We start from the raw sequence: 461,373 nt of genomic DNA, 5'->3' as shown, positions 1-461,373 counted from the left end.
CGGCAGCGTCCTTTTTGGCTAGGATTTTCGGTTGGCGCCTCGGTTCTAACCTTTAAGGGGACTGCCGTGCCTAATGAAAAAAACGGGAACCTTTTATGTTATCCTGAAAAGTCTGTGAATCTTGTGATTTTCTTCGCGGTTCTACAGCTTAAGTAAACCCGGCGAACAGGTAGAGAAAAGAGATACCCGATTTTCAACCTGCACCTTAGGGTAAGGTTTACCCCCTCACCAACACGGGCTTTTACAACCCGGAGTCAAAAGCAAATATCTTTTCGAAGTCGTCACGCATACTGATGGAAAGAATATCGGCACCGGCTTGCTCCCGGCAAAGAGCGGCATCAGAGCCTGTCGGCCCCGGATAGGCAAATTCCCGACCGGCATCATCGTGGTTCAGAAGCAAGCGGAGGGTTTCTGGGTATTTCGCGGCATGAGTAACGGCAAGCATTCCGCAGTCGCCTTTGCTGTTACCGATGGCAAGAATCGGATACTGACCGATCCTGTAAAGGATATTCAGAGCTTTGCCCTTTCGCAGATTGACCGGCTCCAGCTCCCGTGCCAGACGATAGTAAACCGGCTTACCATCCGCAAAATCCACATCCAGAGCGACCAGAGTACCGATAAACCGGGCCGGCGGCAGCCCGGCCAGTTCCGGCCGTTCGGCACAAAGAACACGAACCAGAGTCTGATCCGATCCCGAAACGACATAAACGACAAAATCGTTTTGAATCAAATAATGGACCAATTGCAGCATCGGATCATAAAAAAGTTCGCGATAGGGGCGCTTGTATCGTGGATGACGCTCCCCGCGAACCATGGTTTGCATTTTGCTCTGCAGGACTCCTTCTTCAAAACCGGCACCTGAAAGACCGAAAAAGAGTTCAAAATGTTTTTTTCGCATTTGCCGCAGGCCATCACGGCGCGCCGCCTCAAAAGGCTCCCGCCCCTGCAACTGCGGAGCGGAAGCCCATTCCCTCAGCAGGTTTTCGGCAAACAGCATCCCCACGGAAGTGGGCCGTTCGCATACCAGGGTTCCGTCCATGTCAATAGTAACGATGCGGTCCTGCGGAGGGACATAAGCGGCATCGTTTGGATCGGTCACCCGCTGGACAAAATCCAGAACAGCTTTTTTAGCCGGCCGATCCTGCCACAGAGACAGGGAATCATCACATACAACCTGTCTGGCCTGCCCGGATAAGGGTAAGAATAAGAGCAGACCTGCTATCAACAACCCGCAAAAACATCTATATTTCACGTCCCCTCCAATGTGGACACCATCGAAACAGCCGAAAAACGGACAGGTTCCGGGCAAGATTTCCTAACCGCTCATCCCGTCAAAAAGTAATGATGCGATAACCGTCCAGCAAGCAATCGGCCAGTGCCACGTGACCGGACATCTCCCCCTTTATCGGTAATCCCTGTTGTTCGGCTGCCGCAAGACTCTCCATCTTCACCGCACAGGCACGGCAAACCGCCCAGATCAACCCTGCATCGCGGACCTTCGCATAAAGCCCGGCAAAGGGATGGGCGGGCTCGGCCAGTTCGGCGATCTGTCGAACGGAACTTCCTTCTATAATAACCCGCACCTCAAGCCCTTTTTCCCGCATATCGAGGGCATTGAGCAGAACATGTACAAAACACATCGTTTCACCATTGAAACCGACCAACGCAACTTTGGACATCGTTTATCTCCTTGGTTAAATAGGCTTCAAGAGCACCTGAAAGATCTTGAATCGGCGTTATATCTGCACAAAACAGGGCTCATTCCAATTCGTGCACCCGATGAACTGGATCTCATCATAAGACATCAGACCTGAACGTTCCAGACATTTTAAACAGTTAGCCATGGAGCAACGCTAATCCCGTATACATATTTTTACGGTGAAACGATTTGTCATTGACAAAGACTGCCACAAAAGGTTATTCGTAACCTTTAAAGTCATGTTTTCAGGGATATTGAAGTGATCATAACCAGAGCAACCGAATACGCCATACGCGCCGTATTATTCATGGCCACCCAGCCACGCGGCGAAACCGTTTTAAAGAAAGACATCTGCCGGGAGCAGGAAATCACGCCCGCCTTTCTTACCAAGATCCTCCAACCCCTCATCAAGCAGGGTATCGTTGGATCCCATCGTGGTATCGGCGGGGGATTTTATCTGGCCAAGGATCCTGCCGACATAACCCTGCTCGATGTCATTAAAGCCGAGGAAGGCCCCATATATCTCAACCTCTGCCTGGCAGAAGAAACCAATTGCAACCGGGAACCTACGTGTCCGGTCAACCGGGTCTGGCGCGAAGCACGCACGCAGTTGCTGGCGGTTCTGGATCGCTACAGCTTTGCAGACCTCTGCCGCATGGGTGCGGAAGCACAAAATGCCATTATCTGCGGTGCCACTGAACAGAAAGATTCTTCGTCCCGGTAGCCGTGTCCACATATTGTACCCCGTTCTGCCCCCGCAGGGCGCCGGCTTTGCACCCCATGACCCACCGGCTCGTGCCATTCACAGAGAATGTTTGACTTTTCTCCGTGGCTCCTTTAAAGTTTCGTACACATACTGACATAAATATAATAATTTAATACTGTCTTTATCGAGAGTGGTGGAGGGATAGGCCCTGTGAAACCACAGCAACCGATTCGCCGGCGCGAATGTCAGGTGCTAATTCCTACCCCTTCAACAGGGGAGAGATGAGGATGGAGCCGCAAGCAGCAGGATAAACAAGTGATCCTCATGGCCCCTCCCCATCCCCGGGTTGGGGCCATTTTACATCTAAGGGAAGGCTTGTTGATCTTGGAACCATCAGTAGGGATCGTCAAAACCCGGCATATCGATTTCAATGGCGACCTGCGTCTGGAAAGCGGCCGTTTGCTCGCCGCCCCCATCACCCTGGCCTATGAAACCTACGGTCAACTCAACGCCGATCGATCCAACGGCATCCTGGTAACTCACGCCTGGACCGGCGACGCCCACGCCGCCGGACGACATACGCCCGAAGATCGCAAACCCGGCTGGTGGGACGACATGATCGGCCCCGGCAAGGTCCTCGACACCAACCGATATTTTGTTATCTGCAGCAACGTGATCGGCTCCTGCGGCGGCTCCACCGGACCGACCAGTATCAATCCGCGCACCGGACGCCCCTACAACCTGAGTTTTCCGGTCATCATGGTTCGGGACATGGTCCGCGCCCAAAAACGCCTCATCGACCACCTTGACCTGCCAAGCCTGGTCACCGTTATCGGCGGCAGCATGGGAGCCATGCAGGCCCTGGAATGGGGGGTTCTGTTTCCGGATACGGTACGATCCATTATCCCCATCGCCGGCACGGGGCGCACCTCACCCATGGCCATCGCCCTCAACGCCCTGGCGCGTCAGGCGATCTTCAACGATCCCATGTGGAAAAAAGGCAACTATCGTCCCGAGCACCCTCCCGCGGACGGATTGGCCCTCGGTCGCGCCATCGGCCATATATCGTTTCTGTCCAACGCTTCCATGCACCTTAAATTCGGACGGCGCTTTTCCGCCCGGGACGGCATGTTCGACTTTTTCGGCCAATTCGAGGTCGAACGTTATCTCGAGTACAATGGTCGCGCCTTCATCGATCGTTTCGACACCAACGCCTTTTTATACCTGGCCAAGGCCCTCGATCTTTACGATGTTGCCTGGAACTACGACAGCCGGGAACAGGCGCTGGATCGCATCCAATGCCCGTCGCTGTGGTTCACCTTTTCCTCCGACTGGCTCTATCCGCCCCAAGAAGCGGAAGACATCGTCAATATTCTGCAGAAGTTGGGAAAGCCGGCCGAATACCACCCGATCCAGTCCGATTACGGACACGACTCGTTCCTGGTGGAACCGGAAAAGTTCACCCATCACATCACGGAATTCCTGAACCGCCTCACCGTATAAGCGATATCGGCTGCACAGTCACTGCTGACCCGTTTTGTCTTCGAATGATGATGGAGAAAGGACAGGGAATCGCACGAGCCGAAAAACCGGCGCGGGGATTATTTGCGGGGACGGCCAAACAGATCGAGCTGAGCGAAGCGATAGTCCTTGACCTTGAAGGGGCGCGGCATGAATCGGGGACAGCTGATCAGAAGGGTGCCTTCCGGCTGCCGGCAGGCACGCAGGCAACGGGCGCAAAGGCGATTATAGGCTTGTTTGGAAGCTGGTTTACGCAACGGATACATCCTCTTAAGTGGAATTGAAACCATTCTATCAGCACTGCGAGCAAGCGGCAACCGAACAAAAAGCGCTGATTGTAAAATTTTCTGCCACACAGGGTTGACAATCGTCAAATCATTGTGTATCTTCACACAGCTTGACGCGGGGTGGAGCAGCTTGGTAGCTCGTCGGGCTCATAACCCGAAGGTCGGAGGTTCAAATCCTCCCCCCGCTACCAAATAAACAAAAGGACTTGCCAGAAGGCAGGTCCTTTTTTATTTGCGCCTGTACCCTAGATTGTACCCTGGCAGATCAAAGGGGGCTTGCCCAACCAGTTATGGAGGGTAAGCATGGCAAGTCTCAAGAAACGCGGAAAAACTTATTACGCTCAGTACTACATCGGCACCAAACAAAAGCGGGTCAGCCTGGGAACCGACTCACTACAGGTCGCCAAGGAGAAAATCCGTCAGATCGAATCGGCCCTGGTGCGCGGCACCGATATCCCCCTTCCTACCAAAACACCCACCTCCAAAGTAGTCAACGCCTATTGCGATTACCTGTTGACCGTCAAAACGGCCCGTAATGCCCAGAGGATTTCTATTACCTGCGAGAAACCTTTGGTCCTGTCTGTCCGGCCCTGGTTCTTAAAAATGAACGCATCAGCGCCAAGTGTAAAAAACGTAAGAGCAAGGATAACCCAACCTATAGAAAACAGGTTGGGTTGCTTAGTGTACTAAAGATCAGGATATCTAAAATTGAAGTCAACAAAATAAGGATTAACAACCAAAACAAAGTAACTCTCACAAGAATAATAAAGAAACAGCCACGGAGCTATGGTTTTTTCAAAAGATAAAATAAAAGCGCCCCCAGCAGTACTGCCAGAGGCGCTTTGATCATAATAAGCTAGTTATTAGCGCTGCCCAGAGAAGAATTTATGCTGTTGCTACGATGGCTTGTGGTCCTCGACCTGTTCCAGGATGTGCCTTGTGGTCACCTTGAAGAGGCAAGTATTTCGGTGGCACTGGATGGATAACCTCTCTTTTAAATTTGTTATTATTTGTTTTTTGAAGCAATCTCAAGGGATTTGAGATCTTGCCGTTAAAAAACTGTCGTCTTATTTCTCTTCCCAAGACCTCTCCAATCAAGCTTGGCACAGCATTTCCTAGTTGGCGTTGGATTTCGGTGAGGCTACCTAATACCTCATAGGTATCAGGAAATGTTTGTAGTCGGCACATTTCCCGAGGCGATAGTCTTCTGCTTTTCCAATGAAAAGGCCCAATAGCACTTCCGGGTTGCGCCTGTATGGTCCACGACGGTCTACTTTTAGAGAGTTTTAGCAAAAAACTCCAGTACCTTGTTCTCCATCCAAATAAAGGTAGTCCCTCTCCCCTGTCTGTGTGGTGGAGATAATTGCTCCCCTCGGGGATGCTTGGAAGTAGGTCTCCCCACTTTCCCTTTACTTTAAGGTTTTCGTGCTCTAGTTCGTCTAAATCACCAATCGCATCCCAGGAAGTTAGCCATGGACTGAGAGGAAATAAGCTTTCCGAAATACTTTCTGGGTTTTGATGCGTTGGCTCGGGGAACTGAAACTCTTTGCCGTCCCTTGACCCAACAATAAAAACACGTTCACGCACCTGCGGGACGCCATAATTTGCGGCGTTAAGGACTCCTAGGCTGAAAGTGTATTTGGTCCCTTTCTCGCGGTTTATTTCATTTACTATTCTTCGAAGCAATTGTATTGCTTCGTCTTTCCCCTTGTATGTTATGCCAAAAACATTTTCCATCAGGAATGCTTTTGGAGTTAGATCTTTGAGGACTCGAAGGTAGGCGGTAAGAGTGTCCGCTCTCGGATCATCCAAGCGTTTTGTATCACCTTTTACCCAGTATGCGGCTTTTGAAAAGGGTTGGCAGGGAGGGCCTCCTATGAGTAGCGATGCTTCTCCAGAATTAAAGCCTCCAATTTCACTGAGTGTTGCACAAGAAACATTGTGGATGTCTTCCTCTATAGGATTCCAGTTGGGCCTATTGTGGCAAAGAGTTTGGCAGGCCCACTTGTCGATTTCCACGGCCACCGTTGTTTCAAAACCTGCAGCCTCAAGTCCAAGGTCGAGGCCGCCAGCCCCCGTATATAAGCTAATTGTCTTGAGCATTAATGAAATTTCCTGTAATTTAGCAGGTTGAATGTGGCATTAAGCAGAGTGCCCCATTAGTAACTGAATGGTACATTAACAAAATTGTATTGAGAATACAAGTGATAAAAGTAAAGCTACGTCAGGCCATGCAGGCTTTTTCTGGAAAAACAGGCGAAAAGGTGACCTATAACGAGATAGCCGAGAAAACAGGACTATCGAAGTCGACCCTAGAGGCCATTGGATCACGCCAAGATTACAATACTACTCTTGCTACCATCAATTCGTTGTGCAAGTTTTTTGAGTGCGATGTCTCCGACTTGCTGGAATACACTAAAGAGTAGATGCCTTCTTTCCATGTTTGTAAGGGAATTTAGATCTAATGTCTATTACTATTAATCACAGTGATGCTTGCAAAATTCTTCATGAGGAATTCGAGCGGACATCATCTGAACCTGAAGATGATTTAGAGGCCCAATGGAGAATTCGAGTCAAAAGGCTTTCTGAACTTTGTCCGTACCGTAAAAGCGCTACATTTATTGCGGCACTTGGAACAGCAATACTTGCAAAGTCTGTCAATTCCAAAGTCGATGTTTTTTGTATACTTGAAAGGGATGGTGGCGATACAAGTTATTCGGCAAGATCTTTGGCTGATAAGGTTTGGGCCAAGGAAAGAGCATATTTGGAAATTAACTTAGGTGCTAACAGAGCCAACCCTTTAAACAATGTTCCATTTATTGGGAGAGCAAGAATCGACGGGATTGAAAACGTTCGTAACAAAGAGGGATATGAATACCTTTGTGAATGCCTTAACGCCCTATCTGAAATAAAGCAAGAAGTGCTAGCAAGGACAGTCTTGCGAGCTTTTATAGCTTCACAAAAGGAAACAGATGTACGGACTTTTGAAGTTGGAAAGGAAGCTGGAGATTACCTAGTCATTCAGTCTTTGAGTGAGATCATTGATAGATTTGTTTGCATTGATAGTGAAGATGGACGTCGTGCTCAAGCTTCGGCAGCTGGTCTCCTTGTAACAGCTTTTGGAAAAGAGAACATTGAAGTCGGTCATGTTAATGACCCAGATAGAAACTTTCCTTTAGATATCGGCGTCTATAATTCCGCAGAAGAAGGTTCATTTCATTCTGCTATTGAAGTTAAAGATAAAAAAATTGAAGGGTCTGACCTCTTGGCAAGCATAGACAAGGCATGCGAGATGAAGATCTTTAATGTACTGTATTTAGCCATTGCTAAAACACAGACTCCATTCAACCTAGAAAGAGAGTATGTCTATGCCAGAAATAAGGGGTGTAGGCTTATCGTTTTCTTTTGTTGGCAGGAGTTTTGTAAAGCCTGTTTTGCAGTTTCCGATGTGGTTGGAGCCAGTGCTTTCGGATTTGCCTACAGAGCTATTGGCGAACAGCTTATCGAACTTGGCGTCTCTCAAGAAGGGATAGATTTGTGGGCGGAATGGCAATCTGAAGCTAAGTAATTGTACAATTATTTGAAAGAACTGTACCCCAAACTGTACCCTATTTTCTTGACGACATGGCCAATTTTGGCAAAATGGTAACGTCCCTTCGGGACAAACAACTCAACAGGGCTGATATTCCAATTCCGACTGAGACAAAACAGCAGGTCCTTTTTCTGTTTGGGGCTGTTTCCCGTTTTTACGGCCTGCAATTTTCCTGTCAACAATCCTTAACCGGCCATATCGCTTCAAAGCACCCCCAAGGGCCGGCCCGCTCCTGCGATTCACCATCTGTACCTAAACAAACTATATTTCCATACTAGCCGACTCCGGCCTGCGACAACGGCAACCAACGGGTATCCACAGGGGAAGCTTCGGTGCGTCAATGCAAACGAGCGTAAACGAAGCGGCACCCCCGAAAAGACCATTTTATTTTCGAACTTTGGCGTAAACGCCTGCCTGGAGGACAAATTTACTGGAAAAAATTATCTGCGTTTTATATGATAACGAGGCTTTTCGAATCCTGAAAATGGCCAGCATTTACGCCATGATGGCGATACCCGGTCAGCCGGGCCTCACCCATTTACCCGACCTCGGGACAACATCCTCCGGACATCCGACACATGTCCCCCTCCACCCCCGGTCAGATAGTTACTTGAACGCAAAGGAGCGACAATGAAAATTCTGGTTGCGGAAAAAATTGCCAAAGAGGGGCTACTGATTCTTGAAAAAGAACCCCTCGCCGAGCTGGACGTCAAAACCGACATGAGTCGCGAAGAGTTGCTGGGCATTATCGGCAACTACGACGCGCTGGTGATTCGCAGCGCCACCAAGGCGGACCGCGAACTGCTCGATGCCGGCGAGAACCTTAAGGTCGTTGCCCGAGCAGGCGTGGGGCTTGACAACGTCGACCTCAAAGCGGCCAGCGAAAAGGGCATCATCGTCTGCAACGCTCCCTTCGGCAATATCAACAGCGTCATTGAACATGCCATGGCGCTCATCCTGGCAGCCTGCCGCAAACTGGTCAAAGCCGACAACAGCATCAAAAGCGGCGAGTGGAACCGTTCCATCAAAGCCATGGAACTCAAAGACAAGGTTGTCGGCGTCGTCGGCCTCAATAAAATCGGTGGCGGCGTCGTCACCCGGCTCAAAGCTTTCGGCTGCGAGGTCATCGGCTGCGACCCCTATATTTCCGAAAAACGTGTTCAGGACCTGGGTATTCGTCTTGTCTCTCTCGATGAGTTGCTCGCCAGTTCGGACGTCATCAGCCTGCATGTCCCGCTGAACGATGAAACCCGCAACCTCATCGACGCTCCCCAGCTCGCACAGATGAAAGACAACGTTATTCTGGTCAATACCGCCCGCGGCGGGATCATCAACGAGCAGGCCTTATTAAACGCACTGGAGAGCGGTAAAATCGGCGCGGCCTGTGTTGACGTCTGGAGCGAGGAACCGCCCAAAAGCGACCACATCAAGCAACTCATCGCCCATGAACGTACCATCGCCATTCCTCACCTGGGCGCATCGAGTGTCGAGGCGCAGATCAACGTTTCCATTGACGTCGCCAAAGATATCGTCCGTTTCGCCAACGAACAGCCCTTGGAATACGCAGCCAATATCCCGCGTTTCGACAGTTCGATGATGGACCAGATGCGGCCGTTTTTACGCCTGGTGAATATTATGGCGGACTTCGTCTCGCAACTGGCCGATTCCAACCTGAACAAGATCACCTTCACCTATCAGGGCGATGTGGCCGACTACTGCTGCACACCGATTAGCGTCTGCGGACTGGCCGCCCTTCTCGATAACAAGGTGGAGCAGGATGTCAACATGGTCAACGCTTCCCTTATTGCCGAGAACATGGGAATCACCATCGAAGAGATTAAAAACGCCGAACCGGCGGCTTTTGCCAATACCGTAACCATCGGCATCGAAGGTCCCGGCCTGCGACGCACCATTGTCGGGACCCACTTCGAGGGACAGCCCCGCATTGTACGCCTGCGCGACTACCAGGTCGACTTCGCCCCCGAAGAACACATGCTGGTCATCACATACCGGGATCAACCGGGCATGATCGGCAAAATCGGCCAGATCCTGGGCGAGCACGACATCAATATCGCAGCCATGAACCTCGGGCGCCAGGAAAAGCTGGGCGAAGCCATGGTCATCCTGTCCCTCGACTCAGCGGTAGCATCGCATGTGGTGGCGGAGATCGGCTCCGTGGTCGATGCCACGTTCATCAAATACCTGCACCTGATCAAAGCACGCCCCGAGCAATAATGCCATGCCTATGGGGCCGGTGCTTGCCACCGGCCCTTTTGAAAACAACCTTCTGGCTGTTGGATGGATTATGATTATCGGAGTTCCCAAAGAGATCAAAACCCGCGAATACCGGGTCGCCATGACACCGGCAGGGGTACGTGCCCTTACCGAAGACGGCCACACCGTACTGGTGGAGCGCGAAGCCGGGATCGGCAGTGGTCTGAGCGATGAACAATATCGCCAGGCAGGGGCCCGTCTGGTGGATGCACCGGACAGTGTCTACGCAGAAGCGGAGCTCGTTGTTAAAGTCAAGGAACCGCTGCCCGCCGAATACGATTTACTGCATGCCAACCAACAGCTATTCACCTTTTTACACCTGGCGGCCGCTCCTGACTTGACGGTCTCCCTGCTCAATAACCGGGTCACTGCAATCGCCTATGAAACCATCCAACTGGCGGATGGCAGTCTGCCCCTGCTGCAACCGATGAGCGAAGTTGCCGGACGCATGGCCGTGCAGATCGGCGCACATTTTCTACAAAAGGAATGTGGCGGCAAAGGAGTGCTGTTGGCGGGAGCACCGGGCGTACGTCCCGGCCGGGTGGTGGTACTGGGCGCCGGCACCGGCGGCAGTAACGCCGTGCGCATTGCTGTGGGCATGGGCGCCGACGTCACCGTATTCGACATCGAACCGACCCGCCTGGCAGCGCTTGACGATCATTACGGCAACCATATCCACACCCTGATGTCCAATACCCAGAATATCGAGGAGGAAGTCAGTCGGGCGGATCTGGTCGTCGGGGCCGTCTTGATTCCGGGGGCCCGGGCACCGCACCTGGTATCGGAGGAAATGGTAAAAAGGATGGAGCCCGGCAGCGTGATCGTCGACCTGGCCGTCGATCAGGGCGGCTGCATCGAAACGGTACGTCCCACAACGCATGATGACCCGATACACGAAAGGTTCGGGATTTTACACTACGGCGTGGCCAACATGCCCGGAGCGGTCAGCCGCACCAGCACCTTCGCCCTGACCAACAGCACCCTGGTATATATCCGAAAAATCGCCAATCAGGGACTGCAAAGCGCCATGAGCGAAGATCCCTCCCTGGCCAAGGGACTCAACACCCACCAGGGGCGGTTGCATAACAGGGCTGTCGCCGAAGCGCTGGAACTGCCTTTTACGCCTTTGCCTTTCTGAAGCCCGCCTTTGCGTGTCACGCAGAGCTGCCGAAACAAAAACAAAAAACACAACTTCATCTCACGCAAAGCCGCAAAGCCACCAAGAAAGGCAACAACCTTATCTAAGACGTCCTTTCCCCTTGCGACCTTTTTCGGCGGCTAGATGTGCAGGTAATGGTCAAGAATATACCGTGAGATACTGCGCAGCGGAGGCATCTTCGGCAGGGCATCGACAGAGAACCAGCGGGCATCGGCCAGCTCACCGTAATCGACCACCAGCTCCCCGCCGTCATAATCGGCGACAAACCCTCCCATCAGCTGACTCGGAAAAGGCCAGCACTGGCTGCCGACATACCGCAGGTTTTTGACCCGCACCCCGGTCTCCTCGGTGATTTCGCGAACCGCCGCCTCTTCAAGACATTCACCGAAATTGACAAACCCGGCCACCAGGCTGTAATGCCCGTCAGGCCACTCGGCCTTACGGGTCAAAAGCACTTCACCGGGGCGCCGCACCAGAGTAATGGCACAGGGGTGAATATGCGGGAAGTGCACCGCCGCACAACCGGAACAGAGCTTGCCCCATTCATTGGGCAGACGCCCCATCGGGCTGCCGCAGCGACTGCAAACCTGGCTGTTGATTTCCCAATGCCGAATCTGATGGGCCAGACCTCCGAGCGACAGCAGCTGGATGGGGATGGATGTACCCCAGTCACGCAGCTGGCAAGGCTCCAGGCCATTGGCTACAGGCTGTTGCTCCGGCCATGGCAACAATCGGCAAGGCGAGCCCTCCCAGGTGCCGATATACAAGGCCTCGCCCCCGACCGGCCAGTCAGCCCGGCGACGGCCATGGGGAAGCTGCACGCCGGCTGAGCCGTTTTGCAGCAGCAACTCGGTGCCACGCAGCAATATCCAGTAGCCGACACCACCGGGATCATGGTCCGGCGGCCCCTGGCGAAAGTATTTTTGCAGGCAATCGTTGTTAAAAGGCAGATGTAACGGCGAAGAGAAATAGCTATCCAAAAGGTTCACAATCAGACTCCGAATCCAAACCAAAACATTTCATGCCGCCTTTTCAACGGCGTCTATCAGCCAAAAGCAGTGCCAGCTGGGTTTTTGCGTCCACGATTTCCCCCCTGTCCAGCAACTCCAGTGCCTCGGCCAGGGGCATGGTGACCGGCTCGATAAACTCATCGGATTCCAGCGCACGGGGGACGACTGTCAACTCCGTGGCAAGAAACAGAAAGACCCGCTCGTCGCAAAAGCCAACCGCCGAAAACATGTCGGCAAGCGGTTTCAGCGTACCCGGGCAATAGCCGATCTCTTCCTGAAGCTCGCGCCGTATGCACTCGGCAGGATCTTCATCCGGCTCCAGACGACCGGCGGGGATTTCCCAGATCATGCCGCCCGCCGCCGGCCGGAATTGACGGATGAGGATCACACGCCCGTCATCCAATACCGGCAGCGCCGCCGCGCCGCCGGGATGGCGAACCATCTCGTAGGTCGCCTCGCGTCCATCAGGCAGGGCATGTTCCTCCAGCGCAACGGAAATGATACGGCCCTGAAATATATCCTTGCACCTAGCACTCATGAGCGGCATCCTCGTTTACCGGCAGCACCATCTGCAAGTCGCCGAAACGGGCGCGAAAAACACGGGGCAACTCTCCCAGATAATCGCCGTCAACCTGCACCGGAGCCCTATCTCCGCGAACGGTGATCTCGCGGGCCTTGAGCTGCACCACCTCCTCCGCAAGCAAGGGATGTCCGGCGGCGATCTTACTCACGGTGCGCAACATACCCAAACGGGAATCGGATCGCAACAGACAGACATGCAGGGCATCTGCATACAAGGAAGCTCCGGGCGACACGACAAACCGGCCGCCGTAAAGGCGGCAATTGCTGACAATCACCCCGTAGGCCTGCCGGCGCATGCCGGTCTCCGTTGTCACCTCCAACGGCCTGGGGCGATAGCGCAGCAAACTTGCCAGGCCGCTGATAAGGTAGGCCAGCTTCCCCACATAGCGCTTGAGACGCAGATTAACCCTGCGCACCACCTCGGCATCGAAACCGATGCCGGCCATAAGCAAAAAATGCTCTCCGTCGGATTGCCCCAGACATACCCTGCGGGGTTCTCCGTCCATCACCAGGGCACAGGCTTTCTCCAGGTCCAGGGGGATCCCCGTTTCCAGGGCAAAAACATTGGTGGTCCCCAGCGGAATAAAAGCCAGGGGCGTATCGCTCGGCGTCAGGCCGTTGATGACCTCATTAAGCGTACCGTCACCGCCAGCCGCCACAATCCGGTCAAAACCGGCATCACGGGCATCGGCCGCCGCCTTTCTGGCATCGCCGCGCGCACCGGTTAAAACCAGCTTTACCGCGGCACCCCGAGCTTGCAACGAGGTCACCACCCGATCGATTTTGCATCGGGCACGGCCACCGGCCACCGGGTTGGCTATCAGCATGATCTTCATATCATTCCTCGGTCAAATCGGGCAAACAGTGTCAGGGCGCCGTCGGCAAACCAAGACGGCGAGCCCGCAACGGCAATATGCCGGTTTGGACAAACCGGCTTGCGCGCGTTTCACAGGGAGGAAGCCTAACATACCCAACAGCGTTTCAGATATACATAATTTTTTGCCACAGGCGCATCCCGGGCCAGCAAAGCGGAAAGGCAGCGTAAAGTGCAAGCACGGGATCCTTGCGCGGAGTTGCCGCAAGATCCGGCTGGCGTTACGATAGGGGTAAGCTCGTTTTTATCCGGTGCTCGGGGAAACACCGGCAAGGAGTCAAGTCATGTCACGGCGCGGAAGACTGTTGGCCATCGGCGACATTCACGGCTGCCACCGGGCCCTGCGAAGCCTGCTCGCACGCCTGTCGCCGAACCGCGGCGACCGTATGGTCTTTCTCGGCGACTACATCGACCGGGGACCGGATCCGCGCGGCGTGATCGACACCTTGCTGGCCGTGCGCAGACGCGTAATGCGATGTACCTTTTTGATGGGCAACCATGAGCGCATGCTGCTCGACGTACTGGAAGGCCGCAACCTGCCCCTTTATCTGGCCAACGGCGGGCTGGTCACCTTGCTCGCCTACATGACCGAAGGTCAGCTGCGATTACCCGCCTCGCACCGGCGATTCTTCAACGGTTTGCAACGCTTCCATGCCACAGGCAGCCATATTTTCGTGCATGCGGGCCTGCGCCCCGACTGCCCCCTGAGCCAACAGACAGAAGAGGACCTGCTGTGGATCCGGGACGCATTCCTTGCTTCGGATGCCGACTGGGGAAAAACGGTGGTGTTCGGCCACACCCCCATGCGCAAACCGCTGCTACAACCGCGGCGCATCGGGCTGGATACGGGAGCGGTTTATGGCGGTGTGCTGACCGCCTGCGACCTGCATACGCGTCGACTCTGGCAGGCGCGCGAACCCAATCGGGACTAGTCCTGCGACCGTTTGCGGCGCAACAGATCGCCGACCTTTGCCCCGGCAGGCAAAGGCAGCTGCACCCGCGCATTGGGCTGCACCACCGACAACGGCGAACCGTCTTCAGCCGTGGGTTCCTGCACCTCGAAACGGGCCAGGCGCATACCCGGTCCGATCAGCTCCAGAGTTTCTCCGGGAAAAAAGCGATTACGCCCGAGGATCTCCCCCCGACCATCACCGACGATGCCGACAACCTCACCGACAAAATCGTAACAACGGATATAACCGCCGTGATCCGGCTCTAATTGGGGATCGTCCTTACCGAGGAGAAACCCGGTGCTGTACGGCCGATGGCTGACGCTCTCCAACTCCTCCCGCCAACTCGGCAGGCAACGCCAGTCTCCGGGGTTTTCCAGATACCGATCCAGGGCCTCCCGGTAAACACGCGTTACCACCGCGGTGTAATAGCGGCTTTTCATGCGCCCCTCGATCTTGAGACTGTCGACTCCGGCCTCGACCAATAGCGGCAATTGTTCCAGCAGACACAAATCGCGGCTGTTCAGCAGGTAACTGCCCCGTGCATCTTCGGCAATGGGAAAATATTGACCCGGACGGGTCTTTTCCGTCAGCGCGTAATCCCACCTGCAGGGCTGAGTGCACAACCCCCGGTTGGCATTGCGTCCGGTAAGAGCCGCCGACAGAAGACAGCGACCGGAATAAGCCACGCACATGGCACCGTGAACAAAAACCTCCAACTCCGTATCGGTGGCGGCCCGGATAGAACGGATATCCTCCAGACTCAACTCGCGGGCCAGATTGACGCGCCGCACACCGAGCCCCGCCCAGAAACGGACAGCTTCGGCATTGGTGGTATTGGCCTGAGTGGAGAGGTGGATCTCCCGCCCTGGATCAACCCTTCGTACCAGGGCAAACACTCCCGGATCGGCAACGATGTAGGCATCCAGCTCCAGGGACCGCAATTGTTCCACATAAGCGGCGAAGGCGTCCGTTTCGCCCGGCAGCAGATAGGCATTCAACGTCAGATACAGACGCCGATTCAGGCGCAGGGTCAAGTCCCTGGCCCGAGCCAGTTGCTCAAGGGTGAAATTATCCGCCTGTGCCCGCAAGCCGAAATATTCCCCTCCCGCATAAACAGCATCGGCGCCGTACATCAAGGCCGTTTCGAGTTTTTCCAGATTTCCGGCAGGCGCCAGCAATTCAGGCTGCGATATCATGATGATTCTCTTTTCTTCCTTATTCTAAATAGTGACTGTCGGCATAAACAGCCCGGACAGCGTAACCGGCCAGTTGCCATTTTCCGGAGGACCGGCAAACGCTGAATCGACCCTTTTTCATCCCGGCATCAGCCGTGCCCGACAAACGTCCGGGCGGACAACGGCCATGCATACCCTGCGGGTATGGCATCCCATGTCGGACGGCCGACGGAATCAACACATTAGCACGAAATGAGGGCCGGGCAAAACCGCTTCACAGCCCGGCGCAATAAAACCTTTCCCCTTGACAAGGCCCTAAAAAGCCTATACTTTTTTAACAATTCTTCACTTTACCCGACCCCTTTTATGCGGCTTCCGGTTTTTCCGCGAGCCGGGGATGTTATCATGACACGTTTTTACCTTTTTTTCGTCCTTTCCAGCCTCCTGCTTTCAGGATGTGCCATGACCTCACCCGGCACCCGCCCCGGCACCGCCCCGGGAGGGACGGCCCTTAGATCGACGATCGAGGCCCAGCGCCAGGAGATTGAGCAATTGAGCATGCGGCTGGACACCCTTGAACAAAATCTGGCCGGGCAGCAAAAGCAGCTGGCAGCGCTACAGGCAGCTGCGGCGGCACAAAAAGTCACCTACACCGGGGAAAACACCATCTCTGCGGGACATACCACGGGCACCGGAGCCGATCAGACTCCCGCCTCTGCAACCAAAATCTACCTGAAGGCATTCGGCGATTACGCTTCCGGCCGTTATCACCAAGGCATAAAAGGCTTTGAAAGCTTTTTGGATCATTTCCCAGCCAACAATTATGCCGGCAATGCTCAATTTTGGCTCGGAGAATGCTACTACAACCTGGGACAATACGATCGCGCCGTCCAGGAGTTTCAAAAAGTTGTCGATAATTACCCGCTCAGCGGCAAAGCACCGGAGGCCCTGCTGCGCATGGCACCGGCCTTGCGCCAGCTTAATCAGTATGAAAAGGCACGCCAGGCCCTGCAGGCGCTGCAACAGCGTTACCCAAACAGCGCTGCAGCGCGCAAAGCCATGATCGAGCCCTGACAAGATCATCATATTAATCGTTCGGGTGGAGAACCTTGACCGGTTTCACCTGACTGCCATCTCACGGGGGACATTCCATGAAAACCATCTGCAAAGCACTGGCGGTCTTGTGCCTGCTGTTCCCGCTTGCAGCTACAGCACAAACACCGGAGCCAATCTACACCATTAAAAAAGGCGACACCCTGTGGGGCATCTCCGAAAAATTCATCAAAGACCCCTACTACTGGCCCAATCTGTGGGCCAATAATCCCTTTATCACCAACCCCCACTTCATCTATCCGGGGCAGCAGGTCGCCATTCGCGACGGACGGCTGGTGTTGCTGCCGGGGCACGCCGAGGAGACAACCGCGCCGCCCGCAGACACCGCGTCTGAGAGCCTGCCGATCGAGCCGACGGAGGAAATCACCGTCAAAGGCGTGGCCGGAAACGAAGGTTTCGTCACCCTCGATGCTCTGGAACAGGCCGGAACCCTGGTCGATGCCACCGACGACCGCATTATGCTCGGCAAACACGATCAGGTATTTGTAAAAATCAATACTCCCGATGTACAGCTCGGCGCTGTCTACTCCCTGGTCGACCTGGGAGAAAAGATCAAACATCCCGTCAGCAACAAGGTTCTCGGCCACCGGGTCAGTTTCCTCGGAACTGCCGAAATCATCGACATCTCCCCTTCGGTCGCCACCGCTGTCATTCGAAGCTCCGTCAAAGAGATCACCCGCGGTGCCCTCCTGCTGCCTCTGCAGCCGGCCAATCGTGAAATCGTGCTGAAAAAAGCCACCGCCCCCCTGCTGGGGAGCGTCATCGCCAACAGCCGGGAAAAACTCGCATTGAGCCAGCACGATGTGATTTATCTCGACCTTGGCGACGAAGACGGTTTGCAGGTCGGCAACATGGTATACCTGTCCCGTCCCCGCGAAACCACTCACCGGGTATTGCCCGACCATGACGTGGAATTGCCGGACGAACTGCTGGGCGCCGCCGTGGTACTGAGTACGCAACCGCGAACCTCAACGGCCCTGATCCTCAAATCGGTCAACCCCATTTATGCCGGCGACCGGGTTTCCACTCCCGACGAGTAGCACGGCACCTGCGAATCTTGGATAAAGAAAAAGGGATTGAAGCGATTCAATCCCTTTTTTTCTGGGGAAAGGGAGTTTAGCCATCATGACACCCAAAGAACAGGCGTGGTTGCGGCTGCATCTGACCCCGGGACTGGGGCGCGCCGGTATCATCCGCCTGATGGAAGCATTCGGTTCGCCCGAAGCCGCCCTTATCGCCAGTCCCCGGGAATGGCAAAAACGCGCCAGGATCCGCGCCGCCGTAGCCGAGGCGCTGCCGGCAGAAAACTCTCCCCTGTATCTGCAGACCCTTGAGGAATTAACGCAGCTGGAAGTCGGCATCCTGTCGCTGTGGGATGAAAAGCGCTACCCTGCCTTGCTTCGCACCATCTACGACCCGCCCGCCCTGCTCTATATCCGGGGAACCCTGACCGAACAACCCGGTCTTGCCGTCGTGGGTGCGCGAAAAGCCACCGTCGCCGCCCGCCAGAACACGCACCATCTATGTCGCCAGCTTGCCGCCCAAGGCATCGCGATTGTCAGCGGACTGGCCCGCGGCATCGATCGGTCCGCTCACGAAGGGGCCCTGGCCGCTGGCGGTCACACCGTAGCCGTCCTCGGTTGCGGCATAGATCGCATCTATCCGGCGGAAAACAAGCAGCTTTTCAACGACATATTGGATCAGGGCGGCGCCATCCTGTCGGAATACCCACCTGGAGCACCACCCCTGGCCAGGCATTTCCCGGGACGCAACCGCATTATCAGCGGCATATGTCGCGCAGTGCTGGTGGTTGAAGCGGCGCAGCGCAGCGGTTCTTTGATTACCGCAGAATTCGCCTTGGAACAGGGCCGCGAAGTGTTCGCCCTCCCCGGCCCCATCTGCAATCCCGCCAGTCACGGCACCAATCAACTCCTTAAAGATGGCGCTCACCTGGTTACCGAAGCCGCGGATATCCTGCAAATTTTCATGCCGGGACGATCCGCCCCGGAGTGCGTACCGGCCGACGATGGCATGGTCAAAAAACTCTCCGGCACCGCCCTGAAGGTTTACCAGGCGTTGCAGGACACCCCCTTGCACGTCGACGAGCTGGCCAGGAAATGCGGCTTGACTCCTATGGAGGTTTCCGCTATTTTACTCCACTTAGAACTTGAGGACGGAGCAATTCAGCTACCCGGAATGCGCTTTGTGCGCAAACGGAGCACCTGAATACATGGAGTTTTATGACCGGAAACCCCCTTAAAGAACGGGTGTTGGCCATCGTCAGCATCATCGCCCACTACATCATGGAAGATGGGCAACTGCCGGCCAACGGAGACCTTATCGAGGAACTGCTGTCAGTCGGGTTCGAAGCTGAAGAGATCGATGCGGCTTTCAACTGGATGGAAAACCTGTCCCTGCACCAGAGCACCGATCCCTCTGCCCGCCCCCTGGCCGTCCCCAGCCAACGTATCTTTACAGCCGAAGAAACCCAGGCCATCGCACGCGATGCGCGCGGATTCCTGATGCGCATACGCGAGATGGGTATCATCGACGAAAATATTCTGGAGGAAATCATCCAGAAAGCTTTGCACACCGAAGAAGACGAAATCAGCCTGAAGGATATCAAAACCCTTACAGCCCTGACCCTCTTCTCCCATTCCCATCACGAATGGATGCGCGAAGTCGACTGTTTTATGGATGATGACTGGACTCGGCTTTATCACTGAAACAGAAACAGGCTGCGGTTTCCCTGCAGCCTTTTCATTTCAGGCTGGCTCGGGAACAAAAACATGACCTCCTCAATCGACAGTCCTTTAAATCGAGGCATTCATGGCACAATCCCTGGTAATAGTCGAATCGCCCGCCAAGGCGAAAACCATCGAAAAATTTCTCGGCCCGGGCTATAAGGTCCTGGCTTCCTATGGCCACGTCCGCGCCTTGCCCAGCAAACAGGGCTCGGTCGACGTGGAGCATAATTTTTCCCCCCTTTACCACGTTCTCCCCGAAAGCCAGAAACACATCGAGCTGCTGAAAAAAGAAGCCAAAAAGAGCCGGGAACTGATTCTGGCCACTGACCCCGACCGCGAAGGGGAGGCTATCGCCTGGCACTTGCTGGAGGCTCTCGGGATCGACGAAAACGCAAAAAGCCCTGAGGTCAAACGGGTTACTTTTCACGAAATCACCAAAGGCGCCATCCAGGAAGCCATCTCCAAACCCGGACATATCGCACGGGAGTTGGTCGATGCCCAGCAGGCGCGCTCCATACTCGACTATCTGGTCGGCTTCAATCTGTCGCCCTTTTTGTGGAAAAAGATCCGTTACGGACTGTCCGCCGGACGGGTGCAATCCGTTGCACTGCGCCTGATCTGCGAGCGGGAAAAAGAGATTCAGGCTTTTGAAGCGCGTGAATACTGGACCATCGAAACCCGACTGGCCACGGAGCAGGGCAGCGTGTTTCCAGCCCGGCTGTATGCCGTCGACGGGAACAGTCTCGGCAAGTTCGACATTAACCAGGAAGCGCAGGCCCTGGAACTGGTCAAAGCGATCGGCAGCGAAGCGTTTCAGGTGGAGAAGCTCAAAAAAACCTCCAAAAAACGCAATCCCGCAGCGCCCTTCACCACCAGCACCCTGCAACAGGAAGCCAGTCGCAAACTCGGTTTTTCCGCACGCAAAACCATGACGGTGGCCCAGAAACTGTATGAGGGGATCGATGTCGGCAACGGACTCGAAGGTCTGATCACCTACATGCGTACCGACTCGGTGGCCCTGTCGCAGGTCGCCACCGGTGAAGCTCGCGAACTCATCACCCGCATGTACGGCGAGGACTACGCCCTCGACAAGCCGCGCGTATTTAAAAACAAAGCTAAAAACGCCCAGGAAGCCCATGAGGCGGTGCGACCCACCTCGCTGTCCAACCTGCCGGACCAGATCAAAGCCCATTTGAGCTCCGACCAGTTCAAACTCTACCGGCTGATCTGGCAGCGTACCGTGGCATCGCAGATGGCTACCGCCCAGCTGGAAGCCACCACCGTCGACATCCGCGCCGGCGAACGCTTCGTATTCCGGGCCTCCGGCCAGGTCGTCCGCTTCCCCGGCTTCATGAAGCTGTATATCGAGGACACCGACAAGGACGAGGACCAGGACCGTCAGGAAGAAGGTACCTTGCCGCCACTGGAACAGGAACAGCCCCTGGATTGCCAGGAAGTGCAGCCTTCCCAGCACTTCACCCAGCCCCCGCCTCGCTTTACCGAGGCCAGTCTGGTCAAAACCCTTGAGGAACACGGCATCGGCCGCCCCTCAACCTATGCCTCCATCATCAACACCCTCACCACCCGCAAATACGTGCGTCTGGAAAAACGCGCTTTTTATACCGAAGACGTGGGAATGGTGGTCAACGATTTGCTGGTCAACCACTTCAACAAATACGTCGATTACGATTTTACCGCCCAGTTGGAAGAAGATCTCGACGCCATCTCCCGCGGCGAGCGGGAATGGCAACCGGTACTGAAGGATTTCTGGGAACCGTTCATCTCCCGGCTGAAGGAAAAGGAGACCCAGATCTCCAAGCAGGATGTCACCACGGAAAAGACCGATCGTATCTGCCCCGAGTGCGGCAAGCCCCTGGTCATCAAACTGGGGCGTTCCGGTCGTTTCCTGGCCTGCTCCGGATTCCCGGATTGCCGCTATACCGAGCCGTTGGCCGGACAGGAACGCGAAGAGCCGGTCATGTCCGATCAGACCTGCGAAAAATGCGGCGCCCCCATGCTCATCAAACAGGGGCGCTACGGCAAGTTCCTGGCTTGCTCGGCGTATCCGGAGTGCAAAAACATTCAACCCCTGGTCAAACCCAAGGCCCTCGGTATCACCTGCCCGCAATGCGGCGAAGGCGAACTGATGGAGAAGAAAAGCCGCTATGGCAAAATCTTCTACTCCTGCAACCGTTACCCGAAATGCAAATACGCGCTGTGGGATCTGCCCATTGAAGAGCCTTGCCCCAAATGCAAGTTTCCGCTGGTGGTGGAAAAAACCACCAAACGCCAGGGGACCTTCCGCAAGTGCCCGCAAGAAGATTGCGACTGGACGGTTGTTTTGATTCCGCCTGAGCCCAAGGCCGCAACCAAAAAGACCACAACCCAAAAAACCGCGGCCAAGAAGACCCCGGCGAAAAAAACGGCGGCTAAAAAAACTACGGCAGCGAAACCGGCTGAAAAGAAAACTGCGAGCAAAAAATCCGCAGCGGCAAAACCGGCCGCAAAGAAAACCGCGGCAAAAAAGACCACAACCACCAAGGCGGCCACCCAAAAAGCCGCCCCGAAAAAAACTGCGGCCAAGAAGGCGACCAAGAAAGAAGAGTAAGCATAGCGCCGCAGGTTTTTCAGCGCTCATTCAACAACCTATGTACGACCGGGCCTTGCGGCCCGGTCGTTTGTGTATTCCGGCGTAGAGGCGCCGTAAAGACATCATGAATCCTACACACAGCCAACAGCCCCATCTGACCATCATCGGCGCCGGCCTGGCCGGATGCGAAGCGGCATGGCAAGCTGCCGCCCTTGGGGTGCAGGTGACCCTGCATGAAATGAAACCCACCAGTTTCTCCCCGGCGCACCAAAGTGCGGACCTGGCCGAACTGGTCTGTTCCAACAGTTTGCGCGGAGCCGGCATGAACAATGCCGTCGGTTGCCTAAAAGAAGAATTGCGCCGCTGTGCGACGCTGTTCATGCAGGCCGCCGATGCTACCGCCGTCCCTGCCGGGGGCGCGCTGGCGGTCGATCGCGACGCTTTCTCCCGCTATATTACCGAGCACATCGAACAGCATCCCCTTATCACCCTGCAACGCAACGAACAATGCTCGGTTCCCCCCGAAGGCACGGTCATTATTGCCTCGGGCCCGCTCACCTCCGACGCGCTGGCACCCCATCTGGCGCAGCTGACCGGCAGCCGGCACCTGTACTTTTACGATGCCATCGCCCCTATCATCGAAGCGGACAGCATCGACTTCAGCATCGCCTGGAAAGCCTCGCGTTATGGGCGCGGCGGAGACGACTATATCAACTGCCCGATGTCCCGCGACGAATACATGACCTTTGTCGAAGCCCTCAAAACCGCCGACAAGGTGGCGGGCAAGGACTTTGAAAAAGTTATTCATTTCGAGGGCTGCATGCCCATCGAGGAAATGGCCCGACGCGGCGACATGACGCTGGCCTTCGGCCCCATGAAGCCGGTCGGCCTGCCCGATCCGCGCACCGGTAAAGATCCTTTCGCCGTCGTCCAGCTACGCCAGGACAACCTGCATGCAACCCTGTTTAACATGGTCGGCTTCCAGACCAAGCTCACCTATCCGGAACAGCGGCGTATCTTCCGCACCATTCCGGGACTGCAAGACGCCCGGTTCGCACGTCTGGGCAGCATGCACCGCAACACCTTCATCAACGCTCCGCGTTGCCTGGATCAGCACCTGCGCCTCACATCCGATCCGCGCATGTTTTTCGCCGGCCAGATCACCGGCGTGGAAGGGTACGTCGAATCGGCGGCCTGCGGCTTTCTGGCCGGCCTGTTCGCAGCCGGCCAGTTGACCGACCATGCCGTGCCGCTGCCACCGGCGACCACCGGTCTCGGCGCATTGCTCGGTCATTTGTCGCACTCCAGTCCCGACGACTTTCAGCCGATGAATGTCAATTACGGCCTGTTCCCTCCCCTGGAGGGGCGCAAACGCAAACGATCCGAACGCCGCCTGGCCATGGCAGAGCGGGCCCTGCGGGATCTGGAACCCTGGCGCCAGCGGGTACTCTCCCATATACCTGATCTCAAGCCTTTTCCCGCGGAGGACTCCGATGATGTCTGATCCAAACAATGCTCCTCAGGACCATGATTCCGGCATCGTACTGGCGTCGGCATCGCCGCGGCGCAGTCAGCTGCTTGCCGGGGTAGGAATCGCCTTTGACGTCGTCCCCAGCGACGCACCGGAAGAGAGCGTGCCGGAGGAAACCCCGCAGCAGCACGCCATACGCTTGAGCTTGCTCAAAGCCCGCGAAGTGGCCAATCGCCCGGAGGTAAAAGGCCGCTGGTTCATCGGCAGCGACACCATCGTGGTGCGCGACGCCACCATCCTCGGCAAACCCCGCGACGCCCGTGATGCTGCGGATATGCTCGGCAGCTTGTCCGGGCGCAGCCATTGCGTCATCTCCGGCTATGCCGTCCTCGACCGCATCACGGGAAAGGAAGTGGCCGATGCGGTTACCACGGTGGTCAGGTTCCGAAAGTTGACAGATGAAGAGATTCAGGGGTACATTGCCACCGGTGAGCCCTTCGGCAAAGCTGGAGCATATGCCATTCAGGGCATCGGTGCCTGCATGATCCCCGCGATCGAAGGCAGCTATACCAACGTTGTCGGCTTGCCGCTTTGCGAAGTGGTGGAAACGCTGGAACGACTCGGCGCGGTGCGCCTGTTTGCATCGGACCGTCCCCTTTGCGCCCATCTCGATCCCCCAGCTTAAGACGCATACCGGTTGGAAACCGCAGCAACCGGACACCGGAAGGACTTGTCATGAGCATTCAAACCAACCTGCAGACTATCCGCGAGCGTATGAACGCCGCCTGCCGACGCGTCAACCGCAACCCGGAGGACGTGCAACTCGTAGCCGTATCCAAGACCAAGCCAGCCGACATGATCGAAGCGGCAGCCGCGGCCGGCCAGTCTCTGTTCGGCGAAAATTACGTGCAGGAGTTTCTGACCAAAACCGAGGACGTCACCGTACCGGTTGTATGGCATTTTATCGGCAGCCTGCAATCCAACAAGGTCAAGTACCTGTGCGGCAAAGTCGCCATGATCCATTCCGTCGATCGTCTCTCCCTGGCCAAAGAGATCGACCGCCAGTGGGGCAAATCGGGGGAAACCGCGCAGATCCTTATCCAGGTCAACCTTGGCCAGGAAGAAAGCAAGTCGGGCACCGAGGAGGCCGCCCTCGAGGATCTGGTACGCAAGGTGGCCGCCCTGCCTCACATACGCATTTGTGGTTTGATGGCCCTGCCCCCTTATCTGGACGACCCCGAACAGGTAAGACCTTTTTTCCGCCGCTTGCGGCAACTCGCCGACATGCTGGCCGCCCTGAATATCCCCGGCGTAGAGATGCGGGAGCTGTCCATGGGCATGAGCCACGACTTTGACGTCGCCATTGAGGAGGGAGCCACGCTGGTACGGGTCGGCTCCGCGATTTTCGGTTCCCGTTATTGAGGTTAGACCATGCTTGATTCGTCACGCTCCCGTGCCCAATGGGGCTCACGCATCGGCTTCATCCTGGCGGCCGCCGGCAGTGCCGTCGGTCTCGGCAACATCTGGAAATTCCCTTACATCACCGGCAACAACGGCGGCGGCGCCTTCGTTCTGGTGTACCTGGTCTGCATCGCACTGGTCGGATTGCCGATCATGATTGCGGAGCTGATGATCGGCCGCCACACCCGGCGCGATGCCGTCGGCGCCTTTATCTCCCTGGAGGGCCGGCGCTCCCCCTGGCAGATAGCCGGTTGGGTCAGTATCCTCGCCGCTTTCGTTATCCTGTCCTATTATTCGGTGGTGGCCGGATGGACCCTGGACTTTATCCTGCGGGCGCTGCAAGGAGCCTTTACGACACCGCTTGGGACCAATACCAGCCAGGCCGCCGATCATGTCTCAACGCTGTTCCAGGGACTGATAGACAGCGGTCCGCGGCAACTGATGTGGCACTTTATCTTCATCTCGCTGTGCCTGGGCATCGTCATCGGCGGGGTACAGAAAGGCATCGAGCGGTGGAGTAAAATCCTCATGCCGATCCTGCTGGGGCTGCTGGTTCTGTTGTTTGTCAACGGCATGCTCAGCGACGGCGCGCGGCAGGCGCTGAACTTCATGTTTCGCCCCGACTTTCAAAAACTGAACCCCGGCGCCGTGCTGGAAGCCCTGGGACATGCCTTTTTCACCCTGTCCCTCGGCATGGCGGCCATGATCACCTACGGCTCCTACCTGAGTCGTCAGGACAGCCTTTTCGGCTCCGGCCTGCGCATTGCCCTGCTCGATACCGGCATCGCCCTGATGGCCGGCCTGGCCATTTTTCCCATCGTGTTTTCCGCCGGCATGCAACCCGGTGCCGGACCCGGGCTGGTTTTCCAGACCATTCCTGTGGTTTTTTCCAACCTTCCCGGGGGCAACATCCTGGCCCTGCTATTTTTTCTGTTGCTGGCCTTCGCAGCCTTGACCAGCGCCATCTCGCTGCTTGAATCCCAGGTCGCCTACCTCATCGACGAGCGCGGCTGGGGCCGCAAACAAGCCACCGCTTTCCTGGCCATACTGGCTTTCGTGGTCGGAATTCCATCGGCTCTTTCCAGCAATCTACTGGGACATCTGACGCCCATCGCCGATCTTGGCGTGTTCGATTCCATCGATCTGATCGCGTCCAACTACCTGTTGCCTGTCAGCGGGCTGCTCACCGCTTTGTACGTCGGCTGGTTCTGGAGCGGCCAGGAAGAGAAAGAGGAACTGTTGGCCGGCGGCTCAGGCTGGATCTATCCGACCTGGCATTTTTTGATCCGCTTCGTGGCACCTGTGGCGGTTGGTGTTATCCTTTATAGCAAGATCGAGGAAACGGGCCTGTTTTCATTTTTGGGGAGCATCTTCTGACCGGAGGCATGCGCCATGAGTTTCGACACCCTGTTGTTCGACCTGGACGGAACCCTTATCGACTCGGCTGCCGACCTGGGTACCGCCGTGAATCTGTTGCGCGCCGAGATCGATCTTGCCCCCTTGTCTATCGACCAGGTGCGCACCTATGTCGGCGACGGGGCCACCATGCTGGTGCGTCGGGCACTACCGGAGAAAGCCTTTTCCGAGCAAAAACTTAGGCGTTTCCTCCAGCTGTACGAGGAACACCTGGTGGAAAAAACCGCCACATATCCGGGCATCGACGATTTTCTCATGGCGCAACAGGGTAAAAAAATGGCCGTCATCACCAACAAGCCCTTTGATATTACTATGCGTTTGTTGTATGAATTGGGCCTCACGGCTTTCTTCGGATGCATTATCGGCGCCAACGGCGGGCTACCCAAAAAGCCGGATCCGGCGCCCGTTTTCATGGCCCTGCGCGATCTCCAGTCCGACGCCCATAAAGCCGTCATGATCGGCGACCATCATACGGATCTGCGCGCCGGCCATGCCGCCGGTATCAAAACCTGTTTTTGCGCCTGGGGCATCGGCAGGACCGACGGCTTCCCCTACGACTATCTGGCCGAAACCCCGCAGGATCTGTCGCGCCTGTTTCCCGCCTGATCGGGAAGAACAGCACTCTAATCTTCACTCAACTCCCCAGCCGGCCCGACCCTCCGGCCACGGGCATTGGCGCAAAAAATCCGCCGCCGCACTGCATTCCGGCTGGACTGGCTATATTGTCACCCTTTTCCCGAATTGATCCTTTTTCATGACCGAAACAGCCCCCCTGTCCCTGCGACAGATCTCCCGCTTTTTCTTTCCCCTCATGCTCAATGTGCAGCTGATGAGCTTTTCCCACAATATCATCAACATGGCCCTGGCTCGCCAGAACGATGCCGTGACCAATCTGGCCGCCTTCGCGGTGGCCCTGGCCCTGCATCTGTTCCTCGCCTCGCCGGGTTATCAGAATCACACCATCGCCCTGGCCCTGATTCGCGGAAAACGTTCTTTGCGCAGCGTATCGGTGTTCGTCATCGCCGCATCGAGCGCCATCTCCGTCATGCTGTCCCTCATTGCCTGGACCTCCCTTGGACAAATTGTTTTTGTGCAACTTATCGGCGTATCGCCGCAACTGGCCACCCAGGCCCGTTCAGTTATCGCTATCCTCGCCTTTTTACCGTTTTTCACCGGCCTGCGGGGACTGTGCCAGGGGATCGTGATACGGGCGCGCCATACCGAACTGGTTTCCCTTGCCACCCTGGTGAGGCTTTTTACGTTGGTGATCATTCTGCTGTTGGCCGCCCGACATATACCCGGCCCGCAACTCGGCGCCCTGGGACTGGTCGGCTGCATCGCCGTGGAAAGCCTGTTCATGCTCTGGTTTGCCTGCGCCTGCGGCCTCGGCCCAGCGGGCCCTGCCAAAGAAGAATTCGGCGTACGGGATACGTTCCGATACAGCCTGCCGCTGGCTTTTTCATCGGCCATGCAACAGGTCGTTCCCCTGTTGATCAGCGCCATCATCAGCCGTCTGCCCGACGCCACCCTGGCCCTGGCGGCCCTTGGCGTCATTCGCGGCTTTATCTTTCTGCTGGCAGGGCCGATGCGCAACCTGCAGCAGGCCTATCTGGCCCTGGTGCACACCAGACATGACTACCGCATGCTGATGCGTTTTTTTCGCCTGGTCGCCGCAGGCATGGCAGTGATCATGCTGGCCGTAGCCTATCCCCTCAACCTGCCGGTACTCGGCTGGGGCATGGGGCTGGAAACCGAATTGCGCAACTATATAGCCCTGCCGCTGGCCAGTTGTGCCCTTTTTCCCGTGCTGTACGGCGCGGTCAATCTATGGCGCGGCCTGTTTGCCCAATGTCACAGCACCGGCGTGCTGGGCTGGGCCACTGTCGCCAAGGTCGGTTACCTGGCGCTGGTCTGGCCCCTGGCCACGCTCAGCCCGATTCCCATATCGGGAATCGCTCTGGCGGTTTTCCTGCTGCTGTCGTGCGAATACTGCGAAGCCTGGTATCTGAATCGCCGTCGCCGTCAGCTCAATACCTGATAGCGCCGAAAAAACACCTTGCTAGCGTGGAGCCTCGATCCTACAATAAAACATGGCACAACGGCCAAGGAGAGCCATTAGGCGTTTTCCGAAACGGTTCGAGTAAAAGTTCAACCTTGGCCGTGAGACAGATACTGTGCCATATGGCCCCTTCCGCTTTAGGTTGCAGATGCACCGCGGGCATGTTCAAGGGCGCTTATGTTTTCCATATGGCAGAACCGAATTGCTGCACTTATCATTTATGAGGAAACGGTATGGCGGAAAAGAAACATCCCTGTCCCGATTGTCAGTTTTGCCAATGGTGTTCCGACATACGCTGCTCCGCGTGCCTGGGACGGGGCAGATCCTGCCGAAAGAAGCTCTCCATGGCTGAGCAGATCGAACTCTACGAAAAAACCAATCGCGAGTTCGCCGAAAAGAAAAAACAGCGGGCGACCGGGCAACCATCGCACTGCTGCAAAAAATAGGGCCGTTTCCCGAAGAAACGGCCTTGGCATGTTTTATCCGGGGGCAAAAGCTGGCCCCGGAGTTTCCGATCCCCTTAACTGAACCGAGCCCATCGCTATGACACCACCCAAAGAAGTACCGCCCTACGTTATTTACGGCTTTTTCTTTACCGGCCTGATGTCCTCCATCTGTTTTCGGGTTCTGCCCATCGCCAATCACCTGTGGCCCGAAAGCTTCCGCCCCATCTGGTACGTGGGCGTCATCGGCTACTGCCTGTTTTTCCTTTACCGATACCGGATCACCCTCAAGCGCCGCCGAACCATCATCGGCATGAATCTGCTGTCCAAGCTCAAGGCCGACACCCTCGGCACCGACGATCGCGAGGCCATCCGTTACATCCTCTCCTCACTGACGGTCAGCAAAGAAGGCCTGAACTACCTGATCATCTTCGTCCTGTCGGTGGTGGCCATCGCCGCCGATCTGGCCCTCGGATAATCCGACGGTGTCTGCATATCCGCATAACGACAAAGGCCGATCCTAGGATCGGCCTTTGTCGTAGTTTTGATTCTAAATCCCGCTCAGCGGCATACAACTACCCTTTGCCCAACTCGCGGGATCGCTTCGTGGCCTTCGAAACCGCCTTGATCAGCGCGGCCCGCATGCCTTTTTCCTCCAGCTCCTTGACGGCCGCAATGGTGGTGCCGCCCGGCGAGCAGACCTTATCGCGCAACACCGCCGGGTGCTCGCCGCTTTCTTTCACCAATTGCGCCGTACCGAGAACCGTCTGGGTAGCCAGCGCCAGGGCCGTATCCATAGGCAGGCCTTCGAGTACCCCACCTGCAGCCATGGCCTCGATAACCATGTAGACATAGGCCGGCCCGCTGCCGGATAACCCGGTGACGGCATCGAGCTGCGCCTCGTTGACGACATGCACCGTGCCGACGCCTTCAAACAGATGCACGGCGGTGGCCAGGTCATCCTTGGTCGCATGCTGCCCGGGGCACAACGCCGCTGCCCCTGCGCCGGCCAGAGCGGGGGTGTTGGGCATCACGCGCACCACGCGGGGCGCACCCTCGAAATAACCTTCAAGCGCGCCGGTGGTCACACCCGCGGCAATAGACACCAGAACCTTGCTGTCGTCAAAAGCTTCGGCGATACCCGGCATGGCCATGGGCACGATCTGCGGCTTGATGGCCAGTACGATCAAATCGCTTTGCCGCACCACTTCAGCGCTTTCGCTGCAGCAAATCACCCCGTAGCGTTCCGTCAGCTGGCGGGCACGCGCTTCGTTGGGCTCGGCAACGCGAATTTGCTGCGCCGGTACTGCCGATTTCAGCAATCCCTTGATAAGGGCTTCGCCCATGTTGCCGCCGCCGATAAAACCGATATGGCCTAATTCTGTCATGATAAGGGGATCCTTTCCCGTTGATTATGTTCAAAGCTCAGCGTTGCAGTCGCTAACAAGTAAATACGAACCGGGACCGATGGTCAAGGCCCCGCCTGGCGAAAACTCTCGCGGATATAGATCATCCCCGGACGCCCCCGGTAAATCCCGAAACTTGCCCGAGCGGTGGGATCGTCATCGTGGCTGCCATCACCGTCCCAGTCATAACGCAACCAGGGCAACAGGGACAGATCTGCCTTCACATCGATATAGCCGGGTGAGCCCGGAGCACTGAATGTCAGACCGGCATCGCCGGCCAGCAACGGGCTGAGCAGCGCTGCGCTACTGCTGCCGCTGCCAACGGCGATGGCTTGGTCGCCACTGACGCTGGTTGTGCCGTTATTCAGCGTCAACTGGGAAAGAGCCAGGGCGGTACAGCCGTCCTCGAGATTCTGCACAAAGGCATCCCCGGTAAAATATTCGCTGCGCATGGGCATGGAAAGAGCCACCAATTCCGAACCGTAGGCATTTTTCATAGCAAGACGCCCCCAGCGCATATCCTTGCCGGCATCGAAGGCGATGCCGTTGCCGGCGGTGGCCTCGCCGAAGGACACCGGATTGGCATCGGCAGCGATGCCATCGGCATCGAAAACATTGATGGCCAGGCTGATATCCGCATCGAAAGGCGCCACCGGATCACTGCGCACAAAGCTCAGGCCGCTGCCGGCATCGAAACTCAGCAAGCCCATACCGCCGCCGATATCGGAGACCACCGGATCCGCGGCCGGGATCCCGGAAACATCGAGGGAACCGTCGGCGGCGCTGTAGGTTTTCCCGGAAAGGGTAGTGCCGGCAATCTTCCACCATTCGCCGGTATAGTTGGCTGTCGTGTCTCCCTGCTTGTTTTTGGCGGTAACCGTAATCACCGGGGCATCGGCATAAGCGAAAGCCTGCCCGACATAGGTAAACCCACCGCTGCTGCACCCTGTAGCAAACGAGGGGCTGTTAACGGAGGCGGTAAAGTGATGCGGCGTAAAACGACCGATGGTCGCACTGCCGGTCACGGCGATGCCGCTGCCGAGATAGTTGGCCGCTTGCGCCTGCAGGGTAACGGTACCGACCTCGCTGTAGCTGGCGCTGTCACTGACGACCCCATCGATGTAATCGACTGCCGCAAACGGACCGCCGGTAAAAGTCCCGGCGGCGGGATTGCCTGCCGTAGCGGCAAGAGTGGTCGCGGCGGCAAAGTTGGGCGTCACCGTGCCATCGGCGCATACCCCGGCGACTTCGACCTCAAAATCCTCTCCCGCCGGCCAAAGCGGATCACCTGTGGACGTGGTATTGTCCAGCAAGGTTGTCCCGTCGGTGCTGGCCCGCACCCGCAGATGATCCGGCGTCACGACAAAACTGTCGCTGCCCTCCATCACCAGGCCGGACTCCTCGCCGCTGCCGGTAAAACGGGCGGACAACAGTAACCGACCGGCATCGGAGTATCGCACCTTGAGAGTACTGTTGGCTTCCGAATCGAAGGTCAAAGACACCCCTGTGCCCGGATCGGCTCCGGCGACCGTCGTATCGTTTACCACCAAAGCCAGGGTACCCGTTCCCGGCTCCTGGTAAGTGGACCAGAAAGCCACATCGCGGGTCGTGCCCGCGAAGCTGTCATCACCGATGCAGTGTTCGGCCGTGGCATCGGCGCGAACGGCGGAAAAGGTGATTCCCTCCTCATCGGTACAGGCCTGCATATCGGACACATCGAACAGAAAGCCGGATTCGTGAAACACCATGCTGCATGAATCCCCGCCGCCGGCATCGACACACTGCACAGACTGATCCGCGGCCGGATTGCCGGTAACGGAGAGGGTCACGGTCTCCGCGGTGGTATGCCGCAGCCGGAAAGTGCCGCTTCCAGCCGAGAGGGTCTGGGTGTCTCCATCGATCCAGCCGGAAGGCGAAAGCGTGATCTCCACATCATCGGTATACGGGGTACAGGGATCGGCGTCGTCGGCACAGGCCCGCACCGTCACCGTTTCCGGCGCGCAGGTCAAAGCCGAGCCGTCATGAACGATCTCGAAATGATCGATGGCCGGCCCGCATATGATATCGGACCGCAGGGTGCCGTCCAGATTGCGGCCTTCGGCCTGCAACTGGTAGAGGGTCTGGATCTGGGGGAGGGTAAGCACCCCGTCGAACACCAGAAATTCATCCAGCGGCGCGCGAAACCCTTCTTCCCGCCCATTGACCTTTTCGTAAGAGGTGCCCAGATAATGCAGATTACCGTTGCCCTGCAGGGCAATGGTGTCGCGGTAGCTGCCGTCGATATACAACCGGGTCTTGCCGTAACTGCCGACCGCCACCAGATGGTGCCAGCCGTCCGCCAGGGAGGCAAAAGAAAACAACCCGTAATCATAATCGTAACCGGCCCAGCAACCCCATCGATAATTGCTTGTATCATCCACCCAGAGGAGATCGTTACCGCCGCCGGCCATGGCACCCAACACATGATACTGCGCTCCGTTATCGTTGACGAACGGCATTTTGAACCAGACACTGACCGTCCAGTCATCGGGCATGGGCACATCGGTGTTGAGGGTAAAGGCATCGGTGTATTCATCCAGCGTTGCGGAACGGCCCACCACAGCCTCCGCCTCGCTGGTTACCGTGCCCTGTACGGTGGCGTCATAGCTGCCCTGAGCATCCTCGGCCAGCGCAGCGGAACCGTCATAGGAGCATTCGTCGAACCGCCACTCCGCCAGCGGAACCGGCAAGCCGCAGGGGTTCGTTTGGTTCATCAACTCGGCAATGCTCGCCTGACTCAGGGCGTTGTTATAGATATGCACTTCGTCGATAGCGCCGTAAAAGCGGCGCTCAGGCCAATCCCCGGTACTGTTGCCCTTGTCGGTACCGATATAGAGCGGATCGGTGTTTGCCGTAAACTGGGACGAGTAAACATAACTGGCCACCTGCTGGCCGTTCAAGTAGATGTACATGATCTTGTCGGACCAGGAATAAACGGCAGCGAAATGATACCACTCGCCCGGCTCGACAAGACCGGCCCCGGTGGCGAAACTGCCCCCGCTCCACCACCAGTACAAAGAACCGTCCCCACGAACATGGAATTCGTAATTGGTGTCCTTGGAAAGAATGGTATACAGGTTGTCATGGCCGCTGACACTGAGGCTGTCGGCCCGAATCCAGGCCGAGACGGTCAGCGACTTGCGCAAATCGAAGGCATCGTTGTCGGGCACCATCAGATAACCGCTGCCATCCAGCACAACGCCATCGCAGATCACGGCGCGCTCGTAGCTTACCGTCCCCTGACTGCTGCCGTCATGGCCATTGATACTGCTGTCGTTCGCGTTTTCCTCAAGGGCATAATGGGCCACCAGGCCCTCCATGGTGTTGTTGTCATACCCCTCGGAAGGTTCGCCATTGGCGCCGGACTCCCCCAACTGCAGCCAGGGACCGGTGCCGTCGGGATCGCGATAAACACCCTTGAGATCGGAATCCAGGGCCCCGGTGGTGGTAGGGTAAAGAAAACTATTGCAATATGGCCAGTGATCGTAAGGTGCGTGGTCGTCGTAATTGTTGACGGACAGGTAATCGATGGCTTTGCCGTTTTCGTCCTCCAGCACCACATCCATACCGCCGTTGCGCTGCAGATTGACGTCCTTATCACTGACATTCAACCGGATCCAGTAGGGGTAAGTGTCCGGATAAAGCACTTCGCCATCGGCAATATCATAGGTTCCGCAGTGTCCGCCGCCACCGCCCTTGGCGCATACCTGGATGGACCACTGCTGGTACTCGCTCGCCGGTACCGAGTCATCCAGCAAACGCACCTCCACCCAGGCTTCCCCGCCGAGTTCGTAGACTTCGTTGATGACCATGGCCCCCACGTAAGGGGAACAATCGGCGTAGGCATAGCGGGGCCATGCCATCCCGACAACCATAAGCAGCAGCACCAGAAACGCCGCTGGGAAACCCGGTAACCTGTTTCCGAATGCACCTGTCCGGCATATCATGGCGTCGCCCCCGTAATCCTGGCCCGTAACTGCCTCGAGATGTATTCAGCACTGCCGTAACTTCCCATTTCTGCAAGGGAGGTCAGACTGTAAACCTTGTAATTCTGGCCCCCCTCGACATAGGACTCCTCGCCGCAGAACACGGTTACGGTAAAGCCCTCGACAGGGAAGCTGTCCGACACGCAGGCGCCGCTGGTCAGGGCACCATACCCTCCCCACTCCAAGCCGCTACGGGCGGCATGGTAAGCGCGCGCACCCTGCAGCGCCCACACAGAGGTACGGCTCTGCACGCCGCTCATGGTGACCATGAAGCCGCCCAGCACCGCCAGCACCAGCAGGATAAACAGGGCCGTGACGATGGAAAAGCCCTTCTGCGAACCGAGCAAGCCTTCAGACATCATGGCGCGTTCTCCACATGGATTTGATGCAGCAGGGTAATGGTTTCCCCCTCTTCGGCCAGTTGCAGGCGCAAGGATACCAGCCCTCCCCGTTCCGGAGTGCCGGAGTAATAGTCGAAGGAACATGCGGCCAGATGCCGGGTCATGAGGGCGGAAGTGCCACCGGGGCTGGCCGATTGGGAACTGGCGATGGCATACCCGGCGTATCGCGTCAGGGTGCCGGCCGCCGTGTCGCACACGTAGCTGACCGGTTCGTCGACCAGGAAAAAGCGCTGATAGGGAGAAGAAAACGGAAAAGGTAGCGGGCTAGCGAGCACGATGGATGATGCACTGCTGCCCGCAGCCACGGTTCGCCGGTTATCGCCGGAATAGGCATTGGCGGTGGTACCCGTGGCTGTCAGATTGTAAATCACCAGAGCATCTCCGGTATCCGGCGCTGCGGTCAAGGTCCCCAGCACATCGAAACCGTCAGCGTCCGGCTGGATAAAATCAAGCACATTGCCCGGACCGCCGGCCCGATAACGACCACCGTCCACCGTATGCAGCAGTTCAAGACACTGGCCGCCGCACCCGATACGAACGCTGTTGGGCAGAGCCTGGCGCACATCGCGCTGCATGCGACGCAGGGCACTTTCCGCGGCATCGACCAGAGTTGCGCGCCGCGACAGATCGAGAAAACCCTCGATAGGACGCGTGATAAAGATGCCGCCCAAAGCCGCGAGGATACCGATAATCACGATCACCACAATCATTTCGATCAAGGTGAAGCCATGTTGGGCATCATGACGGGCAGTAAGCTGCTGCATCGGGACCTCGAATTAACTGTTGATTATTTTACCGCAGAGATCGCAGAGGACGCTGAGAAAATCCTAACACCTCAATAACTACAAACAAAGAGAACCTTAGATAAAATCGTAAGAAAAAATCTTTGGCTTTAATCCTATGAAGCAAAAAACTTTACGTTAGTACACAATGCTAAAAACGACAGAGTAAACCCATAGAGAAAACCAAAGACCTTTCTCTGCGTTCTCCGCGTACTCCGCGGTTAAACCGCCTTTGAACGAAAATATCAATAATTCGTGCGATAACCGCTCAATTTCAGGTTGATACCGGTCGGATGACTCACCGTCACCGTCACTTTCTTGCAGGCCACCGTATTCAACACCGCATCATCAACAGCCACCGACACCGTATAAGATTCCAGCCCGGTAATGGCGGTTCCTTCCTGATCACAGGCCCCGGTATCCGCCCAGCCGTCGTAATCGTCCACGTCATCCAGCAGACTACGCACCGTTTCACCATCGCTCCCATCCGGGTCCGCATATGACCGCAACAGGACCTCTTCAAGATAGGATTCGGCGATAGCCACCGCCTGGTGCTGCAACATGGGATCGGCGCTGTGCTGAACAGTGTAGTTCATCACCATCAGCACCCCGCCCAGGGCGATGGAAACCACCACCATGGAGACCACCAATTCGATGAGGGTAAATCCCCCGCTATGTTTACCGGAGCCGGTCATACTCATAACCCATCCACATAACCGCTCTCGCCGATGATGGTAAAACTCCGCCCATCCACAGATACCGTGACTCCACCGGGGGTGGCCCGCCCGAGGGAATCGAAAACAACCGACGAAGAAGATGCTGATAGAGACACACCCGATGGTGCGGAGGAGGAAAAGGAACCACTTCCGGCCGGACGAGGAACGTCCCGGGTAAAGGCCCCGCTGATACAGCTTATCGCCCTCTGATGCAGAGCGAAACTGCCGCCGGAAATGCTGAACTCCACATCACAGCCACTGGCGACCGCCAGCTTCTGGCCGTACCGCGCCGCTTGCACCATTTCATCATAAAAACCACGACTTGTGATAGCCGTCACGTCAAAAAAACGCGGCAAAGCCACAGCTGCCAGGATGCCGATCAGCACCACGGTAACGACCAATTCGATCAGGGTAAAGCCTTTTTGTGGCAGCATATTGATATCTCGAGGTCAATAGCAGAAAAGATAGGCGCAAACTCTCAAGGTTTCACAATAGATATAAAAGCCCCGCTCCATGAAAAGAAGCGGGGCAAACAACTATTAAAACCCTACAAAAAAACATACTGCTAAAACAAATCGCGTGTTGATCAGACAGCCCCGCTATTACCAGCTCTTCGACAAAACAGCTTTTTTAGAAGCCGTCCCTACCTCTTCAATATTGATGTAATAGGTCTCGCCATCGCAATCGTTATCAGTGGCCGGTTCATAGCAAATACCGACGACGTCAGTACCGACCGCGCCGGTATTATCCGCCTGCCACCCTTCCGGAGTTTCTTCCATAGCGTCCAAAAGGGTTTGACCGGTCGTAATCAACGATAACTCAGGGGACTCTTTAACCAGTTGCTCTGCAAAGGCGAGAGCCGCAGCAGACTGCGCCGCACCATAAACGCCATCAGCTGCAGCCACCTCCGCTTCCGTTTTCATATCGACGTACTTCGGCACAGCAACGGCTGCCAGAATCCCCAAAATCACAATCACCACCACCAACTCAATCAAGGTAAAACCACTTTGACTTCTCATTCTCTCTCTCCTTTGATCTCTACAAAAAAGTTAACAATACGAAGGTTGTTTCCTCCTTTTAAACATGGAATGGCTCCAACCTTCCAACTTGCCTGCCTACTCCCAGGCCACACAATTGACACACCTTGTTTTGTCTTACCACAACAACTTTGATGAAAAATGATAAAAATATGTCATTTTTCCAGGAAATACAATCGCAATCAATTACCTTCTAATTCAAAGGCCCCCATGTAAATGCCTCGCAAGGCTCAAGTATCAAGGAAGTACCCATTGTTCCGTTGGCCCCTGCATTATTAAGACATAAACGGATGCGCGCTGGACCGGATAGCGGGCTCTCAAAGCCTTCGACACTGCGCAATCGATAAACCAGTACCGCCTGTTTCCTGTCGAAATACCATTTACCGGCGGCAACTTCTGCGGAATCGGCACTATCGAGTTCACCAAGATACCCATCCAGTTCCAATCCCGTCTCGGCCTGCAGCAGCCTGACAGGATTACCGCCGGGCCGGGCTTCACTGCGAATATTTTCGCTGTCCGCATGCAACACCGACGCCAGCAGTACGGCAGCTCGCATATTATCGATACTCCCCTGCACGGTTAGACGCTCGGCCTCGGCCTGAAGGTAGCGAACCTTCCGCAGAAACGCCCCCATAAGAACCAGGATCACGCAGGTCAGCACGCCCCACTCGAACAGCCTTAAAGTCCAGCGTTTGTGGTACAACGGGGCCTTAGGTTTATGCATCCCCCTCAGCCCCCGCGCATGACGCTGGCCATATTCCACATGGGCAGGAACACGCCCAGAGCCAGAACCAGCACCATGGCGCCGATGACAACGATGAGGATCGGTTCGATGGCGCTGGACAATCGGCTGATGTCGTATTCGATCTCCCGTTCGTAAAAATCACCAACCTCCAGCAGCATGGTATCGACCGCACCGGTCTCCTCACCGACGGCCAGCATCTGCAACACCAGGGGGGTGAACATTTCACTGGCGGCAGCGCTGCGCGTCAGGGTATCGCCGTGCTCGACGCCGCGCCGCAGCTCACCGAGGCGCTGCTGCACATAGCTGTTACCCACCGCCTGGGAGGTCAGGGCCAGGGACTGGATCAGCGGAACGCCGGCGCCGTACCCCATGGAGAAACCGCGAGCGAAACGCACCAGAATCGCGCGGTGAATGATGCTGCCGACCACCGGCAGGCGCAATTTGAAGCGATCCCAGATCAGTGCGCCCTGCTCGGTACGGATCCAGGCGCGCCAGGCGAAAAATCCCGCCACCAGGGCGATAAGGATGGCCCACCACCAGGACACGGCGAAATTGGATATGCCGAGAATGATACGGGTCGGCAGGGGCAATTGGGCTCCCTGACTTTTAAACAGCTTCTCGAAGGCCGGTATGACAAAGAGCGTAATGATTGCGATGGCGATGGATATGGCCACCAGCACAAAGCTCGGGTAACGCAGGGCCGCCTTGATCTGGTCGGCGGTCTGCTTTTCGCGGATCAGGTAGGTCGCCACTTCGTTGAACGAATCGTCGAGACGTCCGCTGCTCTCCCCGACCTGAATCATATTGACCAACAGGGGCGGAAAAACCTTGGAATGACGCCGCAGGGCGCTGGACAGATCGTGCCCGCTTTCAAGATCGTCGAGAACCGCCAGCAGCGTCTCGGCCATGATCGGCTTGCAGGCCGACTCGGTCATGCCGCGCAAAGCGCGCAGCAACGGCACCCCGGCCTTGGTCAGGCTGTACATCTGGCGGCAGAACAGGATCAGATCCTCGGGCTCGATACGCCGTCCGCCGAATTGCCAATTCAGAGACACTTTGCCTGCCGATTTGCCGGCCTCTTCGTCGATCCGCACCGGGGCCGAGCCGGAACCCAGCAGCTGATCGGCCACCATGGCGGCACTGGCGGCCTCCATGGTGCCTTCGAGCAGCGCCCCTGCGGCGTTACGTGCCTGGTACCGGAACTGTGGCATCCGCATCATCCTCTGTTAGATCCTGACCGGCATACCGACCGGAGTCAGAATTAAAATCTTCGAGCTGGCCGGAAACGCGCAGCACCTCTTCCATGCTGGTGACGCCCTGGCAGGCATAATCGTAAGCCGCCATGGAAAGGGTTTGGAAGCCGGGCTGACGACGGGCCAGCTCGGCGAATCCGGCGCTGTCGCTGCGACGCAGGGCGTCGGCCAACGACGTGTCGATCTGCAGCAACTCGAAAATACCGATACGCCCGTGGTAACCGGTGTTATGGCAGCGCGGACACCCGGCGCCACGCTTGAAAACCTGTCGGTGGGCTTCCGGCCCGACCATGGCCGCCAGCCAGCTGCGCTGGCCCGCGTCGAGGGGATCGTCCTCCATACAGCTTTCACAGACACGGCGTACCAGGCGCTGTGCCAGGATGGCCAGCAGCGAGCTGCCGACCACAAAACCTTCGGCGCCCATATCGAGCAGCCGCAGTGCGGTGCTCACGGCATCGTTGGTATGCAGGGTGGACAGTACCAGGTGGCCGGTCATGGCGGCGCGCAGACCGATCTGGGCGGTTTCCTGGTCGCGCATCTCGCCGACCATGACCACGTCGGGGTCCTGGCGCAGGGCGGCCCGCAGGACCCGCGCGAAGGACAGATCGATACGGCTTTGCACCTGCACCTGGTTGATGCGCGGCAGGCGATATTCCACCGGATCCTCGACGGTAATGATCTTTTTGCTGGTATCGTTGAGGGCGTTGAGGGCCCCGTAAAGGGTGGTGGTCTTGCCGCTACCCGTCGGTCCGGTTACCAGCACCAGCCCGTGGGGCCGCTTGATAAGATTATGGAAACGCCGCAACAGGCCTTCAGGCATTCCGATCTGTTCCAAGGCAAGCAAACCACCGGACTGGTCGAGCAGACGCATGACCACCGATTCGCCGAATTGCAGCGGCATGGTGGACAGACGAATGTCGATGCTGCGGCCCCGCACGCGGATGTTGAATCGCCCATCCTGGGGCAGACGACGCTCGGAAATATCCAGGCCGCTCATCAGCTTCAGGCGCGACACCAGAGCCCCGCCGATGCGCTTTTCCTTCATCACCTGTTCGTGCAGGATACCGTCGACGCGCTGCCGGATGCGCAACACCGACTCGTCCGGTTCGATATGAATGTCCGAGGCGCCGATCTGCACCGCATCCTCAAACAGGGTGTGCAGCAGACGCACAACCGGGGCATCTTCGATATTGCTGCTCGAAAGCAGACTCTCCAGGTCGATACCGCCTTCGCCCAGCTCTTCGCTGAGCTCACCGGCGATATGAATGATTTCATCGGTGCGCCGATAAATGCGATCGACGATATCGAGGAGTTCGTCTTCACCGACCACGGCCAGCTTGACGGGGCGCTTGAGAATCCGGCGCAACTCGTCAAACGCGAAGATATCTGTGGGATCGGCCATGCCGACCAGCAGACCGTCGCCTTCTTCAGCCAATACCAGGGCGCGAAAGCGTCGCACGTAAATTTCCGGCAACAGGCGCACCGTCTCGGCCTTGTATTGATAATGCCGCAGATCGATAAAGGGGATCTGCAACTGCTGGCCGAGAAACTTGAGAAAGCCGGTCGGGCTGAGATAGCCCAATTCGACCAGGGTGTGCCCCAGTTTACTGCCGGTGCGTTTCTGCTCAGCCAGGGCGGTATTCAACTGCTCCTCGCTGATGATATGATGCTGCACCAGCAATTCACCGATGCGAATTTTTTTGCGTGCCGTCATGATGGTTCCTTCCCTGCGTCCGTAACAGTCGCGGGATTTTGAGCATGGCGATTTTTCAATACCGTCAGCCGCTGTCGGATGTAGGTCTGCAACCCGGCGGACAATCCGCCACGGGCAAGGGCCTGGTCATAGGCTTGACGCGCCTGATTCTCCTCCAGGTTTCCTTCAAGAGCAATGCCAAGCCCCATCCACCAGATCGCCTTTTCCGGCTGAACTTCCAGCATTTGACGATAAATGTGCGCCGCGGCCTCGTATTGCGCCAGACGCTGATAAACCGTGGCCAACATGGCGTACAAATCCAGGGCCTCGGCCACAGACGGTCGAGGTTCGCGGGCCAACTGTTCGCGGGCTTCGGTTAATGCGCCCTCCTCGATCAACAGGCGCGCATAATTTTCCCGATACGACAGCTGCGCCGGATGTTCCCGCACCGCCGTAGCCAGCAACAATCTGATTTCGGCGCGACGGCCTTGCTTTTTCAACAGCCGCAACAACAAATCGCAGGCCTGCTCATGGCCCGGTTCAATGGCCAGGGCTGAACGTAACGCGGCCTCCGCATCGCGCTCTTTTCCCTGCTGCAAAGCGGCAAGAGCATCCCGGCTGAATTCGGAGGCACGCTCATGGGGTGTCAGCTGCAATGTCTGTCGCGTCATACCTGGCTGAGCAGCGAAAGTCTTCGGTTCTGCGGTCGACCGCTCCGGTTGGGCGGTTGGCTGTTCCGGTTGCACAGTCGCTACCGCGGCCGGCACCGGCTCGGACGCAGCTTTATCCTCGGAAGGCAGTACAGGCGCCGGCCTGGCAACAGTCGCCGCTACCGCACTCGGCTCGGGCTGTACCGTAAAACGCAGCATCTGATCCTGGCCGTCAGCTGCCGCAAGTAACGCCAGTTCCTCATATCGACAAGCCGCCTTGAAAGTGAAAACCAGCCGGGGACCATGCTCGCCCCGTTCGTACCCCACACTGCGCAGCAACGGCCAGGAGGCGGCAGGCGGCAGCGCGGCAGGCAGGCTCGCCTCCGGCAGTTCCAGGACCAGCTGCCTACCATGGTCGATGCGCAAAAGCCGATAAGCCGGTGCCTCCGAAAAGACCGCTTCAACCTGCAGCCGATGGTCGTGCGGAAAAAGCCGCAAAGTCTTAAGGGACACGGCTTCGGGCGCTGCGGGCAGCACGGATTGTTGTGTTGCAACCGAAGGAAGATTGTCTTGCGTTTCATCGGTTACGACCGGATCAAGGTCGGAAGGCGGCGGTGCCTCGCCAACATGCCCGAAACCTGCCCACAATCCGACACCGAGGATCAGCAGCAAGAGCGGCAGCCCCAGCCACAGCACCTTACGACGGCGATCTGCGCGGACAGCAGGCGCAAAAGCAGCCCTGCCGTGCCCGGATGACGCGTCCGGAGTCGAGCGTTTCTCGAGATCCTTGAGCATTTGGTTGATAAGGCTCAATCTATTCTCCTCAACACCCCAGGCGCAAACGACACAGCCAGCTGCGGCGGGCGTCTTCGGTATCGGCGATGGCCAGACGCACATGCCGGGTACGCACCATGCTGTCGCCTTGACCGAAGGAGGCCATCATGGCCTTGTTAGCCAAAATATTGACAAGCCTGGGTATCCCGCGACTCGCCGTCCATAATCTTTTCAACGCCCGAGAGCTGAATATGCGGTTGCCCTTACAGCCCGCGGCCTGCAATCGATGCCGAACGTAGGCGCCGACCTCCTGCCGACCGAGTGCCGGCAATCTGTAGCTGAACACAATGCGCTGGCGTAATTGGCGAAGACCGTAACCGGCCAGGCGCTGATCCAGCTCCGGCTGGCCGAACAGCACGATATGCAGCAACTTACGCTTTTGCGTTTCGAGGTTGCTCAACAAACGCAATGCCTCAAGAGTTCGATCGGACATCACTTGCGCTTCATCGATGCACAGAACCACCGGGCGACCGTCGCCCCCCAATTCGATAAGCCGCTGTGCGATGCGTTTGAGCGCTTCGTGGGAATCCGTCGCAGCGGCAAATCCTGCGCCGAGTTCCTCCGCCACGGCTGCATAGAACTCCATGGGTTCCAGCAGTGGGTTGGGAACATACGCTGTAATAGCGGTTTCGGCCAGTTCATCGAGCAACCGCCGACACAGCAGCGTCTTGCCGGTACCCACCTCGCCGGTGATCTTGATAAACCCTTCGCCGCTGTCCAGAGCGATAAGCAGAACATTCAAAGCCTCCCGGTAGCCGGCATGAGCAAACAGAAAATCCGCATCCGGAGTCAAACCGAAAGGTTTTGCCGTCAAGCCGAAATGCTCTCGATACATCGGTCTCTACCTCCGGCCCCGAAAAAGCCCGCTTAACGAGCGGGCCGCGCGAATTTGCCGCCGCGCCACTCGGTATCGAATTCGCTACCCAGGTTTTTGAACCGCTGCCGCGAAGCATCCAGCGCCTGGTTCCAGGTACCGGCTTCGACCACCATCGGCCTCAGAAGAATCACCAGCTCACTTTTGCGCGATACCGACTGGGTATGCCGGAACAGGGCACCCACCCCGGGCAGACGCCCAAGCAGAGGCACGCTGGCATCCCTGTTCTGCAGCTGATCTTTCATCAAGCCGCCAATGACTACAACCTGACCACTCTCAGCTGCGACAATGCTGTCGGACTCGCGCACCGTACTGAAAGCCAGGGGCAGAGTCTGGGTTTCCCCGGCCACCGTGATGTCTTTGGTCTGATCGGAAACTTCGCTGACGGTTGGATGAATGTGCAGTGTCACCTTGCCCTTGGGATCGATCTGCGGCGTCACATCGAGGGCGATGCCGGAGAAAAACGGCGTCAGGGTGATATCCGGAGAGGTGGTCGTGGTGGTGCCGGTTACCGTATCACTTGAAACATCCGTGACGAAGAACTCATCGGAACCGACCTTGATGACCGCTTTCTGGTTGTTGACCGTGGCGATACGCGGACTCGACAATACCTGAACATCGCCCTGGGTCTCCAGTAATTCGATAAAAGCCTGGAAATTCTTGAAATTCAACGCGGCGCTGAAGACCCCGCCAAAAGCACCGGAGGCCAATCCCGAGGTCACGGCCGCACCGTCACTGCCAACGATATCGGCCAATCCGTTGTCGGCGAAAATATCGCCGCGCGTCTGCGCCATGGAAACATCCCCGTTCACCGCCGACCAGTTGATACCGGCCTGATAACCATCGCCCAGCTCAACCTCGAGAATTTTGGCTTCGAGAATGACCTGGCGCTGCAGATTGCCCTGAATAGTGCCCAGATACTGCTCGATGGTGCGCAATTCCTCGGGCAGAGCGCGTACCACCACCACGCCGGCCTGCGGCTGGATCACGACCCGTCGGCCGTCCTCCTGGCCGACCATGGTGCGCAGCGCCACGCTCAACTCGGTCCAGAAATCGGCACTCGATTCGGTGTCGATGCGACTGCCCGAAACCATGGCATTGCCGTCGTCGCGTCTCGACCGGTTCGATCCGCTGTCGTCGTCATCATCGCCGCTGCCCGCCTCGCTGACCTGTCCGGAACTGACCCGGGTCTGCGACAACCCCTTACGCACCAGGTTGAGATAATTGACATAGAACACCTGGGTCTGAAGGGTATCGGGAATGACCTGAAATCCGGAGCGGGTGGTCCGGTATTGGAAACCGTAAACATCCCGCAGCACATCCATGATTTCAGGAATGGTCACGGCCTTGAGATTGAGGGATACCGTTCCGGAAACCGAGGGATGTACCACCATGTTGTAGGGAGTTCCCTCGACCAGACCCGTAAAAAACTCCTGAGCTGGGGTATCCTTGGCAAACACATCGAAACGCGGTTCCTCCACCATGTGCCCCTGCCAGTCTGCATCGTCCTTGGCGGGGGGCAATAGAGCTGCCGACACTTCATCCGGCAGGGTACTCGGCACCTTTTGCTCAACCGCCAGCTGCTGATCGAATTGTGCCAGGGGCATCTCTCCTCTGGGCCTTGGCGCACACCCCCCCATCATCAATACACCGGCCAGCCCGATCAGCATCAAGCCACTGCAATACCACGCTCTGGTCGTCATCAGTTTCTGCACGTATCCTCGCTTCAAGGGGCCGATGTCACCGTTTGTTTCACGGCATCGGCAATCAGCTTAAGTTTTATCTTTTTTCCGGCACGGGACAGCAGCGCGCGGCCAGGCTTTATCGCTTCCAACCTGGCGCCATCGACCTCCTGCCCAACCCGTACGACCTGATCGTTGATAATCGCAACGCTTCGCTGCGGCGAGATCAGGGTCGATGTCAATACCCACTTGGTCACTTGCGCTTCTGCCGGACGCCCACCGCCGCTGGCGATACCCGGCCGGGTCGGGTCCGGCAACACTTCGGACCCGACAGCCAGGGTACGCAACCCCAGGCAAAGTATCCATAGAACCGCACTCGCAGTCAGATATCGCGGCCGTACATTAAACACCAATCCACCCCTTTCTGTGACTCAGGGTATACACCAGCAGGGATATTTCGGCTCGAGGATAGTCCCCAACCACGATCTCCAGTTCGTCCCAGAATAACTTACGGGGCAGCTTTTCCAGATTTCGCAGATAAGCCAAGGCTTGCAGATACGTCCCCGAGACGACGATACGCACGGGGTGACGGTACAGATTGGTGCGGGGCTCGCTGTCGGACTCAACAGATTCGGTCTTGGCCGGCAACAATGCAACGGGGGGCAGGTTTTCCAGATGCACAAGCCTCAGCCCTTGCTGCCGGGCAAGAAGCTCTCGCAGAACTTCGGCCATATCAGATGGCGAAATAAGATCGACGGTCAGATCCTTGAGGCGTTCATCCAAAGAAGCCAGCTCCGCTTGCAACTGCCGCTGTTGAGCCCGGTGTTCACGGTCGGGATCTTCCTTGGCACGCAGCAAAACCGTTTCGGCCTGGCGATCCAGTTCGGCAAGAGTGGTCTCAAGGGTGGCCATCTGCGTCTTCAGGTGACGGCGGTTCTGCGCCTGAGGATGAAACACCAGCGCATCAAAAACCAGAAAGCCGACAACCAGCACCACCGCCGCCAATAAAACCCTTTCCCGCAGGGAGCGTTGATCGAGCCAGTCCGCCCATTGTTTCACTTTTACCACCAGCGCCTTCATGGTTTTTCCTCATGGGTGGTTTTGATCAAAAAATCGACGACTTGGGAGTTATCCTCGGCGCGACTTATCTGCAGATGCTCGAACTCCCGTCCGGCATAATCCTGCTGTCTGGTCAGGCGCTGCAGATAAAGGGGCACATCGGCGGCCCGCGTTGTGCTTCCCTCCAGCAACAATTGCTGACCGCCGGCAGATAAGCGAATGCGGCGCAACCAGACCGCAGAGAGATCCTCCCGTGCGAGCCCTTCCAGATAGCGGGAAAACCCACGGCTATTGCCCGGCTGGCTGCCGGTCAGCATCTCCAGTAAAGCAAGGCGTGCCTGGCGTTCCCCCAACAGGCTGTCGACCTGGCGGGCCAAACCAGGATCGGGGACGCGCGGTGGGTACTGCCGCTGCACCTCTTCAAGACGCTGCAAGGCTGCCATCTGCCGCCCCTGCAAACGCTCCAGCTCGGCTGCCAGGCGCGCACTGCGCCACATGCCGAGCGCTCCGGCCAACATAGCGCAAAGCAACGCTGCGGCCAGCACCATCGCCACCATCCGGGAGGAAAAAGGTATCTTCTTATCGAATAATTCCGGCTGATAAAGGTTGATCTGCTGCCTCATGCCTCCCCCTTATCGTTTCGCAAAGCGGCACCAACAGCCAGCAGACAGCGGTCAGCGGTGCGCAGAGCATCCTTGCTTCCGTCGAATACATCAGCAAGGATAAAGGGCTTGACGGCGGTGCCGAGACGACTTTGCAAATCCGGCAAAAGATCGGGCAGGGGTTTTGCGGCAGGCAGGAGATACAACGCCGCTACAGGCGTCTGACGGAAACTGCTTTCATAGAAATCGAGGGAGCGCTGAATGTCCAGCGCGAGCAGGCTGAGGCGCTCTTGAAGGCCTTCGATGTTGCCAGGCTGCGACTCCCCGGTCTCGGGGGACAGGGCCGTGAAACCGAAAGGAATATCCCGGGCCAATTGCAATCGCCCCCCGCGACAGACAATAACAACGCCGCTGTCGGCCCCCAGATAGAGTAGCGACACGCCGCGGGGATCTTCGGGCAGCAGAGCTGCCAGATTCCTTAAACAGAGTTCCGGAATGTCAACAGCGTCGACCTTGAGCCGGGCGTGGCGCAACAGGTCGAGCTGTTGGCGCACGACAGCCTGTTTGACGGCTACAACGTAAGCGTTCCTGGTGCCTTCGCGCCGGGCATCGGCCCCCACACGAAAAACATCCACAACCGCTTCCTCGAGGGGATAATCGATCAGGTCTTTCACCTGCCAGCGAACAGCGTCCCGCAATTCGGCATCCGGAACAGGTGGAGGGGCTACCTGAAAAAGCCCATAGGACCCAAAACCGACCACGCCGACACCGCGACTGCGCACCAAACCGCGACTCCTGACTTCGTCCAGCAGGCGTTCCTGGCAAACGGCGGCATCCCCCTCAAAAAAGGCACAGCAAGCCAGATGAGGTCTGCCGTCATGCAATTCCACATGTGCGACAGCCAGACCTTCACCCTCCAAGGAAACGCCTGTCATACCGGATGTCGCCGTTGATTTGGCACCGAAAACTTTCACTGCCCCCCCTGATTACCAAGCTGTCATCATCATATATCCGTCAAGCCGACAGCATGCAAAAGCACAGACCAAACGAAGCTAAGTCACCGCAATATATGCGATACTATTCATTTTTTAATCTTCCATCAAGGAAAAACTCGAAAAGCTTCGCCTTTTCACTGCAATTTATTGTCACTTTTTGTCATAGACCGCGGAAAGTTGGGTTGCCATATTTTGTCATAGCCCCACCGGCTATGGTTCCCATGATCGCACAGAAAACCATCCAGAAGGCCTACCTTATTGTTTTTTAAGCAAAAATCCTCTGGAAAACATTCCCGGGCTTTGCTATGCTGGCGAAGTTTTACGGACAGAGTTCCGCATGAATAATTTTTCCATCTTCCAACGAGGTTCAGTTCGCTGCGAGTAAAATCAGGGATTTGCATAGAGTTCCCCAGTGACAGGCATCACCGACCTACCTCCGTATCCACTCCGCCAGGTCAAACTCAAATGCTTTACCCCATCGGAACGGCGCACACCTTTTAAACCCGGTTACTTCCCAACATGAATCGACGGCAATTTCTGAAAACAGGCCTTGCAGCAACCGCCGGCATACTTATGCCGTGGCCGGCCATGGCAAGCCTTGTCAATAAAGATCATCGATCCCTATCCCTTTACAATACCCATACCGGCGAACACCTTCGCAACATTGTCTACTGGGAAAAAGGATCCTACCAGCACGACTCGCTACAACAGATCAACCATCTGCTTAGAGATCATCGAACGGGGGAAACCAAAGCCATTGACCCCAACCTGCTGGATCTTCTCCATGAACTGCACGACAGGATCCCGGCGGACACCCCTTTTGAAATCATCTCCGGCTATCGCTCCCCCGCCACCAATCGGCAACTGCAGGCGCATTCCAGGGGCGTAGCGACAAAGAGTCTGCATATGGCCGGACAGGCCATCGACATTCGACTTCGAGGATACCCCCTGGCCAACCTCCGCAAAACCGCTACCGCCATGAAAAGGGGCGGGGTCGGCTATTATCCCCGATCCAATTTCGTCCATATCGACACCGGCAGGGTACGTTACTGGTAAGCCTTCGCGCAAACAACGTCCGCAACCGGCATATACCTGCACAAAAACAATCCCCGAAAACACGAACAGCCTGTCGAATATTTCGACAGGCTGTCTTTTAACAAAACCAATCCGCTGGGATACGCAACAATCAACGCTTGCCCTTCTTGAGTTCCACCAGAATCTGCTTGGCAACCGCCTTAAGAGTCTCAAAGACCCCCTCCCCCGTCAATGCGCAGGCCTCGAAATCGGGAACCTCATCGGGATTCAGCAGTTCCTTCAACTCCTCAAGCGACGTTTGATTAGGGAGGTCCCGTTTGTTGTATTGAATGACAAAGGGGATTTTTTCCAGCTCATACCCTTGCTCGTCCAGATTATCCTTGAGGTTCTCCAGACTTTCAATATTCGCATCCAGGCGCTCATCCTGGGAATCGGCTACAAAAACAACCCCGTCGACCCCTTTGAGGATAAGTTTACGTGAGGCATCATAGAACACCTGCCCCGGCACGGTATAAAGATGAAACCGGGTCTTGAACCCGCGGATTTCACCGAGAGCCAGCGGTAGAAAATCGAAAAACAGGGTGCGTTCCGTCTCGGTGGCCAGAGAAATCATCTTACCCCGGGCATCCGGCGATGTCCGCTGGTAGATGGTCTGCAGATTGGTCGTTTTTCCGCACAACCCCGGCCCGTAATAGACGATCTTACAATTTATCTCACGTGATGCGTAATTAATAAAAGCCATTTATTGCCATCCTGCTACCGAAAGAGATTGTCGATATCATCATCGGTAATTTCCGCAAAGGGGTTTTGCGGGTCGCCTCCCCCGGACTCCTCCGCAGACTTGCGATCCAGCGCTTCCAGAGTACGGTCGAACTCTTCACTTGCCTTCTTGACACGCAAGCGCACCAAGCCAAGGGAACTGCGCTGATCAAATATGACCACCAGAATAACGCGGCCACCAACAATGGAAATGTGAATATTGTCCTTTTCCCCTTCGTGGAACAGAATGGAAAATTCTTTTTCACCGATCAGCTTCGCCAGCCCCCCTGTGGCCGCAATATTGCCGGCGGTCAGGGAAGCGAGACTGGTCGTATCCAAATGCTCAGTTTCGCCGGTAGCGGCAATCAATTGCCCGTTGCGATCGACCAGGAAAACCGACTTGGCATTGGATTCGCGCAACAGTTTATCCGCACCCTCAACGATCCGCTGATATTCCTCATCGTACATGACTAACGAGGACTGGTAACCTAACATGCCTCTGCTCCCAGGATAAATGTCAAAGCCAAGGGTCTATATAACATCTCTGAAGATAGCGATCAAGATTTTTGCATTTTCGACTGGTTTTGATGGGCCGCCAGCCCCATCCTTCCTTAACGCGAAAATCGCGGAGCGGCATAAAGCCACAGCAAAGGCGTTTACTGCAAATCCTGCGCCTTAACAGAAAAAAACTCCCGACAGATACTGCCGGGAGTTTTTTTCTTCTTGAACTGCGTTTTACTTATCGCTACCGCAATCTGCCGGCATTTCGGACAGTTTGCGATACAGGTCGAAGCGTCTGACCGTATCACGATTGGCCTGCTCCATGAGTTTGGCCGCTGCTTCGGGTTGGATTTTCTTCAATACCCGATAACGGTTTTCACTGTAGGCGTAGTCCTCAAAGGTGATACTCGGATCCTTGCTGTCGAGCTGCAAAGGATTTTTGCCTTTTTCGACCAGGGTCGGGTCAAACCGGTACAGGGGCCAATGCCCTGAATTAACGGCTTTTTTACATGCATCAACGGCTTCGGTCATTTTGATACCATGTGCGATGCAATGGCTGTAGGCAAGAATCAGAGAGGGCCCATCGAAAGCCTCCGCTTCGATAAACGCCTTGACGACCTGCGCAGGATTGGCCAGCGACACCTGGGCAACGTAAATATTGCCGTAGGTCATGGAAATCATGCCCAGATCCTTTTTGGGCATGCGCTTGCCGCCGGCCGCGAACTGGGCCACAGCACCAAGCGGTGTCGATTTACTGGCCTGTCCGCCGGTGTTGGAGTAGACCTCGGTATCGAGAACCAGCGCGTTGACATTGCGACCGGAAGCAAGGACGTGATCCAAACCGCCGTAACCGATGTCGTATGCCCAGCCATCACCGCCGATAAGCCAAACCGACTTCTCAACCAGGTAATCGGCCACGGACAGCAATTGTACCGCGTCTTCCTTGTCGCACCCTTTGAGAATGTCCTTCAATTTGGCGACGCGCTCACGCTGAGCCTCGATCCCCTCCTGACTCGACTGGTCGGCCGCCTTGATCTCGGCCATCAGGCTCTTGGCCGCTGCACAGCTTTCGCTGGCACAGTCCATGATCTTATCGAGCAACTCGTAAGCGTAGGTCTTGAACTTATCCACCGCCAGTCGCATACCGTAACCGAACTCGGCACAGTCTTCGAACAAAGAGTTGTTCCAGCTGGGTCCAAGACCATCCTTGCGAACCGTCCAGGGCGTGGTGGGCAGATTGCCGCCGTAAATCGAAGAGCAACCGGTGGCATTGGCCATCAACAGGCGGTCGCCAAACAGCTGGGACAGCAATTTAACGAAAGGCGTCTCGCCGCAACCGGCGCATGCACCGGAAAATTCGAACATGGGCGGCAGCAACTGACTGCCCTTGACCGTTGCACGATTAAAGAGCTTCTCATCGGGATTGGGCAATTCAAGGAAGAAATCCCAGTTCGCCGCTTCCTGGTCACGCAACGGCGGCTGGAAAGCCATGTTGATGGCTTTGCGGGTCGGATCTTCCTTGCTCTTGGCCGGGCAATTGTGCACACAGGCACCACAACCGGTACAATCCTCGGGAGCCACCTGCAGGGTATATTTCAGACCTGCCAACTCTTTACCCTTGGCATCGCAGGATTTGAAGGTCGCCGGCGCGCCGGAAAGCTGATCGGCCGCATAAACCTTCATACGAATGGTGGCGTGCGGACAAACAAAGGAGCAGATACCGCACTGTACACACACTTCAGGCTCCCACACCGGAATATTGATGGCTATATTGCGTTTTTCATATTGGGAAGTCGCCACCGGGAAGGTTCCGTCCGCAGGAATGGCGGAAACCGGCAGTTCATCGCCTCTGTTGGCGATGATCTGGGCCGTGACCTCCTTGACGAAAGCCGGCGCATGGGGCCCCACGGGCGGCTTCATCGCCAGGGAACTGTCGGCGCTGGCAGGAACGGCAACTTCCTTGAGATTGGCCAAAGCAACCTCAACGGCCTGATAGTTCATATTGACGACTTTTTCGCCACGCTTGCCGTAACTCTTGACAATGGCCTGTTTGATCTGATCGACCGCCGTTTCAAGAGGAATGATATTGGAAATGGCGAAAAAGGCCGTCTGCATGATGACATTGATCCGCGGTCCGAGGCCGATTTCGTTCCCCAGACGCACGCCGTCGATGACATAAAACTTCAACTGCTTGTCGATGATCGACTGTTGCACTTCAGCAGGCAGCTGTCCCCAGACCTCTTCCGCACTGTAAGGACTGTTGAGCAGGAAAGTACCACCCTGCTTGGCCTTACCCAGCATATCGTACTTCTCCAGGAAGGAGAAGTTATGGCAGGCTACGAAATCGGCACGGTCGATAAGGTACGGGGCGCGAATGGCCTGCTTGCCGAAACGCAGATGGCTGGTCGTGATACTGCCGGCCTTCTTGGAGTCATAAACGAAGTAGGCCTGCACGTTATTGTCGGTGCTTTCGCCGATGATCTTGATGGAGTTTTTATTGGCTCCGACGGTACCATCGGAACCGAGGCCGTAAAATACGGCGGAGTAAAGGCCGTCGTGCACCAATTTAAAGTCCGCATCGGCCACCAGATTGGTGCCCGTAACATCGTCGACGATGCCCACGGTAAAATGGTTCTTCGGCTTGTCCTGCGACAGATTATCGAACACCGCCTTGACCAGCGCCGGGGTGAATTCCTTGGAACCGAGCCCGTAACGGCCGCCGACGATGGTCGGGTAGCTCGGCAGATCGAGCAATCCGTCGCTCATGGCTTCGCCAATGGCGGTGCGAACGGCCTGATAGAGGGGTTCGCCGAGAGAACCAGGCTCCTTAGTGCGATCAAGCACAGCGATTTTCTTAACCGTGGACGGCAGAGCTTCGGCAAAGGCCGCGACGGGGAACGGCAGAAACAGCCGCACCTTCAGAACACCGATCTTCTCGCCTTTGGCATTCAGGTATTCGACCAGTTCGTGTACCGTATCGGCACCGGAGCCCATGACCACGACCACACGCTCGGCATCGGGCGCCCCGACGTAGTCGACCAGCGAATATTGGCGGCCGACGCGCTCGGCAAACTTGTCCATCTGGGCCTGCAGGACGCCGGGAACCTTGTCATAATAGCTGTTGACGGTTTCGCGACCCTGGAAATAGACATCGGGGTTCTGCGAAGTACCGCGGATCTTGGGACGCTCAGGCGACAATGCACGATCACGGTGTGCACGTACCAGATTATCGTCAACCATGTAACGCATGTCGTCTTTGGTCAACTCCTCGACCTTCTGGATTTCGTGAGAAGTCCGGAAACCATCGAAGAAATGCAAGAACGGGATACGCGATTCCAGGGTCGCGGCCTGGGCGATTAAAGCGAAGTCCATAACTTCCTGGACATTGTTCGCAGCCAGCAGAGCCCAACCGGTGGAACGGGTTGCCATGACATCGGAATGATCGCCAAAGATCGACAGAGCCTGACAGGCAATGGCCCGAGCCGAAACATGGAAAACGGTCGGTGTCAGCTCCCCGGCGATTTTGAACATGTTGGGAACCATCAGCAACAGACCCTGGGATGCGGTAAAGGTCGTCGTCAAGGCTCCGGCCTGAAGAGCACCGTGCACGGCACCGGCGGCACCGCCCTCGGATTGCAGCTCCACCACATCCGGAACGGTACCCCAGATATTGGCTTCGCTCAATGCGCTCTTGGCATCGGAAATTTCCCCCATGTTGGACGAGGGCGTGATCGGATAAATAGCAATGACCTCATTGGTGGCATGTGCAACATGCGCAGCGGCGGTATTGCCATCGATAGTCACCATTTTACGTGACATTTTGTTTCCTCCTTGTGGATCATTTCGATCTTTTACTAAATTGCTGTTTTAATCGCGTTCCGGGTAAAATTATAATAACTCCGAGGCTTGCCCTGCGGCACCGCAACGAAGTTTTTCGTACATCGAATCCGGATATTCTACGAACCGGCCAATTAAGGTTATGCAAAACGTTTGCCTGTTCTTCAGAATTTACAACTCCCGGCGTCCTTCGACCGCATGATTGACCGTCGCCTCGTCCACATATTCCAGGTCGCTTCCCGTGGGAATACCATGCGCCAGTCGTGTCACCTTGACCCCGAACGGCTGGATCACTTTTGCCAGATAAAGCGCTGTAGCCTCGCCTTCCACGTCAAAATTGGTTGCCAGCAGCACCTCTTTAACATTGTTCTGCTGCAACCTTTCAAGCAATGCGTCAATTTTCAAATCATCCGGGCCGATGCCATCCAGGGGCGAAAGAGAACCGTGTAAAACATGGTATCTTCCACGAAAAGAGCGGCTGCGCTCTATGGCAATGACATCCTGTGGTTCCTCTACAACACAGATCAGTTGATCATCCCGGCCCACATCGGTACACAATGGACAGGGGTCTTCTTCCGTAAAATAAAAACACCGGGAACAAAACCGGGTTCGCTCTTTCAACTCCCGGACAGCTTCCCCCAAGGCCAAAGCATCCTGGGAAGTTTGCCGCAACATGAAAAGAGTCAACCTGACAGCTGTTTTGCGTCCGATACCAGGCAGCTTGGCAAACTCACCGACAAGCCGGTTAAACGATGGGGTAAATTTTACCATACTGATTAAGCCCGTGACAATATCTTTTGAAATAACGTTCTATTATTTTCTCTGGGTAAAAAATTTTTTCTCCCCAACAAACAACCGGAAGGAAATTACATCAAGCCAGGGATATTCAAACCGCCGGTTACTTTGCTCATTTCCTGCTGCGCCATATCCTGACTCTTTTTCAGCGCTTCGTTGACAGCCGCCAAAACCAGGTCCTGCAACATTTCGACATCCTCGGGGTCAACAACACTTGCCTCGATTTTCAGGTCAACCAATTGCTGCCGACCGTTAACCACGGCCGTCACCATGCCCCCACCGGCCGAAGCCTCCACCTGGCGGGTTTCCAGCTCCTGCTGCATGCGCTCCATCTTCTGTTGCATGAGTTGCGCCTGCTTCATGATATTACCTAAACCTTTTGCCATGACAACAACCTTCCTGGCCAATAAAATAAATTGGCCATTATTTTTATGTATTATTAAAGCGTCGAGACTGAATATATGCCCGTATCAATCAGACATGTTTGTCTCAGTCACGATCCGCATGTCCCAGATCTGCACCTTCCCGAAGGGGCTTGACCTGCACAACTTCCCCCCCAAGAATTTTTTGCGCAGCCTTGACCGCGGGATGCCCCAATGCTTCGTCTTTAACCTGATTGCGCTGACTACTTTCCCTGGCCTGGCGCTCCTCAGCCAACGACGGTGGCGCCACAGCCTGATCCTGGGCACGAATCGGCACAACACGCATGGTGACGGTTTGCCCGAAGTAATCTTCTGCTATCTTCACAAAGCCGGCCTGCAGATCGCCATCCTGCATCTGCGAAAAGTGAAAAGACCCTTCGACAAACCCCAGTTCGACCAAAGGCAACTCCAACTTAAGCAGTTTACCATGCTCAAGAACGCCACCAAGACGCGGGCGGTCTTTATTAATACGCTGAACCAGCGCCTGCCAGCCTTGCGGTTTGCTTTCAGCCTGAGCATCCGAACCTTTGCCGGCGGCCGCAACAGCGGTCGACTGAGCCGGCTCGGGAACTTGAGCCTGAACCGGAGCAGGCGCAGGGCGTTCGGCGACGATCGACTCCGATGAAGCATAGCTCGCCGGCTGCGCACGCTCCGCAGGCGGTACGCCCGACTCCAAACGGCGCTGCAGATCTTCCACCTGGCGCACCAAGGTTGCCACATCCCGCCCGGAAGGCAAATGCGCCAAACGCAGCAAGGCCATCTCCAGCGCCAAACGCGGAAACGACGATCCGGCCAATTCGGCCTCAGTGCGCACCAGCACGGTTACGGCCCGCTCCAGATCTTCCAATTCCACCGTTGCAGATAAACGACGTAATTCTTCAAGCTCATCCGGCGTAGCGTCGAGCAGGGCCTCCGGCTCAGGGACCACCTTCAACACCACCAGAGAGCGCAACGTCTCGACCAACTCACGACAGAACTGCCTGAAAGAATGTCCCAGCTCATCCACCCGACAGACACAGTGCAAAAGCCTGCGACTGTCGTGCCCCAGCAAGCTTTCCAGAGTATCGACCAGCAAGCGCCGATCCACCATCCCCAGAAGACCCTGGACATCGTCCTCACCAACCGCATCCCCACAAAAGGCGATAACCTGATCGAAGGTAGACTGGGCATCGCGCATGCTGCCCTCACCGCGCCTCGCCACCAGCCCCAGGGAACGTTCGGAAATAGAAATCCCCTCCGCTGCGGCAATTTCTTTCAGCCGGGCAACGATCAAAGGCAAAGGTATTTTACGGAAATCAAACCGCTGGCAACGCGACAGAATCGTAATGGGGATCTTGTGCGGCTCGGTTGTGGCAAAGATAAATTTGGCGTGCTCAGGAGGCTCCTCCAAGGTCTTCAACAGGGCGTTGAAAGCGTTGGTGGAGAGCATGTGGACTTCGTCAATGATAAATATTTTATAGCGGGATCGGGAAGGAAGGTAGCGGATATTTTCCCGAAGCTCGCGAATGTCATCGACCCCGGTATTGGAGGCACCGTCGATTTCAAAAACGTCAAGCCCCTGCCCGGCCGATATTTCCCGGCAGGACTGGCAGACGTTACATGGCTGCGGTGACAGCCCCTGCTCGCAGTTCAACGCTTTGGCAAAAATACGCGCAGCAGAGGTTTTGCCCACCCCGCGCGCACCCGTAAAAAGGAAAGCGTGATGAACGCGCCCGGTCTTTATGGCATTGCCCAGGGTTTGGCTGACGTGTTCTTGCCCGACCAGGTCGTCAAAACTCTGGGGCCGATACTTACGAGCCAGTACCAGGTAAGACATGAAGTGCTAGGATCTCCGTAGACATTAGAATACAGCCGGCGGGACACAAAAAGGATTGCCGACACAAGTGACAGCCAGGCTCACCCGCGGCACACGGCTAAAGCCGTTACCGCTGCTCCCTCCCGGGCCTGACGGGGTTGGCGGCCGTCCGTTGCGCGGGACCCGGCTGTCACTTCTATCGGCAAAAACCCGATCGAAGGGTAAAGTTAAATGGCGGAGAGGGAGGGATTCGAACCCTCGGTACCTTGCGGTACACACGATTTCCAATCGTGCACCTTCGGCCTCTCGGTCACCTCTCCGCAGGTGGGGCAGAATACAACAACTGACCGGAAAATGTAAAGACTTTTTGTTGCCTCCCGAAAAGACATAGATCTACACCCGCCGACACAGCACTTCCCAGGAGAAAAACAGTGCACAGGTAAACACATACCGGTGACAGCACCGCGACCCTGCGCACCGGCCAAATCGAAAATGGCTCGGCCCGCAGCACCCGACACGCCACCTTAAAAATCCCTGCGATGCTCCCGCCTGCATACGATACGCTCTCGCCCAGACCTGAATAAAGAACACAAAAGAGCGCAAAGCTACCTCCCCCAAAAAAGACCTGCGCCGCTCACATCAAGCGCTGCCGCCGGGATTGATCAACTCAAGCACAGGCGTATATAATATAGGGGTACCAAAAATGAAAGGAGATCGTCATGGCAATGTCAAGAGACAACCAAACTCGCATGCAGGCGATGGAAAACCTCGAGCAAATTGCCCGAACCTACACTCGACACATGATGGGGCCCCACTTCCCGGGACACCAGGAAGAAGCCATATTATTGCTGCAGAAACTGAATAGCGCCGTCAAGAATCTCGACAGCATCGAAGGATGCGAACTGCCCGTCGGCCATATGCACAAATGGCAGGAAACCACTTCCTACATGCAGCCCGCCACAAAAACTCCCAGATAAGGCAGGGCACCAACCCCGGACCAACGTAAAAAAGGGTTCGCAACCAGTGGTTGCGAACCCTTTTCAAATTACTGCCTGCGAGGTTGACTCACTCACGGACAGGCAACAGCGAACTTGACTAAGAAGTCAAACGCAAATTAGATTTTGCAAACGTTGGCCGACTGGGGACCCTTCTGACCCTGGACAACATCGAAGCTGACCCGGTCGCCTTCAGCCAAGGACTTGAAACCTTCGCCCTGGATGGCCGAGAAGTGCACGAACACGTCGGGACCATTGTCCTGCTCGATGAAACCGAAACCTTTTGCGTCATTAAACCACTTAACAGTACCTTCTGCCATTTTTCTTCCTCTTTCCCCAGCAGGGGCGTTTTTGGTTGTGCAGGATTTGCGCTGTCCTTAAGTAAAAAGCCCCACATACCAAGAGGTCTGTGCGGCTTAAAATCGACTGACGATCAATCTGCTTGACAAGCAAATCTACACAAACTTACTTAAGTTGCCCCTTTCTACCACACCCGTCCACAAAAAAGCAACAACTATTTTAAAAAATCTCATACCGGCCGCAAACCGATGGGCAAAGGCTTAGGCTTTAAACCGCGACAGAAACAAAAGCCACCACAGGATCCGCTATTCGCCAAGAAATCAAGGCCCCACGCAGAAAACCTGCCGTGCAACTCAACCATGAGGAGCCAGAAAGCTAAAAGGGTATGCCGGCAGATTCCGCAACACTCCGTACACAACGACAAGCACGCAAATACCGATGATCGCCGCAGGCTTCAGGGCTTTTTCGTCAAACCCTCTGAGTGCGCGCCCAGGAATCAACCCGGCCACTCCCCGCACCAGCAGAAAAGGCACAGACACAACCATCAGCGCGTTATACCCGAAAGCCGCACCGATTCTGCCATGCAACAAATGGTGCAGGGCCCTGGTGGAACCACACCCCGGACAATACCACCCCGTCAACGACCGAAACGGGCAAGGCGGGAACCACCGATTTTCGACCGGACTGAAACACAACAGCACCCCCGTCGCCACCACCGCACCAACGACCAGCAAAAACCGGCGCCAGCATCCCCAATCGCGAAAGCGCACAGCAAACCGCTCAGGCAGCATCAAGCCCCCATAACTGCCGCGAACACCATGATACCGAGGTAGAACAGCATGAAAACCAGCCCGCATAAAAAGCCGGCCCATACCCACTTCTTGGCCAGCTGGGATGCCTGCCGAGCCCCTTCAATATCACCCGCCTGCTCTTTCCCGTTGACCTGAGCCGCATAAACAATCGACACGATGCCAAAAGGCAGACAGCAAAACAAGGTCACCAGAATCGCCTGAACCAGATAATTGGGAATCGATGGGGCCGTAACGGCCACTCCGGCACCCGACACAACCTGTCGGACTCCGCAATGAGGACAAATTTCGGCCTTGGCGTGAATCGCCTTGCCGCATTCGGTGCAAAATTTCCCTGTCTTGGTTTCCTCTGTCATCAAACACCTCCACCATATGAATAAAATTTACATCACCACCCATGCAGGCTTAAAAAATAATTCAATCCGCCATTAAAAACAATTATTTTTACATATTTTCCCATGATCGCTTCTCGCACCTTGCCCGGCTTGTCCCCGGAGCCCCCATGGTGCCCGCCACCTCAATCTGCACCCTGTCGGGGCCCAGACGCACAAAAGGCCGGGACATCCCGGCCTTTTGCACACCCCAAAAACACGATTACTCAATCTCGATCCTGCGTTTCTTCTGCTTGGCTGCCTCCGTTTTGGGTATGCGAACTTCAAGCACGCCTTCCTTGAACGACGCCTTGGCCTGTTCCGTCAGAATATCGCCGGGCAAACGCACGGAGCGCGAAAATTTACCGAAGGAACGCTCGATGCGATGGTAATCTTTGCGTTCGATTTTCTCTTCGGTTTTCTTCTCGCCGGAGATGGTCAGCAAATCGTCGGAGATATCCACCTCGACATCTTCCTTGCCGATACCCGGCAGTTCGGCTTTGACCACCACGGCATCCTCCTCCTCATAGATGTCGACAGAAGGTGCCACCGCTTGCATGCTCGGCAGATTGAAGCGCGGCATCCACATGGGAGAAAAAAAACGGCCGGTTAAAAAAATCCCCGAACCAGCGCTCCATTTCCTCAAACGGCGAGACCAGCTCCGCCCGTTCAGGAACCAACACATCCTTGCCCTCATGTTTTTTATCTTTCTTACCCATAACTGCCTCCGAATGTTGACAATACGGTTAACAAGGAATTTCCGAGATAGCGTGAAGCCGGCCCCTCTCTCCGTACAAGGCTAGCAGCTTTGAAAGGTCTCGCAATAATCACTTCCCACAGGAAAAAGAGCAAAAAACAGCCGCATACCCGTAATGGATATGCGGCCCGTGTGTTGTGCAAAACTTATAAAATCAGACAGACATCCGCAAGGGGAAGGCGAATGGGGTTCAGCCTACACCGTCCCCAGGCGCTCTCGAGCCGCCGATTGCCCGCGCGACCTCTCGGAACAACCGCCTTGGCGCTCTTTACGTCCGGAAAAATAGCTGGCCGGCTTCCTGCCCGAACGGTTCGGTCCATTCCCTTTATAGCGCCGCCGTCCCTCAGCGGATGCTGCCCTCAAAGGGAAACGGGGTTCCAGACCGGGAATTTCCCGACGCGGCAATTCGCGGCCGATAAAGTGTTGAATACGTCGCAAGGCACTGACCTCCGCACCGGACACAAAGGATATCGCCACCCCCGTGGCTCCGGCCCGTCCGGTACGACCGATGCGGTGCACATAGTCTTCCGCAAACTTGGGCAAATCGTAGTTGAATACGTGACTGATACCGGCGACATCCAAACCTCGGGCAGCAACATCGGTAGCCACCAGCACACGAATGCGTCCGCGCCGCAAATCGCGTACGGTCCGATTCCGCGCCCCCTGGTTCATGTCGCCATGCAAAGCGGCAGCCCGATACCCCTGCGCGGACAGATCTCTGGCCAGGCTATCGGCATCGCGCTTGGTCGCGGAAAAAACAATGGCCTGCGAAATATCCGAATGTTTCAGCAAATGTTGCAGGAGCCTGTTCTTGTGCTGGCGATTGTCCGCCACATGCAAATGCTGCTCAATGTGATCCGAGACATTCTTAACCACAGCGATATCGATGCGGAATGGATCGTCGAGCAACCGCCGGGCCATTTTCTGCATGGCATCATTCAAGGTAGCGGTAAACATCATGGTCTGGCGCTGTCGGGGTGCCGCGGCACAAACCTTGTCAACATCCTCCTTGAAGCCCATATCGAGCATGCGATCGGCCTCGTCCAGAACCAGCATCTCCAGACAGGACAGGTCGATACTGCGCCGCTGCAAATGATCGAGCAGACGTCCGGGGGTCGCCACAACCAGATCAAGGGGTTTAGCCAAGGCCCGGAACTGGTCCCGGTAAGGCACCCCGCCAAGCAACACGGCCGTTGTCAGACCGAGATATTTGCCGTAAACACGCGCTGCGTCCATAACCTGCCCCGCCAGTTCGCGGGTCGGCGCCAGCACCAGCATCCTGGGCGCCCCCTTGCGACGGGCAATCTTTACCGTCAAGCGCTGCAAAGCAGGCAGCATGAAAGCGGCGGTTTTACCCGTACCGGTTCCGGCGCTGGCGATCAGATCCCGCCCCGCCAGAGCCTCGGGCACGGCCTGCGCCTGAATGGGGGTCGGAACATGATAACCGCAATCGGTCAGAGCTTTGAGAATACGAGGGTCGAGCTTTAATTCTGAAAAATCCATAGTGGTTTCCGGGCACAGACACCCTCCATAACCAGTCATTTATCAGGAAAGCGTTTTTTCTCCTGACGTATAACCGGACGGGGCGTATCCGTGCCATCTGAAGTTGAAAACATGCGGGCCGCAGGAACAGAAAACCGTCCCAGACACCAAGGGCCGGAGCATATACAGGTCGGGCATTAACGCATCGTCGCCAACCTGAAATTGCTGCACGCTTCTTCAGACACCACTGAAGGCAGGAAGGGCTAGAGATCGATAGAGCGGGAAGGGCCAATACTGCTTGCTTTTCGCAAAAATGGCAGAGGAGATCCGCTGAGGGCGTTTACGCTGAACGGGTGAATTTATTCCAGCCACCGGAAAATAGCAAGAACTATTTTGAATGGTTCAAACCGCATGGCCATCCGGCCTCACCGACCGATGCCGATTATTCATATCGTAAAGCCTCTATGGGATTGAGATTAGCCGCCTTGCGCGCGGGATAGAAACCGAAAAACACGCCCACGACCAGAGTAAAACCGACGCTCAGGAGAATAACGGCAGGATTCGCCACCACGGCGGTACCCATCATCTGTCCCAGCGAAAAAGCCGCCCCAAGCCCCACTACGATCCCGATCAATCCTCCGCACAAACACAGAATCACCGCCTCGATAAGAAACTGCAGCAGAACATCCCCACTGCGAGCACCTATCGCCAATCGGATACCTATCTCCCGCGTTCGCTCGGTCACCGATACCAGCATGATATTCATCACCCCAATTCCTCCGACCAGCAGAGAAACCCCGGCAATGGCGCTCAGCAGCAGGGTCAAGGCACCGGTGACCTGGGATGCCATGGCGGTGATTTCCGACTGTTCGCGCAGCGCGAAATCGTCGGGCTGTTCATCGCGCAAACCATGTGTTTTGCGCAACACCGCCCTAACCTGCGCTTTGGCCGCTTCGACCTCAGCGGGAGTCGAGGCGCTAACCAGAATACCACGCACCGTTTTCCCGTCCGACAACCGATACAAAGCCGTCGGCGCCGGTACCAGAATCACGTCATCCTGATCGTCTCCCATCCCGTTCTGGCCCTTTTCGCCCAGCACCCCAATGACCTTAAACGGAACATTACGAATACGAATACGCTGCCCCACGGGGTTCTGACCGGCAAACAGCTTATCAACCACGGTCTGCCCAAGCACCGCCAGCTTGGCCTTGGCTTTGACATCACGTAATGAAAAAAACGATCCCCGCACTACGGCATAGTTGCGAATCAACGGAAAGGTCTGGCTGACGCCCTGCACCGATGTATTCCAGTTACTGTTTCCGGCCACAACCTGCTCGGACAGACGAATTTCCGCAGAAACATTGGCTACCGCCAGCGCCTCCGCGCGGATAGCATCGGCATCTTCCAACGACAGACTGGTGGAGGAACCGGCTGCGCCCCGAACCCCGTGACTGTCGGCACTTTCGGGTACAACGATAATGAGGTTGGTACCCATGGAATCTATTTCAGCCGCGATATCAGCCTGCGACCCTTCGCCCAGGGCCACCAGGGCGATGACGGATCCCACACCGATGATAATGCCCAGCATGGTCAACAGACTGCGCATACGATTTCGGGTAAGACTGCGCAAGGCCACCGCAACCAGTTTTTGCCATTTCATGACAACGAACTTCCGGGAATAGCCACTGTACCGGCACGCCGACGGTTGTTCACCTCGAAATCCCTGCGTATCCGCCCGTCCTGCATTTCGACCACGCGCCTGGCGTGTTCGGCCACCTCGGCTTCATGGGTCACCAGCACCATGGTGATGCCGCTGTCGTTGAGCTCCTGGAACAGAGTCAGAACATCCAGAGTCGTGCGACTATCCAGGTTCCCGGTCGGTTCGTCGGCCAGAATAATGGCCGGATCGTTAACCAGTGCCCGCGCGATGGCGACACGTTGTTGTTGGCCACCGGACAACTGATTCGGTTCGTGATGCATGCGATCGGCCAACCCTACTTTATGCAGGGCCTCCACCGCCCGCTGTTGCGCTTCGGCAGCGGTTAGATGGCCACGATAATAGAGCAACGGCAATACGACATTTTCCAGTGCGGTGGTGCGCGCCAATAAATTGAACCCCTGGAATACGAATCCGATACGCTGATTGCGAATATCGGCCAGCCGGTGTCGATCCATATCGCCCACCGACTGCCCCTCCAGCAGATAGCGACCGCTGTCGGCGCGGTCGAGACAACCGACCACATTCATCAAAGTCGACTTGCCCGAGCCGGAGGCCCCGATCACGGCTGCAAACTCACCCTTCTCGACGGTCAGGCTCACGTCGTCCAGAGCCTTGACCCGGGAATCCCCCAGATGAAAGGTTTTGCAAATATGCTCCAGTTGAATCGGTTTCATGGTCTCCCCTCAGGCTTCGGTCCATGCCGCGGATGAGGCATCAATCGGGAAAAAAGGCTGCCGCCCGAGCGCTCTTCCGAAGATGCCTCCCCAGTCGCCACCACCATTCCCTCCGTAAGGCCCTCAGTCAATACCGTCGTCTGCACGCCATCGGAAAGACCGCTTACAACGGCCAAACGCCGCAAACGCCCCCCATCTTCCAGCACCAACACCGCTGCATCTTTCGCGGAGGGATGCCGACGGGCGGCAAACTGCAATGCCGCGTTGGGAACCAGCAGGGCGTCATCCTCCACGTCGACGATAAAATCGGCGGTGGCGGTCATGCCCGGCAACAGCAGCCCCCCATCATTAAGAGCGGCCACCACCACGGTATAGGTCACCACGTTCGACTCCTCGGTAGGGTTCAGGCGAATCTGCGTCACCTCACCGTGAAACTGACGATCAGGATACGCCTGTACCGTAAAACGGACTTTTTGTCCTTTGCGGATCAGCCCGATGTCGCTTTCATCGACATCGGCTTCGATTTCCATACGGGCCAGATCCTCGGCCAGAATAAACAGGGTCGGAGTACTGTAACTGGCCGCCACGGTCTGGCCCACCTCGATTTCCCTTTCGATCACGGTGCCGTCGATGGGAGACAGAATACGCGCCTTGCGCAGATTGGTCCGCGCTTTGGCCAGGGTCGCTTTACTGGATTGCAGATCGGCGCCGGTGGTGGCCAACGCTGTCCGGTACTCAAGAAATTCCTGATCGGAGAGATGGCCCTGCTGGTGCAGCGGCTGATTGCGTCGATATTCGGAGAGCGCCTGCCGATACAGCGCTTCGGCACCCATCTGATTGGCTTCGGCCTCGTCCACAGCGTTTTTGAACAATTCCAGATCGAGTTCGGCCAGCACCTGTCCTTTACGCACCCGGTCATTATAGTCGACCAGCACTTTGCCGATGGTACCGGAAACCTCGGTGCCGACCTCCACCGTACCAACCGCCTTCAAGCTGCCGGTACAGGCCACCGTAACCTCCATGCTGCCACGCGAGACCTTTCCGGTCTGTAGCGCCGCCGGAGGAGGGCCATCCGGTTGTGCGGCGAAGCCGAAGCCAAGCATCAGCAGATAATATCCTCCGCAGACAATCAACAAAACCTTCACCGTTGTCATTAGTTTTTCTGGCAACCAGCGCTTCATACGTCACCTTCCCCGACAAACGATCGCTCGCTCAAATCCCCACGATAATAGGCCATGGCAACGGTACGCATCATCCGGTCGATTTGCGCTTCGAGCAAGGCATACCGGGACTCGACAAATGTGGAACGGGCATCTGTCAACTCGGTCAGCGTCGCCGCACCGACACGATAGCGCTGGCGGGTGGAATCGAGGGCGTCCTGGGCATAGGTGAGCTGTGCCCTGGCAACCTCGAGCTGATCAAGAGCCGTTAAATATTCCTGGAGCGCCTGTCCGATTTCAACCTCGACCTGGCACTGCAACTGTTCCCACTCCACATCGATGCTGTGGCGATTGATGCGCGCCTGCGCTACCTCATTACGGGTCAGATGACGATCAAACAAAGGAATATTCAGATCGACACTGGCCTTGCCATATAAATTATCTTCATCCATCTGACTACCGAAGGCGCTATCGCTGCGGCTGTCGTAGCCTGTACCGACTCCGGCCGACAAATCGACTGTCGGCCAGGCACCCGCTTTTGCCACCTTGACCTGCGCCTCGGCGGCCAGCCGCTCTTTCTCTCTGGCCAACAAGTCCGGACGTTGTTTTCTGGCCAGACCAAGCAGGCTCTCGAGATCGGTGGATGGCGCCAGACGCAAGGCGACATCTTCCGGCAGTACGACCTCATAGTCTGTCGTTGCCTCGACTCCAAGAACCTGCTTAAGCGCCAGCTTGCTTACCGCATAATCGCGTTGCGCGGTCAACAGATCGGAACGGGCCTGGGCCGTTTCGGCCCGCTGCTTGTAAACATCGGTAATGGGCCGTCGCCCGACCCGGTGGTACGCTTCGATATCGGCAAGTTGCCGCCGGTTGTCCTCCAGCGTTTGTTGTGCCACCTGAATCTGCTCCAGACTCTTCACCGCATCCAGATAGGCACTGACGGTATCGAACACCAGGGTCTGTTGCTGTCGGTTTAAATCCTGCTGTCTGGCGGACAGATTCTTATCGGCCTGGTCCAGGGCGGCCTGATCGGCAAATCCATTAAACAGGTTAACTTTAACCGCAACCTCCGCCGACAGTGCGTGGTAGTTGCGATCGGATCCGACGGCCCCTTGCTCATGGCCACCTCCGGCGGTCGCCTCCAGGCTGGCTTCCGGAAGAAAATCGTCCTTTTGCTGCCGTAGCGCGACACGGGCCGATCGCACTTCGTCAGCGCTCAGGCGCAGCGCTTGGTTATGCTTCAAGGCAACGCCCAGCGCCTGTTTCAACGTCAGGGTCGTACTTTGCTCTGCCGCCACGCACGGCAGGGACAAGATCACCAACAAAGCAAAGACCAGCCCCAAAACCGTCAGACCGCCAGTTTCCATCTTATGCATATCCATGTAATTCAGCGCCTTCCGGCTGCTTGGCGGAATAAACAAAGAACCGATACGAGAATGCCGGGGCTGACGGCCCCGGCAAAGAGCAGACGGTTCCTCGGCACACCCCGGAACCGCCTGCTTCCAGTCTGGTTTTATCATCGTTTCCCGTCTGCCCCGGGATTCATCATCCCCAGGGGCACAGGCCGCCCCGGAGCTCCGGGGCCATGGCCCTGCAATTGACGCAACTTGTCCGCCAGATCGGCCAGTTCCTGCTGTTCGGGGGTCAGCAGGGCATAGATACGGGCCCGAGTCCCGGCACGATCGACCATAAGATCCGCTTCGATACGTGATTTTTCCGCCACCAGCGTGCGCAGCTGCTTCTCGTCAAAGGTTTTCGGCGCGGAAGCCCGGCGCAGCTTTCTTCGTACCTCTGCCATCTTCTCATGCCATTTTTCGGCGAGTTTAAAGCTTTCATCACGCAGTTTTTTGACCTCTTTACGCTGTGCTGCGCTTAAATCCAGGCATTCAAGCATGCGCATGTCATGCTCTTGGGGAGCCTCTCCGCGCGCACACATGGTGCGACCCTGCTGCGGCCCCTCAAATCGAGCATTCGGCATACCGCCCTGCTCCGCCAGAACAGCTGTACCAGCCAGCAATAAAGTGCCGCACAATACCGTCACAATCAGTTGCTTCTGCATTTTTGTCCCCTTTCTCACCTTGATTCGGTTTCGCCGGTTATCTCAGAAGTCATTGCCGTTCTCTCGGCGCCGGCGGACGATCGGCCGGAACCGCGACCAGCCGATCGCCCTGTTCCTTGCACACGCCCTTCATGGTTTCCCCATGCGGACCTTTCAGTGTGACCTTGGCTCCCTCCTCCTTACCCTTGCAGGCCTCATAAGCTTCCGGGGGAGGTTGGCGGAACCGACGTCCGTCTTCCGCCCCGTCAAAGGCCAGAGTCGAGGATGGCAACATCGCGAGCATAAGCAATCCCGGCAGCATCCACTTCAAAACCCTGCAACGCATTTGTGTCTCCTTATGTTAGAGTGATTTTTCGAACCAGCGCTGGATGCCATCGCATCCTTGCGTGCCTTCAAGGGTACTGCGGCAAGGTGGATAAAATATGCAAGAAATAGGGAAATCAACGACTTAACGGGGGTACAGCTAGTGGTCGAACACCGAATGTGCTATTAGAAGAAACCGGGCGCCTGTCGGACTTTCCATGCTCTGGCGGCCCCCTCACTTCGAATCCTTAAGGCCTTGCCATGAAACTAAGTATCAAGCACCGATTATTCCTCGCTTTTCTTGCCGCCGCCGGGCTGGTGGTCGCAAGTATGTTTTTCATCACCAAATTCAGTTTTGAACGCAGCCTGTTACGCTACGTCAACACCACGGAACAGGAACGGCTCGTGCGCCTGGAAGCCATGCTTGAAACTGCCTATCAAGACCATGGCAACTGGGACTTTCTGCGCAACAATCGCCGCCTCTGGATGCACATGCTGCTATCCTGCCGCCACGAAAAACCTTTTCCCGCCATGCTGTCCGAGGACCGAAGTCGATGGCTGGAGCCCCCCCCTCCCGAACGGCCGTTACCCCATGTACCGCCGCCCCCGATGCAACAGAACTTCGACTGGCGCGTCACCCTGCTGGACGCTGGCAAAAAACCGATTTTCAGCTCCCTGGCTCCCGGCGACAAGCCCCGCTTTTCGCCCCTGGCCATCGATCATCAAATCATCGGTTATCTGGGGCTGACCCCACCGAAAATCATTATCGATCCCCACCAGCAACGCTTTGCCCAGGAACAACGTCGTTCCATGGCCATCATTTCCCTCATCGTAACTACAGCGGCGGCCCTGCTTTCGCTGCCGCTGTCCCGGCGCATGGTAAAACGCATCACCACCCTGGCGACAGCCACCCATCGTTTAGCGGCTGGAAACTACGACATTCGGGTCGAGGCAAAATCCGGCGACGAACTGGGGCAACTGGCCCGCGACTTCAATTCACTGGCCAAAACCCTCGAAAGCAACGAACACATGCGCCGCCGCTGGGTGGCGGATATTTCCCATGAACTCCGCACACCCCTGGCCGTTTTAAGGGGAGAGGTCGAAGCCGTACAGGACGGAGTGCGCTTACTGACACCGCAGACCCTGGACACCCTGCACAGCGAAGTGTTGCGCCTCGAGCGCCTGGTGAGCGACCTTTACGAACTGTCCCTCAGCGACATCGGAGCGTTGCAATACAGGAAAACCGACATCGACCTGATGGAAGTGCTGCAGCAGTCTCTTGATGCCCACCTGCCCCAATTCACCGAAAAGGGATTGTCGCTGCTGGCACCATCAGCACAACCTGAGGATCTGTTTATTCATGGCGATCCCGAACGCCTGAGCCAGCTGTTTTCCAATCTTCTGGAAAACAGCCTCCGCTACACGGATGCCAACGGCCAACTGCAGGTCACCATCGAGATCCTGGAACATGCGGTTCAATTGAATTTTCGTGATTCCGCACCGGGGGTTCCGCCCGAAACCCTGGGCCGCCTCTTTGAGCGCCTGTTTCGGGTCGAAGGCTCTCGCAACCGCAAACACGGCGGCGCCGGCCTCGGCCTGGCCCTGTGCAAAAATATTGTCGAGGCTCATAACGGTAGCATCGAAGCCCGCCCATCGACTCTGGGCGGCCTTTGGGTCGTCGTAACCCTGCCAAGGAGTGGATAGAATCATGAACGAACGGATATTGATTGTCGAAGACGAAAGCCGCCTGTCCTCCCTTCTGGCAGACTACCTGCGGCAGGCAAACTTTGAGCCCCATATCCTTGCAGACGGCCTTCCCGTTGTATCCTGGGTAAGGGATAATCATCCTTCCTTGATTTTGCTCGACCTCATGCTGCCAGGTCGCGACGGCATGGAAATATGCAAGGAAATAAGAGGGTTTTCCGATGTGCCGATTATTATGGTGACAGCCCGCATCGAGGAAATAGATCGGCTTTTGGGACTGGAACTGGGCGCCGACGACTATATCTGCAAACCCTTCAGCCCCCGCGAAGTGGTTGCCCGCGTCAAAGCGGTACTGCGACGCAGCGGCGGCCAGTCCAATCTGCACAGTCAGGGATTGACGCTTGAAGAAGCCAGTCTGCACGCCAATCTCAATGGCTGCAAACTCGACCTTACGGCGGTCGAGTTCAAACTGTTGCAACATCTTGCGGCTCACCCCGGGCGCATCTTTTCCCGGGAACAACTCATGGACCGCATTTACGCCGACCGGCGGATCGTGTCCGACCGCACCATCGACAGCCATATCAAAAAATTGCGCAAGAAAATGGACACCGCATCACCGGGCGTAGACCTTATTCGATCGGTTTACGGGGTCGGGTATAAGTTTGAAACGGAGGAGTGAGGAGTGAGGAGTGAGGAGTGAGGAGTGAGGAGTGACAAGGGACAAGGGACAAGGGACAAGGGACAAGGGACAAGGGACAAGGGACAAGGGACAAGGGACTAGTGACTAGTGACTAGTGACTAGTGACTAGTGACTAGTGACTAGTGACTAGTGACAGCATCCGACAGGTCACGCCGCCCCCGCAGCAAAAAACGGGTAGCTATCTTTTAAAGTAAGGAGCCCCGCCGGATAAGCGGGGCTCCTTACTTTCACATTTAAGCTTCTGGGTTCCGCGGGGTCACCACCAGCTCACCGTCCTGCACGTCAACAGCGATCGTGGCGCCTTCGTGAATATCCCCACCGATCAGGGCCCGCCCGATGCGGGTTTCGAGATGATGCTGCAAATAACGCTTCAAGGGCCGGGCACCAAAGACCGGATCGTAGGCCTCGCCGGCGATAAAATCGCAGGCCGCTTCGGTAAGCTCGAGTTCAATCCGGCGATCCGCCAGACGCTTACGTAAATCAGCCGCCAACAGATGGATGATCTGTTTGATCTCCTCGCGGGAGAGGGGTTTGAACATGACGATATCGTCCACCCGGTTAAGGAATTCCGGGCGGAAATGGTGCCGCAATTCGTTCATCACCGCCTTGCCGGCTTCTTCGCGAATCTCTCCTTCGGGGCTGACGCCCTCCAGCAGATGTTGCGAGCCGATATTGGAGGTCAGGATGATCACAGTATTCTTGAAATCGATGGTGCGCCCCTGAGCATCGGTCACGCGCCCGTCGTCAAGAATCTGCAGCAGGACGTTGAACACGTCGTGATGCGCCTTCTCGATCTCATCGAAAAGAATGACCGAATAGGGTTTACGGCGCACCGCCTCCGTCAGCTGGCCACCTTCCTCGTAACCGACATAGCCCGGAGGCGCCCCGATCAGACGACTGACGGTGTGTTTTTCCATGTATTCGGACATGTCGATACGGACCATGTTGTCTTCGCTGTCGAACAGGGCTTCGGCCAGCGTGCGCGCCAGTTCGGTCTTGCCGACGCCTGTCGGTCCCAGAAAGATAAACGAGCCGATGGGGCGACGCGGATCCTTGATCCCGGCGCGCGCACGAATCACCGCATCCGCCACCAACTGCACCGCTTCGTCCTGACCGACCACCCGTCGGTGCAACACCTCATCCAGCTTGAGCAATTTTTCCCGCTCGCCTTCGACCAGCCGCGTCACGGGGATACCGGTCCAGCGTGAAATGATCTCGGCGATTTCCTCTTCCGTGACTTCCTCACGCAACAACCGGGCACCGCCGGTCTCGTCAGCAGAATCATGCTCCTGCTCGTGCAGGCGCCGCTCCAGCTCGGGAAGCTGCCCATGTTTGAGCTCCGCCGCCCGATTCAGATCGTAATTGCGCTCGGCGACCTCGATCTGCTGCCGCACCTGCTCGATCTGCTCACGCAGCCCCTGCACCCCCTTGATGGCGCCTTTTTCCTTATCCCATTGGGCGGTCAGAACATCCGCCTGATGCTTGAGGTCGGCCAGTTCCTTGCGCAACGTCTCCAGACGTGCCTGACTGGCCGCATCCTTTTCTTTTTTAAGAGCGGCCTCTTCGATCTCCAATTGCATGACCCGACGGGTCACTTCGTCGAGTTCCGCCGGCAACGAATCGATCTCGGTGCGGATCGTGGCGCACGCCTCATCCACCAGGTCGATGGCTTTGTCGGGCAAAAAACGGTCGGAGATATAGCGGTTGCTCAGTATGGCCGAAGCCACCAAAGCATTATCCTGGATGCGCACCCCGTGGAACACTTCAAAACGCTCCTTGAGGCCACGAAGAATGCTGATGGTATCCTCCACCGTCGGTTGATCGACCACCACCGGCTGAAAACGCCGTTCAAGCGCCGCATCCTTTTCGATATATTTGCGATATTCATCGAGGGTAGTGGCACCGATGCAATGCAACTCGCCGCGAGCCAGCATCGGCTTGAGCATATTGCCGGCATCCATCGAGCCTTCAGCCTTGCCGGCACCGACGATAGTATGCAACTCATCGATGAAAAGAAGGATACGCCCTTCGCTGGAACGGATCTCGTTGAGTACCGCCTTTAGGCGTTCTTCAAATTCCCCGCGGAATTTGGCGCCGGCCACCAACGCGCCCATATCGAGGGCGAAAACGGTCTTGTTCTTGAGGCCCTCAGGCACGTCGCCGCGCACGATGCGATGGGCCAGACCTTCGACGATAGCGGTTTTGCCCACCCCCGGTTCGCCGATAAGTACCGGATTATTTTTGGTTTTACGGGACAGAATACGAATCACCCGCCGGATTTCGGCATCACGACCGATCACCGGATCGAGCTTGCCCTTCTGCACCTCCTGCACCAGATCCCGGCCATATTTTTCCAAGGCCTCGTAGGTACTCTCCGGTTCGGGACTGGTCACCCGCTGGTGCCCCCTAATGGCTGTCAGGGCCTCCAGCAGGCGGTCCCGATGGATATTGAACTGCTTGAACAGCTTGCCGAGCGCGGTTGCATCGCCTTCACCCACCATGGCCAGCAAAAGATGTTCAACACTGACATAATCGTCACGCAGATGCCTGGCCTCTTCTTCAGCCTTGAGCAGCAATCGGTTAAGACGCTGGGTGACATACACCTTGCCGCCTTCAACCCCCGGCCCTGAAACGCTGGCACGACGGTCCAGTTCCTTTTTAACAGCCGCCGCCAGGTTGCCGACCTGCACATCCATTTTCTGCAGCAGGCGCGGCACCAGGCCGCCCTCCTGTTCCAAGAGGGCGGCCAGCAGATGTTCCCCGTCGACTTCCACATGGCCGCGTTTTAAAGCGATATCCTGCGCCGCCTGCAAAGCCTCCTGGGTTTTTTGAGTCATCTTGTTAATATCCATAAAAAGTCAGCTCCTTTTTGCAACCTGGCTGCGAAACCGTCCCCTTGAAACAGGGGATACTCCGCTTTCCTTATCACTCGCCCGAGGCGATTTCGATCCGCCGCGGTTTAGCCGCTTCGGCACGCGGCAACAGCAGGTTAAGAACACCGTTGGTATAAGCTGCGGTGACCTTCTCCTGGTCGATGCCTTCGGGAATCCGAAACTGCCGGTAAAAACGCGCCAGGGTAAATTCCCGATAAATATCCTCCGCGGGAGCCTCGGAATTCACCCGGCCTTCGATCGTAAGGACCCCTTGCTCCAGATCGATGGTCAAATCGTCGCGCGCCACTCCGGGAAGGTCGATATACATGGTCAGACCATCGACGCCTTCGAGAATATCGACGGTTGGGATGGCGTAGCGTTCCGGTGCCCGCGTTTCTTCACGGCTGAGGTCTTTTCTTTGATCTTTCCGGGTTACGGTAATATTTTTATCGGTCATGGTGAAACTCCTTTATGTCGTCAAGTAAAAGGCGAAATGGTCCGGGATGCATATCAGCCGACATCGACGCTGATTTTCCTGGGGCGGGCCGCAGCCGCCTTGGGCAGCGTAATGGTCAGCAGACCATTTTTACAGATGGCCTTCACATGATCGCCATCGACATCGACCGGCAACTCCAGGGTACGTACGAACTTGCCGTTATCCCGTTCGCGTCGATGCCAGGTGCGCTCCTTATCCTCGACGACGGTACGCTCTCCGCTGACCGTCAGGACATTTTCCTGCACCGTTAAATCGAGTTTGTCCGGCGCAATCCCGGGCACCAGCACTTCGACATAGAGGTTTTCCGCATCGCCGTACAGATTCATGGCCGGTTGGCGACGAAGCCCTCGTCCGGCGTGAAAAGACGGCCCGAACAACCCACGCCCTCCGAACCCGCGAAAAGCATCATCGATTTCACGGCGCAGATTTTCCATTTCCCTATAAACGTTCCATGTAGCCATAGTGTCCTCCTTCAAGTTGGTTTGATGATGGCTTCAGCTTTGTTGCCTGTTACGCCATTCCTTATAACAACCATCGTGCCAACTCCGATGAGGACGAAAAGAAACGTTATTACAGGTAGTTACACAACCTTAAAGACAACACCCGCTATTTGCGACGTCGCCAACGAGTGTCGCAACCCCTATTTGCAACGTCGCAACCTTTTGCTTGCAACACTTACCGTTCGCATTGTCGCTCCAAGGTCGCGCGCGACAATCCCAGTTTTTTCATATAACGATACAGGGTGGCGCGATGCACCCCGAGGCGCCTGGCTGCGTCGGCCAGATTCCCCCCGGCATCGCAATAGGCGCGAGCGACCTCTTCCACAGTAAGATTGACAGGACGCGTCGAACGACGGCGCTCTTCCCCGGCATAAAATTCGGCTTCAAGTACAGTCGGATCCGGGCCGGATCCAGCGGCCTCATCCCGCACTTCGCGATGAGGCAAAACCATCGCGGGCACAAAATCCCGTTCCGAAACCGTTTGCCCCCGGGACTCCACCAGAAAATCCTGACGCTCCCGAATCCATTCGCCAAAAGCCCGCGCACCGATCACATCGGCCCGGTTCTCGATAAAAACCCGCTCCAGAACATTACGCAACTCGCGTATGTTGCCAGGCCACAAATAGGAACGCAGCAGGTTTACCGCTTCCGGCGTCAGGCGATAAACGCGACGCCCGTACTTGCGGGCAAAGAGTTTAAGAAAATGTTCAACCAGATGGGGGATATCTTCGGCACGCTCACGCAAGGGAGGCAGATGGATACGCAGCACGGAGATGCGGTGATAAAGATCGGCACGAAAACGCCCCATGCCCACCGCCTGCTCAAGGGGCACGTTGGTCGCGGCCACAATACGCACATCGACCCGCTGCTGCCGCTCCGCGCCAACCCGCTCGATCATCCCTTCCTCCAGCACGCGTAGCAGCTTGGCCTGGGTATTCAAGGGCATATCCCCGGCTTCATCGAGGAACAGCGTACCGCCGTCAGCGCGCTCGAAGCGCCCCCGGTGACTGCGCAACGCGCCGGTAAAGGCGCCTTTTTCATGGCCGAACAATTCCGATTCGAGAAGTTCATCGGAGATGGCCGAACAATTGACCGCGACAAAAGGACCTTCCGGGCGGAGGCTCTGGTCGTGCAGCGCCCGCGCCACCAACTCCTTGCCGGTCCCCGTCTCACCGGTGATCACGACCGCCGCATCGGATGGGGCAAACAAGGCGATTTTGCGAAACACCTCGCGTATAGCCGGGCTGTTGCCCACCATGCCGTAAAGGGAAACAGGCGCTTCCTTGCCGGAAACCTCAAGCTGCCGAAAAACAATCGCCACCTCGTGAGCGCGGAACGCTTCATCAAGCCCCAAAGGCCGCACATCGATAGACCACAGATCAGGTTGCGCTCCCAGCCGAACCCGAATCCCCAGCAAAGCGCGCCCGGCGGAAACCGCATCCCGGGCCAGGTCCTCCAGCGAGGGAACGCTGCCAGGCAACAGCTGATCTGCGAAGCGCCCCACTGCCAGCGATACATCGAGGCCGAGCAGCCGGGCCAGGGAGCCCGAAAGGGACTTTACCCGCCAGTGCCCCCCAGGGCCCTCGGCAATAACAAGGTCCGGTGCAGGAACCGGCAGCGCCCCATGACTTTGCTCCATGCTCTGCTCTTCCATAAGTGACCCTTCCCCTGTCTGACACCACCTGAGCCTGACCCTATGGGTAAGACCCGTTTCGCACCGCAAAAAAGGCCTCCGACAAGGCCAGCCCCCAAAAGCTTAACACACCTGCACACAATGTAATCAGCCCGCCGGACTTGCGCAAGCGCCCGCCGCGCAAAGGATCGTCAGCGCCGCATATTAAAAAAGCCGCCCGCATATGCGGACGGCTTATACTTATACTTATGCGAGCCCATCAAAGGTTCACCCGCAGGCTCTGCCACGCAGCGCCTCAGGCGCGACTTCTACCGAGCTGCGAGAATCCTGGTGCCGGGGATTGGCCGCCAGCCCCAGGTGGCGGCGTGCGCGGGCCATGGCTATGAGCGGGAAATAATGCCGGTACATGTTGTAATTGATCATGAATCCGCGCGCCAGTTCACAGCCCTGATCGAGCGTGGCGCCGGCTTCCTTGAGGTTGGTACGCTCGCCCACGCCATAGCCTGGAAAACCGGTACCGGTATACTGCGGCTCATCCCACGTCCCGGATTTTTGATGGGACAGCAGATAATCGAGCCCCCTGCGTATGGCCTCATCGTAATCATGACTACTCATGGCCACCAGCGCCATCAATGCCCAACCGGTCTGAGAGGCGGTACTGGAACCTTGTCCGCACTGACTGTCATCCATGTAGGATGCGCAGCTTTCCCCCCAGCCACCGTCGTCATTCTGGTGCCGGACCAGCCAATCCGCGGCACGCAGCACATAAGGCGCCCTCATATCCTCGCCAATGGCGGCCAGCGCAGGCAGCACGGCACAGGTGCCATAGATGTGATTGACGCCCCAGCGTCCGAACCAGCTACCTCCGGGCTCCTGCTCACTGCGGATATACTTGAGAGCCCTCGCCACAACCGGATCGTGCCGGTCCCGGCCGAGCGCGGCAAGCGCCTCAACCACATGGGCGGTAACGTCGACACTGGGCGGATCAAGCACTTCACCGAAATCGCAGAAAGGGATTTTGGTGACGATGGCACTGTTATTGTCGCGATCGAAAGCCGCCCAGCCGCCGTTCCTGCATTGCAGACCGAGAATCCACTCCTCGGCACGCTCCAGGGCGGCATCGACGGCTGCCGAATCCTTCACGTGGCGTCGAGCCTCAGCCAACACCACCAGCGCCAAGGCCGTATCGTCGACATCGGGATAGGCCGTATTGGCCCTTTCGAAAGCCCAACCACCAGGGCGGACCCCCCGTACTTTAACCTGCCAATCACCCCAGCTGGTAATCTGTTTGCTGAGAATCCAGTCAAGAGCCGGGCGCATCATGGGGGTATCGTCGAAGCTGCACCCGCTTTCAAACAAGGCCAACATGGTAAACAGAGTGTCCCACACCGGAGACTCACTGCACTGCAGGTAAACACCGCCGTTTTTCTCATAGGCCCAGGGGGGATTGAAAGCATCCAGCCCCTTGCTGATTACCGGGTGGTTAATCCCGTAGCCTTCCGTATTCAGGGCGATCAGGGAATAGATCAACGGCGGCTGAATACCGCCCCAGCCGCCATCGTAATCCTGATGGCGAACGATCCATTCCAGGCACAGGCGGATAGCTTTTTCGCGGCCGAACTGCATGGGCAGCCGGTTGTATTTTTTCAGGAACCAGTCCACCACCAGAAAAAAACGTTCCGCCAGTCCCTTCTCGCTCTCGGGCAAGCTGTAGTCGGCGTTTTCTCGCCCCTCGGGGAACAACTCGTCCAGCCGACTTTCGGCGGGAAGGGGCTTCACTGGACGCCGAACCGAAAGAACGCTCAACGGTACCAGGGTGGCACGTGCCCAGCAGGCGAAATCGTAAATATTGAGTGGGCACCAGGCGGGCAAGTATATGATTTCCGGGGCCAAGGCAGGCGTTTCGTCCCAGGGCCATTCACCGATCAGGGCAAGCCAGTAGCGGGTAAAAACACGTACGTTTTTCAATCCGCCATGGGAGAATATCCAGTTACGCGCCTTGATCAGCCGCTCGTCGCCGGCACCGAAGCCAGCAGTGCGCAAAGCGGCATAGGCTTCGACCGTTGCATTGATATCGCCAGCCGGCGCATCGTAATAGACTGCCCAGGAACCGTCTTCACGCTGCTCATTGAGTATGGCCTGCACAACCTTGTCGTATTTGGGATCGTCTTTGACTCCAAGCAAATGCATAGCCAGAATCCACTCGGCCTCGATACACGAGTTCGATTCCAGCATGCCGACCCAGAACCCCTCTTTGTCCTGGTTCTCGGCCAGCCATTCGATGGCGCTCTCTATGCCATCATCCAGGCTTTTGGCCGCATTTACCCCAGAGTTCAGCTGCCGAATGACGTTCAATGGACGAAAGCCTCCTGTGTAGTGCTTCACAACAAAGTTCAAAACGCTTGAATGCGTAAATAATCGAATCGCAAAAACCTGTTGCCCCAGTCGGCAACAAAACCGTACCCCCAGCGACCATTAAATGCAACCAACATACCAACCATTTCGGCGATGCCACCTATACACCGAGCAATGGCCTGACAAATCATTCTCCCGCTCAACCAACGAAAGAAAGCCGTGATAACGCCGGCCATACTGACATGCTTCAGCAACGTGGTTTTCACAAACGCTACAGGGAGGACACACCGAAGCATCACCTTTGGCGGAACCGGCTGTTTCCGTCGCCGGGCCAGGTTTGCCGGGAATCTGGATTTTGCCGAAAAGCCCGTCCGGTGCCTACATGACAGGTTGATCGCCCATAGCAGAATCGCTTAAAATCCGGCCGATTGGTCGCAAACCTCATGGGGGAGAGGGATCCGCTTTTCAACGCGACCCCTGTTTTATGCATAGCACCAATCCGAAAAGACCGAACCGCTGTCGGCGCCCGGATCGATTGATATGGGTTCCGCTCAAAAACCGCCAGAAACAACATCGAAAGCGCCCCAAAAATCAGGCGCAACGAATCTCAAGGCTTCGTTTTCGGCAATCACCCCCAGGCAAGATCGGAATTCAATCTTTTACCCTTAGTACAATGATTATAAAAAGTCAACTTTTTCAACACCCTCCCTCTTCAGGGAAGATATCGTCACCCGTTCCGGTCAGGCATCAGATTAACGACGGTACAGCTCAGGCGAATGGATAATAATACGCCCGATAAACCTCCTGCGCAACCCCTTATTTCCTTCCCCGCCCCCCTTCGGGACGAATTCTTTTCGCGGGCTCACCCTTGAGCGGTACTACCGAGCCACGCTATCGGCACGATTCCCACGGAAAACATCGACCTGGGAACCGCATAGCAGAAAAAGTCCTGTTGGCGTTATAAAGCAAACGACTATAATGTAATAAACAGGCGGACCATCGATCTATCCTACCGCCAAGGACCGCCGTTAACCTGCACATGACAAAGAGAGGCCGATATGATCGCCCTGCTGACAGGCATCATTACCGAAAGCTGGAGACTACTGGTTGAGGCAGCCCCCTTCGTCCTTTTCGGTTTTTTGGCGGCCGGTCTCTTAAAAGCCCTGATTCCCGAAAATTTCGTCGCCCGCCATCTTGGCAAAAGCAGCAGCGGATCCGTCATCAAAGCTTCGCTACTGGGTATCCCCCTGCCCTTATGTTCCTGCGGTGTCATCCCGGCAGCCATCGGACTTCGCAAGCAGGGAGCCAGTAAAGGAGCCTCGGCCGCCTTCCTGATCTCCACACCGGAATCGGGTGTCGACTCCATCGCCATTACCTGGGCACTCCTCGACCCCCTGATGACCATTGCACGCCCCGTCGCCGCGCTATTGTCCGCGACCGTTACCGGCCTGTTCATCAATCTGTTGCCCGAAGACAAGACAGGTCTTCCCGCCTATACCGAAGCCGACACAGGCAGTACCTGTCAGGATGCGTGCTGCAAGGGGCACCAACACCCAACGGGTGCCTCCATGAAAAGCAAACTGACCAAAGGCATGCGTTTCGCTTTTGGCGATCTGCTCGGCGATATCGGTACGTGGCTGCTGATTGGCATACTCATCAGCGGCGTCATCTCCTATCTGCTGCCGGCCTCGTTTTTTGCACAGCATCTGCAGGGTGAATGGTCTTCGCTGTTCATCATGCTGGTGGTCGGCATCCCGCTTTATATCTGCGCCAGCGCTTCGACACCCATAGCCGCGGCCATGGTTCTGAAAGGGCTTTCCCCAGGCGCCGCCCTGGTCTTTTTACTGGCAGGCCCGGCGACCAACGCCGCAACCATCACCGTTATCAGCAAATTCTGGGGCAAAAAAGTCACCCTCATCTACCTGGCGACCATCGCCAGCACCTCCCTGCTGATCGGCTGGCTGCTGAACCGTGTGTATGCCCTGCTTTCCATCGACATCACCCAATGGGTCTCGACCGCCGAAACAGAAACCGGCAACCCCCTGGCGGTCATCAGCGCCCTGCTGCTTCTGGCATTGATTGCCAGAAGCCTGTTTGGAAACCGCTGCGCTGATTGAAGATCAAGCCGTCAGCTGCCACCCGGGAATGGCAACGGGCCCTTCGCTTTTTCACGAAGGCAGCCACACCTAAAAGACCGAGACACGAAGAGCCGCAAGATGCTGCAGTATGGACCATCGAGAGGACAAACAGGACAAACAGGACAAACCATTTGGCACGGGGAGAACATCATGAAAAACATGCTCGCAAAAGCCAGGCGCATCGCCTTGGCCGACCCGCACCTTTCTCAATTCGATATTCATATCGAAGACAACGAACTGCATCTGTGTAAAGAAGGGGAATGTTTTGCCCGGCTGATTGCCGACGATCCGCCAGGCGTATGGCGCATGGCCTATTTTCACAATCTGGAGCGATGGGAATATCTGGATATCACCGGAACCCTGGAGGAATGCCTGGCCTTTCTGTCGGACAACCCCCACTACTTGTTCTGGGAAGGATAAGATCATCCGGCCAGAAGCGGGTCATTGAAAACAAGACGAACCAAAAAGGGAGAGGATGTGCGACGACCCGGATCTTAACCATCCAGCAAAAAGGATTCCACCGCCGTTAAAAAAGCTGCGGGCTGTTCGGCATGGACCCAATGGCCGGCTCCCTGGATGGTCGTGAATCGACGATGAACGAACAATGGGAACAGTGCATCCTCCCGGGAAGGATCGAGGTATTCGGACAGCTCCCCCCTGACAAACAGCGTCGGACAAAGTACCGGCCCGCCCAGAGGTAGCGCCGACAACAAATGCCGATAACTGGCAAAAAGTATCTTCAAATTGCAGTGCCAGTTCCATGCACCGTCCTTTTGCCGATAAAGGTTTTTCAACAAAAAACCGCGTACTTCGGCCTCCGGCACGTCTTGACGCAACAATTTCTCGGCTTCGCGTCGGCTTTCCAGCTGCGACAGGGAGATATTCAGCAACCCCCTGAATACCGCTTCATGGCGCGGAGCATAGGCCCCGGGCCCCATGTCCTCTACGATCAGACGATCGACACGCTCAGGATATCGATCCGCAAACAACATGGCGGCCTTGCCGCCCATGGAATGTCCCAGCAGATGCACGCGCCGTAGAGCATGCTTGTCCAGAAACGCACGAAGATCTTCCGCCATGACACCATAATCAAACTCTTCATGGTGAGGCGATCGGCCGTGATTGCGCTGATCGACCAGCCAGACACGAAAATGCCGGGCCAGCAGACGCGCAGGACCGCGCCAATTATCGAGGGACCCGAAAAGGCCGTGGAGGATAACCAGGTCGGGTCCCTCTCCCAGCATCTCAAAATGAAGATCCACAGTCACAGACATAGGCACCGGCGACTCAAAGGGTCGCAACCTGGGCCAGTGGCAGCCAGGTCTTCAGCAAGGATTGAAAATGATAAACCACCCGAGCTTTGACCTGAGCCATGGAAACCGGCTGTCCGGTTATCTGCTGCAGGGAGGTCATGGTACAACCGACGATCCCGCACGGATGGATACGAGAGAAACCTGACAGATCCAGGCAAACATTCAGGGCGAATCCGTGCATGGTTACCCAGCGTCGCGCCCCAGCGCCAATGGAGGCCAGCTTGCCTTGTTCGGTCCAGACGCCGGTTTTACCCTCGCGACGAAAACCTTCCACCCCCGTATCGGCGGCGGCGGCGATGAGTACCTCTTCGAGAAAACGCAGATAATGACGCAGATCCCTGCCGCGAAGACCGAGATTCAACAAGGGGTACCCGACCAACTGGCCGGGAGCATGGTAGGTAATGTCGCCGCCGCGATTGATGCTGACCACCTCGATGCTGTCATCCAGCAGGTTTTCCATGTGACCGCTGCGCCCCAGGGTATAAACAGGCGGATGTTCCACCAGCAGCAGGGTTTCCGGGGCGGAGCCGGCTGCAATATCCCGGACCAATTGTTCCTGTAAAGCATATGCCTCGGCATAAGGCATAACGCCAAGATCTTTTATTTCCATAACACAAAGCCCCCGGCCTTCAGCACGTCTGCATGCACTCCCTACCGCAGGATCAACGAACAGGGATGACGTTGCTATATTCTGCCTCCATGAATAAACTTCGGATCCTGATATGCGGGATGCGGGTAGGAATAAAACCCACGCCCGGTCTTAACGCCCAGCCAGCCCTTTTCAAGATATTCCTCTTTGAGATAGCTGGCGTTTTTAATGGTTTGCGCGTCCCTAGTCGTTTTGCCCCAGTAGTCCGTTACCTGCCACACCGTATCCAGCCCCATCACGTCAAGCATACCCAAGGGCCCTTTGGGCATCTTCATCACGGTCATCCATGCCCGATCGATATCCGGCACGGCCGCAACCCCGTTGGCGGCCAAGGTAATGGCGGCACTGTTCAAGCCACTGTACATGGCGTTGAAAACATAGCCGAAATTTTCTTTGTTCAACACCAGCGGGATCTGGTTGATCGATTTGGCAAAATCGTGCACCACCTTGACTACCTCCGACGAGGTGCCCGCATGGGGCATGACATCCGCCAGGTTTCCGACCCAGACCGGCTGGTGAAAATGCAACGCCAGAAAACGGTCAGGACGACCCGTGGCCTTTGCAATCTGGGAAGGCACGAGCAACGAAGCATTGGTGGAAAAAATGGTGCGCTGCGGACAATAGCGATCGAAACGGGCGAACACCTCACCCTTTAAGGCAGGATCCTCGGGCACCGCTTCGCAGAGCAGGTCCGCATTGGCCGCCTGGCGGGCATCGGTACTGATCGAAATACGGTTGATTGCCCTTTTCGCCGCCTGCGGTTGTATATGACCTTCGGCCACGAGATAATCCGCGTAGGCCCCAATCCGCTTCTGGGTCGCCTGCAAGACCTCCGCGGATATATCATAGATTGTGACAAAGTATCCGTGAGCCGCACACTGAAATGCAATCTGCCGCCCCATGGTGCCGCCGCCCACAACCAGCACCTGATTTATATCTTTCAGCTCCATTAGCGATCTCCTTTACGCAAACATCCATGCTTTCAAGAAAATCCCTCCCTAACAAAGCAATACAATCAATACAAAACTTCTGTGTCCCGTCGATGGCGGGCAACCTGATGACTCGAAATACCAAAGGAGTTCAACTCAGCTGCCCCCTACGGCCGCCACCGTATCGATTGAGCGGTCTTTCGCTTTCAGATCGCAGAAAAGCTACTTCACCAGGCGCCGTATTTTAGCGTCCTGGTCCCGCTGTACCGTCCGATAATACTTCACATCCGGCGTACCGAACAGCATCAGGTACACCACGTCATGGTCCTCGGGAACACCTACCGACTTCAACAATTGCGGTGCCAGATCGACCATGGCCCACTTGCCAAGTCCACACCAGGTGGTACCGATACCGGCACTGGCAGCCAACAGCTCAAAATAACTCAGAGCAATAAACACATCCGCCTCCCGGCAAGGGACCCCTTGTGCGGCCGAGGCAATCAGCAGATGCGGAGCATTTCGGAAAATCGGATCAAGCCCCTGTTCCATCAGCGGAACGATGTCTTTCATGATGCACAAGTTATCCGGGATCGCATCCCTGCGAGCCAGATCCTGTAACGCTTCCAGGGTTTCCTGCCTAATAGCCGCCATGGTCGCCGGATCCTCGACAACCAGGAACTCCACCCCGCGGGCGTTAACCCCCGTAGGCGCGTGCGCGGTTATTTTCAACAACTCGTCGATGGTTTCACTGGCAAGGGGTTCGGGCGCATACCGCCGGATGGATCGGCGCCCCTTGATCAAGGTCTCCATCTGATGTTGATTCGGAAACCGGCCTTCCAACGGCATACTATCGGCCGGATCCAATCCTAAAATACTTATCGCACCGGGTTTGCAAACCGCCATACAGTGCTGGCATTCGATGCAGACAGACTCTTTATCGGCGGGCAATGCCGGATAACCTTGCTCCATGCTGAGCAACCCGAACACACAATCCTGAATACATTCGCCACATTGGGTACAACGTGATTTATCCACCTTGAACTGTTTCATGGTCTCCCCTGTTTCCCGTTTGAATTATGGTCATGGCATCGGCGGCATGACAATCACCCCGGCCATGAAGGCAAGCGCCACGATACGCTTGCCGGATTTCCACAAACAACCTGTCCTCTACCCATCTCCCCATGGAAAAAATCCAAGTGGAAACGGACCCGAATCGTTTCCACTTGGTACAGGAGGAACTTGGAGAGGAAGAATAAAACGGTAAAAAGACCGGGAGGCGGCTAGGAGGTCCACCTCCCGGCAAGCAGGTCAGCCCTCGCAGGACTAGCCTAAAACAGTTATTTTCACGTTTAGATTTATCAGCAGTGTACGGCGGCGCCGTCCACATCCAGAGCGGCTTCCTTGACCGCTTCGGACAGGGTCGGATGACCGTGGAACATGGCACCGATGTCGTGGGCCGTACCGCCGTAGCTCATAACCGCCACGGCTTCAGCAATCATATCGGAAGCGCGAGGCCCGAAGATGTGCACACCCAGCACCTGCCCGTTCTCGGCATGGGCGATGATCTTGACGAAACCTTCGGTTTCCGCCATGGCGCGGGCACGACCGTTGCCGACGAAATTGAATTTACCGACTTTGACGGGGGTACCCTCTTCCTGCAGCTGCTGCTCGGTTTTGCCGACGGAAGCCACTTCCGGCCAGGTATAGCAGACACCGGGGATGGTACCGTAGTGAACTTCGGAATTTTTCCCGACCAGGCGCTCCACGAAAACCACGGCTTCTTCGGAGGCTTTGTGCGCCAGCATGGGGCCGGGGATCAGGTCGCCGATAGCGTAGATACCCGGGACATTGGTGGCGTAATTGTCATCGACCTTGATGGTTCCGCGCTCGCCCATTTCCACACCGAGTTCTTCCAGACCGAGGCCGTCGGTATTGGGCTTGCGACCGATGGACATGAGCACCTTGTCGCACACAACTTCTTTTTCTTTATCGTTTTTGACCAATTTCACGGTCGCCTTACCGCCGGACACTTCGATACCGCCGACGGTGGTGCCCATGTTGAAGGTCATGCCCTGTTTTTTCAGGGAGCGCTGCAGCGCCTGAGTGGTATCGGCGTCGGTCTTAGGCAGCATTTTGGGCAACATTTCGACCACGGTAACCTTGGAGCCGAGGCGCAACCACACGGATCCGAGCTCCAGACCGATATAGCCGGCGCCGATGATCATCAGATGTTCGGGGACTTTATCAATGCTCAGGGCGCCGACGTTGTCGATGATCACATCGTTGTCTACGGTAATGCCGGGAACCTGCGCAACCTTGCCGCCGGTAGCCAGCAGAACATTCTTGCCCTTGACCACGCCGGCGTTCTTACCGGTCACTTCAACCTGCTGCAGACCGTCGCCACCGGCTCCGAGCAGCTTGCCGCGGCCCTTGATCCAGGTAACTTTATTCTTTTTGAAAAGGAACGCGATGCCGCCGGTAAGATCGCTGACAACGCCTTCCTTGCGCTCCATCATCTTGGCCAGGTTAAGCTTCGGTGCAGGGATCTCGATGCCGTGCATATCGAACTTGTCCCGCGCCAGAGCGAAATGTTCGCTGGAGTCGAGCAGCGCTTTACTCGGAATGCAGCCTTCGTTAAGGCACACACCGCCGAGGGTCGGACGACTTTCCACCACGGCGACCTTCATGCCGAGCTGAGCTGCGCGGATCGCCCCGACATAACCTCCGGGACCGGCACCCAATACGATAAGATCGAAAATTTCGTCAGCCATTTTATATTCTCCTTATGCGGCAAAACTCCTGGGTTTTAACCGCGGCTTGTCATGTATGCAAAACTTCTTTTGCCTGTAGATCGGCGTGATAGGAAGAACGCACCAGCGGCCCTGAAGCGACCTGGGAAAAGCCCATCTTTAAACCGGCAACCCGAAACGCCTCGAACTGCTCCGGGGTTACATAGCGCTGAACCGGCAGATGATGGCGACTGGGTCGCAGATACTGTCCGATGGTCAGCATATCGCAACCGTGCACCCGCAAATCCCGCATAACTTCAAGGATCTCTTCGTCTGTTTCGCCCAATCCCAGCATCAGGCCGGATTTGGTCGGTATACCGGGATAGGTTTCCTTAAACCGCTGCAACAACCGCAAAGATTCGTGATAACGGGCACCAGGTCGTGACTCCGCATAAAGACGCGGTACCGTTTCAAGATTATGGTTAAACACGTCGGGCAGACAGTTGCCGAGGTTCTTGAGGGCGGCATCGACATGCCCCCGGAAATCAGGCACCAGGATCTCCACCTTGACACCCTCGGTTTTCTTGCGGATGGATTCGATACACTGTGCGAAATGTGCGGCGCCGCCATCTTCCAGATCGTCCCTGGTCACCGAGGTGATCACCACGTATTTGAGCTTCATGGCGCCGATGGCGTCCGCCAGATGTCCCGGCTCTTCGGTATCCAAGGCAGCAGGCCGGCCATGTGCCACGTCGCAAAAGGGACAACGACGCGTACAGACATCGCCCATGATCATGAAGGTTGCCGTCCCACGCTTGAAACATTCGCCGAGGTTGGGACAGCTGGCCTCTTCGCACACCGTATGCAGATGCAAATCACGCAGGATTCCCGTCAACCTGCCAACCTCCGGCGAGATCGGCGCCTTGGCGCGGATCCAGGTCGGCTTGGACAAAGCGCCTTGCTCATCAGTCGTCGCTAGGGCCGTTTTATCGGCACCACGTTTTTTTTGTCCAACATCCATGATCGTGACCCTTATCTTCCCGATGCCCTTTGTGCGGCATCAAACCCGTAATACCGTCTCGTGCAGAATCATCACAACTCTTCGAACCTGACCGACCCAATCGCCTTCGATCAGCAGCTCAACATGGGCTGTCATCCCCGGCACATGAAATCCTGAGCAAGACCAACAACCCCTGACTCTTTTTTCATGATCCGACTATACCAAATATACACAAACGCTATTCCGCGAAATCTTTTATCGACCGGCACCCCTTTGAGGGGGTGCCGGCTTTTTGCTATCTAAAATTAAAGCTCTTCGGGATTTTCCAGAAGACGCTTCAGTTCCACCAGGAACTGGGCGGAGTACAACCCGTCCACCACCCGGTGGTCGGCTACCAGGGTCACCTTCATCGTTGACACGGGAACCATTTCGCCATCTTTCACTACGACTTCGTCTTTGATGCCGCCAACTGCCAGGATCGCAGACATTCCCGGGGGCACCAGGGCACCGAATGAATCGACCCCGAGCATACCCAGGTTGGAAATGGCGAAGTTACCACCAGCCATTTCAGCAGGGCCGCAGGTACCGGCCTTAACCTTGTCGATTACAGCGCGGGAAGCGCTGGCAACTTCTTCAAGGCTGAGGGCTTGACAGCCCTTGACAACCGGCATCATCAGAGCATCGTCGGTGCCGACGGCAACGGCGATGTTTACATCGGCATTAAGGCCATATTCCTTGCCGCCCAGAGTGGCGTTAACCATCGGGTACTGCTCGATGGCCTTGCCACAGGCCCTGATTACCATATCGTTCATGGAAACAGCCTTGCCTGCAGCCTTGAGACCGGCACGGAATTCCTTGGCCGCACCCATCTCGATGCCCATGGTGACCGGGAACTGGGGAATAGTCCACGAGTTGGTCACCGTATTGGAGATGGCGGCACGCATGGCCGACATCGGCTTGCTGGTCGGCTGCGCCGGAGCTGCAGCTTCTTCTTCCTCGTCACCCGAGGCGGCTTCGCCACCACGGCTGGCAAGGTAAGCATCGATATCGGCATCGGATACCGAGGCATCGGCAATAATACCGATCAAGGCTTTTACCGGATATTCCTCGTCCTCTTCACCGATCTTGCGACGCAACACACCTGCCACGGTACTTTCAACCGGCTGAGCGATCTTATCCGTCTCAACTTCCATGATCTCGGTACCGACTTCGACTTCATCCCCTTCGTCGATGAGCCAGGAAGAGATGGTGCCTTCTTCCATGGTCAGGCCCCACTTGGGCATGGTCAGCTCATAGATACCTTCAGGTGCAGCAGCGGTTTCTGCAGGAGCTTCATCTTCATCGGAACCCTCAGCACCTTCGCCGCCGTAGCTGGCGATAAACGCGTCGATTTCCTCTTCGGTGACATCCTCTGCAGCGATGATCCCGATCAGAGCCTTCACAGGGTATTCTTCGTCTTCTTCACCGATCTTGCGACGCAGGATACCTTCGACAGCACTTTCAACGGGCTGCGCGATCTTGTCGGTTTCGACTTCGAGAATTTCACTCCCGACTTCGATAGTGTCGCCCTCGTCCATCAGCCAGGAAGAGATGGTGCCTTCTTCCATGGTCAGGCCCCACTTGGGCATGGTGAGAGCTATGATTCTATTGTCACTCATGATACTTACTCCATGGTTTTACGTACAGCCGCTTCGATTTTCTTAGCGTCAGGCAGGTAAGCGGCCTCAAGATTGGCTGCAAAAGGCGTAGGAACGAACGGAGCCGTTACCATCTGGGGAGCTGCCTTCAAAGCGCCGAACACATTCTGGGACACGTGCCCGCAGATATCGGAAGCAACGCCGCAGAGGTCATAGCTTTCGTCAACAACCACCAGGCGACCGGTCTTCTCGACGCTGGAGTAGATGGCGTCCCAGTCCATCGGCGAGATGGTACGGGGATCGATAATGGTGCACTCGATACCGTCTTTGGCCAGCTTCTTGGCAGCCTTTTCGGCGAACTGAACCATGCGGGCCAGAGCAACGATGGTAACGTCCTTACCTTCCTGAACAACATTGGCTTTGCCCAGAGGAATGGTGTAGTGCTCTTCAGGAACCTCGCCCTTCATGGTGTAAAGAGCTTTGTGCTCGAAGAACACGCAGGGATCGTCATCCGCAATGGAAGCGGCCAGCAGACCTTTGGCATCGTAGGGGTTGGAGGGGATGATGCACTTCAGACCCGGCACATGAGCGAACATCGAGTAAGGACTCTGGGAATGCTGAGCGGCGGCGCTGAAACCGGCGCCGATCATGGTGCGGATGGTTACCGGGGTAACAGCCTTGCCACCGAACATGTAACGGAACTTGGCAGCCTGGTTGTACAGCTGGTCAAAGCAGACGCCCATGAAGTCGGAGAACATCAGCTCGCCGATGGCGCGCAATCCACAAGCCGAAGCGCCGACGGCAGCACCGATATAAGCGGACTCGGAGATCGGAGTATCGATGATACGGTCGGGGAACAGCGGATACAGACCCTTGCTGACGCCGAGAACGCCGCCCCAGGAATCGCGCTCCTTGTCCAGAGTAACGGTACCGGCGCCGCCGGCAACGTCGAGCCCGATGAGGACAACGGACTCGTCACGTTCCATCTCCAAACGCATCGCTTCGTTCAGTGCGTCCTTGAACATAATCTTTCTAGCCATCGTCTTATTCCTTTCTATATCTTTTCGTCAAAAAGGGATCAGTAAGATACATACACGTCGGCCATCAACGCTTCCATATCAGGCTGCGGTGCGACCTCGGCGTCCTTGACAGCCTTTTCGACCTGGGCCAGAACATCCTTATCGATGGCCTCGATATCAGCGGCTTCCACCAGGCCGGCGGAGATCGCAGCGTCAGCAAAGCGCTTCAGAGGGCAATCATTGGCACGGGCGTCCTTAACTTCGTTCTTGGGACGATAAGTCTGGGCATCACCTTCGAAGTGACCGAAATAACGCATGGTCTTGCACTCGATGAAGGTAGGGCCGCCGCCTTTGCGGGCGCGCTCAATAGCTTCCCCGGCAGCTTCGTAAACGGCGAAGAAATCGTTGCCGTCGACGGTGACTGCGGGCATGCCGAAACCGCGGGCGCGGTCAGCGATATTGTCGGAACCGACTTTGGCGGAGTACTTGGGAGAAGTCGACTCGGCGTAACCGTTGTTCTCCAGAACGAAGATCATCGGCAGATCCAGGGTAACGGCGAAGTTCATCGACTCGAAGTTGGTACCCTGGTTGGAAGCACCGTCGCCGAAGAAAACCACACCGACGCTGCCGTCTTTGCGCAGTTTGGAAGCCAGAGCAGCACCAGCGATCAGCGGGGGACCGGCACCGACGATACCGTTTGCACCCATCATACCTTTGTCGAGGTCGGCAATATGCATGGAACCGCCCTTACCGCCGCAGGTACCGGTTTTCTTGCCGTAGATCTCGGCCATCATGCCTTCGAGCTCAACACCCTTGGCGATGCAGTGTCCATGGCCGCGGTGGGTACTGGCGATACGGTCCAGATCGTTGAGGTGTGAACAAACACCAACAGCCACAGCTTCCTCACCTGAATACAGATGAACGAAGCCGGGGAGAGTCCCTTTCGCGAACTCAACATGCACACGGTCTTCAAACTCCCGAATCTCCCGCATCTTGCGATAAGCTTTGAGAAGATCCTCTTTCGACAGTTGTGTCTTCATTTGCTTCTCCCTTCTTCCTTTGGATCGTGCCATAAAACGATAGGGTAACGATTGACCGATCTTCACCTGTGATAGTCGATCCCGACCTGCCTCACGCCCGCCTGGAGGTGGCAAGCCGCTGCTGAATCGATGACCGCAAGACAGGCTCTTGATACGGCCGCGCTTGGTCTCACGGTCATGTGTTAGAGCACAACAGGTGCCAAGGATCCGGATCGCAAAAAACAAACACTCCCAAATCCCTAAAAGCAATTCGCAAAACATTGTTTTTGCGAGGGATTTCAGATGTAAAAGTTTTTCAAAAAAAGATCTGAACAATCCTGAATGTTTGCATTGCAAGTATTTGAGAGCACTGGTTCTCAGAGGTTTTGATAATTTTGATACAAGTGTCTTACGGCAAGACAAACATCTGTCGCAAAACCCCGGTTGAGGAATTGAGACAGGTTTGCGAGGCTTCGCTTTTCACCCCGGGCAATGCTCGTAGAAAAGCAAAAAAACAGGCAAAGCACAACGGCCTGGCCTGCGTAAGGACTAGAGAGAAATGTCATCCAGGGAAAGAAGAGAATGATCCCGGAAGTAACGTGGCAGGAAAAACTTGGCAGACAAAACCTTCGCCGAAGTTCGCCACTCACAGCGAAAGGCTTAAATGAGGGCGCGGCACTGACGGTCCAGTTCACACACGGTAGATTTGCAATCATCGGCCTGCATCACGGCCGAAATGACGGCCACGGCATCCGCTCCGGCCTGAACAGCCAGCGCAGCATTACCAATATGGATGCCGCCGATCGCTACAATCGGCAACGACACGACATGCCTTACAAGCCGCAATTCATCCAGCGACGCGGACACCGTATCCCGCTTCGATGCAGTCGCGAAAAGACAGCCGAAACCGATATAATCGGCACCCTGCCGCTGGGCCTGTTCAGCTTCGGAAAGAGAGTGGGTCGAGACGCCGATAAGGGCCGCTTCGCCCAGCATTTGCCTGGCCTGCATCACCGAACCATCGCCTTGGCCCAAATGTACGCCGTCAGCCCGGCAGGCCAGCGCCAGGCCAGGATCATCGTTGACGATAAAAAACGCCCCGTACTCTCCGCACAAGCAACGCAACCGGTTGGCCATGGGCAGGCGCTTTGCTTCGGGATCGTTTTTACCGCGGTACTGCACCACCTTCACACCGTTTGCCAGGGCAATACGCACCCTTTCCAGCATATCAGGCACAGATTCGGTAATCAGATAAACGCCGCAGATATCTTCCCGCGTCATAAAACCTACTCTCCCGCCCCCTGCGTGACATTATCGGTGCAGATATAAGGCGAAGGCCAGGTGAAGACGCCACGCTCGGCGGCGACATGCATAACCCGCGGCACATCGATGGTAAAAGGACCATCGAGATCGAGCCACACATTGATCTTATCATCCTTGCGGAACGCAAACTCCCGTTCGCCATCCAACGTCACGACTCCATTGGCCATATCGACGGGGATATATTCATTCGGCCTCAAGATGCGCAACTCCGATATCCCTACGGGCAAAATCAGTCCCGGAGCGATGGGCGCGCAAACGGTCAGTATACCCTGTCCCGGTGGACACAGCACCAGATGAAGACCCTGGCCGCTGTCCCGCGGGATGGGATTGGCCAAACCGGCAACCGAAGACAACCCGATGGCGTCGGCTTCCGCGTAGGTGACAAAGATTTCCTTGACCCGTTCCGGCCGCCACATAGCCCGGGCCCCGACCCATCTGTCATCGGTGAGACAGAGATCAACCAATGCCAGATCCCGGCACTGACCGTTGATCTCCAGCCGCAGCACCTTGTTGCGCTGAGTCGCCTCACAGGCCGGGACAGCTCCTCGTGCCACCAGGCCGGTCGCCATTCCGGCGACCGTCGCCTCCTGAAAATGAGGAAAAGCGTTATTTGTACCGGTGGAAAGAGCAACAATAGGGATAGAGCCGCAGTTGTTGGCGACCAGCCGATGGGTGCCGTCGCCCCCGAGCACGATAATGACCTGAACTCCCTTAGCCACCATCAGATCAACAGCACGCAGAGTATCGATGGCTTTTTCTTCCACGCGCATGTCGAGCAATTCGATTTCCGGCCACTTTTCGTCGAGAACCTTGACTCCGTGTTCCTTATCGCGCAGCAACGTACCTGCAATACCCGAACGATCAGGGATCATGCAAACCCTGTCGACGCCGATCAGGCGCATACCCAGACATAACCTTCGGACGATATTGGCCTTTTCGGCAATGGTAAAACCCGAAGCGGCACTGATCAGCCGCCGGATATCCCGCCCTGAAGCAGGGTTGGCAATAATACCTACGGTAACACCATCGGCTATCGTGCCTGTCATATCCCTTTTCTCCTTACCGGTTATCTGAATAGCTCAAATCATTCGACCGACGTGATTCCCGCCGGGGAAACGTCTACGAGGCAGCGGCTCAAACGGCCTGCCGATCCATAAAGGTGCGATCCCAATCCTTCCATACCGGCTCATATCCCTGGGCGCGCAGCATGGCGCAAACCTGTTCGGCGTCGCGGTCGTCGTCAATGGCAAACTGCTCGCTACCGTGCCCCTCGTCGCCATACCCGCCCGGGGCAGTACAGGAGCCGGCACTCAGCTGGGTGATACCCAAAGGCAGCAGATGATCGCGCAAACTGGAGCTTTCGCGGGTCGACAGCACCAGCCCGGCATCGGGTATCAACAGTCGCAGCGCGCAGATCAGTTGCACCAGGGCACTGTCGGATACCGGCGCCAGCGGATTGAACCCGCCCCCGGCGGGCCGCATGCGCGGAAAGGATACATTCACCCGACTGCGCCACCAGGTACGCGCCAGGTGTCGCGCGTGCAACCCGACCAGCACACCTTCGACGCGCCAGTCGCTCAGCCCCAACAAGGCACCGATACCGATGGAACGCAGTCCCGCCGCACCGCCGCGGTCGGGAGTGGTCAGACGCCAGTCAAAATCCTTTTTACGACCGAAGGGATGCAGCTTGTCGTACAGATCGCGATCGTACGTCTCCTGATAAACGGTCAGGTTGTCGACGCCGGCATCGACCATCTGTCGGTAGCCGGCTTCTTCCATGGGATAGACTTCGATGCTGATGGCGGAAAACAATGGCCGAATCCGGCGGACCACCGCTGCCAGCATATCGTTATCCACAGCCCGGGGAGCTTCACCGGTAAGAATCTGCACATGACGGAAACCGCGCTGGCGCAGGATGCGGGCCTCGGCTTCGACTTCGTCCAGGCTCAAGGTGCGCCGCGCGACCTTGTTGGCGGCGTTGAAGCCGCAGTACAGGCAGCCGTTGCTGCATTCGTTGGAGATGTACAGCGGCGCAAAGAGCTGGATGGTTTTGCCGAAACGCTGCTGCGTCAGACGGTGGGCTTTTTGTGCCATCGACTCCAGGTAACCGTGCGCCGCCGGCGACAGCAGCGCCATAAAATCGGCACTGCGCAGATGTTCCGCCGTCAGCGCTCGTTCCACATCGGCAGCCCGGCATGACATAATCCGTTGCGCAAGCTCGCCGCGATCGTAGCTGTTGAATTCGTCGAGAAAATTCACTGTTCGTCCCTCAAAAATCCGGTCAGGGGGCTGGACGCCTCGGCCTTCTGTTGCTGGGCCGGAAGACCCGCCAGAAACGCGCGGCGCCCGGCCTCCACCCCGAGGCGAAAGGCGTTGGCCATACCCGCGGGATCCGGGGTCACGGCCAGGGCGGTATTGACCAGCACCGCATCGGCACCCATCTCCATGGCCTCGGCCACATGCGACGGTGCGCCAAGACCCGCATCGACCACCACCGGTACGATGGCCTGCTCGATGATAATGGCGATGTTGTCGCGGGTGCGCACCCCCTTGTTGGTGCCGATGGGCGCTCCCAGCGGCATCACCGTGGCGGTGCCGGCTTCCTGCAGATGCTTGGCCAGTACCGGGTCGGCATTGATGTAGGGCAACACCACAAAGCCTTCCTTGACCAGAATTTCGGCGGCCTTGAGGGTTTCGATGGGATCGGGCAGCAGATAGTAAGGGTCGGGAGTGACCTCCAGCTTGACCCAGGGCTCGCAGCCGGCGGCGCGCGCCAGACGCGCCAGGCGCACAGCCTCGTCGGCGTCGCGGGCACCGCTGGTATTGGGCAGCAGCAGATACTTGTCCCGATCGATATGAGCCAGCAGATCGTCTTCGGGTCGGTCGATGTCGACCCGGCGCAAAGCGACGGTGACGATCTGCGACCCCGACGCGGCCAGGGCGTCTGCCATCAGAGAGTTGGAGGCGAATTTTCCGGTCCCGACCATCAGGCGGGAGGAAAAAGACCGACCGGCAATGACGAGTTCATCCATGATATAACCTTTGGTCAAAGCGGCAGGGTTCAGCCCCCGCCGACGAATTGAACGATTTCCAGACAATCATTACGGTTCAGATCGGTTTCACCAAAGGCATCCCGCATGACAACGGTTCCGTTCAACTCCGCGGCAACTTTGGTTGGGTCGAAATTGAGACGATTCAACACATCCAGAATGGTTGCCGGCAGCGGCAGGACCAATGGTTTACCGTTTACCGTTAATTGCGACATGGATCCTCCGCTATTCTTCTTTGCCCCCGGCGGCACCTTCCCGCAAGCTGCGGGTAATTTTCATGGAACAAAAATCGGGACCGCACATGGTGCAATACTGCTCCTTGTCCTCGGCGTCTTCCGGGAGCAGCGCCTTGCGAATCCCCATGGCCCGCTCCGGATCGAGCCCCAACGCGAACTGGTCCTGCCAGCGAAACTCGAAACGCGCCTTGGACAAGGCATTGTCACGGGCCTGGGCCCCGGGGTGGCCCTTGGCCAGATCGGCCGCATGGGCGGCGATCTTGTGCGCCACGATCCCCTCGCGAACATCGTTTTTATCCGGCAACCCAAGATGCTCCTTGGGCGTGACATAGCAGAGCATGGCGGTACCGCACCAAGCCATCATGGTACCGCCGATGGCCGAGGTGATATGATCGTAGCCCGGCGCGATATCCGTCACCAGGGGACCGAGAGTGTAGAACGGCGCACCATGACAATACTTGAGCTGCAGATCCATGTTTTCCTGAATCATATGCATGGGCACATGACCGGGGCCTTCTATCATCACCTGCACATCATGACGCCAGGCCGTTTCCGTGAGTTCGCCAAGGGTTTTCAGCTCTTCAATCTGTGCCTCATCGTTGGCATCGTAGATCGATCCGGGACGCAGGCCGTCTCCCAACGAGAAGGTAACGTCATAAGCCTTGGCGATCTCGCAGATTTCCTCGAAACGCGTATAGAGGAAGCTTTCCTGACCGTGGGCCTTGCACCACTTGGTCATGATGGAGCCGCCTCGGGAAACGATACCGGTAAGACGCCGCTGGGCGGCCTCCAGCAGATTGCTGCGCACCCCGGCGTGAATGGTGAAATAGTCAACGCCCTGTTCAGCCTGCTCGATCAGCGTATCACGGAAGATCTCCCAGCTCAGTTCCTCGGCCTGGCCGCCGACTTTTTCAAGCGCCTGATAGATGGGCACCGTGCCGATGGGTACCGGGCTGTTGCGAATGATCCATTCGCGGGTTTCATGAATATCCACCCCGGTAGAAAGATCCATAACCGTGTCGCCACCCCAGCGAATGGCCCATATCATCTTTTCGACTTCCTCGTCGATAGAGGAAGACATGGCCGAATTGCCTATATTGGCGTTGATCTTAACCAGAAAGTTGCGACCGATGATCATCGGCTCGCATTCGGGGTGATTGATATTGCACGGAATGACCGCCCGACCGGCGGCGACTTCGTCCCGCACATACTCCGGCGTAATGACCTGAGGCATCCGGGTTCCGCGCGGATCTCCGGGATGCTGTTTTTTAAGGAGTTCGGGCAGACTCTCGCGCCGTTGATTCTCGCGAATAGCGATATATTCCATCTCGGGAGTCACAATGCCCTTGCGGGCATAATGCATCTGGGTCACGTTGCAACCTTTTCCGGCCCGACGCGGCAATCTTTCTTCGGGGAAATATTGCCCCCCCTCAACGCGTCCCGCCAAACGCTGGCGCCCGTACTCGGAACTCAGCTGCGACAAAACCATACTGTCATGACGCTCTTCGATCCATGCTTCCCGCATAGCGGGCAGACCGGCGCGAATATTGACCGCTGCGCCGGGATCGGTGAAAGGCCCCGAAGTATCATACAGGTAAATTTTCAGCAGTTCCGTGCCCGACTCGTCCTGCGCCCCAACTTTCTGTACGATTTCCTTCATGGGCACACGGATATCGGGACGCGAACCGGTTACATACACCTTGCGCGTGCCGATGGTCCCAGCCTCTCCGGAAACCGCTCCGGTTTCCGTACCGGTTATCTCATGGAACTTTCTCATCATAAATTCCCCAAAGAATTCTCCCGACAAAAAAGCCGGAACGTCTAAACATAAACCGAGGTTTTAAACCGTATCCCCGGTCGTCCCGTCACGGGACCTCATGGCGGTTAACTTCCCGCGACCTTTGTTTTTATGAAATCAATGCGCAAGAAGCAGGCCAAGCCTCCGATGAGACCCTCCTCTTTTCCACAAAACCCTGCAGAAGGCGCAAGCGCCGACACCCAGGACCCTTATCATCGTCATGGCCCTTGCCATACGGCTGAAAAGGCAACGTAAGACACCATCGCTTTCCTCAAATTGAGACACTTGTCTCAGCCTTTACAGAAACACCTGTCCCGAAGCGCCACCCCAGAGCTCCCGACCGTTGCCACCTTTTCAGCAGCCCGGACTGCGGCACCCAATGAAAGACCGACAGCAAAACACCATTACCGAACCATAAAAAATGGCTGCCCGGCACCCTGCCGCGACAGCCATTTTTATGATTATGAAGCCATGGGGTGTCTCTCTACGATAAGACGACCCCGCCCAGCATAAACCTGCTGATTTGAACGTATCGAAATTGCCGTTTAACGCTTATTGGGCGGCACGATGGCATATTTATCCATCTTGCGATACATGGTCGCGCGACTGATGCCGACCTCTTTGACAGCCTTGGACACTTGCCACTTGTACTTCTGAAGGGCCTCAAGGATAACCTGACGCTCAGCCTGCTCCATGGCATTGAGACCGGCAACGGCCTCGTCGACCACCGACGCAGCAGGCGGCCTGACAGGCTCTTCGGGCAACTGGGCAACCGGCTGCCGACGAGAAGCGGTCAACGACGCGGCTGCGGGATCCGTCGATCCGGTAACCGTGATATCCACCGGCAGGTCGGCGCAGGTAATTACACCGTTATCACAAACTGCCAGGGCATACCGCAGAGCATTGCGCAACTGCCGAATGTTGCCCGGCCAGCAAAAATCCGTCATGACCCGCATAGCCGCATCATCGATGACTACGCTCTCGACGCTGTTGCCGGCCTCGATCAAAAGCACGTCGTTGATCAAACGTTCCAGATCGGAACGCTCACGCAACGACGGCAACTCGAAGGCGATCCCGTTAAGGCGATAATAGAGATCCTCCCGGAATGCGCCGCTGGCCACCATATCCAGAATATTACGATGGGTTGCACAGATGACATGCAGATCGACGGGAATCGCCGTTTCCCCGCCCAGGGGGGTGACTTCGCGCTCCGCGAGAACCCGCAACAGCCTCGGCTGCAGACTGGCCGGCATATCGCCGATTTCATCGAGAAACAAGGTTCCGCCGTCCGACTGCAGGATCTTGCCGCGCATCCCCTTACTGCGAGCGCCGGTAAAAGCCCCGTCCTTATAGCCGAACAGTTCACTTTCTATAAGGGATTCGGGGATTGCCGCGCAGTTGACCGCGACAAAAGGCTTGTCGGCACGCCGACTGGCATGATGGATAGCCTGGGCAAACATCTCCTTGCCCGTACCCGTCTCACCGTTGAGCAATATCGGAATGGGTTTATTCATGACCCGCTTGATACGCTCGACGCTGTCCTGAAGCTTGCGATCGTCCCCCGCCAGATAATCGAGGGTCAACGGCTGACCCGCCAGCGGCACCTGGCGCCGGGGCGGGGCGACGGGCTCCACGCGCCCCACCGGCTTGACCGAGATAGCCTGAGGGCTCCGCAAACAGGCAAACAGCTGGAGACCGGTGGCTTGGGTCCGGATAGGCAAAACCATACTGGAATTGGAATAGACATCCAGCAGTTTTTCAAAATTCAGATCAAACACTTCCCGGACAAAACGTCCCACCAGATTGCCGCCGGGAACTTCGTGCCCCAGGGTGCGACACGCGATGCGATCAGCGGCAAGGATCCTGCCTTCGCCATCGATGGCCACCAGACATTCACTCGACACTTCGGCGAGTTCCCGCTCGAAATTCAGCTTCAACACCCACTGGTCTTCATATTGATTGAGGAAATAGGCGCTTTCGATCATGCGTGCGGACTGCATGACCAACTGCAGGGCAAGGTGCTGACTCTCCTTGGAATCGGGAGAATGCAGAGCGGAAACATCGATCAGCCCCATAGTTTTGCCACTCGGGCCGATAATGGGAGCACAGGAGCATGTCAGATTGGCGTTTTTGGCTCGGAAGTGATCGCCTTTGTGAACAGTAAGAGCCGTCTGCTCGATGAGCGCGGTACCAACCCCGCAGGTTCCCTCCTGATGCTCATTCCACACCGCACCAAGATAGAGCCCGGCATCTTTCCACTGGCGGGAAAAACGCTCGTCGCCCCGCCAGTCGACGGTCACCCCGTGGGCGTCGCACAGCAGGGTCGAGTAACCGAGGTCGGCGACCTGACGGTGCAGAAACTGAACCCCTGCTTTGGCAATACGCAGGAAACGTTCGATAGGACGGGTATATTCCCGCAATTCGGCAGCTGTCAGCACCTGAACCGGGTTGGGTTCACTAGGATCGATACCGTAATGCTGAAGACTACGCTCCCAGGAGGTAACAATAGGAGCCTCGATTTGCTGCCCCTCATTGCCCCTGTTACCGGAAACACAGGAAAATATCCGTTGAATATGCCGGTTGACTTCCTGTTCAGGCATTCTTCCCACCTCATGAATAATCATTGACGGAATACAGCCTTCAAAATATAAACAATGTTTACGTTAACCCGCAGCATAGCAGAATCCTGTTTTACTGACAACCATACAGATGAGAAAATGCGATAAACGGAACCCCCGAACTTGCAGCGCCGCCCCCTGCTATCGTCATCCAAAATAACCCTGTTGCCATCATTCAACATGCCCAAAAACATGTTCGAGGGCAGCATCGACACCCTACATTCATTCGTGGTACGGGATTCAAGTATGCCGTTCAAAAAGGATATCGACTCCGGAAGGCAGCGCTGATTTTTTAAGGGCCGGAAGCTCGTTACGAATTGAAGCCCAAAATACCCTGGATGGAAACAGCATTGCAACACCGCCCCTAAACCTACTTACCAGGGCGTTACGATGTCATGCTCCCCATCTTACGAATCAGAACAATGCACGACTGATGCCAATCCCACAGAAGCACTCAAAAACCTGCTCTTATGCGTCACAAACAATTCTCAGATTTTATCCGATCCAGCATCCATCCACTTTCATGCAGGAAACCTTCCCCGAATGACCCGGGGAAGGTTTCCATGACACTGATGGAAGCTCAAACGGTCCTGTAATACTTAGAAGGACCAGATGAAGCGGGTATAAACCGCATTGGAACGCGCGGTGTTTCTCCCGGCGATGCCTCTGCTGTACCAGAAGTCGAACAGAAGGCGATCGGTGATCTTCATGCTGTTACCGATACCGACCTGCAGCCGGTCATAAGAAGCGATGGTATCTCCGGTATCCTTGCTCTTGCCGGCTTCACCGGTCTCATAATCGACATGAATGCTGGGATTGATCCAGGGGTTGTGCTTATAGGTAACGACCCAGTTGGTAAACAGCGAGTTGCCCAGTTCGTTCCGGTCACCGCCTTTACGCTGGTCGCCGCGGATCTTGTAGCCGAGGTCCCAGTCGACGACAACTTTACCATCGAACAACTGATGATTGTTCATCCAGGTAACAGCGTGAGAAAGGGCATTATCGGTAAGTTCGTTGGAGCCGAAGGGCAGATACATCCAGTATTCGAAGCAGGCGGTCCAGGTCGGAATAGGCTTGGTCCACGCAACAAAACCGACCTGAGGATCGATCATGCCGTTAAGATTGTCGCCGGACTCGGTCCCGATACCGCCATAGCCGAGAACCGCTTCCCACAGAAAGCCCCAGTTATCAATACCTTCGATGGTAAAAAGACGGGCAAACTTATTTACGGAAAGCAGGATACTGGTGTCGTCTCCATCAGGACCCCAGCTATCCGTTGTGTTTTGCCAGAGGTTGTAGGAAAGAAGCAGATTAATCGGTTCATCAAAATTAACGGGAAGATTATATTCGTTCGTTCCGATAACACTGTAAGGGATGATAGCGTCGGCGGCAAACGACTGCGTTGCCGTAGCAAAACCACCAATCAACAAAAAGGTTGCAACCAGAAACAGCATGGAAATTTTTTTAACGACTGTTCTCATAAACACCTCCAAAAAAGTCCCAACAACTTGATACAAAAACTTCTCCTCAAACAAACTGAATGATGTAGCAAAAAAGGTGGTTGCCCAGACCGGTTCCCCTCCTTTCAACGCAGGCAGATGGTTTTAAAGGACCCCACGGTTAATCTCAATACTTGTCAAACAAAACATCCACATCCTGCATAATCATGGCACCGGTTTTAAGCATCCCCTTCAAAACAGGAACCAGTTCGGCAAGCTTCTCTTCGGTATCGATAAATTCGATAACCATCGGCTGACATTTGGAAATCGTCAGGCCCTCATGGATGGTTCGGCATTTTTCACAACAAAAACCGAAACCCTCGACCCCCCGAAACACCATGGACCCGGCCAAACCCTTCTCAAATGCCGTCTGCACGATCTTTTCATACAGAAGCTCATTTCCATCCTTGGTGTTTTCGTTGAGAAAGATTTTCAACATTTTGCCTTTTCCTTCAATACCCATACGTCACCTCTCCCTGCAATGAGTTGAATGTCATTGAGAAAAAACAGGATCATGCAAAACAAAATCTTAAAAGCTTTGAAAATGAGGGATGCAGCGCAAGAAACACCCCTCATTTGCGATACCTGAACACACGGTGCCTGCATGGATCGGCACCGAGTGGCCAGTCGAGCAATCGTCATCCTCGGACACGAGACAGGAAACCTCGCCGAAAACCTGCGGCGGCTTCCCGACTTCTTTCGCAAGGATGGCAGTGTCCACATACCCTATTTCGCGGATGGATAGACAGCCTGCGGTTCCGGCCAGTCGAAATCAGGCACGAGGTCGTAAATCTCCGCTATAAGGTTGAGATCTTTTTGCGAATCGAGATAAGTGTAGGTCAGCCCCGACCATTCGCCACCCTGCAGAACGGGAAGCCCCTTATCCTTGTAAAACTTGACGGTTTCCTGATAATTGTCGGTTCCGAAAGCGACATGATGCAGGCCTTCGCCCTTATCTTTAAGAAACTCCGCGTAAATGCTTTTGTCGTCTTTCGGCTCGATCAGCTCCCATTGAACGCCCCCGATATCGCACAAAGCGAGACGCATGGCATAATCAACCTTTTCGCCGCGGATGATCATGTCGTTAACGGTATCCGGGTTGAATTCGTAAATATTCCAGGGACCGATGCCGTATTTGTCGGCCCAGAGTTTTACGGCAGCATCACAATCCTTCACAACCATGGCTACTTGCAGCACTTTGTTGTACAGAGGTTTCATAAAAAGACTCCTTCTTTCTACTTAGTACCTCATCTGCTTGAAATTGCGAGCCGGGATGCGGATGGGAGAACACCGGCCATCAGAACATACTGTCGCCGCTCTTCCCGTCCAGTCCGGGATGGTTATCAAATCGCACGACGCCGACAGCGGCTTTCCCTTCTACCGCCTTGGCAATGCGTGCCGTACCGGCATGCCCGAAACCGCCGCACAATTCAATGGCGACGATGCCTGCGGCTACCAACGCAGCAGCCACTTTCTCAGCACTCGCATAATCACTCACCCCGACGACGGTCAACTCCACCTCAGGTGTGGCAACAACACTACGGTCCTTGTCCGGATCGGCGCCTGGAGCGACAAATATAAACGCAGCCTTCAGAGCCATATCATGCCTTTCGTTTCTTTACCCTGACGAAAAAACTTACCGCGAACCATTAAGTCATAAGAGAAAGCAAACCCTGAATCAGACAACCAGGGCAAAGTCCTGATCGGTGGACGAACAGCAGGGATCCCATTCAACTTTCTGCAGCTGCGCTGCGAGGGTTTCGAGATCTTCGTTCAAATCGGAGACCATGTTCCTGCTGTCGATCTTCATCAGGCCGTGCTCGACCCCGAACCTGAAAAAGGCCAGGTCGACCAGCGAAGAAATGTTTTTTTTCAGCACCTTGAGTTTTTCGTAATCCTGCACGACATCGGAGTTCATCTCCAACCAGCGCCTGCGCGCTGCCTGACTGAAGAGCTTCTCGACATAGCCCTCGTATGAAACAAGACGCTTCAACATGTCATCGTCTATCCGGCTGTTCATTTTGCTTCCTCTTGCTTATTAAACTATTCTCACTAGGACATGGACCGGTTCCCGGGATGGGACGAAAGCTCCGCCGGAGATTTCCCTCCGACGGAGCCCTGGAGCAATACTAACTTAAGGTTTTACAAGGATCTTGATATGGGCATCCTTGTTGTTGACCAGCTCTTCAAAACCTTTGTCGACGATATCGTCGAGCTCAATTTTGCCGGTGATCATCGGAGCGGCTTTGATTGCGCCGTTGGCCAGCAGCAGACTTACGCCTTTGAAGTCATCCAGGGTGTAAGCCAGGGTACCGATAACCTTCTTGTCGGTAGCACTGAGGCTGAAGAAGTTGAAAGAGCTGGGCTCTTCGAAAATCCCGACGATAACGGCACGGCCGTTGTTACGAATAGCTTCTACAGCCAGAGGGCCGGTGATCTTGTTGCCGATACACTCGAAGGATACGTCGGCACCGGAACCGCCGGTCAGCTTCTTGATTTCGGCGATAACGTCGCATTCTTTGGGATCGAGAATAACGTCGGCGCCACACTCTTTGGCCAGGGCCTTGCGAGCGGCGGACATTTCAACAACGATGCATCTACCGGCGCCGGCAGCCTTGGCACACTGCAGGGTAGCGAGACCGATAGTACCCGCGCCGAAAACCACGATGGTCTCGCCGAGGATGGTGCCGGCCATGCGCACGGCTTTGAAACCGGTGGCGATGGGCTCGATCAGAGCTGCGTCTTCCTGAGTGACACCTTCGGGAAGCACATAGACGATATTGGAGGGAACGTTAACGTATTTGGCGAACGCGCCTTCGGCCATCAGACCGGTAAAAGCCAGTTTTTCGCAGACGTTGTAGCGCCCTTCGCGGCAGGTAACGCAGGTGCCGCAGTGCTGACATGCATCGGGAGCGACTTTGTCGCCAACCCGCACGGTGGTAACATTGGAGCCAACGGCCACGACCGTACCGGAGAATTCATGCCCCAGAATGGTCTTGCCGCTGTGGCCGGTCAGGGGATGGGGCTCGGTGGGGATAAAGATCGGGCCTGCGAGGTATTCATGCAGGTCGGATCCGCAGATACCACAGTAATCCACTTTGATCTGAACTTCGTCAGCCTTGGGCGGAGCCGGTACAGGTACTTCCTCTACGCGGATGTCTTTTTTTGCATGCCATACTGCTGCCTTCATCGTTTCAGCCATTTCTTTGCTTCCTTTCTGCGGTAATTAGCGTCTCGACGCTATGTTTAATAGAAATCCCTTATTTGAACAGGGCTGCCATATTGAGAAATTCCGGTTTCATCAAAAGATTGACAAGCAAAGTACAGATTGCGATCCCCACTGCAGGGGGGTCAACATGCGAAGAAGCATGGTTGTAAAACAGACGGGCCGACAACTCCTGAACCATACCGGCGATGACTGCGGCGATACCGCCGGCCAGAACCGAGCCGGTGTGCATAAAGGTCCATGCGGCGATAATCGCCATGCAGTGCATAATCGGCACCTGCTGAATGGTACCCGTCGATACCTGCAGCGGCAAAAGAATCAGGATACAGAACACCCAGCCGACGACCAGAGGCGCCAGGAATCCACCGAGACCCGATACCTGCCCGGCTGCGACCAGCGGATCAAGCTGCATTTTCAAACCCCAGGCCATGCCGGCGGACAACAAGCCCATGCCGAAGGACATAGGGATATTTTTAGACATGGGCGACTGCCAGCCAGCCCAGGAAATAGCATAGTCGTTGGTGCCAAGCAGACCGTGCTCCTTGATGGACGCAGCCTGCCCGATGGGGCTTTCCTTAAGGAAAACAAGACGCGTCAGGAAGGTCATCAGCACCAGCGTTACGGCAACACCGTCGGACTGATTCAGGATCGGTATTTTGACCACGACCTGCAGCAGCAAATGAGCGGCTACAGACAAAACCCCGCCCATAACCATGACATCGCCTGAAGTATGCAGCAAAGGAGTCAAGATATCCTTAGCGGAACCGCCAGGATGATTTTTCTTCCACACAGCATAACATCCGGCCATCAGGGCAGCACCGAAGCCGCCGGTATGAGGGCCGAAGATGGGACCGAAAGCGATCTGCGCAAGAACGAAATCCGAGCCGCCCGCCAATAAAACACCGATCCCCACCAACGCCACCAAAGCACACAAAATAATGGCCCAGAGACCACCCAGCGCGGTACCGACAACACCACCACCGAAAACTATGAGAATTGTATTCAAGCTATAAGGTTCCATGTAAAGCTTCCTTTTTGCTAAAGGTTTACAAGAGCGATTGACACAACTGCGCGCAACCGCAAATCTTCAGCCCTGCACGAACAGAAAATCAATTACGCCAATCAGGTACCGCCCTTCGCTTTTTGTGACCCCATAAAAACTCCTCCATTCAATGTTGATCAAATCCCCAAAACCAACCATTTGCCATTACCTGCCGCCCTGGAGCAAATTTGCCAACCGGCATTTCTTAATCAGAGCTAAACCAAAGCCTCCTTCCCCCAAGACTTTCTCGTAATGAAATCCAACTTCCGTTCTGCCGGTCCGGCCACTGTCCAGGGGGCCAGGAAAGCCCCAAAAACCCGCCTCGAAAAATCGTCTTTACGGTATGGAGCTAAATCGCAATGGTTGTACCAACTCCTGCATCTCCTATGAATTTTGGTCAAAAACCGTTTTCAAACTGTTGTTTTACCAGCAATTACACAAACGGCAGGGGCAACGAAGGGCGTATACGACATCAGAACGAAATCCCTGAAAAGGTATACAGACGAGGCAATTTTGAGACGAATAAACAGAAGTGAGACAGGTGTCCGGTGGTGATTTTTCTCAAAATAGAGAAATGCATTCCCCTGCGACAAATGCCCAAAGCAAGACAAAACAGCTATGACACAACTGGTAAGCCATTGATTTTTATGTAGTTTTAAAACACACCCAAAGAACGCGGGTACGACAGGTCGCGAATTCAAGGAAACATTAGGCTCATTTTAGGTTGATCCATTTTGACATATGTACAAAAAGGACAATTTATCCCTCGGCATCGCTTCTCAAAATGACACCGGAGAAATAAAGATATCCTTCGAAAAGCCGTATCGCGAAGACACCAGAAATCCGAACCTCCTGACAAGGCAAACACAACCCAATCAAGGCAACCGATGTTTTACGATTCGGCTTTCCGTTTTACAAAATCCGGTATCCAAGCACCAGGGTTGAACCATCACCCACCACCTCATGGCCATAAATACATTCAACCACCGTACAACCGCCGGATTTCCTTTCCCCGCAACCACTGACGACACAAACCGCTGCAAACCGGGCATGCCCAAAGATCAGGACAACGCCATAACCGCCGAAGCGGAAAACATCCGGAATGCTCAGATAAAAAAAAAAGCCCAATCCAAAAGTCTTGGACGGGCTTCTTTAAATGAATGATACGGTGCAACAGGATATGAATATTTCTCTACCTGAAAAAGAATATTCTATCGCGTCTTTTTGGGCGGGCGCTTCCCACCGGAAAATTTCTTCCGTCCAGGTTTGCCACCGCGCTTGTCGAAGGATCTCCCGCCGGAGCGACGCCTGGGAGGCCTTTCCTGGCGAGGGCCGGGGCCGAGGTCGGGGACAAGCTGCAACTGCTGACCGCAAACCCAGACCTTTTGCAAATGGCGCATAACGGCAGGTGAAAGATCGGCTGGCAGGTCAACCAAACTGAAATCGTGATAGATCTTTATCTGACCGATATCGCGACTGCTGATTTTCGCCTCGTTGGCGATAGCACCGACAATGTGCCCGGGTACCACGCCATGAACCCGACCGACCTCGATGCGGTAGCGCTGGAGCCCCTCGTCGGCATGACTCCGGCCGCCACCATCGAACCGTCCGCCAGAAGCCGGCAGAACCTCCTCGAAAGCCTCCTCATCAGGAAGCAGAGGGCGGTCCTTCTGCAGAAGATACGTCAAAGCCGCGGCAACGGTTCGGGGTTCGGTATCGAATTCCTGCTGAATACCGTCGATCAAATCTTCGAAAAACTCAAGATCCTGCGACTGCATGGCATCGAGAATCTGCTCCTTGAAAAGAGCGACCCGCCGATTGGTAATGTCCTGGCGACTCGGCAGTTTCATGGGCGCGATCTTCTGCCGCGTCGCCTGTTCGATCGCTGCGAGCATACGTCGCTCGCGGGGAGCCACAAACAGGATAGCCGAACCTTCGCGCCCCGCCCGGCCGGTACGACCGATGCGATGTACGTAAGATTCCGTGTCGTAAGGGATATCATAGTTGACCACATGGCTGATGCGCTGAACATCAAGACCACGGGCCGCGACATCGGTGGCGACAACGATATCGAGGCTCCCGCTTTTGAGGCGTTCAACCGTTTTCTCCCGCAGAGCCTGGGTCATATCGCCGTTCAAAGCCGCACTGGAAAACCCCCGCGCCTCGAGCTTCTCCGCCAACTCGACAGTGGCAATCTTGGTCCGCACGAAAACGATCATGGCGTCGATGTCTTCGGCCTCGAGAATCCTCGTCAGGGCATCGAGCTTACGCACCCCCCTGACCTGCCAAAAGCGCTGGGAAATGGTCTCAACCGTGGAGGTTTTGGCCTTGATGCGCACCTCGACGGGTTCCCGCAGGTGACGACGCGCGACCTTGAGCACCTCGTTGGGCATGGTGGCGGAGAAAAGAGCCGTCTGCCGCTGTTCCGGCGCATGCTCAAGAATCTGCTCGACATCGTCGATAAACCCCATTTTAAGCATCTCATCGGCCTCGTCGACCACCACGCAGGACAGGCGATCGAGCTTCAGAGTGCCGCGCCGCAGATGATCCTGGATGCGCCCCGGAGTACCGACCACGACATGGGCACCGCGCTGCAACTGGCGCAACTGTTGTCCCATATTCTGTCCTCCATACACGGGCAGCACATGAAACCCCTGCAGATGGCGGGCATAGGTCTGCACCGCCTCGGCAACCTGCAAGGCCAGCTCGCGTGTCGGGGTCAACACCAGCACCTGCGGGCTTCGCAGCGACAAATCGAGACGACTGAGTAACGGCAGGGCAAAGGCTGCGGTTTTCCCCGTACCGGTCTGGGCCTGACCCAAAAGATCCCGGCCTTCCAGCAACGGCGGGATACTGCGCGCCTGGATGGGAGACGGTGTTTCGTACCCGATTTCCTCAATAACGCGATTGATTTCGGGGCACAAAGATAATTCGGCAAAGGTGGTAAGCACTTCTTCAGTCATGAATAGCCTGTTTGGATAAAGCTCGTATAAACGGAGCAAAAGGTAAAAAGAAAACGAAGGCGTGGTCGAGAATCCGGCGGTCAATAACCGCTGCCAATGCCATCGATTCCCTTTCCCGGCTCGTAGGAGGATGGCACTTATGTAAATACAGGTGAAAATGAGGTCCACAGCCCCATCGGACAGGGGCCGGCTAAAATAACGACAAAAGGGCCCGACCGATCAGGCCAGGCCCCTATATATATGGCGGAGGGGGTGGGATTCGAACCCACGGTACCTTGCGGTACAACAGATTTCGAGTCTGTCACCTTCGACCTCTCGGACACCCCTCCGTACACATAACCTACTATGTTTGATCTTCGCTATCGGCAGCCTTGCGCTTGCGGCTTTTTTTCTCGGCCCGTAACTGCCGAAAAAAACCGCTGAGCATATCGCTGCTTTCCAGGGCAAGAACACCTTCGGTGACCGCCACCTGATGGTTGAAACGCTCGTCCCGGGACAGATCGAAAATGGAGCCCACAGCTCCGACACGCGGATCACGACTGCCGAAAACAAGTCGCGGGATTCGGGCCAGGATAATAGCCCCCATGCACATGACGCAGGGTTCCAGCGTCACATACAGCGTGCAACCGATCAGCCGCCAGGAATCGATGGCGGCAGCAGCCTGCCGGATAGCAATCATCTCGGCATGGGTCGTGGGATCGTTACTGGTTTCCCGCAGGTTGTGACCCCGGCCGATAATCATGCCGTCTTTAACGACAACAGCCCCGACAGGAACCTCACCCAACCTTGCGGCGGCTGAGGCCTCTACCAGGGCCTCTTGCATAAAGCCCCTGTCTTGTTGATCAAGATCCACGGGGTCGATATTTTTAAAATGGCGCGCCGCGGAAGATTCGAACTCCCGACCTTCTGATCCGTAGTCAGACGCTCTATCCAGCTGAGCTAGCGGCGCGTGTTTGCGAGGTGAAGTTATCGCCGATTTGGCTTTTTTTGTCAACGTTTTTTTTACCGAATCGGAATAATTTTTTTGCCGCAAAATGGCGGAGAGGGAGGGATTCGAACCCTCGGTACGGGTTTACCCCGTACACTCGCTTAGCAGGCGAGCGCCTTCAGCCAACTCGGCCACCTCTCCGTATAACGACTTGCTTTTTCCTGTATATGCCCCGCAGGGCAATTTCGAAACCAGACTTTAACCTTACCTGAAGAACAGGTCAACCCATAATTGCCTTACCCCTGACGATTTATTCTCGTACAAGAGATGGCGGAGGAGGTAGGATTCGAACCCACGGTGCTTTCGCACAACGGTTTTCAAGACCGCCGCCTTAAACCACTCGGCCACTCCTCCGTGGATTCGGCCATTCCTTTATGCTGAAATCTTTTCCACTCCGCCCATATAGGGTCGCAACGCTTCGGGTATCACCACCGAACCGTCTTCCTGCTGATAGTTTTCCAATATGGCAACCAGCGTACGGCCCACGGCCAGACCGGAACCGTTCAAGGTATGCACCAACTCCGGCTTACCCTTTTCCTCGCGACGGAAACGAATCGCGGCGCGACGAGCCTGGAAGTCACGGAAATTGGAGCAGGAAGATATCTCTCTAAACGTCTGCTGACCGGGCAGCCACACTTCGATATCGAAGGTACGCGCCGCGGAAAAACCGATATCGCCCGTGCACAGGTCGACCACCCGATAGGGCAGTTTCAGACGCCGCAGCACCTCTTCGGCATTATCCAGCAGTTTCAGCAATTCCTGATCCGACTCTTCGGGACGGGCGAACTTGACCAGCTCAACCTTGTTGAACTGATGCATGCGAATCAGCCCGCGGGTATCGCGACCATGGGACCCGGCCTCCTTGCGGAAGCAGGGCGTATAAGCTGCGTAGCATACAGGCAGGTCGCCATCCGCCAGAATCTCATCCCGGTGAATGTTGGTCACCGGCACTTCGGCGGTCGGAATCAGGAAAAAATCCGGATCGTCAAGATGAAAAAGATCGCTTTCAAACTTGGGGAGTTGTCCCGTCCCCGTCATGGTGTCCCTGTTTACCATAAGGGGTGGGAGAATTTCAACATATTTGTGCTCGCCGGTGTGCAGGTCGAGCATGAAATTTATCAAAGCCCGTTCCAGCCTGGCTCCAGCCCCTTTGTAAATGGCAAAACGGGCACCGGCGAGCTTGCCGGCCCGCTCGAAATCGAGAATATCGAGACGCTCGCCGATATCCCAGTGGGATTGCGCCTCAAAATCGAATTCGGGCACCTGCCCCCAGCGCCGGACTTCCTTGTTATCGTCTTCGGAAGTACCGACAGGACAATCTTCATGGGGCAGATTGGGCAGCGTCATCAGCAAGGTGCGCAAATCGCCCTCAACTTGCTTGAGCTCCTCGTCCAGTTCCTTGATACGCACGGATACGTCTTTCATGCGTGCAATTTCGCCCTGCACCTGACTTTTGTCTTTGGTCTTGCCGATCAGCGCCGAAACCTGGTTCTTTTCAGCCTTGAGAGACTCGGACTCGCCCAGCAGAGTACGCCGGCGGGCATCCAGATCGGTAAAGGCGGACAGATCAACGGCGCCGCCCCGGGTTGCCAGCCGTTGTTCGGCTTCGGCAAAATGATCGCGTACAAATTTCAGATCCAGCATGGAACTCTCCCGTTTTTATGCATGGGTCGCTTGCATCCGGAAGCCCCGGATAAAAGCCTTGACAAGGGCTATTTATCTAGCACTTATCATCGGGGCAGTCAACCGGATTTCCACCATGGCTGCCATTCACCCACCAGTCACTGTCGTTGTCGAACCACCAGCGTGTCGAATCGGTGGTCCAGATATCTTCGGCCAACCTGCAGGCCAGATCGGTTTTGAGCCGCCGTACGCAGAACGGATACCACTCGTCGGCATAGCGGTTGCCGAGATCCTTGTACTCCTTCAGGGCCAGAATCATTTCCAGTTGATCGGCATCGTGGGCCAGCAGCGATTCGCGGGATTCGCGGGCCGCGAATTCCGCCAGGGTCTGCCGATACTCCTCGCCGAAAGGCAGTGTCGCGGCCAGATCGTCCACGGCGCGCTGTTCATCGGCCTGTACATATTTTTTATTCACATAATTGAGATCCCCGAGACGCGCCTCGGGCACATCGTGAAACAGGCACAACTGCAACACCCGGCCGACATCGACCTGCCCGTCGAGGCGCGCCAGGGTAAATCCGATAACAGCGGTGCGAAACGAATGCTCGGCCACCGATTCGGCCCCGGAACCGAGAAACTGAAACCCGGTGCGCGGGGTGCGTTTGAGCATGCCGACTTCAAAAAAGAAATGTGCCAGGTTTTTCATGGTAATCCTCGCTGCCGGACAATCGGCGGGGTGCCAATCAGGCTGATGAGAAGTTTCCGTAACGTTGACAGAGTGGGAACGGTTGTCTATTCTCAAAGGCAAAATCGTGTTTTGATGGTCCCTTGATTGGACTTACGACGTACCTGCAATGGAGATATATTTATGACCGCGACCAGAATCGAAAAAGATTCCATGGGTACCATGGAGGTACCCGCTTCGGCCCTATACGGTGCCCAGACAGCCCGGGCTCTGGCCAACTTCCCCATCTCCGGCCAACGTTTTTCGCGCCCGTTCATTCATGCTCTCGGCCTGATCAAACGCTACGCAGCTCAAGCCAATCTGGAGCTGGGCATGCTCGACGAGCAACGCGCCACTGCGATCATGCAAGCTGCCGACGAAGTGATCAACGGCGAACTCGACGAGCACTTCGTGCTGGATATTTTTCAGACCGGCTCCGGCACCAGCACCAACATGAACGCCAACGAGGTCATTGCCAATCGCGCCGCCCAGATTCTGGGGCAAGCCGCCGGTTCACGTGCGGTGCACCCCAATGATCACGTCAACCTCGGTCAATCGAGCAACGACGTTATCCCGACTGCCATGCACATTGCCGCAGCCCTGGAAATCCGCAACAGCCTGGTCAAGGCACTGTTTGACATGCAGGAAGCCCTGGGCGAAAAAGCATTGGCCTTCAATGACATCATCAAGATCGGCCGCACCCACCTGCAGGATGCAACGCCGGTGCGTCTCGGCCAGGTATTCTCAGGTTACGCGCGCCAGCTGGCACTGGCCATCCGTGGCATCGAACGCGCCCAGGACGACCTGCTGGAACTGGCACTGGGCGGCACCGCCGTCGGCACCGGGCTTAATGCACACCCGCAATTCGCCACCCGTGCCATCGCCGCCATCAGCGACCAAACCGGGCTGGAATTTCGTGAAGCCAGCAACCATTTTGAAGCTCAGGCCGCCAAGGATGCCGTGGTAGCGGCCAGCGGCGCCCTCAAGCGAGGAGCCTGCGCGCTGTTCAAGATCGCCAACGACATCCGCCTGCTCGGCAGCGGACCGCGCTGCGGCATCGGCGAGCTGCAGTTGCCGCCGGTACAGCCGGGCAGTTCCATCATGCCGGGCAAGGTCAATCCGGTCATGGCTGAAAGTCTTATGCAGGTCTGCGCCCAGGTCATCGGCAACGATGCGGCGATTGCCCTGGGCGGATTGTCCGGCAACTTCGAATTGAACGTGATGATGCCGGTCATGGCCCACAACCTGCTGCAATCGATCACCTTGCTGACCAACGCATCAACCCAGTTCACCCGACGGTGCCTGCAGGGACTGGAAGCCGATCGGGCGCGCTGCGAATCGCTTGTGGAACAGAGTCTGGCCATGTGTACGGCCCTGGCACCGGTGATCGGCTACGACCAGGCGGCCGATATCGCCAAGCAGGCCTTTGCCAGCGGGCGTACGGTGCGCGAAGTCGCCCTGGAACAACAGGTGTTGCCCGAGGAAAAGCTGGCACAGGTTCTCGACCCGCGACCCATGACGGAACCGGGCATTCCCGGCAAGACACGCTAAGCCCCACGCACTATGAAGATTAAAACGGCCGCGGCCCAAGGCCCGGCCGTTTTTTTATTGTCCGCACCCTCTGTGGATTGTTTGTGGACGCAGCCTCCACGGCTTCATTAAAAAGACCCCAAACCCTTTCCAGAACAGGGTTTCCCCGGCAATGAACAATTGTGGACAAACAGCAGTGCAAAGCGCCTGCTGCGGCCCTCAACCACGGTTTAATGCGCCCAGCAAGCCCTCACCAAGCACTTCCCGCTGCCAGTTCTTCAATATGCCGAGTTCCGTTAATTGATCCATGTCGGCCGGACAGGCCCTGGCCACCCCTTCGAGTTGCGCATTATTGACCAGGATACCGGGATCCATATCGAGTTCTTCCGCCATGGCCGCACGCACCTGCTTGAGATCCTTCATGCGTCCCTCAACGGCGGGATCCCGCTCACGGCGTTCGCCGCGCGGATAGACCGGCCACTCCTCTCTGGGAATGGCTGCGGCTTTGCACACCACCCCGATCAAGGCCCGACCATAACGATCGGCCAGCCGCGGCGAAAAGCCCTCTATGCCCTTCGCTTCCCGAAGGCTGCCGGGCATGATTTGCGCCAAACCGAGCAAGGTTTTGTTGCCAACGACCTTGAAGGCAGGGCGATCCCGGCGGCATGCTTCCTCATCACGCCATTGCAACAATTGTTCAAGCACTGCCAGTTGCTTGCGTTCCAACAAGCCGGCGCCTTTCACGCGCATAAACAGCGGACCGTTATTTTCCGAATGGCGCACCTTCTGGAGCAACGCGAATTCCTCCTCGGCCCAGCTCAAACGTCCCATGTCCCGCAGGCGCCCCTCGAGGATCTCCGTCAGCCGATGCAGATGGCAGGTATCCTCCATGGCGTAAAGGATCATGCCCTCCTCCAGCGGACGTTTCGACCAGTCGGCCCGCTGGTAACGCTTATCGAGTTCGACATCCAGATATTTGGCCAGCACGTCGGCCAGACCGACACGCTTTTCACCGAGCATCTGGCAGGCGATCATGGTATCGAACAAACCTTGGACCTCTATCCTGAAATCCCGAAACAGGCAACGGATGTCGTAATCAGCGGCATGAAAAATCTTGCGAATAGTCGGGTCGGCCAATACCGGTGCCAGAGCGGCCAGGTCCTCCACGGCCAGCGGGTCGACCAGAACCGTTCGGGTCGAAGTGGATATCTGCAGCAGACAGACCTTTTCCTGATAGGAATGCAGGGAATCGGCTTCGAGATCGACGGCGATGACGGCCTCATCGCGCAACTCCTGCGCCAATCGGGCTATGGATACGTCGTCGACCAGTATGGGGGGCAAAGACATGAATTCTCCTAAGTTTTATCGGGTGTGCCTCAGGCACGGTAAAAATCATTCACAGCAGAACAAGGGCCTTTTTATGGGACCCGTGCAGTGGCCAGTCGGCCAGTTCCTGCGGGGACAGCCAGCGATGTTCCTCGTCAGCGACCATGCCGGCACGGTTTTCCCGGCAGGCGAACACGTGCAATTCCACACGAAAATGGCTGTAAGCATGGCGCACCGTTCCCACCGGGCTCAGACCGGCCGACAAGCCTTCACCGGCCAGCAAGGTACGAGCCGCGGTTTCCGCAGTTTTGCCTTCGGGCACGGCCACGGAGGGAAACTCCCATAACCCGCCAAGCATGCCGTCCAGGGGACGCCTGCGCACCAGATAGCGTCCTTCCCGCTCTATCAGCACCGCCACCTGTTGTACCAGAGGCACTGTTTTGCGCGTAGCACGCTGCGGCAATTGCTCCTGTATCCCCTGCCAGAAAGCCTGACACAATCCGGACAAAGGGCAGGCTTGGCAGTCGGGGCGACGCGGCTTGCAGACCGTGGCCCCCAGATCCATAATGGCCTGGGCGTAGTCGTGAGGCCGATCTTCGGGCGTAAGGGCATCGGCGCATTGCCAGAGCCGCTTTTCCACCTTGCTGGAACGGGGATCACCGGATATGGCCAGCAACCGGCACAGCACCCGCCGTACATTCCCGTCCAGAATCGGTGCCTTGCGATCAAAGGCGATGGAAACGATAGCGCCGGCTGTGGAACGGCCGATGCCGGGCAAGGCCTGAATCGCCTCGGGCGTCTCGGGGAATTGTCCGCCATGTTCAGACACCACCTTGCAGGCGGCCTCGTGCAAAAACCGGGCGCGGCGATAGTAGCCCAGCCCCGCCCAGAGCTCCAGCACCTGTTCCAGGGGTGCGGCGGCCAATGCCGCGACACTGGGGAACGCAGCCAAAAAACGCTCGTAGTAAGGGATCACCGCTGTCACGCCGGTCTGCTGCAACATGATTTCCGACAGCCAGATGCGATATGGGTCGCGGGTCCGCCTCCAGGGCAGATCGCGGCCGCAGCGTCCATACCAGTCCAGCAGACACCGGTTCATCGTGTCTGCCGGCCAGGGCAGCGATGGCATGACTTCTGCGCTCAACCGATATCGGCCAGAGCGGCCAGGGTTTTCTCCATCTCCTCGCGGGTGCCGACGGAGATGCGCAGGCCATGGGAAAGCACCGGATCACTGAAATAACGCACCAGGATGCGCCGTTCGAAAAGGGCATCGTAAACGCGCTTGCCATTACGGTCCGGCGGGGTCGCAAAAACGAAATTGCCGTGGGACGGGATGACATCCCAGTCCAGCACCCGCAGTTCGGCGCTGAACCAGTCGCGCGTCTCACGAATTTTGCTCACGCATTGCTGAAAATATTCCTGATCCGCCAGAGCCGCCACACAAGCCGTCTGGGCGAGGCGGTCGAGATTGTAATGATCGCGGATCTTGTTCAAAGCCGCAATCACCTCAGGATGAGCGATGGCCAGGCCCAAACGCATGCCGGCCAGCGAATAACTTTTGGAAAAGGTGCGCGTCACCACCACATTGGGCAGACGCCGTACCAAATCCAGGGAGTTTTCTTTGGCAAAGTCGGCATAAGCCTCGTCCACAACCAGCATGCCGTCAACCCGGCCGGCCAGTTCCTCGATGAATTCCTGAGGGTAACAGAACCCTAAAGGCGCGTTGGGGTTGGTCAGGAAAAAAAGCTTGCCCGTATAACGCTCGGGAAAATCCTTCAGCGCCCAGCCCTCATCGAGCAGGAACGTACGGACTTTAGCACCCTGGATCTCAGCCAGGGTACTGTAATAGGAATAGGACGGGTGGACATAAGCGATCTCCTCCCCTTCGCCGGCAAACGCACGGATCAGGTTGTTGAGCACCTCGTCCGAGCCGTTGGCCATGATAACCCAATCCGGATCGAAACCGTACAAACGACCCGCCTCCTCGCAGCCGGCGCGGCTGGCGGCATCGGGATACTTGCGCAGATTGTCGCCGACCTCGGCCAGGATCGCCTCGATAACCTTCGGCGATGGGGGATAGGGATTTTCGTTGGTGTTGAGCTTGGTATAGTTTTGCTCGTCGCGCGGCTGAAAACCCGGAACATAACCGGCCATTTCCGCAATATTTTTACGCATCGGGTTCATGATGCCTCCGGCATGAAAAAGTTGGTTGCTGAAGTTGATAGCCTAAAGGAAATCTTAGGCGGGTGCAAGGTTGACGTAGCCATGCGTCAAAGGTCGTTAGTCATTCGAACATAAAGCTTTAAAATCAGGACCGCGGGGTCGCGCCCCCGCACGGCGCCTTACTCTTTTTGCATGCCCAAACAGAGTAAGCAGAAAAAGGGCACCCCGCTCCTGGCCCGCCTGCGGCGGGTTCCCTCCACTGCGCAACCGACGGGCGGGCGGACAAGATTCGCTGCGCTCAGTCGTCCGCCTGTTTCGCCCGCCACCCGCTTCGTTCCGGCGGCGTCACAAGGGGGGACAACCCATCACTTAAACATACTCTTCCAGGATTTCATACCCCGTCGTCCGCCGGGCAGGCACAAAACCGGCCTCACGCACCAGCGCCAGCAGCTCCTCGCGATCCAGCCGGAAGGTTGCGCCTGCAGCGGCCACCACGTTTTCCTCGAGCATGGTACCGCCCAGATCGTTGGCGCCGAAGAACAGCGCGACCTGGGCCAGCTTGCCGCCCTGGGTGACCCAGCTGCCTTGAATATTGGGAATATTGTGCAGTACCAGTCGGGATACCGCCAGTACCCGCAGGTAATCGATGCCGGTGGCCTCCTCGCCGCCGAGTTCGGTATTGCCGGGCTGGTAGGACCAGGGGATGAAGGCGCTGAATCCGTTGGTGCGTTGTTGCAGAGCGCGCACCCGCAACAGATGGGTGACGATATCCTCATCGGTTTCACCGGCACCGAACATCATGGTCGCAGTGCCGGGTAATCCCATCCGATGGGCAGTTTCCATGACTTCAACCCACTTGCGCCAGCCGATTTTGTCCGGCGAGATGCGGCGCCGCACGCGATCGACCAGGATTTCCGCACCGCCACCCGGCAGGGAAGCCAGACCGGCGGCCTGCAACCGGCGCAGGCATTCCTCCACGGTCAGGCCGGACTGATTGGCCAGATGAACGATTTCGGCGGGGGACAGAGAATGGATCTGCACACCGGGGAAATCCCGACGCAGACGGCGAAACAACTCTTCGAACCACGCGATGCGCAACTCGGGATGCAGTCCGCCCTGCAACAACAACTGGGTCCCGCCGCAGGCCGCAAGCTCGGCAACCTTGTCGAGGATCTGCGCGTGGGACAGCAGGTAGGCGTCCGAATCATCCAGTTGCCGGTAAAAAGCACAGAAACGGCAGCCGGTCCGGCAGACATTGGTATAGTTGACGTTACGATCGACCACGAAGGTCACCCGGCCCTGCGGGTGCAAACGGCGGCGCACACCATCGGCCATTCTTCCCAGGGCCAGCAGATCGGCCTGCTGCAACAAGTAAAGAGCGTCCTTGCGGTTGAGAGCCTGGCCGCCCTCGAGTTTCTCAGCTATGACGTTCAGCATCCTGACCGCTCCCGCCCCAGGTCTTGGTACAGGCTGTCCCGCTCAACCGGCGTACGTCCAGCCCGGAGAATCATGCGCACCAGCCCCTCGCGGCTCAAAGCCTGGGGGGAAGCGGCGCCGGCCTGATGACCGATCTGCTCTTCCACTACGGTGCCGTCCAGGTCGTTGACGCCGAAAGCCAGGGCCACCTGCGCCAATTTGACGCCGAGCATCACCCAGTAGGCCTTGATATGGGAAATGTTATCGAGGAACAGTCGTGCCACCGCCAGGGTTTTGAGAATCTCGACCCCGCCGGGCCCCCGTACCCCGTCGAGACGGGTTCCCACATCCTGAAACGGCAATGCCACAAACGCCTGGAAGCCGCCTGTTTCATCCTGCAAAGCGCGTAGTCGGGCCAGGTGCTCGATACGTTCGACCGGAGTCTCCAGATGGCCGAACAACATGGTGGCGTTGGAGCGCAGACCGGCCTGATGGACGGTGCGCATCACCTCCAGCCAGCGGGTGCCGGAAATCTTTTCCGGGCAGAGGTGCGCCCGGGCGCGTTCGGCGAAAACCTCCGCGCCGCCACCGGGCAGCGACTGCAGGCCGGCCGCCTGCAAACGGCCGATGACTTCTTCCAGCGGCCGGCCGCTGATGGCGGAAAAATGCGCCAGCTCCACGGCGGTAAAGGCCTTGATATGCAGATCCGGACCGCTCTCGCGAATGGTACGCAGTATCTGTTCGTAAAACGCCAGCGGCAGATGCGGATGCAACCCGCCCACCACATGCACCTCGGTGGCTCCCGCGGCGGCGGCCTGTTTGGCCCGTGCGGCAACCTGCTCCAGGCTCAGGGTATAACCTCCTGCCGCCCCGTCATCGCGCCGGAACGCACAGAAAGCGCAGTTATTCACGCAAATATTGGTGTAATTGATGTGGCGGTTGACATTGAAATAGACCTTATCGCCATGCAGGCGCCGATTGGCCAGGGCCGCCAGTTCGCCTACCGCCAACAGATCGGATGACTGCAGCAGAAAAACCGCCTCGGCCTCGCTGAGGCGGTGGCCGGCTTCGACCTTGGCGGCGATGTCAGATAAGGATATCACGAGGCGTCATCCCCCCAACGCCGGAAGAGTTTATGTTCGATGCCCAGCCCATCGAGTATTTTCCCGACCATAAAATCGATCAGCTCGGCCATGCTTTGCGGTTGCTGGTAAAAGGCCGGCATGGCCGGCACGATACGTGCCCCGGCACGCGACAAGCGCAACAGGTTCTCCAGGTGGATGGCCGACAACGGCGTCTCCCGAGGCACCAGCAGCAACGTCCGCCCCTCTTTCAGGGCCACATCCGCCGCCCGTTCAATGAGATTGCCGCTGATGCCGGCCGCCAACCGCCCTGCGGTACCCATGGAACAGGGCGCCACAACCATAGCGGTCGGCGATGCGGAGCCGCTGGCCGGCGGTGCAAACATATCGTCTTCATCGTAATGCATCAGCTGTTCGCCGCAGGTGAAATGCTCGCGCATTTTTCGCAGTCGTTGCGCGACGGAGCCCTGCCAATCCAGTCCGGTTTCATGGGCCAGCACCTGCCGACCGGAACGACTCAGCAGCAGGGTTACCCGGCATTTTGAAGCCAGCAGCTCTTCGACCAGGCGCAGGCCGTACACTGCGCCGGAGGCGCCGGTTATGGCCACAAGAATATGTTGCATGAAGAATTCCCTTCTTCGGATACTTTACGTGTTACCCATGATGATGAACGAAACTTCAACACCGCGGGGTTGCGCCCCCGCACGGCGCCTTACTCTCTTTTTACACCAAAAGATAGTAAGCAGAGAAAGGTGCCCCGCTCCTGGCCCGCCTGCGGCGGGTTCCCTCCACGGAGCAACCGCCGGGCGGGCGGACAAGATTCGCTGCGCTCAGTCGTCCGCCGGTTTCGCCCGCCAGCCGCTCCGTTCCGGCGGCGTCTCAAGGGGATTAACAGCAAAGCTGTTATAAGACAATATAGCAGCGCCGGTGTCGGCAACAGCTTCGTAGACCACTGGCGAACCACGATCATTTCGAAGATGCCGCAATCGAAGCTGAAGTATCCTTTTTTCATTGCGACGGTGATCGACAGCACCGCCATCCCGAGACATCAAGTAATGGCGGCAGCCGACCCTACGTCCTTTCTTTGGTGACTTTCTTTAGACGAGTAAAGAAAGCCACCCGGCTGCCGGCCGGGACCGGCGAAGTTGAAGTTTGAGATGTTTGCCTTGGTCCTCGATACAACAACGCCCTCAGTTCTTCTCCTTCCACACCGCGGGGTCGCGCCCCCGCACGGCGCCTTACTCTCTTTTTACACCAAAAGATAGTAAGCAGAGAAAGGTGCCCCGCTCCTGGCCTGCCTGCGGCAGGTTCCCTCCACGGCGCAACCGTCGGGCGGGCGGACAAGATTCGCTGCGCTCAGTCGTCCGCCGGTTTCGCCCGCCGCCTGCTCCGTTCCGGCGGCGTCACGAGGGGAAAAACGGCACAGCCGCTTAAACAATCCAGGAGCAGCATTAAAATGTAGAGCTGTTCGGATATTCAAAAACGGACCAGAACATCCCCCAGCGCAAACCCAAACAATAACACGCTTATAAGACCGTTCATGGTAAAAAAAGCCTGATTGAGGCGACTCAGATCATCGTGCCGCACCAGGCGATGTTCCCAGGCCAGCAGGCCGGCCGTCACCAGCACCCCGCACAGAAAGAGACCACCCAATCCGCCGCCAAAAGCCACTCCCGCCAACAGCAGCACCATCAGCGTGTGCAGCACGCGCGCCAGCAACAAGGCCCGGCGGGCGCCCAATCGTACCGGCAGTGAATGCAGACCGGCGCGGCGATCATGGCTTTCGTCCTGCAGCGCATAAAGGATATCGAAGCCCGCCACCCACAGCAAAACCGCAACCCCTAACAGCACCACCGGCCAGCGCACATCGCCGCGCAACGCAATCCAGGCGCCGACCGGTGCCGCGCCCAGACAGGCACCCAATACCAGGTGCGACAGCGCCGTAAAGCGCTTGCAAAACGGATAAAGAACGAATAGCGCTACCGCCAGCGGCGCCAGCATCAGACACAAGGAATTGAGCATGCCCGCCGCCAGCAGCAACGCGGCAAAGGACACACAGACCAGCAGCCAGGCCGCCCGCCGGGAGACTTTGCCGCTGGGGATATGACGCCCGCGGGTGCGCGGATTCTCGGCATCGAGGCCGGCATCGATGATGCGGTTGAGCCCCATGGCACCGGAACGGGCACCGACCATGGCCAGACATATCCAGCCCAGCTGAGCCGCAGTCGGCCAGGCGCCGCTGGCCTGCACCGCCAGTAACGCCCCCAACAGGGCAAAGGGAAAAGCGAACACTGAATGGGAGAATGCAATCATCTCCAGCAGGGAACGTATAAAATTGAATTGATGCTTGATAAGCTGCACGCGGAAGCCCCTCGGAATGGAATCATCGGTAGAGGGGCGGATTATAACCTGTCGGTGGGGAAAAGACAAAGGGGTGGGGAAAACCGGGTTGCAGCTCAGTCTTCCGGAAAACAGATCGCGTAATCGCTGCAATCTCCACAATTGGGGGATTTGCACATCATCCCGCCGTTGAGATCGCAGACTTGTTTGAACAGGTAGCGTTTCCAACGCATGTTCTGATTATTGGCCGCAGCCAGTGATGGTAGCAGCCGGCGAATGGAAGCGCTCAACTGGGGGCGTTCGAATAACCCCATGGCGACCCACAGATGACCGGGATAGGCGGTTCGGGCCGCGATGATGCGGGCCAACAGAAGAGATGAGGTCTGCAGTGTGCCATTCGCCTCCCGTGGCACATGGGTAAGCAGAATTTGCAGCACTTCGTCGTTATACTCGGGAGGAACCTGCTCCGACCGATCCGCTTGGCTGAACAGTCCCGGGCTGCATTCCGGGAACCAGGTTTCCAAAAGTACCTTCAGATCATCGGCACTCAGGCCAAGGGCCGCCGCGGTGTCGTACGGTTCGTCGGCGGCAACGCTGAGCAGACAGGCGAACAGATGCCGGTTTTCCTCTGAGCTACCTTCAACCGGAGTACTGTCCATCAGGGCACGGTACACAGGATGATCGGCATGAACGCGGGGGCCGTGTTCCTCTTCGGCAGGATGATAGGCGGCCTGAACGGTCTGCGCATCACCACTGGCACTGGCAAGGGCCGCCTGCAATGCTTCCACCGCCAGATCGGCGCAATAACTGCGCTCCGGCGGCAAGCCATCGAGCAACGCATCGACCTGCGAAGCGTCAATGGCCATTGCCGACGGCAAATTTTTGTTACAGGCCAGCTCTGCCGCTGCGGCGCAAGCAGCCATGGAGTAACCGCAACCGAACACCTGATAACCGACATCGGTAATCAACGCGCCCTGGAGATGCACCGTAAACCGCACGGCGATGCGGGTGCCCTCCTCGCCATGAGCCATGCCGACCTCTCCCGTCCCGTGGGGATCGGTGAGGTCGCGACAACGACGATAGTCGGTTGCCCAGCGGCGGATGGTGTCGGTGTAAAGAAGCATGGAGCATTCCTTCCGGAAAGTTAAAGTTTTGTGTTGTTTGTCCTACAAGAGTGAAAAGTGTAGGGATTTATCTTTGAACCCTTAACTTCAAGACCGCGGGGTCGCGCCCCCGCACGGCGTCTTACTCTCTTTTTACACCAATAGAGAGTAAGCAGAGAAAGGTGCCCCGCTCCTGGCCTGCCTGCGGCAGGTTCCCTCCACGGCGCAACCGTCGGGCGGACGGACAAGATTCGCTGCGCTCAGTCGTCCGTCTGTTTCGCCCGCCGCCTGCTCCGTTCCGGCGGCGTCACAAGGGGATTAACGGCAAAACCGAAAGCAGCACAGCTGCTTGTCAAGCCGGCGGCCGTCCGGGACCGGTGAACTTGAAGTTAAGGTAACGATTTTAGTTCTTTCCACCGAACACCAACTGCAACACCGCGGGGTCGCGCCCCCCCACGGCGCCTTACTCTCTTTTTACACCAATAGAGAGTAAGCAGAGAAAGGTGCCCCGCTCCTGGCCCGCCTGCGGCGGGTTCCCTCCACGGCGCAACCGTCGGGCGGACGGACGGGATTCGCTGCGCTCAGTCGTCCGCCGGTTTCGCCCGCCGCCTGCTCCGTTCCGGCGGCGTCACAAGGGGATTAACGGCAACGCCAAATCGGAAAACCAACTGTTAATCGTGGCTCCCCATGCGCATCGCTTCGGCGGCATTGGCCGTTTCACAGAGAAAATACGCCCCGCCTTCATATAAAAGATCGTTTTTCAGCTGGTTGCCGACGATCTCCCAGCAGGGAAAACCGCGTAGCACCAATGCCTTGCCGAATCGATGCGCCAGGGCTTCGGCATGCATGCTGCCGACAATAAGATCGTACTCGGCCTGCAGCTTCTCGGCGTCCTCGAGATCGCCGACCATGACTTTTGCCGCGTTTATGGCTTCCAGCTGTGGCGAGTCCACCGTCGACAGGGCCACACTGATGCGGGCGCCGGCCTCGGACAGAAGTTCACAGGCTCCGGCCACAAAATCGGGTTCCCCGGTCACCATCACACGGGTCTGGCCCAAGGAAAAATGGCTGTCCAGCATGACATCCTGCAGCCGTTTGCGCCAGCGCACCACACTGGCCGGCGGCTGTTCCATACCGGTCAGGGCAAGCAATTGCTCCACCAGCGCATCTGTTGCCACCAACCCCTGCACATGGTCCATGTGGATATGCCGCATGGCGGCATTTTTTTTCAACAAGGCTTCGGCACTGAGTTGCATCGATGCACCGACGGAGATAACCGTTGCGGCATCGGCCATCGAGACGATGGCCTCAACCTTAACGCCACCGCTGCTCAGAGCACTCTGTTTCTCACCCAGGTGACCGTCAAGCGAAGTGGAAAGATCCGGCAGGGCTACAACCTCCAGGCCGAACAGTGCGATGAAATCCTTGAGCTTTTCCACCTCGATGGGCTGCATGGACACATGGGGCAGCAACACCACTTTGTCGGACTGGACCTGTGAGCGCTCTTCGACCAGTTGCTCGATGATCGCCTTGACCGTTTTGCCCCAGCCACTTTCCAATCCGCCTTCGTAGTCGGCCGTATGCACATAAACCATGGGAAAATCGACCTGTTTGGCCGCGCCACGGATGTCATCGCCCTTGGTTTCGGTCAGACCGGTGGTATGCAGGCCGACGAGACTGGGGGTAACTTTTTTGGTGATGTTGTGCACCGCTTCGACGATGCTGCTGTCGCCACCGTCGAGGATCGCGGTGACATCCGTAACAGCCGTGGTCTGGATAGCGATCGGCTCGCAAAAATGGCGGGTCAGAAACACCTTGGTGAAGGACGTACACCCCATACCGCCATGCATGAGCGGCATGCAGCCGTCGATACCGAGGAAAGCCAGCGCTGCCCCCATGGGCTGCGACAGCCGGATAGGATTGATCTGCAGCGGTTTCTCGATTTTGTGGCTTATTTCTCCCACGGTGCCCTCCTTGCGACGTTTTTGAATACCGGATTTTCCAGGGCATTTTTCAGATCTTCGGCCAGATTGAGCAACCCCTCGTAACCGCCGTAACTCTTCTTTTTCTCCTGGTTGACATCAGCGAAAGCGATCTTCTTCTTGATGGCCGTATATAGACTGCGTCCTCCCGCCAGCAGCAGGTCGGCACCGGTTTGGTCGATAATTTTGGCCTGCTCCGCTCCCGGGTTGGTCATCAGCACCCCTTTTTCCCCCAGATACTTACGCGCCTTTTCCTTGTCCACCTGGGTGGATTTTTTTACCGAAGTGGCTACAACCTCGATGCCCAGATCCTGCAAAGCCGAGGCGATGGACCACGATTTGTTGCCGCCGGTATTCAACACCGCCTTCTTGCCGCGGAAAATCTCCCGGTAGGGAGCAAGGCGTTCTTCCAGACGGGCCTCTTCGCGGGCAATGAGCTGCTTGGTGCGGGCGATCAGGTCGGCATCGCCAAGGCCTTCGGCGATGGCGAGAATGCTGGCGCTGGTATCGCGCTTACCGTAAAAGGACACGGAGATGAACGGAATGCCGTATTTTTCCTTGAGTTTACGCGGCAGCGAGATCAGTGACTTGGCGCACACCAGAACATTGAGGTGCGCGCGGTGCGCGGTGCGTATCCTGGCCACCCGGCCGTCGCCACTCAGGGTGGATAATATCCGAATGCCGAGTTCCTTCAGCAGCGGAGCATATTGCCACATATCGCCGGTAACGTTGTAATCGCCGATCAGGTTGATGTCGAAAGGCGTCGTTTCCTCCGGCTCGAGAGTGCCGATCAGATGCGTCAGCACCGCTTCGCCAGCCAGCCGGCTGCCGAGATTTTTGCCGCCGACAAAACCGGGAGCGTGTACCGGCACCATGGGAATACCATGGTCCTGCTGTGCCTGACGGCAGACGGCATCGATATCATCACCGATCATGGCCGTAACGCAGGTACTGTAGACAAATACCGCCTGAGGGGCGTAATGCCCAACGATATAGTCGATGGATTGCCGTAATTTTTCCTCCCCGCCGAAGACCACGTCGTTGGTGGAAATGCCGGTGGTAAAACCCATCTGGGTCATATCGCGGCCCTGCCAACTGGTTCGGGTCAACCGGGTTTCCCAGGAAGCCCCCACGCAGGTTATGGGACCGTGCACCAGATGCGCTGCATCGGCATAAGGGAAAAGAGAGATCTGCGACCCCTCGAAGGCACATCCGCCAGTAGTGGCACCGGGGACTGTTTTGTTACAGCCAGCCGTCTTGGTTTTGTTGTGAGCGCAGGCACTCTCGTCCAGCAATTCTCGAATTTTTGGTTTAGTTGCCACGGCCTGATTCCTTTTTTAAACAGATGAAGTAAGCCTGGAGGGAGAGAGGACAGGCTTTATGCCATACATAAAGCAAAACCCCTGCCAGTATATAAAAATACGCTATTTCGGCAACTTACAACTTTGAAGAGCGAACTTGCGCGATGAAAAAGAAGGCGTTGATTACTTTTTAAGCAAACGGAGGAGGAAGTTGGAAAGCAAAGTTAAGAAAGGTGACTCAAATCGAACAGCCCCCAGGGAGCCCGGCATGATCTGTCGCCGGAAACCCGGGGGCTATGGATGAAATGGATTCGATGGGGGCAAGCGAATATTACCCGACAAACAGGTAGCCGTCGCCGCGGATGGTTTTGAGCAACGTGGGATGGGCGGGACAGTCGCCAAGTTTTTTTCGTAACCGAGAGATGTACATATCGACGGAACGGTCGATACCGTTGTATTCCCGATTATAAAGAGCCAGATGAATATCGTTGCGGCTCACCACTATGCCGGCATGGCTGGCCAGATACCAGAGCAATTTGAACTCGACAGTGGTGACCGAAATGACCTTCTCATTTTTGGTCACCTCCCTGCGCGTTGCGTCAATGGTCAGATCGCCGACAGAGATCACCGCCGAGGGTTCCCTTTCCGCCTGCTGATAGCGGCGCAACAAAGCTTCGATACGCGCCGCCAGCACCGGCGAACTGACGGGTTGCTGCAGATAGTCATCGGCGCCGATTTCAAGGGCAAGGATATGACGTCTTTCGTTGGGATGGTTATCCAGCACCGCCAACGGCCCTTTATAATCCTCCCGCAATCGCATGATGCTGGTCATGGCATCCTGGGTTGATGCCGCCATATCCAAAAGGGCCAGATCCACCTTTTGGGGCGGATGCAGGACAGCGCTTTTGCGGATGGCAAACGGTTGCAGGTGATAACCACCCCCCATAAGATCCTGCAGGGAGGATAGATCCGGTTGAGCCTGATGGGCAAGTATCCAGATGTTCTTTTCATGGTTGGCCGAAATTTCCATAAGGCATGCCTTTAAACGCTGAAGGGTCATCAAGGTCGATCTGCATGAAGTTTCATGAGACGTAGGCTTACCATGTCAATAAGGAGAAACTGTGTAAAAAAAATGAAAATAACCCGTCGTATCCACGACAGAGATTTACATGGCCCATAAATACACCCGGCTGCCTGGCGCGCGAACCGGGTGGAATATCGGCCAAAATGTAAAATCCGGGGAATTCTCCAACAACCATGTGCTCAGCTGTTTTGTAACGGATGCGGCCTGTGTCTTATCTCGCCATCCGCCGACCGCCCTGGTGCGCCATGGGATTTTGCTGCTGGCGCACTTCGGGGGCTCGCCGAGATACCGATCTTTGCTGTTCGCGTTGCACCACAGGTTGTTTGCCCTGCACCTGGGCTGAACGGGACCGACTCTGATTGCGGATGTCGCCTCGGCCCGTGGCCGGTGCTTTGCGCCGCTCATATTTAACTGCCGATCGTGTCTGTTGCGGCCGCTGCGACTGAATACGGCTCTGCTTTCCCGAATCGCGGTGCTGGCGCAGTACCGGTGCCCTTTGCTGCTCGCGTTTCACGGCAGGCTGTCTCTGCTGGATACGACCCTGATTACCCGAATCGCGGTGCTGACGCAGTACCGGCGCCCTTTGCTGCTCGCGTTTCACGGCAGGCTGTCTCTGCTGGATACGGCCCTGATTGCCCGAATCGCGGTGCTGACGCAGTACCGGCGCCTTCTGCTGCTGGCGTTTCACGGCAGGCTGTCTCTGCTGGATACGCGGTTGCTGGATGCGACTTCGATCTCGCAAGATGCGTTGCTGACGGTGGTCCTGACGGTCGCGATACCTCGGAGTGATGGTGGTCCGTCGACGTTCTTCAGTGCGATAGCGATAGGCCGGCGAAGGCCCTCGCGTACGATGGTGAACGTAGGGGTGAGTGTACCAGCGATGGCGGGTAAAAATACGAGGGCCGACATAGATCCGGGATCGCACATGAACCGGATGACGACGATGGAAATGGTAGTTATCCAGGTAATACGAACCGTAATACAAAGATCCGCTGCGGAAAATAAACCCGAAACTCAGGAAAATATTGTAGGGATAATAGAATCGCGACGGGTAGTAATAATACGCATCGGGGTACACGTAATAATACCGCTGCGGCGGATAAACATAAACGTTGGTGGGAGCCTGCGTGGATGTCGATGCCTGCTCATCGGCCACAATCTGCCAGGATCCGTCCGGTTGACGGCAGGCGGTACCGTAGCCCTGCTCTTCCTGACCACCGATAATAATCGTGGTGACAAATTCGCGACACGGCTGGCCCAGCTCATTGGTGAAAGTCTTGACCGGCACCACCGAACCGGATCGCCCGGTATCCGGGTTCACCCAGTTGGCAACCTGACTGGTCGGGTTGTTTTCCAAAGCGTATTGCAGAGTATCGGACATGGCCAGCTGTTCGGGCTCGTCGAGGGTTTCGACGGTCTGCCCAAAAACCTGTCCCGTTCCGCACAGCGTTACCAGCACAACCGAAAATACCAGTGCTATCCGTCTCATGACCACTCTCCTAACAGGCCCGGCGATTATTGCCACACCGTGCAACCTGCGCTGTCCCTTGTTACCAACCCTTTATGATGACCGGCTTGCGGGCGGCTCTGCAGGGAGGATGAGATTCCTGCCGGATTTCTTTCAGTGGTATAGACGAAACAACGCCGAATCGGTTTACCGGTACCGAAAATAAACCGGCCAGACTGTCATAAGAACGGCATCAAGGCTGGCTTTTTCTGGCAAAAGACCGTACGGAGTGGCGGAAAAGATCTTCCGCGATTTTTCTCAGGGTCGGAGAGCATTCCGCCTGACGAAAATCCCGGCCGGCGGCAAATTCGCGCCAGAACTTCGGCAGGTGCTCCATGCGATGAGCCATGCCCCCTTCCATATCCGGATTGAGATAGTACATGCGTTGTATCCCGGAATTGATGATGCGGGTCAGGCACATGGGACAGGGTTCCGTGGAGGTAAACAGTATCAGATCACCGCACTGACGCGGATCGCCGCTCGAATTGGAACCGCCTTTCTTCTTCAATCGATCCTCGTAGCGGTTGAGCAGATCCATCTCCGCATGCATATCGCTGCGAAAATAGGGGCTGTATTGCCGATTGCGCCCCCTCTCGACCACCTTGCCGGTGCGGGCATCGACCAGGCAGGCACCGATGCCGCCGGAGCCGGCCTTTAGACTGACGATGGCCTGCTTGACAACGATCAACCCGAAACGGTCTTCCCGGTAACGAGGATCCGGAACATAGGCCGCGATACGCGCCTCAAGCTGCGCAATACTTTTTGACAGACCGGGCTCGGCCGCCCGGCTTGTTCCCACGGATAAAAAACAGAGCGCCAGACAGGCGCAGAGCAAAGGACGAATAAACGTTCGAGACATGGCGACTCCCTTGTTTCATGAGGAAAACACCCGGGAGTTTAGCAGGCATGGTCGAGGGATGGAAGAGGGTTATGTATTTATCTTCCTAACGGAAAAGCGAAAGGAGGGCCTCACGAAGGTTATCCATATACCGGAATCAAAGTGTTACCTATGATGAAGAACAAAACTGCAACACCGCGGGGTTGCGCCCCCGCCCGCCGCCCGCTTCCGCTCCGGCGGCGTCAAAAGGGGGGTAACAGCAAAGCTGTTATAAGACAATCCAGCAGCGCCGGTGTCTGCAACAGCCTCGTAGACCACTGGTGAACCGCCATCGTTTCGCAGATGCCGCATACGAAGCTGAAGCACCTCTTATTTCACAGCAACGGTGATCGCCAGCACCGTCATCTCGCGAAATCCAGTGATGGCGGCAGCCGACTTTACGTCCTTTCTTTGGTTACTTTCTTTAGACGAGTAAAGAAAGTAAGCCGGCTGCCGGCCGGGACCGGCGAACTTGAAGTGTAAAGAATTTGCTTTTGGTCCTTCAACTTCAACACCGTGGGGTCGCGCCCCCACCCGGCGCCTTACTCTCTTTTCACACCAAAAGATAGTAAGCAGAGAAAGGTGCCCCGCTCCTGGCCCGCCTGCGGCGGGTGCCCTCCACGGCGCGACCGTCGGGCGGGCGGACGAGATTCGCTGCGCTCAGTCGTCCGCCTGTTTCGCCCGCCGCCCGCTCCGTTCCGGCGGCGTCACAGGGGAGGGCGTAACAGCAAATCAAAAAACACCGACCCTACGGTTTGTAATACATCAACTTTCGCGCCCAGGGCGCAACCGCCTCTTCCAACTGTCGACATTCCTGAACCGACATGGGTTTTTCACTGCAGGCAGCAACATTCTGCTCCAACTGCCATGGATCGTCGCAACCGATGACCATGGTCGATACGCCCTGTGCCAGCGCATAACGCAGCCAGGGTACGGGATTCTGCAAACCGGGCAGTTGCAGACCGAAACCACGGCACAGCACTTTCATACCGACAATGCCAAGACCGCGGGACTCGGCTTCGGGCAATACCTTTTCGGGGAAACTGCCCCAGGCCGGTTCCGCCGGATTGACCGGCATCAGTACCGTATCGAAATCGTACAGATCCAAAGCCTGCAGCAGGATATCCGGATTTTCATGGCCGGTCACGCCGACAAACCGCACCTTGCCTTCGCGCTTGGCCCGGTCAAAAGCCTCGATGGCCCCACCCGGGCCGAAGATCCTCTCCAGATCACGGGAGGTGCGCACATCGTGCACCTGCCACAAATCGAGCCATTCGGTACGCATGTTTTCCAGGGTTTGCTGCAGCTGTGTCCAGGCCCCTTTGGCGGTTCGCTCATGGGCCTTGCTGGCCAGAAAAACCTCCTTACGCCGTTCGCCAAGTGCCCGCCCGTAATAGGATTCGCTACCGGAATAGGCCCTTGCCGACTCCATGTAGGTAATGCCCAGGTCAAGCGCCCGCGCGATCAGGTTCCGTGCCTCCGGTTCCCGGCCAAAGGTCCGCAATACCCCTTCGCCGCCAAGACCGATACAGGTCACTGTCTGGCCGGTTTTACCGAGGACACGTTTGGGAATCATGGCACCGCCTCCTTTATGCTGTTTTCAATCGCGTTCTGCGTTTTCGGTTCTTGCAAAGATCGACACGGTTGCGCAAAGACTGTCGATAAGGGCAACTCTATCCTTCGATAGCACCGCTGTTCTCCCGGTAAAACAACTATATACAAATTAAGGTATCAGGTTTTTCCGCTTTTCACAGGTTCCGCGATGCTTCTGAGTTGAATCAGGCCCGAGAATCATCGATCACCCGACACTGCCGTCTGACCATCCGTTTTACCCGATCCAATTCCGAAAATTCAGCAGAAGCTGATAAACTGAAAATCAGATCCGACAAAAAGGGAGGACCTGCGATGAAAGAAGCCATGCTCTACGACAAACTGCCGGACAACAAGGTGCGATGCCAGGTGTGCGCCCACCAATGCACCATTGGCGACGGCCACCTGGGTCTGTGCCAGGTGCGCGAAAACCGCGGCGGCACCCTCTATACCCTGGTCTACGGTCGCACCATCAGCCAGGCCGTCGATCCCATCGAAAAAAAACCGTTGTTCCACTTCTACCCCGGTTCTCTGTCGTTTTCCATCGCCACGCCCGGATGCAATTTCCGCTGTGCTTGGTGCCAGAACTGGGAAATTTCGCAGATGCCGCGCGAACAACATTTCATCGCCGGCCATCCTGCCACCCCGGAGCAGATCGTGACCGAGGCGCAGCGTTCCGGATGCCGTTCCATCGCCTACACCTACACCGAACCGAGTATCTTTTTCGAATACGCCCACGATACCGCCTGTCAGGCCCGTGATGCCGGGTTGGCCAACGTGTTCGTCACCAACGGCTACATGACCGCCGAGCTTCTCGACACCGCCCGTCCCTGGCTCTCCGCCGCCAACGTCGATTTGAAAGCCTTTCGCGACGCCACCTACCGCCAGCATATCGGTGCCCGCCTGCAGCCGGTACTGGACAGCCTGAAAAAAATGAAAACCCTCGGCATCTGGCTCGAGGTAACCACGCTTATCATTCCCGGTCTCAACGACGATCCGGCAGAGCTCAAGGAACTGGCGGAGTTCGTAAGCCGGGAACTGGGGGCCGATACCCCCTGGCACATCAGCCGGTTCTTTCCCCACTACAAAATGCGCGACCTGCCCCCCACTCCGCAGACGACCCTGCACCGGGCCGAGGAAATCGGCCGCGGCGCCGGGCTACGGCATATCTACCTGGGCAACGTGGCTGAGGAGACCGACACCACCTGCCCCGGCTGCGGCACAATATTGATCCGCCGTATGGGATTCAGTGTCGCTGAAAACATCATTCGTCACGATGGAACCTGTCCCGCATGTTCAGAGACCATAGCCGGGGTGGGTATGGCAGGAAATCACAGCCCCTGAAAAGGAGCATCATCATGCAAGCCATAGAGCAACTGAAAAAGGAACATGAGGGGATCATGCAGATGCTGCTGATCCTGGAAAATGTCGCCGGCCGGCTTGAAAGGCAGGAAACGGTCCCCCCCGAGGATCTGCAAGCCATGGCCGAATTTCTCTCGGTGTTTATCGACCGCTGTCACCACAGCAAAGAGGAAGAGTATCTGTTCCCGGCATTGGAAGAGGCCGGCCTGCCGCGCCAGGGCCATCCGGTGGAAACACTGCTCGACGAACATGCCACGGGACGCAAGCTGATCGCCACTTTGCAGGAAAGCCTTGCCCGCATCCGCAGCGGCGACGCCAGGGGCGCGCAGCTGTTCGCCGAAACCGTTTCGCAATACATGGATCTGCTGGAGTTGCACATCGAAAAAGAACGGACCGTGCTGTTTCCCCTGGCCGAGAAACATCTCGACCTGCGCCAGGATGCCGAGCTGCTGGAAGCCTTCGAAAACCTGGAGAAGGAACGCATCGGTCCCGGTCGACACGAGGCTTTTCACAAACTTCTGAAACGATTAAAAAAGACCTATCTGAAGTGACCCTGCCGCCGGACCGGGCTCCGCATACGCGTCACTCTTGTGGCTGCAATCGGTTCATGTATCCCTGCTGCAATTCCGTTATTTTTGTTTTATACTACGCAACGGCAAACGCACCCGGCGGTTGCATATGCATTGAGTAAGGACCGAAAACACGGGTGAGCCCTATACCCGCATAAATGTGCCAGGCATCATTCAGGAGGTAAGCGATGAATCCGGAGAGCAAATTGATCGGCCAGGAGATGGAAACCCTGCAAAAGATCGTCGACATGGTGACACAGTTCGTCGTCACCTACAGTTTCCAGATCCTCGGCGCCCTGATCATCCTGATTGTCGGATTGAAGCTGTCCGGCTGGTTATCGCGCCTGGTACTGCGGGTTTGCGAGAAACGCAACATCGACATCACCCTGTCGAAGTTCTTTGCCAGCAGCGTCAAGCTGATGATCATGGTGTTCGTGGTGATCGTCGCCATCGGCAAATTCGGCATCTCCATTGCCCCCTTCATCGCCGCCCTCGGCGCTCTGGCTTTCGGCACCAGTTTCGCCATCCAGGGGCCGCTGTCCAACTACGGCTCCGGACTGACCCTGATCCTGACCCGGCCGTTTGTGGTCGGCAACACCATACAGGTGCAGGGTGTCAGCGGAGTGGTCGACGAGATCCGCCTGGCCGCAACCATTCTCTCCACCGAGGACGGCGAGCAGATCACCATTCCCAACAAGCACATCGTCGGAGAAATCCTGACCAATTCCTTCGAAAACCGCATCATCGAAACCTCGGTGGGCATTTCCTACGACGACGACCCGGAACAGGCGATCGAGGTTCTGCAACAGGTTCTGAACCGGTTTGATGAGGTGCGCAAGGATCCCGCACCGCAGGTAGGTATCGAAGCCTTTGCCGACTCCTCCATCAACATCGGCTTGCGCTACTGGGTGCCGACCAAGCAATATTTCCAGACCCTTTACCAGGTGAATCTGGCGATACACAAGGCTCTGGCCGAAGCCGGCGTCCACATTCCTTTCCCGCAGCAGGATGTGCATCTGATTCAGGAAAAGACCCGGGATTGATAGCAAAGGCTGAGAATCGGGCAGATTTTGGTGCAATACGAGAGAAACGGCAGCGGTTTTTCAACACCGGATACTTGGGAACTCCGTAGCACGGAAGGAACGTAAACGGAGAGAATTTTCAGGAGACGCATGGACGCGTGGAATCAGGCATCCGCTGGCGCAAGAAGGGGTGTGCTTTGCAAACGGTTTCAGGCCTGGCTGCCGGTTGCACCAGGTTCCCGAACGAGCTGATAGTCGCCGCCTTCGCGGCGGTACAGTTCCCAATCCGGCACGTTGATTTCCGTAACCATCGCCAAAAGACGCTCAAGCACCTCCGGATAAAGTTCCACCGCCATGCCGCAGTCGGAGGAAATCTGCCTCGGCGTCGGAATCAGCTCCACGGAAATACTCCGGGACTTGGCCCCTTTTTCCACCTTCAGAATATGATGGATCGACGGCAGGATCAGTACGTAACAGCCCTCTTTTTTCATGCTTCCCCCTGCTCCGCAATGACGTGCAGCGCCCGCACGGCTTCCCGTACATCGTCCTGGCTGTTGAAATAATTCATGGAGAGTCGTACTGTCCCGTGGGGGTAGGTTCCGAGGGTCCGGTGGGCTACCGGGGCGCAGTGCAGGCTGGCCCTGCAGGCGATGCCGAAATCCCGATCCAAAGTCCGCGCGATGTCGCCGGGATCCCGCCCGTCGATGGTGACCGAAACCACAGCGGTCTGCCGTGCCGCATCCGCCAGACCGTGAACGCGGATCTTTTCGTGGCCGACAATGCCGTCGATCAGCTGTCGGGTAAGATCCATTTCATGCGCCCTGACCGTCGCGAGCCCCGTATCCTGCAGAAACCGCACCCCCGCATGCAATCCGCTGAGTCCCGGAACATTGGGCGTGCCCGCCTCCAGGGCATCGGGCATAAACCCGGGCTGCTCCAGATCCTCCGAGCGGCTGCCGGTCCCGCCCTGCATCAACGGTGCGAGCCGCAGCGACGGCGCGGCATACAAGCCGCCGGTTCCCATCGGCCCCAGCAATCCCTTGTGCCCCGAAAAAGCCAGCATGTCGATGCCGGATGCCGCGATATCGATGGGCAGAACCCCCGCGGTCTGCGCCGCATCGACCAGCAACGGTATATCGGGCAGCAACTGCTTGACCTCGCGGACAGGCAGGATGGTACCGCATACATTGGAAGCGTGGGTGAGCACCACCAGCCGGGTGTCGGCTTGCACGGCCCGTTTCACATCGTCCGGATCGAGCTCCCCCTTTGAACTGCAGGGCACAACCGTCAGAGAGATGCGCCCCTGCTGCTGCAGAGTATGTAACGGACGCATCACTGAATTGTGTTCCATGGAAGAGGTGACGACATGGCCGCCGTTGGTCATGTAGCCGTAAATGGCCGTATTGAGTGCCATACTGGCATTATAGGTAAAAATGATGCGGGATGAATCCTCGACATGGAACAATTCGGCCAGAGCTTCGCGCGTCGCAAAGACCTCCCGGGCCGCTGCCGCAGCCAGGGGATGGCCGCTGCGGCCGGGATTACCGCAGGCTGTCTTGCCGCATTCAAGGACCGCCTCCCAGACCGCATCCGGCTTGGGAAAGGTGGTCGCGGCATTATCGAGATAAATCATGGCTGCACCACCCGGTCAAAACTCCGCAGCGCCGTTATGATCTCGAACATATTGGTGGCATTGCCGACCCGCAGTTGCTCCTTGAGGCCGAAGAAATCGAGGCAGGTTCCGCAGGAGAAAATTTCCACCCCCTGTTCCTCGAAATACCGCAGCGTATCGAGAACCGCCGACCCTTCGGTTGCCAGTCGCACACCGCTATTGAGAAAAACTATCCGTTTTGGCAACGGAGGCATATCGACAAGTGATTTGATAAAACTCTGCATCAATATCTCGCCCAGTTTATCGTCTCCCCGGCCGAGCTTGTCCGACGGACAATAGACCAGAAAGGCCTCCTCATCGGACAAAGCTTCCGGGGCAGGCTCGCCGGCTTCGGCGTTTTCCGACCGCAGCAGAAGCTGGATATCCTCTCCCTCCCGGGTCACGGCGACCACTGTCCAATGGCGGCCGGCGGCAAGTCGTGACACATTCTCGCAGGCGATCTCGTCATTCAGCAGCACCTCGATTTCCGCATCCGGGAACGCCTCCATGGCCTTTTTGGTCTCTACCACAGGCCGTGGACAGGACAAGCCCCGGCAATCGATAACGCGTTTGGCCATGGTTCCTCCAATCGTCTTTGCATCCGGGCGGTCGAAAGCCCGCTGCAACGGTGACATGCTATTTTGGAATAGGGAATAAATGATTGGAAACAGTTCAAAACAGGGATTACAACCTACAAAACCTGTTTGTGGATGTCAAACAGATATTGCCTCGGCAAAGGGCCCTTCGGAGCATCGCGTTTATATCCGGCGATCTGCCCTCGGGCAGGTGACGGCACATAGCTTTCCATGAAAGTTCAAAGCCTTAAATCGCCTTTAACCTCCGCACCATTGGAAAAGGGGCGCCATATCGTGGCCGCCCCTTGTGTATCCATAGCCCGGCTCCCCGCTCAGCGGCGCCGACCGAGAACCCGCAGTAACAGCAGGAACAGATTGATAAAATCGAGATATAGACGCAGCGCGCCGAGAATGGCCATCTTATGCCGTTCTTCGCCGTTGGCAAAACCGCCCATGGCCAGCACTTTGAGTTTCTGGGTATCGTAGGCGGTCAGCCCGACGAAGATCAGAATGCCGCAGTAGGTGCTGACCCAATAGATCATCTCGCTTTGCATAAAGATATTGACCACCGACGCCAGCAGAAAACCGATCAGGCCCATGAACAAAAAGCTGCCCCAGGAGGTCAGATCGCGGCGGGTGACATGGCCGTAGATGCTCATAGCGCCGAAGGTTCCGGCCGTTACCAGAAAGGTGCTGGCGATGGAACTCTGGGTATAAAGGACAAAAATCGCCGCCAGCGTCACCCCGCTGAGGGCGGAGTACAGAAGGAAAAAGCCGGTCGCGGCGGCCGCGCTCAGACGCCGAATGGCCCCCGAGAGAGTTACCACCAGCAGCAGTTCGGCAATAAGCAGGCCGTAGAACACCAACCGGTTGCCGAAAACCAGCTGCATCATGGTCCGGCTGTAAACGGTCAGCAATGCAACGATGGCCGAAACGGCAAGCCCGGCCGCCATCCAGTTATAAACCTTGGGGAAAAACGCCTCCGCCTGCGAAATGACAGCAGACTCTGCGTGGCGAACAGCCTGATCTTCCATCATGACATTCTCCTTGGCGTCGAATTTGACGCAGTTAATTTTTTCCGAATAGTAGCAAATCCGGCGAGTTCCCACAACTGCAGAGTTTTACAAAAGGCAGGTTCAACCCGGTCATACCCATATCGCCCAGCCGCACAGAATCGCGAGACTGACAGACACCACCGTCCATTCGGTCCTCCCCAGCAGGCGCATCTTCGGATAACGCGGGACGGTGTAGCCGAGAAAAAAGCACGCAATCACCGGCAACGCCGGCAGAAACATGTCAAAACCATGCGCCGCAAGCAGGGCAAAGGCTAGGCCGCCCGCCGCCGCCGGAAACCAGCGGGCCAGGCATGGCCACCCCGGCATGTCCCCAAGCCCGCGCCCCAGCAGGTTATCGTTCAACCGGAACTTATGCGCCGCAGCAACCAGAAAAGCCAGAACCACAACATCCGTTACGCCGAAAACCGGCAACATGTGATCGACACCGGGCACGGCGATCTTGACCAGCAGAAAATCGGACCAGGGGACAGCCCCGAGGCGCCCATGCCGATAAAAAGCCTCTATCCCTTCGATCATCTGTTTGCTTGGACCGTTGACAACACTTATCAGGTCCGCAATCGACATGACAATGCAGACCGGGATAAGCTCCGAAGGCCTGTTAAGACCGCTGACCAGAAAATTTCCCAGCAGCAAGGCCATCACCACCAGATTGGCCGAAGCCAGGGCACAAAACAGATTTTGATGGATGTGCGTATGGCAGAGAACCGATACAAGGACGGCCTCCAGCGTAAGGGTCCCCAAAACCATGATGCGTCGCAGACCCTGGAAACGAGCGAACAAGGGTTCCTGGTACACGGTGAAAACGGCGCAGGCCATCGACAACATCACGATGAAAATCAGGGCTACCAGAGGGACGAGCAAAGGCGCGAAAGTCGATAGGTCGAAGGATAGCGGCGCGGTTGCCAAAAGGCCCAGCGACACGAAGGAGAAAAGTATAAAAACGATCCCCGCCGGCAGAAATGCACGGAAAGGGATCAGGCGGAAAGAAGCTGGAAACATCGTATCATCCTGACGGTGAGTATCTCATCGCGCAGGATAGCAGATCTATGCCTCGATGCCCACCATTGCTTACCGATATGCGGGGAATATCGTTCGGGAAGCCAAAGGGCATCCTAGCCGCCTGGCTCCCACACCGCTGGGTGCGCCAAAGGTGGCGGCATCTTCATTTCGAAACCCGCCTCCAGATACACTTCCCGTCCCGATAAATCTCCCGCACCCGATGAAACGGCACGCTGTGGATCTGGCCGCTGCTGTCGTAGAGTTCGAAGGCGAAACGATCATCCTTTCGAAAATGAAGCGCCGAAAAGGGCACCAGAATAATCCGGTCTTCGATGCGATCGTAATACCCGATCTCGAAATCCGCATCGGCGAAAGCCTTGTCCCATTGAATGCGGTGGAGCAGATCCTGAACCGGTTGCATCCCTGCGTCTCCTTTCAGATCATGCGGTCACAACCCATTTTACCATCAGGAACCAGTCGAACACGAAACCGGGATAATGCCTGCACCAACGGCGGCCGTTACCCTTCAAATCGCACCCGGAAACAGGTGCCGCTGCGACTCTCCACCTCGAGGGTACCGTTGAGCTGATTGACCAGTGCCGTCACCAGCTGCAGGCCGAGGGTTTTGGGAGAGCAATAATCGAAATCGGCGGGCACCCCCACGCCGTTGTCGGCCACCGTCAGTTCAAACTGCCCGGCATGGCTGTGCAACGAAATCGCCACCTGCCCGCTGCGGCCATCGGCAAAAGCGTGCTTGTAGGCATTGGACAGCAACTCGGTGATCAGCAGGCCGCAGGGAACCACCTTTTCGATATCGAGGGGGATATCCTCGACCGTCAGCCGGCAATCGATCTGCTGGCCGGGAGAGAAAAGGATCTGTTGCTGTTGCTGCACCAGGTTCTCCAGATAGGTCTTGATGCTGATGTCCGCCAGGTTCTTGGACTGGTAAAGCTGCTCATGGGCTATGGCCATGGAACAGATGCGACTCTGGCTTTCCAGAAAGCAGTTCTGCAGCTCCGCATCACTGAACTTCTGTGACTGCAGATACAGCAGGCTCGACACCACCTGCAGGTTGTTCTTGACCCGGTGATGGATCTCCCGCAACAACACGTCCTTCTCCTTCAGGGACGCCCGGATCAGCTGTTCGGTCCGTTTGCGCTCGGTTATATCGAGAAACGACGCCACCCCGGTAGGACGGCCCTGGTATTCGATCAACCCGGCTGAAATCAGCACATACCCCTCACCACCAGCCTTGGTCAGGTATTTGATTTCATACTGACCGGATACACTTTGTCCCGCCAGCCGGGCAAGCCCCCGCTCCCGAATCAGGTCCCGGGAATCTTCGTGGCCTATATCCCAGATGTTCATGTTGCACAACGTGTCGGCGTCGTAACCGAATAGCCGCTCCATGGCGGGATTGGCATAGATGTGCCGATCCTCCTGATAGAGGCAGATCGCCACCGGCGAGGTCTCCGCCAGCACGCGAAACTTCTCCTCGCTCTCCCGCAGCGCCTCTTGCGCAGCCAATTGATCGGTGATGTTCTCCTGAAAACTTTCGAATTCACCGATCAGACCGCCCTCATCGGCGATCCGCCGGGAATGGACCCGGCAGGTTACGATACTGCCATCCTTACAGCGTAACCGGTTGTTGAAGACATACCAGGCATCCTGCGTGAGGACTTTATCCACCAGGGCATCCCGCTCCTCAGGTTTGGGGAAAAGCACCTCCTGAATGCTGGAACGGTTGACGGTCTCCATCAACTCCTGCACCGAATCGTATTTCAGAATGGAGGCGAGCGCCGGATTGACACTGAGCAGTTTGCCCTCCCGGGTGGAACGGGTGATGCCGAAGGGGGCATGCTCGACTATCGATTTATACTCGCTCTCGGACTTGCGGCGCGCTTCTTCGGCCTGTTTGTAATCGGTGATGAAACGGGCCTGCTGCACATTCTGGTAAGCGATGGAGGAAAGTTGCCCGGCCAGCGTATTCAACGCCTGGGCGACCTGGCCGAAGCGCTCACGGGGCATGACCGGAATTTCACGGAAGGCCTCCAACACGGCCTCTTCATCGACACCTGTTTTTCGAACGCAGGCACGTACCTGTTCTTCGGTCACATTCGCGTCTCGCACCTGGCCGATAAGCCAACTGGCAATATGACGCCCCCCGACCAGGATGGCGGCGCCAGCCCCCCAAAGCCCTCCGCTCAAGCATTTCCGCACAGTCGAACCCAAGGCTGAAGGTCTGCCCAGTACTGCGTCGGATTTTATACAATTGACGGCCCCTTTTTCCGTCGCCCGGATCATTGTGCAGAAGCGGCAGAAGTTACTGGGCTCGGTGAGGGGCGTACCGTCCGGAAGGGTGATAAGAGACGCCACGCCGGTGGCCTGGGCGAAATCATCCTGCAGACGCTGGATGTCTGACAGATTGAATAACTCCTCGAAGGTGACGCCGGCAGCATCCTCCAACGGGCGGGTCAAAGCGACCAGGCGGTTTTCCAAGGCTTCCTCGGCCTTCTTGCTCTCGGCAATCGTCCAGGCGAGATCGGCCAAAAGAGAAACCGCTTCCACGTCCTGCGGCGTGTAGGTCTGCGACTTGTTACCCACCGCAACGACGGCCATAATGTTCTCGCCGCGGAAGACCGGCACGACCAGTTCCCGCATCAGTGGAGAGTGCCCTGGCGGCAGCCCCTTACGGTGGAGAAGAGCGGCATAGTCGTTGTGAATAACCGGCCGACGCTGGTGAATACAGTCGGCCCATACCCCGGCCTGCGATACCGGATAGTGCAGCCCTTTGCCTTGCGCCGTACAGAAATCCCGCTTGGTCCTGGTGGACCAGTTCTGCATGGAGAGGGTTTTCTGATCGGCATCGAGAAACACAAAAAAACCGATCTGGCTGTCGGTCAGATCTTCCGCCTCGTCCAGGGTGGCTTCCAGCAGTTCGTCCAGGGTGTGCGTAGCAGCGAACTGAATCAGGCGCATGCGCGCCGCCATGACGAGTTCGGTCCGTTTGCGGTCGGTGATGTCCAGAACGATGCCCTGATAGTGGGTCACCCTCCCTTGCCCATCCCGTTCGGCAACGGTACGGTCATCGACCCAGCGGACATCCCCCCCCCTGGTGACGATCCGATATTCCTGCTGAAAGCGGTCTTCACCCTGGAGGGTATATTCCGTTCCCTCGGCAGCCACCCGGTCGAGATCCTCCGGATGAACCAGGTCCGCGAAAGAAACAGCCCCGGACAAAAGTTCGTTGGGGGCATATCCGAAACAGGCAACGTTCCTCGTGACCATTTCCAACGGCCATCCCGGCTGTGCTTTGCGGCGGTACAAAACCGCCGGACTGCTCTCCAGCACAAGATTGGCTTGCCGCAATTGCTGTTCCGCCTGCCGGCGTTCGCTGAGATCCGTGACAAAGACACAACTGTATTCCCTGCCGTCATAATTAACGTAATTTCCGCGAACCTCCACCGGGTAGATACGTCCATCTTTGGCCCGGTGCAGGCTTTCGAAACGCATCGAGCCTTGTTCTTTCAATCGCAGCCAATAATCGACAGCGTTTTCCCGGGTAACATTCGGATCGACTTCCCATATCGGCATGCCTTCGAGTTCTTCCCGGCTGTAACCCAAAGCGGTACAGGCTGCTTCGTTGACGTAGAGAAACCGCCCCTCGGGATCCATCCAAAAGGCCTGATCATCGGTTTTTTCCACGGTGAATTGCGTGAGATGCAGCACGCGCTCGGTTCGCTTGCGCTCAGTGATATCCTCGATCACACACAAGACGAGCTCCGCTCCCTGCCAGAAGATCGGCTTATGGCTGATGGCCACATCCAGCACCCGTCCGTCCTTGCACCGAAGGCGGGTCTCGAAATGTTCCCCCGGCCAGTTCCGCGTCGCAGACATCTCTTCGATTTCTTCCCGCGACCAGACGGCATCCCAGTCCCAGACCTTATGCCGATGAACTTCTTCCAGACTGTATCCAAGCATGTCGGCAAAAGCCTTATTGGCGTACTTCACCCCCACGGTTTCGACATCCACGACGATGATGCCATCGATGAAATGAGCCAGAAACGCCAGCGGCAGGTTTTCCTCGGCCGTTTCGGTCCTGGCGGCTGCCTCCGGGCCGGCACCGCTTCGCAGCGAAACCGTGTACCCGTGATCCTTCAGCAGCTGCTGCAAAGCCTTTGGATCCTGATCTTCTCCTTCAAGGATCAGATACATTTTTTGCCACCGCCTTTCCTGCATATCCGTGCACCCAGCCCCGGATTCATCCCCCGGGATTCGCCGTCAAACAACAAAAAGCCACCCGCGCCTCAAAGCGCCGGGTGGCTTCATTTTTATCAAAACAGCGTTCTGCAAATTCATCGCTAGCCTTGCATTGGATCAAGTCGATACAAAATACATGCTAATAAGGAAACTTCACCCTACTGCATAACCTTGTTTTGGTCAAGACTCGCCTCCCGGCAAGGTCAAAGCAAAACGGTTGTCGAAACAAAGCCCCCACGGCCCCACTTCAGCGGATAAGAGAAGCGGTCCAGCCATCGTGCGACTCTAACGCCCAGGTTACCAATCGACAAGGCATCTCCACATGCAGGATCAGTATTTCTGCTTATGCGGAATCCCTCCCCGCAGTTCACCCCGATATGGAAACCGGTAATGGTTGAGTCCTCAACGAGGATATTTGCCTTCCGGGGTGCTGCGGGTATAGTCTGGAAGCATGACCGAAATAATAACGATGGTTTTCGCCGAAATTTTCTGTAACGGTTACGGAGGCGATTATGAACGGTAGGGAGTTGCTTCAAAAGATCGATTTGCTCATTGAGCACGGTAACATGGCTTGGGAGAACCCGGGCAAAGATGCAACCCAGGACATTGCCCTGTTTTGCGATGCTGTTAAAGATCTGGTTCTGGAAATCCATGGCGCCGATCACCCGTATATCAAAAAACATGCTGCCGCAGCCAAGGATATGAAGCACGATCTTGGCGATGGGATGATACTTCTGCAATCTATTCGAAAAGAGGTCGAGAAGTCTTCACAATTGTCTGGAGGCCTATGAAAGCCACCGATAATACAACCACCGGCCCGGGCTGGAATTTTGATAACAGCTATGCCCGCCTGCCGGATTATCTGTACACCCGTCTCGACCCCACCCCGGTGCGTGCGCCACAGATGGCGATCTTCAACAGCTCGCTGTCCGACGCCCTGGGTTTGGCCACCAACACCCTGGCGGGAGACGAGGGCGTCGCTATCTTCTCGGGTAACCGCATCCCCGAGGGTGCGCAACCGATCTGCCAGGCTTATGCAGGGCATCAGTTCGGATATTTCACCATGCTCGGCGATGGCCGCGCCCACTTGCTGGGCGAGCACATCACGCCCACGGGGCAACGCTTCGACATCCAGCTCAAAGGCTCCGGCCGGACGCCATTTTCCCGCAGCGGCGACGGACGAGCGGTGCTGGGACCGATGCTGCGGGAATACATCATCAGCGAAGCGATGCATGCCCTTGGCATCTCGACCACCCGCAGCCTTGCGGTGGTCACCACCGGCGAACCGGTATACCGTGAAACCCCGCTACCCGGCGCGATCCTCACACGGGTGGCGGCCAGCCACATCCGCGTCGGCACCTTCGAATACCTCGCGGCGCAGGGGAACCGGGACGGTATTCGTACTCTGGCCGAGTATACCATCCACCGCCACTTCCCGGAGTTGCTGCAAGCCGACAACCCTTTTTTGGCTCTCTTGCAGACGGTACTGGAAAAACAGGTGGAACTCGTCGTCCGTTGGCTGCATGTCGGCTTTATCCATGGCGTGATGAACACCGACAATATGGCCCTGTGTGGTGAAAGCATCGATTACGGCCCTTGCGCGTTCATGGACAGTTACGACCCCGACACCGTATTCAGCTCCATCGACCAGGATGGTCGCTATGCCTTCGCCAGGCAGCCTGCCATGGCCCAGTGGAACGTGACCCGTTTCGCCGAAACCCTGCTGCCGGTACTGCACGACGAAGGGGAAAAAGCCGTTGAATTGGCCAACCGGAGCCTGGCTACGTTTCCCGATATATTCCAGCGCTTGAGGATGGACGGCATGCGGGCCAAGCTCGGCCTCTTCACCAAAGAAGACGCCGACATGTCTTTGATGCAGGATCTGTTGACATGCATGCAGCAGAATCAAGCGGACTACACCAACACCCTGCGAGACCTGGCGCTGGAAACCCTGCCCGACACACCATTCTTCCGCGAACCAAGCTTCACCGCATGGCACCAGCGCTGGCAGACCCGCCTGACCCGGCAGGAGGAACCCGTGGAAGCCTCCCGCGCGCTCATGCGTGCACACAACCCGGCTTTTATCCCGCGTAACCATAGGGTCGAAGAAGCCCTGGCCGCCGCGCAAGAGCGACACGATTTCACCGTGCTGGAAAAGCTGCTCGAGGTCTTGTCCCGGCCCTACGATGATCAGCCCGAACATGCCGAGTACCGCCAACCGCCGCCGCCATCAGAGAAACCCTATCAAACCTTCTGTGGAACCTGATGCAGCTTAATAGCAAACGGCCCTTCCCGTTTGGGAAGGGCCGTATTTTTTTGTCAGAATAGATTTGCTGCCCCCATCGCACCCGGTCAAGACTTGACCGGTCCCAGTTTTACCTGCCTATGACGAGCGGCCTGACTTCATCGAATTTTTCCAAGATTGATCTGTCTAAATTCTGGGTGTGGCTCAATTGCCACATGGTAACGGATCGATCATACCCCGTTCGGCAAGAACATGCCCAGGGCTCCAAAGGACAAAATTCGATAACAGGACCAGACAAAAAGCGGTTTTCTTTTGCATCATCTCTCCCGAGATGAAAGACATCGCAAGATCAGTATTTTTGTTTATGCGGAATCACGCCCCGCACCCCGCCACGCGGATCATCGACATCACCGTCCCGCCGGGGAATGAGGTGAATGTGAACATGGAAAATCGTCTGGCCGGCGCTGGCGCCGCAGTTCACGCCGATATTGAAGCCGGTAATGGTCGGATCATCGATGAGGAGCTTTTCTCGCATACAAAGGATCAGCTTTTCGGCATCTTGCCGTTCCTCTTCCGTCAGAGAGAACCAGTCGGAGATATGACGTTTGGGCAGGATGAGCAGATGGCCATCGGTTACTGGATAGATGTCGGACACGGCAAACACGCTGCCGTGTTCGGCCACGATGCGGGATCTAATATTCGGGTTGCAGAATGGGCACACTTTGGTGGTCATGATCTGAGTCGAAACCTTTTACGGTGATGGACCAAGGATTCCAGAGCCGGCCACAGATCACGTTCCGGCGGTCCGATGATCGGCCGGTCGGCAAGGTTAAGCAGAAAACCCGGCACATTCGTGTTTCGAACCAGCAAAGGCGAGGTGATCACGGTGTAGTCATTGCGCACCCCAAGCATGCCCTCATCGAAGGTCCAATGACACAGGCGACAAAGCGCCATACCATTGGAAATGTCATCGTTATGGCTCTCGCTCCAGGGCACGATATGAGCAGCATCGACCACGGTATGCCCATCCGGGGTAAGCATGCGGATGCCACACAGGGCACAGCGATGGCCATAGGCATTGACAATGGCCCGACGGAAACCCTGATCGCGCACCGCCGGTTTGTATTTCTCTTCTTTATCTCCGATCTTTCCATGCGCCTTCTCGTACAAGCGCAAACTATAGTCGAAAGCTTCGGCGTTCACCGCTCCCTGCTCGATCAGAGCCGGATGAACATCTTCACTGAAGTGGGCGGTGATGAGCGCTGCGCGCAGCATTTCACGGTTGTTCTCGTTCTGCAAAAGAGCAAACAGTTCATCGTCCAGCCTCGCTCCCAGAGCGATGTCACGCAGTTGGCCGACAGTGCTGATGGACTTTGTCGACGCCAGCACCTGCTCTTTTTCCGGTACCGGCACCAGATGCCAAAAACCTTCGCTTCTCAGAAAGAAGAAAGGAAACGCAACAGAGCTTTTCTGACCCGGAAGAACGATGCGAGACCAGTAAAGGGTGAAAAGATCGCTGAGATCAGGAGTAAGTTCGATGAAATTGGTTTGGATATGACCTTGGGCGAAAAGGTCGAGGAGAGCCAGAAGCAGCAAGGGTTTGTGCGGAGCTTTCTTTTTCGTTGCCGGTGTCCAAACGCGGCCCGGTGCGCGGTTGAGGTGGGTGAAGGATTTCTGGTATTTTTCGGTAATGGGCAAATTAGCCTCTGCACTGATTGGATGACGGTACATGGCAAAGCAGGAACAACCTCGAAATCTGCCAGAGATGTCATTCTCTGGCATCTGAAATTCGCGAATAATAGCGAAGGTCAAAAACAGGTTCGGAAATGGGGCACCTGCCGCGGACCACTTCATCCTAATGAGTAAAGTGACCCAAGACCTACTCCCATTCCTTATTACAAAATTTTTCTATCTTTGCTATTTACATCGATATGACGAGATGTTGACATCTCTATTTTTAATGATTGACAGAGTTTTTGTCTCACTCGAAAGTCTGTATGAAACATATGTAAATGATATAGCACAAGCGTCTGCAACATTGTAAAAGCGAATGGATTATTAGACAATGTTTTGGACAAGTTTGATAATTTTTCCGCATTGACAAATCCAGGAGTTGAAAGATCAACAGCCGCCTCTAACAATCTATATGCAATTGTTTTACTGCTCTTTACAGCTTGCCCTATCTCTTCTTTCAAATCATCTGAGCAAACATATATGGCTGTTTGATGTATTAGGCTTGTACTAACTAGCCCAAGAATACGAAAACATATTTTTTTTGCGATAATTCTCTTTTTATCTTTATCAAGATTCTTCCCCTTAAAATCAATAAAAGACTCTATCTCTTTAACTAGAGGACCGGGATCATTAAGCATATCTTTATACAAAGATCCCTGCATCCTCAAAGGCCCATCAAAAACTTCCTTTATTAACTCTATTTTCCTATCACGCTTAATTGACCCATAGTAATTCTTAAGAATCTGACCTAGAATTTCTGCAGTTTTTGTAAGTCTTTTATATCTATTAACAATTTCAACAACATCATCGACGTCATCCGCCTCACTTTCTTTCCCACCATCTATATCTTCCTCATCATTTTCTTCATCATGTAATTCAATTTCATCAACCAACCCTCTTGATTTCTTTTGGTTCTGATCAACATCGGTGTCTTCCATTATTAATTCAGATACTGAATCAACCAGATTATTTATTGAATCAATATCTTTACCATATTCAATTGGAATAGCATCTTTAAGGTTTTCGACAAGAGACTTTTCTACAAGATCAATGACCAATGGACTATTTTGATGGTGTGTTAAAAATAAAACAAAATTGGCATTTTTTCTTATATGGAGATTTGCAATACATTCTTCAACAAATTCTCGTACTTTTAATTGATCAATATTTTCAGATAGATACTTACCTACAAAGTAATAATAGACATATGGATATGAAAACTTGTACAAATTTCCGTGTTTTTTTAGAATAAATGCATCACATAGCAATTCAATTCTATACTTGAAATCAACGGTAGTGAATTCATCAGAAAACTGCCTATTAAATTCGATTAGTTTTTCTTCTGTCAAATAAGAGGATTTCTCACAATGAAAAAACCAAGACAAATTTGTTAAGTAAAAGAACAACTCATGTAATTGCTCTGGCTTAACACCTGTTTCACTTAAATTTTTCGTAAATAAATATTGATAATAGTATGCAAAGCTACTATTTTTAAGCTCTGCATCAGGTGACCCGTTACAACTTTGAAGTAATATCAATAAGTATATTGGTTTACGAGGAACCAGATTTTTACCAATTACTGAATTTAATACACGCTCAATATCGTGTAGCTTTTGATCTAGGTCTTTTTTGGTATTAACTCCAGATGAAATGCACCACTTCCTAATCAACTCATATCTTAACTTATGACCGAAAGGTCTAATCTCAAAAATACTGTATTTCTCCAAAATGGATTTTATATTTGAATCGATCAACTCATTTATTTCAAAATCTTTCTCGGCAGTAAGTATTACTGAGTCAAAATTATTTTCTAAATAAGAGATCAAACTATATTGAGCCTTCCCACCTCCCTTGAGAAAGTCCAAATCGTCCAGCATTGCAACCTTTTTCCTTTTTGAAATCCTTTCATATTCTTCTGGGTTGCAATATTGACTTTTTGCAGCTAGCAGAATATCCTTACGAAGTGATTTCTCAGATACGCTAGATAAATCTTTAGCTCTTAGATATAAGGGGGCATAACCTTGGGAATGCAGGTAACTGAATCCTCTTAAAATCAACACCGTCTTTCCGGCCTTCTCTTCTCCTAGAAACAACACTCTCTTATAATTATCTAGATCTCCAAATACAGTTTCTGCATTAAATATCCTTGCTTTCCTAGAAGCCCTTATTCGTTCTTCCAGTTCAGGGAACACAAAAATACTCTCTAAATTAACTTTCTCCTTATCTGGCCTTGAAAAGAGTGCTCCAGGATCTTTTAACGTTGTTTTAAACTCCTCTGTCAAATCTAAATGTTGAAATTCTTTTCCACTTAAATCTAACTTCATCTCAGATTTATTCTCTAGCTCCAACTTGGTGAACCCATCAATTGCATATCTTTCTTCTACAACTTCTTGCTTACCAAGATCTATACTTATTACAGACCAACGATTTTTATCTTTTTCATGTGGATTTAACGCACCTGCTTCAAAAAACAAACTTTTACCTACAAATTTCTCATCAATCAAACCAGAACTTACACAATGTTCATGGCCAGATAATATAATATCTGATTTTGCTCTCAATAGATTTTTCAGTGGATGATATGTAGATTGTGAGTACCAATTTAAAGGATGATGCAACAATAGAATCCTAAGACTTGACTCCTCTTCAAGGTGCTTACTAACAAATTTCTGTGGATAGATTAGAGAGCCCTGCTTTTCCGCTATGCTTGACATCCAGGAAGCATTAACGGATGTCACTCTTACTTCTCTATCTCCTATGGTGTATTTATATTCACAAAAAAGATTATGTTTTTCCAAGGGAGTGGATTCTGTTATTATTTCTTGAAATTCAAAAAAATTACTTTGAACTTTTGTACATTCTTGTATAACTGCGATATTTTCAGCATGGCTCTCGTCTTTGTTGATTTTTTCTATAACTGATTCTCTTACTATGTCATCCTTATCTAGTTTGCAGTCATGGTTTCCTGGCGAAACTATTATATCAACATTAATATTTTTTTCACTTTTTACAATAGATTTAATCTTTTCAAAAAAGTTTAATGCTAAATTATATTGATCTCCTTCTCCACTATAGGCTATATCACCTGTTATTAAAATTAGAACGAGACTACTATCTCTTATTTGAACAAAAAAGGATGATGCAATAAGTTCCGCTTTATTTAAAATATCTTCCTTTTTATCTCTGAGGTGAATATCACTTAGGTGTAGAATGGCTATTTTCATTTTTCTTTTTTTCCTATCCTAATAATTTAAATCTTTTGCTGACAAAATAGAAGTTACATCCTAATAGTTTTCATACCCTATACGAATTCATCGCGGATAAGTCTTACATTGCCACATACTCTGCGTTTTAATGAATTCATAATGCATCCTTTTGCATCGAGGTGCCTCCTGAGTACTGCCACAGTCCCTGGTAGTAATTGGATTTAGTGAAAAACATATGCAACTCAACAGAGTATCAGGTGGTGAGTCATTCCACTCTGAACTGAAAGGTACTTGGCCTTTCAATTCTTCGCTCAATTTTCAACACGACAACACGCCCAATATACGTGAAGTCAGAGTGATGTCTTTCACGGTGGAAGACATGTATCTCATCACCATTATCGTGAGAATTTTCCATTCGATCTTCAGCGAAGTGATCCCTTGGACCTTCCCACTGAAGAATTTTCCCAGTCAGTCGATCATCGTATTGTTCCTGAAATGTCTGCTGGTATTCGGTTACGAAGAGGATAATAAAATTGCTATCCCTTGGGGTCACCACACCGCGGGCAAGCGCTTGATAGCCCCTATATCCCCATAGATCAGCTAGTTGTGGACGGGAGTACTTTTGTCCAATACGGATGCCCTGAAACGTGACTGGCATAATACCCTTCCTCTGTTTTCAATAAATGCATACCCGGCGGCGCCGCCCCTCCCCCGTTGGTGAGATCAGATCTTGAATTACCAAACTTTGTATTGGAAGACATGTTCTGTAAGGTAGGGGTCTCATCTACATTTTCCAATCCACCTCTTAAACACAAAAAAAACCGCTCACGCCTCATAGGCGCAGAGCGGTCCTTACTCACTATATGCTCACACGTTGACCATCATTCCATCCCCCAAACAACAAAGACAAAATGTAACAAACGTTCATAAACAAATCATAAATTAGCCCCACGTAACCTTCTCGTCAAGAATTCTAATTATTTAAACATCGTCACTGATTTAAACATCGTCACTTGTCCTTTGTCCTTGGTCATTTGTAGGAAAACCAGTGATTCGTGACTGGTGATTAGTGATTAGTCTCCTCGTGTCGAGAGCAGACGTTTCCCCAACCTCCGGTACAGGTGATTCGCAGCTCCGCTATCCCGCAAATTCCAGTAAGCTGGCTATAGACGGAACCGGGGAAATAAGGATTGTTACTTTTAAACCGAAAACTGCAACACCGCGGGGTGGCGCCCCCGCCCGGCGCCTTACTCTTTTTGCTTGCCCAAACAGAGTAAGCAGAAAAAGGGCACCCCGCTCCTGGCCCACCTGCGGCGGGTTCCCTTCACTGCGCAACCGACGGGCGGGCGGACAAGATTCGCTGCGCTCAGTCGTCCGCCTGTTTCGCCCGACGATTGCTTCGTTCCGGCGGCGTCACAAGGGGAATAAAGGCAAAGCGAAACAGCCTATTTTATCGGCATTTCTCACCTCGTCTGTTTCTGCAGATTCGCCTTCTTATTTTACGATTTCAAGGAGTTCAACTTCAAAAACAAGCGTGGCATTAGGGCCGATCTTCTGTCCGGCGCCCCTCGCACCATAAGCAAGCTCGCTGGGAATGAACAGTTTCCATTTGCTCCCTGTAGGCATCATCTGCAATGCCTCGGACCAGCCTTTAATCACGCCGCCAACTCTGAACTCTGCAGGTTTTCCACGGGTGTAGGAGCTGTCAAATTCAGTTCCATCCAGCAATTTACCGACATAATGGACTTTGACCGTATCCGTAGCCACCGGCACCGGCCCATCGCCTTTTGTCAAAACTTGATACTGGAGACCGGATTTGGTCACCACGACACCCTCTTTTTCACTATTTTCAACGAGAAACTGTGCCCCTTCTTTGAGGTTTTTTTCTGCCTCAGAAGCCTTTTTTAATTCCAAATTCTTTTTGAGTTTTGTAATGGCTTCCACTTGCACAGCTTTTATCTCATCAGCTGTCAATAACAGTTCGCTGTCATTCATCCCATCGGTAAAACCCTTAAAAAATGCCTCTTCATCAAAATTGACTTCGTTCTCCTTGAATGTCTTATAGGATTTGCCCACGTCGGCGCCTAAAACATAGCCAAGTTTTTCTTCGGGGGTTTTAAGTTCTTTTTTGCAGGCTGTGAGCGAGATCGAGATGAGCATCATAAGCATCACTGAGAAACACTTTTTCATCGTAAGCTCCTTGAGAGAAAAAAAGAGAGAGCCGAACTTGTATGCAATCGCAACAACCGGAGGCTCGTCATAGTAAAGCTAGCTAAGGATCTGAATGTTGCGGCACTTCGGAAACGCCGAACACGCCCAAAAATATTTGCCGGCATGCGGCCCTTTTTTGGCTTGTCGTTTGACCATCGGAGAATTACATACCGTACAGAACGGAACGACCTGGCCAGATACCGGATCAGGCGGTATTTCGGCAAACAAGACTTCTGTAGTCATGTCCTCATCCGGAGCTACCGACCTTTCCAGCGGTGGGTTATTTTCTGAAACGACACCCGCCGATTTCACAGTTTCAACCTCCGCACGCCGAGAAAAGACCTGCTCCAACTTTACCGTAATTTCCTGCACCGAGTACCCCTTGCGCGCAGCAAAATGCACGATAGGAATACCTGCCGTGCTGAGCGCATTGTCAACAAACACGTCCCGTTCACTGCGATCCTTACGCCGATGGGAAACATCGTCCAACTCTACCACGCCAGTTACATCCAGGGTATCCGGATGACAAAGCACAAAGTCGACATGTTTCTGGTGAATGCGATTCCAGGCGCCGGTGCGCTGACTGCGTGACAAACCTTTTGCCGGTTGGATCAAATCCCCCAGGCGGACTTTGCCCATAATACGGAAATGCCCGGCAACCGCCTGTTCCAGAACGCCAAGGAAGGAGCGCTCCGCGGCACTGAATAATGCCCGCCGGGGTTCATAGGACACTCTGTTGGATGAACTCTCAGGCTGCGGCTTTAAGCGTGCAGCGATAAGTCCCAGGCTCACGAATATAATCAATAAAATCAGTAGATAGTCCATATCTTCCCCAAAGATAAAAACCGCCCACACCTTACAGGCACAAAGCGGTTCGTTATCGCTATTTGCTCACACGTTGACCAGTCACTCCATCCCCTAACAAAGACAAAGTGTAACAAACATTTTTAAATAATCTTCAAACTAGATTTGCACAACCTTTTCGTCAAGAAATCTAATTATTTAAACATCGTCACTTGTCCTTTGTCCTTGGTCATTTGTAGGGAAACCAGTGATTACTGACTGGTGATTAGTCTCCTCGTGTCGGGGGCAGAAGTTTTCCCAACCTCGACTACCGGTGATTTGCAGCCCCGCTATCCCGCAAATTCCAGTAAGCTGGCTGCCAGCCGGGTCCGGCAAAGTAAGGATTGTTGCTTTTAAACCGAAAACTGCAACACCGCGGGGTGGCGCCCCCGCCCGGCGCCTTACTCTCTTTTCACACCAAAAGAAAGTAAGCAGAGAAAGGTGCCCCGCTCCTGGCCCGCCTGCGGCGGGTTCCCTCCTCTGCGCAACCGACGGGCGGGCGAACGGGATTCGCTGCGCTCAGTCGTCCGCCTGTTTCGCCCGACAATTGCTCCGCTCCGGCGGCGTCACAGGGGGAGTAACGGCAAAGCCAGACGCAAAAGCCATTTGCCAAATACTGCGACACCGGTGTCTGCGCAGCCTCGCAGACCACTGGCGAAATAAGGATTGTCGCATTTATTCCTCAACGTCATTCCTGTAGCGTTACAACGAAAAACAGTTTATCCTACCTTTCTGCTATATAATTCTTTTCCAAAAAGGAGCCAGACCCCATGGTTTATGTCGTCAAGGAGCCCATTCGCCCGGAGGAAATGTACGAAAAACTCACCAAGAACACTGCCGGTTCGGTGCTGCTGCACTATGCGGTGGTCAAGGAAACGCCTTACAATGAGGCCGGAACCAAGGGTGTGGAGTATTGCCGCAACGGCGATATGGAAACCGAGATGGCCGGGATCATCGAGCAATTGAAAAACCGCTGGCAAATTGAGGATGCGCTTTTGATCCGGCGGCTTGGGTGCCTGAAGACGGGGGAGATCATCTCGCTGATTGCGGTGTCGTCACCCAACAGTGCTGATGCTTTTGAAGCATGTCAGTATGGCATCAGTCTGTTGAAGAAGATGACGACTTTCGTCAAGAAGGAGAGATGTGGGGAGTAGGCAAATACGGGGTACTAAGGAGAATAATGGGATCGCCGTTATCAGGCAAAACTCTTAGCACTCTTTACTTCTACTTCTACTTCAACACCGTGGGGTCGCGCCCCCACCCGGCGCCTTACTCTCTTTTTACACCAAAAGGAAGTAAGCAGAGAAAGGTGCCCCGGCTTCTGGCCCGCCTGCGGCGGGTTCCCTGCACTACCCAACCGACGGACGGGTGGACAAGATTCGCTGCGCTCAGTCGTCCGCCTGTTTCGCCCGCCGTCCGCTCCGTTCCGGCGGCGTCACAAGGGGAGTAACGGCAACGCCGCTTGCAATCCAACAGCGACGGTGATCAGCGGTGTTAAAATCTTTGCTTTTGAACCTTCAACCGCAACACCGTGGGGTCGCGCCCCCACCCGGCGCCTTACTCTCTTTTTACACCAAAAGAGAGTAAGCAGAGAAAGGTGCCCCGCTCCTGGCCCGCCTGCGGCGGGTTCCCTGCACTACGCAACCGACGGACGGGTGGACAAGATTCGCTGCGCTCAGTCGTCCACCTGTTTCGCCCGCCGCCCGCTCCGTTCCGGCGGCGTCGCAAGGGGATAATGGTAAAGCCATTAAAAGGCAATTTGGCAGCGCCATCTCGCGACAACTACTTTCTTTTTACACCCATAATGAGTAAGTAGAGAAAGGTGCCCCGCTTCTGGCCCACCTATAGCGGTTCTCTTCACTGCTGAACCGACGGGCGGGCGGACGAGATTCGCTGCGCTCAGTCGTCCGCCTGTTTCGCCCGTCGCCCGCTCCGTTCCGGCGGCGTCACAAGGGGAGTAACGGCACAACGGCGATGCCGCTTGTCGAGCCGGTTGCGCCATTGCCTGCAACAGCTTCCCAGAAATAAGTTCTTATCCAAACCGTAGGCATGGAATATGCGTAACATATTCCAGGCCATGACTTTTCGCCGTAAGTTGCTGAATGGAATGTCTACCGGTTAAGATACTTGGGTAAAATTTGGACATATGCCCCCAAATGTAACGATTTTTTTACTGGCAAGCTTTACCCTTCCCCTTTACCCGGTAAAACCGGGTGCTGAGAATGAGATTCGCTGGCCACTACCTAGCCCGGGCCGCCCAGAACGGCACAAAGAGAACCATGTCTGAACTTGTTTTTTCCCAGATGATATCGGTCAGCCAGTTGCAACAGCTGCTGGAGACCCAGTTTCGGTTGACCGGAGTACCCGGCGCCATTCTCGACAGCGAAGAACGGATGCTTGCATCGGTTGGCTGGCAAGATATTTGTGCGCGCTTTCATCGCTGCCATCCTGTGACCAACGCCCGTTGCCGGGAAAGCGACGCCTATATCAAGGCCCATATTGATAACTGTCCGGCAGGATATGTCGACTACCGCTGCCAAAACGGCCTGTGGGATGTCGCCATGCCGATTTTTATCGAAGGCAGACATCTTGCGACCTTTTTCACCGGCCAGTTTTTTTATGATGACGATCCCCCCGACCGTGAATTTTTCCGCGATCAGGCTGGCCGTTTCGGTTTCGACGAGGAAGAATATCTCGCTGCGCTGGAACGGGTACCGATCCTGAGCCGCAGCCATATCCAGGACGTGATGAAATATCTCCGCTCGCTGGTGGAGATGATTGCCGAGATGGGGCTGAAAAACCTGCGCCTCAATCAGGAAGTGGAGCAACGCGACAAGCTGGAAAGGGAGGCCTTCTTTTTTCGCTATCTGGTGGAAAACAGTCGCGATCCCATTTATGTACTCGATCCAACCGATGGGTATCGCATGTATTATGTCAATGCCGCGACCTGCGCCCATTTCGGTTGGGACGAGAATATTCTTTTGCAGACGCGCGTCCCCGACTGGGATCCTCATTACGACGCCGCCCGTATGTCCGCTCTGTACAAGCAACTGAAACAGGGGAAGCCGGCCCGTTTCGAGACCGTGCACCGGGTCGCTTCCGGGGCACTGATTCCTGTGGAAGTGATGGCCGGCTATCTCGAATACGAGGGGCGGCCGCTCATCGCCGGGAATTTCCATAACATCAGCGAGCGCAGGGCCATGCAGGCCGCTCTCCGGGAGAGAGAACACAACCTGGTCGAAGCCCAGCGTATCGCCCGCGTCGGCAACTGGTCCTGGGATCTTTTCGGGCAGTTGCAGTCGGCCTCGGAGGAATGCTGGCGCATCTTGGGGATCCCGGCCGAGACCTTTGCCGGCAGCGAAGATATGCTGTTTGAGATGATCCGAAAAGAAGATCGCAAACGGCTGCGCAATGCGATCGTAAAACTGGTACGCAATCGGCAGCCCTGCGCTACAGAATACCGCCTGCAACAGGCCTGCGGTGAAGAATTGGTGATTCAGGACCAGAGAGAGCCTGTCTTCGGCGAGAACGGCCGGATGACAGGCATGGTCGGAACCATACAGGACATTACCGACCAAGTCCGGATCGCTGAAGACATGCGGGCAAAGGACCTGCTGCTTCTGCAGCAGAGCCGCATGGCGGCCATGGGCGAAATGATCAGCTACATTGCCCACCAGTGGCGGCAACCGCTGCACCTGCTCAACCTGCTGGTTTACAGCCTGGGGCATCCAGGCAACGGCGGAGGGTCCGACGAGCAGCGGCAGCAGGCGGTGGCACAGGTCGAAAACCTTCTCCAGCACATGTCCTCGACCATCGACGATTTTAGTAATTTTTTCCGCACCGATCAGGGGCCGATGCCCTTCGATCTTAAGGAATCGGCCAGCAAAATCCTCGAACTGATCGCAACGGACCTGAAAAAACATGGGATCGAGATTGTCTTCGATGCAGTCGACGGTCTGCTCGTAACCGGTCACGGCAACGAATTTTCCCATGTGCTGCTCAATCTTCTGAACAATGCCAAGGAAGCACTGATCGACAAGTGCGTTGCCGCTCCGCGCATTCACATTCACGTATTCCAGGACGGGGGCAAGAAGATCATTACCGTCCGGGACAATGCCGGCGGCGTCCCGGAATCGGTTCGAGAGCAGCTGTTTGAATCCTATTTCACCACCAAGGAAAACGGCACCGGCATCGGACTTTATATATCTAAAGTCATCATAGAAAAACGCATGCAGGGTTCCATCGCCGCACGCAATACCGGTGCCGGTCTGGAATTCCGCATCGAGCTGTGACGTCTATCCTGCTCTCCTGGCAAGCATGATATCCCCCTTACTCTCCCTATTTTTATATATCCTGAAATGCGACTTACGACCGTTTCATGCGCTCTCTGACATCTCACCCGATGAATCTTTAAATTCAGGGTTTCCTGAAAACGGATACGGCCCTTTTGTCGGGTCATCGGACTCAACAAGTTGCTAAGCCCCACCCCCGAGCACCCGATAAAGCTTCACAAAATTGTCGAGGCGAGCAAGACGGATGGTAATCAAATTCTGCTGTGCGTCGTAAAGAGAGCGCTGGGAATCCAAAACATTGAGAAAGCTGTCGATCCCTTTTCTGAAGCGTGCTTCAGAAAGGATATAGCTTTCGTCGGTGGCCTCCACCAGTGAACGTTGCGCCAGCAATTGATCATCAATGGTTCCTCGTTGCGCCAGGGCATCGGCAACCTCCCGGAATGCACCCTGGATCGCTCCTTCGTAACGAGCCAGATAGATGTCCCGATCCACCTTCGATGTCTTCAATTGAGCACGAAGTCTTCCGGCATTAAAGATGGGCAACTCGATCCGGGGAGCAAAGGCCCAGGTTCCGGTGGCACCTTCAAAAAGACTCGACAAGGCGTCGCTGGCGAACCCGCCCGAAGCGGTCAGGGTTATTCGGGGAAAAAACGCTGCCCGGGCCGCGCCGATATTGGCGTTCGCTCCCATTAATCGGTGCTCGGCCGCCAGAATATCGGGGCGACGCTGCAACACTTCCGAAGGTACGCCGGCAGGGATGTCTTTCAAATCGGTAACGGCTTCATCCAGGGCAGCGGGGAGAAGGGCTGACGAAAAATCGGTGCCGACAAGAAACCTCAGAGCATTTTCGTCTTCGGCCGTAAGGCTTGTATAACGGGCGATATCGACCAGGGTCGAATCGACACTGGTCTGCGCCTGGCGAACTTCGAGTTTTGTAGCCAACCCGGCCTGAAACCGGGAACGAGTAAGTTCATAGGTCGCCTGATGGCTTTTCAAGGTCTGACGGGCCAGGTCCAGACGTTCTCTGTCCGCGGCCAAAGTCTGGTAAGCTGTTGCGACTTCGGCGATCAACGTAATCTGGGCGCTACGACGGGCCTCTTCGGTGGCAAAATACTCTTCGAGGGTCTGATCCTTAAGGCTGCGCACGCGTCCGAAAAAATCAAACTCATAGGAACTCATGCCAAGCCCGACGCTGTATTCCTCGAAGGTTCCACGCTTTCCTGTGGTGGAAAGGCTTGCAGGCGTTCGGTTCACGCTCCCCTTACCGGCGATGCTCAGCGTCGGGAAAAGATCGGCTCGCTGGATTCGGTACTGGGCGCGGGCTTTCTCGATTTTGAGCGCGGACACACGCAGGTCGCGGTTATTCTCCAAAGCCAGCTCCATCAGTTTTCGCAGTTTTTCATTGGCGAAGAACTCGCGCCAGCCAACCTCGGCTGCGGAACGGGTTTCCGTCCCCTCGGCTGCAGGCTGATAAGCGGACCCTTCCGGCCAGGACACCGGCACAGGTGATGCGGGCCGCGTGTAACGGGGAGCCAGGGTCCCGCAACCGGCCAGAAGAAAGGTTAAAATAGCGGCCAGCAGTTTTATCCGACAGAATCTACATTTCATCTTAATACGTCTCCACGGCGGGTTCTTCCGAAACTGTTGCGGCGATTGTCTCTCGCTCGCGGATAGGAAAGACCTTTCGAACAACGACAAAGAACACCGGCACAAAAAATATCGCCAGCAGGGTGCCGGAGATAATGCCGCCCACCAGACCGGTTCCGATAGAGTTCTGGGCTCCGGAACCGGCCCCTTTGCTCAGAGCCATGGGCAGCACCCCGAAAAAGAACGCGAGGGAGGTCATCAGGATCGGCCGCAGGCGCAGTTGGGCGGCTTCCACCGTTGCCTCCAGCAGCCCCATGCCGAAATGCATCCTCTCCTTGGCGAATTCCACGATCAGGATGGCGTTCTTGGCGGAAAGACCTATGGTCGTCAGAATGGCTATCTGAAAATAGACATCGTTGGAAAAACCGCGGGCCGAGGCCGCCAACAAGGCACCGACAACCCCCAGCGGTACGACGAGCATGACCGATGCGGGGATGGCCCAACTTTCGTAGAGAGCCGCCAGGCAAAGAAACACAACGACCAGAGATGTGGCGTAAAGAAACATGGTCTGGGCACCGGCGGCCCGTTCCTGGAAAGAAAGTCCTGTCCATTCGCAGCCGATCGCCGCAGGCAACTGTGCCGCCATCTTCTCTATCTCTTTCATGGCCGTACCGGAACTCTCGCCGGACGCCGGCTCTCCCAGAATTTCTACGGCGGGCAAACCGTTGTAGCGTTCCAAACGCGGGGATCCATAGATCCAACGGGCCGTCGCGAAGGCGGAAAACGGCACCATATCTCCGGCGGTATTGCGCACATACCATCTGCCGATATCCTCGGGGAGCATCCTGAAATTCGCCGCAGACTGCAGGTAAACCTTCTTCACCCGGCCGTTCTCGATATAATCGTTGACGTAGAGGCTCCCCCAGGCGGTGTTGATAATATCGTTGACATCGCCAAGTTCGACCTTACTGGCTCCGGCCCGGTTATCATCCAGATCGATTTTGAACATGGGCGTATCATCCATGCCGTTAGGGCGCACTTTGGTCAGAGCCGGATTCCCTTGGGACAGGCCCAGGAGCTGATCGCGGGCGGCCATGAGCTTGTCATGACCCAGCCCACCCCGGTCGACCAGCCGAACATCGAAACCGGTGGCATTGCCCAGTTCGGTGGCCGGCGGCGGCAGAAAAGCGAAAGCAATGCCGTCCCTGATGGTGGAAAAGGCTTTTGTAGCCCGGTTGGCCACCGCCTGTGCACGCAGTTCCGGCTTCTTACGCAAAGCCCAATCCTTGAGTTTGACGAAACCGAAGCCCATGTTCTGCCCACGGCCGGCAAAACTGAAACCGGTAACCGTCATAACGGAATCCACCGCCTCTTCCTTGAGAAAATAGTCTTCTATCTGTTTGGCGACCTCCAGAGACCGCTCTTCCACCGCACCAGCCGGCAGCTGATACTGGACGAACATGATGCCTTGGTCCTCATCGGGAAGAAACCCGGTCGGCATCCACCAGAAGAGCCCGCCCATGACAACGACGATAGATAAATAAATCAACATATACCGATTCGGTTTTCCGATCATGCGGCCGACGATTGTGCGATAGCCCCCGGACCCGCGATCAAACCAATGGTTGAACCCTCGGAAAAAGCGAAAAAAAACACTTCTTTCGGACACATCATGTCCCCTGGCCACCGGTTTCAAAAGCGTGGCGCACAGAGCCGGAGTAAAAATCATGGCAACCAGGACCGACAGGAGCATGGCGGTAACGATGGTGATGGAGAATTGGCGATAAATGATGCCGGCCGATCCGCTGAAGAAGAACATCGGGACGAAAACCGCCGACAGCACGATGGCAATCCCCCACAGGGCGCCGGTAATCTCCTTCATCGATTTGATGGTGGCCTCGCGCGGCGACAATCCCTCGGCACTCATGATGCGCTCGACGTTTTCGACCACGACGATGGCGTCGTCCACCAGCAGGCCGATAGCCAGCACCATGGCGAACATGGTCAAGGTGTTGATGGAAAAGCCGGTTGCCGCCAATACGCCGAAGGTGCCGAGCAGAACCACCGGCACGGCCAATGTCGGAATCAGCGTCGCCCGGAAGTTCTGCAGAAAAAGAAACATCACCAGAAAGACCAGGACAATCGCCTCGAGCAGGGTATGGACCACCGTTTTGATGGAAATCTTGGTAAAAGGCGTGGTGTCGTAGGAGTAAACGACTTTTAGGCCCGACGGAAAATATTTCGACAATTCCGCCATTTTGGCTTTGACCTGATCGGCTGTATCAAGAGCGTTGGCACCGGTGGCAAGTTTGATACCCATGGCCGACGCCGGTTTGCCGTTGTAGCGAGAGCGGGAGTCGTAGCGCTCGGCCCCCACCTTGACCTCGGCCACATCCCGCAGATAGACGTTGGAACCGTCGCTGTTGGTGCGCAGAATGATCGACCCGAACTCTTCCGGGGTCTGCATATAGTTGCGCACGGTTATGGTGGCGTTGAGTTGCTGCCCCTGATGGGCCGGCAATCCTCCGAACTCTCCGGCCGAGACTTCCGCGTTCTGGGATTGAATGGCCGAAGCCACATCGGTGGGCGTCAGCCGATAGTTATTCAGTTTGTCCGGATCAAGCCATACGCGCATGGCGTGCTGGGTATCGAACATTTCCAGCTCACCGACGCCCGGCAGCCGCGCGAGCGCGTCCTTGATGTTCGACTCCATGTAGTCTGCGACTTCATAGCGGCCCATGGAGGCGTCTTCCGAAACAAGCCCCATGATCAGCAGATAGTTATTCGTCGACTTGGTGACCGAAATACCTTGTCTTTGCACGACCTGCGGCAGCAGAGGGGTGGCGAGTGACAGCTTGTTCTGCACCTGCACCTGGGCCATGTTCGGGTCGGTGGCATTGCTGAAGGTCAGGGTAATCGTCGCCTGCCCCGTTGAGTCGCTGCTGGAGGTCATGTAGAGAAGGTTGTCGATGCCGGTCATCTTCTGTTCGATGATCTGGGTGACGGCATCCTGCAGGGTCTGCGCGGAGGCCCCCGGATAACGGGCCTGAACCTGGATTTCGGGCATCGCGATAGGCGGGTATTGGGCGATAGGCATGGTGAGAATCGCCAGAGAACCTGCCAGCATAATAAGAATGGCCACCACCCAGGCAAAGATGGGACGATTGATAAAAAACCTTGCCATGAAACAACTCCTCTATCGATTTGCCGCTAGCGCGGGGGTGGTCAGTTCAGACTCGCCCCTGAAAAGGACGGGAGTCACGACCGTTCCCACAGGGGCCTTTTGAATCCCTTCCAGAATGATGCGGTCGCCGGCCGCAAGCCCCTCGGTCACCAGCCAACGGTCGCCAACGGTTCGAGAAACCTTGATGACCCGCTGTTCCACGGTGTTTTCGGCGCTGGCAACCATAACGATTGCCTCGCCGCCCGGGTTACGGGTGACCCCCCTTTGCGGCACCAGGATAGCGTTTTCGTTTATGCCCTCTTCCAACACGGCACGGACAAACATCCCCGGAAGCAACAGTTTGTCCGGATTGGGAAACATATTTCGCAGGGTCACCGATCCGGTGCTCTCCTCAACGGAAACTTCGGAGAATCTAAGCCTTCCCGGCAGCGGATACGGGGTACCGTCTTCCAGTACAAGGCGAACCCTGGCCTGCTCCGGCCCGCTGCTCTTTAACATCCCACTGGCAAGATTCAATTTCATACGCAGCATCTCAGCACTCGACTGGGTGACATCGACATAGATCGGATCCAGTTGCTGAATGACGGCCAGGGGTGCAGCCTGACTTGCTGTCACCAAGGCGCCGGTGGTAACGGCGGAACGACCGATTCGCCCTGAGATCGGGGCTTTTACCCCGGTATAGTCCAAATTGATACGCGCGGTTTCCTGGTCCGCCCTGGCGGCTTCGACCTTCGCCTCCGCCTGTTTGAGGGCCGCCTTGGTGTCGTCGTAGTCCTGCCGGCTGACCGCATTGATTTTCACCAGTTCACGATAACGTTCCTCGCGCAGCCGCACGGTGGTAAGATTCGCTCTGGCCTCAGCCAAGGTCGCTGTAGCGCGATGGTAAGCTTCCCGGTACCGGGCCGGATCTATCTGGTAAAGGATCTGTCCCTCCTTGACATCGGAACCTTCGACAAACAGACGTTTCTGAATGATCCCTCCCACCTGCGGCCTGACTTCGGCAATCAGATGAGCGGCGGTACGTCCCGGAAGCTCCGTGGTCAGCGTCACCTTTTGCGGCTGCACCACCATTATTCCGACTTCGGGGGGCTTTCTTGGCGATACGCTCGCGTTGGTATCTTTGCCACAGCCGCTTATTACCAAGATCAAGACAAGCAAAACCACAATACCTGGGGTAACTTGCATTTGGGTTTTCATTTCATTCCTCTTTGAAAAAGTTAAAGAAGCGCTATTCAAACATCGACAAAACTGACCAGTCAGTCATTTTTGTCGATAAAAAAATTTAACTTTGCAACCCGTCCCAACAAGCCTGAACGATCTGCTCGATCATTTTCTCATCAACAGGAATGGCTCGAATAGCATGTTCCTTGGCCAAAGAAACGATGGGTCCGAAGGCGATGGACTCAAGAACCACCAGCGGTAAATCCTTGATCACTTTCTGTTCTCGGGCCTGAAGCAGAAGCTCGCGAACCTTTTGATTGTCTCCGGTTGTATCGCTCTCCGAATCGCAAAATGGCGAGAAATAGTATTGCTCACCGAACCTGAATTCTTTCGGGTGGGCCAGGAAGAAGCGGAGATACTGAGAAAAAGCGGAGAGAAAACGCTCCCTGAAAGGCAGGTCCTCGGAATTGTTCCATACCAGATCATCCAGTTGCGCAGACACTTCTTTGTAAAGTTCGCGGATCAGCCCCTCTTTGTTCTTGAAATGCACAAACAGGGTGCCGCTGGCGACCCCGGCCCGCTTGGCGATAAGGGATGTGGGCGAGGCATTGAAACCATTTTCGGCAAAAAGATCCAAAGCGGCACGAAGAAGAGCGGATCGTTTGTCGGCTATTTTTTTCATATACTCCTCACATTGACTGACCGGTCAATCATTCCATATTAAAAACCCGACTGTCAAGACAAATCGATGCATCGGAAATACCGGAGACACTGCCCTTATGCGCACTTCGGCTCCTCATGACAAATAAAATCCTGAGGACAGGAAAATTTTCCTCAAACTCTACAGCATCGGAAAGGAAAGGTCAGGCGATTAAAACTATTCAACACCCTGCTCTTCGGGCATATCCGGGGCAGATGACGCACTCATATCCGCTGCGCTCTCGACGCATTCCCATCCCCAACCTCGTTGTTTCTCTACAAATTCAGCAGCCCGGGCCTCACAATAACCTTCCTCGGCCTGGGCGCTCCACAGCACCTCGGTCGTGCCGTTTCTGGTATAGCGAACTTCACAGGGCACCGTATCTGCGCCCAGGTAAACGACCTCGATCCTGCGTTCCATATCGCCACGGGTGCAAATATAGGTGGTATCCGCGAAGGCCACTTGACCGAAGCAGATGGCGAACAAAATGCCGATAGTTAAAGTCCTCATTTTTCTCTCCCTGATTTTGTTGAGACGGCCAGAATCCCCCTGAATTCTCTATCCTCAAAACAGCCGCACCGCCAGAAAAATCCCGACCATGGCAAAAGCCAGAGCCATTTTGGCCGCCGTGCCCAGGATCAAGCCGAGAAACGCACCGAGCCCGGCCCGGCTCGCGGCCGGCAAGATCATCCCGGCAATACCCGACAGCACCAGCATCACAGCCAAAGACTACAACACATACTCCATTTGCGCATCCTTCCTAAAAAAATTCAGGGAGACATTCCCCTTACAGTCAACCGGATTGGACTCCCTGTGAAATTTTTCAACACACCGTCGGCCCATCCGCCATGGCCAAGGATTATCATAAGGGAAATCTCCGTCTCCCCCTTGACTTTACTTATCATGGAAGGCCCCCGAACCAGTCGCCATTTCGCCACCAAAAACACAAAATCCCCGCCCGGAGGCGGGGATTTTACTATCTTGTCAAATCCGTCTAAATTTATTGGATAGCTTCTTTAATGGTCTCTTCGATGGCGTTGGGCGCGCCGGAGATTTTCATGAAAGTCCCCATGCCCAGGTCCGGGAAGCTTTGCGCGATACGGAATTTGCCGTGCAGGATATAGGCTTTGTTGCCGGAGACCAGCAGTTCGTAAGGCAAATGCGGGGTATGGCGCAAATCGCCGGTGTCGGTGGCGGCCATCACGGTTTTGTCGGCGCCCTTGCCTTCGATGATTGCCACGCCGAACACCGACTCTTGTTTGCCCGGAATATCGATGCGGTACACTTTACTCACCGCCTCGCTGTCAGCAAGGCCGCTTTCCACCTTGTCGAGAGCACTTTGATGATCGGCATAGGCGAGCAGTTCGATATGGTCATCGAAATACGGCATGCCGAACATATAGTGGTATTCACTCAGCTTCCTGGCGGTCAACCCTTCTTGCATCCCGAAGTCTTTTTGTTTACCGAGAGCCTTTTCCAAGGCGGCGGCCACTCCGGACAGATCTTCCTTCATGCGATAGATGTGCTGCATATAAAAGGGGTTGGTATAAGCGATCTGCACCTGGTCGCTTACCTGGGTCAAGGCGACCCGCACTCCCGCACCGTAACCGCCGAAATCGGAAGCGGTGGCGGCCTTTTTCAGATCGGCGCTGGTGACAACGAGAATATGCGCGCCCGCATAGGGAGCATATTCGCCGGCAATCTCGAAACCGCCGGCCATCAGGGCTTGTTTGACAGCGTCCGCTTTGTCGGCGACTGTAGCGGCTTCCTGCGATGCCAGCACATAGGGGAAATAACGATCTTCGGCGTGCACCGCCGTGACCGCAAGCAGACTGAACAATAGCAGATAAGGCAAGCTGGCAAAGATCTTTCGCATAAGTCGGTTACTCCATAAAGTTAACGGTTTGCAGAGATCGGATGATGATAAAAATTGCGGCCCGATTTACAGCAGCAGTTAAGGAGGGGCTTCTAAAAAGAAGCATAGAGGCTGAAGACTCTATGAACTGCTTTCGCATGTAGTAAAAAAAGCTCAAGGGAGGAAGAGCTCCGCTACTGCTTACCGGGCCGCCAGGGAAACGATGACGGACTTGCTGTGAAGGATATCCCTCAGGTTTTGGTAAAAGTGAACCATATGCACATCGGTAAGGAACAGGCTGCATGGGTGTGGCAAACGCCTCAAACCTCTGGTTCACTTTATTTATATGAAAAACACTATAATACGATTAACATATGCAATGGGGTTGGACAAGTACTTTTTTCAGTTCGAGGAAAAAGACAACCGCTGAGGCTGTTATGAAAAAACAAAAAGGGGCCGTTATCCAGCATCTTGCGGAGGGTTTGACGGACTTGAAACTGTTGCGCGACGCAATGGCGGGATCAGGAACAAGAGAAAGAGAAAAACAGGAGGGAGGGTGTCCCTGATTTTCGCAGGAAGGAAATTTTTGCGTATACTTTCCGTTCCCCTTGCAATACCGGCTCATTTGGTTAATATTTTAAAAACAACAGTGATAACGGCTCGTTAGTGAATTGTCGATGACACAGTGCATACCGCATCGAGGGGAGGCTGTCATGTTTAAAGTCTGCAGTTGGTGCCAATCAAAAATCGGGTGGGATGCTAATCTAAGCGGCGAAAGTCACGGTATTTGCCCCAGATGTCTGCGCAAGTTTTTCCCCAAGGAATACTCATCCATTATCGGCAAAAAAAAGCACCGCTGATTGCTCTAACCTTCGACCAATTTCCATAAAAATCAATTTCCGGTACATACGTCAAAGCCCGCTCCTTTTCCGGAGCGGGCTTTTTAAACATCGCAACAATTCCCCCAACTTTTCCAAAATCCGCACCATAGCGAGTACCTCTCACGCTTATTCCTTTTCTGGCCGGTGAAATGGAATAATTTTTGCCGAGCGAACCCCTTTCGGCGCGTTAAGATCTCTCAGCTTGTCGAAGTAATTATCTGCTCCCTCTTGGCGTAGCGATTCAAGATCATTACCCCAATCCATGCAGAGGTCTGCTGACATCAGGTCGTCAACCTTCTCCATCCAGGGTTGAAGTAGTATACGGCCTTCACCGGAATCAAGGTTCGCTTTAAGCAACCCATACTTCCGTTCGTTCTCGATTTCAGAGAAAATGAAGTCGTCTTCCATCTCATCTGCCGAGACCACATATTGCGCCTCGCAGCTATAGCTGCCGGGCTCGAAGGCGCCGATCCAATGTTTATCTTCAATGACAGCACTTTGGCTCAAAGCAACGACTTCCGCCATTTCTTCGCTCTCGGCCTCTACCTCCACTACCGCGACCTCGAAAACCGGACGGACGAGCCTTACCAGAAATTTTCTTTGTTGCATCTATCCCTCCATCTGAGTAACAGCCACGGGCCATTTTGATCAGGATGGTCAGTGCAGCTACAGGATTGCCCGCATCGGTTTTAAAGGGCATTGATCATGAAGACATCCCATTTATTTCGCTTTCCAGGCTCTGCAACCTGGCCAGAATCTCCTCTACCGTTAAGTATTCACCGAAAATCATGTTCTTCATTTCGCGATAATCAGCCTGCACCGCCGCTAGCACATGTCCATCCGGCACGAGTCGCAACGTTCCAGGCTTTGCCAGATCATACCTGGCCCACCCGCGCGGATAGAATCGTTGCTTGAACTCGACGACCCCTGCAAGCAAGTCCAGGTTGGCCAGGGCAAGCTCCCTGACAGAGGATGTGGCCATTTTGGCCAGGTCGTAGTAGTGCCGGGAATTTCGCGGTGGCTGGGCGCTCCCTCCCGGGCGATTGGCTTCGTGATGCAGAATGGTCGCTTTTTCCCAGAAGGTGCGCTCAGCCCTGATCGCCTTCACTTGACATTCGACTCGCTCAAAGACGGCGGGGAAGGCTTCAGCGGCATATGGTCGGATCATATATTCGCTGAAAGGCAGCCAGGAAGCCAGGGGGCCGATCTCCAGCCGCACCTCGGGGCGTAGATAGGTGTCAGAAAAAGCGCCCGGGTAACGGATATTCAAAACATGGGGGTCCGCTCTGTCGACCTCGCACTGACAGATTGGCGCGATGCACTCAGTCACCATTGGCAGCAGTTCTCCGGCGATAAAGGCCTGGGCCTGCTCATTAATGGCTCTGTTCAGTTTTTCCTGCTTTGATTTGGAACGTGCGGCCTCAGGGTTTTCACCGGTCAAAATGGTCCAGTCCAGAATCAGGTCGATGTCTTCCGAGAAGCGTTCAATCAAACCGAAGACCTTGGAAAGGCTTGTGCCGCCTTTGAACATAAGGACATGCGCCAGGGGCGGGTGGGCGAAGAGTTTGTCCAAGGTCCAGGTAACCCAAAAATCCTTTTCCACAATCGCTGCCGTCATGCCACGGGATATCGCCGTCTCGGAAAAGAGTTCGCTTCGTTCAGCCGCCGATATTGTCGCGATCTTGTCCATTTTCTCCCTCCCGGCAAATCTCCTTGATGCACTCGTAGACCCAGCCGGTGACCGTTTTGGTGTCTTTCAGAATTTTGGGGCACATCTTCAAGACAATTTCGTTGCGGATTTTTTCAAGAATCTCCGGCGTAATCCTTTCCTTGCCCAGGGTTTTAAGTGCCTGAACGATGATGCCGCTTTCTCTATATTTGAAGCCAATGTCTTTGAGCGCTGTTTTTTTGAATTCCAGTTTATAGGCGCCAATAGCGTAAGAGCGGTTGGGGCCATCGGAAAGATATACGTATTTTCCCGGAACTTGGGTCGACAGGCCTAGCAGGTTCAATGCGGCATCACCACCAGGCTGAATGCGCCAGTTGAATTTGCGGGCAAAAGCCTGGGCCACTTGGTCGAAATCGGGGCTCAAGGTCTTGCCCAGCAGCTCGCTGTATTTGGGGTAATCGTACATTCCCCGACAAATCCGGCGAATTTTTCCTTCTTCAGCTAGATCGGACAGAGCGTTATCGATCTGTCTCCGGTTAAAACTGCCAACAAATTCATTGGGGAAAAAGACCCAACCCCTCCCGTGCCCGTATATTCTATAAAGTAATTTATTATTGATACTTTGCATGAAATCCCTCCGGATTTACTTCTAGAAAAATATACATCTTTTTCTAGAAATATTCCAGAGCGAATCGGGAAGATTTTTTTACCGTACAAGGCCTGGTTTCTCCAACTCCTCCAAAATCCGCACCATCGCCAACGTATCCAATTGGCAATACGCAAGCATCGCCCGCCGCAACTCCGCAAGCGCCACCGAATCCTCAAGCGCACACATCTCATGATAAGCCTGCATCGCCGCCATGCCGTTGGCGATATCCAGCCCTTCGTAGGAAAGCTCCGGCACCATGGCCGGCAGCACCTCCTTGATCGAATAGGAACCGCGCATCGGCCAACGATAGATGTATCGCTTCTTGAACGGCAGCATCAGGTCGCGCACGTTGGCCACCCGCTTTTCGATAGCCTCGGCCAGATCGGGGAACAGTGCGGCTAGTTCCCGCAAGACGCTCTTCTCAAAAGCCTGATTATAGGTCAAAACACAGGCATCGGCGGGAATGGCAGCGAGCAGATGTTCAATCAACTCACGGCGCGGATCGATATTGGGCGGGGCCAGATATTCAAAGTGCTGCGGTTCGGCACCCGCTTCCGTTTGGATATGCAGCGAATACTGAAAAGGCACCTTCTGATACGGGCGGACGCCGTCGAAAGGCGGGATCGGGGTATCGAAGGTTTCGAAATCGAGATGGCAAAGCGGGTACCAGAGGCTGTCGAGAAAGTTTTTGACCTGAGGCAGGTTGATCGCATCCTGACGGTTCAGAGTTGCCTCGGCCTGCTGCCGCTGGGCGGGGTTGAGTTCATCCAGCGACACATCGGCAAGGCGGATGATCCCGCGCCGGTAAAGCTCGAACTTATCGACACCGAGGCCGCGCAGATCAAAAATCGAATCTTCGGGAATATGTTGCCAACAATAGGGAATGTAATCGCATTCGTAGGGGTCTTTGCAGTGCGGGCCGATGTCGACCGGAGGTTCGCCCCCGCCGCGCAAAGTCGCACGTAATTCCTCGACGGTGGCCGGCATACCCTGCAGACGCGCCAGAACCTTGAGACTGACATCCTCGCTGGCGAACAGCTTGTCGACCTCGATGTCTCCCTGGCGCACATAGCTGTTATCGATATGCACCAGAAAGCACTTGGAGACGGACAGGCCGCAACCGTTGAGCACATACTGCTGCACGGCCACGTCGTCGAGATTGACATCCTTGACCGAGGTGCCCATCTTGACCTCGTGGATCTGCCAGGCATCGCCATCGCGCACCAGGATATCAACCTTGACGAAAATGGCGGAGAAGGAAAAGGTCGCTTCGTAAATGACCTGCGCGCCGCTGGCGATGAGTTGCCGGGTGCGGGCCAGCTGCTCGGAAAAGGACAGCCCCTCGAAAGGCACCTCGGTACCGCCGGGAAAAAGCTGCTGGGCGAGGATGCCGACCTCGGTACCGAGATCGAATTTAGCCTGCAGCTCCGGCTTTTCGGGAAGGGTAAAATCGGGAGGATTTTTGGCCAGCCACAGCGCCTTGTGGCACTGCAGACCTTTAAGGATCAATGACTTGCTGAGACCTGAACCCATCCTGCCCTCCCCGCAGCTGATAACACCCCATGAACAGGTTGTTATGATGGCACAAGGGAGGCCGGTTGACCACCATATTTAGCGATTTCACACGATCGAAAAACGAGGGGGCGGTTCAAGGTTCAAGGTTCAAAGGACAAGAAAAACCAGTGATTGGTAACTGGTAATTGGTGATTAGATAAATACATTTTCGGTCTATGGCCATCTTCCCCTTGTGACACTGCCGAAACGAAGCCACCGGCGGGCGAAACAGGCGGACGACTGAGCGCAGCGAATCCCGTCCGCCCGTCCGACGGTTGCGCAGTGTAGGGTACCCGCCGCAGGCGGGCCAGGAGCGGGGTGCCGTTCTCTGCTTACTCTCTTTTGGTGTGAAAAGAGAGTAAGGCGCCGCGCGGGGGCGCGACCCCGCGGTCTTGAAGTTGCAGTTGGTGTAAAGAGCTAAAACCGTTACTTCAACTTGATTTCGCGAAATGGCGCATCTGGCAATTAAAGCTGCTGCGCCGTTTGCCGTTACTCCCCTTGTGACGCAGCCGGAACGAAGCAGCCGGCGGGCGAAACAGGCGGACGACTGAGCGCAGCGAATCCCGTCCGCCCGCCCGTCGGTGGCGTAGTGGAGGGTACCCGCCGCAGGCGGGCCAGGAGCGGGGTGCCCTTTTTCTGCTTACTCTATTTGGGCAAGCAAAAAGAGTAAGGCGCCGCGCGGGGGGCGCGACCCCGCGGTCTTGAAGTTGCATTTGATGTAAAGAGCTAAAACCATTACTTCAACTTGATTTCGCGAAATGGCGCATCTGGCAATTAAAGCTGCTGCGCCGTTTGCCGTTACTCCCCTTGTGACGCAGCCGGAACGAAGCAGCCGGCGGGCGAAACAGGCGGACGACTGAGCGCAGCGAATCCCGTCCGCCCGCCCGTCGGTGGCGTAGTGGAGGGTACCCGCCGCAGGCGGGCCAGGAGCGGGGTGCCCTTTTTCTGCTTACTCTATTTGGGCAAGCAAAAAGAGTAAGGCGCCGCGCGGGGGCGCGACCCCGCGGTCTTGAAGTTGCAGTTGGTGTAAAGAGCTAAAACCGTTACTTCAACTTGATTTCGCGAAATGGCGCATCTGACAATTAAAGCTGCTGCGCCGTTTGCCGTTACTCCCCTTGTGACGCAGCCGGAACGAAGCAGCCGGCGGGCGAAACAGGCGGACGACTGAGCGCAGCGAATCCCGTCCGCCCGCCCGTCGGTGGCGTAGTGAAGGGTACCCGCCGCAGGCGGGCCAGGAGCGGGGTGCCCTTTTTCTGCTTACTCTATTTGGGCAAGCAAAAAGAGTAAGGCGCCGTGCGGGGGCGCGACCCCGCGGTCTTGAAGTAGAAGTACTGAGACTTTACACTCCAAATTCGCCGATCCCAAGCAGAGGCGCAACCCCACGGTGTTGGTTTTATCCAATGCCGACCCTACAATTGCACATCCCGCGCAATTTTACCCAACGCCGCGGCAATAGCGCCCGGAGATTCGGGGGTGGGATCAAGATCCATGACGCGGTCCGGGTTTCTCTTGGAAATGCCGTACAGGTAGGTTTTGTCGTAGTAATCGAGCACCGCATGGGTGGCGGTGGCATAATCGCCATCAGCGATGGCCTGCAGGGCGAGACGGGTTTTTTCCCCACCGAGGCGCTTGCTGATATTGCTGACCGCACCGGCCAGTTTTTCCGGCGAAACACTGCCGTAGTCGTTGCAGAGACGTTCGACCCGGGCTTCGCGCGACACATGGATACACACCAGAGGCGCATTGCGCATCTGTCTGAACAGACCATCATTGACGATCACGCTACCGATCCTGCGGCTCTCGTCTTCGACCCAGATCGGTTGCTCAGGCTGCAGGGTCTGCAGCACGGCGTGGACATCGTTTTCGAACTGTTCGGTGGTCGGTTGCTCGACATCGTCCAGCGCGCCGAAGGCCGACCCCCGGTGGCAGGCCAAACCTTCGAGATCGAGAACCTGCTGCCCCCGTTGTTGCAGACTATGCAGAATCTCGGTTTTACCGCTACCGGTCATACCCCCGAGCACCAGCAGTTGCAAAGGCTTCTCGTAGTCCGCCAGGACGCACTTGCGATAAGCCTTGTAGCCCCCCTGGAGCAATCCGACCCGATACCCGACCTGGCCCAACAGCCAGGCCAGCGATGCGCTGCGCATGCCGCCGCGCCAGCAATGCACCAGAACCTGTCTGGAATCGGTGACGGCCTGAACCTGCCGGATATATTCCGTCAGGCGCGGTCCGACCATCTCCAATCCGCGCAGCACCGCCGGCTCCCGGCCCTGCTGTTTGTACAGCAGGCCGATTTCGTGTCTTTCTTCATCGGAAAACAGCGGCAGGTTCCGGGCACCGGGAATATGGCCCTTGCGGAACTCGGAAGGAGTACGGACATCGAATACCGGATGTCGGGTTGCCTGCTGCAAAAAAAGTTCGGGAGTGTACGGCCGTTGGCTCATGATGGGGATGCTATCCTGTCTTTACGCGATCAGAGCTTTGATTTCGTCGGAGCTGAAGCTGTAACGCTCCTTGCAGAATTCGCAAACCACGCTGGTCTGCTCGTCCTTGGCGGCCATATCCTTCAACTCCTCCTCACCGAGGGTCTTGAGCATACCCAGCACCTGGGAACGACTGCAGGTGCAACGGAACACCAGCGGCGTCTCTTCGTTGCGCCCCAGGGGGATGCCGGCAAACAGCTCCTCGATAATCTGCCGGGGGCCTTTGCCGTCGCGCAGCAACGTGGTGATCGGCGGCAGGGCCACGAGGCGCTCCTCAAGCAGCGCGATAAGGGCCTCTTCGCCCTCGGGCAGGGCCTGCACCAGAAGGCCGCCGGCGGCGGAGATGCGGCCGTCTTTTTCCAGATAGACCCCCAGGGCGACGGTGGAGGGCACCTGCTCGGAGGAGGTCAGATAATAGGCCAGATCCTCGGCAACCTCGCTGCTGTAGAGCTGCACCATGCCGCGATAGGGTTCCTTGAGACCGAGGTCCTTGACGACATGCAGAAAACCGGCCCGGCCGATGGCAGCCGGCACGTCAAAGCCTGTTTCGGTGGGGGCGATGCCGGAGATCGGCTCCTTGACCGAGCCGCGCACCTGCCCCAGGGCGTCGGTCTCGGCGTGCAGTTTTTTGACCGGCCCGTTGCCTTCGATCATCAATGCCAGGCGTTGGTCGCCTTTGAGCAGACTGCCCATGAGGGCCGTGCCGGTGACCAGGCGCCCCAGGGCGACGCTGGCGGTGGGATCGGTGCCCTGGCGCCGGCAGATGGCATCGACCAGTTCGGTGGTAACGGCAGCGGTGGCACGCAAGGTGCCGTCCTGGGTGGCAACGCGGACGAGATGATCCTTCATGATGCTTCCTTATGGGTATGCGTGCCGGCGACAGGCCGGTATCGCATGGGAAAACTTGCCCGGAGAGGACAATGCGGTTATAGTCTTGCACGATAGCGGGCTCATGCTACCGGAAATGGCCCGGTTCTGACAAGACTTCATATTCACGGAGGATAGCATGAAAATCATTCTGCCGGTGGCGGGCAAAGGCACGCGACTGCGCCCACACACCCACACGCGCGCCAAATCCCTGGTGCAGGTGGCGGGTAAAACGGTTCTGGAACATATCATCGAACGTCTCAAGGTGCTGGCCGCCGACGAGTTGATTTTTATCACCGATGAAAATGGACAGCAGATCGAAGCGTTTATGAAACGCGTCTTTCCCGACCTGAACTGCAGCTACATCGTACAGAAGGATCGTCTCGGACCGGCCCACGCCGTAGCTCTGGCCGACCCCCGCATTGCCGAGGGCGACGATGTGCTGGTGGTCTTCAACGACACCATCTTCGTCACCGATCTGACCCGCATTCCGGAACTGTGCGCGGAAGCCGACGGTTTGATCTATTCGAAGGAAGTCGAGGATTATCAGCGCTTCGGCGTTAACGTGATCCGCAACGGCATCATCGTCGACATGGTGGAAAAACCCGACACGCCGGTCTCGCGCCTGGCCCAGGTGGGGCTGTACTACCTCAAGGATGCCAACCGTTTCATGCAGTATCTCGATCAGGCCATCCAGGCCGGCGACACGGTCAAAGGCGAATTTTACCTGCCGGCGGTGTTTATGCGCATGGTCAACGACGGCCTGCGCTTCCGCGCGCCGGAAATCGATGCCTGGCTCGACTGCGGCAAACCCGAGACCCTGCTCGAAACCAACCGTTACCTGCTGGAAGAACGCCACAGCTGCCAGGGCGACCTCATCGACACCGTGGTCATCCCGCCGGTCTTTATCGCCGACGGCGTGACGGTACGCGGCAGCATTATCGGCCCCTATGTCTCCCTGGCCACCGGCACGACCGTCGAGGCCAGCATCGTCCGCGACTCCATCGTCAATGCCGACTGCCAGGTCAAAGACGCCAATCTGCGTTTCAGCATTCTCGGCAACGGCGTGCGTCTGGCCGGTTCGCCGCGGCGCATGAATATCGGCGACGACTCGCTGATCGAAATGGACAGCTGATATACAACGACCCGCCCCCTGCACTTTGGCAAGGGGCGGGTCTTTTTTCACCCGCGGGATCGGCTAACCGGCCGTCCCCCTGGCGGCTATGCAAACGACTGCCGCCCCTCCGGATCATCCGTACCCTCATTCCCCCCAAACAACAGGGACCCATCGCGCGGCCCCGGTGCGGCCAGGCACAACCCCAGATAGATGGCCGCCGCCAGGTCGACCTCTTCCAGCGGTACCTGCTCGTCCCAGGTATGGGCGGTCTCCAGCGAACCGGGCCCCAGCAGTAAAGGCCGGGTGCCTTTTTCATAAAACAGGTTACCGTCGGAGTGGGAACGAAAGGCGGTAAACGCCAGTGGCCGTGCCAGACGGGGATACAGCTCTGCCAGAGCGTGCCCCGGCCAATGGTCGCTGCCGAGATCGTAACTGCGACTCGCCCAGGGAATCTCCACCTCGAGTTCGAGTCCGGGGATATGCCGACGGGCCACGTCGAGGCGCCGCCGCAAAGTCGCGATGGTCCGGTCGAGATCGAGAGTCGGTGCCAGGTGCAGATCGATCCACGTCTCACAGCGATCCGGCACCACGAAACCGGCCTGGGATGAATTCATTTCGCGGATGGAGTAGACCAGACCGCTGTCAGGCTTGCGCAGCAGCGGTATGCGGCCCAGCTGCAGCAACACGCGCAGCATCGACTCCACGGCATTGTGGCCCTGCTCCGGCAGGCAGGAATGACTGCGCCGCCCGCTGGTGGTCAGCACCACCTCCACGTAGCCGTAATGCGCGCAGCAGGCCTGCAGGCCGGTCGGCTCGCCGATGACCACCCAGGCGGGCCGGCGTTCGGCGAGAAAAGCCAGACTGCCGGCACCGTCCTCTTCTTCGCCCACCACCAACAGCAGCCCCACCGACGGCTGCTGTTCGGCAGGCAGGTTTTCGGCCAGGGTCAAAAAAGCTTCGACCATGGCCGCGCAACCGGCTTTCATATCGGCGCTGCCGAGCCCGTGGAAGGTGCCACCCTGCTGACGCGGCCCCGTTTCCTGAAGATCCCAGTCGGCCACGGTATCCACATGCCCCACCAGGTAAAAATCGGGTTCGCCAGCCCCCAGCACGCAACGCAAATTGAAGCGGGTCTCGTCAAGGGGCTCCCGATACACGGTCAAACCCGCATCCTGCAGGGTTTTTTCGAGAAACAGCTGAATATCCTCCTCCTTACCCGAGGGGGAATAGATCTCCACCATCTCCCACAACAATCGATGCAAACGGTCGCGACGCAGGTGCGAACGCAAGGTTTCCCAACGTGTCACCATGGCTCTCCTATTTTTTGCGCGGGCGGGTCAAATTGAGGCTCAGATAGACGTGTTCGCGCGGGTTCCCGAACCCCTGCTTACGGAAAAAAGAGATGGCCGCCTCATTGTCGGCCGCGGTATCGACGATGATCATACGCACACCCTGGTCATGCATGCGGCGGCGCAGCTCGCGAAACAGGCCCTGGCCAACCTTGGCCTTTTGCACATTCGGACGCACACCGAGCCACACCAGATAGCCGTATTTCCACGGGCCGCGCTGCTTTTCCACCGTCGTACCGAGGGCGAATCCGACGATGCGATCCTCCCACTCGGCCACCAGACAGAGTTCGGTGTCGGAGTTGAACAGCGTGGTGATTTCGTACTCGTCCCAGGTCCGGTACAGGGTCGGAGAAAATTCGGCGGTAAACACTTCCTCGCCGATATGAAACACCTCGGGCAGATCGTCGATGGTCATTTCGCGAACGCAGAGCTTGTTTTGCGCCGATACATCCTGTGAGGTCATAGGGTGCGTTCCTTGTCTGTTGATCGTATCGTTTGGGTTTTACGGCCAGGGACTTTTTCCAACCCGGTGATTAGTGATAAGTGATTAGTGACTGGTGATGGGTAAAAAACTCCTTACTGCTGCATTTATTCGATACGCGCTACCGCCCCCACCCTGCCAGTTTGAGCATCAGGTGGAGGTCAAACGGGATTCATGCAGAAACAACCAGTCACTAATTACTAATCACCAGTCACAGTCTATGGCCGTCCAGCAAAAGTTTAACAAATCGAGCGGTTTGTGGAGCTTGCACGGCCGTTATATTATCGTTATGATAACCAGCGGCCGGGCCACAAGCAGCCGGTCCTTCCTATCGAATTCCGCGAGGTGCTCATGTCCGAAGCGTTGCTCAAAACTTTACCCTATCTGGCCCCGCCCCTGCTGGGGGCGATGATCGGATACGTTACCAATTATATCGCCATCCGCATGCTTTTCCGGCCGCTGCGTGCCTGGCGGATTTTCGGCGTGCGGGTGCCCTTGACACCCGGCATCATTCCGTCCAAACGGGAGGAACTGGCGCGCCGCATCGGCGATATGGTCGGCAGCCATCTGGTGACCTCCGACGAGGTGGCGCAGGCGCTGCAGCGGGAAAGTTTTCAGCTCGAATTGCGCCAGGCGGTGGCGGGTAAACTCGGCGGATTGCTCGACAAGGAACTCGGCCCACTGTGTGACCTGGTGCCGGACAAGTTCAAGGAGCGGTTCCAGGAACTGACCGAAACACTGCGATGGAAAGCGGTTCGGGGTCTGTTCGAATATCTGGAAAGCCCGGCATTTAAAGCCCGCCTGGAAGCCTGGCTGCAGGAAAAAAGCGATGCCCTGCTGGCACGGGAACCGGCCAGCCTGCTGGGCACACTGCAGCGTAACGCCCTGGAACGCCATGTACGGCGCAAAGCCGTCGCCTGGCTGCAATCCGACAAGGTCGGTCGCCAGGCCGGCCAGCTGGTGGATGAACAGCTGCAGAAGCTGCTGGAATCGTCGCAGCCGTTGCGGGAACTGGTGCCGGACGATCTGGTCGACGGCGTGCAGCGCTGGATCGAAGGGGAGTTGCCGCCGCTGATGGAGCGACTGCTGACATTGCTGCAGGACCCGCAGGTGCGTCAGCGCCTGGCGGAACGGGCCCAGGAAGCGATTGCCGGATTCACCGAGTCCCTGGGCATGATGGGCGGACTGGTGGCGGGGTTTCTCACCCCCGAGAAGATCAGCGAGTACCTGCCCGGCCTGCTCGACCGGGCCGGTGACGAAATCGGCCGCTGTCTGGCCGAGGAACAGACCCGCCGGCGCATCGCCGAGGTGATACGGGAACGGTTCGATGATCTGCTGGAAAAATCCCCGGCGGACCTGCTGAGCAAGGTGCCTTACGGCCGTATCGCCCGCATCCGGCGTTTCGTACGGGCCCGGGTGGTGGTGACCCTGCGTGGCGCAGCGGCCGGCAAATCCCTGGAGGCACTCTTCGACCGCATGCTCGACCCCTTGCGCCAGCGCACCCTGGGGGAATTGCTGACGGACCTGCTGCCTACGGGCGGGATGCCCATGGCGCGGCGCGCCCTTACCGAGCGTCTGCGCACGGCCATATGTTCGCCGGCAGCGCAGGCCGCGCTTGACAGGGAACTGGCGGTCCTGATTGAAAACTGGCTGTTTGAGCATCCCCTGGGACGGTTGTCGGCACGCATGTCGAGCGAAGTGCGCCAGGAACTGGAAGATGGCCTCCATGCCCAGCTGGTGCAGCTGTTGAGCCGCGAAGTTCCGCCGCTGGTCGACTCCCTGGATGTCAGCCGTATGGTCGAGGACAAAGTCAACAGCCTCGATATCCTGGCCGTGGAAAGCCTGTTGCTCGGCATCATGCAGGAGCAGTTCAAATACATCAATCTGTTCGGCGCGTTGCTCGGCGGCATTATCGGTACGGTGAATCTGCTGGTGATGGGGAGTTTCTAAACGCATATCCGGGAACCAGATCACCCTAGCAAGGGAGTGTTTTCATGTTTGTCGTACGGGGCCTGCTCGGTTTGCTGGCGCTTATCATCATTGCCTGGCTGTGCAGCGAAAATCGTCGCCGGCTGCCGGTTAAAACCTTGCTGGCAGGGCTGTCCTTTCAGATCCTGCTGGCCCTGCTGTTGCTGAAACTGCCGGGCTTTCGCGGTTTTTTCCTGTCTCTCAATCAACTGTTCCTGGCCCTGGATCGCGCCACGGCCGCCGGCACGGGGCTGGTTTTCGGGTATCTGGGCGGCGGCCCCCTGCCCTTTGTCGAGACGACTCCCGGCAGCGCGTTTATCCTCGGTTTCCGTTCCCTGCCCCTGGTGCTGGTCATGAGCGCCCTGTCGGCACTGCTGTTTTATTGGCGCGTTCTGCCGCTGGTGGTGCGGCTGCTGTCGGGCCTGCTGCGGCGGGTGCTGCCCATCGGCGGTGCGGTTGCGGTCGGCGCAGCGGCCAACATCTTCGTCGGCATGGTGGAGGCACCGTTGCTGATCCGCCCGTACCTTAAAACCCTCAGCCGCAGCGAACTGTTTATGGTCATGACCTGCGGCATGAGTACCATTGCCGGCACCATGCTGGTGCTGTATGCCGGTTTCCTGCAGCATGTCATTCCCGATGCCCTGGGGCATATTCTCATCGCGTCGCTGATCAGCGCGCCGGCCGCGATCGTCATTGCCCAGGTCATGGTCCCCCCCGACGGTCCCCCGACGGACGGCGGGCTGGCCACCCTCGAACCGGCTGACAGTGCCATGGATGCCGTCACCAGGGGAACCAGCGAGGGGCTCAAACTGTGGCTGAACATCCTGGCCATGCTCATCGTGCTGGTGGCGCTGGTCTACCTTGCCAACGAACTGCTGGGCCTGCTGCCCGCCATGGACGGACGGGCCTTGACCCTGCAACGGCTGCTCGGCTGGCTGCTGGCACCCGTGGCCTGGGTCATCGGCATCCCCTGGCAGGAAGCCACCACGGCCGGCAGTCTGCTCGGCACCAAGGTCATCCTCAACGAACTGCTGGCTTACCTCGACATGGCGCGACTGCCGGCGGCCGCCCTGTCGGAGCGCAGCCGTCTGATCCTGGCCTATGCGCTCTGCGGTTTCGCCAATTTCGGCTCGCTGGGCATCATGATCGGCGGCATGGGCACCATGGTTCCCGAACGGCGCAGCGAAATCGTAAATCTGGGGCTGAAATCGATCATGGCCGGCACCCTGGCTACCTGTATGACCGGCGCGGTGATCGGCATGTTGTAAGCATCTTCCCGGATTGTCGGGTATGCTTGAGTTACCGGCGTGGCACCTGCTACTTCCGCTGACGGTACGAATTATGCCCCGACAATCGATACTCCCGACGCAAAGGCCGTGATGATAACCTCCCATGGTAAATACCGTTTTCCCTGGCGCAGCGGCAACCGCTTCCGGTTGCTGGTCGATGGCGACCGGTTTTTCCCTGCCATGGAAGCCTCCATTGCGGAGGCGCGGCGCTATGTACTGGTGGAGATGTACCTGTGCGAATCGGGCCAGGTCACCGAGCGCTTTTTCAGGCAACTGCGAGCAGCGGCAAAACGCGGGGTACGGGTGTGTGTGCTGCTCGATGCCTACGGCGCCCTGGGGTTGCGCCGCAGTGACCGCAAACGGCTCACCGATGCCGGGGCGGAACTTGCTTTTTACAACCCCCTGCGATTTTTCCGCTGGCGCAGCAACCTGCTGCGGGACCACCGCAAACTGCTCATCGTCGATGGCAATATCGCCTTCACCGGCGGCACCGGCTTGATCGATTCCTTCGATCCGCGTATCGAATCCGGCACCTGGTGGCATGAAGTCATGTTGGAAGTCCGTGGTCCCTGTCTGGCCGACTGGCAGGCGCTTTTTGCGCGCACCTGGAACCGCTGGGCCAACAGCGCGCTGTCCGAGGTTCCCGGCGGCGCCTGGCAGCAGAGCGATGGCTGTCAGGGGCGCGTCACCGTGCAGAGGGGCATCAAGGGCCGTTCCGAAATCATGCGCTCCTACGTCCGCCAGACCCGCCGGGCTCGACGCAGGGTGTGGCTGGCAACGGCTTATTTCGTACCGTCCTGGAAATTGCGTCAGGTGCTGCGCCGCAGTGCCCGCCGCGGCCGGGACGTGCGGCTGCTGCTGCCCGGCGCCTTGAGTGATCATCCGGCGGTCTGGTACATGGGGCGGCGTTACTACCACCGTCTGCTGAAAGCCGGGGTGCGGATTTTCGAATACCAGCCGCGTTTTACCCATTTCAAAATGCTGCTGTGCGACGACTGGCTGAGCCTCGGTTCCAGCAACGCGGACGCCTGGAATTACCGCTGGAACCTGGAAGCCAATCAGGAAGTGCAGGATGTCGACCTCAGCGAACAAGCCGCGAGCTTGCTGGAAGCCGACTTCGCCCGCAGCGTGGAGATTCGGCTGGAGGACTGGGTGGTGCGTTCCTGGCGCAAACGGCTGCGGGAATGGTTCTGGGGAAAGGTGCAGGCTTTTCTGGGATGGTTCAGTGATCGTGACGTTACTCGACAGAATCTCGATCGGGAACTTTAAGAGCCGTCTTGAATCACCACAGAAGCCTCAAGGCCCCTGCGGTGATTCAATAATTATGATCTTTTCCCCATAAGGGTGAAAGAGAGCCACCGCGTCAAACGATGATCATCGATTCTCTACCTGGAATTGTGGGACGCTGCGGCTCAAAACTTATTGTGAAGCCGAATGAAGAATTGGTCGCCACTTGCACTGACAGACATATATCCCCAAAGCGTTTCCCCTATCAGAGCACCTATGGCAGCACCACCAATATCCACGGCGTAATCGCCATAACAAAATTTTTCGTCCGTCGCCTCCTTCACCAGGCCCGGGAGCGATCCGACAACGGTTGAGACCAGGATTCGTTGCCCTACATTCAAGTTTTCGGCCTGATAAAACAACAATGTGTCGGTAAGAAAACCAAACGTTGTTGAGTATGCTGCATGTAACGTAAAACTATCATCGGCAAAAGAGAGCGAAGGACTAAAAACAACTAACAATAAGGATAAGCCAATAATTGTTTTCACTGATATCCCCCTTTCTATTACGTTGCAAAACCAGTTGTTAGTAAGAGAGGACCTGCGCTTTATTGGGCTATACTTATTTTTCAGAGAGAGTTAGTCGCTCATAACAATGAAAATAGTTTCTTGTCTATTTCCAACGTTACCAGAAGAAGTCCCAGACTCAACACAACAAGCTTGAATTTATGTGTTTTGCCAAAAATTAATATGAATAGCTGCTGACTGAGGCAACACTCAAACATTTAGATGAAGATTATTATTTTAAACAAATGTAGTTTGGAACGCCCAGTTCAAAGATAAAGGTTTTCATTGCCATGGTAAAACGACTTAAAAACAAAATAATATTGTTAGCCGTATTATTGATTGTCTCTATTGGCAGCTACTTCGGATGGCTGGCGCTCCATAAGAAAGAGACCGTCAGCGTTCTTGCGACGGACGTAGTCAGTCGGGGACCGGTGCGGCAGGTACTGGAACAGACCGGTATCGTCAAAACCCAGGTGGGTGCTATCGTCAAAATCGGCACCAGGGCCACCGGTACCATCGAAAAGATGCTGGTGCAGGTGGGGGATCGGGTCAGCCGGGGTCAGCTGGTAGCACGCATCGACAACCGGGAGATCCGCGCCCAGGTGGCCGAAGCACGGGCCGGTCTGCGAACCGACGAAGCCGAACTGCAACGGGTGCGACGCATCGAGCCTTTGAACATCGAAGAAGCGCAGGCCGAGTTGGCGCTGACCCGCGCCCAGGCGGAATATCTGCGCAGCAATTACCAGCGCATCCGCCAATTGGCGGCGGAGGGCATCGTTTCACAGGACGAACTGGAAAACGCCCAGCAACAGGCGGAGGTTGAGACCCGTCGTGAGGCTGCGCGTCAAACCGCCCTCGAACGCCTTCAGCAGGAATACGAGGAAAACCTGCGCCAGGCGCAACTGGCCGTGCAGTCCTCCCGGGCCAAGCTGGACGCGTTGCAGGTGCGGCTGTCCTATACCGACATTCACAGCCCCATCGACGGCATCGTCAGCCAGGTAACCGCCCAGGAAGGCGAAACCATCGTCGCCGGGCTGCAGGTGGCCAATCTGATTACGGTGCTCGACACCTCGCGGCTGGAAATGTGGATTTACGTCGACGAAACGGACATCGGCCAGGTCAGCCCTGGGCAGCAGGTGGAATTCCGGGTCGACGCCTACACCGACAAGGTGTTCCCCGGCACCATTCAGACCGTCTACCCGGAGCCGGAAATCCGCGACAACATCGTGTATTACAAGGCGCTGGTCGCCATTCCCAAACCGGAAGCGGCCTGGCTGCGTCCCGAAATGACCACCCAGGTGCAGATCGTGGTGGCGGAAAAGGACGCGGTGCTGCGCTTGCCCAACGCCGCCCTGAAATGGGTCGACGGACGCCAGGTGGTGTTTCTGCTCCCCCCCGACGGCAAGGTGCGTGAGGTGCATCCCGAACTGGGTCTGACCGGCCTGCTGGAAAGCGAAATTCTGCAGGGACTGCAGGAAGGAGACCGTGTCGCGACCCAGGTGGTGCTTGCCGCCAACGGCAAAAAACGAAAGAACAAACCATGAGCGATCCGAATCCGATCATCCGGCTGCAGAACATCCAAAAGACCTTCACCCTCGGCGACCTGGATATCGACGTGCTGCGCGGCGTCAGTCTGGATATCGGGCAGGGTGAATTCGTCGCCTTGCGGGGGGCTTCCGGGTCGGGCAAATCGACCCTGATGCACATCCTCGGACTGCTCGACCGCCCCACGGGCGGACAGTACCTGCTGCAGGGCGAGGATGTCGCCGGCTTGCCGGATGATCGCCTCAGCGCGCTGCGCAACCGACTGTTCGGCTTCATCTTCCAGACGTTTTATCTGATCCCCTACGTTTCCGCGCTCGAGAACGTCATCCTGCCCGGCCTCTACGGCGCCACTCCGGCGCGACATCTGCGCCAGCGGGCCGAGGAACTGCTGGGCCAGGTCGGTTTGGCGGATCGCCTGCACTTTCGCCCCGGGCAACTCTCCGGCGGCCAGCAGCAGCGGGTCGCCATGGCCCGCGCCCTGCTCAACGATCCCCAGGTATTGCTGGCGGACGAACCGACCGGGCAGCTCGATTCCGCCACCAGTACGGAAATCATGGCCCTGCTCCGGAGCATTCACAGTCAGGGGCGCACGGTCATTCTGGTCACCCACGACGCCGCTACGGCCGACTATGCCGAGCGGGAGGTATTGCTGCATGACGGCCTGGTCCAGGATCACTGAAACCCTGCTGATTGCCTGGCGTTGTGCCGGCATGGCGCGCCACGCCTTGTGGGCCGCCAAAACCCGCAGCCTGTTCGTGGTGGCGGGGGTGGCTCTCGGCATCGCCTCTTTGACCATCATCGTCGCTGCGGTGGACGGCGCCGAGCGCAAGGCCAACGAGATGGTGCGGATTTTCGGCCCCGATGCGGTTCTGGTCCTCGGCGGCAACATCGAAAGCCGGGCCGTGGGCCAGCGCACCCTGACCCTTTCCTACGAGGATAATGCCGCACTGCGCCGGGCGCTGCCGGGAGCTTACCTGGTGGTGCCCATGCGCGCCAAATCGAATGTCCAGGTGCGCTACGGCGGCCAGGTAACGCAGGTGCCCCTGGTGGTGGGAACCTCGGAAGGCTATGCCCGTGCCTGGGACTGGCCCTTAAGCGAAGGGCGGGATCTATCCGCCGAGGATCTGGCGCGCAGCGCCCGGGTCGGCCTGATCGGCGACACCGTTTCCCGGGAACTGTTCGGCGATGCCTCGCCCATCGGTCGCACGGTGCTGATGGACCGTTTCCCGCTGCAGATCGTCGGTCGTTTGAGTTATCGGGGCGTATCGGGCGGAAGTGGATCGGTCGACAATCGCATCATCATCCCGATCACCACCCTGACCAAACGCTTCAACCTGGATCGCAAATACTTTCGCGCCTTGCGGGTCAAGTTCCACAATCCGGAATACATGCCGCAGCATGTCGCCAATCTGCGCAGTCTGCTGCGGCATCTGCACGGCCTGCGGCCCGAGCAGGAAGACGACTTCAGCATTCTGACAGCCGATGAGGTTCTCAAGTTCCTGTCGACCTTCAAAGGCGGGCTGGTACTGTTTCTCGGCGTCACCGCAGTCGTGGCCATGGTGGTCGGCGGTTTTGTACTGGCCAACCTGTTTTACCTCGGCGTCGATGAACGACGCTCCGAAATCGGTCTGAAAATGGCCCTCGGTGCGCCGCGCTGGGCGATTCTGGTGCAGATTCTGCTGGAAGCGGTCGGGCTGACCCTGATCGGCGCGCTGCTCGGGATGGGACTGGGCATAGCCCTGGGGCAGCTGCTGGCGCGCCTGGGCGTGCTGAAAATCCTTTTTTCGTGGAAAGTGTTCGGCTTCGCCCTGTTCGCCTCCCTGGCCATCGGCCTGATCTTCGGCCTCAAGCCGGCACGCCGTGCCGCATCCCTGGCACCCATCGAGGCACTTAAAGGCAATGGTTAAACTCGCCGCGGAGAATCGCCATGTTGTTCAGTATTAAAATAGCTCTGGCGTCCCTGCGCGCGCATTACGTGCGCACGATACTGGCCATGCTTGGCGTGTTGCTCGGCGCCCTGGCGCTGACCGGGGTACAGCACATTTCCCGCGCCATGTTGCTCAAAGCCGAACAGGAAACCGCCAAACTCGGCAGCAACCTGTTCATGGCACGTACCGGTCGGCTGGCGTTTCGTCCGGGACGACCTGGTCGGGTGCGTCACGAGGCGACCAACTTCACCTTGCAGGATGCCCGGGTGCTGGCCCAGGCCCTGCCGGCGGTACGCAAAGCGGCGCCGTTTGTCAGCGTCACCGTGCCGATACGCGCGGGCAATGTCAACATCAAATGCCAACTGGTGGCGACCAATCCCCAGTACCGGACGGTGCGCAATGCCGAACCCGCCGTCGGACGGTTTCTTTCCGCCGCGGATGAGCGCCACAAAGCCAAGATCTGCGTGCTCGGTTCGAAAATCGCCGAGCGGTTGTTCGACCGGGCCGAAGCGGCCCTTGGCCAGCAGGTCTATTTTGATCGCGCCGTGCTGCGGGTAGCGGGCGTCATGCAAACCAAAGGCGCGGATATCGCCGGGGCCGATCAGGACGAGCAGGTATTCGTGCCCATGTCGACCTACCTGCGCCGCATGGCCAATCAGGACTGGATCACCGGCGTCTACCTGCAACTCGGCGACGAGGCGAACGTCGCCGCCGCCAAGCAAACCGCCAACGACATCCTGCGCCAGCGCCACCGCATCGATCCGGGCGAGGACGATGATTTTTCGGTGTTGACCGCCAAAGACACCATGCAGGTGCAGGAGCAGGCCCTGAGCCTGGTCAGCACCCTGGGACTGATCAGCTCCTCGGTATCCTTCGCCGTCGGCGGTCTGGGCATTTTATCCATCATGATCCTGCTGGTACGCTCCCGGCGGCTGGAAATAGGGGTGCGACGAGCGGTAGGAGCCCGGCGACGCGATATCGTCCGCCAGTTTCTGGTGGAAGCCGCCCTGATGGCCGGTATCGGCGGCTTATTTGGAGTACTGAGCGCCCTGGGGCTGGTCGTCATCGTGTGCCGCATCGGCCAGATGCCGCTGGTCTTCGAACCCGGACTGGTGCTCATCGCCCTGGCCGGCTCAGCCCTGCTGGGGCTGGTCGCGGGGGCCTATCCGGCCTGGCAGGCGGCGCAGGTGGAGATTCTCGATGTGTTGAAGAGTGATTGAAAAGCGGAAGGTAAAGTGATTGGTGACTAGTGACTGGTGATTAGTGACTGCATTCCCGATGCTTGGTTCTGAGGGGGTTAAGGTTCTACCCAACAGAATCGCACTCGCCCATTTCGACAGAAAGAAAAACGAACGATTTCAGCAACGCAGTTTCAAAAGCGGAAGAGCTCCAAAGAAAGCGGCGACGCCACCAACAATCTGCAAAAGAGTAACGTCCTCCGCCTCTCCGCGCCGGACATGCCTTCCCGGAGGGCAAGGCACTTTTTGCTTACTTTTTGTTGCCGTCTGGACAAAAAGTAAGGCGTCCGGCGGGACGCGACCCGCCGGTGTTGCCTGCAAAACTGTTGCAGACACCGACGCTGCTAAATTGAAAAAACCGCCAACGCGGTGTCCTGATGCTTGGTTCTAAAGGTGTTTAAGGTTTACCCAACAGAATCGTACTCGCCCGGATCGACAAAGAGAAAAAACAAACGATTTCAGCAACGCAGTTTCAAAAGCGGAAGAGCCCCAAGAAAAGCAGCGACACCACCAATAACCTGCAAAAGGGTGACGTCCTCCACCTCTCCGCACCGGACATGCCTTCCCGGAGGGCAAGGCATTTTTTGCTTACTTTTTGTTGCCGTCTGGACAAAAAGTAAGGCGTCTGGCGAGACGCGACCCGCCGGTGTTGATGTTGAAGTATCAAAAACCAAGTATCGTTGTACCAAGTACCAAGAATCAAAAACGGGAGCGCTCCGCCACCAACCTCCAGGAAACGCCCCCGAACAGATCAAATCGCCTTCAACGACCGATGCGCCGCCTCGACGGTACGATCGATATCCTCCACCGTGTGAGCCAGACTCACGAAGCCGGCCTCGAACTGGGACGGCGCCAGATGTACGCCGTTATCCAGCATCTGTCCGAAATAGCGGGCAAACGCCTCGGTATCGCTGGCTTTGGCATCGGCGAAGGAAGTCACCGGCCCCGTCTGGAAATAGTTGCAGAACATGCTGCCGACCCGTTGCAGACAGGCAGGCACCCCGGCTGCGGCAGCCGCCTGCCGCAGCCCCTCGGCCAGGTAGGCACTGCGTTGCTCCAGCTGCTCATACACCCCTTCTTCCCTTATCAGCTTCAAGGTAGCGATGCCGGCACTCATGGCCAGGGGATTCCCCGACAGGGTACCGGCCTGATACACGCCGCCATCCGGCGCCAGATGCCGCATGATATCCTGACGGCCACCAAAAGCGCCGACCGGCAGCCCGCCGCCGATGACCTTGCCCAGACAGACCAGATCGCCGCGCACACCGTACAATTGTTGCGCGCCGCCGTAGCTGACACGAAAACCGGTCATGACCTCGTCGATAATCAAGAGAATCTCGTGCTGATCGCACAAGGCGCGCAGTCCCTCGAGAAATCCCGGTTGCGGCGGTACGCAGCCCATGTTGCCGGCGATCGGTTCGAGGATGATGGCCGCCAGATCCGCTTTGTGTTCTTCGACCAGCGCCCTGACCCTGCCCAGATCGTTGTAGGGAGCCGTCAGCGTATGGCGGGCGAAATCCGCCGGCACACCCGGCGAGGCGGGGATACCGAAGGTAGCGACACCGCTGCCGGCATCCACCAGCAGACTGTCGGCATGGCCGTGATAACACCCCTCGAACTTAAGAATCTTGTCGCGACCGGTTACACCGCGCGCCAGACGGATGGCACTCATGGTCGCCTCGGTGCCCGAAGACACCATGCGCACGCTTTCCATATTCGGAAAAGCGGCGCAGACCTGCTCGGCCAGTTCGATTTCCAGAGCGGTCGGGGCACCGAAAGAGGTACCGCGAGCGGCAGCATCGCATATGGCTTCCACCACTTTGGGGTGGCTGTGGCCGACGATCATGGGGCCCCAGGAGCCGACGTAGTCGATATAACGGTTGCCGTCGGCATCGACAAGCGTGCAGCCTTCGGCCCGCTCGATGAACAGGGGCTGGCGACCGACGGCCTTAAATGCACGAACAGGGCTGTTGACGCCGCCGGGGATAACCTTGCGGGCGCGCTCGAAAAACTGATGCGATCGAGAATATGACATGAAAAATCTTTCCTGATGGGGTGATAAACGTGATGTTTGATAAACGCAGGAGCTTTTTGACTATCACGCACTTTGGTGTCTGTCAAGAATTGAAATACCACCCTGCGATATGGAGATCGGTCGAATTAAAAATTGCTTTGGTTCGAGCGCTGCGGTAAGCTCAAAAGCGTTTGGCCGGCTTGGATACCGGCTGGAGGGAGCGCATGAAAAATCTGCTGTTAATCTTGATCGGAGCGGTACTTGTCAACAATTTTGTGTTGGCGCGATTCCTCGGATTATGCCCGTTTCTCGGCGTCTCCAGAAAAGTGGAAACAGCCCTTGGCATGGGTATGGCCGTCACCTTCGTGATGGTGGTGGCCAGCGGCTGCACCTGGGTGTTGCAATATCTGGTACTGACGCCCTACCATCTCGATTATCTGCAGACCATCGCTTTTATTCTGGTCATTGCCACGCTGGTGCAGATGGTGGAAATGATCGTACGCAAATCCTCGCCGGTGCTGTACCAGTCCCTGGGTATTTTCCTGCCCCTGATTACCACCAATTGCGCCGTCCTCGGTTTGGCGGTGCTCAACATCCAGCAGGGTTACAGTTTTGTGCAGAGTCTGGTGTTCGCTTTTGGCGGCGCAGTCGGTTTTACGCTGGCCCTGGTTTTGTTTGCCGGATTACGCGAACGTCTGCGCCTGTGTCCGGTGCCGGCGGCTTTTCGCGGCACACCTATCGAACTGATCACTGCCGGGCTGCTGGCACTGGCATTCATGGGTTTTGCCGGCCTGGTGCCGGGTTGAAAGCGGAATGAACATGTTTGCTGCAATCATCAGTCTTGGAAGCCTTGGGTGTATCGCGGCGCTGTTGTTGGCCATGGCCGCCCGGCGCTTCGCCGTCACCGTCGACCCCCGGCAGGTTGCGCTGCTGGAGGTGCTGGCAGGTGCCAATTGCGGCGCCTGCGGTTATCCCGGGTGCGACGCCTATGCGCGCGCGTTGCTGGCCGGCAATGCCAAGCCGGACCTGTGCCGCCCCGGCGGGGCCGAAACCCTGGCGCGCATTGCCGCCATCCTCGGTATCGAGGCAACGCCCCGCCAACCGCAGATCGCCGTGGTTCGCTGCCGCGGCAATCGACAGATGGCCCGCGCCAAATACGACTATCAGGGCCTGCAGGATTGCCGCGCCGCCCAGAAACTGGCTTTTGGACCCAAACTTTGTCCGTCGGGCTGCCTGGGATTGGGCAGTTGCGTGCAACATTGCCCGTTTGGCGCGTTGAGCATCAACAGCGTGGGCCTGGCGGTGGTGAATCGTGATCGCTGCACCGGCTGCGGCCTGTGCGTTTCGATCTGTCCGCGACAGGTCCTGACCCTGGCTCCCGCCGTTGCGCAGACCCATGTTCTGTGCAACAGCCACGATACCGCTGCCAAGGTAAAGAAATACTGCGATGCCGGCTGTCTCGGCTGCCGCCTTTGCGTCAAAGCCGCCCCGGACAGCTTTATTATGGACGATGCCCTGGCGGTGGTACGCTACGGACACGAAGATCCGGCAACCATGGCCAGTGCCATCGACCGCTGCCCGCATCACTGCATCGAAACCTTCGCAGCTGGCGGCGAGACGGTTGCCCCGGCACCTGCCACCACGAAAGGAACGGGATCATGACCCGGCGGGGTTTTCCCGGCGGCACCCATCCGCCCTCACATAAATCAGCGACGGCAGATACCCCCAGCGCAACCTGCCCCTTACCGCCTGAGCTGGTCATCCCCCTGGCCCAGCATGTCGGTGCGCCCGCCACCCCTTGTGTCGGCGCCGGCCAGCACGTACTACGGGGGCAGACCATAGGCCGTGCCCACGGGTTCGTCTCGGTACCGGTGCATGCCTCGACCTCCGGTCTGGTTACGGCGGTGGAGCCGCGCCCCCACCCTTGCGGCACCGACCTGCCGGCGGTGGTTCTAAAACCTGACGGCGACGATGTATGGGCCGAAGAGGTACAAAAACAGAGTTTCCACGTACTGACCGTTGCCGCAATGCTCGATCGCATTCGCGAAGCGGGGGTGGTGGGTATGGGCGGCGCTGCGTTTCCGAGCCATGTCAAACTCGATCCGCCGCGGGATAAAACCATCGATACGGTGATCGTCAACGCGGTGGAATGCGAACCCTGGCTGACGGCCGACCGGCGCACGCTGCTGGAACGGATGGAAAAAGTTCTGACCGGGATTGAGGTTTTGCAGAAAATCACCGACGCCGACCATGTCTGGATCGGGATGGAGGACAACCAGCCCGATGCCGCCGCACTGCTGGCTCCCCACTGCCGACAGCGCGGTATCGGCCTGGCAGTGCTGCCCGCCAAATATCCCCAGGGGGCGGAACGCCAACTGATCTACGCGGTAACGGGACGCCGGGTGCCGGCTCGCGGGCTGCCCATGGATGTGGGAGTGCTGGTACAGAATGTCGGCACCGTGGCGGCTCTGACCGATGCGGTAACACGCCAACGCCCGCTTATCGAACGCATGGTAACCGTCAGCGGCCCCGGCGTGGTCCATCCGCAAAACCTGCGGGTGCGTATCGGTACGCCGATCGCTCATCTGCTTGAGCATTGCGGACTGCGCGGGGAGCCGGCCAAGGTGCTGCTCGGCGGCCCGATGATGGGGACCGCCCAACATACGCTCGCGGTCCCCGTGCTGCGCGGCACCAGCGGCGTGCTGGCCTTTCGCCGCCAGGACCAGACAACCGCCGCCATCGGTTCGTGTGTGCGCTGCGGCCGATGTGTCGCCGCCTGTCCCATGCACCTGATGCCGACTTTTATCGCCGATTATGCCCGTCGAGACGAACTGGCGCTGGCGGAACGCTTCGCGGCACGCAACTGCATCGAATGTGGCAGCTGTTCTTTTGTCTGTCCGGCCGGGATACCACTGGTGCAGTCGATTCGTTATGCCAAAGGCGCCATCCTGGCCCGACGCAGGAGCATGTAAAATGCAGCATTCCAAGCCACTGCTGAGCGTATCCTGTTCCCCGCACCTGCACTGCGGCATGACCACCCGCGGCATGATGGGCGCCGTGATACTGGCCCTGCTGCCGGCGGCGGTTGTCGCCGTCTACCTGTTCGGGCTGGCCGCTGTAGCCGTCATGACGATCTGTGTTGCCTCCGCCGTGGCCGTGGAAGCACTGTGGCAGAAAGCCGTCGGCAGTCCGGTCACCGTTAGCGATGGCAGCGCCGTACTGACCGGCTTGCTGGTGGCCTTCAATCTGCCGCCGTCGAGCCCCTGGTGGCTGGCTCTGCTCGGTTCGGTTATCGCCATCGTGATCGGCAAGCAGGTCTTTGGCGGGCTGGGGCATAATCCGTTCAATCCGGCACTGGTGGCCCGTATCGTGCTGCTGGTGTCTTTTCCCACGGTCATGACCCATTGGTCGGGGCCGCAACCCGGGCGGTTTTTGGCCGATGCGGTAACGGCAGCGACACCCTTGAGCGAAACCAAAAGCGCCGTGATGCTCAGCGGCCATCTGCCGCCGAATGCGACCGGTTTTGCTCTTGATTATCTGCTCGGCAACATGGCCGGCTGCCTGGGCGAGGTCTCGGCCCTGGCGCTGTTAATCGGCGCTCTGTTCCTGCTCTGGCGACGGGTCATCAGCTGGCATATTCCGGTCAGTTACATCGGCACGGTGGCGACAGTCTCCGGCATGTTCTGGCTTGTCGATCCGAGCCGCTACCCCCATCCGGTTTTTCACCTGCTGTCCGGCGGCCTGATGCTGGGGGCTTTTTATATGGCCACCGACCTGGTCACCTCGCCGTTGACAGGGCGCAGCATGCTGCTGTACGGCTGCGGTTGCGGACTGTTTACCGTGCTTATCCGCCTGTTTGGCAGTTATCCCGAGGGGGTGGCGTTTTCCATCCTGCTCATGAATACGGTCACCCCGCTGCTGGACCGCTATCTGGTACCGCGCCCCTTCGGTATGGGCAGTTCGCGAGGCATCCTATGAGCGAAGGGGTACGTTTCATGCTGGTATTGACGCTGATCACCGCCCTTTCCGGGTTGCTGCTGGGGGTAACCGAACGCTGTACGCGCCAGCCCATTATCGAGCAGCATGCCCGGCAACAGAGGACGGCTTTGGGCGCGGTGCTGCCGGCGGTGGACAACACGCCGGACAAGGATACCGTCACCCTCCCGGCGGAGCCGGCAGACCATGACGCCTCGCAGCCTACGATCTACTACCGCGGGCGTCGCCAGGGCCGTATCGTAGGCATAGCGTTTAAGGTCGTGGCGCAAAAAGGTTACGGAGGCCCCATCAGCATGATGGTCGGCGTAGCTCCCGACGGCACCCTGCTCGGCCTGGAGATCCTGCACCAGACCGAGACGCCCGGTCTCGGCAACCGCATCGAGGAGCCGGCCTTCCGGCAACGTTTCCTCGGCAAGGGGCTGACCGGCTATCGTTGGCGGGTCCGCAAGGACGGTGGCGATTTCGATCAGATCAGCGGAGCCACCATCTCCTCGCGCGCGGTTGTCGCCGGTCTTGCCGAGGGCCTGCAGAAGTATCGCAGCCAGGCAGCTCTGATCCTGGCCGATACCGGAGCACAGCCATGAAACTCTGGGCCATTTTCAGCAGCGGACTGTGGCGTAACAACGCCATCTTTAAACTGGTGCTCGGCATGTGTCCGACCCTGGCGGTAACCACCAGCGCCATGAATGGGCTGGGTATGGGGCTGGCCACCACCAGCGTTCTGCTTTGCTCCAATATGGCCGTATCGGCCCTGCGCACCTTGATTCCCGCCAAAGTACGCATTCCGGCCTTCATCGTGATCATTGCGACCTTCGTCACGGTGGTGCAGCTGCTGATGGAGGCCTATGCCTTCGAGCTGTATCAGGCACTGGGCATTTTTATCCCGCTGATTGTCGTTAACTGCCTGATTCTGGGCCGCGCCGAAGCCTTTGCTTCCCGCCAGCCGCTGTGGGCCTCGGCCGCCGACGGTGCCGGCATGGGGCTCGGATTCACCCTCGCGCTGGTCATGCTCGGCGGGGTCCGGGAGCTGTTGGGCGCCGGCAGCCTGTTTGGCCTGCAGATGACCGGGGCCGGTTTTCACCCCATGTTGCTGATGATCCTGCCACCCGGTGCCTTTCTGGCCCTGGGATTTCTGCTGGCGGCGATCAACGGCTGGAAAAATCGCAAGCGCTCGATCTCCGAACGTTGAACCGGTCGCACGTGCCGCAGCAAAACAAAAACCCCCGTATCGCTTACGGGGGTTTTGTTTTGCTTATCGAAAGAGCCGAATCGCCGGTTTATTGATTCTGCAGACCGTATTTCTTGATTTTGCGATGCAGAGTGTTGCGGGCAATCCCCAAGGCGCGCGCCGCCTCGGTAATGTTCCAACGATGCTGCAACAGGGTACGCTTGATGGAGGCGGCCTCCGAATCCCGCAACGCTTCGCTACCGGCCGAGGACAGCCCTTTTTTGCGCATCACCGCATAGAGGTTCGCTTCCAGACCGCGCAGGGAATTCAACAGCTGAGTCAGTTCGCCGTCGGAAAGCTGCGACAGGGCTTCCGGGGTACCGTAATGCTCCCAGAAACTTTCCAGGGACGGCGCAGAGCTGGCAGGCTCTGCTTCGGCGAACGCCGGCGAAGCCACGGCGGCCTGTCCGTTGCTGATCGGGCGGGGTTTGCTGGCGGTCAATTTACCGGAGAAATGTTCCGGCAGGATAACCTTGTCGTCGCACAGGGCCACCGCCTGCCGCAGGGTATTGGACAATTCCCGGATATTGCCCGGCCAGTCGTACTGGCACAGCAGATCGAGGATTTCGTCCGACAGCGTCAGGGTCGGATTGAACTGTTTGACAAAATACTTGGCCAGCATCGGAATGTCCTGTGCCCGCGAGCGCAGCGGCGGAATGACCAGTTTGACGACATTCAGCCGATAAAAGAGGTCTTCGCGGAATTCCCGCCGCAACATGGCATCTTCCAGATCGACGTTGGAGGCGGAGATGACACGCACGTCGCAATGAATCTGTTTCTCTCCGCCGAGGCGCATGAACTCCCCGGTTTCCAGTACGCGCAACAATTTAACCTGAATGGCCAGGCTGGCCTCACCGATCTCATCCAGGAACAGGGAACCCTTGTTGGCCATTTCAAAAATACCCCGGCGCATGTTGCCCGCTCCGGTAAAGGAACCGCGCTCGTGACCGAACAATTCGCTTTCGAGCAGGTTATCGGACAGGGCACCGCAGTTTATGGGGATGAACATCTGCTCCGTGCGGGCCGAGGCGGTATGGATAAAGCGCGCCAGCACTTCCTTGCCGGTGCCGGTTTCACCCTGGATAAGGACGCTGATATCTTTGGGAGCGATTTTGTAGGCCAGAGAAACCAGGCGACGCATATCCGGACTGTCGCCGACCAGAAAACCCATGGATTTGGCCAGTTCGCTCCACTCTTCGTCTTCTTCCTTGCCTCCCTGAAAACTCACGGCAGAAGCTTTTTCGATAAGCCGTTCAATAAGCTTGATATCCTCAAAGGGTTTTTCGAGGTATTCGTATGCTCCCAGCTGCATGGCCTGCACCGCCGTCTTGATGGTACTGAAACCGGTCATGATAATGACTTCGCAGGCCGGTTGACGGCTCTTGATGTGCTTCAACAGGGTTAAGCCATCGGTGTCGGGCAACTTGAGATCGACCATCGCCACATTGAACGTGCCGTAGTCGAGCGCTTTTAAGGCCTCCTCTTCATTGACGGCGGTAACGGTCCGGTACCCTTTCCTTTGCAGCAACCGCCGGAAAAATGTACAGACAGATTCCTCGTCATCGATGATCAGGATGTTTACCTTCGACAAGATTACACCACCTTTGGATTAAAAATTGAGGTCGTATGCGGGGCCTTTTCTGATCGGCAACCGCAACGTGAAACAACTGCCTTCTCCCCAGGTACTTTCCACCTCCAGAGAGCCCCCATGGGCTTCGGCAATGCCGAGACTGACGGAAAGCCCCAGTCCGGTGCCCTTGGTTTCCTCTTTACTGGTATAAAAAGGGGTAAAAACACGCTGAAGATTTTTGGCCGGAATACCTATGCCGTTATCTTTTACAGAAATAATGATCCACTGTCCATCGCCATTATCCTCCGCATAGGAACGTACCTCAATGGTCTTTTCCCGGTCAACACCCCCCAGGGCGTCCCTGGCGTTAATCAGCAGATTGGTCAGAACCTGCTGAATCTGGCGGCCGTTCGCCTTGGTCAACGGCAAATTGGGGTCGAGGTTCTTGACAATGGTAATCTGGTTACGATCGATCTGATAATAAATCAGATGCAGAACCCGCTCAACCTCTTCGTTAAGATCGGTCTCTGCCATGGGCAGGTGGTCCTGGCGGGAGAAGGTCAACAGATTCTGGATAATGCGTTTGCAGCGCAGACCGCAGTTGACGATATCTTCGAGCGGTTCGCGAACCTCGGGCTGCGCTTCGAACTCGCGATGAATCAGCTGTGCCGTACCGATGATGACCGTCATGGGGCTGTTCAGCTCATGCGCCACGCCGGCAGCCATTTCACCAATGGCCGCCAATCGAGCCGAATGCATAAGCCTGGCTTCCATATTGGTCTTCTGCGTTACATCTTTAATGATATGAGTAATGGCGGTCAACTGGCGATTTTCGTCCAGCACCGGGTAATAGAAAAGGTCCAGCACCTGCCCCGAGTCCGTTTCGAGCCTCTTGAATACCGGTTTCGGATCCTTTTTGAGGCTTTCCATGGGGCATTCCTCACAGGGGATGTCGCGACCGTAAAGACGCCGGTAACATTTCATGCCCTGGTAGGCGCCCTGCTCGCAGGTCATTTCCGGCATCTGCCGGCCGTTGTCGAGCAGAATATTGTAATCCGGATCGAGCAGCAAAATGGGATCGGTAACGGCCTTGAATGTGGATTCCCAACCTTGCTGGGCCCTGGAAACCTCCTTGTAGAGGCGGGAATTCTGAATGCTGATGGTCAGATGATCGGCCAGGTGCTGGAGAAAGCCGAGTTCTTCCCTGGCATACGCCTGGCCCTGGGCGCTCCCTACCAGCAACAGGCCATGGACGGCTGCCCGCTTGTACAAGGGGGCGATGGCCATGGACTGCAGGTCGCAGGCCAGTTCGGGATATTCCTGAAAGAAGGCATCCGCGGTGTTGACCGGCTCATGCACACAGGCCTGGCCGGATCTGACGACATCCCAGACAAACGAATCGCCCGGTATGCTTGCCGACCGAGGAGGCTTGCTGGGCATTACGGCGCGCATGGTCAGGGCGCCTTCGCGCAACATGGCAAGGGCCAGAAAATCGCACGGCAAAGCCCGGTGCAGTTGCCGGTATGCCCGCTCGATCATATCCTCCGTGGACATTTCCAGATTGATGTCTCTGGAAAGCTGATGCAGGATCTCCAGGCGGCTGTTTTGCTTGAGAATTTCGGCATTACGCTTTTTGAGCTCAACGTAATAGTTCAGCTTGGAAGAGTTGACCCCCGTGAGGTTCTCAATAAGCGTCTTTTTATCAAGCATGATTCAAACCGTTGCAAAAGAAAGAATGGAGCAAAGATTCGCAAGAGCGTAACTCACCGTGACTAATAGGCTTTAAGAAAAAGCTTTTCAATATCCTCGGCGGTGGCGTCGCGGGGGTTGGTCACCAGACAGGCATCGTTGAGCGCATTCTGACTCAGGGTTTTGATATTTTCCTTCTTGAGCCCGACCGAAGCAAGGCGGTTATGCAGACCGATCTCTTTGGTAAGAGTGCTGACGGCTTCGATAGCTTTCTCGGCGAGGTCTTGCTTCGGACCTGCCTGACTGGCGGCTTCATCGATCTGCCGCGCGATTGCATTGAATTTATCCCGGCAAACGGGAAGATTGAACTGCATGATATGGGGTAACAAGGTGGCATTGGTTTCCCCATGATGGGTATCCAACAACCCGTCGATCTGGTGGGTCATGGCATGTCCCGCACCCAGGATGGCATTGGAAAAGGCGATCCCGGCGTTGAGACTGGCCATGGCCATATTGTTATTGGCCACGGCATCCTGTCGATCGAAAACCGATTGTTTAAGATTTGCAAAAATCAACCGGATGGCGTTCAGAGCATGAATGTCCGTCAGCGGCGTAGCCGCCAGCGAAACATACGACTCGATGGCATGGGACAGGGCGTCCATGCCCGTTGCGGCAGCAAGCCGGGCGGATTTGGTGTTGAGCAAATCCGGATCGATAATGGCGATATCCGGAATCAGTGACTTGGAGATAATCGACATCTTGAGACGTCGTTGATGATCGACGATGATGGCGAACTGGCTGACTTCGGATCCGGTACCGGCAGTACTGGGAACAATGACCATCGGCGGCAGTGGATGCCGGATTTTATTCACCCCCTCGTAATCCTGCAATTCGCCGCCGTTGGTCGCCAGGGTGGCGATGGCTTTGGCGGTATCGGCCGGACTGCCCCCTCCCACCGCAACCAGGGCATCGCATCCCGAACGCAGATAATGGGCAACGCCTTCGGTGACTTCCAAGTCCTTGGGGTTGGAGGTTATGGATGAAAAGATTTCATACTGCAACCCGGCATTGCGCAGATAATAAAGCGCTTTATCTACCCACCCGGCGTCGATAAGCCCCTGATCCGTGACGACGAAGACCTTGGAGGCACCGCTGCGTGCAGCACTTTCGCCGATCTGGCTGAGCGCGCCCTGCCCGAAAATAATTTCCGGTGTAACAAACTTGCGAATGCTCACGGAATCTCCCTTTGACAAAGGGCTCATCTCTTTTCCGCTCAACGGCAACATACCTTGGCTGTGCCGATTTCACTCCAACGCCAGTGCCGTTCCGTCGGTTGCAAACTGCCCGCATGGCAGCATTCACCGTTGTCAACCGACAGGGAAACATAACGTTTACAGTATAGTAATTCGGCAGTTAGAGTCAAAAGAAACTTTTCCGCGGCTTTCCCGGGGACGATTCCGCGCCCCGGAAACTATCTTGTTTTCATCCGAAAACGATCCTTTTCCCTTACAAAAACCGCACAGTGTGCACCACGGGTTTCCGCATGCACACTAGCTGGTGGCAACGGCATCACATCTCCGACATGCCAACCTGCGAACTCAGCAGATGAACTTTGACTTTTTCACCGACCTTGAATACATCCTTGTCTTCCGGCAGCAGGGCCAGAGCATCGGCGCGCACCATGGTCTTTAAGATGCCGGTATTCTGGTCACCGGAGCAACTGGCGAAATAGCATCCGTCCTGAAGACGGATATTGACTCTCTGAAAATTGAGAACCCCGAGGCGTTTTTTGGTCAGATCGCTCTCCAGAACCGCTTCGATTTCCTGCTTGATCACCTTGGTATGCCCCATCATTTTCAGCAACGCCGGCTTCACCAGCTCCTCGAAGGTAACCATGGTCGAGACGGGATTGCCGGGCAGCGAAAAGACGGGAGTTCCTTCCCTCATGGCAAAGGTCGTCGGCCGCCCCGGCTTGATATCGACTTTCCAGAAAACAGGTTTGACCCCAAGCTCCTCCAACACCGAACGAACAAAATCCCGGTCGCCGGTGGATACGCCGGCGGAGGTTATCAACGCATCGGCTTTGAGTCCTTCGCTGATTTTTTCTATATGGCTGGCCCGATTGTCAAGTGCAATGCCAAGGACGACCGGTTCGGCGCCGATTTCTTTCAGGGATGCGACCAGAGCCAGCGAGTTGCTGTTGATGATGCGATCTTCGCTGAGGGTCTCGCCCAGCTCTACAAGTTCGTCCCCCGTAGATAGAATAGCGACACGAGGTTTACGGTAAACCGGCACAAACACCTTGCCGTACGATGCCAACATGCCGATTTCCGCAGGTCGAAGCAGCGTCCCTCGCGGCACCACACATTCGCCCTGCTTCACGTCTTCGCCTTTGACACGAACATGGGCATGGGCTTTGACCGTCTTTTGAACATGTACAAGATGCCCCTCCTCGGCCGTTTCCTCGACAGGCACGATGGCATCGGCCCCTGCCGGCAGAGGAGCCCCGGTCATGATTTTGATGGCAGTACCCGGTTCGACCGTCTTGTCGGAACCGCCACCCGCGGGAATAAAATCGATAACTTCGAGGCGTGTCGGCTTTTGGCAATCCTGGCTGCGGACAGCATAACCGTCCATAGCGGAATTGGTCCAACGCGGCATATCCCAGGTCGCGGTTACATCTTCGGCCAGAATGCGGCCGACGGCATCGCTAATAAGAACGCGTTCCTGACCCAGTAGAGGAACATTTGCAAGTATCAGATTTCGGGCTTCCAAAAAGCTCGGCATGGCTGTATCGGCCTCCTTCAGACGTGGCTGGTTCCTCCAGGATATTCCATAACCCACAAAAAAAACTAAGCGGAAAATTCGAAAACGGCGAGCCCCGGGCTGACAACAGGTATCCAAGCCACCGGCACGGCACCGTTAAATATTTTTCAAGACAAGGACTTTTCCTTTTAGTCCTACCCCCGGATCGAACATTGCGCAATCGATAAAACAGCGTATTGCTCAATTTTTTTTGACCTGACCCTGCAAGTCAAAAAATCTCTGCTACAATAACACCCGACGCAAAAAGGTTCCCCCCTTTCATCGGAAAGAACCTTTTTGGATACATTACCTCAAACAGCCCAAGGCAATGGTCTCCTTTCCGAAAACAGGGAGGCTCCGCTGTTTCCGGCGAAACCCATCGGCCCGACGCCCCTGAGAGATAAAATCTCTTTTAGGGCATCAGGCTCGGAGGCGCATTCTTGATTGCACTTTGTTGTGGATTCAATATGTTACCTGCAAACGACGGAGCCGTAGCTACCACCGGGCCGCAACAAGCCCGGCAGGCGAAAACCATGCCCCCTCATTCGCGTAGGCCATCCAAGTTATAATAATGTCCGGAAATTTTCAACCACAAAGACCAACTCGAAACGGGCTGTATCAAACCAAGTATCGAATCGAAGCTGAAGCCGTTACGTATCGACACAACCAGGGCGTTACAAAAAGGAACACTCAGTACCTGATTTGACACACCGCATCACTTCTGGAACACATTTACGGGGCAATCATCCACCGACACCAACTCCGCCCCGACCCGTTGAAAGCAAAAACTCTAACCGTGTTTTGTTTTGATGGATTTCGGTTTTCGCCTAAGGGACCGGGACTTGGCCGGGAATCGAAGTCTCAACGGAAATAAAAAGCACGCTGTTCTGTTTTTGAAAGACAAACCGTAAACACTACTGGCATTCAAATTGCTAATGCCTATAACTCCCAGCCCGAATGCATAAACCATCGTTTTGGCATTTGGTAAACACTAAATTCAAAGATAGATTGGAACCCATATGTACCATGGGAAGGAGGTGACCCACCGAAACAACTTTGTACATTATTGATTCAGACAATCTTTTACAGTTTGTCGGTGTCAGGTAAGTAAGATTTTCAAGCGGATGTTTTTATTTGTGGTGAAAGCCATTTCGTTGCTTTCACAAAAAACTCATCTTATGAGGAGGATTCATCATGCCCGTTGTAAATCTCGCAGAAACTACTTTCGGCTTCTTCATCCCCAGCGTTACCCTGATGGGCCCCGGTTGTGCCAAAGAAGTTGGCCCCAAGGCCAAAGAACTTGGCGCAAAAAAAGCTCTTCTCGTCACCGATGCTGGTCTGATGAAGATGGGTGTTGCCGACACCATCGCCGGTTACGTTAAGGACGCAGGCGTTGATGTCGTCATCTATCCCGGTGCCGAGCCCAACCCCACCGACAAAAACGTCCACGACGGCGTTAAAGTTTTCCAGGACAACGGCTGCGACTTCATCGTCTCCCTGGGCGGCGGCTCCTCCCATGACTGCGCCAAAGGTATCGGCCTGGTTACCGCCGGTGGCGGCCACATCCGCGACTACGAGGGCGTGAACAAATCCACCGTTCCCATGACCCCCCTCGTCGCCATCAACACCACCGCGGGTACCGCTTCCGAAATGACCCGCTTTTGCATCATCACCAACACCGACACCCATGTCAAAATGGCTATCGTTGACTGGCGCGTCACCCCGTTGATCGCCGTTGACGACCCCGTTCTGATGCTGGGCAAGCCCCCCGCACTGACCGCAGCCACCGGCATGGATGCCCTGACTCACGCCGTGGAAGCCTATGTTTCCACCATCGCCACTCCGATCACCGACGCTTGCGCCGAAAAAGCCATCCGTCTGATCGCCGAGTGGTTGCGTCCGGCCGTTGCTCTGGGCGCCAACATCGCCGCTCGCGATGCCATGTGCTACGCGCAGTACCTGGCCGGCATGGCGTTCAACAACGCCTCTCTCGGCTACGTACACGCCATGGCTCACCAGCTGGGCGGTTTCTACAACCTGCCTCACGGTGTCTGCAACGCCATCCTGTTGCCGGCCGTCTGCGACTACAACATGATCGCCTGCCCGGATCGTTTCGCTGACATCGCCGACTTCATGGGCGTACCCACCGAGGGTCTGAGCGTCACCGAAGCTGCTGCTGCCGGTATCGAAGCCATTCGCGAGCTGTCCGCTTCCATCGGCATCCCGGCCGGCCTGACCGAGCTGAATGTCAAAGAAGAAGACCTCAAGACCATGGCAGAAAATGCCCAGAAAGACGCCTGCATGCTGACCAACCCCCGTTCGGCTACGCTGGACCAGGTTATCAGCATCTACAAAGCAGCCATGTAATATGCTGAATTTGCGCCCGCCTTATGGCGGGCGCATTCTTAAAAATCATTCGATGCAGATTATTCTTGTGGAGCAATTGAGGGAAACCCAACTGCTCCTTTTTTGTGCCGAAGTGCCGGCATAGGCTATAATGGCACTAGTTGTTCTATGCTTCGCATTCACCTCGAGAGAATGGACCAACTCAAGGTGACACATTGACGTGGAAACACGCATTTTCCCGCCGTCAACATCAACCGTCGAGGCCCGAGATCCTGCCGCCTCGAACATCGACTGCCGGAACCAGCGTTTTCCATCTAAAATGACCTGGCACCAGCGGAGGGCTTGTAAGTTTTCTACCACCGGTACTTCTCCAGCACCGCACCAGACGGGAGAAGGTAGGTTGTGTTTCGGAGAGCACATCAGCTCCACATGCATTTAACCCGAATCGGAAGGAAACGATAATGAACAAGATCTTTCGCATCAACATGTCGAACCTGACAACCAAGTGCGAGTCCGTTCCCGAGGAATGGGCAGGCCTTGGCGGTCGCGGTCTCACCTCAACCATCGTCGCCGCCGAAGTCCCCCCCAGATGCCACCCCCTTGGCCCCAATAACAAACTGGTCTTCGCTCCCGGCCTTTTAACAGGCACACCCGCTGCACAATCGGGACGCTTGTCGGCCGGCGCCAAAAGCCCTCTGACCGGAACCATCAAGGAAAGCAACGCGGGCGGCACCGCCGCTCAACAACTGGCCCGCATGGGTATCAAAGCCATCATCATCGAAGGCGCCCCCACCGAAGACAAATGGTACCGCCTGCACATCACCATGGACGGCATCACCTTTGAGGCTGCCGATAGCCTGGTCGGGAAACAGAACTTTGCCATCATCGACGAAATGATCGATACATTCGGACCCAAAATAGGGGTCCTCTCCATTGGCGTACCAGGCGAAATGCGCATGTGCGCCGCAAACATTTCCGTCAAGGATCCGGATCAGAAAATCCGCAGCCACGGTCGCGGCGGACTCGGAGCCGTCATGGGATCGAAAAAAATCAAGTGCATCACCATTGACGACACCGGGGCGAGCAAGGTCCCCATCGCCGACCCGGACAAATTCCGCGCTGCGGCGAAAATCTTCGCCAAATCGCTCCTGGACCATCCGGTCAGCGGCGAAGGACTGCCCACCTACGGCACCAATATCCTTATCAACATCCTCAACGAAGCCGGCGGCCTGCCGACCAAGAACTTCCGCTACGGTCAATGCGAGCACCATGAAAAAATCAGCGGCGAGACCATGCACGACACCATTGTCGAGCGTGGCGGAAAACATAAGCACGGTTGCCATGCAGGCTGCATCATCCAATGCTCACAGGTTTACGTGGACAGGGCCGGCGGCTACATCACCTCGGGATTCGAATACGAAACCATCTGGGGCCTGGGCGCCAACGCCATGATCGAGGATTTGGACGACATCGCCAAATGCGACAATTTGATGGACGACATAGGCATCGACTCCATCGAAGGCGCTGTACTTCTCGCCACCGCCATGGAAGCCGGCGTGATCCCCTGGGGTGACGGCAAGGAATGCCAACGCGTACTGCGCGACGAGATAGGCAAAGGCACACCTCTCGGTCGGATCCTTGGCAACGGAACCGGCATGGTCGGCACAGCCTATGGCCTGGTCCGGGTACCGGTCGTCAAAAACCAGGGGATTCCCGCGTACGATCCGCGGTCCGTCAAAGGCATCGGCATCACCTATGCCACCTCCACCATGGGCGCCGACCACACTGCCGGCTACACCATCGCCACCAACATCCTCAAGGTCGGCGGATATGTCGATCCGTTAACGAAAGACGGTCAGGTTGAACTCTCGCGCAACCTGCAGATCGCCACCGCCGCCGTGGACAGTACCGGCATGTGTGTTTTTATCGCCTTCCCGGCACTGGATATCCCCGAGTCGTTCACTGCACTGATCGACCTGCTCAACGCAACCTACGGACTCGACCTGACAGCCGACGACGTAACGGAGCTGGGCAAAAAAATCCTCAAAATCGAACACGACTTCAACACGGCTGCAGGTTTCAGCAAGCAGGATGACCGCTTGCCGGAATTCTTCAGCTACGAACCGATACCACCGCACAACGCCGTTTGGGACTTCACCGATGAAGAGATCGATGAGTTCTGGGACTTCTGACCCCAAGCGAAACATCCATCCTACAGGGCACCCCTTTACGGGTGCCCTGCTCTATGAAAACCGCACAGAAAAGACAAGCTCCAGCCCCCATCAACCGGATGCCATGATCTCACCCAAAGGGTAGGTTTTGCTTGCATATTACCCGCTGGAGAGGTAGATTCTTGTACTGTATATACGCACAAGCTACCCCGCTGAAGACTGGATAAATTCCGCATGAGAAGCAATGCAATGAACTGTTTTCGCACTTGAGAGGGAAAACGACATGACCATTTTTGTAAAGCTTTTTGCAGGATTCAGAGAAAATCGTTTCAAAGTGGCCAAACGCGAAGTCAAGGACGACTGTACAATCGCCGACGTGCTGGAACAACTGGGCATAAAAGAACCGGAACTTGGCGTTGCCCTGATCGATGGACGCCACGTTACATCCGACCAGGTGCTCCACGCCGGTGTGACCATCTCCCTGTTCCCCAAAGTCGGCGGAGGGTAACATGCCAGATCTCCTGACCTGGCTCAAAGAAAGAGCCAAGGACGACCTCCTGTTGTGGGCCGACCAGCTGTCTGCCGCCAACCGATTCAAAGTCAGCATTCGAGAAGTCGAAGGAACGGCCCTGAAAAACGGCCTGCTCCCGGCACGCTATCAGCGCAACCGCAACATGCTCAACCTTGACGATCAGCTCAAGCTTTACAACAGCAAGGTAGCGGTTATCGGCTGCGGGGGCCTGGGCGGCTACATTATCGAGGAGCTGGCACGCCTGGGAGTCGGCACCATCGTAGCTGTGGATCCCGATGTTTTCGAAGAACACAACATGAACCGGCAGCTGCTGGCCACTCCGGACTTTTTAGGCATCAAAAAAGTCGCCGCCGCCGCGCGCCGGGTGGATCGCGTCAACCCTGCGGTTGAACTGCTACCTGTCGGCCTCGCCTTTGGCCTCGATAACGGCACCCGGATTCTGGAAAACTGCCACGTGGCCGTGGACGCCCTGGACAGCATTGCCGTGCGCCTGGAACTGGCGGAGATCTGCCAGCAACTTTCGATCCCCTTGGTGCATGGCGCCATCGCCGGCTGGTACGGGTTCCTTATGACCCAGTTTCCAGGAGAGCGAACCCTGCAGAAATTTTTCGCCCATAATTCCCAGGAAAGCGGCCTTGAAAAACACCTCGGCAACCCGTCATTCACTCCAGCGGTCGTAGCCAGTCTGGAAGTAGCCGAAGTGTGCAAAGTCTTACTGAATCAGGGAACCCCGACCCGCCGCCGCTGCCTGTCCATCGATCTTTACGACATGGAGTTTGTGGAGATTGAATGCTGAAACCGACAGCTCCACCTCACCGATCCCCGAAGAGCCGGCTTTGAAGCCGGCTCTTTTATTTTCAGGTACTTACTCCACAGCCAATCAAAAGCAATTCCCCGAAGGTAGCACACCCCCGAAAGCGATCGCCACCTCGGTCCATGGGAAGCCTAACACCGTTTGCCGTCAACCCCACACCACGAAATAAAGACGGCTTAAAATCCAGACAGAAAAGAATACAAAAAACCTACATTCATATTCTATCTTGCGTTGCGATGGGTGTTTTTACCTGGTTCAGCAATACATATAACCACAGATATGCAATAAAAAGGTTTGGCATAAAGTCGTTTTGACTCGCCAGCTAAAGCTCCTTTAGACATCCTGAAAAAAACGTAGCATACACAGCGTAAATTAAGCGCTCATCATCCCGCCCTTCAAAACAACCATTTTTTTATTTTGCCATCCTATAACGTATACAGAATAATATTTTTTTTGCATCGACGTCTCGATGCTTTGTAAGCCATTGTTTCACCATCGTTTTCAAAAGACAAAACAAGACCTGTATACACCATTGAACTTAATCATAAAAATCGACACTCGACAATGTGAAGTATACGGAAACGTCATTTTAAAAAAATGGTTTGATTTAAACTTGTCATTTGTAGTAATTGTTTCGCGTATGTTTTTTTATTTAGTTGTGTGGGTTATTTCCATCAACGCTCTATCTAGGAGAATGAATCATGCCAATTGTCAACCTCGCAGAAACCACGTACGGCTTTTTCATCCCCAGCGTTACCCTGATGGGTCCTGGTTGTGCTAAAGAAGTTGGCCCTAAAGCCAATGAACTCGGCGCTAAAAAAGCTCTCCTCGTTACCGATGCCGGTCTGATGAAGATGGGTGTTGCCGACACCATCGCCGGCTACATCAAAGATGCTGGCGTGGAAGTCACCATCTACCCCGGTGCCGAGCCCAACCCGACTGACAAAAACGTTCACGACGGCGTAAAGGTCTACGAAGACGAAGGCTGTGACTTCATCGTTTCCCTGGGCGGCGGTTCTTCCCATGACTGCGCCAAAGGTATTGGCCTGGTTACTGCCGGCGGCGGCAACATCCGCGATTACGAGGGCGTGAATAAATCCACTGTTCCCATGACCCCCCTCATCGCCATCAACACCACCGCGGGTACCGCTTCCGAAATGACCCGTTTCTGCATCATCACCAACCTCGAGACCCATGTTAAGATGGCTATCGTCGACTGGCGCTGCACTCCGCTGATCGCTGTTGACGACCCCGTTCTGATGCTGGGCAAGCCCCCCGCACTGACCGCAGCCACCGGCATGGACGCACTGACCCACGCCGTGGAAGCTTACGTTTCCACCATCGCTACTCCGATCACCGACGCTTGCGCTGAAAAAGCCATCCGTCTGATCGCCGAGTGGTTGCGTCCGGCCGTTGCCATGGGCGCCAACATCGAAGCTCGCGATGCCATGTGCTACGCGCAGTACCTGGCCGGCATGGCGTTCAACAACGCCTCCCTCGGTTACGTACACGCCATGGCTCACCAGTTGGGTGGTTTCTACAACCTGCCCCACGGTGTCTGCAACGCCATCCTGTTGCCTTCCGTTTGCGACTACAACATGATCGCTTGCCCGGATCGCTTTGCTGACATCGCCGACTTCATGGGCGTTGACACCACCGGCATGCCCGTTACCGAAGCTGCTGCCGCTGGCATCGAAGCTATCCGTGAACTGTCCGCTTCCATCGGCATCCCGGCTGGCCTGACCGAGCTGAATGTCAAAGAAGAAGACCTCAAAACCATGGCAGAAAATGCACAGAAAGATGCCTGCATGCTGACCAATCCTCGTACTGCTACGCTGGACCAGGTCATCGACATCTACAAGGCTGCCATGTAATCATACCCGTCTCGACTTGCCGGATGGCCGCTTAAGAGGGCAACCCGACAAGTCAGCGAGTATCGTACGTCTGAAACGGCCGGGAGAAATCCCGGCCGTTTTTTTACACCAAGGCAGGGAGACAAGACATCAAGCAACCCCCCTTCCGGCATCTCTTCCGGTAGCACCCACACACGCCACATTGACTCCTGAAGAATGGGTATGGTTAAATACTCAGCTATGAATGGTAACCATCAGCCAACCACCGCGTTTCTCGCCCTCGGCTCCAATCTCGGCGACCGCCTTGCCAACCTCCAAGGGGCCTGGCAGGCATTGCACGATCTCCCGCAACTCAAGGTTCTGGCCGCATCCGCCATTTATGAAACCGAACCGGTTGGTGGCCCCGACGGTCAACCGGCTTTTCTGAATGCCGTACTCATGGTTGAAACTTTTTTGGAGGCACCCGCATTGCTGGCGGCCGGTCTGGCTATCGAGCAATCTTTCGGTCGATGCCGCCACGAACATTGGGGGCCCCGCACCCTTGATATAGACCTGCTTCTTTACGGCGATAAGATTGTCCAACAACAGGATCTGGTCGTACCCCATCCACGCTTACATGAACGCGCTTTTGTCCTTATGCCCTTGATGGACCTGGCCCCGGACTTGCTCCATCCCTTGCGCCGGCAAACCGTGAGGGACATGCTGCATCAACTACCCTCTACCGCAGGCATCCGCCGCCTGCCCGGCCATTGGTGAGTGTCATATGTTTCGTTTTCTATGGCTGTTTTTCCTTTTTCTGTTATCTTACTACCTGGTTACGGCAGTGACGGGCTTATTTAAAAACGCCACCCATCGGCCACCACCGGAAAAGCGCCCCGAAGGGGAAGCCATGGTTCGCGATCCGCACTGCGGCACCTTTATTCCACGCAGTCTGGCCCTGAAAAAAGTTATCAAGGGCCAAACGTACTATTTCTGTTCAGAAGAGTGCATAAGGCTCTTCGATTCGCAGGAAACATCCGGAAAATCCTAGGAGCATTTTTTCCCTAAACTCCATGCTTTGTACCGCTTGTCGCGGAAGGAGATTCGCATGAAATTTTTCATCGACACAGCCGATATCGACCAGATCAAGGCGGCTCATGAAATGGGGCTGGTAGATGGCGTTACCACCAATCCGTCCCTGGTTGCCAAAACCGGACGCAAGTTTACCGACGTCCTTAAAGATATCGTCCAATTGATCGATGGCCCGATTTCCGCGGAAGTCGTGGCTACCGACGCCGAGGGGATGATCGCCGAAGCGCGCGAACTGATCCAGTACCATCCGACCAATATCGTGATCAAGATCCCCATGACCGGCGAGGGTCTGAAGGCTACCCGCGTTCTGGCCAAAGACGGTGTCCGTGTCAACATGACGCTGATTTTTTCACCGCTGCAGGCACTGCTGGCCGCCAAAGCCGGCGCCGCCTATGTGTCCCCCTTTGTCGGCCGACTGGACGATGTCGGGCATGACGGCATGGAAGGCGTCGATGAGATCCTGACTATTTTCGAAAATTACGGGTTCGATACGGAAATTATCGTTGCATCGGTTCGCAGCCCGCAACATGTCCTTAGAGCCGGACTGCAGGGGGCGCATATCTGCACCATCCCCTACAATGTCATCATGCAACTGACCAAACACCCCTTGACGGACGTCGGCATCGAGCGCTTTCTGGCCGACTGGAAGGCGTCCCAGCAATAGCTCTGTGCATTTGTGATCCGCTGCAACGGATACGTTCAACCACGGGGGCCAGTCCGCAATGAAACTGCATGAATACCAAGCCAAGCAGCTCTTCCACCGATACGGCATTCCGATACCGGAGGGCAGGCTGGCCCGTTCCGTAGAGGAAACCGGGCAGGCCGCCAGGGCCTTTGCCGGCCGCTGTGTTGTCAAAGCCCAGATTCATGCTGGCGGCCGCGGCAAGGCAGGCGGTGTCGCCCGGGTGAATTCAGTGGATCAGGCGCGCAATATTGCCCAGCGTTTGCTGCAGCATACTCTGGTCACCGCGCAAACGGGTGATCAAGGGCTGTATGTAGGCAGCCTGCTGGTCGAGGAGATCGTCCCCGTAGCCCGGGAAATGTATCTTTCCCTGACCCTCGACCGGGCCAACGGCCGCTATTGCCTCATTGCCTCCCCCGATGGGGGCGTCGACATTGAGCAGACCGCGCGCAAGACACCGGAGCGCGTGCGACGTCTCACCATCGACCCTCTGGTGGGACTGCGCGCCTTTCATGCCCGCGATATTGCACGGTTCCTGGGGCTGGACGGGCCGCTGAGCGCAGCTGCAAGCAAGGTGATATTGTCCCTGTATCGCTGTCTTCTGGAAAAAGATGCCTCGCTGGTGGAAATCAACCCGTTGGCGGTAACCGAAGAGGGCCGCTTGATGGCCATGGATGCCAAAGTATCTATCGACGACAGTGCCCTGTTCCGCCAGAAGGAAATGCTTGAATGGCTCGATGAGAGCCAGCTGGCCCCCTTGGAAGTGCGGGCGGCACATTCGGATATCGCCTACATCAAGATGGATGGATGTATCGGCTGCCTGGTCAATGGCGCCGGACTGGCCATGGCAACTCTCGACATGCTCAGCGAATGCGGCGGACAACCGGCCAACTTTCTCGATGTCGGAGGCGGCGCCGATCAGGACAAGGTGGTTGAAGCCTTCCGCATTTTGCTTGAGGATCCGGCTGTCGAGGGGGTTCTGGTGAATATTTTCGGCGGTATCATGCGCTGCGACCTGATAGCCCAAGGCCTCATTGCAGCCGCCGAGCAGGTGGGCTGTCAGCTACCTATCGTGGTGCGCATGGCTGGAGCACGGCGCGATGAAGGCAAACACCTCCTGCAGCAGACCCAGCTCAACATCAGCTGGCAGGACGGGTTGGCTGCTGCGGCCACCGCCATTGTTCGGCAACTTTCCCCTTCCGCCTGAAGGATCGACAAGATGGCCATACTCATTGATCGTCATTCGCGCATCGTGGTACAGGGGTTGACCGGCAGTTCAGGCCGCCGGCACGGGCTGCTGTGCCGCGATTACGGCAGCCAGGTGGTAGCCGGTGTCACCCCCGGCAAAGGCGGCACGCACGTTGAGGACATCCCGGTATTCGATACCGTTGCCGAGGCGGTAGAACGCTGCCAGGCCGATGTGACAATGATTCTTGTGCCCCCTCAAGCGGCAGCCGAAGCTATTCTGGAAGCCGACCAGGCCGGCGTCGGATTAGCCGTCTGCATCACCGAAGGGATCCCGGTGCGAGATATGGTACTGGTAAATCGGGCCTTGACCGACAGTGCCATGCGCCTTATCGGACCCAACTGTCCGGGCCTGATAACCCCCGACCAGTGCAAAGTCGGCATTCTTCCCGGGGATATTCACCGCCCGGGGAGCATCGGTGTCGTTTCCCGCAGCGGAACCCTCACCTATGAAGCGGTACAACAGCTCAGCGATGCCGGTCTGGGACAATCGACTTGCGTCGGTATCGGTGGAGATCCCATTATCGGCACCTCCTTCATCGATATTCTTGCCTTATTCAACGACGATCCGGATACCGAGGGTGTTTTTCTCATCGGAGAAATCGGCGGTAGCGCAGAAGAGGAGGCTGCCGCATGGATCAAACAATACATGCGCAAACCGGTGGCAGCCTATATCGCCGGCGTCACCGCTCCGCCCGGCAAACGCATGGGGCACGCCGGTGCCATTGTCAGCGGCGGGTCGGGACGTGCCGAAGACAAAATAGCCAGCTTGCGCAGCAGCGGTGTCCAGGTTGCCGGCAGCCCGGCCCGCATGGCGGAAGCCATGCAGGATGCTTTGCGGAACGCTGGCATACATGGTTATGACAGTTGACTTTGCGCTTGGCCTCCATTTATCATGAAAGATCGACAGTAACATTTCTATTCTGACTAGCTTTGTAACAGGTTCATATCATGGCGATTTTACCCATACGGCACTATCCCGATCCGGTCCTGAAAAATAAATCCGAACCGATCCTTACCATCACCGAGGAAATCAAAACCCTGGCGGCGGATATGGCTGAGACCATGTATGCTGCACCGGGAGTGGGCCTGGCCGCCCCGCAGGTTGGCATTAACAAAAAACTTGTTGTGATGGATTGCGCTCCCAAAGAAAACCCGGAGTTGATCGTGGCGATCAACCCGGAAATCATCGAACGAGAGGGAGATAGCTTCGAAGAAGAGGGCTGCCTTTCGGTACCGGGTTATTACTGCCGGATCAAACGTAACTCGCATGTCAAGGTTCGCTATCAGAACCTGGAGGGACAAACGGTAGAACGCGAGGCAACCGGGCTGCTGGCCATCGCCTTCCAACATGAAATTGACCACCTGCATGGACTGCTCTTCGTGGACCACCTGTCTTCGTTGAAAAAAAACATGTTTCGCAAAAAATATCAGAAAATCCAGCGTCAACAGGAGCAGGAGCTGTGATCGATCCCTCCAGTATCCGTACCATTTTTATGGGGACACCGGAATTCGCCTTGCCCACGTTGCAGGGGTTACTCGAAGCCGGTGTTGATCTTTGCGGCGTATTCACACAGCCTGATCGGCGCAAGGGGCGGGGCAAAGTCCTGGCGCCACCCCCTGTTAAAGAATTGGCCCTGAGACATAACCTGCCGGTTTTGCAACCCGAAAAATTGCGCGATCCGTCAGCCGTGGAACAGATACGCAGCCTCAAGCCCGACCTTATCGTGGTCGTCGCCTATGGCCAGATTCTTCCCAAAAGTGTCCTGGATATTCCCCGCTACGGTTGCATCAATGTGCATGCTTCGCTACTACCACGCTACCGCGGCGCCGCCCCCATCAATAAAGCGGTGGTCGACGGGGAGCAGGTTACCGGCGTAACCACCATGCTTATGGATGTGGGACTCGATACCGGCGACATCCTGGTAAAACGCGCCACCGAAATCGGCAACGAAGAAACCGCCGGAGAATTGCATGACCGGTTGGCGCTGCTCGGTCGCGAAGCCATGGAGGAAACCCTGCGACGACTGTGCGACGGCACGCTGCGCTCTGAAGCGCAGGACGATGCGCAGAGTTGCTATGCCCCCATGATGAAAAAAGAGGATGGGTGCATCGACTGGAGCCGCCCGGCCGGAGTCATTCACAACCTGGTTCGAGGCTTGAGCCCCTGGCCGGGTGCCTACACCCGTTGGAACGGACAAACCCTTAAGCTTGGCCGGACAGTGGCGGAAGAAGGTTCCGAAGCCGAACCGGGCACAGTGGTGAGCGCAGACGAAACGGGAGTCTGCATCGCTTGCGGTGAAGGCGTGCTACGGGTACGCGAGTTGCAGCTGGCTGGCAAGAAAAAACTGCCGGCAGGCGATTTTCTACGCGGCACCAGCCTATCGGCCGGTGCACGGTTGGGAGACTGATATGGCTTGCCGCAAAACCGCGGACAAAACCTGCGATCATACCTGTGGAGAGGTTTGCAACAACGCCGAACAAAGCACGGCAAAGCAACAGCGGCCGTTCCTGATTCTGTTGGCGCTGGTCGGCAGTCTGTTCAGCGCCGGCGCTTTTGTGGTCTGGTGGCTGCCGAGTGTCGGGCTGTCCTCCATTCACCCCCGGTTGCCGTACTGGTTCGGCCTGGCAATCCTGGCTCTGGTAGCCGTGGTCATTGGCGGCCTTGGCCTGCTGGCCCTGACCCTGATCACCGGCCGGGATCTGTTCATCTTCCCGCAATTACGCGGGCTTGCGATCCGCTACCTGATGCCGGCGGTAATCGGTATCGGTGCTTTTCTGCGCCTTGACCGCGACGCCTTGCAGCGGTGCTTTATCCATCTCAACAACCAGCTGGTGCACTCCCGCAATCTGCGCGTCCCGGCCGCCAAGGCCATGATCCTTCTGCCGCACTGTCTGCAGTTATTCGATTGCGCCATCAAGGTCACCGGCGACGTGGAGCAATGCGCCCGGTGCGGCCGCTGCGATATCGGCGATCTGGCGGAACTGGCAAAACAACGCGGCGTGACCCTGGCGGTAGCGACCGGCGGTACTCTGGCCCGCAAACTGCTCATGGAAAAACGCCCCAGGCTGGTAGTGGCGGTGGCCTGCGAACGTGACCTTACTTCCGGCATCCGGGACGCCTATCCGCTACCGGTTGTCGGCGTTTTCAATACCCGCCCGGAAGGCCCCTGCTTCAATACCCGCATCGACATCGATGCCGTACAACGCGCACTGGATGCATATGTCGTCAGTGAATAACCGATATGCGAGGAATTCAACGCATCGACACCGTACGCTTTCGCTGCCGGTGCAAAATCATTTCGCATCGCCGATGGCATGGAGCATCGGGCGTTTGCAGGGTCTTGAGCCCTTGAATCGACTTGCGTAGGATGCAGAACCAACACGTTATCAAGCGAGGTAAACCATGAATACACTGAGGACGGTAGCCCTTATGACCGTGCTCACCCTGTTGCTGGTGTGGGCAGGCGGAATGATGGGCGGTCGTGGCGGCGCTCTGTTCGCGTTGATCATGGCTGCGGTCATGAATCTGGGTTCGTACTGGTTTTCCGACAAAATCGTCATTGCCATGTACCGCGGTCGCGAAGTCAGCAGCGGGCCGCTTTTCAGTGTGGTGCAGGAACTATGTCTGCGCAATGCCCTGCCCATGCCGAAAGTCTATATCCTGCCGCAGGCGACGCCCAACGCCTTTGCCACCGGACGTAACCCGAAGCATGCCGCGGTAGCCGCCACAGAAGGCATTCTGCAGGTACTCTCCCGCGAAGAGCTCATGGGGGTCATGGCGCATGAAATGAGTCACGTCCGGCATCGCGACATCCTTATCGGTTCTATCGCCGCGACCATTGCCGGGGCTATCTCCTACCTGGCGCACATGGCGCAATGGGCGGCCCTGTTCGGAGGCTTTGGCGGACGCGACGATGACGATGGCAACCCTCTGGGTCTGCTGTTGCTGATCATCTTCGCACCGCTGGCGGCCATGCTCGTACAGATGGCCATATCCCGCTCACGGGAATATGCCGCCGACCGAGGCGGCGCAGCCTTATGCGGCAACCCCCACTATCTGGCCAACGCCCTGCGCAAGCTGGAGATGGCCAACAGCCGTCAACCGATGCCGAAAGTCAACGAAGCCACGGCGCACATGTTCATTGTCAACCCCCTGCGCGGCGGCGGTTTGAAGTCTCTGTTTTCGACCCATCCGCCGGTCGATGAACGTATCCGTCGGCTTGAAAACATGACCGTGCTGTAGGCATGGCATTAAAACCGGATCGTCAGGCGGGGGCATGCGATATCATGCCCCCGCCTTTTATCCGTAATCAAAGGACGTATCTGTGATCGATCAGGATCCTCGCCACATCGCTTTCGATATTCTGGACAAGGTGCACAATGGGGCCTTTGCCGACCTCGCCCTCGACAGTGCGCTTCAGGCTCTGCCGGACATGGACGTGCGCGACCGTGCCCTTGCGACGGAACTGGTCTATGGGGTCTTGCGCTACCGCGGACGTCTCGATTTTGCCCTGCAACAGCTTTGCCGCAAGCCGCTGGCCAAGGTTGAGCCGGCCGTCCTGAATCTGCTGCGCCTTGGCTGTTATCAGATCCTGCAACTCGACCGCATTCCCAACCATGCAGCGGTTTTTGAAACGGTGGAGCTGGCCCGACGCCTGAAACTGCAGCGGGCAACAGGTTTCATCAATGGCATTTTGCGCGGTCTGGTGCGCCAGGCGGCACAATTGCCGTGGCCCGACCGGCAGCGCGACCCGCTGGACTACCTCGAACATGTTTTGTCGTTGCCTCGCTGGCTGGCCGCCCGCTGGCTCGACGAATTCGGTGCTGAAGAAGCCTGTGCCCTGGCGCAGGCCATGTTGAAACCGGCACCCTACGCCATTCGCACCAACACGCTGAAAATTCAACGGGAGGCCTTGCTGGCGACACTCAACGCCAGTGACTGCGATGCGGTGCCGACCCGCTTCGTACCGGAGGGCATCTACATCCGCCAAGGAGAAACACGGCATTTAAGCGGGCATACCGAAGGCATTTTCCAACTGCAGGATCAGGCCAGCATGCTGATAAGCCATCTGCTGAACCCGCAACCCGGAGAACGCATTCTCGATGCCTGCGCCGCACCTGGCGGGAAAACCACCCACATGGCCGCCTTGACGGACAATCGCGCCCGCATCGTGGCCCTTGATCTGCACCCCCAACGGGTGGATCTGATCACCCGTGGGGCGAACCGGCTTGGCTGCCAGGGTATCGAAGGCCACGCCTGGGACCTGACCGGCGTGCCGGATTTCCTCGAACCGGCAAGCTTTGACCGAATCCTTGTCGATGCGCCCTGCAGCGGCCTCGGCGTCTTGCGGCGCAATCCGGAAATCCGCTGGCGACGCAAGCCTGCCGACCTCAAAGAGATGGCCCGCATACAGCGCGCCATCCTTGGCAACGTGGCGCCTTTACTGCGGCCGGGCGGACGGCTGGTGTACTCGCTGTGCACTTTCAGCCCAGAAGAAACCCAAAACGTCATCCGGGCCTTTACAAACGAACACCCCGAGTTTACGCGCTGTGATTTACGCAACGAGACGCCCGCCGCATGGCATGCACTGTTCGACAGGCAAGGTGCGTTGCGCACCCTGCCCCAACACCACGACGACATGGATGCGTTTTTTGCCGTGGCGTTCGAAAAACAACCCTGATCTCGCTATGACGTCTGCCGCCGAACCGCGCCCAGACATGAAATTTGTCCCTACCCAGTTACGGAGAGCACCATGATCAAAATCGCCCCATCCATTCTGTCCGCAGATTTTTCCCGCCTGGGCGAGGAAATCGCCGCCATCGACAAAGGCGGCGCCGATTATGTCCATATCGATGTCATGGACGGCCATTTCGTGCCCAACATCACCATCGGGCCACTGGTTGTGGAGGCCGCCCGCCGGGTAACCGACCTGCCGCTGGACGTGCATCTGATGATCGAAAATCCGGATCGCTACATCCCCGATTTCGCCAAAGCCGGGGCCGATATCATCACCGTGCATTACGAAGCCGTTCCCCATCTGCACCGAACCGTGCAGCTCATCCATAGCCTGGGGAAAAAGGCCGGAGTGTCCATTAACCCGGCGACACCGATCAACTGCCTCGATGTGATCCTCGAAGAGCTTGAACTGGTGCTGATCATGTCCGTCAACCCCGGATTTGGCGGCCAGCAGTTTATTCCGGCCTGTTTGCCCAAGATAGAGGCCTTGCGCAATACCATCGAGCGCCGCGGGCTCTCTGTGGAACTCGAAGTCGACGGCGGCGTCAAGCTTGACAACATTGCCCGCATCGCCGGCGCGGGTGCCCAGGTCATGGTGGCGGGGAGCGCTGTTTACGGTACGGACGACTATGCCGCCACCATTGCCTCTCTGAAAACGGCGGCAGCAGGAGAAATTCGGTGATGCTGGATCCCGAACAGGTCCGTCACGACCTGTCGCGACATACCTGCCGCCACATCGAACCGGGGGGGCTCAAGCCATCGGCCGTCATGCTGCTGTTTTACCCCAAGGACGCTTCCGACACCATTCTCTTTACCCGCCGCACTGCGCATCTGTCTCATCACGCCGGGGAAATCGCCTTTCCAGGCGGTGGGGCCCATAGGGACGACACCGACCTCTGCGCCACGGCCCTGCGCGAAACCGAAGAAGAAATGGGTATCCGTCCGCAAGACATCACGGTATTGGGCCGGCTGGATGACTTCATTTCCGTGTACGGCTTCCACGTCGTGCCCTTTGTCGGCACCATCCCCAGCGGCTATCCCTTTGCCGCCAACCATCATGAAATAGCTGAAGTGATTGAAGTGCCGGTGGCGCAACTGTGCGATCCCGGCATTTACCATACCGAAAACTGGGAGCACCGAGGGCGGCTCTATCCGGTCTGTTTCTTCAACGTCGAGGATTATCAGATCTGGGGGCTCACCGGGGCGATCCTGCGCCAATTTCTGCAACGTACCGGTCAACTGCCGCCGGGGGATCTTTATGGAGCCAGGCCATGAAACGCGCTGAGAAAAGCTTGATGGAACGTCTGGAACAAGGCGTTATCGTCGGCGACGGGGCCATGGGAACGCTGCTTTACCATCGTGGGGTACCTCTGTCGACCTGCTTTGAACTCCTGAACCTGCAACATCCGGAAACGGTGCGGCAGATACATCGGGATTACCTGGCCGCCGGTGCCCAACTGCTGGAGACCAACACGTTTGCCGCCAACCGGTTGCGCCTGGCGGCGATAGGCCAGGAAGATCAGGTGCGATCGATCAATAGCCTCGGCGCACAACTGGCCCGCCAGGCAGCCGGATCCGAAGCGCTGGTGGCGGGAGCCATCGGTCCTTTAGGCCGCACCCCCGGCGAAACCGCCGATCTTGCCGGCGATGAGCGTCGCGAGCTGTTTCGCGAACAGATGGAAGGTCTGGCCGAAGGTGGCGCCGACCTGCTGTTGCTGGAAACCTTTGCCAGCCTCGAAGAACTGGAACTGGCTGTAACCGTCGCCAGCCGGATCGGCCTGCCGATCGTGGCACAGATGGCCTTTTTCGAAGGCGGTAGAACCCGGGAAGGGGTTACCGCAGACGAAGCGGCCCGCCGCCTGGTGGCTGCCGGGGCATCGCTGGTGGGAGCCAATTGCGGATCCGGCCCCAGGGATGTGCTGGCGGTGTTGCGGACCATGGCAGCCGAAACGGATTGCCCCCTGTCCGGCTTTGCCAACAGCGGTTTTCCCGAATACGTCGATGGCCGCTACATCTATCTGGCGACGCCCGAATACTTTGCCGCCCGCGGGCGGGAAATGGTCGAGGCCGGGGCACGTCTGATCGGCGGCTGCTGTGGCACCACGCCGGAACATATCCGCGCCCTGGCCGCCGCCGTGGCCGATCTCAAACCCGCAGCCCGCTGTGTGGTTCCCGCGCTGCCCAAGGCAGCCACCGTGGCCACCGAACCGGGACCGGAACACCGAGGCTTTCTGTCTGCCTGGGGAAAGCGTCCGATCATCACGGTGGAACTCGACCCGCCTCGGGGACTGGATTGCGACAAGATCCTGGCGGGAGCCCGACGCCTGGCGGACGCCGGCGCCGATGCCATCAGCCTGGCCGAAAACCCCCTGGCCCGTATCCGTATGGGAAATATCGCCCTTGCCAAACAGATTCAGGACCAGATCGGCATAGAAACGATCATTCACGTCACCGGGCGGGATCGTAACCTCATTGGTCTGCACTCGGAGATGATGGGCGCCCATCTGCTGGGACTGCGCAATGTGCTGGCGGTAACAGGCGATCCCGTTGCGGTCGGCGGCGAAGCCGGAGCCAGCAACGTCTTCGATCTGAACTCCATCGGCGTGCTGCAACTGCTTAGCGCCCTCAACAACGGGCACACCCTGGTGGGGGGGGAACTTGGCGAGGCGACACGCTTCCAGGCCGGAGCGGCCTTTAATCCCAACGTTTCGGACATGAGCGGTCAGCTGCGACGCTTGAAAAAGAAAGTTGCCGCCGGGGCCCGCTTTGTCCAGACCCAGCCGATCTATTCGGTCGACGTTCTTGACGCCATGCTCGCTTGTCTGGCGGATATCCGGATTCCGATCCTGGTCGGTATCCTGCCGCTGGTCAGCGAACGCAATGCCGAATTTCTGCATAACGAGGTGCCCGGCATCCTGCTGCCGGAAACGGTGCGCGCACGCATGCGCGGCACGCGCGGCGAGGAAGGCAAACGCCAGGGCCTGGCCATCGCCCGGGAGTTAATCGAAGCCGGCCGGGGCCGCGTCGACGGCTTCTACCTGATGCCGCCGTTTGGCAAGGTAGATATAGCCGTGGCTCTGATCGAAGTCATACGCGGCTGACCTCAATCGCGCAGCATGCCGTCCAGGATCCCTTGTTGTTCGAGCGCATACAGATCGTCGCAGCCGCCGACAAGAGACTCATCGATAAAAATTTCCGGCACGGTCATGCGACCGGAGCGCTCCCGCATTTCCTGTTCTTTGGCCGGATCGTTGGTGACATCGTACTCGACAAAAATCGCCTTCTTGATATGCAGCAGATCTTTGGCGCGACGGCAATAGGGACAATGGCTTTTGGTATAGAGTTCGATTTTTTTCATAGTCGCAACAGTCTTCTGTGTTTGAGATAACGGATTCGGGACGATACTGATTAAACAACAGGGGGGAAAACATGAAGCGAGTATACCTGCTTTTGCTGATCTTGTGTATAGGGGCCTGCGCGCCGGTGCTGAAATCCAACCTGGCCGATATGTATGGCGACACCCATAAAGAGTTCGCCAAGCGTCTGGTCTGGCAGGACTATGGCAGCGCGGCAAGTTTCATGGCCCAGGAATTCCGGCAGGACTTTCAGGACAAGTTTCCCAAACGGGGCGACATTCGTGTGCTCGAAATCAAGCCGGAAGGCGTGGAGTTCGAAGGCCCCGACCAGAAACGGGCTATTTCCTGGTCAAACTATGAATACTACCGACTCCCTTCCAATACGCTTAAAAACTTGAAGGTTCGTTTGGAATGGGAATATAGAGCCCATGCCTGGAAGATCGTCAGCCCCTTCCCCGACCTGCCCTGAAAAACCGCCGCCGACTGCCTTGATAACCCAAAACGCTCTTTCCCCAGGCTGAAAACCCAAGCCCCCGACCGTCCACCGGTCGAGGGCTTTTAATCTGTTCGAGCCGGCCCCCCGGGGCTGCCCATCGGAAACATTCCGCGCAAGCGATCCCGACGAACACCTGGCGCAGACCACATCGAAGCATCTTCCTGCCGAAACTCGGAGCCGGTTCAGGGATGAGAGGCGACCTCTGCCCGAGAGGCTCCGGACAACAGCGGCGTGAAACCGTAGCGAGCGAAAATCGCGGCGGCCTCTTGGCCCTTGAGAAACGCCATAAAGTCCTGCAGCGCTTCGGGATGAGGACTTTTGAGCATCCCGGCCATGGAGAAAACGATCGGTTTGTGACTGTCCGCCGGGGCGACGGCAGCTACCACGGCACTGGTCAACAACGCCGTATCGGAAGCGAACACCATGCCGGCATCGATATTCCCCGAATCGACATAGGCCAGTACCTGGCGAACACTCTTGCCATACACCATACGTTGTTCAAGGAGTTCCCACATGCCGAGATGTTCAAGGGCCTGGCGGGCATAGGTACCGGCCGGCACCATATCCGGCATACCGATACTCATGCTGGCCGCGGCGGCCTCCAGGTCGGAAAAACCGTGAATGGCGTGCTGTTTTTCCCGGGCAACAATCAATACCAGGCGATTGCCGAGCAGCGCGCAGGAATGTCCGGAATCGGTGTACCCGGCACTCAGCAAGGCATTGAAATGTTGGCGCCCGGGAGCCAGAAACAGGTCGATAGGGGCCCCCTGCTCGATCTGTTTGCGCAAAAACCCGGAGGCGGCAAAATTGAACTCCAGCGCTACCGAAGGTTGTTTTTTCGCATAAGCCTTTTGAATGGCGAACAGCGCGTCTTTGAGACCGACGCCGGCGGCTATACTCAACATCGTGTCGGAGTCGCCCTCGGCCCTTGCATTCGGTACCCCCGCACCGAAGCAAGCAAGAAACAACACAGCGAGCAAAGGCATCGTGACCAGACGCATGATGAATCCCTCCTCAATGGCGATAGATATTGCGCATCATTATGGGAAAAACGGGGTGCGGTGGTTCCGGCAACCGGCTCCCACCCGGCGCCGGTTCCCGAGCATGTCATTCAGAGCCCCAAGCAAGGCATCGATATCTTTGTCGGTATTAAACACACCGGGGCTGACGCGGATGGTGCCGCTGGGCAAGGTTCCGATACTGCGATGGGCATCGGGGGCGCAGTGCAGCCCGGTACGTACGCAGATGCCATACACATCATCGAGCAAAAAACCGATTTCCGCCGGATCACGACCCTCCACATTGAAAGACAACACCCCTCCCCCATGCTGCGCTCCGGCATGAGGATAACACCGGATACCGGGCAGGTTATGCAACCCGCGCAGCAGCCGCTTTAACAAGCTCGTCTTATGAAGATGAATCTGTTGCAGGCCGGTTCGGGACACAAATTCGATACCGGCGAGCAAGCCGGCCAGTGCAGGTGTGTTGAGGGTGCCGCTTTCCAACCGTTCAGGCAAGGCATCCGGCATCAGCGGCGACATGGAATTGCCGCCGGTGCCCCCCCATAGCAGCGGTTTCAGGTGAAGCTCGGGGCCGACGTAGAGAATCGCCGTTCCCGGCGGTCCCAGCAGGCATTTATGGCCCGGTACCGCCAGCAGATCGATGCCCATGGTTTCCACATCGATGGGCAGTACGCCGGCGCTTTGCGCCGCGTCGACCATAAACACGATTCCTTCGCTGCGACACCAGCGACCGATCTCCTCGATGGGTTGAACAACTCCGGTGACATTGGAACAGTGACTGAGAACCACCATGCGAATCGGCCCCGCTGCACGGCATGCGGCTTCGCGAATGGCTTCAGGCGGAATACGCCCGTCGGCATCGGGTGAAACCCGAATCAACTCGACGCCGTGCCGCGCCAGGGCGTGCAGGGGACGGCTGACGGCATTATGCTCTATGGTCGAGGTAATGACCCGATCGCCTGGCTGCAATAGCCCGAACAAGGCCACGTTGATAGCCTCGGTGGCATTGGCGTAAAACACCACACGTGAAGCATCCTCGATACCGAAAAACTCGGCAACGGTTTCCCGGACATCCAGCACCAGATGTCCCGCTTCCAGAGAAAACTGATAGCTGCCTCGCCCCGGGCTGACGCCCAGATTACGAAAGGTAAAATCGATGGCGCGGTAGACGCTTTCGGGTTTGGGGAAGGTGGTGGCGGCGTTATCCAGATAAATGGCCATATTTCCCTCCGGCAAAATTGGCAGGAATGATCGGTTCAGGGATCCTGTTTAAGGGGAATCAGATGGAAATATCCGTCCTGCTTTCGATAGGTTCTTCGGGGCTGCAGCGCCTGGCGGTGGAGTTCCGCGAGGATCGCGTCCTGTTCGGAGACGTTAAACCGCAAAGCCAGCGCACACCCTTCGGCCACCTCGCGCGGGGCCGGGATCAGACGGCATGGAAGCCCGGCTTTGCGCAACACTTTCTCCGCTTTTAACACCCGTGTCGGTGCGTTAAACAACGCTATGAGTTCATCATCGTTGATCATGACGCGATTTCCCGTAAGATAGGCCGAGCCCCCCTTTTGTTCAGTGGGCGAAGGGGCAAATCCGCTCCAGATTCATCAGCGAAGCAACGCCGGAAATGGTATTACCGAAAAACACCAGGGGTTTTCCGGCCTCTTCGAATTTCTCCCGCAATTGATCGATACTGCCGTTAACAACCGTGGAACCGGTGGCAACGCCCACCTCGCACCACTCGATGAGTTTGTCGAGATCCTTTTCACCATCCCAGACCATCACATCGCAACGCTTGTGCCCGATATTGTCCGCGTTGAGATCCACCACGCGCGTCCTCACAGAACCGAAGCCCTCCACCATGGCATCGAGAATGGCGGGCTGCAACCCGATCATGCCGAAACGTTTTACGCCAAAACGCCGATGCAGCTGCAGGGTGAATTCCTCCCCGCACTGCGCCGGTTCGTCGTCTTTACAGTGAATGGTTCCGTCCGCCTGCTCGATCCCGCGCAATACGGCATTCAACCCTGCAGTGAATACGGCCCGCTGGTCGGCGCTGTCCAGATCCATAGCCAACAGTTGGTCCAGGCGGCCCTGCCAATCATGGGGTTGATCCGTAAAAGCCTGGCCGCATATGCCGTTCCAGCAAGCCTCGATGACCCGTTCCTTACCTTTTTTTATGACGAAATCCTTATCCGCGTTGGCACCGATGGCCTCGTCGGGCGTAAGAACCCTGACCGTAACACAGCTGTTTTTATCCAGCTGGTGAGCATCGCAGAGAGTCGCCAATTTAATCTGGGCCTGTTGCAGTAAATCCATGACACGGTTCCTTTCAGATAGCTATTTTTTGCAAGACTGCCTTGTTAACACAACGGATAACGGTTCCCCCCCGTGCCCGCCAGGGCACATCAGATCCACTGACCTGTGGTACAACCGACAGGCAATGCCCAGGTGGTGGATGCCGCGGACTTACCCTCCTTGAGGAAAACCACTTCATCGGCCAGTGCATCCATTTCCTTGCGGCTATGGGTCACCAGGACAAACGGAATGTTCCAGGTACGCTGAATTTTTTTTAATTCCTGTTGAAGCGCCTGCCGGGTCCCGGAATCGATAGCGGACAGCGGCTCATCCAGCAACAACAGATCCGGCGCCATCATAAGTGCCCTGGCCAAAGCGACTCTTTGTTTCTCACCACCGGACAGCTGGCCCGGATAGCGCTGTTGCAGATGCGTTATGCGAAGCATGTCGAGCACTTCGCACACCGAGATGGCCTCTGCGCCCTTTTCCACCCAGCGGCAGGCCCCTGACGGGATTCCATACAGTGCATTGTCCTTGACCGTCATGTGGGGAAACAATGCATAATCCTGGAAAACATACCCGATGCGCCGCAGACGTGCCGGCACATTGATCTTTTTCGCGGAACTGAAGAAAACCCTTTCGCCCAGGGAAATCTGCCCTTCGCTCGGTTTTTGCAGGCCGGCCAGACAGTTTAGAAGGGTGGTTTTGCCGCACCCCGAAGGACCGAACAACACCAGAATACCCTGTTCAAAAGCCAATTCGGCCTCTATGGCGAAGGTCGGGAATTTTTTAACTATGGCTGCTTTTAACACGCACATCGCCTCCCTGTTGCAGGGTTTGAAGTTTCTTTTTCGACCAGCTGTTCAGCCAGAATAAAGCCCCGAAAGCCATGACTGTAATGGCCAGCACCAGATTTCTTGCCAGCTGATTGTCGCCGGTTTCCACCGCAAAATAGATGGCCAGCGGGATGGTCTGGGTCTTCCCCGGAATATTGCCCGCAATCATCAATGTTGCGCCGAACTCGCCCAAAGCTCTGGCAAACGCCAATACCAACCCCGCAAGCAGCCCGGGATAAGCAAGGGGCAGAGTGACACGCAGAAAAACCCGGCCTTCCCCGGAGCCCAGAGTGCGGGCGGCCTGTTCCAGGGAAACATCGACACTGCAAAACGCGGCTTTGGCGCTTTGATACATCAGGGGAAAGGAAACCACCGCCGCAGCCACGATGGCGGCCCACCAGGTAAACACGATCTGCAGACCGAACATCTCCTGCAACAGACGCCCCAACAAACCACGCTTGCCAAGCAGTATAAGCAGACCATAGCCCAGAACCGTTGGCGGCAGCACCATGGGCAGCATGATGCAGGATTCGACCAGATTTTTGCCGGGGAAGCTCCTGCGTGCCAGAGCACGCGCCAGCAAGGTACCCAGTACGGCATCGATACTCACAGCCAGCAATGCAACCTTTATGGACAAGACGATAGGTGTGATCATGAGCGCGAAGGTTCCCTTGATGAGCAGTCATTTCGAAGCGATGCTCGGCCCGCCAGACAACAGACACCAGCATCCGCAACAATATCTCCTTTTCACCATCCGGCCCTGCTCCCCAAAGGTACCTCGGCCAATGACGACCAACCGGACAACTCGGGGGGAATATTCACGGCGCGCACGACGATGCTGTCACCGTGGCGCTGAATGATGTTGAGGCCAGCGTAGGTTTGAGGGATGCGAAACAGCTCTGCGAGGGGACGTTTCTGTAGATGACACAGGATCGCGCGGTTGACACCCGCATGCCCGACCATGAGAACATGTCCGGATTCGCGGCTAAGGATATCCAGAAACGCCGGTACGACACGCGCCTGAAGATCGGAAAAACTTTCCCCGTCGGGCGGCCTGTAGGTCATCATCTCCTTGCCCCGGCGCTCGTATTCTCCGGGGAACCGACGCTGAACCTCCGCCACGGGCAACCCCTCCCAGCGCCCCAATGCGATCTCCCGCAAGGCTCTCAGGGATCGCACTCTTAGGCCTCTTCCGCCTGCCACGATGCGGGCGGTTTCCCGGCAGCGCCGCAGATCACTGCAATAGACGCGGTGCAAGTCGATATCGGCCAATTGCAACCGCAGAAATCTGGCCTGGGCACGACCGCGCGGATTAAGCGGCGGGTCGCACTGACCGATATAGCGTTTGAGCTTGTCCTGGCGGGAATCTCCATGCCGAACCAGGTAGAGAGTGCAACATTTATGGTCGGAATATGGCATGGGAGTTAACGCTTATCCTTTCAACGCTTCCAGTGCATCGGGAGCCAGTACGTCCGCAAGAGATTGCCGTAACCTGTTTTCGCATTTTTCCAGTATTCGCTGGGCGATTCCCTGGCGCCGCTCGACCGCCGCAAGAGCAGATGCCTGATCGGCAAAACGTATCCGTTTGGCGGCAAACCGATCATCGAGGCTTACCAAATGCGGCCCTGCAACAAGTTTGTCCGCCAGGTACAGCACCTCGTGCGGAGACGGGTCGCTACTCGCCGATGGCACGATTTCCATATGCGTAGCAACCAGTTCAGCGATCTTTGGAAAACCGAGTTCCTGCAAGGCTCTGGCGGCGACAATCGCATGGTCCGGATACTGACGACAGCAATCGTGCAGCAGGCCGGCGGCCTGCAATTGTTCCCGATCCATGGGCAGGCCTGCCCTGTTCAAACGCACCGCCAGCGTCAGAGCCACGCGGGCCACCATCCGGCAGTGCTCCGCCACGGGGGCGGAAACGGCAAAGTGATGGGCCAGCAAATGCTCGCATTCGCGATACGATGGCATGGCGTAACGATCCCAGCGATGACGCAGGTAGGCATAATCCTGGGGCCTGTCCATATCGAGGATACAATGTTCATCGGGCACTTCGATTTCCATACTGTCTTCGCCAAATGGCAGCAATAGCGCCTTGAGACCACCTTCCCTACGGCTGTCCAGAATCATCTGTCGATAACTTGTGCTGATCAACGGCGGATGCCCGCGCCTGCCCCAGAACACCGGATGCACAATCCCCTTGTCACTGGTTTGCCAGGCCTTCCGCACGGTCTGCAGGGTCTGCTCCCGCACCAGGGGCATATCCACCGGAAGCAGAAAGAAAGCCCCGATACTGTCTGGCAGCTGGCGCATGGCGCATTGCACCGAAGTGAACATGCCCTCCCGATATCGGGGGTTGACGGTGTGGGCAACCCCCAGCTTTGCAACCAGCGGCATCAACAGCTCGGCCTGATGACCGAGTATCACCTGCAGGTGCTCAATACCGGCCCGGCGGAAAAGATTGACGGATTTCTCCAACGCGGTCTCTTCCCCCAGGCGCAGCAACGGCTTGAAATCCCCCATACGGGAGGAGAACCCGGCGGAGAGGATAACGGCGGCTAACGGCTCAGTCATGGTTCCGCTGAAGGGCCGCGCGAACTTTGATCAGTTCGCCGACAATGCTGACGGCAATTTCCTGCGGAGTTTCGGCATCGATTGCGGTACCGATAGGCGAATAAACCTTATCCAGGGTCTCCCGGGAGATGCCTTCGGCTTCCAGGTTATGGTAAATCTTGTCACGCTTGCCGCGACTGCCGATCATGCCGATGTAACCGGCATCGGTTTGCACGGCCTGCCGCAGCAGGCTTTGATCATGGCGATGACCGCGGCTGACAATGACCAGATAGCTATGGCTGTCGATATCCAGATTGGCCATGCAGTCCTCATAGGATGGCACCACGACAATCTCGTCGGCCCTGGGAAACCGCTGACGATTGGCGAATTCGGCACGATCATCGAAAACCACGGTGTTGAATCCGACCATGGTGGCCAAAGCCGCGGTCGGCTGGCAGACGTGCCCCGCGCCAAACAGGAACAGGGTCGCCGGCACGAAGCTCGGTTCGACGAAAAACTGTCCTCCGGCTACTTGCAGCAGCGTAGGATAACGGCAGTTGCGGGTTGCCTCGAGCAACCCCTTCCGGATTTCCTCCGGCAGGGGTACCGGGCCGAAGCATGTGCTATCGGCGTGCAGAAGGCATCTTTGCAGGGGGGACTGCGGATTTTCCGTCGGCAAGGGGGTGACCAGCAGACACTTGCGCCCGGTCTGCAATGCCTCCTGCCAGGCATCGAACACAATGCGGTTTTCCTCGCAGGCCGGTACATATTCCAGCAAAATTTCGACTTCGCCGCCGCAGATCATATCCATGCTATCGGCATCGTCACCGGTCATATCGAAGACAAAAGTACGAGATTGATGGGTTGCGAAAATCTCGGGCGCAGTCGCCTGAGCACGAGCCTCCACCAGGCCGCCACCAATGGTACCGCAGATTTCGCCGTTGGCCCGAATGATCATTTTGGTACCGGCAGTGCGAGGTGCCGAACCGCTACGGGTAAGGATGGTCGCGACAGCCAGATCCTCACCGGCATCGAGGAACCCGCAAAGCGACTTAACAAGCTGTTTCAAGGTTGGCATTCTCCTTTTGAGGTTGTTCAATAATACGCTTAACGGTCGCGGAAACCGACAGGGGGGCATCGGCCAGCACCGTTGGCTGCAAAACCAGGCGTCCGGCGGCGACCGCCGCCCTCAAGGCCGGAATGGTCGGCAAACGCCGATCGACATGATCCCGGGTCCGCCGCTCGGCGCCCGGCAAGGTTTCAATCATCAGTTGCAGTGTGCTTCGGTCGGTATCCAGCATGGTCAATACGGCACGAAAGTTCAGCAGACCGCGCAGGCTGAACAGGGCTTCGTCGAGATCGGACATACACGGCTTCAAAAGCCCGCCGAGATCGACCCGCGCCGCCAGGCGCCCCTGCACCTTACCCAGTCGCGGCAGCACGCTGCCGCAGGGGCAAGGCTCCGCCATGAATCTGGCAAGATCGCCGGTACGATAACGAATCAGAGGCATGCCGAGACGGGTCAAGGTCGTAACCACCACTTCCCCTGTTTCCCCCGCCCGCAACGCAGCTCCCGAGACGGGGTCGACGACCTCGAAATACAAGTCAGGCTCCCGCAAATGGTATCCGTCCAGAGCATGGCACTCCACGCCGCACGTCAGGCCCAGCTCCGTCATGCCGTAGTGGTTCACGGCCGGACACCCCCACACCCTGCGGATCTCCCCAACCAACGCCGAAGGAACATAATCGGAAGTCAGGAAAACACTGCCGATACGATGCGTCGGCACCTCCGCCGCCAGGGGATGGCGCACCACACCCAGGACCTGCACCGGGATACCTACGACGCAGTCAAAGGGTTCTTCGACCAACAACGCCGCTATGGCACCCGGATCGCTAACCAGGCCTGCCACATGGCAGGAAATACCCTGTTGCTGCAGGGCATCCGCCAGCAAGCGACCGGCGCTGTCCGGTAACTCCCCCGGCAGCAGCACAAGCACACGCTGGCCCGGTTGCAACATACGAGACATACCGCAACGGAAAAACGCCTTGGTATATTCCAGATCGGAACGCGTGAAATAGACCCGTTTGGCCTGCCCGGTGGTACCGGAACTGCGTAGCGTCACGATCCGCTTGATTTCCCCCTGGGAAACCGCCAGCATTTGCAGACCCTGCTCGGACAGGTCGGCTGAGGTCGTAAAGGGCAGGTCGGCGAGTCCGGACAGAGAAACCAACGGTCGGCAGTCCCCCAGGCGCCGACGGTAAAAAGGGCTATGCCGCGCAGCGTGGGCAAGAGTCGCGTTCAGCAGTTCCAGCTGCCGAATTCGTAAACGTTCCATAAGCTCGACCGGCTTACCCGTTACCCCGAGCTTGCCCGCAATCCAATCTTCAAGCGGGGTTATTCGCATGCCACTTGCCACGATGCAGAGCCTCCCCATCGGCCGAAGTCAGGTTATACAGGCAAAACGGTACCAGACGCCCATCCGGAGAGACCACATGGATACAGCAATTGCGGGTACGCTCCAGATCGACATTCCATACATCCTGAAAAGCCATGGCGGAAACCGCAAAGGTATGGGTCTTGACCCGCTGCAAAAATTCGTCAAGGCTAGGCGTTCTCGGCGAGCGGCAACAGTTCTCTTGGGGCCCGGCAGATTTCCCCGCAGGGGTTTCGACCTCCGGAGCCGCCCACTGCCGGGTCAAAAAGGCCTTTGACTTCTCGGCCCCTTCCGCCGCCGGGGTCGGCTTGCTGCAACAGGCCGAACCGTTGTTGCCCAGTGCGCAGACATCGCCGTTTTCCAGCAGCACGAAATTGCCGTGAAACGAGCAGTGACTATGCTCGCATCCGGGCGGAGAAAAATTTTCCACCTGGAAAAGTCCCTCGGTCTGTTCCGCGATAGAACGGATGATCTCCGGCAGAGTCAGGCGCCGATCGTTTTCCGGCGGCTGCGGATAACGACCGAAATAACTTACAGGCTGGAAATGCACACCGCGAACGCCTGGAGCGTATTGCATTCCGAACCGCAGGATATTACCGACATCCTGCTGATTGATACCCGGCACCAGAGTCGGTACCAGCACCACGCCCAAGTGACTCCGGACAGCATGCTCAATGGCCCTGACCTTCACGGAATACAGGTCCCGGCCACGCAATTGCCGGTATATCTCGTCACTGGTGCCGTCGAACTGGAGAAATACCGAGGTCAGGCCCGCATCGTACAGTTGACGAGCGTAGGCAGGATCCTCAGCCAGTCGCAAACCGTTGGTATTGATCTGCACAAAACCGAATCCGCGCTGCCGCACCCGACGGATAATCTCCGGCAGGTCCTCGCGTACCGTCGGCTCGCCGCCCGAAAGTTGAATGACGATCTCAAAGCCGCTGGCGCGTCCCACCGCCTGCAACCAGCCGTCAATAGTCTCCAGGGTAGGATCGGCAGCGGCGTTTTTGCCGCTGTCGGCAAAGCATACCGGACACGCCATATTGCAGCGTTCGGTGATTTCCAGCAGCGCCGAACAGGTATGCTGGCCATGGTTGGAACACAGCCCGCAGTCGTAGGGACAGCCACGGTCCGGTTCGGTAAAACATACCGGCGGCCGGGACGGGATCTTCGGCCATTGCCAATCGGACAACAGAGGCGCTCCGCGCCAAAGGACGGTACGGGTCGTGCCATGTTCGGGGCAGGTCTTGACCAGCCACACCACATCGTTCTCGACCACGCGCTCCGCCGCAACACGCTGCAGACAGGTCGGACAAAGACTTTCGGTCATCCAGGGCGTTGTTATGCAACTACTCACCGGCACCGCCTTTCGGATCTATACCGTACTCTTCCAGCAGTGCCATGACACAGGCATACACATTGCCGACAATCTGGCCGCAGCGCAGTTGTTTGTCCTCTCCGTCACCGACAATGGTCTCGCAGTCGATACCGCCGTACTGCTCCCCTACCGAGTCGATAAACCACTCGGCCAGCCGATTGCGCATGATCATGAACGACTCGTTTTCCTCTTCTTCATCCGCCCCCTTCCCGGCATAATAGGCCAACAGACAGGCGCCTCCCGTCAACGCCCCACAGGTTCCCTGGCCGAATCCAGCACCATGAGCAAGACCTGCCATGGTGCGTATCAGATCCGGATTATGCTGGCCACGGTTGTCCAGTCCAAGCGTCAATAGTATCTGGCTGCAGTAGTAACCATTGGTCACCAGTTCCAACATGCGAAACATCTCATTGCTCATCGATTTATCCTTTTATTCAGGGCTTCGCTCGCACCGTTGCCGAACTTCATGGTGATGAAAAACCCGAAGAGAAGGCTTTTCCATATAGAAGCACAGTCAATCGGACAACTCGTTAAATTTGGAATAAAATCCCGCAAATCGATTATTGAATCACGCCTTTCCGGCTACGATCAGATAATAACCGGGACGCATGGCCTGCACCGCCTGCTCCATCTTCGAACCGTCGGTTTCCCCGGCAAACTGCTCCCAGAATGCGGACATGGAGCCGTGCATAAAAATCAATTTTGCGGCAAGCTCTCTCAGCAAGTGCGAATGATCTTCCCACAAATGCAGGGTAAATCCGGTGTCGGTCAACCACCTCAGAACCCCCTCGCGGCCACTGGCCCCCGAAAAACAACTTGCGCAAGGCAGGCTCTGATCGCTATCTAACGGATTACGCCGATAAATATCGCTCATGATGAGCAGCCCCCCGGGCGTGAGAACACGGTAAAATTCGCTAAGTACCCGTTTCGCATCGCTTACCAGGGACAGGACACATTCGCAGATCACCCCGTGGCAACAATTGTCGGCTACCGGCAACCGTTCGGCCCTGGCTTGCACCAATGGCAAACGAGATTCCTGCTGTGCTCCCTCGCTCAATAAAGCGCGCGACAGATCCATACCGCTGGCACGCAGACCACATCGAGACCTGAGCCATGCGACGCTGGTCCCCATGCCGCAACCGACATCCAGCACCCGAGCACCCTCATTGAAAGGATAACGCTCCAATACCTCTTCCAGAACCGACAAGCCGCCCGGCCGAATGGCCGGTCCCGTAGCCTTGCGCAACGCCAGAGACTCATACAGGTTGGGTTTATTCAGGGGACAGACGTATGGCATATTACTTGTCTTCAAGAGCCTTTTCCGCCTCGGCCATCTTACCCATGGCCAGCTCTTCGGTAATCAACACCAGATCACACTTGGGACAGGCCGGCAATTCCACGTGGAAAGAGCCCTTCATATAGGCGAATTCGACTTTTCTCATAACCAGGCCTTCTCCGCATGCCTCGCATTTCCAGTTCTGGACTTCTTCTTCGGAAAACTTCATTTACTTCACCCCCGTAACGTTCATACGGTGACAATAAGCATTGTGAACCCGGTAACCTTCTCCATCGGGGGCGTAATCAACCCAAAAGGTGGTATTGCCCAATTTGAGGTTGGCGCGAAACTGGCCATTCTGGTTATGACGCAGGCGCTTGCCCGTCTTTTCGGCATGGTGAACGACCTGGCGCAGATCGCTCTCCAGGATGCGGCGGCTGTCAATAGTGCGAAGCAGTTCGGGGTCGATGTGCAAAACGATTTTGTCATAAGGTTCCATGGCACGCTCCACGGTTTCACCAAGATCGGCCAGCAGTTCGTCCTTTACCCGCTGACGGTTCTTGCGACGCTCGTACCAGGAAATCCAGCCGCGCGCCCAGGGGTCGTTGCCATCCACAGAAGGGAACAGCAACTCGATAAGATGCGCCGTACGCTTACCCACGTTAACGAATTTATCGCGACACATGGCGCAGTAAGCCAGATAGTCCCGCTCACTGTACTCCGCACGGCGAGTGACGATGGCGTTATCCAGTTGGGGATTGGCGTTGAAAACCAATCCGCCGTATCCGCAACATTCGGCCATTGCTCCGGAAAGGGGCAATTCCTCAACGGTAAACCCAAGATCGCCGAGAATGCGTCGCACACCGCTTTGAGCTTGCGGATCGTGGCGGGTGCTGCAGGGATCGAGCACCGCGACCGCATGACCGGCAACCTCTTCCCGGAGCGCCTTATCGATGAGCGCGTTGTTTTCCAGAACCTGCCAAAGCAACGTTGAGGATATTTCGGGAAGATGCTCCTTGAACACGCTCTGACAGGTGCAGCAGGCGGTGATCACTTTGGGCTGTCCCATGGCCTGCCATTGCTTGCGGATGGTATCCAGGGTCTCGCGAAAAAGGGGATCACGACCGGACCAGAAGGCGGGTGCTCCGCAGCACCCAAGTAGAATGCCGACCCCGCCGGACAGCTTTTCGCATAGCACACGGTACGATTGCAAAACCTCTCCAGGGGCTGTGGCACTTAACTGGCAACTGGGAAAATAAAGATAGGCACTCTGCCGGGTACCCGGTTGATGACGGGACAGAACAAACTCGTCGCTGGTACTGAACGCCATATCCTGCAAAGCGAATTCGTGGGCCGAGGGGGGCATATAGTCGCCCTGCAACATGGCGTAGCGCCCCTCAAGACAGACTTCCCCCATGTGAAGATCATTGGGGCAAACAGCTGCGCACAACCCGCAATGGGTACAAGAGTTGATCGTCTGGTTGGAGCTGTGGGAGGCGCCAAGCAATACCTTTTCGTTGTTGAAAAACTGACGAATATATTTCTTCGGATACTTTTTGTAATGCGCCAGATACTGACAGACCTTGACGCACTCAAGACATTCGCACTGGATGCAACGAGCCGCTTCCCGCATCGCCTCATCCGCTGTATAGCCGGCATCGACATCCGCGGGACGAACCCGGTCAAGAGGTGCGATTCCTTCGAGGTTGGTGTAAAGCCGGCTTTCGTAAGGCCCATCGTTTTCCCGGCCGATGGTCATATGGGCCTGCTGCAGAAAACGCTCGATAGACAACGCCCCCTTGCGACCTGCGGCAGCCAGCATGATCGGCACATCGCCGCCTTGCCCACCGGCAAACACTTCCGGTCGCGAAGTTCCACCGGTAACAGGATCGACGGCAATCAGACCGGAAGCATCGTTATCAAGGGGCAGGGATGCACAAGTTGGGCAGGTGCGATCGATGAATACAGCGTCAAATTCGCCGCAAAGGTTTTCGAACGCAGCGTCGTCCAGAACGGCACCAAGCAGTATCTCCACCCGCATATTTTTCAGAACGGCCAGCTCGTCTTCAAGCGTCGCATCCGGTAGCAGATCTTCGGAAAATTTGCGAAACGTCGCGCCCAATTGCGAAGCCGTTTCCAACAAGGTGACTCCGTAGCCTTTTTTGCGCAGGTCATGGGCAGCGACCAGGCCGGCAACATCGCCGCCGACAACCGCCACCGTCTTGCTTTTGCGGGGCAGCAGTTTAACCCGATCCGGCACGCCATGAAATTCCACGCAAAACCGCTCCAGAGACCCGATGCCAAGCGCCTCGCCAACTTCCCCGCGACGACATTTTGTCTCACAAGGATGATTGCAGATGCGTCCGAATATCCCGGGAAAAGGCAGATTTTTACACAACACCTTGTAAGCCTCTTCCATGTTGCCATCAGCCATCTCCCGCATGAACTGACGGATGTCGACATGCAGGGGACAGGTTGTCGAACAGGCCGGAGGCTCTTCCTGAATACATCGGGCCTCCCACGCGATGCGTTGTTCTTTTTCCATCGAGTGCTTCCTTCTCTCTAAGCTATAGCTCAGCAAACGCCGTAGCGCCTCCTGAACGAACACGGGATCAGTCCCCTGATTAAGATTAGATGCGCAGAATTGTGACGCCGGTATCAGATAAAAGAACGCGATGAAGGGCAGTCTGACGCCCTCCATCGTACTGATGACCTGTCAAAAAAAGCCTCCGGCACCGACACCCGGAACTTGCCGATGCCGGAGGCAGGGGTATTACACTCGCTGCAGAGAATTAATCGGCAGCAGCAACCGAGGCACCCGTCCCAGCTGCTTTTTTGGCTTTCTTCTTCTTGTTAGGCGGTTCTGCATCGACGCTGTCGCAAATCCAGCCGCCTTCCAGTGCGTCCTCCACATCGAAGGACTTTTTCTCGGACTGCAGTGCCTGCAGAACCTTCTCGGGATATGCCGGCAAGGCGCGGATACGTGCCCCGCAAGCGTGATCGATGGCGTTGATAATGGAGACGTGGGGAGAAGTAAGCGGACCTTCACCACAACCACCTTGTCCGAGGGCCCCGTCTCTACGAGGCGTTTCGACGTAAATCAGCTCCAGGTCATCGGGCACATCCTTGATGAAGGGGAACCCGGCGCCGATCATGTGCGAATGGGCCTGGATAAATTCGAAGTCCTCACTAAGACCCAGGCCGATACCTTGAGCCAGACCGCCATACACCTGGCCGTCGACCAACAGGCGATTGGTAATGGTGCCGTTGTCGCCGACATAGGTCATTTTCACCACTTCGGTCTTGCCGGTGGTGATGTCCACCACCACCTCGGACATGAACAAGGCATACATGTAGATGCAGAAGGGATTACCCTGCTGATCGTCGAGGTCCATATGCGTACAGGGAGTGGTAAAGGTACCTTCATGCTTGACGTCGATGCCGTCGGCAATCATTTCGTCGTAGGTGCGATAGGTACCGTCGTCTTTGCGCATGGCATCGAGCAGATTGACGGCGGCTGCATGAATGGCATTCCCGGAGACGACATTCTGACGGCTACCACCGGAGGGACCGGCATTGGGATGCAGAGAGGTGTCGCACATGCTCAGGTGGATCTGCTCAGGGGTCAGGCCCAGCGGACGCAGGGCTTCATGGGCGAAGGCCACCGTACCCATGTCCGCACCCTGACCGTGGCATTCCCACGCGGTGCCGATGGTCACGCTGCCATCTTTTTCCAACTGAGCCCAGGCACCGGAGGTGTCCGGACCGTCCAGACCGCAACCGTAGATCCCGAGGGAGATACCGACGCCGCGCTTCTTGGTTTCAGTGGAACCGACCCTTGCCCGTTCCAGTGCATCCTTGTATTTGGGACGCAGGATATCGAACATCTCTTCAAAGCAGTAAACTTCAGGCTCCTGCCCGGTCGGAGTGGTGGCACCGGGACGATAGATGTTCTTGTAACGCAGTTCGAAGGGGTCGACGCCCATTTTCTGGGCGAGTTCATCGACCAGCGATTCGCCGGCCAAAAAGGCCTGCGGCGACCCATACCCGCGGAAAGCCGAACCCCATGCGTGGTTCGTAGCGACGGTACGGCCGTGGCCGCGGAAGTGTTTGATATCGTAACCGGCCATGGTGAACTGGGCCTGGCGGCAGGTGACCAGATCGCCGAACTCGGAATAGGGACCGTGATCGAGATCCCAGTCGGTTTCCACGGCAAGGAATTTACCGTCCTCGTCCGCGGCCAGACGCACATTCAGAAATGCCGGGGACCGTTTGCCGGTGTAGGTCTGCTGCTGGAACCAGTCATAGCCCAGGAAGCATGGGCGACCAGTGGCCATAGTAGCGGCGGCGACCAGGGCCTCCATGGTCGGGCTGAACTTATAGCCGAAGGTGGCGCCGGTGGGATTCTGCCGGAGCACCAGCTTTTCGGGCTCGAGGCCGAGACCCGGGCAGATCATGGCGTGATGCAGATGGATGCCGATCGATTTGGAATGCACCACCACGCGATCCTCGTCATCGATATAGGCGAAACCGACATCGGGCTCGAGGGGCATATGCGGCTGCCGACCCAGGTAGTAGGTGCCTTCGATGACATGAGCAGCTTTGTCGAAGTAAGGCTTGGTCTCTTCACCCTTTTTAAGGATGCAATCGTAGTAAACGTTGGGAGTACCGGGATGGATCTCGATGGCATCCTCGGCCTTGGCGGCAAGGGCGTTCATGTAAGCCGGCAGAACCTCGAGATCGAGGACGACCTTCTTGGCTGCGGCCTTGGCGTGTTCACGGGTATCGGCGCAAACAATGGCCAGAACGTCGCCGAACTGGAAGACCTTCTCATCGTTGAGAATCGGACGATCCCAGCCATCCCCCTTATTGGTGGGGAAGGTGATCAGGCCGGTGATGCGGTTTTTGCCTTTGATGTCCTTGTGGGTGACGACTTTCACAACACCAGGCATTTTTTCCGCTTCGGAGGTATCGATGCCCTTGATATTGGCATGGGCTACTTCCGCCTGCACCAGGGCGCATTCCAGGGTATCGTCCGGGAGTTGCTCACGCATATCTTCCCCGAAATCCCACAGACCGCAAACTTTGGGAACCGATGTCGGACGCGGCATACAGGTACCGTAAACTTTGCCGTCAGACGGTAATTTGAAATCGAGGGCGGATTCCGCCATTTCGCCGCGCAACACCTTGGCAGCGTCCATGACGGCATCGACGATCATGATGTAGCCGGTGCAGCGGCAGGCGTTGCGATGTTTCTGGAACCAGTCCCGTACTTCTTCGCGGGTCGGATCGGGGTTCTGCTCGAGGAGCAGCTTGGTGGATACGACAAAGCCGGGGGTGCAAAAACCGCATTGAATCGCGCCGTTTTTGACAAACGCCTTCTGAATGGGGTGCAGGTTCAGGGGCGATCCGATGCCTTCGATGGTGGTGATTTTGGCCAGGTCCGGAATTCGCTTCATTTTGGTGACACAGGAGCGCACCAGTTTGCCGTCGACGATAACGCTGCAAGCGCCGCATTGACCCGTTCCGCAACCGACTTTCGTACCAGTCAGTTGCAACTGCTTGCGCAAAACATCGCTAAGCAGCGATTCCTGATCGACGATCAGGACACGGTCGATACCGTTGACGTTTAAAGTCTTCTTGATCATGCCTGTCTTCCTCCTTGTTGTTCGTTTCTAGTTAAAATATCGATACTTCGGGCAATGCGAACTCTCAACCTTTGCCGAATCCGCAGTTGGGGTAATGGCAAACCTGGCATCCGGCACAAATCCCTCCATGGCCCAATGCCACAATATCTGATCGCGTTACGGTTTCCCCGGCCAGCAGGCGCGTAACAACGAGTTCGAAGATGGTGGCCTTGTGGTACATGGTGCAACCGGGCAACCCGATAATGGGGGTTCCATCCAGTTCCGCCATCATAAACATGGCGCCCGGATAGGTAGGGGCGCCATAAGTAATAACCCTGGCACCTGTAGCTCGTATGGCGGCAGGGGTTAGATCGTCGGGATCGACAGACATGCCGCCGGTCAGAACAACCATCTGCGCACCTTCAGACACTTGTTCGTTGATGGCGGCGGCGATGACCTGAATTTCATCCGGGACGATATCCTGCCGATACACTTCGCTGCCCATCGCTTCAAATTTACTTTTTACGATCGGCCCGAAACCATCCGGAATCCGGCCATAAAACACTTCCGTTCCCGTGGTAATCAGCCCTATCCGCCAGGGCTGGAAGGGCTTTATCGAAATCAAAGGGGGATGCTTGGAGCAGAGACTTTCAAGGCGAAGAAGATTTTCTTCCTGGGTAAACAAGGGAATAATGCGGGTGCCCGCCACTGTCGAACCGACTCCCACTGGCTGATTGGTTAACCGGGTTGCAATGGTGACATCCGGAATTTCATTGAGTTTTTGCAGCAGGGGAATGTTTATTTTCAGCAGACCGTTGAGTTCCGAAGTCAATTCGATTTTACCTTGATTCGGTTCTCCGTAACCCAGGAACGGACCGCAGATCGCTCTTGCAATCCGCTCGGCAGCCAGGTTCTCATGCACCAGTCCCTCGGCGAGGTTCAGGATATAGATGTGGTCTTTCCCGAGTTGCTTGAGTTTCGGCACATCCTCATCGGTGATCATATGGCCTTTTTTATAGGCTCGCTCCTTCAATTCTCCCGGCACGATACGGGTGATATCGTGAGAAAGAATTTTGCCTACAGCCTCTTCAACCGGAACGATTTCTAACATGCCTTTTTTTCCTTCTGTACGAATAAAAAAACCCGCATTGATATCCCCAAAATCTTGGAATCAATGCGGGTTTCGCGAAGTCTGCTTAACGCAGAGGACGAAATAAGCGCGTGACTGTTTTTACTGATCTAAAGATGTGGCTACTTGATCTGTTCGACCTTTTCGATATAGCTGATGCCACCCTCCTTAAATGAAATGACCAGCTTGCCGGAGAAATCCGGCGTGATCAATTCGGTATTCGCCAAAAAGTTTGCGATCGCTCTCTTGCAGGAGGCAACATTTTTGGGTCCCCCCTGGCCAGTATACTTTTGAGCTCGGGTCCGAGATTTTTGTTCCAATAGTTTGTCCTGATAACAAAGTTCAGGGATATGCATGTTTCCACCCGCGTGTTTGGCAATGAATTCCGCGAGGAACTACAGACTGGACGACTTCCGCTCTTCAGAAATACGCCGTCGTACCTCCCAGACAAAGCTCCCTTTATTAAAAATTTGCCAACATACAAGCCCCCCCGGCACATCCACGATCAGCGGCAAGGCTAAACAATGCAGATTCAAAACACCGTTTTTTTCAACGGCGATTGACTTACGTGAGACTCGTTTTAACAAAGCGGATATTAACAAGCAAGACAAAAATAACAGTTACGGATAAAAAAACCTAGAAATTACCGTAAACAACTATTTCTGACAATCGCAAAAGAGATATGGAGGGAATAAGCAGGACTCACCCATGAATGTTTTGAGTGTGTCGACAGGCATCAGCGCACAACCACCCGGCTTAGCTGAAGGATATACAACTGACGGTTTGGAGTTCGGAGAACAGCTAAAAACGACGGGTTCCGTTGCGGAGTGGAAATGCCCGCATCATAAAGACAAAATCCTTGGCAGTGACCTTGTCGAACGGCCGGATGCCCTACACCTCTTGCAGCACAGGCAAAACAGAACTCGAACTGTACAAATGTTGGAAAGCCGCGAAAAGCTTATTGTGAATGGATAAGAATAGAGCACGGGGGATGGCACTAAGAATAATCTGCCAGATCCCCGATAGTCTGGCGTCCCCTACTGAAAAACGGGCAGCATACCGCTTCGGACTATTCGCCCAGGATTACTCCAGGGAGACGTCGGCTCAGGTATTCTCAGATGTCATATCTCCCATGAATGAATTACGGTTGCCGGATTGCCGACATCGAAACAACACACTGGACACCACTGGGACACCGGCTCCGGGAGATAAGACACAACTTGTTTTCATCCGGAAAGGCCCGTGCCCTTATGAATACACGTAGTGTGCATCCGGAAACTCAGGATGCACACTAACTGATTTTCAGCTGTCAATGCTCGTGATCGTGATCGCACCCTCCTGAACCGGATTCATTTGTATCTTCTTCACCGTCGGAGCATCTTCCTGCCGCAGCGCTATTCTGAATCTCGCTTTCTGGAAGTTTCTTTTCCAAAAACAACTCCATATTTTCGATGAGATGTTCCGATTGTGCCTCGAATACGCGGTGTCCGCAAAGATTCATGGCTTGAAGGACACTGTCTCCCATGCCGGCAGCGATGATACCATCGATCTCGTAGGCCTTCAGCGCACCAAAAGGATTACACCCGGCAAAAGGCTCATGGGGATCGCAATTGGACACCGTCTGCGTCTCCCTGGTCTCTGAATCCACCAGAAGAAAAAAAGGTGCTGAGTTGAAATGCCCGTAAATTACGCTTTGGATTCCGAGATCCTCGGATATAGGAAAACAAACTTTCATTTTTCGTACTCCTTGATTCGTTTCGTTTTATGCCAATTTACCTGCCGTACTTATTTTTGAGTGCATATTTTTTGCAGACAATGCACTGAGATTTATATTGGCCAAGGTGCTTATAACAAAACCATAAACCACAATTTGAACATTGCTTGACAGCGTAATGCTCGCTATCTGCCTCTTCCCCACAAATCGCACATTTTACAATAGCCATAAAACCTCCGTGTTAACCAACTTCTTTCCTTTGTTGGACTGAAAAATTATTTAACTTTATGCACTTACGATCACATTAAATTTCAAACACAAAAAACCCGCAGCAATACCATCGATACTGGTATTGAATGCGGGTTTCGTTGGGTCTGCACTCTGGGCAGAGGCCGAAATTAGCGCAATCTACTTAAATGTCTCGGTTTTTTCGATATAGCTGATGCCACCGTTTTTGAAGGAGACCATCAGTTTTCCTGAAAAACGTTCAGGAATGAGATTTAAATCAAGAAAAGTGTCACATAGGCGTTTTTTCCAGACAGAGTTAGGCACTCTTATATTGGTAACCACCTGCCGACGAACATCACGTTCTTTGCTGTCATCCATTCTCAAAAATCCTGTTTGACCTGTAAAAATCCAAAATACTTTAGATTCCCCCTGCCGTTACGGGAGATAATTCGCCCCCCGAGATAGAGACGGCATCCAATGCTCCGCATCAGAGAAAAGGTCAAACCCTCTACGTCACACGACAAATGAGAAAGGATAATCGCAACGAACGGGATGTGGGTTAAAACATATTTCAGGCAACAGAGAACGTTGCGCCCTGATCCACAACAGTTGTATGAACACCTTCGCTATATATCACGCTAAACAACGCAAGGGCAAGAAAAAATTCCGCTATAAAGCGAAGTTAGTCTCCCTAGCTGTATACGTCAAGTTAAGAAACATAGCGTATTCCAGGCGCATGTTCAGACTGCAATTGGCGACGTGAACCCCTGCCGGCAAATACGGAAACTCGCCTTCGGTGGCTGTCAGGATTCGTGATACCCCAGTACCACCAGCAGGCAACTGCCGTCGGCAATCAAATTGATGCCGGCCTCCTCGCAGCGCGCAACGGCCCGGGCACTCTGCGCCCCGGGTTGCATCCAGATATGGCGTATGCCTTTGGCAATAGCTTGTTCAACCACCTGCTCGGTAATATCCGGCGGAGTAATGATGGAGAGACTTTGAATATCCTCCGGCAGGTCGGCAACACGGGTTACGCTGGCAACCCCTTCGACACTTGAGGCGTGCGGATTTACCGGCACGACCCGCAGATCATGCTGCAGATAGCAACGGAGCACTTTGTTGCCGTACTTATCGCGGTTGGTCGACGCCCCGGCCACGGCAAAGGCGCTGGAGGAAAGGAATTGCTCGATACGATCGGAGATATGCATAAAACCTCCCTACAAGTATCAGGGCAGCATGGCGCCAAACCACCGGAAAAAAGGCCCGGGATAAAGCCCTGCAACCAGGGTGACACCGGCACACAATACAAAGATCAGCCGTTCGCAGTTGTTGAAGGCTGGGACAGTGGGAGCGCCCTGGCGGACACGAAACAGATACAGCACAGGACGCAGATAGTAATAACAGGAAATCAGTGAAGACAACAAGGCCAGGACCACCAGGCCCACGTAGCCACTCTGCAGGGCGGCGCCGAACAGAACAAACTTACCCATGAATCCGGCCAAAGGCGGAAACCCGGCAAGCGACAACAGCAGGCCGGTGAGCAGGACGGCACGCCAGGGAGATCTGCCGGCCAACCCTTCCAGGGCGGCATAGTCCTGGGGTTCGCCTCCGGAATCCACCATGGAAGCGAGCAGACCGAAGGTACCCACGGTGGCGGCGCTGTAGGTAAGCAGATAAAACAGACCGGCCTCCATGCCCGCCGACCGATTGCTCAGAACCGCCAGCACCAGATACCCCATGTGCACCACGGAGGAATAGGCCAGCATCCGTTTGAGATTGGTTTGCCTCAGGGCAGCCAGGGTTCCCCAAATCATGGACAAGGCTGCCAAACCTCCCAGCAGAGGCCGCAACGGCACGATAAGAGCCAAAGGAGCGCTACCGAGCAAAACGGCGAAAACAGCCCCCTTGGAGCCGCTCGCCAGAAATCCTGCGATCGGTGCGGAGGCCCCCTGGTAGACATCGGGAGTCCAGAGGTGGAAAGGCGCCAAAGAAGCCTTGAAGGCGGCTGCAGCCATAATCAAAGTCCACCCCAGCAGGGCGATGGACGGCATGGGCGCCCCTGCCATCGACAGGGATATGGCAGCAGACAGCTCAAAAGTACCGGTAGCCGCGTAGACAAGAGCGATCCCGAAAGCCAGCAGGGCACTTGCCAGGAACCCCGGCAGCAAATACTTAAGTCCCGCCTCGGCGCCGGTAGGATTTTCCCGATCAACGGCAATAAGGACATAAAAAGCGAGGGTCATGGACTCCAGCCCGAGGAACAAACTGACCAGCGATGTACTTGCCGACAAGATCGCCATGCCCAACACGGCAAACAGCGTCAGCGCGGCATACTCCCGCGCAGCCAATTTGCGGCTGCCCCGGTAGCGATCCGACAACAGGCAGGTGGCGGCGCCGAGCAGTGCCCACAAAGTCAGGCAGCCGCGGGCAAAAAGATTGCTCGCAACAAGCGGCGTACCGGCAGCCTCCAGACTGGCTGGCCACCAGGCAAAACCCGCTGCAACCACAGCACACATGGCAGCAGACAGCAAAGCCCGGCGCTCGGAGAGAAACAGGACGGTGATGCTTCCGCCAAAAAGGACCAGCAGCGGGAGTAAAGCCAGCAGCATATTCCAGGTCATGGCAGCCCCCCTTTCGTGGCAAGTTGCACTAGAATCTGTTCAACTGGACCGCTGAGGAGCTTTAAAAAAGGCAGAGGGTAAAGGCCGAACCAGAAAACCAGGACCGCGAGCGGCGCAAGCAGGGCCATTTCACCGCGCTTCATATCCGGCATGGGATCGGGGCCACGGGGGACACCCCACAACACGCCCTGCACCATACGCAGGGTATAGCAGGCCGCAAGCAGAACACCGGCCATTCCGACTGCACCCCACCAGGCCTGCGCACGAAATGCGCCCAACAGAATCAGCACTTCCCCCGTAAAAATATTCAGCCCCGGCAATCCCAGGGTGGCAAGCGAAAACAGTAAAAACATTGCGCCAAGCTGCGGAGTACGAGCCCACAGCCCCCCCAGATCGGGCAATTGACGACTGGTCGTTCGCCGCTTCACCAGGGCCACCAGCACAAACAGAGCGGCGGTGGTAACCCCGTGGTTAAACAATTGCAGCAGACTACCCTGCAATGCGATGGCATTGCCGGCGGCCATGCCGACAACAATAAACCCGAGATGGGCTACGGAAGCATAAGCAACCAGGCGCTTGAGGTCGGTCTGCACAAAAGCGAGCCAGCCGCCATAGCCGATACTCAGCAGTCCAAGTATCGCCAGTACAGGTGCAAAGCTTTGCCAGGTCGCCGGCAACAAGGGCATGGCCACCCGCAAGAGACCGAAAATACCCGCCTTGGCCAGCACGCCGGACAGTAACAAAGTAACCGCGGTCGGCGCTTCCTGGTAGGCATCGGGCAACCAACCATGCACAGGCACAACAGGCACCTTGACCAGAAAAGCCACAGCCAGACAACCAAAAAGCCAGGGGGCAATAGCGGAAGGAACAACCGTCGCTGTCAAGGTCTGCAATGCAAAACTGTAGTCGCCGGTCTGCCGGCCATGCAGAATATACAAAGTCAGAAAAGCCAGCAGCATTAGCAGACTTCCGGCCAGAGTAAATACCAACAGCTTGAATGCAGCCTGTACGCGCTGTGCGCCACCCCACAGAAATATACACAGTACCAGCGGCAGCAACATGACTTCCCAGCACAGATAGAACAACAACAGATCCTGAGCCAGAAAAACACCCAGAATGCCGGTGCCCCCGGTGAGCAGCAGAGCATAGTAGCCGGCCTGGCGATAGCGCTGCCAGGAAATGCCGATAGCCACCGCCAGCAGAATCAGGGTGAGCCACACCATCAACAGCGAAAGGCCGTCAAGCCCCAGGGAAAATCGGGCACCGTAACGCTCTATCCAGGGCCAATCCTCAAAACGTATCCAGCGCTGCGAAGGCAAGGTCCCACCCGAGAAGAAAGACAGCGCTACGCCCGCTTCCAGAAGTACCGTAATAACGGCGGCACGTCGGTCCCAGACCAGACAGGCCAGGGCTCCGGCCAACGGCAGCAAAAGCAAAACAGATAAACAGGATGTCTGCATCAGACCATTCATGCTTGGCTCGCAAGGAGAGTAAAGGATTCGATCAACATCACCACAACACCAGCAGCAACATAGCCAGCAACAACACCGTACCCCAGGCCATGGCGGCAAGGTAGTGGCTGACATAGCCGGACGTGATGCTTCGCAGATACTGCCCCGTGGCCTGGCACAAGCGGCCGAGACCGGCGGGTAAGACCGTGGTCAACAAGCGTTCGACCGTTCTTTGCAGCAGGTAGCCGGTCTTTTCGAAAGGGGCCGTCAATCCGCGACGGATCACTGCGTCAAGTTGCCAGCCTGCGGCCAGAAAACGCACACCGGCACGATCGGAAGGTGCCGGTGCCAGGCGATAATGCCTGCGCACACCGAGCCAGGCAGCAACCACCAACAACAGCGTAACGGCGGCAAGAGACCATTCGAGACCGTGGGATACAGGCATCCCGGATGCCGTCTGCAACCAACCTTGCAGTATGGTTCGGCCTTTCCACAGTTCCGGGAGGTTGAGTTGACCGCCAACCAGAGCCATCACCGCCAGCGGCAGCATCGGCCAGGCCATGCTGCGCGGCGTCGGACCGCGACCTGCCGCGGCGGCACGATCGGCGGCCAGCAGATAAACCAGGCGCAGCGCATACATGGCGGTCAGCAAAGCGGTTATCAAGCCCACCACACCAAGCAGCGTCCACCAGGGGGTGTGACGAGCGAAACATGCCGCCAGGATGGTATCTTTAGAGAAAAACCCACTGGTCAACGGCACACCGGCCAGAGCCAGAGCCCCGGCCAACAGCAACCAGAACAGCAACGGAGCCCGTCGGGACAACTGCCCCAATCGAAACAGGTCCTGCTCGCCGGCAGCCAGATGGATGACCACCCCGGCCACCATGAACAGCAGCGCTTTGAAAAAGGCATGGGTCAGCAAATGAAACATGGCCCCGGTAACCGTGCCGGCCCCCACGGCGACAAACATATAGCCGACCTGACTGATGGTCGAATAGGCCAATACCCGCTTGATATCCCGTTGCACCAACGCGCAGATAGCACCATAAAAAGCGCTTGCGGTGCCAACCAGGCCAATGACGGCCAGGGCGGTTGGGGACAGTGCGATCAAAGGGAATAACCGGCACAACAGATAGACGCCGGCCGTCACCATGGTGGCGGCATGAATCAGAGCCGAGACCGGCGTCGGTCCCGCCATGGCATCCGGCAGCCAGGAACTGAACGGCAACTGAGCCGATTTACCGCAGGCCCCTGCCAACAGCAGCAGGGCGATCAGCGTAACCGTGTTGGGGGACATCGAGGCTGCCTGACTGTTGATAGCTTCCATGGACAGCGTCCCGGTCAGGCGGAACAGCCACAACAGAGCGATACCGAACAGCACATCTGCGGCCCGCGTTACCAGGAAAGCCTTACGTCCGGCGGCAGCAAACTCCGGGTTGCGATACCAGAATCCGATCAGCGCATAGGAACAGAATCCGACGCCCTCCCAACCGAGGAACAACAGTAGCAGATTATCCGCCAGCACAATGACCAGCATGGCGAAGACAAACAGATTGAACAACGCGAAAAAGCGCCGGGTATCGGGTTCGTGATGCAAATAGCAAGCGGCATACAGATGGATCAAAGCGGATACCGACGTGACCATCAACGCCATGGCCGCCGACAAGGGGGAAAAAAGAATCTCCACCGGGACTCGCAAAGCGCCGGCCTCAAGCCAGGTAAACAGAGAAACGCGGGTTGAGTTCACGGCCAACGGCCACAACCATAAAGTCACCGCCGCCGAAGCGGCAACCGAAGTAATGGCCACACCTGCCAGCACCCGGCGAGACAGAAGGCCTCCGGCAAACATGACGATCAGGGCGCCGCACAATGGCAGCAACGGTATCAGAAACAGCAACTCGCCCATCATCCCTTCATCCCGTCAAAGCGGTTGATATCGATCGTACCGCGACTGCGCTTCAGATAAACAACCAATGCCAGGGCGATGGTGACCTCTGCCGCAGCCACCGCCATCAACAAAAGCGCCACCAATTGCCCATCCGGATGCCGCCAATAGGCCGAAGCCCCGACCAGCACAAGGCCGACGGCATTGAGCATGATCTCCACCCCGATCAATATCATGATCAGGTTGCGCCGCAGCAAAACCCCTACGAGCCCGGCCACAAACAACAGGCCGGCAAGCATCAATACCTGTCCGAGGGGTACGATCATGAAACATCCTCCCTGGTTGTGGAATCATGGCGACGACCCAGATGAAACGCGCCCACCGCCGCAAACAACAGAATCAGGGAGATGATTTCCACGGCCAGACCGTAGTTTTCAAACAGCGCGCGTCCAAACGCCCTCGGGGTCAACTGAAACGAAACGATGCCACCGGTCGCGACAGGATCCATCACGATCAGGGCGCCTCCGCAGGCCAGCAACGATCCGCTCAGGAGGGCGGCAGGCAACCAGCGAGGCCAGCCACCGGGACGGCGTTTCTCGGCCAGAGACGGATCGATCAGCATAATAACGAAAAGAAACAGGACCATGATGGCGCCGGCGTACAGAATCACCTGCCAGGCGGCCAGCAGTGGCGCGCCGAGCAAAAAATAGAGCAAAGCCACAGCAAACAGGGCGTGTACCAGGTAGAGCACGGCATGCACCGGGTTCTTCCGGGTCAGGCATAAAAGCGTCGCCAGCAAGGTGATTACCGCCAATATGTAAAACAACAAGGTCGCCATATATTTTCCTCGCACACCTCACAATCGAAGGCTGAGACTGCCAAACCCGGCATGGATACCGGGCGTTCATTGCACCTGCAGCCGCTGTTGTCAGGGCAGGTTGCTTTTCACATCCTCCGGAGACGATTCCCCTGGATTGGCGCCGCGCGGTGCGACCACGCCGATACCTGCCCGCCGGTAAAAATTATACTCGGCATTTTTCCCGCAACCGTCGATCAGCAACTCGTCCTTTTCATAGATCACCTGCAGCAACTCGCGGGTAGCCAGTTCATATTCGGACGTCATCTGCAAAGCCAGGGTCGGACACGCTTCGGTGCAGAGACCGCAAAAAATGCAGCGGGAGAAATTAATGCGAAACCAGGCGGCGTAGCGACGTCCGTCCTCACGCTCGGCTGCCTGCATGGAAATGCAATCGACGGGACAGGCGGCGCTGCATAGATGACAGGCCACACAGCGCTCCTCGCCGTCCGGATCGCGGGTCAACACCAGCCGCCCCCGGTATCGCGGCGCCGGCGTCTGCTTACGCTCGGGATAACAGACGGTCACCGGCCGGCGAAACAAATAGCGCAGGGTCACCCAGAACGGCAGGATGGTCCCCTTGATGTCTTTCCACAAACTCATGTCAGCCTCGCCAAATCAGCCATGCAGCTGTAACCAGAATATTCAACAACCCCAGCGGCACCAGGATTTTCCAACCGAAAGCCATCAACTGGTCATAACGCAGCCGCGGCATGGTGCCGCGAACCCAGATGAAGAAAAAAGCCACTCCGAGTACCTTGATCAGAAACCAGCAGATTCCCGGCAACAGTGGCCCGTACCAGCCGCCGAGAAACAGCACCGTCAGCATGGACCCCAGAACGATCAGGTTGAGGTATTCCCCGACGAAAAACATGCCGAACCGCATGCCGGAATATTCCGTATGAAAACCGGCCACCAGCTCGTTTTCGGCCTCGGGCATATCGAAAGGGGTACGCTTTGATTCGGCCATGATGGCGACCAGGAAGATAAAGAACGCCAGCGGGTGCCTGAGCATGTTGGGCAGAGACTGCTGCGCTTCAACGATGGCGGTCAGGGAAAAGGACCGGGCCGTCATGACAACCGGTACGATGGCAAGTCCCATGGCCAGTTCGTAGGAAATCATCTGCGCCATGGCGCGGAGGCCGCCAAGCAGGGCATATTTGCTGTGTGAGGCCCAACCGCCCAAGGCGACACCGTAAACCGCAAGGGAGGACAGGGCGAAAAGATACAACAGCCCGATATTCAGATCGCAGATCACCATCGGCAGGCTGCGATCGAAAAGTTGCAGCGGCGCTCCGAAGGGGATCACGGCAAAAGCCAGCAGTGCCGTGATGGTGGAGATGGCCGGCGCCAGCATGAAAACCCAGCGATCGGCGCGCTGCGGGATCAAGTCTTCCTTGCAAAGCAGTTTGATAAGATCAGCCAGGGGCTGCAACATCCCACCCCAGCCGACCCGGTTCGGTCCGTAGCGCATCTGCATGCGCCCGAGAATTTTACGCTCCGCCAGCACCATATAAGCCGCCAGGGTGAGCACCGTCCCCAGCACCAGGCCCAGTTTGATGACAATCAGAATGAGGGTCAGTAACGTATCATTCATGGGTCAGGCTTTCTCGATGCGGCAGGACAACGGTTCGACTCCCGGCACCAGCGGTTCAAGCAGGGTTCCACGCAACCGCGGCACGATGGCCATGCCGGTGGCCATATCCCCGTTGAGGCGAAGCTTCAGATCCAGTTCCCCGACAGGCGTACATAATCTCACCATCTTGCCCTCTTCCAGTTTCAGCCGTGCGGCATCCTGCGGATGCAGCATGACATAGGGCTCCGGCTTGACCGATTGCAGGCAGGACGAAAGGTCGCTGAGCAATTCCGAGCCGTAAAGGGTTTCGGTAACCAGCAACTGCAGCTGGTCGGCGGCGGCAGCACTGCCGACACCCTCCTCGGGCACAGGTGGAGCCGGTCGCGCCGCGGCAATACGCCGGCCTTCATCGCCGGCCGCCAGCATGCTCAGGCCGGCAAAGCAGTCATCGGCCTTTTCGAGTTCGCAACGCAAGGCGGCAGAGTCGGCCTCCCGGCCCAACAAACCGGCCAGCGTGGCCCAGGCCGGCTGCGGTTGAGAACCGGGTATCTCACGGCTGAAAAAGCGTGGCGGATGACCGCCATCGACACTTTCGGAAAGAGGCGTCCCTGCGGCAAAAACCTTGGCGAAGGCCTGCATGCGGCCTTCGTTGTTGATCAGGGTGCCGGCGGTTTCCTCGAGAGCAGTGGTCGGAAAGAAAAGATCGGCCTCCTGAACGGTGGCGGTGGCAGCGCAATCGAACACCGCCAGCAGATCAAGACGCGCCAGAGCCGCACGGCAGCGTTTGCGATCCGGAAAATCGGCCAGGGCATCGGCCTCAAAACACAATAAGGCCTTGATACGACCCTGCTCTATACCCTCCAGCAGGGTATCGAAGCTCGGCCCGTCGCCACTCAGCATGGCTCCGCCAAAGCTGTTGGGCCCGTTCAACAACAACATGCTGCGACACAGGCTCTGCTGCTCCGAACAGGCTTGCGCTGCCCGCAGCAACGCTTGACTGCCGCCTGGCCCGAGCACATCGGTACCGCCGATGAGCACGGGGCTTTGGGCCTCCAGCAAGGCGCGTCCCAGCGACCCGCCGAGTTCCTCCAGATTGGAGGCAAAATCGGATTGCCGGGGCTGACCGAGTGCTTGCAGCAAACGAGACATCTGGCCCGATGACACCACGTGTCGCTCACAGGTCATGGGCATTTCCACCGGCCGCGGATCGACAATCACTATGCGGGCGCCACGACGTGCGGCCTGACGCAAGGCCAATGCCAGCATCGGGGCCTCGGCCAGGGGATCGGCACCGATGACCACGGCCACATCGCATTGACGGATATCCGCCAGGCTTGCCATGCGCTCGGGACGCTGGGAAGCCGCGACACGCGCTGCCAGGTCCCGCCGCGGATGGGCTTCGAAACAGAGCCGGTCGCTACCGAGAGAGGCCGCCCAGCGTTGGACCAGGAACTGCGTTTCGAGACTGGCGCGGGACGAGGAAAGCAACCCGATACTGCCGGAGCCGAATAACTCGACCAACTCATGCAGCTGCGTCTGCAAGGAGGCCAGAGCTTCCTGCCGGGTCACCCGCCGGTGTCCGACCAACGGATTGCGCGGACGCTCGGGATGATTGACGTAACCGTAGCCGAAACGTCCCCGATCGCAGATAAAGTGGCCATTGGTCTGGATATTGGTGCGGGCCCGTCGACGTTGCAATTCCCGGTAACGCGCGCCGGCAGAGACGGCACAACCGAGGGAACAGTGGGGGCAGATGGAAGCAGCTTCCTGCAAATCCCAAACGCGACTTTTAAAACGGTAGGTTTTATCGGTCAACACACCGGTCGGGCACACATCCACCAGATTGCCGGCAAAGGGACTTTCCAACGGTCCATCCGTAAAACGGCCGAAATAAAGGCGTTGGCGCGATCCCAGGACACCGAAATCGGTGCCACCGCAATAATCCTGGTAGGTACGCACGCAACGATAACACTGGATGCAGCGATTCATTTCATGGGCAATAAACGGCCCCAGGTCCTGATTCCGATAGGTCCGTTTAGGACCGGTATAACGTCGGATGCCGTGCCCACCGGCGACGGTCATATCCTGCAACTGACACTCGCCGCCTTCGTCGCAGACCGGACAATCGTGAGGATGGTTGGTCATCAGCCATTCGATCACCTGAGCCCGATAAGCGAGCACCTCTGCGCAACCGGTATCGACCACCATGTCGTCCTTTGCCGGGAGCATGCAGGACATCTGAATGCCCTTGACCGGGCCATCTATGACCTTGACGGCGCACAGCCTGCAGGCACCGACGGAACCAAGCGCCTCGTGGTGGCAAAAATGCGGGATCTCGATGCCGAGTTGTCTTGCGGCTTCGAGAACGTTGGTTCCCTCCGGCACGGTGACGGTCTGGTTGTCGATAGTCAAAGTCGGCATGCTAAATAAATCTCAAGGTGGTTAAGGAGTCAGCCTGTCTCAGGCTTGGAAAGGACAGCGCCCCAATCGAACATGGTCTTCCAGTTCTTCGGCGAAATGCCGCAACAACCCGTCTACCGGCCCCATGGCCCCCAGAGCCAGGGCACAGAAGGAACGACCGTTGATATGCAGCAATTGCTCCCGCAGCATGGCCAGATCCTCGCGACTTCCTTCGCCCCGCTCCAGACGCTCCAACAGCCAGCAGACCAGCGGCAGTCCGTCGCGACAGGGAGTGCACCAGCCGCAACTCTCGCGAGCGAAAAACCGCAGCAGATTAAGGGTTACCGCCACCATGCAGGTACGGTCATCGAACACCACGACCCCGCCGGTGCCAAGCCGGGTGCCGACTTGCTCGAGGGGTTCGTAGTCGAGGGCCACATCCATATGTTCGGCGGTCAGATAGGGCGTCGAAGCGCCGCCGGGCAGACAGGCTTTGAAAGAACGATTCTGCCAGACGCCTCCGCCGAAATCGCGAATCAGTTCACCCAATGGCATACCGAGGGGCAGCTCCACGCAACAGGGCGTTTCCAGATGCCCGGCCAGCCCGTACAGTTTGGTACCGGCACCCTGCTCGGTCAGCGCCAGCCCCTTGTACCAGGCGGCTCCGCCGGTAATGATATGCGGAATGTTGGCCAGCGTCTCGATATTGTTCAGTGCCGTCGGCTTGCCGAACAGGCCCTTAACCGCCGGAAAAGGCGGTTTGGAACGGGGATTGGGACGCAACCCCTCCAGACTGTTGAGCAAGGCGGTTTCCTCACCGCAAATATAGCGACCGGCGCTGCGATGCACATGGACTTCGCAACAGAAACCGCTGCCGAGGATATTGTCCCCGAGCAGACCGGCCTCTTCGGCCTCGGCAATGGCCCGCTCCAGATTGGCGGCGCACTGCCGGTAGGCATCGCGCAAAAAGATATAGGCGGTGCCGATGCCGAGGGCATAACAGGAGATGATCACCCCTTCCAGCAGGTGATGCGGGTCGGCCAGCAGCAGTTGCCTGTCCTTGAAGGTACCCGGCTCCATTTCGTCGCCGTTGCACACCAGATACTTTTCACCGGCATTGTCACTGGGAAAAAACGACCACTTCACGCCGGTTGGAAAACCGGCACCGCCGCGACCGCGCAGTCCCGAAGCCTTGACCTCTTCACGCACGGATGCCGGCGTCATGTCCTGCAGGGCTTTCTGCAATCCCCGGTAACCGCCGGTCTTGCGATACCCCTCAAGAAACACCGTCTGTCCGGCGCGGCGGTTTTTGAACAGCAGCGGCTCGCAGGTTCTCATGACGCCACCTCCGTTCGTTCGCTGTCCAGAATCGACTCGAGCTGCTCCAGGGCAACCTGACCATAAAGGGTCTTGCCGATACGTACCGCCGGAGCTTCGCCGCAGGCTCCCAGACAGCAGGTCGGCAGCAAGGTGAACATACCGTCGGCGGTGGTTTCACCCGGCGCAATACCGAGCAACTGCTGCAACCGCAGCATAAGCGCCTCGCCGCCCCGGCTCCAGCAACAGATGGAATCGCAGACATGAATAACCTTGCGCCCCACGGGGCAACGGTAAATCTTGTCGTAAAAGGTCGCGATTTCTTCGACCTGCAAGGGCGAAAGCCCGAGGATAATGGCGGCAAGCTCCACGCCTTCGTCGGAAACCCAACCGTTGGCATCCTGAATGGCGTGCAGCACGTCCAACACCATTTCTCGCGGATGGGGGGTTTCCTTGACGCGGCGCTTGAGCTGCGCGATCTGTTTTTCCGAAAGTACTGTCGCCATATCAGCGGTCCAGGTCGGCAAGCACATAGTCGAGCGAGCCGAGGATAGTGATAACATCAGCCACCAACCGGCCGCGACTCAACTGCGGCAAGGCCTGCAGGTGGGGAAAACTCGGCGTGCGGATGCGCAGACGATAGGCCCCGGTACCGCCATCGCTGACGGCGTAGTAGCCGCATTCACCTTTGCTCGATTCAATGGCCCGATAACATTCGCCGCGGGGCGCCGCAGGGCCACGACTGACATGCAGAAAGTGATGAATAAGACTTTCGATATCCTGCAGACCATCCTCCCGTTTGGGATAAGCATACCGATATTGGTCGCTTATCCAGCGCCCTTGCGGCATACCCTCGGCAGCCTGGCGCACAATACGCAAACTCTGACGCAACTCTCCGAGACGCACCAGGTAGCGGGCGAAACAGTCTCCTCCCCCGGCCGTAACCACATCGAAGTCAAACTCGTCGTAACCGCCATACGGCATGCTTTTGCGCAGGTCCCAGGCCAGCCCGGTGGCGCGCAGGTTGGGACCGCTGAAACCCAGCTCAACGGCCTGCTGCCGGCTGACGGTTCCGATACCTTCGGTGCGTGCGCGGAAAATGGGGCCGCCGGTGAGCAAACGGTCAAACTCGTCGATGCGAGCTTCGAAATCTCTGGTAAAAGCTTCGACCGCCGCCAGCCAGCCATCGGGCAGATCGTCGGGCACGCCACCGATACGGAACCAGGCGGGATGCATGCGCCCACCCGTGATCAGCTCGATGATGTCAAAAATCTTCTCGCGGCTGTCGAAGGCGTAGAACACCGGCGTCATGGCGCCGACATCGTGGGCAAAAGTTCCCAGCCATACCAGGTGGCTGGCGATACGGAACAGTTCGCTGAGCAGGACGCGGATATAACGGGCCCGCGGCGGTACTTCGACCCCGCACAGCGTTTCCACGGAATACAGATAGGCCAGATTGTTCAACGATCCGGCCAGATAATCGATACGATCGGTATAAGGGATGTACTGGTTCCAATGCTGGCGCTCGGCAATCTTCTCCGCGCCCCGGTGATGGTAGCCGATTTCCGAATCGAGATCGACGATCTCTTCGCCGGCCAGCTGCAGAATCACCCGCAGTATGCCATGCGTCCCCGGGTGTTGGGGCCCCAGATTGAGGATGGACAGCGACTGATTGTCGACCGGGGCCCGGTTACTGAAGAAATGGGAACCCTCCGGCGGCACCATGGTCGTGGCCGTATCACGGGTAAATGGCGGCATATCGGTGGCGCGGCTCGGATGAGACTTGCGCAGCGGGTGCCCCTGCCAGCCTTCCGGCATAAGAATCCGCCGCAGGTCCGGATGACCGGCGAACCGAACACCGAACATATCGAAGGCCTCGCGCTCGTACCAGTTGGCTGCCGGCCACAGCCCGGTGATAGAGGGAACTTCGGCCCGGTCGTTCCTCAAAGGCGCCTTGACCCGCAGATAACCTGCCCGCTCAAACGACAGCAGGTGATAGACCATCGTCAGATCATGAGCGGGCCGCTGGCTGCGTGCCGTTTCGTCGATGGCCGTCAGATCCTCGAGGCGCTCATACGGCTGATCGATGTCCTGCTTGAGAAACCGCAACAACTCCGGCACCTGGGCGGGGTCAGCCACCAACGTCGGCATATCGGCACCTTCCTCCTGCCGAACGTCATCGCCGAAACGTTCCCGAAGCTGCTCCAGCAGCGGTGCGGTTGACGCGGAGAAAGCGATTTTCGGCTGGGGCGGGCCCCACATGCCGGCAGCGCGATGGCCCTTGAAGTCGGGATGCTGCTGAGCCGTTCCGCGAATAGGGCAATGGCCGTATCCGGGCCCGCGGGTATCCCGGGTTTTACTGGAACCGTCGATAAGGATCGGTACCGTGGTACCCTCATTCCCACCGCGCAGATTCAGCACCGGCCTGGCGGGGCTCTCTTTCCGCGCAATCTTCTCCTGCAGCGTCATCAGGCCCTGCATGAAAGCCTCCGGGCGCGGCGGGCAACCGGGAATATAGACATCCACCGGGAGCACCTGGTTAACCCCCTGCATGACGCTGTAAACATCGTACATGCCGCCGGAATTGGCGCAACTGCCCATGGCGATCACCCACTTGGGGTTGGCCATTTCCTCGTAGACACGCAGCATGCTGGCCGCCATTTTTTTAAACGGCGTACCGGCGATAACCATCAGGTCGGCCTCGCGCGGCGTACCGCGCAACACTTCGGCGCCGAAGCGCGCCAGGTCGAAGCGTGGCGTCATGCTGCCCATCATCTCGACAAAACAACAGGACAGACCGAAAAACATGGGCCACATGCTGTTTTTTCGTCCCCAGTTGATGGCATCGTCCAGGGTCGTAAGAATGATATTTTTAGGAATCGATTCGCTCATCCGTTACAGTATCCTCAGCGGCGCTGCGGCCCCCAGTCAAGGGCTCCCCGGCGCCAGAGATAGATCAGCGCGACCAGCAAGGTAATGATGAAAAAAGCGATTTGCGCAAGACCGGCCCAACCCAGCAGATCGTAGGCCACCGCCCAGGATGCAATGAACGCCACCTCGACATCGAAGACCACGAAAAAGATGGCAGTCAGATAAAAAGGAACGGGATAACCCGGCCGGGCGGGGCCGGTCGGTTCCACACCGCATTCATAGGGCAGGTTTTTAAGGGGGGTGCGACTGCGATGACCCAGAAAACGGGCCGCCAGCAGCAGGCTGACGACAATGATACAAGCCAGAGCAACGTAGAGGGCCAAGGCCAGAAGGTCCCAACCCAGAGGCGAAAACAGTGCGTCAGGGCCGACCTGTTGCGTGGAGATATGTTCTGAAACCATGCGGTCTTCCCCTCGGACAGTCAAGACTGAACCAACAGTAAATATCGCCAAGAATAACACAGTTTTAAAGGATATCCAAGGTGGGACTTTTAACGAAGACAGCCCCACCGCCGAATAGGCGGTGGGGCTGTTTATTTTGGCGTCCCCAGGGGGATTCGAACCCCCGTCGCCGCCGTGAAAGGGCGGTGTCCTAGGCCAGGCTAGACGATAGGGACTTAAATGGTGAGCCGCGTAGGATTCGAACCTACGACCATCTGATTAAAAGTCAGATGCTCTACCAACTGAGCTAGCGGCTCCTTGCGACGGAGGCCACTTTATACGCGAAAGCTCTCGGCGAGTCAACCTTTAAGATGAGAGTTTCCAGCCGACAAGAAAAAAATCAAACAACGGAGGAACAACCATCGGCGATAGCCTGACGGGCAAGCTCGTCGCAACGTTCGTTTTCCGCATGCCCGGCATGGCCACGCACCCAGTGCCAGCTGACTTCATGTTTGGAGACAAGCACCAGCAACCGCTCCCAGAGGTCACGATTGGCGACGTCTTCTTTTTTGGAGTTTTTCCAACCTTTTTTTTGCCAGCCGTGAATCCACTCCGTCATCCCCTTGCAGACATACTGGGAATCGGTAGTCAAACGCACCCGACAAGGCCGGGTAAGAGCTTCCAGCCCGGCAATGGCGCCAAGCAATTCCATGCGGTTGTTGGTCGTTTCAGGATCGAAACCCGACAGTTCGCGAACACGTTCGCCGCACCGCAACAGGGTACCGAAACCGCCAGGCCCCGGATTGCCGGAACAGGCACCATCGCTGAAAATCTCCACCATGGAGCGGGATTCGGACATACAACCCTTCCCAAAAAGTGATCGCTGCAGCATTACAGCAAAGCGCATATGCAGACAGCCCCACTACCGCGTGGGCAGTGGGGCTGTTGACTTTGGCGTCCCCAGGGGGATTCGAACCCCCGTCGCCGCCGTGAAAGGGCGGTGTCCTAGGCCAGGCTAGACGATAGGGACTTAAATGGTGAGCCGCGTAGGGATCGAACCTACGACCATCTGATTAAAAGTCAGATGCTCTACCAACTGAGCTAGCGGCTCCTTGCGACGGAGGCCACTTTATACGTGAAAGCTCTCAGCGAGTCAACCTTTTTTTTCGCGATGGCACGATTAATTTTTCTCAACCGTGAAAAGGCCTCGCTCATTGCCACCGAATGATCAGATTTCTACCTTATTTCACCCTACTTGTCAAAGGGATTTTTGAGCTGGATGGTCTGATCCCGACGCGGACCGATAGAGACCAGCACAACCGGGCACCCCGACACCTCTTCGATCTTTCGCAAATAGGCTTGAGCCTTGGGCGGCAGCGTCTCAAAAGAGGTAGCACCCTCCAGATCGACCTGCCAACCTTCCACCTGCTCGTAAACCGGCTTGCACTCTTTCAGAATATCGAGGTCGTGAGGAAAATCCTCCAGCAGTTCGCCCTGGTAAGAATAAGCCGTGCAGACATTGATGGTATCCAGGCCATTGAGCACATCCATCTTGGTAAGGGCCAAACCGGTCATACCGCTGATGCGTACAGCCTCCCGCATGGCCACGGCGTCGAACCAGCCCGTACGACGGGGACGGCCCGTGGTGGAACCGAATTCATGCCCCTCGCTTCGCAGCTTTTCCCCCATTTCGTCGTGCAGTTCGGTGGGAAAGGGTCCTTCGCCAACGCGCGTCACATAGGCTTTGACGATGCCGACAACCTCATCGATGACAGTAGGCCCGACGCCGCTGCCGGTACAGGCGCCGCCGGCGACCGTCGACGAGGAGGTCACATAGGGGTAAGTGCCATGGTCGATGTCGAGCAGCGCCCCCTGAGCGCCTTCGAACAGCACGTTGCGTCCTTCGGCAATACTCCGGTTGAGGAGCAAGGAAGCCCGGTCGACATATTTGGCCAACTCGCGGGCATAGACGCTGTACTCTTCCACGATAGCCTCTTCCGACAGAGGCTCGCCGCCCAGATACTGCTCAAGATAAAAGTTCTTCTCCGGCAGCATCTCCTTGACCTTGCGGACAAAAGTATCGGGGTGAACCAGGTCCATGACCCGGATACCACGGCGAGCCACTTTGTCCTCGTAGGTCGGGCCGATGCCCCGGCCGGTGGTCCCGATCTTGCGGGCGCCGGATTTCTGCTCGCGAGCAATGTCGAGAGCCTTGTGATAAGGCATGATGATATGGGCGTTACCGTCGATGACCAACTGCTTGTCGTCTTTAAGGTAGCCCTTCTTCTTCAGCTGGCCGATCTCCTCCAGGAAAACCTTGGGATCAAGCACGACACCGTTTCCGATAATACAGCGCTTGCCCTCGTGCAGGATACCCGATGGGATAAGATGCAAAATGGTCGTCTCTTCTCCCACAACCAGGGTGTGGCCAGCGTTGTTGCCCCCCTGAAAGCGCACCACGTCATCAGCGTGCTCGGTGTAGATATCGACAACCTTGCCCTTTCCTTCATCGCCCCACTGGGCACCAACAATAACAACATTTGCCATGTGTGAATCTCCTGATCGCTATTACAGGCGAAATTCTCCAGCGAGAACCGCTTGCAGGGAAATCGTTTGTTCGCTGCCGTCGGCGAGCCGTATCAGCCGCACGTCGCCTGCCTGGTCCGCCACCACCATAACATGGCGGAAATGCATTTTCCGGCCATAATCGAGGCTGTCCTGCAGAGAACGTTCAATAATATCGCGGGCACAGGCATAGCCCTGATCGCGCAGGGCACGCGCCAGGCTCTGCGCTGCACGCTTGTCCGGCCCGCTTTGCAGAATCATGACATCAAAAGGCTGAACAGCGGCGCTTTCGAGGGTCCGGTCGAGAGCCATCAGCAGATTGAGCAGATTAAAGGCAAACCCCGTGGCCGGCGCATCCATGCCGTAACGTGCCGTGAGGGTATCGTAACGCCCCCCCGAGCAGACAGCCGTACCCATCCCGCTGAGAAAGCCCTGAAAGGTTACGCCGGTGTGGTAGCCAAGACCACGCAACTCCCCGAGGTCAAACGTCACATGCTCCTCTACGCCGTAAGCTTCGAGGACCGCAAGTATCTGACGCAGATTTTCCAAGGCCCGGCGCGAGCGGTCGTTAACCACGATGTCCGCAGCCCGGTCGAGGACTTCACGCCCGCCGAACAGGCGCGGCAAAGCCATGACCTCTGCGTATTTGCGATCGTCAAGCGAAAGCTCCGACAACAGCTCCGAAAGACCCGATGCGTCTTTGCGCGCAATCGCCTGCTGTACTGCCAGGGCCTGTGGCGCAGGAAGGTTCAGGCCATCCATCACCCCATGGAAAAACTCCACCTGGCCTATGTCGACGGTAAACTCGGTGGCGCCGAGCGATTGCAGGCATTCGATCGCCATGGCGATCATCTCGGCATCGGCCTCGGGCCCCTGCAAACCTATCAATTCCACTCCGGACTGTATGATCTCCCGATCTTTGCCGGCCTGCTGTTCGGTATGACGCAGAACCTTACCGTTATAGCAAAGGCGCTGAGGCAGGGGAGCGCCCTTCATTCGGGTAGCGACGATCCGGGCTACCTGGGGCGTGATATCCGGACAAAAGGCCACCAGCTTGCCATTTTGCCGATCATCGAAACGAAAGGTTTTGTCGCGCAGCCCCGCACCCAGACCACGTTCGAGTACATCCAGGTATTCCAGGGTGGGCGGCATGATGGGGCGAAAGGCCCAGCGATGAAAAACATCCTTGAGGGACTGTTTGAGATACTCGAGCTTGGCGGCCTTGTTGGGCAGAAAGTCCTTGACCCCCCTCGGCAGCATGGCTTCCGGGACGGTTATTTTGCGGTTCATGGGCAATGTACATATCCTTTCCGGGAGAATCAGGTCCGGTAACGGGTCTGGACGATTGATAAAAATCACCAAACAGTGAAACTATCAATCCCCCCGGAGAAAGTCAAGATTCAGGGTGTTTTCCCTGCAAATTGTCGGCATTGCCCCCAAAAAAAAGGCTCCGCACATGCATGCGGAGCCCGGTAAGCTAAAATCGGAAGGATCAAACTTTGGCTACGTTGGAGGCCTGCGGCCCCTTGCTGCCCTGGCTGACTTCGAAGCTGACCCGTTCGCCTTCATTGAGAGACTTGTACCCGTCGACCTGAATGGCGGAGTAATGCACAAAAACATCGGGACCGTCATCCTGGGTGATAAAACCGTAACCTTTGGCATCGTTGAACCACTTAACCGTACCCTGAATCATACCTGCTTGCTCCTTCCGTTGTTTCCGGCCCTGCCGGCTCGAAATCCGGACCTCTTTTTTCCAGGTTCCCACTCCCCGCACATGTCCGCCGAGGCCCCGGTATGCGGCCATGCCCGACCCATAGGAGAGGCATAATCAGCAAAACCTAATAACACAGGGTTGCCGGGTGCGCAAACGCCGGACGGCATTTTTTTGGATTTCAAGCCTTTTTTTGCCGCCAGCGCGAAAAAATCCAAGACATTGCACCATCCCCGGACCGACAGAGCGTCCGTACTATCCGCCTTTTGAAAAAGGAATCATTCCTGCTCCAGAAGATCGATCAACAGACGCACGCCGACCCCCGTGCCGCCCCTGGGACAAAGGGCCGTGCCCTTAGCCTCCCAGGCCGTACCGGCGATGTCGATGTGAGCCCATGGACAGTCAGGAACAAACCGCTGCAGAAAAGCAGCCGCGGTAATGGTACCCGCAGGCCGGCCTCCGGTGTTTTTCATATCGGCGATCTCGCTTTTGATCTGCTTGTCGTAACTGTCCCACAAGGGCAATTGCCAGAGGCGCTCCCGGCTGGTTTCACCGGCCCGAATCAGGTTCCGCGCCAGCTCGTCGCGATTACTGAAGACCGCGGAAGCCTCGTGGCCGAGGGCGATAATACAGGCCCCGGTCAAGGTCGCCAGATCGATGACGGCGCGCGGTTCAAAACGACCGGCATAGGTCAAAGCATCGGCAAGGATCAAACGCCCCTCGGCGTCGGTATTGAGAACCTCGATGGTACGCCCGGACAAAGATGTGATAATATCGCCGGGGCGATAGGCGGATGCGGAGGGCAGATTCTCCACCGCAGGCACGATGGCAACCAGGTTGACGGGCAGCCGCAGACCGGCCGCGGCCGACATCGCCCCGAAAACCGCTGCGGCTCCGGCCATATCCATCTTCATCTCATCCATCTTTTCCCCCGGTTTCAGGGAAATACCGCCGGAATCGAACACCACCCCCTTGCCGACCAGCGCCAGAGGCTTCTCGTCCGGAGCCCCGCCGCGATACTCGAGCACAATCAGCCGCGGCGGACGCGCGCTGCCCTGGGCCACCGCAAGGAGGGCGCCGAACCCTTCGCGTTCAAGCTGCTCCTGTTCCAACACCGTACAGGACAAACCACATTCTCCGGCCAGCTGTCGAGCCCGCTCGGCTAAAAACTCGGGGGACTTGACATTCCCGGGCTGATTAACCAGATCGCGAGCCAGGGCGACGCCATGGCCGATATGCCGCGCCCTCTCGACGGCGGCGGCAACACCTTCGAGGCTACCCTGATCTGCGATCAAAATATCAAGCGTTTCAAGCAGGGGGGGCAAATCTTCCCGTTTTTGTGTAAGAAACCGGTCAAACCGATACGAGGCAAGAAGCAGGCCCTCGACCAAAACCTGCACGGCCTGCGTCAACGGCAGGCCTGCCGGCGCTTCCGACAAAGCCAGACCGGCCCGCTTGACACGTTGCTGCTGCAACACCCGAGCACCCTCGGCGGCCCCCCTGCGCATAGCTCCGCAATCCGCTTGCGCATACGCCCCCAGGCCGATCAGCAACACGCGTGCCGCCGGCAGCCCGGCACCGGTCTGAAACAGCAGGGTTTCACCTTCCTTGCCGACGAAAGCTTTGCTGTCGACGGATTGCCCTAAAGCACCATGCAAGGCAGTATCAAGCTCCTTGAGAAGCGGCGTATCGGTGCGATCCTGCCAGACGCCAAGCATCAAGCAGTCGGTCTTCAAGGTCAAAGCGGGCATACAGCCAACAACGATTTGCATAAACATGCATCCTTTCTCGGTTTCATGGCGAAAAACCCGACCATGGCTCGGGTAGTGTTCCGATCCGCACGATCATTTAATATAAAAAACGGCCTGCCTTGTAAGTTCGCTACACCCGAAACGGTGGCGCGGCAGCCAGCACAAACACGTCCATGGCACCAGGAGTTTAATGCCCTTTTTCCCGCGATGCAATCACTTGCAAACATAAAGCACCATCGCAAAGGCCACTAATTATTGCCAGAAACTCCATAAAAATGTTATTTTGCCATCTTGTAATAAGGCGTTAACGTGATAGACGGTCTCCTGTGCGGTTAATCCTGTCATTTAATGCTGACCCTTTTGGACAACTCCTGCGCAACGGCCAATCCATAGAACAAACCGGAGCCTGTATTGATACGCTCTCAAACGATGAATATTGTGCTGCTCGGCACCGGCACCAGCACCGGGGTCCCCATGCTCGGCTGTAACTGCGACGTATGCCGTTCATCCGATCCCCGTGACCGGCGCACCCGTTGCAGCGCGCTGATTTCATGGGGAGCACGCAACATACTGATCGACACCGGTACCGACTTGCATCAACAGGCCCTGCGCGAGAGCCTGACACACGTTGACGGCGTGCTCTATACCCACGCCCACGCCGACCATGTACACGGCATCGACGATCTGCGAGCTTTTAATATGGTATCCAAGGAATCCATCCCGATTTTCGGATCCCCGGCTACCATGTCTGTTATTCGCCGGAATTTCAGCTATATTTTCGATACGCAGGGAGGCGTCGGGTTTCGGCCCCGGCTTGACCCCTGGGATGTCCGGGGCCCCTTCAGCCTGTTCGGATTGCCTGTTGAGCCCGTTGCCATGCAACACGGACCCGGTGAGGCCAGCGGTTACCGCATCGGCCCGTTTGCCTATCTGACCGACTGCAACGTCATCCCCGAAGCTTCACTGGAACACCTTCGGGGATTGGAAGTACTGGTACTGGACGGGTTGCGTTTTCGCTCCCATCCGACGCACTTTTCCATCGACGAAGCCATCAAACTGGCGCAACGGCTGGGGGCACGCCGCACCCTGTTGACCCATATCTGCCATGAAGTAAGCCATGCCCGCGACAGCCGGGACTTGCCGCCCGGAATCGAACTGGCCTACGACGGACAACGCTTCAGTCTTTTCGTCAAGGATGCCCAAAGCACCGCTACCCGACCACTGTCTGCCCCACAGTCAACCCACGAAACCAACCACCGGATCGGTTTATGAGATATCAGGAAGTCCGCCTTCACGGCCAAGTCAACGATAGTATCGAATACTACGTTACCGTCGCCTCGCCCGAGGCCTATCGAAGTTACTTCTATGAATCTTCAGACCATTCGCTGCGTATTTTCTCTCCCGGCAACGAACTGATCCTTGATGCCGACGGTCTGACCCATCGAGGCAACGGGGGATCCTTCTGTGAATATATGTTCGGCGTGGAGCAACCTCTGGCCGATCTTATCAAAGAGGAAGTGCGCAACCGACTGGTCATGTTCGGCACCAGCAGCCGCGACGACGGGTCCCTGCTGTTTTCCAACCGCACTGACGGTTGCGAGGAATACGACCGGGTATTCCTGGAAGGCAACGCCGTCCATAACTACTTCTTTTTCATTTTCGGTTCCGTATCGGGACCGCGGCATGAGCAGCAGGAAGAGATTTTGCGTCTGGCCGGCAAGGATCTGAAGCGGTTCCCTTTCGTTGGCGACGGGGATGATGGACAGTTAGTCGATGAACTGCTGCCGCTGCTCGGCCATCGCAGCGCCCTTTACCTGATCAAACTCATCCATACCAAACACCAGCGTTATCACGATGCCTTTCGCGATCTCTACCACAAATACCAGAACATTCCCGATCCCGAATACGCCAAGTTGGTGCAGCTGGCCGAAACCCTGGATATCGACAGCTACCAGCAGGAACGTATCCGCATCGATGTCATGTACAAACATGCGGCCAATCGGCGCATCGTCGACGAATATAAAAACATCCTGGTCGGATGCAAGCTCAACGGGCGTATCGAACCTGCCGAAAACGCACGTTTAACCCGGCTCAAAACCTTGTCGGTGCGCAGCAAAATTCCCTCGGCCCTGTTTTACGCCCTTGATGAAGTCCTTAAACCGGAACTGCTGGCCAGTTCCGATGAACAGGATTATCTGTCGGATACCCGCCAGATTCTCGAAGGCATCTTTCTGCATGAACGGCAGATCGATGCCCGCATCGACGGCGAAGACCTGGTACAATTGCTTAAAGCCAAGCGCCGGGCCGTACAAAACCGCGACTATGCATTCGAACAGATGTTGCTGGAGGCCGCCAAGGCCTGCGACGAAAAGGTGCGCGACGGCGCCGATGTTTTCCTGGTAGAGAATTTCTCGTTGATCATCACGTACTTTGATCGGTTCGACAGTACCTCGGAACACATCAACGAATTGGCCTTTATGGACAAGGTTCGCTTCAGCGAAGAACTGGTCCGCAGCCTTTTGAACAACAAGAAAGAATTCGACGTACTCGGCAGCGCACTGTTTGACGAGCTGTTTTTCAGCGGCATTATGCAAAACCGCTACCTCGGGCAATTCGGCCGGCGCAAGGTCCTGGCACTGCACAAAGGATTAACGGCGATCGAAGAAGGCAGGCTGACCATGCAGGGCCTGCAACGCCTGCTCAACGACATTTGCCAGCAGGAAGAAATGTTCACCAAATTGCTTATCCACACCAAGGAGCGGATTCGCAATTTCTACTCACGTTACAGCACAGCCCAGGAACAGAAGCAACTGCTGGCCGAAGTGGTGCGCGAAACAGGCCTCAGCGGTACCATCGACGACGAACTGCTGCAAAAACTCTTCCGCCGGGTGATACACCACGTGCAGATGGAAGAGCTGTATCTGCACAATCTGCTGCCGCGCGTTATCGCCGATCGCAACAGTGAGTTGCGTGACGATTTTCTCAGCAACAGCGGTCTGGACCGTTTTTACGTGGAAGAACTCGAACGCGAATACTTCGAATACAACGGACTGGATATGGAGATCCTCTCCCAAGTCCGGCAAGACTGAAGTCATTTCCCACCCACATGCGTGAGGTGCCATGACCTGCCCGGATCTCAAAAACCTGCGCAACATCGGGATCATCTCCCACATCGACGCCGGCAAAACCACCGTTTCGGAACGGGTGCTTTTTTACACCGGCGAAAGCCATCGCATCGGTGAGGTTCACGACGGCAACGCCGTCATGGACTGGATGGAGCAGGAGCAGGAACGCGGCATCACCATTACCGCCACCACCACCTGCTGTCACTGGCGGGACGTCCGCATCAATCTTATCGACACGCCCGGCCACATCGACTTCACCATCGAAGTCGAACGATCCCTGCGGGTACTCGACAGCGCAGTGGTCATTTTCAGCGCCGTCGAAGGGGTGCAGGCCCAAACCGAATCGGTCTGGCGTCAGGCCGACCGCTATGCCGTGCCGCGCATCTGCCTGATCAATAAAATGGATCGCATCGGCGCCGATTACCGGCGCGTTCTGGAACAGATGCGAAAACGCTTTACGACACGACCGGTACTCATGCACCTGCCACTTGGCATCGAAGGGGATTTCGCCGGGGTTATCGATGTATTGGAAGGACGCTGTCTGACCTTTAGCGAGACCGATCAGGGAGCCACCGTAGAAACCTGTGATATACCCGAGGAACGGCAGAGCGAAGTGGCGGCGGCGCGGGAACAGATCGTTGAAGCAGCTGCGGACTTCGATGATGCCATCCTGGCGGACTTCCTCGAAGGCCGACCGATAAAAGCCGCGCGCACGCGCGCGGCTCTGCGGCGTGGCGTGCTGACATGCCGTCTGTGCCCCGTTTTCCTGGGATCGGCACTGCGCAACAAAGGCATTCAGCCGCTGCTCGATGCCGTGATCGACTATTTGCCCTCGCCCCTGCAAGCCCCGCCGATTGCAGCCTCCCCCCCGAATCACCAAGATGCGACTGCAGAGCCGGCCCTTTTGCCGTGCGACCCGCAAGGGCCGCTTTGCGCGCTGGCCTTCAAGGTATTGTCGGACGCAGGACGCAAACTCACCTACCTGCGGGTTTATTCAGGCAGCCTGCGGGCTGGCGACGAAATCCTCAACTCGACACAAGGTGTAGCGGAAAAAGTAGCCAGACTGTTTCGCATGCATGCCCATAAACGCGAACGCGTCACCGAGGTGCAGGCCGGCGACATCGTTGCCGCCGTCGGGCTCAAACATGCCCTTACCGGCGACACCCTGTGCCGTGCCGAGCAGCCCCTGCGCCTGGAAGGGCTGCGGATCCCGGAACCCGTCGTCTCGCTGGCGGTGGAACCCCGCCACATCGATGATCGTGAAAAGCTCCCCGCAGCCCTGGAAAAATTGCTGTGGGAGGATCCGACCTTCCGGGTACGGGAGGATGCCGATACCGGCCAGACCATTCTCACCGGCATGGGACAGCTACACCTGGAAATCATTACCGACCGCCTGCACCGTGAATTCGGCGTCGAGGTTCGTACCGGCAGACCCCAGGTCGTCTACCGGGAAACCGTTCAGAACAGTGCCAGACATCATGAGCGGTTCCACCGGGAAACGGAAGGCCGGATTCAATCCGGCGAGGTCACTCTGGAAATCGCCCCCTCGGGACGCGGCAAAGGCCTGCGGATCGTCCTGCCGGAGGATGAGAATCCACTGCCTGCCCGACTTCGCGAAGAGCTCAAAAAATGTCTGCACCAAAGCTGTGCGGCCGGCATCCGGACAGGCTACCCCCTGACCGATGTGGAAATCACCATCATCGAAGCGCCCTTCGAGCCAGGGCTCACCACCGAGATCGGCCTGCTTGCAGCAGCCCAACGCGGACTCAGCCTGGCCGCCACCCAGGCCGGCCTGACACTGCTGGAACCGGTCATGGCGCTGGAATTGACCGTACCGACGGAACACGCCGGCCAGGTTATCGGTTCATTGCAACAGAAGCACGGCCGTATCGACGGGCTGGAAACCCGCTCGGAGTCCGAATTAATTCAGGCCCGCGCACCCTTGTCCCAACTGTTCGACTACATGGGCGAACTGCGCAGCGTCACCCGTGGGCGCGGCACCTTTGCCATGGAGTTTTCCCATTACGATCCGGCCCCCGACGAAATCCAGACCCTTTACGGTCTGCTGTAAAAATGTCTCTTTACGGTTTGGTCTGCGCAGGCTCCAAGCCGCGTCGCGCCATTTCCAGACGCACCTGATTCCGCCGAACACGCAACTCCTCGGTCGGATCGTCCACATACATGCCCTGGCTGGCTCCCAGTGAAAAAGACCCGCTGCCGACACCCAGTCCCAGCCCAAGGCCAAAACCACCGGCACCGCCCTCTTCCTTGGCGATGGCCTCGTTAAGCTGGTCATAGTACACCACCAGTTCCTGGTCGGTCATAGCCACGTAATCGTCCTTCAGCAACGATCGCGACGCTCCGGATGCACACGCAACCATCAGCAACATAAGAATCAGCAATCCCGCCCCGTTCCTAAAGCCTCTGTTAGTCATATGGCCTCCCTCTTTTTGTATTCTGCATAAATTGTAGCAGGCAACCGCGGTGTTATCGCGTGACATACTTTTACCGACACACGCCACACAGGCACAAACACGCCAATTGCCCGATAGTTACTGCTGGCGAGAGCCGCCAGAGGGTAACCAAATATTGCCGGTGACAAATATTTACATGCCCCCAATAGCACGGATTGTATACAATAAATCATTAATTTTTAAAAAGTTTTCACTTGTGTTGCGTTATTCCGTTTGTTATATAGCGATTGCTGGGATTTTTTTGCGAGGGCTTGTAACCGCCTTGTCCCCTGAGGCGGTTATAAGTTTCATCGCTTTTGGCTACCCGCCAACTTGACCCTTAAACATCCCCGGATCCCTCCAAACACCTCTGGATCCCCCAAAAATTTTTTGACATTATAATATACGGTATGGCAGCATCGTGTCTGCACAAAAACACGAAGAATTTGTCTTTTTGGGAACAATGGCACCACTAATTTCATTTTAATGTAATGAACACTTGCAACCCTCGTTATTTCTTCAATGTTATATCGGAAATCGCACTTCGCGATGGCATGCCAAAATAAAACCATCGTGCTACACGCTTTTCTATTTTCTGAAAGTCATTTCGTAAAACGCCTCGACGACCTGAGGAGAAGAAATGACTGTATTGTGGGGTTTACATAGCATTTTCAAGGAGGTTTTATGACGAAAAGATGTGTTTGGATGTCGGCATGGGTGCTGGCCGGTTGTTTACTGACCGCATGGCCGGTGCAGGCTGCGGAAGTAACAGAAAACTTGGATGATGAGCAAGTTTTCACCCTGGGTGAAGTTATCGTCAGCGGCGAAGAACAGGTCGTTAACCTGGCCACCACCGTCACCGAAGTAACCGCCGAAGACATGAAACAGCGGGGCGCACGAACCCTGGCCGAAGCGCTGGAGATGTTGCCAGGCGTGGATGTCGCTCGCAGTTCCAGCAAAAATGAAAGTTTCGTTCAAATCCGTGGCTTCAGCGATCAGGACGTCAAAATCCTGATTGATGGCGTGCCAGTTTATGAGCAATATTCCCGCCAGTTGGACCTTGCCCAAATTCCGACCAGTTCGATTTCAAAGATTACCGTCACAAAGGGTGCCTCTTCGGTTCTCTATGGCGCCAATGCATTGGGCGGCGTCATCAATATCATCACCAAAAAAGCCACAAGCAAACCTTCCGCTACGGCAACCGCTGCCTGGGGCGACTACGGGACTGAGGAATATAGTTTCGGAGTGGGAGCGCCCATCGGCAAATTCAATTATTGGCTTGGGTACAGTTACCGCCATTCAAACGGCTGGAAATTATCTGATGATTATGACGAAGATTGGTGGGGGTCCAAGGAAGATGACGGAGGAAAACGTGATTTTAGCGACTATATCCAGCACAATATCAATGCAAAAATCGGTTTTGAACCCGACGCCGACACCAGTCTATATCTAACCTTTGACTATCATGATAACGAAAAAGGGGTCCCTACCAGAAAATGGTACTTCCCCCAATGGGAGCAATGGCATGTCAACCTCGTCGGGCAAAAGAAATTCACCGATTGGCTAAAAATTAAAGCTCGTGTTTTCTATGCCGATCATCAAGACACACTGTTCTTTCCGAAATGGAATGAGTTGTCGGCATACGACAACTATTCGGTCGGTGGAGAACTCCAGAGTTTCCTGGACTTCGGCCGTTGGAGTTTTGTCAAATTCGGTGCTTCCTTCCAGCGTGACAACTGCCAACAAAGCGAAAAAGTTATCGATGACGGTTTCTGGACAGATGCCGGGGATTACGAAGCCGACACCTACACCTTCGCTCTTGAGGATGAAATCAAACCTCTCGAATGGTTGGCCATTGTTGTCGGTGCCAGTTATGACTACTACGATCCACGTGAAGCCGGTGATATGCCAGTGCCGGATAGCATAGATTCCTTTAATCCCCAAATCGGCGCAGTGGTGACGCTGACCGAAATGACAAGTCTACACGGTTCGGTCGGCAGAAAAATCCGTTTCCCTCATCTCAAGGAACTTTACAGCGAGATGGCAGGCGGCAATCCAGACCTCGATCCCCAGGAAACCATCACATACGAAGTCGGCCTGACTCATGCGTTTACCGACACCGTAACATTTTCCGTATCGGCCTTTTATAACGATATTGACAACTTGATCGACCAGATCGATGTCATGGTGGATGGAGAAGAATTAGGCGTATATATCAATATTGGCGAAGCAACAACCAAAGGGGTAGAGGTCGCCCTGGGGGCTGATGTCACGGATGATTTCTGGGTTGGCCTTAACTACACCTACATGAGAACCGAGGATAAAGATAAGGGACGAGAACTTGAAGGCCGTCCCCGCCATCGGGTCAATCTCGACATGCGTTACCTTTTCCCTTTCGGCCTGACGACTTCAATGCAGCTCTCCTATACCAATCGGCAGTTTTACGACGACAAATATAATGGCTGGACCAGAAGCCCAGACTTTTTCCTGTTAAACGCTCGCGTGGAACAACGAGTTGGCGAATTGTGGGGAGTTGAAGGCAATGCATTTTTTGAGATTAACAATCTGACCGACCGCGATTATTACGAAGTAGGCAGACCGACACCCGGCCGTAACTTCCTGGCCGGCCTCAGCTTCACTTATTAAAATTCAAGGAAATTGTAATTTTCCTCTGCAAGGGGATTCTGCATGACTTTAGCAACTACCTCCTCGGTGTTATTCAATGTGGCTGCCGGCGTTTATGCCGGCAGCCTTCTCTTTTATCTATTTAAACAATACCGCTCAAGCTGCTGGCTGCTGGGGATCGGTTTCGCTCTGCATTCATCCAGCCAGCTCAGCCGCTGCTGGCGTTGGGGGATCTTCTCCCTCGACGGAGTCTTCAACGGCGCTCTGTTTCTGCCCTGGTGTCTGGCCCTGCTGGGACTGTTCTTCGCACTGCGCGGCCGCCAACAGCAAGGAGCTTCCATGAGCTGGCTGGTAACGCTGACCATGCTCATTACGCTGGCCCTGCCGGTGCAGATTCCGCCGCCTGGCCCCTTTACCGCCACCTGGTCCTCGCCGATGTTCTTCTTCCTGGAAGTGCTGGCCGTCGCCTGCTTCCTGGCCAGCGGCTGGTATGCCTGGCAACAGTTACGGCAGCGAAACAACGACGAGCTTTTCAACCAGCTGGCCATCTGGGGCTTTATCCTCTACAGCCTGGCCCAGGTCATCGGCGCCGTCTGGAGCTATCTCGGCTGGGGCGCGGCTTTTCACTGGGGCGAACGGCATCTGCAGTCGGCCGCCATCTGGTGTCTCTACTGCGGCTATTTGCATACCCACTTCGATCATGCCTTCAACCTGCGTCAAAAAGCCCGCTGGGCACTGTCCGGAGCGCTGGTGGTGCTGGTGGTGGCATATGCGCTGCAGGTGGCGGCGCATCTGACCGTGCTCAATCCGACCAAGGATACCGACAACGCGGGCCAGGTCACGGCTGCCCAGCAGGTACACGGCGCGGTACCGAATGCCTGCCGCAACCCCAAACTGTTGGAGGACGGCAATGATTAAACGACTCTGGAAAACCATGGCCGGCATTCGTCTGACGCTGTGGTTGCTGGCCCTGCTGACCGTCAATCTCTTCATCGGCAGTTTTTACACCAAGGCCATACCGGTGTTCGCCAAACTCAATACCCAGCTGTTCCCTAGCTGGATCATGGCCCATAACAGTGTGCAGAACTGGTGGATTTACACGTTGTTCGGCTTACTGTTCCTGCTCGCGGCGAATACCGCGGCCTGCACCCTGCAACGGGTCTTTTTTCTCTGGCAGCGGCGCAAACATCACCGCCGCACCATCTTCGTTCTGATGCTGGCGCCCTCCATCATGCACTTCTGTTTTCTGTTTATCATCGGAGGTCACGCGCTGACCGAATTTACCGGCAGCAAGCAGCGACTGCCGGCCGTGGTGGGCCAGCAGGTCTCCGTCAACGATCGGCAGATCACTTTACTCGAACGCCACTACACATACTGGCAGGCACCGCTCCTCGAAGGTGTCATGCGACAGTGCACGGCCACTCTGCAGCTAAAAAACGGGTCCAGCGTGGAGCGGCGGCCCATTGCCATTCTCGAACCGATCTATTGGCAGGGCTACACTCTGCACCTCGGCATGGCCGGTAAACCCGGCACCGACACCCTGCCGCCTTTGCAGATCACCGTCAAAAAAGATCCCGGTCTGCTGCTGATTCTGTTCGGCAACACCGTATTATGCCTGCTGATGCTCTGGTATTTTCCGCAAATCCGCAAGCTTCGCAACGGAGGACACAAGTCATGAAGCGCTTTATGGTAACCCTGCTGACCTTGCTGGCCCTGGTCCCGGCGTTAAACCGGAGCCTGGCCGATGTACATGAAACCGCCTCCAATCCGGTCATGACCATCACCGGTGAAGTTAAACGCCCTCTCAAGTTGAGCGTCGAGGAACTGAGCCGTTTTCAATCGGTGGAAATCCAGCTCAACGAAGTCGATCGCGACGGCAATTTTCACGGCGTATATCGCCATCAGGCGGTACCTCTGCGCACCCTGCTGGACATGGCGGAAGTCATCAAACAGGACCAGCCGTTTGAAAAACCGATCGACCTTGCCATCCGGGTGACCGATACGTCCGGCAAGCAGGTGGTGTTGTCCTGGGGTGAAATCTACTACAGCAATGCCGCCGAAGTGGCCATCGCCTTTGCCGCCACTCCGGTCAAACCGATGATGACCGAAGCGCGCTGTCAGAAATGCCATGGCCCTGAAATTTACCAGCAATCCCTGAAACAATATGAGCGCCCGGCGCAACTGCCCAAGCTGCTGATCCGCAGCGATTTCTATACGGATCGCTGCCTGGAGGGAGTAAGCCGCATCGAAGTCATCGATCTCTATCCCGACCTCAAGGTCGAGCGCAAAGCCAAACTCGACTCGCGGGAGTTCCGGGTCAACGGCGCTGTCGCCAAAGAATTGAAGATCTCCAGCCTCAAAGAATATCCCCATATGGAGATGCAGAAAAAGGTTGTCGGGGTGCACATGGGCTATCACGGCCTGCACCGCTACCGCGGTGTATCCCTGGCGAAAATCCTTGAACAAGCCGATATCGGCAACGCCTTGACCAAGGCGGTGGTCATCTCGGCGCCGGACGGCTACCGGGCCCTGTTCTCCCTGGGCGAGCTGTTTTTGTCCTACCAGGGACGGCGCATCATGCTCGCCGAGAGCGACAACGGCAAAACCCTCGACGGGCAGCGGGGCGGCAAATACCGTATCATCGTTCCCGAAGAATTGGTCGATGATCGCGATATCCTGGCCGTCGATCGCATCGAGGTGGTCGATCTCAAACCTACGCCCAAAATCTCCATTATCGGCGTGGGCCCCGGCGACACCGACCTCATCACCCTTGAGGCCATCGCCGCCCTGGCGCGTGCCGACGTGGTGGTGGCGCCGGATGATATCGTCAAGCGCTTTGCCACCTACCTGGGCGACAAACCGGTGCTGTTCGATCCCCTTAAACTCATCAAGCACATGTTCCGCAAGCAACACCCGAATATGGATGCGGCCGAGGCGGAGAAGCTCTGCACCCTGCAGCGCGAAGCAGGCGTGAAAAAAATCCGCCAGGCGCTGGACCAGGGTAAGAACGTAGCTTTCCTCGACTGGGGGGATCCCATGATCTACGGCAGCACCCGCTGGATCCGGGCCTTTTTCAGTGACGAGCAACTGGAAACCATTCCCGCCTTGAGTGCCTTCAACGTGGCCAATGCCATGATCCAGCGCGATATCGGCGCCGGCGGTTCCATCGTCATCAGCGTACCCAGCGGCCTGAAGGAAAACCCGCAACTGCTGGCGGCCCTGGCCAAAAACGGCGATACCCTGGCCAAAAACGGCGATACCCTGGCCATTTTTATGGGACTGAAGGAATTCCAGGAGATGCAGTCCCTGTTCGATCGGCACTACCCTGCCGACACGCCGGTTAACCTGGTCTACAGCGCCGGCATCGCCGGCAGCGAACACTTGGTGCGCACTACCCTGAAAGATGCAGTGAGACATCTCAAGACCGAACCGGAGAAGTTTCTCGGTCTGATCTACATGGGTCCGCGACTGAACATGCGTTTCGGCGAGTGCAACTAAGCCGGGTACGCTCTACAGCCATACCCGGCCGGTCCAAATGACTACAGGGGCAGGTTCGAGCCGTTCGACGGATGTCCATGGCGAGGCCTGCCCCTTTTTTATGCCATGAAAGGCTACGACGCGAGGGCGCAATGAGACAAAGATGGCGACTTGTAACGATATGGATGCTCTGTTTTTTCAGCCTGCCGGCCATCGGCCTGGCAGCCAGCCAACCGGTGGTGACGATCAGCGGTCTGGTCAAACATCCCCAGCGCCTGACCCTGGAGGATCTGAGCCATTACCGACCGGTAACGGTACGCAGCACCGAAGTCGACAGGCACGGCACCTTCGCCGGCGTGCATCGCTACCAGGGGGTACCGTTGCAACACCTGCTGCAGGCCGCCGGGGTGGGAAAAGAAGCGGCGGCATTTCCTAAAGCCATCGACCTGGCCATCGAGGTGCGCAGCCGCCACGGCCAACGAACCCTCCTGTCCTGGGCGGAGGTCGCTTACGGACGGCCCGGCGATGCGATCGTCGCCTTCGCCTGCACCTCACTGCTGACTAAAAACAGTCAACCAAAGATGCAACAGCCTGTGGCGCTGCCGCGTCTGGTGCTGAGTAACGATTTTTACAACGACCGCTGCCTGCAGGATATCGTCAGCATCGAAGTCATCGACCCGGCGTCGAAAGCGGAAGTTCAACCGATGGAGCTGGCACCTTCGGCCGAGCTGCCGGTATCGGAAGTTGCCACCAAGATTGTCTGGGAAGGCTCACGTTTCGAGGGTGTGCAGCGTTTTTCCGGCACCCCGCTGGTCGCCATGTTGCAGCAGGCCGGCATCACCGACGATCCGCAAGCGGCGGTGCTGGTACGCTCGGATGACGGTTACCGTTCATTGATCTCCTTCGGCGAACTGTTCGGCTCCCCCCTCGGGCGGCGGATTCTGCTCGCCGACCGCATGGACGGTCGTCTCCTTGGAAGCCATGGTGAGAAGTGGCTTGTGCTGCCCGATTCGTCGGCCAACCGTTTTGTACGCGGGATAACCGGCATCGAGGTACTGCGCTGCCGCCACAAGCCCAAACTCACCGTGGTCGGCGTCGGCCCCGGCGACACCTGTCAGATGACTCTCGAAGCGCTCGCCGCCCTGGCGCGGGCCGATGCTATCGCGGCGCCGGGGGATATCCAGAAACGCTACGCCCGTTATCTCAGCGGCAAACAGGTGTTATTCGATCCCTTCGCCCACGCAGACCATAACCGCAAAACACCCCTGACCAGGACCGAACGGGACCGTCTGCAAAAAGAAGAGTGGCGCGCCAATGCCGCCAAGATCCGCAAGGCACTGAATGCCGGCAAAAACGTGGCGTTTATCGACTGGGGCGACCCGATGATCTTCGGCAGCTCCCGCTGGATTCGGGAATATTTCGATGAAGCCGAATTCGATACCGTGGCCGGACTCAGCTCCTTCAACGCCGCCAACGCGGTCATCAACCGCGACATCAGTACCAACGGCTCCATAGTGATTACCGCCCCGCGCGGTCTACGCCAAAATCATGACTTGCTTGCAGCCGTCGCCGCCAAAGGCGAAACCCTGGCTATTTTCATGGGGCTGCCGAACCTCCATGAACTGGTGCCGCTGCTGAAGCAGCATTATGCCGACACCACGCCGATGCGACTGGTCTACGCGGCAGGCATCAGTAACCGCCAGCACCAGGTTGCCACCACTCTCGGTGAAGTGCTCAAGGCGGTGGAAAACGAAAAAGAACGCTTCCTCGGTCTGGTCTATATCGGTCCATGTTTGGCGAAAGGAGCCCCATCGTGTCCCTGAAGCGCCGGCTCAATCTCGCAGATGCCACTTTACTCATCGTCGGCAACGTCATCGGTGCCGGGATCTTCACCACCAGCGGCTTTCTGGCGAGTCAACTGCCCCATCCCTGGCTGTTCCTCGGCATCTGGGTACTGGGCGGCCTGCTCACCCTGTGCGGAGCCCTGACCTATGCGGAACTGGCAAGCATGTATCCCCTGGCGGGCGGCGACTACCAGTATCTCAAAGCCGCCTACGGTCCCGGAGCCGGCTTCCTACTCGGCTGGCTGGCCTTCTGGGTGATCAATCCCGGCTCCATCGCCGCCATGTCCATCGCCCTGGCCAGTTACCTGCAGGGAGGAATGCCCGCGGTCGGCGTTATTCCGGGAAAACCGCTTGCCATAGGATTCATTCTGATCTTTTCCTGGATAAATTATCGGGGCATTCGTCCCGGCGGTACCACGCAAAACATATTCACCTTCGGCACCCTGTTACTGCTGGTGGCCATGATTGCGACCGGGCTGTTGTCAGGTCACGGCGACTGGGGGCATCTGGTCTATCCCGGCGCCATGCCGGAGATTTCCTGGAACGGACTGCTCGGCGGACCGATGATCGCGGTGATCTTCACTTTCAGCGGCTGGTTCGCCTCGGCCTACATCGGCAGCGAGATCCGCGAGCCGCAACGCAACCTGCCCCGTTCCCTGATCCTCGGCACCCTGTGCGTCACGGTTCTGTATCTGGCCATCAACCTGGTCTATCTCTACGCACGACCGCTGGCGGCTTTGGCTGGAGCCGAAAACGTCGGACAGCTGGCCATGCAGGGGCTGTACGGCGTTCGAGCCGCGCGCTGGATTTCCCTGCCGATCATGCTGGCCATCGCCGCCGGCATCAACGCCACGGTCATGACCGGTGCGCGGGTCGCCTATGCCATGGGTGAAAACGGCGGCATCTGGCAGAAGCTGGGGCGTATTCATACGGGCTACCGCACACCCTCGGCGGCCATATTCTGCCAGGCGGCGCTGGCGGTGCTGATGGTGCTGTTCGGCACCTTCGGCCAGCTGCTGAGCTGCGTGGTGTTCGTCATGATCCTTACGTCCATCGCCAGCGGGGTGGCCCTTCTGGTGCTGCGCCGGCGCCACCCCGGACAAGCACGCAGCTACAAGACCCCGTGCTATCCGCTGGTACCGCTGCTGTTTGTCGGCAGTTACCTGCTGGTACTGGTACAGGTCGGCCGCGACCAGCCGTGGCCTTCCCTGCTGGGCGTGCTGATGCTGCTGGCCGGCCTGCCATTTTACGCCTGGAGCCGCCGAACCATAACCGAGGACAAGCAAGAAGGCGGTAGCGCCACCGAGAAAAGACAGGCCGTGGAATGAAAAAGACGGAACTGTTATGCGACGTGCATACCGCCGAACATCCGCAGTTCAACGGTGCCATCGGTGCGGCGTTGATCGCCGGCAACCCGGCATGAACTGAACCATAGGATCCGGACTCTGCGTGGTATGGGAAAAAGGGGCTCCGGCAAAAGAGGCGAGAAGAACGCGGCAGATGGAAAATCCGTCTGCCGCGTTTAGCATTCAAGGTGTGTCAGGCCATAGCGATAGGCGGCTGTTCTTCCGGATCGATGATGACCTCCAGCAAGGTCGGCCCCTGCCGCGTGGCCAGAGCCTGCCAATCCAGATGGTCGAAATCCCTCATGCTGCGAATCGTCTGGGCTTCGGCACCGGCGGCACGCCCCATCATGGCGAAATCCACCGACGGTATGGAGTAATCGACATCTTCCTTGCCGCCGATCCGATGGCCGTGCTTGATGAGACCGTAACCGCGATCGTTGAGCACCACGAAAATAACCGGCAGCTGCCTCTCCACCGCGACGGTGATCTCCTGGCCGCTCATCAGATAGCAGCCGTCACCGGCCAGGCACACCGACGGCGCCTGGGGGTTGCCGAAAGCGGCGCCGACCGCCGCCCCCACCGCCCACGCCATGGTGGCGAATTCGATGGACAGGTGGTAATTCTCCGGCCGGGGATGGAACAGATAGTGGATGGACCATGGAACACTGTTGCTGTTGTCGATGAAGTAGCGGGTTTCCAGCGGCAGGCGCTGAACCAGCTCGGCATAGACCTGGGGCGCCTTGATGGGCGCATCGCTGCGGGTCGTATCGCAGCAGGCCGGTTTGATGACACTTATGCCCGCGGGGATATAGCCGGACGGCGCCGCTGCGGTCTGCGCTGCGGTCTGCGCTGCGGTCTGCGCTGCGGTGGCTGGCGTAGACAGCCGGCCCTCGCGCTGCTCGGTTTCGAGCCGGGCGTTGAGTTGACGGAACAGGGTTGCCATATCCCCTTCCACCTGCAGCCTTGCCATGGGCGAACGGCCGAACCAGCGCCGGTCGTTGTGGATATGCACCAGTTTATGGTTCATCAGCACCGGATCCCACTTGCCTGTCGACCATTCGCCGAGATTGGTGCCGGCGGCCAGGATCAGTTCGACCTGCTCATCCGCCAGCGCCGCACGGGCCGAACGGTGCCCGGCCATGCCGAACACGCCCCGCGCCAGAGCATGGTGAGGGTCGATGGCCGCTTTGCCGCGCGGGGTTGTGATCAGGGAGGCGCCGGTCAGATCGGCGAATTTTTCCAGCTCTCGGCCTGCACCGATAGCATGGTGCCCTGCCAGCAGGCAAAGCCTGCCGCCGCCCTTCATCACACCAAAGATTTCTTCGCAGAGCTGGTCGAGGCCGGTGGTATCGAGCGGTGCCGTGCGGTTGGCCAGCAGTTGGTGCAAATGGGGAAACTGCAGCGGCGCATCGGTCTCCGCCACAAACACATCGATGGGGATGCTCAGATGCGCCGGGCCGCGGGGAACGCTGAATGCGGCGGTCAGAGCCGCCACCAGCTTCTTCTCCAACTGATCGGGATGGGTCACCGAGGCGTTATAGACGGTACAGGTTTCGAACATGCTCACCACGTCGATACCGTTGCGCGACGAGTCCTGAAAGCAGCCGAAGCCCAGTGCGCCCAGGCGGGTCTGGGGGGTAATAACCAGCATCGGCACCTGCTCGGCATAGGCCGAGGCCACCCCGGTAATGAGGTTGGTGGCACCGGGACCGGTGGTGGAACAGCAGACGCCGAGCTTACCGCTTTCACGGGCGTATCCGTCGGCGATAAAGGCCGCACCGGCTTCATGGCGGGTCAGAACCAGGCGCGGGCCGCCACGCTTTTCGCTGCGTTTGAGGGCATCGAACAGCGGGCCGAGGGGACTGCCGGGAATACCGAAGACATATTCCACGCCGAAGCTTTCGAGATATTGGACAATAAGATCACTGAGGTTCATGACAGGGCCTCCTTAACGAGCACCGCCCGCGGTGCGTCGCAACATGTATTCAGACAAAACAGCAACCGCCGAAAGCTAAAATCGGCGCTACATATTAACACGATTACCCATACCTGAAAGGTGATTTTTTTCCATTTCCAGCAACTCCGGCACATGGATTCCGCGCGCCTGTCGCGCATCGTTCACCACCTCGTTCCCAACAACATCCTTTTTCCGTATCCCCATATACACAAGGATATACACAGGGCTCCATACCGTTACCATTTTGCGCTATGATGAAAGAGTCACAAGAGCAAAAGCGACTCCCTGTCATATTGGGGAGAATGACATATCAGATACTTATGGACGACAAACGACGATTGGTGCAATGATCGATTATCGGCCGCGAGTTTCCTGCCACTGCGTATAAAAGGAAAGGCAAACCGCTTGCACAAATACGCTTCTCCCGCAGCCCACGGCACCATCATCGCAGAACTGTCCCGCAGGCTATGTCCGCTTCCACTGACAATCGCCGGGATGCTGTTAGCGGTGCTGTTCTATTTCTGCCTAGGTCCATGTCTGGCTGCCGAACCGTTGCGCCTTGAACTGCTGGGGCTGGAAGGCGACCTGCGCGCCAATGTGGAGGCGGCCCTGGCCTTCCCCTCGGGACTGGTGCGCGATGACCAGGTCGACCGCCGCTGGATGACGCGCTTCGTACAGCAGGTACCGAAGCAGGTCGCGGAGGCCATGCAGCCCTTCGGTTATTTCCGCCCGGTGATCGATACCCGGCTCGCGGAAACCGACGGCAGCTATCTGATCACCGTCACAGTCGAAGCGGGCGAACCGGTGCGGGTAACGAAACTGCGGGTGGAGGTCACCGGCCCCGGTGCCGCCCGGGGTGCCTTGACCCGACTGGCGGAAAATTTTCCGCTGCATATCGATGCTCCACTCGACCAGTCCGCCTATGAAAAAGCCAAACAGGAACTGCAAAGTCAGGCCCTCGACCTGGGTTACCTGGACGCCGAATTCAGCGTTCACGAAATCCGCATCGATGTCGCCGCTCTGTCCGCCGAAATCGACCTGGAGCTGGCCAGCGGCCCGCGGTATTACTTCGGCGAGGTGCGCTTCCGGGGTGCAGAAAACTATCCGGATGCTTTTTTGCGACGGTTTTTAACCTTTCATCCGGGGGACATCTTCTCCTACGCCAGTCTCGGCCAGACCCAGTTGCAGTTTCTCGATGCCGACCGTTTCAGCGAAATCCGGCTGCTTCCGGATCGCCAGAACGTCGTCGATGCGCGCGTTCCCATCGATGTTGTACTCACGCCTTCGCCATCACGCCGGCTGCAGCCCGGTATCGGCTATGGCACCGATACCGGTGCCCGCATGTCGTTGCTCTATCGGGATCTGAACATCTTCAACCGGGGCCACGAACTCGAGCTCAAGGCCAACCTGGCCCAGGACGCCCAGACCGCCGGGGGCGCTTACATCCTGCCCGACCCGCAAAGCCTGGACAGCTACACGGCGTTGCGCCTGACGTTCGAACGCGAGGATGTCGACACCTTTCTCTCCAGCAAGATCACCGGCGAGGTGGAACGCGCCTGGGACTTGAAAAAGGGACGTAAATTCTCCATCTACCTGCAGATTTTCCAGGAGGATTTTACCGTCGGCGACGAAGACAACAGCCTGCGCATGGTGCTGCCCGGGGCGCGGTTCTCCCACCGCCATTACCGCAGCCTGATTCGTCCTAAAAACGGCTACAGTTACACCCTCGAGGTACGTGGCGGTCACCAATATCTCGGCTCGGACACCGGCCTTCTGCAGATGCTGGCCTCCGGGAAAATCCTGCTGGCCCTGCCGGGACGGTTTTCCCTGCTGGCACGTGTGGATAGCGGCTGGACATTGCAAAACGAACCGTTGGACGAGGTACCGGCTTCGCTGCGTTTTTTTGCCGGGGGCGACCAGAGTGTGCGCGGCTATGCCTATCAATCCCTGGGCCCCAAGGACAGCGACGGAGACGTGGTTGGCGGCAAATATCTGCTGGTCGGCAGCCTGGAACTGGAACGCGCCCTCGGTTCGAAATGGGGACTGGCGGCCTTTTACGATACCGGCAACGCCTTCGATGAACCCAACCAGATCAAACTGGCTCAGGGGGCCGGGCTGGGCCTGCGCTACTACACACCGGTAGGGCCGGTGCGCCTCGATGTCGCACGACAGATCGGCGAAGACGACCCCTCCTACCGCATCCATTTAAGCATCGGGTATAACTGGTGAAACGCTACGTACTCCATATTCTTGGCGGGCTGGTACTGCTGGGCACTCTGGCCTTCGTGTTCGGGTGCTATTGGGTGATGGCCACAGCCGGGGGCTCCGCCTGGCTGATCCGTACCGTGGCAAGCCGCATGCCGGAGACCGTTGCCGTCCAGACCGTCGAGGGGCGTCTTACCGACGAACTCAGATTGTCCGGCCTGGAAGTGCGCTGGACCGGGGGCACAGCGACCATCGGCCGGCTGACATGGCGCTGGCGCGCCGCCGGGCTGCTGCACAGAAACGTGCGCATCCGCTCTCTGAACCTGGAAGATGTGACCCTTGTCACAATCCCCGAAAAAGACCAGCCACGCGAACCCCTTGATCTGGCCTGGCCCGAGCTGCCCGGCTGGATGCAGAAAATCCACGTCGCCCTGGACGATGTGCAGATCAAGCGACTCAGATGGCAACAACCGGATGGGCCCTCGTTTTATCTGCAAGGACTGGCCGCCAAGGCCCGTTGGACGGGACGGCGACTGCGCATCCCGATAGTTACGGCACTGAGCGATGCGGGGGCATGGACCGCCCGTGCCGCAATCGACTGGCACCAACCGGGACTGCGACTAAAAGGGGCAGCGCTGACCAAACCGGACACGCAAACCGCTGTGCCCCTGATTCTGGCGCTGACCCTGCAGCCCGGGGAGCAACCCGGGTCGCTGACCGGCACTCTGCATGCCGGCGCACAGGCGCCTGCGGCAGGTATTCTGCAACTGGCCACGCCCTTTGTCGTGACACCGACCGACCTGAGGCTGGACAACTTCGACCTGCGGAGCTTGTCATCGACAGGCTCCCTCCACGGCAAGGTGCGCCTTGACTGGGCCGAACCCAAACCCCGGCTCGAACTCTCCGCCGACCTGAAGAACCTGGATCTGGCCACACTGGCAGGGCAGACGACCCATCTGGATGGACACCTGACGCTGAAGGCTGACCCGGATGCCTATGCGGGAACGCTGGCACTGAACAACCGGGCGACGCAATGGCGGGATCTCCGGCTCGAAACCTCCTTCAGCGGTAATCGCCAGAATTTAGATCTCACCGATCTCAACATCCATGGGCTGGATGGCACCATCGACGGCGATGCCAATGTGCGCTGGACACCGCAACTGAGCATCCGCGGCAAACTCAGCGGCCATGACCTCAACCCCCAACGTGCCGGTCTGGCCTGGCCGGGCAACATCAACCTGCAGGCCGAGGGCGTATGGAGTCGCCTCGATCAGGGCGGTATGAGCGCCAGGATTGACGCCCGTTTGCTGCCGAGCACCCTGCGCGACGCCCCCTTGCAGGGGCAAATCCGGGCCCGGCTGCAAAACGAGGACGTGCAGATCGACACCTTGCAGCTGCAAAGCCGGGGCCTCGACCTCACCGCACGGGGGCGACTGCAGCAGCGTATCGACTTTGCCGCCAGGGTCGATGACCTGGCCAGCCTTGTGCCGGAACTGACCGGAGCCATGCAGGGACGCGGCTGGATACGCTGGCGCAACCAACAGGTGGCCGGCGAGCTCAACGGCAGCGGGCGCGCCCTGCAACACGGCCAGCTCGGGGTTCGAAATCTTCGTTTTTCCGCCGCCCTGGCAGCGAACCGCAGCGGCTCCCTCGAGGCCGACCTGACGGGGTTGCAGTACAATGATGTTCAAATTTCGGCCCTTTCCATCCGCGGCAACGGCCGTCCCGAACAGCATAGCCTGAGCGCCCGCATCACCCTTCCACGGCAGACACAGCTGAAGCTGACCGCCGCCGGCGGCTACGAAAAATCCGCATGGCAAGGATCTGTGACCGAACTGACCCTGCGGGATGCCATCGACACCTTGAACCTGGCTGACCCCGCCGCATTGAGCGTGTCGCAAAAAGGACTCAAGCTTGCCGCACTGCGCCTGACAGGCACCTCCGGTGAAGCCCTCTCGGCAGCGGCGCAAATCCAATACGCGCCCCTGATCGGCCGAGGGCAACTCGCGTGGGAACAACTTCGCCTGGCCCATGCGCAAGCCTGGCTGGACGGCACCAAAATCACCGGTAACAGCAGCGGCAACGCCTCATGGGAACAAACCGCCGATGGAGCTTTCGCACTGCTTGCCGATCTAAAGACCGCTGGTTCCCTCGAGCGCGAGGGACGGCAACTGCACCTGGCCGGGGCCGAAGCCAGCCTGTCATGGACCCCCGCGCGATTACAGGCCGAGCTCCATGCGGACCTCAAGCAAGGGGGACGGCTGCAAGGGCGTATCCAGGGCGGGCGCAGCACATCCATGACCCTGCCGGAACAGGCCGACTGGCAATGGCTCTGCCGGGATCTGGACCTGCAACTGTTGGCGCCCTGGCTGCCCTCCGGCATCGCCATCCAGGGTATCCTCTCCGGTCAATCCACAGGAAAACTGCTGCCCGGCCGGCAACTGATCGCCGACGGCCGGATAACCGTCACCGGCGGTCAGATCGCGACCGACAAGGAGCAGGGACAGATCACCGTCCCGGTACAAAATGCCGAGCTGAACTGGAACTGGCGCGGTGAGGAGCTTTCTGGCCAAACCGAGGTGCAATTGGGGGATTACGGTCATCTGAACGGCAGTTTCCGACTGCCGATTCCGGCGCGTATGCCCGTAAAACCGGCGCAACAGGGGGCACTGGACATAATCATCGACGGCCGCAGCACCGAGTTGGGGCTGTTTGCCGCGTTGATGCCCGGAGCGGTGCAGGAATCCCGCGGGCGCGTCGAAATCAAACTGCGCGGAGACGGTACCTGGCAACAACCGCAACTGAATGGACAGGTACAGCTGCTCGAAGCCGGCGCCTATCTGCCCATAGCCGGCCTGGAACTGCAAAAGGTGAATATCCTGGCACGTCTTGACGGGGATCGTATCCTGCTCGACAACCTGTCCCTGCAATCCGGTAAAGGAACCCTGCGGGGCAAAGGCTCCCTGCAGTTGCACGATTGGAAACCCGGCAACTACAACGTGACCCTGAAGGGCCAGGGCGTGCAACTGGTCAATCTGCCGGAAATACAGATACAGGCCGATCCGGACCTGCTCATTACGGGTTCAACCTCAGAGCTGAAGGTCACCGGCACTGTCAAACTGTCGGAAGTCATGATCCGGGACAATAAAAAACCGTCGCTCATCACTCCCAGCGACGATGTGGTCATGGTTGGCGAACAGTCCCCGGAAAAACCTTCCGCCGAATTCCCCATTCAGGCCGATATCCGACTGCTGCTGGGAGACCATGTGCTGGTCAAGGCCTCAGGCCTCGACGCCCGCCTGACGGGAGAACTGCACTTAAGCTCCATCGACAGCAATGCCCTGACCGCCAATGGACGCATCGCCGTGGCCGAAGGGATGTACGCCGCCTATGGCACCCGGCTGGACATCACGCGCGGCAATCTTCTGTTCAACGGGCCGCTTGCGCAACCGACCCTGGATATCGTCGCCCTGCGCACCGTCGGCAAGATCAAGGCGGGGGTCCAGGTCAGCGGCACGCCCCGCCTGCCGGTGGTTAAACTCACTTCCGAACCGGCCATGTCCGACAGCGACCGGCTGGCGTATATCGTACTGGGCCGGGCTTCGGCGCGCAATGCCGGGGAAGCCGATCTGTTGATGACCGCCGGCGGGCTGCTGCTTTCCCAGGGGGAATCGGTGGTCATGCGCGATCGCCTCAAACGGCAACTGGGAGTCGATGTCCTGGGCTTTGAAACCGGCAGCGCCACCGGCCAGGACGATGTCTCCAGCTCGATGCTGACCATCGGCAAGTATCTCAGTCCCAGCCTGTATGTCAGTATCGGCCAGTCCCTGTTCGCCAATACCCAGGAATTCCGATTGCGCTACAGCCTGGGCAAGCACTGGCAACTGGAATCGACCACCGGCGAGGAAAGCGGCGTAGACCTGTATTACAAGATTGAATTCCGGTAAGCAAACTATTCACCGCAGAGCACGCAGAGAACGCCGAGAAGACCCACCGTTAGTTTGCCGTGCCGCTGGTTTCCGGGCGGATGCATTGTACAATTGGTACCAGAAGCAAAAAAACGAAGCCCGCTGCTTACCGCAAGGAGACGGCGCATGATTCTGGTAGCCCCCTTTCATGGCTTGGCCATGGCCGACCAGCCCTTTGAGATTGTGGAACGCAAGGGAATCGGACATCCCGACAGCATGTGCGACGCCATGCTGGAAACCATCTCCCAACAACTTTCGCGATACTATCTGAAAGAGTTCGGCGCGGTGCTGCACCATAATATCGACAAAGGCCTGCTTAGCGCCGGCAGCGTTGAAAAATGGTTCGGCGGCGGCCGCATACTCAAACCGATGGAATTGATCATCGGAGACCGGGCGACGGTCGAGGTCAAAGGCCACAAGGTTCCCGTAGCGGATATCACCGAAGCGGCCGTGCGGGACTGGTTGAATCGGCACATGCGCTTTATCGATCCGGAACGCCACCTGATCTGCCGGTCGGTGCTGGCTCCCGGCTCCGCAGAACTCACCGATATCTTCGCACGCCGGGGCCAGGTGCATGCCGCCAACGACAGTTCCGCAGCCGTCGGTTATTACCCCCTGAGCCCCACGGAACAGGCGGTGCTGGCTCTGGAGAACTATGTCAACGGAAGCGACTTCAAATCCCGGCACCCCGAAACCGGTGAGGATGTCAAGGTCATGGGAGTGCGGCGCGGCCGACACGTCGATTTCACCGTTGCCATGCCGTTAATGGCACGTCTTATCGCTAGCGAACAGGCCTACTTCGAGCGCAAACGCGCTATCCTGACCGACCTGCAGCGGTTCGCCGCCACCCTGCCGGGTTTTGACGATGCCACGGTTCATCTCAACACCCTCGACCAGGCCGGCCGCGGGCTGGGCGGCGTCTACCTGAGTCTGCTCGGCACATCCGCCGAAGATGCCGATTCCGGCCAGGTCGGTCGGGGGAACCGGGTCAACGGACTTATCCCCGTCGGGCGCCCCATCGGCACCGAAGCGGTCGCCGGCAAGAATCCGGTCAGTCATGTCGGCAAGATTTACAACGTGCTGGCACACCAGGCGGCACGCCGCATTTACCAAAGCATCCCCGATCTGCAGGAGGTCTACGTGTTCCTGGTCAGCCAGATCGGCGCACCCATCGACCAGCCACAAATGCTGGCGGCGCAGATCCTGCCCGCAGCGGGGCAGCCATTTGAACCGATCCGGCAGTCCGCCCAGACGATTCTGGCGGAAGCGCTGGCAGGGGTGGAACCGCTGTGCAGGGAGTTGATCGAAGGGAAACATCCGGTCTGTTAAGGCTGGGATAATTACTCAAAGCCATTCCAAAGCATTCACCGCAGAGTACGCAGAGAGCGCAGAGAAAGAGTTGTTAGGGAATAATTCCTCTGCGAACTTTGCGGTCTCTGCGGTAAATGTTTTTTTTCTGAAAACCAGCATCTTAAACGGTAGATAAACGCATGCCCCGGGGATAGCGAATCCCCGGGGCATGGCTTTTTGGCAATGATACAGTGCAACCGCAGGTTGCCTGTATAGCATCGGAATCAGGCCAGATATTTCTTCAGATCTTCCGCCTTGGGTACCTTGCCGGCCACTTTGACTTCGCCATCAACAGCCAGGGCCGGCGTCATCATGACACCAAACGCTGCGATATCCTTGATATCCGATACCTTGACCAGCTCATACTCGATGCCAAGCTGCTTCGCGGCGGTTTCGGCGTTCTCCAGAAGCGTCTGGCATTTTTTGCAACCGGTACCGAGAATCTGAATCTTTTTCATGGTTAAAACCTTTCCCTTGATACAGTTTTGTCGAATAGACCACTCTGAAGCAAATCAGCCCCAGAATGTTCCGAAAATCAATCCGCTGACCGTCGCCATCACCACCACCAACGCTACGAAAGCCAGGGTTTTTTTAGTGCCCATGACACTGCGAATGACCAGCATATTCGGCAGGCTCAAAGCCGGCCCCGCCAGCAGCAGGGCCAGCGCCGGACCCTTGCCCATGCCTGCGCCGAGCAACCCTTCGAGAATCGGCACCTCGGTAAGGGTGGCGAAATACATGAAGGCGCCGGCTACGGAAGCGAACAGGTTGGCCCCCAGGGAGTTGCCGCCAACGGAACGGGCCACCCAGTCCGAAGGGATCAGCCCCTCGGAGCCGGGACGACCCAGCAGCGCTCCGGCGATAACCACCCCGATAAGCAACAATGGCAGGATCTGCCTGGCAAAACCCCAGGAGGTTTCGAACCATTCCTGCATTTCCTCGCCTTCGGTATTGATGATCACCGAAAGACCGATCACGCCGACCACGAAAGCAATGCCCGGGATCTGCGGAAACAACACCGCCAGCAACCCGGTCAGAAGCGCGAGCAGCAGGATTTTCCACCAGCGCACCTGAAACCAGCGCACCAGAATCCAGCCCAACAGCGCGGCAAAGGCTCCGGTCACCGGCCACTTGGCTGCATAAATCAGATGCCAGAGACCGGTTTCCGCCGACGGCCGGCCCCAATTAGCAAACACCAGGATACCGACCATGGCCGCGAAATAGATGGCATTCTGCCATAACGGGCGGGACACCTCCGGTTCCGGCATGGCCACGGTAGCCTTGACCTTTTCCAGCTCTTCATGACGAAACAAAAAGTGCATGCAGAGACCGATGACGATACTGAACAGAACCGCACCGACGGCGCGCGCTATGCCGATTTCCGGACCGAGGATTCTGGCCGTCAGAACCACCGCCAGGATATTGATGGCGGGACCGGAATAAAGAAAGGCACAGGCCGGTCCCAGCCCGGCGCCCATGCGGTAAATGCCGGCGAACAACGGCAGGATGGTGCAGGAGCAGACCGCCAGCACCGCCCCGGAAACGGAAGCCACCCCGTAAGCGAGCACCTTGTTGGCCCGGGCTCCCAGATATTTCATCACCGAAGCCTGGCCGACGAACACGCCCACCGCCCCGGCGATGAAAAAGGCCGGCACCAGGCACAGCAACACATGCTCGCGGGCGTACCATTTGACCAGGTAAAGGGACTCCCACAGCGCATTGTGCAGACGTTCGAGACTGCGCAGCCAATCGACGGGCAGGTAATAACACAGGATAAATCCGCCGATGATCAAAGCCAGTGACTTCCATTCCCTGATCCATTTCATAGTCGGACTCCTTTACGTCGACACCGTCGCCACGGAACCATGCTTCGCCTTACTGCAATTTACGGATGCACTGCAGGAAATTCAGAATGCAGGGAGTGCGCAAGCTGTAGAAAACCTGGTTGCCGCGCTTTTGGTTGGCTACGATGCCGGCGTTTCTGAGTTCCCGCAAATGACGCGAAACGGTGGAGATATCCGCGTCGATCTTTTGCGCCAGGTCGCAGACGCATTTTTCGCCCTCGGCCAGATCCTCGACGAGAACAATCCGGGTCGGATGGGCGAGCGCTTTAAAAAAATCGCTGCAATACTCAAGATCATCGTTGTTTTGGGTCACGATCGCTGCCTCTCGATATTTATTGCCTATTTGTACAATAAGACAAATAGATGCCCGATTGTCAAGGTTTAACAATCCGGAATTCACCACCGGCGACAGCTTATCGCTCAAGGCCCTCACTGGTTACACTTGCGGCGGAACTTGTTCGGCGAGGAAGATTGAGGGTATACTGCTGCTGAAGATTGCTCAGGCTGGGAAAAAAGGTTGCGAACCCGGAGTATTTTCCGTGAAACATGCTGCCAAGAAAAAACATATGGAATTGGAACTGCCCGGCGGTGCCCGGCGTCTGCTGCTGCACTCCTGCTGCGCACCATGCGCCGGGGGGATTCTCGAAACTCTCGTTGAGGCCCGGGTAGCGGTAACGCTGTACTTCTGCAACCCCAATATCCATCCGCGCGATGAATATCGGAAGCGCAAGGAAGAACAGAGGGATTTTGCGGTCAAGCTCGGCGTCGATTTTGTGGATGCCGATAACGACCCGGCGCCCTGGTTTCGTGCGGTTTCCGGCCTGGAGGAGGAAGCTGAACGCGGCGCGCGTTGCGGCGTCTGTTTCGAGATGCGGCTGGCGTCCACAGCTGCTTATGCCGCGGCGCACGGTTTCGAGGTCTTCGCCACCACCCTGGGGATTTCCCGGTGGAAAGATCTGGCGCAGGTCAATGAGGCGGGCCTGACGGCTGCCGCCGCTCAGCCGGGCGTCAGCTTCTGGCCCTTCAACTGGCGCAAGGCCGGCGGTTCCCAGCGCATGATCGAAGTTTCGCGACGCGAGGGATTTTATCACCAGCAATACTGCGGCTGTGTCTTCAGCCTGCGCGATACCAACCGTTGGCGCCTGCAGAAAGGCCAGGACATCATTCAACGGGATATTACCGCATATGACCGGTGGATAAAGTCCTAGTCGCTGGTTTGCGATAGAAACAACAAAAGGCCGCCCGTCATCAAAACGGGCGGCCTTTTATCTATCGAGATATGCGTATGCTGACAAAAAGCCTAGCCGAGAATCTCCCGCACTTTCAGCCCCAGGGATATCGGGGTGAAAGGCTTGGCCAGAAAGGCGTCCTTGCTGGTTTCAGAATCCTGAATGGCCTGAGTGTCCTGCGGATAACCGGACACATAAAGAACCTTGAGATCGGCCTTGCGGCCTCGCAACTCTGCCACCAGGGTCGGGCCGCTGCCACCGGGCATGACAACGTCGGTCAGCAGCAGATGAATGGCGTCGTCATAGGTTTCAAAAACCTGCAACGCCTCATGGATATCGCAAGCTTCCAGGACATTATAACCGTTACCGCGCAGAACCATGTGAGCAAGATCCCGGACGGACTCGTTATCTTCCACCAGCAGAATGGTTTCACTGCCCTTGATGGGTAAACTGCTACATTCCTTGGCGGCACGGTCATGGACCGGACTGTCGACGCGCGGCAGATAAATCTTGAAAGTCGTACCCATACCCGGCTCGCTGTACACATAAATGTGCCCCCCGCTTTGCTGCACGATGCCGTAAACCGTGGACAGCCCCAGGCCGGTGCCTTTGCCGGTTTCCTTGGTGGTATAGAAGGGTTCAAAAATCTTGCCCATGATTTCGGGATCCATACCGATGCCGGTATCGGTAACGGACATCATGACATAATGACCGGGCGCCAGACCGGTATGCCAGGTGGAATAGATTTCATCCAGCTCGATATTGATGGTTTCGATAGTCAGTTTGCCACCCTCGGGCATGGCATCGCGCGCATTCACGGCCAGGTTGACGATCACCTGCTCGATCTGGCCGCGATCGGCGTTGACCAGCCCCAGACGGGGATCCCGCAGCACTACCAGGTCGACATCGGCACCGAGAATCCGGTGCAACATTTTTTCCATATCGGCCGTGACCCCATTGAGGTCCATCTCTTTGGTCTGCATGACCTGGCGCCGACTGAAGGCCAGCAGCTGACTGGTCAGCGAAGCGGCCTGCTCGCCCGCCTTGACGATCTGCTCCAGACAACCCTGCAGCGCTTCATCCGAATATTTCTGCAACAGATACTGACTGTAACCGCTGATCACCGTCAGAAGATTGTTGAAATCGTGGGCCACCCCGCCGGCCAGGCGTCCCATGGCTTCCATCTTCTGCGCGTGGAGAAACTGTTTCTGTAGATTTTTAAGGTCGGTGTTATCGAACAAAAACCCTTCGATGCCCGTAAGTTGCCCCTCTTCGTTGAATTGCCCAAGCAGATTGGCGATGAGCTGCAAAGGGCTGCCGTCGCATTTACAGCCTTCGATGTCGCAATACTCCATCTTTTTCTGCTGCTGAAGAATCTCAAAAAAGATCCCGGGATCCTTGCCGTGAAAGAACAACTCGAAGAAGTCTTTCTCCAAGGCCTGTTGCCGTGAATCGAAACCGAAAATGCGCAAAAAGGCTGGGTTGCAGTCGACCAGCTGTCCGTCGATGCCGACCACGAAATCCCCCGTCAAATCGTTTTCAAAAAAGTGCCGGTAACGGGTCTGGGTTTCGCGCAAGTGCTCCAGGGCCATTTTTTCTTTGGTGATGTCCCGGCCCACCGATTGAAATTCCACCAGACGTCCCTGCTCATCAAAAATCGGACAATCGCACCAGCTTTGCCAACGGATCCGGCCTTTGGTGTCGTATACCTTGACTTCCACGACCTCCAGCCTCGGATTTTGAGCTTGCGAAGCCACATGGGCGGCAAGGTCAGGGCGGAACTCTTGCGGGCAGTTATCGAGGAATCGGGTGCCGAGCAATTCGGCGCGGGTTTTGCCGAAAAACCGGCAATAGGCGGAATTGACAAAGGTAAGGGTGGTATCGGGTTGCCAACGACAAACCAGGTCGATCTGACTTTCGACCAGGGTCCGGTATTGCCTTTCGCTGGCATGCAGGTTTTCCAGCGCGGCTTTACGCTGATTGATATCGCAAAGTTGTTCCGCAACCATGGTAAGCTCGCCGGCCTCGTCGAAGATGGGAAAACAGCGAACCTCCAGATGACCGACGCGGGCATTATATTTCTCGGTAACCAGGGGTTTTCCGGTACGGAAAACCTCCATCACGTGACAAGGCTGACAGGGTCCGTTCTGCCCGGGATAAAAGACCTCGTAGCAGTGGGGCTGTCCCGTTCTTTTGTCCTCGGGAACATAATCGTACCCCCCGCGCCAGTTGCACATGACAAGGCGGTGATTACGATCGACGACAGCAAGCAGGTCGGAAATATCGGAGAAAAGCCGCTGATAGAGGGATGGTTTGGTCATAACTTCAAGACACCATTTCGAAGGTGAAATCAGGCAGTTTTCGAGTCAGCCATAAAACATGATCGCCATGACGGTTTTCCGTTATAGCGCGAAACATGAACATTATAAAGAGTTAAATTTTACCACAGTTGGTATAAGGATTGGCAACGATACAGATCACGGCGCTGTTTAACCGTCACTTGGCAGTAATCCAGCAGCCGCTGGCCAGATGGATGAGGCAATCGGTGCAGCGGTTGTAGAGATAAGTCCAGGCTGTCCTGGGCATGTGATCGGCAGTCATCACAACCACTTCGGCGCGCCTGTATTCATGGGGTTCCGGAAACTGCGGGCCGACCTCTTCATAGACATCGAGCCGCGCCAGCAGAACTTCCGGGTGGCGCATCCGAAAAAGCTCCCCCCGAACGCGATCCTCGGGACACGTGGAGAGCACGGCACCGGGGTAGTGCCCCACTTGGTACAGACGCCCCTGCAGCCGGGCAGGCCCCAACAAAGAGGCCTGCCCGGCCAGCAGTTCATGAGCTCCGCCGTGCTGCTGCAGGGTTCCGTAAACAAAAAGCAGATCCGGCACGGGACTTATTCGGCCGTCGACGGTTCCGTCAGGGGAGGACGCCAGGTTTCCGACAGGCGTTCCTTCAAAAAGGCGTTCAGAAGGCTGTCGAACAGCTGCAGCCCTTCTTCGAGCAGGTACATGCGCTCAAAAAAGACCGCCATGCGCTCGCTGTGCTGATCGGTCAAAGCGTCTTTTTCCAGTTTGACAGCCGGGCAGCGGTAGGATCCGAACTGAAACAGTTCGCCCTTAAGGGTCATTTTCCACTGCAGTTCGCCCTTCTCCAGATACAGGGTGCCCTCGCCGATATCCTTGCCGGTATCGAGAGCGGCCAGCGCTTCATCAAAGCGGTCCTGAGGACCGGCCACGGTGATCTTCTGGGTCCCCTCTTCGTGGCCGCCGGTCAGCACCAGACGATCGTTGAGATAGGCAACGAAACTTTCTCCGTCAAGGGCCGGACCTGGTTGGGTGACGCGATAGTCGGATCCGGAATTCAGGGTGCGGTCGACCAACCAGCGCAAAAAGTCCCAGCCCAGCCAGAGATTGTCCTTGATCTGATCGAGCACGGTATCGTTAACCGCACGATTGAGCTGCTGCAGCCCCTCCTTGTGGTTGTCGTCGAGCACCGCTGCGGCCCGGGCCATGGGATGCACCGCCACCAGACGCAACCCCTCGAAGGAAGTTTTGAAAAGATTTTCGAAAAGCTCGAGGGTCTGGCCGTTAAGGGTGGTCACCGTAAGGCGTCCGCTTTGGGTATCCCAGACGGCATCGAACGTCGCCGGAGACGGCAAGGTTCGGGACAACAGGGTGCCGCGCACCGCCTCGCGCAATTCCTCGCGCTTGTTTTTGGGAACCCGCTGCAATCCGGGATGTTCGGCCAGAAACTTCTGCTCGGCACGTTCGAGATGGGCCTTGAGCAGGCCGCCGGGAATACGGCGCCGGTCGCGCCGCAGACTGAAGGTGAGGTAATGGTCGCGGGCGTAGGCATCGGGCTCCTCGAAATCCCACGCCTCGAAATCGTCCAGATGCACCCAGCCGGTCGACTGTTCCTCGCTGCTGCCTTCAATACTCTGAAAAGCATGCCCGGCCAGACACTGACCTGCCCATTCGATAAGATTCTCCGTCGGCAGTTCACCGACGACGCTGAACTGACAGATACTGACAGTATTGGATAACAGACCCATGGGATCCTCCTTATTTATAAATGGTTATCGTGCCATCACTCTTGTCAATAGGGGAAAAACACCATACCAGAGCGATGGCTGGTTCCCGAAAACATGCAGATTACAGGCCGAAACGGTGCAACAGGTATATGTCGGGAAGATGCGGGATAAAGGCTACAGGAAATACAATGTTTGTCCCTTTGAGGCAAGGAAATTCTGGACGGCGAGCCTCAGTCGGGCCTGTCCTGTTTCAGCCGTGGTGCCAGCAAACGGAACAGCATGGGAAACAGGATACTGGCCAGCACCGCCGTCAATACCAGCATGCCGTTAAGCGAAGGCGACAGCAGGCCCATTTTTTGTCCCAAGGTGCCGGCCACCACCAGCAGGGACAAGGGCGCCGCCAGCAGCAAGCCCATGCCGCATGCCTCCGTACCGCGCAAGCCGAACAGGCGCGCCGGCAGCAACGGCAGCAGCTTGGCGACCAGCAACAACACCGTCAATCCCAGGGCGAGCAAGACGGTTTGCGGCGAACCCAGCAGGGCGGGATCGAATGCGGCGCCGACACCGATGAAGAAAAACGGCGTAAGAAAACCGAAGCCGATGGCGTTGATCTTATCCTCGAAACGGCCCTTGCTCTTGAAAACGTGACTGAATATTACGCCCCCCATAAAAGAACCGAGGATCGGCTCGACACCGGCGGCGTAAGCGGCCAGGCCACCGGCAAACGCCACGGAAATAACCAGACGGATGCCTTCTTCGGTGGGGTCCTCGCTGCGCATGACGCGCGCGACATGATTCGGATGCCACCAGGCCGCCAGATACAGCAGTTTCAGGGCCAGTGCTGCCAGGCCCAGCAAGGCCACGAGTTTCAATAATTCTAAAAGCGCATGCGGAGTCAGTCCGTAATGATGGAAGATGTCGAGCAAAGTCAGCACCAGTATCGAAATCAACTCGCCGGCCAGCGCCACGCCCAGAATATCGCGCCCCAGGGGGCGCTGTAACAGACTCGACTCTTTGAGCACCGGGATGACGATGCCGGCGGAAATCATGGCCAGGACAACGCCGAGGTACCAGGGCAGCCCCATGAGGTGCAGCAACGGCGGCATGACGACAAAGGCCGGCAGAGGAATCAGCACATAGCGCAATACACGCCCGCTGCTTTGAAGCTCCCGCAGCGACAATTCCATACCGGCGATGAACATCAGGTAGATCAGGCCGAGTTCCTTGAGCAACTCGAACCATTCGGGCTGAGACGCCAGCACGGTATTGAACAGCACCATGCCGTAAACGATTTCGAGAGCCGCCGACGGTACCGACAAGCGCCGTGCCGCCAAGGGCATGACCGCCGCGCCGAATACCACCGTAACGAGAGTGACCAGCTGCTCAGCCATAGCTCAGAGAGTCTCCTGGTCCGCCGGCAACAACAGGGTCGAAATGTTGGCCCGGTCCACTACATGCCAGGGAACGTCGGGGTCGAGCCAATCCGGCCACAGACGCGGCTGACGCCATTCGCCGATATTGGCGACAAGCAGCTTGTGCTCCTGCAGCGCTTCGGAAAAAACCGCGATGGGGTTGCCCTCCACCAGCGTCTCGTGTATTTCGGTGCGATAGATGTGGCGCAGGCGATCGATGGTTTTGCAGATTCTTTCACAGCCGCTCAACTCATCATTGGAGGCAATGTATTCCGACGGTTTACAAACCAGCGCTTCAAGATTGAAATGCAGCGGGGCGGCGATCTCCAGGGCGGTCTGCATACTGGCCTGCAACTGGCCCTCAGCCATACAGGGGAGCGCCATGCGCTGATAGGGAAAGGTTCCGCCGCTGACCAGCAAAGGCGCCCGGAACACCAGGGAAAGCCGCATCAGCAGACTTTTGCGCGACTGGCCCAAGGCGGGGTTTTTAAAACCGCGACGCAGATGAGTGCGAGCCAGGACCACCAATCCCACCTTGCCCGTCGGCCCCGGAGCTACCGCCGGGTCGGCGAGCAGATCCGCCAGAGAGATCTGACGCAACTCGAAATGCCCGAGTCCCTGGGCGGCCAGCAAAGTACGGGAGCGCTCCAGATCACTGTCCCGCATCGAGCAAAGAACGACCGACGTCTGCGCCAGGGGAAAGGTCTTGACGATATAGGCCAGCTCGGCAAAATAATCCTCCGGTTCGCCGCCGAACAACAACGCCAGGGTACGGTCGCCGAATTCCAGGGGAAACTGCACGAAGCGGAAGGTCAACATCTCGGAGACGGTTTTCAGAACCCGCGGATCGCCGAGAATGATCAACTTGTCGCCGGGCTTGAGCACGGTGTCGTCACGGGGGATAACAATCGCCTCGTCTCGGTAGATGATGCCGATGCGCCACCGGCGGGGCCGGATACGGCCGATGGTATTATGGGCCAGACGGGAGTTGGGATGGATCTCGACTTCGAGGATTTCGTTTTTACCCAGGCCGACGCCGTGCACCGTCTTGGTTTTATGCTCGAGCCGGTTGCGAAGACCGATGGCGCTGACGCTGAAGATGTTTTCCACTTCGACGCCAAGCTCTTCCATGGCCGCGATACCCGCGCGGGTAATCCCGATAGCGTACACCTGGCGGGTGTCGAAATATTTTTTCACCACCCTGGCGACTTCGACATTGACTTTTTCAGTGGTGGCCGTGATGAGAACCGTATCGGTTTTCCTGACCCCGGCTTTTTCCAGAACCAGCCGGCTGGTGGCATCGCCCAACACGGTGCTGATGCCGTTGCTGCGAGCCTGCAGGGCGGCATCCAGGGCCTGCTGGTCCTGGTCGATCAAAACCAGTTCCCGATCGGGGGAGAGCAGGCGAATCAGCTTCTGACCGATGTTCCCGCCTCCGATGATGACATATCTGCCGGTAGCCATAGAATCTCCTTGAAAAAACGCATGCCGATTCGAGCCGAAGAGCATGTGAACCCAGTGTAAGTCCATTAAGGTTATTTGGCAAGAGGGCCAACGCCTCGCTGCAGCTCTCCTTTGACAGCAGAGCCACAGCGAGGCTATACTCTGTGAGTAAAAAGACTACTCAAGAGCCCCACAGGAGGCCGCGTGGACCCTTTTCTCAATGCGCAACTGAAATTGTTAGCGGAAAAAATCAACGCCCTCGGCAAGGAGAGTCTGGATGATATCCTGCATGCCCTGGTTAAGGCCGTCCACCTCATGACCGGTCGGAACACCTGCCGCATCTACCTGGAAGACCTGACCAGCGGCGCTCTGTGCGGCGCCATGGCCACCGGGCATCGGTCGGATATCGTCCGCGATCGATCTTTTCCCATCAACAATACCGAGTTTCCCGTCTCCCAGGTCTATCATACCCATGAAGACCTGCAGATCGCGGACATGAAAACGGCCGACAACCTTGTGGTCCGGCAACTGGCGGAGGATTTCAATATCCGTGCCGCATGCCATTTGCCGCTGGTGCACCACGGCCGCGCCGTTGGAGTCCTGGCGGTGGACAGCAGCCGTTCGGGACAAGTGCTCACCGACGCCCAGATTCGGCAACTGCGAAACTTTCTCGACGGCGTTATGGCCAATATCGACCAGGCCCGGCTGTACCATCAACAACTGGTTCTGTCCCGCTGGGTGGACGAAGCCAAAAAGAAGGAAGCCGCCCTGTGCATGGTCAAATCCGCCGTCAAGCTCATCGACAAACTGGCCCTGGCCGCGGTACTGGTGCCGACGCCCCTCGGCCCGGACAGCAGCGAGGAGTGCCTGCAGATCCTGTCGTCCTACGCCGAGGAACTGGAAGACAAGCAGGCCTATGAAAACCAGCGCCTGATCCACCTCGGCCCCGGCACCTCGCTGCTGTCGCGATACATCAACAGCACCGGCGTGATTGTCGACGACACCCTGCTGGAACCCCTCTACTTCCCCACCCTCTCCTCAGAGATGCTGCAAAAACGTTACCTGACCGAGGAACTCGGCCTCAAATCGCTGTACGTGGTACCGCGCTACGATCCGCGCACCCGCCGGGTCATCTGCCTGGTCAATTACTATACCCGCGGCACCCACCGCTTCAGCGAATTCGAAAAGGGTCTGCTGGAAGCTCACGCCGAAATGGCCCAACGCGTCATTCAGGAAATCGGCGACGAGCATGTCGAAATCAAGGTGCTGTCGGAAATCAACGATCTGCTGCACGAAAAACTCGAAGGCCTGCCCTCGTTTCTGAGCCGCGTACTGTCCAAGGCGACGGAACTCATCGGCGCCGACACCGGCAGCATCGCCCTGGTGCGCAAGGACCATAACCAGAGCTGGCTGGTGGTGGAGGAGCCTGACGGAAAACTGGTCGGCGCCAAAAGCAAGCAGCGCTTGAAAAAATACATCCCGCCGCTGCGGGTCGGCGGCACCGAACTGCCCCCGGAGCAGCGCAGCCTGACCGGCTACGTCGCTCATACGGGGCGCTCCTATATGGTGGCCGACGCCCTGGAGGAAATACGTACCGGCGGGTTTTACCACGAGGTCACCGATATCATCAAAAGCGAGCTGGGCGTGCCGGTGATCTGCGACGACGAGGTCATCGCCGTGATCTGCATGGACAGCCTGCGCCCCTACTATTTCAGCGACGAGCACAAACGCATCCTGCAGATCATCAGCCGCATGATCGCCCGCCATATCTCGGACCTGCTGTATATCGAAAAACTCACCGGCGAGGTAAGTCGCCTGGGCGGGGATTACGGCTACAAGGATCCCAACGTCTCGTCCTACAAACTCGGCAACATCATCGGCAATTCCGACAAGGCCAACGATATTGTCGCATTCATTCAGAGCATCACGCCGCCGCTGTTCAATCGTATCGCCATGTGGTTCAACAGCGACGTGCAGGAAGCGACCCTGGGGCTGCCCTCCATCCTCATCACCGGCGACACCGGCAGCGGCAAGGAATTTCTGTTCAACAACATCTACTCGCGTCTCAACCAGATGTACCAGCAGAACATCGACAGCAAAAGCGAACTGCCGGTGAAAAAGACCAACATCGCCGCCTACAGCGGAGAGTTGACCTATTCCGAGCTGTTCGGCCACAAACGCGGCGCCTTTACCGGTGCCCATGCCGACCGCAAGGGCATTCTGGAGGAAGCCCACGGCGGGCTGGTATTCCTCGACGAAATCGGCGACGCCGACCCCAAGACCCAGGTGCAGCTGCTGCGGTTCCTCGACAACGGCGGTTTCGTGCGCCTCGGCGAGAATCATACCCGCTACGCCCGGGTGCTGCTGGTGGCGGCCACCAACAAAGATCTGGGCCAGCTGATCCGCGAGGGCCGGTTCCGCGAGGATCTCTACCACCGTCTGTCGGAATTGGCCATCGAGGTTCCGTCCCTCAACGAACGGCGCGAGGATATTCCCGACCTGGCACTGCACTTCCTGGGCAAACTGCACCAGGTATACAAAAAGCCCGAAGAAACCGAGCAGACCGCGCCGATATTGAGCCGCGACGCGCAACTCCTGTTGGCGCAACACCACTTTGTCGGCAACATCCGCGAACTGCGCAGCATCCTGGTGCGGGCTTTGTTTTTCCGCAAGGGACGCAACATCGAAGAGGCGGATATCGCACGCGTACTGACCTCTCTCGGACCGCGCGGCGAAAAGCATTCCGCCGAAGAACTCACCAGCCAGGTGGCGCAGGAAACCCTCGACCGCATCGTACGCGGCGAAGACGACTTCTGGTCCGGCCTGCATGCGCCCTTCACCGAAAAGCGCATCTCGCGCGATGTGGTTACCGCGGTGATCGAACTGGCCAGGGAACGCGGCGCGGGCAGCATGCCGCAGATCGCCGAAATGCTGCGCGCCTGCGACAATACCAATGGGAACGGAGACGACAAGCGTCTGTTTTATAAATTCAAGAATTTCCTCTACAAGACGATTAAAATCGCATGATCCGCCTAAAGGGTTATGCCCGTCGGCTTGCTTGACAAAACCGCCATGGCTTCAGGCATGTTATACCTCCGGGGCTTCCATCGGCACGACGCGGAACTCCTTGATTTCCTCCCCGCGCAGTATGACCGCCTTGACCGGTTCGCCAATCGTCCACTCGGCCAGAAAATGATGGATGGCATCGATGTTGGACATGGGTTGGTCGGCCAGCGAAATAATCAGATCCCCCACGCGCAGACCGGCCCGGGCGGCCGGCCCCTGGGGGTCGAGCCCCGCCACCTCGACCACGGAGGCTTCATCCAGGTGCAGCTGCCGCGCAAGGGCGCGAGGCAGGGGGCGCTGCTGACCGGCCAGGCCCAGATGAGCCCGGCGCACCCGGCCGTGGGTGATCAACTGGGCCGCCACCAGACGGGCGGTGGCGGCGGGAATGGCAAAGCCGATCCCCTGGGCCTGGGCGATGATCGCCGTGTTGACCCCCACCAGCAGACCGTGGGCATCGACCAGCGGACCGCCCGAGTTGCCCGGGTTAAGCGGCGCGGTGTGCTGGATGATGTTTTCGATGAGCCGGCCCTGCTGGCTGCGCAGGGCACGGCCAAGCGCACTCACCACCCCGGTGGATACGGTGGAAGAGAAGCCGAAGGGATTGCCGATGGCGATGACCAGTTGCCCGACCCGCAACTGTCGCGAATCGCCTATTTCGACATAGGGCAGCCCGGAGCTTCCGGCACGCAATACCGCCAGATCGGTAGCCGGGTCGGTCCCGACCAGGTTCGCCTCAAGCCGGCTGCCGTCCTGCAGAATCACGGTGAAACAATCCGCGGCCTGCACCACATGATCGTTGGTCAGGATATAACCGTCGGGTGCGATGATGACCCCGGAACCGATCCCCGCAGGCTCAACGCCAGTCCCCCTCCGACCCTTGCCGGCAAAGACCCCCACCACCGCAGGCCCCACCGCCTCCGCCACGGTAATGACCGCCTGCGAATAGGCATCAAGGAGTTCGACCTGGGTTTCGGCATCCGGCCCCGGTCGACATGAGCCAGTCTGATCCTGGGAATCACGATGCTCTTTTTGCGGCCCATGGTTGTCTTTGGGATCCGTTGCCATGTTGCCTCCCTGTCGTTTTCTGCCCCCCCTTGCCAGATGAAGTCACCAGGGGTTCCTTTCAGCACGGTGCATCTTTTAAAAGTTTGCCCGTTGTAGCTGAATTGGCAAGCGAACAAGAGCTCCAAAGGACAACAGGTATCATCGGCCACCTGCGAAGCAGATGGCCGGACCCTAAAATACTGCGTACCAGGGCTCCGATGCCGAGTGGCGACCGGTCAAAAAACGCCCGGCATGCAGCTTTTCAAGAGACTTATTGATGAAGAAGGTTGCGCAGCGAACCGGCAGGAGTATCACAAGTTACTGATCTTCAGGGTATATTCTCCATACGGATAAGCGGATAGGCCCACGGAGAATAAAACCTCCCCGTCGACAACGGTCACAATCTGCGTGTTATCTCCGGCAGGATCCGACTCCACAACGACCCCCTCCCCATAAATGGAGCAATCGACATTCCCGACTTCCAGAATAAGCTCGATGCGGAATACAGCTCCCTCAAAACCCAGCACCTGGACGAAGCTCATATGTTCGCCGCCCACCTGGGATCGGTGATAATAAGGGGCACGGTTTGCGGAGAAACTGATGGTGGTAAAATCCCTGCTCACATCTTCACGATAGTGCAGTATGTGCGACGGGGCACAGCCTGACAACACCAACATCCCCAGGAAAAAGCAGTATAGCGATCTGATCATGAAAACCCCATACACAGACATTGTGTCTCTCCGGTTGTCACCGGAGCAGGACGGATTCCGGCACCTGTTTCCATTCTTTCCGGATGGCCGAAATCCGTCCAGACATTACATACCGCAAGGTTTTACCCGTCTAGCGGATAAAGCTCATTTTGGTACGTTTTTCCAGGGTCGGATAGGGAACAGTCCCTTTGGCGTTGTCGATACATTTCAGCAGCCAGGCCATGTTTCTCGCCAGAATCCTCATGATCTGCAACCCTTCCACATCCTGTTTCAGCTCGTCGGCATTGGTACCGTGAACGGAATTCCAGTAGTGAGAAGAGACCAGCGGCATCTGGGCAAAGGTAAAATACTTGTTCAGCCTGTCGAAAGCGGCGCTGGTGCCTCCGCGTCGGCTGCTGACAATGGCGGCACCCGGTTTAAAGGCGTAAGGATCCGCTTTCTGGTAAAAGACCCGGTCGAGAAAACCGCATAAAGATGCGTTCGGTCCGGCAAAATAAACCGGCGAACCGACAATCAGGCCGTCCGCCTGCTTGAGCAGATCGATACATTCGTTGACCTTGTCATCTTTAAAAACACAGTAGCCGGTTTTCACACACCCCATACATGCGGTACAGCCTTTGATCCCCTCTTTCCCGATATGAAGCATGCTGCTGTCGACATCGTTTTTCGTCAGTTCCCCGGCAATTTCGTTAAGTGCCGTCTGGGTGCAGCCATTCGCATGGGGGCTTCCGTTAATCAACAAAACGTTCATCGGTCTGTGTCCTTCCCTATTCGTCATGGGATATGGTTTTACATCCCGGTTATTGTTGTTTTCATTGTTTTGCCAAGTGCCTGATCAATAAAACACATGTCATCGACCCTAAGCGGCCGGTGACTCAACCGCCCCGGCAACAGATCCTGGGGTGCGAAACTACCGCCCAGGCTGGTCCTGCTAGGCGACATGCCTTTTTAACATGCGGTTCACCACAGGTACATGCTTGCTTTTTTGTTCATGATTTTGAGTTCAAAACAATCGGAACATGGTGTCCGGGCCACCCCGTAACATATGTGAAGAGGCAGCAGATGTTCCTCTCGGGGGTGGCAGAAGCGCGCACCAGGGGCATCGGCCCAGTGGACAAGTCTCTTCGCTCTCTCCTCTTCCGGAAAATTTGAACTACAACACGTTTTCAACAACCATTCATCAAAAGAATAGTTCAACTCTTGAGATTCAGGGGTATCGGCTGCAAAAAAAGCCCTTAAATTATGAAAGGAAAAACCCGAACCAAGCACCAATACGTTCTGCCGGTTAAGTGACTGAAGCGCTCGGCCGATTTTAAGGTGATGAGAAGGGTCGAGTGTGTTCACCAGAGATAACTGGACACAGGGGATATCAGCTTCCGGATACATTATCTTGAGCGGTACAAACAAACCGTGATCGAATCCCCGCATAGCATCTAATTTCGCTTCAATACCGGAGTTCTCCAGCACATTATGGATCTCGCCAGCCAAAGATGGCTCACCTGCACAGGGATACCGGATAGCATAGGATTCCTCCGGAAACCCGTAGTAGTCATAGATCAAAGATGGACTCTGCCCGGACGTAATGGTCGGGATCTTCTCTTCCCAATGCGCACTTACCACCAGCAGAGCATCGGGTTTGGGTATTTGCGCAGCAATCTTTTCCAGGCATGACACCATTTCACGATGTCCGGGATCACCGATAAGAGGTAACGGACCGCCGCCATGAGAGATAAATAGCGCTTTGGGGATCTGTGCCATAGCTGATCTCCTAAGGACAAAACTTTACTGGTTAACTGTATGCTTACCGTTCTCACCTTTTCAGACGAAGAACGGCCCTCTTTGATCTCTGTAACTTTTAAGCAGTAGAGACCATCCTTATCGTATGCCGCACATTTCCATTCTCTGTTTTTCCAGAAGATCTTTTCCGGAACCCACATCCTTAGGACAAGTCGGCGGCGAACGTACGGTGAACCACTATGATGTTATGCCGCCAACCAAGGTGCCGGTCCAGTGTAGCCCGGCCTGGGTTTCTACCAATATGCCCCACCTGGTAATCGATCGTCCAGACTGGAATGAGTAAGGAGGAGTAATTCCGGAACCATAGTATCGGTTCACTCGCGTTATTCTTAAAAACTCATTTTTGCCGATAAAAATGTGGCTATAAGACGAAAAATGGTTTTGTTTTTGGAATTTATGCTGGCATTTCGATTCGTTGGCTTGATCCGACCCCAGAACATGCCATACGCGTCTACAGAATTCATTTTTGAAATATGCAGACGCGACCCTTCAGCTACGATTTTCCCCGGAGCGGAAAAGAACCGGTTCAACTTGACTACATATGATTTCTTGTATATATTGTTTTCAATATCAATGAGCAGGACGCAGGTTGCGACCCTTTTTCAGGCCGGCGACCGCCTGTCGCTTTCCATAAGGAGCAGATAAACCGATGCAAAACGAGACCATGTTGGATGTCGCCGCTTTTCTTTTCAGGAAGGGAAGGAAGAATTGTGCCGAGGCCGTTGCCGAAGCCTGGCAGAAGGTATCCGGAGAAGATCTCGAACTGACGGAAAACTTGAGCAAGTGTGGTTCCGGCAGGGCTCCGCAGGGATGGTGCGGTGCCATTTATGCCGCCCAACTCGTCGCCGATAAAGACAAAAAAGCCGGGATCACCGATCGCTTCGCGGATGCCGCCGGTTCGCTTTTGTGCCGGGAAATCCGCTCGTCGAGAAAACTCTCCTGCACCGCCTGCGTCGAACTGGCCGCCGGCCTTCTCGAAGAGAATGTGCAGGAGGCGGTCGCCTGAGCGGCCGAATTTTACTCAATCACGGAAGTTGCTGAATAAGGGGATTCCCCTCTCCACCCTCTTGTTCAGACAACTCTTGGTTCCTCCCCCGACCCGAGAGGACAAAAGCCCTTCAGAAACCGAAGGGCTTTTGTTTTTGCCGGTTTCCACTCGAAACGGCGAGGAGATGCTCTCTGCTTTTCTGAATATCAGTGGACGATTGAACAGCTGGATAACCGGTGGCGATGCGGTTTTGCCGCCTGCGGAGACCTTCAGCAATCAAAGCGATCTGCGGACTGCGTTCCGAATCTGTTCGGGCAATCGGCACAATCGATTTTTTCGGAACAGGTTTCCCGCCAACAGTTAAACCCCTCTTCATGCCCGCGAAGCATGCGTTCCAGGTGATATATGCTTCCGGATTTAAGTAACACCAGTTCGTTTTGAATGGTGGTATCGGCCAGAAAGCGATAGGCCGTCTCAAAACCGTCGAAGGTGAAAAGACGATCCGCCAGTTCTGCAGTCTGGATTTTTCTAACGTGAGCAGCATTGGGGCCGACAAAAACGACACGGTCCGCAACTTCGAGCGCCAGCTTCGCCATGGCCCGGTATTTCCGTGAACCGGAGCCGCCGGTATCGCTGAAAACACCCAACACTACGGTTTTGCGCGGCGCGACGGCGTTTTTCATCAGGCCAACGGTTCTTTCAACACTCCAGAACGGTGCCTTGAATGTATCGTTGATCATCCAGGATCCCTGCGGGCTTCGGTGTATGGAAAGCCGGGCGGGGAACGATTCGACGCCGTGCAGCGAGGCCGCACACTGCGCTAGCGAAACGCCGGCGGCAAGGGCGCCCGCAATGGCGGCAAGCAGAGAAGTAACCAGCAGGTCGCCGAACAGACCGGTTTCGACGCGAACGCTTCGGTCACCATAGGTCACGTTCAGCGACAGGCGTTGCGGCCAGTCAGAGCAAATAGCGCTGCCACGGACATCCACGTGCTCACTGCACCCATAGGTCAGAATGCTGGCTTGGGTTTGCGATGCCATCGCCATCACGTGGGGATCATCGGCATTGAGCACGGCGGTACCGGATGGCGGCAGAGCCGCAATCAGGGTGCCCTTTTCTGCGGCAGTGCCCTCCCGATTGCGGAAGCTGGTGTAATGATCCAGGCCGATGGTGGTCACGATTCCGATATACGGAGGCAGCGCACGGATATTTTTGGCCATGTCGCCGGGAAAGCCCACGCCCATCTCCTGCACCAGGTAACGGTAGGAGGTGCGCATTTTGCGCATATTTTTGTAAATGGCCCTGCTGGTATTGCGATGCACGCCGGCATAACAGGGGCCGCATTCGCCGAGAATCCTGCCCAAAAAATAGGTGGCGGTGGTTTTACCGCAGCTGCCGGTAACGGCCAGGATTTTTGTTTTACGCAGATATCTGAAACGGTGCCATCGTGCGCGGCATTCCTTCCACAAACGATCGGGTGAATAACTTTTCAGTTTTCGCATGATTCCGAATCCGGTTTTGAATTTCATCTCTACCGAGCCCCGAAAGGACCGGCGCATGGGCCGCTCAGGACCTTATATACAGTTTTGGGTGACAAAAGTCAGGCAAACCAGCCCACTCAGGTCATGAGAAAGTTCAGAAAAGTCCTTTTTGTGGCAACGGTGGGTTATATGCCGCCCTAGATATTACCAAAACATCCATGGGTCGAATATCTCACGTCAAATTTTTCAAGAAACATTTGAGGGAAAGGTCCATATAGCTTTTTCAGTGTAAGCGCACTTTGGGCATATAAACTCATGGAGCCGGCGCTCTCGACGCCAGATATACCTGCCTTTGCTTCGGCATTTTGGACATTTAGCACGAAACACGAATTTAAAAACCAACCATGGAATTATCCAACCGATATGTACGAATGCGAAAAATATCAGGCCTGTCGGGTACCCCTCAGCCAATAACTCCTCGCTAAGCCCCACAGCCAGGGTACTTCCGATAAAACTGCCGGCAAACGAAGAAATTATCATAAGTATCGAGTGCGTTTTGATTTTCATCAATGTCACCTTGCGTTTATTGAACAATGGGAGAGTCAGGAAAACTCCCCTGTTTTCTCTCTTGGGATTCCCGATTTTGCGGTTTTTTTGAGATTACCACGAAAAAACACATTGACGCCGCAGAAGGATTCTGATATTACATTCTCATATCGGATTCTGAAACCATCATCTGGCGAAAGGACAAAAAAATGGCCAAGGCACAGATTACGGCACGCGTACCCGAAGTAGTTTGCCAAAAACTCAATTACTTAGCATCTCAAAAAGGCATAACGCGCCAGGAATTCATCGAGCAGGTCCTTACTGAGGCAACCTCAGGAACCGAAGTGCCCTCTTCTTTTCAGGCGAAAACCTATGTCTCTCCGGAAGTTCTGGAAACCATCAAAGCAAACATCGACACCCTCAGTGCAGGCCAGGAAATAGGGCTTAAAAAGCTTGTAGGCCATGAATTGTGGAGCGAACTGGAGCATTCCACCCGTCGAAATTTCGGGAAAGACTTCAAAGAGATGGTACTCAGTGGTGAAATATCCGGCCTGTCGTTGGGAAGAAAAAAAACCAATAACGAGCAAATGTATAATAGGATCTAATTTCCGATATGACGGTGACGGCACCCGCCCCACCCCGGGGCGGCATAACGGAACATTAATGGGACCGCCCGAACCGCGGAGAACAGCAAAACAGGTTTTTCACTTGCAGAGGATATGGTAACGTTCAGTTTACCTCTGCCGGAGAAGACGATGAACACACAGACGCAAGAGCTGCCCTGGATTATCGAGACTCTGCTGGATACGGACCTGTACAAGCTCACCATGCTGCAGGCCTTTTACCACTGCAGCGCCTTCGAGGGGGCCGATGCCGGATGGAAATTCAAGTGCCGCAACTCTGAAAACAAGCGACTTGGGCGGCTGATCCCGGAGATCCGCCGCCAATTCGAGCATCTGTGCGCGCTACGCTTTCAAGACGACGAAATCCGCTACCTGGCGAGCCTGGGCTATTTCAAACCCGACTTCCTGGCGGACCTGGCCACGGTTCGCCTGGAGATGAAACACATCACGCTGCGCCCCGACGGCGAGAACATCGAACTGCGTTTCCACGGCCCCCTGCTGCAGGTCACTCTCTTTGAAATCTACGCCTTGTCGATCATCAACGAGGTCTATACCGGAACCGTCTTCCCCCGGCCCGATTACGAAGCGGGGCAGCAACGCCTTTTCCAAAAGATCGCACTGTTGCAGGAGCGCGGCAACCTCGACGGACTGCGGATCATCGACTTCGGCACCCGCCGCCGCTTCAACCGTCAGTGGCAGGAACAAGTCCTGGATATTCTCATTCGCGAAATCCCCGAGTACCTGACCGGGACCAGCAACATGCAACTGGCCCGCAAGCTGGGGCTACCACCGGTCGGCACCATGGCTCATGAATGGTTCCAGGCCTGGCAGGCCGTAACCCCGCTGGAGTATGCACAGCGGGCCGCCCTGTCAGCCTGGTTGCTGGAATACCGCAACAGTCTGGGAATCGCCCTCACCGACTGCTATTCCATGGAGGCTTTCTGCAGGGATTTCAAACTCTTTTTCGGCAACCTCTACGACGGCCTGCGCCACGACAGCGGCGATCCGATCGCCTGGGGCGAGAGGGCGATCCGGCTCTATGAAGCCTTCGACATCGAGCCGCAAGGCAAGTCCCTGGTTTTCAGTGACGGCCTGACCTTCGATAAAATCCTCGAGCTTTACAATCATTTTCGCGGCCGGATCAACACCGGTTTCGGCATCGGCACCAACCTGACCAACGACCTGGGCTACGAACCGCTCAACATCGTCATCAAGATGGTGACCTGCAACGGCCGCCCGGTAGCCAAAATCAGCGACGCTCCGGGCAAAAGCATGTGCGAAGACCCGGACTACCTGGAAAACCTGGCGCGGCTCTACCAAATCGGCGATTGGCAGCCCGCAGCGCCGGTTTAAAGGAGCATCTTCTTGACGCCCCGCTCCAAGTTGGAATCAGTCGCTTTTCGAACAACGTAAAGGGGCAATCGTTCCCATTCGCGGGGTTAGTTCGGACCTGACGAACGGGGACCTGACAGAGTTTAACTTTGGTTCCATTTTCCTGCCTTCGTTGAACAGTTTATTTCCATGGGGACATAATTAGGATTCACTTCAAGTCGAACCCTATCCATAAGAGTTTTATTGTAGAACCTGACAAAAGGTTGTTGCCACCTTCCTCGGCTTTTATATCGATGAACCTCTACTATCTCTCCAGATTTTGTAAGGAATAATCTAACTTTTAGTTCGTCTTGCGGATTAATATGCTCCGAAACTTCACCAACCAACGTAAGTCCATAATGCCTATCTAGTTTGCTGCAAATCGTGTCTATGCATTGTTCTGCATTTTCCGGTTTACATATAATTTGAAAACTTACCCGAAAAAATTGATTTTCCCAAAAAATATATTTAGGTGCTGAAATTTCAATTAAATTGTAATGTGTTATGTCTTTTGATTTTTTATAGGTAGATATAATGGACCTTTTCTTTTTTATAATTTTGCCCTGTTGTCCAAAGGAGCATGGCCCACCTATGCAAATCATATCATCGGAAGGTGGCTGACCAAATCTAAGGCCTTGGAAGCCGATAGTGCCAGTCTGTGCATTCTCATAAAAGATATCTTCTGCTTTTAGTGGGCTAGCAAGGATCAATATAATCAATGCCATACAGATTTGCCTGAACATGGTTTTACCTTTCTTGTGACTTTAAAAGAGGCAAATTTCGGGGACATCCATGATAAGTAAACTCAAGGGGAAAACGCTGATTTCCCTTGACCTCGCGGAAATTCCCGGTGGCTTGGCTCTACTGCCCTTTGTCCTTCCGCCCTTCTTGATCTACCTTGTGAACAGCCCAACCAGGCGACCAGACATCTATTTGCCGTCTTCAGGGTGATCCCCCGAACTCCCAGGCAAGACAGATCTGCTTCTTGTCATCATTGGACAATTGTTGATTCATCTGTTTGCTTTCCAGTGATCTCCTGGCTCTCGACGACAAAGACAAAAGTGTCTTTCACCACTTTTTCCGCAAACGTATAGTCCTTGTCCGAATAGTTTTTCATAATAATATTAAGCGCCTGCACCTTCTCCTCAAGACTGTTCAGCACGGTTGCACGGCCCGTGACAATCACGCTCTTGTAGCGAATCCCCCAGTTGCAGGCTTTTTCGTCCGAGATGATTCCAAGGTCCATATCGAATTCAAGACATACCTTGGGATTGGCCTTCAACAGCTCGACCTTTCGGCCTTCCGAGGCTGAATGAAAATAAAATTTCCCATCTTCATAGCCAAAATTCAACGGCACCACATAGGGCATGTCACCGTCACAGAGCCCCAAACGACAAACATTCGATTGCCGGATAATGGCTTCCACTTCTTCTGTTGATGTTATTTCCAAGTCACTTCTGCGCATGTCCACTCCTCATATTTGGTTGGGTAAGTTTCTGATATCAATACCGGTATGATTTGCTGTCGAGTTCGGGATAGGTGGTGTATAGGTGGGGTCGGATTCAAGATTTTCGATTCTTGTTCCCCTCCTCTTGATGCCAAGCCTGGCCTTTATATCCTCAATAAAAACCCGGACCACCAACAATAAATACCAAAGCTCACAAAAATACAGCAAAAACTTTAACTGTTCGGATCTCCGGCAACTATTTCAATGGCACCCGCGGGACAAACCATGTAACAGTCCCCGCACGCATCGCATCTGGTGTGATCAATAACAAACTTCCCCTCATGTTGGGAGATCGCTTTAAAAGAACATCCCGCCTGACATTTCCCGCAAGAAATGCATGCATCAGTTATGCGGACTCCTCTGAAAGGAATAAGAGCACCGCCGAAACTGAAACCTTCACGTAATAATTTATGAGAACGATGTTCCATCTCATAATCAAAGTCATACACCTCGCCCCAGGCTTCATACAGGCAGAATGTGGTCATGGCAGGATATTTTTCAATATCCTTCACGCCGAGCAGAAACATTTCGTCGGCAACGGATTTTTCTTTGAGAACATCAAAGGGAATTTCCCTGACATTACCGGTAGCTCTAATTGTGTATCCGGGTGGGAAATATGGCATTCCCTCCCAGTTGTAACTTACCGAAGTTTTCGGATACATACCGCAGATTGATGCTTTTTTCGTTTTGCTGAGTTGCTCATAAAAAGGTTTTGTGATCATGGTTCGAAAGTATAATCCTTCATGATCATAAGCGAACAGATGCGCAATTCGCGTCTGCGGTGTGCCTTTATCAATAGTGGCAAAAGTAAGACATCCGATCTTATCGAATTTTTTATAAATATCCTCAATATTCATGATCAGATATTTTCCTTGAATTTATAATGCTTGCCAGCGAATAGTTAACCGGCGAGCTTTAACGAGTCCAGTGAGTAAAAACTAAAAAACTAGGGACACTCCCCAGTTTCCAGGAAGAAAACTAGGGACACTCCCCAGCTTCCTGTAAAGTTTGAAAGAAAAACCTGAAAAAAATGGGAAGTGTCCCTGTTTTTACAACCTTTTCCTACGACCTAAACGTTTCGAAAGCTGGAGAGGACAAATAAATTGGCACCCACTTAGGCCCCGAGTACATCGCTTCAATCTTTCGTCCGTTTGCTACAATTTATGGCTTAAGTTTATGGATCTGTTGTATTAAATTTGTGACGCTATTTAATATTTCCCCTGTTTGAATGCTATCTTTTTCAGACGTCTTTTCATCGCTAAGCCGTTTCCCCAATGGATTGTCAAATATTTGTCCGATGGTGTTAATTGCAAATTGGGTATGACCTGACTCTTTCTCGATTCCGTCTATCTCACCAACAAGATCTAGATACGGCGCCAATGAAAAAGACAAGGCAGACTTAAAAGCATATATCTCCTCAGCCTCTCTTTCGTTTGAATATTGTCGAATACAAAACACAATTAAAGCAATTATTGGCAAAGCAATCGTTGCTTTAAGTATAAACATTGGCTGGGTATAAAATGGACCATTGGAATCACCTGTTTTAGTTGCCTCAAGCGCTAACCATATGACAGCAACTGCTTGGAGAGAAAAAGAGAGAATCGCCGCAAAAGCCCATATCCATTTTGATTTAACAATTTTACTCTTTCTTTCTTCAAAGGCACCAAACAAAGCTCCTCCAGTTGCTTTTAGAAGCTGCTCCTTAATTTGATAAGTTAGTGCTTTATTCTCTGTAATTATATTTTGTGTATCATCTTTAAACTTACCTACAATATCAACGGATTCTACATTAAGCTTTTGAATTTTTATCTGATTCTCTTCAATCTCTGAATAAAATTGCTTGATCTTTGCTTCAAGAGCTACACTAGTAGCTTGGGCCTCTTGAATTGATTTATAGTTAACGCTTGCCTCGTTGTTTATAGCCTTAATTTCTGATAGTATTTGACTTATATCATCTCTTTTTTGAGTTATCTCAGAGACAATTGAATTTGCATTTTTCTGCAAAGCCTGCATGTCTTTAAGACTGTCCTTGGATAGTTCAAGATTTTTTGATAGATTATTTGTCCAATTAGCTACAGCTACTTTCTGTTTTTCTATTGATTTTATACTTTCGAAGGCTTCTTCTGCCTCTTTAATTAATGATCGCAATCTTTGTGAATGTGCTTCAGTCTCACTTGTGCTTGGCCCTGTCGCCTTTGGAAATGTCTGCCTCACAATATCAAACAGATCATCAACCAAGACCCGGTCGCCATTTTGAATGCTGACCGATATGTTTCCAATTGCAAAATTGTATGAAATAGACAATTTTGGATTGTTTCCAATTGGGTAGGTTGCCGCCAAACTGCCGGATATATATTCCTTGTCAGAGAGTTTTTCAAACTCAGCCCTTACCGCTTGTGGTGGACCTGTTAATTGAATCCCCTCGGGTGATCCGTTAAGTGTTACTGTAATGCTATTAGCCACCTGTCCAGTTTTGGTAGGTGGTAAATTTTCAGAAAACTGCAAGAGGTTCTCAGCTACAGCAAATTCATTTGGAGTAATCCATGCCCGTTGAGCGCTCTGATTTTGATTTTTAATTGCCACAGTATTTCTCTCTGCAAAAAGATGGAAACAAGTAGTGCTATTTTCTAACGTAGCAAACAACCGGTGCAAATGGAGCGCAGCGGAATTTGCGTCAGCGTTAATTTGCCTGGTTATGCATTCTTGTCTGCTGATTCAAAAACGCGGGCCTTACCCCGCCTAAATGCCCTGTACTTTTTGCAAAATCATGGAGTTTGCAGTTAAATTCCATATCCATTTCAATAGCAGATTGGTGATTATCTGTATGACGTGCGATTTGTGCTGCATGACCATCGGGTATATTTTCAGATATATGCATTTCTGCTATTTGACCCGAAGTAAGGGGAAGCTTTTTTAGCGTCGCGGCGTTTAATATCGTGCCTCCACACCAGAATCTTAGTTCTGCCCTATCGAGTTCAATATTAAACGGAGACAAATTGATTATTTGTAGCCAGAAATCGAACGACGCCACCTCTCCTAAATTAACAGTTGCGTACTCATATCGAGGCCGCACGTCGATCAAAACGAGTTCTGCCATTCGTTGTTTAGTAAATATTCTCCTCAGAAGGAATGGGGGCAACCATTTCAAAACCTTCCAGACAGACGAGATGGATAAACCTTTCAAAAAACTCTCCTTATTCTGAGTGCATATCGGATAAAGCCCAGGGACGGCGTTGCGCCGGATGAGCTAGTAGAATGTTTTATGAACACCTCTTCTGTATTTTCCGTCCCACTGCAGCGTAAAAACTAGGAACACCCCCCATTTCCCGGTAAAGTTTAAGAGAATAGGGGAGTGTCCCTGTTTTTCTCGCTCATGCGGCATTCTGGCTAGCCTTCCGAATTATCTGATGCTGCAAACATCAGCCTACCGATCAACCAGACTGACCTTCCAAAATTGGAAATAAGGCGTTCACCCTGCCTTAAATAAGATGCGCCTTGATCAATTCCAGCGAGCTTCAAAGCCTCTCCGATTTTTGAACCAGTAGGGTGGGCATCGCCAACACGCATGTCGTAGGCACCAACGATAGGGCCAAAAACCTCTCGAGCTTTTTCTAATCCAACTTTTTGGGATAAAACATCCTGGAGAAGCTTGTTTGAACCTAACTTTTCCTTCTCCGCATGGGTTGAAATCTTACGGAGATCACGAACATTAAGCCTGTCAGAAAACACGCGAACAAGCTCTTTGGCCAACCTCAATAAGGAAGCTTGATCAATACTCGCGAACCGCGAGATCTGCTGCATAGCAGCTTGATCATCTATGTCATGATTAAATAGAGAAATCCCGATCTCTTGATGAAATCCAACTGCTAGCATTCGCATTACGCCGAATAGCTTTTCTTCGGCAGCATGGGTAGAAGCAGGTTGAGCTCTAACCTGAGAAGCTAGAAGCTCATTCGAGACCTTCCCTTCAGGGACAATGTTGTTAGCAGCCCAAATATGCTGCTCCCATGCTGCAAGGCGAGCAATGTCATAGGCATAAACCGTGATCAAATCTGAATCATTGATGCCGAAGTGAGTTGAGTATCCTGATGTCGAGGATATGCCGCCAGTTTCTGATGTATACCATTTAAGCGAAAATCCGCGGTGACTCAAGAGGTCACCAACAACACTAGAACGGAACCAGAGCCATCGGCCTATATCTTCATTGTTAAGGTCAGCAGAAACCATTCTGGTTCCATCCGTCTCAACGATAAATTGGGGAAGAGTGTTGTCTGCATCTCCTCGGACGCGACGGCTTCGACCTTGATGGTCGATCCATTCATCTCGCCAAAACTCACCCTCTACGCGAACACCTTCGAACCGAGAGCGATCGCCTTTAGAGCTTTCGAAATCGGTGTTGTCATCGCTTTCCGGCCCCATCACTGGGGCATCTTCCTCCTCATCAACATCGGTTCTCCAAGCACGGAACACAGCCCAGCTCCCCCCGAAGATCTTGTTCAAACTATGAATGCGAAGCTCAAACCTTCCGTCATCTCTTTGCTCTTGAAGATTCTCAAGAGTTGAGTAATCAGATCGCTCAATTGAAGCGACATTTTCTACTCTTTGCCGGTAAGAGGAGATGCGAAGAGAAAGCCCCCGTGCCGCGAGATAGTCTATGAGAAACTCTCGCTTGATCTCGATGAGGCGATGGCTGCCATCGTCCTCAAGAACCTCACGGGCCACCACAACGAAGTTTTCTTCGGGCCGGACCCAATTTAGTCCATCCTTTATGAGGCGTAACGCCACCACAAGATCAGGATTCAGAATCCAATGCGTTCCACCTACAACAGGCTGGGGGTGCTCAAATACGAGCTCTACGCCAATTGGTTCTTTGTCGTTGTATTGATATTGATCGATTGATGCGTAAAAACCATCTTCATACGCGTAAGGTTGTACGCTATGCCCAATACCTATATCGCTCCAACCTAGTTGCTCTGCTCGTTCACGCTGCTCTGGCGGGAACGCGACTGATCCGCAAGCAAAACAATCGCTGACATACCCTACCTGGGTCGATTGGCCACTCTCATCATTGCAGTATGCTCGTAACGGAACCCAGGTCGCCTTTGAGAAAGTCCGGCGAGTTTCTTTTTCAAGGAGAATCCATTCTTTATTCATGGCAACAACTTCCTATTCGAAAAATCTGGCGATTCCGTTTCAATGCCGCATAACAACTTAACTCACCGATGGCGCTGTACCGCTGGCGAAGCAGAGCCTTAAACGAGAACCGCCGCTGCTTGTTCCATCCGGTGGAGTGGATTGTTGGATTAACTTAATACTGAGATAGAGACTGATTAATAAAAACAACATCCTTATCATTGAAGCGCACGACAACGACGCTGTTACTTGGGGCGTAAGTGTAGGCGGCCCAAACCCCGATAAAAGTGGTTTATTTTTGGCGTTGAGGATTATGAAGCCGCCAAGAGATTGCATAGCCTATTATTAGCTGTATGTGCCCCAGTTTCTGGGGACGACCCAGTCTGTTGCCCAAGTAACAAACTCAGAGGGCTTGAAGCTTGATTCTAAGACTTCAATATTTTGGACTTGTCCAGGAAGTAGGGACAGAACGTGCTGTTTTGTGTCGCTGTCATAATCCCAAAGATGGTAGCGATCTGCCTTGTTTTTCGCCCGTCTACTAGGGCCGAAATCCATAGGTGCACAGGTTCTTTCAACCACGCGACCATCTTCTTTCGAGAAGAACGACAGCTTTACTTTTCGCAAGTCGTGGATTGCTTGGATGAACTTATTTCTGTACATAGCCCGCTCCTTAATTTTGGTTTTGGAATCCAACGTTGAGTTGGGCAGCCGCGTTTCTTGCGGTCCGCTCGAACAATTAATTAACTTAAATATTTAATTTTTCATAAGAATGCTGTATTTTATTTTGCTTTTCTTGTTCAGCTTGAAGTTTCTCAGCATCTTTTTTTGCTCTCTCTGCTTCTTGTTTTTTCGCGTAATCTAAGACAGCTGATTTTCCATCTTGGTAGGCTTTATTAGTGAGTTGTATTGCCTTTTTTACTAATTTAAATTCACTTTCTACTTCTTCAATACTTGCTTTTAAATCTAGTTCGCTTCCATGGATTTTCACTTCGGCATTGCTCTCTGAAATTTTCTGGAAGAGCTCTCGCCAAATTGGACATGTAAATGAATTTAAACGAAATTTGTATTCAACTAAGTCAGATTTATTATCACTATAACCAAGCTTTTCGATAAGCTGAATTTCTGCAGTTTCCATTACTTTTTTACCTTTTCTATTATTGCGAAATTCATATATTGCTCCATCTTCAACCATTAACTGAATATAAGGTTCTTTTTTCAATATGATATCAAGAGGGTTCATTTTTTCTCCTAAAGTTAACATTGTGGTTAAGTGGAAAATTGGACTTCAATTTTTCCACCCATTGTTAATACCTTTATCCAACTCTCTCCTGAAGAATACTCCTTCATCCGCACCAAGCCCCAGGCATCAAGCGCCCTGAAACTCAATAAAAAAAGCCGCCCGCCGGATCTGTTTCGGCTGAGCGACTCTGATTTCCCTCTGTCGGCATAATGCAATTCCGGCATGTCCATCGGTCACCGAAAACAAAAAGCATTTCATAAATACCGACAAATATCACAAAATGTCAAACATTCTAATGTATTTACGCGATCATCACCCCTTCCCCAGCACCGCACTCAACCCATCCAGAACATACTGCACGGCCAGAAAAGCCAGCACCAGCCCCATGATACGGGTTGCCACGGCGGTGCCCAGCTTGCCCATCACGCGGGTCAGCAGTTCGGCTTTGATCAGTATGACAAAGGCGGCGGCGAACACCACCACGGTGCCGATCAGCAACGCGAGATAGCCCAGCAGATCGGAGGTGCGACCGGCGAAAATCAGGGCGGTGGCAATGGTGCCGGGGCCGGCCAGCAGGGGGATGGCCAGAGGGGTAATGGAAACGTCCTTTTTGATTTCCGCCAGGTGCTCCTCGCCGGGGCTGGTCTCGGTACCGCTGATACGGCCATAGAGCATCTCCAGAGCGATGGCGAACAGCAGGATACCGCCGCAGATACGTACCGCGGCGGTCTGAATCCCGAAATAAGCCACCACCCACGGCCCGGCCAGGATGAAGAAACAGACCACCGCCCCCGCCACCAGGCAGCCGCGCAAAGCCATGGCACGACGTTCGGCGCGGCTGTCGTGGGGTGTGATCGCCAGAAACACCGGCGCCCCCCCCACCGGATCGACGAGGATGAAAAGCTGCACGACAAAAGTGATCAGCAGATCCAGACTGGCTTGCATGCCCTCTCCTTTCGGCCCGGGTTGTTGTCGACCTCCGCGTTAAATTATACCTATATCCGGAAGGAAATCGAAAACACCATGGTAAAAGGCGCGCCCTGATAATAAGCCATGCTGCCCGGCTGGGTATCGTCGGAGGCGTCCATAGCGCCGATATATTTTTTGTCGAACAGGTTGAGGAAATTCAGCTTCAGCCGGGTTTCCTTGAGCCCCCACAGATCCTTGAGGCGATAGGCCAGATTCAGGTCGACCAGCCAGTAAGAGCTGAGCGGCTCTTCGTTCAGGACATCGCCGTAGCGCCGGCCGGTATAGCGCACCACGGGGTTGATGGAAAAGTCGCCCAGGCGGTAATCGGCCATGAAACTGGCGCCGAACATGGGGGTATCGGCGATCTGATTGCCTTTGACATCGAGTTTGCCGCTCGATAAGGCCTCGATATTCTTTTCAAATTCGAAGTTGTTGTAAAAGGCGTTGGCGGCCAGCAGCAGGTTGTCCATGACGTGGACGCCCATTTCCAGTTCGGCCCCGTAGGACCGGGCGGTGGCGACGTTCTGGTTGACCAGCAATCCGGAGGTGGTGTCGTAGATATTCACCGCCTTGTCGAAATGCCGGGAATAGAACAGTACCGGATTCAGGTACCAGCGGCCGAAATCGAACCGCGCCCCCAGATCGTAATGATCGGAAACCTCGAGATCGACGTTGCTCCAGAGATCCGACAGGCTGACGCCGGCCGCAGCGAACTTGCCGCGACGCATCACGTAGGAGGGATAGGCCGGAAAAGCCGTGCGGCCGACGTTGCGCCCGTAGGTGAAGTAGATATTGGCACTCTCGGACAGATCGAAGGAAATGCCGGCAAAGGGCAGCACCTTGTCGATGTATTTGCGCCCGACGCTCGCCAGGGGATCGTAGGTCTTGACGCCTCCGGGGAAGTAATAGGATTCGATTTCGCCGAATTCCTCATACAGATAGCGCACGCCGCCGGTCAGGTGCAGACGACCGAAAGTGCGGCCGAGTTGCAGATAAGGGCTGTGAATGATGTGCTTGCTGTTGTCGGACAGCAGCGAATAACCGGCGTACTCCAGGCCGCCGGAGGTCACAAGGTACCTTTTCCATTTCGTGGGCGGACCGGGCCGTTCCTGCTCGTGATACCAATAGCCTGCGGTCAGATCGAACAGCGGCAGTTCGGCATCGTACTGAGCCACCACGCCAAGGCGATGATAATTCATCTCCCACTTGCGTACCACGGGGGTCTTTTTGCCATTCACCGGTTCCGTCACGCCGACCATCCAGTACCCCTGGGTCTTGTTGAAATACGGCTTGACGGAAAAGCGGCTCTTTTCCGTCAGGCGAATCTCCAGGTTGGCCAGTGCGGAATAGCCTTCGAACTGGTGGCGGTTGTAATCGTAATAGCGGATGTCCTCGGCGGCATTGCCGGTGAGTTCGCTGTTGTAGCTGTACTTGTCGTACTGATCGAGGTGCCGGGCCTGGTCATAGGAGAGGGATCGGAAGTCGTGAGCCTTGATGCTGTTATAGTTGCCGAACAGTTCCAGCTTGACGCGCTTGCCGAACTCGTGGGTCAGGCCGAAATCGAGATTGTGCCGCCAGTCCGGGCTCTGCCCTTCGCCATGCCATTTGTCCGCATCGGTAAAGCTGTAGGAGGCAAATGCCCGCGTGCCGCCGGGAAGCCGCCCCGAATCGAGCCGGAGAAAGGAACGCTGGTAATCGAAGGAGCCGATGGATTGTTCGAAAAATGCGCCCGCCTCCTCGGCTGGCCGGCGCAACCGGTAATCGATCAGGCCGGCGTTGGTGGTGAAGGCCAGGCTTTTGGAGGGGGGCATCCCTCCCTTGTACAGGGTCAGCCCCTCGACGTTTTCCATGTCGAACAGGTACTGGCTGCTGCCGGGCACGCCGGTGACCTGCAGCCCCTCGATGAGCAGATTGGAACCGGGAGCCTTGATGCGCTGCCCGCGTATCTTGACGCCGTTGTTGAAAAAGTGACCGTAGCCGTAGGGCTCTTCACTGCTGGTCTGCACCGACGGCAGGGTGCGCAGCGCCTGCACCGGATTGCCCTGGCTGACGCCGCCGATACTTTCGATGCCCTCGCGGGTCAGACTGGTTTCGGTCCACGGCTCGTCCGTCTTGGCATCGAACAGCACATGCCCGCCCTTGCCGCTAACCTCGATGGCCTCCAGACTGACGGCTGAAGCCTCGCCTTCCTGCGCTGCTTCCGTCGTCGCAGGAGCTGCCCAACAGGATCCCACCGTACTGCCTAGCAATAAAAATCCCAACAACAGGTTACAACACAAACACCACATAAACACCTCCTGGAAAAATACACTTCATCAGGCCCAGGCTGAGTTATTCGGACACCTGAACCCTCCACACAAAACACAACATGGAAAAAGCTCGCATCGCGCCCCGCTCGGCGGCATACGCACACTGCAACCCGGATTTGGCTTTGACGTCGGTGAAGCCCTTAAATATTTCAAGGCCGGCGTGGGCGCTGCGGACTAATCGGAAAGAAGGCGTTCCACCGTTGTCGTCAGATCGATCAAGGCATCGGCAGCTGAGGCATCGATAATCCTGGTCGGGGTCAGCTGCCAGCTACGACACACCGCCTCCAGCCAGGCTGACTGCACCACCCACAGCTGCAAAAGGCGGGGTTGGTTCAACAACGGACCGAGCAGCTCCGCCCAGCCGCCCCCATGCACCTCCAGGGAGCCGACTTCATCGACCACCAGCAGATCCGCGGAGGCACATCGCGACAGACACAGGGCCCGGCGGCCGGCGGCCAGGCCTTCGGGACGAAACACATAGGGAAACCTGTTCGGACCGGGCTCGACGATGCGATCAGCCAGCGGCGTGCGCCGGCAGTCGCTCAGGTCGATAAGGGTAAAGCCGCTGCGCCGGCCGTTGCACCAGTGCCCCTCGGCCAGAATGCCGGCCAGTTGCCGCCCCTGCCTGCGCAGGTACTGCAGCAGATCCGCCACCAGGGTGGTTTTTCCGCAGTGGGCCTCGCCGCTGACGATGACCAGCGGCGCATGGGTTTGGTGGGTAACGATCACCGGCCAGCGCCGCTCAGCCTGATGCCCAGCACCAGGTGTTGCTCGGCTTGCCGAAGGATCGGTTAAGCTGGTCCGGGTTAAAGGGCATATCGTAGAATTCCCGGTAGAAGGTCGTGGCTTCCCAGGCAAGATCGAACTGGAAACATTCCGGATGCAGGATATTGGCGAGAAACATCAGGCCGAGCACCCAGCGCGGGCCGCCGAAATCGCTGGCCGGCACCGGCGGGGTATAGATGCGCAGGTTGTGTACCGCCTCGACGTCCAGCCCCAGGCGCAGGCATTCGGCATGAAACTCCTTGACCGGACTGGACAGAAAGGCGGATATGACCATGACCTCGGGGTTCAAACCGATAAGGGACTCGCAATCGATGCTCATACCGGGCCGACCGGACAGCTCCAGCTGCCGGTTGACGCTGTAGCCGCCGGCCAGCTGCACCAACTGGTTTTCGAAGCGCTGTCCCTTGATGGCGAACAACGGCTTACCCATGGCGTAATACACCCGGGGACGATGGGAGACATCTGCCAGCCCCTGTGCCACCATAGCCAGCCTGCTCTCGATATACGCAATCAGCGTAGCGGCCCGTTCCTGACGCCCCGCCAACGCTCCGAAATAGTCCAGAGTCGCCAGGTAGGCCGAAGGTTGCTGGATGGAGTGATGCAGCTCCCGCATGCTCTGGCGGCCGAGTACCGTTTCCCATACATGCACGACCTCGGCCGGATCTCGTACACCCAGGGCAATGAGCATGGATTGAACGATCTCCAGGGCGCGGGTGAAAGGATAGCCGCCCTGAAAATCGGCTTCCCTGAAATCGCCGGTCGAGGGTTGTCCGCGCAAATCGAGCGACGCGGGACCGTGGGCACAACCATCGTCATCCACGGCCAGCAGCCGGGCGCCCATGGGTCCGTAAAAATCGCGCCGCAGCAACACTGCGCCGCACTCCGGGCACAGGCTGTGAAGCTGTTCGGTGCCGGGAGAATTGAACAGATAAACGTGCCGCAACAGCCTGCGCAGATCGAGTACCACCTCTTCCGATTCGCGGATGGTCGGTTCCCATTCCGGATCGGCTGATTCGAGGGGGATATATCGCATAACCTGCAGAGGAATGGTCGGCGACACCGCCGCTACCCGGCGGGCCAACTCCTGCAATTCGGCCCGGTTGTCGCGCCGGTGCATGCAGGCCACCTCGACGTGCACCTCTGCCTGGTGCAGCAGTCGCACATTGCGCAACACCGGCTCCGGCGAGCGACCGCCGCAGGCCCGGTAGGCCTCGTCGGTCAAGCCTTTGATGCCGATATTGATAAAATCGAGATACGGCAGCAAGCGGGACAGCGACTGTTCGGTAAAGCTGCCATTGGTCGCGCACCCTACCAGCAGACCGGCGCTGCGCGCCGCCCTGGCGACCCGCAAAAAGGTATCCAGGCTGGCCAGCGGGTCGTTCATCAAAAAGGCGATGCCAGAGCAATCGCTCTCGATGGCCTTGGCCAGCACCTGGTCTGCGGCCATAGGCTGCAGAATCGAGCTGCCCGGATCCATCTCACGCACCAAGGTAGTGGAAATACAACCGGGACAATCGAAATTACAGCCGACGGTACTGATCTGCAGAAACTTGCCGCCCGGATGGAAATGCAGCATGGGCATGGTTTCGATGACGATGGGGCAGGCAATCAGATAACGGTCGGGATAGCACTCCACCATGGCGTTTCCGATGCGGCGGTACTGTCCGCAGCCGCCGAGATCCCCATCGGCAACCTGACAGAGATTTTCACAATTCGGACACTGCATGCGACGCTCCTTTAGTATCCTCGGCGACAAACCGGCCCTGAGCCGGCTTGCGCATTTCAACCCAGGTGCCATAGCCATCCTCGATAACCCGCCATTCGGCGCCCGGCACCTGCGACAGGGCCTGTTCCAGAAACTCCCGGTGCAGCCAGCGCGCGCGTTTTTCCGGATTATCCTTGCTGACCCAGGCGGGCCTCATGCGATCGGCCTCTTCCTTGCTCTGATAGCGGCTGAAGCCGCCGCCGACAAACGCCACACCCTCGGGTTGCAACACCCTGTAGATCTCTGCAAAGGCGGTCGCATGATCGTCCCAAAAAGGGATCGACCCGCGACTGACCACCAACCGAATGTCGTTGTCCGGCAGCGGTAGGGCATGTACATCCCCGTGCAGAAATTCGATGCGGTCACTGGGCAAGTCGTGGCGTTTGGCGTTATCGCGGACCAACACCATAGTTTCCGGATTGATATCCAGTCCCATCAATTCCAAACTGGTGATCTTGCCCAGTTCTATGAGCAACGCCCCGCTGCCGGTACCGATATCGAGGCAACGGCCACTGGTCACACCTAAATCGTCCACAATCTGCTTTGCCAGCAGCGGATACATGGAGGCGAATGGATGGTTCTGGTCATAACGGTAAAAAGCCCGTAAACGCTCTTCCTTTTGGTGGCTCATGCGGCCTCCTTCTGCGAGATTCTTTCAGGTCATCGGCTGATAATAGGTACCGAACGCACAGGCCCGGCACAGGACAAGGTCCTCACCTTGCCCCTGCGGCACATCCCGATAATCGAGTACCGTTTCTCCGCAGCGGTTGCACTGCGCTATGCGCACCGGCGGTCCCGGCAGGTCGCCGGGGTTGAAATCCACCGTGACCGACCGCCAGGAGAGCAGTTCCTCGTCGCTGGCCGCCAGAGCCCAAGCCATGGATTCGTCTTTGGGTAACTGATCGCCTTCGCCACGGCTATGAAGACGCCAGGCCACGTCCGTTTTCAGATTGACGAAGGTGGCCGCCATTTTGCCGTAATCATAAAACTTCAAACTGCGCCGCCCGAGCCGCACACCGGTGGCCATAATAATGGCGTCGGTGATGCAACGATCGTTCTCCACCATGACGATCAGATCCTTGATATCTTCCGCCGCCACCAGCTCCAGACCTTTTTGGGCCATGCGGACCCCCACCACCTGGCCCAGGCAGAGATGACCATGAAACGCTTCGCAGCGTTTCAGCATTGCCTGTACATCATCAACCTTCAGCATCCTTCCTCCTTCAACCGCGGACTGCGCCCAAAACCGGCCCATGCATATCGTGTCCTTCACAATCGCACAAACGGCTGCGGAGACGCTGCGGAACGCATATTTTGAAATTTTCCAGCAACTGCCAGACCTCGACTTCCGCCTGATACAGATGGCAGAGGTTCTGCCGGGTCACCACGGCATCCGGCGCACCCTCGGCGACGACGTTGCCGTCGCGCAGCATGACGACCTGACTGGCCACCCACAACACATGGTCGGGGAAATGGGTCGACATGACGAAGGTGTAACCTTCGCCCGACAGGCTGGCCAGCTGATCGAGCAGCTTGATCTGATTGCCGTAATCGAGCCCGTTGGCCGGCTCGTCGAGAATAAAGGTATGCGCCCCCTGGCAGAGGGCACGGGCGATAAGAACCATCTGCCGCTCACCGCCGCTGATTGCGGTATAGGGACGCTGGCTCAAATGCCTTATGCCCAGCTTGTCGAGAGCCTCCAGGGCCAGGCGTTCGTCCCGACGCTGGTAACTCGACCAGAAACCCTTGTGCGGCAGGCGACCCATGAGCACCACGTCGAGAGCGCGATAGGCGAAGGCGGCTTTGTGTATCTGCGGTACATAGGCCACCCGGCGGGCCAGGTCGCGGCGATCGTAGGAGCAAATCGGACGGTCTTCGAACAGAACTTCGCCGCCATCCACCGGCAGCAGTCCCAGCAGCGTTTTCAGCAGGGTGGTCTTGCCGCAGCCATTGGGGCCGAGCAGGGAAACCAGACTGCCCTTTTCGATGCTGAAGCTGACATGGTCCAGCACCGGTCGTCCGCCGTATCCGAAGGAAATATTTTTGGCTTCCAGCAGCGCCATGTTATCCCCACCCCTTTCGCGCGTTTTTCAAGACCAGAATAAAGAACGGTATGCCGATCAGGGCGGTGATGATGCCGAGGGGAATTTCGATATCGAGCAGCAGGCGGGAGACATCGTCCACCACCACCAGGTACAGGGCTCCGATCAGGGCGGAAACCGGCAGCAAAATACGATTGTCCGGGCCCACCAGCATGCGCCCGATATGCGGAATGATCAGCCCCACCCAGCCGATCAAGCCGCCGACCACAACCGTCAGGGCGCTTATCACCGTGGCGAAAAAGATCAGCCAGAAACGTATCAGGCCGACGTTCATCCCCAGGCTGCCGGCCTCTTCGTCCCCCATGCTCAGCACGTTGAGGTAACGGGCCATCACCAGCAGGCCGGCAATTCCGAGAATGACGGGAACGGAAATCCACAGCACCGTATGACTGTCGGCCAGGGACAGGCCGCCCATCAGCCAGTAGACGATGGCCGGCAAGGTATCGTAAGGATCGGCGAGGTACTTGACGATGGACAGCAGCGAGGTAAACAGGGAACCGCTGATAATCCCGCCGAGGATCAACATCAGCAGCCGATCGCCACGGTAGAGGCGGGCGATACCGACGGCGATGCCGACGGCCAGCAGCCCCCCGGCGAAACAGCAGAACTGCACCCCGAACCAGCCCCGGGACAACACCATGCCGAGCGCGGCGCCGCACGATGCGCCGGGCAACACGCCGAGCAACCCCGGGGAGACCAGAGGATTGATGAACATGGACTGAAAGGCGGCGCCGGAGGTTGAAAGCGCGGCGCCGATAAGCACCGCAGCCGCGATGCGGGGAGCGCGGATCTCCCACAGGATGTTGTGCAGCAGGTCGTAGCGCTCCGGCCCGAGAGCCGGCCACCCCGTCATCTGCTGGCGCAGAAACAGCAGGATCTCGTGAATCGAAACCGGATATTTGCCGAGGCTCAGGGAAACGGTCACCGTCCCCAGCAGCAGCACAAGGAGGAACCCCGGCAGCCACAGACGATTCATGGACGGCACCGCCAGACGCTCGAGAATGGCCGCTTTATTCATGGCTTCCCCCTTGGGCGTTTTCGAGAATGCTACGAATATCCTCGGCGGAAAGGTTTGACTGCAGAAACAAGCGGTAGAACTCCCGCGTCTCCTGATCCATCTCGAGATGGAATCGCTGCGGGTAGAGGGTCTGCGCCAACCACTTGAGTCCCAGCAAACGCATGAAACATGGCGGGCGATCGAACCAGTTGAAGGGAATCCGCGGAATCAGGTAGACCCGTCGGTTTTTGACAGCCGGCACACGACGCCACTGCGGCGAGGAAAAGATGCGTTTGAAAAAACCCGGATCCTGCACCAGGATCACGTCCGGCCGATACAGCAGGACCTGCTCCATAGAAACCTTTTCCATGCCGTAAAGGTCTTCCACATCCCCCTCGTGCACGTTGAGGCCTCCGGCCAGATCGATCAGTTCCGCATGCCAGGTGCCCCGGCCATCGGTGCTGAGCCCGTCGGCCCCCTCGGCATAGTAGACACGCACCCGCTCCGCTTCCGGTATGGCCGCCACCTTCGGCAGGATCTGCCGCAAGGTCGCTTCGGCATACGCGGCAAGCTCTTCGGCCCGCCGGGGGCGATCCAACATGTTCCCCATGGCACGGATATCCCGCGGATAGTCCTGCAAAGCCTCGAGAGTCATATAGGCGACGGGAATGCCGGTTCGCTTCAGAAAATCGTCGAAATGGGCGTCGATGGCATTTTTCTGCCAGCAGATCACCAACTGAGGCTTGCTCCTGAGCAGCACTTCCAGATTGGGAGTATGCCCCAGGCCGTAAAACCCGCCAATCACCGGCAAGTGCCACAGCTGAGGCGGAAGATATTTCAGGTCCCGCTCTTTGAGAGGTAAATTCAGTCCGACCATGAGGGAGGGATCGATGACGCATGCCAGATGGTTCTCCGGCGGCGAAGCGACATAAACGCGCTGCAGCGACTCGGGCAGCTCGATCCTGCGGCCCACCATGTCCACCACCTGGCGGGCTGCCGCGTTACCGGCCGGGAACAGCAACATTCCTGCCGCCAGCAACACCGCAAGCACACCCCGTACGATCGCCTGCAAACCTTGTCTGATCATGACCGTTTCTCCAGCTCTCTATGCTCCGGCTCTCAATGCTTTGGCGCTCCGCTGTCGGCCGACATCGAGGCGAGCCTGTCGCCGGCCGCCGGAGCATCCATACCCCACAGAACCTGAGAGGCCACCCGCGTGACATCAAACAACCGGGCATCCGGTTCCCGGATCACCGCCGTCACCGCCTGCCGGATATAACCGTGCAGGACCTGCCATTGTTCCGGACTCAGGCCCTGCTTTTTCATGCGGGCTTTCAGCGGAAAAAAATCTTCGGACAAAACTTCCGGCTTGAACTTCACGATGACCCTTTCTCCGCTCGCTTTGCTCATCAGGGTAAAGACGAAGTTTTCCCGGGCCAGGCGCATACCCGCCGGCGCCACCGTTTTTGCACTGGGCTCGGGCCCCTGCATGATGCGGTCGACGGCATCCAGAACTCCGGGACCCGGCATCTGCGAAAAAACCAGCAAATCATCCCGTTGCGGCACCGTGTCGCCGTAAAGGGTACGCATGCCGATCTGAATGGCGCGAAAAGCGATGCCGGTACCGACGCAGGGATGACCGTGTTCCCCATAAAGACCCGCCAGGGTTATAACGTCGGTCCGCCCGGCGGCTTGCACGCGCACCGCGGGAACTTTCGGCTGCATATAGCCGGTGCCGAAAGAGGCATGACACTTCTGGCACTCCCCGGCATGAGCGGCCGGCAGCCACACCGCGCACAGACACAGAACCAAGGACGTAAAGACAGTTTTCATCACAATCCCTCCTCAATCGTTTAAAAACAGCCGGTCAGCAATGCCCCGACCGATAGACGCTCTTCCTTCGGCAACGCTTTCCTTGCCTGACGAGCCGGGAAAAACGATCCGGCCCGGTTTTTCATGACATACCCATGCTGCAAGCGGCGGTCTCAAGAACCTAAAAACGATAGGCCACATTGCCGAAATAATTGATCCCGGCCTCCGGGAAACCTTCATCGTAGGCATAGTTGGTATCGAACAGATTGTTGATGCCGGCCTCGACGGTCAGGCCCGGCAGCGGTTCGAATACGGCCTTGGTGTTGACCACGACGAACTCGCCGGCAATCCGTACTCCGTCCGATGAACTGTAGGAGTTGGAAGAGTAATCCAGATCCGCCTGCAGGCTCAGCCACGACAGGGGACGATAGCGGACATAGGTGAACAGCTTGTGATTGGGGGTATTGGTCAATTTATCGCCGCTGCTGCGATTGTTCCGCTCCATGAGGGTATAGTTGATCCCCGCCTCCACGGTCTCAGTCAGATCGCCGCTGAGCCCAAGTTCCAGCCCGTACTGCTCCACCTTGCCGACATTCTGGTTCTGTTTGGTGGTTGCCGTCGGGTCGTCGGGATCCTGAACCGTGGCCTGCAGAATAAAATCCTCGATATCGCTGTAAAACAGCGCCGCACTGAGGGAAAACCGATCCCACAGCCGATCCCGGTAGCCGATCTGGTAATTGATAGCCTTTTCCGGCTTCAGGTCGGGGTTGGGAATGGCCGTGCCCAGCCGATAGGAATATTTGTCCTTGATGGTCGCCAGGCGGGTTTTGTGGGCAACCGTGGCATACAGGGTCGCGGTATCGCTCAGTTCGTAAAACAGACCGATCTGGGGATTCCAGGCATCGCTTTCATCCTTGGGAAAATCGACCGGTTCGCCGCTGATCAGATCCTGGGCATCGAGGGTCTTGATGGCATCGTAGCTCAGGCCGACCACCATCTGCAGGCGATCGGTCAGAGTGACGGTATCCTCGGCTCCGACGGAATAGATCTCGTCCTCGAAACGCTGATAGGGATCGGGCCAGTTATGTTCCTTATGAACGTCGCGCTTGTAGTGAAAGGCCAGCTTCAGCCGGTTGCGCGGCAGCAGGTCGGTACCGACCTCCAGCGACCCGCCGTAGGTGTGATCGTCGTAATTGCTGCGAAAGGCGTAAGGTCTGGTAATGGTGTCGTATTCCGCATCATCGTAACTGAACAGGGAGTTCATGTAGCGATCGTAGTAAAGTCGCGTTTTTACATAGGACGCCTCGCCCAGTGCGGTGCGGGAGTTGAAATAATAGCTTTCCTTCTCCCAGTAGGGCCAGCGCCAATAGCGGACCCTGGTCGACGAGTCACTGCCGGTATAGGGAGGCGTGCCTTTGACGCCATGCTGGTAAATGTAGCTGAAGGCATATTCGTCATCGCCGTGGGGCGTCAGACCGAGTTTGATATTGATCTTCCGATCCCGCTGGTAGGAGTTCTCCCGCTGCCCGCCGTCCTCGGCGGCCGTCTCCCGGAAATCGTCCGAGAGCCGGAAATGGTCGATGTTGTACCAGGACGCCCCGGTCTGCAGATACCACCAACCCTGGTTGGTACCGAGATTAAGGTAAGCCTGATAGCTGTCGCCCGAGGCATAGCCGGCCCCGCAATTGCCTTCAAAAGCCTTCTCCGGACGTTTGGATATCAGGTTGATGGCCCCACCCATGGTATTCGGGCCATACAGAACCGATGCGAAACCCTTGGAAAGCACGATCTGCGACAGGTCGAAGGTGGTGAAGCGCCGCAGGTCGGGATAGCCGTCGTACGGCACGTACATGGGAATCCCGTCCAGATACAACGGCACATGCCGAAGATCGAAGCCGCGCACGTAAACGGTACTTTCATTCCGTGCTCCGGTCTTGCTCATATGCACCCCGGGCAACAGGTCGAGGGCTTCAGCGACATCGTCCCGGTTGAAGCCGCGCAGTTCCTCTTCGGTAACGCGCTCGGTCAACACACTTGCGGCGCTCTGTTCCTCATTGCCGACCACCTCGACCTCGCCGAGGACAAAAACACCATTGGCCCTATCATCCGCAGCCGCTGCCGATGTTGCCAGCAAACACCCCGCCAAAACTGCGTGCCAAAAGCATCTGGCAGGTGAATACCTTTTTTTCACCTTTCTGCAGTTGATCAATGTTTCCTCCCTCGGTTCATCGTCGACACCCACTGAACATGGTTTGCTCTTACTCTATATCCCACCACATGACCGCCCATGTAATGGAATGCGGCACGCGCCGCCGCCAGCGCCCATCCTGACAGACAAAGGTGCGCTCGACGTACTCATGCAGCACCTTTTCCTCCTGCGGCAGCAAGGCACCGACCTTATCCTGCATGGCGGCAAACACGGCTTGCCGATCCCGGTAGGTCTTGCCCTCCCGATAGCTGATAAATTGCACATTGGCCTGCAGTCCCATCTGGTAAAGCAGGTTGTAAACATAGATGTAGTCCGGCCCGCAGTTGCTGGGGCGACCGATGGCCCGGAACATGGCGGGATCCAGGGGCCCACATCCGACAGGCGTCGAAATACATACCCGCCGCCGGGCAAAACGGTTGAGTTTATCGACGGCCTGCCGAAGATCGGGGACGATCAAGGAACGTGAAGCCACCACCACCTCATGCGGTTCGAGGCCGAGGCGATGCCAGTCGTCCGCCCAGGAGGCCTGAACCGGATGAACATTATCTATCTGCCGCTGCCGACAGCGAGCCTGCAGGCAATCCAGCATGACCGGTGAAATGTCCAGCGCCGTTACCTGGCGAACACGGGAAGACAGAGGCACAGCCAGGGTGCCGGATGCACAGCCCACATCCAGCACGCGCCAGTGCGGCTCGGGATCCATCAATTCCAGAAACCGCTCCACATACGGGCCACCCTCCACCGCCTCGGCGAACAGCGGAGCGCGATTATCCCAGTAGGCTCGATCCCTTCCTTCATCGCGGATTCCTGACTGTTGCTTTTTCCACACCCCATTCCAGTCAATCGTTCGAATATCCATAGTTCTCCGGTAAAAAAAGGCCCGCGTTGCTCCCTGGTGCCAGTGGTCAACCGGGCATGTCGACAGGATCGTGTCAACACTTCCCGCAACAGGCACAGGGAACGGACAATATGCGAAATCTCGGCTTGCAGAAAGAAAACGGGCGGCTTTCGTTGAATCCAGCGTCGGAAAAAGACGAAATAGGCGCACGATTCGGTTACTGAAGCCCGGAATCATGCGGGTTTCGTTGAGTCCATCGGCGATGGAGGACGAAATGAGCGCAGAAAAGAAATGGTCCAGGTTGCTTTAAGCGGGTTGTTGGGTTATTTTGCTGTATCGAATAAAATACGGCTAACCCCTTTACATGGACACGATGCTGCCACATAATACATTATCATGTCAAAAGAAAATTTAGTTCTCCATAATACTGTGCGTAAATCACGCGAAGAACGCAGCTGGTCACAGCAGGAACTGGCCGATCGGGCCGGCCTGTCCCGTACCGGCATCAGCGCCATCGAATCGGGCCGGCTGATTCCCTCAACCGCCGCTGCACTGGCCCTTGCCGCGGCCTTTAACTGCCGGGTCGAGGACATCTTTACCCTCAGTGGACAGGAAACCACCGAGTGGGCCTGGCCCCCCGACATGGAGCCCTGCCGCTACTGGCGTGCCATGGTCGGCACACGCCACCTCATCTATCCGGTGGAAGCCAGCCCTCTGGGCACCCTGCCCCATGACGGGGTATGGCGCGACGGGCAATGGCACGATCATCCCTTTGCCGACCCGGTGCGCACCCTGGTGGTGGCCTGCTGCGATCCGGCGGTCGGGCTGCTGGCCAGCGAATATGCCCGGCAGACCCCTTTCCGCATGCTGGTCATCCCGCGTTCCAGCCGGACTGCCGTACAAATGCTGGCCGACGGCCTGATTCATGCGGCGGGTCTGCATCTGGCCCATGCCTCCAAGCCGGAAGAAAACCGCAAGGAAGCCGCAAAAATCCTGGGCGAGGATTTCTGCCTGGTCCGCGTCGCCAACTGGGAGGAGGGTCTGGCCCTCGCCCCCGGCCTGGCGGGACAAAGCGTCGAAGATCTCATGAAGGCCAATCTCAGCTGGGTCGGACGGGAGCCGGGTTCCGGCGCACGCCAGGTACTCGATGAATTATCCCAGGGATTGCTGGTTCCCCAGTTCCTCGCCCGCGACCATCGCGGCGTGGCCCAGGCGATTCGCAATGGCTTTGCCCAGGCCGGCGTTTCGGTACGCCTAGTCTGCGAGGAAGAAGGTATCGATTTCCTTTCCGTGCGCAAAGAGCCTTACGATCTCTGCTTCCTCAAATCAGCGCAGAACGATCCCCGCCTTCGCGCCATGGTCGAAGTCATCCAGTCCGCTGCCTACCAGAAGCAGCTTGCCGGACTGCCGGGCTACGACAACCGGCAAACCGGTAAAATCGCATAATGTGCATGCCGAGGCGGACAAACCGCCTCGGCTATCCCGCTGAACCCAGAATTTTTTTCAGCTGCTCGTCATCCGGTGCTGTTCCCAGAAACCGTTTGTAGAACTCCCTCGTTTCCGTCTTCAGATCCAAAGGAAAGCGCTTTGGATAGAGTTGATGGGCCAACCACTGCAAGCCCAGATACCGCATGAACGATGGCGGCCGGTCGAACCAGTTGGCAGGCATATCCGGAACAAGCCAGACCCTGCCGTCGCGGACCGCCTGCACTTTTTGCCAGCGCGCGTCGGTTTTTACCGCTTCGAAAAAAACATTTTCCTGTACCAGTATCACCTCGGGATCGTAGAGCAATACCTGCTCCAGACTGAGCTTGTCGCGCCCGCGGTAATGCTTCAACGTGCCCCGATGGACATTGCTGCCGCCCGCAAGGGGAATCAACTCGGCATGAAAGGAATCCTGCGGTTCCGTCTCCAGGCCGTCCATCCCTTCGGCATAATAGACTCGCGCCCGCTCGTCATCAGGGATATCCGCCGTCGCTGCACACACGGCGGCCAGCGCCCGTTCGCCATATGCCGCCAGTTGCTCGGCGCGCTCCTCTCTGTCCAGCAAATCGCCCAGAAACCGCAATGCGGCCCCATACCGATCAAAGCGATCCAGATCCACGAAAACCACCGGGACACCCCATCCCTCCAACTGTTGCGCCAAACGTCGATTCACCGCCGCCCGGTTCCACCCCCAGAAAATCACCACGTCAGGCCGCAAAGCCAGCAGCGTCTCCCGGTTAACCCCCCGCGTCCCGCCAAACCCGCCCATCACCGGCAAAGCCTTCACATAAGGGTCCAGATAGTCCCAATCTTCATGGGACAAAGCCGAGTTGATCCCTGCCAACAGCCTCGGATCGAGGGCATAGATCATCCAGGTTACCGGCGACACCGCACCGAGCACCCGATGGATATGATCGGGCACCTGCACCTGCCGGCCGGCCATATCGGTAATCGTGCGCCCTTGCGCCCCGGATACCGTCAGCAGCAAAGCCACTATCAGGCAAAAAAATCGCAGCATGCTTTTTCTCATCAAAACCGCCAAGGACGACCAGCCTCCCTGGCCATGACCTGGCCGATCTTGTCGTATCGGCAAGTCACCCGGTGGACACGCCAGGCCATGCGGTTTTTCAAGTTATGGTGGGGAAATTTGGGCTGTCATAGCCCGAGAAGGGGTATTAACGGCGACATTGACGAAAAACATCCCTGCCAGTTCTACGGGGTATTGAAATTCCATCCTATCGGACAAAGAACCGGCCTTGGCCCACATCGGCCAACATGGTTCTGCTCTCCGCTACCATTGAGGGGAGGGAAATAAACGCAACCAGCGGCTGCCCCCCGACCCGTCAGGCAACCGGGTTCGGAATTCTCGCTGCAGAACCGGGCTGTCGACAGGATAATGCCTGGCCAGAAGGGTCGTGCAAGGGGGATACCCCCTGCCCGGCCCTTCTGACCGTTCTACGACCGGAATCGTGCGGGTTTCGTTGGGTCCGTAGTACGGAGGACGAAATAAGCGCAAGGAGGAGGAAGGGGTCGCGGCATATTGTGTGGCGCCAACAACCTGCCTTAGACACGATCATGTCATAGTGATATTTTTATGTCAATCGGATTTTTCCGTCTCCGGGGGAAACGAAAGGAAAGACATGCGCAGAGCTTCGCTCCGGGAGAAGGGATGGAGAGACTATTTGCCTTGTTTACGAAACGCGGCCAGCAAGTCGTTCTGACTCAGAATACCGAGCAGGCAGGAACCGCGCTCCGGATCGACTACGGGGAAGTAGCTGATATCGGGATGCTGCTGCACCTCCTCCAGGGCTTCGCGCAAGGACTGGTCGGGATGCAGTTGCGCCCGGGCGGTATGCACCAGATCGCTGGCCACGATCAACTGCGCCAGGGAGGGTTCGAACAACAGGCTGCGGATTTCCGAGTAATCGACCATGCCGACGAAGCGGTCTTCCTGGTCCACCACCGGAAAACGATCGTAGCGGCTGTGGGCGATAAGGCGCAGCAATTCGTTGAAGGGGGTGTTTTCGCACAGGGTTTCGACATTGCGGCGCATCACGTGTCGCACCAGAATATCGCCGGGGTCCTTGAGACGGTGTCCGGCGGGGATACCGAGGGACGAGCGGAAGTGCTGCACCACATGATGCAACCCCTCGAAGGCGCCTTCCGGCGCGCGTTTTTCCAGCAACGACAGAATCGGCACCTCGCCGGCCCGCACCAGGCCGTGACGCACGGCCAGGGGACCGATCAACTCGAATATCACCACCGAGCCGAGTACGACGGTCTCGACCATGGCGCCGCCGGCGGGCCATTGCCGGGACAGACTGTCCGCCAGGCCGATGGCGACCCCTGCCTGGGCCAGCAGAGTCATTCCCGTCCAGCGCCGCATGCGTTCGCCGAACCGCCCCAGGCGCGCTCCCAGCCAGGCCCCGCCGATTTTTCCGGCAGTGCGCGCAATCACGTATCCGATGCCCAGCAAACCGATATGCGCCAGGGTCTCGAAATGCAGATTGGCGCCGGCAAGAACGAAAAACGCCACATACACCGGATAATCGATCTCCTGCAGGGCTGCGGCCAGCCGGTGCCAGCGTGGCGAGCCATTGGCGAGACTGGCTCCCAATGCCAGATGCGCCAACAACGGATCGCATTGCAGCAAACGGCACATGACCGTTACCAGAACCACGCCGCCGAGCAGCAACAACTTGAATTCGTTGCCTTTGTCCAGGCGTTCGGCCCATATGGCCAATAACAGACCGACCACGCCGCCGACCAATATCGGACTGAGCAGCTGCCCCAGCAACGGCGCCATCCCCTCGGAAGGCTTCACCAGCCAGTGAGCCGCCAGCACGAAACCGAACAGGGCCAGAATATTATTGAGCCCCACCAGGGTCAAAGTAGCCTGGGTAAGAGGCCCTTCCGATTCGCATTCCCGCACCACCATCAGGGTCGCCGCCGGTGCCGTGGCCACGCTGATGATGCCGAGAAAGACAACCAGGTAAAAGGTCGTCATCGCCAGCGACAATCCCGGTACCGCATAGCGCAAAAACAGCAGATTGACCACCACCGCCGCACCGCCCACCAGCAGCAGGGTCAAACCGGTTTCCGCCAGGGAAAACAGCAGGATGCGGTGTCGCCAGCGGCGCAGGTTTTCGGGGCGCAACTGCCCGCCGATACTGAGCAGGATCATCCCCAGAGCCACCTGGGAAAGCAAATCCAGAGTATGCAGCGCTTCGGGTTTCAATATCGGATGCCAACCGAGCAGGTGGGCCAGGGACGGACTCAGCACCATACCGGCCAGCAGATAGCCGGTCACCCGCGGGACATGGCACAGGGCGGCCAACCGCCCCCCGACCAGGGCACCGAGAAAAATACAGGACAAAGCGGTAAAAACAGGAAAAAAATCCATAATTGTCATCAATGCTGGCAGCAGGATTAAGGTTCAAAACTCTCAATTCAACCGCAGATACCTGATATTCCTGCAGATTTTGGTTCAGAGTAAAACGCGGCGTTCGATTGTTCCGCGCAAGTATACTGGCATAATGCTGTTCTGGGAAGTAAAACAGGACAGGAGGCGCCCTGTACTCCATATGCGCATCGATCAGGCACCGCGAAAGAAGGTTACATACACATAGCCCGCCGTCATCATGACAAAAAACAGCATGCCGGACCAACTGAGGAACTTGAGAATCAAGCCGGGTCGGTACTCTTCGGGCACGTTGGGGCCCGTCATGACTTTGTAGTTGATGGCGGCAAGCACCGGCATGGTGACAAACGAAACCACCGCAGCGAAAGTCAGAAACTGAATAAGGTTTTTGACGAAGAACAGGACCACCAACGACGCCGCAACCGCCGAAAGAAGGATCCAGGCATTGTGAATCTGCCGAAACCGATGCGCCGACAGATCGCCGATCAGGGTACAGCAGGCTGCGAGGGAACGGGGGTACCCGTCCAGGGTCGTCAGAGTGGTACTGAACATGGTGAAAAAGGCCGCCGTCAGGATCAGGGGGCGTGACCAATCGCCGATGGTGGCGGCGTAAAGATTGACCAACTGTTTGGAAAACGCGATGCCGCTGGACGAAAAGGATTCTCCCGAACCGAACATCACCAGAGCGCCGAGGGCGACAAACATGACCGCGAGAAACACCGCCGATACGTAGCCGATGTAAAAATCGATGCTGGTCTCCTTCACCGTGGCAAAGTGGCCGGTCTGTTTCTCCCGGCTGAAGATCCACAGCGACGACCAGGCGGAAAGATCGACCGGCGCCGGCATCCAACCGAGCAGACTGATGAGAAAGGCAAAGGAGGTCCAGGTCCAGGGATCGGGGGCGACAATATCCGCCGTCAGGATACGACTGCCCGGCACGGCAAAAGCCACCGCCACCATGGTTCCCAGCGCTAACACGATAATAATGACCTTGGCCATGGAGTCGAGAAGTTTGTAGTGCCCCAGCAGCAACAACAGGGCGCAGAGGGCTATCAGGCCGATGGTGATATGAGGTACGGACGCCCCGACCCATCCGTAACCGGTAAACAAGGCCCCGCTGAGCATTGCCACACCGGCGATATTGATGGTTCCGGTGAGAATATTGATCAGCAGGAAGATCCAGACGAAGACAACGCCATGGCGGCGATAGCCGGCGAGCAGACTTTCGCCGGTCGCCGACGTATAACGCTGCCCGTACAGAAAAAACGGGAATTTCAGCAAATTGGCTAACAGGATCAGCCCCAGCAGCCGCCAGCCGAAATCGGCACCCGCGCGGGTCGACCAGACCAGGTGGGATCCGCCGATGGCCGCGCAAGACAGAAGGATACCCGGGCCGAGGGCCTTCCAGAGATTGGATCGGGCAGAGCTTGTGGTATCGGATCTCGTTTTTGATTCTTCACCATTCACCCCATCAACAACCGATACTGCCTGATATTGTTCGTTCGCCATCTCCCCGCCTTTCAGCATGCGCATCAAAAAAGCGCCACAATATAAAACATGTCAGCTTCCAGCAAGTTTTTGAAAACTGCTAACGGGATATTGGAAATGGGCACATTTGTCAATGCCCCGTAAAAAAATTTTTTCCGCATGACACTTCGCTGCTTATATTTCCTTCCAGGCAAACATCGACATTTTATCTACTGAAAACCAAGTCCCTTTGGAAACAACAATAGCCCCAGTACCAATCGCTGTATCCAGAGAAATCTTTGCAAACACAAAGGGCAGCCATATCGGCTGCCCTTTGTCGTCACATATATTCAGAGGTAGCTGAGCGGATCTCGGTTAATCGCCCACTTTCTCCTCGGCCACGCCGAAGGATTGCTCGAAGATATCGAGCAGTTCCAGGTTCTGCTTGGACAACATCATGGCATTGCCGACAACGGCGTAGAACAAAATGCTCAAGCGGGTTTTGGAGGAACTATCCTTGATGCGCGCCACCTGTCTGGCGTTGAGTTCGGTGGCCAGAGCCCGCAACCGGGCATCCTTGGCCTCGATCTCCTGCAGATTGGCAGGTTGTTTGCGACCGAAGGTCCCCTCCACCTCCAGAAGAATCTCGTCCAGCAGCTGACGGACCTGCTCCAGCTCTTCGACCTGCACCGGCAGCAGCCCCTTATGATGGTTGCTGACGTGGGTATAGGCACGCAGCACGATATCCCGATGGCCGTCGGTCAGCTTCTGCAGACGCCTGACGGCCTGTGGGTACTTATGGGATACGGACAGGCCTTTCTGATCGAGCAGCCGCATCGCCTTGAACACGTTGGCGCTGATAATGTTGGACCACTGCTGAAACTTGCCCAGTCGCTTACGCTCCACGCCCAGCCGTTCAATGTTCTGACTGAACATAGCATCCAGGGTAGCATCGAGAGACGCACGGATTTCCTTGAGCAGAAAGCTCATGTGCTCAAAGGTCGTCTCAATCGTTTCCTGCGGATTTTCCACCGATTTAAGATTGAAAACCTTTTCTTTTTCCGCCTCTTCCGCCTTGGCGCGATGCTTTCGGTGATTGGTCACAATCAGGAAAGCGACAAGCAAGACCAGCAGGACGACCCCAAACCCTTTGGCGTAAAACATGACGGTGGCAAACAAGGCCGCAAAGGTAAAGGCGATAATCGCCGTCAGGAACCAGCCTCCGACCACGGTCAGCACCCCGGTGACACGGTAGACGGCGCTTTCGCGGCCCCAGGCCCGATCGGCGAAAGAGCTGCCCATGGCCACCATAAAGGTGACATAGGTGGTGGATAGAGGCAGCTTGTTGGCGGTAGCGTAGGAGACCACGGCGCTGGCCACCATCAGGTTGACCGAGGCGCGCAGCAAATCGAAGGAAGGTCTTTTGCCTTCTTCGGCAACCACCATGGCTGCGCTGGGATCGAGACGCCGGCTGATAGCCGCCCGCAATCCTTTGGGCACAACCACCCGGACTGTCTCGAAAACACCCAGCACCAGGCGCACAATGGCCCGGGAGATAAAAACCGACTCGAAACGCTCGCTGCCCTCGTCCTGCTGGCTGAGGCTGAGTTCGGTCTTGGTGACCGTGCGGGCCTTTTTAGACAGCCACAGGGTCAGGATCATGATGGCACCGGCCAGCAGCAGAAAAGAGGTCTGCGACTGCACCTTGGCACTGAGCGCGCCCATGGTGGCCCCGAGGGGATCGCCTGAGGCCATGGCCAGCTTGTAAGATTGCAGGCCGGCCAGCGGTACGCCGATGAAATTGACCAGGTCATTGGCGGCGAAAGCCATGGCCAGGGCGAAGGTACCGACCAGCACCACCGGCTTGAGCAGGTTGAATTTCAGCATCTGCAACATCTGCAGGATAATCGCGGAAACGATAAAAATCCCGAACAGGATCAGGCCCGTGTGGGATTTGATCCAGGCGACGTTCTGGCTGGACATGAAGGACGCGCCCTTGGCACCCTTGACCAGAATGAAGTAGGTGATGGAGGACATGGCCACCCCGCCCCACAGCGCGCCGTAACGCTTGATCCGCTGCTGATAGTCGAAGGTGAACAGCAGGCGCGTGAGAAACTGGACCACGGCTCCGCAGACGAAGGACACCGCTACCGACAACAGGATCCCCATGATAATGGTGATGGCCTTGGCGGAGTTGATGTACTGAACGATCGTCATCAGGCTGTCGCCGGCCTGCACGATTTTGAGGACCGAGATGGCGACGGCGGCACCCAGCAGCTCGAACACGACGGAGACGGTGGTGGAAGTGGGAAGCCCGTAGGTATTGAAAAGATCGAGCAGAATAATGTCGGTGATCATGACCGCCAGAAAGATGGTCATCAATTCCGGCATGGTAAAGAACTGCGGATGGAAAATGCCTTTTCGCGCCACCTCCATCATGCCGCTGGAAAATGTCACCCCGGCCAGGATCCCGAGGCTGGCAATGATCATGATGGTTTTTCTCGATGCCACCCGCGAGCCGAAGGACGAATTGAGAAAATTTACCGCATCGTTGCTGACCCCGACCATGATGTCGAAAATCGCGATGGTGACGAGAATTCCGACCCCGATAAGAAGAAATTCACTGCTCATAATGCTCCGTAGTCCTTTCCATTTCGACCCAACTTTTGCCCGGCCGGCTAACTATCCCTAAACATACCAAGTCCTGAGAGGATGAAAAGGGAGTGCTGGCACTTATCTGTCCGGCAGGCCTCAGATAAACCCTTGCAGGGCTACTTTTGCCGCAAAAAACCGGGCAGACGCGAAGGTCTGTCCGGCTGGCGCTGTGTCTGCTTCACCGACGGAAATCTGCGAAATTTCGTTTGCATATGAAGCGTTTGCATAAATCGCCGTCTCATTTATCAGGAAATTGTTAGGCTCGTGTTAGCGCCAGATTAATTTCGATTTCCTGTTTTCTCCCGTCCCTGCCCCTTCGGCTATCCTTATGAAGATATTAAACAGGGAACAAAGCGGTATGAGCGCAACTGTTTTCAGAGCACCGGTTCGGACCATATAAAAAGGGTGCCCCAAAAAGAGCACCCTTTTTATATGGAATTCATCCGTTTGGCAAGCGGGTTTCACGACCAGCTACCGACATCGTCACCAAAGGCGACCCGGCTGTCACTTTGCCGGGCTTATATTCCCGTCTGAAACGGGCTGTGGTTGGGAGGACGGATCGGCAATATTACCGAGATACTGCGGCAGGTCGATGCCGGCCATGGCGGCAACATCGTGCAATGGCGGCAAACTCTTGACCAGGCCCGAAAGGAAATTGGCTGTTGAGGTTTTATCGCCCCCTGCACCGTCCCAGACCGTCACTTTGTCGATCTTGATATTGCGGATCGCCTCAACCTGCAATTGCACGATCTGCTCAATTTTTTCGGTCATCAGAAGAGTCGCGGCGGACTTGGCGTCACCGTTACACCCCTTGACCAACTCGAGATAGCCGAACGCCTTGCTCTCCAGAACTTTCCGCACCCCTTCAGCCTCGGCCTGGTACTTGAGCAGGATCGCATCGGCGGCCCCTTTGGCTTCGCGACGCGTTTTTTCGGCTTCGGCCTCGGCGGCGATCTCCACCTTGCGTTTATCGATTTCCTGACGCACCACTTCGGCGGCTACCAAGCGCTCCTGCTCAGCTTTGGCCTGGGCCTTCTGAATCTCTACCTCGGCTTCACGCCTGGCTACTTCGCCGAGTTGCATGGCGGCGGCCTGTTTGACCGCCAGTTCGGCATTATAGTTGGCGATATCGGCTTTGGATTTATTTTCCCCTTCAACAGCGGTCGCTTCCTGTTGCTGCACGTAAACCCGCTGGTCGGCCTGGGCACGCTTTTTACCTTTTTCGGCTTCGGCCAGATTCTCGGCGACGCCTATCTCTTTCTGGCGATCGGCAGCCGCCTCACCAACCCGAGCATTGGCTTCCTGTTGCTGCACAAACACCCGCTGATCCGCTTCGGCCTGTTTTTTACCCTTTTCCGAACCGGCTACATTTTCCGCTACCCGGATCTCCTTTTCCCGAACCGCCTCGGCTTCGCCAATCGCGCCCGTTTTTTCCTGCTCGGCCACATCAACCTTGGCCTGGTTAATGGCCTCGGCAGCGGCTTTCTTACCAATGGAGTCGATATACCCGGACTCATCCGTAATGTCGGTAATGTTAACGTTGATCAGGTAAAGACCGATCTTGTTCAGCTCAGGAGCGACATTCTTACGGATCGACTCAAGGAACCGCTCACGATCCTGATTAATCTGTTCGATGGTCAAGGAGGCGACGGTCAAGCGCAACTGGCCGAAGATGATTTCCTTGGCCATCTCCTCGATCTGATGTTGTCCGAGATGTAACAGGCGCTCCGCAGCGGCTGTCATGATCTGCGATTCAGTGCTGATCCCTACCGTAAAAGTCGACGGCACATTGATGCGGATATTCTGCATCGAGAGCGCCTTCTGCAAAGGGATATTAATGGTCATCGGCGTCAAGCTCAGGTACGCGTAATCCTGTATCAGAGGCCAGACCATGGTCCCGCCGCCATGGATACAACGGGCCGATTGCCCCGCACCGACCTTACCGTAAATCACCAGGATATTATCCGATGGGCAGCGTTTGTAGCGTGAAGCCAGAAAAATGATGGTCGACACGACCAGGAATAAAAAAGCAACAACCGGCAACAGCCAGAAATCGAACACCATGGAATGACTCCTTATTCAGCCAATAGGTTTGACAACCAAAACATGGGCATTAACCTGCACCACTTCGACAGGAGTTCCCGTGGAAATTTCACCGTCATCGTCCGCTACAGCATCAAACTCGCGCAGGTGATTGTGGAAATCAATGGTCACCCGACCGGTTCCGCCGGCAGGAATAGTAAGATAGACGCTGCCTTTGCAACCGATCGCCATGGACGTCTGCAGGGTACCGCTGGACTGCAGACGATCAAACCATGCGAACAATCTCCCGATCACCCAGACGGAAATTAAACCGGCAAGGCAGGCCCCCACTATGGACCCGCCAAAACAGACTCCATTCTGGCGATAAAGCGCCAGCCCCACCAGGCCGAACATCATCAAAAACGCGGTAAGGCTCTGCAACGACAACAGTTTGAACCCGACATCCGAATCGACATGATCGGCATCGATATCCACGTCGAAATCGGTATCTGCATCGATGTCGGCTCCGACAAACTGCATCACCATACGCACAACCAGAAAAAAACTGCCGATGATGGCGCAAAGCAGGAAAAATATTTCAAAACCGTTCAGACCGGCAAAGGCATTGGTCATGCCATCCTCCTTCGGACACCCCGGCAACCCTACGTGAAAATCCATACCGGTGCATCGCAACCGCACAAGCTCCGTCAAGGCGAACCCATGATATTTATTTAAAATAATTAGCTAGCAAAAATTAACAAATATTGCATTAACTGTCCAGCCAATTTTAAAACAGGGGAGACCGCGCATAACGACACGCAGAAGAAACACCGCGGCGCGCTATGGTGAGATCAGAGGAGGAGAAGAATGTTCGGAAAAAAACAGGCGCACACGCCCTGCGAAAAAGCAGGACGTGTGCGCCACTTGGGTAGGATATTTGGTGCAGATAAACCGGATGGCCATGCTACGGGCCGATGAACCGGGGCGATCAGCGACAACAACGACACCGGAGCCACTCGCATGATCGGCGGCTTAAACGGTGATCACCAAACAAACCGGCCAACAGCAGTGCTGGCAGGGCCGCACCCTGCCTCCTGTTCTCGTCATGGAGCTTTTCACCAACTCCAGCCGACACCGGCACTGGTCGTTACATCGCTGTTGGAATGGGCTATGGCGGTAGTGATACGGATATTGTCGGTAATATCGGATTTGAATCCGACGGCTATGGCATTCTCTCCCTTGTAGTTACCATAGCCGATCCCCAGCGAGGTGCGTTTGCCCTGCGCCGGCGCCGGGATGCCCGCGATCGCGGCCACGGCGGCAATCCCGGAAAAAGCATCACGGCTCAGGTTATCGATACGACTATCCAAACGGTTGATCGCACCGCTGGTGGAGGCCGAGAACTGCTGAAGTTGCTGAACGTTGACCGCATCGGTGGCATTAACGCCATCGGCGACGTTGGTCACCCGCCGCTCGTTGCCGCTGGAGCCGACCGACACGGTATCGGCCTCGTCAGCCACCGAATCCTGTCCTATCGCCACACTGCCGGTGGCACCGCTGGCGACGCTGGCGTTCTGACCCAGAGCCACCCCGCCTGCGGCACCGGCCGCCACCGAGGAGTCGGCCCCCACCGCCACGCTGTTCTCCGAGGCCACCGTCGTATCCGCCCCCAATGCCACGCTGCCGTCGGCACTGACGGTAGCATTGGAACCGATGGCGGTATCGCGGGTTCGGGCCGAAGCGCCGCTGCCCAGAGCGGTGGAACCGCTACCGCTGGCGCTGGCGGCCACATCATTGGAACCGGCGGTCCAGCTGGTGCCGAGGGCCTGATCCTGCAAGGCGCCGATATCGGTCTGCATGGCGGTATCGGCGGCAGCGCGGGCGGCGGCCTCGGCATCGATATGATCCTGCAGCGTCGCATCCGCCGCCTTCATTTGCCCGACGGTGGCGGCATCGCTATCGGCCACACCATCGGCCACGTTGACAATGCGACGCTGATAGGTACTTGTCCCGACCGACACGGTATAGGCTTCAGTTGCCTCGGAGCCTTGCCCCAGGGCGACACTGCGTACGCCAGAGGCAGTGCTGTTCTCGCCTAGGGCGGTGCTCTCTGCACCAAGGGCACGACTGTATTGACCCGTCGCCAAGCTATAGTCACCGCTGGCAATGCTGGCCTCGCCAAGAGCAGTACTGTCATAACCGCTAGCCTTGCTACTCCGGCCAACTGCGGTACTGTCGTAACCGCTGGCAGTGCTGTTCTCGCCAACTGCGGTACTCTCGCCACCGCTGGCAGTGCTGGACTCGCCAACTGCGGTACTGTTTGCGCCGCTTGCGCGGCTATACCGGCCAACTGCGGTACTGTTTTCGCCGCTGGCGCGGGAATCCCGGCCAACTGCGGTACTGTTTTTGCCGCTGGCGCTGCTGCGCTCGCCTATCGCGGTGCTGTAGTCACCACTGGCCACGCTCCATCCGCCGTAGGCGGCGCTGTTCAAACCGGTGGACTGACTATGATAACCGGTGGCGGTACTCACCGCACCGGTAGCCACGCTATAGGAACCCAGAGCCACGTTACTAAGAGAAGTCCCCAAGGCGGTGCCATCATCGGCATCGTCAGATAGATCCAGAGGCTGGTCGTACTGCAACCCCCAGGCAATCGAACCGAAACCGACAAAGGTTACAACCAACACCCCGACCACCAGCGTGCGCGCCCTGGCGCCCCACCGTGTCCACCGATATAACCCGATACGTTTTGACTGCCGCATGCTTGCCTCCTTAGACCGAATGTACGTAATTAGATGTGACGTTACAGCCCTGATATTCAACAGAAGGTCACACTGTACAACTCGATCCTGACAATTTACTGACAAACAGGGGAAGCAAAGGCTATATTTCTTAAATTTTGCCAAAATAATCCATAAGGACATAACGGGCGCGGGTTTTAGAGTCGGAGGGACAACGAGGAAAGCGTACGATGCTCAGGGCAGGGCTCGGTCGTGATCCCGGCGATTAATTCGGCGACTTCCTCCTCGCAATAGCCCTCGCTACGAAGCACCTCGGCAAAGCGGGTTAATACCTGCCGGGCCTGCACCGCGGAGCTTTGCCCCTGCAACCGGTAAAGCAGACCGCACAGGCGATCATTGAGGGGATCGTTCTGCAAGGCTTGCCGAGCGACCCGAATGGCTTGTGGCAGGCGCTGCGCGGCGACCAGCAACGCCGTCCAGCTGAAGGTCCATTGGGTCATGGCGGCGGCCAGGTTTTCCCGAAATGCGCGGATCTGATGTTCACCGGCAATGTCCGGTGCGAACCCGCCTCGCTACAGCGACCGGGCGGTGGTAAAAGCATTGCCAGCTTGCCACGACTCCTGTCGGCAAGCATGCCGCAACCCACGATTGACCGCGGTTAAAAAATCGTGGGCATCAACCCGGCAATGGGCCAGCCACAGCATGCCTTTTTCCCTTTTCAGATAACGATGGGCGGTGTTATCCGGCAACACCTGCGTCATGGTTTTGCGCAACCGCGAAACCAGGGTGTCAAACTTCATGCGGGCGGCATCGACGGAACTGTCGGGCCAGAAATGAAGCTGCAGGATCCCCTGCGGCATTTTACACTTCGGCGCGGAAACCAGCAGACACAACAATTCACGCTGCAGCGGGGTTAAAGCCTCGGCCGCAAGCAAAGGCTTGCCCTCAAGCAGGATATGGAGCCCGCCGAGGGTGCGGATATCGAGCAGCGCGATGGCGCTACCATCCTCCGACAGGGCTATGCCGAGACGCTCGGCGGCCAACTCCCTTGCATAATCGGTTTCGATCCGATGCGCGACGGCGAAGCTCAGGATTTTCTGCATAGCCGCCGGGGCCCATCCCCAGAAATGCCGGTAAGCATTGCGGCGCATCAATCCCAGCCCCTGGGCGATATCCTGCCCGGCCAGCGTTTGCTCGCCGAGCGCCAGGTAGACCGCCGCACGGTGCAAAAGACCGCAGGCCTGCAGATATTCGGTCGGCATCTGCCGCGCGGCCTCAATCCCGTCACTAAGACGTTGCAGCGCCGGGACGGGGCGGCCGCAATGGAAACAGCTCAGACCGACCATCAATTGATTCAATGTGACAAAATAGCGCCCGCCCGACAGTTCCCGCAATTGCTGCGACTGCTCGGCGGCCCGCCAGGCACGATCGGGTTGATCGAGCAGACCAAGCACCACGGATTGGAGCTGCAAGACCTGACTGCGCAAATGCGGACTCAGCGGCGGCTGTTGCCCCAAAGCCTGATTGGCCAGGGCCAGGGCGTCGGTAAAGCGTCCCTGGTTGATGGCGATATCCATCTCCCAGATGGTACAGAAAGGAGCGGCGATCGACTGAGAGAACATGGCGTTGCCGAGAACCTCGACCAGCTGGTTTTTTTGTTCGAAATAGTTGGCGAAATCGCCTTCGATATACAGGAAGTTGAACAGCATCATGCGAATGGACAGGCTGTTAAACGCTCCGACTTCGGCACGCTGCACACAGGGAGCGGCCTGCTCCATGTACATGCGGGCGAGGACAGTATGCCCCGCGAAAATGTGTATATACCCCATGACCATCAGCATGGCCGCTTCGAAATTGGCCAGCTGTTCCTGCCGGGCCAGGCTCAGGGCAAGGGAGGCGAAGCGGGTCGCCTCATCGACATCCGCCAGGAATATGCAGTAGCCCATGGCCAGGCTGCGGGCGACAAGGATGGTCATGGCAACGTCGAGTCCCCCGCCCACCCGGGCAAACAACTGTTCGGCCCGGAACAACATTTCCTCACCCTCCCGGTAATGCCCGGTAGTGGTAATGTGAATGGAGATCATATGGGCCAGGCCCAGCAATTCGCCGAGATCATTTTGACGGGCGATAAAAATCACCAGAGCTTGTTTGAGCAGCGGCAGGGCCAGCGACGGCGCGGAATCCATATAAGCCAGCGCCAGATAGAAGCAGGACCAACCCTGGCCCGAGAGGTCAGCCTGCGGAATCTGCTGCAGAATCGCGGCCAGAGTGGCAGTCTGATTGGTCGCCAAAAAGTCCATACCGTAATCCTGAAGAGCAGATTCAACGGCTGCATAATCCCCGGCTTGCAGCAGGTAACGCAGGGCTTGCGCGATATCCTCACGCTTAAGACAGAACTGCCCGGCGCGTTGGTATATCCTGCGAATGGCCTGGGGACTTAATGCCACTGTCGCCCTCTCCCGCAAAAATTGCTGAAACAGGTGGTGCAGACCGAACTCCGTGCGATCCGGATCGAGCGGACGGAGAAAAACATTGCTCCGGGCAAGCTCGCAAAAATCGACGCCGATCTCAACCTCCCCGGTGAGTTCCACCGCCAACGCAACGGGGATCTCTTCCAGCAGGGAAAGAACCAGCAGCGGTCGGTGCAAGCGCTGCGGCAAAGGAGCAAAAATCTCCCGGCGGAAATAGTCAAGGATCGCCCGGGTTCCTTCGCCACGGCAATTGACCAGAGCTGGAAAGCCAGCCGCCCCTTCCTGCTGGGCCAACTGCAGCCCGAGCAGGGATATCCCCATAACCCAACCGTCCGTGGTGCGCGCGACCGTTCTGATCGTATCGGAGGGAACATCAAGGTGATGAATCCGGTAAAAAAAATCTGTGATTTCCGTCTCATCAAATGCCAGGTCCCGATTTCCGAGCCGTAGCCATTGCCGGTTACCGTCGCTGAGTAGCGCATCGTTCAGCGGCAAACATTCGCGTGAGGAAAGGATGAAATGCAATCGGGGGGAAGCTGTTTCAAACAGGTGGCTCAGCAAAGCCAGGCTGAACTCATGATCTAGCAGGTAATGCAGGTCATCAAAAACCATGTACAGATCATCGGTCAGGCACGCGCACAGATCGTTTAGCAGCAGATCGACGCGTTTTTGCAGATCGAAAAGGGCGAAGTCGCTGCAGGACAGAATCTGTGCCGTTTTGGCGGAGGGGCATTCGGGAAAACGCGCATAGATGCAGGTCGCGATAGCGGTGAGGAAAAATCCCGGATCAGCGTCTTCGGCACCGACCTGATACCAGACAAAGGCCGTTTTGGAGCGATCGAGGAATTGTTTGATAACCGTGGTTTTCCCCTGCCCCGCCTGCGCTTCGAGAAGAATATCCGGTATTCGGGCACCGCCCTCGCGCAACAACCGATCAACAAGTCGATCACGACACAGAAACCGGGGCGTATCGACCTGGGGCGGGTAAAACTTGTCAAGCTTGACTTGCGACCTGAATTCCGCAGTTTGACGCATGATCCATCCTGATTATGGCAACAAGGGGTGCATGCCCGCCACAATCGCGCCAAAACGGTCCACAGCAAACATCGGCACCCCACACTACATCGACACGCTGAAGTCTGTCGGACGGTACTGGCCGAAGCAAGGATAGTCCGACCGACTCCAGAATCAAGACAACAGTAACACCGTCCTACATAAATACATACTTATTTTTTGGTCCGGTTTTGGGTAACACGCCACGACGCAACATCTTGAATACCCTGCGCATATCCGGGTAGGAGGAGCCCTTTTCTCATGTCGAGTGCCCCTTCAACCTAAACACATCACAGGCTCTTGCGATCCAGACTGCGGTACTGAATCGCCTCGGCCAGGTGCGGCTGCAGGATATGCTCTTCGCCGGCCAGATCGGCGATGGTGTGAGCCACTTTGAGGATGCGCGTATAGGTGCGGGCGGAATAGCCGAGGCGGTCGGTGACCATTTCCATTTACTGCTCGCCCCTCTGCATCGAGTTTGCAGTGGTGGCGCATCTAGCGGGTGGTCATGTGGGCGTTGCTTACGGGAAAAAGAAAGGAGAGATAGTGTTTTCACCAATCCCGATAGGGCACTCCGTTCAAACCGATCAGATCGCTGCCGCTGGTCACGTCGAAAACGCTGCCGCGCGGAGGCGCCTCCCCTTGGTCAGGTTCCGGGGCACTAAGCTTCCAGCTTTCGGCGGATTTGGTGAAGGGATCCTTGGGCACGCTGCGCAGGTACTTGGCCGTGACCAGTTCACGCAGATTGTCCGGATAACGCAGTTTGTCTGCAAAAAACTTGTCGATGGCCTGCCGCATCTGGTACAGATCTTCCGCCAGAACCGCCTCGCGGGCCTTGATAAGGTGTCTTTGATAGACAGGATTGGCGATTGCGGCCAGAATGGCCATAATGCTCATTACGATCATGAGTTCGATCAGCGAAAAACCAGCCGTCTTGGGTCTACCAATCTTTGTAAAGAGTTCCGTCCAAGGCCGTTTTAATGCTCTGTGAATAAAGGTCATAAACATCCTCGCCGCCATAAATGGTCGATTCAGGGTCTTCGCGATAAGAACGCAAACCCCAGCCCTCCCCGTATTCGTCAAAAGGATCTTTGGGAATCCGCCGCAGATATTTACGCTTATAGGGATAGAGACCTTTCCAATCCTTTCCCTCCACAAGCACCTCCAGACTTTTTGGATAACCGGTTTCGGTAAGGGATGGTATGATTTTCTTCTCTTCTACCGCTCGATCAAAATCCATTTTATAGTCATCGATAGCCGAGCGAAGGATTCGCAGATTGCGGCGCAGTTCAAGCTCCCGAGAGCGTCTCACAGCGCCCTGACTCAAGGGCAGGACCGCCGAAGCAAGAATAGCCAAAATAGCCGTGGCGACGACCAATTCCATTAAAGTCATGCCTTTTTGATTACGACAATTTTCCATAGACATAATAACTACTCGATGTTGATAATAATTTCCTGGGCTGGTATCGCGATCATTCTTCCTTGGCTGTCTCGAAGGTTCTGGCCTGCAACGCGAAGTAATACATCTCCGGTATTTATTGCTTTACAAAAGAGTTTAGCCAGATTGCGATCACCCGAAGCCCCCACCTGGCTTTCAGGGAGACGGAAGTCGATGACATAGCCCCTGTTTTCTGGGTCTCGCCGGGAAGAAAAATGGGCTTCCTTTTCGAAAAACCCTCCTTGAATTATTTCCATCACCTCCATCTGGTTATCGTTGCAGGATAGGTTCATAGAAGCGCTGTACAGGTCCGAAGCATCCGTGATGTCAATAAGCACTTCAAAGGTTTCGCCAACGGCGATTGTTGGGGGCGCTGTCAATAAAAAGCGCATTTGACCGGTTGTGGAAACAGCTGGAGAAGGAGGTTCAACGATCGACTCCTCCTGGGTGAGGGTCTGCTCCGCCCCGTTTCCTGAGGGCTCGTCAAGAGGATTGTTTAGCTCCCTTACCATTGTCTGTCCCGAGGATTCCTCTGCAACAGGCTCCACAGGTATTTGGAAAGAGGCGAAATTCGCTGCCGTCTTTAACTCTTCCTCGCTTCCAGACCAGATATCGGTCAACGTCCGGTCCGGAAGATCGACGTTCTGCAGAATGTGAGGGGTGATGGACAAGAGGATTTCCCGCTTTTTTTTGTCTTTGTTGTGGTTGGTGAACAGACGCCCGATCAGCGGCAGATCCCCGAGTAGAGGGATGATTTTACGGGTTTTGGTACTATCGTCCCGAATCAGCCCACCGATTACCGTCCGTTCGCCGTTCTTCAAAGTCAGAGTGGTCTGGGCTTTGGTCGTGCTGATACTGAGAGCCAACGAACCGTTGGCAGTGGTGTTTTTTTCAGTAACACCACTTACCTCCAAGCTCAAATTGGTAACCACCGTGTCATCGAGCTGAATCTTTGGTTCGATATCCAATTTTACCCCGACATCGACGTATTGGATATTGTCTGTCGAGGTTTCCCCGGTCGTCGTAACGGTGATCACCGGTTCCCGATTACCGACGTGAACATTGGCTTTTTCCCGGTTTTTCACCCGTATCCTCGGTGTCGCGAGGATTTCGGAATCGACCAGGGTTTTCTGGAGGTCAAACACCACAGTCGGCAGGGTGTAGACACTTTCCAAACTGCTGAAGGATTGGACAAGATTGGTGGTTGCATCACCAGCGCTCAGGCCAGATGCGACGATGTTACCACCTTTGGCCAGACCTAGGCTGACGGAATTGGGATTCAGGGACGGTCCGAACTTCCAATTGTCCGAATGGCTGACCTCGATCAGTTCCAGTTCGAAAAGTACCTCCGAATCGGCCCGGTCATTGGCGTCGAGGATCTGTTCCGCCAGTTGGATGACCTCTGGGCGCTCGCGAAATACTAATGCATTGCGCTCCTCGTGGACGAATAGGTTGTTTATCTTCAGCATCGTCCGAAGAAGGTTAACTGCATGCTTTGCCGAAATATGGGAGAGGTAATATGTTTTAATCTTATAGTCGTCATATTGCCTGGTTTTATCAGTCGAGTTCGGATAAATAAGCACGGATTTATCGTTCAGCGGTTTTGCATGAAGTTTGTAAATATTAAGCAAAAGCTCAAGGCCCTGCAGCAGAGAGCTGTCTTTCAATTCCAGATCGATCATTTCCATAGGAATATCTTCGTCAAGAACAAAATTTATTCCCGCCAGTTGGGAAAAAATCTCGAACACTTCGCGAATATCGGTTTGCTTGAATTCCAGAGATACCGGTTTGGAACTATTGAACAGGTGTTTCAAGCGGTGGCCCGAAATCGTTAACCGTTCATCCAGTTTCTCCGTCAGAGTTTTAGCTTGGAGATTTCCGGGGTCTGCTTCAAGAAGCTTGAGCAGCAATGACCGAGCCTTATCAAACTCCCCGTTTCTAAACAGAACTTCAGCTTGCTTATATGCTTTGTCGCCTTGCTGAGCCTTTTGGATGGCAAGAGATTCCTGGACTGCCGCTTCAAGGCTGGGATCGAAAATTAACGCCAGCTGGAATTCCTGCAAGGCCCTATCAAGATCGCCTTCTACCCGGAATTGTCTACCCTGGTGAAGGTGAAACAGGGCCGTCTGGATTTTCGCTCTTTGCAGATACATCCGGTATTCATGCTTTTCCGGACGTTTTTCCGCTGCATGTTGGAAATCTGCCACCGCCTCGTCGTAATCCCCCCCCTGAAGAGCCATATTGCCATCGCGAAAAGCTTTGGCGGCGCAACCAGAGAGGCAGAAAAGTAAAACGATGACGAGACTCAGAAGCCAAAAAAAGGAGAGCTTCATCTGGCAGTAAATCCTTTCATTCCAGTTCGTCACAAGGTTTCTCCCCCGAGTGGGTTCGGGAGAGGGGACGACGGATAGTCCCATGCAGAGCTGGCCGTCAGGGCCTTCTTTTCCTCAAGGGGGATACAAATGAGATCTCCCCCTTTCCCCATGGCAATCCTGATTTCTTTATCCGTCACCTGTGCCAAGCGGAACTCCTGTTTCTCACCGAAATTCTCCCCCGACCGTACCACGAAGATTCTCCCATTTCCCTTCAAGAAAATTGCGCGCTTTCCCACTTCGCAAACCTGTCCCAAATAGATGAAATGAGCCAGTTTCTTGGCCACCGGGAGTTCCGGCGGCTCAAACGCTTCCTGAGGGATAGGAGGTGGGAGCAAGCGGGGAAGAGGGGGCCCATTTGAAGGCGGCGCCGGTTTTTTGAGTACCGGATTAGGCGTAGGTGTGCTGTCGAAAAGGGGTCGAAACAGGTCGACATGATATCCGGGATAATGCGGCGCCTCCTTCAGCATCGACAGGGTTGGTGCATCAAAAGGAGTCGACTTGTTCTTTGCCAATCGTTTCGTTTGGCGCACATCTGCGATCGAGCAAGACAAACGTTTCTGATGCGGAGTGTATTTATATGCGTAAACCATGGAGATAACGAGACCGAACAGTATCAGCAGAACCAATTTTTTATTGTTCATCATGGTACCTCTCTGCCGAAATAGGTTTCAAGATCCAGCCCCAAAACGACATTTCCCGAACCGGCAGCACGCCTGTGAAACCCCAACTTGTTGATGGCGATAATCCTGTGGGAATTTTCCAGCAAAAAAATCATATGCTTGATCTGGTCGTAACTTCCCTCCAGCTGAAAATTCAGATCGTATTGCAAGAGACCATGTCCCTCCAACACGTAGGGGTGATAGGTGACCCGCTCAATGGAAATATTCAGTTTCGCTGCGTAACTGAACAGCTCTTCGATCAGGGCCGGCAATTCGGTCTGGTCAGGAATGGCGGAATGAAACGCCCGCAGGTCTCTTGCATTCCGGGCGTAAGCTGCTTCTTTCGAGCCATCAGCACTTTCCGGCAGACTCCGAGTTTCGAGAACCTTCGTTTGACGACAAATATCTGCTTCCAACAGGTCGATTTCAGGGGACAACACCAAGGTTCCCCACAGGGTCAGGCCGAAGTTCAAGCAGACCAGCAACACCACCCCCAGGACCGACGGACATTTTAAGATATAGCCAATAATGATCTTATTCCTCGCGGTCATCGGAAAGCCTTTTTGATTTCAATGCGAAAAGCAACCACGGATTGCTCCTGACCGCCCTGAACTTTGATCTTCCGAAACTCCTGCCGCAGAAGGTAAATGTCCGACAGAGATTCGGTATGCAGATGACTGGTCAGATACTTCTGCAAAGTACCCACGTTTTCCGCCAATCCGGTTATCTGCAGAGAACCCACCTGAGTATTCGGTTCAATCCCTGTCAAGGTAATCCCTTGAGTCAAGGCTTTTTCTAATCGTCCGAGTAGTTCGGTCCAAGAAAAGCGATCCTTGGCAGCAAGAGTGTTAACAAAGGCCATTTCATCTTCCTGGCGTTTGATTGCTTCAGCCGAAACGGGTCTGGATGCCGCTGGATATTCGGACCGGACCTTAGCTGTCAACGCGACTCGTTCCTTTTCAAGGTTTTGCCACCGATGCAAAACCATACCCTGACTGACCAACAGATAGATGAGCCAGCAACCCAACAGCGGCAACAACCAGCGGGCGATGGTCACCGAAAGATGCCACACCAGGTTATGGCGAACAGCCAGATTCAGGGTCGTTTTCACGGCAATACTCCAAAAAGCCTCTCCGCGCAGCCGCTGGCAGCGTAAAAATCTGATGTCGAACTTGGACTATCCTCCAGGCCGGGCGCTAAGAACAGGAGTTGCGGCGGCGGTGTCTGCGCCGACCGGCCCAATGCGCCTTCCAGCCCCTCCCTCCAAATGGATGTGCGCGACAAATCATGCAGATATGCTGGTACGGTAGCAGCTTCAGGCCAAGTCTGTTCCCATTTAGCCAAAGTGCAGCTTACTTCCTGATACAGCTTCTTTTCACTAGCCGGAGCTGGCCGGAAACGGCAAGCCTGAAGCTGACCGTTACCGATCAATTGCAGACTCAGAGTCGTAGAGGTCCACGCAACCAACAGATGATCGCAGGTCAAGATCCTCTTGGAATGATAAAAATGCATCAGGTTCAAGGAGTCGAACAATACTAGAGCAGGGATCGCACCAGCTGCAGCCAGCAGGTTTTCATACTGATCCAGCACCTCTTTGGCGGCCGCAGCAACCAATACCCGGGTTTTGCCTCCCGGTTCCGTGCCAAGCACCTGAAAGTCAAGGCGGATCTCTTCCGGATCGAGCAAAAGATGCTCCCGCACCTGCCATTTAAGTAGATTGATCCCGTCACGGCCCCTTTTAAGCGGTTCGTTGAGATCCGTGATCACTATTTTGCCAACCGCATCGCTCAAAGATAGAGCAACCCGGCCATTTATTATCCCGAGGGATCTCAGAGTTTCGCGAACGGTATTTACAAAGGAGTCTTCCTCCAGGATGTTAAGCCTCTGGTAATCCGGTTTCAGACAAACCGACGGCCACGAACGACTTTGCCAGCCAATAATTTGTGTCTGTTTCCGGCTTCTCCTGACCATCACTGCCCGCAGCCCATCTTCGCAGAGAGACAAACCGACAAACCGCTGGCCGATCATGACTTCTCGTCCTGTTCGATGAAAGTGATCCGGTTGATTTCCTCCAGCGTGGTTTCCCCCCGGAACAACCGATTCAGGGCCGCTTGCCGGAGGAACACCGTACCGCAATCGCGGGCCGCCTGTTTCATGTCCTTGATCACGGCCCGGGACACGATCATGTCTCGCAATGTGTCGTTGAGGACCAGCAGTTCCAGGATAGCGTTGCGGCCGCGGTAACCAATGCCGTTACACTCCTTGCAACCGACTCCGCGATAAAAAGTCGCGCAGGGGGCTTTGGCGGTGTCAATGCCGGATGCAGCCAAAGTGACCGCATCGTATTGCACAGGCTCTTTGCAGAAGGGGCAGATGGTTCGCAGCAGGCGCTGAGCTGCAACGCAGTTCAGACAGGAGACGAAGTTGTGCGGATCGATACCCATGTGCAGAAACCGACCCAGCACGTCGAAAACATTGTTGGCATGCACGGTGGTGAAGACCAGATGCCCGGTTAAGGCCGACTGGATGGCGATCTGCGCCGTCTCCGGGTCGCGAATCTCCCCTACCATGATCTTGTCCGGATCATGGCGCAGGATCGAGCGCAGGCCGCGGGCAAAGGTCAGTCCTTTCTTTTCATTGACCGGAATCTGCACCACACCTGGAACCCGATATTCTACGGGGTCTTCGATGGTGATGATCTTTTCCTGAGAACTGTCGATCTCCGACAGGGCGGCATATAAGGTGGTTGTCTTGCCGCTGCCCGTTGGACCGGTTACCAGAAACATTCCGTAAGGCTCACGTATTGCCCGTCGCAGACGGAGCAGTTCATCACTGTCGATTCCCAGGGAGTCGAGACTCAGCTGATGTGGCCCGCTGGTAATCGTCTGCTTGTCGAGGATGCGGATCACTGCGTCCTCGCCGTAGATGCTCGGCATGATCGAAACTCGGAAATCGATGCTTTTCTGGCCACAACGAACTTTGAACCGACCGTCCTGCGGAATGCGCCGTTCAGCAATATCCAGTTCGCTCATGACCTTGATTCGCGAAATGATCTGATCCTGAAACTGACTGTCGAGAAGATCGGTCGCCTGGTACAAAACTCCGTCCACCCGGTATTTTATATTCACGCCGTCCTGGCTCGATTCGACATGGATGTCGCTCGCCCGCCGGTTGAGGCCGTCGAGCAGGGTCGAATCTACCAGTCGGATGATCGGGCTGGCATCGTCGCCGATTTTATCCAGGGATAAGACCTCTTCACCCCGTTCCGTCTCCTTAATCAGGTGCAGCTTGAAATCCTCGGACACTTCCCGTAACCGCCGCTTACTGCCTTCGTCACCTTCCAGAACCTTCCTTAACCGGGATTCCGGAACAATCACCAGATTCAACGGTACGCCGAGAAGCGATTCCAAAAGGTCCAACTCGGCAACGGCTGTCGGATCCACGACGGCAATGTGCAGACCGTGAACATCGCGATGCAAAGGCATAAAAAGGAAACGAGGGAGCAGTTCAGGGGAAATTTCCGCCAACAGTTCCGAGTCGGGGACGAAGTTCTCCAGATCGACATAATCGAAATAAAACTGCCGTGCCAAAGCCCTGGCCAGATCCCGGTCAGTCAGGCACCCGGCTTCGATGCCCGCTTCGCCAAGACGCACGCCCTCGGCTTTTGCTCGGGACAACAAGTGCTCTAGCTGCTCAGCATTGATGATGCCCTGATCGCATAGAATGCGACCAAGGGGTTCCCTCCTCAGTGTCAAAACCAATAATCCATTCAGGCCGCACTGGCCAATTGAAAGATGGGAATATACATCGCCACCACAACCCCCCCGATCAACAGTCCGATCAGGAGCATCATGAGGGGTTCAATCATACTGCTCAACCGCCACAGGCGCTCTTCGACCTGATCTTCGTAGTAACCAGCCACCTCGAGAAGCATCTCCTGCAGGGCACCGCTGCGCTCTCCCGCCTTTACCATCCGTAAGGCCAGGGACGGAAAAAACCCAGCTTCCTCCAGCGCACTGGCGGGAGTTTTCCCTTCAGTGATCCGTTCGGCGGCCTGCTCCAGATGATTTTCCAGGTACCGGTTATTCAGGGTTTTGCGACTCATTCTCATTGCCGGAAGCAGCGGTATACCGCTTGACATAAGGGTCGCCAGGGTACGAGTAAAATTAAGCAGCGAATATTCGAGAAACAGCGGTCCTACAAAAACCAGTTTCAGTTTCCAGTAGTCGACAATCACTCGCAATCCGGAATTTACTCGAATGTGGCGCAACATCACGGGGGATAAAAGGACTATCGGCACCAGCCAGAGAAAATGCCCCGTCAAAAGATCTGCCAGGGTGATCAGCAGTCGGGTAACCCAGGGCAGGTCGAGCTTCGCATCCCGAAAGATTTCCGCGAACCTAGGCACCACGAACAACACCATGAAAACCAGGATGCCGATCGCCGCCAGGCAAAGCATAGCCGGGTAGAAAGCCGCCATTTTAACCTTGTTTTTTACCTGCCCGATCCGTTTTTGATAATTTACATAACGCTGAATGGTCACCGCCAAATCGCCGGTCTGTTCTCCGGCTTGAAGAGCGGCCAGATACAGATAGGGGAAATAACGGGGGAACTGCCCGAAGGCCGACGAAAGGCTGGCTCCACCTTTTACCGCTTCGCGAACCTGCTGTACGGACCGCTGCAACGGACCTGCATCAAGCCTTTCCAGAGTGGCGTCAAGCACCTGCAGCATCGGTAGCCCAGAGCGTAACAGGACCAGCATTTCCTGGTTGAATGTCAGAAACTGTCGGCTGGAGATTCGCCCCGAATCTTTTTTGCCCCCACCGGCAAAAAACGAAAACCGACGACGTAAAGCGATCACGTGGAAGCCCTCGTTGCGCAACCGGGCACGTAAAGCCTCGGCGCTGACAGCCTCAAACGATTCTTTAATCATCTTCCCTGATGGCGATCCCAGGCGGCAATCGTAAAACGGCATATATCCAACTCCCCAGAAAATCCCCACCCCGTAATTTCAAAATAAGAACCGAATTTATCTGCTTGGGCAACGGGTCGGCATTGTAAATCGGTACAAGCTTTAATTCAATAACTAAAATAAGAATATAATAATTTGTATTGACAAATTGAGAAAAACTATAGAAAAGTGTTGGTCGCAACTAATATTACCTACGATCCCGGCGCAATGATCAGGCTATACGGATTCAGAGGCCGGAAGCACCTATCTTACTCCAAATCATTGATTTTATTCTATTTCTGGAGGGTTAAATGAACCTTTTCAAGTGGATTCTTCTATGCGTCCTGGTGCTTTTGACTGCACCGGGCCTGGTCTTTGCTGACGATCCTGAGTACGACCCCTTTTATACCAAGGGCGTTCCCCTGGATGCCGCCCCTCCCATTCAAGGTGTCTTCGAGGAAGTAGATCCTTTCTCGGGCAACCTGAAGATCGTTCAAACCGATCTGGACTTACCCCAGAACGGTGGCCTGGAGCTCAAAATTCAGCGTACTTACGACAGTGCCATCTGGAGCCGGCGGGATACGTGTTATCCCGGCATTGTCGCCATAAACAGAATGAGTCCCGTGGGCATCGGGTGGACCATGCATATGGGGATCGTGCGCAACCCGTGGGGAAACGATCCTGTTTTGGAGTTGCCTGATGGCTCCAGACACGCTTTTTATAGGGATATAAACGATCCCACTTATACAAAAAAAATATCCAAAGATTTTTGGGTATACAAAAGAGTCTCTGAAGATCCAGACCCAGATCGATGGGAGGCGATTTCTCCTAATGGTATTGTATATACATTTGAGTATACCTGGAAGAATGGTGACGGTGTTGGCTACAATGATGGTTCAATTGTGGCACAGTGCATTAAGATTGAGAATCCACAAAGGACGTCTTCAATATCAATTAGTTACTTTAATAACTTTGAATCCGGCCTGGCTCCGGCCTATTCCTATATCAAGTCGATTGTTGATACCACCGGCAGAACAATTAATTTTAGCTATGACTTAACCCTTGACCCGTTAAATCCAAAACATCAACTCAAATCAATATCCTACGGAAATCAAACTTTCACTTATAAATATAATAAATTCTATCCGCCAAATGGCTGGATAGTAAATTATCTCAAGGAAGCGATTCCCCCTGTTGGTAATTCATGGAAATATGCCTATGAATTTCCAGAAGGGACAATGTCTTGGGGACAGTTGGCAAAATTCACCTATCCAACCGGCGGAGTCATTGAATACTCCTATGATGATATTAAATTTGCTACGGGTATAGTTAGTCCTGCATTCAGAGTCATCACGCAAAGAAAGACCAGTGGCCGCGACATCCCGACAGGAACTTGGACCTACCAATATAACTCGGGAGGGTCTTCCGGGGATGTGACGACCATTACTGGCCCGGACGGAATGAAGGAGGTCTATAGCTACTACGGCTGGGGCAACAGCCGGAGTGGTAATGTGTGGCGAGTCGGGCAGCTTACAGAGAAGAAACTCTACAAGGGGACCACTCTGCTCCAGACCGAGTCCTACAACTGGGGTGCTCCCAACACCTCGGGCGGGGTGAAGGTTTCCACCAACCGGTTGGAAAATGCAGACTGGAACGGTACCGGTGGGATGGTGATTGATTCATTTATCTGGGTGCCTTTCCTGACGTCGAAGGTGGTCGCCCGCGACGGCAAGACCTATACGACGACCTTCAGCAATCACGACTCCTATGGCAATCCGAAAAAGGTTGTCGAGACCGGTGACAAAACCCGGACCACCCAGTTAACCTATTGGACCAATGCCGGCAAGAACATCGTGCAGGGCAAACCGGCCACCGAAAAGGTCACCGGCGGGTTTCCCGGATCTTTTACCACCAGTTACACCTATGACACCAACGGCAATCTGACCAAACTGAACAAGTATGGCGTTATCACGAAATACACATATGCCAAGAACGGCAATCTCTCGAAAATCATCGACGCCAACACCAAAACCTGGACCTACGCCTGGTCAAAGGGCCGCATCTCCAAAATCACCAATCCGATCTACAGCGTTTCGCGTGTCATCAACGCCAACGGAACCATTGCCAAACAAACCAACGGCAGGGGCTACGCCACCCTCTACACCTATGACAAAAACCTGCGTTTAACCAAGGTCACGCCGCCGCTGGGCAATGCCATCTCCTACACCTATCCCGCCGACAGCTCCTACCGCAAGGAAACCAGGGGAAGTTTTTTTACAAAGGCCTACTTTGACGGATTCGGACGGCCGACGGGATCCCTGAACAGCAAGGGGGTCCGCTCCGATATCGACTACAAGGCCTACGGCAGCAAAAATTTCACCGATTCCAATGTCGGCGACAAGGTCTCTTTCGATGCCCTGGAAAGACCGGCCCAGGCCGTTCACAAGGACAACAAGGCAATCCAGTATGTTTACTCGGGCAACACCGTCACGGTTAAAGATGAAGCCGGCAACAGCACCGTACAGACCTATAATGCCTTCGGCAGTCCGGACGAAAAGCTGCTGGTCGCGGTCAAGGATGCCAATGGCCATACCGCCGGCTACAACTACAACATCCTCGGCAGTCTGACCACCATCACCTATGGCGGGATCACACGCAGTTTCGGCTACAACGGCAAGAATTTTCTGACCTCCGAATCGAATCCCGAAACCGGTTCCATCACCTATGGGCGTGACAACGTCGGCAACCTGACCGGCAAAACCGACGGCACCGGAACCCTCTCCTACACCTACGATGCGATCAACAGGCTGACGAAGATTGCCAAAGGCACGGAAATCATCACCATCGGCTATGACAAGGCGGATAACCGCACTTTCCTGCTCTCCCCCGACGCCAGTTACAGCTTTGTCTTCGATAAGGCCAATCGCTTGACCGCCAAAAACGAAACCATCCTGGGGACGGCCTATACCTCAAGCTACGCCTACGACGGCAACGACAATCTCACCGGCATTACCTATCCGGGCAACCGGGTCGTTACCTATCAATACAACGGGTACAACGAAGTCACCACCATCCCCGGATTCGTCGCCTCGGCCACCTACAATCTCGCCGGACAACCGCTCGGCTACACCCATGGCAACGGGCTGGGCGCCGTCTATACCTACAATGCCCGTTATCTGCCGACCGGGATGAGCGCCGGATCGATCATGGGCTATACCTACGGCTACGATTCACGGGGCAACACCGTCAGCATCACGAACGGGCTGGACGCAAACAAAGACCAGAGCTTCGGCTATGACAAGCTCAACCGCATCACCGCCTTCAACGGCGCCTGGGGAAACGGCTCCTTTACCTACGATACCTCCGGCAACCGCCTGACCAAAACCATCGACGGAGTTGACACCACCTACAATTACGCCTCCAACCGCCTGACCGGCACCACCGGCAACGAGCCCGGCTCGTATGCCTACAATACCGCCGGACACCTGACCTCGGGCGCCTGGGGCGGCAAAAGCTACAGCCTGACTTACGACGGCTTCAACCAGGTTAAATCCTTCACGTCGGGCGGTACCCTGGTGGCCGAGGCCGGTTACGACGGGGACGGTTTGCGGATCAAAAAGATCACCGCAGACGGCACCACCGTCTACCATTACGATCCGGCCGGAAACGTGCTATCCGAGGACCAGCCCGATGGCAGCAAAACCGACTATATCTACCTCAACGGCAAGCTGCTGGCCAAGGTTGATGTCAACGCCGAACTTGCAGAAGAGGTTTTCTTCTATCATACTGATTTTGCAGGGACGCCGCTGGCCATGAGCGACGCCTCGGGGCAAAAGATCTGGGAGGCGGACGACAAGCCCTTCGGCGAGGAGTTTACGGTAGACGGCAATGGCGAGAACGACAAACGGTTTGTCGGCAAGGAGAAGGATGAGGAGACCGGGCTGAACTACTTCGGGGCGCGGTATCTGTCGGCACAAACGGGACGGTTTCTCGCGCCGGATCCGGTTAGGGCGGTGGATATTGTTCGGGGGGAAATTAATGCCTCGCTCTTGACTGAGCCCCAACGACTGAGTACTTATACTTATTCCATAAATAATCCTTATAGATTTGTAGATTCAAGAGGACTCCAAGTATCAGCAATTCTAGATACAAAAACTAACACGTTAACGATTACTGATTCTGACAAGGAAGTAACGATCAGTGTATCAGCGTTTACGGGAGGGCACCTTGACAAAAATGGAAATATCGTAAAACCGGGCGTAGCACCACAGACACCAGCGTCTCCCGGTACATATTTCATCACTGACAATCCAAACTATAGGCCAAATCATCCAAATTGGTATGGGTTACTAAAAAATGATGATACTATTGATGATTATTTCGACAATAATCGCGGAGGAGCAAGACTTCACGGCGGCACGCTAAGTTATGGTTGTGTTACAATTCCTTACACAAAAAACAAGCGCGAAGATTGGAATAAAGTTTTAAATATATTAAAAAACACAAAAACCGAAGCTATTAATTATCGCAAAGGCCCACATTGGTATAATAAATCGGGAAGGATAACTAAATATGGAACTTTACAAATTAAATAATAAGTGGTCAAAACTTTTAATATGGTCACTTTGTGTCATCGTTATCTTTCTGTTATTGTCATTTGCTATTTTTGCTAATAAAATATTACTACCTTCCTTATCAGCCAAAACACCTGAGGTAAGGGCAAATATACAAAAAGTATTAACCGCAAAGTTTTTAAGTGAATTTTCAGGTGGATACTGGGAGAATGTTTTAGTTGACAGAGGAAAAGCCATCAAACGTCTGCCTTTAGAAGACCGACTTTATTTTTATAGGCTAGTATTATTAAATTGCTATTTGGATACCTCCAGCGCACTCATGTTTATAGAGATTATCGGTAACGATGCTTTGCAATTCAAAATTCATTTAATAAAATTCCAAGAAGATCCGACCTTTATGAAGTTAAGCCAAAGAGAACAGGAATTAGTCATCAGTTGGATCAGAGAAATGGATATTATTGTTGAACAGAAACGAGCAAATCTGACCCCCTGAAGGAGATATAGCTGGCGCTGAAACGAAGGTAGCATGCCCTCGGTAAATTCAACTGGGCTGAAGCAACGGTGTCAAAATACTCAATATCAAGGTAGCAGAGGTGCCAGCAATTCCAGAATACATGTGTCGGATTTTCCAAAACCAACGCGGCGTGGCCCTGATGGCGGTGCTTATCATGGTTGTCATCATGGGCCTCGGCGCGGGCATTGTCGGCACCACCTGGAAAACCAAAGTGCAGCGCTCCAAAGAGCAGGAACTGCTATGGCGGGGCAACCAGTATCGCAAGGCCATTGCGAGCTATTATCGGGTGACCCGTGCGACATATCCTCCCAATCTTGAGGTATTGGAGCGCGATCCCCGGTTTCTCCAGCGCGTTCGCCATATCCGCCGTTTTTTCAAGGATCCGATCACCGGAACGGATTTCGTTCTGATCAGGGATGCCTCGGGAACCATAACCGGGGTGCGCTCATCCAGCAACCTCGAGCCTTTCAAAAAAGACGGCTTTCCTCACGAATACGCCCATTTCGCCAACTGCAAACGCTATAGCGAGTGGGAGTTTGTCTACAAACCGGAAAACAGAAACACGGCCGTACCTTCGACAACCGAAACACCCCTCCAAGAATCACTGCCCTGACATGGTAAGCTTTCTTCCTATCGTGGAGTTTTTTAGGGGGCATTCTGTATTCCCCCGCACCTCCCCTGTCTTAAACTGACTTTCCCCTTCTTCATCGAAGAAAAGGTCAAGGTTACAACGTCTTACGATCCAGACTGCGATATTGAATCGCCTCAGCTAGGTGCGGTTGCAGGATATGCTCGCAGCCTGCCAGATCTGCGATGGTGCGGGCCACTTTGAGGATGCGCGTATAGGTACGGGCGGAATAGCCCAAGCGGTCGGTGACCATTTCCATCAACTGCTCGCCTTCCTTATCGAGGCTGCAGAAACGGCGCAGCTGGCGGCTGGTCATGTGGGCGTTGCAGGTGGTGGCCGTACCGGCGAAACGTTGCCGCTGAATGTCGCGGGCCTGCTCGACGCGGGCGCGGATGGCAGCGCTGCTTTCACCGTCGGCAGGGTCGGACAGGTCGCGGTGGGGAATGCGCGGCACTTCGATGTGCAGATCGATGCGGTCGAGCAGCGGCCCGGACAGCCGCGAGCGGTAACGCTGGATCATCAGCGGGGTACAACTGCACGACTGCAGGCTGTCGCCGAGATAACCGCAGGGGCAGGGATTGGTGGCGGCCACCAGCATGAAACGGGCGGGATAGGTCAAAGTCGAGGAGGCGCGGCTGATGGTGACCTGGCCGTCCTCCAAAGGCTGGCGCAGCATCTCCAGCACGTTTTTCTTGAATTCGAGCAGTTCGTCGAGAAACAGTACGCCGTTGTGGGAGAGGGACACTTCCCCGGGGCGGGGTACCGACCCGCCTGACATTTTCAAAAGTTTGTGCGAATATAAACCCAATAAGGAGTATCCAGAGGGCTTTTTTTCATCAGTCCTTGCGAATTAATCCAAAAGTCCTTGCGAATACCTGCCCTTTTTTCACAAGTTCATGCGAATGCCTTGACGATTGAGGAAAAAAATGCCTGTCCGGAAAATTCCCAAGAACTATCGCAACATCACCGGCTACGTCGCCAGTTCCAAGAACGAGGACTCAACAGGCTTCGAGTCCGGGCTGGAGAAGGATTTTTTCATGATACTGGACTTCGATCACAACGTCCAGCGGTACGAGGAACAGCCGGTTCGGATTGAATACTTGGACAGGGCTGGCAAGTCCCGAACTTATACCCCGGACGGGCTGGTGGTCTTTCGCAAGGACATTGTGCCAGCAAAGGACATGTGTCCTTGGCTGTGTGAAATCAAATACCGGAACGATTTGCTGAATGACTGGAAGAAATACAAACCCAAATTCAAGGCCGCACGCAAGTACGCCAAGAGCCGCGGCTGGCGGTTTCGGATATTAACCGAAAAGGAAATTCGCACGCCGTACCTGAAGAACGTCAAGTTTCTACGTCCTTACCGCCGCGTGCCGGCCTGTTCTGAGTTCCGGGAACTGCTGCTGCAGGCCATGTTCGAGCTTCGGGAGGCCGATCCGCAATCACTATTGCTGGCGGTGTTCCAGGATAAGTGGCGGCGCGCTGAGCTTTTGCCCGTCTTGTGGCGCATGGTCTATGAGAAAAGGATCGGCACCGACCTGACCTTGCCATTAACCATGCACAGCCGCATCTGGACGACCGAGATCTGACGGAAGGAGCATCCCATGAACGGTAATCTCGAACTGGTACCCGGCCAGTCGGTCCTCTTTTCCGGCAAAACTTATCGGATCACCCACTTGTTGGACCTTCATTCGGTCTTGGCCGAGGACGTGGCCACCGGGGAAAAGAAGCGGCTTTCCATCGAAGGAATCCGCCCCATGGAGGCGCCTTCAAAAGGCGAAGACGAGGAAACCGTCGCACCAGAATTGTCCCTGATCAGCGACGAAGATTGGCTTGTAGCGCAAGAGCGATTCAACATCATTCGCCCCTTGCTGCAAAACAAAGGCAGAACCCTCGATGATGTCAAGAAACGGGCGAAATTGGCCAAGGTCCACCCTGCCACCATCTACCGTTGGATCGAGGCCTATGAGGACCTGGGCCGCGTCTCTGCCCTTCTTACCAACCGTTCCTCCGGCGGGCGCGGAAAAGGCCGTCTGCCCAAGGAAGTGGAAAAGATCTTGGAAGGAACCATTAAGGGTAAATACCTGTCCAAGAAACGCTATTCCATCACCAAGACTTTTAAGGAAGTGGCGGGGCTTTGCCGCAACGCCAATCTTCAGGCCCCCTCCCTTAACACTGTGCGCAACCGCATCCTGCTTCTTTCCGAAAAGGAGAAGATGAGCTGTCGCCATGGTGCCGACAAGGCCGAGGAAACCTTCGGACCTGTCCTGGGCAGCTTCCCCGAGGCCGATTGGCCCCTGGCCGTGATTCAGATCGACCACACCAAGCTCGACATCATCCTCGTGGACGATCTCGACCGCAGACCCGTGGGAAGACCGTGGATCACCCTGGCCATCGATGTGTTCAGCCGGATGGTGGCTGGCCTTTATGTCTCCTTCGATCCTCCGAGCGCCCTGTCTGTTGGACTTTGCCTGTCCCACGCGATCCTGGGCAAGGAAAAATGGCTGGCCAAGCACCAAATCACCACTCCTTGGCCGGTCTGGGGACTCCCCGGGACCGTTCACGCTGACAACGCTAAGGAGTTCCGTGGCAATATGCTCAAGCGAGCCTGCCAAGACTACCAGATCGACCTGGTCTGGCGTCCGGTGGCCCGGCCCCATTTCGGTGGACACATCGAGAGGCTCCTGGGGACTTTCAACGAGGACATCCACGCCCTTCCCGGGACCACCTTTTCGAACATCCAGCAACGGGAGGGATACGACTCCGAGGGTTCGGCGGCCATGACCTTGTCAGAGTTCGAAAAATGGTTGGCGATCTTCATCACTGAGGTGTACCACCAAAAGGCGCACAGCGCGATCAAGACCAGCCCCATCCAGATGTTCGAGCGTGGTATCTTCGGCGACGGAGAGAGCCCCGGGCGGGGTCTTCCGGCCAGGGTCATGGATGAGGATCGACTACGCTTGGACCTGATGCCCTACACCAAACGCTCGGTCCAGAAATACGGAATAGTGATCGACGAAGTTCATTATTACCATGACGTGTTGCGCCGGTGGATCAACGCTAAGGAGCCTGGCGACCAAAAAAAACGCAAGTTTCTGATCCGAAGGGATCCCCGGGACATCAGCGTCATTTTCTTCCATGATCCGGAGGTCAACCAGTATTACGAGATTCCCTACCGGGACAGTTCCCGGCCTGCGATCAGCATTTGGGAATTTCGCGAGGCTAGACGCCGGCTCAAGGAAGAGGGAACCAAGGACATCAACGAGGATCTGATCTTCGACGCCTACGAGCGCATGCGAGCCTTGGAGGAACAGGCCGTCAAGGAGACCAAGAAGACCAGGCGAATGAGGCAGCGAAAGCGTACCCATCTGGAAGCCTCTCAGAACAGGCCCTCCACTGAACCGCAAGCGCCCGATTCCGAACTGAACCTGGACAATCTCAGCGAGGACATCGCGCCGTTCGACGAGATGGAAGAGTGGTAAGAAAGTCCGTGGAGGAAGCCCAATGACCAACGGAGAAGCCAAGAACATTCAGGCAGAGGAAGTAGCCGACCTGAGCGCCGAGGAACGCATTGCCAAAATTCGCCGTCCGCGGTGGATCGGCTATCCCCGGGCGATCGAAATTTTGAATCACATGGAGGAACTTCTCGCTCATCCTAAAATCCATCGTATGCCCAATATGTTGCTGGTTGGCCACACCAACAATGGCAAAACGATGCTGGTCAACCGCTTCACCATGAAATATCCGGCCCACGATAATCCCCGGGGCAATGGCATCGTTGTGCCTGTGCTGTCCATTCAGGCCCCACCTGTTCCGGACGAGAACCGATTTTACAACCTGATTCTTGAAAAGCTCTATGCACCCTTTAAACCCCGGGACCATGTGAGCAAAAAGCAAATGCAGGTCTTGGGCACCATGCGCAGGATCAACGTCGGCATGCTGGTCATTGATGAAATCCATCACATTCTTGCCGGTCATATTGAGAAGCAGAGACAATTTTTGAATGTCATCAAGTATATGGGCAACGAACTTCAGATCCCCATTATAGGCGTCGGGACTAAAGATGCTTTTCGTGCCATCCAAACCGATCCGCAGCTGTCCAATCGCTTCGAGCCTGAGGTTCTTCCCAAGTGGCAGTTGAATATGGACTTTCTTAAGCTTTTAGCCAGCTTCGAGAAGATGTTGCCCCTTCAGAAACCCTCCCGACTTACCGAGACTTCTATGGCAGCACGGCTTCTCTCGATGAGCGAAGGAACAATAGGGGAACTCTCAAACCTTTTAAACAAGGCAGCTATTCATGCCATTCGCAGTAAAACCGAATGTATCACCAATAAAGTCCTGGACGAAGTCAATTGGGCCTCCCCTTCCGAGCGGAAGAAACGGGCCAACCTCGTGGTCTAGATCAGGACTTTCCGGAGAACTCTGGCCTATTCACCTTAAACCCCAGCCGGACGAACTTCTATCCTCCTGGCTTGTGCGTCTTGCGCGAGCCCACTCCATTCGACTACATACCTTTTGCGATCTTGCGTGGCCCAAAAAACAAATCTGGACAAGAGATATCGACAAATCCGCCGATCGGGAAATCCTTGAAGTTTTGGCACGGAAAACAGCAACCCCGCCCCGAAGAGTTTTTGCGGCCACTTTGAGAAAATATGAAGGAAGGGTCTATGAACGCCTCATTGCAAACAGTAACTCGCCTTGGATTATGCCGATTGGAGTATATCACCGTAAAAGAAGGCGGTTTGGTTTACAATTTTGCCCAAAATGTCTTGCCGAAGACAAAGATCCATATTTCCGTTGTCGTTGGAGGTTGGCCTTTGTAACCGTCTGCGAAAAGCATAGATGCCTACTACAAGACCGATGTTCTCAATGTGGGGAACCAATTTGTTTTCATCGGACTCCACCGGATGCTGAGACCATAATATTGTGCCCTCAATGTGGTTTTGATTTGAGCACCATAAAGGAACAATCTGATGGAACTCTAACTGCGCAAGCTTCTATTCTGAATCTTCTTCTTAGGATTGCAACAACAGGATGGGTACTTATCCCTGGGCAGGGGCCTGTCTACTCTCATCTGTATTTCGCTGTACTTCGCCAAATAATAAAAGTCCTTGCACGAAAAAAAGCGTGGGAGGCAACCAATCTTTTACTACGTCAACTTTCCATTTCGGTTAGATTTTCGGACTCTATCAAATACCAACATGATGTTGAGCTGATGGGGTTGCACGATCGGCTTGCCTTAGTTGAGCTTGCTTGGCACCTGCTCAATGTATGGCCTAACAATTTTATCCAGTTTTGCCGGCAGCACCAGATATGGAGTTCTGAGCTTCTGCGTGATATGCGTTTAGGGATTCCATTCTGGTATTGGCGGATGGTCAACGAGTCTTTGTACCATCCTTCATATGGCCCAACGGATAAGGAAATTTTGGAAGCCTCTAAATATCTGCGCAAAAAAGGAATGCTCTTAAGTAAGCGAAAAGTTTCAAAAGTTCTTGGAGTTAGGGAAGTTTGCAGGAAAAGAAAAAAAACCAAAGAAGAGAATTTATCGAAGAATGACCTTAGCAGAACTTTTTAAAGTTCGGTGTTAAATCAAGTCTGAATCACTGTAGTTCAAAATATACCGGCAGTGGCTACTACAGTTAACCCAAAGAAAATAGGACTCTATTACTTTAATCTTCTGGGAAGGTGTGCTTGCAAATCTCTGCTGCATTTTTGAGGATAACACGTCGATGAAATGTGTTGGTTTGGTTTTGTTTAGGCTCTTCATCGAGCCTGTAATAGTACAAGAAATATGGCACTAGACAACGTCGTATAGTCACAGACCACTGATAACCAGTTGACGTTTTTTTCATCCCATATTCATTGGCTACAGCCTGCTGTTGTGTGGCCGATAGATGTGGCGCTGGAATAATTTCGATTTCTTCAGTTTCATACCAATCATTATCCCTTCCAGCATCACTAGGGATCTCTTCTTTTCCTGCATTGGCATTCAAAATACGTGTCAAGACGAGATCGATGTACCCTCCTCGAATTTGATCGTAAGCCCGAACATGCCAACGGAAGCCAGCCCATGCAAGCGCGTGAGGCCAAACCGTTCGCTCAGATACTTCTCCATGGGAGAAAGACTGGTAATTAATTCGAACTCCAAGTCGATGATGGATTCCAAATAATATTATCCGCAATAATTTTTGGTCTATTACGCCTTGAGGTTCCTCCATTACACTCGTCGGAACAAAGGATCCAATTTCAGCCAAAATAGACGTTGATGGATGATTTGCATATCCCCGGAGCAGGGCAAGGTATTCTTCGGGTTGACCGTTGGCAATTTTGGGATTGAATTTATGGGTTGGCTTGTATGTGCGCTTTGAAACGTCGTAGGAAATGTTCTCAGGAAAGTGCGCTTTATAAAGTCTGACGTCTCGAGTGAAGTGGTTTGCCGTCACTCCAAATTGATCGCATACCTCCTGTCGATTTACATGGCCTTCCCACAATAGCCTAGCTTCAAAATATCTCAGGCGCTGTCGTTGGGCGTAGTTCAGCGACATAAACCATTCTGTCTTGCTCAATTTTTCTGCGTTAGAAGATTTTATAGTGCGTACCGTTGTCACATGCTATCCCTAATAAAATGATGGGGACTATTTTTTTCATTGTATCACATAATTTGATTTCATCAATTATTATGTTAGGATATAATGATTATGGAGGTTTATAGCATTGGATCAGCGTGTTACACAAAAATGGCTCGACAGGTGGGGATACACAGATGATTCGCCCTCTTTGCATATAGAGGGTGAGAAGATTCCTCCTATTCATGCCTATCGCAGTGAGCTTGATGAATTGCTTGATCCCAGCGGAGAAATTCGAGCGCAGGCTGTTTTTGATGTTGAAGGGATGCCAACGGTTTGCTTCTTAGAAGACAATGGCCTTTTGGCATCTAATCCGGCGGCTTTTGACAATATTCGCCAAAAAATTTGGAATCAAAATTTGATTTCAATCATTTTGGTGATGGAAAAAAACACAGCCCTGGCTGCACCGATCAGTCGTGATCAGAAGGTTCAAAAACTATCTTGGGAAGAAGCCGATAGGTCGGGAAGATTTTCACGTAGGGACATTCAGTCCGGGGAAGTTTTTCGGAGGCATCAAGCTTGGTTTAACCCCCAGGCACATGTTGATCAGGAGTTGCTACGCAACCTAGACAAGATCGTAAAAGATCTTGTCTCATTTGGTCTTGAGAAAAACAACGCACAATATCTCATGGCCCAAGTGTTGTTTGTTTCATACTTGGAACACCGCCAGATTGTCGCCAACACCTACCGAACCAAGCATGGCATTGGTAAACTACACGACCTTGTCCACAAAGGCGATTGCGCTGGCATTGTAAAACTTCTGACACAGCTAAAATCTGACTTCAACGGAGACTTCCTTGAGCCGGGCCCCCGGGGATCGTCACTTTGGGAGACGCTACCTGAGGCCGCTATAAATCGAATCAACGATTTTCTTAGCCGTGTTGATCTTGAGACTGGGCAGGAGAGTTTTTGGAACTATGACTTTCGCTATATTCCGGTCGAACTGATTTCCGGCATTTATGAATCCTTTCTTTCGGACGAAAAAAAAGAGGTTGGGGCTTACTATACTCCTCGCCACTTAGCCTCCCTTGTTGTTGATCAGGCACTCGCTCACTCTAAAAACATATTATCTGAACGCATATATGATGGTGCCTGTGGATCTGGAATTTTGCTCACGACAGCGTATCGGCGGTTACTTGCATATGCAGAAGCGTTGCGAGGGCATCCCCTAAGTTTTGAAGAGCGTTGTCAATTACTTGTGGAGCACATTTTCGGCTCAGATATTAGCGAGCCTGCGTGCCGCGTTACAGCTTTCAGTCTCTACTTGTCACTCCTTGAAAGATTACAGCCCGCAGACATTGAAGAGTTAAGGGAAAATAGCGATGTCAAACTCCCTGATCTGAATACACACAATCTCAGAAGCGGCAAGGAAAAGGGAAACTTTTTTTCTGATCAGAATACTTTTGCCGCTTCTAAGTCCTTTACGATATTTCTCTCAAACCCTCCGTGGGTTGAACCCAAGAAAAATGAGACATTGCCAAGCGACCTTTGGGCAAAGTCCAAAGGTGTCAATATCCCGAGACGTCAAACAGCCAACGCATTTATGTTACGGGCGCTCGATAGCGTCTCACCAAGCGGAAAAATTTGTCTCATCCTGCCTGTTAGCTCATTCGGGGCACCAACCAGTAATACGTTCATTGCAAAATGGCTCTCTCACTATCGTCTTGAGACTCTAATTAATTTCGGCGACTTGCGAAAAATCCTGTTCAGTACTGCCAAGCAACCATGCGTGGTTGCAGTTTTTAGCCCACGAAAAAAAATACTGGCGGGCAGGCCCCCCGGCAAAGAGACGTTTGAATACTGGGTGCCAAAAGCAGATATAAGCTTTGCCTTTGGCCGATTGACTTTGCATGCATCAGATCGTCATATAGTTCAATCACAAGCTTTAACCTTCGACAACGAGTTGCTCACTACATTGTTTTGGGGGACTTATCGTGACATTTCAATAATTGAACGGTTGCGCTTGCAGGGAACGTTCGACGATCTAGTTGGAAACAAAAAAGTATGGCCCTCACGTAAAGGTTTTCATGCAAAGGATTCCTCTGTAAGAGATCCGGTGTCAGCAGAACCTCTTCGAAAACTGGAATTCCTTAATGCCAAGGAGCTTAATTTAGATGGCCCGATCCTAAACCCGTGCCAGCTCGCCAGGTTCCCGAAAGAAATCGAGACCGTTGCAAGCCTACCTGACAGCTTACTAGAGGGCTTTAAGGGCCCAAAAATTATTTTTGCTGATGGGATATCAAGCCGTCGTAGTGTTCGTGCGGCCTTTTCAAATAAGGAATTCTCATTTAAAAGTAGTATCGGAGCAATATTTGGTTCAAAAAAGGATGAACCGTTACTCCGCTTTGCAGCAACTTATTTACATTCACAGCTTGCTCAATATCTGCTATTGCTAACAGCTTATCAAATTAGTTTTGAACGTGAACGAGTTACTCTCAAAGATATACGAAAGCTCCCATTTATACACCCTGACCGTCACAAAAACCCTGTCAGAGCATGGGAAATAATTGAAACGGTCAATAAATACACACGTAAGTTTGAGCCCTGCAATCAAATATTCAACCCGACGTATGATCCAAAAGAGTGTGAAGCTCTTTTCTTTGAATATTTTGGATTAGACTCAACTGAGCAAGAAAGAGTTCTTGAAACAGCTGAAAATATTGCACCGAATTTACAGCCCAATTCTATTTCTGGCATTAATTCGATATTACAACTACGTCCCACAAATGAACAAATCCAAGGCTATGCTCGATCACTTAAGGCTGAACTTGAGTCTTGGAGAGATCTTCGTGGTGGCCAGGGTACATTTTCAGTTGATATTAGTATTAGCACACGCACAAACTGTGGACAACTGGGAATTGTTTCCCTTGGCGTAGAATCATCTACAAATAGTGATAGGCCTCCTTGTATTAACCTTTCAACGAATGATTTAATTGTTGAAGAAACATTAAGTCAACTACTTACAGACAACCTCCTCCCTCTACATGTCTCAGGAAATTTGTATTTAGCTGCAGATATAGTAATTCGATCTGGCAATAGGCTCTATCTGATCAAGCCTCTAGTTTACCGCATGTGGTTATCTTCCGAGGCATATCGTGATGCAGAAAGAATAGTTTGCTTTGTCCAACCCAACGCTGGATCAAGGAACAACCTATGACGCGGCGTGATTCATGGATGGAAGCTTTTCCAGCTAAGGAGGCAACTATTGCCGTTGAGTATTTAGTTAAAGTATGGAAAAGGATTTCTGCTCGACGGCCTGACCAAATAAAATTTTCAATAAAAGAGCCTCGTCTAACAGAATGTCTTTATGGATATTTGTTGGGTCCCGGATGATTCCATTAGCAGAAAAAGCTTCCCGTTATTCTTAGCTCGGGATATGCTTTTTGATATTCTCTGCGGTGAAATCTAAAGGAGTCTGACATGACGATACGGTTACACGCTAATGCCACAACGACCCCGAAAATCCGACGATATATCCAAGAGTCGGAAAAATCGCACAAGGCTTTAGCTAAAGAACTGGGCATATCCATTGACACGGTACGTCGCTGGCGCAAACGTGACGATGTTCACGATCGGTCTCATACGGCACACCGACTGAATACAACGATGACCGAAGCCCAGGAAGCTGTTGTCATCGAGTTGCGTCGCTCTTTGTTGTTGTCTCTCGATGATCTCCTGGTCGTCACTCGGGAATTTGTCAATGCTGACGTCTCTCGTGCGGGACTTGACCGTTGTTTGCGACGACATGGGGTATCCCGATTGGCGGACCTGATCCCGAAAGAGGAAACGGCCAACAACAAGCCCAAAACATTTAAAAACTACGATCCGGGGTTCGTTCATGTCGATATCAAATATTTGCCACAGATGCCGGACGAAACCTCTCGGCGTTACCTGTTTGTAGGCATCGACCGTGCTACCCGCTGGGTTTACCTGGAAGTGTGCAAGAGCAAATCCGCCCAAGCCGCAAAGGGCTTTTTGAATCGCCTGGTAGCCAAAGCGCCATTTGTGATCAAAAAATTGCTCACCGACAACGACAAGGCATTCACGGATCGATTTTCCACTGCTGGAGAGAGAAAGCCAACAGGGAATCATGTATTCGACAAAACCTGCGTTCAGCATGGTATTGAACATCGGCTTATTCCTCCACGCCACCCTCAGACCAACGGGATGGTTGAGCGATTCAACGGTCGCATCAGCGAGGTTTTGGCAACAACCCGGTTCGATTCCGCCGAAAATTTGGAGCAGACATTGTTACGTTATGGTTATCTATACAACCAGCATATTCCTCAGCGAGCGTTGGGGCATAAAACTCCCATACAAGCTCTGAAGGATTGGCAAAAAAAGAAACCAAAACTTTTCCGTAAACAGGTCAGGAATCATGCGGGACCTGACAGATATTTAACGAAATTTAAAGCGGAATCTGGACTTACAGGAAAGTGGTCCTATGAAGATGCCGATGTTATCATTGATGACCAAGGAGATCTACAAAATCGTATTCGTAAAGATATAACTTATTTTGATAATTATAATGGTGACAGGATATATCTGATATTCGAATTTAAAAAGCTTACTAGCAGTGGGATAAAGAAATATACTGGCCCCGAAGGCATGCAACGTTTTATTGATGGTAGCTATGGCATCGGTGAACCTATAGCAGTTATGGTTGCAATAGTGAAAGAAAATTGCGGTGGATTAACTGAAAACCTAATGAAGAACCTTGGAAGCAGAAAGGCTATTACAGAGCTCAAAATGTTGCAAAGTAATTCAGGAAAACACATTAGAAAACCATCTGAGCTATTTCCAAGCTTAGCAGCCTTTGATACTGAACACATTCGCCCTAAAGATAAAGCACCTCCATGTGGTTCTATCTATCTTGCACACATTCTCCTTGAATGTTGTACACAAGTCACTTAAATATACAGCCTTCCACGTTTGTTTTTTCCACAACAAACCAGACCGAAACAATGACTTACCCTAGAAACGGTTAAAAAGCGCATTAAGAAGGAACCTTGACCAAAAACCCGAAAACAATCCCAAGCATGATCGCTTCATACTTCTTAAGTGATTTGAAAAGACGCCAAAATACGAGCGCCATATCATGATTATAATTAAGGTATGCAGTCCACATTCCTACATTGATGAAGTTGTTAAAAAAGGAGCGTTTTAAGAGTTGCCGAGAGAGGATAAAGTGTCTGACGTACTATTACCGATAGCAAAAGTAGTTTCGGATGGCTCTATATTACACATATCCGACACTCCATACATGGTTCTCAAGGACAAGGATCTCGTATGCCCCTTTTGTGGTGGTCGAGTATATAAACGCGCAGGTACACGACAACCGCATTTCTATCACAAACCTAAAAATGACTGCAATATATCTCGGGAAACCCTTCTACATGAAGGGGCAAAGCACTTTATCCATGATCGATTAGTAAAGAACATTGAATTTAAGATATATGTAGACACATCAAAGATAGATTCGGTCGCCTCAATAGAACTTCTCACTGCCCTTGGAATTAATTCCTTTTCCATTTCATCAAAATCAGTATTTCAAAATACAAACTGCCAACATGAGATTGAAAAAAACATTGATTGTTTCCGACCAGATATACTTTCTGTTAGGAAGACTAAGGACAAAAAACAACTCTTTGCTTGGGAGGTTTTTGTATCTCATGGACTTGAAGAGGAGAAGATATCTCATTTTATTGCTGACGATATTGGTTTCGTTGAACTCATCCCACAAGTAGCTTCCGACCCATTTGAAGGTTACGTTTTTTCTCTAAATAGATTTAACAAAATCGAAAAAGCGCTTAATGATGAATTGGTTTTTTCAAAGTTTCAATCAATTTTTGAAAATCAGTTGTTTGAAATATCAAAAGAACGAATTGAAGATAGGATTGTTCAGGAAATTGTTGAAAAAAGAATGATAAAAATAGAGAAAACCTTAAGGAACAATATTGAAAATGAATATATTGATAAGAGGTTAAAGGAAAAAACAAAATCTCTAAAAGAGAAAATAATCGGAGAAATTGCAAATCAAAAAAAAGAAGAAGCTCAAAAGTCTATATGTTTCGATATTCGAGATCTACCAGTAGGGTTTTCTCTTAAACTTACAAATTGTTTAACGCAAAGATTTTCCACTCAAAAATACCACAACCATTTAAATCTTCGATTTATTGGGAAAGGGGAAGTCGCAAAAAAGGTACAACTGATTGACAAAGGAAAGTTCAAAAATATAAGAATCAACAGCCAGTACAACATCCTCTCCCCATATGACTGCTACGCTAACATTGTCCTCTTCTTGATCTCAGTTGGCTACTGTAAGCCCCTTTTAAGAGAGAGCCGATCGAGTTCAAGGAAGCAATTGGTTGGACTAAGGCTGTATATTCCAAATGCTCTCAAGGGTGAAATAAAAACCCAAGACATTATCATTGGAGACCATAGTGAATATGAATATCCAAAAGAAGACATAATAGATTTTGAGCTTAAAAAGTGGAAAAATAAAGGTAAGTGGATTTTGATAGCCAAAGAATATATAGATGATGATCAGGGGTATGTTGTAATTAACCCTGAGATGCAATTATTTAAATTGCTTGAAATATTTATTAATGATTTTCATGTGAAGTTCAATACTGGAGTTAATTCCAATAATTACCGTGGAATCTCTTCAATTGAGATCAAAGGGTTACCAGACGAAAGCGACATAAAAGAACTTATTGAAGCTAAACTTAATTTATCTCACTTCCTACCCAAAATAGGGAGAGCAGATCGACAATTTATTTAATCAGATGTTGAAACCAATATTGAAGTTCTAAATATTTCAATCATCGTCTGGCCCGAAGGTTTTGAAGCGTGCCATCACAGGCAAATGATCACTAACCTGGGTGTAGAATTCGTGCCCGTCTGAGGCAGAAGAAATGACATCTATGACAGTGGGATGACCAATCATTTCCTGAGTTGCTAATATGCTGTGGATAAGAACATGGTCGTACACGTTCTGGGTGATTGCCCCACTGCTGTTCAGCGTAGACCCACTGGCAACAGTATCCGGAACGAAATGCAACGCTTCCTTGATCTCCGACGGGACGAGGTTGAAATCACCGGCGATGATCAGGTCAGCCTCCTCCGGTCTGCTTTCCTTCATCGCCTGAAAAACCTCCTTCAGCCTCGCTACCTCCGTTTTGATCTGTTCTTTGTCACCTTGCGACCATCTTGCGTGATACCCGGCCAGCAAAAAATCGAATCCAACCGTGCCGTCAGTATTTGGCACTTCAAAACATCCGAACGCCGGTTCCCTGGAAAAAATATCTGGAACTAAGTCCTGGCCACTTCCGTCGTTGTCCGGGAAAAATGCCAAGCTACCCCATCCAGAACAGGTTCTGACCAATGCTGGACGATAAAGGATGGCATAAAATTCGGCGCTGCCAGACCCAGTATTGGGTCGGGGCTCACCAGTAACCAGGCCATTCCATTCGGGGCCTAGAACCGAAACTAATTTATCATAGCCTGGGTGCCCACCTCCCTTTTGCATAACTTCGACAACTGCCATAACATCAAAATTCGCATCGATAATTTTGGCAACAGTCGCATAATCTTTTTGGTTACCGTGACCCAACTTCTTGATATTCCAACTCCCAACTCGCACGATTTTTCCACTTTCTTGCTCCAAAGAAAGCTTTTCAGACCATGCCTTACTAACATATCCCGTACCCCCATCCTCGAGCCTGACATGATACCAATAGGGAACCGAATCAAGATATTCCGCTGTCTGGTTTCGTAAAAGCTTTCCCACGACAGCGCTTTCAGTAGTTGGCCTTTCCCTGACATTAAGAGCGGTTTGTACGCGATCACTTAAAACGATTTGATCCGACCAACAGGAATGGCTACAAAAAAACAAACAGCACATAACGAAAAATGCAAAAATATTTTTCAGGTTCAGGATTTTCATTTTCCCCCTAAAATAATTTTATATGATTAGATCCCGCACCCATTGCGGATGATAGAGGTCTATTCTGTTTCATAGGCTCATTAGGGCTACAAACCAACCCTAAATAGGTCCTTTTCAAAGTGTCAAATCATGAGCCACAAGGCGGTAAAATCAAAGGTCCAACTCCAAGTCCAAACACCGACTTACTTGGGCGATGCCGACAATCCCCTCCTGCATCATTACTTCAAGCGGAATAAAATTTCCAAAATCCCGGTTGCACCGTTTGATCCAGATATAACGCAGATTCTGATTGTGTGGGAACAACATCCGCAAGGCTTTTTAAATAGCAAGCAGCTACCTGCCGCGATCCAGCATGTCCCTGATGTTGGTCAAAGGAATTCCTCGCCGATACCTTGTCAATAATGACTTCCTGAAAGGAGGTAGTCCCAGCAGGTTGAGCTGTTCCGTTAGCGAAAATCTCCATTTGGCGAACAAATTAACAAAGCGTTTTGCCAGAGCAACGCGATTTTGTTGAGTCGACAAATCTTTTAGCCCCAAGCCTATGGCTGTTTTCACATCCTAGTCCCCAGATAAATATTTAAATGAAATCCAATGATAAGTATTAAAAAGGGCAGTCCCAAAGGACCGCCCTTTACTCTTTTCAAATCATTTTGGCGATGACAGCAGCACTGGTCCCATACTTGGCCACCAGTTCCTTCAGCCTGCTCGGCATGATACCGAACTTCTGGGACCAATATTTTACCTCGTAAGGCTCGTGAATATTGATACGACTACTGTCCAAAGGTCTTTTTTTAGTCAAATCATCAGGCATAGGATAATCCCTTTCTTTAATAAGAGTGCTCCAGTCAAGACTCCCAACTCTTATTAGATTACTGGTCCCCGACTCGGCAGTGTGGACCAAAGATTTTTGTACCAAGATGAATACAAGCAGGTCGTATGGAGTCTACATAGGCAGGCCCTCCCTTTCGCCGATTATATCTTGACGGCCGGGAGGGATTCGGTATAAGTGTTTATACACTTACCTTTTTGCAGAAAGGTCGGGCCCTCCCGACTATCAATGCAGAGCCCTTGGTCCCCTAAACCTTGGGCTCTGCTTTTTTTTGCCACAAGATGATGTGGTCAATTCGTATCCTACTCCACCATTTCGCGTTTGCAAGAAAATTCTTGAAAAACCCTATTTTTGTGAAGTGTTTCAATGAAAAATAACCTGATATCATGTTCGGCCGGCATCAGAATCGCCAGAGTTTAAAACTCCAAAGTTTCTTTTTGAGGGTCAGTTGAAGAAAAAGGGGGAAAATTGCCTTGGATAATTGAATAGTCAGACCACTGGATCGATTAATAAAATAGAATGTGGCTTTATCCCATCTTTCAGTCAAATAACTTGATAAAGTTCTTCCTTGGCAGGTATTCTACATCTACTGCCCGCCAATAATACGATTAATAATGTCATTTATTTTAGCGGCAAACTCTTCGTAAGATCGCCACATGTGCTTAACTTTCTCTCGACCGTATTCCGGAAATTCGTCATCCTTGAGCCATTTCCCCTTGTTTTGAGCGCAGCAGGCTAATATAGCTTCAAAAATACCAGTTTTCAGATCTCCAAAATCATATCGATAGACCATAAACATGGTATAGTGCTCAGACTCCCTTTGCTGAGATTCCATTAGATAAAAAATATAGCCAGCATAATCAATCCTGCCCACAATAGCTTTTCTTCTCTCCCTATATTCTCTATTTTTTAAGTGTATATAGCTCCACTTAAGATAACCTTTCTGGTTTCTTATCGGGAAAAATGAGATAGGACCGCTATTCGATTGAATTGTTTTGTTGCTGCCGGGAATAACTTTTACTTGGAATGCACCTCGATGTTCGAGGGCTTTTAGCCCATGTAGAAAATTTGGGAAAGTTGCCGATAAATTTAGCCACTCCGACGAGTGTGATGAATCCAGAGAGATAGGCCCAGGTTTAATTTCTAGGCCACCCGTGTTCGAGTCAGCTATCTGGAGGCCACCTGTAGAGCATTCATCGTTTTGTTTCTCGGCAAAGCAGGGTTTTTGGCCTCCCGCTTTATATTCACTTCGTAGTTTTTCGGGTTTGATAAGCGCCTTTCCAATAAGGTGGGTAAACCGGTTTTCGGGAAGATAAAGATTCACCCGGGGTTCTTTTCTATCAGGGGGGGTATCATCGCCAAGCGAATATTCATCTGGACCCTTACCCGTTAGCAATGGCCTTCCTGACCAACCCGAAGACTTCCTGTCGTTATCATCCCATAGCGGTTTCAGACCACAGTTTTTGCGAATGCAACATAGTTCATTGTAAGGAAAAGGAGCGGAACAGGAGTTGATCCAGAAAACCAGAAACCTCCATTTGTCTCCGGATTGAATCCATTTTCCATAGGTCTGAAGGTTTGTTTCCCCATAAAAAGGCGGATAGGCTTCGGGGGCTCCGGATTCATTATTCAAAGAGTTTTTTATAATAGAGCCATGAATCCCTCTCGCTATTTTGTTTGCAATCTCCGAGAAGGCCAATCGAGCAGCAACCCAGGCATCTTCATCGTCAAACCTCATTCCAATGTGAAGGACACATGTTCCATCCTTATGAAGGGAGCTTTTCTCGGAGTCATAGAGACTTTCAGTAGAGGAGCTGATTTCTCCATTGAGAAGAGCCCGAGCAAGCTTAGTGGTCTGGCTAAAATAAAATCGAATGATTTCAGTACAAGGCACTATTACATGGAAAGGGTCATTCTTATGAGAAATGGTGACACACCTTCCATTGATGCCTGAAACTCCTTTGCCGAAAGGATGGAATTTGAAGGGCAAAAGGAATTCGCCATCGTCCTGGTGAGATGTCTTGATTAGTCGGAGGCTGTTTGGGGAAACAACAAGATTCGAAAAGGTATTTGAGGTGTAGGTAAATAGGTGTCTGGGGAGTTTTTTGCCATTTTCCCAGATAGAACCGATGTGTATCAGGGGGAGTTGCCCAACACCGACACGAATAATTCTTTGCTGATGGTGGTTGACCGCCCTTGTTGACCCAGCATCACTCGGTTTGCCGATGAATGGACTAATCAAAAGTTCAATCTGCGGCTCATCGGATATGTTAGGGTTCAGATGGACTTCACCGAACCAGTCAACGCGCCATGGGCGTCCGTCCTTGGGAAATTCTTTTATGACCACTTTCTGAATGCTCATAAAAGGTCACTCGTTCGCAAGCACTTCTGCATATTCGCATTGACTTCTGCATATTCGCAAGAACTTCTGAAATTGACACCGCCGCCGATCAGACCGGCGTCGGAGATGGTGTGGTGGGGGCTGCGAAAGGGACGGCAGGCGACCAGCGCGTCTTGCCCCGGCAGCATACCCATGATGGAGTGGATCTTGGTGGTTTCCAGCGCTTCGTCGAAGCTCTGCGCCGACAGAATCGACGGCAGACGCCGCGCCAGCATGGTTTTACCGCTGCCCGGCGGGCCGATCATCAATAGATTATGTTGTCCGGCCGCCGCCACTTCCATGGCACGCTTGACGTGTTCCTGGCCGCGCACCTCGGCGAAATCGAAGTCGGGGGTGGCAGCACGCTCAAACAGCGCATCGACATCGACCCGGCAGGGTTCGAGATCCTGCTCTCCGTTGAGAAAATCGACCAGTTGCCCCAGGTCGCGCACCCCGTAGACCGGCACGCCGTCAACGATGGAGCCTTCGCGGGCGTTTTCCTCCGGCAGCACCAGACCGGCCACCGGCCAGTTTCGCGCCGCCACCGCCACCGGCAGGGCGCCGCGCACCGGTTTGATGCGCCCGTCCAGGGACAACTCGCCCAGAAAGGCCAGTGGCGCATCGCGGCGCTGCCTGATCACCCCGGTGGCGGTCAGAATACCGATGGCCATGGGCAGATCGAAAGCGGCCCCGTCCTTCTTGATGCCGGCCGGGGCCAGATTGATGGTGATGCGACGCACCGGGAATTCGTAGCCCGAATTCTTGATGGCCGATTTAACCCGGTCTTTACTCTCCTTGACCGCCCCCTCGGGCAGACCGACGGTGGCGAACTGCGGCAGCCCCTGGCTGATATCGACCTCCACCTCGACCGGGTAGGCGTCGATACCGAGCAGGGCGCCGGATAGAACCTTGGCAAGCATGGTTACTCCTTGGACGGCTGTTGAAGTCGGATCCCGACCGCAACCGGCAAGTACAACCTAAATGCTCCTGCCGAGCACTCGGAACTTATTTACTGTTCGTCGAGGTATTTTTCCGCGGCGATGGCGGCAACGGCTCCATCACCGACGGCGGTGGCAATCTGCTTAAGCGACTTGCTGCGCACGTCGCCGGCGGCAAACACACCGGGCATGGAAGTACGGCACTCCGCATCGGTCAAGATGTAACCTTCCGGGTTGAGATCGAGGATCTCGGCGAGGAAGTTGGCCTTGGGAATGACCCCGATGGCGAAAAACACCCCTTCGAGTTCAAGCACGCTCTTGTCGCCGCTGACCTTGTTCTTGATTTCCAGCCCGTTAACGCCGCGATTGTCGCTCAGCACCTGCTCGGGAACGCTGTCCCAGACCACTTCGATCTTATCGTTGGCGAAGATGCGCTCCTGCAGGATGCGGGTCGCGCGCAGGGCATCGCGGCGGTGCACCAGATAGACCTTGGAGGCGAAACGGCTCAAAAACAGCGCCTCCTCAGCAGCCGTGTCGCCGCCGCCGACCACCGCCACCGGTACGTTGCGGAAAAAAGCCCCGTCGCAGGTGGCGCAGTAGGAGACCCCGCGCCCGACCAGTTCCTTTTCGCCGGGGATACCGAGTTTGCGCGGTTCGGCGCCGGTAGCCACGATAACGGTGCGGGCCTTGATCGCCTTGCCGTCGACCACCACCTCCTTGACCTCGCCTTTGTCATTCAGTTGCTGCACTTCGCCCTGCATGATCTGCAGGCCGTATTCCTGACAGTGTTCGTGAAAACGCTGCATCAATTCGGGGCCGTCGACCCCGCCGGGAAACCCGGGGTAGTTCTCTATCTTGGTGGTGGTGATAACCTGGCCACCGACCATCATGCTTTCGACCAGCACGGTTTTAAGGTCGGCGCGGGAGGTATAAAGTCCCGCGGTGAGTCCGGCCGGTCCGCCGCCGATAATCAACACATCAAACAAGGTATCCTGCATCGTTTCACTCCCTCGATGGAATCTTTATGGGCAACCCCGCCGCCGCTCTCAGCCCCGGAGACGTGGCTTGCTTCCTGCCTGCAAACATCTCTATATAGCACGCACCGGACAAAAAGGGAACGCTTGCTCCCGGCACACAGCACCGAAACAACCTGAGACCTTGCCTTGCCGACCAAGCGGGGCTAAGATAACAGCATCGCCCGCTGATTTTCCCCATTAATTCAAAAGAGCAGACTCGCATCCATGGCCCGAAAAAAAACTCAGAAAAAAACCGCTGCAAAGTCTCATGCCTTTTTGAAAGCGTTGCTGTGGAGCCTGTGCTTCCTGGCGCTGTTGCTGACCCTGGACCAACTGGCGCTGCGCCTGCAACCGACCACTCCGGTACTGCAGGAACTGCAGAGCAGCTACCGTGAATTCCGCAGCCGCCTGCTTGGCAGGAAACCGCAACCGCCGCTGACTATCGAAGCGGTTATCGACAGGGATGTCACCGCTCCCGTTGCCAGGCCGATCCCGACACCCGCCAAAAAACCGGCAAAAAAACCGGTCAGGACCGTCACACCGCAGCCCGGTGTAAAACAGGCCGCTGCCCAGCCGGCGGCACAGCAATACCTTTACGTCGATACCGACGGCGATCTGCAATTCGCTGATCGCCTTGAGGACATCCCCCCGGCCTTGCGCGACAACGCCCAACCGCTGAAAGATTAACTGCACAGGCCACAGAACAAACCGGGCATCCTGCGATCAGGTCAACACGCCATAAACGTCCGGCCGCCGGTCATGCCAGGCGGGGATGGCCGCCCGATAGTCGCGCTGCGCCTGTTTGTCCAGCGTCGCCAGCACTTCACAGGGTTGGTCCTTGGCCTCGGCCAGCACCTCGCCGCGCGGCGAAAGAATCATGCTGGAGCCGAAAAAGTCGAGTTTGCCCTGCACGCCGCAACAATTTGCCGCCAACACAAAAACCTGGTTTTCGATAGCCCGCGCCCTGGTCAGAACGCACCAGTGATCCCGACGCGGTTTGGGCCACTGCGCGGACAGGCAGATCACATCGGCTCCGTCCAGGGTCAGGCGGCGGAACAATTCGGGAAAGCGCAGATCGTAACAGATCGCCAGCCCGATGCGGCCGACTGAGGTGTCGGCCACCAGGGTTTTGCTGCCGGCCTGTAAATATCTATCCTCGCGCATGGGGGAAAAGAGGTGCAGCTTGCGATAACGGCCTCTGACGACGCCGCGATCGACCAGGTAGGAGGTGTTGTAGAGAGCGTCGCCGTCAAGCTCCGGCAGGCTGCCGATGACGACCATGTCGTGCCGGGCGGATAATGCGGCTACGGTCTCTACCACCTGCGGGGTATGCGCGGCCAGTGTCGCCAGATTGCGGTAATCAAAACCGCAGCTCCACATCTCCGGCAACACCGCCAACCGCCCCCCCTGCCGGGCCAGGGCCTGGAGGCCGTCCCGAACTTTCTGCAGGTTGCCCTCAACATCCCCCATGGCGATATTGAACTGCAAACACCCTGCTGTCAGTTGCTGCGTTGCTTCCCCCGTTTTATCCGACATCAACACCCTCCGCTCCTTTTTATAGCCAAAACAACCCTCCGACAGACCATATTACGGGAGCGCGGCGCTACGAAGCAAGTCCGCAGATTCGCTGTGGCCTTGTTATCCCCTTGACTCCGGAGGGGAAAATGGGAAAAGATACAGGTTTGCCATCTGATTTATTAATGGCGTCTTTCTTGTATGGGGAACGATATCGACTGCCAATTTTCTTTACGGAGATGTAACCAAGTGAAAAAGCTATTCGCCCTGATGGGGACTTTGATGCTGGTCGGGATGACCGCCCTCCCTGCTGCAGCCAGCAGCGAAGAAGCCGTTGCCAATCTGACCGAAACCCCCTACGGCCTTATCGGCCTGGTGTTGTTTGTCGCCGCTTATGTCCTGGTGATTTTCGAAGAGAAACTGCACCTGCGTAAAAGCAAACCGGTCATTCTGGCCGCCGGGATCATCTGGATTCTGGTAGCTTTGGCCTATCATCACATCGGCCAGCCCGAAGCGGCCCACCACGCTATCCTGGGCAACCTGGTCGAATACGCCGAGCTGTTCCTGTTTTTGCTGGCGGCCATGACCTATATCAACGCCATGGAAGAGCGCAACGTGTTTCGCTCGTTGCGTGCCTGGCTGGTCTCGCGCGGGTTTACCCTGCGCACCGTGTTCTGGCTGACCGGTCTGCTGTCGTTTCTCATCTCGCCGGTCGCCGACAACCTGACCACCGCTTTGCTGATGGGAACCGTGGCCATGACCGTGGGCGGCGCCAACCGCCGTTTCATCAGCCTGGCCTGCATCAACATCGTGGTTGCGGCCAATGCCGGCGGGGCCTTCTCTCCTTTCGGCGACATCACCACCCTGATGGTCTGGCAAAAAGGCAAGGTCGATTTCATCGAGTTTTTCGCTATCTTCCTGCCGTCCCTGATCAACTGGCTGATTCCGGCCATCATCATGAGCCTGGCGATTAAAAAAGAGCAGCCCGAAGCCCTCGACCAGGCCATGCGGATGAAATTCGGCGCGCGGCGTATCATTATACTGTTCCTGCTGACCATCGTTACGGCCGTATCTTTTCACAACTTCCTGCACCTGCCTCCGGCAGTGGGCATGATGCTGGGTCTGGGGTATCTGTCGTTTTTCTCTTACTACATCAAGATCAAAGAGCACCGTCTGAATGCCGGCGGCGGTCCGCTGGATATCACCGGCACCAACGGCCAGCCCGGCTTCGATCTGTTCCGCAAGATCGCCAAGGCCGAGTGGGATACCCTGTTGTTCTTTTACGGTGTCATCCTGTGCGTCGGCGGCCTGGGCCAGTTCGGTTATCTGGCCGTAGCCTCCAACTTCATGTATCTCGACCTCGGCGCCACCACCGCCAACATCCTGGTGGGGATCCTGTCGGCCATCGTCGACAATATCCCGGTGATGTTCGCGGTATTGACCATGGATCCGCAGATGTCCCACGGCCAATGGCTGCTGGTGACTCTGACCGCCGGGGTCGGCGGCAGCCTGCTGTCCATCGGTTCGGCGGCCGGCGTGGCCCTGATGGGCAGCGCACGCGGCGTTTACACTTTCGGTCAACACCTTAAATGGACCTGGGCGGTAGCCCTCGGCTATGCCGCCAGCATCCTTGTACACCTGTGGGTCAACGTTCACCACATGTAAGCCGGTCGCGCCCTGTGCAACCGGCCCGTCACCCCCGCATTGTCGCGCCCCGGTCCCTTGAAGGACCGGGGCTTTATCTGCACATCCCTTTTTGCCTGCGCAAGTGCCCTTACTGCGACTTCTTTTCGCTCCCGGCCGAACCAGGCCTGCTGACCGCCTACCCCGACCTGCTTATCGCCCAGTTGGAGATCGAAAAACGCAGCCATCGCTGGCAAGGGCGCTTATCGACGGTTTTTTTCGGCGGCGGCACCCCCTCCCTGTTATCGCCGGACGCCATCGGCCGGATCCTCAATGAAGCCGACCGTTTGTTCGGTCTGTCCGCCGAGGCCGAAATATCTCTGGAGGCCAATCCCGGCACCGTGACCCTGGACAGTCTCAGCGGTTACCGCGCGGCCGGCATCAACAGACTGTCCTTCGGAGTGCAATCCCTCGACGACGCCTATCTGCAACGCCTGGGACGTATCCATACCGCCGCCGACGCACACAGCGCTGTGCACTGGGCACGCAAGGCCGGGTTCGACAACCTTAGCTGCGACCTGATCTTTGCCCTGCCCGATCAATCGTCACAGGCGGCCCTGGAGGATCTCGAGAACATGCTGCGACTCGAACCGCAGCATCTGTCCTGCTACGGTCTCGGCATCGAGCCCGGCACGCCGTTGGCCCAGGCCCTGGAAGACGGCCGGTTACGGCCGGCAACCGAGCAGGCCTATGCCGACACCTTCCTGCGCCTGCACGCCCGTCTTGCCGAAGCCGGTTACGAGCATTATGAAATTTCCAATTACGCCCGGCCCGGTCGTCACTGCCGACACAATCTCAACACCTGGCGCCGCCAGCCTTATCTGGGGGTCGGTCCGGGGGCGCACTCCTTCTGCGCCCGCAACTGGGGTGAACGCCGCGCCGTACCTGCCGATTTCGATCGCTTCGTCGAGACCGTGAGCGCCGGTCTCGACCCTTCCACAGTACTCGAAACCTTTCAGCGCGAAGAGGCCATGGCGGAAACCGCCTATCTCGGTCTGCGCTGCGCCGAAGGCGTGAATGACGCCGCTTTTTCCCATCGTTTCGGGACGACCTTCGCAGAAGTCTTCGAACAGGCCATAAAACGGTGCGGCAAGCACTTGAGCCTGCAAGACGGTCACTGGTGCCTGGACCTGGAAGGATGGTTGCTTTTCGACCATTTCATCACCGATTTCCTATAGGCGATTGAGCCCATTTTTTGCCCCGGTTTTGCCCTTGACAAAGGGTAGGGCCGTTGTTATGTTGTCTTCCGTTAGCACTCAATAAGCTAGAGTGCTAACGCCTCTCAAGCCGGATGTCCCGGCTTGTTTTACGATTGAGTCTCGCGATGAATGAAGAGTTGAGCGAACGCTGTCGCCAGATACTTGAAGCCATTATCGAGGACTACATCCTGTCGGGGGAACCGGTCGGTTCACGCGCCCTTACGCGGCGCCACAACATCGCCCTGTCTCCGGCAACAGTCCGCAACGTCATGGCCGACCTGGAAGAAATGGGCTACCTGGAGTCCCCTCACACCTCGGCCGGGCGCGTCCCTACCGAAAAGGGCTACCGTTTCTATCTGGACAGCCTGCTGCGTATCAAGCAGTTGTCCCCCAGAAAGCGTCAATCGATCCGCGACCACTACAGTCATCGCGGCCTGCGCATGGAAGAATTGCTGCGCGAAGCCGGACGCATTCTGTCGGACACCTCCAGCTATACCGGGGTAGTGATGGTGCCCCACCTGACATCGACGATCTGCCGTCGCATCGATTTCGTGCGTCTTTCGGCCCGCCGCATACTGGTGGTGTTCGTCAGTCAGACCGGCATTGTCGAACATAAGATCATCGAATCGGACGTTCCGCTTTCCGAAACCGAGTTGCAGGAAGCGACCAATTATCTCAACCAGAACTTTTCCGGGCTTGCCATTCAGGAAATCAAGCAGCATATCGTAGCGCATATGGCCGAAGAAAAAGCCATCTACGACACCTTGCTGCGGCGCACCCTGCAGCTCTCCAGTCTGGCCCTGGAAGACGACCTGGGCGGTCAGATCTTTATCGAGGGCGCTTCCAACATCCTCGACCAGCCCGAATTCAACGATCTGAATCGCATGAAACGATTGATGCGGACCTTTGACCAGAAAAATCTGCTGGTCGATCTTCTGCATAAAAGCCAGTTGACCGAAGGGGTGCAGATCTATATCGGCAGCCCGGACCATTACAGCGATATCGAAGGATGCAGCCTGGTTACGGCCTCGTTTTCCAGCCGCTGGGGCGCCACCGGTACCCTGGGTATCATAGGCCCGACCCGCATGCCCTACTCAACGGTCATTCCGTTGGTGGACTTCACCGCCGGCCTGGTCGCAAGCATCCTTGACAGCGAAGACGAATAGGAGAAGGACTATCGTGGCAGAACAGAAAGAACAGGCAACCGATGTGAAGCAGGGCCTGGAAGAAGAGCAGCCGGCCGCCGAAACACCGGAAGAGGTTGCAGCAGAAACAGAAGAAGAGACGGACCCCGTTGCGGCCCTGGAGCAGGAGCTTGCTGCCGCGCAGGAAGAAAAACAGAAAAACTGGGATCTGTACCTGCGCGAGCGTGCCGAACTGGAAAATTTCCGCAAACGCATGCAGCGGGAAAAGGAAGATCTGGTCCGCTTTGCCAACGAGAATCTGCTGCGCGAGATCCTGACCGTGGTGGACAATCTCGAACGCGCCATCGAACACGCACGCCAGACGGACGAAACGGTCAAAGGCCTGCTCGAAGGGGTCGAAATGACCCTCTCCCAGTGCCAGAAACTGCTGGAAAAGTTCGGCGTGACTCCGGTGGTGGCCGTGGGCGAACCCTTCGACCCCACCTGGCATGAAGCCATGGGCCAGATGGAAAGCGCCGAGCATCCGCCCAACACCGTCATGCAGGAAATGCAAAAAGGTTACGTACTCAACGATCGTTTGCTGCGCCCGGCGATGGTGATGATTTCCAAAGCCCCCGCAGCTACTGAATAACCCTGACTGTTACACCCACAAAACTAAGTTCGAATTTAAAGGAGGATATATACTCATGGGAAAAGTTATCGGAATCGACCTCGGCACCACCAACTCCTGCGTGGCTGTCATGGAAGGCGGCGAACCCGTCGTTATCGCCAATGCTGAAGGCTCCCGCACCACACCCTCGATGGTGGCCTTTACCGAAAACGGCGAACGCCTGGTCGGTCAGCAGGCCAAGCGCCAGGCTGTCACCAATCCGGAAAACACCCTGTTTGCCATCAAGCGCCTTATCGGCCGCAAGTTCGACAGCGATGCCGTGCGCCGCGACATTCAGATCAGCCCCTTCGAAATCGTCAAGGCCGACAACGGCGATGCCTGGGTGGACGTCCGCGACAAGAAATACAGCCCGCCGGAAATCTCCGCGATGATCCTGCAGAAAATGAAGCAGACCGCCGAAGACTACCTGGGCGAAAAAGTTACCGACGCGGTTATCACCGTACCGGCCTACTTCAACGATTCCCAGCGCCAGGCCACCAAGGACGCCGGCAAGATCTCCGGACTGAACGTTTTGCGCATCATCAACGAGCCTACCGCAGCCTCCCTGGCCTACGGTCTCGATAAGAAGAGCGAAGAAAAAATTGCCGTTTTCGACCTCGGCGGCGGTACCTTCGATATCTCCATCCTGGAACTGGGTGACGGTGTCTTCGAAGTAAAATCGACCAACGGCGACACCTTCCTGGGCGGCGAGGACTTCGACCAGCACATCATGGACTACGTTGCCGACGAGTTCAAAAAGGAGCAGGGCATCGACCTGCGCAACGACAAGATGGCGCTGCAGCGGCTCAAGGAAGCCTGTGAAAAAGCCAAGTGCGAACTGTCCACCTCCATGGAGACGGACATCAATCTGCCCTTCATTACCGCTGACCAGTCCGGCCCCAAACATCTCAACCTGCGCCTGACCCGCTCCAAGCTCGAGAGCATCTGCTCCAGCCTGCTGGCCAAACTGGTCGAACCCTGCCGCATGGCGCTGAAAGACGCCGGTCTGTCTGCTTCCGATGTTGACGAAGTGCTGCTGGTTGGCGGCATGACCCGGATGCCCGCGGTGCAGGCCAAAGTTCAGGAGATTTTCGGCAAAACTCCGAACAAAGGCGTCAACCCGGACGAAGTCGTCGCCATCGGCGCCGCCATCCAGGGTGGTGTTCTGAAAGGTGAAGTCAAGGATGTTCTGCTGCTGGACGTTACGCCGCTGTCCCTCGGCATCGAAACCCTCGGCAGCATCATGACCAAGCTTATCGAGAAAAACACCACCATCCCCTGCAAGAAGAGCCAGATTTTCTCCACCGCGGCCGACAATCAGCCGGCGGTATCGGTTCACGTGCTGCAGGGTGAACGCGAAATGGCCGGCGACAACAAGACCATCGGCCGCTTCGAGCTGGTCGGCATTCCGCCGGCACCGCGCGGCGTGCCCCAGGTCGAGGTTACCTTCGACATCGACGCCAACGGCATTCTGCATGTCTCGGCCAAGGATCTCGGCACCGGCAAAGAGCAGTCGATCCGCATTACGGCTTCCTCCGGCCTGAGCGACGAGGAAATCGATAAAATGGTCAAGGACGCCGAAGCCCACTCCTCCGAGGACAAGAAAAAACGCGAGATCATCGAAGCCCGTAACCAGGCTGACGGGCTGGCGTACTCCACCGAAAAATCCCTCAAGGAGCACGGCGATAAAATCGACGAGGAGACTCGCAACAATATCCAGACGGCTTTGGATGCTCTTAAAGCCGCCATGGAAGGTGACGACCCCGAAGACATCCGCCAGAAAAGCGAAGCCCTGGCCACGGCTTCGCACAAACTCGCCGAAGCGGTCTACAAGCAGACCCAGGAAGGGGCGGAAGCCGCTTCCGAAGCTGGCGAGCAGAGCGCCGGCGACGAAGGCGTGGTCGATGCGGAATTCGAGGAAGTCGACGAACAGAACAAGTAAACTTCCAACCATCTGCAGCATGACAGGAGCCGGGGAATCCCTCGGCTCCTGTTGCTGTTCGGATTTTCTCCGGCCGGGCCTCCGCCCCCCCCTGCACCCGGCGGGAACATAAGGAATATCAGAGTTGAGCAAGCGCGATTATTACGAAGTACTGGGTGTCCACCGCAACGCCAGCGAGACAGAGATCAAAAAAGCCTATCGAAAGCTGGCGATCAAGTATCACCCCGACAAAAATGCCGGAGACAAAGCCGCCGAGGATAAATTCAAGGAAATCTCGGAGGCCTACTCCATCCTGTCCGATACCCAACAACGTGTAATCTACGATCAATACGGGCATGCCGGCCTCAATGGCGGTGGCGGCGGTGGCGGCAGCTACTCGTCCGGCGGCTTCGGGGGCACCCCCTTCGAAGACCTGTTCGGCGACATCTTCGGGGATATTTTCGGAGGCCGCGGCAGCCAGCGCAGTCGAGGACGACGTGGCGACGATCTGCGCTACAACCTCTCCATCAATTTCGAAGAGGCGGCGTTCGGACTGGAGACCAAAATTCAGATTCCGCGCCACCAGACCTGCGGCACCTGCGACGGCATCGGCGCCAAGCCGGGCACCACTCCCCGTGTCTGCCCCACATGCCAGGGGGCGGGTCAGGTGCGCGTCCAGCAGGGCTATTTCTCGCTGACCCGACCGTGTCCGGAATGCAATGGCGAAGGTCAGATCATCGATCAACCGTGCGAAGAGTGTCACGGCAGCGGTCGCGTACGCGGCAAGCGCACCCTGTCTCTCAAAATTCCCGCCGGCGTGGAAACGGGCAGTCGTCTGAAACTTTCCAGCGAAGGGGAGCCGGGCCTTAACGGAGGCCCCCCCGGCGATCTGTATGTCGTCATCTCGGTTCAGGATCATCCTCTGTTCCAGCGCGACGGACAGCACGTTATCTGCGAAATCCCCATTTCGTTCCCGCAGGCCGCCCTGGGATGCGAACTGGAAGTACCGACTCTGACGGAAAAGGTCAACGTCAAGGTTACTCCCGGCACCCAGTCCGGAAAAGTGATCAAACTGCAAGGTCAAGGCTTCCCATCTTTGCAGGGGTACGCCCGCGGCGACCAGCTGGTCGTCCTCCGGGTCGAGGTTCCGACCAGTTTGACCGACCGGCAGAAAGAACTGCTGGAGGAATTCGCCAAAGAAGGCGGTGAAGAAATCCATCCCATGGGCAAGACCTTTTTCGACAAGGTCAAGGAACTGTTCGGTTAAACGGCCGAATGCAGCTCTTAAATCGGTGGCCCCGGGGAATTACCGCCGCACAACAGAACCTTTTTGATGCCTGACCACCGCCTAAGGAGTATCATTGTGCTGAAACGCACCAACCTCGCAGCTTTACTGCTTGTGTTTCTCGCCGTGCTGCCGGGGCTTCGCGTCTGTGCCGCGACGACGGATTCGCCCCTGAAGCAGGCCCTGGAACTGTACCGGTCCGGTGCGCCCGATCGTGCCGTACCCCTGTTCAAGGCCGCTATTGCACAGGATCCGGAGGCCCCGGAAACCTGGCGGGCGCATCTGGCACTGGCGCGCATTTATCACCAAAAGGGCCGCCTGGCGGATATGCTCGCTGAGCTTGGCGCTATTCCGGCCGACCGTCGCACCCCGGAAACCCGTCTTCTCGAGGGCTTCGGCCTGATCGGTACAGGCCAGCACGCCTCCGGCGTGGAACTGCTGCGGAACCTCACGGAAAACGACCTTAACGGCAGCCAGCAGCAACAACGCCTCACGGCCCTTACCGAGGGCCTGGTGCATCTTGAGCGCCCCATGGAAGCGCTCTTCTTCATACAACAGCTGCTGCAGCAAACCATCGATCCTCCACAGGTATCGTCCCTTCTGCAAAAGGCTCACGAACTGTTGAAAGATCGCTGCAGCGATGCGCAACTGGCCGAAGCGGCCTTTTTGTATCAGGGTACGGCCCTCGGGCAGGATGCCCTGCTGCTGCAGGCATGGCGCCACAAACAGGCGGGCCGGACCGACCAGGCGTTACTGCTTGTCAACAGCGTATTGAACACACCCATCGACTTCCCCTTCCGCAACGATGCCGATTTGCTGCTGCAACAGTTGTCCCACGGCGGAGAAACGCCGGCACTGGGTGTCATACTGCCTCTTTCCGGACGCTTCGGGCACTACGGAAAGATGGTTCTTCAGGGCATGCAACTGGCGCTGGAACAACATAACCTGCAACACGCACCGGTACACTTTCTGGTAAGGGACAGTGCCGGCGATCCGGATCTTACGGCGCAGCTGGTGACCGAACTGGCCGCGTCGCCTCAAATACTCGGCATACTCGGCCCCCTGACGGGCAGCGCTGCCAAACGGGCGGCTCACACAGCCGAACGACTGCAGCTGCCGCTGCTCACCCTGTCGCAACAGACGGGGCTTCCGCAGATCGGTTCCTGGATATTTCGCAACTCCCTGACCAGCGAACTGCAAGTCCGGACACTGGTCAATTACGCCATGTACCAGCAGAACATGACGTCTTTTGGCATCCTGGCCCCCGAAACCCGTCTCGGGCAGGATCTCTCCACCGCCTTTGCCGATGAAGTACGCGCCCGGGGCGGACAGATTGTTGCTGTGCAGTCCTACCAGCCGCAAGCCACCGACTTCCGCGAACAGATCAAACGGTTGCAGGGCAAACAGCCCAACGAGCCTGAAACCACCCCGGAGGATGCCGAAGCCCAGGCCGCCGAGCCTCCTCCCTTTGACGCCCTGTTTATTCCCGACACCCCGAACAGGTTGGCCTTGATCGCACCGCAGCTGCCGTTTTACGGGCTGGACGATATCTCTCTTCTGGGAAGCGCCAACTGGGATGCCCCGAACCTGCTGCCGCAGGCAGGGCCATATATAGAAAATGCCGTGTTCGTCAGCGGCTTCCATCGCTATAGCGCCTATCCGTTTGTAAAGGATTTTGTCGACCGTTATTTCGAACGATACGGCGCAGAACCGTCCCTGCTCGAAGCCCAGGGATACGATGTGGCAGGGATCGCTCTTTCCCTGCTGGCAAACCCTACTGCCCACAGTCGGGCAAACCTTCGCCGCGACCTGACACAAATGCGGCACTACCCCGGAGTCACCGGGGCCAGCAGCTTCACGACCACCGGCGATGCCGACAAGGTACTGTATCTGCTGCAGATTCGCCAAGGGGCCCTGGTTGAACTGAACTGAGTCTGTCCCCCTCCCCATAAGGCATTTGGGGAGGGATCAACCTGCGCCGGCATTTCCCGTTTTGTCATCTTCTTTCCACGCCCGGCCGGCCTGTCGCCAACAGGGATGGGGGCCGCCCTTGACGGACGTCTCCATATTATGTTAAGTTGGACGACGTTAGAAAAAGGAGTCTAAGTTGTTCAAAATTGGAGACATGGCTGTTTATCCAGCTCAAGGTGTCGGGGTTATTGAGGCCATCGAATCGAAAGAATTCGTTGGCCAAAAAATGGATTTCTACGTTCTTCGCATTGTCGACAGCGACATGACCATCATGATTCCGGTCAACAACGTCGACAGCGTCGGCATGAGATCCCTCATCGACAAAGACCGCGTCCGCACAGTTTACGACATCCTCAAGGACAAAACTCAAAATCAGGGCAATCTGGCTTCATGGAGCCGCCGCCAACGCGATTACAACGAAAAAATCCGCTCCGGCGATGTTTTCGAGGTAGCGGAGGTTTTGCGGGAACTCTACATGATTCGCGAGGATAAAGAGCTCTCCTACGGTGAAAAAAAGGTTCTGGAACTTGCCCGTAAACTGGTTGTCAAAGAAATTGCCCTGGCGGATGGCAAAGACGAACAACAGGTCACAGACCGCGTTGAAAGTTTTTTTGGCCACTGACCTTCCCGACCATGGCATGTCGGCCCTTGGCGTAACTTCACCGGTCACCGTAAACATTCCCGCATTTTCAATTTTTCGTCATACCAGTTTTCATTCTGGCCTGTTGGCGTGCCGGCAGGCGCCCCTAGATTCTGCCGCCCCCCTATCATGAGTGTCTATGTACTGATTCCTGCCGCAGGCATGGGGCGACGCATGGGTGCGTCCGTCAACAAACAATACCTGCCCCTGGGTGACCGGCCGGTCTTAAGCCACACCATTGCCCTTTTCGATCGCCATCCCGGTATCGACCATATCTTTGTCATCTGCCCGGAAGCGGAGTTTCCGCTCTGCCGGCGGGAAGTCATCGATCCCTACGATTTCCGCAAAGTGCGAGGTCTGGTTGCCGGTGGCGCGGAACGCCAGGATTCGGTTCGCAACGGCCTGCAGGCCTGCCAGGCGGCTGAAGGAGACATCGTCCTGATCCATGACGGCGCCCGCCCGCTGCTGCCTCCCGCTCTCATCGAACCCACTGTTGCGGCGGCCCAACAATGCGGCGCGGCGATTGTCGGGGTTCCGGTCAAGGACACCATCAAGCTGGTTACCGACGGCATGATCGACTCGACCCCCGATCGAAGTCTGCTGTGGCAGGCCCAGACCCCGCAGGCATTCCGTTTCGGCCTGATCCGCGACGCTCACGCGCAAGCCCTGCAGCAACACCACAAAGGAACGGACGACGCTTCACTGATCGAATGGCTCGGCGGCCGCGTCGCCATGATCGAAGGCAGTTATCGCAACATCAAGATCACCACGCCCGAGGACCTGGTGCTGGCCCAGGCCTTTCTCGATACTCCAGGAGATTTTCAAGCATGATGCGCATAGGACACGGCTACGATGTTCACCAGTTGGTAGCGGAACGCAAACTCATTCTCGGTGGTGTGGATATCCCGCATACGCTTGGCTTGTTGGGCCATTCCGATGCCGATGTGCTGTTGCATGCCATCTGCGATGCGATCCTCGGCGCCCTCGGCGAAGGCGATATCGGCAAACATTTCCCCGACACCGACCCGGCGTACAAGGGCATCTCCAGCATCAAACTGCTGCATGAGGTCATGCGCCTGGCCGAAACCAAAGGGTACAGGCTTGGCAACCTCGATGCGACCATCATCGCTCAACGTCCCAAGCTCGCCCCCTTTATCGGCAACATGCGCGAAAACATCGCAGAGGCCTGCGGCACCGACGTATCGCGCATCAATGTCAAGGCGACAACCACCGAGCAGCTTGGATTTGAAGGCCGCGGCGAGGGCATCTCGTCCCATGCCGTGGTTCTGCTGAACAAAGCCGCCCACAGCGAAGAGCGTTAGCGTTGGCCGCCCGGACATCGGTCCGGCCGGTCAATTCCCTGTTGCATTTTACCTGTAAATTTGCGACCTTTCTTCGAAAGGTCGTTTTTTATACTTGCCAACGATTGTTCACCAAACCGCCACGAGGTTTTTCCCATGTCGAATAAGGATTCGATGGAATCTGCGGAACCGACCGCACCGACCAATTTTATCCGTACCATCATCGATACCGACCTGAGCCAGAACAAGAACAATGGCTGCGTGGTCACGCGTTTTCCGCCGGAACCCAACGGCTTTCTGCATATCGGCCACGCCAAAAGTATCTGCCTCAACTTCGGGCTGGCCCGCGATTATGCCGATGCCCCCGGCGGCAGCCGCTGCCACCTGCGGTTCGACGATACCAACCCGACCAAGGAAGAACAGGAATATATCGACTCCATCAAGGAAACGGTACAATGGCTCGGTTTTGAATGGGGCAAGCACGAATACTACGCTTCGGATTACTTCGAACAGCTGTATCGCTGGGCGATACAACTCATCGAAGCCGGCAAGGCCTATGTCGATGATTTAACGGCCGAGGAAATCCGCGCCCACCGGGGAACCCTGACCGAACCCGGCAAGAACTCGCCCTACCGGGATCGCAGCGTGGAGGAAAACCTGGCGCTGTTCGAGGCCATGAAGAACGGCGATTTTCCGGACGGCAGCAAGGTATTGCGCGCCAAAATCGACATGTCCGCGCCCAACCTCAACCTGCGCGATCCGGTCATGTACCGCATCCTGCACGCGGAACACCATCGCACCGGCAATGCCTGGTGCATCTACCCCATGTATGACTTCACCCACGGTCAGTCCGATTCGCTGGAGGGGGTTACCCACTCCATCTGCACGCTCGAATTCGAGGCGCATCGGCCGTTGTACGACTGGTTCATCGAACAGCTCGGCATTCATCATCCCCAGCAGATCGAATTTGCCCGGCTCAACATCAATTACACGGTGATGAGCAAGCGCAAACTGCTGGAACTGGTCAACGGCAACTACGTGCAAGGCTGGGAAGACCCCCGCATGCCTACCCTCGCCGGTCTGCGCCGACGCGGTTTTACGCCGGCGGCGATCCGTAACTTCTGCGAGCGCATCGGCGTCTCCAAAAAAGACAGCTGCGTCGACATGGGCTTTCTTGAATTCTGCGTACGCGAAGACCTGGATCGTTCGACCCCGCGTGCCATGGCGGTGCTCAATCCCCTGCGGTTGGTCATCGAAAATTACCCCGAAGGTCAGAGCGAGGAATTCGAAGCTCCCAATCACCCCAACGACCCGACCATGGGCAACCGCAAGGTGCCCTTCTCCCGGGTCGTATACATCGAGCGGGACGACTTCATGGAGGATCCGCCGAAAAAATTCTTCCGGCTTGCGCCGGGCCGTGAGGTGCGCCTCAAATACGCCTATCTGGTGCGCTGCGAAGACGTGGTACGGGACCCCGACAGCGGCGAGATCATCGAGCTGCGCTGCAGCTACGACCCGGACTCCCGCGGCGGGTCGGCTCCCGACGGGCGCAAGGTCAAAGGCACCCTGCACTGGGTTTCCGAAGCCCATGCCGTCAAAGCCGAAGTGCGCCTGTATGACCGGCTGTTCAACGCGGCCAATCCGGACGGCGACAAGGAGGTCGACTTCAAGACCCACCTCAATCCCGACTCCCTGCAGACGGTAAAAGACTGTCTGCTGGAGCCGTCCCTGGCCGAAGCCGCCCCGGAAAGCCGTTATCAGTTTGAAAGACTCGGCTATTTCTGCGCCGATCGTTACGAATGCAAACCGGACAACCTGGTCTTCAACCGCACCGTAACCTTACGCGATTCCTGGGCCAAGGCCGGCGCCAAATAGCCGTCTTCGGTCCGCCCGACAATAAGGAGAAACCGTTACCATGAGCCTACGTGTTTACAATACCATGACCGGCCGCAAAGAAGAGTTCGAGCCGCTGCAACCCGGCAAGGTCGGCATGTATGTCTGCGGGGTAACCGTTTATGATTATTGCCATATCGGCCATGCCCGGGCCAATGTGGTGTTCGATATCATTTACCGTTATCTGCAATTTATCGGTTTCGATGTCACCTATGTGCGCAACTACACCGATGTCGACGACAAAATCATCAAGCGCGCCAACGAGCGCGGCATCTCCTCGGATACCCTGGCCGGCGAATTCATTCAGGCTTTCGATGAGGACATGAATCGTCTCGGCCTGGCGGAACCGACCATTCAGCCCAAGGCCACCTGCCATATCGACCATATCGTCAACCTGGTACAACGCCTGATCGATCGCGGCATCGCCTACGAGTCCCAGGGAGACGTCTATTTTTCGGTGGAGGACTTCCCTTCCTACCTCAAACTGAGCAAACGGAATATGGACGAAATGCGCTCCGGTGCCCGCATCACACCCGGCGAACAGAAGCGAAACCCGATGGACTTCGCACTTTGGAAAGCAGCCAAACCGGGGGAACCTTCCTGGGAAAGCCCCTGGGGACCCGGTCGTCCCGGCTGGCACATCGAATGTTCCGCCATGTCCATGGAGTACCTCGGCGAATCCTTCGATATCCATGGCGGCGGCAAGGACCTGGTGTTCCCCCACCACGAGAACGAAATCGCCCAGAGCGAAGGAGCCACCGGCAAACCCTTCGTCAAATACTGGCTGCACAACGGCTTCGTCAATGTCAACCAGGAGAAGATGAGCAAGTCCCTGGGTAACTTCTTCACCATCCGGGACATACTCCAGACCTACGACCCCGAGGTTTTGCGTTTCTTCATCCTGACGGCGCACTACCGCTCACCCATCGACTTCTCCGATCAGAACCTTCAGGACGCCCGTTTGGGGTTGAGTCGTTTCTATGAAGGGCTCCATGCCGCCAGCGAAGTGCTGGCCGCCTGCCCGCCAGGCGACGTTACCTCGGAAGCCGGTGCAACGCTGGAAAATGTATTCCGCGAAGCCATGGACGATGACTTCAATACCGCCGCTGCCATTGGACACCTGTTTGACGCAGTGCGCACCATCAATCGCCTGATCACGGAAAAAGGCTTCCGCAAAAACCGCGAAAAGGTTGCTCAGGTTCGCGCGCTGTACGATGCGCTGCTGAAACTCGGCGGGGTTCTGGGGCTGTTTGTTTCCGATCCGGCAGCCTGGCTCAAACAGATGAATCTGGCCATGCTGGCGACCACCGGTTATACGGAATCCGACATTGAGGATTTCATCCGGCAGCGCCAGGAAGCCCGCAAGAACAAAGACTTTGCCCGTGCCGACGAAATTCGCGACGAGCTTGCCGCCAAAGGCATTCAGCTCCTCGACGGACCGCAGGGCACCGCCTGGAAGGCGCGTTAAAGTCCGCATCTTTTGCCTAGATAAACAGGGCCACCTCGCAAGGGTGGCCCTTCTTTTATGCCTCCCGGCCAGCCCCGGCCCGACGGCAAAGCACGACGGGTTTCTTTTTTCATCGTAACGGTATAAACTTCTCCATCATGGCTAAATTCAATCTTAAATCGAATTACCAGCCGCGGGGCGATCAGCCACAGGCCATCGAAGAACTGTCGACCGGATTGCAGCGTGGCGACAAACACCAGGTGTTGCTCGGCGTCACCGGTTCGGGCAAGACCTTCACCATGGCAAACGTCGTGGCACAGGTGCAACGCCCCACCCTGGTCCTCGCCCACAACAAAACCCTGGCGGCACAGCTGTACGGCGAGTTCAAGGAGCTGTTTCCGGACAATGCCGTCGAGTACTTCGTCTCCTACTACGACTACTACCAGCCCGAAGCCTACGTACCGACCACCGACACCTTCATCGAAAAAGATTCCTCCATCAATGAAGAGATCGACAAGATGCGCCACAGCGCCACGCGCAGCCTGCTCAGCCGCAACGACGTGCTGATCGTCTCGTCGGTATCCTGCATCTACGGTCTCGGTTCCCCTGAAGCTTATTACGGCATGCTTATCCGCCTGGAAACTGGCATGCAGCTTGACCGCAATGCCTTACTCAAAAACCTGGTGGAGATTCAGTACGATCGCAACGATGTCGACTTTCACCGCGGTACTTTCCGGGTGCGTGGCGACACGGTGGAAATCTTCCCGGCCTACGAAGAAAAACGCGCCCTGCGCATCGAGTTTTTCGGCGACGAAATCGATGCCATTTGCGAAATCGATCCGCTGCGCGGCAAAGTACTCGACCGTTTGGAGCGCACTGCAGTCTTTCCCGCCAGTCATTACGTGGCCACCCGCCCAACCCTCGATCGCGCTATTCGCGAGATCCAGGACGAGTTGCGTGAACGTCTCACCTGGTTCCGGGAAAACAACATGCTGCTGGAGGCGCAACGCATTGAGCAACGGACCATGTTCGACATCGAAATGATCGAAGAGATGGGCTACTGCCAGGGAATAGAGAACTATTCACGGTTCCTGGACGGACGCCAGGCCGGCCAGCCGCCCGCCACCCTGTTCGACTACTTCCCCGACGATGCACTTCTGTTCATCGACGAGTCCCACGTCACCGTCTCGCAGATCGGTGCCATGTACCGAGGCGACCGCTCGCGCAAAGAGACCCTGGTACGCTACGGCTTTCGCATGCCGTCAGCCCTCGATAACCGTCCCTTGACCTTTGAGGAATTCGAAGCCAAGGGCATTCAGACCATCTATGTCTCGGCAACCCCGGCCGACTACGAATTGCGCAAGGCCGATGGCGTGGTGGTCGAGCAGATCATTCGCCCCACCGGGCTGCTCGACCCGCCCATCGATGTAAGACCGGCCAAAGATCAGGTCGACGACCTTATTCACGAAATACGCCTCACCATCAAACAGAACGAAAGAGTCCTGGTCACCACCCTTACCAAGCGCATGGCCGAGGAACTCACCGGCTACCTTGGTGAACTCGGCATAAAGGTGCGGTATCTGCACTCCGATATCGATACCGTGGAACGTATGCAGATCCTGCGCGAGCTGCGCGAGGGGCTGTTCGATGTGCTGGTTGGCATCAACCTGCTGCGCGAGGGGCTCGATATCCCCGAGGTATCGCTGGTCGCCATTCTGGATGCGGATAAAGAGGGCTTTTTACGCTCCGAACGGTCGCTGATCCAGACTTGCGGGCGCGCCGCGCGGAATGTCGCCGGCCGGGTCATCATGTACGCCGACCGGATCACCCGCTCCATGCGCGCCTGCCTCGATGAAACCGAACGACGCCGCACAGCCCAGTTGGCTTACAACGAAGAGCACGGCATCACTCCGCAGACCGTCAAGAAATCACTGCGCTCGATCCTCGAAGATATAGCCGAAAAGGACTATGTGGAACTGCCGCAGGTCGCCGAAGAGCTTGGCGACTATCACACACCTCAGGATGTCAAAAACGAAATCGCCCGGGTTAAGGAGGAAATGCTGGCTGCGGCGGCCAATCTGGAGTTTGAAAAAGCTGCGGAGCTGCGCGACCGCATGCTGGAGTTGGATAAACTGGAGCTGTCCATCCGAAACGTAAAGTAGCCCGACGCAAACAGCCGACCGGGCATCTGTTTAAGGGAGGGTAATGCGACGGCACCTGAACGAACCGGGCTAGAAAGCACAGCTGGTTGCCGCTACGACCTTGTCCAGACAACAACTCACCGTATAACCGACAACGACCACCATGGCGATCAGAATCAAGGCGAAAAACAAAGAAGACCTGGCCATAAAGCTTCCTCAAGAACAATTGGCAATTCCCAAAGCTCGATAGACGGAAACCTCCGCGCAGATGAAACGGTACCACCGCGCGACAAGATTTAATCATATTAATTTGTCGGCACACAAAAAGCAAGGCATTCTAATCTTCCCTCACGCTGAATGGGGACGTAGTTCCATAAAGCATCAGCACCATGAGCCTTGGGCGTTTTCCATGATATAAAAAAGCGGCAGTCTTCATGACCACCGCTTCTCGATCCACCGCTTGAATCCAGGGTTATGTTGCCGATATCTCAGGCCTCGTCACCCCCTGGGCCCTTCTGCACCTTGACTTCCTCCAGTTTCGCACAAACCTCCGCGAACCCGGCTTTGAAAATCACACCATTTTCCATATAAGGCTCACCGTTGATCATCATGAAATACTGGCCATCGCCTTCTTCGCGATAAACGGTATAAGCGTAAGCACCATAGGTATCCGTGTGTATCGGCAGTGCATTCATATGGCTTCCTCCTATACTATAAGTCATATCTGTTCATCTCTATTACAATACCTTTTGCAAAGTGAACTACCAAACTTATTTAAAACATGGAGACAATCTGTTCCATACGGGAGGCATAACTATCATTGTTCTCCGCATAGCTGTCAGGTCCCTCACAAAAGCACTTCACAAAACATAACGGATAGAGGTTTTATTTGGTGTGAAAGCTGGAACGAACTGGCGCAGTACCAGATTATGCCGCAGATTTGTTTTGCGAGGCTAGATTTCTTAAAGGGAAACCCCTTACTCCGAAAAAGCTCCATACACAAAATATTATGCGGGCGATGAGCATTGCTATTGCGATAACAATGATGCCACCAATCCCATCTAATACATAATGCCATCCCAGCATTACCGTAGACATCCAAACCATCAGGAACCATGGAATTGTTACCCACAAAGTCCTACGCCAAATGTGAGCAAGTTGCCAAACGGCTATGCCCATCAACCCAACATGAAGGCTGGGCATCGCCATAGTCCCCGGCATTAATCCATTTTGCGTCACTTGACCATCCATATACAATCTCAAAAGTTGCTGCATTTTGGCACAATGGGTTCCAGCAAGATTGAATAATTCACTATTATAAAATGCTGGCCCAGCTGTAGGGAAAAGTAAATTTGAACATCGAGTAATGTAAAAGGCAATTACAACTGCCATGGCCACTTGCACAAATCGTTGGAGAGGGCAAAATCTGTACACAATAGCCATCGAAATAAAAACAAAAACCCATAGTGAGAAATAGACATGATCCCATAATTCTGGAACATCAACCCAAGAGCCGATAAGTTTAACAAACAAAGGCTTTTCAATTGTCCACAAGATATTGTCATACCATACAACGGTGATAGTACGATAAATTTCGGCAAGATTCGCACAACCAATTATTCCTAAACCCATGAGGCTGGAGACTACAACACCACTCCATGGATTAAGTTTGAAAAGTGTTTCTTTCCAGAGGTCACGAATGTTGACTTGTCCATTTTTCGGATCAATGAAATCAGACAAAGCGAAAAAAGACTCAATGATACCTGTAACAATAAAACAGAGGAAAAACAAAATTGGAAAATATATAACTCGATTAGCCCATCCTTCAAATGATAAATGACTAACTGAATATAGGCTAGCAAAGAGATATGTCGAGATTGATAGTATAGAGGTAATCAGGATGAGTGGAGATATTTGGAATAGAACTGTACGCATATTAGAGACCAAACCCACATTAAAATAGGAAACATAAGCAAGGGGTCAGATTACACACCACCGATACGCCGCACCAGCAAGGTTGGATCAAGGTGATCGTTCAAACAAGGAGATGTTCCAGATAAATTCGGGACTCCATAAAAAAACCGAACCGAATTGCCAAGTACGCACTCGACAACTATGCGTTGCCAGAAAAGTTTATAAAACATCCGACAGATATCAATTGAGATCGGCTTAAAATAACCGCTTTGTATTTCATTATACCTAATTTTTCATCGCCCCGACCGCTGTATGACTATCTATGCTTATCTCCAGAAGAGAATAATTTGCCAGGATTATTTAGGGTGTACGCAACATGAACATAGAAATTATTCAATCCTATACAACGAGACGTCAACGTTCTGGAAACCGAGAATCATACCCGAACCTGCAAATCACCTTTACAACCGCAACTTGTAGCCTCGCCCGATAAGCAAAGCCGCCCAGCAGAACAGAACAAAGGCCATGGCGAAAGTCGCGGAAAAAGACACCATCAGAGGCACGTCGCCCACCCCGAGAATGGTCTGCCGGAAGCCATCGATAAGATACAACATAGGATTGAAACGTGACAGATGTTCCCAGAACGGCGGCAGGATGGAGACGGGATAAAAGACGCCGCCGAGGTAAATCAACGGCACAATAAGGAAATTGTTGAACATCGACAGGGCGTCGAAGGTATTGGCGTGGATGGCGGCAATCAGGCCGAACTGGGCGAACAGAAAGCTGGCCAGGGCGGCCATGGCCAGGGTTGCATACGGATGCACCCAAGGCAGGTCGGCAAAAAAGGTGGAGATAACCAATACGGCGCCGCCGACCAGCAATCCGCGCAGCATGGCGGCAAGGGTATAGGCCAGGATAAACTGCGGTGCACTGATGGGCGTCACCAGCAGATCCACGATATTGCCCAGATAGCGGGAAATGAACAATGACGAGGAGGTATTAGCGAAACTGTTGGTAATAACGCCCATGAGGATCAGGCCCGGGATGACGAACTGCGCATAACTGAAGCCCTCAAGCACCGAGATACGCTCGCCAAGCGTGGCACCGAAAACAAAAAGATACAATGAAGCGGTTACGATAGGCGCCAGCAGCGTCTGGAAGGATACGCGCAAAAAGCGTCGCACCTCTTTTTGCAGGAGAGTCGCGAAAGGCAGCCAGGCCACGAATTTCTCGGGTTGCCGAAAACGTTCCATCATTTGCCACCTGCCTGTCCGTTGTCGGGGCGCGCCCCGGTAAGATGCAGGAACACCTCTTCGAGACCCGGGCGGGTCGTTTCGATATCCCTCACCGCGATGCCAAGGTCGGTGATACGTCGCAATATCGCACCGGCCCCCTGCCCGCCGTCGAGGACCAGATGCAACACCCGGCCGGCTTCTCGCATAGCCGGATGCAGATCGTGCAGCTCTACAGGCACCTGCTGCAGCGGTTGCTCGAGGGTCAGCTGCAAATGGCGGCCTTCGATACGTGCCAGCAGCCGCGCCGTTTCTTCCAGAGCGATAAGCTCCCCATGATTCATGATGGCGATACGACCGCACATCTGTTCCGCTTCCTCCAGATAGTGGGTAGTCAGCAGAACCGTCACGCCCTCCCGGTTGATCTCCCGCACAAAATCCCAGAGATTACGCCGCAACTCGACATCGACGCCGGCGGTCGGTTCGTCAAGGATCAACAGGCGGGGTTTGTGAATCATGGCCTTGGCGACCATGAAGCGGCGCTTGAGACCGCCGGACAATTTGTTCATCGATTTGTGCAGATGGGGACCGAGCCCCAACCGCTCAATCAGCAACTCGCGCCACGCATTGTCCCGCGGCACGCCGTAATAACCGGCATGGATTCTCAACGCGCGATCGATGGTGAAAAAGTTGTCGGTGACGATTTCCTGGTGCATGACCCCCACCAGACGTCGCGTGATACGGCGTTCGGCGCAGTTATCGTGCCCGAATACCTGCACCTGACCGGCATCGATGCGACAGACGCCGCTGATCATGTTGATGGTGGTGCTTTTGCCGGCACCGTTAGGCCCGAGCAGACCGAAGATCTCGCCCGGATGCACGGACAGGGAAAGGTTGCGAACCGCCGGCGTACCGCCGAAGGATTTTTGAAGTTGAGCGATATCGAGTGCAAAATTCATAACGGCACTATACCGCCAATCGAGGTGCGAATCAATGCAAGGGAAAGGATGTCGATTTTGCGAAAAGATCGCCAGGCGGTCGCGTCAATCCGACCTACCGCGAGGAAGACGTCTCTGCAGACAGGATGAACCGTATATTTACTAAACTCCACCGGGCATGAAGACACTCTGCGAAGCCGGCGCCTCCACCACCACATGGTCACGCCCCAGGAGCTTGGCCCGATACATGGCCTGATCCGCCGCTTTGATAAGCTGGGAAGGATCATCCTCGACATGGGGAATCATTGTCGCCACCCCGACACTCACCGTGACGACGGGTTTTACCGGCGAAGCGTGATGCGGGATCTTGCCCCCGGCTACCGCTGCGCGGCACGATTCCCCCAGGCTTTTGGCACCATGATCGGTTTGCGGCAGTATCAAGGCAAACTCCTCGCCGCCATACCGCGCCACCAGGTCGCCGGGACGCGCCACCACGGATTGAAGCATGCGCGCCACCTGGCGCAAACAATCGTCACCGGCCAGGTGCCCGTAATAATCGTTATAGGCCTTGAAATGATCGATATCGACCATGATCAGACTCAGCGGGTGCCGATCGCGCAGGGCCCGTTTCCATTCCTGCGCAAGATGATCGTCGAAAGAGCGGCGATTGGCAATGCCGGTTAAACCATCGGTCAGGGACAAACTGGCGAGTCGTCGATTGGCTTCGTCCAGCTCGTAAGTTCTTTGCGCAACCAGCTTATCAACGGACGCCGCACGCCTGCTCACAAACCACATCACCAGCGGCACCATCAAAGTGAGGAGCAACCCGGCCAGCCCGAGCAACCAGGGGGTTACGCTCCGATAACGACTGAAATAATCGCCGACGGGTTCGGCCTGCAATCGCCAATGGGCTTTTCCGACCACCGGTACATCATGTTCGCAGATGAAAGCCGACGGCAGCGGTACGCCGGTCTGCCGTCGGTAAGCATACAGCTCCCTGTTCGCAGCGGAGTTGCGGGCATCGATAAGGCGCACGGCGAGAAGATCCGGGAAATCCCCCCACCCAGAGCCCTGGAACAGGGTCGTAAAATCAAAGATGCCGACGATAAATCCGAGCAGATTATCACGCCGGGAGGCCTGCGTTTCCGGGCGCCCCGAATAAACCGGCAGCACCCCTAAAAAGGTGGGCTGCAAATCGTTTAAGCCGGCAATTTTGAAATTTCCGGCAACCTGGACCAGACCTTCGTCCCGGACGGCGTTCAACAGACTCAGGCATGCCGGGTCGGCGCCCAGATCCCCTCCCACAACCGGCTTGAAGGATGCCTCCGGCTCCAGAAAATATAGCGGGAAATAGGCCTTGCGAGAACCGGCAACCGTCCGCCAGCCCCCTGCCGAGAACTCATGAAATTGAAAACCTGAAGGGTCCGCATAACGCGCCAGCTCGAACGCCCGTCGCTGCGTTTCGGGGACATAAGGCACCCAGGCCAGGGCGCGGATCCCCGCATGGCGCTGCATAGTCTCGAAAGCCACAGCGGCGAATTCGCTTTCTTCGACCCTCTGGGAAGCGGAAAACAGGTTCTTAAACGCATAAAGCACTTCGAGATTCAAAAGAATTTGGCGATCAAAGATCACGGCTTTGGCTTCGACTTCACGCTGGAACGTGGTCAAAAGCTCCCGCTTTTCCACCATACGAAGGCGCCAGAACAGCAGCAAAGACAGACCGATGCCCAGCGATACCGCCAGAACCGTAATAATTTTGTAGGCCTTGTTCATTCGGCGCTGTTTTCCTCAGAGAAGGCGTCACGGCTGCGTTTCGCACCAACGCGAGCCACCACAATACTGACTTCGTACAAAACCACAAAGGGCCCGGCAATCGCCAACTGGGAAACGATATCGGGCGGCGTCAGAACAGCCCCGACGACAAAAGCCAGCAGCAGCGCCGTACGCCGTCGCCGGGCCAGCCAGAAATGGTCGACAATCCCCATGCGGGTGAGAAAAAAGATAAGGATAGGCAGTTCGAAAACCAGCCCGAAGGCCAGCAACAGTCGGCAGGATAGCGACAAATAGGCTCCCATGGAGAGCATGGCGCTGATATTGCCCACCTCGGTGCCATAACTGACCAAAAAGCGGAAAACCAGGGGAAAAACGTAACCGAACCCGAACCAGGCGCCAGCACCGAAACAGCCGCTGCTGGCCAATACGAACGGCAGCGCCAGACGTTTTTCGCTCGGATAAAGTCCCGGTGCGACAAACGCCCACAGTTGCCAGAAAATCACCGGCAGACTCAGCAACAGACCGGCCATGGCCGACAGTTTGATATAGGTAAAAAACGGCTCGGTCGCATGAATGAACACCAGGGAACTGCCCTCCGGCAGCGCCTGGCGCAAAGGAGCGGAAACGGCCTGAAACAATTGCTGGGAAAACGCGTAACAGATCAGGGCCCCAAGCAGCCAGGCGCCCCCCGCGATCATCAGGCGGCGCCTCAATTCATCCAGGTGATCGATCAGGGACGCATCAACCATGGGAGGAAGGAGGACGCTGTTCGCCTTCATCTTGCCGGGCATCCTCTTTCAGTGCCGCCGGACGACTCTCCTCGGCAACCTGATCGGCACCCCCGGAGGAGACATCTTCGGCGTGATCATCATGAAAATCCCGGGTCGCGCGCTTGAATTCCGCCAACCCCTTACCCAGGGCGCGAGCCAGCTCCGGCAGGCGCCGGGGCCCGAGAATGATCAAGGCCAAAGCCAGGATCAGTAAAAGTTCGGTCGGACCGATATTGAACATGTAGAAACCTCTTTTAATCATCGAAAGTTACCGTTTTTTCGGCATAAGCTGACAATAGCCGCAAACCCTCCCGCTGTCAAGCCGGTCAACACGGTTAACAGTTTGACAAATAAAGGGTTTTACACTATTATGCGCGCTATTATAATACCGTTTACCCCTTTACCGAAAAGGCCTATAAATGAATTCGCAACAACTCAAGGAGGAGATCCGCCGCCTGGCCAAAGAGCGCAACGCGTTGATCATGGCGCATTTTTATCAGCGCGATGAAATCCAGGAGATTGCCGATGTCGCTGGCGACTCCCTGGCCATGGCCATCGAAGCCGCGCAGACGGACTGCAAGGTAATCGTGTTGTGTGGCGTACATTTCATGGCGGAAAGCGCGGCGATACTGGCGCCCGACAAAACGGTCCTGCTACCTCGCACCGATGCCGGCTGCCCCATGGCCGACATGGTCGAAATCGATAAACTGCGGGAAATGAAAGCTCGTCTGCCCGGACGCCCCGTGGTAACCTATGTCAACTCCAGTGCGGCGATCAAAGCCGAAAGCGATATCTGCTGCACCAGCGCCAACGCCGTGGCCGTCGTCAACTCTCTGGACGAAGACGAAGTCATTCTGGTTCCGGATCGCAACCTCGGTCGTTACATCGCCGCCAACACCGATAAAAAGTGTTATTTCTGGGAAGGGTACTGCCCGTTTCACGATCAATTGCCCGAGGAAGACGTGCTGGCCGCCAAACAGGCACACCCGGACGCGCTGTTCCTGGCGCACCCCGAATGCCGGCCCCAGATTCTGGCCATGGCAGACCTGGTCGCTTCGACCAGCGGCATGATCGATTATGTCCGCACCAGCCCGGCTAAAAAATTCATTCTCGGCACCGAACAGGGCATTCTCTACCGACTGCGCAAAGAAAACCCCGACAAGCAGTTCATCATGCCTAATTCCCTGCTGTTCTGCAAAACCATGAAATACATCACTCTCGAAGAGGTTTTGCACTGCCTGCAGACCATGAGCCCCACAGTCACGGTACCCGCGGAGATCGCCGATGGCGCCCGCAAATCCCTGGAGCGCATGCTGGCTGTGCCGCGCGACTGAGGGAATCCACAATATATTAATCTACAGGACGGGGGGGCGCTCGAATGCGCCCCCGCTCTTTTTGATGCATGACACCTTCTGATCCCCATACGGAACTCCATCCGGCCCTGGACGAATTAGCCGCCACCCTGGAGGGCCTGCCTCACACTGAACTACTGGGCATGACCGGCACCAGCTGCGCCTTCGTGCTTGCGCGCCTGCTGGCCGAAAACCCCGCCCCTTTGCTGATACTGGCTGCCAGCCAGGAACAAGCGGTTCGCATAACCGCCGATCTCGGCTTTTATCTGGGTCGCCCCGACCAGGTATTTTACCTGCCCCACTGGGAAATGCGCCCCTACGAAGCCCTGCTGCCCCACCCCGCGATCGAAGCCACTCGCCTGGCAACACTGGCGGCGCTGGCCGACGGGCGCGCCCTGGCGCTGGTCATGACCGTGCGCTCCGTCATGCAGCGGGTCATGCCGCGACGCGTGCTCGCCGGGCTGCGCAGCTGCCTGCGGGAACAGGAGCTTCACCCCCGCGAAGCCCTGCTGCCGCACCTGGCCGAACTCGGCTACCATGCCGTACCGCTGGTGGAAGATCCCGGCACCTTCTCCGTGCGCGGCGATCTGCTGGATCTGTACCCGCCGACCCTGCCGGAACCGGTGCGCATCGAATTTTTCGGCGACCAGATCGAACGCATGCGCCCCTTCGATCCCACCACCCAGCGTTCCCGCGAACACCACATAGCCTCGCTGGAATTGCTGCCGGCAAGGGAAATGATCCTGGCCGGCGAGCACCTGGAAACCTTCGCGCGAACCCTTAAACAACGCGCCGATGCTCTCGGCATAGCGCGACCTCAACGCGAAGCCCTGCTCGAGGAAGCACGCGAAGGACTGCTCGGTCCGGGACACAGCTTCTTCATGCCCCTGTGCTACGACGGACTCGACACTATTTTCGACTACGTCACCGGCGGTCGACTGGTGCGTCTCGACCCTCCGGCCATCGCCCAGGAAATGGATCGGCTCAGCGATGAAATCAGCGAAGGCGAACATCGCATGGCGAACCATGGCGAGCTGTATCTGCCCGGGGATGCTCTCTACCTGAGCGGAAACGAGCTGGCCGACAGCCTCGCCCTTCTGCCGCACATCGACGTCACGACTCTGCGTCTGTATGACCTGGAGGAACAGACGCCGCGGGTGGCACTGCATACCGAAAGCAATGCCGACCTGCGCAGCAATCAGCAACAGGACGGTGGCCTGGCCGCGCAACTGGCCAGCCGCCTGCACGGCTGGCAGAAGCAGAACTGGCGCCTGCTGCTGGTCTGTCATCAGCAGGGCCAGGCCGAACGCCTGCAGGCCCTGCTGGCGGGACGCGGCCTCGACCTGCCGTTGCGCGACGGCATCGATATCGCCAAACTCGAACCGGGCCGCCCCGTCATCACCCTGGGCGAGCTGTCCAGCGGATTCCGCCTGCCGGATGAACACCTGGCCATCATCACCGAGGAAGAGATTTTCGGGCGTCGAGCCCGTCGCCGCAGCGGCGCTGCCGAAGCCAGGGCCAAAGCCCGGCTTTCCTCCCTGGCCGAACTGCGCGAAGGGGATCTGGTGGTGCATGCCGACCACGGCATCGGACGCTACCAGGGCCTGCAGCACCTGCAACTGCAAGGCAACGAAGGCGACTTTCTGAATCTGGAATACGCCGGCAAGGATCGTCTCTACCTGCCGGTGGAGCGCATCGAAAAGATCCAGAAATATGTCGGCGCCGAAGGTGCCATGCCGCGCCTCGACCGCATGGGCGGCGGCGCCTGGGAAAAGGCCAAACTCAAGGCCCGTGCCGCGGTCGAAGAACTGGCCCGCGAGCTGCTGCAGATCTATGCACGCCGCGAAATGCACGAAGGTTTTCATTATTCGCCGCCGGATGCCATGTTCCGCGAATTCGAGGCGGCCTTTCCCTACGAGGAAACCGCCGACCAAATGGCCGCTATCAACGATGTGCTGACGGACATGCAAACTCCGCGGGCCATGGACCGGGTGATCTGCGGCGACGTCGGTTACGGCAAGACCGAAGTGGCCATCCGCGCGGCCTACAAAGCGGCTCTGGACGGCAAACAGGTCGCCGTACTGGTTCCGACCACCATCCTGGCCCGCCAACACGGGCAGACCTTTGCCGAGCGACTGAAGGACACACCGGTCACCGTTGCGTCCCTGTCGCGGCTGAACAGCTCCGCCGAACAGAAACAGATTCTGCAGCAAGCCGCCGACGGCAAGATCGACATCCTTATCGGCACCCACCGACTGCTGCAACGCGACGTACGCTTCAAGGATCTGGGCCTACTGATCGTCGACGAGGAACAGCGCTTCGGAGTCACCCACAAGGAGCGCCTGAAAAAGCTGCGCGCCGAAGTCGACCTGTTGACCCTCACCGCAACGCCCATTCCGCGCACCCTGCACATGAGCCTGCTGGGACTGCGCGACCTGTCGGTCATCGACACGCCGCCGGTGGACCGCCAGGTTATACGCACTTACGTCAGCCGCTTCGACGACGATCTGATCCGCCAGGCCATCCTCAATGAACTGCGCCGGGGCGGACAGGTCTTTTTCGTGCATAACAGGGTACAGAATATCGGCGCCATGGCCGAATTCATTCAGAGTCTGGTTCCCGAAGCAACCGTGGCCGTCGGCCATGGCCAGATGACCGAAAAAGCTCTGGAAGCGGTGATGATGGACTTCGTGGAAGGCAAAACCAACGTGCTGGTGTGCAGCACCATCATCGAAAACGGCCTCGATATCCCCCGCGCCAACACCATTATCGTCAATCGCGCCGACTGTTTCGGGCTGGCCCAGCTATACCAGCTGCGCGGTCGGGTCGGGCGCTCGCACCTGCGTGCCTACGCCTATCTGCTGATCCCCGGCGAGAGCACCCTGACCCACGAAGCACGTGAACGGCTGAGGGTCTTGACCGAGCTGACCGAACTCGGTGCCGGCTTCCGCATTGCCAGCCACGACCTGGAGCTGCGCGGCGCCGGCGACCTGCTCGGTCCCAAGCAGTCGGGACAGATCGCGGCCATCGGTTTCGAGATGTATGCCGAACTGCTGGAAGACACCATTGCGGAACTTAAAGGCCAACAACGGGAAGACCGTATCGACCCCGAGATCCGTCTTGGGCTTTCGGCTTTTCTGCCGGAAAAATACCTGCCCGACCCCAACCAGCGGCTGGTGTTTTACAAACAACTGGCTTCCGCCGAAGACGAAGAAACCCTTTACGACCTGGCCGACGAATTGCGTGACCGTTTCGGGGATCCCCCCGATCCGACCCTGCTGCTGATGGAGGTCATGAAACTGCGGGTACTGATGAAACGACTGCGCATCGCCACCGCCGACTACGATGGCCACAGCCTGACCTTCGGGTTCGCCCAGGACACGCCGGTGCAGCCGGACAAAATCATCGCATTGCTCGACATGGATCCTAAAAAGTACAGCTTTTCTCCTGACTTCCGCCTCGGCATACGTCTCGGCAGACAGCCCGGCGAAGCCGCGTTGGGCGAGGCTAAAAAAGCGTTGCAAGGCCTCATTTAGCTATGTTACGTTTACCCACCTGGCGGCGCCCGGCACCCTTCGGCCCGCCTTTTCAAGGAGTCAACCTGATGCCCCGCTGCGGGTTAGCCACCATCATTCTGCTTCTGCTCATGCTCCTGCCGGCCTGCAAGGATCAGGATCGGCTGCCGTCTCAGGTGCTGTTACGCATCGATGGACGAACCGTTTCCCTGGAGCAGTTTCAACACGATTTCGCGCAGATCCTGCCAAGGGACCGCGTCCTCCCCAAAGATGAAGAACAGGCGCTGCGTCGCTCCTATCTGGCACAGCGCATCGATCATGAGCTGTTGCTGGCCGAAGCAACCAGACGCAAGTTGAGCGTTACGCCGGCGGAACTGCAGCAGGCCATCGCCAGTCATCTGGACCGCTATCCGAGCGGCGACTTCGAACGCATGCTGGCCGACCAGGGCCTTGCCGTGGAAGATTGGCAGCGTCTTCTGCAGGAACAGCTGCTGGTGGAAAAAGTCCTCGCCCTCATGGTTCGGGACAAGGTCGATATTGCCGACGAAGAAATCAACGCCTATTTTGCCGCTCATCGCCAGAGCTTTGCTCGCCCAGAACAGGTCAAAGCCCGCCAGATCACCGTCCCGGATGAGGCTCAGGGACGCCAGGCACTGGAAATGCTGCGCCAGGGCACGCCTTTCGCTGAAGTTGCGCGCCGCTGTTCCATCTCCCCCGATGCCGATCAGGGTGGCGACATGGGTACGTTCGCCCGCGGCGAAATGCCGGAGGCCTTCGACAAGGCTGTATTCGGTCTGCCGGCCGGTCGTATCAGCGACTTGACCGAAAGCGATTACGGCTATCACATTTTTCTTGTCGAGCAGCATCTTCCGGCCCGGCCGCCCGACCTTGACACGGTGCGTGGCGAGATTGTCGCCCAATTGCGCAAGCAACAGGAAGAACAGCTTTACCAGGATTGGCTGCAGTCTCTGCGACAAGAAGCCGCCATCGAAATCGACTGGACCTTAATGTAAGCTCTTTTCTGTCCGGCACCTGCAGACAGAAACAACCCATGCGAGGAACGGCTCCCATGAAATACCTTATCCTGTCCATCGCCTTACTGATGCTGGCGACCAGCCCTCTCTCGGCTGAAACCATCAGCCGCATCGCCGCCATCGTCAACCAGGACATTATCACCACCGCCCAGCTCGACCGGGAAATCGACAAAATGCTGTCCGCCGAGGCGCAGGAAACCGGCATTACGCCCGTCCAACGCGAGGAACTGCGCCATAAGATGCTCGACAAACTCATCGAGGACACCCTGTTGAACCAGCGCATCGAAAAACTGGGGCTGCACGTTTCCGACGAAGCCGTCGAACAGGCGATCAACGATGTACAGGCGCAAAACAACATCACCCGCGAGCAACTCAAGCAGGCACTGGTGGCACAGGGCATCAACTTTGACGACTACCGGGAACGTTTACGTCAACAGCTGCTGAATTTTCAACTGATCGGCCGGGAGATCCAGAGTAAAGTCGAAGTCACCAACACCGAAATGCGCGACTATTATCGGAGCCACCTGGACGACTATCGCAACGATCCGTACCTGCGGCTGAGCCGTATCACCTTCCGGCTGCCACCCGGCAATACGCCCGCCGACATCGCCGCCATGCGCGCCAAGGCCGCAGACGCTCTGCAGCAGTTACGCCGAGGCAAGGACTTCCTCGAGGTTCTCATGCAGAACGCCGCCACCAGCGGCGTCGACGGCGGCGACATGGGCAAAATTACCGAAGGCAGCCTGTCCGAAAGCTTCAATCGCGCCATAAGCGGCCTGTCCGTCGGTCAGGTTTCGGAAATCATAGAAACGCCCGAAGGCTTCCACCTCCTGCGCCTGGACGAGCGTAATCCCGGCGACACCCAGACCTTCGAGACCGTCAAAGAACAAATCAGCCGTAAATTGATGGAAGACAAACGTGCGGCAGCCCTTACCGAATGGACTGAAAATCTGCGCAAGGAAGCCGATATCGAAAAACGTCTCTAAGCGCCGACAGCATCCTCGATTTCAAAACCCCGTCTATCCAGGCGGGGTTTTTTACATACCCCAAACCAACGCCTGTTGAGCGGCACCCTTTCGCGGCTCAAGACAGGCCGAGCCAGGCAAACCGGCGCCCCTCAGACAAGCCCGGCCATCAGCACCGGGGATGTTTTCGGTTGTCGGAACCACTCCTCGGGCGTTATACTTACGGGTCATTCGGAAAAAGCGGAGTATTGTCATGCACAAACCCCTGATCCTTACCATGGGCGACCCGACCGGGGTCGGCCCCGAAGTCATCCTCAAAGCCTGGCTCAGTGGCGCCCTCGACGGTGTCAAACGCCCCCTGCTGGTCGCCGGCGATACTGCGGTGCTGCAACGCGCGGCTCACCTGCTGCAAGCGGATTGCACTACCGGCGAAATCGCCGATGGCCTGGCTACACACATGCTGCAAGCCGGTAATCGCCGCCTTGCAGTGCGTTCCCTGTCGAACCTGCCGGCCCCACAACTGAGCTGGGGGCACCCTGACGCCCATTGCGGCAAAGCCATGCTGGACTACATAAACTGGGCCTGCGACCAGTGCCTGAAGGGTACGGCCGCTGCCATGGTTACCGGCCCCATCAACAAACAGGCCATCCTGGCCGCCGGCTGCGACGCGCCCGGACATACCGAACTGCTGGCCCGGCGCTGCCGAACCGACAAGGTCGTCATGATGCTTGGCGGGGCACACCTCAAAGTCTGTCTGGTCACCACCCATCTGCCATTAAAAGAGGTTCCCGACACCCTCACCACCGAGGACATCGTCGCCACCATACGCATTACCGACAGCGCTTTCCGTCGTTTTTTCGGCTGTCGGAATCCGCGTCTGGCGGTACTGGCCCTCAATCCCCACGCCGGTGAAGGCGGCCGTTTCGGCGATGAGGAAGAGCGTATCATCGCTCCCGCCATCGCCGCGGCTCGCCAATGCGGTATCAACGCCAGCGGTCCCCACAGTGCCGATGCCCTGTTTCATTTTGCCGCCCGGGGCGATTACGACGCCGTGGTCTGCATGTACCATGACCAGGGGCTGATTCCTCTGAAACTGTTGCACTTCGAGGACGGCGTCAACGTAACTCTGGGGCTGCCCATCATCCGCACCTCCGTCGATCACGGCACCGCCTACGATCTGGCCGGTACCGGCAAAGCGGACTGCAGCAGCCTCGTCGCCGCCGTGACCATGGCGGCGCAGATGGCTGAAAAGCAGTGACTCGTAATTAGTAATTAGTAATTGGTGACTAGTGACTGGTTTTAGGGTTTTCTTTCGCCAATCACTTGTCACTAATCACCAATCACCGATTTTCAAGGTTTAACACCATGGCCGATAAAATTGTCATCAAAGGCGCCAACGAGCACAACCTCAAGGGCATCGACGTTACCATTCCCCGCGATCAGCTGGTGGTGATTACCGGCGTATCCGGCTCCGGAAAAAGCACCCTGGCCTTCGACACGCTGTATGCCGAAGGCCAGCGCCGTTATGTGGAGAGCCTGTCGGCCTATGCCCGCCAATTTCTGGAGCAGATGTCCAAACCCGATGTGGAGAGTATCGAAGGGCTGTCGCCGGCCATCTCCATCGAGCAGAAAACCACCTCCAAAAACCCGCGTTCCACGGTTGGCACCGTCACCGAAATCTACGACTATCTGCGACTGCTGTTCGCCCGCGTCGGCCATATTCACTGTCACAAATGCGGCAAGGAGATTTCCTCCTGGACCGTACAACAGATGGTCGACCGCATCATGAACCTGCCGGAAAAGACCAAGCTGCTGCTGATGGCCCCCATCGTCCGCGGCCGCAAGGGCGAATACCGCAAGGAACTGCGTCAACTGCAGGCGGACGGTTTCGTGCGCATCCGCATCGACGGTGAAATGCGGGAACTGGCCGAGGATATCGCCCTGGAGAAAAACAAGAAGCATACTCTGGAGGTGGTGGTCGACCGTCTGGTGATCCGGCCGGGCATCGAAAGCCGCCTGGCCGATTCCCTGGAGACGGCCCTGCGCCTGGCCGAGGGCATTGTACGGGTGGAAGAAGTCGACGGCGAAAGCCACCTGTTTTCGGAACAGCACGCCTGCGCCGACTGCGGCATTTCTTACCCGGAGATTACGCCGCGCATGTTCTCCTTCAACAATCCTTACGGTGCCTGCCCAGCCTGTTCGGGGCTCGGCACGCGCATGTACTTCGACCCGGAAGAAGTCGTCCCCAATCCGGAGTTGTCCTTGCGCGAAGGCGCGGTGGTACCCTGGGAGACACGCACCGGCTATTACTATCACCAGTTGCTGGAGGCGCTGGCCGACCACTACGAGTTCGATATCCTCACCCCGTTCGCCAAGCTGCCGGAGCGCATCCGCCAGATTCTGCTGTACGGCTCGGGCAAGGAAAACGTACGGTTTTTTTACGACCAGGGCGACCGCCGTCATTACTACGAAAAGCCGTTCGAAGGCATCATCCCCAACCTGGAACGCCGCTACCACGAAACTGACTCGGACCGTGTGCGGGAGAACCTCGAGCGCTACATGAACGTGATGCCCTGTCCAACCTGCCAGGGAGCACGGCTGCGGCCGGAATCGCTGTTTATCCGGGTCGGCGGCAGCAATATTCAGGAGGTCTGCGCCCTGTCCATCCATGAGGCGGAAGGCTTCTTCGAGGCATTGCGCCTATCGGACAAGGAATTCGAAATCGGGCGCCGGATTCTCAAGGAAATCCGCGAGCGCCTGTCGTTTCTGACCTACGTGGGCCTCGACTATCTGAGTCTGGACCGGGCCTCGGGAACCCTGTCGGGCGGCGAAGGCCAGCGTATCCGCCTGGCCACCCAGGTCGGCTCGTCCCTGGTGGGGGTATTGTATATTCTCGACGAACCCTCCATCGGCTTGCATCAACGGGACAATCGGCGCTTGCTCGACACCCTCATGCGTCTGCGTGATCTGGGCAACACGGTACTGGTCGTGGAGCACGATGAGGAAACCATCCTCGAAGCGGATCATGTCATCGACATGGGGCCGGGCGCCGGCGTCCATGGCGGCGAGATCGTTTCACAGGGCACCCCCAAGCAGATCCTGGCCGACCCGGCATCCCTTACCGGCCGCTACCTGTCCGGCGAGATGAGTATTCCGCTGCCTCCGGAACGGCGCAGCAGCGACCGTTACCTGGAGATCGTCGGAGCGCAGGAAAACAACCTCAAAAACGTGCAGGTCACCATTCCCCTGGGGATCATGACCTGCGTCACCGGGGTCTCGGGATCGGGCAAATCGACCCTGATCATCGACACCCTGTTCAAAGCCCTTTCCCAGCGACTTTACCGTTCGCGGGATAAAGCCGGCAAAGTCGGCGAAATCCGCGGTCTGGAACACCTGGACAAGGTCATCGACATCGACCAGTCTCCCATCGGCCGTACGCCACGCTCCAATCCGGCGACCTACAGCGGCGTTTTTACCGATATCCGGGATCTGTTCACCCAGCTGCCGGAAGCCAAGCTGCGCGGCTATAAACCGGGACGCTTCTCCTTCAACGTCAAGGGCGGACGCTGCGAAGCCTGCCAGGGCGAAGGCATCCTCAAAATCGAGATGCACTTTCTGCCGGATGTCTACGTGCAGTGCGAAGTCTGCAAAGGGGCGCGCTACAACCGCGAAACCCTGGAAGTACGCTACAAAGGCAAGAATATCGCCGAAGTTCTGGATATGACCGTCAATCAGGGCCTGACCTTCATGGAAAACATCCCGCGCATCCGCAACAAGCTGGAAATGCTGCGCGATGTCGGGCTGGGCTATATCAAGCTGGGGCAAAGCGCCACCACCCTCTCGGGCGGTGAAGCGCAACGCGTCAAACTGGCCAAGGAACTGGGTAAACGCAGTACCGGGCGAACCATCTACATCCTCGATGAACCGACCACCGGGCTGCACTTCGCCGATATCCAGAAACTGCTCGACGTTCTGCACCGCCTGGTCGATGCCGGCAACACAGTGGTCATTATCGAGCACAATCTCGACGTCATCAAAACTGCCGATCATATCATCGATCTGGGACCGGAGGGCGGCAGCCGCGGTGGCGAAATCGTCGTCAGCGGCACCCCCGAGGATGTGGCCCGCTGCTCTCGCTCTTATACCGGTCGCTATCTGCGCCCTTATCTCGATCTTTAGCCGGAGGGCTTGCGCGCCATCGGCAGCTTAGCACCCGGTGCCGGAAGCACTCCGTAAGCAAGGACGAATCTTCATGACACGACCTTTTCTGCAAATCAAAAACCTCGATCCGGGATGGATGCTGATTCTGTACTACGGTTTTGCCATCCTCATCGGCGCCGCGCTGCTGACCCTGCCCTTTGCCGCGCAGGGCGCGCCGCTATCGTTTCTTGACGCCTTGTTCACGGCCACCTCGGCCCAGTGCGTCACCGGCCTGATCGTGGTCGATACCGGCACAAAACTGACCCTTTTCGGGCAGTTGGTGGTACTGCTGCTGATCCAGATCGGAGGCTTGGGGATTACCACCTTCTCCGTCTACCTGTTCTTCTATCTCGGCATGGGCGTCGGCATTCGCGATCGCTGGGTGATTCAGGAAACCCTGTTGCATACGCCGGTCGATTCGCTGCGCGATCTGGTGCGGAGTATTTTTCGCTACACCCTGGTTATCGAAGGCGTCGGTGCCGCCTTGCTCGCCACGGCCTTTGTGCCGCAGATGGGCTGGAGCAAAGGCCTTTACAGCGCCGTTTTTCACAGTATTTCGGCGTTCTGCAATGCCGGTTTCTCATTGAACGCCGACAGCATGATCGGTTATCGCGCCAACCCCTTGGTCAATATCACCCTCATGGCCCTGATCATCCTCGGCGGCATCGGTTTTCTGGTGATCAAGGAAATATTCGATCTCAGCAAGCAACACAACCGACGCCGCCGGCGGCGGTTGTCCCTGCACTCGCGACTGGTATTCATGACCACCGCCGTGCTGATTATCGGCGGCGCACTGCTCATCGGCGTGCTTGAAGCCCCCTCCGCCCTGGCTTCCATGAATACCGCCGAGAGCATCTGGGTGACCCTGTTCCAATCCATAACCGCCCGCACCGCCGGCTTCAACTCCATCGACCTCAACCTTTTCGAGGTGCCGACGCTGTTTCTGATGATGTTCCTGATGTTCGTCGGAGCGTCTCCGGGCTCATGCGGGGGCGGCATCAAAACCACCAGTCTGGCACTGTTCGTCGCCATTATGCACAGTCGCCTCAAAGGTAACCCGCACACCAACGTCTTTCGACGCACCCTGCCGGAAGCGGCCGTTACCAAGACCCTGACCCTGGTCATGACCGCCTTGTTGTTTGTGGCCTTTGCCGTCTTTTCCTTGCTGGCGGTCCAGATGCAGGGCATGCCGGCCATGGCCAGCCGCGGTGTGTTTCTGGAATACACGTTCGAAGCTGTTTCGGCATTTGCCACCGTCGGTCTATCCCTCGGCGCCACGGCCAAACTGGTACCGGCCGGCAAACTGATCGTCATCGTGCTGATGTTCATCGGCCGGGTCGGACTGCTTACCGTGGCCTTTACCATGATTCGCCGATCCCGGGAAGGCGCCGTACACTACGCCGAAGAAAACATCATGATCGGTTGACCAGCGCGTCAACCTTTAAACTGTTGGGGAGAATTTCGCCATGAAACGATTTTGCGTCATTGGTTTGGGAAATTTCGGCTTTCACGTCGCCAAAACCCTGTACGAAGAAGGGCATGAAGTGATCGCCATCGATCTGAATCAAGACAAGGTGCAACGCATTAAAAACTCATCGTCGTACGCCGTCTTCGGGGATGCCTCCAACAAGGAGTTTCTCAAGGGGCAGGGTATCTCTGAAATGGATGCGGTGATCCTCTCCACTGGGGAGCGATCCCACCTGTCAACCCTCATCACCCTGCATCTGAAGGAAATGAATGTTCCGCGAATCCTGGTCAAGGCTATCGACGAAGACCACGGCCGTATTCTGGAAAAGGTCGGAGCAACGGATATTATCTTCCCGGAAAAGGATATGGCGGTTAAAACCGCCAAGGGGCTGTGTTCGTCCAACATTCTCGAGTTCATCCCCATCGCCGAGGATTATTCCATCACCGAAGTAGCCCCCCCCAATCATTTCATCGGGAAAAACCTTATCGAACTCGACCTGCGCCGCAAATACCAGGTAACCGTTATCGGTATCCGCGACATGCTCACCGGCGACTTCAATACCTTGCCGTCACCGACCCACCTTATCAAGGACAGCGACCTGCTGGTGTTGATCGGTAAAGCCGAAGATGTGGAGAAAGCCTGTCAATCCAAGTAATGGATTCTTGCACACGCCCTTTTCCCCGGCTGAAACCTGCGGCCTGCAAACGCCGCTTGTCGGTTACGGAAGGACAACAGCAAGGTTGACAGACTCGAAAATATTGATAAGAATGGCAACATTATTGCCCGCTATTCAATTACCCCGCATACGATAGGAGACTAACAGCCATGTCCGATCTGAAAGGCACCAAAACCGAACAGGATCTTCTGGAAGCTTTTGCCGGAGAATCCCAGGCCAACCGTAAATATCTGGCTTTTGCCGAAAAAGCCGATAGCGAAGGACATCCCCAGGTAGCCAAACTGTTTCGTGCCGCCGCCGCAGCTGAAACCGTGCATGCCCATGCCCATCTGCGCGCCGTTGGCGGGATCGCATCGACCCTCGACAACCTTAAAGAGGCCGTTGGCGGCGAAACCCACGAATTCAAGGAAATGTATCCGCCCATGATCGAGGAGGCCAAGGCCAAAGGCTTCAAGGCCGCCGAACGCACTCTCAGCTATGCCAATGAGGTGGAGAAAGTCCATGCCGAGCTTTACGAAAAAGCTCTGGCCAACCTCGGCAATAACGAAAGCGTCGACTACTGGGTGTGCAAGGTCTGTGGCAACACCCTCGAAGCCGAACCGCAGGAGCCCTGCAGCGTCTGCAAAGCGGCCCCCATGGCTTTCTTCAAGGTCGACTGAGTTATTTGCATAAAGCGTGTTATCATCGGGTGATTCGCTTTAAGCGGATCACCCGATATTTGTTTGAGCTGAAGGTCTTTGGCCACTCCAGGGGGATTGTCTATGGAAAAATGTCCGGTATGCAAGGAAGAGAAAAAAGGCAAGTACTGGTGCAGCGCGTGTAAAACCGTTTTCGTCTGTCCGCTGCCGACCTGCGGAGCCACCATCAGTAAGCCCGGCACCAAGGAATGTCCCCGCTGCGGACTGCTGTTTGACGACTACGTGAAACAGCGAAAGATGTATCGGCAATGCCCCAAATGCGGAAAAAAACAGGGGCTTAACGAACACCAGTGCCGATACTGCAAGTTCTGGTTCAACTGCCCGTCCTGCGGCCACCGGGTCACCACCACCAGTTCCCTGACCTGTGCGCGCTGCGGTACCAGTCTGCACCGCTGACCAAAAGTCCTTGCCGCATCGTCGGCCCCGGCTGTCTGATGCCTCGCACTGCCGGCTGTTAAACGACAAAACCGGGCTGCAATTGATATGCAGCCCGGCAGTTATAGCGTATGAAACATGGGCCTATTCGCCGAAAGGCCACCACCAGCGTTTTTTCCCCTGGCTGGACTCACCGGAGGCTTTGCCGGCGGGACCTTTTTCCCCTTTGCCGTTCCCCTTGGAGTAACCGTCGCTGCGATCGCGGTCCCGGTCACGCTCCCGATCGCCGGACATATCTCCTGCGTTGCCTTTGGCTTTTTCCTTGGCTTTCATTTTTTGCTTCGAGTCGGCCCCGTCATGCATCCGCTCACGGTCGCGATCCCGGTCATATTTGTCGGCCTTGTCTTTCATTTTGTCCCGGGTCATCTGCTTGTCGTGAGATGACGCATGTTCACCGCTGCGGGCATGCTCTTTAGCCTGTTCGGCACGGCGCTCTTCGGCGCGCTCAAGGCCACGCGTCGCATCCGGTTCCGCCTGTCGATTGGAAGAAGACTTGTCCCACTCGTGATTACCGCCTTGCCCGCCACCGTTGCCGCCACCGCGACCGGCCCACACCGGTGCCGCCATCACGGCCATCAAAATGGCCAATAAAACCACTTGTCCAAGGGATTTCAGCATAATCGGCCTCCTTTGCCTGCCTGAAATTATAAATTCACCATAATTTTAAGGGCATTCGGCCCAATGCGCAACCACGGAATTTTAACTGTCGACACCGACCATCTCTGCTATAATCGCCACCGTTCGCCCGTACGGTGCCCCATCAACACGGAAAAGAGCTGCCCATGACCAAGGATTCTTTGTTTTCCCGTCCACAAAAACCGGTTCCGCCCTTTGAATTCAACGCATCGGTGGTGGAAGTGTTCGACGATATGCTTAACCGCTCCGTACCCTGCTACCGGGAGCTGATACACAGGCAGGCCCAACTGGCTGCGCACTTTTATCAGCCGAAAACGCGCATCTACGATCTTGGCTGCTCCACCGGCAATCTGGATTTGGCCATTTGCTCAGCCATGGATGCGGCGCGTCCCTTCGAACTGGTCGGGGTGGACAATTCGGAACCGATGCTCAAGGTCTGCCGTGAACGTATGCGGGAAACACCGCCGGAGGCGAACATCTCCTTTGCCTGCAGCGATATCCGCAATCTGGAAATGAGCAACGCTTCGGTGATCATCCTTAATCTGACCCTGCAGTTCATTCCACCGGCAGATCGCCAGAATATACTGAACCGTATTTTCCAGGCGCTGGTTCCCGGCGGCATCCTGCTGCTGACGGAAAAAACCGTTCATGCCCATGCCGGGCTCAGCGAGCTGCAGCAGGATTTTTACTACCGCTTCAAAGCCGAAAACGGCTACTCCCAGATGGAAATCAGCCAGAAGCGCGAAGCGCTGGAAAATGTCCTGATCCCCGAAACCATGGAAAGCCATCGGAAAAGGCTGGATCAGGCCGGTTTCAAAGCCGTCGACACCTGGCTCAAATGGTTTAATTTCGCATCCTTTATCGCCCTGAAAGAAAAATCATGATCGAACTTTTGAGCGCTGCCGGCCAGGCCATCGGCAACGGCCCCTGGCAAACGGCCCTGAACACCCTGCTGAACGAAAAAAGCCGGCAGCTGACCGACGTGGACGGTAACGCGCGCAGACTGACCGCGCTCATGAATCAATTGCCCGATCTCCTGCCATCCCATCGCAACCTTGCGTCGGGGAGGATCGAAATCGGCACCCCGGAAGATCTTACCGAAACGCAACATCAGGCGTTGTACGATACGCTGATGGCTTTCCGCCCCTGGCGGAAAGGGCCGTTCAACATTTTCGGCATTCCGGTCGATACCGAATGGCGCTCGGATTTGAAATGGGCACGCATCGCCCCCCACCTGGCGCCCCTGCAGGGCAGGCGCATCCTTGACGTCGGCAGCAGTTGCGGCTACTACCTGATGCGCATGGCCGAGGCAAATCCGCAGTTGGCCCTTGGTCTCGAGCCTTACCCGCCGCTGTTCTGCCAGTATGTGCTGCTGCAGCGCTGGCTGAAGCTGCCCCAGGTGCATTGCCTGCCGCTGAAACTTGAAGAGCTTCCGCCCATGGACGGCTATTTCGATACGATTTTCCACATGGGGGTTCTCTATCATCAGCGCTCGCCCCACGAGGCGCTCAAGCAACTGGCTTCGTTACTGCGTCCCGGCGGGGAACTGGTCCTTGAAACGTTGGTGCTCGATGGCGATCAGGACCTCGCGTTATGCCCCCGCGACCGTTATGCCAAAATGCGCAACGTCTTCTTTTTACCGACGGTACCCTGTCTGGAAGCCTGGTTGAACAAAGCCGGTTTCGAGGATATCCGCTGCGTGGATCGCAGCTGGACCACGATCGAGGAACAACACCCTACACCCTGGATCAATACCGAATCGCTACCCGATTTTCTCGATCCCAGCGATCCGACGCGAACCATAGAGGGTTATCAGGCTCCCCTGCGCGCTGCAGTCATTGCCCGGCGGCGTTAAGTCGCATGGCCATACCGCCGCTTGACATGGGTCCGACAACGACCTACCCTCGATATGCTACTGACTTTTTTACAGGAGGACAGCATGCCCGTCATCACCCTTACCATCTCCCCCCGCAGCCCTGAAGTCAAAGAGCAGCTCATCGCCAAATTAACCGAAACCGCCGCCGATGTTACCGGCATTGCGGCCGAAAAATTCATCGTCGTCATCGATGAAAATCCCGTGGACAACATCGGTGTCGGCGGCGTGCCCCTGCACAAGCTGATCCCGTGAATCCTTAACGGCGAGTTTACCGCAGAGATCGCCGAGTACGCGGAGTTGGTTCTTTAACTCTTCTGTGGCTTGTTGTAAAAGAGGCTTAATCGTCCGGAAAGCCCATACAAACCGTCATGAATTTACCGATGTTTCTCTGCGATCTCTGCGCCCTCTGCGGTAAATCCCGACTTTTGAATTTAACATAGTAAAACCCAGAAACGAGGTACCCATGAAAAAATCTCTCGGAGCCAATACCCTGGCGCAACCGACCCCCGTGTGGCTGGTCGGCACCTATGATGAAGCCGGTCAGCCCAACCTGGCCACCATCGCCTGGGGCGGTGTCTGCTGCTCCAAGCCGCCGTGTGTTTCCATCGCTCTGCGTCCGGCCACCCATAGCCACGACAGCATCCTGGATCGCAAGGCCTTCACCGTGAACGTCGCCACCGAGGCCTTCGCCCGGCAGGCCGATTTCTGCGGGATGGCTTCCGGCCGCGATACCGACAAATTCGCCGCCACCGGTCTGACCCCCGTCAAAAGCGAACTGGTCGACGCACCCTATGCCGACGAATTGCCGCTGATCCTCGAATGCAAACTGCAACAATCGGTTAAAGTGGGAGGACACACCCTGTTTATCGGTGAAATCGCCGATGTCAAAGCTGATGAGGCGGTCCTCTCCCCCGAGGGCTACCCCCACATCGAAAAGGTACAGCCGCTGATCTTCACGCCGGTGCTGCGTAACTACCACGGCGTCGGCAAGTACCTGGGACAGGCATTCAGTATCGGCAAGGAATTGTCGTAAAAGTTACCGCAGAGTACGCAGAGCACGCGGAGAAGTTTTTAAAAACATGACATTCTCTGCGAACTCTGCGTGCTCTGCGGTAATATGAAAGGCCCTACCCTACTCCACCCGTTCCAGCCACTGTTTGAGCGCCTCGATGACCACCGTGGCCTGCTTCACGCTTAAACGTCGCAGATCGCCGACGCCGGTCATGCGCTTGGTGAATCGGCCCAGAGCCGCCCAGCTCGGATTATGAACCTTCCCCGCCCGGTGCAGCTGCAACCACAGTTCCCGCGCTTTCCATACCATGGGCGGCAAAGGCCGTTCCGCGACCCGCGGCAGACGCGGCCGCCAGCCGAGTTCCGCCAATCGATCGAGGAGTAAGCGCAATTCGCCATCGGTCAGATCGGCCGCCGATTGCTTACCTGGCACGGCTGAACTCACCAGATCGCGATACTCCTCATCGCTTAAGCCGAGTTCCTTTTTGGCGATATGAATCTTGGCCAGGGCACGGCGTCGATATTCCCGATCGCTGGAAACATCCGGCATGGCGTTATTCCTCCCCATCTTCTAAAAACATATCGTTTTTTTTACCGTTAAAGGGATATCCTTTAATCAGCGATGATTGACGGCTTATTTTTCACCACGAAGCACACCGAGATCACGAAGAGAACCAACGCCCTCCCGACAACGGTCCGATCAGATCGTATTAAAAACTCCGGATTGATCCTTGCGGATTTACCATCGCTTAATCCCATGATCTATTTCGGTCTTAACATCCGGATCTTACCTTCGTGTACTTCGTGACCTGGTTTATTCCAGTCAAGTTTTTATCGCACCTTGCCCGACACTGGTGATTCGAGGGTCTCGACAGAGCCCAAACCTTGCTTTATCTGGGCTAAGGTGCAAGCGGGGTGCTAGATTGCTTTGCGTGAAGGTCGACGAAGTCGCCTTAATAACACGAAATGGTAGTCACCCCGCTTACACGCTGGAGTTTTTATGCCGCCTGCGCTAGTTGCGTCTGCTGATGGCTATATTCCCTCTGAGTACGCACCAGGGCCAGCATGATACCAAGCAGCTTGCGGGCGATGGCAATCAGGGCCTTGATACGGGGCATGCCCTTTTGAAGATGCCCCTGGTAAGGCTCATGCATGATGCCGCCCTTGCGAACTGTGTTGAGGGCCGCGAAAAAGAGCAGTTTACGCAGTAGCGGCCGGCCTCGCTTAGAGATGCGCCGCTGTCCTCGGTGCTTGCCGGAGCTGATTTCGAAAAGGTCCAATCCGGCATACTTGAGTAACTCTTTCTGAGTTTCGAAATGCGTAAAGTCAGCAACTTCGCCAATCAGTCCTGCCACGGTGATCGGGCCGATGCCTTTCATGGACAGAAGCAGGCGGCTATAAGGAATCTCTTCAAGATGCCGAGCCATCTCGGCTTCCAGTTGCTTCACGAAGCGCTCACAGACCTCGATCGCTTCGAGCATTGCCTGAATCTCCAGACCAAGGCCGAGGCGTCCCTCGCGAATGCCGACAGAACTTCTGGCGGCCTCGAAAAGCGCCTGGGCTTTCGCCAGTTTCAGCTTGCCGCAGCTGATACGTTTCAGAACTTGGGCCAAGGACTCTAGGCCCAGGGCCATAACGTCTTCAGGTCCCGGGTGATGCCGCAGAAGGTATTGGGCGCTTTTGCTCTTGATGTCCTTCATGACCTGGAGGAATTCGGGGAAACTGATAAACACCAGGTCGTGAAGCTGATTGAACAGTGCGGTACGCCGCTTGACCGCTCTCTCCCGAGCCTGGGTGAGCCGTCGTAGTTCCGCTGCCGCTCCCTGTGGAATTATCACGGTCAGTCCATGGCCCAGCTCAATAATGTCGGCGATCACCTTCGGATCCTTCTGGTCCGTCTTGTTCGGCGAATTGCCGCAAAGTTCCTTCACCCTCTTGGTATGCATCGGATTGACCTGCACCAGGTGCACCGGCTTGTTTTTGAGAAAATGCATCAGTGGTTCGGCATATGCTCCGGTGGATTCGAAGCCGAGAATAATTTGCTCCAGACCGTAAGCCCTCTGCGTTCGAATCAGGATGTTCCAGAAGCGGGAAAAACCTTTAAGATTGTTGGAAAAATCAAACGGTTTCACTTCGCTTCGATCAGGACAGCGGGCGTATCCGGAAAGAACGTTCTTTCCAATGTCGACCGTAGCCAAAAGGGTGTTACTGTTGACGGATTTAAGCTTTTTTGTTTGAATCTTCTTCATGGCTATACCCCTTTGTCTCTTGGATTAACCAACTTGCCGGGAGGTTGTCCAAGAAAGGGTATAGCCTTTTTATTTCAATATCCACAGGGCTTACCGCTTTCTGCAATATAGCAAGCTTCGTGGTAAAAGGCCTTTTTTTCATTCGATAATTCAGTAAACTTGCCATCCGGCTCACCTTGGATAAACTCAAAAAACAGCCAAGGGAGAGACCTATGTGGGAATTCAACGTACTTGTCACCATGGCCCAGGATGGCCGCTACCGCCAGATGTTGGAGGAACTCGCCCCTCACGGCGAATTTCACAAAACAGAATTTCACGGCGTGGCTTTGGGGCGGGTCGCCAGCATCCTGCAATTTTTGGAAACGGTCCGAAGTCAGCGTGAAGAGCGGATCATCGCCTTTCAGGATATAAGCCGCGTGGTGCCTCTGGACAAGGTCTTCACCTTCGATCTGGACGATTTTCTCGCCAAAGCCTGTCAGGCCATCCGCCCTTACCTGCCGCAGATGAGCGAACACCGCTTCCATGTGCGCCTCGAACGACGGGGCCTCAAGGGGGAAATCGTCTCGCCCGACATCGAGCAGGCACTGGACAACTTCATCCTCGATGAGCTGGCCGACCTGGGGCATTCCGGCCATGTCGATTTTGACAAGCCCGATGCGGTATTGGCCATCGAAACCGTCGGCACCCGCTGCGGCATCGGCTTCATCACCCGCGAACTAAACGATCGTTATCCCTTTGTGCATGTCGATTGACTTCCGCCGCCATGATCGTCTTTTTGTGGTATAGTTTACATACCTCAAACGCAAAAGAGGTTTTGCGCATCCAAAGGAGGAAGACATATGACTGTCTCTGATCCGCCGGGTCACTCAGGAGTAGCCTCATTAAATTGAAAATGGCACAACCCCGGATTGCAGAAGTCGGGTAATCCGATAATGTTTCCCACGACGGGAATTCGCTTAGATAATCATATGATCGCAAAACGCCCCGAGAATTTTCGGGGCGTTTTGATGTTATGGGGGTTATCTCACCATCAGTGATGCCGGTCCTATATCCTGAACCTGAAGAGTCCACCGGGGTAGCCGGCGGACTCTTTCCATGCAGTGGATTTCATAAAAGATACGACAATCTCAAACATCCGCGTCCCATACCGGTGACTGGCTCGGGCAAAGCCTTAGTAGCGCCAGTTGAGAAGAATCATAGCTGGTGCAACTTCGTTGGGAAAATTTCGGAACCATGTTTCCGTTTCATTCATGAGGTTGATCAATCCAACCTGAAGACCTTTGTCACAAGTATCTGCAAAATTTATAAGCCCGAGTTGAAAGCCATGCAGATTACCTGCATAGTTGAAGAGCGACCATTGAAACCCGGCAAACCTTCCGGAGGAGTAATTGGCCAGCCAGGCCAATTGGGCACCTTTGTAGTTCTCCGCGTAATTGGCCAGCAAACCAAGGGACAAGCCTGAACTTTGGCCCGTTGAACCGTTGACGATGCCGAGCGCTATGGCATCTTGTGGATTTTCACTCCAAACACCGACGGTCACACCGCTGATGCGGGTAGCTCTGGAATGAATGGCCAGATCCGGGGTCAAACTCAACTGGAAGCCTGTCGATTCAGCCCATGCGCCCGTGGCGAAAAAACACCCCATCACGATAAATACCCATTTTTTCATCGCTCATCCCCTTCTTTATCGGTTGGAAATCAACTGCCCCGAGTTGTCGTGCGAAACCTGCGGTGCACAACTTGTGGTTGAAAACCCTATAAAATCTCCTTTGGCCATGACACAACAGAGCATAACTGTTTTTAAGCATACCTGACTTTCCCCCATGATTCAGACCGCCGGCTGAATTTCCATGCGGGATCGTGCAATATCTTCCCAATTCGGCCATCGCCCTCGTCCGGACTGGACAGCAAGCCATAAAGTAAGGCATATTAATCAACAACCCCTGTCCGGCCGGACTGGCTCGGCCATCCTCCAGGCGGCACAATCGCTGAAAACTTGCCACCTTCGACGGCACTGCCAACCTGCCCGGACAAGGACTCCGGACTTTCCGCAGCAAACCGACCGATTCATGGAATGTTGACCTTCAGGATCTGATCATATCCCCGGATGGGCGCTTCCCATGGGGGACAAAGGCGGAACCATGCCGCCTTGACCAGAATCGATGGCGAGGCATGAAATACATGAAAAACGCTATAAAATCCGACAGGACCCCTTCGGAAACCAACTATGCACCTTTTAAAATTACCGGAATCACCCAGTGCAAAAACGAGTGGGGACTGGTCGCTCTGTCCATAGGCTACGCTCTGGTCAATCATGTGGACGAGGTTTACGTCCTCAACGACAGCAGTACCGACGAAACCCACGCCGGTCTGGCATATCTTCAAGACATCTGGCCCGGACGAATCCATATTTACAACCAGACGGAAGGTCAGTTTATCGAGGAGGGCCAAATCAATGCGCTCGTTGGCCTGGCTCAACAGTCCGAACCGGACTGGATCTATTTCTTCGATGCCGACGAATTTCTGATCTCGCGAAATGGCAGTTCCCTGAAGGACTGTCTGGGCAGCCTCCCTGCAAACTGCCATGCTCTGCGCTACGCGTTGAAAAATTTCATTTTACCTCGCAACTTCAACGAACAATCCCTGTCCGATTATTTGAGCATCGAGTATGAAGCCATGGTGGATCCCAGCGTTCCAAAGGAGTCTCTCCGGAAGTACGAGGAAATCTACAAGGGCAACCTCAATTTCTTCCATATGCCCTTTCCTTCCAAAGTCATTTTCCGCAATCAGGGATGGATGCATCTTGCAGCGGGAAGCCATGACGTGGCTTACAACAAAGATGTGGAAACCCTGCGCACCGATCAATTCTACGCTGCCCACCTCTCATGGATCTCCCTGGAACGGCTCCGCCGCAAAGCCGACCTGGGTAAAACGCATATCGTCAACGGTTACTCGAAAAAGCACGGATGGCAGAACCAGCTTATTTACCGGATAGCCGAAGAAGACCGGCTTGAAGAGCTATGGGAGCGGCACTCTCTCCCCGAGCCCGGTGAGCCTCGGGGCTGTGCTCCCACCAATGTGAAGCGCAATCGAGACTTCCAGTCGGCGATCAAGACCACGGTCCAGATCCTGGTTCGGTCGGGATTCAACCCGCAAAACCTCTGCCAGTTCAAAACCGAACCCATCCCGGCGGCCCCTGCGCCCCCCACCGATTTTCGCTTCCAGACCCTCGTCGCCCTTATGGACAGACAAAAAGCCGCTGTACGAAGCCGCCCCAGCCGCCGAAAAAAAACCAATCCCACAATGCGCTTTTTTCGTCGTCTGCGTAAAAGCATCGCCAAACGCCTCCCCCCATACGTTCCCGGTTCGCTCAAGAAGGCAAAGAGTTAAGCAGCCTTTCCCCTGACAAACAAGCCGACCATTGCGATTTGGCGGCACCCGTTAAAACCCTTTACATCCACCTTCTCGAGGAGTAATGTTGACTTGATTTTATGTTTACACCTTAATAAATGTAACTAAAATGTCACAAATGACTCAAGGAGGTTAGAAATGTTACGCTTGCGCACTATTTTTGGGGCTTTGGTTGTAGCCGTCCTGATGAGCGGGCCGGTATATGCTGGAAATATGATGGGGGCCGAAGCATTGTCTGATTATTCCGGCCCGTACATCGGTGGCTTTGTGGGCCACTCATGGGCCGACTTGGAATATAGTGACTCGTGGAATCCCGGGTATGATCTTAATGCGGATATTGAGGGATTTGTCGGTGGACTTTACTTCGGCCATAACTATATGATCGATAACATTATGTTAGGCTTTGAAGCTGATGCCGGCATTGGTGACCTGGGTGAAGGTGCCGACAAAAATAACTCCTACAATGATTGGTCGGCCTTTGACATTGACTGGGATGCGCATCTTCGAGCACGCGCAGGCTTTGTCTACAACACCACGCTGTTCTATGTTGCCGGTGGTCTGGCCGTTGCGAAGGTTGCCGTTGATGATACGGATTCAGGGTATGGCGGAGACAATGCTACACATTTCGGCTGGACGATTGGCGCTGGCATTGAGCAAAAAATCACCGAGCACCTGACTGCACGGATTGAATATCTTTATGACGACTACGGTAGCGAGAGTTACTCGATTGAAGATTCGTGGTGGGGGGATACATACTCGGCAGATATCGATTTGGAGATTCATACCGCCCGCCTTGGTCTGGCTTATTCATTTTAAACGAATTCTAAAGATGAGATGGCCTGCCCTTCCCGGGTGGGCCATTTTTATATACCCCACCTTCAGAATGCCACAAAGACCTTCCTCTTCCCCAGATTGGGCCTTTTCTCTTTGTTGATGCGATAGAAGGGTCTCCTTATAACCGGAGATTCATGTTTCGCCTGTATATCCTACGGGTTGAAGCCACCATCAAGATTTGGCAGCCAGAGTTTCGCGCGCCATCCCGAGAAAAGAATGCATGGCCGACGAAGGCTGCACATCGCGACGGCGAATCAGTTGAATCGGCAGGCGATCGAAGGGCGGCGCTACGGCATGAATATGCACCAGAGAGCGGAAAGGTTCGCGCGTTACGAAACTGCGGGGCAGCATGGTGATCCCCATGCCGGCGCCGACGCAACCGAGGATGGCATCGAGGGCTCCCATTTCCACCACCCGGGAAGGCGTACGCCTCGTGTGTTTAAGCCATTCTTCGAGCTTGCGGCGACAGGAACAGCCTCTGCGATAGACCAGTACCGACAATACCGACTCCTCATCCACGACAGGTTCGGTACTACTGGTCACCATGACCAGCTCTTCGCACAGCACTTCTTCTGCTACAATGTCAGGATGCTCTACGCGGCCACCGACAAAAGCGCCCTCCAACGAGTAATCGAGCACCCGCTGGACCATTTCGCCGCTGGCGCCGGTGCTCAATTGCAGATCGACGTCCGGATATTCCCGGTGATAACCCGCCAGTAACGCCGGAAGGTGCACCACGGCCGCCGTATCCATGGCACCGAGGCGCAAAGGCCCACACGGCGCGCTGGAAGGGTCGAGGGCCGCCCGCGCTTCATGCAGCAGATGTGTGACGGAGCGTGCGTAGGGCAACAGAAGATGACCGGCGGCAGAGAGCCCCATCCCCTTGCGCGTGCGGTGAAACAGCTCTGCCCCCAAATCCGCTTCAAGTTTACGAATACGCGTGGTGACATTCGACTGCACGCAGTGCAAACGCTCGGCGGCCCTGGAGACACTCCCCTCCTCGGCAACCGCCAAAAAAATTTTCAACGCGTTGGAATCCATATCATCCATCTTAAAAAGTGAAGGTTGACACCAATTATAATCATTTGACGTGATTCGGGGAACCCCTTATATTGGTAACGGATGCTTTATGACCTTTTTTGCTTTGCTTGTGTGAGGAGACACCGCCATGGATCCAGCACCTAATACCGAGATTCGCATGTTCGGATTTTTACATTCGGCCCGCAAAGCCAAGGGGCTTCCGCCCAACGCCCAAATGTATATTCCGCCGGAAGGACGTATCGCTCAGGATATCGCCGAAGAGTTGGAATTGCCTATGGACAAAATCGAGGGTGTCTTCGTCAATCACCTCGTTTACTCTCTGGACTACGTGATCCATGCCGGCGACAAGGTCGCCTTTATTTCCAGGGGAGTCCCCGGCCCTCATCGTTTCAGCCTCGGTATCCACAGTGCCGGAAAGGCAGCTGCCAAAGATTAACTCCTCGCCTCTACATTCCGGAGCAACGACCATGAGCAAACTTTTTTCTCCGGCGGTGATCGGTGGCATGGCCCTGCGCAACCGCACCGTTCGTTCTGCCACCTGGGAAGGCATGGCTGCCGATGATGGCGCCGCCACCCCTGAACTTATCGACCTGATGGCCAGTCTGGCCCGCAACGACGTGGGTCTCGTCATCACCGGTCACGCCTTCGTGAGTTCCGAAGGACAGGCCGGCCCCTGGCAACTCGGTGTTCACGATGACAGCATGCTGGAAGGTCTGACCGCCATGGCCGGTGCGGTGCATGCCCAGGGGGGACGCATCGCCCTGCAGATCGCCCATGCCGGCTGCTACGGCGCGCATGAACTCAGCGGACAGGAGGCCATGGGACCATCGGCCATGGACGGCAGTAAGGCGCCGGTATGCCACGCCATGACCGCGGCGGATATCCGCCGGGTCGTCGAAGCCTTTGCCGCCGCTGCCCTCAGGGCCAAGAAGGCCGGGTTCGACGCGGTACAGATCCATGCCGCCCACGGCTACCTGCTCAGCGAGTTCCTGTCGCCCTATTTCAACCAACGCACGGATGAATACGGCGGGCCGGTGGAAAATCGCGCCAAGCTGGTGCTCGAAGTCCTGCAGGCGGTACGAAAGGCTGTCGGACCGGACTATCCGGTACTGATCAAACTCAATTCGGAGGATTTTGTCGAAGGCGGGGTCACCGTCGAAGACATGTTGAAGGTAGCCGAACGGCTGCAGCAGGCCGGGATCGATGCGGTGGAAATGAGCGGCGGCACCATCTACGCCTCGGGCGATATGAGCTCGCTGCGCCCCGGTCGACTCGACACCCCCGACACGGAGGTTTTCTACCGCAAGGCCGCCGAGCTGTTCAAACAACGCCTGACCGTACCCTTGATCCTGGTGGGCGGCATCCTGTCTTACGAAGTCGCCGAGACGCTGCTGACCGAAGGCACCGCCGATTTCATCGCTCTGTGCCGCAGCCTGATCCGCGAACCGGATCTGATCCGCCGCTGGCACCGGGGCGACCGCAGCAAGGCCCGCTGCCTGCTGTGCAACGGCTGCCTGGGGCCGATCATGCAGGGCCGGGGTCCGCTCTGCATACTGGACAACAGGGGATCTGACACTGGGGGGAAAGACTCGGGGGCATGATTCCGATTGCCTCCGACCGAACCATAAGCCACCACAGACAGCCATATTGACTGCCTGCGGTGGCTTTTTTTTTCAACGAATCCAACTGGCGGCAACGCCAGGGCAATGTTTTTTCCTAACCTGACAGATCGAATCAACAAGCGATCAGCTCCGCCACAGGCTCACCGGCTGTATCTGCCAGATCCGGAGCCGGGCAGCACCCCATCCCACGTCCGGGACACAAACACAGAGTCGGGTCACAACCGCCGTCCAGACGTTGCGCCATGCGACTGCGACAGGCCTTGTGGCAGTTGGCCAACCCCAGGCTACGGGACGGTTCGCCGTATATACGCCATGGCCCGTTGCTGCTGAAAGGAATGGCCGCCCAGCCCATGAAACCGGCGACATCCTTGAGCGGGTAGCCCAGAAACAGGCCGATCTCATGGGGAAAATCCTCATGTTTCACCCGCTGCCGCAACTCATCCAGCGCCTGTTCCGTCTTATCGAAGGCCGGGTATCCCGCCTTGTGCAAAAAATTGCGTACGTTCGGCCGGCGCAGAAGTTCATCCAGCAGCAACGGGCTGTAAAGAAGCACCAGGCGCCGACGTCCGCAATCGCTCAACACCTTGGCTTTAAAACCGCTGACCCCCAGCAAATCTTCGGCATGGGTTTCCCATAATCGATAGAGATTCCGCCCGCAGGTATGCTCGCGATCATGCATGGTCATCAGATTGGCCGGCTTGACTCCTTCCAGGACCTCCGCCGAATGCAACGCCAAAAAGGCTGCCATGCAGGAACGATCATCCCTGACCTTTTTACCCACCCTTCGCCAGAAAACTTCTCTGGGTTTCATCTGATCGGATTTTAATGGCATAATGGCGGCCCCTCCTTTGTGTTTAATTTTGACTTTCGTTTTCAATATCAGATTGGAGCAATTCTGTCAACAATACTTTTGCCTTACCCCAACCCTTTTGCTAGGCAGACCGCCAAATATGGGCTTTTTTGCCTTCCGAACTCTGGTCTTTGCTGCAGGCGGTTGACGAACGGCGCCGGGATGTTAACTCTTTAGAGGCAGGTATAATTGCGTCACGACGATCTGGGGAAGGAGTTTTTTATGCAGGTTGGAGAAGTATGTAACCGCGATGTTGTCATTATCGATCGCAATGATCCCATTTCCAATGCCGCCAAGCTGATGCGTCATCATCATGTGGGTAATGTGGTGGTGGTAGAAGAACGCGGCGACGAGCGGTTCCCCGTCGGCATGCTCACCGACCGGGACCTGGTAGTGGAGGTTCTGGCCAACGAGGTGGCCCCGGAATCCATGCTGGTGGCAGATGTCATGAGCTTCGACCTGATCAGCGTCAAGGAGGAGGAGAGCATGCTGGACGCTATCAAGCGCATGCGCGATAAAGGGATACGACGCATGCCTGTCATCACCGCTGCGGGCGCTCTGGCGGGTATCATCACCATGGACGATCTGCTCGATCTGATCGCCGAGCAACTGGCCGACCTCGTGGTGCTGGTGGGGCGGGAGCAGCGGCGCGAATCGGATCGCCAACCCTGAGAAGCCTGCAAGGCCAGGATTTCAACCACGAGGCCTCGATCGTTTGCCCCGGATGGCATCCCGCAGCCAGGCCTGCGGAGTGTTGCGCGCCACCAGCCGTCGAATCGCAGGCAATTGCGCTTCGACCGCCGTCAAACCTTCAGCCACCGCCTCTTCAAATTGCGAAAAATCAGCCCAGTGGCTGCCGTTATTCTGTGGCCGAACCACCAGATCGGCCTTGCGGCAGCGTTCCGTGCTCAGCGCCCAGCGTGCTATGCTGTCGGCCCGGCCGATGATCTCCAGAGCGCTGTCCAGTTCGCCGCAAGGCTCAAGTCTACTTGCGACATCCACCGCCACCACTTTATCCGCTCCCAACCGATAGGCCGGCAGCACCGGCACGCTGTCGATCCACCCGCCATCCACGAGAATGCGGCCTTCGTCCTGCACCGGCGGCAACAGACCGGGTATGGCGCAACTCGCCGACACCGCCCGACGCAGACTGCCGCTTTTAAAAACAACCTCCTGCCCGGAAATCAGATCCAGGGCCGTGGTGCAAAATGGGATGCGGGTATCCTCAAAGGCAAGGTCGTCGATCATGAGCGCGAAGTTCTGCGTCGACGTCGACTTGCCGTAATAGGAACGCCGCGTCACCACCAGGGTGTAGAACAAACCTTTCCAGGCCAGCTGCAGCAATCGATCGAACATGCCGGCATCGGCATCATCATGATCCATCAACTGATTGAAGCGGGTTTCCTTGAACTCATCGCTATTTAAATACGCATGAAATCGTTCCTTCAGGGCCGCGACCGAAGGATCCAGCGCATAGATGGCACCGATAATGGCTCCCATGCTGCTGCCGGCAATCATATCGACGGGTAGCCCGTGTTTTTCGAAAGCTTCCAGCACCCCGATATGAGCCAAACCCCGGGCGGCGCCGCCACCAAGGGCCAAAGCCACTTTTGGTCGCCTGAACATAACTCCTCCTCTGCCTGAAGGTGCCCAGAGACAGGCCGCCACAGGTGTGTTCAATTACCGAAGACAAAAAAACCTACCCATTTTTATGTGGATGGGCTAATCTTTTCCGAACATGAGCCCTACCTCCCTCTAACAAGGATACCACCATGCCCGCGATAAAGGACTGGCCGGAAGACGAACGGCCGCGCGAAAAATTACTGCACCGGGGCGCAGAAGCCCTCAGTGATGCGGAGCTGTTGGCCCTGATACTGCGCTCGGGCGATGCCGCCAGTGGCCATAGCGCCCTGGATCAGGGCCGCCTGCTGATACAGCAATTCGATACTCTTCGCCAAATGGCCACCGCAACCACCAGCGAGCTGCAAGCCATCAAGGGCATCGGCCCGGCCAAAGCCGCCGAACTGCAGGCGGTTTTCGAGCTTGCCCGCCGTTTCGGTCGCAACCCCTTGCGCCCGGGCGACCGCTACACCAGCCCGCAGGCAGTCTTCGCTCACTTTCACGAGCGTTTGCGCGATCATAAACGGGAACGCTTCATCGCCTTGCTGCTGGACAGCAAAAACCGCCTGCTGCGGGAAGTCGGCATCTCGGAGGGCAGTTTGACCGCCAGTATCGTCCATCCCCGTGACGTGTTCGCACCGGTGGTTCGCGAATCGGCCGCGGCGGTACTGTTCGTACACAACCACCCCTCCGGAGATCCGTCGCCGAGTCGCGAGGATCTCGATATCACCCAGCGGCTTAGAGAAGTCGGGGAACTGATGGGCGTACGGGTGCTCGATCACATCATTATCGGCGATGAAGGCTATGTCAGCCTGGCCGACCGCGGTGTTCTGTAGTTTTCCGACCACCTTATCCCGGCCACAAACAGCGGCGGTTGCGTCTGCGACGCAGACCATGATATGATTTTGGACGTTTACAGGAAAACGACCGGGGCAGATACCCGGTCGTTTTTTCTGCAGCGACTACATCAAATTGACAATTCAAGTCATCTGTCCCCCAGCACTTACCGGTCCCGGGAGACGTGCAGGCAACCCCCTTGGAAAGCGAAGTCGGAAGCATGCCCCACACATCGAAATATCCGGAACTGCTGGCCCCGGCAGGCAGCCTGGAGGCCTTTTTCGCCGCCATGGAATCGGGCGCGGATGCCGTATATTGCGGCCTCAAGGAATTTTCCGCCCGCGCCAAAGCGCGCAATATTTCCATGACCGATCTGGAAGGCATGCTGGCCTACGCCCACAAGCTGGATCGCCGCATCTACGTTACGCTCAACACCCTGATCCGTGAAGAGGAGTTACCGCGCCTGACCGAAATCCTGGCCGGCCTGGAAGCGCTCGGCGTCGACGCGATCATTCTGCAGGATCTGTCCGTCTGGAAAATGATCCGCGACCATTTTCCCGGCCTGCCGTTGCACGCCTCCACCCAGATGACGGTGCACAACGCCGCCGGTATACGCACCCTGGAACGCATGGGTTTCAAGCGGGCGGTGCTGGCCCGCGAACTGACCCTGGAGGAAATTACCGCCATCCGCCGGGAGACCACCCTGGAGCTTGAGCATTTTATCCATGGCGCCCTGTGTTTCAGTTATTCGGGACAATGCCTGTTTTCCTCCTGGCTGGGAGGCAAAAGCGGCAATCGGGGCCGCTGCGCCCAACCTTGCCGGCGTCGTTACAGCTACCGGCAGAAATACGGCTACTATTTTTCGCCCAACGATTTATCCGTCATCGACCTGCTGCCCGAACTGCAACAGGCCGGCGTCGGCAGTCTTAAAATCGAAGGGCGTATGAAAAGCGCCGAATACGTGGCCAACGTGGTGGCGGCTTATCGCCGTGCTCTCGATGCCGCTCCCGGTCAACGCAAACAGGCTCTGAAGCAGGCCAAAGAATGCCTCAAGCAGTCTTTCGGACGCCTGCCGACCAAGGGTTTTCTGCCCGGCCCCAAGCCGACGGATATCGCCATCCCCTCCCTGAAGGGGGCCACCGGCCGTTTTCTGGGCGAAATCAGCGCCCTGCGCGGCGGCGACCTCAGCTTTAAAAGCCGCGACCGCTTGCACCTCGGCGACCGTATCCGCATCCAGCCGAAAAGTGATCAGGCCGGCACCGCATTTACCATCAAGGAATTGCGCCTGGGGCGGCGCAACGTCAAGGCCGCACCGGCCGGCAGTCTGGTAACCGTGCCGTCAACTTTCCGGGATACCTTCCGCATCGGCGATGCCGTTTTCAAGGTCTCTTCCGAACAGGCCTTCACCATGAGCGAAGCGGCCTGCCGTCGCAAACTGCAGCAGGCGGGCAAAATCCCGGATCACATCGATCTGCACATCGAACTGCAGGATGAAACCCTGACACTCGCGGGGCGATCCGGAGCCGTGGTTTTGGAACAATCCTATGATGTGCCGGTGTTCCCCGCCAGTGACAGCCCTTTATCGTCGGATACCCTGCGCTCTGTATTCGAACGCAGCGGCAAACACGAGCTGGTGCTTGGCAACCTGAGTACCGGCCCGCTACCTCCCGTGGTCATCCCTCCGAGCCGGCTCAAGGAGGTCCGTCGTCTGTTCTACCAGGCCGTGTGCGATCAGCTGGGAACTGCGGACCGTCAAAATCGCCAGCAACACCTGGCCAACGCCAAACATGCGCTGTTACCGCACCGCTCATCACCGGTCAGCCCGCAAAAACGGTTGATCACCGTTGCCATGGATCGCATGCGGGACAGCCATCTGCTCAACGATCCGCTGGTCGACCGGATCATGCTTCCGCTAACCGTCTCCAACGTGCAGCAACTGGGGCAGCGTCTTTCCGGGCGCGAGGATCGCGTTATCTGGGATATCCCCTTTGTGTTACTGGGTTCCGATTGGCAGGAATGTCGACGGGCGGTACGCATCCTGGTTGAACGGGGCTTTCGCACCTTTCGCCTCAACAACCTGGGGCATTTTCCCCTGTTCGACGGGCTGCCGCAACTCACCCTGCTGAGCGGCTGGCGCCTCTTCACTCTCAACAGTCAGGCGGCCCTGGCCTGGAACGAACTGGGTATCTCCGAAGCAACCCTGTATCTGGAAGACGACCGCACCAACCTGGCCGCGCTGCTGCAACGCGACACGGGAATCGAAACCAATCTGACCGTCTACGCATCGGTGCCCCTGATCACCTCCCGCATTCCCATTCGAGGCGTGCGTAGCGACAGCCCGATCCTTTCCGACCGCAACGATGCCTATCGGGTAACCCAACGTGGCGGCCAGACGGTAGTCAGCTCAACCACCGACTTTTCCCTGCTCGGGCATCTGCCCGAACTGGAACACATGGGCTGCCACCGCTTCATCATCGACCTGTCTCATGTCGGCCCCTTCTCCGCTCAAGGCAAACAGGTGCTGGAGGCTGTGCGCCGGGGCGGCAATATTTCGGGCACCTCGGATTTCAACTTCGAAAGCGGTATGGAATAAGCGTTTTAAGCTATCCACTGCGCAGCATCGCCGACACTACTCACGGCTTCGAACTCTTGCAGGGGATAAATAGAGCAGAACAAAGTAAAATCATCTCACGCCCGCTCCTTTCAGTCGCTCAAGCCGCAAAATCGCAAAGAAAAGCAAAACCTCAAAAAAGGATTTTGAACTTCTTGGCGCCTTTGCGGCTTTGCGTGAGAAAAAGGTTTTTTGTTTTGTTTTGCCTTGTTTTGCCTTAAGTTTCCCCCACTCTCGCCACCACACTTATTCCACCGATGACACCCCCGGTTGCTGACCGGCGTCGGGCAGGGTCAAGAACAGATCGTTCGCCAGCTCCGCCAGACCCCGCATGCGGTCATAATCCGGATTGCGCAGCGGCATGGCCGCAGCCCCCCCCGCCAGCGCATGGCCTCGATCGCGCCACAGGTCACGCACCGCTTTGGCATCCACAAGCCGGGCTTCGGCAGCGATCTCGAACTCCGGCGGCGGATTGCTCTCGCTGTAGGTGGCGCTGCTGAACAGGAAGTCGACATGCACCGCAAGCACCAGATCGACCGGTGCCGCCACCCTGGCCGCCAGCTCCGCAGCCGGAACGGAGGTTAAAACCTGGCGCTCCGGACGATGCGGCTGGAGCGTCTCAGCCACCAAATAGCCCTTTCTTTCCAATACGCGTCGCAACTGCCCCAAAAGTTGCCCGTCCAGGCCGCTTTGAGGCAAGGGGCGATAGCGCTCATCGAAAGACACCCCGACCAGTGCCACGCTGCCTGCCGTCGCCGGCCACGCCCCGGCATCGACAAACAAGGCGTTTTTAGGCGCCGCCACGCACCCGCTCAACACGCCCGCCAGCAAAACCAACCAAAGCTTTCGCCATTGCTCGATATTACGTTTCATGCCTGGCCTCCCTGCGTTGAGCAGCCTCTCCTGTTTGATCATGACAGGTTCCCCGATCGATTCCGTCTTCTTCCTTTGGATTTTCGCCTGACGGGACATCCCCCCTCGAACCTCCCTGAAATCGCGGCTTAATCGTCTTTTAACCCTGGGCTCACCGGCGACAAACAGCTCTGCGGTTGGATGGCATCGTTACCCGTAAGGAGGATTCATGGCCCGTTTTCGTAGCATTCCTACCCTCATAGAAGCCCACCGGGTTCAACGGCGAACCGTCATCGCCCCCGCCGAAAATGGGCACCAGGGGCTTTATGTCGTCTATCCGGGCGACTACCTGTGCGTGGACCCGGAGGGGCGTACGTTTCCATGCAAAGCAGAAGACTTCGAGCGCCAATACCAGCCGGTCGATGAATCGGATCCATAATGCACCAGCAAAGGAGTTAGCCATGATCGAGATCTGCCCCTTGTGCGGCCGCTACAGCCTGACGGATGCATATCCCCCGAAACCCTGCCCCATCTGTGAAGAAGAACTGTCAAAGCATGCCGCCATCCCCCCGACCTCTTGCTGCGTTCGTTCTTCACAACTGCAGCATATTCCCGAACGGCGTGCCGACGCCTGACCCGTGCACCGATTGAGGGTACCGGCTTAGCTCTTCGCCGGATCAGTGGCCGCCGGAGGCTTGCGGGATGCAGGTCCTGCAAGCCTCGATGGAACCGGGGCGACCCAGCACCACCAGCACATCGCCAGCCTGCAACACCGTATCCGGCGGCGGGGAAACGATGCGTTGATCCCCGCGCCGAATGCCGATCACCGACAGCCCGATACGGTGTCGTAAATCGAGAGCGGCCAGCGTATGACCGACCCAGCCGGAGTCCTCGGGGAAACCGACTTCGCCGATTTGAAACCCCGCCTTGCCATCCGCAGCCGGCGGCCTGCGCGGCGCCAACAATTCCTCGGCCTGCGCCAGGCTATCGCGGCTGCCGAGCAGCACCAGACGGTCACCGGGCAACAGCATAAACTCGGCATCGGGATCGAAATAGCTCTGCCCCGAACGATCGACCGCCACCAAAGTGGCGCCGGTTTGCGCACGCAAAGCCAGTTCCCCAAGTTTCTTGCCGCCGGCCACAGAACCGGGGCGCAGGCGAACCTCCTCCAATGTCATGGGCCAGGGCGCCTGATCGAAAATCGCCTCCCGGGCGGTGGACAGCAAATCCACAGCCTGCTCCGCGGCATCCAGGTTGGGCCACAGTACGCGGTCGGCACCGGCCAGGCGAAACGCCTCTTCCTGTTCGGCATTCTGTGCCGTCAACACGATTTTTCCCTTGAATTCGCGGCTTTTAAGAGCCTCGAGTAGAGCCATGTTGGGTCCGGCACCGGGCATCGCACTGACCACCCATGGCACCTGGTTCAGGGGCAGGTGATCGAGAGTCTGCTCATCGGTGGCATCGCCGTAGCGGACCCGCAGCCCTTCGGCCGCAGCTTTTTGTACCACTTCCGGATTGAAATCGACCCCGAGCAGGGTTTTGGGACGCGCCTGCAGATTCATGGCGATATGACTGCCGAAATTGCCCAACCCGAACAGAATCACATCCACCGGCGCCTCGGTGTCTCCGGAGTCCGCCATCGCCTCCCGGTAAGGTTGACGACGCTGCAGAAAGCCCAGATACGGGGTCAGCCGGTCATAGAGCCGGCGGCTATCCAGAATCAGATAACTCGATACACCGATGGTGATCACTCCCATCAGGGTGAGCATGCCCAGAATATTTTGGTCGAGATGCCCGAACTGCATGCCCAGCGCTCCCAGGATAAGGGAAAATTCGGATATCTGTCCCAGGCAAATGCCGGCCAGAAACCCGGTGCGCTTGCCGTATCCCATGCCCCCCATGATGCCCGCCACCAACAACGGTTTGACAAGCAGGACAAACAGGGTCAAAACCAGCACGGTGAGCCATTGACGGCCGCTCAAGGATAACTCCAGATGAGAACCGAGGGAGATAAAGAAAAACAGCAGCAGAAAATCGCGCAACGTCACCAGCCGCGCCGCCAGCACCTCACGGAAAGCCGTCGACGCCAGCGAGATGCCGGCCAGAAAAGCACCGACTTCCAGACTGAGCTTGAGTTGTTGGGAGAGCGCCGACCACAACGCCGCATAGCCTATGGCAAACAGCAGCAGCAACTCCTGGGAACGGGCCAGACGCGCCAGCAGGCCGGGCAGTACATAGCGCATCAATAGCGCCGTCAGGCCGATAAACAGACCGCCCTTGAGCAGTACCAGCACACCGTCGCGCACAAGCCCGCCTTCGCTGCCGCTGCTCCAGGCGGTCAGCGCGATCATCGCCAGAATGACTGCCAGATCCTGCACAATGAGCACGCCCAGATCGATTTTACCGTGCAGCGCATCGATCTCACGTTTGTCCGACAACAGCTTAACTATGATGACGGTACTGGAAAAAGTCATGGCCGCGGCCATGTAAAAAGCTTGCAACCGCCCAAAACCAAGCCCCCACGCCAACACATAGCCGAGGCCGAAAGTCAGGCCGATCTGCCCGCTGCCGATCGCCAGGGCTGCCGGACCGGTGCTGCGGATCAGCTTCACATCGAGCTTGAGGCCCACCACAAACAACAGCAGGGCAATGCCCAACGTGGCCAGCAACTCGTGCTGCCGATCGGCCTGCCAGAGATTCAACCCCAGCGGTCCGACCAGGATGCCGACCGCGATGAAAGCCACGATCAGCGGCTGACGCAATTTTTGGCTTACGGCCCCGACTGCAGCGCTGGCCGCCAGAACCAGAGATGTCTCCAGAAAAATGCCGTCGACCTGCATATCTCCTCCCTTGCCACGCAGAGGATCCGCAGAGCCGTTGCTCTCCCTCCGACGGATGCGTGGCGAAGTCTGTTGGATAACCCGCACTGAGTGTATTGTACCGTACAACCCGGCGGGTCTGGCTCCGCACCAAAAAAAAACGGGATTTACCGTCGTGACGGCGAAACCCCGCTTGAGGATGTGTCGCTTTAAAAAACCGGGTCAGCCGAGATTCGGCTGCAGAGGTCGCGCCACCAGCCAGGCCAACGCAAAGGTCAGCATCACCCCGATAAGGCCGGCCAACCCGGTGGCAAGGCCCTGGTGCCCAAGGGCGGCAATCTGATAACCCACTACGGGAGACCAGAAGGCCCCGTCTGCGGCAGGCAAAAGGTGCATACCTTCCGCGACCCTTTCCAGTCCGTCCGGCAGGCTGCTGGCCAGGGGGCTGAACAGCAATGCCGTGGCGCACGCCACCGATAACGGCAGTGCCACGGAGCGACCACCGAGAATGCTCCGTGCCGAACGCGGAGCCAGCAGAGCAAAGACCACGGCGGTAATCAGTCCTTCGCCGACGCCGATCAAGGCATGCACGCTGAGCATGGCAGCGCTGACGGTACCCAAAGCAACGGTTCCGGACGAGGCCAGTTCCACAGATACGGCCAGAGACGCCAGCATCACCGACAGCCATCCGGCAACCCCATACATCAGGCTACGACGCCACAGCGTCTCTTCTAACCGCCGGCGCAGCAGGCTTCGAACCATGGCGCTGGCCGCGACCGCGATCAGAGCCATGTTGACCAGGTTGGCACCCAGGGCCATGACGCCGCCGTCACCGAACACCAGAGCCTGCAGCGACACCACCAGAGTCATGGCCAACACAGCGTAAGGCGTGCCGAGCAGGCCGACCGCCAACGCGCCGCCGAGCAGATGCCCGGAAGTGCCGTCGGTAATGGGGAAATTCATCATCTGGGCGGCAAAAATCAGAGCCGCTACAGCGGCGAAACGCCCCACGCCAGGTTTGTGCTTGGTGCGAAACGCTGCCGCAACCGCCACCGTGACACCGACCAGGCCGACAGCCGCCGTTACCGGACACACCGCACCCTGAAGCATTTGATCGGGGATATGCATCTGTTCCTCCTTCATTTCGTTGACAAACAACCGCCGCAAAAACGGTTATGAGGTTAAATTTTAGCAAGCAGGCGCGACAGGCGCCAGCCCCATAAGGGATCGATAGTAACTTTCCCCCCGAATATCCGCAAGGATGCCCTGGATCTTATCGGCAACCGGCTGACGCGAGACATAAAGATCATAGATGTAGCCCGCCAGGCGGGTATCGCCTACCAGAATATAGCCGTTGATACGATCGTCGCACAGATATACGCGCCGAAACAAACGGTCATTGCTGAAGGTAACGCTTTCCCCCTCGAACCGGCCGGCCGAAACCACCGGAAAGTCGATATGCTTACGCAGCACGTTGGCATTCAGGGATCCGGCATAACGTTCGACGCCGCCCAGAATATTGGCAGCGGCCACTCGCGCCTGGGCGATGGCATTGGGGGCCGTAGCGTAAAGCCCGTCGGGACCGTCTATGGCGTGCCGGGTCACCGCCACATCGCCGGCCACCAGAATGCGCGGATCGGCCAGCAGGTCGTCACCGACGGCGATCCCTTCCTCACGACCACTCAAAAGAGCGGAATTGGGTACAAAGCCGGTGGCGACAATCAACAGCTGGGTCTCCAGGGCTGTGCCATTTTGCAGCCACACACGTTGCAGCTGCCCGCCGTTGCAGTCCAGGGCCTCGACCTCGGACTGCATATAAAATGCAATGCCGCTACGCTGTTGTAGCTTATCGGTGGCGAAACGCCCGCCATCGGCGTCCGTCATACGCTCCAGCAGGCGTTCATGGCAATGCACCAGGCTGACCTGCAGACCGCGATGGCGCAACGCCAGGGCCGCATCGACGCCGATGAAGCCACCGCCGACCACCACCGCCCGCTGCACGCCATGCTCGCCGATATAGCGGTCGATGGACTGCATGTCAGAGAGGGTTTTGAAACCGAAAACCCCTTCGGCCTCAAGCCATTCGGGGCGCGGAAACCAGCTGCGACTGCCGGCGGCGTAAAACAGCCGGTCGTAATTCTCGATACGCCCACTCGCCGTACGCAGCAGGCCGGCCTCCCGATCGATCTCCACCACCTTTTCGCCGAGACGAGGTGTAACCTGGTAACGCGCGTAAAAATCGCGCCCCTTCCAGTACACATTGTCTGCAGGCTCGCCGGCCAGCAGATAAGGGATCACGCAGGGAGAATAAGGCGCATGGGGCTCATCGCTGCACATCACGATCTCACCGGCAAAGCCGCCCTGACGCAGTTGCTGGACAAATTCGGCTGCCGCCATGCCGGTTCCGACGGTTACGATTTTCATGATTTTTCCATCCTGCGCCGGGCAAATGTTTTACGGCGCAACTCCCGGTACATCGAAAACAGGGGCGGCTCCTCGCCTTCCCCAAGCAGGTACACCTTGAGGCTGGCGACGGCCCGGCTTTGGCGCTGCGGCTCACTGTCCTGGAACACCAGCGCACCGGAATGGCATGCCTGCACGCAGGCCGGCTCTTCGCCTTGCGCCAGTCGCTCGTGACACAGATCGCATTTGTAGGCCACCTCACGGCCCGGCAAAGCACGATGGGTATGCTTGAAGGAAATGGCGTCGAAGGGGCAGACCATGGCGCACATGGCACAAGCCTGGCATTTTTCCGGGTTCTGTACCACCGCGTCGGTCTCCGGATCGCGGGTGATGGCTCCCGCCGGACAGGCACTCAAGCAGGCGGCCGGATCGCAATGACGGCAGGAAACCGGAAACGCCTCATGCTCCACTCCCAGCACGCGTATATTCACCTGGGTGCGAGCATCGCCCACCAATCCGAAAAGGCTGCCGCTGGGATGATGAGCCACCGCACAGGCCGTTTCGCACGCCTTGCAGGCTACGCATTTGCGGTAATCGACAAAGATCTTTTTCATGTTGCGCTCTCCTCGCTGACCGAAGCCGTGACAGATTGCTCCTGCCGCTGCTTCTCGAAGGCCACCATATCGTCGGCCAGTGCCTGCAACCCGGTCACATAGGCACTGTCTTGGCCGAGAATACGGGTGACATCCGGCTCCAATTCTTCAAAGCGCGGCTCACCGGGCAGGGTATGGATGACATCGAACAGCTGCGCCGTGTCGGTGCCCGTCGCCTCGGCGAACCGCTGCAGCTTGTCCTTGGCTTCATCCCGATAACGGTTGACCACCAGGTGAATGCGGGCGATACCCAGCTGGCGGGCCAGTTCGGCAGCATGGCGGGCCACAGCCAGGGCGTTGAAGGACAGATCGCTGACCACCAGGCACTGGGAAAACCCCTTGGCCAGGGCGCGGCCGAAGTGTTCCACTCCGGCCTGGGTATCCAGCAGGATGGCCTCCTCGTTGCGCAGGGCCAGGTAATTCAGCACCGAATCGAGCAGCACATTCTCCGAACACAGACAACCGGCCGCCGCCTGCACCACGGTCCCCATCACCAGCAGATCGAGATGGTCATCGATGCGCACGCCAAACCGTTCAACCACATCATCGACCACCGGATTGAGCCGAAACAAAGCACCGAAGGATTTGCCCGGCCGCGCCCCGGTCTTTTCCTCGATATAATCGGGATTCTGACTCAGCGGCACGATAGCGGCCGCCTGCTGCGGCGGCATGCCGAGAGCATACGGCAGGTTCATCTGCGGATCCTCATCGGCCGCCAGCACCTTGATGCCGCGCTGCCCGAGCAGGCGCGACAGGCAGCTGGTCAGAGTCGTTTTACCCACACCGCCCTTGCCGGTGATAACGACACGGAAACCGTTTAGCTGTTGCATGTCGCCTCCTTTTCCAATCCCAGGCCGACCCGTTTTTCCATGATGATCGCCTCCATGCGATCGGCGGTCGCGACCGGGTCCTCTTCGACGAAGAAATAACCGCCGAGCAGGTCCTTGGCCGATTCGGTGAGAATCTTGGTCACCACCGGCGAACCGAGGATCGGCGGCACCGGCCACAGATGCACCGGCAGACCGCTGCCGACGAAGTAGGAGCCGATGGCGACGGCCTTTTCGGTGGTCCATTCCGGCGCCGAACCGACCACCGGCAGGGCAGCGGTATCGACCCCCAGATGGTCGGCCAGCGCACCGGTCAGCACCAGCATACGCGAACAGTCGACGCAGGAGCCCATGTGCAGTACCGGCGGGATGCCGAGCTGTTCGCACACCGCTTTCAGCCCCGGGCCTGCCTGCTGCTGCGCGTCGAGGTTCATCAGCCCGGCTTTGGCGGCGGCAATGGCCCAACACCCGGTGCCGAGCACCAGGATATCGCGTTTGATCAGTTCGCGGGTCAGCGACAAGTGGAAAAAGTCCTGCTGCACCTTGGCGTTGTTGCAGCCGACGATACCGACCACACCCTTGATGGTACCGTTGGCGATCACCTCCACCAGCGGATCGGGGGTGCCGCCCAGCGCCGCCAGGATCTGCTCGACGGAAAAGCCGACCATGGCCTCTTCGGTCTCCTGCGGGATATACACCTTGGCGGCATTGCGGCCGGGAAAAGCATCGATGGCGGTCTGGACGATGCGCCTGGCGATGGCGTTGGCGTCATGCTCTTCGAACTGGATATGCAAAGCCCCCGGAATATTGGTCTGCTCGCTGGTGGTGATGAAACGGGTGTGGAAACAGGACGACAAATCGGCCAGCGACGGAAAAATACACTGCACGTCGACCACCATGGCCTCCACCGCGCCGGTCATGATGGCCAACTCGCTATGCAACAGATTGCCGGCGACGTTGACCCCCTGACGCATAAGAAGTTCGTTGCCGGTACAGCATAGACCGACGACATTGACCCCTTTGGCGCCGACGGCCCTGGCCGCCTCGGTCATCTCCGGGGAACGCGCCCACTCCAGCACCTTTTCCGACAGCACCGGCTCATGACCGTGCACCACCAGGTTAACCATGTCCGTATCGAGCACGCCGAGGTTGGCCTTGATGGTGCGTACCGTTGGCGTCCCGAAAAGGATGTCCTGGCATTCGGTGGCAATCAGGGAACCTCCCCAACCGTCACCAAGGGAACAGCGCAGCGACTGAGCTACCAGGGACAGAGGATCGGCATCGCAGCCAAAATGGGTGCGGTGCATGATGTCGACCACCTCGCGGTCGATGCCGCGCGGCATCAGACCGATGCGCGCGCCGGTCATTTCCGCCAGGGTTCCTTCCAGGTCTTTGAGCAATTCCAGACGCTTTTCAGGCATGTAGCTGGTGGAAAAAGGTATGGTCTCTTCACCCTGGGCACCGAAACAGGCGATGGCCACGTCAGCCACGTCCCCTGCAACCTCCAGCGTTTCACGGCCCTCGGTGGCAATACCCAGGCGAGCGGCAACCACCATGAGTTTGTCGGGATTGAAGATGGTGTAGTCGGTATTACGGCCGCTGGCAACGTCTTTAAGCAGCAAGGCCACCTTGCGGCCGTGATCGGAATGGGCAGAAGCACCGGCTGCCGCCATGCGCGCCAGGTTGCGCGCCACCATGGTGTCGGCATTGGCGCCGCAGACCCCGCGACGGGGACCTTCCTCCAACGGGTCGATGCGACACGGGCCCATGCTGCAGTTACGACAACAGGTGCCGAGCTGGCCGTATCCGCACTGCGGCTGTTGCGCCTCGAGGCGGCTCCAGGCCGTATCGAACCCCTCGCGATCGGAAATCTTCAGCATTGCCGCAGCGGCCGGATCGACACTGCGCTGGTCTGGTCTGGTACCCATGGTGACTCCTTTTTATGCGGATATGTGTGGAACGGACGGACAAGTATGGTCGATATTCTAATGAAGGACAGGGGGGCGGGGCAAACGATCGCTGGCCAACGGTGAAATGATTTGGTGAACGGTTGTCAGCAAAAGCGGATGGACGGCTCTGCTTTAAGATGAAAAAATTCATAAAAAACGGCCGGTGGGGGACATATTGACCGGCGGGTCTTCACCGCTGGCAAGGCGATACTTTTTGCGCTCGCAAAGCTCCGAGGTTTCCTCACTGCCACAAAAAAGCCGAACCCAATCGGACTTTATTTCTTCCGACCCCAGGCAGAATTCCTTAAAAAAGGCACAACGCTCAATATGATCGCACGGGACAGCCATCGACCCCCCTGATTTGACTAGCGCAGTCCGATCTGCTGCAAAAAGGCTTTGGCGCGATTGCGGCTTACCGGCAGACGCGCCTGATTTCCTTCCATGATCACCGCCAAAGATTGCGCATCCCGATCGATTTTATCCACCTTGGCGATGTTGATGATAAAACTACGATGAATACGGATAAACTGCTTCGGCGACAAGCCTTCCTCGATAACACCGAGGGAAAGGTCACAAAAGTAGTCTCCCTTGGCGGTAAAGATCCGGCAGTAAACATTTTCGGCCTTGATGTAGACGATTTCGGCGGGATCGATCAAGTGGATGCCGCTGGGCGTCGCGACCGGTATTTTCATCAATGCCCGTTGCGGCGTGGTAATAAACGGCGTGACATCATAAACCAGACAACAGTTAACCGCATCCTCCAGGCTCTCATCGAAAAGCGGCATGAGCTTGAGAAACAAAAACCGCTCCTGTTGATCGCGCCCCATGTGCCTGATGGTAAAAGGCACCGGACGGGTGGCATCTTTCATCAACCGGAAGACTTCCTGAATCTGCAGGCGAGGCCGGTCCTCGTGTAATTGCAACAGGTTGGTACTGAAAACCCTGTCTTTGGGGATTTGCGGAAAAATCAGCAATAACGCCTGATTGATAAATCTGATATTGAATTCATTGTCGAACAGGACAATACCAGGCTCCATTTGTTCGAGCAATTTGAGCAGATTATTGGTTTCCATTCCTGCCGACCTTCCGAACCACTGCTGCATTAAATTCCAACGGACTGCATGGTCATCATTAAAAGACAACGTATTCTAACAGGGGCAAAGCCCCCCTGACCAGTTTATTGTGACAAAACATGCGTTTACGGAATCCTCCACCGCGACCGGGAAACAGCGTCCGCCGAATCGGCAGCACCCGACCACTGCACTGTTGCAAGCAGATTGCATGCCTTGCCGCGATCATGTCGCAAAAAACCCCGATACGGCACTGAAAAGCGCTTCCGCATCGGGGCTATTTATCCGTGAAACCCGCCTTGCAAGGCGACTGTCGCAGCGTTATCGGGAAAACGACCGTGTGAACAGTGCGTCGATGGCCTGCTTACCGGCATCTTCCAGAAAACGAGTTCCCGTGCCGGCAAAATGAACATGACTGATTATCGGCTCAGCGCCGGGCGAGCAGGCTTCCCACTCCATATGGGACCAGCGAAACCAGGTCTTCTGCTTCTGATCGAAAACCCATAACGGCTTGTTGCAGAGCTTGGCGAACTCGGCCCCCCAGCCGGTACCGCCCTTGACGGTCTTATCCGGCAGGATCTCCCCGACGACAAAAATTTCCTGTGCATGGTTCACCTGATACCAGATACTTTGCAGAATCTTGCGAATCTTGAGGCTGTCGGTGTAACGGCGGTTCATAAGTCGCGACACATATTCCAGGCTCACGTCGCCATGCTTAAGCTCCTCATGGTTGAGAAACCGCAGGCCGCGCTCGCGTACCCGGCCGTGCCCCTCGAAGGTAAAATTAACTTCTTCGATGCCGTAACGCTCCGCATTTTCGCCGAAAGCCGCTTCCGCTCCATTGGCGCCACCGCTGAAAAGAATAAAATCTTCCTTCTCCATACCGTTTCCTTTCGTAGATTTCTGGTTGTGTTTGAGAATCATCGTGGAAACCCCGTGCCGTCCTTGACAATTTAACACGCCTGACGCGGAAACGAAGCGGATATTTTAGAGTTTCTGTTTTTGCTCTACCCCTGATGAAGATACCGCCACAGTAAACAGAGGCCTTTGCCGACAGCGAATCGCAGGCCCCGCGGAAAGATTCAGGGCCCAAAGAACGCCCCACGTCATCAAAGGTTCGCCGGCTGTCCGCAGGCTTTGGGCCTTACCGGCGGATGCAAAACCCACAAAGTGCAGGCAATTTCCCAAAAACCCGAACAGTTTGATACTATTTAGGGCGCTAGCTGTCCGGCAACCTCAATAAACCTCCTGCAAGATTGGTTTTTTTATGGAGTTTTCCCCGCATAAAACCATGAGCCATACGCTTCCCTCAGCCCTTGAGTGTCTGGCAACGATTCAGCACATGTTGCAAAATAAACGGGGCATGGTGTTTCTCGATTACGACGGAACCCTCACCCCTATCGTTGAACGTCCCGAATGGGCTCAGCTCTCGCAGAAGATGCGCGATGCCGTCAACCAGCTATCCCAGCGATGTGATGTGGCGATTGTCAGCGGTCGCGATCTGCAGGATATCCGGAATCTGGTTGGCATCGAAGGCATTCTGTATGCCGGCAGCCACGGCTTCGACATTTCGGGACCGGGCGGACACCTGGAACTGGAACAGGGCATCGATTACCTGCCCGCTTTGGATCGTGCCGAAACAGCTTTGACGAAACAACTTGCGGAGGTTGCCGGCACCCAGATCGAACGCAAGCGCTTTGCCATCGCCGTTCACTTCCGGCGAGCGGATCCTGCAGATGTTTCCCAAATCGAAACCATCGTGGACACGATCCTGGAGAAGAATCCCGGACTGCGCAAAACCGGCGGCAAAATGATTTTTGAACTGCGCCCCGATATCGACTGGGACAAAGGCAAAGCCCTGCGCTGGATTCTTGCCCGACTGGGCATGCATGATGACGAGGTACTGCCCATCTATATCGGCGACGATTTGACCGACGAGGACGCGTTCTGCGAACTGCAGAAAAGGGGTATCGCCATTCTGGTAAGCGATGAACAACGACTTACCGCCGCCAACTATGTGCTAAATGATCCGCTTGAAGTCGAACAGTTCCTGAAGAGGTTAAAGGTCAACCAAAATTCTTGACCCTCCTGAATCATCAACCTCTCTTCAAAGGGGCCACATTGCCGGAAAAAAACAGACCCTGAAGATGCTGAAACCCTTTTGTTAATAAAAATGGTGCCCCCTGTTTTCTCGGCACCGTTTTAAGGATGTGCAATGCGCCTGATCACCTGCTCCCGACTTGTGGTTCTGCTCCTGAGTTTGACCTTGCTCTGTTGCCTTTTGCCGGCCTCGGCCTGGGCCCGACAACAGCGGATACTGTTTATCAGCTCCTATCACCCCGGGTTCCCGACATTTTTTGAACAGATAAAGGGCCTGTCGGAGGTTCTGGCACAGGATCAGACCCTGCTCGATATCGAGTTCATGGATACCAAGCGATTCATCTCAAAGGAAAATCTCCGCAATTTCCGACAATCGCTGGCTTACAAACTCTCCCATACCCAAGCCTACGACGCCGTCATCACCGGCGACGACAACGCCCTGCGATTCGCCCTCGCCGAACAAACCGGGCTGTTCAAGCATCTACCCATCGTTTTTCTCGGCGTAAACGATATCGACCTGGCCCTGGCACAGAACGACAATCCCTGGGTCACCGGTACGGTCGAAAAAGTCTCCATGCGAGAAAACCTGGAGTTGATGGTCAAGCTGCACCCGCAAGCCCTATCCATCGTCGCCATTGTCGATGGCACCCCCAGCGGACAGACCGACCTGCAATCGTTTTATCGCATGCAGGGAAACCTGCCCGGGGTACAACTGACCCATCTCTCGCTGGCCGACATGTCCTTCGAGGAATTGGGGCGGCGACTCTCGGAGCTGGGCACCGACCAGCCGGTAATACTGCTTTCCGCCTACCACGACCGCGACGGACGCAGTCTGGGCTTCAAGGACAGTCTGCATTTCATCACCAGCCACCTGTCCGCGCCCCTCTACCACCTCTATTATCACGGCATGAGCGACGGCATTGTCGGCGGCAAGCTGGTCAGCCATATCGAGCAGGGCCGCATCGCTGCCGGCATGACGCGCGAAATCCTGCACGGCACCCCTGTCAACCGCCTGCCGGTGCGTACCGACAGCCTCAGCCGTTACATTTTCGATTACCGCCAATTGCAGCATTTCGACCTGCCCCTGTCCAAATTGCCCGCCGACAGTACGATTCTTCACCGCCCCGTGCCGTTTTACCGGAAACACCATAAGGCCATCTTCATTTTGGCCAGTATTCTGGCCTTCGGCGGCGGACTGGCGGTTCTGCTGTTAGGCCATCTACGCCAGCGCCTGGAAGCCGAAGAGGCCTTGCGCAAAAGCGAAGAAAGTTTCCGCAACATTATCAATTTTTCGCCGATGGGCGTATTGCTCCTCCACCTTTACCCCAACAACCAACTGATCCTGACCGGCAGCAATACCGCCGCCAAGGATATCCTCAAGGTCGACCTCGACGCGCTGGTCGGCAAAACCATCGAAGAGGCGTTTCCCGGGCTGACCAAAACCTGCGTTCCGGAGCAATATCGTCGCGTGTGCACCCTGGGAACCCCCTGGCATTGCCAACAGATCGACTACAAAGAACCTCCGATCCACGGATCCTACGAAGTCCATGCCTTTCAGACGGCACCGCGCAGGATGGCCTGTTTTTTCTGGAATATTTCCGAGCGTATCCAGGCCGAACAAGCCATCAAGGAAGCTCTGACCAATGCCCGGCAAGCCAGGGAACAGCTGGAGACCATCCTCAAGTCGGTTTCCGACGGCCTGCTGTTTACCGATCTGGACAACCGCATCATGCTGATGAGCCATTCCGCCGAAGAACTGCTGGGCGTCCCCCTGCACGACGTGTTCGGCCTGCAGGTCAGCCAGGTTATCGACAACGACACCTTGCTGAAGCGATTGCAGGCCGTGGCTTCCGATAAGCAGGAAGAAACATCCGTGATCATCAACTTGCCCGAGCCAGGTACCGACAAAGTACAAACCGTGCAAGCCTCGCTTGCCGCCGTGCGTAGCGAGGAGGGACTGAAACGGGGGGTCATTACCCTGTTGCGAGACATCAGCCGCGAGCGGGAACTGGATCTGATGAAAACCGAATTCATATCCACCGCGGCTCACGAATTACGGACACCGCTGACCAGCGTTATCGGCTTCTCCGAGGTGATGTTACAACAAGGGGGACTTACGGAACAACAGACCGAGTTCCTCTCCATCATCCACAAAAAAGCCGAGGTTCTGGGTAAAATCGTGGAAGACCTGCTGGACCTGGCCCGGGTCGATACCGGTCAGGTCATCAGGCTGAAAAAGGACTGGGCCGATGTGAACGGCATTCTGGCGCGTAGCGTTTCCGATTACCGGCGCGTGTGCCAGGATCATCGATTCAAAACGGTACTGCCGGACGCGCCGATAGAAATGCTGGTAGACGATCGTAAACTTTTCCAGGTCATGGAAAATCTGCTCAGCAATGCCGTCAAGTTTTCGCCCGTCGACAGTCTCATTCAGGTGACCTGCCAGCTGGCCGACAACGAGCTGTATATTGCTGTTAGCGACCAGGGTATCGGCATGCAACCGGCCCAAATAGATCGCATGTTCGACAAATTCTACCGTGTCGATGCGTCCAACACGGCGCGCGAGGGCCTCGGCCTGGGTATGGCCATCGTCAAGAGCATCGTTGAAGCCCACAACGGCCGGATCTGGGTTACCAGCAAGCCGAACCGCGGAACCACGGTGACCTTCACCCTGCCGTACACCGACAACCTGGAAAGCCACCCTTCCCCGACGGCATAGGGACAACAGCTACACACCGCCGAAATCTTCAAAAACGCTTTTCGCACGTCCGTGGGGATCGCCTTAATTTTACCCACCATCGCCGCCAGCTGCACATATATTAAGCAACGGCTGAATCCTCCCGCCCCAGACGTCGCTGTATTCCAACGGCGAGGCCGACGGCTTCAATGCCTGTTCGCATCCGCGCCTGCCATCCCTGATCGGCTTTTCCGATGCCGGCTCGGCCCTCGAAATACGGGGGCGACCGAGCATTGAATCAAGTCAGGCGACCCGGATACGATCTGAAAAGACCTCAATGGAAAACCCGCCTCAGGCACCGGCAGTGCGCATGGCACAGTAGCTGCTAAGTTAGAACCGTTGAGAAAACGGGACCGATGTCGCTCCCTACCTACATACAAAGGAGTCTATGTGCCCATGCACCGCATTCAGACCTTGCCCCGAGTGGTTATACTGTCGCTGTTGTCTTTTTTGAGCGGTTGTCTGCTCCCCTTGCTTCCCTTGCCCCGAGCCTTGGCGCTCTTGCCGGGCCTGGCCATCCTGCCCCTGCTGTTCGGCGTTCTATACTGGAAACCTCAACAAAAAATGCTGGCCGCCCTTGCCGCCTGGACGGATCGTCTCGGCACCGGCGAACTGACCGCCGAACCGCCAACCCAGGGCGGCTTGCAGCACATAGCGGCACAGATGACGGGGCTGGGCCGTAACCTCGACAAAAACATCGCCGGATTCGTTCTGGCTGCCAACCAGGTCTGCCTGGCTGGCAGCACCCTCGGAGCCTGCGCGGAGCAGGCCGCCAATAACGCTTCCGATCAGGCGAACCAGACCCACCAGATCAGCAGCGCCGCGGAACAGGTCTCGGTGGCTGTGCGACAGATCGCCGCCACCGCCGAAGCGGTCTCTTCCGGAACCTCGGCAGCCATGGAAAGTGCGCGTCTCGAGCAACAGGAGGCTGTCGAAGCGGAACAAGCCGCCCTCACGGTTTTGCACCAGACGGAAGACCTGGGGAAATCCATTCAGGGGCTGGGGGAACGCTTGACCGAAATCACCGGTATCGTGACCATGATTCGCAGCGTTGCCAGCCAGACCAATCTGCTTGCCTTGAATGCGGGCATTGAAGCGGCCAGAGCCGGTGTGCACGGACGGGGATTTGCCGTGGTAGCCAACGAAGTGAAAAATCTCGCAGCCCATACCCTCGAAGCGACGGATGACATCGAGGGCCGCATCCAGCGTTTTCAGCAGGAAACCGCCACCACTGTTCAGGCCACCGGGGACACGCTTTCGCAAGTCCGCACCAGCGCCGAGGGTCTGGCACGGGTGGGCAAAGCCATGAACAGCATGGTCGACAGCTTTGCCAGCGCCCATGCGCAGGTAGACGAAATATCGCAAGCGGTGCAGGAGCAGCAGGATGCCATCCAGGATTTAACTTCAAGTATCGAACAGGTGGCGGAACTGGCTGGGGATATGGATGCAACCGCACGCGGGGTCCATGAAGAGGCACGCATGCTGACCGGTATCAGCGACGAACTGTTGCCGATGTTGGGCGGCTTCCACCTGAGCGCCCACGAACGCGCGCGGCAGGTTATCGAAGAAGCCTGCAACCATGCGGCGCTTAAATCGGCCGGCCGCCGGGATATGGAAGGCGCCTTACGCCGCCTGGCAACACGCCATGATTACCTGGAACTGCTGTACGTGACCGATGGCCGGGGCAGACAGGTCACCAGCAACGTTTTCGGCCACAACGCGGTCGAGGCATCCTACGGCAGCGACGGTTACGACATGGACTGGTCGCAGCGCCGCTGGTTCAAGGAGGCGCAGAGTCAGGGCCGCTGCACGGTCACTCCATTTTACCGGTCCGCAGCCACCCACCGCTTCTGCTTTACGGTGGCGGGACCGATTCGTGATGACGGTGGCCGTATTACAGGTATCCTGGGTGCGGATATCGACGTTGCGGCATTGCTTAAGGGATAAGAGTGCTGCCCGGCACGGTCGCAAGTCCCTATAAAATCGTCGTCACTGCGATGCGGCGCAGGGTTGCATTCATGTCGCAGCTCCTGCAAACTAGTAATTAGATACACGGTAATACCCATCTGGCCAGGGACGCACTGCCCCTGTCGCCCCACCCGGTAACTACGCGTTTTTTGACAATGGCGCCAGGGCTTTTAAACTTCTATAAACGCTTATGGCCGATGGCACTTCAACCACAACCGACAGTTGCCAAGAGCCCCAAAACCGGAGGCATCTATGTGGGATTATAGCGATAAAGTCAAAGATCACTTTCTCAATCCTCGCAATGTTGGTGAAGTCGAAGATCCGGACGGTATCGGCGAAGTCGGCTCGCTGGCGTGTGGCGACGCGTTGCGGCTGACCTTCAAGCTGGACGAACAGGGCCGCATCAAGGAGGTCAAATTCAAAACCTTCGGTTGCGCCAGCGCTATCGCATCGTCCTCAGCCCTGACCGAAATCATCAAAGGCATGACCCTGGAGGAAGCGGAAAAGGTCAACAACCAGGACCTCGCCGAATTTCTTGGCGGCCTGCCGGAAGAGAAAATGCACTGCTCCGTCATGGGCAAGGAAGCTTTGGAAGCCGCCATTGCCAATTACCGTGGCGAAGCGGCCGTCAAGGAAGAATACGACATCGTCTGCAAATGCTTTGGCGTCACCGATAAAGAAATCGAGCGGGTAGCCAGGGAGAACAGTCTCACCACGGTCGAGCAGATCACGGATTTCACCAAGGCCGGCGGCGGCTGCCAGGCCTGCCATCCAAAGATCGAAAATATACTGAAACAACTATGGGGCAGCAAACCGGCCGAACCGGTGGAAGTACGCCTGCCGAAAGGCAAAAAGCTGTCCAACCTGCAGAAAATCCGCCTCATCGAGGAAATCCTGGAGCGGGAGATCCTGCCGCCGATCCGCTCCGATGGCGGCGACCTGGAATTGATCGACATCGACGGCAGCAAGGTTCTGGTGGCGCTGCGCGGCACCTGCTCCTTCTGTCCGCAATCGAGCTTTACCCTCAAGCATTTTGTGGAAGCCAAACTGCGTGAATTCGTCAGCCCCGAAATCGAGGTGGAGGAGGTGAAACCATGAGGACCGTCTATCTCGACAACAACGCCACCACCCGCACCGCGCCGGAAGTGGTTGAGGCGATGCTGCCCTTTTTCAGCGATCTGTACGGCAACCCCTCAAGCATGCACTTTTTCGGCGGCCAGGTCGGACGCCACGTCAAGCAGGCGCGGGAGCAGGTGGCGGCCCTGATCGGCGCCCATCCGGACGAAATCGTCTTCACCAGCTGCGGCACCGAAAGCGACAACGCCGCCATCATGGGGACCCTCTACTCCTACCCGGAGAAAAAACATATCGTCATCTCGCGGGTCGAGCACCCGGCGGTTCTCAACGTCGCCCACCAATTGCAGGCCCGCGGCTACCGGATTACCGAACTGGGGGTCGATCGCGAGGGCCAGCTTGACCTTGACGAGCTGCGTACGGTGCTGACCGACGACACGGCCCTGGTCAGCATCATGTCCGCCAACAACGAAACCGGCGTGCTGTTCCCCATCGACGAAATCGCCGCTATCGTGCACGAACGCGGCATCCCCTTCCACACCGACGCCGTGCAGTCCATCGGCAAGATTCCCATGGATATGGCCAAAAGCCCCATCGACATGCTGTCGCTGTCCGGCCACAAGTTGCACGCCCCCAAAGGCGTCGGCGCCCTCTACATCCGCAAGGGCACGCGTTTTGCCCCCTTCGTGGTCGGCGGCCACCAGGAAGCCGGCCGACGCGGCGGCACGGAAAACGTCCCTTACATCATCGGTCTGGGACGTGCGGCCCAGTTCGCCATGGATCATCTGCAGGAGGAGAACACACGCGTCAAGGCTTTGCGTGATCGTTTGGAAGCGGAATTGCTGAAAAGTATCCCCAACACCATGGTCAACGGCGATGTCAAAAACCGCCTGCCCAACACCTGTAATCTGAGCTTTGAGTATATTGAAGGGGAATCGATTCTGATGCTGCTCAGCGACGAAGGCATCTGCGCCTCGTCCGGTTCGGCCTGCACCAGCGGCTCGCTGCAACCCTCTCATGTGCTGCGTGCCCTCGGGGTACCGTTTACCGCCGCCCACGGTTCTGTACGTTTCAGCCTCAGCGTCTACAACAACCAGGAGGATATCGACCACGTCATCGCCACCCTGCCGCCCATTATCCAAAGACTGCGCGATATTTCGCCTTTCTGGAAGGATTACGTGGAGGGCAAGCCGATGAGTTCTTTTTTGACCGGCGGCGATATCGAGCATCACGTTCACGGATAGCCCTTAAGGCATCCTTATCCCTTCAGGATGCCTGCCCGTATGCCAGCCTTGCCTTTTCCAGGCTGTCGAAACTTTTTTCATCCCCTTCACCCAAAGTGAAGGGGATTTTTTCATCTCACTGGGAGTCTGTCGGGCGTCAAATGACAAGATTGAACAGGTAACCGACCAGCAGAATTCCCACTCCGACCACTCCGATAAAGGTTCCGATCAGTCGCGGCTTGAGCACTTTGCGAAGGATGACCATTTCCGGAAACGAAAGAGCGATGACGCTCATCATGAAGGCCAGGACGGTACCCAGGGCGGCGCCCTTGCCGAGCAGCGCCTCGACCACCGGAATCATGCCGGCGGCGTTGGTGTACATGGGAACCCCGATCAATACCGATACGGGGACCGACCACCAGGCGCTCTTGCCCATGATGCCGGCCATGAAATTCTCCGGCACGAATCCGTGGATGGCGGCTCCGGCCAGAATGCCGATCACCACGTACGGCCAGACTCTGCCGACAATATCCCTTACCGCGTCGATGCCGAAGCTGATCCGTTCTTCCCACGACAGGACCTCGTCGGGCATGGCCGCCTGATTGACCTGCATCTCCCGCACCCAGTCTTCCACATGATTCTCAAGTTTCAAACGTCCGATGATCCAACCGGCCACCGTGGCAATCACTATCCCGGTAATAAAGTACAGAGCGGCGACCTTCCAGCCCAACAAGCCGAACAGCAACACCAGGGCGATCTCGTTGACCATAGGAGCCGAGATCAGGAAGGAGAAGGTTATCCCCAGAGGGATGCCGGCGGTGACGAATCCGATAAACAGCGGCACCGCCGAACAGGAACAAAAGGGCGTCACCACGCCGAGCAGAGCGGCCAATACATTGCCGGTGGATTCCCGCCGGCCGGCCAGGATTTTCCGGGTCAGCTCCGGCGTAATAAAGCTGCGCAAAATGCCGACACCGAACACCACCAGCACCAGCAACATCAATACCTTTGGGGTGTCGTAGAGGAAAAACTCCACCGCCGAGCCGAGGTGCCCTCCCGCCTGCAACCCGAGCAGATCATAGGTGAGAAACCGCGACAGAGGCAAAAGCTGATGGTAGATCATAAACCAGGCGATGAGGAACAGGCCGATTTTGACACCGATAAAACTTTTCCGGGGTGTATTTTGCGATTCCGAGGCCGCGCTGGCTTGATTTTCCATGGGTGAAGCTCCTTCTGAAGGTTACGCCGGGCCCTGTACGGTCAGGCCCGGTTACGATTTTATTCCTGCCGGTTGACTTGCGACCCCTCGCTGCGATAGGCCCTGGCCAGCACTTCAACCGGGTGATATACGGGATAGGGCAGGCAGTGACTGAACTGCAATCGGCAACTCATGCAGTCGGTGACGATGGCCTGCGGATCATGCGCTCGGATCTTTTTCATCAGCGGTGCTCCCAGATCCAGGGACTTCTGGTGAAAATGTTCCTTGAAGCCGAAAATGCCTCCCATGCCGCAGCAGTCGTAATCGCTGCCGACCTCTTCGATGTCCAGTCCGGGAACCATCTTCAGCAGATCGAGGTAAGGCCGCCCCATTTTTTGCTCCCGCAAATGACACGGTGCAAAATAAGCCATGCGCTCAGGCAGGGGTGCGAAGTCGGTGGCGAGCTTCCCTTCGGCATGAAGGCGCGCCAGGTAAATGCCGAAATCGAAGAGATGATCGGCAAGTTGAATACGATCCATGGGGTCGATGGAAGAAAAATACCCATCGTCCTTCAGGATGTCGTGATACATGGATTTTTTCAGGTGCCAGAACTGGTTCTCGCCTTTTTCGGGAGCGGGAACCTTCAATTCGCCCTCAACCGCGTTGACCGACTTCTGGAACACATCGGAATAATATGCCCTGTCCTTGAGCAGTCTTTT

General features: G+C 56.1%; 389 protein-coding genes, 10 tRNA genes, 1 other RNA gene, 2 pseudogenes and 2 riboswitches (1 of these 404 cut by a window edge). Of the genes and pseudogenes, 142 read left to right on the top strand and 260 right to left on the bottom strand.

Translation table 11 applies throughout. The features are described from left to right. Nucleotides 1-241: 241 nt before the first annotated feature. Together PCAR_RS02810 and PCAR_RS02805 are read right to left on the bottom strand one after the other, a co-directional pair. Nucleotides 242-1,252 (bottom strand): haloacid dehalogenase-like hydrolase, encoded by a 1,011-nt coding sequence (locus tag PCAR_RS02810; RefSeq protein ID WP_011340107.1) that lies wholly within the window; start codon nucleotides 1,250-1,252, stop codon nucleotides 242-244. Nucleotides 1,253-1,331: 79 nt separating this feature from the next. Next, complete coding sequence (locus PCAR_RS02805) at nucleotides 1,332-1,679, bottom strand: DsrE family protein (protein ID WP_011340106.1); 348 nt, start codon at nucleotides 1,677-1,679, stop codon at nucleotides 1,332-1,334. A 279-nt stretch (nucleotides 1,680-1,958) separates the two neighbouring features. Between PCAR_RS02805 and PCAR_RS02800 the strand changes: the two genes are divergently transcribed. Further along, a complete protein-coding gene (locus PCAR_RS02800; RefSeq protein WP_011340105.1) occupies nucleotides 1,959-2,423 on the top strand; it encodes an RrF2 family transcriptional regulator in 465 nt (154 codons plus the stop codon). A 160-nt stretch (nucleotides 2,424-2,583) separates the two neighbouring features. Then, nucleotides 2,584-2,693: riboswitch (SAM riboswitch) on the top strand. A gap of 96 nt (nucleotides 2,694-2,789) precedes the next feature. After that, nucleotides 2,790-3,908: a homoserine O-acetyltransferase MetX gene (metX, locus tag PCAR_RS02795; protein ID WP_011340104.1), complete on the top strand. Its 1,119-nt coding sequence runs from the start codon at nucleotides 2,790-2,792 to the stop codon at nucleotides 3,906-3,908. A gap of 98 nt (nucleotides 3,909-4,006) precedes the next feature. On the opposite strand, the gene PCAR_RS18550 is transcribed toward metX, so the two are convergent. Continuing rightward, nucleotides 4,007-4,192 carry a hypothetical protein gene (locus PCAR_RS18550; RefSeq protein ID WP_148204383.1) on the bottom strand — a complete coding sequence of 62 codons (186 nt, stop codon included), beginning with the start codon at nucleotides 4,190-4,192 and terminating at the stop codon, nucleotides 4,007-4,009. Nucleotides 4,193-4,327: 135 nt separating this feature from the next. Here PCAR_RS18550 and PCAR_RS02790 point away from each other — a divergent pair. Beyond that, nucleotides 4,328-4,404: transfer RNA gene (locus tag PCAR_RS02790), tRNA-Met, on the top strand. Between the two features lie 112 nt (nucleotides 4,405-4,516). Next, nucleotides 4,517-4,903, top strand: coding sequence for a hypothetical protein (locus PCAR_RS02785; RefSeq protein WP_041531225.1), 387 nt, complete (start codon nucleotides 4,517-4,519; stop codon nucleotides 4,901-4,903). Nucleotides 4,904-5,098: 195 nt separating this feature from the next. On the opposite strand, the gene PCAR_RS02780 is transcribed toward PCAR_RS02785, so the two are convergent. After that, a complete protein-coding gene (locus tag PCAR_RS02780; protein WP_011340102.1) occupies nucleotides 5,099-6,316 on the bottom strand; it encodes a DNA cytosine methyltransferase in 1,218 nt (405 codons plus the stop codon). 128 nt (nucleotides 6,317-6,444) lie between these two features. Between PCAR_RS02780 and PCAR_RS19185 the strand changes: the two genes are divergently transcribed. The 4 genes from PCAR_RS19185 to ald all read left to right on the top strand — a co-directional run bounded on the left by PCAR_RS19185 (nucleotide 6,445) and on the right by ald (nucleotide 11,217). Next, nucleotides 6,445-6,639 carry a helix-turn-helix domain-containing protein gene (locus PCAR_RS19185; RefSeq protein WP_425358610.1) on the top strand — a complete coding sequence of 65 codons (195 nt, stop codon included), beginning with the start codon at nucleotides 6,445-6,447 and terminating at the stop codon, nucleotides 6,637-6,639. A gap of 38 nt (nucleotides 6,640-6,677) precedes the next feature. Beyond that, nucleotides 6,678-7,781 carry a restriction endonuclease, SacI family gene (locus tag PCAR_RS02770; RefSeq protein ID WP_011340100.1) on the top strand — a complete coding sequence of 368 codons (1,104 nt, stop codon included), beginning with the start codon at nucleotides 6,678-6,680 and terminating at the stop codon, nucleotides 7,779-7,781. Between the two features lie 654 nt (nucleotides 7,782-8,435). Next, entirely contained in the window at nucleotides 8,436-10,040 is a 1,605-nt protein-coding gene (gene serA / locus PCAR_RS02760; protein ID WP_011340099.1) for a phosphoglycerate dehydrogenase, read from the top strand. Nucleotides 10,041-10,110: 70 nt separating this feature from the next. Further along, the gene (ald, locus tag PCAR_RS02755; RefSeq protein WP_011340098.1) at nucleotides 10,111-11,217 is read left to right on the top strand and encodes an alanine dehydrogenase; all 1,107 of its coding nucleotides are present in this window, start codon (nucleotides 10,111-10,113) and stop codon (nucleotides 11,215-11,217) included. A gap of 140 nt (nucleotides 11,218-11,357) precedes the next feature. On the opposite strand, the gene nudC is transcribed toward ald, so the two are convergent. From nudC to PCAR_RS02740, 3 genes are read right to left on the bottom strand one after another with little or no spacing between them, the layout of a single operon-like run. Next, nucleotides 11,358-12,227 (bottom strand): NAD(+) diphosphatase, encoded by an 870-nt coding sequence (nudC, locus tag PCAR_RS02750; protein ID WP_011340097.1) that lies wholly within the window; start codon nucleotides 12,225-12,227, stop codon nucleotides 11,358-11,360. Between the two features lie 43 nt (nucleotides 12,228-12,270). After that, complete coding sequence (locus PCAR_RS02745; RefSeq protein WP_011340096.1) at nucleotides 12,271-12,786, bottom strand: NUDIX hydrolase; 516 nt, start codon at nucleotides 12,784-12,786, stop codon at nucleotides 12,271-12,273. Beyond that, entirely contained in the window at nucleotides 12,776-13,666 is an 891-nt protein-coding gene (locus PCAR_RS02740; RefSeq protein ID WP_011340095.1) for a diacylglycerol/lipid kinase family protein, read from the bottom strand. The genes PCAR_RS02745 and PCAR_RS02740 overlap by 11 nt, the downstream gene beginning before the upstream one ends. Nucleotides 13,667-13,988: 322 nt before the next feature. Here PCAR_RS02740 and PCAR_RS02735 point away from each other — a divergent pair, with 322 nt between their 5' ends. Beyond that, complete coding sequence (locus PCAR_RS02735) at nucleotides 13,989-14,636, top strand: metallophosphoesterase family protein (protein WP_011340094.1); 648 nt, start codon at nucleotides 13,989-13,991, stop codon at nucleotides 14,634-14,636. Here PCAR_RS02735 and PCAR_RS02730 read toward each other — a convergent pair. Then, on the bottom strand, nucleotides 14,633-15,853 hold the full coding sequence (locus PCAR_RS02730) for a peptidase U32 family protein (RefSeq protein WP_011340093.1): 1,221 nt from the start codon (nucleotides 15,851-15,853) through the stop codon (nucleotides 14,633-14,635). The two genes, PCAR_RS02735 and PCAR_RS02730, sit on opposite strands and share 4 nt — an antisense overlap. A gap of 384 nt (nucleotides 15,854-16,237) precedes the next feature. Between PCAR_RS02730 and ybgF the strand changes: the two genes are divergently transcribed. The 12 genes from ybgF to PCAR_RS02670 all read left to right on the top strand — a co-directional run bounded on the left by ybgF (nucleotide 16,238) and on the right by PCAR_RS02670 (nucleotide 29,610). Further along, entirely contained in the window at nucleotides 16,238-16,906 is a 669-nt protein-coding gene (gene ybgF, locus PCAR_RS17620) for a tol-pal system protein YbgF (protein ID WP_011340092.1), read from the top strand. Nucleotides 16,907-16,983: 77 nt separating this feature from the next. After that, nucleotides 16,984-17,985, top strand: a complete 1,002-nt coding sequence (locus tag PCAR_RS02720; protein WP_011340091.1) for a LysM peptidoglycan-binding domain-containing protein — start codon at nucleotides 16,984-16,986, stop codon at nucleotides 17,983-17,985. An 85-nt stretch (nucleotides 17,986-18,070) separates the two neighbouring features. Further along, nucleotides 18,071-19,171, top strand: a complete 1,101-nt coding sequence (gene dprA, locus PCAR_RS02715) for a DNA-processing protein DprA (protein WP_011340090.1) — start codon at nucleotides 18,071-18,073, stop codon at nucleotides 19,169-19,171. A gap of 14 nt (nucleotides 19,172-19,185) precedes the next feature. Continuing rightward, nucleotides 19,186-19,671 carry a DUF494 domain-containing protein gene (locus tag PCAR_RS02710; protein ID WP_011340089.1) on the top strand — a complete coding sequence of 162 codons (486 nt, stop codon included), beginning with the start codon at nucleotides 19,186-19,188 and terminating at the stop codon, nucleotides 19,669-19,671. A gap of 103 nt (nucleotides 19,672-19,774) precedes the next feature. Beyond that, nucleotides 19,775-22,300: a type I DNA topoisomerase gene (gene topA, locus PCAR_RS02705; RefSeq protein WP_011340088.1), complete on the top strand. Its 2,526-nt coding sequence runs from the start codon at nucleotides 19,775-19,777 to the stop codon at nucleotides 22,298-22,300. Nucleotides 22,301-22,406: 106 nt separating this feature from the next. Then, nucleotides 22,407-23,786, top strand: coding sequence for a methylenetetrahydrofolate--tRNA-(uracil(54)-C(5))-methyltransferase (FADH(2)-oxidizing) TrmFO (gene trmFO / locus PCAR_RS02700; protein WP_011340087.1), 1,380 nt, complete (start codon nucleotides 22,407-22,409; stop codon nucleotides 23,784-23,786). Beyond that, nucleotides 23,776-24,438, top strand: coding sequence for a Maf family protein (locus PCAR_RS02695; protein ID WP_011340086.1), 663 nt, complete (start codon nucleotides 23,776-23,778; stop codon nucleotides 24,436-24,438). Before trmFO ends, PCAR_RS02695 begins: the two co-directional genes overlap by 11 nt. A gap of 50 nt (nucleotides 24,439-24,488) precedes the next feature. Next, nucleotides 24,489-25,175 carry a YggS family pyridoxal phosphate-dependent enzyme gene (locus PCAR_RS02690; RefSeq protein ID WP_011340085.1) on the top strand — a complete coding sequence of 229 codons (687 nt, stop codon included), beginning with the start codon at nucleotides 24,489-24,491 and terminating at the stop codon, nucleotides 25,173-25,175. Between the two features lie 9 nt (nucleotides 25,176-25,184). Further along, a complete protein-coding gene (locus PCAR_RS02685; protein WP_011340084.1) occupies nucleotides 25,185-26,591 on the top strand; it encodes a sodium-dependent transporter in 1,407 nt (468 codons plus the stop codon). 15 nt (nucleotides 26,592-26,606) lie between these two features. After that, a complete protein-coding gene (locus PCAR_RS02680; protein ID WP_011340083.1) occupies nucleotides 26,607-27,236 on the top strand; it encodes an HAD family hydrolase in 630 nt (209 codons plus the stop codon). A gap of 148 nt (nucleotides 27,237-27,384) precedes the next feature. After that, nucleotides 27,385-28,668 (top strand): hypothetical protein, encoded by a 1,284-nt coding sequence (locus tag PCAR_RS02675; protein ID WP_011340082.1) that lies wholly within the window; start codon nucleotides 27,385-27,387, stop codon nucleotides 28,666-28,668. 564 nt (nucleotides 28,669-29,232) lie between these two features. Beyond that, nucleotides 29,233-29,610, top strand: coding sequence for a hypothetical protein (locus PCAR_RS02670; protein ID WP_011340080.1), 378 nt, complete (start codon nucleotides 29,233-29,235; stop codon nucleotides 29,608-29,610). Nucleotides 29,611-29,707: 97 nt separating this feature from the next. Here the strand turns inward: PCAR_RS02670 and proC are convergent, their stop codons facing one another. The 17 genes from proC to pilM form a co-directional block, all read right to left on the bottom strand. Further along, nucleotides 29,708-30,520 carry a pyrroline-5-carboxylate reductase gene (gene proC / locus PCAR_RS02665; RefSeq protein WP_011340079.1) on the bottom strand — a complete coding sequence of 271 codons (813 nt, stop codon included), beginning with the start codon at nucleotides 30,518-30,520 and terminating at the stop codon, nucleotides 29,708-29,710. An 83-nt stretch (nucleotides 30,521-30,603) separates the two neighbouring features. Further along, complete coding sequence (locus tag PCAR_RS02660; protein WP_011340078.1) at nucleotides 30,604-34,524, bottom strand: LamG domain-containing protein; 3,921 nt, start codon at nucleotides 34,522-34,524, stop codon at nucleotides 30,604-30,606. Further along, nucleotides 34,521-34,925, bottom strand: a complete 405-nt coding sequence (locus tag PCAR_RS02655; RefSeq protein WP_011340077.1) for a type IV pilus minor pilin MshP — start codon at nucleotides 34,923-34,925, stop codon at nucleotides 34,521-34,523. Before PCAR_RS02655 ends, PCAR_RS02660 begins: the two co-directional genes overlap by 4 nt. Then, the gene (locus tag PCAR_RS02650) at nucleotides 34,922-35,728 is read right to left on the bottom strand and encodes a PulJ/GspJ family protein (RefSeq protein WP_011340076.1); all 807 of its coding nucleotides are present in this window, start codon (nucleotides 35,726-35,728) and stop codon (nucleotides 34,922-34,924) included. Before PCAR_RS02650 ends, PCAR_RS02655 begins: the two co-directional genes overlap by 4 nt. 263 nt (nucleotides 35,729-35,991) lie before the next feature. Beyond that, nucleotides 35,992-36,447 carry a prepilin-type N-terminal cleavage/methylation domain-containing protein gene (locus PCAR_RS02645; RefSeq protein ID WP_148204285.1) on the bottom strand — a complete coding sequence of 152 codons (456 nt, stop codon included), beginning with the start codon at nucleotides 36,445-36,447 and terminating at the stop codon, nucleotides 35,992-35,994. Further along, nucleotides 36,444-36,896 carry a pilus assembly FimT family protein gene (locus PCAR_RS19115; protein WP_011340074.1) on the bottom strand — a complete coding sequence of 151 codons (453 nt, stop codon included), beginning with the start codon at nucleotides 36,894-36,896 and terminating at the stop codon, nucleotides 36,444-36,446. Before PCAR_RS19115 ends, PCAR_RS02645 begins: the two co-directional genes overlap by 4 nt. Nucleotides 36,897-37,064: 168 nt before the next feature. Continuing rightward, nucleotides 37,065-37,481, bottom strand: coding sequence for a type II secretion system protein (locus PCAR_RS19165; protein WP_011340073.1), 417 nt, complete (start codon nucleotides 37,479-37,481; stop codon nucleotides 37,065-37,067). A 211-nt stretch (nucleotides 37,482-37,692) separates the two neighbouring features. Then, nucleotides 37,693-38,223: a hypothetical protein gene (locus PCAR_RS02630; RefSeq protein ID WP_011340072.1), complete on the bottom strand. Its 531-nt coding sequence runs from the start codon at nucleotides 38,221-38,223 to the stop codon at nucleotides 37,693-37,695. Between the two features lie 5 nt (nucleotides 38,224-38,228). After that, nucleotides 38,229-39,455, bottom strand: coding sequence for a type II secretion system F family protein (locus PCAR_RS02625; RefSeq protein WP_011340071.1), 1,227 nt, complete (start codon nucleotides 39,453-39,455; stop codon nucleotides 38,229-38,231). Beyond that, nucleotides 39,427-41,211: a GspE/PulE family protein gene (locus PCAR_RS02620; RefSeq protein WP_011340070.1), complete on the bottom strand. Its 1,785-nt coding sequence runs from the start codon at nucleotides 41,209-41,211 to the stop codon at nucleotides 39,427-39,429. The genes PCAR_RS02625 and PCAR_RS02620 overlap by 29 nt, the downstream gene beginning before the upstream one ends. Then, complete coding sequence (locus tag PCAR_RS02615) at nucleotides 41,208-42,653, bottom strand: tetratricopeptide repeat protein (protein WP_011340069.1); 1,446 nt, start codon at nucleotides 42,651-42,653, stop codon at nucleotides 41,208-41,210. The genes PCAR_RS02620 and PCAR_RS02615 overlap by 4 nt, the downstream gene beginning before the upstream one ends. 10 nt (nucleotides 42,654-42,663) lie before the next feature. Next, on the bottom strand, nucleotides 42,664-43,509 hold the full coding sequence (locus PCAR_RS02610) for an ExeA family protein (RefSeq protein WP_011340068.1): 846 nt from the start codon (nucleotides 43,507-43,509) through the stop codon (nucleotides 42,664-42,666). A gap of 32 nt (nucleotides 43,510-43,541) precedes the next feature. Beyond that, nucleotides 43,542-45,251 carry a pilus (MSHA type) biogenesis protein MshL gene (gene mshL / locus PCAR_RS02605; protein WP_041531222.1) on the bottom strand — a complete coding sequence of 570 codons (1,710 nt, stop codon included), beginning with the start codon at nucleotides 45,249-45,251 and terminating at the stop codon, nucleotides 43,542-43,544. Between the two features lie 23 nt (nucleotides 45,252-45,274). Further along, on the bottom strand, nucleotides 45,275-45,640 hold the full coding sequence (locus PCAR_RS02600; RefSeq protein ID WP_011340066.1) for a type IV pilus biogenesis protein MshK: 366 nt from the start codon (nucleotides 45,638-45,640) through the stop codon (nucleotides 45,275-45,277). Beyond that, nucleotides 45,633-46,310, bottom strand: coding sequence for a type II secretion system protein GspM (gene gspM / locus PCAR_RS17615; RefSeq protein ID WP_011340065.1), 678 nt, complete (start codon nucleotides 46,308-46,310; stop codon nucleotides 45,633-45,635). Before gspM ends, PCAR_RS02600 begins: the two co-directional genes overlap by 8 nt. Next, nucleotides 46,307-46,912 carry a hypothetical protein gene (locus PCAR_RS17610; RefSeq protein ID WP_011340064.1) on the bottom strand — a complete coding sequence of 202 codons (606 nt, stop codon included), beginning with the start codon at nucleotides 46,910-46,912 and terminating at the stop codon, nucleotides 46,307-46,309. Before PCAR_RS17610 ends, gspM begins: the two co-directional genes overlap by 4 nt. Then, nucleotides 46,909-47,865, bottom strand: a complete 957-nt coding sequence (gene pilM, locus PCAR_RS02585) for a type IV pilus biogenesis protein PilM (RefSeq protein WP_011340063.1) — start codon at nucleotides 47,863-47,865, stop codon at nucleotides 46,909-46,911. Before pilM ends, PCAR_RS17610 begins: the two co-directional genes overlap by 4 nt. A 540-nt stretch (nucleotides 47,866-48,405) precedes the next feature. On the opposite strand from pilM, the gene PCAR_RS02580 reads away from it, so the two are divergent. Beyond that, complete coding sequence (locus PCAR_RS02580; protein ID WP_011340061.1) at nucleotides 48,406-48,942, top strand: YcbK family protein; 537 nt, start codon at nucleotides 48,406-48,408, stop codon at nucleotides 48,940-48,942. A gap of 130 nt (nucleotides 48,943-49,072) precedes the next feature. On the opposite strand, the gene PCAR_RS02575 is transcribed toward PCAR_RS02580, so the two are convergent. The 8 genes from PCAR_RS02575 to PCAR_RS02545 form a co-directional block, all read right to left on the bottom strand. Then, nucleotides 49,073-49,663 (bottom strand): GTP-binding protein, encoded by a 591-nt coding sequence (locus PCAR_RS02575; RefSeq protein WP_011340060.1) that lies wholly within the window; start codon nucleotides 49,661-49,663, stop codon nucleotides 49,073-49,075. A gap of 14 nt (nucleotides 49,664-49,677) precedes the next feature. Next, a complete protein-coding gene (locus tag PCAR_RS02570) occupies nucleotides 49,678-50,175 on the bottom strand; it encodes a roadblock/LC7 domain-containing protein (RefSeq protein WP_011340059.1) in 498 nt (165 codons plus the stop codon). A 240-nt stretch (nucleotides 50,176-50,415) separates the two neighbouring features. Beyond that, entirely contained in the window at nucleotides 50,416-54,000 is a 3,585-nt protein-coding gene (nifJ, locus tag PCAR_RS02565; RefSeq protein ID WP_011340058.1) for a pyruvate:ferredoxin (flavodoxin) oxidoreductase, read from the bottom strand. Nucleotides 54,001-54,189: 189 nt separating this feature from the next. Then, nucleotides 54,190-54,789 carry a recombination mediator RecR gene (recR, locus tag PCAR_RS02560; RefSeq protein WP_011340057.1) on the bottom strand — a complete coding sequence of 200 codons (600 nt, stop codon included), beginning with the start codon at nucleotides 54,787-54,789 and terminating at the stop codon, nucleotides 54,190-54,192. 95 nt (nucleotides 54,790-54,884) lie between these two features. Then, nucleotides 54,885-55,199 carry a YbaB/EbfC family nucleoid-associated protein gene (locus tag PCAR_RS02555; protein WP_011340056.1) on the bottom strand — a complete coding sequence of 105 codons (315 nt, stop codon included), beginning with the start codon at nucleotides 55,197-55,199 and terminating at the stop codon, nucleotides 54,885-54,887. A 103-nt stretch (nucleotides 55,200-55,302) separates the two neighbouring features. Continuing rightward, nucleotides 55,303-57,051: a DNA polymerase III subunit gamma/tau gene (gene dnaX / locus PCAR_RS02550; protein ID WP_011340055.1), complete on the bottom strand. Its 1,749-nt coding sequence runs from the start codon at nucleotides 57,049-57,051 to the stop codon at nucleotides 55,303-55,305. Nucleotides 57,052-57,120: 69 nt separating this feature from the next. Continuing rightward, nucleotides 57,121-57,219, bottom strand: an RNA gene (ffs, locus tag PCAR_RS18240) — signal recognition particle sRNA small type. Between the two features lie 43 nt (nucleotides 57,220-57,262). Continuing rightward, nucleotides 57,263-57,350, bottom strand: a tRNA-Ser gene (locus PCAR_RS02545). Nucleotides 57,351-57,749: 399 nt separating this feature from the next. Between PCAR_RS02545 and PCAR_RS02540 the strand changes: the two genes are divergently transcribed. After that, nucleotides 57,750-58,007 carry a hypothetical protein gene (locus PCAR_RS02540; protein ID WP_011340053.1) on the top strand — a complete coding sequence of 86 codons (258 nt, stop codon included), beginning with the start codon at nucleotides 57,750-57,752 and terminating at the stop codon, nucleotides 58,005-58,007. Between the two features lie 137 nt (nucleotides 58,008-58,144). Here the strand turns inward: PCAR_RS02540 and PCAR_RS02535 are convergent, their stop codons facing one another. The 12 genes from PCAR_RS02535 to PCAR_RS02485 all read right to left on the bottom strand — a co-directional run bounded on the left by PCAR_RS02535 (nucleotide 58,145) and on the right by PCAR_RS02485 (nucleotide 67,682). Next, nucleotides 58,145-58,345: a cold-shock protein gene (locus tag PCAR_RS02535; protein WP_011340052.1), complete on the bottom strand. Its 201-nt coding sequence runs from the start codon at nucleotides 58,343-58,345 to the stop codon at nucleotides 58,145-58,147. A gap of 333 nt (nucleotides 58,346-58,678) precedes the next feature. Further along, nucleotides 58,679-59,116 (bottom strand): DUF2752 domain-containing protein, encoded by a 438-nt coding sequence (locus PCAR_RS02530; RefSeq protein ID WP_011340051.1) that lies wholly within the window; start codon nucleotides 59,114-59,116, stop codon nucleotides 58,679-58,681. Continuing rightward, nucleotides 59,116-59,376 (bottom strand): CD225/dispanin family protein, encoded by a 261-nt coding sequence (locus PCAR_RS02525; RefSeq protein ID WP_041531517.1) that lies wholly within the window; start codon nucleotides 59,374-59,376, stop codon nucleotides 59,116-59,118. The genes PCAR_RS02530 and PCAR_RS02525 overlap by 1 nt, the downstream gene beginning before the upstream one ends. A 352-nt stretch (nucleotides 59,377-59,728) precedes the next feature. Next, nucleotides 59,729-60,055 carry an Hsp20/alpha crystallin family protein gene (locus tag PCAR_RS18235; RefSeq protein ID WP_162467556.1) on the bottom strand — a complete coding sequence of 109 codons (327 nt, stop codon included), beginning with the start codon at nucleotides 60,053-60,055 and terminating at the stop codon, nucleotides 59,729-59,731. Further along, on the bottom strand, nucleotides 60,030-60,224 hold the full coding sequence (locus PCAR_RS18870; RefSeq protein WP_052643306.1) for a hypothetical protein: 195 nt from the start codon (nucleotides 60,222-60,224) through the stop codon (nucleotides 60,030-60,032). Before PCAR_RS18870 ends, PCAR_RS18235 begins: the two co-directional genes overlap by 26 nt. 233 nt (nucleotides 60,225-60,457) lie before the next feature. Then, a complete protein-coding gene (locus tag PCAR_RS02515) occupies nucleotides 60,458-61,765 on the bottom strand; it encodes a DEAD/DEAH box helicase (RefSeq protein ID WP_011340048.1) in 1,308 nt (435 codons plus the stop codon). A 421-nt stretch (nucleotides 61,766-62,186) separates the two neighbouring features. Then, nucleotides 62,187-63,404: an ABC transporter permease gene (locus tag PCAR_RS02510; RefSeq protein ID WP_011340047.1), complete on the bottom strand. Its 1,218-nt coding sequence runs from the start codon at nucleotides 63,402-63,404 to the stop codon at nucleotides 62,187-62,189. Continuing rightward, nucleotides 63,401-64,138 (bottom strand): ABC transporter ATP-binding protein, encoded by a 738-nt coding sequence (locus PCAR_RS02505; protein WP_011340046.1) that lies wholly within the window; start codon nucleotides 64,136-64,138, stop codon nucleotides 63,401-63,403. The genes PCAR_RS02510 and PCAR_RS02505 overlap by 4 nt, the downstream gene beginning before the upstream one ends. Next, nucleotides 64,135-65,319 (bottom strand): efflux RND transporter periplasmic adaptor subunit, encoded by a 1,185-nt coding sequence (locus PCAR_RS02500; RefSeq protein ID WP_011340045.1) that lies wholly within the window; start codon nucleotides 65,317-65,319, stop codon nucleotides 64,135-64,137. Before PCAR_RS02500 ends, PCAR_RS02505 begins: the two co-directional genes overlap by 4 nt. After that, nucleotides 65,316-66,680 (bottom strand): TolC family protein, encoded by a 1,365-nt coding sequence (locus tag PCAR_RS02495; protein ID WP_011340044.1) that lies wholly within the window; start codon nucleotides 66,678-66,680, stop codon nucleotides 65,316-65,318. The genes PCAR_RS02500 and PCAR_RS02495 overlap by 4 nt, the downstream gene beginning before the upstream one ends. Nucleotides 66,681-66,814: 134 nt before the next feature. Continuing rightward, a complete protein-coding gene (locus PCAR_RS02490; protein ID WP_011340043.1) occupies nucleotides 66,815-67,357 on the bottom strand; it encodes a Spy/CpxP family protein refolding chaperone in 543 nt (180 codons plus the stop codon). Nucleotides 67,358-67,406: 49 nt separating this feature from the next. Beyond that, nucleotides 67,407-67,682 (bottom strand): hypothetical protein, encoded by a 276-nt coding sequence (locus tag PCAR_RS02485; RefSeq protein WP_011340042.1) that lies wholly within the window; start codon nucleotides 67,680-67,682, stop codon nucleotides 67,407-67,409. 239 nt (nucleotides 67,683-67,921) lie between these two features. On the opposite strand from PCAR_RS02485, the gene PCAR_RS02480 reads away from it, so the two are divergent. Then, nucleotides 67,922-69,364 (top strand): ATP-binding protein, encoded by a 1,443-nt coding sequence (locus PCAR_RS02480; protein WP_011340041.1) that lies wholly within the window; start codon nucleotides 67,922-67,924, stop codon nucleotides 69,362-69,364. Nucleotides 69,365-69,368: 4 nt separating this feature from the next. Then, nucleotides 69,369-70,043 (top strand): response regulator, encoded by a 675-nt coding sequence (locus tag PCAR_RS02475; protein ID WP_011340040.1) that lies wholly within the window; start codon nucleotides 69,369-69,371, stop codon nucleotides 70,041-70,043. Between the two features lie 254 nt (nucleotides 70,044-70,297). On the opposite strand, the gene clpB is transcribed toward PCAR_RS02475, so the two are convergent. From clpB to PCAR_RS02445, 6 genes are all read right to left on the bottom strand, one after another. After that, nucleotides 70,298-72,916 carry an ATP-dependent chaperone ClpB gene (clpB, locus tag PCAR_RS02470; RefSeq protein ID WP_011340039.1) on the bottom strand — a complete coding sequence of 873 codons (2,619 nt, stop codon included), beginning with the start codon at nucleotides 72,914-72,916 and terminating at the stop codon, nucleotides 70,298-70,300. Nucleotides 72,917-72,989: 73 nt separating this feature from the next. Further along, a complete protein-coding gene (locus tag PCAR_RS02465) occupies nucleotides 72,990-73,394 on the bottom strand; it encodes an Hsp20/alpha crystallin family protein (protein ID WP_011340038.1) in 405 nt (134 codons plus the stop codon). A gap of 53 nt (nucleotides 73,395-73,447) precedes the next feature. Next, on the bottom strand, nucleotides 73,448-73,894 hold the full coding sequence (locus PCAR_RS02460) for an Hsp20/alpha crystallin family protein (RefSeq protein ID WP_011340037.1): 447 nt from the start codon (nucleotides 73,892-73,894) through the stop codon (nucleotides 73,448-73,450). Between the two features lie 214 nt (nucleotides 73,895-74,108). Further along, nucleotides 74,109-75,587, bottom strand: coding sequence for a sigma-54 interaction domain-containing protein (locus PCAR_RS02455; RefSeq protein ID WP_011340036.1), 1,479 nt, complete (start codon nucleotides 75,585-75,587; stop codon nucleotides 74,109-74,111). 246 nt (nucleotides 75,588-75,833) lie between these two features. Next, the gene (shc, locus tag PCAR_RS02450; protein WP_011340035.1) at nucleotides 75,834-77,921 is read right to left on the bottom strand and encodes a squalene--hopene cyclase; all 2,088 of its coding nucleotides are present in this window, start codon (nucleotides 77,919-77,921) and stop codon (nucleotides 75,834-75,836) included. 38 nt (nucleotides 77,922-77,959) lie between these two features. Continuing rightward, nucleotides 77,960-78,157: a hypothetical protein gene (locus tag PCAR_RS02445; RefSeq protein ID WP_148204283.1), complete on the bottom strand. Its 198-nt coding sequence runs from the start codon at nucleotides 78,155-78,157 to the stop codon at nucleotides 77,960-77,962. An 822-nt stretch (nucleotides 78,158-78,979) separates the two neighbouring features. Here PCAR_RS02445 and PCAR_RS02440 point away from each other — a divergent pair. Both PCAR_RS02440 and PCAR_RS02435 read left to right on the top strand, forming a co-directional pair. Further along, nucleotides 78,980-80,038, top strand: a complete 1,059-nt coding sequence (locus tag PCAR_RS02440; RefSeq protein WP_011340032.1) for an SO_0444 family Cu/Zn efflux transporter — start codon at nucleotides 78,980-78,982, stop codon at nucleotides 80,036-80,038. 171 nt (nucleotides 80,039-80,209) lie between these two features. Beyond that, nucleotides 80,210-80,479, top strand: coding sequence for a hypothetical protein (locus PCAR_RS02435; RefSeq protein ID WP_011340031.1), 270 nt, complete (start codon nucleotides 80,210-80,212; stop codon nucleotides 80,477-80,479). Nucleotides 80,480-80,553: 74 nt separating this feature from the next. On the opposite strand, the gene PCAR_RS02430 is transcribed toward PCAR_RS02435, so the two are convergent. The 31 genes from PCAR_RS02430 to PCAR_RS02270 all read right to left on the bottom strand — a co-directional run bounded on the left by PCAR_RS02430 (nucleotide 80,554) and on the right by PCAR_RS02270 (nucleotide 111,426). After that, nucleotides 80,554-81,327, bottom strand: a complete 774-nt coding sequence (locus tag PCAR_RS02430; protein ID WP_220431701.1) for an alpha/beta fold hydrolase — start codon at nucleotides 81,325-81,327, stop codon at nucleotides 80,554-80,556. Between the two features lie 19 nt (nucleotides 81,328-81,346). After that, nucleotides 81,347-81,982 (bottom strand): lipoyl(octanoyl) transferase LipB, encoded by a 636-nt coding sequence (gene lipB / locus PCAR_RS02425; protein ID WP_011340029.1) that lies wholly within the window; start codon nucleotides 81,980-81,982, stop codon nucleotides 81,347-81,349. Nucleotides 81,983-82,056: 74 nt separating this feature from the next. Beyond that, complete coding sequence (locus tag PCAR_RS02420) at nucleotides 82,057-82,971, bottom strand: 3-hydroxyacyl-CoA dehydrogenase (RefSeq protein ID WP_011340028.1); 915 nt, start codon at nucleotides 82,969-82,971, stop codon at nucleotides 82,057-82,059. Between the two features lie 201 nt (nucleotides 82,972-83,172). After that, nucleotides 83,173-84,000, bottom strand: a complete 828-nt coding sequence (locus tag PCAR_RS02415) for a nitroreductase family protein (protein WP_011340027.1) — start codon at nucleotides 83,998-84,000, stop codon at nucleotides 83,173-83,175. 308 nt (nucleotides 84,001-84,308) lie between these two features. After that, on the bottom strand, nucleotides 84,309-85,721 hold the full coding sequence (gene lpdA / locus PCAR_RS02410) for a dihydrolipoyl dehydrogenase (RefSeq protein WP_011340026.1): 1,413 nt from the start codon (nucleotides 85,719-85,721) through the stop codon (nucleotides 84,309-84,311). A gap of 49 nt (nucleotides 85,722-85,770) precedes the next feature. Then, nucleotides 85,771-86,700, bottom strand: coding sequence for a lipoyl synthase (gene lipA / locus PCAR_RS02405; RefSeq protein WP_011340025.1), 930 nt, complete (start codon nucleotides 86,698-86,700; stop codon nucleotides 85,771-85,773). Between the two features lie 284 nt (nucleotides 86,701-86,984). Continuing rightward, entirely contained in the window at nucleotides 86,985-88,337 is a 1,353-nt protein-coding gene (locus PCAR_RS02400) for a 2-oxo acid dehydrogenase subunit E2 (protein ID WP_011340024.1), read from the bottom strand. A 5-nt stretch (nucleotides 88,338-88,342) separates the two neighbouring features. Then, nucleotides 88,343-89,356 (bottom strand): alpha-ketoacid dehydrogenase subunit beta, encoded by a 1,014-nt coding sequence (locus tag PCAR_RS02395; protein WP_011340023.1) that lies wholly within the window; start codon nucleotides 89,354-89,356, stop codon nucleotides 88,343-88,345. Nucleotides 89,357-89,394: 38 nt separating this feature from the next. Then, complete coding sequence (locus tag PCAR_RS02390) at nucleotides 89,395-90,375, bottom strand: thiamine pyrophosphate-dependent dehydrogenase E1 component subunit alpha (RefSeq protein WP_011340022.1); 981 nt, start codon at nucleotides 90,373-90,375, stop codon at nucleotides 89,395-89,397. Nucleotides 90,376-91,014: 639 nt separating this feature from the next. Further along, the gene (thiE, locus tag PCAR_RS02385; RefSeq protein WP_011340020.1) at nucleotides 91,015-91,635 is read right to left on the bottom strand and encodes a thiamine phosphate synthase; all 621 of its coding nucleotides are present in this window, start codon (nucleotides 91,633-91,635) and stop codon (nucleotides 91,015-91,017) included. A gap of 5 nt (nucleotides 91,636-91,640) precedes the next feature. Next, the gene (locus PCAR_RS02380; protein ID WP_011340019.1) at nucleotides 91,641-92,723 is read right to left on the bottom strand and encodes an ATP-NAD kinase family protein; all 1,083 of its coding nucleotides are present in this window, start codon (nucleotides 92,721-92,723) and stop codon (nucleotides 91,641-91,643) included. A gap of 88 nt (nucleotides 92,724-92,811) precedes the next feature. Next, nucleotides 92,812-93,936 carry a 2-iminoacetate synthase ThiH gene (gene thiH / locus PCAR_RS02375; RefSeq protein ID WP_011340018.1) on the bottom strand — a complete coding sequence of 375 codons (1,125 nt, stop codon included), beginning with the start codon at nucleotides 93,934-93,936 and terminating at the stop codon, nucleotides 92,812-92,814. Further along, nucleotides 93,933-94,709: a thiazole synthase gene (locus tag PCAR_RS02370; RefSeq protein WP_011340017.1), complete on the bottom strand. Its 777-nt coding sequence runs from the start codon at nucleotides 94,707-94,709 to the stop codon at nucleotides 93,933-93,935. Before PCAR_RS02370 ends, thiH begins: the two co-directional genes overlap by 4 nt. A gap of 29 nt (nucleotides 94,710-94,738) precedes the next feature. Next, nucleotides 94,739-94,942 carry a sulfur carrier protein ThiS gene (gene thiS, locus PCAR_RS02365; protein WP_011340016.1) on the bottom strand — a complete coding sequence of 68 codons (204 nt, stop codon included), beginning with the start codon at nucleotides 94,940-94,942 and terminating at the stop codon, nucleotides 94,739-94,741. Between the two features lie 10 nt (nucleotides 94,943-94,952). Continuing rightward, nucleotides 94,953-96,743: a phosphomethylpyrimidine synthase ThiC gene (gene thiC, locus PCAR_RS02360; protein WP_011340015.1), complete on the bottom strand. Its 1,791-nt coding sequence runs from the start codon at nucleotides 96,741-96,743 to the stop codon at nucleotides 94,953-94,955. Nucleotides 96,744-97,306: 563 nt separating this feature from the next. Next, complete coding sequence (locus PCAR_RS02355; RefSeq protein ID WP_011340013.1) at nucleotides 97,307-99,361, bottom strand: sigma-54-dependent Fis family transcriptional regulator; 2,055 nt, start codon at nucleotides 99,359-99,361, stop codon at nucleotides 97,307-97,309. A gap of 617 nt (nucleotides 99,362-99,978) precedes the next feature. After that, nucleotides 99,979-100,860, bottom strand: a complete 882-nt coding sequence (locus tag PCAR_RS02345) for a transporter (protein WP_148204282.1) — start codon at nucleotides 100,858-100,860, stop codon at nucleotides 99,979-99,981. Between the two features lie 145 nt (nucleotides 100,861-101,005). Continuing rightward, nucleotides 101,006-101,317 (bottom strand): DUF190 domain-containing protein, encoded by a 312-nt coding sequence (locus PCAR_RS02340; RefSeq protein WP_245523307.1) that lies wholly within the window; start codon nucleotides 101,315-101,317, stop codon nucleotides 101,006-101,008. A 287-nt stretch (nucleotides 101,318-101,604) separates the two neighbouring features. Next, on the bottom strand, nucleotides 101,605-102,096 hold the full coding sequence (locus tag PCAR_RS02335) for a VOC family protein (RefSeq protein WP_011340008.1): 492 nt from the start codon (nucleotides 102,094-102,096) through the stop codon (nucleotides 101,605-101,607). Between the two features lie 79 nt (nucleotides 102,097-102,175). After that, nucleotides 102,176-102,478 (bottom strand): DUF6506 family protein, encoded by a 303-nt coding sequence (locus tag PCAR_RS02330; protein ID WP_011340007.1) that lies wholly within the window; start codon nucleotides 102,476-102,478, stop codon nucleotides 102,176-102,178. 78 nt (nucleotides 102,479-102,556) lie between these two features. Beyond that, entirely contained in the window at nucleotides 102,557-102,898 is a 342-nt protein-coding gene (locus PCAR_RS02325; RefSeq protein WP_011340006.1) for a hypothetical protein, read from the bottom strand. A gap of 114 nt (nucleotides 102,899-103,012) precedes the next feature. Continuing rightward, the gene (locus PCAR_RS02320) at nucleotides 103,013-104,080 is read right to left on the bottom strand and encodes a 2,3-butanediol dehydrogenase (protein WP_011340005.1); all 1,068 of its coding nucleotides are present in this window, start codon (nucleotides 104,078-104,080) and stop codon (nucleotides 103,013-103,015) included. Nucleotides 104,081-104,138: 58 nt separating this feature from the next. Beyond that, nucleotides 104,139-105,125 (bottom strand): hypothetical protein, encoded by a 987-nt coding sequence (locus PCAR_RS02315; RefSeq protein WP_011340004.1) that lies wholly within the window; start codon nucleotides 105,123-105,125, stop codon nucleotides 104,139-104,141. 1,232 nt (nucleotides 105,126-106,357) lie between these two features. Continuing rightward, entirely contained in the window at nucleotides 106,358-108,109 is a 1,752-nt protein-coding gene (locus PCAR_RS02305) for a DEAD/DEAH box helicase (RefSeq protein WP_011340000.1), read from the bottom strand. 241 nt (nucleotides 108,110-108,350) lie between these two features. Then, nucleotides 108,351-108,438, bottom strand: a tRNA-Ser gene (locus tag PCAR_RS02300). 14 nt (nucleotides 108,439-108,452) lie between these two features. Beyond that, the gene (gene tadA / locus PCAR_RS18230; protein ID WP_041531511.1) at nucleotides 108,453-108,962 is read right to left on the bottom strand and encodes a tRNA adenosine(34) deaminase TadA; all 510 of its coding nucleotides are present in this window, start codon (nucleotides 108,960-108,962) and stop codon (nucleotides 108,453-108,455) included. A 19-nt stretch (nucleotides 108,963-108,981) separates the two neighbouring features. Beyond that, nucleotides 108,982-109,058: transfer RNA gene (locus PCAR_RS02290), tRNA-Arg, on the bottom strand. Nucleotides 109,059-109,144: 86 nt separating this feature from the next. Continuing rightward, nucleotides 109,145-109,238 (bottom strand) — tRNA-Ser (locus PCAR_RS02285). Nucleotides 109,239-109,365: 127 nt separating this feature from the next. Then, a tRNA-Ser gene (locus PCAR_RS02280) sits at nucleotides 109,366-109,451 on the bottom strand. A gap of 18 nt (nucleotides 109,452-109,469) precedes the next feature. Next, on the bottom strand, nucleotides 109,470-110,741 hold the full coding sequence (gene serS / locus PCAR_RS02275) for a serine--tRNA ligase (protein WP_011339998.1): 1,272 nt from the start codon (nucleotides 110,739-110,741) through the stop codon (nucleotides 109,470-109,472). 76 nt (nucleotides 110,742-110,817) lie between these two features. Then, nucleotides 110,818-111,426: an HD domain-containing protein gene (locus PCAR_RS02270; RefSeq protein WP_011339997.1), complete on the bottom strand. Its 609-nt coding sequence runs from the start codon at nucleotides 111,424-111,426 to the stop codon at nucleotides 110,818-110,820. A 162-nt stretch (nucleotides 111,427-111,588) separates the two neighbouring features. On the opposite strand from PCAR_RS02270, the gene PCAR_RS02265 reads away from it, so the two are divergent. Further along, nucleotides 111,589-112,995: a class II fumarate hydratase gene (locus tag PCAR_RS02265; RefSeq protein ID WP_011339996.1), complete on the top strand. Its 1,407-nt coding sequence runs from the start codon at nucleotides 111,589-111,591 to the stop codon at nucleotides 112,993-112,995. A 198-nt stretch (nucleotides 112,996-113,193) separates the two neighbouring features. Here PCAR_RS02265 and PCAR_RS02260 read toward each other — a convergent pair whose 3' ends face one another. The 14 genes from PCAR_RS02260 to PCAR_RS02190 all read right to left on the bottom strand — a co-directional run bounded on the left by PCAR_RS02260 (nucleotide 113,194) and on the right by PCAR_RS02190 (nucleotide 130,731). Further along, nucleotides 113,194-114,321 carry a ribonuclease D gene (locus PCAR_RS02260; protein ID WP_011339995.1) on the bottom strand — a complete coding sequence of 376 codons (1,128 nt, stop codon included), beginning with the start codon at nucleotides 114,319-114,321 and terminating at the stop codon, nucleotides 113,194-113,196. A 49-nt stretch (nucleotides 114,322-114,370) separates the two neighbouring features. Continuing rightward, on the bottom strand, nucleotides 114,371-115,399 hold the full coding sequence (mutY, locus tag PCAR_RS02255; protein WP_148204281.1) for an A/G-specific adenine glycosylase: 1,029 nt from the start codon (nucleotides 115,397-115,399) through the stop codon (nucleotides 114,371-114,373). A gap of 41 nt (nucleotides 115,400-115,440) precedes the next feature. Next, nucleotides 115,441-116,484: a histidinol-phosphate transaminase gene (hisC, locus tag PCAR_RS02250; protein ID WP_011339993.1), complete on the bottom strand. Its 1,044-nt coding sequence runs from the start codon at nucleotides 116,482-116,484 to the stop codon at nucleotides 115,441-115,443. Between the two features lie 348 nt (nucleotides 116,485-116,832). Further along, nucleotides 116,833-117,900 carry a cyclic dehypoxanthinyl futalosine synthase gene (mqnC, locus tag PCAR_RS02245; RefSeq protein WP_011339992.1) on the bottom strand — a complete coding sequence of 356 codons (1,068 nt, stop codon included), beginning with the start codon at nucleotides 117,898-117,900 and terminating at the stop codon, nucleotides 116,833-116,835. Continuing rightward, nucleotides 117,894-118,982: an aminofutalosine synthase MqnE gene (gene mqnE, locus PCAR_RS02240; protein ID WP_011339991.1), complete on the bottom strand. Its 1,089-nt coding sequence runs from the start codon at nucleotides 118,980-118,982 to the stop codon at nucleotides 117,894-117,896. The genes mqnC and mqnE overlap by 7 nt, the downstream gene beginning before the upstream one ends. Further along, nucleotides 118,979-119,584, bottom strand: a complete 606-nt coding sequence (locus tag PCAR_RS02235) for a UbiX family flavin prenyltransferase (RefSeq protein ID WP_011339990.1) — start codon at nucleotides 119,582-119,584, stop codon at nucleotides 118,979-118,981. The genes mqnE and PCAR_RS02235 overlap by 4 nt, the downstream gene beginning before the upstream one ends. 853 nt (nucleotides 119,585-120,437) lie before the next feature. Beyond that, nucleotides 120,438-121,322: a 4-hydroxybenzoate octaprenyltransferase gene (locus PCAR_RS02230; RefSeq protein WP_011339989.1), complete on the bottom strand. Its 885-nt coding sequence runs from the start codon at nucleotides 121,320-121,322 to the stop codon at nucleotides 120,438-120,440. Nucleotides 121,323-121,417: 95 nt separating this feature from the next. Further along, nucleotides 121,418-122,425, bottom strand: coding sequence for a nitrogen fixation protein NifQ (locus PCAR_RS02225; RefSeq protein ID WP_011339988.1), 1,008 nt, complete (start codon nucleotides 122,423-122,425; stop codon nucleotides 121,418-121,420). 650 nt (nucleotides 122,426-123,075) lie between these two features. Continuing rightward, nucleotides 123,076-124,368 (bottom strand): nitrogenase iron-molybdenum cofactor biosynthesis protein NifN, encoded by a 1,293-nt coding sequence (nifN, locus tag PCAR_RS02220; protein ID WP_011339987.1) that lies wholly within the window; start codon nucleotides 124,366-124,368, stop codon nucleotides 123,076-123,078. Beyond that, the gene (gene nifE / locus PCAR_RS02215; RefSeq protein WP_011339986.1) at nucleotides 124,356-125,708 is read right to left on the bottom strand and encodes a nitrogenase iron-molybdenum cofactor biosynthesis protein NifE; all 1,353 of its coding nucleotides are present in this window, start codon (nucleotides 125,706-125,708) and stop codon (nucleotides 124,356-124,358) included. Before nifE ends, nifN begins: the two co-directional genes overlap by 13 nt. Nucleotides 125,709-126,018: 310 nt before the next feature. Beyond that, nucleotides 126,019-126,717 carry a response regulator transcription factor gene (locus PCAR_RS02210; protein WP_052643300.1) on the bottom strand — a complete coding sequence of 233 codons (699 nt, stop codon included), beginning with the start codon at nucleotides 126,715-126,717 and terminating at the stop codon, nucleotides 126,019-126,021. A 265-nt stretch (nucleotides 126,718-126,982) separates the two neighbouring features. Next, a complete protein-coding gene (locus PCAR_RS17595) occupies nucleotides 126,983-128,260 on the bottom strand; it encodes an RT0821/Lpp0805 family surface protein (protein WP_011339984.1) in 1,278 nt (425 codons plus the stop codon). Nucleotides 128,261-128,471: 211 nt separating this feature from the next. After that, nucleotides 128,472-129,137: a nucleoside deaminase gene (locus tag PCAR_RS02200; protein WP_011339983.1), complete on the bottom strand. Its 666-nt coding sequence runs from the start codon at nucleotides 129,135-129,137 to the stop codon at nucleotides 128,472-128,474. Nucleotides 129,138-129,903: 766 nt separating this feature from the next. Continuing rightward, entirely contained in the window at nucleotides 129,904-130,731 is an 828-nt protein-coding gene (locus PCAR_RS02190; protein ID WP_011339982.1) for an aldo/keto reductase, read from the bottom strand. Between the two features lie 329 nt (nucleotides 130,732-131,060). On the opposite strand from PCAR_RS02190, the gene amrS reads away from it, so the two are divergent. From amrS to PCAR_RS02175, 3 genes are all read left to right on the top strand, one after another. Next, nucleotides 131,061-132,089 carry an AmmeMemoRadiSam system radical SAM enzyme gene (gene amrS, locus PCAR_RS02185; protein WP_011339981.1) on the top strand — a complete coding sequence of 343 codons (1,029 nt, stop codon included), beginning with the start codon at nucleotides 131,061-131,063 and terminating at the stop codon, nucleotides 132,087-132,089. 14 nt (nucleotides 132,090-132,103) lie between these two features. After that, entirely contained in the window at nucleotides 132,104-132,658 is a 555-nt protein-coding gene (locus tag PCAR_RS02180) for a hemerythrin domain-containing protein (protein ID WP_011339980.1), read from the top strand. Between the two features lie 206 nt (nucleotides 132,659-132,864). Then, nucleotides 132,865-133,719: a mechanosensitive ion channel family protein gene (locus PCAR_RS02175; protein ID WP_011339979.1), complete on the top strand. Its 855-nt coding sequence runs from the start codon at nucleotides 132,865-132,867 to the stop codon at nucleotides 133,717-133,719. Between the two features lie 188 nt (nucleotides 133,720-133,907). On the opposite strand, the gene PCAR_RS02170 is transcribed toward PCAR_RS02175, so the two are convergent. The 7 genes from PCAR_RS02170 to PCAR_RS17590 all read right to left on the bottom strand — a co-directional run bounded on the left by PCAR_RS02170 (nucleotide 133,908) and on the right by PCAR_RS17590 (nucleotide 142,214). Beyond that, the gene (locus PCAR_RS02170; protein WP_011339978.1) at nucleotides 133,908-134,189 is read right to left on the bottom strand and encodes a DUF3343 domain-containing protein; all 282 of its coding nucleotides are present in this window, start codon (nucleotides 134,187-134,189) and stop codon (nucleotides 133,908-133,910) included. Beyond that, entirely contained in the window at nucleotides 134,186-135,331 is a 1,146-nt protein-coding gene (locus tag PCAR_RS02165; RefSeq protein WP_011339977.1) for an aminotransferase class V-fold PLP-dependent enzyme, read from the bottom strand. Before PCAR_RS02165 ends, PCAR_RS02170 begins: the two co-directional genes overlap by 4 nt. Next, entirely contained in the window at nucleotides 135,328-135,927 is a 600-nt protein-coding gene (gene yedF / locus PCAR_RS02160; RefSeq protein ID WP_011339976.1) for a sulfurtransferase-like selenium metabolism protein YedF, read from the bottom strand. The genes PCAR_RS02165 and yedF overlap by 4 nt, the downstream gene beginning before the upstream one ends. Nucleotides 135,928-136,256: 329 nt before the next feature. Beyond that, nucleotides 136,257-136,961 carry a Bax inhibitor-1/YccA family protein gene (locus PCAR_RS02155; RefSeq protein WP_011339975.1) on the bottom strand — a complete coding sequence of 235 codons (705 nt, stop codon included), beginning with the start codon at nucleotides 136,959-136,961 and terminating at the stop codon, nucleotides 136,257-136,259. 108 nt (nucleotides 136,962-137,069) lie between these two features. Next, entirely contained in the window at nucleotides 137,070-137,999 is a 930-nt protein-coding gene (locus tag PCAR_RS02150; protein WP_011339974.1) for a hypothetical protein, read from the bottom strand. A gap of 163 nt (nucleotides 138,000-138,162) precedes the next feature. Beyond that, nucleotides 138,163-138,420, bottom strand: coding sequence for a DUF504 domain-containing protein (locus tag PCAR_RS02145; RefSeq protein WP_011339973.1), 258 nt, complete (start codon nucleotides 138,418-138,420; stop codon nucleotides 138,163-138,165). 98 nt (nucleotides 138,421-138,518) lie between these two features. Beyond that, nucleotides 138,519-142,214: a PAS domain S-box protein gene (locus tag PCAR_RS17590; protein ID WP_052643298.1), complete on the bottom strand. Its 3,696-nt coding sequence runs from the start codon at nucleotides 142,212-142,214 to the stop codon at nucleotides 138,519-138,521. Between the two features lie 557 nt (nucleotides 142,215-142,771). Here PCAR_RS17590 and PCAR_RS02130 point away from each other — a divergent pair. Next, nucleotides 142,772-143,050: a hypothetical protein gene (locus tag PCAR_RS02130; RefSeq protein ID WP_041531218.1), complete on the top strand. Its 279-nt coding sequence runs from the start codon at nucleotides 142,772-142,774 to the stop codon at nucleotides 143,048-143,050. Continuing rightward, nucleotides 143,047-144,525, top strand: coding sequence for a protein adenylyltransferase SelO (locus PCAR_RS02125; RefSeq protein ID WP_011339970.1), 1,479 nt, complete (start codon nucleotides 143,047-143,049; stop codon nucleotides 144,523-144,525). Before PCAR_RS02130 ends, PCAR_RS02125 begins: the two co-directional genes overlap by 4 nt. Before the next feature lie 328 nt (nucleotides 144,526-144,853). Here the strand turns inward: PCAR_RS02125 and PCAR_RS02120 are convergent, their stop codons facing one another. The 6 genes from PCAR_RS02120 to PCAR_RS18885 form a co-directional block, all read right to left on the bottom strand. Continuing rightward, nucleotides 144,854-145,237, bottom strand: coding sequence for an HIT family protein (locus PCAR_RS02120; RefSeq protein ID WP_011339969.1), 384 nt, complete (start codon nucleotides 145,235-145,237; stop codon nucleotides 144,854-144,856). Next, entirely contained in the window at nucleotides 145,234-146,202 is a 969-nt protein-coding gene (locus tag PCAR_RS02115) for an HNH endonuclease (RefSeq protein ID WP_011339968.1), read from the bottom strand. Before PCAR_RS02115 ends, PCAR_RS02120 begins: the two co-directional genes overlap by 4 nt. A gap of 197 nt (nucleotides 146,203-146,399) precedes the next feature. After that, a complete protein-coding gene (locus tag PCAR_RS02110) occupies nucleotides 146,400-149,462 on the bottom strand; it encodes a metallophosphoesterase family protein (protein WP_011339967.1) in 3,063 nt (1,020 codons plus the stop codon). Between the two features lie 247 nt (nucleotides 149,463-149,709). Next, nucleotides 149,710-150,102, bottom strand: a complete 393-nt coding sequence (locus PCAR_RS02105) for a hypothetical protein (RefSeq protein WP_011339966.1) — start codon at nucleotides 150,100-150,102, stop codon at nucleotides 149,710-149,712. Between the two features lie 836 nt (nucleotides 150,103-150,938). Beyond that, nucleotides 150,939-151,634, bottom strand: coding sequence for an FKBP-type peptidyl-prolyl cis-trans isomerase (locus PCAR_RS19110; protein ID WP_011339965.1), 696 nt, complete (start codon nucleotides 151,632-151,634; stop codon nucleotides 150,939-150,941). Between the two features lie 78 nt (nucleotides 151,635-151,712). After that, nucleotides 151,713-152,480 (bottom strand): DUF2726 domain-containing protein, encoded by a 768-nt coding sequence (locus PCAR_RS18885; RefSeq protein WP_011339964.1) that lies wholly within the window; start codon nucleotides 152,478-152,480, stop codon nucleotides 151,713-151,715. A gap of 788 nt (nucleotides 152,481-153,268) precedes the next feature. On the opposite strand from PCAR_RS18885, the gene PCAR_RS02090 reads away from it, so the two are divergent. Both PCAR_RS02090 and PCAR_RS17585 read left to right on the top strand, forming a co-directional pair. Further along, the gene (locus PCAR_RS02090) at nucleotides 153,269-153,652 is read left to right on the top strand and encodes a molybdenum cofactor biosynthesis protein MoaE (protein WP_011339963.1); all 384 of its coding nucleotides are present in this window, start codon (nucleotides 153,269-153,271) and stop codon (nucleotides 153,650-153,652) included. Nucleotides 153,653-154,777: 1,125 nt separating this feature from the next. Further along, nucleotides 154,778-156,790, top strand: coding sequence for a PocR ligand-binding domain-containing protein (locus PCAR_RS17585; RefSeq protein WP_052643296.1), 2,013 nt, complete (start codon nucleotides 154,778-154,780; stop codon nucleotides 156,788-156,790). A 183-nt stretch (nucleotides 156,791-156,973) separates the two neighbouring features. Here PCAR_RS17585 and PCAR_RS02080 read toward each other — a convergent pair whose 3' ends face one another. The 14 genes from PCAR_RS02080 to hslO all read right to left on the bottom strand — a co-directional run bounded on the left by PCAR_RS02080 (nucleotide 156,974) and on the right by hslO (nucleotide 173,362). Then, nucleotides 156,974-158,398, bottom strand: coding sequence for an efflux transporter outer membrane subunit (locus tag PCAR_RS02080; RefSeq protein WP_011339961.1), 1,425 nt, complete (start codon nucleotides 158,396-158,398; stop codon nucleotides 156,974-156,976). A 1-nt stretch (nucleotide 158,399) separates the two neighbouring features. Further along, on the bottom strand, nucleotides 158,400-161,561 hold the full coding sequence (locus tag PCAR_RS02075) for an efflux RND transporter permease subunit (protein WP_011339960.1): 3,162 nt from the start codon (nucleotides 161,559-161,561) through the stop codon (nucleotides 158,400-158,402). A 12-nt stretch (nucleotides 161,562-161,573) separates the two neighbouring features. Continuing rightward, on the bottom strand, nucleotides 161,574-162,758 hold the full coding sequence (locus PCAR_RS02070; RefSeq protein ID WP_011339959.1) for an efflux RND transporter periplasmic adaptor subunit: 1,185 nt from the start codon (nucleotides 162,756-162,758) through the stop codon (nucleotides 161,574-161,576). Between the two features lie 85 nt (nucleotides 162,759-162,843). Then, a complete protein-coding gene (locus PCAR_RS02065; protein WP_011339958.1) occupies nucleotides 162,844-163,404 on the bottom strand; it encodes a TetR/AcrR family transcriptional regulator in 561 nt (186 codons plus the stop codon). Between the two features lie 195 nt (nucleotides 163,405-163,599). After that, nucleotides 163,600-163,932, bottom strand: coding sequence for a hypothetical protein (locus PCAR_RS02060; protein WP_011339957.1), 333 nt, complete (start codon nucleotides 163,930-163,932; stop codon nucleotides 163,600-163,602). Between the two features lie 54 nt (nucleotides 163,933-163,986). Beyond that, nucleotides 163,987-164,148, bottom strand: a complete 162-nt coding sequence (locus tag PCAR_RS18540) for a hypothetical protein (protein ID WP_200858981.1) — start codon at nucleotides 164,146-164,148, stop codon at nucleotides 163,987-163,989. A gap of 274 nt (nucleotides 164,149-164,422) precedes the next feature. Then, nucleotides 164,423-165,298 (bottom strand): hypothetical protein, encoded by an 876-nt coding sequence (locus PCAR_RS02055; protein WP_011339955.1) that lies wholly within the window; start codon nucleotides 165,296-165,298, stop codon nucleotides 164,423-164,425. A gap of 813 nt (nucleotides 165,299-166,111) precedes the next feature. Further along, a complete protein-coding gene (locus PCAR_RS18730) occupies nucleotides 166,112-166,282 on the bottom strand; it encodes a hypothetical protein (protein WP_158447393.1) in 171 nt (56 codons plus the stop codon). 2 nt (nucleotides 166,283-166,284) lie between these two features. After that, nucleotides 166,285-166,767 carry a hypothetical protein gene (locus tag PCAR_RS02050; protein ID WP_011339952.1) on the bottom strand — a complete coding sequence of 161 codons (483 nt, stop codon included), beginning with the start codon at nucleotides 166,765-166,767 and terminating at the stop codon, nucleotides 166,285-166,287. 94 nt (nucleotides 166,768-166,861) lie between these two features. Further along, on the bottom strand, nucleotides 166,862-167,848 hold the full coding sequence (locus tag PCAR_RS02045; protein ID WP_011339951.1) for a nucleotidyl transferase AbiEii/AbiGii toxin family protein: 987 nt from the start codon (nucleotides 167,846-167,848) through the stop codon (nucleotides 166,862-166,864). Then, nucleotides 167,817-168,455 (bottom strand): DUF6088 family protein, encoded by a 639-nt coding sequence (locus PCAR_RS02040; RefSeq protein ID WP_011339950.1) that lies wholly within the window; start codon nucleotides 168,453-168,455, stop codon nucleotides 167,817-167,819. Before PCAR_RS02040 ends, PCAR_RS02045 begins: the two co-directional genes overlap by 32 nt. 78 nt (nucleotides 168,456-168,533) lie before the next feature. Further along, nucleotides 168,534-170,009 (bottom strand): DUF2779 domain-containing protein, encoded by a 1,476-nt coding sequence (locus tag PCAR_RS02035; protein WP_011339949.1) that lies wholly within the window; start codon nucleotides 170,007-170,009, stop codon nucleotides 168,534-168,536. A 1,430-nt stretch (nucleotides 170,010-171,439) separates the two neighbouring features. Continuing rightward, nucleotides 171,440-172,474, bottom strand: a complete 1,035-nt coding sequence (gene mnmH, locus PCAR_RS02030; protein WP_011339948.1) for a tRNA 2-selenouridine(34) synthase MnmH — start codon at nucleotides 172,472-172,474, stop codon at nucleotides 171,440-171,442. Between the two features lie 21 nt (nucleotides 172,475-172,495). Continuing rightward, nucleotides 172,496-173,362 carry an Hsp33 family molecular chaperone HslO gene (hslO, locus tag PCAR_RS02025; RefSeq protein WP_011339947.1) on the bottom strand — a complete coding sequence of 289 codons (867 nt, stop codon included), beginning with the start codon at nucleotides 173,360-173,362 and terminating at the stop codon, nucleotides 172,496-172,498. Nucleotides 173,363-173,519: 157 nt separating this feature from the next. Between hslO and PCAR_RS02020 the strand changes: the two genes are divergently transcribed. Beyond that, nucleotides 173,520-174,515: a sugar phosphate nucleotidyltransferase gene (locus tag PCAR_RS02020; protein WP_011339946.1), complete on the top strand. Its 996-nt coding sequence runs from the start codon at nucleotides 173,520-173,522 to the stop codon at nucleotides 174,513-174,515. 86 nt (nucleotides 174,516-174,601) lie between these two features. Here PCAR_RS02020 and PCAR_RS02015 read toward each other — a convergent pair whose 3' ends face one another. Continuing rightward, nucleotides 174,602-175,807 (bottom strand): M20 family metallopeptidase, encoded by a 1,206-nt coding sequence (locus PCAR_RS02015; protein WP_011339945.1) that lies wholly within the window; start codon nucleotides 175,805-175,807, stop codon nucleotides 174,602-174,604. 7 nt (nucleotides 175,808-175,814) lie between these two features. Further along, nucleotides 175,815-176,309, bottom strand: coding sequence for a GNAT family N-acetyltransferase (locus PCAR_RS02010; protein WP_011339944.1), 495 nt, complete (start codon nucleotides 176,307-176,309; stop codon nucleotides 175,815-175,817). 276 nt (nucleotides 176,310-176,585) lie between these two features. Between PCAR_RS02010 and PCAR_RS02005 the strand changes: the two genes are divergently transcribed. The 3 genes from PCAR_RS02005 to PCAR_RS01995 are packed head-to-tail and all read left to right on the top strand — an operon-like array spanning nucleotide 176,586 to nucleotide 180,853. Further along, nucleotides 176,586-178,277, top strand: coding sequence for a DUF445 family protein (locus PCAR_RS02005; protein WP_052643294.1), 1,692 nt, complete (start codon nucleotides 176,586-176,588; stop codon nucleotides 178,275-178,277). Between the two features lie 44 nt (nucleotides 178,278-178,321). After that, nucleotides 178,322-179,563, top strand: coding sequence for a NupC/NupG family nucleoside CNT transporter (locus PCAR_RS02000; RefSeq protein WP_011339942.1), 1,242 nt, complete (start codon nucleotides 178,322-178,324; stop codon nucleotides 179,561-179,563). Nucleotides 179,564-179,602: 39 nt separating this feature from the next. Next, complete coding sequence (locus tag PCAR_RS01995) at nucleotides 179,603-180,853, top strand: phospholipase D-like domain-containing protein (protein ID WP_200858979.1); 1,251 nt, start codon at nucleotides 179,603-179,605, stop codon at nucleotides 180,851-180,853. Nucleotides 180,854-180,996: 143 nt separating this feature from the next. Here PCAR_RS01995 and PCAR_RS01990 read toward each other — a convergent pair whose 3' ends face one another. Further along, nucleotides 180,997-181,359 (bottom strand): hypothetical protein, encoded by a 363-nt coding sequence (locus PCAR_RS01990; protein ID WP_011339940.1) that lies wholly within the window; start codon nucleotides 181,357-181,359, stop codon nucleotides 180,997-180,999. A gap of 308 nt (nucleotides 181,360-181,667) precedes the next feature. Between PCAR_RS01990 and PCAR_RS01985 the strand changes: the two genes are divergently transcribed. Genes PCAR_RS01985 through PCAR_RS01970 form a run of 4 tightly spaced genes read left to right on the top strand, consistent with a single transcriptional unit; the run spans nucleotide 181,668 to nucleotide 186,070 of the window. Further along, nucleotides 181,668-182,921, top strand: coding sequence for an efflux RND transporter periplasmic adaptor subunit (locus PCAR_RS01985; protein WP_011339939.1), 1,254 nt, complete (start codon nucleotides 181,668-181,670; stop codon nucleotides 182,919-182,921). Then, the gene (locus PCAR_RS01980; RefSeq protein ID WP_011339938.1) at nucleotides 182,918-183,601 is read left to right on the top strand and encodes an ABC transporter ATP-binding protein; all 684 of its coding nucleotides are present in this window, start codon (nucleotides 182,918-182,920) and stop codon (nucleotides 183,599-183,601) included. The genes PCAR_RS01985 and PCAR_RS01980 overlap by 4 nt, the downstream gene beginning before the upstream one ends. Next, the gene (locus PCAR_RS01975) at nucleotides 183,576-184,829 is read left to right on the top strand and encodes an ABC transporter permease (RefSeq protein ID WP_011339937.1); all 1,254 of its coding nucleotides are present in this window, start codon (nucleotides 183,576-183,578) and stop codon (nucleotides 184,827-184,829) included. Before PCAR_RS01980 ends, PCAR_RS01975 begins: the two co-directional genes overlap by 26 nt. A gap of 20 nt (nucleotides 184,830-184,849) precedes the next feature. Next, nucleotides 184,850-186,070 (top strand): ABC transporter permease, encoded by a 1,221-nt coding sequence (locus PCAR_RS01970; protein ID WP_011339936.1) that lies wholly within the window; start codon nucleotides 184,850-184,852, stop codon nucleotides 186,068-186,070. A gap of 769 nt (nucleotides 186,071-186,839) precedes the next feature. Here the strand turns inward: PCAR_RS01970 and hemL are convergent. Further along, on the bottom strand, nucleotides 186,840-188,123 hold the full coding sequence (hemL, locus tag PCAR_RS01965; protein WP_011339935.1) for a glutamate-1-semialdehyde 2,1-aminomutase: 1,284 nt from the start codon (nucleotides 188,121-188,123) through the stop codon (nucleotides 186,840-186,842). Between the two features lie 203 nt (nucleotides 188,124-188,326). Between hemL and rsxA the strand changes: the two genes are divergently transcribed. Genes rsxA through rsxE form a run of 6 tightly spaced genes read left to right on the top strand, consistent with a single transcriptional unit; the run spans nucleotide 188,327 to nucleotide 193,287 of the window. Beyond that, a complete protein-coding gene (gene rsxA / locus PCAR_RS01960; RefSeq protein WP_011339934.1) occupies nucleotides 188,327-188,908 on the top strand; it encodes an electron transport complex subunit RsxA in 582 nt (193 codons plus the stop codon). Between the two features lie 13 nt (nucleotides 188,909-188,921). Then, complete coding sequence (locus tag PCAR_RS01955; protein ID WP_158447392.1) at nucleotides 188,922-189,764, top strand: RnfABCDGE type electron transport complex subunit B; 843 nt, start codon at nucleotides 188,922-188,924, stop codon at nucleotides 189,762-189,764. Continuing rightward, nucleotides 189,761-191,074 (top strand): electron transport complex subunit RsxC, encoded by a 1,314-nt coding sequence (rsxC, locus tag PCAR_RS01950; RefSeq protein WP_011339932.1) that lies wholly within the window; start codon nucleotides 189,761-189,763, stop codon nucleotides 191,072-191,074. Before PCAR_RS01955 ends, rsxC begins: the two co-directional genes overlap by 4 nt. 1 nt (nucleotide 191,075) lies before the next feature. Beyond that, nucleotides 191,076-192,080 carry an RnfABCDGE type electron transport complex subunit D gene (locus PCAR_RS01945; RefSeq protein ID WP_011339931.1) on the top strand — a complete coding sequence of 335 codons (1,005 nt, stop codon included), beginning with the start codon at nucleotides 191,076-191,078 and terminating at the stop codon, nucleotides 192,078-192,080. Next, on the top strand, nucleotides 192,077-192,682 hold the full coding sequence (locus tag PCAR_RS01940; protein ID WP_011339930.1) for an RnfABCDGE type electron transport complex subunit G: 606 nt from the start codon (nucleotides 192,077-192,079) through the stop codon (nucleotides 192,680-192,682). Before PCAR_RS01945 ends, PCAR_RS01940 begins: the two co-directional genes overlap by 4 nt. Next, the gene (rsxE, locus tag PCAR_RS01935; RefSeq protein ID WP_011339929.1) at nucleotides 192,679-193,287 is read left to right on the top strand and encodes an electron transport complex subunit RsxE; all 609 of its coding nucleotides are present in this window, start codon (nucleotides 192,679-192,681) and stop codon (nucleotides 193,285-193,287) included. The genes PCAR_RS01940 and rsxE overlap by 4 nt, the downstream gene beginning before the upstream one ends. A gap of 88 nt (nucleotides 193,288-193,375) precedes the next feature. Here rsxE and PCAR_RS01930 read toward each other — a convergent pair whose 3' ends face one another. The 4 genes from PCAR_RS01930 to glp form a co-directional block, all read right to left on the bottom strand. Further along, on the bottom strand, nucleotides 193,376-194,917 hold the full coding sequence (locus PCAR_RS01930) for a sigma-54-dependent transcriptional regulator (RefSeq protein ID WP_011339928.1): 1,542 nt from the start codon (nucleotides 194,915-194,917) through the stop codon (nucleotides 193,376-193,378). Nucleotides 194,918-194,935: 18 nt separating this feature from the next. Next, nucleotides 194,936-196,606 (bottom strand): GAF domain-containing sensor histidine kinase, encoded by a 1,671-nt coding sequence (locus tag PCAR_RS01925; RefSeq protein ID WP_011339927.1) that lies wholly within the window; start codon nucleotides 196,604-196,606, stop codon nucleotides 194,936-194,938. Between the two features lie 62 nt (nucleotides 196,607-196,668). Further along, the gene (locus PCAR_RS01920; protein WP_011339926.1) at nucleotides 196,669-197,820 is read right to left on the bottom strand and encodes an iron-containing alcohol dehydrogenase; all 1,152 of its coding nucleotides are present in this window, start codon (nucleotides 197,818-197,820) and stop codon (nucleotides 196,669-196,671) included. A gap of 334 nt (nucleotides 197,821-198,154) precedes the next feature. Next, complete coding sequence (glp, locus tag PCAR_RS01915; protein ID WP_011339925.1) at nucleotides 198,155-199,372, bottom strand: molybdopterin molybdotransferase MoeA; 1,218 nt, start codon at nucleotides 199,370-199,372, stop codon at nucleotides 198,155-198,157. Between the two features lie 335 nt (nucleotides 199,373-199,707). Further along, a riboswitch (molybdenum cofactor riboswitch) is annotated at nucleotides 199,708-199,834 on the bottom strand. A 750-nt stretch (nucleotides 199,835-200,584) separates the two neighbouring features. Here glp and mdh (PCAR_RS01910) point away from each other — a divergent pair. The 18 genes from mdh (PCAR_RS01910) (at nucleotide 200,585) to PCAR_RS01825 (ending at nucleotide 218,945) form a co-directional block, all read left to right on the top strand. Beyond that, on the top strand, nucleotides 200,585-201,757 hold the full coding sequence (gene mdh / locus PCAR_RS01910) for an iron-dependent methanol dehydrogenase (RefSeq protein ID WP_011339922.1): 1,173 nt from the start codon (nucleotides 200,585-200,587) through the stop codon (nucleotides 201,755-201,757). Nucleotides 201,758-202,197: 440 nt separating this feature from the next. Continuing rightward, nucleotides 202,198-203,928, top strand: a complete 1,731-nt coding sequence (locus PCAR_RS01905; RefSeq protein ID WP_011339921.1) for an aldehyde ferredoxin oxidoreductase family protein — start codon at nucleotides 202,198-202,200, stop codon at nucleotides 203,926-203,928. A 262-nt stretch (nucleotides 203,929-204,190) separates the two neighbouring features. Continuing rightward, nucleotides 204,191-204,415, top strand: a complete 225-nt coding sequence (locus tag PCAR_RS01900; protein ID WP_011339920.1) for a MoaD/ThiS family protein — start codon at nucleotides 204,191-204,193, stop codon at nucleotides 204,413-204,415. Nucleotide 204,416: 1 nt separating this feature from the next. After that, the gene (locus tag PCAR_RS01895) at nucleotides 204,417-205,235 is read left to right on the top strand and encodes a HesA/MoeB/ThiF family protein (RefSeq protein WP_011339919.1); all 819 of its coding nucleotides are present in this window, start codon (nucleotides 204,417-204,419) and stop codon (nucleotides 205,233-205,235) included. 719 nt (nucleotides 205,236-205,954) lie between these two features. Continuing rightward, nucleotides 205,955-207,127 carry an iron-dependent methanol dehydrogenase gene (gene mdh, locus PCAR_RS01890; protein ID WP_011339917.1) on the top strand — a complete coding sequence of 391 codons (1,173 nt, stop codon included), beginning with the start codon at nucleotides 205,955-205,957 and terminating at the stop codon, nucleotides 207,125-207,127. 201 nt (nucleotides 207,128-207,328) lie between these two features. After that, nucleotides 207,329-207,862: a 2-amino-4-hydroxy-6-hydroxymethyldihydropteridine diphosphokinase gene (folK, locus tag PCAR_RS01885; protein ID WP_245523306.1), complete on the top strand. Its 534-nt coding sequence runs from the start codon at nucleotides 207,329-207,331 to the stop codon at nucleotides 207,860-207,862. Nucleotides 207,863-207,869: 7 nt separating this feature from the next. After that, entirely contained in the window at nucleotides 207,870-208,136 is a 267-nt protein-coding gene (locus PCAR_RS01880) for a YHS domain-containing protein (RefSeq protein ID WP_011339915.1), read from the top strand. A gap of 57 nt (nucleotides 208,137-208,193) precedes the next feature. Continuing rightward, the gene (gene fsa, locus PCAR_RS01875; protein ID WP_011339914.1) at nucleotides 208,194-208,841 is read left to right on the top strand and encodes a fructose-6-phosphate aldolase; all 648 of its coding nucleotides are present in this window, start codon (nucleotides 208,194-208,196) and stop codon (nucleotides 208,839-208,841) included. A 58-nt stretch (nucleotides 208,842-208,899) separates the two neighbouring features. Next, nucleotides 208,900-210,066 carry an ADP-forming succinate--CoA ligase subunit beta gene (gene sucC / locus PCAR_RS01870; protein WP_011339913.1) on the top strand — a complete coding sequence of 389 codons (1,167 nt, stop codon included), beginning with the start codon at nucleotides 208,900-208,902 and terminating at the stop codon, nucleotides 210,064-210,066. Nucleotides 210,067-210,078: 12 nt separating this feature from the next. After that, complete coding sequence (gene sucD / locus PCAR_RS01865) at nucleotides 210,079-210,975, top strand: succinate--CoA ligase subunit alpha (protein ID WP_011339912.1); 897 nt, start codon at nucleotides 210,079-210,081, stop codon at nucleotides 210,973-210,975. An 80-nt stretch (nucleotides 210,976-211,055) separates the two neighbouring features. Further along, nucleotides 211,056-211,571 (top strand): peptide deformylase, encoded by a 516-nt coding sequence (gene def, locus PCAR_RS01860; RefSeq protein ID WP_011339911.1) that lies wholly within the window; start codon nucleotides 211,056-211,058, stop codon nucleotides 211,569-211,571. A gap of 29 nt (nucleotides 211,572-211,600) precedes the next feature. Further along, complete coding sequence (fmt, locus tag PCAR_RS01855; protein WP_041531495.1) at nucleotides 211,601-212,515, top strand: methionyl-tRNA formyltransferase; 915 nt, start codon at nucleotides 211,601-211,603, stop codon at nucleotides 212,513-212,515. Between the two features lies 1 nt (nucleotide 212,516). Then, a complete protein-coding gene (locus tag PCAR_RS01850; RefSeq protein ID WP_011339909.1) occupies nucleotides 212,517-213,344 on the top strand; it encodes a DUF116 domain-containing protein in 828 nt (275 codons plus the stop codon). A 166-nt stretch (nucleotides 213,345-213,510) separates the two neighbouring features. Next, nucleotides 213,511-214,350, top strand: a complete 840-nt coding sequence (gene htpX, locus PCAR_RS01845; RefSeq protein ID WP_011339908.1) for a zinc metalloprotease HtpX — start codon at nucleotides 213,511-213,513, stop codon at nucleotides 214,348-214,350. An 82-nt stretch (nucleotides 214,351-214,432) separates the two neighbouring features. Further along, on the top strand, nucleotides 214,433-215,788 hold the full coding sequence (gene rsmB / locus PCAR_RS01840) for a 16S rRNA (cytosine(967)-C(5))-methyltransferase RsmB (RefSeq protein ID WP_011339907.1): 1,356 nt from the start codon (nucleotides 214,433-214,435) through the stop codon (nucleotides 215,786-215,788). 72 nt (nucleotides 215,789-215,860) lie between these two features. Then, entirely contained in the window at nucleotides 215,861-216,526 is a 666-nt protein-coding gene (gene rpe / locus PCAR_RS01835) for a ribulose-phosphate 3-epimerase (RefSeq protein ID WP_011339906.1), read from the top strand. Further along, nucleotides 216,526-217,119, top strand: a complete 594-nt coding sequence (locus PCAR_RS01830) for a CoA pyrophosphatase (protein ID WP_011339905.1) — start codon at nucleotides 216,526-216,528, stop codon at nucleotides 217,117-217,119. Before rpe ends, PCAR_RS01830 begins: the two co-directional genes overlap by 1 nt. Beyond that, nucleotides 217,116-218,945: a bifunctional homocysteine S-methyltransferase/methylenetetrahydrofolate reductase gene (locus PCAR_RS01825; RefSeq protein WP_011339904.1), complete on the top strand. Its 1,830-nt coding sequence runs from the start codon at nucleotides 217,116-217,118 to the stop codon at nucleotides 218,943-218,945. Before PCAR_RS01830 ends, PCAR_RS01825 begins: the two co-directional genes overlap by 4 nt. Before the next feature lie 2 nt (nucleotides 218,946-218,947). Here PCAR_RS01825 and grxC read toward each other — a convergent pair whose 3' ends face one another. Then, on the bottom strand, nucleotides 218,948-219,202 hold the full coding sequence (gene grxC / locus PCAR_RS01820) for a glutaredoxin 3 (protein ID WP_011339903.1): 255 nt from the start codon (nucleotides 219,200-219,202) through the stop codon (nucleotides 218,948-218,950). Between the two features lie 71 nt (nucleotides 219,203-219,273). Here grxC and PCAR_RS01815 point away from each other — a divergent pair, with 71 nt between their 5' ends. Continuing rightward, nucleotides 219,274-219,669, top strand: a complete 396-nt coding sequence (locus PCAR_RS01815) for a hypothetical protein (protein WP_011339902.1) — start codon at nucleotides 219,274-219,276, stop codon at nucleotides 219,667-219,669. 209 nt (nucleotides 219,670-219,878) lie between these two features. Here the strand turns inward: PCAR_RS01815 and modA are convergent, their stop codons facing one another. The 17 genes from modA to PCAR_RS01730 form a co-directional block, all read right to left on the bottom strand. Further along, nucleotides 219,879-220,697: a molybdate ABC transporter substrate-binding protein gene (gene modA / locus PCAR_RS01810; protein WP_011339901.1), complete on the bottom strand. Its 819-nt coding sequence runs from the start codon at nucleotides 220,695-220,697 to the stop codon at nucleotides 219,879-219,881. Nucleotides 220,698-220,736: 39 nt separating this feature from the next. Continuing rightward, complete coding sequence (locus PCAR_RS01805; protein ID WP_011339900.1) at nucleotides 220,737-221,939, bottom strand: aminotransferase class V-fold PLP-dependent enzyme; 1,203 nt, start codon at nucleotides 221,937-221,939, stop codon at nucleotides 220,737-220,739. Nucleotides 221,940-221,974: 35 nt separating this feature from the next. Beyond that, nucleotides 221,975-222,244: a DUF3343 domain-containing protein gene (locus tag PCAR_RS01800; RefSeq protein WP_011339899.1), complete on the bottom strand. Its 270-nt coding sequence runs from the start codon at nucleotides 222,242-222,244 to the stop codon at nucleotides 221,975-221,977. Nucleotides 222,245-222,284: 40 nt separating this feature from the next. Continuing rightward, nucleotides 222,285-223,031, bottom strand: coding sequence for a Rossmann-like domain-containing protein (locus tag PCAR_RS01795; RefSeq protein WP_011339898.1), 747 nt, complete (start codon nucleotides 223,029-223,031; stop codon nucleotides 222,285-222,287). An 89-nt stretch (nucleotides 223,032-223,120) separates the two neighbouring features. Continuing rightward, a complete protein-coding gene (locus PCAR_RS01790; protein ID WP_052643466.1) occupies nucleotides 223,121-223,822 on the bottom strand; it encodes an ATP-binding cassette domain-containing protein in 702 nt (233 codons plus the stop codon). Further along, on the bottom strand, nucleotides 223,800-224,501 hold the full coding sequence (gene modB, locus PCAR_RS01785) for a molybdate ABC transporter permease subunit (protein WP_011339896.1): 702 nt from the start codon (nucleotides 224,499-224,501) through the stop codon (nucleotides 223,800-223,802). The genes PCAR_RS01790 and modB overlap by 23 nt, the downstream gene beginning before the upstream one ends. 92 nt (nucleotides 224,502-224,593) lie before the next feature. Beyond that, nucleotides 224,594-225,265, bottom strand: a complete 672-nt coding sequence (gene cobC, locus PCAR_RS01780; RefSeq protein ID WP_011339895.1) for an alpha-ribazole phosphatase — start codon at nucleotides 225,263-225,265, stop codon at nucleotides 224,594-224,596. Between the two features lie 12 nt (nucleotides 225,266-225,277). Next, entirely contained in the window at nucleotides 225,278-226,420 is a 1,143-nt protein-coding gene (locus PCAR_RS01775; protein ID WP_041531217.1) for a DVU_1551 family NTP transferase, read from the bottom strand. Then, complete coding sequence (locus PCAR_RS01770; protein ID WP_041531216.1) at nucleotides 226,413-227,468, bottom strand: XdhC family aldehyde oxidoreductase maturation factor; 1,056 nt, start codon at nucleotides 227,466-227,468, stop codon at nucleotides 226,413-226,415. The genes PCAR_RS01775 and PCAR_RS01770 overlap by 8 nt, the downstream gene beginning before the upstream one ends. After that, a complete protein-coding gene (locus tag PCAR_RS01765) occupies nucleotides 227,452-228,816 on the bottom strand; it encodes a DVU_1553 family AMP-dependent CoA ligase (RefSeq protein WP_158447391.1) in 1,365 nt (454 codons plus the stop codon). The genes PCAR_RS01770 and PCAR_RS01765 overlap by 17 nt, the downstream gene beginning before the upstream one ends. Beyond that, nucleotides 228,785-230,164, bottom strand: a complete 1,380-nt coding sequence (gene trsS, locus PCAR_RS01760; protein ID WP_041531215.1) for a radical SAM (seleno)protein TrsS — start codon at nucleotides 230,162-230,164, stop codon at nucleotides 228,785-228,787. Before trsS ends, PCAR_RS01765 begins: the two co-directional genes overlap by 32 nt. A gap of 19 nt (nucleotides 230,165-230,183) precedes the next feature. Continuing rightward, nucleotides 230,184-230,630, bottom strand: coding sequence for a DVU_1555 family C-GCAxxG-C-C protein (locus PCAR_RS01755; RefSeq protein ID WP_011339890.1), 447 nt, complete (start codon nucleotides 230,628-230,630; stop codon nucleotides 230,184-230,186). A gap of 150 nt (nucleotides 230,631-230,780) precedes the next feature. Further along, nucleotides 230,781-231,509, bottom strand: coding sequence for a DVU_1556 family methyltransferase (gene trsM / locus PCAR_RS01750; RefSeq protein ID WP_011339889.1), 729 nt, complete (start codon nucleotides 231,507-231,509; stop codon nucleotides 230,781-230,783). A gap of 1 nt (nucleotide 231,510) precedes the next feature. Next, nucleotides 231,511-231,717 (bottom strand): DVU_1557 family redox protein, encoded by a 207-nt coding sequence (locus PCAR_RS18880; protein ID WP_011339888.1) that lies wholly within the window; start codon nucleotides 231,715-231,717, stop codon nucleotides 231,511-231,513. Then, entirely contained in the window at nucleotides 231,718-234,033 is a 2,316-nt protein-coding gene (locus PCAR_RS01740; RefSeq protein WP_011339887.1) for a pyridine nucleotide-disulfide oxidoreductase/dicluster-binding protein, read from the bottom strand. 247 nt (nucleotides 234,034-234,280) lie between these two features. Continuing rightward, nucleotides 234,281-237,136, bottom strand: coding sequence for a molybdopterin-dependent aldehyde oxidoreductase (locus tag PCAR_RS01735; protein ID WP_011339886.1), 2,856 nt, complete (start codon nucleotides 237,134-237,136; stop codon nucleotides 234,281-234,283). A 64-nt stretch (nucleotides 237,137-237,200) separates the two neighbouring features. Next, entirely contained in the window at nucleotides 237,201-238,226 is a 1,026-nt protein-coding gene (locus tag PCAR_RS01730) for a molybdopterin-binding protein (protein ID WP_011339885.1), read from the bottom strand. 726 nt (nucleotides 238,227-238,952) lie between these two features. On the opposite strand from PCAR_RS01730, the gene PCAR_RS01720 reads away from it, so the two are divergent. Then, on the top strand, nucleotides 238,953-239,219 hold the full coding sequence (locus PCAR_RS01720) for a hypothetical protein (RefSeq protein WP_011339883.1): 267 nt from the start codon (nucleotides 238,953-238,955) through the stop codon (nucleotides 239,217-239,219). Nucleotides 239,220-239,553: 334 nt separating this feature from the next. Here the strand turns inward: PCAR_RS01720 and PCAR_RS01715 are convergent, their stop codons facing one another. From PCAR_RS01715 to PCAR_RS01595, 24 genes are all read right to left on the bottom strand, one after another. Further along, nucleotides 239,554-239,979, bottom strand: a complete 426-nt coding sequence (locus PCAR_RS01715) for a NifB/NifX family molybdenum-iron cluster-binding protein (RefSeq protein WP_011339881.1) — start codon at nucleotides 239,977-239,979, stop codon at nucleotides 239,554-239,556. Between the two features lie 387 nt (nucleotides 239,980-240,366). Next, the gene (locus tag PCAR_RS01710) at nucleotides 240,367-240,564 is read right to left on the bottom strand and encodes a hypothetical protein (RefSeq protein ID WP_011339879.1); all 198 of its coding nucleotides are present in this window, start codon (nucleotides 240,562-240,564) and stop codon (nucleotides 240,367-240,369) included. A gap of 425 nt (nucleotides 240,565-240,989) precedes the next feature. Then, nucleotides 240,990-241,394: a CoA-binding protein gene (locus PCAR_RS01705; RefSeq protein ID WP_011339878.1), complete on the bottom strand. Its 405-nt coding sequence runs from the start codon at nucleotides 241,392-241,394 to the stop codon at nucleotides 240,990-240,992. An 18-nt stretch (nucleotides 241,395-241,412) separates the two neighbouring features. Continuing rightward, nucleotides 241,413-242,807 carry an NADH-quinone oxidoreductase subunit N gene (locus PCAR_RS01700; protein ID WP_011339877.1) on the bottom strand — a complete coding sequence of 465 codons (1,395 nt, stop codon included), beginning with the start codon at nucleotides 242,805-242,807 and terminating at the stop codon, nucleotides 241,413-241,415. Continuing rightward, a complete protein-coding gene (locus PCAR_RS01695) occupies nucleotides 242,804-244,279 on the bottom strand; it encodes a complex I subunit 4 family protein (protein ID WP_011339876.1) in 1,476 nt (491 codons plus the stop codon). Before PCAR_RS01695 ends, PCAR_RS01700 begins: the two co-directional genes overlap by 4 nt. Nucleotides 244,280-244,316: 37 nt before the next feature. Next, nucleotides 244,317-246,167 carry an NADH-quinone oxidoreductase subunit L gene (nuoL, locus tag PCAR_RS01690; protein WP_011339875.1) on the bottom strand — a complete coding sequence of 617 codons (1,851 nt, stop codon included), beginning with the start codon at nucleotides 246,165-246,167 and terminating at the stop codon, nucleotides 244,317-244,319. Beyond that, a complete protein-coding gene (gene nuoK, locus PCAR_RS01685) occupies nucleotides 246,164-246,469 on the bottom strand; it encodes an NADH-quinone oxidoreductase subunit NuoK (protein WP_011339874.1) in 306 nt (101 codons plus the stop codon). The genes nuoL and nuoK overlap by 4 nt, the downstream gene beginning before the upstream one ends. Beyond that, the gene (locus tag PCAR_RS01680) at nucleotides 246,466-246,981 is read right to left on the bottom strand and encodes an NADH-quinone oxidoreductase subunit J family protein (protein WP_011339873.1); all 516 of its coding nucleotides are present in this window, start codon (nucleotides 246,979-246,981) and stop codon (nucleotides 246,466-246,468) included. Before PCAR_RS01680 ends, nuoK begins: the two co-directional genes overlap by 4 nt. Before the next feature lie 90 nt (nucleotides 246,982-247,071). Continuing rightward, nucleotides 247,072-247,602, bottom strand: coding sequence for an NADH-quinone oxidoreductase subunit NuoI (nuoI, locus tag PCAR_RS01675; protein WP_011339872.1), 531 nt, complete (start codon nucleotides 247,600-247,602; stop codon nucleotides 247,072-247,074). A gap of 1 nt (nucleotide 247,603) precedes the next feature. Further along, on the bottom strand, nucleotides 247,604-248,596 hold the full coding sequence (gene nuoH / locus PCAR_RS01670) for an NADH-quinone oxidoreductase subunit NuoH (RefSeq protein WP_011339871.1): 993 nt from the start codon (nucleotides 248,594-248,596) through the stop codon (nucleotides 247,604-247,606). Between the two features lie 3 nt (nucleotides 248,597-248,599). Next, nucleotides 248,600-250,996 (bottom strand): NADH-quinone oxidoreductase subunit NuoG, encoded by a 2,397-nt coding sequence (gene nuoG / locus PCAR_RS01665; RefSeq protein WP_011339870.1) that lies wholly within the window; start codon nucleotides 250,994-250,996, stop codon nucleotides 248,600-248,602. Nucleotides 250,997-251,035: 39 nt separating this feature from the next. Continuing rightward, complete coding sequence (gene nuoF, locus PCAR_RS01660) at nucleotides 251,036-252,313, bottom strand: NADH-quinone oxidoreductase subunit NuoF (protein ID WP_011339869.1); 1,278 nt, start codon at nucleotides 252,311-252,313, stop codon at nucleotides 251,036-251,038. Continuing rightward, nucleotides 252,310-252,798, bottom strand: coding sequence for an NADH-quinone oxidoreductase subunit NuoE (gene nuoE, locus PCAR_RS01655; protein ID WP_011339868.1), 489 nt, complete (start codon nucleotides 252,796-252,798; stop codon nucleotides 252,310-252,312). The genes nuoF and nuoE overlap by 4 nt, the downstream gene beginning before the upstream one ends. Nucleotide 252,799: 1 nt before the next feature. Beyond that, nucleotides 252,800-255,184 carry an NADH-quinone oxidoreductase subunit B/C/D gene (locus PCAR_RS01650; protein ID WP_011339867.1) on the bottom strand — a complete coding sequence of 795 codons (2,385 nt, stop codon included), beginning with the start codon at nucleotides 255,182-255,184 and terminating at the stop codon, nucleotides 252,800-252,802. A 14-nt stretch (nucleotides 255,185-255,198) separates the two neighbouring features. Further along, nucleotides 255,199-255,624 (bottom strand): NADH-quinone oxidoreductase subunit A, encoded by a 426-nt coding sequence (locus PCAR_RS01645; protein WP_011339866.1) that lies wholly within the window; start codon nucleotides 255,622-255,624, stop codon nucleotides 255,199-255,201. A gap of 137 nt (nucleotides 255,625-255,761) precedes the next feature. Continuing rightward, nucleotides 255,762-255,839, bottom strand: a tRNA-Glu gene (locus PCAR_RS01640). 5 nt (nucleotides 255,840-255,844) lie between these two features. Beyond that, nucleotides 255,845-255,920 (bottom strand) — tRNA-Lys (locus PCAR_RS01635). An 83-nt stretch (nucleotides 255,921-256,003) separates the two neighbouring features. Beyond that, nucleotides 256,004-256,462 carry a ribonuclease HI gene (gene rnhA / locus PCAR_RS01630; RefSeq protein WP_011339865.1) on the bottom strand — a complete coding sequence of 153 codons (459 nt, stop codon included), beginning with the start codon at nucleotides 256,460-256,462 and terminating at the stop codon, nucleotides 256,004-256,006. Between the two features lie 93 nt (nucleotides 256,463-256,555). Further along, nucleotides 256,556-256,633: transfer RNA gene (locus tag PCAR_RS01625), tRNA-Glu, on the bottom strand. Between the two features lie 5 nt (nucleotides 256,634-256,638). Beyond that, nucleotides 256,639-256,714, bottom strand: a tRNA-Lys gene (locus PCAR_RS01620). A 140-nt stretch (nucleotides 256,715-256,854) separates the two neighbouring features. Next, nucleotides 256,855-258,150, bottom strand: coding sequence for an adenylosuccinate synthase (locus tag PCAR_RS01615; RefSeq protein ID WP_011339864.1), 1,296 nt, complete (start codon nucleotides 258,148-258,150; stop codon nucleotides 256,855-256,857). A gap of 21 nt (nucleotides 258,151-258,171) precedes the next feature. Next, on the bottom strand, nucleotides 258,172-259,458 hold the full coding sequence (locus tag PCAR_RS01610; protein WP_011339863.1) for an ATP phosphoribosyltransferase regulatory subunit: 1,287 nt from the start codon (nucleotides 259,456-259,458) through the stop codon (nucleotides 258,172-258,174). Nucleotides 259,459-259,660: 202 nt separating this feature from the next. Next, nucleotides 259,661-259,861 (bottom strand): cold-shock protein, encoded by a 201-nt coding sequence (locus PCAR_RS01605; protein ID WP_011339862.1) that lies wholly within the window; start codon nucleotides 259,859-259,861, stop codon nucleotides 259,661-259,663. A gap of 296 nt (nucleotides 259,862-260,157) precedes the next feature. Next, nucleotides 260,158-261,651, bottom strand: a complete 1,494-nt coding sequence (locus tag PCAR_RS01595) for a leucyl aminopeptidase (protein WP_011339861.1) — start codon at nucleotides 261,649-261,651, stop codon at nucleotides 260,158-260,160. 408 nt (nucleotides 261,652-262,059) lie between these two features. On the opposite strand from PCAR_RS01595, the gene PCAR_RS01590 reads away from it, so the two are divergent. From PCAR_RS01590 to fusA, 3 genes are read left to right on the top strand one after another with little or no spacing between them, the layout of a single operon-like run. Continuing rightward, nucleotides 262,060-262,902, top strand: a complete 843-nt coding sequence (locus PCAR_RS01590) for a GPMC system MBL fold metallohydrolase (protein WP_011339860.1) — start codon at nucleotides 262,060-262,062, stop codon at nucleotides 262,900-262,902. Then, the gene (locus PCAR_RS01585) at nucleotides 262,899-264,719 is read left to right on the top strand and encodes a TIGR04442 family protein (protein WP_011339859.1); all 1,821 of its coding nucleotides are present in this window, start codon (nucleotides 262,899-262,901) and stop codon (nucleotides 264,717-264,719) included. Before PCAR_RS01590 ends, PCAR_RS01585 begins: the two co-directional genes overlap by 4 nt. Nucleotides 264,720-264,750: 31 nt before the next feature. Then, entirely contained in the window at nucleotides 264,751-266,826 is a 2,076-nt protein-coding gene (fusA, locus tag PCAR_RS01580; RefSeq protein WP_011339858.1) for an elongation factor G, read from the top strand. 10 nt (nucleotides 266,827-266,836) lie between these two features. On the opposite strand, the gene PCAR_RS01575 is transcribed toward fusA, so the two are convergent. After that, nucleotides 266,837-267,190: a hypothetical protein gene (locus PCAR_RS01575; RefSeq protein ID WP_011339857.1), complete on the bottom strand. Its 354-nt coding sequence runs from the start codon at nucleotides 267,188-267,190 to the stop codon at nucleotides 266,837-266,839. 702 nt (nucleotides 267,191-267,892) lie between these two features. On the opposite strand from PCAR_RS01575, the gene PCAR_RS01570 reads away from it, so the two are divergent. From PCAR_RS01570 to PCAR_RS01545, 6 genes are all read left to right on the top strand, one after another. After that, nucleotides 267,893-269,854: a TonB-dependent receptor plug domain-containing protein gene (locus PCAR_RS01570; protein WP_011339854.1), complete on the top strand. Its 1,962-nt coding sequence runs from the start codon at nucleotides 267,893-267,895 to the stop codon at nucleotides 269,852-269,854. Between the two features lie 42 nt (nucleotides 269,855-269,896). Continuing rightward, entirely contained in the window at nucleotides 269,897-270,751 is an 855-nt protein-coding gene (gene ccsA, locus PCAR_RS01565; RefSeq protein WP_011339853.1) for a cytochrome c biogenesis protein CcsA, read from the top strand. Then, nucleotides 270,744-271,511, top strand: coding sequence for a hypothetical protein (locus tag PCAR_RS01560; protein ID WP_011339852.1), 768 nt, complete (start codon nucleotides 270,744-270,746; stop codon nucleotides 271,509-271,511). The genes ccsA and PCAR_RS01560 overlap by 8 nt, the downstream gene beginning before the upstream one ends. Beyond that, nucleotides 271,508-273,331, top strand: a complete 1,824-nt coding sequence (locus tag PCAR_RS01555; protein WP_011339851.1) for an SAM-dependent methyltransferase — start codon at nucleotides 271,508-271,510, stop codon at nucleotides 273,329-273,331. The genes PCAR_RS01560 and PCAR_RS01555 overlap by 4 nt, the downstream gene beginning before the upstream one ends. A 131-nt stretch (nucleotides 273,332-273,462) precedes the next feature. After that, complete coding sequence (locus PCAR_RS01550; RefSeq protein WP_011339850.1) at nucleotides 273,463-275,133, top strand: SAM-dependent methyltransferase; 1,671 nt, start codon at nucleotides 273,463-273,465, stop codon at nucleotides 275,131-275,133. Continuing rightward, nucleotides 275,124-276,482, top strand: a complete 1,359-nt coding sequence (locus tag PCAR_RS01545; RefSeq protein ID WP_011339849.1) for an APC family permease — start codon at nucleotides 275,124-275,126, stop codon at nucleotides 276,480-276,482. Before PCAR_RS01550 ends, PCAR_RS01545 begins: the two co-directional genes overlap by 10 nt. 211 nt (nucleotides 276,483-276,693) lie before the next feature. On the opposite strand, the gene PCAR_RS01540 is transcribed toward PCAR_RS01545, so the two are convergent. Then, the gene (locus PCAR_RS01540) at nucleotides 276,694-278,436 is read right to left on the bottom strand and encodes a thiamine pyrophosphate-binding protein (RefSeq protein WP_011339848.1); all 1,743 of its coding nucleotides are present in this window, start codon (nucleotides 278,434-278,436) and stop codon (nucleotides 276,694-276,696) included. Nucleotides 278,437-278,862: 426 nt separating this feature from the next. Here PCAR_RS01540 and PCAR_RS01535 point away from each other — a divergent pair, with 426 nt between their 5' ends. The 3 genes from PCAR_RS01535 to PCAR_RS01525 all read left to right on the top strand — a co-directional run bounded on the left by PCAR_RS01535 (nucleotide 278,863) and on the right by PCAR_RS01525 (nucleotide 285,959). Then, the gene (locus tag PCAR_RS01535; protein WP_011339847.1) at nucleotides 278,863-280,686 is read left to right on the top strand and encodes an autotransporter assembly complex protein TamA; all 1,824 of its coding nucleotides are present in this window, start codon (nucleotides 278,863-278,865) and stop codon (nucleotides 280,684-280,686) included. After that, nucleotides 280,683-284,609, top strand: coding sequence for a translocation/assembly module TamB domain-containing protein (locus PCAR_RS01530; RefSeq protein ID WP_011339846.1), 3,927 nt, complete (start codon nucleotides 280,683-280,685; stop codon nucleotides 284,607-284,609). The genes PCAR_RS01535 and PCAR_RS01530 overlap by 4 nt, the downstream gene beginning before the upstream one ends. 147 nt (nucleotides 284,610-284,756) lie before the next feature. After that, nucleotides 284,757-285,959 carry a methionine adenosyltransferase gene (locus PCAR_RS01525; RefSeq protein WP_011339845.1) on the top strand — a complete coding sequence of 401 codons (1,203 nt, stop codon included), beginning with the start codon at nucleotides 284,757-284,759 and terminating at the stop codon, nucleotides 285,957-285,959. A 245-nt stretch (nucleotides 285,960-286,204) separates the two neighbouring features. Here the strand turns inward: PCAR_RS01525 and PCAR_RS01515 are convergent, their stop codons facing one another. Genes PCAR_RS01515 through PCAR_RS01505 form a run of 3 tightly spaced genes read right to left on the bottom strand, consistent with a single transcriptional unit; the run spans nucleotide 286,205 to nucleotide 288,137 of the window. Further along, nucleotides 286,205-286,438 carry a thioredoxin family protein gene (locus PCAR_RS01515; protein WP_011339844.1) on the bottom strand — a complete coding sequence of 78 codons (234 nt, stop codon included), beginning with the start codon at nucleotides 286,436-286,438 and terminating at the stop codon, nucleotides 286,205-286,207. Nucleotides 286,439-286,492: 54 nt separating this feature from the next. Beyond that, a complete protein-coding gene (locus tag PCAR_RS01510; RefSeq protein ID WP_011339843.1) occupies nucleotides 286,493-287,806 on the bottom strand; it encodes a permease in 1,314 nt (437 codons plus the stop codon). A gap of 49 nt (nucleotides 287,807-287,855) precedes the next feature. After that, on the bottom strand, nucleotides 287,856-288,137 hold the full coding sequence (locus tag PCAR_RS01505; protein ID WP_041531480.1) for an ArsR/SmtB family transcription factor: 282 nt from the start codon (nucleotides 288,135-288,137) through the stop codon (nucleotides 287,856-287,858). A gap of 226 nt (nucleotides 288,138-288,363) precedes the next feature. On the opposite strand from PCAR_RS01505, the gene PCAR_RS01500 reads away from it, so the two are divergent. Further along, nucleotides 288,364-289,032, top strand: coding sequence for an epoxyqueuosine reductase QueH (locus tag PCAR_RS01500; protein WP_011339841.1), 669 nt, complete (start codon nucleotides 288,364-288,366; stop codon nucleotides 289,030-289,032). A gap of 92 nt (nucleotides 289,033-289,124) precedes the next feature. On the opposite strand, the gene PCAR_RS17580 is transcribed toward PCAR_RS01500, so the two are convergent. From PCAR_RS17580 to PCAR_RS01475, 5 genes are all read right to left on the bottom strand, one after another. Next, nucleotides 289,125-291,374, bottom strand: coding sequence for a PAS domain S-box protein (locus tag PCAR_RS17580; protein WP_011339840.1), 2,250 nt, complete (start codon nucleotides 291,372-291,374; stop codon nucleotides 289,125-289,127). Nucleotides 291,375-291,549: 175 nt separating this feature from the next. Then, entirely contained in the window at nucleotides 291,550-291,942 is a 393-nt protein-coding gene (locus tag PCAR_RS01490) for a gamma-glutamylcyclotransferase family protein (protein ID WP_011339839.1), read from the bottom strand. 5 nt (nucleotides 291,943-291,947) lie between these two features. Next, nucleotides 291,948-293,105 carry a recombination-associated protein RdgC gene (rdgC, locus tag PCAR_RS01485; RefSeq protein WP_011339838.1) on the bottom strand — a complete coding sequence of 386 codons (1,158 nt, stop codon included), beginning with the start codon at nucleotides 293,103-293,105 and terminating at the stop codon, nucleotides 291,948-291,950. 209 nt (nucleotides 293,106-293,314) lie between these two features. Next, nucleotides 293,315-294,475, bottom strand: a complete 1,161-nt coding sequence (locus PCAR_RS01480) for a cation:proton antiporter (protein WP_011339837.1) — start codon at nucleotides 294,473-294,475, stop codon at nucleotides 293,315-293,317. Between the two features lie 3 nt (nucleotides 294,476-294,478). After that, a complete protein-coding gene (locus PCAR_RS01475) occupies nucleotides 294,479-295,960 on the bottom strand; it encodes a potassium channel family protein (RefSeq protein ID WP_041531208.1) in 1,482 nt (493 codons plus the stop codon). Between the two features lie 183 nt (nucleotides 295,961-296,143). Here PCAR_RS01475 and PCAR_RS01470 point away from each other — a divergent pair, with 183 nt between their 5' ends. Beyond that, nucleotides 296,144-298,966 carry a GPMC system transcriptional regulator gene (locus PCAR_RS01470; RefSeq protein ID WP_011339835.1) on the top strand — a complete coding sequence of 941 codons (2,823 nt, stop codon included), beginning with the start codon at nucleotides 296,144-296,146 and terminating at the stop codon, nucleotides 298,964-298,966. Between the two features lie 60 nt (nucleotides 298,967-299,026). On the opposite strand, the gene PCAR_RS01465 is transcribed toward PCAR_RS01470, so the two are convergent. From PCAR_RS01465 to PCAR_RS01450, 4 genes are all read right to left on the bottom strand, one after another. Further along, nucleotides 299,027-300,070, bottom strand: coding sequence for a S1C family serine protease (locus tag PCAR_RS01465; RefSeq protein WP_011339834.1), 1,044 nt, complete (start codon nucleotides 300,068-300,070; stop codon nucleotides 299,027-299,029). Between the two features lie 290 nt (nucleotides 300,071-300,360). Next, nucleotides 300,361-300,759, bottom strand: a complete 399-nt coding sequence (locus PCAR_RS01460) for a hypothetical protein (RefSeq protein ID WP_148204277.1) — start codon at nucleotides 300,757-300,759, stop codon at nucleotides 300,361-300,363. Nucleotides 300,760-300,889: 130 nt separating this feature from the next. Further along, complete coding sequence (locus tag PCAR_RS01455; protein ID WP_011339831.1) at nucleotides 300,890-301,510, bottom strand: flavodoxin family protein; 621 nt, start codon at nucleotides 301,508-301,510, stop codon at nucleotides 300,890-300,892. Between the two features lie 209 nt (nucleotides 301,511-301,719). Beyond that, complete coding sequence (locus tag PCAR_RS01450; RefSeq protein WP_011339830.1) at nucleotides 301,720-302,517, bottom strand: DODA-type extradiol aromatic ring-opening family dioxygenase; 798 nt, start codon at nucleotides 302,515-302,517, stop codon at nucleotides 301,720-301,722. Between the two features lie 688 nt (nucleotides 302,518-303,205). Here PCAR_RS01450 and PCAR_RS17575 point away from each other — a divergent pair. Next, nucleotides 303,206-303,562 (top strand): C-GCAxxG-C-C family protein, encoded by a 357-nt coding sequence (locus PCAR_RS17575; RefSeq protein ID WP_011339828.1) that lies wholly within the window; start codon nucleotides 303,206-303,208, stop codon nucleotides 303,560-303,562. Nucleotides 303,563-303,813: 251 nt separating this feature from the next. On the opposite strand, the gene PCAR_RS01440 is transcribed toward PCAR_RS17575, so the two are convergent. Beyond that, nucleotides 303,814-305,046 (bottom strand): Mur ligase family protein, encoded by a 1,233-nt coding sequence (locus tag PCAR_RS01440; protein WP_158447390.1) that lies wholly within the window; start codon nucleotides 305,044-305,046, stop codon nucleotides 303,814-303,816. A 734-nt stretch (nucleotides 305,047-305,780) separates the two neighbouring features. Between PCAR_RS01440 and PCAR_RS01430 the strand changes: the two genes are divergently transcribed. Beyond that, on the top strand, nucleotides 305,781-306,176 hold the full coding sequence (locus PCAR_RS01430; RefSeq protein ID WP_011339824.1) for a single-stranded DNA-binding protein: 396 nt from the start codon (nucleotides 305,781-305,783) through the stop codon (nucleotides 306,174-306,176). Between the two features lie 150 nt (nucleotides 306,177-306,326). Further along, a complete protein-coding gene (gene pncB, locus PCAR_RS01425) occupies nucleotides 306,327-307,547 on the top strand; it encodes a nicotinate phosphoribosyltransferase (RefSeq protein ID WP_011339823.1) in 1,221 nt (406 codons plus the stop codon). Between the two features lie 122 nt (nucleotides 307,548-307,669). Here the strand turns inward: pncB and PCAR_RS01420 are convergent, their stop codons facing one another. From PCAR_RS01420 to PCAR_RS01325, 20 genes are all read right to left on the bottom strand, one after another. After that, entirely contained in the window at nucleotides 307,670-308,290 is a 621-nt protein-coding gene (locus PCAR_RS01420) for a hypothetical protein (RefSeq protein ID WP_148204275.1), read from the bottom strand. Between the two features lie 266 nt (nucleotides 308,291-308,556). Next, on the bottom strand, nucleotides 308,557-309,030 hold the full coding sequence (locus tag PCAR_RS01415) for a pyridoxamine 5'-phosphate oxidase family protein (protein ID WP_011339821.1): 474 nt from the start codon (nucleotides 309,028-309,030) through the stop codon (nucleotides 308,557-308,559). Between the two features lie 215 nt (nucleotides 309,031-309,245). Next, the gene (locus PCAR_RS01410) at nucleotides 309,246-309,929 is read right to left on the bottom strand and encodes a 4Fe-4S binding protein (RefSeq protein ID WP_011339820.1); all 684 of its coding nucleotides are present in this window, start codon (nucleotides 309,927-309,929) and stop codon (nucleotides 309,246-309,248) included. A 304-nt stretch (nucleotides 309,930-310,233) separates the two neighbouring features. Continuing rightward, complete coding sequence (locus tag PCAR_RS01405) at nucleotides 310,234-311,655, bottom strand: hypothetical protein (protein ID WP_041531207.1); 1,422 nt, start codon at nucleotides 311,653-311,655, stop codon at nucleotides 310,234-310,236. A gap of 97 nt (nucleotides 311,656-311,752) precedes the next feature. Next, the gene (locus PCAR_RS01400; protein WP_011339818.1) at nucleotides 311,753-312,256 is read right to left on the bottom strand and encodes a hypothetical protein; all 504 of its coding nucleotides are present in this window, start codon (nucleotides 312,254-312,256) and stop codon (nucleotides 311,753-311,755) included. Nucleotides 312,257-312,459: 203 nt separating this feature from the next. Beyond that, entirely contained in the window at nucleotides 312,460-314,226 is a 1,767-nt protein-coding gene (locus PCAR_RS01395) for a hypothetical protein (protein ID WP_011339817.1), read from the bottom strand. Nucleotides 314,227-314,550: 324 nt separating this feature from the next. After that, a complete protein-coding gene (locus PCAR_RS01390) occupies nucleotides 314,551-314,865 on the bottom strand; it encodes a hypothetical protein (RefSeq protein WP_011339816.1) in 315 nt (104 codons plus the stop codon). A gap of 85 nt (nucleotides 314,866-314,950) precedes the next feature. After that, complete coding sequence (locus tag PCAR_RS01385; protein ID WP_011339815.1) at nucleotides 314,951-315,445, bottom strand: hypothetical protein; 495 nt, start codon at nucleotides 315,443-315,445, stop codon at nucleotides 314,951-314,953. Between the two features lie 312 nt (nucleotides 315,446-315,757). After that, nucleotides 315,758-316,390, bottom strand: coding sequence for a MarC family protein (locus PCAR_RS01380; protein WP_011339814.1), 633 nt, complete (start codon nucleotides 316,388-316,390; stop codon nucleotides 315,758-315,760). Nucleotides 316,391-316,440: 50 nt separating this feature from the next. Beyond that, on the bottom strand, nucleotides 316,441-318,702 hold the full coding sequence (locus PCAR_RS01375) for a TonB-dependent receptor (RefSeq protein WP_041531206.1): 2,262 nt from the start codon (nucleotides 318,700-318,702) through the stop codon (nucleotides 316,441-316,443). 195 nt (nucleotides 318,703-318,897) lie between these two features. After that, on the bottom strand, nucleotides 318,898-319,452 hold the full coding sequence (locus PCAR_RS01370; RefSeq protein WP_011339812.1) for a nucleoside-triphosphatase: 555 nt from the start codon (nucleotides 319,450-319,452) through the stop codon (nucleotides 318,898-318,900). A gap of 13 nt (nucleotides 319,453-319,465) precedes the next feature. Continuing rightward, nucleotides 319,466-321,235: a radical SAM protein gene (locus PCAR_RS01365; RefSeq protein WP_011339811.1), complete on the bottom strand. Its 1,770-nt coding sequence runs from the start codon at nucleotides 321,233-321,235 to the stop codon at nucleotides 319,466-319,468. Then, nucleotides 321,216-321,905, bottom strand: a complete 690-nt coding sequence (locus PCAR_RS01360) for a class I SAM-dependent methyltransferase (RefSeq protein WP_011339810.1) — start codon at nucleotides 321,903-321,905, stop codon at nucleotides 321,216-321,218. Before PCAR_RS01360 ends, PCAR_RS01365 begins: the two co-directional genes overlap by 20 nt. Before the next feature lie 24 nt (nucleotides 321,906-321,929). Next, entirely contained in the window at nucleotides 321,930-322,487 is a 558-nt protein-coding gene (locus PCAR_RS01355) for an FmdE family protein (protein WP_011339809.1), read from the bottom strand. 10 nt (nucleotides 322,488-322,497) lie between these two features. Then, nucleotides 322,498-323,337 carry an ABC transporter ATP-binding protein gene (locus tag PCAR_RS01350; protein ID WP_011339808.1) on the bottom strand — a complete coding sequence of 280 codons (840 nt, stop codon included), beginning with the start codon at nucleotides 323,335-323,337 and terminating at the stop codon, nucleotides 322,498-322,500. Nucleotide 323,338: 1 nt separating this feature from the next. Further along, the gene (locus PCAR_RS01345; RefSeq protein WP_011339807.1) at nucleotides 323,339-324,394 is read right to left on the bottom strand and encodes a FecCD family ABC transporter permease; all 1,056 of its coding nucleotides are present in this window, start codon (nucleotides 324,392-324,394) and stop codon (nucleotides 323,339-323,341) included. After that, nucleotides 324,387-325,460, bottom strand: a complete 1,074-nt coding sequence (locus PCAR_RS01340; RefSeq protein WP_011339806.1) for an ABC transporter substrate-binding protein — start codon at nucleotides 325,458-325,460, stop codon at nucleotides 324,387-324,389. Before PCAR_RS01340 ends, PCAR_RS01345 begins: the two co-directional genes overlap by 8 nt. Before the next feature lie 32 nt (nucleotides 325,461-325,492). Further along, entirely contained in the window at nucleotides 325,493-326,206 is a 714-nt protein-coding gene (locus PCAR_RS01335; RefSeq protein WP_011339805.1) for an FmdE family protein, read from the bottom strand. A gap of 160 nt (nucleotides 326,207-326,366) precedes the next feature. Continuing rightward, on the bottom strand, nucleotides 326,367-328,319 hold the full coding sequence (locus PCAR_RS01330; protein WP_245523305.1) for a TonB-dependent receptor plug domain-containing protein: 1,953 nt from the start codon (nucleotides 328,317-328,319) through the stop codon (nucleotides 326,367-326,369). A 124-nt stretch (nucleotides 328,320-328,443) separates the two neighbouring features. Continuing rightward, nucleotides 328,444-329,253 (bottom strand): class I SAM-dependent methyltransferase, encoded by an 810-nt coding sequence (locus PCAR_RS01325; RefSeq protein WP_011339803.1) that lies wholly within the window; start codon nucleotides 329,251-329,253, stop codon nucleotides 328,444-328,446. Nucleotides 329,254-329,661: 408 nt separating this feature from the next. Here PCAR_RS01325 and PCAR_RS01320 point away from each other — a divergent pair, with 408 nt between their 5' ends. Continuing rightward, on the top strand, nucleotides 329,662-330,678 hold the full coding sequence (locus tag PCAR_RS01320) for a substrate-binding domain-containing protein (RefSeq protein ID WP_245523304.1): 1,017 nt from the start codon (nucleotides 329,662-329,664) through the stop codon (nucleotides 330,676-330,678). 31 nt (nucleotides 330,679-330,709) lie between these two features. Here the strand turns inward: PCAR_RS01320 and PCAR_RS01315 are convergent, their stop codons facing one another. The 19 genes from PCAR_RS01315 to PCAR_RS01230 all read right to left on the bottom strand — a co-directional run bounded on the left by PCAR_RS01315 (nucleotide 330,710) and on the right by PCAR_RS01230 (nucleotide 355,994). Further along, nucleotides 330,710-331,735, bottom strand: a complete 1,026-nt coding sequence (locus PCAR_RS01315) for an ABC transporter substrate-binding protein (RefSeq protein WP_041531471.1) — start codon at nucleotides 331,733-331,735, stop codon at nucleotides 330,710-330,712. Between the two features lie 660 nt (nucleotides 331,736-332,395). Then, entirely contained in the window at nucleotides 332,396-334,120 is a 1,725-nt protein-coding gene (locus PCAR_RS01310; RefSeq protein WP_041531205.1) for a CBS domain-containing protein, read from the bottom strand. Between the two features lie 192 nt (nucleotides 334,121-334,312). Then, entirely contained in the window at nucleotides 334,313-335,647 is a 1,335-nt protein-coding gene (locus PCAR_RS01305; protein ID WP_148204272.1) for an NRAMP family divalent metal transporter, read from the bottom strand. A 333-nt stretch (nucleotides 335,648-335,980) separates the two neighbouring features. Then, nucleotides 335,981-338,236: an inorganic phosphate transporter gene (locus PCAR_RS01300; RefSeq protein ID WP_011339797.1), complete on the bottom strand. Its 2,256-nt coding sequence runs from the start codon at nucleotides 338,234-338,236 to the stop codon at nucleotides 335,981-335,983. 528 nt (nucleotides 338,237-338,764) lie between these two features. Continuing rightward, nucleotides 338,765-340,324: a flotillin family protein gene (locus PCAR_RS01295; RefSeq protein ID WP_011339796.1), complete on the bottom strand. Its 1,560-nt coding sequence runs from the start codon at nucleotides 340,322-340,324 to the stop codon at nucleotides 338,765-338,767. A 15-nt stretch (nucleotides 340,325-340,339) separates the two neighbouring features. Next, nucleotides 340,340-340,915: an NfeD family protein gene (locus PCAR_RS01290; protein WP_011339795.1), complete on the bottom strand. Its 576-nt coding sequence runs from the start codon at nucleotides 340,913-340,915 to the stop codon at nucleotides 340,340-340,342. A gap of 482 nt (nucleotides 340,916-341,397) precedes the next feature. Next, complete coding sequence (locus PCAR_RS01285) at nucleotides 341,398-343,044, bottom strand: YadA-like family protein (RefSeq protein WP_011339794.1); 1,647 nt, start codon at nucleotides 343,042-343,044, stop codon at nucleotides 341,398-341,400. A 176-nt stretch (nucleotides 343,045-343,220) separates the two neighbouring features. Continuing rightward, the gene (locus tag PCAR_RS01280) at nucleotides 343,221-343,523 is read right to left on the bottom strand and encodes a hypothetical protein (RefSeq protein WP_011339793.1); all 303 of its coding nucleotides are present in this window, start codon (nucleotides 343,521-343,523) and stop codon (nucleotides 343,221-343,223) included. 72 nt (nucleotides 343,524-343,595) lie between these two features. Beyond that, a complete protein-coding gene (locus tag PCAR_RS01275; RefSeq protein ID WP_011339792.1) occupies nucleotides 343,596-346,529 on the bottom strand; it encodes an ATP-binding protein in 2,934 nt (977 codons plus the stop codon). A 308-nt stretch (nucleotides 346,530-346,837) separates the two neighbouring features. Next, on the bottom strand, nucleotides 346,838-346,999 hold the full coding sequence (locus PCAR_RS18225) for a hypothetical protein (RefSeq protein WP_245523303.1): 162 nt from the start codon (nucleotides 346,997-346,999) through the stop codon (nucleotides 346,838-346,840). A gap of 100 nt (nucleotides 347,000-347,099) precedes the next feature. After that, on the bottom strand, nucleotides 347,100-347,453 hold the full coding sequence (locus PCAR_RS01270; protein WP_245523302.1) for a general secretion pathway protein GspG: 354 nt from the start codon (nucleotides 347,451-347,453) through the stop codon (nucleotides 347,100-347,102). 34 nt (nucleotides 347,454-347,487) lie between these two features. After that, nucleotides 347,488-347,973, bottom strand: coding sequence for a type II secretion system protein (locus PCAR_RS01265; protein WP_011339790.1), 486 nt, complete (start codon nucleotides 347,971-347,973; stop codon nucleotides 347,488-347,490). Between the two features lie 5 nt (nucleotides 347,974-347,978). Then, nucleotides 347,979-350,351, bottom strand: a complete 2,373-nt coding sequence (locus PCAR_RS01260) for a tetratricopeptide repeat protein (RefSeq protein ID WP_158447389.1) — start codon at nucleotides 350,349-350,351, stop codon at nucleotides 347,979-347,981. Beyond that, nucleotides 350,348-351,004, bottom strand: a complete 657-nt coding sequence (locus PCAR_RS01255; protein WP_011339788.1) for a hypothetical protein — start codon at nucleotides 351,002-351,004, stop codon at nucleotides 350,348-350,350. Before PCAR_RS01255 ends, PCAR_RS01260 begins: the two co-directional genes overlap by 4 nt. Beyond that, nucleotides 351,001-351,570: a type 4a pilus biogenesis protein PilO gene (gene pilO, locus PCAR_RS01250; protein ID WP_011339787.1), complete on the bottom strand. Its 570-nt coding sequence runs from the start codon at nucleotides 351,568-351,570 to the stop codon at nucleotides 351,001-351,003. Before pilO ends, PCAR_RS01255 begins: the two co-directional genes overlap by 4 nt. Further along, a complete protein-coding gene (locus tag PCAR_RS01245) occupies nucleotides 351,567-352,130 on the bottom strand; it encodes a type II secretion system protein PulN (protein ID WP_011339786.1) in 564 nt (187 codons plus the stop codon). The genes pilO and PCAR_RS01245 overlap by 4 nt, the downstream gene beginning before the upstream one ends. Then, nucleotides 352,127-352,810 carry a hypothetical protein gene (locus PCAR_RS01240; protein ID WP_148204271.1) on the bottom strand — a complete coding sequence of 228 codons (684 nt, stop codon included), beginning with the start codon at nucleotides 352,808-352,810 and terminating at the stop codon, nucleotides 352,127-352,129. The genes PCAR_RS01245 and PCAR_RS01240 overlap by 4 nt, the downstream gene beginning before the upstream one ends. 233 nt (nucleotides 352,811-353,043) lie before the next feature. Continuing rightward, nucleotides 353,044-354,780, bottom strand: coding sequence for a GspE/PulE family protein (locus PCAR_RS01235; RefSeq protein ID WP_011339784.1), 1,737 nt, complete (start codon nucleotides 354,778-354,780; stop codon nucleotides 353,044-353,046). 8 nt (nucleotides 354,781-354,788) lie between these two features. Next, the gene (locus PCAR_RS01230; protein WP_011339783.1) at nucleotides 354,789-355,994 is read right to left on the bottom strand and encodes a type II secretion system F family protein; all 1,206 of its coding nucleotides are present in this window, start codon (nucleotides 355,992-355,994) and stop codon (nucleotides 354,789-354,791) included. 287 nt (nucleotides 355,995-356,281) lie between these two features. Between PCAR_RS01230 and PCAR_RS01225 the strand changes: the two genes are divergently transcribed. The 3 genes from PCAR_RS01225 (at nucleotide 356,282) to PCAR_RS01215 (ending at nucleotide 361,671) form a co-directional block, all read left to right on the top strand. Beyond that, nucleotides 356,282-360,565: an RHS repeat-associated core domain-containing protein gene (locus PCAR_RS01225; protein WP_011339782.1), complete on the top strand. Its 4,284-nt coding sequence runs from the start codon at nucleotides 356,282-356,284 to the stop codon at nucleotides 360,563-360,565. Then, on the top strand, nucleotides 360,543-361,037 hold the full coding sequence (locus tag PCAR_RS01220) for a hypothetical protein (RefSeq protein WP_011339781.1): 495 nt from the start codon (nucleotides 360,543-360,545) through the stop codon (nucleotides 361,035-361,037). Before PCAR_RS01225 ends, PCAR_RS01220 begins: the two co-directional genes overlap by 23 nt. 121 nt (nucleotides 361,038-361,158) lie before the next feature. Further along, the gene (locus tag PCAR_RS01215; protein WP_011339780.1) at nucleotides 361,159-361,671 is read left to right on the top strand and encodes a type II secretion system protein; all 513 of its coding nucleotides are present in this window, start codon (nucleotides 361,159-361,161) and stop codon (nucleotides 361,669-361,671) included. A gap of 112 nt (nucleotides 361,672-361,783) precedes the next feature. Here the strand turns inward: PCAR_RS01215 and PCAR_RS01210 are convergent, their stop codons facing one another. Beyond that, nucleotides 361,784-362,464, bottom strand: coding sequence for a YifB family Mg chelatase-like AAA ATPase (locus tag PCAR_RS01210; protein ID WP_041531466.1), 681 nt, complete (start codon nucleotides 362,462-362,464; stop codon nucleotides 361,784-361,786). 148 nt (nucleotides 362,465-362,612) lie between these two features. On the opposite strand from PCAR_RS01210, the gene PCAR_RS01205 reads away from it, so the two are divergent. The 5 genes and pseudogenes from PCAR_RS01205 (at nucleotide 362,613) to PCAR_RS18960 (ending at nucleotide 367,261) form a co-directional block, all read left to right on the top strand. Further along, complete coding sequence (locus PCAR_RS01205) at nucleotides 362,613-363,275, top strand: heteromeric transposase endonuclease subunit TnsA (RefSeq protein ID WP_011339779.1); 663 nt, start codon at nucleotides 362,613-362,615, stop codon at nucleotides 363,273-363,275. A 15-nt stretch (nucleotides 363,276-363,290) separates the two neighbouring features. Continuing rightward, on the top strand, nucleotides 363,291-365,168 hold the full coding sequence (locus tag PCAR_RS01200) for a Mu transposase C-terminal domain-containing protein (protein ID WP_011339778.1): 1,878 nt from the start codon (nucleotides 363,291-363,293) through the stop codon (nucleotides 365,166-365,168). A gap of 22 nt (nucleotides 365,169-365,190) precedes the next feature. After that, entirely contained in the window at nucleotides 365,191-366,087 is an 897-nt protein-coding gene (locus PCAR_RS01195) for a TniB family NTP-binding protein (RefSeq protein WP_011339777.1), read from the top strand. After that, nucleotides 365,984-366,526 (top strand): annotated as a pseudogene (locus PCAR_RS19180) (TniQ family protein); the annotation flags it as partial. The gene PCAR_RS01195 and the pseudogene PCAR_RS19180, both read left to right, overlap by 104 nt. 108 nt (nucleotides 366,527-366,634) lie before the next feature. Next, on the top strand, nucleotides 366,635-367,261 hold the full coding sequence (locus PCAR_RS18960; protein ID WP_041531202.1) for a hypothetical protein: 627 nt from the start codon (nucleotides 366,635-366,637) through the stop codon (nucleotides 367,259-367,261). Between the two features lie 94 nt (nucleotides 367,262-367,355). On the opposite strand, the gene PCAR_RS01185 is transcribed toward PCAR_RS18960, so the two are convergent. Then, nucleotides 367,356-368,294, bottom strand: a complete 939-nt coding sequence (locus PCAR_RS01185) for a WYL domain-containing protein (RefSeq protein ID WP_011339775.1) — start codon at nucleotides 368,292-368,294, stop codon at nucleotides 367,356-367,358. Nucleotides 368,295-368,400: 106 nt separating this feature from the next. On the opposite strand from PCAR_RS01185, the gene PCAR_RS01180 reads away from it, so the two are divergent. From PCAR_RS01180 to PCAR_RS01170, 3 genes and pseudogenes are all read left to right on the top strand, one after another. Further along, nucleotides 368,401-371,469 carry an HsdM family class I SAM-dependent methyltransferase gene (locus tag PCAR_RS01180; protein WP_011339774.1) on the top strand — a complete coding sequence of 1,023 codons (3,069 nt, stop codon included), beginning with the start codon at nucleotides 368,401-368,403 and terminating at the stop codon, nucleotides 371,467-371,469. Between the two features lie 263 nt (nucleotides 371,470-371,732). Beyond that, nucleotides 371,733-372,704: pseudogene (locus tag PCAR_RS01175) on the top strand (IS481 family transposase); the annotation flags it as partial. A 796-nt stretch (nucleotides 372,705-373,500) separates the two neighbouring features. Beyond that, entirely contained in the window at nucleotides 373,501-375,096 is a 1,596-nt protein-coding gene (locus PCAR_RS01170; protein ID WP_011339772.1) for a competence protein CoiA family protein, read from the top strand. Nucleotides 375,097-375,132: 36 nt separating this feature from the next. Here PCAR_RS01170 and PCAR_RS01165 read toward each other — a convergent pair whose 3' ends face one another. Further along, nucleotides 375,133-376,260: an SH3 domain-containing protein gene (locus tag PCAR_RS01165; RefSeq protein ID WP_011339771.1), complete on the bottom strand. Its 1,128-nt coding sequence runs from the start codon at nucleotides 376,258-376,260 to the stop codon at nucleotides 375,133-375,135. A 129-nt stretch (nucleotides 376,261-376,389) separates the two neighbouring features. On the opposite strand from PCAR_RS01165, the gene PCAR_RS18955 reads away from it, so the two are divergent. Beyond that, nucleotides 376,390-376,662 (top strand): hypothetical protein, encoded by a 273-nt coding sequence (locus tag PCAR_RS18955; RefSeq protein ID WP_041531199.1) that lies wholly within the window; start codon nucleotides 376,390-376,392, stop codon nucleotides 376,660-376,662. A gap of 238 nt (nucleotides 376,663-376,900) precedes the next feature. Here the strand turns inward: PCAR_RS18955 and PCAR_RS18210 are convergent, their stop codons facing one another. The 4 genes from PCAR_RS18210 to trxB form a co-directional block, all read right to left on the bottom strand. After that, nucleotides 376,901-377,071, bottom strand: a complete 171-nt coding sequence (locus PCAR_RS18210) for a DUF3606 domain-containing protein (RefSeq protein WP_011339770.1) — start codon at nucleotides 377,069-377,071, stop codon at nucleotides 376,901-376,903. A 604-nt stretch (nucleotides 377,072-377,675) separates the two neighbouring features. Then, nucleotides 377,676-379,451 carry a hypothetical protein gene (locus PCAR_RS01155; RefSeq protein ID WP_011339767.1) on the bottom strand — a complete coding sequence of 592 codons (1,776 nt, stop codon included), beginning with the start codon at nucleotides 379,449-379,451 and terminating at the stop codon, nucleotides 377,676-377,678. Continuing rightward, nucleotides 379,448-380,389, bottom strand: coding sequence for a YifB family Mg chelatase-like AAA ATPase (locus PCAR_RS01150; RefSeq protein ID WP_052643288.1), 942 nt, complete (start codon nucleotides 380,387-380,389; stop codon nucleotides 379,448-379,450). The genes PCAR_RS01155 and PCAR_RS01150 overlap by 4 nt, the downstream gene beginning before the upstream one ends. Before the next feature lie 89 nt (nucleotides 380,390-380,478). Further along, complete coding sequence (gene trxB, locus PCAR_RS01145) at nucleotides 380,479-381,405, bottom strand: thioredoxin-disulfide reductase (protein ID WP_011339766.1); 927 nt, start codon at nucleotides 381,403-381,405, stop codon at nucleotides 380,479-380,481. 243 nt (nucleotides 381,406-381,648) lie between these two features. Here trxB and PCAR_RS01140 point away from each other — a divergent pair, with 243 nt between their 5' ends. Next, nucleotides 381,649-382,110, top strand: coding sequence for a hypothetical protein (locus PCAR_RS01140; protein ID WP_011339765.1), 462 nt, complete (start codon nucleotides 381,649-381,651; stop codon nucleotides 382,108-382,110). A 36-nt stretch (nucleotides 382,111-382,146) separates the two neighbouring features. On the opposite strand, the gene PCAR_RS01135 is transcribed toward PCAR_RS01140, so the two are convergent. Continuing rightward, nucleotides 382,147-382,959, bottom strand: coding sequence for a carbon-nitrogen family hydrolase (locus PCAR_RS01135; protein WP_011339764.1), 813 nt, complete (start codon nucleotides 382,957-382,959; stop codon nucleotides 382,147-382,149). 261 nt (nucleotides 382,960-383,220) lie between these two features. Here PCAR_RS01135 and nhaD point away from each other — a divergent pair, with 261 nt between their 5' ends. The 13 genes from nhaD (at nucleotide 383,221) to uvrB (ending at nucleotide 400,234) form a co-directional block, all read left to right on the top strand. Then, nucleotides 383,221-384,603, top strand: coding sequence for a sodium:proton antiporter NhaD (gene nhaD / locus PCAR_RS01130; protein WP_011339763.1), 1,383 nt, complete (start codon nucleotides 383,221-383,223; stop codon nucleotides 384,601-384,603). Between the two features lie 14 nt (nucleotides 384,604-384,617). Further along, on the top strand, nucleotides 384,618-385,799 hold the full coding sequence (hemW, locus tag PCAR_RS01125; RefSeq protein ID WP_011339762.1) for a radical SAM family heme chaperone HemW: 1,182 nt from the start codon (nucleotides 384,618-384,620) through the stop codon (nucleotides 385,797-385,799). Between the two features lie 146 nt (nucleotides 385,800-385,945). After that, entirely contained in the window at nucleotides 385,946-386,986 is a 1,041-nt protein-coding gene (gene hrcA / locus PCAR_RS01120; protein ID WP_011339761.1) for a heat-inducible transcriptional repressor HrcA, read from the top strand. A 13-nt stretch (nucleotides 386,987-386,999) separates the two neighbouring features. Continuing rightward, on the top strand, nucleotides 387,000-387,596 hold the full coding sequence (gene grpE, locus PCAR_RS01115; RefSeq protein ID WP_011339760.1) for a nucleotide exchange factor GrpE: 597 nt from the start codon (nucleotides 387,000-387,002) through the stop codon (nucleotides 387,594-387,596). A 55-nt stretch (nucleotides 387,597-387,651) separates the two neighbouring features. Then, on the top strand, nucleotides 387,652-389,556 hold the full coding sequence (gene dnaK / locus PCAR_RS01110; RefSeq protein WP_011339759.1) for a molecular chaperone DnaK: 1,905 nt from the start codon (nucleotides 387,652-387,654) through the stop codon (nucleotides 389,554-389,556). Nucleotides 389,557-389,680: 124 nt separating this feature from the next. Beyond that, entirely contained in the window at nucleotides 389,681-390,802 is a 1,122-nt protein-coding gene (gene dnaJ, locus PCAR_RS01105; RefSeq protein WP_011339758.1) for a molecular chaperone DnaJ, read from the top strand. A gap of 96 nt (nucleotides 390,803-390,898) precedes the next feature. Further along, nucleotides 390,899-392,752 (top strand): penicillin-binding protein activator, encoded by a 1,854-nt coding sequence (locus PCAR_RS01100; RefSeq protein ID WP_041531197.1) that lies wholly within the window; start codon nucleotides 390,899-390,901, stop codon nucleotides 392,750-392,752. Nucleotides 392,753-392,927: 175 nt separating this feature from the next. Further along, the gene (locus PCAR_RS01095) at nucleotides 392,928-393,413 is read left to right on the top strand and encodes a CarD family transcriptional regulator (protein ID WP_011339756.1); all 486 of its coding nucleotides are present in this window, start codon (nucleotides 392,928-392,930) and stop codon (nucleotides 393,411-393,413) included. A gap of 147 nt (nucleotides 393,414-393,560) precedes the next feature. After that, nucleotides 393,561-394,262: a 2-C-methyl-D-erythritol 4-phosphate cytidylyltransferase gene (gene ispD, locus PCAR_RS01090; RefSeq protein ID WP_011339755.1), complete on the top strand. Its 702-nt coding sequence runs from the start codon at nucleotides 393,561-393,563 to the stop codon at nucleotides 394,260-394,262. After that, nucleotides 394,262-394,753, top strand: a complete 492-nt coding sequence (gene ispF, locus PCAR_RS01085; protein WP_041531458.1) for a 2-C-methyl-D-erythritol 2,4-cyclodiphosphate synthase — start codon at nucleotides 394,262-394,264, stop codon at nucleotides 394,751-394,753. The genes ispD and ispF overlap by 1 nt, the downstream gene beginning before the upstream one ends. Nucleotides 394,754-394,888: 135 nt before the next feature. Further along, nucleotides 394,889-396,607 (top strand): glutamine--tRNA ligase/YqeY domain fusion protein, encoded by a 1,719-nt coding sequence (locus tag PCAR_RS01080; RefSeq protein ID WP_011339753.1) that lies wholly within the window; start codon nucleotides 394,889-394,891, stop codon nucleotides 396,605-396,607. A 40-nt stretch (nucleotides 396,608-396,647) separates the two neighbouring features. Further along, a complete protein-coding gene (gene cysS / locus PCAR_RS01075; protein ID WP_011339752.1) occupies nucleotides 396,648-398,093 on the top strand; it encodes a cysteine--tRNA ligase in 1,446 nt (481 codons plus the stop codon). Nucleotides 398,094-398,230: 137 nt separating this feature from the next. Next, nucleotides 398,231-400,234, top strand: a complete 2,004-nt coding sequence (gene uvrB, locus PCAR_RS01070) for an excinuclease ABC subunit UvrB (protein WP_011339751.1) — start codon at nucleotides 398,231-398,233, stop codon at nucleotides 400,232-400,234. Nucleotides 400,235-400,701: 467 nt separating this feature from the next. Here uvrB and PCAR_RS01065 read toward each other — a convergent pair whose 3' ends face one another. The 7 genes from PCAR_RS01065 to PCAR_RS19105 form a co-directional block, all read right to left on the bottom strand. Beyond that, nucleotides 400,702-400,908: a hypothetical protein gene (locus PCAR_RS01065; RefSeq protein WP_011339750.1), complete on the bottom strand. Its 207-nt coding sequence runs from the start codon at nucleotides 400,906-400,908 to the stop codon at nucleotides 400,702-400,704. 232 nt (nucleotides 400,909-401,140) lie between these two features. Then, nucleotides 401,141-401,953 (bottom strand): phosphatase PAP2 family protein, encoded by an 813-nt coding sequence (locus PCAR_RS01060; protein ID WP_158447388.1) that lies wholly within the window; start codon nucleotides 401,951-401,953, stop codon nucleotides 401,141-401,143. 635 nt (nucleotides 401,954-402,588) lie between these two features. Further along, nucleotides 402,589-403,383, bottom strand: coding sequence for an ABC transporter permease (locus PCAR_RS01055; protein WP_011339748.1), 795 nt, complete (start codon nucleotides 403,381-403,383; stop codon nucleotides 402,589-402,591). Then, on the bottom strand, nucleotides 403,380-404,318 hold the full coding sequence (locus PCAR_RS01050; protein WP_011339747.1) for an ABC transporter ATP-binding protein: 939 nt from the start codon (nucleotides 404,316-404,318) through the stop codon (nucleotides 403,380-403,382). The genes PCAR_RS01055 and PCAR_RS01050 overlap by 4 nt, the downstream gene beginning before the upstream one ends. Before the next feature lie 141 nt (nucleotides 404,319-404,459). Beyond that, nucleotides 404,460-406,070: a diguanylate cyclase domain-containing protein gene (locus PCAR_RS01045; protein WP_011339746.1), complete on the bottom strand. Its 1,611-nt coding sequence runs from the start codon at nucleotides 406,068-406,070 to the stop codon at nucleotides 404,460-404,462. Beyond that, the gene (tatC, locus tag PCAR_RS01040; RefSeq protein WP_245523300.1) at nucleotides 406,067-406,849 is read right to left on the bottom strand and encodes a twin-arginine translocase subunit TatC; all 783 of its coding nucleotides are present in this window, start codon (nucleotides 406,847-406,849) and stop codon (nucleotides 406,067-406,069) included. The genes PCAR_RS01045 and tatC overlap by 4 nt, the downstream gene beginning before the upstream one ends. After that, nucleotides 406,812-407,081 (bottom strand): twin-arginine translocase TatA/TatE family subunit, encoded by a 270-nt coding sequence (locus PCAR_RS19105; protein ID WP_011339744.1) that lies wholly within the window; start codon nucleotides 407,079-407,081, stop codon nucleotides 406,812-406,814. The genes tatC and PCAR_RS19105 overlap by 38 nt, the downstream gene beginning before the upstream one ends. Before the next feature lie 178 nt (nucleotides 407,082-407,259). Here PCAR_RS19105 and nadA point away from each other — a divergent pair, with 178 nt between their 5' ends. The 10 genes from nadA (at nucleotide 407,260) to PCAR_RS00985 (ending at nucleotide 421,144) form a co-directional block, all read left to right on the top strand. Next, entirely contained in the window at nucleotides 407,260-408,174 is a 915-nt protein-coding gene (gene nadA / locus PCAR_RS01030) for a quinolinate synthase NadA (RefSeq protein WP_011339743.1), read from the top strand. A 68-nt stretch (nucleotides 408,175-408,242) separates the two neighbouring features. Then, nucleotides 408,243-411,728 carry a transcription-repair coupling factor gene (mfd, locus tag PCAR_RS01025; RefSeq protein WP_011339742.1) on the top strand — a complete coding sequence of 1,162 codons (3,486 nt, stop codon included), beginning with the start codon at nucleotides 408,243-408,245 and terminating at the stop codon, nucleotides 411,726-411,728. 68 nt (nucleotides 411,729-411,796) lie between these two features. After that, the gene (locus tag PCAR_RS01020; protein WP_011339741.1) at nucleotides 411,797-412,720 is read left to right on the top strand and encodes a peptidylprolyl isomerase; all 924 of its coding nucleotides are present in this window, start codon (nucleotides 411,797-411,799) and stop codon (nucleotides 412,718-412,720) included. 56 nt (nucleotides 412,721-412,776) lie between these two features. After that, nucleotides 412,777-413,727, top strand: coding sequence for a SurA N-terminal domain-containing protein (locus PCAR_RS01015; RefSeq protein WP_011339740.1), 951 nt, complete (start codon nucleotides 412,777-412,779; stop codon nucleotides 413,725-413,727). Nucleotides 413,728-413,959: 232 nt separating this feature from the next. Continuing rightward, nucleotides 413,960-414,964, top strand: a complete 1,005-nt coding sequence (pdxA, locus tag PCAR_RS01010) for a 4-hydroxythreonine-4-phosphate dehydrogenase PdxA (protein ID WP_011339739.1) — start codon at nucleotides 413,960-413,962, stop codon at nucleotides 414,962-414,964. 107 nt (nucleotides 414,965-415,071) lie between these two features. Then, a complete protein-coding gene (gene uvrA, locus PCAR_RS01005) occupies nucleotides 415,072-417,885 on the top strand; it encodes an excinuclease ABC subunit UvrA (protein WP_011339738.1) in 2,814 nt (937 codons plus the stop codon). Nucleotides 417,886-417,958: 73 nt separating this feature from the next. After that, nucleotides 417,959-419,332, top strand: coding sequence for a TrkH family potassium uptake protein (locus PCAR_RS01000; RefSeq protein WP_011339737.1), 1,374 nt, complete (start codon nucleotides 417,959-417,961; stop codon nucleotides 419,330-419,332). A gap of 40 nt (nucleotides 419,333-419,372) precedes the next feature. Next, the gene (locus PCAR_RS00995; protein WP_011339736.1) at nucleotides 419,373-420,029 is read left to right on the top strand and encodes a potassium channel family protein; all 657 of its coding nucleotides are present in this window, start codon (nucleotides 419,373-419,375) and stop codon (nucleotides 420,027-420,029) included. A gap of 170 nt (nucleotides 420,030-420,199) precedes the next feature. After that, entirely contained in the window at nucleotides 420,200-420,709 is a 510-nt protein-coding gene (locus PCAR_RS00990) for a rubrerythrin family protein (RefSeq protein WP_011339735.1), read from the top strand. A gap of 102 nt (nucleotides 420,710-420,811) precedes the next feature. Further along, the gene (locus PCAR_RS00985; RefSeq protein ID WP_011339734.1) at nucleotides 420,812-421,144 is read left to right on the top strand and encodes a hypothetical protein; all 333 of its coding nucleotides are present in this window, start codon (nucleotides 420,812-420,814) and stop codon (nucleotides 421,142-421,144) included. Nucleotides 421,145-421,267: 123 nt separating this feature from the next. Here PCAR_RS00985 and PCAR_RS00980 read toward each other — a convergent pair whose 3' ends face one another. Next, nucleotides 421,268-421,801 (bottom strand): hypothetical protein, encoded by a 534-nt coding sequence (locus tag PCAR_RS00980; protein ID WP_011339733.1) that lies wholly within the window; start codon nucleotides 421,799-421,801, stop codon nucleotides 421,268-421,270. A gap of 164 nt (nucleotides 421,802-421,965) precedes the next feature. Between PCAR_RS00980 and cmoA the strand changes: the two genes are divergently transcribed. From cmoA to PCAR_RS00960, 4 genes are all read left to right on the top strand, one after another. Then, the gene (gene cmoA, locus PCAR_RS00975; protein ID WP_011339732.1) at nucleotides 421,966-422,703 is read left to right on the top strand and encodes a carboxy-S-adenosyl-L-methionine synthase CmoA; all 738 of its coding nucleotides are present in this window, start codon (nucleotides 421,966-421,968) and stop codon (nucleotides 422,701-422,703) included. Further along, nucleotides 422,700-423,674: a tRNA 5-methoxyuridine(34)/uridine 5-oxyacetic acid(34) synthase CmoB gene (cmoB, locus tag PCAR_RS00970; RefSeq protein WP_011339731.1), complete on the top strand. Its 975-nt coding sequence runs from the start codon at nucleotides 422,700-422,702 to the stop codon at nucleotides 423,672-423,674. Before cmoA ends, cmoB begins: the two co-directional genes overlap by 4 nt. Nucleotides 423,675-423,728: 54 nt before the next feature. Then, nucleotides 423,729-423,947, top strand: coding sequence for a 4-oxalocrotonate tautomerase DmpI (gene dmpI, locus PCAR_RS00965; protein WP_081424970.1), 219 nt, complete (start codon nucleotides 423,729-423,731; stop codon nucleotides 423,945-423,947). Between the two features lie 211 nt (nucleotides 423,948-424,158). After that, nucleotides 424,159-424,728, top strand: a complete 570-nt coding sequence (locus PCAR_RS00960; RefSeq protein ID WP_011339729.1) for a flavin reductase family protein — start codon at nucleotides 424,159-424,161, stop codon at nucleotides 424,726-424,728. 99 nt (nucleotides 424,729-424,827) lie between these two features. Here the strand turns inward: PCAR_RS00960 and PCAR_RS00955 are convergent, their stop codons facing one another. Both PCAR_RS00955 and PCAR_RS00950 read right to left on the bottom strand, forming a co-directional pair. Beyond that, a complete protein-coding gene (locus PCAR_RS00955) occupies nucleotides 424,828-425,256 on the bottom strand; it encodes a regulatory protein GemA (protein ID WP_011339728.1) in 429 nt (142 codons plus the stop codon). A 448-nt stretch (nucleotides 425,257-425,704) separates the two neighbouring features. Next, nucleotides 425,705-426,955, bottom strand: a complete 1,251-nt coding sequence (locus tag PCAR_RS00950; protein WP_011339727.1) for an IS110 family transposase — start codon at nucleotides 426,953-426,955, stop codon at nucleotides 425,705-425,707. Between the two features lie 212 nt (nucleotides 426,956-427,167). Between PCAR_RS00950 and PCAR_RS00945 the strand changes: the two genes are divergently transcribed. Next, nucleotides 427,168-427,707, top strand: a complete 540-nt coding sequence (locus PCAR_RS00945; protein ID WP_011339726.1) for a THUMP domain-containing protein — start codon at nucleotides 427,168-427,170, stop codon at nucleotides 427,705-427,707. 419 nt (nucleotides 427,708-428,126) lie between these two features. On the opposite strand, the gene PCAR_RS00940 is transcribed toward PCAR_RS00945, so the two are convergent. Beyond that, complete coding sequence (locus tag PCAR_RS00940) at nucleotides 428,127-428,624, bottom strand: hypothetical protein (RefSeq protein WP_011339725.1); 498 nt, start codon at nucleotides 428,622-428,624, stop codon at nucleotides 428,127-428,129. Between the two features lie 512 nt (nucleotides 428,625-429,136). Here PCAR_RS00940 and PCAR_RS00935 point away from each other — a divergent pair. Together PCAR_RS00935 and PCAR_RS00930 are read left to right on the top strand one after the other, a co-directional pair. Continuing rightward, entirely contained in the window at nucleotides 429,137-430,345 is a 1,209-nt protein-coding gene (locus tag PCAR_RS00935; protein ID WP_011339723.1) for a glycosyltransferase family 2 protein, read from the top strand. Between the two features lie 159 nt (nucleotides 430,346-430,504). Next, nucleotides 430,505-431,182, top strand: coding sequence for an outer membrane protein (locus tag PCAR_RS00930; RefSeq protein ID WP_011339722.1), 678 nt, complete (start codon nucleotides 430,505-430,507; stop codon nucleotides 431,180-431,182). Nucleotides 431,183-431,371: 189 nt separating this feature from the next. Here PCAR_RS00930 and PCAR_RS00925 read toward each other — a convergent pair whose 3' ends face one another. After that, on the bottom strand, nucleotides 431,372-432,241 hold the full coding sequence (locus PCAR_RS00925; RefSeq protein ID WP_041531194.1) for a LysR family transcriptional regulator: 870 nt from the start codon (nucleotides 432,239-432,241) through the stop codon (nucleotides 431,372-431,374). Nucleotides 432,242-432,368: 127 nt separating this feature from the next. On the opposite strand from PCAR_RS00925, the gene PCAR_RS00920 reads away from it, so the two are divergent. Beyond that, entirely contained in the window at nucleotides 432,369-432,677 is a 309-nt protein-coding gene (locus PCAR_RS00920) for a hypothetical protein (RefSeq protein ID WP_011339720.1), read from the top strand. Between the two features lie 31 nt (nucleotides 432,678-432,708). After that, nucleotides 432,709-433,842, top strand: a complete 1,134-nt coding sequence (locus PCAR_RS00915) for an NADH:flavin oxidoreductase (RefSeq protein ID WP_011339719.1) — start codon at nucleotides 432,709-432,711, stop codon at nucleotides 433,840-433,842. Nucleotides 433,843-433,975: 133 nt separating this feature from the next. Here PCAR_RS00915 and PCAR_RS00910 read toward each other — a convergent pair whose 3' ends face one another. Further along, nucleotides 433,976-434,695: a DUF3793 family protein gene (locus tag PCAR_RS00910; protein ID WP_011339718.1), complete on the bottom strand. Its 720-nt coding sequence runs from the start codon at nucleotides 434,693-434,695 to the stop codon at nucleotides 433,976-433,978. A gap of 240 nt (nucleotides 434,696-434,935) precedes the next feature. On the opposite strand from PCAR_RS00910, the gene PCAR_RS00905 reads away from it, so the two are divergent. Then, on the top strand, nucleotides 434,936-435,385 hold the full coding sequence (locus PCAR_RS00905) for a CBS domain-containing protein (RefSeq protein WP_011339717.1): 450 nt from the start codon (nucleotides 434,936-434,938) through the stop codon (nucleotides 435,383-435,385). 21 nt (nucleotides 435,386-435,406) lie between these two features. On the opposite strand, the gene PCAR_RS00900 is transcribed toward PCAR_RS00905, so the two are convergent. After that, nucleotides 435,407-436,339: a patatin-like phospholipase family protein gene (locus tag PCAR_RS00900; protein ID WP_011339716.1), complete on the bottom strand. Its 933-nt coding sequence runs from the start codon at nucleotides 436,337-436,339 to the stop codon at nucleotides 435,407-435,409. 146 nt (nucleotides 436,340-436,485) lie between these two features. Here PCAR_RS00900 and radC point away from each other — a divergent pair, with 146 nt between their 5' ends. Further along, nucleotides 436,486-437,169 carry a RadC family protein gene (gene radC / locus PCAR_RS00895; protein WP_011339715.1) on the top strand — a complete coding sequence of 228 codons (684 nt, stop codon included), beginning with the start codon at nucleotides 436,486-436,488 and terminating at the stop codon, nucleotides 437,167-437,169. 221 nt (nucleotides 437,170-437,390) lie between these two features. Next, nucleotides 437,391-439,763 carry a peptidase U32 family protein gene (locus PCAR_RS00890; RefSeq protein WP_011339714.1) on the top strand — a complete coding sequence of 791 codons (2,373 nt, stop codon included), beginning with the start codon at nucleotides 437,391-437,393 and terminating at the stop codon, nucleotides 439,761-439,763. Nucleotides 439,764-440,027: 264 nt separating this feature from the next. Here the strand turns inward: PCAR_RS00890 and PCAR_RS00885 are convergent, their stop codons facing one another. Then, nucleotides 440,028-440,654 (bottom strand): hypothetical protein, encoded by a 627-nt coding sequence (locus PCAR_RS00885; RefSeq protein ID WP_041531193.1) that lies wholly within the window; start codon nucleotides 440,652-440,654, stop codon nucleotides 440,028-440,030. 208 nt (nucleotides 440,655-440,862) lie between these two features. On the opposite strand from PCAR_RS00885, the gene PCAR_RS00880 reads away from it, so the two are divergent. Both PCAR_RS00880 and PCAR_RS18725 read left to right on the top strand, forming a co-directional pair. Next, nucleotides 440,863-441,072 carry a hypothetical protein gene (locus tag PCAR_RS00880; protein WP_011339712.1) on the top strand — a complete coding sequence of 70 codons (210 nt, stop codon included), beginning with the start codon at nucleotides 440,863-440,865 and terminating at the stop codon, nucleotides 441,070-441,072. A gap of 22 nt (nucleotides 441,073-441,094) precedes the next feature. Then, nucleotides 441,095-441,268, top strand: a complete 174-nt coding sequence (locus PCAR_RS18725; RefSeq protein WP_011339711.1) for a hypothetical protein — start codon at nucleotides 441,095-441,097, stop codon at nucleotides 441,266-441,268. A 42-nt stretch (nucleotides 441,269-441,310) separates the two neighbouring features. Here the strand turns inward: PCAR_RS18725 and PCAR_RS00875 are convergent, their stop codons facing one another. From PCAR_RS00875 to PCAR_RS00835, 8 genes are all read right to left on the bottom strand, one after another. After that, on the bottom strand, nucleotides 441,311-443,473 hold the full coding sequence (locus tag PCAR_RS00875; protein WP_011339710.1) for a cation:proton antiporter: 2,163 nt from the start codon (nucleotides 443,471-443,473) through the stop codon (nucleotides 441,311-441,313). A gap of 201 nt (nucleotides 443,474-443,674) precedes the next feature. Next, a complete protein-coding gene (locus PCAR_RS00870; RefSeq protein WP_011339709.1) occupies nucleotides 443,675-444,580 on the bottom strand; it encodes an energy-coupling factor ABC transporter permease in 906 nt (301 codons plus the stop codon). 60 nt (nucleotides 444,581-444,640) lie between these two features. Next, nucleotides 444,641-445,876, bottom strand: a complete 1,236-nt coding sequence (locus tag PCAR_RS00865; RefSeq protein ID WP_011339708.1) for an NAD(P)/FAD-dependent oxidoreductase — start codon at nucleotides 445,874-445,876, stop codon at nucleotides 444,641-444,643. Continuing rightward, nucleotides 445,873-446,469 (bottom strand): 4Fe-4S dicluster domain-containing protein, encoded by a 597-nt coding sequence (locus PCAR_RS00860; protein ID WP_011339707.1) that lies wholly within the window; start codon nucleotides 446,467-446,469, stop codon nucleotides 445,873-445,875. The genes PCAR_RS00865 and PCAR_RS00860 overlap by 4 nt, the downstream gene beginning before the upstream one ends. Then, nucleotides 446,466-447,338: an AAA family ATPase gene (locus tag PCAR_RS00855; protein ID WP_011339706.1), complete on the bottom strand. Its 873-nt coding sequence runs from the start codon at nucleotides 447,336-447,338 to the stop codon at nucleotides 446,466-446,468. The genes PCAR_RS00860 and PCAR_RS00855 overlap by 4 nt, the downstream gene beginning before the upstream one ends. Continuing rightward, a complete protein-coding gene (gene cooS, locus PCAR_RS00850) occupies nucleotides 447,326-449,263 on the bottom strand; it encodes an anaerobic carbon-monoxide dehydrogenase catalytic subunit (RefSeq protein ID WP_011339705.1) in 1,938 nt (645 codons plus the stop codon). Before cooS ends, PCAR_RS00855 begins: the two co-directional genes overlap by 13 nt. A gap of 386 nt (nucleotides 449,264-449,649) precedes the next feature. Beyond that, nucleotides 449,650-450,357 (bottom strand): PAS domain-containing transcriptional regulator, encoded by a 708-nt coding sequence (locus tag PCAR_RS00840; protein WP_011339703.1) that lies wholly within the window; start codon nucleotides 450,355-450,357, stop codon nucleotides 449,650-449,652. Nucleotides 450,358-450,675: 318 nt separating this feature from the next. Further along, the gene (locus PCAR_RS00835; RefSeq protein WP_041531192.1) at nucleotides 450,676-451,236 is read right to left on the bottom strand and encodes a hypothetical protein; all 561 of its coding nucleotides are present in this window, start codon (nucleotides 451,234-451,236) and stop codon (nucleotides 450,676-450,678) included. 409 nt (nucleotides 451,237-451,645) lie between these two features. On the opposite strand from PCAR_RS00835, the gene otsB reads away from it, so the two are divergent. The 5 genes from otsB to nifS all read left to right on the top strand — a co-directional run bounded on the left by otsB (nucleotide 451,646) and on the right by nifS (nucleotide 459,477). Then, nucleotides 451,646-452,437, top strand: coding sequence for a trehalose-phosphatase (otsB, locus tag PCAR_RS00830; RefSeq protein WP_200858978.1), 792 nt, complete (start codon nucleotides 451,646-451,648; stop codon nucleotides 452,435-452,437). A gap of 132 nt (nucleotides 452,438-452,569) precedes the next feature. Next, nucleotides 452,570-455,173 (top strand): ATP-binding protein, encoded by a 2,604-nt coding sequence (locus tag PCAR_RS17570; protein WP_011339700.1) that lies wholly within the window; start codon nucleotides 452,570-452,572, stop codon nucleotides 455,171-455,173. A 414-nt stretch (nucleotides 455,174-455,587) separates the two neighbouring features. Beyond that, nucleotides 455,588-457,138 (top strand): methyl-accepting chemotaxis protein, encoded by a 1,551-nt coding sequence (locus PCAR_RS00820; RefSeq protein WP_011339699.1) that lies wholly within the window; start codon nucleotides 455,588-455,590, stop codon nucleotides 457,136-457,138. Between the two features lie 273 nt (nucleotides 457,139-457,411). Further along, nucleotides 457,412-458,257 (top strand): Fe-S cluster assembly protein NifU, encoded by an 846-nt coding sequence (gene nifU / locus PCAR_RS00815; RefSeq protein WP_011339698.1) that lies wholly within the window; start codon nucleotides 457,412-457,414, stop codon nucleotides 458,255-458,257. Further along, on the top strand, nucleotides 458,254-459,477 hold the full coding sequence (gene nifS / locus PCAR_RS00810) for a cysteine desulfurase NifS (protein ID WP_011339697.1): 1,224 nt from the start codon (nucleotides 458,254-458,256) through the stop codon (nucleotides 459,475-459,477). Before nifU ends, nifS begins: the two co-directional genes overlap by 4 nt. 136 nt (nucleotides 459,478-459,613) lie before the next feature. On the opposite strand, the gene PCAR_RS00805 is transcribed toward nifS, so the two are convergent. Both PCAR_RS00805 and PCAR_RS00800 read right to left on the bottom strand, forming a co-directional pair. After that, entirely contained in the window at nucleotides 459,614-460,675 is a 1,062-nt protein-coding gene (locus tag PCAR_RS00805) for a permease (protein WP_011339696.1), read from the bottom strand. A gap of 59 nt (nucleotides 460,676-460,734) precedes the next feature. Then, nucleotides 460,735-461,373: the end of a heterodisulfide reductase-related iron-sulfur binding cluster gene (locus PCAR_RS00800; RefSeq protein WP_011339695.1), read on the bottom strand. 768 nt of this gene lie beyond the right edge of the window; the window shows 639 of its 1,407 coding nt (coding positions 769-1,407); its start codon lies beyond the right edge, outside the window; the stop codon is at nucleotides 460,735-460,737.

This window comes from Syntrophotalea carbinolica DSM 2380, assembly GCF_000012885.1.
Lineage (GTDB): Bacteria > Desulfobacterota > Desulfuromonadia > Desulfuromonadales > Syntrophotaleaceae > Syntrophotalea > Syntrophotalea carbinolica.
This window is presented reverse-complemented; position numbering and strand designations above follow the sequence as displayed.

Excerpts from the sequence above, each read along its gene's own strand:
- PCAR_RS02805 (WP_011340106.1), bottom strand. The coding sequence starts at position 1,679 with ATGTCCAAAGTTGCGTTGGTCGGTTTCAATGGTGAAACGATGTGTTTT.
- PCAR_RS18550 (WP_148204383.1), bottom strand. The coding sequence starts at position 4,192 with ATGTATCCGTTGCGTAAACCAGCTTCCAAACAAGCCTATAATCGCCTT.
- PCAR_RS02785 (WP_041531225.1), top strand. The coding sequence starts at position 4,517 with ATGGCAAGTCTCAAGAAACGCGGAAAAACTTATTACGCTCAGTACTAC.
- PCAR_RS02780 (WP_011340102.1), bottom strand. The coding sequence starts at position 6,316 with ATGCTCAAGACAATTAGCTTATATACGGGGGCTGGCGGCCTCGACCTT.
- PCAR_RS19185 (WP_425358610.1), top strand. The coding sequence starts at position 6,445 with ATGCAGGCTTTTTCTGGAAAAACAGGCGAAAAGGTGACCTATAACGAG.
- PCAR_RS02770 (WP_011340100.1), top strand. The coding sequence starts at position 6,678 with ATGTCTATTACTATTAATCACAGTGATGCTTGCAAAATTCTTCATGAG.
- serA (WP_011340099.1), top strand. The coding sequence starts at position 8,436 with ATGAAAATTCTGGTTGCGGAAAAAATTGCCAAAGAGGGGCTACTGATT.
- ald (WP_011340098.1), top strand. The coding sequence starts at position 10,111 with ATGATTATCGGAGTTCCCAAAGAGATCAAAACCCGCGAATACCGGGTC.
- PCAR_RS02745 (WP_011340096.1), bottom strand. The coding sequence starts at position 12,786 with ATGAGTGCTAGGTGCAAGGATATATTTCAGGGCCGTATCATTTCCGTT.
- PCAR_RS02740 (WP_011340095.1), bottom strand. The coding sequence starts at position 13,666 with ATGAAGATCATGCTGATAGCCAACCCGGTGGCCGGTGGCCGTGCCCGA.
- PCAR_RS02735 (WP_011340094.1), top strand. The coding sequence starts at position 13,989 with ATGTCACGGCGCGGAAGACTGTTGGCCATCGGCGACATTCACGGCTGC.
- PCAR_RS02730 (WP_011340093.1), bottom strand. The coding sequence starts at position 15,853 with ATGATATCGCAGCCTGAATTGCTGGCGCCTGCCGGAAATCTGGAAAAA.
- ybgF (WP_011340092.1), top strand. The coding sequence starts at position 16,238 with ATGACACGTTTTTACCTTTTTTTCGTCCTTTCCAGCCTCCTGCTTTCA.
- PCAR_RS02720 (WP_011340091.1), top strand. The coding sequence starts at position 16,984 with ATGAAAACCATCTGCAAAGCACTGGCGGTCTTGTGCCTGCTGTTCCCG.
- dprA (WP_011340090.1), top strand. The coding sequence starts at position 18,071 with ATGACACCCAAAGAACAGGCGTGGTTGCGGCTGCATCTGACCCCGGGA.
- PCAR_RS02710 (WP_011340089.1), top strand. The coding sequence starts at position 19,186 with ATGACCGGAAACCCCCTTAAAGAACGGGTGTTGGCCATCGTCAGCATC.
- topA (WP_011340088.1), top strand. The coding sequence starts at position 19,775 with ATGGCACAATCCCTGGTAATAGTCGAATCGCCCGCCAAGGCGAAAACC.
- trmFO (WP_011340087.1), top strand. The coding sequence starts at position 22,407 with ATGAATCCTACACACAGCCAACAGCCCCATCTGACCATCATCGGCGCC.
- PCAR_RS02695 (WP_011340086.1), top strand. The coding sequence starts at position 23,776 with ATGATGTCTGATCCAAACAATGCTCCTCAGGACCATGATTCCGGCATC.
- PCAR_RS02690 (WP_011340085.1), top strand. The coding sequence starts at position 24,489 with ATGAGCATTCAAACCAACCTGCAGACTATCCGCGAGCGTATGAACGCC.
- PCAR_RS02685 (WP_011340084.1), top strand. The coding sequence starts at position 25,185 with ATGCTTGATTCGTCACGCTCCCGTGCCCAATGGGGCTCACGCATCGGC.
- PCAR_RS02680 (WP_011340083.1), top strand. The coding sequence starts at position 26,607 with ATGAGTTTCGACACCCTGTTGTTCGACCTGGACGGAACCCTTATCGAC.
- PCAR_RS02675 (WP_011340082.1), top strand. The coding sequence starts at position 27,385 with ATGACCGAAACAGCCCCCCTGTCCCTGCGACAGATCTCCCGCTTTTTC.
- PCAR_RS02670 (WP_011340080.1), top strand. The coding sequence starts at position 29,233 with ATGACACCACCCAAAGAAGTACCGCCCTACGTTATTTACGGCTTTTTC.
- proC (WP_011340079.1), bottom strand. The coding sequence starts at position 30,520 with ATGACAGAATTAGGCCATATCGGTTTTATCGGCGGCGGCAACATGGGC.
- PCAR_RS02660 (WP_011340078.1), bottom strand. The coding sequence starts at position 34,524 with ATGATATGCCGGACAGGTGCATTCGGAAACAGGTTACCGGGTTTCCCA.
- PCAR_RS02655 (WP_011340077.1), bottom strand. The coding sequence starts at position 34,925 with ATGATGTCTGAAGGCTTGCTCGGTTCGCAGAAGGGCTTTTCCATCGTC.
- PCAR_RS02650 (WP_011340076.1), bottom strand. The coding sequence starts at position 35,728 with ATGCAGCAGCTTACTGCCCGTCATGATGCCCAACATGGCTTCACCTTG.
- PCAR_RS02645 (WP_148204285.1), bottom strand. The coding sequence starts at position 36,447 with ATGAGTATGACCGGCTCCGGTAAACATAGCGGGGGATTTACCCTCATC.
- PCAR_RS19115 (WP_011340074.1), bottom strand. The coding sequence starts at position 36,896 with ATGCTGCCACAAAAAGGCTTTACCCTGATCGAATTGGTCGTTACCGTG.
- PCAR_RS19165 (WP_011340073.1), bottom strand. The coding sequence starts at position 37,481 with ATGAGAAGTCAAAGTGGTTTTACCTTGATTGAGTTGGTGGTGGTGATT.
- PCAR_RS02630 (WP_011340072.1), bottom strand. The coding sequence starts at position 38,223 with ATGCATAAACCTAAGGCCCCGTTGTACCACAAACGCTGGACTTTAAGG.
- PCAR_RS02625 (WP_011340071.1), bottom strand. The coding sequence starts at position 39,455 with ATGCCACAGTTCCGGTACCAGGCACGTAACGCCGCAGGGGCGCTGCTC.
- PCAR_RS02620 (WP_011340070.1), bottom strand. The coding sequence starts at position 41,211 with ATGACGGCACGCAAAAAAATTCGCATCGGTGAATTGCTGGTGCAGCAT.
- PCAR_RS02610 (WP_011340068.1), bottom strand. The coding sequence starts at position 43,509 with ATGTATCGAGAGCATTTCGGCTTGACGGCAAAACCTTTCGGTTTGACT.
- mshL (WP_041531222.1), bottom strand. The coding sequence starts at position 45,251 with ATGACGACCAGAGCGTGGTATTGCAGTGGCTTGATGCTGATCGGGCTG.
- gspM (WP_011340065.1), bottom strand. The coding sequence starts at position 46,310 with ATGAAGGCGCTGGTGGTAAAAGTGAAACAATGGGCGGACTGGCTCGAT.
- PCAR_RS17610 (WP_011340064.1), bottom strand. The coding sequence starts at position 46,912 with ATGAGGCAGCAGATCAACCTTTATCAGCCGGAATTATTCGATAAGAAG.
- PCAR_RS02580 (WP_011340061.1), top strand. The coding sequence starts at position 48,406 with ATGAATCGACGGCAATTTCTGAAAACAGGCCTTGCAGCAACCGCCGGC.
- PCAR_RS02575 (WP_011340060.1), bottom strand. The coding sequence starts at position 49,663 with ATGGCTTTTATTAATTACGCATCACGTGAGATAAATTGTAAGATCGTC.
- PCAR_RS02570 (WP_011340059.1), bottom strand. The coding sequence starts at position 50,175 with ATGTTAGGTTACCAGTCCTCGTTAGTCATGTACGATGAGGAATATCAG.
- nifJ (WP_011340058.1), bottom strand. The coding sequence starts at position 54,000 with ATGTCACGTAAAATGGTGACTATCGATGGCAATACCGCCGCTGCGCAT.
- recR (WP_011340057.1), bottom strand. The coding sequence starts at position 54,789 with ATGGTAAAATTTACCCCATCGTTTAACCGGCTTGTCGGTGAGTTTGCC.
- PCAR_RS02555 (WP_011340056.1), bottom strand. The coding sequence starts at position 55,199 with ATGGCAAAAGGTTTAGGTAATATCATGAAGCAGGCGCAACTCATGCAA.
- dnaX (WP_011340055.1), bottom strand. The coding sequence starts at position 57,051 with ATGTCTTACCTGGTACTGGCTCGTAAGTATCGGCCCCAGAGTTTTGAC.
- PCAR_RS02540 (WP_011340053.1), top strand. The coding sequence starts at position 57,750 with ATGGCAATGTCAAGAGACAACCAAACTCGCATGCAGGCGATGGAAAAC.
- PCAR_RS02535 (WP_011340052.1), bottom strand. The coding sequence starts at position 58,345 with ATGGCAGAAGGTACTGTTAAGTGGTTTAATGACGCAAAAGGTTTCGGT.
- PCAR_RS02530 (WP_011340051.1), bottom strand. The coding sequence starts at position 59,116 with ATGCTGCCTGAGCGGTTTGCTGTGCGCTTTCGCGATTGGGGATGCTGG.
- PCAR_RS18870 (WP_052643306.1), bottom strand. The coding sequence starts at position 60,224 with ATGGGTAAGAAAGATAAAAAACATGAGGGCAAGGATGTGTTGGTTCCT.
- PCAR_RS02515 (WP_011340048.1), bottom strand. The coding sequence starts at position 61,765 with ATGGATTTTTCAGAATTAAAGCTCGACCCTCGTATTCTCAAAGCTCTG.
- PCAR_RS02510 (WP_011340047.1), bottom strand. The coding sequence starts at position 63,404 with ATGAAATGGCAAAAACTGGTTGCGGTGGCCTTGCGCAGTCTTACCCGA.
- PCAR_RS02505 (WP_011340046.1), bottom strand. The coding sequence starts at position 64,138 with ATGAAACCGATTCAACTGGAGCATATTTGCAAAACCTTTCATCTGGGG.
- PCAR_RS02500 (WP_011340045.1), bottom strand. The coding sequence starts at position 65,319 with ATGAAGCGCTGGTTGCCAGAAAAACTAATGACAACGGTGAAGGTTTTG.
- PCAR_RS02495 (WP_011340044.1), bottom strand. The coding sequence starts at position 66,680 with ATGGATATGCATAAGATGGAAACTGGCGGTCTGACGGTTTTGGGGCTG.
- PCAR_RS02490 (WP_011340043.1), bottom strand. The coding sequence starts at position 67,357 with ATGCAGAAGCAACTGATTGTGACGGTATTGTGCGGCACTTTATTGCTG.
- PCAR_RS02485 (WP_011340042.1), bottom strand. The coding sequence starts at position 67,682 with ATGCGTTGCAGGGTTTTGAAGTGGATGCTGCCGGGATTGCTTATGCTC.
- PCAR_RS02480 (WP_011340041.1), top strand. The coding sequence starts at position 67,922 with ATGAAACTAAGTATCAAGCACCGATTATTCCTCGCTTTTCTTGCCGCC.
- PCAR_RS02475 (WP_011340040.1), top strand. The coding sequence starts at position 69,369 with ATGAACGAACGGATATTGATTGTCGAAGACGAAAGCCGCCTGTCCTCC.
- clpB (WP_011340039.1), bottom strand. The coding sequence starts at position 72,916 with ATGGATATTAACAAGATGACTCAAAAAACCCAGGAGGCTTTGCAGGCG.
- PCAR_RS02465 (WP_011340038.1), bottom strand. The coding sequence starts at position 73,394 with ATGACCGATAAAAATATTACCGTAACCCGGAAAGATCAAAGAAAAGAC.
- PCAR_RS02460 (WP_011340037.1), bottom strand. The coding sequence starts at position 73,894 with ATGGCTACATGGAACGTTTATAGGGAAATGGAAAATCTGCGCCGTGAA.
- PCAR_RS02455 (WP_011340036.1), bottom strand. The coding sequence starts at position 75,587 with ATGGAAGAGCAGAGCATGGAGCAAAGTCATGGGGCGCTGCCGGTTCCT.
- PCAR_RS02445 (WP_148204283.1), bottom strand. The coding sequence starts at position 78,157 with ATGGCCGGCGTTATCACGGCTTTCTTTCGTTGGTTGAGCGGGAGAATG.
- PCAR_RS02440 (WP_011340032.1), top strand. The coding sequence starts at position 78,980 with ATGATCGCCCTGCTGACAGGCATCATTACCGAAAGCTGGAGACTACTG.
- PCAR_RS02435 (WP_011340031.1), top strand. The coding sequence starts at position 80,210 with ATGAAAAACATGCTCGCAAAAGCCAGGCGCATCGCCTTGGCCGACCCG.
- lipB (WP_011340029.1), bottom strand. The coding sequence starts at position 81,982 with ATGGAAATAAAAGATCTTGGCGTTATGCCTTATGCCGAGGCATATGCT.
- PCAR_RS02420 (WP_011340028.1), bottom strand. The coding sequence starts at position 82,971 with ATGGAGCTGAAAGATATAAATCAGGTGCTGGTTGTGGGCGGCGGCACC.
- PCAR_RS02415 (WP_011340027.1), bottom strand. The coding sequence starts at position 84,000 with ATGAAACAGTTCAAGGTGGATAAATCACGTTGTACCCAATGTGGCGAA.
- lpdA (WP_011340026.1), bottom strand. The coding sequence starts at position 85,721 with ATGGCTGACGAAATTTTCGATCTTATCGTATTGGGTGCCGGTCCCGGA.
- lipA (WP_011340025.1), bottom strand. The coding sequence starts at position 86,700 with ATGGATGTTGGACAAAAAAAACGTGGTGCCGATAAAACGGCCCTAGCG.
- PCAR_RS02400 (WP_011340024.1), bottom strand. The coding sequence starts at position 88,337 with ATGAGTGACAATAGAATCATAGCTCTCACCATGCCCAAGTGGGGCCTG.
- PCAR_RS02395 (WP_011340023.1), bottom strand. The coding sequence starts at position 89,356 with ATGGCTAGAAAGATTATGTTCAAGGACGCACTGAACGAAGCGATGCGT.
- PCAR_RS02390 (WP_011340022.1), bottom strand. The coding sequence starts at position 90,375 with ATGAAGACACAACTGTCGAAAGAGGATCTTCTCAAAGCTTATCGCAAG.
- thiE (WP_011340020.1), bottom strand. The coding sequence starts at position 91,635 with ATGACGCGGGAAGATATCTGCGGCGTTTATCTGATTACCGAATCTGTG.
- PCAR_RS02380 (WP_011340019.1), bottom strand. The coding sequence starts at position 92,723 with ATGACAGGCACGATAGCCGATGGTGTTACCGTAGGTATTATTGCCAAC.
- PCAR_RS02370 (WP_011340017.1), bottom strand. The coding sequence starts at position 94,709 with ATGGATGAACTCGTCATTGCCGGTCGGTCTTTTTCCTCCCGCCTGATG.
- thiS (WP_011340016.1), bottom strand. The coding sequence starts at position 94,942 with ATGTCGCAATTAACGGTAAACGGTAAACCATTGGTCCTGCCGCTGCCG.
- thiC (WP_011340015.1), bottom strand. The coding sequence starts at position 96,743 with ATGATGAGAAAGTTCCATGAGATAACCGGTACGGAAACCGGAGCGGTT.
- PCAR_RS02355 (WP_011340013.1), bottom strand. The coding sequence starts at position 99,361 with ATGCCTGAACAGGAAGTCAACCGGCATATTCAACGGATATTTTCCTGT.
- PCAR_RS02345 (WP_148204282.1), bottom strand. The coding sequence starts at position 100,860 with ATGAGAACAGTCGTTAAAAAAATTTCCATGCTGTTTCTGGTTGCAACC.
- PCAR_RS02340 (WP_245523307.1), bottom strand. The coding sequence starts at position 101,317 with ATGTTGAAAATCTTTCTCAACGAAAACACCAAGGATGGAAATGAGCTT.
- PCAR_RS02335 (WP_011340008.1), bottom strand. The coding sequence starts at position 102,096 with ATGAAACCTCTGTACAACAAAGTGCTGCAAGTAGCCATGGTTGTGAAG.
- PCAR_RS02330 (WP_011340007.1), bottom strand. The coding sequence starts at position 102,478 with ATGGCTCTGAAGGCTGCGTTTATATTTGTCGCTCCAGGCGCCGATCCG.
- PCAR_RS02325 (WP_011340006.1), bottom strand. The coding sequence starts at position 102,898 with ATGAACAGCCGGATAGACGATGACATGTTGAAGCGTCTTGTTTCATAC.
- PCAR_RS02320 (WP_011340005.1), bottom strand. The coding sequence starts at position 104,080 with ATGGCTGAAACGATGAAGGCAGCAGTATGGCATGCAAAAAAAGACATC.
- PCAR_RS02315 (WP_011340004.1), bottom strand. The coding sequence starts at position 105,125 with ATGGAACCTTATAGCTTGAATACAATTCTCATAGTTTTCGGTGGTGGT.
- PCAR_RS02305 (WP_011340000.1), bottom strand. The coding sequence starts at position 108,109 with ATGACTGAAGAAGTGCTTACCACCTTTGCCGAATTATCTTTGTGCCCC.
- serS (WP_011339998.1), bottom strand. The coding sequence starts at position 110,741 with ATGCTGGATCTGAAATTTGTACGCGATCATTTTGCCGAAGCCGAACAA.
- PCAR_RS02270 (WP_011339997.1), bottom strand. The coding sequence starts at position 111,426 with ATGAAAAACCTGGCACATTTCTTTTTTGAAGTCGGCATGCTCAAACGC.
- PCAR_RS02265 (WP_011339996.1), top strand. The coding sequence starts at position 111,589 with ATGACCGCGACCAGAATCGAAAAAGATTCCATGGGTACCATGGAGGTA.
- PCAR_RS02260 (WP_011339995.1), bottom strand. The coding sequence starts at position 114,321 with ATGTCTTTGCCCCCCATACTGGTCGACGACGTATCCATAGCCCGATTG.
- mutY (WP_148204281.1), bottom strand. The coding sequence starts at position 115,399 with ATGAACCGGTGTCTGCTGGACTGGTATGGACGCTGCGGCCGCGATCTG.
- hisC (WP_011339993.1), bottom strand. The coding sequence starts at position 116,484 with ATGAACCCGATGCGTAAAAATATTGCGGAAATGGCCGGTTATGTTCCG.
- mqnC (WP_011339992.1), bottom strand. The coding sequence starts at position 117,900 with ATGCTGAACGTCATAGCTGAGAAACTCGAGGGCGGCCAGGCTCTCAAC.
- PCAR_RS02235 (WP_011339990.1), bottom strand. The coding sequence starts at position 119,584 with ATGCAACATATTCTTGTGGCCATAACCGGCGCCTCCGGCGCAGTGTAC.
- PCAR_RS02225 (WP_011339988.1), bottom strand. The coding sequence starts at position 122,425 with ATGCTTCTTTACACCGACACCATCCGCCGCTGGGCAACCGACTATCGT.
- PCAR_RS02210 (WP_052643300.1), bottom strand. The coding sequence starts at position 126,717 with ATGGAAATTTCGGCCAACCATGAAAAGAACATCTGGATACTTGCCCAT.
- PCAR_RS17595 (WP_011339984.1), bottom strand. The coding sequence starts at position 128,260 with ATGAGACGGATAGCACTGGTATTTTCGGTTGTGCTGGTAACGCTGTGC.
- PCAR_RS02200 (WP_011339983.1), bottom strand. The coding sequence starts at position 129,137 with ATGTCTCGAACGTTTATTCGTCCTTTGCTCTGCGCCTGTCTGGCGCTC.
- PCAR_RS02190 (WP_011339982.1), bottom strand. The coding sequence starts at position 130,731 with ATGATTCCCAAACGTGTCCTCGGTAAAACCGGCCAGACAGTGACCTGT.
- amrS (WP_011339981.1), top strand. The coding sequence starts at position 131,061 with ATGAAAGAAGCCATGCTCTACGACAAACTGCCGGACAACAAGGTGCGA.
- PCAR_RS02180 (WP_011339980.1), top strand. The coding sequence starts at position 132,104 with ATGCAAGCCATAGAGCAACTGAAAAAGGAACATGAGGGGATCATGCAG.
- PCAR_RS02175 (WP_011339979.1), top strand. The coding sequence starts at position 132,865 with ATGAATCCGGAGAGCAAATTGATCGGCCAGGAGATGGAAACCCTGCAA.
- PCAR_RS02170 (WP_011339978.1), bottom strand. The coding sequence starts at position 134,189 with ATGAAAAAAGAGGGCTGTTACGTACTGATCCTGCCGTCGATCCATCAT.
- PCAR_RS02165 (WP_011339977.1), bottom strand. The coding sequence starts at position 135,331 with ATGATTTATCTCGATAATGCCGCGACCACCTTTCCCAAGCCGGATGCG.
- yedF (WP_011339976.1), bottom strand. The coding sequence starts at position 135,927 with ATGGCCAAACGCGTTATCGATTGCCGGGGCTTGTCCTGTCCACGGCCT.
- PCAR_RS02155 (WP_011339975.1), bottom strand. The coding sequence starts at position 136,961 with ATGATGGAAGATCAGGCTGTTCGCCACGCAGAGTCTGCTGTCATTTCG.
- PCAR_RS02150 (WP_011339974.1), bottom strand. The coding sequence starts at position 137,999 with ATGTTTCCAGCTTCTTTCCGCCTGATCCCTTTCCGTGCATTTCTGCCG.
- PCAR_RS02145 (WP_011339973.1), bottom strand. The coding sequence starts at position 138,420 with ATGCAACCGGTTCAGGATCTGCTCCACCGCATTCAATGGGACAAGGCT.
- PCAR_RS17590 (WP_052643298.1), bottom strand. The coding sequence starts at position 142,214 with ATGTATCTGATCCTTGAAGGAGAAGATCAGGATCCAAAGGCTTTGCAG.
- PCAR_RS02130 (WP_041531218.1), top strand. The coding sequence starts at position 142,772 with ATGAACGGTAGGGAGTTGCTTCAAAAGATCGATTTGCTCATTGAGCAC.
- PCAR_RS02125 (WP_011339970.1), top strand. The coding sequence starts at position 143,047 with ATGAAAGCCACCGATAATACAACCACCGGCCCGGGCTGGAATTTTGAT.
- PCAR_RS02120 (WP_011339969.1), bottom strand. The coding sequence starts at position 145,237 with ATGACCACCAAAGTGTGCCCATTCTGCAACCCGAATATTAGATCCCGC.
- PCAR_RS02110 (WP_011339967.1), bottom strand. The coding sequence starts at position 149,462 with ATGAAAATAGCCATTCTACACCTAAGTGATATTCACCTCAGAGATAAA.
- PCAR_RS02105 (WP_011339966.1), bottom strand. The coding sequence starts at position 150,102 with ATGCCAGTCACGTTTCAGGGCATCCGTATTGGACAAAAGTACTCCCGT.
- PCAR_RS19110 (WP_011339965.1), bottom strand. The coding sequence starts at position 151,634 with ATGAAAAAGTGTTTCTCAGTGATGCTTATGATGCTCATCTCGATCTCG.
- PCAR_RS18885 (WP_011339964.1), bottom strand. The coding sequence starts at position 152,480 with ATGGACTATCTACTGATTTTATTGATTATATTCGTGAGCCTGGGACTT.
- PCAR_RS02090 (WP_011339963.1), top strand. The coding sequence starts at position 153,269 with ATGGTTTATGTCGTCAAGGAGCCCATTCGCCCGGAGGAAATGTACGAA.
- PCAR_RS17585 (WP_052643296.1), top strand. The coding sequence starts at position 154,778 with ATGTCTGAACTTGTTTTTTCCCAGATGATATCGGTCAGCCAGTTGCAA.
- PCAR_RS02080 (WP_011339961.1), bottom strand. The coding sequence starts at position 158,398 with ATGAAATGTAGATTCTGTCGGATAAAACTGCTGGCCGCTATTTTAACC.
- PCAR_RS02075 (WP_011339960.1), bottom strand. The coding sequence starts at position 161,561 with ATGGCAAGGTTTTTTATCAATCGTCCCATCTTTGCCTGGGTGGTGGCC.
- PCAR_RS02070 (WP_011339959.1), bottom strand. The coding sequence starts at position 162,758 with ATGAAAACCCAAATGCAAGTTACCCCAGGTATTGTGGTTTTGCTTGTC.
- PCAR_RS02065 (WP_011339958.1), bottom strand. The coding sequence starts at position 163,404 with ATGAAAAAAATAGCCGACAAACGATCCGCTCTTCTTCGTGCCGCTTTG.
- PCAR_RS02060 (WP_011339957.1), bottom strand. The coding sequence starts at position 163,932 with ATGAGGACTTTAACTATCGGCATTTTGTTCGCCATCTGCTTCGGTCAA.
- PCAR_RS02055 (WP_011339955.1), bottom strand. The coding sequence starts at position 165,298 with ATGCGAAAGATCTTTGCCAGCTTGCCTTATCTGCTATTGTTCAGTCTG.
- PCAR_RS02050 (WP_011339952.1), bottom strand. The coding sequence starts at position 166,767 with ATGCAACAAAGAAAATTTCTGGTAAGGCTCGTCCGTCCGGTTTTCGAG.
- PCAR_RS02045 (WP_011339951.1), bottom strand. The coding sequence starts at position 167,848 with ATGGACAAGATCGCGACAATATCGGCGGCTGAACGAAGCGAACTCTTT.
- PCAR_RS02040 (WP_011339950.1), bottom strand. The coding sequence starts at position 168,455 with ATGCAAAGTATCAATAATAAATTACTTTATAGAATATACGGGCACGGG.
- PCAR_RS02035 (WP_011339949.1), bottom strand. The coding sequence starts at position 170,009 with ATGGGTTCAGGTCTCAGCAAGTCATTGATCCTTAAAGGTCTGCAGTGC.
- mnmH (WP_011339948.1), bottom strand. The coding sequence starts at position 172,474 with ATGAGCCAACGGCCGTACACTCCCGAACTTTTTTTGCAGCAGGCAACC.
- hslO (WP_011339947.1), bottom strand. The coding sequence starts at position 173,362 with ATGAAGGATCATCTCGTCCGCGTTGCCACCCAGGACGGCACCTTGCGT.
- PCAR_RS02020 (WP_011339946.1), top strand. The coding sequence starts at position 173,520 with ATGAAAATCATTCTGCCGGTGGCGGGCAAAGGCACGCGACTGCGCCCA.
- PCAR_RS02015 (WP_011339945.1), bottom strand. The coding sequence starts at position 175,807 with ATGGTGACACGTTGGGAAACCTTGCGTTCGCACCTGCGTCGCGACCGT.
- PCAR_RS02010 (WP_011339944.1), bottom strand. The coding sequence starts at position 176,309 with ATGACCTCACAGGATGTATCGGCGCAAAACAAGCTCTGCGTTCGCGAA.
- PCAR_RS02000 (WP_011339942.1), top strand. The coding sequence starts at position 178,322 with ATGTTTGTCGTACGGGGCCTGCTCGGTTTGCTGGCGCTTATCATCATT.
- PCAR_RS01985 (WP_011339939.1), top strand. The coding sequence starts at position 181,668 with ATGGTAAAACGACTTAAAAACAAAATAATATTGTTAGCCGTATTATTG.
- PCAR_RS01980 (WP_011339938.1), top strand. The coding sequence starts at position 182,918 with ATGAGCGATCCGAATCCGATCATCCGGCTGCAGAACATCCAAAAGACC.
- PCAR_RS01975 (WP_011339937.1), top strand. The coding sequence starts at position 183,576 with ATGACGGCCTGGTCCAGGATCACTGAAACCCTGCTGATTGCCTGGCGT.
- PCAR_RS01970 (WP_011339936.1), top strand. The coding sequence starts at position 184,850 with ATGTTGTTCAGTATTAAAATAGCTCTGGCGTCCCTGCGCGCGCATTAC.
- hemL (WP_011339935.1), bottom strand. The coding sequence starts at position 188,123 with ATGTCATATTCTCGATCGCATCAGTTTTTCGAGCGCGCCCGCAAGGTT.
- rsxA (WP_011339934.1), top strand. The coding sequence starts at position 188,327 with ATGAAAAATCTGCTGTTAATCTTGATCGGAGCGGTACTTGTCAACAAT.
- PCAR_RS01955 (WP_158447392.1), top strand. The coding sequence starts at position 188,922 with ATGTTTGCTGCAATCATCAGTCTTGGAAGCCTTGGGTGTATCGCGGCG.
- rsxC (WP_011339932.1), top strand. The coding sequence starts at position 189,761 with ATGACCCGGCGGGGTTTTCCCGGCGGCACCCATCCGCCCTCACATAAA.
- PCAR_RS01945 (WP_011339931.1), top strand. The coding sequence starts at position 191,076 with ATGCAGCATTCCAAGCCACTGCTGAGCGTATCCTGTTCCCCGCACCTG.
- PCAR_RS01940 (WP_011339930.1), top strand. The coding sequence starts at position 192,077 with ATGAGCGAAGGGGTACGTTTCATGCTGGTATTGACGCTGATCACCGCC.
- rsxE (WP_011339929.1), top strand. The coding sequence starts at position 192,679 with ATGAAACTCTGGGCCATTTTCAGCAGCGGACTGTGGCGTAACAACGCC.
- PCAR_RS01925 (WP_011339927.1), bottom strand. The coding sequence starts at position 196,606 with ATGCTTGATAAAAAGACGCTTATTGAGAACCTCACGGGGGTCAACTCT.
- glp (WP_011339925.1), bottom strand. The coding sequence starts at position 199,372 with ATGCCGAGCTTTTTGGAAGCCCGAAATCTGATACTTGCAAATGTTCCT.
- mdh (WP_011339922.1), top strand. The coding sequence starts at position 200,585 with ATGCCCGTTGTAAATCTCGCAGAAACTACTTTCGGCTTCTTCATCCCC.
- PCAR_RS01905 (WP_011339921.1), top strand. The coding sequence starts at position 202,198 with ATGAACAAGATCTTTCGCATCAACATGTCGAACCTGACAACCAAGTGC.
- PCAR_RS01900 (WP_011339920.1), top strand. The coding sequence starts at position 204,191 with ATGACCATTTTTGTAAAGCTTTTTGCAGGATTCAGAGAAAATCGTTTC.
- PCAR_RS01895 (WP_011339919.1), top strand. The coding sequence starts at position 204,417 with ATGCCAGATCTCCTGACCTGGCTCAAAGAAAGAGCCAAGGACGACCTC.
- mdh (WP_011339917.1), top strand. The coding sequence starts at position 205,955 with ATGCCAATTGTCAACCTCGCAGAAACCACGTACGGCTTTTTCATCCCC.
- folK (WP_245523306.1), top strand. The coding sequence starts at position 207,329 with ATGGTTAAATACTCAGCTATGAATGGTAACCATCAGCCAACCACCGCG.
- PCAR_RS01880 (WP_011339915.1), top strand. The coding sequence starts at position 207,870 with ATGTTTCGTTTTCTATGGCTGTTTTTCCTTTTTCTGTTATCTTACTAC.
- fsa (WP_011339914.1), top strand. The coding sequence starts at position 208,194 with ATGAAATTTTTCATCGACACAGCCGATATCGACCAGATCAAGGCGGCT.
- sucC (WP_011339913.1), top strand. The coding sequence starts at position 208,900 with ATGAAACTGCATGAATACCAAGCCAAGCAGCTCTTCCACCGATACGGC.
- sucD (WP_011339912.1), top strand. The coding sequence starts at position 210,079 with ATGGCCATACTCATTGATCGTCATTCGCGCATCGTGGTACAGGGGTTG.
- def (WP_011339911.1), top strand. The coding sequence starts at position 211,056 with ATGGCGATTTTACCCATACGGCACTATCCCGATCCGGTCCTGAAAAAT.
- fmt (WP_041531495.1), top strand. The coding sequence starts at position 211,601 with ATGGGGACACCGGAATTCGCCTTGCCCACGTTGCAGGGGTTACTCGAA.
- PCAR_RS01850 (WP_011339909.1), top strand. The coding sequence starts at position 212,517 with ATGGCTTGCCGCAAAACCGCGGACAAAACCTGCGATCATACCTGTGGA.
- htpX (WP_011339908.1), top strand. The coding sequence starts at position 213,511 with ATGAATACACTGAGGACGGTAGCCCTTATGACCGTGCTCACCCTGTTG.
- rpe (WP_011339906.1), top strand. The coding sequence starts at position 215,861 with ATGATCAAAATCGCCCCATCCATTCTGTCCGCAGATTTTTCCCGCCTG.
- PCAR_RS01830 (WP_011339905.1), top strand. The coding sequence starts at position 216,526 with ATGCTGGATCCCGAACAGGTCCGTCACGACCTGTCGCGACATACCTGC.
- PCAR_RS01825 (WP_011339904.1), top strand. The coding sequence starts at position 217,116 with ATGAAACGCGCTGAGAAAAGCTTGATGGAACGTCTGGAACAAGGCGTT.
- grxC (WP_011339903.1), bottom strand. The coding sequence starts at position 219,202 with ATGAAAAAAATCGAACTCTATACCAAAAGCCATTGTCCCTATTGCCGT.
- PCAR_RS01815 (WP_011339902.1), top strand. The coding sequence starts at position 219,274 with ATGAAGCGAGTATACCTGCTTTTGCTGATCTTGTGTATAGGGGCCTGC.
- modA (WP_011339901.1), bottom strand. The coding sequence starts at position 220,697 with ATGCGTCTGGTCACGATGCCTTTGCTCGCTGTGTTGTTTCTTGCTTGC.
- PCAR_RS01805 (WP_011339900.1), bottom strand. The coding sequence starts at position 221,939 with ATGGCCATTTATCTGGATAACGCCGCCACCACCTTCCCCAAACCCGAA.
- PCAR_RS01800 (WP_011339899.1), bottom strand. The coding sequence starts at position 222,244 with ATGATCAACGATGATGAACTCATAGCGTTGTTTAACGCACCGACACGG.
- PCAR_RS01795 (WP_011339898.1), bottom strand. The coding sequence starts at position 223,031 with ATGGATTTACTGCAACAGGCCCAGATTAAATTGGCGACTCTCTGCGAT.
- modB (WP_011339896.1), bottom strand. The coding sequence starts at position 224,501 with ATGATCACACCTATCGTCTTGTCCATAAAGGTTGCATTGCTGGCTGTG.
- cobC (WP_011339895.1), bottom strand. The coding sequence starts at position 225,265 with ATGCCATATTCCGACCATAAATGTTGCACTCTCTACCTGGTTCGGCAT.
- PCAR_RS01775 (WP_041531217.1), bottom strand. The coding sequence starts at position 226,420 with ATGACTGAGCCGTTAGCCGCCGTTATCCTCTCCGCCGGGTTCTCCTCC.
- trsS (WP_041531215.1), bottom strand. The coding sequence starts at position 230,164 with ATGACCGAAAGTCTTTGTCCGACCTGTCTGCAGCGTGTTGCGGCGGAG.
- PCAR_RS01755 (WP_011339890.1), bottom strand. The coding sequence starts at position 230,630 with ATGAGCAATGAGATGTTTCGCATGTTGGAACTGGTGACCAATGGTTAC.
- trsM (WP_011339889.1), bottom strand. The coding sequence starts at position 231,509 with ATGCCATACGTCTGTCCCCTGAATAAACCCAACCTGTATGAGTCTCTG.
- PCAR_RS18880 (WP_011339888.1), bottom strand. The coding sequence starts at position 231,717 with ATGAAGTTTTCCGAAGAAGAAGTCCAGAACTGGAAATGCGAGGCATGC.
- PCAR_RS01740 (WP_011339887.1), bottom strand. The coding sequence starts at position 234,033 with ATGGAAAAAGAACAACGCATCGCGTGGGAGGCCCGATGTATTCAGGAA.
- PCAR_RS01735 (WP_011339886.1), bottom strand. The coding sequence starts at position 237,136 with ATGATCAAGAAGACTTTAAACGTCAACGGTATCGACCGTGTCCTGATC.
- PCAR_RS01730 (WP_011339885.1), bottom strand. The coding sequence starts at position 238,226 with ATGTTAGAAATCGTTCCGGTTGAAGAGGCTGTAGGCAAAATTCTTTCT.
- PCAR_RS01720 (WP_011339883.1), top strand. The coding sequence starts at position 238,953 with ATGAATGTTTTGAGTGTGTCGACAGGCATCAGCGCACAACCACCCGGC.
- PCAR_RS01715 (WP_011339881.1), bottom strand. The coding sequence starts at position 239,979 with ATGAAAGTTTGTTTTCCTATATCCGAGGATCTCGGAATCCAAAGCGTA.
- PCAR_RS01710 (WP_011339879.1), bottom strand. The coding sequence starts at position 240,564 with ATGGATGACAGCAAAGAACGTGATGTTCGTCGGCAGGTGGTTACCAAT.
- PCAR_RS01705 (WP_011339878.1), bottom strand. The coding sequence starts at position 241,394 with ATGCATATCTCCGATCGTATCGAGCAATTCCTTTCCTCCAGCGCCTTT.
- PCAR_RS01700 (WP_011339877.1), bottom strand. The coding sequence starts at position 242,807 with ATGACCTGGAATATGCTGCTGGCTTTACTCCCGCTGCTGGTCCTTTTT.
- PCAR_RS01695 (WP_011339876.1), bottom strand. The coding sequence starts at position 244,279 with ATGAATGGTCTGATGCAGACATCCTGTTTATCTGTTTTGCTTTTGCTG.
- nuoL (WP_011339875.1), bottom strand. The coding sequence starts at position 246,167 with ATGATGGGCGAGTTGCTGTTTCTGATACCGTTGCTGCCATTGTGCGGC.
- nuoK (WP_011339874.1), bottom strand. The coding sequence starts at position 246,469 with ATGATCGTACCCCTCGGACAGGTATTGATGCTTGCCGGCCTGTTGTTT.
- PCAR_RS01680 (WP_011339873.1), bottom strand. The coding sequence starts at position 246,981 with ATGGCGACCTTGTTGTTTTACATATTGGCGGTAATCACCTTGCTGGCG.
- nuoI (WP_011339872.1), bottom strand. The coding sequence starts at position 247,602 with ATGAGTTTGTGGAAAGACATCAAGGGGACCATCCTGCCGTTCTGGGTG.
- nuoH (WP_011339871.1), bottom strand. The coding sequence starts at position 248,596 with ATGAATGATACGTTACTGACCCTCATTCTGATTGTCATCAAACTGGGC.
- nuoG (WP_011339870.1), bottom strand. The coding sequence starts at position 250,996 with ATGCCGACTTTGACTATCGACAACCAGACCGTCACCGTGCCGGAGGGA.
- nuoF (WP_011339869.1), bottom strand. The coding sequence starts at position 252,313 with ATGAGAACCTGCGAGCCGCTGCTGTTCAAAAACCGCCGCGCCGGACAG.
- nuoE (WP_011339868.1), bottom strand. The coding sequence starts at position 252,798 with ATGGCGACAGTACTTTCGGAAAAACAGATCGCGCAGCTCAAGCGCCGC.
- PCAR_RS01650 (WP_011339867.1), bottom strand. The coding sequence starts at position 255,184 with ATGAGCGAATCGATTCCTAAAAATATCATTCTTACGACCCTGGACGAT.
- PCAR_RS01645 (WP_011339866.1), bottom strand. The coding sequence starts at position 255,624 with ATGGTTTCAGAACATATCTCCACGCAACAGGTCGGCCCTGACGCACTG.
- rnhA (WP_011339865.1), bottom strand. The coding sequence starts at position 256,462 with ATGTCCGAATCCCGCTCCATGGTGGAGATTTTCAGCGATGGTGCCTGT.
- PCAR_RS01615 (WP_011339864.1), bottom strand. The coding sequence starts at position 258,150 with ATGGCAAATGTTGTTATTGTTGGTGCCCAGTGGGGCGATGAAGGAAAG.
- PCAR_RS01610 (WP_011339863.1), bottom strand. The coding sequence starts at position 259,458 with ATGAACCGCAAAATAACCGTCCCGGAAGCCATGCTGCCGAGGGGGGTC.
- PCAR_RS01605 (WP_011339862.1), bottom strand. The coding sequence starts at position 259,861 with ATGATTCAGGGTACGGTTAAGTGGTTCAACGATGCCAAAGGTTACGGT.
- PCAR_RS01595 (WP_011339861.1), bottom strand. The coding sequence starts at position 261,651 with ATGCAAATCGTTGTTGGCTGTATGCCCGCTTTGACCTTGAAGACCGAC.
- PCAR_RS01590 (WP_011339860.1), top strand. The coding sequence starts at position 262,060 with ATGAATATTGTGCTGCTCGGCACCGGCACCAGCACCGGGGTCCCCATG.
- PCAR_RS01585 (WP_011339859.1), top strand. The coding sequence starts at position 262,899 with ATGAGATATCAGGAAGTCCGCCTTCACGGCCAAGTCAACGATAGTATC.
- fusA (WP_011339858.1), top strand. The coding sequence starts at position 264,751 with ATGACCTGCCCGGATCTCAAAAACCTGCGCAACATCGGGATCATCTCC.
- PCAR_RS01575 (WP_011339857.1), bottom strand. The coding sequence starts at position 267,190 with ATGACTAACAGAGGCTTTAGGAACGGGGCGGGATTGCTGATTCTTATG.
- PCAR_RS01570 (WP_011339854.1), top strand. The coding sequence starts at position 267,893 with ATGACGAAAAGATGTGTTTGGATGTCGGCATGGGTGCTGGCCGGTTGT.
- ccsA (WP_011339853.1), top strand. The coding sequence starts at position 269,897 with ATGACTTTAGCAACTACCTCCTCGGTGTTATTCAATGTGGCTGCCGGC.
- PCAR_RS01560 (WP_011339852.1), top strand. The coding sequence starts at position 270,744 with ATGATTAAACGACTCTGGAAAACCATGGCCGGCATTCGTCTGACGCTG.
- PCAR_RS01555 (WP_011339851.1), top strand. The coding sequence starts at position 271,508 with ATGAAGCGCTTTATGGTAACCCTGCTGACCTTGCTGGCCCTGGTCCCG.
- PCAR_RS01550 (WP_011339850.1), top strand. The coding sequence starts at position 273,463 with ATGAGACAAAGATGGCGACTTGTAACGATATGGATGCTCTGTTTTTTC.
- PCAR_RS01540 (WP_011339848.1), bottom strand. The coding sequence starts at position 278,436 with ATGAACCTCAGTGATCTTATTGTCCAATATCTCGAAAGCTTCGGCGTG.
- PCAR_RS01525 (WP_011339845.1), top strand. The coding sequence starts at position 284,757 with ATGATTCTGGTAGCCCCCTTTCATGGCTTGGCCATGGCCGACCAGCCC.
- PCAR_RS01515 (WP_011339844.1), bottom strand. The coding sequence starts at position 286,438 with ATGAAAAAGATTCAGATTCTCGGTACCGGTTGCAAAAAATGCCAGACG.
- PCAR_RS01510 (WP_011339843.1), bottom strand. The coding sequence starts at position 287,806 with ATGAAATGGATCAGGGAATGGAAGTCACTGGCTTTGATCATCGGCGGA.
- PCAR_RS17580 (WP_011339840.1), bottom strand. The coding sequence starts at position 291,374 with ATGACCAAACCATCCCTCTATCAGCGGCTTTTCTCCGATATTTCCGAC.
- rdgC (WP_011339838.1), bottom strand. The coding sequence starts at position 293,105 with ATGGGTCTGTTATCCAATACTGTCAGTATCTGTCAGTTCAGCGTCGTC.
- PCAR_RS01480 (WP_011339837.1), bottom strand. The coding sequence starts at position 294,475 with ATGGCTGAGCAGCTGGTCACTCTCGTTACGGTGGTATTCGGCGCGGCG.
- PCAR_RS01475 (WP_041531208.1), bottom strand. The coding sequence starts at position 295,960 with ATGGCTACCGGCAGATATGTCATCATCGGAGGCGGGAACATCGGTCAG.
- PCAR_RS01465 (WP_011339834.1), bottom strand. The coding sequence starts at position 300,070 with ATGGCAACGGATCCCAAAGACAACCATGGGCCGCAAAAAGAGCATCGT.
- PCAR_RS01460 (WP_148204277.1), bottom strand. The coding sequence starts at position 300,759 with ATGATCAGATCGCTATACTGCTTTTTCCTGGGGATGTTGGTGTTGTCA.
- PCAR_RS01455 (WP_011339831.1), bottom strand. The coding sequence starts at position 301,510 with ATGAACGTTTTGTTGATTAACGGAAGCCCCCATGCGAATGGCTGCACC.
- PCAR_RS01450 (WP_011339830.1), bottom strand. The coding sequence starts at position 302,517 with ATGGCACAGATCCCCAAAGCGCTATTTATCTCTCATGGCGGCGGTCCG.
- PCAR_RS17575 (WP_011339828.1), top strand. The coding sequence starts at position 303,206 with ATGCAAAACGAGACCATGTTGGATGTCGCCGCTTTTCTTTTCAGGAAG.
- PCAR_RS01440 (WP_158447390.1), bottom strand. The coding sequence starts at position 305,046 with ATGCGAAAACTGAAAAGTTATTCACCCGATCGTTTGTGGAAGGAATGC.
- PCAR_RS01430 (WP_011339824.1), top strand. The coding sequence starts at position 305,781 with ATGGCCAAGGCACAGATTACGGCACGCGTACCCGAAGTAGTTTGCCAA.
- pncB (WP_011339823.1), top strand. The coding sequence starts at position 306,327 with ATGAACACACAGACGCAAGAGCTGCCCTGGATTATCGAGACTCTGCTG.
- PCAR_RS01420 (WP_148204275.1), bottom strand. The coding sequence starts at position 308,290 with ATGGCATTGATTATATTGATCCTTGCTAGCCCACTAAAAGCAGAAGAT.
- PCAR_RS01415 (WP_011339821.1), bottom strand. The coding sequence starts at position 309,030 with ATGCGCAGAAGTGACTTGGAAATAACATCAACAGAAGAAGTGGAAGCC.
- PCAR_RS01410 (WP_011339820.1), bottom strand. The coding sequence starts at position 309,929 with ATGAATATTGAGGATATTTATAAAAAATTCGATAAGATCGGATGTCTT.
- PCAR_RS01395 (WP_011339817.1), bottom strand. The coding sequence starts at position 314,226 with ATGAATAAAGAATGGATTCTCCTTGAAAAAGAAACTCGCCGGACTTTC.
- PCAR_RS01390 (WP_011339816.1), bottom strand. The coding sequence starts at position 314,865 with ATGTACAGAAATAAGTTCATCCAAGCAATCCACGACTTGCGAAAAGTA.
- PCAR_RS01385 (WP_011339815.1), bottom strand. The coding sequence starts at position 315,445 with ATGAACCCTCTTGATATCATATTGAAAAAAGAACCTTATATTCAGTTA.
- PCAR_RS01380 (WP_011339814.1), bottom strand. The coding sequence starts at position 316,390 with ATGCAAGCCAGTCTGGATCTGCTGATCACTTTTGTCGTGCAGCTTTTC.
- PCAR_RS01375 (WP_041531206.1), bottom strand. The coding sequence starts at position 318,702 with ATGTGGTGTTTGTGTTGTAACCTGTTGTTGGGATTTTTATTGCTAGGC.
- PCAR_RS01365 (WP_011339811.1), bottom strand. The coding sequence starts at position 321,235 with ATGCAGTGTCCGAATTGTGAAAATCTCTGTCAGGTTGCCGATGGGGAT.
- PCAR_RS01360 (WP_011339810.1), bottom strand. The coding sequence starts at position 321,905 with ATGAGCCACCAAAAGGAAGAGCGTTTACGGGCTTTTTACCGTTATGAC.
- PCAR_RS01355 (WP_011339809.1), bottom strand. The coding sequence starts at position 322,487 with ATGCTGAAGGTTGATGATGTACAGGCAATGCTGAAACGCTGCGAAGCG.
- PCAR_RS01350 (WP_011339808.1), bottom strand. The coding sequence starts at position 323,337 with ATGGCGCTGCTGGAAGCCAAAAATATTTCCTTCGGATACGGCGGACGA.
- PCAR_RS01345 (WP_011339807.1), bottom strand. The coding sequence starts at position 324,394 with ATGAATAAAGCGGCCATTCTCGAGCGTCTGGCGGTGCCGTCCATGAAT.
- PCAR_RS01340 (WP_011339806.1), bottom strand. The coding sequence starts at position 325,460 with ATGATCAGACAAGGTTTGCAGGCGATCGTACGGGGTGTGCTTGCGGTG.
- PCAR_RS01335 (WP_011339805.1), bottom strand. The coding sequence starts at position 326,206 with ATGAAAACTGTCTTTACGTCCTTGGTTCTGTGTCTGTGCGCGGTGTGG.
- PCAR_RS01325 (WP_011339803.1), bottom strand. The coding sequence starts at position 329,253 with ATGGATATTCGAACGATTGACTGGAATGGGGTGTGGAAAAAGCAACAG.
- PCAR_RS01315 (WP_041531471.1), bottom strand. The coding sequence starts at position 331,735 with ATGCTGCGATTTTTTTGCCTGATAGTGGCTTTGCTGCTGACGGTATCC.
- PCAR_RS01310 (WP_041531205.1), bottom strand. The coding sequence starts at position 334,120 with ATGGATTTTTTTCCTGTTTTTACCGCTTTGTCCTGTATTTTTCTCGGT.
- PCAR_RS01305 (WP_148204272.1), bottom strand. The coding sequence starts at position 335,647 with ATGGCGAACGAACAATATCAGGCAGTATCGGTTGTTGATGGGGTGAAT.
- PCAR_RS01300 (WP_011339797.1), bottom strand. The coding sequence starts at position 338,236 with ATGAGCAGTGAATTTCTTCTTATCGGGGTCGGAATTCTCGTCACCATC.
- PCAR_RS01295 (WP_011339796.1), bottom strand. The coding sequence starts at position 340,324 with ATGGTGTTCGATTTCTGGCTGTTGCCGGTTGTTGCTTTTTTATTCCTG.
- PCAR_RS01290 (WP_011339795.1), bottom strand. The coding sequence starts at position 340,915 with ATGACCAATGCCTTTGCCGGTCTGAACGGTTTTGAAATATTTTTCCTG.
- PCAR_RS01285 (WP_011339794.1), bottom strand. The coding sequence starts at position 343,044 with ATGCGGCAGTCAAAACGTATCGGGTTATATCGGTGGACACGGTGGGGC.
- PCAR_RS01280 (WP_011339793.1), bottom strand. The coding sequence starts at position 343,523 with ATGACCCAATGGACCTTCAGCTGGACGGCGTTGCTGGTCGCCGCGCAG.
- PCAR_RS01275 (WP_011339792.1), bottom strand. The coding sequence starts at position 346,529 with ATGCGTCAAACTGCGGAATTCAGGTCGCAAGTCAAGCTTGACAAGTTT.
- PCAR_RS18225 (WP_245523303.1), bottom strand. The coding sequence starts at position 346,999 with ATGGAAATGGTCACCGACCGCCTCGGCTATTCCGCCCGCACCTATACG.
- PCAR_RS01270 (WP_245523302.1), bottom strand. The coding sequence starts at position 347,453 with ATGATCGTAATGAGCATTATGGCCATTCTGGCCGCAATCGCCAATCCT.
- PCAR_RS01265 (WP_011339790.1), bottom strand. The coding sequence starts at position 347,973 with ATGTCTATGGAAAATTGTCGTAATCAAAAAGGCATGACTTTAATGGAA.
- PCAR_RS01255 (WP_011339788.1), bottom strand. The coding sequence starts at position 351,004 with ATGATGAACAATAAAAAATTGGTTCTGCTGATACTGTTCGGTCTCGTT.
- pilO (WP_011339787.1), bottom strand. The coding sequence starts at position 351,570 with ATGACCGCGAGGAATAAGATCATTATTGGCTATATCTTAAAATGTCCG.
- PCAR_RS01230 (WP_011339783.1), bottom strand. The coding sequence starts at position 355,994 with ATGCCGTTTTACGATTGCCGCCTGGGATCGCCATCAGGGAAGATGATT.
- PCAR_RS01225 (WP_011339782.1), top strand. The coding sequence starts at position 356,282 with ATGAACCTTTTCAAGTGGATTCTTCTATGCGTCCTGGTGCTTTTGACT.
- PCAR_RS01220 (WP_011339781.1), top strand. The coding sequence starts at position 360,543 with ATGGAACTTTACAAATTAAATAATAAGTGGTCAAAACTTTTAATATGG.
- PCAR_RS01215 (WP_011339780.1), top strand. The coding sequence starts at position 361,159 with ATGTGTCGGATTTTCCAAAACCAACGCGGCGTGGCCCTGATGGCGGTG.
- PCAR_RS01210 (WP_041531466.1), bottom strand. The coding sequence starts at position 362,464 with ATGTCAGGCGGGTCGGTACCCCGCCCCGGGGAAGTGTCCCTCTCCCAC.
- PCAR_RS01205 (WP_011339779.1), top strand. The coding sequence starts at position 362,613 with ATGCCTGTCCGGAAAATTCCCAAGAACTATCGCAACATCACCGGCTAC.
- PCAR_RS01200 (WP_011339778.1), top strand. The coding sequence starts at position 363,291 with ATGAACGGTAATCTCGAACTGGTACCCGGCCAGTCGGTCCTCTTTTCC.
- PCAR_RS01195 (WP_011339777.1), top strand. The coding sequence starts at position 365,191 with ATGACCAACGGAGAAGCCAAGAACATTCAGGCAGAGGAAGTAGCCGAC.
- PCAR_RS01165 (WP_011339771.1), bottom strand. The coding sequence starts at position 376,260 with ATGAAAATCCTGAACCTGAAAAATATTTTTGCATTTTTCGTTATGTGC.
- PCAR_RS18955 (WP_041531199.1), top strand. The coding sequence starts at position 376,390 with ATGAGCCACAAGGCGGTAAAATCAAAGGTCCAACTCCAAGTCCAAACA.
- PCAR_RS18210 (WP_011339770.1), bottom strand. The coding sequence starts at position 377,071 with ATGCCTGATGATTTGACTAAAAAAAGACCTTTGGACAGTAGTCGTATC.
- PCAR_RS01155 (WP_011339767.1), bottom strand. The coding sequence starts at position 379,451 with ATGAGCATTCAGAAAGTGGTCATAAAAGAATTTCCCAAGGACGGACGC.
- PCAR_RS01150 (WP_052643288.1), bottom strand. The coding sequence starts at position 380,389 with ATGCTTGCCAAGGTTCTATCCGGCGCCCTGCTCGGTATCGACGCCTAC.
- trxB (WP_011339766.1), bottom strand. The coding sequence starts at position 381,405 with ATGCAGGATACCTTGTTTGATGTGTTGATTATCGGCGGCGGACCGGCC.
- PCAR_RS01140 (WP_011339765.1), top strand. The coding sequence starts at position 381,649 with ATGGCCCGAAAAAAAACTCAGAAAAAAACCGCTGCAAAGTCTCATGCC.
- PCAR_RS01135 (WP_011339764.1), bottom strand. The coding sequence starts at position 382,959 with ATGTCGGATAAAACGGGGGAAGCAACGCAGCAACTGACAGCAGGGTGT.
- nhaD (WP_011339763.1), top strand. The coding sequence starts at position 383,221 with ATGCTGGTCGGGATGACCGCCCTCCCTGCTGCAGCCAGCAGCGAAGAA.
- hrcA (WP_011339761.1), top strand. The coding sequence starts at position 385,946 with ATGAATGAAGAGTTGAGCGAACGCTGTCGCCAGATACTTGAAGCCATT.
- dnaK (WP_011339759.1), top strand. The coding sequence starts at position 387,652 with ATGGGAAAAGTTATCGGAATCGACCTCGGCACCACCAACTCCTGCGTG.
- ispD (WP_011339755.1), top strand. The coding sequence starts at position 393,561 with ATGAGTGTCTATGTACTGATTCCTGCCGCAGGCATGGGGCGACGCATG.
- ispF (WP_041531458.1), top strand. The coding sequence starts at position 394,262 with ATGCGCATAGGACACGGCTACGATGTTCACCAGTTGGTAGCGGAACGC.
- PCAR_RS01080 (WP_011339753.1), top strand. The coding sequence starts at position 394,889 with ATGTCGAATAAGGATTCGATGGAATCTGCGGAACCGACCGCACCGACC.
- cysS (WP_011339752.1), top strand. The coding sequence starts at position 396,648 with ATGAGCCTACGTGTTTACAATACCATGACCGGCCGCAAAGAAGAGTTC.
- uvrB (WP_011339751.1), top strand. The coding sequence starts at position 398,231 with ATGGCTAAATTCAATCTTAAATCGAATTACCAGCCGCGGGGCGATCAG.
- PCAR_RS01065 (WP_011339750.1), bottom strand. The coding sequence starts at position 400,908 with ATGAATGCACTGCCGATACACACGGATACCTATGGTGCTTACGCTTAT.
- PCAR_RS01055 (WP_011339748.1), bottom strand. The coding sequence starts at position 403,383 with ATGATGGAACGTTTTCGGCAACCCGAGAAATTCGTGGCCTGGCTGCCT.
- PCAR_RS01050 (WP_011339747.1), bottom strand. The coding sequence starts at position 404,318 with ATGAATTTTGCACTCGATATCGCTCAACTTCAAAAATCCTTCGGCGGT.
- PCAR_RS01045 (WP_011339746.1), bottom strand. The coding sequence starts at position 406,070 with ATGAACAAGGCCTACAAAATTATTACGGTTCTGGCGGTATCGCTGGGC.
- tatC (WP_245523300.1), bottom strand. The coding sequence starts at position 406,849 with ATGAAGGCGAACAGCGTCCTCCTTCCTCCCATGGTTGATGCGTCCCTG.
- PCAR_RS19105 (WP_011339744.1), bottom strand. The coding sequence starts at position 407,081 with ATGTTCAATATCGGTCCGACCGAACTTTTACTGATCCTGGCTTTGGCC.
- nadA (WP_011339743.1), top strand. The coding sequence starts at position 407,260 with ATGAATTCGCAACAACTCAAGGAGGAGATCCGCCGCCTGGCCAAAGAG.
- mfd (WP_011339742.1), top strand. The coding sequence starts at position 408,243 with ATGACACCTTCTGATCCCCATACGGAACTCCATCCGGCCCTGGACGAA.
- PCAR_RS01020 (WP_011339741.1), top strand. The coding sequence starts at position 411,797 with ATGCCCCGCTGCGGGTTAGCCACCATCATTCTGCTTCTGCTCATGCTC.
- PCAR_RS01015 (WP_011339740.1), top strand. The coding sequence starts at position 412,777 with ATGAAATACCTTATCCTGTCCATCGCCTTACTGATGCTGGCGACCAGC.
- pdxA (WP_011339739.1), top strand. The coding sequence starts at position 413,960 with ATGCACAAACCCCTGATCCTTACCATGGGCGACCCGACCGGGGTCGGC.
- uvrA (WP_011339738.1), top strand. The coding sequence starts at position 415,072 with ATGGCCGATAAAATTGTCATCAAAGGCGCCAACGAGCACAACCTCAAG.
- PCAR_RS01000 (WP_011339737.1), top strand. The coding sequence starts at position 417,959 with ATGACACGACCTTTTCTGCAAATCAAAAACCTCGATCCGGGATGGATG.
- PCAR_RS00995 (WP_011339736.1), top strand. The coding sequence starts at position 419,373 with ATGAAACGATTTTGCGTCATTGGTTTGGGAAATTTCGGCTTTCACGTC.
- PCAR_RS00990 (WP_011339735.1), top strand. The coding sequence starts at position 420,200 with ATGTCCGATCTGAAAGGCACCAAAACCGAACAGGATCTTCTGGAAGCT.
- PCAR_RS00985 (WP_011339734.1), top strand. The coding sequence starts at position 420,812 with ATGGAAAAATGTCCGGTATGCAAGGAAGAGAAAAAAGGCAAGTACTGG.
- PCAR_RS00980 (WP_011339733.1), bottom strand. The coding sequence starts at position 421,801 with ATGCTGAAATCCCTTGGACAAGTGGTTTTATTGGCCATTTTGATGGCC.
- cmoA (WP_011339732.1), top strand. The coding sequence starts at position 421,966 with ATGACCAAGGATTCTTTGTTTTCCCGTCCACAAAAACCGGTTCCGCCC.
- cmoB (WP_011339731.1), top strand. The coding sequence starts at position 422,700 with ATGATCGAACTTTTGAGCGCTGCCGGCCAGGCCATCGGCAACGGCCCC.
- dmpI (WP_081424970.1), top strand. The coding sequence starts at position 423,729 with ATGCTACTGACTTTTTTACAGGAGGACAGCATGCCCGTCATCACCCTT.
- PCAR_RS00960 (WP_011339729.1), top strand. The coding sequence starts at position 424,159 with ATGAAAAAATCTCTCGGAGCCAATACCCTGGCGCAACCGACCCCCGTG.
- PCAR_RS00955 (WP_011339728.1), bottom strand. The coding sequence starts at position 425,256 with ATGCCGGATGTTTCCAGCGATCGGGAATATCGACGCCGTGCCCTGGCC.
- PCAR_RS00950 (WP_011339727.1), bottom strand. The coding sequence starts at position 426,955 with ATGAAGAAGATTCAAACAAAAAAGCTTAAATCCGTCAACAGTAACACC.
- PCAR_RS00945 (WP_011339726.1), top strand. The coding sequence starts at position 427,168 with ATGTGGGAATTCAACGTACTTGTCACCATGGCCCAGGATGGCCGCTAC.
- PCAR_RS00940 (WP_011339725.1), bottom strand. The coding sequence starts at position 428,624 with ATGAAAAAATGGGTATTTATCGTGATGGGGTGTTTTTTCGCCACGGGC.
- PCAR_RS00935 (WP_011339723.1), top strand. The coding sequence starts at position 429,137 with ATGAAAAACGCTATAAAATCCGACAGGACCCCTTCGGAAACCAACTAT.
- PCAR_RS00930 (WP_011339722.1), top strand. The coding sequence starts at position 430,505 with ATGTTACGCTTGCGCACTATTTTTGGGGCTTTGGTTGTAGCCGTCCTG.
- PCAR_RS00925 (WP_041531194.1), bottom strand. The coding sequence starts at position 432,241 with ATGGATTCCAACGCGTTGAAAATTTTTTTGGCGGTTGCCGAGGAGGGG.
- PCAR_RS00920 (WP_011339720.1), top strand. The coding sequence starts at position 432,369 with ATGGATCCAGCACCTAATACCGAGATTCGCATGTTCGGATTTTTACAT.
- PCAR_RS00915 (WP_011339719.1), top strand. The coding sequence starts at position 432,709 with ATGAGCAAACTTTTTTCTCCGGCGGTGATCGGTGGCATGGCCCTGCGC.
- PCAR_RS00910 (WP_011339718.1), bottom strand. The coding sequence starts at position 434,695 with ATGCCATTAAAATCCGATCAGATGAAACCCAGAGAAGTTTTCTGGCGA.
- PCAR_RS00905 (WP_011339717.1), top strand. The coding sequence starts at position 434,936 with ATGCAGGTTGGAGAAGTATGTAACCGCGATGTTGTCATTATCGATCGC.
- PCAR_RS00900 (WP_011339716.1), bottom strand. The coding sequence starts at position 436,339 with ATGTTCAGGCGACCAAAAGTGGCTTTGGCCCTTGGTGGCGGCGCCGCC.
- radC (WP_011339715.1), top strand. The coding sequence starts at position 436,486 with ATGCCCGCGATAAAGGACTGGCCGGAAGACGAACGGCCGCGCGAAAAA.
- PCAR_RS00890 (WP_011339714.1), top strand. The coding sequence starts at position 437,391 with ATGCCCCACACATCGAAATATCCGGAACTGCTGGCCCCGGCAGGCAGC.
- PCAR_RS00885 (WP_041531193.1), bottom strand. The coding sequence starts at position 440,654 with ATGAAACGTAATATCGAGCAATGGCGAAAGCTTTGGTTGGTTTTGCTG.
- PCAR_RS00880 (WP_011339712.1), top strand. The coding sequence starts at position 440,863 with ATGGCCCGTTTTCGTAGCATTCCTACCCTCATAGAAGCCCACCGGGTT.
- PCAR_RS18725 (WP_011339711.1), top strand. The coding sequence starts at position 441,095 with ATGATCGAGATCTGCCCCTTGTGCGGCCGCTACAGCCTGACGGATGCA.
- PCAR_RS00875 (WP_011339710.1), bottom strand. The coding sequence starts at position 443,473 with ATGCAGGTCGACGGCATTTTTCTGGAGACATCTCTGGTTCTGGCGGCC.
- PCAR_RS00870 (WP_011339709.1), bottom strand. The coding sequence starts at position 444,580 with ATGCATATCCCCGATCAAATGCTTCAGGGTGCGGTGTGTCCGGTAACG.
- PCAR_RS00865 (WP_011339708.1), bottom strand. The coding sequence starts at position 445,876 with ATGAAAATCGTAACCGTCGGAACCGGCATGGCGGCAGCCGAATTTGTC.
- PCAR_RS00860 (WP_011339707.1), bottom strand. The coding sequence starts at position 446,469 with ATGAAAAAGATCTTTGTCGATTACCGCAAATGCGTAGCCTGCAAGGCG.
- PCAR_RS00855 (WP_011339706.1), bottom strand. The coding sequence starts at position 447,338 with ATGCAACAGCTAAACGGTTTCCGTGTCGTTATCACCGGCAAGGGCGGT.
- cooS (WP_011339705.1), bottom strand. The coding sequence starts at position 449,263 with ATGGGTACCAGACCAGACCAGCGCAGTGTCGATCCGGCCGCTGCGGCA.
- PCAR_RS00840 (WP_011339703.1), bottom strand. The coding sequence starts at position 450,357 with ATGGAAACCAATAATCTGCTCAAATTGCTCGAACAAATGGAGCCTGGT.
- PCAR_RS00835 (WP_041531192.1), bottom strand. The coding sequence starts at position 451,236 with ATGGAGAAGGAAGATTTTATTCTTTTCAGCGGTGGCGCCAATGGAGCG.
- otsB (WP_200858978.1), top strand. The coding sequence starts at position 451,646 with ATGAGCCATACGCTTCCCTCAGCCCTTGAGTGTCTGGCAACGATTCAG.
- PCAR_RS17570 (WP_011339700.1), top strand. The coding sequence starts at position 452,570 with ATGCGCCTGATCACCTGCTCCCGACTTGTGGTTCTGCTCCTGAGTTTG.
- PCAR_RS00820 (WP_011339699.1), top strand. The coding sequence starts at position 455,588 with ATGCACCGCATTCAGACCTTGCCCCGAGTGGTTATACTGTCGCTGTTG.
- nifU (WP_011339698.1), top strand. The coding sequence starts at position 457,412 with ATGTGGGATTATAGCGATAAAGTCAAAGATCACTTTCTCAATCCTCGC.
- nifS (WP_011339697.1), top strand. The coding sequence starts at position 458,254 with ATGAGGACCGTCTATCTCGACAACAACGCCACCACCCGCACCGCGCCG.
- PCAR_RS00805 (WP_011339696.1), bottom strand. The coding sequence starts at position 460,675 with ATGGAAAATCAAGCCAGCGCGGCCTCGGAATCGCAAAATACACCCCGG.